Origin of the sequence: Leptothoe sp. EHU-05/26/07-4 (genome assembly GCF_043421015.1) — a bacterium.
Taxonomy (GTDB): domain Bacteria; phylum Cyanobacteriota; class Cyanobacteriia; order Phormidesmidales; family Phormidesmidaceae; genus Leptothoe; species Leptothoe turfae.
In genome coordinates, this window is the sequence record NZ_JAXSQV010000001.1 from 1 (window position 1) to 461373 (window position 461373).

The window sequence follows — 461373 nt, forward strand, 5'->3', positions numbered from 1 at the left end:
GCGCGTTTAGCTTAAAATGCTTTCGCTGGTCGATCCAATCCGTAGTGTGATTATTGATTCATCAACGTTAATAGGTGATGCCCTAAATGCTTTGAGAGTCGTGACGGGGCAGATGACCTAGTTTGTTGGGTACTATGTAAATTGATCTAGCGGGACTGAGCAATAGTTTTTGATGATTCGAAATGGGCGCTAATTTATTTGTAGTAGGTTATAGCGAGAGCGGGGCGCTCTATTGACAGAGGTTGACGCTCTTTTTTGGCATAGTAGCCATAGGTAGACGTGAAAATTCTTTGCCGTTGGATATTACTTGGGGTGATTGAGCTCCTGGTGTGTCTTTTCTTGATAGCGACGATCGCACCTCAATTTCTAAACTCCAACTATCCTTTCTTGGGAGTATTGATCTGGTTAGTTGTGTTGGGTTTACTAAGTTTATCGGTGGGCGCTGTAATTATGCGCTGGATAGATGCCCGTATAGCTCGTCGGTTGTTTGTTCACCACTTTCCGGAGTATTACCAGTTAACTTGGATAGATTTTATCGGCACGACATCGCTTAACGTTCGTCGAGACATTGAGACATTTTCAATACTGAGTGTTGAACCTGATGCCTACCGTTTTCAGCTCTCCGCTTCGGATTTACTTAGGCAATATCAAAAATGAGATTCAAAACGTTTCTGAAATTAGTTGCTTCCTTAGGGGTGTTGGGAGCAGTAACATCAAGCTGTGGAGTTGTTCCAGGCACTAGTATAAGTACGGTAGAACCCGGCTATGCAGGTCTAAAGATTCGCCTCTATGGTGGTGACAAAGGTATTGAAAATGCCCGTTTAGTCAATGGCCGTGTTTGGTATAACGGCTATACGGAAAATGTGGTGGTATTTCCCACATTTATCAATACTTATCCATTTACACGGGATGCTACAGAGGGGTCTCCCAATGATGAATCGGTGATTTTTTCTGTAGGGGGTAGTCCTGTCTCAGCGGATGTAGGCGTGTCCTTTGGGTTTACAACTGAACAAGTTACTGAAGGGGCTCCTAAAACAAAGCTTCATGAGTTTTATGAAACCTATCGTAAGACTCCCAATGAGTTTCGTGCTAGTGAGTTACGTAATGGGTTGCGTAACTGTTTTGGCAAGTCTGCTGAAGACTTGCAGTTGACGCCCTCAATGCTGCCAACGAACCAGCAAAAGCTTGTAGATGCCGTACGTACCTGTACTCAAGAGCGTTTCCCATTCATTGTTGTACAGGATGTTTCTTTGTTGGGACCATTACGTTTACCTGAGGAGATTCAGGCCAGTATTGATGAACAGTTTGCAGCTCAGCAAGCGGCTCAAACGGCTGAGTTTAATCGTCGTAAGGTAGAGGCTGAAGCGGAGGCCAATGTGGCTCGTGCAAAGGGTGAATCCCAGGTACTTATTGAGGAGGCAAAAGCGGAGGCGGAAGCGAATCGTTTACGGGCTGGTTCAGTCACCCCCCAGCTATTGGAATTAGAGCGCCTACGTAACGAGCGGGCCCGTGTGCAGAAGTGGAATGGCCAGCAGGCCCCTGTGGTTCAGACGCCCAATGTGCAGCTAGGGGCTGCGCCCGCAGCTGACGGTCAATAACCTGTGTGAACAGAGATATTTTCAACCGAGATTGCCTACCGACGACACTGATAAATGGAGCATCAACTTTAGCCAGGAAATTTTAGCGAGGTGGAGAATCGGGCGTCAGGATCTGGCACCACACTGGCTCCCGATTCCTGATGCCTGACCACTTTTGCTAGGGAGATCAGTTGAGTTTTACGCCAATGGGCATCTGCTTTGCGATTGGTGCGAACTTCTAGGACCTGTAAGGGTGGATAGTTGTTAATGGCAAGATTTTTGATGTATTGAATCAGCTGTTCCCAAGTATTGATAAGCGTGTGCTGAACGCCATAGGCACAACACAGGTTTGCGATATCAACTGTTTGGGGGGCGGCGAAGTACTGCTCAAAGGGAGGTTCAAAATCGGCAATGGGGAGCATTTCAAAGATGCCTCCGCCTTGATTATTAATCAGGATAACGGTGAGCGATCCGTTTATGTGGCGAGCGTTTAACAGGCCGTTAGTGTCGTGGAGAAAGGCGAGATCGCCAGTGAGTAAGAGACTATTTTGGTTGTTATGGGCAATACCCATGGCAGTGGATAGGGTACCGTCGATGCCATTTGCCCCGCGGCTAAAGTAGGGTTGAATATGGCGATCGTTGGGTTGCCAAAAGGATTCCATATCGCGGATAGGCATGCTATTGGCGATGATCAGGGGTGTCCCTTCTGGCAGATACTGGGATAGTATCCAGGAGATTTTTCCTTCAAAGGGCGTTTGAATTGTTTGGAGTGTTTGAGAGATGTGTTGTTCGAGGGTGCGATCGCAATTAATCCATGTTTGGCAATATTGGTTAGTTTGGCTGTCACACTTTTCAGCGTACTTCGCCGTAGCAATTAATTCTCCTAAACACTCTACGGAAATTTCCAGCCGTTGGGTTCTACCGTGAAGAGGATCCACATTTAGGGCATAAGGCGATACCTGATAAGTGTAAGGCTGTTGTTGCCGTAGCCATTGACGTAACACTTTACTGGTTGGCAAGGGGCCTAGCTGGATAACTTTTTCAGGGATTAGCTTCTCCCCATGATGGCGCAACAAAGTATCATAGGTACTAACCAGGTAAGGATTTAGGGATTGGTAGTTACGCAGGGGAGAAAGACTCTCTGCAAGCACTGGCCAACCGAGTGTCTGAGATAACTGAGCAACGGCACGGCAGTAGGCTTCAGGATTTTGTGGCAGTGCTGGTCCAGCAACAATGATGCCCCGATTGTTGTTAACCCAACTGTCTAACAATGTTTTGGGAAGAACATTGGTCGTAACCTGTCCCAGGATAGGAGGTGAAACAGCTTCAAAAAAGCTGTTTTCCTCAATATTGAGGTCTAGGGTTTCACTTAAGGGAGCAAGGGGATTTTGAAAGGGACAGTTGAGCTGGATTGGACCTGGAATAGGGTATAACACCTTCACCCACGTTTGAACTATGGTTTGCCGAGCATAGTTCAGGAGACCGATGTTGGGGATAGCCATTTCGGTATAGCTATTAACAAAATCACCAAATAATTTTTGCTGATCAATAGTTTGCCCTGATGCACAGGCACGCATTTCTGGAGGGCGATCGGCAGTCAACAGGATTAAAGGAACATGACTTTCTTTGGCTTCAATTACGGCAGGATAAAAGTTCGCGCCGGCTGTTCCTGATGTACATACGAGGGCCACAGGTTGGTGCGATCGCTTAGCACGGCCCAGGGCAAAGAAGGATGCCGAACGCTCGTCTAGAATTGGCAGAGTTTCGATTTTAGGATGGCGAACCAATGCGACGGTCAGTGGTGTAGAGCGAGAGCCTGGACAAATAATCGCGGTGGTTAACCCAAGTCGACTAAGGGTTTCTACAATGACCGATGCCCACAGGGTGTTTGTATTACGATAGTCTAATGTATTCACACCAAAGCCCCTAGCAGTGCTTGTAATTTAAGCTTAACTTCGGCTAGTTCACTACGCGGACTTGACTGTGAAACAATTCCAGCTCCTGCAAATAATCTTGCCTGGCGACCTTGAATTAAAGCAGAACGAATACCCACAACAAATTCACTGTTGCCTTTTGCATCAATCCAGCCAATGGGAGATGCATAAAGCCCTCGATCAAAGGATTCTGTTGTCTTGAGTAGTTGACTGGCACTAGGTCTAGGTAACCCGGCTACAGCAGGAGTAGGATGTAGTGTTTTAACTAAAGTTAGGGGTTTAATATCATGGGGGAGAGATGCCTGGATGGGAGTGTGTAAATGTTGAATGTTGGCTAAGCGGAGTATTTCTGGAGAGACTGCAAACTGAGGATTCAGGCCTAATTTGATTAGTTGCTCTATAATAAATTCGACAACAACCTGATGTTCATAACGCTCCTTCGGGTTGTTGAGCAATTGTTCAGCGATGAGCTGATCACTGTTAAGAGTGTCTCCTCGAGGTGCAGAACCTGCTAGGGCATCAGTTGTCAGCTGTTTACCGTTCACTGATGTCGTGATACTCAATAATCTTTCTGGGCTGGCACCTATAAAAACGGGCCCTTCGCCGTTGCTGAATGAAAAGATGCAGCAATCACTATAGGCTATACCTAAGGTTTTCAGAGAGGCTGGGATATTAAAAGGACTGGCTGATAATACATCTAAAGCATCAGCAAGGACTACTTTGTGGAGCGTAGATCGTTTCAGGGCAGGGAGTACACTGCCCACCATCTGTTCGAAGTTGCCTACATCTCTGATCACCTTTGGGGTTTGTAAGGTCCTAGAGGACGTTGTGAAGGTTGTATGGGAAGTCTTTTCTGCTGCTGTTTCAATTGCCTGGATCTGTTGTCTAATGTCATCAACTACACGAGTGATATTGACAGCATCGTCGATGAGATAGTTTAAGCTGGCGGTTGTTTGTCCATTACGCTGAAGAATTTGTATCTGTGGGACGAATACCTGAGCTGGATCAAAGAGACCATGGGCTTGCTCAAAAAAGGTAAATCCACAAAGGAAATAGGGTTGAATAATCGGCCCACTCTGGTTTGATGAAAGAATGCGACGTTTCCAGACGTCTACAAACTGTTGCATACGCTCAAACCGATCAGGCCCAGCAGCTTGCTGAGCAACAGTTATGCCTAATCCTAGAAGGGTATATTGAGGGGTGGAGTAGTAAAAATGTATTGGGTATGTTTTTTCTAGCTGTTGTAGAACTAGCCACGGTTCAATGGAGCTAATGGGAACTGTAAAGTTAGCTAGCTTCGCATGCTGACTATAGGTTGCTTGTCGCTGGCAATCTGACAAGAAGCCATAAATTTCTTTACACCTTTTGAATAGATCAGACTGATACGGCGCAACGGTCATAAATTAATATTGAACAGTGTAATTTTAAGGGAATGAAATATTTCTACAGGTAACATATTTTTAGGCGCATGGGCTAGCTTGCCAATTGACATGTAAAGAGTCATGAATCCTTGTGAGGAATACTAGCCAAGCATTGAATTTAGTGCTTCTACCCTAAGGGAAAACCTTTGTAGGCTTAGGTCTCTGGAAAACTTTGCGTTTCAATAGATTGCTTGTTGCTATGCATATCTCCAAAGGAGAGGCTGCACCAATAGCAGTTTGCTGCGCACATAGTTATAAGCAATAGCAAAACGTGCTACGTACATGAAGATAGGGATGCAGCTCAATAATCAATGACTCTCGTTTCTAGGCAATGGGAATTTCATCTTTTGGTCGGCCAAGAGATGCTGGAAGAGAGTTGAGATGTTAAAGCATACTCCTTTTCTTAGAAAAGTGCTTAGCAGGTAAGAAAATCAGAGCTTTGGTAAGAGTCTCGACTGATCCTTAAGACTCTCGGTGTTAGCTTCTAATGCAAGATTAGTAATGGTTGCCGGATTTGCGATGGTGAACAGCCGTCTTAGCATTGTTGTCGAGGACCTGGCCGCTATCAATTGTGGCATAGACAACCCAGTGGTCTCCACAGTCCATACGATGTTTGACGGTACATTCTAGATACGCGATCGCATCTTTGAGAATGTAAGCGCCATTATCGGCAACTTCAATATCAATACCCTCAAAGCGGTTTTCACCGGGGGTGAAGGACTTGAGAAATTGTTTCATGGGACCTAGATGCTTGCCTTCACCCAAGATATTGAGCACAAAAGGATTGCCTGGATAGATCAATGTTTCGATGGCGCGCTCCTTGGCGACAGCAACGGTGAAACCAGGCGGTGTAAATGTCGCTTGGGCAACCCATGAAGCCAGCATGGCGCTGGCAACTTCACTTTGTTTAGCCGTCATGACACATAGGGAGCCGACTAACCTACCAACGGCCTTTTCAACGTTGCTTGCGGGGGTACGGGGTGCTTTTGCACGTTTTGCTTTTTTCAAAGCTTGGGCAAAGTCGGTACCCGCTTCTTCGCAATACTTGAGGGTGACTTCGTCCGGTTTAAATTTGACACGGATGGGATCAAAGCCAAAACTATAGCCGCCATCCCGTAATTTACTTTCAAGGAGGTCGATGGCTTCGCCACTCCAGCCGTAGGAGCCAAATACACCGGCTAGTTTATTTTTAGAGGCCGTGGAGAGCAGCAAACCCAGTGCTGTTTGAATTTGGGTCGGTGCATGACCACCGAGGGTGGGAGAACCAATGATAAACCCGGCACAGGTTTCGGCTGCGGTTTTGATGTCACTTTGGGGAGCCTGTTCAGCATTGATAGATTCAACTGCGACACCCGCCTTAGTGATGCCTCGGGCAATGGCTTGACCAATGGTGGCAGTGTTACCGTAGGCCGACGCATAAATTAAAGCAACACTAAGGGTTTGTTGCTTTTGCTGGGCACACCATTGTTGATACTGGTGGGTGAGTTCATGGATGCCATACTTCACCATGGGGCCATGACCAGCTCCATAAAGGTGGGCTGGAAACTCACTAAGCTTTTCCAGAGCGGTGGCAACCTGTTTAGCGTTAGGGGCCATCACTGTATCAAAGTAGTAACGACGATCGTTTAACAAATCTTCCCAGCGGAGATCGTAGGCGTCATCATTACAAATATGGGCGCTAAAAAATTTATCGGTATAAAGGGTGCAACTGGCAGGATCGTAGGTAGTCAGTCCGTCAGGCCAACGGGGGGTGGGCACTGGCATAAATTGCAGCTTATGGTCCTGACCGAGATCGAGAACCTCGTCGGCATTCTTGATAACAAATAAAGGGTTTTGTAGGGACAGCTCCGCTGCTTTGATGGCGATCGCACCTGGATTAGAACAAACAATTGTTACCTGGGGGGCTTCATTAACCAGGTGTTGTAAGGTTTCCAATCGGTTGGGATTAATGTGACCCAGGATAATGTAATCAAGTTGGTCGAGGGCAACGTGCGATCGCAACGCGTCTAAAAAGATAGTGGTAAATGAGCCCCCCGGAGGATCGATTAATGCGATTTGATCAGCATTAATCAAATAAGAGTTAGCCGTTGTTCCCTTTTCGAGCGCATACTCAATTTCAAAACGCAGTCGATTCCAACTGCGGGAGCGCAGGGCCAGTGTATTCGTTGCGATGGGCAATACCTGAACATCTCTCTGCTTGGTCTCGGTCATAGTACGCCTCGCTATCCCCAGTGATGAGTCTGAGGGACTAATCAACTCATCAGTAAATGATTCTTAATCTATCTTAAAGGTATCTACCACTCACCACTATTGATTCCTTTAATAGCAATCTGCCTTAAGTTACATGATAGTTATCATCTGCCCCTATAGAGCGACTCCATGAAGCGATCTCAAGCCATTAATCATCCTGAGTTGGGGCAGCAGCGTTTCTGGTACTGGCGAGGATGGCGTATTCGCTACACCTACATTCGCCCCCATGAACTGGAGGCCCAACAGCGGACGCCGATGCTATTGGTTCACGGCTTTGGGGCCAATTTGGAACAGTGGCGCTCCAATTTACAGCTATGGGGCCAACAGCGACCGATATACGCTCTGGACCTTCTAGGATTTGGTCATTCCCAGAAGGCGGCAGCGGTTCTAGGGGCGGAGGTGTGGCAGGAGCAAGTCTACGATTTTTGGCAAATGCTCATGGGGCAACCCGTAATTTTGATGGGACATTCCCTGGGAGCTTTGGTGGCTCTGACGGCAGCTGCTCGGCATCCAGACATGGTAGAGAGGCTGATTTTGCTCACACTGCCACTGGCCCGTCAGGAACTCGTATCTGGGTGGGCAGACCGTCTATCACGGGGCGTGGAGGGGCTATTTTCAACGCCATTACTATTGCGTCCTTTATTTGCACTAGTGCGTCAGCCTTATTTTATTCGCCGGGTGCTCACTAACATTTATCAGCAGCCTGAGCGAGTAGATGATGAACTTGTGGAGATATTTACGCGACCTACCTTGGAACGCGGTGCAGCCCGTACACTTTGTTACTTAGTGAAATCTCGCACTAAAGCAGAGTTTAGTGATGTTACCGCTGATTTAATTCAGCAGGTAGCTGCCCCAATTCTCCTGCTATGGGGTTCGAAGGATAATATCTTACCGACGGCGTGGGCGAAGCAAATCCTGGCGGCAAATCCAGACATCAGCTATCGAGCCATTGATGATGTTGGCCACTGCTTGTATGACGAGGTGCCTGAAGTCCTTGATAGGACCATCCAGGCCTGGTTCAATCATTTGGCGGATGTGGAGGCTAATTAAAGCGGGAACGCAGGCCCCGTGCTCGGTCGGTTTTTCATATGCTGACGTTGGCGTAGTCGACGAATAGCGGCTGCTCGGCGTTGAATTGGCGATTTATTTTGATCCAACTCGATGACGTTTTCTTTGTTGGATACTTCTTGTGTCTTGGGTACGCGATTGAGGCAGAGTTCTAAATTGCTGTAGTGGGCATCTAATTGGAGGGCACGCTGCACTTCATCAATGCGTTTGAATCGCTCTGATAAGTCAGTGGTCAGCATTTTAGCCAGTAATCGTTCAAAGGATGTACTGATGTTGACAGAGCGCTGCCAGCTGATTTCTTGGGTATTGGGATCGATGTCAAATTCTAAAGGTGATTTACCTGTCAGTAGATATAAACAAGTAACACCTAGGGCATAAATATCGCTGCTATAGGTGGGACGTAGTGCCAATTGCTCAGGTGGAGCAAACCCCATGGTGCCCACAAAATGTGTCGTAGGACTCGCGGCATGGTCCCCAGGGTCATCATCATAATGAAGACATTCACGTACGGCCCCAAAGTCTAGCAGTACCAAACGATTGTCATCTCTACTGCGAATGATATTAGGGGGTTTGATATCCCGATGGATCACTCGATTTCGATGGATGTAGCGGATTGCTGGCAGCACTTCGATGAGGAACTGCTTAACGGCAGGTTCCTTTTGAGCACCGTTTTTGCGAACTTCGCGACTCAGGGTATCTCCATGCACATACTCTTGTACTAGAAAAAACTCCCCCTTAAAGGTGAAGTAATCCAGCAGCATTGGTAATTGAGAATGGCTGCCTAACCGTCCGAGAATTCTAGCCTCACGGCGAAATCGTTGCTTAGCTCGCTCTAGGGCAATGGGATGGCTGACTTTTGGAAATAGCTGTTTGATCACACAGAGTGGTGAACCTGGCAGCATGCGATCGCGCGCTAGATGGGTGACCCCAAAACCACCGCGCCCCAAAATGCGCACAACCTCATAACGCTCCCGAAAAAGCTGACCTGAATCACACAGCTTTTTACTAAGGCGAGGATCTTGACGACCTGGGGAATTGGATTCAGACATGAGCGAAATGAAGCGGACGATTACTAGCCGCGGTTAAGAAGGGCTCAATTGGATAAACCATGATGCTAGCAATAGTCTCTCATCAATTGAGTGTCCGCAGTCACGGTCATTGATAATAATTATTATGGCCTATTGGTTGAAGGATTGTAATCGGTGGGTTGGCTATCTACGTCAAAACTTAGCGGGTTTGCGTAGCTTTGGGTAACCAAAATTCAAATGTGCTGCCCCGATTGACTTCACTACTGACATAAATTTCGCCACCCTGTAGTTCGACTAGACGTTTGCAGATGGCGAGGCCAATACCGGTACCACCAGAACCACGACTGCGGGAGCGGTCGGCGCGCCAAAAACGTTCAAAAACATGGGGTAAGTCAGCAGCAGCGATGCCTATGCCAGTATCCTGGACCGCGAGCCAAACCTGACTTTCATTTTGCCAGGTTTTGACAGTAATTTGCCCAATTTCGGTATATTTCAGAGCATTGCTCAGTAAATTAACGAGAACCTGTTCGGTACGGGCGGGGTCAGCTTCAACGGCGGGTAAATCAGGAGTCGTATCTACGACAATTTGCGGTTTGTCTGATGCTAGCTGCTGATCGAGGAAACGCTGGGTGACCTGCTCCGTCAGGGCTGTCAGATCGGTGGATTGCCGTTGAATGGGTAGATACCCTGCCTCTAGTTTCGAGAGTTCTTGTAAATCTTCGACGAGACGTTGCAGACGTTGGGTTTCACCCATGAGCTTTGCATAGGTTTTAGGGGTGGCAGGCAGTTTTTGATCGCTCAGGGCTTCCAGGTAGCCCCGGAGGATGGTGAGCGGTGTCCGCAATTCATGGGATAAATCGCTGACTAAGTCCCGTCGCTGTTGCTCTACTTGTTCCAGTTCGCTAGCCATGCGGTTAAAGCTATGGCCAAGCTGATGGAGTTCTGGGATATCGGATGGAGGAACGCGGGCTGCCCAGTCTCCAGCGGCAAATCGTTGGGTAATTCCCTCCATCCGCGTCAGTGGACGAATAATACGTCGCGATAGCAAATAACTAATACCACCAGCGGCTCCTCCTCCTAAGAGAACTGACCAGACCATCCCCCGAGCCCAAGCATCGGTGAAACTTTCTAAAATTTGGCCGCGCACCTGCTGAATACGAATCCCCCGGCCTTCTAAACGCTCAAGCGTCACCACAAAGTATCGGGGAGTGGACAGACGGCTGACACCGGCCAAAGCGATGATTGCAACTGCCATGACAATCAGGTGGGACAGCAGCAATCTGGTGCGTAAGCTAATGTTTGTTGGGACTTTGGCCATGGACTAAAGGCTATGGGGAATTTTGGGTTTTGAATTTTGAATTGAGCCTTGAACTCAAAACTTAAAATTCAAAATTAAGAACGTTCATGGTTATCTTCAAACCGGTAACCGACACCGACAACGGTTTTGATGAATGTAGGCTGAGCCGGGTTCGGTTCAATTTTTTTACGGAGACGGGCAATGTGGGTATCGACTACCCGCTCATCGCCAAAAAAATTGTCTCCCCAGAGCTTTTCGATGAGTTGTGATCGGTTCCAAACGCGACCAGGGTAGCTCAAAAATGTGGCGAGCAAGTCAAACTCTAGCGGTGTGAGGTCAAGGGCAATGGAGTCTGAAGTTTGCTCTGAATCTTGGTACAGTGCAGAGCGCTGATCAAAGTCAATGGCAAAGTGGGCGGTTCGATAGGTGTGGCTGGCAGGTGCCCCACGCAGACTACGGCGTAATAAGGCTCTTACCCGCGCAACTAACTCGCGGGGACTAAAGGGTTTGACCATGTAGTCATCGGCTCCAGTGGATAGGCCGATGATGCGATCCAACTCTTCCCCTTTGGCTGTCAACATTAAGATGTAGGGATCTTTGGTGCCAGGTGTTTGACGGATGCGGGCGCATACTTCTAGGCCGTCTAATCCGGGAATCATTAAATCCAAGATGATTAGGTCTGGTTGAAAAATAGGGAAACGTTCAAGGGCCGCTGTGCCGCTGCTACAGATTTCGGTGGTGAAGCTCTCATTGGTTAAGTACAGCTGAATCAGGTCAGCAATGTCAGTTTCGTCTTCAACGATTAGAACGTTCATGGGGTAATCGATGGAGCCATCAATGATATTAGGATTCTACAAATGGATGCTGAACAAAGAAGAAAAGGGCTTGCGAAAACGTAAACAATAGGCCACTATTCAATAGCTTTAATACCCCCTTGCCCCTCTGAGCCCAAGGAAATTATGGGGGTAAGCTAAGGCCTAATGATTGCATCATAGATGCGTTGTGAATAGTTGTTTATTAGGGCACTTGTCCTGTTGGTTAACTTTGTGGAGGCGTAGAGCATGAGTCTAGCGTCGGCGTTTACTCTAAGTCGCCTATCGGCTGATTTGACTTACGATTTAAGTCGCTCACCGGAGGTCCCTGAAGCAGTTGCGATACAGTGTGCTGTTAGCCGAGGCAAGCTTATGGTGCTGGTGGAAAGCCCTAATGTGGACACAGTGCCTGTCAACTATGTCTTTGCGGAGGTAGAAACCTCGATCCGCCATCGGTTGGAGATTGATGGGTTGCCTGTTGAAGCAGAGCATCTGGGTGCAACGGGAGACCCCATTCCAATTAAAGTCTATTTAAAGCAGCCATTTATGGCGAAACCCATTGCGGTGCATCGGTTTAATTGGCTCTTGCAAGATAGTTCAGGTCCCATATTGTTGGATGATGTGGTGCTTGACGATCAGGTGTTTGAACCTTTGTTGAACAATCAGCCGGAAATAGCTTCTGAGAGCCTGTTTGAGGAGGATGACGGAGAGGATGAGGCAACGGGTGATCTATCAGAGGAAGAGTTTTTATCTGGAGAAGAATTATTATTTGGTGAAGAACTGCCCCCCATGGAGGGGGACCTGCCGGTCGATGAGCCATCAGTCGATGAACTCTTAAATTTGGATGGGTTTTACGAGAAGTCTCCAGAAGATATCTCAGAGGATGTGGGAGAAGCGGCGTCAGTCGCTGTGAATGAAACACCTGAGACTGTTGCGGATGCGCCTGCGGTGAGTCGTGGTTTGATGGCGGCGGGTATTGGCATGGCAGCTGTATTTGGCGCTTTGGGGTACGGGTTAAGTCGACCCTGTGTGATGGCTGGATGCGATCGCATCCAGCAAGCCCAAGCCTTAGGAGATGCTGCCTTAATCGCTTTGCAGGATCAGCCGACTCCGCAAACTGTACTGGATATGGGGGACCAGCTGAATACCGCTGTGAATACCCTCAAGCCAATTCCCCCATGGTCAAGGCATCATGCCAGTGCGCAAGCGTTATTGGATGACTATCAGGGTGAGGCTGACCTGCTTAATGCAGTGGCTGCCGCCCAGGAAAATGCCCTGACCGCTGCCAAGGAAAGTCAAAATCCACCCCACCCCATTGCCCATTGGGAAAGCATTGCAGAACGCTGGCGTGCAACCATTGCCCAGCTAGAGGAGATTCCTGCCGGAAGCCCTATCTATGAGGTGTTTGTTTCACCAAAGTTGCAGGAATACCGCAATAACTTAACTACGATTGAAGGACGGGTGACGTCGGAGCAGCAGGCAGAAGAAAACTTGAATCAGGCACAGCTGACGGCCTCTTTAGCTAAGGACCAAGCGGAAATTGCCAATACAATGTCTGCTTGGAAAACGGCGTTAGACTCTTGGAATAAATCTGTTAAACAACTAAAACAGATTCCCAGAGGCACCATGGCCCATGGGGAGGCGAATGAGCTGTTAACTAATTATGAGACTGATTTAGCCAAGGTGCGTACCCGCTATCAACAGGAGCAGGCTGCCGACCAGTTTTACAACGAAGCTGTGCGCTATGCAGCTACGGCCCGTCAATATGAATCAGAGGAACAGTGGACCCTCGCTATGCTGGGCTGGCGCGATGCGATTACCCAGGTTAAGGGGGTGCCGGTGGGCACGTCACGCTATGCCGATGGTCAGACCCTTTTAAAAAACTATGAACCGGCGCTGTCTCAGGCTCAGGAAAATCTGCGTTTAGCCCTTCGATTCGATAAGGCTAAAGAGGATTTCTCTAGTATTTGTAAGCCCACGTTTTGTCAGTTTGGGATGAAGCGGGGGGCAGTACAGCTCAAATTAGCCAAAGATTATGATGCATTGGCAGATTTCTCCATTGCCGATCCGAATAATCGTGTGAGTGTACCGGCCTCTGATCAGATGATTGTTGAAGTCAACCAGCTGTTGCAAGAGGTGATCAATATTGGCAAGCGCACCCAGCTACCGATTGAACTGTATGGTGCCGACGGCGGTTTTATCGCTCGGTTTAGCCCTGAGTTAGAAGGCTATGTCAAAACGTTAGTGGTGAAATAAGACTTACACTGCTTCATCTAACCAGGGTGTTTCCAGGGGTAACACCTGAGCCTGTTCTGAAGGCATCGCTTGACGGAAGGACTGATAATAATCCTTGCAAGACTCTTCAAAGGCAGTGCGCAGGGTAACCAGGGGCTGCTCGTCATGGTCGACCCGCAGATCAAGATGAGGGTAGCGGTCTCGATCTATAACGTACATTGCCGCAAATTGTCGTCACCTGAGTATACCCGTTGCCGAGCAAGTACAGATTGATGCCATGATCAATCATCTCCTTAGCGTTCAGATCCTTCATGAACAATTTATTGCTGCAGATGTGCCTAAAATTGCCCAGGAGCGAGCCCGCACTCTGGGTTGGCAAGTAGCAACAGTCACAGCTTAGGATGCATAGATAAATAATGACCTATCGGTTTCAGTTTCAAGTCATTTGGGATAATTGGGATTTGTTATTGGCAGGAGTGGGCCTCACCCTGCAGCTGTCAGCTTTGGCCATTGTTTTAGGGTTAATGGTAGGGATAGTTGGTGCCCTTTGCCGTACCTCTGACAATCGTTATTTTGGTATGTTAGCAGCTGCCTATGTGGAGACCATTCGCAATACGCCCTTCCTGGTGCAACTGCTGTTTATTTTCTTTGGTATTTCTAGCTTGGGGCCACGGTTGGGCAGCAGTCAGGCCGCTTTGCTGGCGCTTACCATTAATTTTGGAGCCTACTCCACCGAGATCATTCGATCCGGCATTCAGTCCATTGAGCAAAGCCAGATTGAGGCAGGTATGTCCCTTGGGTTAAACAGATGGCAGATTTTTCGTCTGGTGATCCTTAAGCCCGCCATTGCCAATATTTACCCGGCACTCACCAGCCAAATGGTGTTGCTATTGCTACTAACTAGTGTAGTGTCGCAAATTTCAGCTAAAGAGCTCACGTTTATGGGAAATTTTTTGCGATCGCGCACCTTCCGAGACTTTGAAGTATACTTTGCCCTGGCTCTGATTTATGTAGTGCTGGCCCTCAGCTTTAAACTCGTCGCTCAGCTCTGTCACCGTCGCCTTTTCACCTTCACCCGCTACATTTGAGGGATTACATGAGAGATTTTAGTCACCTAGATATTGTCTTTGCTCTATTATGGGCCGCCCGCTGGACGTTGCTGTTATCCACCATTGCGTTTATTTGTGGAGGAGTAGCTGGTTTCCTCCTTATGCTGATGAGAATCTCTCCATTTCGCCCTCTTAAGGGCATCAGCTGGGTCTATCTAGAAATTGTTCAGGGCACACCCCTGCTCATTCAATTTTTACTGGCGTTCTTTGGCATCAGCATCTTGGGCATTGACATTAGTCCTTGGATGTCTGCAACGCTTGCCCTAACTACCTTTACCAGTGCCTTCCTGGGAGACATCTGGCGCGGCTCGGTGGAGTCGATTCCCTCTGGCCAGTGGGAGGCATCCAAGGCATTAAGTATGAATTACTGTCAACAGTTAGGGTTAGTGATTTTGCCCCAGGCTGTCCGTCGCTCCATTGCTCCCACTGTAGGTTTTCTAGCACAGGTGATCAAAGGAACCTCTCTCGCTTCTGCCATTGGCTTTGTTGAACTGGCCCGTTCAGCTACCAATATTACAAATGTGACCTTCGAACCCTTTTTTGTATATTTGGTTACTGCCATTGTTTACTTCGGCATTTGTTTTCCAATTTCTGTTGCCAGCCGAAAACTAGAGAAATCCTTAGCATACTGAGATAAAAAAGTAACCCAGGATACAGTGATTGCTATTCAGCCTGCTACGGTGGGCCTATCGTACATTCCTTAGCCCCATAAGGATTTGAGTGAGGATTCTTTAATCATGGGTTTTTCTATCCCAAGACGGTGGCTGCAAACCATCTCCATTGCAGTGATCGCCTGTGTGTTTTCGTTGGTTGCTGTAGCCTGTGCTGGTGGTGGTAACTCCCCCAGTGTGACAGCTCAGGACGATGCTGCTGTTGTTTCCAGTCTGGACCGCATCATTGAAGCAGGGACAATTAAAATTGCGGTACCCCAAGATTTTGCCCCCTTTGGTTCTGTGGATGCTAGCGGTAATCTGGAAGGCTATGACATCGATGTGGCCAACTTGATTGCTGAAGATTTGGGCGTTGAGCTAGAGCTGGTGCCAGTGACCAGTGATAACCGGATTCCCTTTTTACAAACAAATAAGGTGGATTTAGTCATCTCCAGTATGGGAGCTAATCCTGAGCGGGCTAAGTCTATTTTCTTCTCCATTCCCTATGCTCCATTTTTCTCTGGAATTTACGGCTCATCGGAGATTTCTGGTGTGGGTGAATTTGACGATTTAGGTGGTTATAAGGTCGGGGTGACCCAGGGGACTTTAGAGGATCTGGAACTGACCGATGCGGTGGGCGATGATGTACAGATAGAGCGCTTTGCTGACAACAGCCTGACAGCATCGTCCTTGATTTCTGGTCAGGTGGATATGATTGCCACAGGTAATGTGGTTGCATCTGAGCTATCAAAGAACAACCCCGACAAGACTATTGAGGGCAAATTTATCATCAAAGAATCCCCCGCTCACATCGGCCTACGTCGTGGTGAGGTTGACTTACTCCAATGGGTGAACACATTTGTCTATCACAAGCGTTTAGGTGGTCAATTAGATGACTTTTCCCAGAAATGGTTAGGAGAGCCGTTGCCTGCTTTACCTGCGTTCTAGGGAATTCATCGCTTTTGTAACAAGTCAGTCATAAAAACACCGGTTGCTGAGTACAGTATTCTTCAGCAACCGGTATTTTCTTGATGTTGTTGTATGGAAAAATCCGAAATATAATTCTGAAGGTCTGTAGATAACAATGGCTCTTCAGGTGATCGTAACTATGCTTAGTAGACCTAACATGCCTGTGCATTGGATGCGGCGAGGGGTGATAGTGACAGTGGTTGCGATCGCAACCATTCTATTCTCTCATCTTAGTGTGTTACCATCCTGGGCTCAAACGGGGTATCCCACAGCCAGCGATCCATACCTCAACGACTATGCTCAATTGATGCGCCCAGAGGATGCGATCAGCATTCGGCAATCGTTGGCAAACCTGGAGGCTAACCATGGCATTGAAGCTACGGTTGTTACCCTTAATTCAATTCAGGACTATGGGACTGGGGACAGTACGATTGAGTCGTTTGCTACCAACTTATTTAATACCTGGGGCATTGGTGATGCCGAAAAGAATAATGGCATTCTGACGTTGGTGGCTGTGAATGATCGAAAAGTAAGGATAGAAGTGGGTTCTGGCTACGGCACGTCTCTGGACTCTGCAATGAAGTCAGTGATTGATGAGTACATGGTGCCGCGCTTTAAGCAAGACGACTACAGTGGTGGAATTTTGCAGGGGACTGAAGCAATTATCCGGCGTGTAACTCAGCCTGAGGAGACAACAACAACATCATCACCAGCGGCAGCATCTCGGTCAAGTAGCCCTGTCGTCAGCCGTGACACTGCGCCTTCTTACGATGGCCATGGCAATCATAAGAACTGGTTAGTGGGGGGTGGTCTGACTGGTTTGGGTGGTGTTGGTTTGATAATGAGGCAATTTTTACGCTACCGTCGTCGTCGTTGTCCGGACTGTGGTGCTGATATGGTGCGTCTGGATGAGAACAGTGACAATCAGTATTTGGATCAAGGGCAAAATGTGGAGGAACAACTAGGTTCTGTTGATTATGATGTTTGGCAATGCCCTAGCTGTCAAAGCCATAATATTAATCGCTATGGTAGTTTGTTGTCTCAGTATAAAACCTGTAGAGGGTGTCATTACAAAACTCTTTTATCTAGGCGAGATATAATTCGCCCAGCCACTTATTCCTCTTCAGGAACTGCTCGGGTAACTGAGACATGTCAGCATTGTTCTTATGAGAATACCTACACAGTGACGATTCCCAGAAAGCAAAAGTCAAGTAGCAGTAGCTCGTTTGGAGGAGGTTCTTCTTCAGGAGGAGGGGGAGGTCGTTCTTCAGGGGGTGGAGCCAGTGGGAGCTGGTAATCACCAGTAGGAGCTGGTAATAAAACGTCGCAAGTTGCCTAAAACAGGTTTGTATGGTCCAAGTTGGCTTTATTAAAGCTTTATCAATATTGGAGCATTTATGAAATCAGTCTTGTGGACTGGCATCATGTAAGCCTCAAGCTTCAAAATGGTAGTGAAAATACTGAATTGATGTAAACTTTTTCGATTTTTATATCCGTAATATATGGGCAAAATGAATTGCGTAAAGCTTTACTCCAGTAAGATTTTTAACAATACATAGCGCTCAGTTCATACACCCTGCCTCATTAGTTTCCTGCTGATCTTTGTATAGAGTTGATAACAATCAAATTTTGACTCAAGGAATAGGTTTATGAGACCAATACGCCAGGGAGATGTCATTCTATTGCCAACCTCACATGTTCTTGGTGATGAACTGCCCCATCTTACCTTGCTAGAAGGCATGTCTACGGGGCATTCACATCGCATCAGTAAAGGCATTGCTACTTTATTTTCCCACCAGGGGGAACTTTATCTCAAGGTCCGCTCTAAGGTGGCGATTTTGTCCCATGATGAACATCGGCCCTTAAAAGTTCACTACGGTAATTGGAAGATATATGTTCAAAGGGAGTATGTCCCACGCAAAAATGGTGCCTTTTCATCCCAACTCAACCAAGAGTTTATTACTGAAGAAAATGCCGATCAAGAATTTCTAAAGAAAATTGTTGATAGTGTGAGAGCTAGCTCTAAGCAGCAATTGATGGCTGATGTGCTGGGATATAGAGACAAGCAATATAGCACTAGAGATGTTAATACATCTTCAGCAGTTACACCCTCTTCCCAAACGACATCCAAACGTCAACGTAAAACTACCTCAAAGAAAGCTGGAAAGCGAAAATCTTTAAGTAATTGGAAGTATGTGGTCGATTAATCCCTGTTCTGAGTGTAGATAAAACGCACATTTTAGAGGGTAGCAGATGTTTTGGAAACAACCGACTCACCTAATATCAGAACAACTTAAGAAGGCATCACAGATAGAGAAAAAATGGGAATCCCATATCTTTCCCGAAAAAGCGATTGATCCAAAACATGCAACTGAGGCGATTACGACAGCCTATGCAGCTGTAGGCCTACCGTTACCTCAAGTTGTTTTTTGTGAGAGTCCTTATGCTGCCCTGGGACATATCCTTGAAAACCTGGTTGGAGACTTGGAGCAACAGCTGATTGAAAGAGTTGAAATATATCTCAATCAATGTGGCCCCGATCTAAATAGCCAACTTGCCCAGTTTTTGGTGCATAACTTAGGCATTTCATTAAGAAAACAGAGCAGTGAGACCTTAGGAAAACCACAAAGCGATCTCCTGAAAAAACTGCGGCAACCACTGATTGATCGGCCAGAACGCCGTTTGTCTGTGGACAAATTATCTTTAATCAAACAGAGGCTTTCTAATCCGCCCTTAAAACATTCTTTGACTGACTTAGTAGAAAAACAAATTGGGCGGCTTCATATGCAAATGGTGGCTTGCTTGGTGCGTAAACTACGCCATCGTATCAATGATAAGTCGGTATTTTCTCAGCTGAAACGGTTAGAGATCTTGTTACAACATCAACAATTTAGCCGCTTTGTGCATCGTTTGGGTAAGCAACTCAGCCAATATATTGCTTACGATCAGTGTATTTATCCAGAGCTATGGGCGGTTCAGGCAGTTTGGTGGGACTTTTGTATCAATATACTAAATTGTAAATACGACTCTGAGAAATGGTCTGCTTTTCACGGTTTAACCACCCGTTGTGGTTGGGTTTTACCTTATGAAAAAGTTTGCTTTGTTTGTAGTCGTCCTATTAAGCTCTCCTTTGATGTAAATGAGCGTCTTCATGGAGAAGGAGAGTTTTCTGTTTTATATGAAGATGGGTATGGTCTTTACTTTCACCATGGGGTCGCTCTGCCTAAAAAATATGGACAGGTTAAACCTGAAAACTGGGTTGCAGAATGGGTATTGAAGGAAAACAATGCTGAACTACGGCGAATTTTAATTCAGGGTATTGGGTACGAGCGTATTTGTAAGGAACTAAATGCTTCGGAGGTGGATTCCTGGCAAGAGTATACCCTACTTAAATTAAACGAGTTGGTTGATGATATTGATGGTCAATCTATTTCTTTATTGAAGATGATTTGCCCCAGTACTAACTTTATTCATACTATTCGTGTGCCTCCTAACTTACAGTCGGCAAGGGAAGCGATTCGGTGGGTGAATTGGGGAATTTATCCTGAACAGTTTGAACAACAGTCTTAATAATCCGGTAAAGTACTGGCATGTGGATGATTCAGGCTACTGATGTTATGCGAGTCATCGGGATTATTTGGGAGAACTAGGGGTGTTACCAATTGCTCCCTCTAGGTCCCAGGCCCTGCCTGGACCGATTTCCAGAGGCTCTGCCTCTAGTATTCGTGGCGGAGCCACCAGTAGAGCTGCCCAGGCAGAGCCTGGAGGCGAGTAATTATGTCCTGGCGGAAAAAAAAACAGACTACCCGAAAACCGAAGCTGTTGAGACGGTTCCCAAGATTGGCCCTGCGGCGCTTAGTAGAGCGACAGTAACCTGGATTATAGTTCCAGGAACCACCCCGCAGTATGCGTAGAGATGAATCATCACCAGTAACCCAAGCGTTACCATTCGTCGGTGCTCCAGTATAGCTATCATGCCAGTGGTCCAGGCACCACTCCCACACGTTGCCGTGCATATCATAGAGACCAAATGCGTTTGCGATCGCAAAGCTGCCTACATCGCTTGTCTCCTGACGATACTTTTCTCGTGAAGCACTACCATAGCTATAACTCCAATAATAAGTGCTCCCATCATAGTTGGCTAACTCTGTAGTGATTGCTAGCCCAAAATGGAACGGTGTTGTGGTTTCAGCCCGACATGCATACTCCCATTGAGCTTCGCTGGGCAGCATATATTCTTTCTCTGTCTTTTTTGACAACCGCTTACAAAACTCCTCAGCATCCTGCCAAGACACGCATTCGACCGGTCGCTTTACTCCTTTGAAGTGTGCCGGGTCGCTCTCTAAATCTCGCTCAACTTTTTTGAGTCTTGCCACCGCCTGCCATTGCTCCTGAGTGATCGCAAATTTCCCCATCCAAAACTCAGGCACTGTCACCTTATGTTGCGGGTACTCATATCCACTCGCACCTGGTTCTCCTTCGGCAGCTCCCATCATAAACGTGCCACTTGGGATGTGCACCATTTCTAACGTAATATCATTACCCAAGTCTTCGGCAAAGCATTCCGCCTTACTTTGTTTAGTTTCAATGACATTTCCTTTGTTATTTACTTTTACTATCTTGAAAGAAAATTTAGGATGCTTTAGCTTCTGTTGTTGTTGTTGTTGTTGATATTTTTGAGCCAATAAGTCTGATACAGGCTTCTTATTAGGTAGCGTAGACGATTCAACTGGTAGCTGTTTGTGAGGCTGTTGCTTCAACCAGTGGCCTAGAATCTTATTCTCCACCAACTGCACATCGTCATCTCGTAAATTGAGCAGTTGCTTAGATTCCTCTAATTCCTTGATAGCATCGTTATCAAGGGGATAGCCATAGTCCTTTTCTGCTTTTAAGCAATCAGCGTATTTAGCTAAACTCTTAGTTTTTTCCCTGTAGGGCTTAAGAAATTCTTCTTGTATCGCTTCGGTAACTTCATTTGTCAAACCTAATTGTTCTTTCAACAAAGTCAAATTATGAAAAGCTGTAGGACGAATAACGTCTGCCAGTGTCCAATAATTACCGTTAAGGGCAAATTCATTCAATGTAATATTGCGTATATTTTTTATTTTGGTTTGTACCTGCTTGCGATAGCGCTGTGAGTTATCCAACTGCACTCTGGCAATAACAATCTCTTCTCCTTGCTTTGCGTTAAAAATTGTAGGCTCCATTGCCGGAGCTGCGGCTTTTACCTGGATTTGCACATAGCTATGCAAATCTCTGATACAGATTAGTTCTTGTCCGTCGGGAGCAGCACCACCAGTCTTTAAACCCTCCACTAAGTAGCGGGTATACACTGATAGGTCTTCACCTTCTTGCTCTAGAGCATATTTAGTCGATGTAGATGCTGTCAAGACGCACCAACCTTTTCCACCTAGCTGAGTTTCTACATCAATACTGCTATCATCCATGCCCAAAAAGCCCTTGGCAAAGGCTGCCCCAAAGCAACAGTCGAGGATGACTACCTTTCGTTGAGCCAAGGAATTACCAATAACACCTTTCACAAAGTCTGCTGAAACAGCAGTGCCCGGGTTGAGGGTGCCGCTTTCAAACAGCTGAGTCTGAGCCGTAGATAGGTAAAATTTACCGGTCATATCCTTGATGCCATGACCGGTAAAGTAAAAAAGCACTAGATCATTTTTGGATAGCTGGCCAAATACCTCACCAATGCGGGCCTGTATCGTCCCCACATCCGGATTAATCAGCGGTACTACTTCGTCAAAGCCGCCAATATCAGGATTTCTCAGTAGCACTTGCATCGTCTTCACACCATTGGCTGGACATCGCAGTGGCTTCAGCCCATTGCCATACTCCCCAACACCAATCAGCAATGCAATTTTCTTAGCCATTCACCCAGCAATTAGCAGCACCTTATAGTTCTTTCAGCCCTAAGTCAGTCAATCCCCCACTGTTTGATTAACTGTCCTTAAGTTTCTGCGCTGCTGCAACCAGTTTTTCGAGCGTCTCCTCGAAATTATCTGGACGGATGTTTTTAGCCTCAATATTCGTTTTCTTGCCGTCAACCTCCAGGGTGAACTCAATGGGCTTTCCTGGTAGTCGTTCATAGGCATCCTGACAAACCTGTTTAATCCCCTCAATGGTGATTTCTGCTGTAAGGACACTCCATAACCATTTAGCTCCCATGCCCCCATCGGGAACATCTGGGTCAGCTATCCGCTTAACGTCCTCCACCTCGTCTAGTGCCCGTAGCTCCTGAAATAATGTTTGGGTCAATACCTCTTGCTGTTCCTCGGGCATATCGCTATCAGCATCACGCCAGTCAATCACCAGCAAAATCGTATCAGTCATGGGGGGAGATATCATTGCCACCGCTGTATTCTAGCCAAACTAAAGGTATCTACTCAGATTTGTAGCATTGCCTTAATAGAGCAGCTATCCCCTCGCTATACTAGACCCAAACCAAGTTGCAATTTCTATGGTTACCAACCCCATACGCTGGACAGTTCGAGACCTCGACGTCATGCCCGACGACGGTGGTTGGAAACGTTATGAAATCATCAATGGAGAACTACTTGTGACCCGCGCTCCCCATATTCGTCATCAAAGCGCAGCGGGTAAAATACAGGTCCGATTAGAAGTCTGGTCAGAAGAAACTGGTTTGGGTAGCGCTTTCCAAACACCAGGTGTAATCTTTTCCCCTAACGATGCAGTCATTCCAGATGTGGTGTGGATCAGCAAAGAACGTTTAGTCAATGGTATTGACGAAGCTGGTCATCTAGTGATCACTCCAGAGCTGATGGTAGAAATTTTGTCCCCTGGCGAGCGCAATGAACAACGTGACAAAGAGTTTAAACTGAAGCTTTACTCACTGTATGGAGTGCAAGAATACTGGATTGTAAACTGGCAACTCCAGACGATGGAAGTTTATCGCCGCAGTGATGCCCAGCTGGAGTTAGTTGGGACTTTATTGTCGAAAGATAGTTTGCAATCGCCGATTTTGCCTGGTTTTTTGATGCCCATGGAAAGAGTTTTTGTGTGATGTCGGAGATGTAGTGCCGCTGACTTCGGCTTTGCTCAGCCAGCTAGGTTCATTACGACTGAGTAAAACCGAATTGAAAGAACTAAAAGTTGCTCAAGAGAAGTGAGCGAAGTCGAACCCCAACTCTAATCCTCGCCAAAATCAATCGCCTCAATCATCTCTGGCGGCGGCTGCCAGCGATACTTGCTAAGGTTGATCTTGTTGCCCTCAAACTCAATCCCTTCTTCCTCCAGTAATATCCGCTGTAGGTCGTCTGAGCCATCGCGAAAGGCAGATGTGGAAATCTCTCCCTTTGCATTGATGACCCGCTGCCATGGGATTTCATCTTCAGGCGCTACCTTATAAAGTGCATAGCCGACTACCCGAGGTTTGCCCATAAGCCCTGCTAGCTCGGCTACCTGACCGTAGGTGGCGACTTTGCCTGCGGGAATTTGGCGCACCACTGCATAGATGAGATCGTAACTATTAGCCATAACGTTACCCTCGCTTTGGTAACGTGCATGTAGCCCCATCAGCACCGGAAGTTGTATCAAAACAGTGGGGACAGGCTAGTAAAACCAGCGATCGGGCAGCAACCGGGACGTTCTGGGTATGATCATATGTGGGGCCATCATCTACAAATCCGGTGGGATTTTTGGTGTCTAGGATAACCCGCCATTCTTTGCGATCGACTGATGGTGGTAGGGAGAACTCTTGAAACTCAGGATAGGCATTGAAAAAGACAAGAAAACTATCATCAATAATGCGCTGACCTTGCTTATCGGTGGTGAGAATTTCTTCTCCATTGAGAAAGATGCTGATGGCTTTGGAGCTACCATCGTGCCAGTCTTCCTCACTGATAATGCTGCCGTCAGGATTGAACCAGCCGATATCAATGACGCCGGAGCCATGGATCTCGCGACCCAGGAACCATTGACGACGACAGAAGATAGGGTGCTGTTTTCGAAATGCAATCAGGCGTTGGGTAAAGTTTAGTAGCTCTTTGTTTTGGTGACGTAGATTCCAGTCAAACCAGGCGATCTCATTATCCTGGCAGTAGGTGTTGTTGTTGCCACGCTGGGTACGGCCCATCTCGTCACCCCCCAATATCATGGGTACTCCCTGGGAGAGAAAGAGCGTTGTGAGAAGATTCCGCTGCTGTTGCGATCGCAACGCCAAAATTTCCTCATTTTGAGTTTCACCTTCAACACCACAGTTCCAGGACCGGTTATAGCTCTCACCATCCCGATTACCTTCACCGTTAGACTCATTATGTTTTTCGTTGTAGCTCACCAGGTCTCGCAGGGTGAAGCCATCGTGGGCGGTAATAAAGTTGACGCTAGCATGGGGGAGTTTCCCATTCGCTTGATAGAGATCAGAACTGCCCGTAAACCGAAACGCAAACTCTCCCAGGCGACAATGATGGTCTCGCCAGAAGTCTCGCATGGTATCACGATATTTGCCGTTCCACTCAGACCAGAGTAATGGGAAATTACCGACCTGGTAACCGCCCTCACCCAGGTCCCAGGGTTCTGCAATCAGCTTTGTGGTGGACAACACCGGATCCTGGTGGATGATGTCAAAAAAGGCCGCGAGGCTATCGACTTCATACAGTTCGCGCGCCAGGGCTGACGCTAAGTCAAACCGAAAGCCATCTACGTGCATTTCCTGCACCCAGTAGCGCAAACTGTCCATGATCAGTTTGAGTACCTGGGGATGGCGGACATTGAGAGAGTTGCCGCAGCCGGTAAAGTCCATATAGTGGCGAGGACTGCGCTCAACTAATCGATAGTAAGCTTCATTGTCGATACCCCGCAGAGACAGCGTTGGGCCAAAGTGATTGCCCTCGCCCGTGTGGTTATAGACCACATCTAAAATCACTTCAATGCCTGCCTGATGGAGGGCTTTGACCATTGCCTTAAACTCATTGACCTGGTCACCCGCATCCCCACCGGCACTATAGCTTGCAAAGGGAGCAAAGTAGTTAATGGAATCATAGCCCCAGTAGTTGTGGAGCCCCACAGTGACAAGGTGACTAGGGTGGGCATTGTAGTGATGGATTGGTAGGAGCTCTACCGCAGTAACCCCTAATGTTTTCAGGTGCTCAATGGCGGCAGGGTGACCTAACCCTGCATAGGTACCCTGTAGGTCTGGTGGAATGTTTGGATGCTGACGCGTAAACCCTTTGACATGCACTTCGTAGATAACTGTTTCATGCCAGGGTGTCTCAGGATGGCGATCATCCCCCCAATCAAAACTTTGATCCACCACAATACCCTTGGGCACGCATTGCACATCATCCAGCGTGGATTTCTCTAAGTCGCGATCGCTATTGGCAAAGTGCTCCATCGGATAACCAAAAATAGCGGGGCTAAATTCCATATCGCCGCTAATGGCCAGAGCATAGGGATCAAGCAGTAATTTATCAGCATTAAACCGTTTACCCTGTTTAGGTTTATAGGGACCATATACCCGATACCCGTAGCGCTGACCGGGGCCGACGTCTGGTAAATATCCATGCCATACGTGGTTTGTTACCTCTGGTAACCTTAGCCGACGCTCGTTTCCATTAGCATCAAAGAGGCACAGCTCGATTGCTGAGGCATTTTCTGAGAAAACTGCAAAATTTGTTCCCTGACCGTCCCAGGTAGCTCCCAGGGGATGAGAACGACCGGGCCATAGTATTGCCGACATGGTGGATCACGCCAAAACTGTCTTATATAGTAAGCCCCCTGCGTTTTTCACCGCTACCTTAAACGCATAAGTCTTGACTTGAGAACATGATTCTGGCCCGATTATGTGGGGATGGCGGAGTAATTTTGCACGTAAGGAATGAAGGCGTAAGTTCCTATAGACCGCTTTGATGAGCTTTCCAGGAGAGACTCATTCATCAATTCCTAAAAATCTTCTCTTAAATGAATGCCCATGCCTTATTAAACTTTGAGCAATAAATTTTCTGGGTAAGCTATCTACAGGATGTGGCTAAATGATCAGGGGTGCCTGCGATTGAGTTGACGCCCAAATTGGTTAAGTCACTGGCTTATCTGGTTCTGATTGATTTGATTATGTCATTGAAATTGCTAAGCTTAGACTCATTTCAGGTGTAGACCGACACCTGGCACTACTCTGTAAATCCTGGATACAATGGGGAAACCACCAGGATTTTTTGTTCTTTTGTGACAAAAATCACATGGTACTTAAGGATTGATCACTCAATTTTTTTGGGAAATCGGGCCACAATATGTGAATTGATCTATACAAGAGTCGTGAAAATCGCTAAGTCAATGCCCAAAACTTGCACTAAACCGCTGAAACAACAGCCGTTTCAAACCTATCGTGATCCAAAAACTGGGCGTTGGTATGTGGTGCGGAAGCCGGTTTCTGTGAAATAAACGGAATCGGGGGCAATTTGGGTGCGACAATGACGGGGCAAATCGTTGCTAAGCCCCTCTATGCGTCAACCCTATCCTCCTATCGAGCCTCATCGCACCGGTCAGTTATCTGTCTCTTCAGTCCATACCCTTTATTTTGAAGAAGTCGGAAATCCACAGGGGAAACCGGTCGTGTTTTTGCACGGTGGACCAGGCGGCGGCACGGTTCCTATCTATCGACAGTTTTTTGACCCTGAACGTTGGCGCATAGTTCTGTTTGATCAGCGGGGCTGTGGTCAGAGTACACCCCACGCTGAGCTTACGGAGAATACCACCTGGGATTTAGTGGATGATATTGAAAGATTGCGATCGCATCTCGCCATCGATCAATGGACGGTCTTTGGTGGCAGTTGGGGCAGCACCCTGGCGTTGGCCTATGCTCAGCGCTATCCGCAGCAATGTGCAGGGCTAATTTTGCGGGGTATTTTTATGCTGCGCCCCCAGGAAATCCGATGGTTTTACCAGGAGGGAGCAAGTTATATTTTCCCTGATGCCTGGGAGCACTACCTTGCTCCCATTCCTGGAGAGGAGCGCCATGATCTGGTGGCAGCCTACTACAAACGTTTAACCAGCCCTAATCCTGACATTCGACAGCAGGCTGCCCGTGCCTGGGCTATTTGGGAAGCAAGTACCAGTTATTTAATTCAGAACCCCCAAGTTATTGAACGGTTTGGCAATGATGAATTTGCCGATGCCTTTGCCCGCATTGAGTGCCACTACTTTATCAATGGGGGCTTTTTCAACCCACCTGATCAGCTGCTGCAAAACGTCGCTAAAATTCGCCATATTCCAGCGGTGCTCGTACAAGGCCGTTATGACGTCGTTTGTCCCATGACGTCTGCTTGGGAGTTGCATCGTGCTTGGCCCGAAGCTGAATTAATCATTGTCCCGAATGCAGGCCATTCGGCTACAGAACCAGGCATTTTGAGTGCTTTGGTGGAGGCAACTGATAAATTTGTGCGGATGTAGAGATGTCTACACAACTGCTCATCCAAACAAGACTACAGCTACAGAAACCATTGTTATTACTAGGGCCAGACTAACAATGCGCTTGAATGCCATAGCCCGTCGATAGTGATTCAGGGTTGGTAATGGGTCATCTAAATAGCCGAAACGTTGATGAGTAGCCTCGCAGTGGTGAATCGTTTGATTGGCCCAAGGATCGACACTGTATAAGCAGGGTTTAAGCAAAGAGTCGAGTTCTCGATCTACCCACCCAGCTGCTTCTAGAAGCTGCCGGGCTCGGAAAAGGGTAGTTGGCGTAACAGTTGTAGCTTTAATTACATCGCTATTAACTATTGGATGATTTTTACTGCCTAACTGGTAAAAAGCAGCGCTAGGCAGAGGAAAAACTAAAATTCCGTTGATTTCCTCAGGAAACCATCCTTTACTTAATAAAAACTCTGCGACATCCAATTCTGTTTTCAGCGAGAGAACGGTCATTGACCATGGTGTGTAAGTGTTCTCACTGACGCTAACATAGGCTTATTTTGGGCTTCCATGCCTGTTCATTCGAATTACATAGGTTTCATCGAAGTGTCTGTAAAAACTGACGAGGCTTCATCGCCATTTCATAGCAATGGATTTCTGGAACTTCCCTCTACGCCAATTGTCGTAGGACTTTAGGTGCAATGGCATAGGTGAATTTTTCCCAGAAAATAATTTCGACATTGGAAAGTTTTTTAGGAAACAAGCAAAATTGGTGTGAAGGATTGGGTAATCGCCATGAATCGAACTGCTTAATTTTGTAACGGTAAGTACTGAATCAATTCTTTATTGACTATTCAAGCTTCCGTTATCACTCTGACTTTATTTCCTCTGAAGGATGGTTAGGCTACGGATAGCTTGGGATTAATAACGGCAGGGATAAGTTTAATTAATTATGGATAAGCAAAGTTGGTACGCACGGCAGCGAGCACGTTTAGCCTATCGACGTGGGTGTACGCTAGCACGACAGGACAATCATCAGAGTGCGATCGCAACCCTATCCAAAGCATTAAGTCATCATCCTGATGTGGCTGCGGTTTATATTACACGTGGCTTAAGTTATCGCGCGTTAGACCAGTTGGATAACGCCCAACAGGACTTTATTGCTGCAATTGAGTGTGCTGAGAATCCCGCAGTTGCTTATTTTGAATATGGTCAGCTTGCCTATGCTCAAGGCAATATGGCAAATGCTCTGAGCAATTGGCAACAGGCAATTGCGGTGAATCCTAACTATGCCCGAGCCCACTATCAGGTGGGCGTCATTCAAAGTCAGGTAGAGGACTTTGATGCGGCGCTTGTCAGTTTTAACCGAGCTTTAGAACTTAACCCTAATGCAGCAGAGGCATATCTAAGGCGTGGCAACGTACGCCAACAGCTGGGCGATATGGAGGGTGCGATCGCTGATTGGCAATTGGCGGTCCTGAATGATCCATCCTTAACTGAATTGGTTCCACCCCCTGCAAAACCAGATGGTTTAGCCCCGGTTAGAGATTTACTGCAGGATGCCTTACAGCCTGTCGAGGTTGATGTAAAACAACGGGGTAAAAACCTAGAAATCTTCCTCAAGCGACAGGTGGGTGAAGGTATTAGCTATTTTTCGCTACCCAATCAGATGCGTGACCTGTTGTTGCCCCTGGAACTCTCAGAAATCACTGAGTTTACCCTAATTGGCTATGTCGGTAAGGTCCGTGGACCTGAGTGGGAAAAAACATATGATCTCTATAAGGATCAGCCCTGCCCCCCCAGTCACTGGTCAACAGCTTTAGCTGCCCTCATTACGTTTCCACCCCTTGGAGTAACGGCGTTACTCTATGCCTGGCAAGTTAGACAATTCTACCGTCAGGGACAATATCCCGATGCTCGTCGAGCTTCCAAAGCCGTGAGACAGCTATCGTTGGTTGGGACTGGTGCGATGTGTTTGCTGGCGTCACTGCCCCTAGGATATACAGCGATCAAGGCCATTCAAAACGAACCTGCTCCACCTGTGAGAACAGCCCGAGCAATTGACTATGACGTTATTCAATAATAGATAACCCTCAATACTGTTCAATATCAGGGCCTGACTAAACGGCCTACAGCTGATGAAGCTCAAATGATTAGCGAGGCATGGCGACCCTGGCGGGCTGTAGCTGCGAGGCTGCTATGGCATTTTTACTTGGGTGAACGCAAGCAATCGTATCCTGAATATTATCCAAAACTAATTTTGAGATACATCCGGAATCCACAATTGTTAAGGTGTTGCTGACTATAGCTCTCCCAGAGAATGTAGCTCTAACAAGCATTTATGGTTTTAATGGTGGCTTTTTTCGTTAAAACCATAAAGTTACTCAAAGAGGGTAGACATTCTTGTATTACATATGTAGTATAAGAAGTAAGACAGAAAGGCAGTCAGGTCGAATTGCTTTGGGCAAGTGCACTAGAGGCACTTTTTAATTGTCACACCAGAGGTTTAGATACCATGAAAAACTCTATGGAAACCATAGTCGTGAAAAGATATTTACAATTATTTGGTCATGTATCCATGGCGCTGGTTGTGCGGTATCTAGAATCTAGTAACGTTCCCACGATTATGGGTGGCACTGTGGCCAAAGCGATTTCTGGCGCTGGTTTAGGGCGTTTTGTATTTAGCGAAATAGACCATAGCTTGATTGGCGATGATCTCAATCGACCAGAACTAACAAGATATAGACGAAGCGGGGGATGCAGGCGCTTAGCCATGTTACCTACCTAACTCCAAAACCAGTCAGGTTTTTGGCCCCCGCTTCCCGAACCCGGAAGCGGGGGTCATTGTTTGTGGACTTTTTTACGAATTTCAGAGCTGTAAGGGCTTAACCATGACATTACGACCATATAAGTACGTATTGCCTACGTATCGACCCATCGTACTTTTTTCCAGAAACTACTTACCCATGGTGCGAATTAACCTAAAGCGAGCAACAGTTCTTTTAGTAACAGGCCGGGCAGAACCTGTAGACCTACTGGGGAAAACCTGGCAGATGCGATCGCCCAGCCTGACCCTTGAGATTCCTGAGCACCTTCGTCTGCGGGCTGGGGATAGCGAGCACATTTGGAAAACACCACCGGTTAACCGTCGCGAAGTTCTGCGGCGTGATGGCCATAGTTGCCAATATTGCGGTAGTAAGCGACAGCTCACGCTGGACCATGTGGTACCGCGATCGCAAGGTGGTGCTCACACGTGGGATAACGTGGTTACCGCGTGCGCCCCCTGCAATTCTCGCAAGGGTGCCCGTACCCCTGATCTTGCCAATATGCCGCTCAAACAACGGCCTAAAGCGCCTATGCATCCAGTAGTTGCTTTTGCAGAGCAATTCTGGAAAGAACAAAAAAATTAACCCTGTGCCGCCGTCGGCATGTGACTGACCCAACCATCCATGGAGATTGTCAGCCGTGTTGAAGCTGAACTATACCGATTACGGCTTATTTCTTGAACAAGTAACTGCATCGTTGGATGCGGTTGCTACCCAACGAGTTATGTTAGCAGTTCATGTTGGTGAACCCTTACATCTAGAACCCAGTCGAGCTTCCTTTTTACTGCCTGTTAAATTGCCTGGTATTAATCAGCTTGAGTATCTACTACGGCAAAATGTAACAGATGTCATTGATCTAGCAAGTGTTGATGACGAGTTTGTTGAAGTAAGCCTTAAGGGAACCTGGATTGCAAATAGTGCTAACGCTGAATCTGGCACTTTTATAACTGCCCTTACACCTGAAAGTGAAATGCTTATCTACGAACTGTGGCGAGTAACCCACCGACAGACGGCATATTTCATGTAGTTGTTGCATGGAGACTTAAAAATAGTCTTTTGCTGTGAAAATCAGTAAAAGTTTGCCACGTTGAGTAACACTTTGAGTCTCCCCCTTTGGTAAAAGTCCTTTTGTAAGGCCCCTTGCCAAAGGGGCTAGTAGGGCTTGTTAATCACTAATGTAAGGTGAGATCCCTCCTACATCTCCTTCATAGAAGGGAGGCTTTGAGCTGGGCTAAATTTGCTCTGTGTTGGGCATATGGGCTGTGAAACAACGGCTTACAGCGCCAGAAAATAATCGAGAAATATCGCTATACCTTGGAATTTCAAAATTCTACATTTTCCAATTCCACAGATTTCATACATCTAGTTTGTCGATCGCATAACTGTAAAAATCTGCTTTCCCACCAGGAGCATTACCATGTATTTTGTCTCACCATTTTTTCTCGCTTGGAGCCGTAAGTCATTTAAATATTGGCGATTTCCTCGGCGACAACAACCATCCAATTTCAGTGCATCTAATGAGAGAGACTTGACGGTGTCTACTGATAAACATCATGTTGACGCCGTAAGTGAAGTGCAAAAAGTAAAACGGCTTTATTTCCTTGAGCGTGGCCCCTTTGTGTAAAATTCGAGAAGATTCCAATAAGATTTTTTGTTATCTTGTTGATTTTTACTGAAAATCCTTAAAGGCGCTCAAACCCTTTCTGTACATGGCTTCAAGAATCTTTCTAAAAATCTCTCGAAAACCCTTGACGTTGTGTAGTGTATTTTGTAGTATATAAATAACGCAGGAATGCTACGAATTTAAGTCTCAAAGATAAGTGCTTAACACGTCATCAAGACTCAAACCAGAACCTTGAAAACTAAATATTTCCCTTTCTGGGGGTGTAACTCAGTGGTCTAGAGTGCCTGTCTGTCGAACAGGACGTCGCGAGTTCAAATCTCGTCACCCCCGTCCTGGACTCCACTGCAGCGTAACCTAAGCGGTTAAGGTGCTCGCCTCATAAGCGAGAATATGTGGGTTCGACTCCCACCGCTGCAACCAGAAGCAGAGATGGTGTAACGGCTAGCACCTCGGTCTCCAAACCTGATGATCTGGGTATCCTTCGGGAAGCCTGTCGTCTACGAATTCTAGTCTCTGCGGTTTAGGGTGGCGTAGGCAAATTGGTAAAGCCCCACGACTTTCACTCGTGTGTTTGCGGGTTCGACTCCCGTCGCCACTGCCAAGGGTCGGCTCCTATGGGCGCAGGTAAAGGTCTGTAAAACCGGAGTTCTTTAACACTGTGGGTTCGACTCCCACCCGACCCTCTTTGGAGAGATCGTCATTGGTAAAGCAAACTGCCTGCTAAGCAGTCGTGGGATAGCAAATCTCACTATGGGTTCGACTCCCATTCTCTCCTCCAGAGAACGTGGTGCAATGGATAACACGTCGGTTTGCGGAACCGAAGATTGCAGATACCCTTCGGGAAGCCTTACGTCTACAAGTCCTGCCGTTCTCGTTGTTTTTCAAACTCATTGAAAAACATATATTGAATCCCCTGGTAGCTCAGTCAGGTAAGAGCGCTTGTCTGAAAAACAAGAGGTCATCCGTTCAAATCGGATCTGGGGGGCTTGCACTCAATCATGGGTGCTCAATGGGGTGTAGTTCAATTGGCAGAGCGCCTGGTTGTTACCCAGGAAGTTGGAGGTTCGACTCCTCTCGCCCCAGCCATTGATTGTCGGGTGTGGCTGATCCCCGATTAAGTCAAGTTAAATATATTCCGCTAGTGACGAGGTTAATGACAGAATATGCTTCAAATCAGCAGTAACTATTGCCGAGTGGACGAATTAGCAAGTCGCCTGACTCTGAATCAGGAGGTTGTAGGTGCAAATCCTACCTCGGCATCCAGTCCCCTGTGGTGTAACTGGCAACATCTCGCACTTTGACTGCGAAGATTCTAGGTTCAAACCCTAGCGGGGGAATTGGAGAGATTTGATCATGCTTGGGTCGATTTAATTTCTCCATTTCTTGCTCCTGTAGCCCAACTGGAAGAGGCGGCTGATTCAAAACCAGCTTACGTGTGGGTTCGACTCCCATCAGGAGTACCAAATCCTACCATCCCGACAATTTGCCCTTGTGATGCAACTGGTAGACATGCCGTGCTTAGAATGCGGTTGTTGTGGGTTCGACTCCCACCAAGGGTACCAAATCGGGATGTAATTCAGTGGTCAGAAGCCTTGTTTTGGGGACAAGGAGCCGCAGGTACTCTTCGAGAAGCCTGGCGTCTACAAATCCTGCCATCCCGACCATTTGCCCTTGTGACGGAACCGGTATACGTGCTGGCTTCAGAGACCAGATTTTGTGGGTTTGACTCCCACCAAGGGTACTGGGCGTTTGCCCAAATATGCTCTCGTGGCGGAACGGCATACGCACTAGACCGAGGATCTAGTTTTTGTGGGTTCGACTCCCACCGAGAGTACCAGGGTCGTTAGCCCAATGGTAGAGTGGCTGCCTTTTAAGCAGACAGATCAGAGTAACTCCTAGCGGAGACGCTTTGCGAACGAATCTCTGGCGGCCCACCAAATTTTGGATGGTGGACATTGCCCACCCTACATATGTTTTCTGGGTTGTTAGCTAAGTGGTACAGCAGCCGTCTCTTAAACGGAAGAGCGTAGGTTCGAATCCTACACAGCCCATGGACTTTTAAGTCCCTTGCCCCTGTGATGCAACTGGTAGATATGATCCGCTTAAAACGGATTTTTTGCAGGTTCGACTCCTGTCAGGGGTATGGCAGTAATGCCAATAGCAACAAACTTACAAAAGGAGGTGAATCCGATGAAGCTTGCAGAAGCCTTAATGCAACGGGCAGATTGTCAGAAGAGAATTGCTCAGCTGCGTCAGCGTTTGACCCGCAGTGCCAAGGTCCAGGAAGGTGAACAGCCTCCCGAGAACCCCCAAGAGCTGTTGTCAGAGGTGGATACTGTAATTACTGAACTTACCCGTTTGGTGCAGCGGATCAATCAGACTAATGCTAATACAGCATTTGCTGAGGGTTCTCTGTCAGATGCCCTGGCTCAGCGGGATACTCTATTCACTAAGCGAAGTGTTTTGGAAAACCTAATCCAAGCCGCCTCCATTACCCATGATCGGTACAGCCGTTCAGAGGTGAGATTTGTGAGTACAGTAGATATTGGTAGTCTACAGCGTCAGTTAGACGATATCTCACGGGATTATCGTTTACTAGATGCCCAGATTCAATCGCTGAACTGGCAGATTGACCTGTTAGGTGGTTAAAACAAATAGTCGGTAGCTAAATTCAACAGAAGCGAACACAACCCGCCAACTGGGTAAGTTGGAAACGTCGTATACCAAACGACCCTTGGATGCGCTGGGGCAGTGCAAATGGGTTCGATTCCCGTTTATAAATTACGCCCAGCATTGTGACAAGTGCACATCCTATTGTGACTGCTTACTACCTTGTGTTGATCGGTTGAATTTAGTGAGGGTGGGTTCGGGGACTATTGCTGGTGTAGTTCAATTGGCAGAGCAGCTGTTTTACCCACAGAAGGTTACGGGTTCGATTCCTATCGGGACTACCACTTGCTTCCATAGCCCAGCGGATTCAGAGCAGCGCCCTTCGAAGGCGATGGTCCTAGGTACTTTTCGAGAAGGTAAAGCCTACAAATCCTAGTAGAGGTGCTTGTTATTAACCAGTAAGGAGGTTGTTTTTATTGAAGTTTATGTTATTTAGAAATTACCCTGAAGAGACATTCTATGGAACGTCTCTTCAGGAGGCCAGAATCATAATGCGTGCCCTCACGGTTAGAGTCTACATACTTTAAGTACGAGAGTAACGGCAATACCAAAACAGTGTGCGTTTGCAAACAGGGATCGCGAAGAATCTGAAAGGTCGGCTTTAAAGTAGCCATCCTCTAAGGAGTGTGTAAAAACTCATCACAAGATTCTGCAACAGGGCAGGCACAAGGCACTGCCTCTACAAGGATTTCCTGAATGAAGGTGGAGGTTTTTATGACGATTTATTTTTATAGCAATCGCGAAGAACCTTACGGGTGTTTCTCAAATTTTTCGAGACATGGTGTGTTGTTAGATGGTCGATGGTGGCCGACAACAGAACATTACTTCCAGGCTCAGAAATTCATAGAAACCGATCCAAGCTGGGCCGACAAAATTGGCAATGCGAAAGCACCCAAGGATGCGGCTGTGATGGGTCGAAACCGAAGCCATCCCCTTCGTCCTGATTGGGAACAGGTCAAAGATGACATTATGCATCGAGCCGTGCTCACTAAATTTCGCACACATGCTGATATCCAAGCTATTTTGCTAGGGACTGACAATGAGACATTGGTTGAAAATGCTCCTGGAGATTACTATTTGGGATGTGGAAAAGATGGCAACGGTCTGAACAAATTAGGTCAAATTTTAGAAGTTGTGAGGTCAACAATTCGAGCAACAGCTTAGCAAGGGAGTGTCGCCTAGAGGATGGGCATCGATCTTCTAAATCGATCTGTGTAGGTTCAAATCCTACCACTCCTGCCACTGCAAACAATGGGCCTGTAGCTTAACTGGAAAAGCATCTGCCTTGCAAGCAGAAAGATGTCGGTACTCTAGCGAGAAGGCTTACGCCTACAATTCCGACCAGTGTCCACCAAATAATCTCTTCGAATTTATTATGTTGGCCGAATCCGAAGTGGACGAGGAGCTGGTCTGTGAAACCAGTGTTAGCGGGTTCAAGCCCCGTCGGTCAACCCAAGGGGAGGTAGCCTAAATTGGACAAGGCAGCCGTAAAAACGTTGGAAGACGGTTCCCATCAGGACGACCAGGTTTACCAAAGTAGGGTTCATAGTTGCATCGCGACGTTTCCCGAAAACCGTAAACGGATAACAGGTTGCAGAAGCACTAAAAGGAATTCATTGTCCGAGATGGGGGAAGTTCCCATCTGCCTGCGGGTAGTAAGGAAGCGCGTTCCCTGAAAGTTATCGTTGGTCGATGCGGGTTCGAGTCCCGTCCTCTCCATTAGTTGTTATCGTTGGAGGCCGAAATGGCCCATATTCGGTTGAAAGTCTTACCTGGCATGGGTGTAATAAAAAATGCCCGGAAAGCATAGCCTTACATAAGATTGTTATTGAGTTTGCATTATGAGCGAACATCGACTGAGTGAAATTGTGATTGAGCGTCCCCGAGGTGGGATGCGTATTAGTTCTAAAAAACTCAAAGGATATCGCAAAGAGCTGGAGCAGATTACGCGGGTAGCAACCGAAGATGGGTTGCTGAGCCCATATCTGATTAAGCCACGACGGAAATCGAAGTGGTTATCGGATCATCTAGGACCGTTGCGTAAGTTGTTGCAATCGCAAGTGGGTCAACCCTGGGACCAGGTGTATAGTCGTCTCTGTCGTGATCTTAATCCTCGTACCATGGCTGGTCAGCATGTGATTGATCACCTTTGGGATTTTGTAGAACAGCATGTGGAAATTATTGATGGTCTACCGTATGCCAACAATAATCGTTGGTCCTGGCGTGGCGAACGGCCTTCTTTAGCAGACAGCTATGGAAAAAATTCTATGTGCACCCTGAAACTAGATTGCTGTGTGTGGCTCCCCTGACGTGCCGTAGGTGGGAACCTACCCCCCCTAAACGTGAGATTGAAATCAGTGCTTATGAGCAGTATCGTCAAATAGAGAATATCTGGTATCAGTGAGTATTTGCCTTTCGTAGACCCTAGCAAGGGTAATTAGCTTAGTTACACTCGTGACTCAACACTAGCCGACCATCATTCAGTTCATAGACGCCAGTGGGTTCTAGTACGGTGTTGCTCCGTTGCTCAACCACGTCCTGGACTTGCTCTGAGATCGCCCCATCACTGCCTCGCACCTCACCCGTCGGGAACCCCGCGACATCATCAGTCCCCGGTTGCTGCGGCAGCCCATCCGCCCCCGTGACGATAAAGGAGCCGTCGGTGCTGTCAGTGTGGACAATGCAACTGCCAGCAATCAGGGTGGTGGTGGTGACTAAATCGCCAGAAAGCTCGGTGAGGCTATTTTCAATGAAGCTGACATCGGGGAGAGAGATGGTGCCAGAGGCAATTCTTCCAGTGGCGTTGATATCGGAGCGATCGTTGCCGTCGAGGGCTTGCAGTTCTGCGAGACTGACCAGTTGCGGAGTGGGTTGGAAATTTTCGCCAAAGAAGGCCGGGGTATCCAGGAAAATATTGCCTCCGATACCGTCGGCAGAGAAGGCAAGAATATCGCTTTCATTGAGGGCGATGATGAACTCAGCCGTCAGGGTAATATTGCCGCCAGTCCCTGCGCCAGTATTGACGAAGGTGGTAATGTCGCTGTCGCCTTCTAGGAAAATGTTATCTGCAGCGGCTTCAATGCGTCCTCCCGATCCGGAACTTGCCACCGTAGAAATTGTTCCATTATTGGCTCGTAATTGATTTTGAAGGTTGAGAATGATACTCCCGGCATTACCTCTCCCTAAATTTTCAGTAGACAGTACTGCTCCATTTGATAGATCTAAGCTAACAGCAGTAATCTGCACATCTCCACCAGTACCAACGCCACTTTCTGTGATACGGCTAAAGGCTCCACTGGCATTGCCATTGACAGAACCCCCATCAAAGCGGACAACATCAGCAATCTCTAACGTCAACCTCCCTGCATTACCAATTCCTGAGTTGGAGACATTAAGCCGAGCACCATTAGTTACAGATAGAGAAGCAGCTCGGATATTAATTTTGCCGCCTCTTCCTGTTGACTCCTGCCCTGTTTCGGCAGCGATTTCAGTGACAATTTCCTCTATTCCGATACCATTTACTAGAATTGGCCCAGTTGCTGTGATTATAATATCTCCTGCATCACCGCTGCCCCCTGTCCCAACTGCAAGTTGAGCACCACTATTCATAGTAAGTGTGTCAATTTGGAACTCAATACTGCCGCTATCACCATCTGCTTCAGGTTGAGAGGTTGCAAAGATACCACTAACTGATGCTTTACTGCTTCCCTCTAAAAAATTTCCACCTTCAATTAGTACTTGCTCAGCATCAATAAAGATATCTCCACCCTGACCTGTTGAAAGAGTGTCTGCCAAAATTTGTGCGCCATCAGTTATCGACAAAAGTCTCGAATCAAAAATGATGCTACCACTATTACCTTCAGCAGCCGTAGCTACCAGTGCACTAGATGGTATGGTACCTACACCTGAAAAGGAGATGATATCCTCAGCAAGAATGATGATGTTACCTCCACTCCCTTTTCCTCTAAGATTGCCAGCAGACAGACTTGCACCATTCTCAGCCAAAAAAGAACCTGTATTGATTGCGATATTGCCAGCAGCCCCATCTCCAGAGGTATCAGCTAGAATCTCAACATCCGCACCACTTAAGATAATATCGTCTTCTACAGTAATAGAAATATTGCCAGAGGGTAATACAGGCGTGACACCCACACTATTAGTTGATAATCGAGTATTACCCTCTATCGATAAGTTTTGGGCAAAAATGACTAAATCACCATTAGTAGCATCCTCAGGCAGAGAGGCACTATCCAAGGTAGAGACAGATGTCACCAACATCTGATCAAAGCCTTGGATAGTGATATCTTCGATTGCTTGAATCTTGATGTCGCCGGCACTACCTAATCCTTGGTTGACAGCTGTAATTTCAGCACCATCAAAAAGCTCCAGGTTATTTCCAGCGATGAAAATGTTTCCTGTATCACCAGTACTGCCGGGGTTGACAGTGCTTTGAATCTTGCCAGTCGCTGAAAGAATAAAATCTCCATCAGTAGCAATGCTAATATTGCCAGCATTTCCATCAGCAAGGAAGTTTATTGAGTTGCTAATCGTACTGTTATTCGAGATATCTATTCTTTCTCTGCCTTTAATTAAAATATTGCCAGAGTTTCCAATAGAAAGAAAACCTACTGAGTTGAGAATTTCACTTCCATTGGTTATATCTACGTTTCTATCAGCATCAATCAGAATATCCCCCGCTTGATCAAAAGCCAATTCTAAAAAACCTATTCCAGAGGAAATTATACTCTGATTGCCTAAAAGAAAATTATCTGCAAAGATTTCAATTTCGCCTCCGCCAGTGCCTACTGTACTCAATTGAGAGTTATTGATCAGGGTGATATCACCTCTAGAAATATCCTTAGGAAAAGTCATACGGAGAGAACCACCTTCAAAAATCACTGGCACTGCCCCAACGGATTGAATACTACCGATTCCTATATAGCCGCTAGGTGCATTTAGTTGTCCTCCATTAATCAGAATCTCGCCACCTACTAGCATTAGCGATTCTCTGGGGGGAACTTGCAAGTTTGCTCCGGCAACTTCGATTCCTTCTGACTGTACTAGTTCACTAAACCAAAAAACTGAGGGGTCAACCATCAGCAAATTGTCTGATGTAGGATCGATTGCACTAAAGCGCCCCTCCACACCCAATTGGATATAATCTGCGGTAGTGATTGCTAATGAACCTTGGATATCTAAGGTGGCATTTGGACCAAACACAAAGCCATTAGGATTCATGAGAAAGAGGTCTGCGGGACCATCTACTCCCAAGGTGCCAAAAATCAGCGATGGATCGCTGCCGGTAATACGGCTCAAGATGGATTCAATGCCTGCGGGAGTGGCGAAGTAGACACGCTGGGCTTCATTAACGTTGAACTCCAGGAAGCTGTGAAAGAGATTGCTACCTCGCAGCGCTCCCCCTTCAATCAGATCGGCAACGTCGCCTTGGACAATCGCTCCCGGCGTAACCGTTGAATTCTCAGATCCCAGCGTAGTATCTGGGGCGATCTGCGCCTGAGCGGCCACGGGTAGAGTGGCCGTTGCAACCAGTGCCAATACTATACCAACACTCAAAGATGGATGCCTGGAAAGTAGCGTCCAGCTTAAGCCAGCATAAGTAGCCATAGTAACGAAGGGGCTATGGGATTACTGCAAAATTACCACAGGTTCTGAACTTTGTACAAATATGTAGAGAGTGATGTACTAAGAAGCGGCAATAGGCGATAAAGAGCAAACGAAAACACACTCTGCCTATTGCCATGACTACTGCAGATTTTATCAACCCCCTTGTCCAATTTCGGGAGCAGCTTTAGCTTGTGCTCTGTCTTCAGCCTCGGTGACCGTGATCTCAAGCACCTCAATCTCTTCGTTCTCTCCAAAGTAACCCCGCCGGGGCAGCAGCTCACCACTAGGGATAAGGTTATTGATCTCCAGGTATTCCATCAATAAAAACCGGGTGAGAAAACTGAGTGGATAACCTATCTGCTCAGTGTGCCCCCGATAGATTGTGTCTAAGGGTGAAGGTAACCGGTTAGCGATCTCAGGCCCTAGCGGTTCAGCTGGATTAGGCACAGTCGCAGTCATAGCAAAACAAGACGTGTTAACAACAACATACCCAAAACCATTGTAAATCGCGTTAACGGACTGCTGAGACTTATTTGCAGAATTTACATGGATTCTGAACAAGGTGAACAAGGTCTCAGACTTTGTTGACAGAATTTGACTGCTCACCTCAGTCGCTGTTTTGTTGTCAAGAATCCGATCCAGATCGCCGCATTACCTTTGAGGTATTATCATCTTCCTTTGTCTGGGATATGTTACTCAAAGAGACAATTGATGCCAAAAAAGCTTTGCGAACATATGGTCGAAGGATCTACGCTGCAAAGAAACGTCAGTGTAGTAAGCGAGACCTGAAAAAAGTTCGTGACTTGCTCTCTTAGATAGAGAACCTGAGGGCTTAGTTATGAGTTTTGGATTGAGCATTGTGGGTCTTAAATTTAGCTTTATGCCATGCACCTTAACCGCACACCTAATACCCAATAACTAATAACTTCTAGCCCATGCTTTTATTGGCGACCACGTTATTTTGGGGCAGTGAAGAATCTATAGAAACTGTAGACAAGCAGCCATGGATAATGGAATGCTCAAACAGAGAGCTATCTGGATGTAATTCTATGGACCGTGAATCCCTACTAAAATTTCCTCGTTATGCGTTCTATGCAGTTTTAGTATGTGGTTTATTGTATATCCTGATTCCAATGGATCCCCCTGCACTGCAGGGTTCTATTCTTAAGATTGTTATCCAGCAGCTGACAATCCTGATAGTTATAGCTCTTTTTTTAGAGCGTGCCCTAGAGGTATACAAGCTTTCATATTTATCACCGGAGAAAGAGCGATTAGCTGTTCAGGTAGAGCAGATGCAGCTAGAGCTTCAGGGGCTATTGGCTCAGGCTGAGGCGAGTTTGAAGAGTGTAGTTATTGAAGCAACTCAGCTGCGCTTATTTAATGCAGAGGAAAAGCTTCGGGTTTATAGAACCTACATGCGCCAGAATCTTTTGCAAGTGGCTATTGTTTTTGGGGCGCTGATTAGTTTAGTGGGTGTGCGATCGCTAGAAAATGCATTCAACTTTCCAGTACCAGAGTCTGTGTTGGAGATCTTTCGCTTCTATTTGTTTCGAGTGTTGGATGTCATATTAACAGCCGGTTTAATTGCTGGAGGCAGTGAGGGCATCCATAACGTTATTAAAAAACTCGGTAGCCTTTTTCCGGACGTTCCGCAGAAAATTGTGGAATTTGTCCAGGCAATTAAGCAAGATCCCGTATAGCTTGGGATATCCGTTAGGAATTCACACCGGGGTCACTGTTAAAGATATTCAGGAGGTGACCCCATGGTAAGTATCCATCAGCTACTGAATCACTTAATCGAGACTGAACAGACTGTTAGTCAATCAGACTTTTTAGCCCCCTGTGTACGCCAGGGCTATTTGCGTACCCGTGTGAACGGATTGGTGTATACATTTACATTAAAGGGATGGCCTTTTGAAGGTTGGGGACTGTTTCGCCCGACGACCTATGAGACTGTTACCTTGGTTAAGGAAGCAGGAGTACCTGAGATAGCGCAATATTTACGGCGATTGCAGCCGTTTCGATTTTATTTAGTGCATCGGTTATATCATCGTAGCTGGTTAGCTTATCCAATTAATGAAGCTGATGTGCACCGGCAGCTAGGGGAAGTGAGGCCTGTGGTGGTGCATTTGGTGACTGATGCGTTTGCCTTTGATCAGGTGATTGCTCGCTGGGATGGCAATGCTTTCTGGTTTGAGCAGGGAGAGCGGTCAGCAGAGCATGCAATCTCACCCTACCTTTGTCAATCGCTTGCTGAGGGTACTGCGCCCGATGAGCTGCATATGGCAGGCTTAACCCCAGAGGCTCTTACGGCCTATAGCTTAGCGATTAAAACTGGCGATGGTAATTTGCAACATTGTCAGGAGCAAGGAGACTTTTGGTCAGCTCATTGGACTACGGCGGATGGTGAGTCTCATACGAGTACCCTTGCTCAGGATGAGCTAGCGGTGATTAGTGCGGGAATTTGCCTGAGGGATTGCGATCGCGACTATGACTTGCAATCCTTGGTGGGGATTTCTGCGCAGACCTAGGGGTGTGGCGTAAGCAGGGCATGATGCTTTTGGGACAATGGTCAGGTCTAACCGCTCCCACGATCTGCCATGGGCTGAGGCTGTAAATTCATAGATCAGGTTTAGTTTTGCAACACTGGAAATTCTAATGGCTGAGGCGTTTCCATCGATGTTTTCGGTTTGTCAACCGGGCCAATGCCTGCCCGGTCCAAAATTTCTGGAATCAGATCTTCGCGACGAATGGCCATAATATGCACACCCTGGCACAGACTTTGAGCCAGTTTGATTTGCTCAGCCGCGATCGCAATTCCTTCTTGCAAGGGTTCTTTCGCTGTGGCCAGACGGTTGATAATGTCATCTGGAATGTGAACGCCAGGCACATTGCGATTTAGAAAAGCTGCATTCTTAGCCGACTTGAGCAGGAAGATGCCAGCCAAAATGGGCTTTTGGGCCTGGGCTGCAATCTGGGTCATAAACTTTTCTAGACGCTCAAAGTCAGAGATTAGCTGGCTTTGGAAAAATTGGGCACCAGCTTCGACCTTACGCTCAAAGCGCTTTTGTAAGCCAGACCAGCTGGGGCTCTGGGGATCAATGGCGGCTCCGGCAAAAATGTTCAGGGGACCGTCGGGTAATTTTTTCTCGTTGAGGTCAATCCCCCGGTTGAGCTGGCCAATGGTTCGCAACAGCCGCACAGATTCGAGATCAAAAACGCTTCGCGCTTTAGGGTGGTCGCCCGCTTTAACGGGGTCACCGGTTAAGGCTAAAACATTGTGAATGCCCAGGGCATGGGCTCCCATCAGATCAGCCTGGAGGGCAATGCGGTTGCGATCTCGACAGGCCATCTGACAAATGGGTTCAACATCCGCTTGCTTAAGCAATACTGCCGAGGCTAGCGAGGACATCCGCAACACGGCCCGGCTGCCATCGGTGATATTGACACCGTGCACCCGTCCTTTTAGCAGCTGCGCCATTTTGATCATGTGGCTGGGGTTTCCGCCCTTGGGGGGCATCACCTCGGCGGTAATGATAAATTTATGGTTTGCGATCGCAGACCGCAACAGCGAAGGTGCTGAATGGAAGCCGTTAGATGTGCTCATCGAAAAAAATTATTTAAGCAAGATTGTAGAGAGATAGAACATCGCTCCCCTGGGAAATGCTTCACCTGGGGAATAGTCAACAGATGTCCAGTGGATATCCTCCATGGTACGGGACAGTGGGACAGTAATCTTTATAGCGGTTTTGAATAGCCTAACGCGTCCTTAACCTTAGCTAAGGTGCTATTGGCAATAACTGTAGCCTTCTCATTACCCTTTTTGAGCACCGATTCAAGATAGCTACGATCATCCATCAGGGCCTGGTACTTTTCTTGAATTGGCTGTAGGGCTGCGATCGCAGTTTCCGTTAACAACGGCTTAAACTGACCCCAACCCATATCGGCGCATTCCTCTGCTACGGCTGCTTTTTCTTGACCCGATAGCAGCATATACAGCGTCAGTAAATTATTGCATTCGGGACGCTCTGGGTTACCAAACTCCAACCCACGCATGGGGTCAGTCTTACATTTTTTGATCTTCTTCTTAATCAAATCAGGGGTATCGCCAATTTCAATGCGGCTAAGTTCAGATGGGTCTGACTTGGACATTTTCTTAGTGCCATCGGTTAAACTCATGACCCGTGCTCCATCAGTACGAATCAAGGCATCGGGCACTTTGAGTACCGGTTCTTTTTTCTTGCCAAACTGATGGTTTAGTCTGACCGCGATATCGCGGGTGAGCTCAATATGCTGCTTTTGGTCTTCACCAACGGGCACCAGGTCGGGTTCATACAACAAAATGTCTGCAGACTGTAGTACCGGATAATCCAACAATCCGACACTAACGTTTTCTCCCTGCTTGACAGCCTTTTCCTTAAACTGAATCATCCGTTCCAACCAGTTTAGGGGGGTGATGCAGTTGAACAGCCAAGCCAGTTCACTATGGGCACTGATGTGGGATTGCACAAAGACCGTTGAGCGATCTGGATCAATGCCGCAGGCCAAGTAAGCCGCCGCGACTTTATAGGTATTTTCTGCCAGCAGTTTTGGATCGTGGGGAACGGTGATGGCATGCAGGTCGGCCAAAAATAAGAAGCAATCATACTCATTCTGCATCTCTACCCAGTTACGAATCGCGCCGAGATAGTTCCCCAAGTGCAAGTTGCCAGTGGTTTGAATGCCTGAAAGGATACGCTTTTTAGTCATGGATGAGGGGATGGAGAAAATTGCGGTTCTGATCCGTGGGTAGTCTTTGGCAGGACAAGACTTAAATGTCTACGACCAAGATAAAGGGGGTACCCAACATTAGAATGTCGTCAGCTTGACCTAGCATCAAGCACTTCTGAAAGATTCTATAAGACCACCGAGGCTTTCAGTCATAGAAATTCAGCTTTGGGTCTGAGGGAAGCTTTGGTTGCTCAAATGTTGGTGTCTAGCTCGACGCTAAGATCTTGATGTGGAATGTAGGCAAACGTTCAGCCACATCGCTTAGTCAACACTCCGTTACCTAGTCAAACAAATGTAAAAATTTTATGTAGTTTATCGTTTGCCCTTGGCAGTTGACGGATTTTTTACTTTTTCTGGTGAGTACGGCTGAGCATTGGCTCATGCTGAATGTATAGTTGCTGCAAGCTCTATGTATCAATTGTTTTCGCTGTAACTGTTCAATTTATAAGACGCTAATTACCCCATATCACCCATGCACTTACCAACACAAGAGTACGTATTTGCGAATACCTGGTAAAAATTCCTGATAAGTATCTAGTTAAATTTGCTGATGCTTTTTAGTTACTTTGCAAAGATTATGTGAACAATGTTGCCTAAAAAATACGCACGCATGTGGATAATCACCACGATTCTAGACGGTGGCGATATAGAAGAAGCCATTATTAAAGCAATGGCTATGAATGCCAAGCGCCCAAGCCATCTCCCTCCCCAAGGGTTTTTGCTGGCGATGTTGGCCAGGATCAGTAAGGCGAGGCCAGAAGTTCAGGAGTCGATTGAGGTTCCCGTGGTTGAAGGGGGGCAAGCGCCTTAACCTTAGGTTCTACAAGACTTCCAGGTAACTGACGACGTATCCTTTAGGTGCCTTTTTGTGACTGGGTTTGGTAAAAAACTTACTTTGTGGAGCTAGATCTCGTAGCCGCTCAGCCATGGATTCTAAGGTGTCTTTTACTTGCTGGCTATAACCTTCTTTGGCTCTCAGTTTTGTCTCTATACCCATCCATTCGGCGACCGCCATCATTTGTTCTGGCGTCAGTGAGTTGAGCAGTACCTGCTCGCTGGAATGAAGAGGGGTTTCTGTACGCATAGTTCAAGGGGAAATTAACGGGGGATTAAGATTAAGTCTAGTTTTTTGAGTCGTTATGTTTGGAAAAATAGGAAGAATGTACGTAAAAAGTACAGTAAAACTACGCAAATTATGTACTTAGGATGTTGCTAATCTTTGCATTTGCCAACAATAAATCCCCGATAGCTGACCGCATATAGCTATTGGGGATTTTGTTTGTTAGATGACAATATCCAAAGCTTGTGACTCATCCAGGCTAGTGACCAGACCATATCAGGATGCCTATAGCCTTCTTCAAACCGATGCTCTAGTTCGGATAATAGCCAGGTTGCTACCAGGGCTAACTGTTGCGAATCTAACGATTGGATTAACTGCTGTTCTGCCAGGTTTTTAGGTTCTTGATTTGCCATGCTCGTGAATACTTTAGATTTCTTGGATTTTCAGCGTCTGATATTTTCCTTACAACTCAGGTTGTAGTGATTTCTGAATTATCATGGGAAACTGCCTATCAGTTTTCCAGCACCCATGGCCAAGTGGACTCTCAAAACAGAATTTACCTTTGATGCTGCGCACTTCATCAAAGACTATGACGGCCCCTGCGGACGTATGCATGGCCACACCTATCGAGTTCGTATGGAAGCGGCTGCCGCTAAGCTCCACAGCTCTGAATATTGTCCCCATGAGGTGATGGTGACAGATTTTCGGACCCTGCGTTGGGCTAAACGCGATGTGGAAAAAGGGGGGCTGGATCATTGCCTACTCAATGAGGTGCTGCCGGAGGGGTATGAAACGACCGCTGAGATGATTGCCAAATACATCTACGACAAGACCTGTAAGTCGCTACCTGTCGGGGTCACTTTAAAGGTGGCGGTGTCCGAAACTCCCGATTCTTGGGTTGAATACGATGAGGGTGCATGATGCTGAGCGAACTAACCTTGTCTCCTACGGCAGATATTGCCGAAACTACTTACCCGATAGTTGAAACCTTTCACTCTGTGCAAGGCGAAGGAACCTGGTGCGGGGCCAGCGCATTTTTTATTCGTTTGGCTGGGTGTGATGTGGGCTGCCCCTGGTGTGATACCAAAATTTCCTGGAGCACCAAGCCCCATCCGCAGCAGACCATGGGTGAGTTGGTCAAACAGGCGCACACAGCCCAGCCCTTCATGGTGGTCATTACTGGGGGCGAACCCCTGATGCACGATCTGGCCCCCCTCACCCAGGCACTGCGACAGGCAGGGTTACGCATTCATCTAGAAACCTCAGGGGCCCATCCCTTTAGCGGTGAGTTTGACTGGGTCTCATTGTCTCCGAAACGCTTTAAGCCACCCCAGTCCAGTATCTATGCCCAGGCAGATGAACTGAAAGTGGTGATTAGCACCGAAGACGATCTGATTTGGGCTCAAGAGCAAGCGGCCCAGGTGCCGGTGACCACCATTAAGCTACTGCAGCCGGAATGGACCAGTGACCATAGTCAGCGGCTGGTATTTGACTATGTCAAACGGCATTCTGGCTGGCGTATGAGCTTGCAAACCCACAAATTCTTGGGAGTTAGGTAGGAATAGGGGGAGATGAGATGAAAAAGGCCGTTGTTTTACTCTCCGGTGGGTTAGATTCTGCCACTGTCGCTGCCCAAGCGATCGCAGATGGCTATGGCGTCATTGCCCTATCGTTTCGCTATGGTCAGCGCCACAGTCGCGAGTTAGTGGCGGCTAAGGTAATTGCCAGTCATCTAGGGATTAACCAGCATTTCATTGTGGATGTGAATCTATCCCAGTGGGGGGGCTCTTCCCTTACGGATACTCAGCAAACGTTGCCTCAAGATGGGGTGGCACCGGATGTGATTCCATCTACCTATGTGCCAGGGCGCAATACGGTGTTTATTTCCCTGGCCCTATCGCTGGCTGAAGCTCAAGGGGCTGAAGCGATTTATCTAGGGATCAACGCGGTGGACTATTCAGGATATCCAGACTGTCGACCTGAGTATCTAGAAGCATTTCAAACCCTGGCAAATTTGTCGTCAAAGGTGGGTGTAGAGGGAACCCCGATTACGCTGAAGGCACCTTTAGTGATGGATTCTAAAGTTGATATTGTGAAGCGGGCGGTGGCGCTAAAGGTGCCAATTCCCCAAACCTGGTCTTGTTATGCCGGTGGAGATACCCCCTGCGGAAAATGTGATTCCTGCCGCATTCGCGATCAGGCCCTGATTGAAGCAGGCTATCCCCAGTGGACCAGCCCCTCGTAGGTTGGGTTGAGCTCCCCCACAATTCCCCTCGCCTCTGCCCGAACCTATCATGGGAAACCCAACAAGCGATATCCCTCGCCTCTGACCAAGCCCAATCAACGCAAAACCCAACAAGGCCAACGAAATATCACAATGTCGATTTGTTGGGTTTCGCGGGCTCAACCCAACCTACAATGATGAATTCTGCACTACTTGCGCTATGACGGATCACCCTACAAAACCTATCCACGTTATTGGCGGTGGCCTTGCCGGTACTGAGGCCACCTGGCAAATTGCCCAGGCAGGAATTCCCGTGGTGCTCCACGAAATGCGTCCGGTCAAGCTCAGTCCGGCCCACCACTCAGAGCATGTGGCAGAGCTGGTGTGCAGTAACTCCTTTGGGGCCAAGGCCACCGATCGCGCGTCAGGATTGCTGCATGAGGAGCTACGACAGCTCGGCTCAGTGGTGATTGCCCGGGCTGATGAACATGCGGTCCCTGCCGGCGGTGCCCTGGCGGTGGATCGGGGCGTCTTTAGTCGCGACTTGACAGAAACATTAGAGCAGCATCCATTAATTGAGTTGCGTCGTCATGAGGTCACAGCTATTCCGACCGATGGCCCGGTGGTGCTGACCACAGGGCCACTGACCAGCGACGCCCTGGCGGCGGACCTGCGCCAGTTTACAGGCCAGGACTACATGAGCTTTTTTGATGCGGCCAGCCCAATTGTGGTAGGCGAGTCCATCAATCGGGATGTTGCGTTTATGGCTTCCCGCTATGACCGTGGCGAGGCGGCCTATCTCAACTGCCCCATGAATAAGGAGGAGTACCTGGCGTTTTGGACAGCCTTATGTGCGGCAGAACAGGCAGAACTAAAGGACTTTGAGCAGGAAACGGCAAAGTTTTTCGAGGGCTGTTTGCCCATTGAGGAAATGGGACGTCGCGGTGAAGACACCATGCGCTATGGGCCTCTAAAGCCTGTCGGTTTGTTTGATACTCAGCGTTATGGTGCGTTTGATGCACCGGAAAATAAAACCAAAAAACCCTATGCGGTGGTGCAGCTGCGCCAGGAAGATAAAGGTGGTCAGCTGTGGAATATGGTTGGGTTTCAGACAAATCTGCGCTGGGGCGAACAAAAGCGAGTATTTCGCATGATTCCAGGTTTGGAGAATGCTGAATTTGTCCGCATGGGGGTGATGCATCGCAACACCTTTATCAATTCACCGGAACTGTTGAGCAGTGCGCTGCAGTTTCATCAGCGGGCCAACTTGTTTGCAGCCGGTCAGCTGGTGGGAACTGAAGGGTACACAGCCGCCTGTGCAGGGGGCTGGTTAGCGGGCACCAATGCCGCTCGGTCTGTGTTGGGGCTGCCCCTGGTGTCGCTGCCGGTGACGACAATGATGGGGGCGCTGTTTGACTTTATTAGCTCTGCAGAACCTAAGCATTTTCAGCCGATGCCGCCAAACTTTGGTATTTTTCCAGCATTACTCCAGCGGATTCGTAATAAGCGAGAACGGTATGGGAAATATCGCGATCGCAGCTTCTCCGATCTCCACACCTGGGCCGAGGCTAATCAAATTCACTTAAAGAAACCGATACTGGCAACAGCATAGGAGGGGGATAGGCTCACCCAACACCAGACAATGGGCAAACCCCAATTCATTCTGTTGTTTTTAGATGGTCTAGGTTTAGGCACCCCTGGACCCCATAACCCTGTGAGTAATCCTGCCGCGATGCCCCACTGGCAATCCCTGTGCAGCCAACCCTTGCTGGCTGGGGCCTATGCCCAACACCCTAACCTATTGCTCAAACCCATAGACGCCACCCTGGGGGTGCCAGGACTTCCCCAGAGTGCCACCGGACAAACCACCATTTACACAGGCCACAATGCCGCTAAGTTTCGCGGGAAGCACCAGACCGGTTTTGCCAATGGCTCCCTGCGTCAGCTGATTGAACCCTATGGGTTGTTCAAACAGGTACTCGCCCTGGGAGAAACAGCCACCCTAGCGAATCTCTATTCTCCAGCTTACTTTGAAGCCATTGCTCAGCGGCGATGGCGCTATTCCGTCTGTACGCTGTTGAATATGACCGCAGGGCTGCCGTTTCGTATGCAGTACGAATATGAAGCAGGAGAAGCAATTTTTTGGGATATTACGGGAGAAATCGCCAGCTCTCGGGGTGTGGCTACACCACCCATTACCCCTGAGGTGGCGGGTAACTATCTAGCAGCACTGGGCAACAGCCATAGCGTCACCTTGTTTGAGTGCTATCTCAGCGACTATGCAGGCCATGCCCAACACTATGACCGAGCCGTAACCGTATTGCAGCGGATTGATCGGTTCCTGGCTGCCGTCATTGCAGCCTTAGCCGCAGATGCAACACTCATTGTGGTCAGTGACCATGGCAATGTAGAAGACTTATCTACAAAATGCCATACCCTCAATGCCGTACCGTTATGGGTGGTTGGCCCTGCGGCTAACAAATTTAGTCATGTGGATGATCTCACAGATATTACACCCACTATTTTGGATTGTCTGAGTCATGCGATTGCAGTGAGAGAGAATTAAATTAATGCAGGAATGGTTGGGTCGCTTTCCTGTAGGTACTTGTTAACGACCGTTAATAGTATTTCAGGATTGATGGGTTTAGATAAATAATCCGCAGCATCTGGAGAAACACCATGATTCTGCGCTGCTGTTGAAGTCTGTAAAATGATAGGCGTCTTCCTGGGGTTAGAATTTTGTCTGATGGCCTCAATCATTCGCCAACCATTCATATCCAATATCATTGGATCCAGGATGATCAGGTCAGGTAAGAGCTGATCGGCCATTTTTGCCCCCTTGCGACTATTGTGGGTTAAAACAACAAAAAAACCTTGACTAACTAGAGTTTTCCAAATCAACTCACAGGTTGTTGTATCCTCATCGATAACCAATACACATCCCGAACAGGGTGCTTTTATTAAAGAGAAATTGAAAATGTCAGCGGTCGATTCTGGGCTATGTCCATTGGTATGTGGGGGCGGACTGGTGGATTCTATGGTTGGCTCAGTTATAATTTTGTCCGATAAGGGGCGGGTTATTTCCTGAATAGTTTTCGGGATTTGTATCGTGAATGTTGTGCCTTTGCCAACTTCACTTTGGACATTGACGTTACCTCCCATCATCTGGACAAATCGTTTAGTGATCGTGAGCCCGAGTCCGGTGCCACCATATTTTCGGGTGGTTGAAGAATCTGCTTGAGAAAAAGCATTAAAGACTTTTTGCAACTGCTCTGGCATCATGCCAATACCCGTATCTTGAATGCAAAAGTCTATGTAGCTGTTATTGTCAGTCTGGGTTGAAGTCACATTGACGGTAATGGTGCCATTTTGAGTGAATTTACTGGCATTACTCAACAGGTTAAAGAGACTTTGTCGGACCTTAACTGGGTCTGCATGCATCTTGTCAATATCATCTGAATATTGAATCTTTAAAGTATTGTTATTCTTTGCGATCATCGGCTGCATTGTTGCGGCTACATCCTGCACCAAAGGTTTGATGTTAAATGTTTCTAAATACATCTCCATGCGACCAGCTTCCACTTTAGAGAGATCTAGAACATCGTTGATCAGGCCCAAGAGATGTTTGCCAGCACCATGAATCTTTTGTAGTTCAGGGATAAAGCCATCTTGACCCAAATCCTCTGCATCTTCCTCAAGCATTTCGCTATAACCGATAATAGCGTTGAGCGGTGTGCGTAGCTCATGGCTCATATTGGCAAGAAATTCACTTTTGGCCTGGCTGGCTTCTTCCGCTTTTAGCCGCTCTACTTCTGCTTTTAGACGCTCTGCTTCTGCTTTTTTCTGGGCTTCGTGAGCTTTTCTTAGGGCTTCATCATTGGCTTCAAGGCTCAGGGCCAGTTGAAACTCGGCCTTCTTATGGGTGCTGATATCTTTCCAAAATATCGAAAGCCCATCCATGCTGGGGCTAAGGCGGAACTCAAGCCAGCGAGACTTCGAGGTGAGGCGAGCTTCAAATGTCACCGTAGACTGTTGATTACACGCTTCTTTGTAGTAATGTTCCTGGTCTTTGCCAAGCTCTGGTGGTAATGCACTCCAGAGTGTTTGGCCGATGAGTTCGTCTGGTGACTTGTCTAAATCTTTTGCGGCATGGGCATTAGCATAGGTTATGACCCACTGATTATCGACATCGATAAAGGCATCATCCAGGCTCTCGGATAGAAAATTGGTGATTTTTTCAGCTTTATGGGATTGTTGCTTTTTCAGCTTGAAATAGATGGGAACCCCCACCATGCCGATGCTCCATAGCAGAGCGGCTAGTTGAAACAGTTTAGCCCTGGTATGTGCTTTAGAGTAAGCGTCTTCATAGGTATTAGATAGATTCTGTAACTGTTGTGTGGTGGGTAATGCTAATAGCGATTGGCTAAGCTGATCGATCTGAGGTTTCTGTTCTAAGATAATGCGGGAGTAATTGAGCACCCTCTCGGCGGTGGCGCGATCGCGAACATTGCCAGCATCAATCAACGCCTGCAACTGGTCAATTTGGCCCTGAAGTTCAGTGAGTGATACCTCGCTTGGCGCAAAAGTATAGATCACGATCTGTTCGAGCAGGTCTGTGACAGCGGGATAAGCCTGTTTTCCCACCTTTTCAGAACCTGCTGTCTTAATGTCTTTATTTAAGGTGAGTAGGGCCGATAGCGTATCTTTTATAACTAAGTTCTGTGCTTGAAACTGTTCTGCAAGTTCAGCTTTTGCAGTGACACTGTCGCCATAGTCATCCAAAATTCCTTGAAGTTGCTGACTGCTCCGATTGCCCAGAAAGTTAGGAATATTTTGAAGCTCACCGTGCAGTTTATCTATCTGCTTTAATTCTTGGACGAGTTCCTTAGAAGACGGTTGTAGCGATTGTCGGTTTTTAAGAACAGTTTCGTTGACACTTAAATCCTGTTGAAGTTGCTCCGATAGATGCCCTTGATAGAGCACATGGGGGGCACTATTAACTGAACGCCCTTTTACTAGCAACCCTATCCAAACTAGCAGTGCGCCAATTGCAGCTGACAGTATGATTGGTTTGTATTTCATACTCCATTCCCTAGGAGACTAATGAGCAGCGAGCATGGGGGTACAGAGTCCTAATCAATTCCTTTTGTTTCAGAATATGGACAAATGGACACTGGAACATGATTTTGGCTGCTTAAGCATGAACTGGCAAGCGCCTACTGTGAGGATCGGACTTGATGGGAATTACTTTAATTAGTGGTGATTGTGGTAAATACAAATATAAATACATACGACCCTGATAAATATCTGGAAAGAATCAAGAATACATAGATAAAACCCTATATTTACCCTTTTACTTGAGCAAACGTGCTGTTCTGAATCGATATCTGCTAAGAAATACTGTAACTATTGACTATGGTTCATAACATTAAGCCTAGTTGCTTAAGATTGTGAAGAGTCTAAGATTTTTTGTAGATCTGGGGAACAAATATAAATATTAAGTAACCGTCCCAGAAAATATGTTGGCTGAATGTTGGCTGAGCAAAGTCGAAGCCACCCCCCACGAAAAAGTCCCCTTCGACTCCGCTCAGGGGACGCTTATCCGCTCAGGGGACACTTACAAGATGAGAGGCATTGGCTGATCAGAAACTCATCGGCCAATGCCATTGCACCTATCTGATGTTGTTATGCGATGGTGATGTCATTATCTAGATAGACATCTTGAATTAAGTGAAACAGTTTGATTCCTTCTTTGAAATCTCTCTGAAATGTCTTACGTCCAGAAATGAGTCCGCAACCACCGGCTCGTTTATTAATGACTGCAGTCCGCACGGCCTCAGCAAAGTCATTTTCCCCTGATGCACCGCCTGAGTTAATTAACCCAGCACGACCGGCATAGCAGTTGAGTACTTGGTAGCGAGTTAAGTCGATGGGGTGCTCCGTAGTCAGTTCTGAATAGACTAAATCGTGGGTTTTGCCATATTTTTCGCCGGTTGCCTGGGTAACTGCTTTATAGCCACCGTTGTTGAGCGGTAGCTTCTGCTTGATAATATCGGCTTCAATGGTGACGCCCAGGTGGTTTGCCTGCCCAGTCAGGTCAGCGGAGAGGTGATAGTCCTGATTCTTGTTTAAAAACGCTGCTACGCAGGTAGCACCATAAGATTGTTGCTAAACCTAGCTCATGGGCGCGGGCAAAGGCCTTGCTAACGTCTTGAATCTGTTTTGCCGCCCCAGGTGAGCCAAAATAGATGGTTGCGCCAACGGCAACGGCTCCCAGATTCCAGGCTTGTTCCACAGAGGCAAACATCAGCTGGTCAAACTGGTTAGGGTAGGTGAGTAGTTCGTTGTGGTTAAGCTTGACGATAAAGGGAATCTTGTGGGCATATTTGCGGGATGTCATGCCCAGGACACCCAGGGTAGTGGCGACGGCGTTGCAGCTGCCTGCGATCGCAAGCTCAATAATATTTTGTGGGTCAAAATAAATGGGATTGGGCGCAAACGAGGCCGCTCCTGAATGCTCGATGCCTTGATCTACAGGCAAAATTGACAGGTAGCCTGTATTTGCAAGGCGTCCAGTACTATATAGCTGCTGTAAGCTCCGCAATACCTGTGGATTGCGGTCGGTCTGGGTAAAAATGCGATCTACCCAGTCAGCTCCAGGCAGATGTAGTTGACTTTTAGGAACTTTAGCTGTGTAGCCCAGCAGATCATCAGCTTCTGGACCCAGCCACTCAGCAATGGACGGGGATGACGAGGTTACAACCATGGTTATTTCACCGCGTACGATACCAAATCAGTTATGTCCCACGTTAACGTGACCCTCTAGATTTGAGATATAGCCCAGATTAGAATTGTCTTAAAGGTTGTTTACTATTGTGCTGAGCTGGCTGTTGATTAAAAAGTTACATTTGAAAATAAGTAGATAGCCAAAAGTAAACGTCCCTAACACCGCTGGTTTCGACTCCGCTCAACCAGCTAATTAGGTGACAATTTATCAGGCTGCATCGGTACCCAATTAAGAGTGCTCTAATGAGGTAGATAAATGTATCGTCAATTACTAGCTGGCCTGGGGTGTCTGGGGCTAGCGGCCTGTAGCCATGTCTCAGCCCAAGAAATCGCTTCCAGCACTCCGATGTTAGCGATAACGAGTTTATCTCTGGATACTTCCCTGGCAGCAGCAGGTTTTCCAGCAAATATTGATGGTGCGATCGCTGCATCATCCTTGCCCAGTCTCAATGCTGAAGCGCTGCCCTATGAGCTACTGCAAGTACGCAAATACCATGGTGATGAAGTCGTCGCAACATCTGGGGAGCAGTGGTGGAGCCTATTTGTCACCGATGATGGGTTTGAGTTGTTGCCGACAACCATTACTGTCAATACGATCCGAGATGGCATTCTGGATATGGAAGGAGATGAGTTTACAGGTAAGGAGATTGTCACCGATAATGATGTGATGTCAATGTTTCTGGTCAAAGGCCCAGACTTTTTAACCTCTGGCATGGTTAAAACAGTTTTTGCCGGATCCGTCACGGTTCCTAGACATTTACCACAGCAAGATCGTCTGTCTTCGTTAAGCGTTGTTCTAAATGCCGATGAAGAATCGAAAATACCCATTCACTATCGATTTCAATTGACTGAGGTTGACTCAGCAGACACGCTACAGACTATTTTGACGTTTTCTGAGGATGGGGAGGGCAAGAAGCAGGAATATAGGTTGGACAACTGTTGTGATTGGACCGGACCTAGTTTGCTTTGGGCTGGAGATTTAGATCGCGATGGCAGGCTTGATTTTTTGTTAGATACTTCTCGCCACTATAACGTTTCTGAACCTACACTCTTTCTCTCATCATTAGCACGGGCAGGAGAAATTGCTCGTCCAGTTGCAAGAAAGTATTCGGTCGGAGGTTAGCTGTCGAACGTCTGTACTTCATAGGTTATTTCATGTCGTGATTAGTGTAAAACGGCTTCGTAGTGTGGCTCAAAGTACTGCTCACCATGGTGTTAGCGGTCTATGCTATTTGCATCCTCATTTAGGAGAAGACTGTAAAAGACAAGGGGTTCAAGTTGCAAAGATTGATCTAATTAGTCACCCTGAACAGCAGGATTCACAGGCGACGGATCCAATTACTCTTGCCAGTGATGCGTTGAGGCAGAAGTTTGGGAAGATTTTAAGCTCTGAAGGGGGGAACGTCGATGAGCTGGAGGTTGCGATCGCACTCTTTACATTTGAGTTAGACCCATGGCCAACTGCCTGCATGGTCAGTCTCAAAACTATTGACGGTAAAAAAGTTGATTCAGCTGTATGCATTAATGGCAAATGTTTGCCGTATAAGAGCCTGAGCATACCAAATGGAAGGCTTTTCTCACCAGCGATGGATAAGGCGCTTACTTACCGACCTTTGAATGTGACAGATACACGTGAAGTCAGTGAATTGGTGGCTCGTGGTTTCAATGAGTTTGTTGCCCCGGAATGTTCATCTGAAGGGGTTCAAGAGTTTCACCGCTATATTCAGTCGAATGCCTTTCGAACACGTGCTCAAACCAATCATTTCAGCCTCATCACTTTGGATCAAGACAAGATTGTGGGGGTGATTGAAATGCGAGACCATAATCATATTTCCTTGCTTTTCGTCACGCCAGAGTTTCAGCGTCGGGGAATTGCCAAAGAACTTCTGCGCCAGGCTTTGCAGATTTGCCGAGCCAATCGGTCAAGGCTTTCAGAAATCAGCGTCAATTCCTCGTCGTATGCAGTGCCGATTTACGAGAAGTTGGGCTTTCGTGCAGCCGGGGAGAGACAAGTCAAAAACGGTATTGGCTTCATCCCTATGGTGCTGAAACTAAAAAATCAGCCTGACGACTCACATCGTCTTTGATGAAAACGCCTACCACGAAGTGTGCTGTTATACGCTTGCACATGGTGAGCCATCGTTTACCCATCAACAGATGGTGGATGCTTTTGGTGCACAAAATGCCTCAGAGCCTGATCACAGCCTAACGACTACCTTTAGGATCTAGCGCATCTCGCAGCCCATCGCCCAGTAGGTTAAAGGCCAAAACAGTCAGGGTAATAAACAACCCTGGAAAAACAATGGTCCAGGGAGCTGAGAGGGAATAGCCACCCTTAAACGCATCAGATAACATTGTGCCCAGTTCTGGTGTAGGGGGCTGAGCGCCTAACCCTAAAAAACCTAAACCGGCAGCTTCTAAAGTGGAGGTGCCAATGGCCAATGTTGCCTGTACTACGAGGGGGGCTAAGCTGGCAGGCAATATGTGCAAGAAAACAATTCGGGGTGACTTAGCGCCAAATGCCCGAACAGTTTGGATAAATTCTTGTTCCCGTAGCGAAAGCACCATGCTACGGGTCAGGCGTATAAACTTGGGTACCTGAACAACGCCAACGGCAAACATGACGCTGAGGACACTAGGGCCAGTGACGGTGACGACTGCGATCGCAAGCAAAATTGACGGAAACGCTAGCAGTACATCCGTGATCCAGCCAATCACCGTTTCGACCCACCCCCGAAAGTAACCGGCTGATAACCCTAGCGTCACCCCGATCAATAAACCAATCAGAACCGACACCAGGCCAATCACCAGCGATGTCCTGAGACCGTACCAGACTAGGGTGAGAATGTCCCGCCCCAGACCATCCGCTCCAAACCAGTGCTCTAAGCTAGGCCCCTGTAACCGAATGGCATAGTTGCGATCGGAGGCCGGATCGTAGGGATTGAGCACCGGAGCTAATAGGGCAGCCAGCACAATAAAAATTGTGATGCCTAGACCAATGAGTCCAGAGGTTGATTCCAAGAATCGCTGCACGGCACGATTTTTGAGGAATTTGGGAATGCGTCTAGTGGCGGTAACGGGCGTCATGATGGTGGGATAAAACAGGGGGTTGGTACAAAAAAACTGATGGAAATGTCTCTACTTGTATTGAATTCTGGGGTCTAGGAAGGCGTAGGAAATATCCACAATTAAGTTCACCAAGACAAAAACAAAGGCCACAAATATAACACCACCCTGGACTACTGGGTAGTCGCGCTGCAAAATGCCCTCATAAATCCATTTGCCAATACCGGGCCAAGAGAAAATTGTTTCTGTTAAAATTGCTCCCCCTAAAAGGGTGCCAAACTCCAAACCCACAATTGTAACCACAGGCAGCATGGCATTTTTTAGGGCGTGTTTACCAATGACAAACAGTTCTACCAACCCCTTAGCCCTAGCTGTACGGATATAGTCCTGAGAGAGAACTTCTAACATAGCGCTGCGGGTAATCCGTGCCAAAATAGCAAGGGGGATGGTGCTGAGGGTAATAGCAGGCAGCACTAGATGAGACAAAATGTTTTTTAATGCGGCAAAGTCACCCTGAACCAGGGCATCAAAGATAAAAAAGCCGGTGATCGGTTCAAAGGCTAAACCTGTCTCAATGCCAATACGACCGCTGGGTGGCAGCCATTGCAAATTGACGGCAAAGAGATAGACCAGCAATAATCCCAGCCAGTACACTGGCATCGAGACTCCTAGCAGCGAGCCACTCATGGTGAGATTGTCGATCCAGCTGTTTTTGCGAACAGCGGCGATTACTCCAGCAGGAATACCCAATACAAGAGCAATGAGCATGGCTGAGACGGACAGCTCAAATGTGGCAGGCCATCGTAGCTTAATCTCATCCCAAATGGGGATGCCGGTAAAAATACTCTCGCCTAGATCAAACTTTAACAAGCTGCCCAGGAAGGACAGATATTGTAGCGGTAGCGGTTCATTGAGGCCCATGCGCTCTCGCAGAGCGGCTACCTGGTCAGGGTTAGCACGGTCACCCAATAAAACTAAGGCCGGATCGCCGGGAATCAGATGTAAAAAAGCAAAGACTAGGAGTGAAATGCCCAGCAGTACTGGGACTAGATGGAGTAAGCGTTTGAGAATATATCTACCCATGGAGATTCTGTTGAGGGTACGTGGGGTGAGTAAAGTGGATGGGGCTGGTCTTACTTTTGAAGCAGGTAATGTTTTGAAAGGTATGTCTACCTTCTTGGATAAGCCCTTAGGGATGCGCGGGAAAATAATGTACCCGTTGGGAGGCTTGGTGACAATTGGTTCCCCTTACGAAGGGGAACCGTCAGGGAGGGGTTTTCGATACTAGCGCTGTTGGTCGAAACCCCTCCGCCTACGGCACCTCCCCTTCGTAAGGGGAGGAAATCCTACAACACAATTTCAAACGGGTATTCTATTTATTGGCAGATCCCTTATCCCCCTGCCCCTTCTCCCCCAGGGAGAAGGGGAGATGACTTAATTTTTGCTATCTGAGGGAAAAGCTTTTTCAGATCACTCTCAAAGTCCTTCTCCCCCAGGGAGAAGGACTTAGGATGTAAACGCCAAAGCGGCTTCTCGTAGAGTGGGCTAATTTAAGATCAAGACCACCTTTCGGGTCATTGTCTTTAAAGACTGCCCTAAGGCTTCTCCACCGCAGGAAAAGGTTCATTCCCCAGTGGACTGGGACTCCAGCCTTCTAGACCCACGCGCTGAGCCAGTAGCGGCTGAGAGTGCACGATGGGAATCCGCAATGCCTTATCAAACAACATCGTATCCACATCTTGGTACAGTTTTTCGCGCTCTGTTGGTTCCGTTTCAGCCCGGGCCTTGTTAAGCAACTCAAACATTTCAGGACTCTCGTAGTTACCTAAATCTTGCGTTGCGCCAGGGCCAAAGTGAGAGTACAGAAAGTTGTCAGGGTCACCGTAGTCACCGGTCCAACCTAGCATAAAGGATTGATACCCAGGTGGTGTGTTGCGATCTTCTAAATAGGCTGCCCAGTCCTTGGTTTGCAAATTCACTGTGATACCGATTTGGCTGAGTTCTGCGGCAAAGGCTTCGGCGATCGGTTTCGGATTAGGGAAATAGGGCCGACTGACTGGCATATACCACAGTTCCAGGTCAAAGCCATTGGGATAGCCTGCTGCTGCGAGTGCAGCCTTAGCTGCCTCCGGATCGTACTCATAATCTCCCACGCTATCGCTGGTAAAGGCTTCCATGGAAGGGGGGATAAAATGGGCGTCAGTCACACCCAACTCTCCCCAAAATGCTTCAACAATGGCAGGCTTGTTGATGGCCTGGGCAATGGCTTGTCTCACCTCTGGTGTTGATAGCGGTTCGTAGCTGGGATTCAGCGCTAGAAAACCTACGTTAAAGGAGGGACGGAACACCGCTTCCACATTGGCATCTGCTTCGATTTCTGCCAGCTGGTCGGGGGTGAGGTCAACGGTAAAGTCAAGGGCTCCGGCTCGCAGCTGTGCCAGTCGAGCCGCAGGATCTTCAATAAAGCTAATGACGAGCTGATCAACTTTGGGCAGTCCTTCTTGCCAATAGTCGTCAAATTTAGTCAGGGTAATGCGATCGCCGCTCAACCATTCTTCAAATACAAACGGTCCGGTACCCACGGCTAAACCAGAGGGGGTGCCGTAGTCTGCTCCAGATTCTTGAATTGCGGCGGGGCTGGCAATGCCAAAATAGGCGGATGCGATCGCAGCTGGAAACGCAGCGAAGGGTTCAACTAGCTTGAACTCAACGGTCATGTCATCCACGGCGCTGACGTCGGCTAGAACGGATGCTTCGTCGCCCTTAAACCCGCCAAAGAGGTAGCTCCAAATTTCGTATAGCTTACCTTCGTCGCGGAAACCGTACTCAAAATCAGGGTCCCACCAGCGGTTGACGTTAAAAACTACGGCTTCAGCGTTAAAATCAGTGCCATCATGGAATTTAATGCCTTCCTGTAGCTTAAAGGTCCAGGTCAAGGCATCTTCAGACGCGGTCCATTCGGTGGCTAGCTCAGGAACAAGTTCGGTTGAGCCTGGCTCGTTACCCATCAGGTGGTTGTAAATCTGTAGCTGCACATATAAGGAGTCCCCATCCGTAACATCGCCGGAAGAGAGGTTATCGGGCTGCCCTCCTGAACCAAACACTAGGGTGCCTGTATCTGTTGTTGTAGCGGTTACTTCGTCACCCCCAGGCGTATCACCGGCACTATCGGGAGTGCCACCGCAGTTGACTAACACAGCCGTGAGTGTGAGGGCAAAGATAATTGCCAGCATTCTGCGGAAGCGTCGCCTGAAAAAAAATCGTTGACGAATCATAAATGACTCCTAGTAGCAGAGAAGAGTTTTAGGGAGACGTGTGTAAAAACCCTAAACTTTTAACGTGGTTCCTGAGAACAAACGCTACATTAACTATCTCAGAAAGAATGAGTAAATTTATACACGTAACAACATGTCAAATTTTTCGTATTTCTATGACAAAAGTAAAAAAAGAGCCTGTAATCGGGACAACAAATACATAAATAACGCCCTAAACATTGTGTAATGGTAATGAAAAAGTCGCCCTGGTCTCTGCCCATTACTTATCAGACTCGATATGCCTCTTCCCATTCTTGATGTTAGAAATCTCTCTGTGACATTCCCAGCCAAGGCCGGTGACGTGTCAGCGGTTAAGTCTATTTCGTTTTCCCTAACCGCAGGTGAGACATTGAGTCTTGTCGGTGAGTCGGGGTCGGGTAAGTCGGTGACATCCCTAGCTTTAATTGGGCTGCTGGCATCAGGCACAAGACAATCGGGAGAAATCTGGTTTCGAGATCCCTCGTTGTCGGATGCGCAACCGGTGGATCTGCTTAAGCTTTCCCGTGAAGAGCGCAGACAGTATCGGGGCAAATTGGTTTCCATGATTTTTCAGGAGCCGCTGACATCCCTCAATCCGGTATATACCTGTGGGGACCAGCTGATTGAGGCCTTACGATTACATCAGGACCTCGATCGTCAAGGGGCTAAGGTTAGGGCACTGGAGCTATGTGCCGAGGTCAAACTGCCTGAGCCTGAACAGATACTAGGGCGCTATCCCCATCAGCTTTCGGGTGGGCAACAGCAGCGGGTGATGATTGCGATCGCACTTGCAGGCGATCCGGCTGTCCTCATTGCCGATGAACCCACCACAGCTCTGGATGTTACCATTCAGGCCACCATTCTTGATCTCCTCAGGGATTTACAAGCTTCGCGGGGAACGGCAATTGTGTTTATCACCCACGATATGGGGGTGGTGGCGGAGATTGCCGATCGGGTCGCTGTCATGTATAAAGGTGACCTGGTGGAAATTGCCCCAGTCTATGATCTGTTTGCCAACCCGCAGCATCCCTACACCCAAGGGTTATTAAACTGTCGACCCAGACCGCAGCAACAGCTGCGTCGATTGCCAACCGTAAGCGACTTTATGGAAGTGGGGTCAGGGACAGAGGCTGGGAAAATTGTTGCCAAAGTGAGGACAGAAGCTGAGAAAGCTGAGTTACTCGCTGAGGTCAGCCCCCACGAAATTGAACAGCATCGTCAAACATTGGTGCAGCAAACGCCTCTTTTACGGGTCCAGAACTTAACCAAGGCGTTTCCCATGCGGGCAGGGTTGTTTGGGAAAAGAGAAGAGTTTCGTGCTGTGGATGCTGTCAGCTTTGAGGTTTACCCTGGCGAAACACTAGGTTTAGTGGGGGAGTCCGGCTGTGGTAAATCCACCCTGAGCCGTTGTTTGTTGCGTCTTATTGACCCCACATCCGGCCTGATTGAATTTGATAAACAGTCTGTTCTAGATCTTGATGCTGAGGCTATGCGTCGTCTCCGTCGAGAAATGCAAATTGTGTTTCAAAACCCCTACGGGTCTTTAGACGCCCGCCAGACGATCGGTGCCGCCATCATAGAACCCATGCAAATTCACGGTTTGGGGGGCACTAAGGCGGAGCGCCAAGCACGGGCTATCCATCTGTTAGAGCGGGTGGGGTTGGATGCCAGTGCCCTGCGTCGTATGCCCCATGAGTTTTCCGGTGGTCAGCGTCAGCGCATCTGCATTGCCCGTACCCTGGCCTGTGAACCTAAATTTATCATCTGTGATGAGTCGGTTTCCGCCTTGGATGTTTCAGTACAGGCCCAGGTCCTTAACCTCCTCAAAGATCTACAAAAGGACTTTAAGCTTACCTACATCTTTATTTCCCACGATCTGAGTGTGGTGAAATTTATTAGCGATCGCATCATGGTCATGAATCAGGGGCGAGTAGAAGAAATTGGTCCTGCTGAGGAGATTTACAACACCCCGCAAAAGCCCTATACCCAGAAACTGATTGCCGCGATTCCCGATGCCCAACTTGATGACATTCGCCAGCGTCAACGAGCCACAGCTGACATGCATTCATAACCAGGATTGTAGGGGTGCACAGCTGTGCGCCCCTACAAAAAATCTTTTACGCTAGGAAATCAATCAATGTTTTGCTAAAATCCTCTGGCTCAACCAAAAATGCCCAATGGTTTCCAGGAATTGTCTCAACCCTCAAATTCTTTAAATATTTCCGATAAGGCTTTAGCTGCCAGTCAAACCGATTTACACCAGCTTGCGGCTGCATAAACAAACTGGGCACCTGAATCTCCTGGGTCAGTCCCGGTACTCGCAACACCGCATCAAAAATCTCATCCCGTGCGGCCTTAGTGAACTTACTACCCATAGTCCCATCTGGGTTCTCTGCCAAACTCTCCCGAAAAACAGCTTCCTGTAAACTATTCCAATCTCGGTACTGCTTCATTTGTTTGCCCTGTTGGATAGCAGCATCCCAATCTGCAAACGGTCCCATGCCCTTTAAAAACGGCAGGATCCCATAAAATAGTGGAAATGTCAGTCGAAAAATGCCCGGCATCCCATATACAAAAATTGGGTCTACCAACACCATCGTCAAAAAGTGCTCCGGTTGCCGGGTGGCCCAGTAGGTGGCCACCTTCCCTGACCAGGAATGTCCGACAATGTGAGCTGCTGACCAGCCCAGATGCTCCATCAGCTGTACCAGATCGCCCATCACCGTATCAAAGTCATAACCGTCATTGGGTTTACTGCTTTGCCCATGTCCTCGCATATCCACAGCAACCGGATGATAGTGCTGGGCTATGTGCTCTCCCACTGCTGACCAACCCAAGGCATGATCCGCTAACCCATGGAGCAGCAAAACGGGTTCACCATCAGTTTGCCAGTCTAGATATGACAGTTCAATCTGGTTGAAGGAGACGGTTTTTCGAATAACCATACTAATGAGGCTGCATAGTCAAGTCATCCTCATCATCGCATCGTTTTAACAGACTGAGGCCGTATTTTACTGAGGTGCCGCCCACTAGATCTTCCCACTGACCTCTCGTTACCGGAATGTCTAGGCTTACGAACTATGGAACTATCAACGCTTTGATCCGGTCTGTCCAAAGGTGCCACTGCCAGGTTATGGGATGCTTGAATCTACAATGAGTGAGTTTGCTAACACTTTTTTGGCTAACACTTTATAGTGTAAATTCTCTGAATATCTACATCCCTAAGGAAAAAGGTATTAACAGGCTCGGATGAAATGCAATCCATCCCCAGATTTAGCAACGCAAAACAACCCATCAGTTACCAAACGGTTGCCGCTGGGGACTCCCAGAAAGAAAAGGATTTGGCAGATAACCTTTGTGATTCTGGTCACCCATTAGATCTTGACACTATCTTTAAAGATACGACAACAGAAGTTAGACAGCTTCTGAATATAGATCGCGTTTCTATTTTTCGGTTTTATCCAGATAAAAGCTGGCACGGTGAGTTCATTGTTGAAGCTGTGGTTGAAGGGTGTGGGTCCTTGCTCACAGAAGAATGCTATGAATATTTTGGAGATGGACAAGTTCAGTATCATCTGGGGCATGTAGAGGCTGTAGCAGATATTTACACCGCTGATTTAAGCCCTCAGCATGTAGATATTCTAGAACAACTACAGGTGCGAGCTAGTTTGGCGGTGCCCATTCTCAAACATCGGTCCTTATGGGGAATATTGTGTCTGCATCACTGCCAGTCTCCCCGATTGTGGTCTGCTGAAGAAATTGGTTTGGTTCAGCAAATTGTTGAACGGCTCAAGGACTCAGTACAACAGACAGAGAATATTTCTCAATCGTATTCTCAAACGAAGGTGTTTTCCAATAATATTAATCGCGAAAAAGCTATTGCTAAAACCATTAGCAAGATTCGCCAGTCCCTTGATATAGGCGTCTTATTTCAATCTGTTACCACTGAAATTAAACAGCTTTTAGAAGCCGATCGAGTTGCTATATTCCAATTCACGCCTGATCAAGATTGGGAGGGAGAGTTTGTCTCTGAAGATGTATCAGAGGATTGGCGCTCTGTTTTAACTCAGCGAGTATATGAGCATAGCTTTGAGACACAATTTGCCGATCAGTATGATGAAAGACAAGTTCAGATCATAACCGATATTTACACGACTCAGCTGAGTGGCGACTATATCAATGTTTTAGAACGATTTGAGGTCAGGGCAAGCCTTGCTGTTCCTATTTCGCAAGGTGAGCAGCTTTGGGGATTACTGTGCGTTCATCAGTGTGAGCATGTTCGCCATTGGAGTTTAGATGATATTAAATTTGTTCAGAAAATTGTTGAGTATTTAAGCTTTGCCTTGCAACAGCTTAAGCTGCTAGAGCAGCTACGCTATCAAACTGAACAACAAAAATCTCTGACAGGTGTGATTACCCGTATTCGTGAATCCCTGGATTTAGAAACCATTTTCCAAACCACTGCTCAAGAAGTTAGGCATCTGCTGAAAGCAGATCAGGTGGGTATTTTCTTCTTCCAAAACGAACAATATTGGGAAGGGCAGTTTGTTGCTGAAGACTGTGGTGAAGGCATTTCATCGATCTTAGAAGAGAAAGTCTATGATCGACATTTTGGTGAGAGATATGCTCCACTTTATCAGGAAGGACGCATGTACATCTCCCATAACATCTTTGAGGGTGATATCCAGAATGACGATGTTCAAAAATTAGAGCGTTTGGGTATTAAGGCCAATGTGGTCTCACCCATTATGAATGGTGATGAATTATGGGGACTACTCTGTATTCATCATTGTCAAGGTCCTCGACAGTGGCAGTTGTCTGAGATTGAATTTATCGATCAGATTGCTAAGCATTTGGGTGTGGCCCTTGAGCAATGGAGTCAGGTGGAGCAGTTACGGTTGCAAGCAGCTCAGTTGGCTCATGTTTCTTCGCGTGAGCTAGCGCTTGAACAACAGCAGCTATTGTCCCAGACGATTAACGCAATTCGTGATTCTCTGCAAATTGAAGAGATCTTTGATACGACTACCAAAAGTATCCAATCATTATTTAAAACTGACCGAGTTGTTATTTATCAATTTAACGCTGACTGGAGTGGTCAGTTTGTGGCGGAATCTGTAGCCGATGGCTGGCCTGTGTTAGTCGGGTCGCAAGGGATTAATCAAGATCCCTATTTAATGGAGACCCAGGGAGGTCGTTATGCGCGCCAAGAAACATTAGCTGTTGATGATATCTATCAGACTGACTATAAAGCCCACCACATGAGACTATTGGCTGATTCCGATGCTCGTGCCTATATGATTGTGCCGATCATGGAAGGTAATCGGCTGTGGGGGTTATTGGCCGCTTGTCAAAATTCTCGCCCGCGCCATTGGGAAACCGATGAAATTGACTTCTTAGCTCAAGTAAGTACTCAGTTAGGGGTGGCCCTGAATCAAGCAGAGGCCGTTGCCCGGGTGCGTGATCAAGCCGCAGCTTTACAAAAAGCCACAGACCGTCAGCGCGCGCTGACCATGACCATTGATAAAATTCGTCAATCGTTAGACATTGACATAATTTTCACGACAACGACCCAAGAGGTGCGTCAACTGCTTGAAGTAGATCGAGTCGCTATCTATCGGTTTAATGCTGACTGGAGCGGGGCCTTTGTCGCCGACTCCATTGTGGATGGCTGGCAACCTGCTGTGCCAAATCAGGCCATCATTCAAGATGTATTTTCTAGACCTGATCAAGACGGTCAGCTACCACGTAATGAGGTTTTTGTGCCCATTTCCCAAGGTGAAAAACTTTGGGGTTTGCTGGTGGCCTATCAAACGTCTAAGCCTCGCTATTGGGATGATGATGAGGTGGGCTTACTGGCCCAAGTTGGCACTCAACTGGGTATAGCCTTACAGCAGGCAGAGCTGTTGAGGAAGACACAGCAGCAGACTGCAAAATTAAACCAAACCTTGGAAACGTTAAAAAGCACTCAAGCTCGGTTGGTGCAGGGTGAGAAGATGGCTGGCTTGGGTCAGTTAGCAGCGGGTATTGCCCATGAAATTAATAACCCAGTGGGCTTTATCTCTAGCAATCTAGAGCCAATGCAAAACTATATTACGGGACTTCTGGAGTTACTAACGCTGTATCAACAGCATTACCCTGAACCGGAACAGCTGATTCAAAACAAAATCGATGATATTGAAGTGGATTTTATCCTAGAGGACTTACCTAAGATCATGGCGTCCATGAAAATGGGCACCAACCGCATTGTCGATATCGTTCAGAGTATGCAGAACTTCTCCCGTGTGGATGAAGCTGCCATCAAAGATGTGGATATCCATCAAGGAATTGACAGTGCTTTACTCATCTTGAAGCACCGTTTAAAGGCTTGTAAACAACGACCTACCATCAATGTTGTTAAATACTATGGCGAATTACCAACTATTCATTGCTATGCTAGCCATCTCAATCAGGTATTTATGAATATTCTAGTGAATGCTGTTGATGCTTTTGATGATCTGGAGCATTACCATGGTCAGATGCCAGAAATTGAGATCTCTACCCGTTGGCAGGAGAGTCAGAATACTTTAGTTGTAGAAATCTCAGATAATGGTCGTGGTATTCCTGAGGATGTCTTGGCAAGTATTTTTAATCCATTTTTCACGACAAAACCTGTAGGTAAAGGGACTGGGTTAGGATTGTCCATTAGCTACCAAATTGTAACGGAAATGCATGGTGGCAAACTATATTGCCAATCTACGGTAGGCCAGGGCACAAACTTCTGTATCGAAATTCCCTTAACTATTGCAGAGAAGATAGGGAGTTAGTCTAAAAAATATTTGGGCCAAGGGTGAATATAAAAAATCTCATAATTTTTTTACCTGATAATCCCTAAGTTAAATTGCCCGAAACCACTGTTTTATAGGCTTATGTAGTTTATAGATATCAGTAATAATCTTCAGCTGAGGGTAAGGTCGAGTTGAAGAATACGACAGATGTCATAATGGTTGCCATAGCTTTTTCATTGTAATACTCCCATACTCGAAGTATTACAGATAGGTCAATATAAGCAGCATCGGAATGTTCATTGATGTCCTGCCAGAAGCCTGAAGATATCTATGGATATGTGTTTTTCGGCTTTTTAGAGCAATAGGCTTGTAAATTTGAGATGAGAGAACTTTCATCTCAAATTCATGAAAGTCCGATTCAGTCATCCTATTATCAACGAAAGAACTTGATTCATTAGTTCTTTAATACTTCTGCTAACCATACAACTTGTATGGAGTAGATTTTAATAATTACTAGTTCTATGGAGAAAATTGTCTGGGTGCATCTTTGCTGTTCTAGGTAACCTGGCTTTAGGCCTCTTCTTAGCTTTTTAGCTAGAAGTGAACTCTTTTTGGGAAGGTTCTAAATTTTGATTGTTGGCTGTCAAAAGTCTTCTTCTGGTCAAGCAGTCCATTTAAGGCCATAAAAGTGGATATATTAGTAAGGAGAAAATTTCTAACTCTGAATTAGAGTTAACGCTATTCACTCTGATGAGAATGGCGTTTGTGTCTGATTTCAAGATTTCACATCTTTGAATCGCAAAAAAAAGGTGTTTTGGCCCTTTGCTTGCTCTTGAGCTAAGGAGAAGGCTCTGGTTCGGAAGAGTCTTCTCCTTGATGGAGTGTCATTTCAGCTTGCTCATTTGTAGAAAATAATAAGCTTGTTTGCTAAATGATGGATTTGTTTTTTTGATATTTGACGCTTCAAGGTGAGCATGTCTTCAATCAACATCTCAGTTGTAATTCCTGTCTATAATGGTGGAGAAGGATTTTATGAGTGTTTGGCTAGCATAAAACAAAGCCTCCGAGTTCCAGATGAGATTGTTGTTGTCTCTGATGGAGATACGGATGGCTCTTGGCAAGTGGCTAAAAACTTTGGCGCGATGGTGTTGCGATTGCCGCAGTCAGGAGGCCCAGCTCGAGCCAGAAATATTGGTGCACAGACTGCTCACGGCGATATCATCTTTTTCATGGATGCGGATGTAACCCTGCATCCAGACACATTGAGCTTAGTGGAGCAGCGGTTTCAAGAGCGGTCTGATTTAGCAGCCTTGATTGGCTCCTATGATGATTCGCCAGGTGCAGAGAACTTTTTATCTCAATATAAGAATCTCTTTCATCATTATACCCATCAAGTTTCTTCTGGAATTGCTTCAACATTTTGGGGGGCCTGTGGTGCTATTCGCCGTTCAGTGTTTCTAGCCGTTGGCGGCTTTGATGAGGACTATGTCAAGCCTTGTATTGAAGATATCGAGCTAGGCTATCGCCTTAAGCAAATGGGCTATGATATTCGCCTCTTTAAGGATATTCAAGTCAAGCACCTAAAGCGATGGGAGCCCATATCCCTACTCAAAGCAGATTTTTTTTACAGAGCGCTTCCTTGGGCAGCTCTGCTTTTGAGTGAAAACCGTTTTGATGCTGATTTAAATCTCAGCTATGCCAATCGTTTGAGTGTGATCGGTGTATTTGGCCTAATAGGCACGTCGCTAGCTGGTTTGTTCTTTCCCTGGCTTTGGTGGTTGACAGCAGCAACAGCATTGGGATTACTGCTGATTAACGTTGATGTCTATCGATTTTTCTATGCTAAGCGGGGTTTGCTATTTGCCTTACGCGTTATCCCGTGGCATTGGTTTTACTTCTTCTATGGAGGAGGTGCATTTGCCTTTGTCCTATTGCAACATTGTTTAGGGCGTTTCCTACGACTGCCAGAGCCTTTAGTGTTGTCGGGAGTTCGTCGTTCAAGGTAGCACAAGTGCGAGATTTGCGAAAACCGGGGCTCGGTTGAACACAGATTTAAGAACACACATATATTTGGCTAATTTGGAGTTTATAACCGATGGAGCCCAGAGCTGTAGAAGATAGTACCGTTCCTGTAATCGTTATTGGTGGTGGACCGGCAGGGTTGACGTCTAGTTACGAGTTGATGAAGCATAATGTTAAGTCTATTGTGCTTGAAAAGGCTGATAAAGTAGGCGGTATCTCCCGTACTGAAAGCTATAAAGGATATAGGTTTGATATTGGTGGGCATCGTTTCTTCACTAAAGTGGGTGAAGTGAAGGCTATCTGGCAAGAGATTTTAGGGGATGACTTTATTCAAACGCCGAGGCTATCCCGAATTTACTACGATGGTAAGTTCTATGATTATCCTATTTCCATTTTCAAGACCCTGAGAAATTTAGGATTCATTCGTAGTTTTTTAATTGTAATGAGCTATTTGAAAGCAAAGCTCAAAAGATATTTAGGGTTGAGTGGAGAACCCCAGACTTTTGAAGACTGGGTGACGGACTGTTTCGGAGCAAGGCTGTATCGAATCTTTTTTAAGACCTATACAGAGAAGGTGTGGGGGATTCCCTGTAACCAAATTCGAGCAGACTGGGCGGCGCAGCGGATTAAGAATCTGTCTTTGAAGGAAGCTGTCATTAACGCACTGTTTGGTAGTAAGAATTCGAAAAGTCTTATTAAAACATTTGACTATCCCCGTTTGGGGCCTGGCATGATGTGGGAGCGGTGCCAAGAAATTTTAGAAGATAATGAGATTCCGGTGCATCTTAATACAGAAGTAGTGCGCGTTGAACGAGAAGGCAATCGTTTGACTAGGGTGCTAGCGAAACAAGGCGATCGCAACTTTGAGCTAGTGGGCGATCACTTTGTGAGTTCAATGCCGATTACGGCACTGGTCCATCGAATGGATCCCCCGCCCCCTAATTACGTTTTAGAGGCAGCGCGTGGCCTAAAATACCGTGACTTTCTGATTGTTTCCTTGGTCATCGATCGGGTTCGGCTTTTTCCAGACAACTGGCTTTATATTCACAGCCCTGAATTTAAGGTAGGTCGTATTCAAAACTTCAAAAACTGGAGTGTGGCGATGGTGCCTGACCCCAGCAAAACCTGTTTAGGTATGGAATATTTTTGCAGCCAGGGGGATGAGATTTGGGAGATGACCGACTCCCAGATGATTGAGTTTGCTTCTCGGGAAATCGCAAAGCTTAATTTGGGAGTGAAAGCACGTGATGTGGAGGATGGGTGTGTAATTCGTCAATATAAGGCATATCCGGTGTATGACGGCGAGTATCGCCGTCACTTAAAGGTGCTAGAAGACTATATTCGCGGTTTTGAGAATTTGCAAACCGTAGGACGCAACGGTATGCACCGCTATAACAATCAGGATCATTCCATGCTCTCAGCTTTGCTGGCGGCGAGGAATATTCTCGGTGAGGAGCATGATATCTGGAATATCAACGTAGAGCGCTCTTACCATGAGAACTTTACCGATCAGGAGTGGTCACAGCTCAAGAAAAAATCGACCCAGCCTGTGGCCGAACTTAAACCGCTATCCCGTGCAGCTTAAGGAGGGTAAGCGATAGATGCTTTATCGGAGTACTGAAAAATTGGAAGATATTGAATCTATGAATCAACCCAATGTCACAATTGTGGTCTCGCCACGAGAACGGTTTAGCTATGCTCAAACCTCTTTAGAAAGTATTTATGAGCACACTCAGCTGCCGTTTGAACTGGTGTATGTAGATGGTGGTTCCCCAAAGCCCGTCCAAGAGTACCTGGAGATTCAAGCTAAGGAAAAATCCTTTGAGTTGATTCGTGTAGATCATATGCTCACGCCTAATCAGTCGAGGAATATTGGTTTAGCCCAGGTCAAGACGCCCTATGTAGCCTTTGTTGACAATGATGTTGTGGTCTCTCCAGGGTGGCTAGAGGCTTTGGTGCAGTGCGCTGAAGAAACCAATGCTGCCATTGTCGGCCCCCTCACCTGCCAGGATGAGCCTGTGCATGAAACCATTCACTTTGCCAATGGTGTGGCTCGCATTATTATCGATGTGAAAGGGCGACGGCGACTGCGCGAGAAGATGACTCGCCAGGGGCAGCGGGTAGTTGACACTCTGTCTAAACTGCAGCGAAGCACGGCGGAACTGGTGGAGTTTCACTGCATGTTAGTTAGCATGGATGTCTTTGAAAAAATGGGGCCTCTGGATGAGAGGTTTCTCAACACCAAGGAACATGTGGACCTGTGTATGGCAGTGGCAGAGGCAGGCAGATCCATTTATTTTGAGCCCAGTTCTGTGATTACCTATGTACCAGGGATTAGCTGGAACTGGGCGGACTTGCACTTCTATATGCTGCGCTGGAGTGATACTTGGGAAACAATCAGCCTAGAGCATCTGAAGCAGAAGTGGAATCTATCTGAAGATGCGTACTTTACGCAGAAGCATAAAGCCCTGGGTTGGCGGCGACGGCGGATGATTCTCTCACCGTTATTAGACCGTCTGACGCTGGGGATGTTTAAGCATCGATTTTTTGAGAAGGCAACGTTTGGGCTGGTGAAGGATCGGTTTTTAGAAAAGATCTTTATGTATGGCCTATTCACACCTATTGATCGTGTCCTCAACAAGTATTTAACTGATCGCCATGCTCGCAAATGGTTAAATCTTTCCATGGGGGATCAGGGCCTGCATGTTGCGACAACGCCATCATTAGGAATTCTCCAAAATAAAATTGATGAAAATTCTTCTGCTGCATGACTATGGCACCGCAACGGGTGGCGCGGAATTGCAGATGCTGTCCCTGCGTCAAGGGTTAACTGAGCGCGGACATCAGGTGCGTTTGTTTGCCAGTAATGCCATGCCAGTTGAGGGCTATCCTCAATTGGCGGATGATGTTTGTTTTGGCACGAATTCTACACTTCAAGTGTTGACCCAGACGGCTAATCCATCTGCTTACTGGCAGTTGCGGCAGGTGCTGCAATCGTTTCAGCCCGATGTGGTGCATATTCGCATGTTTCTCTGGCAGCTATCGCCATTGATTTTGCCCTTGCTTAAGGGGATTCCCTGTATCTATCAGACTGCTGTTTACAAGGCCATTTGCCCGGCGGGGACTAACTTGTTACCAGATGGAAACCCCTGTCAGGTTTCTCCAGGTCGAGTGTGTTTGTCATCAGGGTGTTTAACGCCGAAAACATGGTTGGTGTTGATGGTGCAGTGGCGACTGTGGCAGCGATGGCGATCTGCCATTGACCGGATTGTGGCCCTGAGCTATGCGATGAAAGCAGAGCTTATGCAGGCTGGGTTACCAGCAGAGGTGATTCACAACGGTGTCCCAGTGAGAGAGCGGCGACCGCCCCTGAGTGCTCCACCCACTGTGGCTTATGCAGGCCGACTAGTCCCTGAAAAAGGGATTCAGGTTTTGATTCGGGCATTTGCGATCGCAACCACCCAAGTTTCCCATGCCCGTCTGCTGATCGCTGGCCAGGGCAAGTCAGAACCTGAGCTGCGAGACCTGGCTACGGAACTCGGCGTGGTCGACAACATTACCTGGCTAGGTCACCTGTCGCGTTCAGACATGGAGCGTCAGTTTGATCGGGCCTGGGTACAGGTGGTGCCGTCCCTGTGGTCAGAGCCCTTTGGCAATGTGACCACAGAAGCCATGATGCGGGGGACCGCCGTTATCGTTAGTGCGGTGGGGGCACAGCCAGAAATCATTGAGCACTCTGTCACCGGCTTCGCTGTCCCGCCTGGGGATGTGGAGGCGATGGCTGTCTATCTCACCCAGATATTGCAGAACCAAGACTTGGCAGAACGTATGGGGGATTTGGGCAGAACCCGAGCCCTGGCTCACTTTAGTGAGAATGCGCGCACCGAAAGGTTTATTGCTCTCTACCAGCAGGTACAGGCCACATATGCCGATGATGCCATGGTTTATCCGGAGGTATTGTCGTCATGAGCGCCCCATTACTCAGCATCATTATTCCTACTTACAACCGCCCTGAGCTGTTATCTAGGGCTGTTAATAGTGCCTTAAACCAAACCCTCACGGATATGGAAGTCATTGTTGTGGATGATGGCTCTAAACCAGCGGTGGTGCTGCCACCACAGGATTGTCTCAGGGTAGTGCGTCAGCCCAATCAAGGGGGAGCCGCTGCCCGCAACCACGGTGCTAAGGAAGCAAGGGGGCGCTGGATTACCTACTTAGATGACGATGATGTCTTGCTGCCGGATATGGCTGAAAAAGCGATGGCGGCGACACAGCACATACCCCAAGATTTGCCTGAGCCGGTTGCGTTGTTATTTGGGTTGACCATTGTCAACACCCAGGGCAATGGCATCGAAACTCACCTACCGCCAACGCTGCCCCGAGGGTCCCACTTTTGTTTAGAAGAGATTCAACCGGGAGAGTCATTTTTCTCAAAGCAAACCCTGGTGGTAGAACGGGAGGTGCTGTTGGGGATGGGCGGTTTTGATCCGAGTTTTAGCTCACGGGTGCATACTGAATTGTTTTTACGACTCAATCCTGTCTGTTCCCTATGGGGTATTCCAGAGGTGACGTATCATCTATCGGCCCATGCTGGGGTGCGGGTGTCGTCTAATTCACGCCGTCGACAGCATAATTTTGAGCGGCTTCTCTCAAAACACCATGACCTGTTTACCAGCCATTCTCGCAAAACAGTCGCTGATTTTGTGTTTAACCATGCCGATATGCTGCAAAGAAGCGGTCAGTCTTGGCTGGCAGCAAAGGCGCTGGGGCGCGCTTTGATGATTCACCCCATACACATCCTCCTGCGGTTGGGGTCTCCCTACAAAAGGCAGTTTTTGAAGCGTCTCTCTCTTCTAAAAACTCGCTTTAGGCTGTGTATGCCCGGAGCGTAGCCCTATGACCAAATCCAATCGTCACTTTGAAACGACGGACCTGAAAGCCAACTTAAATCAGCGCTCACTGCGATCTGGTTTGGTGACCGTGGCGGCTCAACCCCTAAAGTTGGGCATCGGCATTGGTGGCACCATGGTGCTGGCCCGTCTCTTGGTCCCAGCTGATTTTGGCCTGTTGGCGATGGTGCAGCCACTGCTGAGTATTGTGGATAGTCTCAGCAACATGGGCTTAGAAACCGCTACGGTTCAGCGACAGGAGTTTAATCCTGAGCAGGCCAGTGCCATCTTTTGGCTTTCTTTGAAAATCAATGCCCTAATCATTGGTGGCATGGTGTTGACGGCCCCCCTTGTTGCCCAGTTTTATGGTCAGCCAGAAATAACTCACATCCTGTTGTGTCTGGCCATTGGGGTGGCCAGTCTGTGTTTGTCGTTTCAGCATCTATCGCTGTTAAAACGACAAATGCAGTTTGAACTGCTGACCATCATTGAGTTGGTGGCGTTAGGGGTGAGTACAGTGGTTGCGATCGCAACCGCCTGGCTAGGACTGGGTTACTGGGCCTTAGTGCTGCAGTTGACCACCCTGCAGATGACAAAAGGCATTGCCTACTGGCTTTACTGTGACTGGCGTCCCCAGCGCACGGTCAATACTGCCCACTTTCAAAAAGATCTGCGTTCTACCCTGTCCTATGGGCTGCATCTGACCGGGTTTCGCTGCATCAGTCGCGTGGGCATGAAGATGGATCGGGTACTGTTAGGCTATGTGGGCGGGGCCAGCTCCCTAGGGTTTTATTCCATGGCCTATAAGTGGGCCTATTTCCCGTTTTGGCAGATTTACTACCCACTGTTTGATGTAGCAGTGTCCAGTTTGAGCCGCAGTTTATCCGAGCCGGAGCGTTATCGCCTCTACTGTCGGCGGGGATTGTTGCTAATCTTTGCTGTCTGTATGCCGGCACTGGTTTACATGTTTATGACCGCTGGCGATGTCACGCTGTTGATGCTGGGGGAACAGTGGCTGGAGATTGTGCCCATGTTTCGCGTTCTAATTGTGGCGGTGTTTGTGGGCTGCATCTATCGTGTGACTAAGTGGATTTATGTGTCGGCTGCCAAAACCCAACGACAGTTTCGCTGGAGTCTGATCCACACGCCGGTAATGATTGTTGCGATCGCAATCGGTGTCCAATGGGGAGCCTATGGCGTTGCCGTTGGGTATACCGTCGGTATGTGCCTGTTGAGCTACCCTGCAGTGGTTTACTGTGTGCACCAATCCCCCATTACCCTGGGCGACTTTATGGGGGCTGTGTGGCGACCTGCCATCGCCTCTCTTCTCTCAGCAGCTCTGCTTTATCTGGTGCAGTTGCCCATGCCGACCATCGCTCTGTTAATTGTGAGGCTGCTGGTCACCGGTCTGATTTATTCCTTAATCTACATCTGTATTTGGCTGGCATTGCCCGGAGGGTATACCCAAGGCAAATTTTTCATTTCAGCATTGTTCAACAAGCTGCAGTAAGCGTTCCTTATCCAAATTGTTTCACACGGAGATTATATGATTACCGATATTCTCGAACTAGGTGAACAAACGCACGGGCAAGTTGTTGTCGTCGGCTCTGGGATAGCCGGTTCCGAAGTGGCTACCCACCTGGCCCGCCACGGCCAAGAAGTGATTCTGTTAGAAAGCGGACGGGAAAAATTTGATCCCTCAATCCAGGCCCTCAACAACGTTATTTTCCTGGGCAAACGCCATCGCGAATTAAACCCCAATACCTACTACCACCAATATCTGCCGCCTGAGCTTCGCGGCGTCAGTCGGGTACGTCAGTTTGGTGGCACCAGTAATGTGTGGACAGGTAAATGGAAATATCTACAGCCCTGGGACTTTGAAGGCAGATCCTGGATTGCTAACAGCGGTTGGCCCATTCGTTATGACGATCTCTTAGAACACTACCGTTCTGCTGCCCAGGACTATGGCTTTGGTGATTTAGAGGCAGAGGCCATCCGGCCTGAGATTATGGCCTTTCGTTCCAAACTATCGGCGGGTGGTTTGAAAATGAGCAGTTTTTATTGGGAGGAAACCCCCACCCGCACAGCCATCCGGTTTGGTGATGAGATGCGGCAATCCCAAAATTTAAAAGTTGTCCTGGGGGCAACGGCCACGGAGCTAAAACTCGATGACGCTTGCCAGCGGGTGTCAGCCGTAGTTTGTCGGTCCCTCGAAGGCCGAGAACGGGTGGTAAAGGGAGATTCCATTGTCTTGGCCACCGGGGCATTTGAAACAGCGCGCCTGTTATTGGCATCTGACCGGCAAATCCCCGGTGGCATTGGTAATACCCATGACCTTGTTGGGCGCTTCTACACCGATCACCCCAAGCACCATACTGGTAAATTACGACCGGGTCCCTTAGCCCAACACTATGCCCACGAGTTGCAATATGCCCCGAAACCAAGATTTTGTGTATGCTTTGCCCTTGATGATGAGACCCAGCGTAAGCAAGAACTGCTGGAACATGTGTTGTATCTACAGCCGATTTATGAAGGGGTGAGAGAGCGTCTAGGACGCATCTTGCGGGGGCGTCCGATCTGTCGAGATGGTAATGGCATTGTCGCCAATTATCGCGTCAAGTTCGTGACTGAGCAGGCTCCACAGCAGGGCAGTCGCGTGAAATTGGCCACGGACTGTGATGTGCTCGGTCAGCGTAAGCTACAGGTGGACTGGTGCTTCACCGATCACGATCGTCGTTCTATGGCAGAGACCCTACAGCTCTTAACCAAACGCTTTGCTGACGTAGGTTTAGGGACGTTTGACTTTGGTGATGATCCGCCCAGCTTAGAAACTATGACAGATGCCGCCCACCAGATGGGGACTACGCGCATGGCCAGTCGCCCTGAGGCAGGTGTGGTTGATCCTAACTGTCGAGTCTTCGGGATGGAGAATCTCTATGTTGCTAGCTCGGCGGTATTTCCCACTGGCCCCTCCTATTCACCTACATTTACCATCTTGGCCCTGGCTCGCCGTTTGGGGCAGCATTTGCTACAAACTACGGCTGTCGGTGTTGGCAGCACTCATTAAGCTAGGGGCAAGTTTGAGTTTTGAGTGTTTAGTTTTGAGTGATAGCTCTCTAGAACAGTAATCGTCGTTGTCGTCATCGTTGTTGTTATGAGTTCCCCTGAATTCTCTATTATTATCCCGACCTATAATCGCCCTGACTGTTTAGAGCAATGTCTGCATAGCCTTGTTCGCTTGGACTATCCAAGGGATTGTTTTGAGATTGTTGTGGTTGACGATGGCAGTCGCATGCCCTTAACTTCAGTGACTGAGAAGTTCTCGTCATTGCTGTCACTGCGCTTGATTCAGCAGCAAAATGCAGGTCCTGCCGCTGCCCGTAATACTGGGGCTGCTGCTGCCCAGGGACATTATCTGGTGTTCACTGATGATGATTGTCAGCCCGCCCCTGACTGGCTTACGGCTCTTGCAGTTGCTTGTAAACAGGTGCCCAATGCTCTGATTGGTGGACGTACCCTGAATGCTCTACCCGATAACCTGTGCGCGACGGCGAGTCAGTTGCTGATTGACTACATTTACGATTATTACAACCCGGGAAAAGGGGAAGCTACATTTTTTGCATCTAATAACTTTGCGATGCCCCGGGATATCTATCAACAGCTCAAGGGCTTTGACACCAGCTTTCCGTTAGCGGCTGGAGAAGATCGAGAATTTTGCGATCGCTGGCGGCACCACGGCTTTTTTATGCACTATGCCCCTAAAATGCAGCTAAAGCATGCCCACAATCTCACCTTAGCGTCCTTTTGGCGGCAACATTTTAACTATGGTCGCGGGGCGTTCCATTTTAACAGAGTTCGCAGTCAGCGTCAGGCCAAACCGATGCAGGTGGAGCCACTGACATTTTATTTTCAACTGCTAACCTATCCGTTCACCAGGGATCAAGGATTGCGCTCTTTTAGTCTCTCAGGACTATTCTTCATATCTCAAGTAGCCAATGTGGTTGGCTTTGCCTGGGAGAAATATAAACAGCGGTCTACCACCTCTACAGTGACAGCAACGTCTTCTTCCTAGAAGAACCCTTACTCTGCCGGTATAAATCCCCCTCGCAGACCACGAGCTGGATTGCGTAAGCGAATATTAAGCTCATTGTAAGTGCAAGGGATGGGCGCATCCCAACATTTAATGCTGTTGTCATTCGCTGGTTTTACATATTGAACGTCATAGGATTGCCTTGCCTGTAAACCGGTACTCGGCATCTTTGGTGGCAGTAGCAAACGAGCTTGGATCGCTGGCTTAAATAGAATTAGAGCTGCAGTCAATCCTAAGCCTACAAACAAGGCTTGGGGCAAATATTTGCGGATGTTAAACCCTGAGAAATCTAGCTGCCACTTAGATTTGGCAATATAGGCGGTGCTCAGCACAGCCGTGCCAATGGCTGGAATCGTTACAAAATAACCCAAACCAAAGCGCACCATTGGGGCACGCACCATGACGAATACCATGCCGATGACGCTGCAGCACAACAGCCATGGGGTACCATAAATCTTCTGTTTGCGCGCTAACACGAAAGTGGGTAATGCCAGAACCGCTGACAGTACCATGAGTATCAGCATGACAATATTAAAGTGGGAGAATTGTAGCCACTCCCATAGCTGCCATAGAAAACGGCTGGGGCCAGGGGGAATATCTCCAAAGTTATGCTCCCAAAAGGTAATCACCTCTACCGCTTTGTCGATGACTTCTGTGGGTACCCGCCAGGGTACATTTACACACAGCATAGAAGACGGGTAAAGAGGACATCCTGAAGTCACAATGCTGACTACTATGAGCGGCGTTAAAAGTAGCAACGAGAGCACACATCCAATCAATAAACGCCGAAAATTTGGGAATTGCCGCTGCCAATAAAACAGCAGTGCAACGGGCAAGAGCGGCAGTGCCGATAGTTTAATGGCTATTGCACCCAAGGCAAGGAATAACGGAATGAGAGAGGCATTCCAAGGATTGGCATCTGTTATTTTCCCAGAGGGCTGAGGTCGGTTCACCACTGCTAGAATGCTCCAGGCCATAATGCCAGAGAGAAATATGACCGGAATGTCGGGTGAAGAGGAGATGAGAATGGTTTCTAAAAATGGACTCAGGATCATGGCTGGTAGGACTAGCCCCAGAAAAATCACCATAAACTTGTCGGTGATTCTTGCCTTGCCCATGAACCAACGCCCCAAAGAAAGAAACCCATGGCAGGTAATGATCAAAAACACCCAGCCATTAGCCACAGCGGTGACGCGAGATGCCACAGACTCCAGGGTTAAGGGGGCAGCTAGGGCAAACCATGAGGACGTGAAACCAAGATTGTTTAACACTAGGGCCAGGCCAGGGACGGTGCCAAACTTGGATAACCAGCGAACCGCTCCAAAATGATAGAGCCCTGTATCAAACCAGGTCACCTTTGTTGTCATGTAGATGGCTATCAGAACGGTCCAGCCCATGACAGCTGAAACCATAGCTGGCGATCTGGCTTGCCAGAGGTGATAAATTTCGGCCCTGATGGCGGGCCAACAGAGTAGCGGTAGACCCACTCCCATTGCAACGGCTAAACCTGCGATGGGAGAAAGTGGTAGCGCTAGTGAGATTAAAAGTAGGCCATTGGCTAATAAAACAACCCCTAACCAAAAGGCTGCCATAATGCGATCACCGATGCGATCAAAACAATCTGCTCGTAATCCGATAATGATCGCGATGCCAATAAGCCAACTGATAACGGATAAAATGCCCCATGCCGCAATAAAGTAGATCACAGTTCTACTTGGCCTCTCTATTAATCTTTTGCCTACAGAAAACCTTGTGCGTTGTCTAAATTATGCTAAACAGACGGCATGATTTTCAAAATACTCGTTCTCTTTATGGAAACGCCACTCACGTTAGCGCGTAAATATGTTTAATCTTAACATGTACGAAAGTGCATAATTAAGAACTCAGAACGAATATAAGAAGAGATGGCTATGATTGTGATTCTAAAAAAAATCTCATAATGTCTTCTAAGAAATGACAATGGGACTGAAGACCTATAGGGAAAATTCTATCGAAATAATGCCTTTTTAAATTCTACGGCCCAGAAAATGACTGTGCCTAGGAGAAGTGCGATCGCAAATTCCTGTCCATTCAAAGCTACGGTTGAGAAAAAGACCTGGCATACGGGCACATAAATTACCACCAGCTGTAGGCAGAAGGTGACAATCACTGCCCCTAAAAGTTTTGTATTGGATAGTAGACCAATTCGAAACAGAGACTCTGATGAAGAACGCACTCCCTCTGACAGGGCAATGCGAGAAAATGCCAGGGTTGTAAATACCATGGTTTGCCAGGCAGGGTTGCCGCTACTTTGGTAGTCATAGGCAACGAGAATTAAAATCAGACCCAAGAATAAACCAATCCATAGGATATCCGTTCCCATGCCTCGGCTAAAAATACTTTCATTGGGATGGTAGGGCGGTCTTTCCATGACGCGTTGTTCCGCTGGTTCAAAACTCAGCGCCAGGGCTAATAAACCATCGGCAATTAAGTTGATCCATAAAATCTGGATGGGCACCAACGGAATCGGCATCCCCAAGAATGGTGCTAAAAACAACAACCATAACTGGCCCACATTCCCTGCCAGCGTGTACTTGATAAACTTGCGAATATTGTCATAGATCACCCGCCCTTCCCTGACCGCAGCAACAATGGAGGCAAAGTTGTCGTCTTGTAGCACAATGTCTGCGGCTTCTTTAGCGACGTCGGTGCCGGTGATACCCATGGCAACACCAATGTCGGCCTGTTTTAGGGCCGGAGCGTCGTTGACACCATCGCCCGTCATGGCAACAATGTGACCGCGTCGCTGTAGAGCTTGAACAATTTTCAGCTTGTCTTCTGGTGTGACCCGTGCATAGACCCCGATCTTGGTGACGACGGTCTCCAATTCATCGACGGGCATTTTGCTGAGGTCCTGGCCTGTGAGTAGGGGATTGCTGCCAATGCCTAAGTCCTGGGCAATGTGTTTGGCCGTTAAGGGGTGATCGCCGGTAATCATCACCACCTGGATACCAGCGGTTTGGCAGAGGCCAATGGCATCCTTAACCTCTGGACGGGCGGGGTCCATCAGACCCATCATGCCGAGAAATACCAGCTGATGCTCCAGTTCTTCTGGAGCACTGGCCAAGGGACGGAAGGCCAGACCCAGCACCCGCAACCCCTGATTGGCTAGATGATCATGGGCACTGCAAATTTGCTGGCGCAGATCGTCTGTGAGGGGTTGTACCTGCTCATCAACCCACACCCGATCTAGGGTGGGTATCAGGCTGTGGAGAGCCCCTTTACTAAAAACAACGGTATTGGTATTACTGGGGGCTACCTGCTGCCATGTCTGTTGTAGGAAGGTTGGCAACGGTTGTTCACAGCGGTGGTAGGTGGTCATGCGCTTGCGGTCTGAGTCAAAGGGGACCTCGTCGATGCGGGGCCACAGCTGATCGAGCTTGCGTTTGGGTAATCCCAATTGAGCGGCAGCTGTGATTAGGGCAGCTTCAGTGGGGTCGCCAATGGCTTGGTCATTATCTAAAGAGGCGTCATTACATAGGGCACCGCTCAGCAATAACAGACTCAGGGACGGATTATTCAGGGCATCCTCCAGCGCCACTTGTTCGTCAGCCATGTCCAATACGGTGACCGTCATGCGGTTTGCCGTGAGGGTACCGGTTTTGTCAGAACAAATTGTTGTTACCGAACCCAACGTTTCGACCGCTGGTAAATGGCGAATCAGTGCTTGGCGCTTGAGCATACGCTCTGCCCCTAGGGCCAGGGCAATGGTGACGACCGCTGGCAGTCCTTCGGGCACGGCGGCTACGGCAATGCTAACGGCGGTGATCAGCATTTGCCGTAGCGGTTCTCCCTGGATAAAGCCCATGGTGGCAATCACCAGGGAAATGGCAATGGCTCCTGCGCCGAGAACCTTGCCAAGCTGGGCCAAACGTTTTTGTAGAGGTGTGGCCTCCACATCAACTGACTGCAGCATCCGGGCAATGTGGCCAATCTCAGTCTCCATACCGGTTTCGGTCACCACAAAAGTACCGCGACCACGGGTGATGGTGGTACTGTGGTAAACCATGTTGCAGCGGTCACCGAGGGGTTGTTCCTCCGTCAACACAGCGGATGCCTGTTTGTCTACGGGAGCACTCTCGCCCGTGAGGGTCGCTTCTTGCACCTGGAGGTTCACTGTTTCCACTAAACGTCCATCGGCAGGAACAACGTTGCCAGTTTCTAGCAGCACTAAGTCGCCGCGTACCACAGAGGCCATGGAGCATTCCTGAATCTGGCCATCCCGTTTTACACGCACTGTTGGTACGGCTAGCTTTTTAAGGGCAGCCAGGGCTCGTTCGGCCTTGCGTTCTTGGCGAAATCCTAAGGTTGCATTAAAAATGACGATGGCGAGAATTGCGATCGCATCGCGTAAATCCCCCACTATTCCAGAAATAACCGCCGCCACAATCAACATCACCACCAGGGGTTCACTGATCTGACCCCACAGTACCTGCCAGGGAGATTTACCCTTGGCCGCCATGAGCTCATTCGGACCATCTCGCAACAACCGCTGTTGAGCTGTTGCAGTGGTTAATCCGTCCTCTAGATCGCTGTTAATCTGCCGTGCCACGACATCGGCTTCCAGTTGATACCAGTGACTCACAGTTACCTATGTGGTGAGTGGTGAATGGTGAGTGGTGAGGGATAAACAACAATCTCTCACCATATAAAAATCGATTTAACGATTTTTGCCCGCCAGACTTCCAGTGTAGCTCTCTGACAGATAAAGGTTTTATACTCTTAACAGAGAATACTAAAGGTGAAAATCATTAACGGCCTGGTTGATTTTTGGGGTGACTTTATCGGTTGAACCCAGACCGTTAGCCAGACCGTTAGGGTATCTTGTAGCTAGATTTATTGTCTAAATCAATAATGGCAAAAAACTGCGGCAAAAGAAGATTTTTGCCGCAGTTATAGTCTGTATCTAAATATGCTAGAGCACTAATTATGCTTGCGAAAGATAACATTCTGCTAAGTTGCAAGCTTCATTAACCCTGCCTAGTCTTGATACAACAGGATCGATTGATCGGGCTCAATGACAACGACGCTAGGTGCTGTGACGTTGCCCACAACAACCCCCGCTGCGGCACCCCCTAAAATCTCTAGGAAGTCAATATCCCCAAGGATTTCACCCACAATCAATCCCCCTGCTGCACCGATGGCTGCATCTTCGATAATGTCGCCAACGTCAGTTTGGCGTGGGTCTTTGCGATCGGCGAGAGTTTCAGATGTGGCATCAATGTCAAAGATGCGGTCTCCTACCTCGGCAGACGTTGCCACATAGCGGAGTCCGCCATCCACTGGCTCAAACTGCCCTCGAATAATGCTGCCTTCTGGCAAGAAGCGATCGCCAATGGACGTGCGGTCTTCTAATACGAGGTTGTATTCATGGACTTCATCTTTATTTAGGTAAAGTGTTTCGTCGCTACTAACGGTAGTGGTCAGGGTTTGCTCGGTCTGGGCGACAATAACAGGTTCAGTCTGCTCAACAGTAGTCTCTTGAGCCAGAGCCGGACTAATGATGGCACCGAGAGAAATGAGCGCACTCGCAATTGCAACAGCCTTCATGGTGGATACCCCCATTGGTTAACTTGGCCTTTTCTAACACAGTATTTACTACAAAAATGAGCAAGTTATGGAACCCATCTACTTAATCCCTGGGTTGATAAGGGGTAAGGGGGACACATTAACTGTTATGTAACCCATGGCTAATAGCGCCTACTCAAAAAAATGATTTTTAGGCGTCAAATAAGTCATGTAGTCAATACTGGGAACAGATTGATTAAACCAATCTAAACCACAACTAAACAGACGGCTATGACAGTTGAAGTGCTGTCATAGCCGTTTTTTGACAGGTTTATAGAAAGTTGCAAAAGAGCTTATAAAAAGCTTTTATAAGCTTGCTAGAAATCTATTAAGTTGCTCTAGAAAAATAGGATTATAGGCCGCAAGTACGCCTCCTAAAAAACCAAACATATGAGCCTCCCACGACAATGTGGTCTCTTCTGAATCTGGTAGCATGGTCCAAAACTGATCACCATAGAGCAGCATGACGACAAATGCTAATCCAATAGTCATAAGGGTGACTTCTAGATATCCTCGCGCGATTAAATAGCCCAGATATCCGAAAATTAAACCGCTGGCTCCCAGGTGAATGGCAGAACGGCCAAAAATCCAGGTGCCTAAGCCACTTACCAACAAAATCGCCAGGCTGATGGCATAAAAATTGTCGATACCTTGCAGTAGGACGAGCCAACCTAAAATGGCAAAGGGCAGTGTGTTGGCAATCAAATGCCCAGCATTGCGATGGAGGAGAGGGGAAAATACAATACCCAATAGCCCTAACGGTGCACGGGGACGAATGCCCAGTAACCGATTTAAGCCACCTCCTAGGTAGGCAAAATTAACAACACCCACCACCCAAGCCATGATAATGCAGTCCCGCAGGACTTTAGCTTGGGTTTGCCAGTCGATGGGAACAAACATCGAGAGTATAACTGTGCCCAAAATCATGTAGATAAGGACAAGCTGTTGCTTAACCCCGGTCATGACACAAACCTGCTGTTATAAATATTAGATTTTGTGAATCTGAACGAGTAGAAGCACCCTATGGTCGTATCTCAACGGGATGAGATACACCTACGTAGATAGACGGTTGTACTTTACTTTACTTAGATTTTTGTAAAAAATGCACAAAAACTTTGAACGTAAACAAAATTCAACACCCATCGGAGTCTAGGCTTGGCTAGCACATTGGCAATGCACGGAATGCTGCTTTTTGTAGGTGTTTTCAGATACTGGGTATGGCTGAGATTTCCTATGGCGGCCATGCATATCGGCTGCCAATGGATGGGAAAATACTATGGGTCTGGTGCCATTGTTATAGGGTTGCTGGTTGAGAAGTCCGTCAGCTCTTAGGATGGAGTAGGTGACATCGATGTCTGGAACCAGTCTGAATTCACACTTGGAAAAAGGATGAACTTAAAATCGTTGGCGACGGGCTTTGGTGCGGTCTTTGGGGCACTATCAATTATTTTTTTGGGGCTATTGAGTTTTGCGTCTCCTGGCTGGGCGTACATTCAAGATGATGTGGACATGCTGTTAGAGCTGAGGGACTGTCCTGTCTGCATCCTCAATGAGGCTGATCTGTCAGGGGAAGATTTTGCTCGGGTCAACCTCAAAATTGCAGAGCTTTCCGATGCAAATTTAAGCAAGACCAATTTGCAAGAAGCTAATTTGATGCTGACGGCACTACAGGGCGCTGATCTGCGTGAGGCGAATCTTGCGGGTGCCTCTATGAACGGTGCCCGTTTACAGGGCGCTGATCTGCGCGGGGCCGATCTGACGGGGACTGTGCTGACCCAGGCCAATATTGAAGGGGCGAATTTTCAGGGGGCGAATCTTCAGAAGGCGGACCTGACGGCTGCCGTCATTGGTGATGCTGATTGGCGTGGAGCCAATCTCAAGGGCGCAAATCTGCGTGGGGCTACCTGGGCAGAGGCGATTATCTGTGACACGGTGCTACCCGATGGCACCTTGGGCGATCGCAACTGCTAATTCTGGTCTAAATCCTGTCCTCATCCTCACCCAGCATTGCCGCTATGGTAAACCGGCAGGTCGAGGTCTGAGGACGCCCTGGTTGCACCCCCGCATTGTCCCAGTTGTATCGGTCAAACTATGAGTGAAATCACCCTAAATCTCATCGCCGTCTCGGTTTTTTCGGTGACGATGTTAATTTTGCTAGGTCCATTACTGGCGATTTCGCCGGAGGGGCTAGCCACAGTTACGGCGACTCTATTGGGTTTGATCACCATTGATCAGTTGGGTTGGCAAGGGCGCGGTGGTCGTCTGCTGGTGGATTGGCTGTCACAGCGGTCCCCAGAATATTGCGATCGCATTGTCCGCCACGAAGCAGGCCACTTTTTAACCGCCTATCTGTTGGGCATTCCCATTGATGCCTACACCCTGACAGCCTGGGAAACCCTGCGTTCCGGAGTTGATGGCAGTGGCGGCGTGATTTTCAAAACCGACGGCATCGACCGAGCGGTGGAGAACGGCAAAATCAGCCAGCAAGAAATCGATCGCTACTGCACCGTTTGGATGGCCGGCATTGCCGCCGAAGAAATCGCCTATGGTACCGCCCAAGGTGGCCGGGACGATCGGCTGAAACTAAATGTATTGTGGCGGCAAATAAATCGCCCCTTAGCGGAAGTGCCCCTAAAGCAGCGCTGGTCTATGCTCCAGGCCAAAAACCTCATTGAAAAAGAATCTGATGCCTACGGGGCCTTGATCGATGCCATGGCCGAGCGTCGTCCCGTAAACGAGTGTTGCGAGCTGATTGAGCAGCATCTGCAATCGGCAGAGGTCTAGCCCCTCGTTCTACGGAACACATCCATTCGTTAATGAATACCTACAAAACCATTGCCGTTTCATCAAACTTGATGCAACATCGGTCAGAATAGTAAAGCCTGGTATCAACTTGAGCCGAAAAGCCTGATTAGGTGAGAAATCAGAATCTAGGAGTTAGAAGTCAGGGTGAACTGGCTCCTAACGTCTTTCCTTAGGATATCTTTCACCTTTAAGTTGTTAACCCCTTATCCACGCAAACCTAAGTCCGCCAAGCGCGCCTGTTAAAAAAATGTCTACGTCAAAGCCTGGGTTAAAAAAATCAGTTACCACTGGCGCTGGGATTCGCCAGGCCTTTCTCAAGTTTTACGAAGCGAAAGGTCATAAGATCCTGCCCAGTGCGTCACTGGTGCCCGAAGATCCCACGGTTTTGTTGACTATTGCCGGTATGCTGCCCTTTAAGCCTATTTTTCTGGGCCAGCGCCAGGCACCCGTAGACCGAGCTACCACGTCTCAGAAATGTATTCGCACCAACGACATTGAGAACGTAGGCCGCACCGCCCGCCACCACACCTTCTTTGAAATGCTGGGCAACTTTAGCTTTGGCGATTATTTTAAAGAGCAGGCCGTGGCTTGGGCTTGGGAACTTTCCACTGAAGTCTTTAAACTCGCCCCTCAGAACTTGGTGGTCAGTGTCTTTCGCGAAGATGACGAGGCCTATGCCATCTGGCGCGACCAGGTCGGTGTGCCTGAAAAACGTATCATCCGCATGGGTGAAGAGGATAATTTCTGGAAGTCGGGGCCTACAGGTCCCTGTGGCCCCTGTTCTGAAATTTACTATGACTTCCACCCTGAAAAAGGGGATGACGACATTGATCTCGAAGACGATACCCGGTTTATCGAGTTCTACAACCTGGTATTTATGCAGTATAACCGGGATGCCGAAGGCAACCTGACGCCGCTACAGGCCCAGAACATCGACACCGGCATGGGGCTAGAGCGCATGGCCCAAATCCTTCAGAAGAAGCCCAATAATTACGAAACGGATCTAATTTTTCCGATTATTCAGACGGCTGCAGACATCGCTAAGGTGGACTACTTCAAGCAGGATGAGTCTGCCAAGGTCTCGCTGAAGGTGATTGGTGACCATGTGCGGTCCGTGGTGCACATGATTTCCGACGGTATTACCGCATCCAACGTGGGTCGGGGCTATATTCTGCGCCGCTTGATTCGTCGTGTGGTGCGCCATGGTCGCCTGCTGGGTATCGAAGGTGCCTTTATCAATGAAGTGGCGGAGAGTGCGATCGCACTTTGTGAGTCCGCCTATCCTGACCTACGGGAGCGAGAAGACATCATCAAAGCTGAGCTGCAGCGTGAAGAAGACCAGTTCCTCAAAACCCTGGAGCGGGGTGAAAAGCTGCTGGCTGAAATCCTTGAGCGTAAGCCCAAGCAGATTTCTGGTGCAGAGGCCTTTAAGCTGTTTGACACCTTTGGCTTCCCCCTGGAATTGACCCAAGAAATTGCCGAAGAGAATGGCCTAACCGTCGATGTAAAAGGGTTCGAAATAGAAATGGCAGCCCAGCGGGAGCGCTCTAAGAGTGCCCATGAAACCATTGACCTGCTGGCCCAGGGCAACCTCAGCGAGTTGGGCATCGATTCTACTGACTTTCTGGGTTATACCGATGCCACTAGCCAAAGTACGGTTAGGGCCATTTTAGTCAATGGTGAAACGGTGGAAACCGCAGAAGCGGGGACTGAAGTGCAGTTGATTCTAGACCAGACTCCCTTCTACGCCGAGTCCGGTGGTCAAATTGGCGATCGCGGTTTTCTGGCTGGCGATACCCTGGTGGTACGCATTGAGGATGTGCAAAAGGACAATACCCTGTATATCCATCTAGGTCGGGTGGAGCGTGGCACCCTGAAGGTGGGCGATAGCGTTAGTGCCCAGATTGATCGCGCCTGCCGTCGTCGTGCCCAGGCCAACCATACCGCCACTCACCTACTGCAGGCTGCCCTGAAAAAGCTAGTGGACGATAGCATTTCCCAGGCGGGTTCGCTGGTGAGCTTTGACCGCTTGCGGTTTGACTTTAACTGCCCCCGTGCTTTGACGGCTGCTGAGGTGCAGCAGGTAGAGGCCCAGGTGAACACCTGGATTGCTGAGGCCCATGGTGCCCAGGTGGACGTCATGCCCATTGACGATGCCAAGGCTAAGGGGGCGACCGCTATGTTTGGCGAAAAATATGGCGATGAGGTGCGCGTTGTCGATTTTCCTGGTGTATCCATGGAGCTGTGCGGCGGCACCCATGTGGGCAATACAGCCGAGATCGGTGTGTTTAAGATTATTGCCGAATCAGGGATTGCCGCTGGCGTGCGACGCATTGAGGCAGTGGCTGGTCCGGCGGTGCTGGAATACTTAAACGTGCGCGATCAGATTGTGAAGGATCTGAGCGATCGGTTTAAGGCCAAGCCTGAGGACCTGGTGGACCGAATTACTAACCTACAGAGTGAGCTTAAGGCCACACAGAAAACCGTTGATGGCCTTAAGTCTGAGTTAGCGTTACTGAAGTCTGAGCAGCTGTTAGACCAGGCAGAAACCCTGGGTGACTTCCAGGTGCTGGTGGCCAACATGGGCGAAGTGGATGCAGATTCTCTGAAGACTGCGGCTGAGCGTTTGTTACAGAAGCTAGGCGATGGCGCTGTGGTGTTGGGGTCTATCCCCGCTGAGGGCAAGGTGAGCCTGGTGGCAACCTTTAGTAAGCCTGTCATGGATAAAGGTTTGAAGGCTGGTAAATTTATCGGCGGTATTGCCAAGATTACTGGCGGTGGCGGTGGCGGTCGGCCAAACTTTGCCCAGGCAGGCGGTCGTGATGCGTCGAAATTGCCCGAGGCATTGGATGCCGCGAAGAATCAGTTGGCAGAGGCTTTGGGGTAGGGGGCAAAATGTAGGGGCATACCCTTGTGGTTGCCCTGCTGCTGCATTTAATGCCACCTATTCTCCGGTGGGCCGTGCCCATCCTACGATTTATGCATCTTCCCCCTGATGAAGAATCTCGTCTGACTATCAACATCGTGCCGATGATCGATGTGGTCTTTGCGATTCTGGCGTTTTTTATTCTCTCTACGCTGTACCTGACACGGGCGGAGGGTTTGCCGGTGACGCTACCCACAGCAACCACTTCGGTCAGTCAAGATGAGGCTGCGCTGACCCTAACGATTACGGCAGAGGGGGCATTGTTTTTGGGGGATGAGCCAGTGACGCTAGAGGCCTTGCCGGCTGATGTGCAGGCGCTAATTGCACCGGGGCAGCCTGCCATGGTGACCATTCGGGCCGATGCGGCGACGCCCCATGGTCAGGTGGTGGCGGCGATGGATCGGATTCGGAATTTGGCAGGTGTACGGTTGGGGATTGCGACGCAGCAACCGTGATATTGATTTTGAAGGATTCATTTTGACTTGGACGGTGGGCCATGCCCACCATCTGGATATTATTATTCCTCTGCTGTTAACAATGCCTTGAAGAGATTGATAAACGGTTGTCCTGAGGTTTCCTCTTGGTTTTCAATGGTGACGATGGTTAGCTGTTGTTCTGGCAGAAAGTACATAAAGCTGCCAGCGCCTGGAAAACCACCATTGTGACCCAGCAGGGGACCGCCAGGGGTATCGCGTAGTTCCAGACCGAGCCCATAGCGATCGCGATCGCCTTCCTCAACCACGAGACTCTCCTGCTGCATTAGATTAAAGGCGTTAGGGGTTAACAGCTCTCCATTGTGCAGGGCTTCAGAAAAGCGAGCCAGGTCTGCCACCGATGAAATGACACCCCCTTCGCCAAAGCCCTGGGCAGTGGGATGAAAGAAGACGGGAACAAGTTGTGATTCTGCCGATGGGTCGATTTCTTGGATGTCAACATACCCGCGCAGCACGTTATCGGTCATTTCATTGTCATAGACCACCGAGGATGCATCCATGCCCAGGGGCTCAAAGAGACGCGATCGCAATTGTCCCCCTAAGCTATCACCGGTAGCTGCCTCAATAATGAGCCCCAACAGCGTATAGTTTGTGTTGCTATAGCTGTAGCGTTCTCCTGGTGTAAAGTTGCCAGGTTCTCCATAGGCCAACTGCAAAAAATCTTCCGGTTGCCAAATGCGGTGGGGATCTGACAATATTGCCGCTGCAAAATCATCATCTAAAAAATCTGGAATACCGCTGCTGTGGTTAAGCAACTGGCGCAGGGTAATCGTTTCACTGTGTTCAATTTTGCCGATGGTGTTGGGCAGCCACTGGCCGAGGGTATCATCCAGGTTTAGTTTGCCTTCCTGCATCAGTTGCAAGGTGATAACGGCCACCATCGGTTTGGTAATGCTGCCGATGTCCATGGCGGCATCCGCAGGCATCGGGGTGCCATTTTCCAGGTTGGCAAGACCAGCTGCGCCATTCCAAACCGAGCCGTCCCCTGTGATGATGTGCAGGTTTGCACCGGGGGCTTCGCTGGATTCCAGGGCCGCTTGCAGGGTGGCAATCAGACTGGCATCGCCAAATTCAAAGTTGTTGGCCCTGAGCTGATGGGGGTGAATATTGTGGAGTTTTACCAGTTGCTGGTCCTGGTGGGAAATAATTGTATGGTGGCCCTGGCGGTCAAAGCTAAGATTGTTGTAGGTAAGCCCTAATTGGGTGAATTTAATGCGATCGCGACCCCTTTGAAAGTCTCGGATGCGGGTGATGCCGTTGGTCCCGGAGCCGATCCAAAATTCATCAGCCCCGGCCCCGCCCACGAGTACATCACCGCCATCGCGATCAATTAAGCGATCTCGACCGGCTCCGCCAAACAGGCGGTCTTGCCCGGTGCCGCCGTCAAGCTGATCGTGACCCAGACCACCGCGTATGCGATCTCGACCCGCTTGCCCAAATAGGCGATCATTTCCCTGGCCCCCCAGCAAGACATCGTCGCCACTGCCGCCGATAAGCTGGTCATGGCCCGCTTCTCCCAGCAGTCGATCATTGTCTGCTCCACCGTGGAGATAATCATCCCCCTGGCCCCCCAGCAGTCGATCGTGACCGGCGTTGCCCAACAGGTGATCCTCACAGGCTTTACCCTGAATGATGTCATTATTCGCGGTGCCTACCAGGTTGTCGTTTTTAACGGTGCCCTTAATGCGATGGATCTGTTTAGGGTTGGCCGTCAAACTAGGGGCAGCTTCATGGTTAATTTCATGGGCAACCATGGGGCTATAGAGGGCAAGCGGTATGGAGGGGTGGGGGGTGGGGGTAATGCTGTTATGGGCTGTTGAGGGGAGTAGGTCAGCACCGACTACAACCGGAGGTGTAACAGTCTGAGATGTTTCAGGGATAAACATAATGAACTTGCGGCATGTGTGATTGTTAGTTTGGCAATGACAAGACCGCTTTCACATCATGCGATTGGGTCACCCAATCAGGTGATCCGTAGTTGTAGGCGCGTTATTTTTTGGAGACCTGGGGTCAGATTGTTGTGGGGATAGGGTGTTTGGAAATGGGGTATGACCCTGTAGGGTTGGGTATTGTAGCGTAGCTGTGGGATCGGTGAATTATTCGGAACTGCTGGACAACAGATTTTTTAGAATGGTTTGGGTGAGGGGGTGATGGTCAAGTTGTTCTGTTTGGTTCGTTTCAATCACCTTTTGCAAGATGGCAATAAAGTTGTTGCCAACGGTTTGGGTGTTGGGATGGTCCTGCCCGAGTTTGGCAAGAAAAATGTCTAGGGCTTTGACACCACAGTTAGCTGACTCTGCATAACGTTCTAACCCATAGAGAAACGTTGCTAAATTATTCAGACTCCGAGCGGTATCGGGATGATCAGGGCCGAGCTGGGCTTCTCTGATGGCTAAGGATCGCTGGAAGAGGGGTTCGGCGTCTTCGTAGCGCCCCATGGTTTTGTACAGCGCTCCTAAATTATTCAGACTCAGAGCGGTATCGGGATGATCAGGGCCGAGCTGGGCTTCTCTGATGGCTAAGGATCGCTGGTAGAGGGGTTCAGCGTCTTCGTAGCGCCCCATGGTGTCGTACAGCGCTCCTAAATTATTCAGACTCCGAGCGGTATCGGGATGATCAGGGCCGAGCTGGGCTTCACTGATGGCTAAGGATCGCTGGTAGAGGGGTTCGGCGTCTTCGTAGCGCCCCATGGTGTCGTACAGCAATCCTAAATTATTCAGACTCAGAGCGGTATCGGGATGATCAGGGCCGAGCTGGGCTTCATAGATGGCTAAGGATCGCTGGAAGAGGGGTTCAGCGTCTTCGTAGCGCCCCATGGTTTTGTACAGCGCTCCTAAATTATTCAGACTCCGAGCGGTATCGGGATGATCAGGGCCGAGCTGGGCTTCACTGATGGCTAAGGATCGCTGGTAGAGGGGTTCAGCGTCTTCGTAGCGCCCCATGGTTTTGTACAGCGCTCCTAAATTATTCAGACTCAGAGCGGTATCGGGATGATCAGGGCCGAGCTGGGCTTCACTGATGGCTAAGGATCGCTGGTAGAGGGGTTCAGCGTCTTCGTAGCGCCCCATGGTGTCGTACAGCGCTCCTAAATTGTTCAGACTCCGAGCGGTATCGGGATGATCAGGGCCGAGCTGGGCTTCACTGATGGCTAAGGATCGCTGGTAGAGGGGTTCAGCGTCTTCGTAGCGCCCCATGGTTTTGTACAGCGCTCCTAAATTATTCAGACTCCGAGCGGTATCGGGATGATCAGGGCCGAGCTGGGCTTCTCTGATGGCTAAGGATCGCTGGAAGAGGGGTTCAGCGTCTTCGTAGCGCCCCATGGTGTCGTACAGCAATCCTAAATTATTCAGACTCCGAGCGGTATCGGGATGATCAGGGCCGAGCTGGGCTTCTCTGATGGCTAAGGATCGCTGGAAGAGGGGTTCGGCGTCTTCGTAGCGCCCCATGGTTTTGTACAGCGCTCCTAAATTATTCAGACTCCGAGCGGTAGAGGGATGATCAGGGCCAAACCGTTCTTCCGTCATTGTCAGGCAAGCTTGCCACCAATGCTCAGCGTCTGGCCATAGGCTTTGACTTTGGTAAAACCGACCCAGACTCACAAACGGCCAAAGACTATCTGTACTGCCTTCAATAACATGACTCAGGTTCTGAGCTACCAGTTCCATATGGGGAACCGCTTCACTCAATGCCTGCCGTGAGCTGACAGTGACAATCTGCTGTGTTAGCTGAGCAAAATTAACTAGCGAGTCGGCCACGCCTTTTTGTAATGCAGACGTTTGATCACTGAGTTCAGTTTCTAACTTGCCCACCGTAAATTCACGGATCAACTGATGTAATTGATAACTTCCATCTGCATCGCTCTGTAACGAATTACGCTGCACCAATACCCCATCCAGTACCTCTTCCAAATCTTCCTCATCCCACTCTGGCAGTGCCCCCGCAATCAACCCCTGGGGTATGGGCGCTGCTGCAAAAATACTCAACACCCCCATCAGTGTTTTTGCCTCAGCTTTCAAATCTTGCCAGCTCAGCTCAAACGCTGCTTTAATGGGTTCTTCATACTCTTCTATTTGGTCATAGGCCACTTCTGCCGATGCCTGTTTCAGGGCCTTAGTCTCTAAACGTTTCCGGTGCAGTCTCTCTTGCAATTTGGCAAATGTAATCGTTGGGTGCAATGCCAGATATCGAGCCACAAGCTCCACCCCCAATGGCAACCGTCCCACCCACTCACACAGTTCTTCTGCCTCGGTTTGTTGTGCCCTAACCCGGTTTTCATCACCCATTAGCTGCACCATCAAGGCTATCGCCTCATCCAGCGGCAATAGCCCCAAGTCCACCCGCTCCACCGGTCTCCCAAACCGCCGTCGCGACGTCATCAACACCCGAAAGCTAGCATCTTCTGCGGGCAAAAAGTCTCTTATATCTCTGTACTGCGGCACATCATCCAACAACAACAGTCTTGGCCCTGGATATTGGCGACACCAACGCTCATAACACCATTGCGCCCGCGCCCGATCATCCGTCAAACCATCCGGCAACTGCCAACCAAAAATTGTTGCCGCATTCACCAACTGCGTCACCAAACCCTGGTCTCGCACCTTAAAGTACCAGCGCCCACCCGGATACTCAGCCTTCGCCTCCCGCACATATTGTTGCGCCAGTGCGGTTTTACCAATGCCACCCATCCCTGCCAGGGCGGCAATCGCCACCTGGTCAGAGCCTTTCAGCTTTTGCGAAAGTTGTTGCAGCTCAGCACGTCGCCCGACAAACTCGCGGGCAACTAAGTTCTCAAGACCAAAATCTGGGGTAGTTTTCCTTGGCGGTTCCCGTCCCGGCGGCTGTAGCTAATCAGGTATCTCATTAAATGTAATGTTTGCTCCATCACCGAACTGATAGTTTTTTACAGTAGCCCCATCACTAGCATTATTTACAGTTGTGTTGGGCGCATTGACATTAACCTGATTGTTGTTGCCACCAAAATTTTGCTGTACCGAATCAGCATTCATGTCATTCATATTGAAAACGACCTGATGCAAATCGCCAGCGATTTGTTCAACTTCCCTTGAGAAGTCATCACTAGCTTCTATTTCTTGATCAATGTAGTCTTTGAGAACTTTAATATCTGCTTCGGATCCCTTGGCGGCAGCTTCTAACCGTTGATCAATCCCTTTACCTTTGAAGCAGCGCTGCCAGATCAAATCACCTAGCTGCATAATTTTCTCATTAGCCTTTTCAACCACGGTACCGCCCAACTTCGTAGCGGTTTCTTCAAGCTTTTGTCCAGCACCGTTAAAGAACTTATCGAGGACGATTTTGGCTAAGGCAGTGGCAGCGGTTAGGGAAAGCGCTTCGAGCATAGGGCATTTACAGATAGTGATGGCACCTACGTTTTAGCAATTCTGATTGATATTTGTCAGGTACCTGCAAGGGGGATTGTTGGGGTGATTGACTGTCCTCCCCTTACCAAGGGGAGGTGCCGCAGGCGGAGGGGTCTCGATCGCTAGCGCTAGTTGTCGATCACCCCTCCCTGACGGTTCCCCTTGGTAAGGGGAACCCTGGGATTGTCGGCTTTAAGCAATTATTTGATGACTGTCCTCCCCTTACCAAGGGGAGGTGCCGCAGGCGGAGGGGTCTCGATCATTAGCGCTAGTTATCGATCACCCCTCCCTGACGGTTCCCCTTGGTAAGGGGAACCCTGGGATTGTCGGCTTTAAGCAATTATTTGATGACTGTCCTCCCCTTACCAAGGGGAGGTGCCGCAGGCGGAGGGGTCTCGATCGCTAGCGCTAGTTGTCGATCACCCCTCCCTGACGGTTCCCCTTACCAAGGGGAACCCTGGGATTGTCGGCTTTAAGCAATTATTTAATGACCAAGATCTACAACAAAAACTCTCAAAAGCTGAATCGCCAGAATTTACGTCGTCAAATGCCGAAGGCAGAGGTCGTTTTATGGAATAGACTTCGCCGCAGACAGATAGCAGGTGTCAAATTTCGTAGGCAATACAGTGTTGCTCGCTTTGTTCTAGATTTTTACTGTCCTGAACTGAAACTAGCCATTGAAATTGATGGTCCTACTCATTACAGTGCTGAAGCAAAGGACTATGATCGGTTTCGACAGAGAAGTATCGAAGGATTAGATATTCAGTTTCTACGCTTCACGAACCGAGATATTTACCAAAATATTGACGGCGTAATACGTACTATTTTGCAAAAGGTTCTTGCTCTCCAAACTTAACTGGCGCGAATGCTAAACATCAATGGTGACCATCCTCCCCTTCCCAAGGGGAGGTGCCGCAGGCGGAGGGGTCTCGATCATTAGCGTTATCGATCACCCCTCCCTGACGGTTCCCCTTATCAAAGCTACCGTGTACACACATCTCGAAAGGGAGTTCACAATCCTGCATTACCCCCCTTACCAAGGGGGGAAACTCCGGTTCTCCCCCTTGGTAAGAGGGAGTTAGAGGGGGGTAGACAACCGTAAACGCTATTTTCCAATACTTGTGTGTACACGGTAGCCTTACCAAGGGGAACCAGTTTATTCTTCACCCCCACCCCTTTGCTACAAATATTTTCACTCTGAGCAACGAATTTTATCCGTCGCCTAAGCTGATACCCAATCACACTGACAGGGTCGCATGTATCAGCTACTAGAACTGGTTCACTTCATTTTGCTGCACATTATGCAATGGCTGCAGCCATACCTGGGACCCATTTGCTTTGTCCTTGCCTGGTCCGTCGTTATCCTGGGTCTCTGGCAAATGATTGCCGCCACCCGTGATAGCGTGCAGCGCGCCCAGACAATGCACCGTATTCCCTGCCCTGACTGTGCATTCTTTACCAATCAAGCCGTCCTCAAGTGCTCGCTCCATCCCACCACCGCACTGTCAGAAGACGCCATCGACTGCTCCGATTATGAAGCCTCTAATCCTACAGTTGCAGCCTATCAACGCCTCAAAACATCCGACTGACCTGCACCAATACCCAATACCCAATAACTCCCACCCCCAATCTGCTAGTGCAAACCTCCACACCTTGATGCCTAGTACGAGTACATTAAATTTGGCTGAATTTACGGATGCCTTTATGGGTTCGTCAACCTAAACCAAATATTCTGTAGTAAGTCTGTCTTTTTGACTTGCCCATAGCCAATTCAGGGCAATCTGAGCAGAAGAGCTGGCAGTAATGCTGGTTGAGTGTTTCTTGATAAGTTGATCGCTGAGTGATTTCTAGGATATCGCGATGATTTCGATTTTTATTTTGACTCACAATGAAGAACGAGACATTGCCGCATGCATAGAGTCAGCTCTGGTCTCGGATGATGTCATTGTGGTCGACTCGATTAGTTGCGATCGCACCCTAGAAATCGCTCAGCGTTATCCTGTTCGTACAGTGCAGCACGCCTTCGAAAGCCATGGCAAACAACGCACCTGGATGCTGCGCAATGTCCCCACCAAGCACCCATGGGTCTACATTCTAGAAGCCGATGAACGCATGACGCCAGAGCTGTTCAACGAATGTATCGCCGCTGCCCAGTCTGGCCAGCATGTGGGCTATTATGCCGCCGAGCGCGTCATGTTCATGGACCACTGGATTCGCCACAGCACCCAGTATCCTCGCTACCAGCTACGGCTGCTCGACAAGCAGCACGTATGGTTCGACGACTACGGCCACACCGAACGCGAAGTGTGTGAGGGGTCCACCGATTTTCTTCAGGCCACCTACCCCCATTACACCTGTAGCAAAGGCTTTGACCGCTGGATTGAAAAGCATAACCGCTATTCCAGTGACGAAGCTGCCGAAACCATTAAGCAACTATCGGACCATGGCGTAGACTGGCGTGCCCTATTCCTGGGCCGTTCCGAAGTAGAACGCCGTCGCGCCCTGAAGGACCTGTCCCTGCGTTTGCCCCTACGCCCGTTGGTGCGGTTTATCTACATGTACTTTGTCCTGGGCGGCATTCTAGACGGTCGGGCTGGATTTACCTGGTGTATGCTCCAGGCATTTTATGAGTATTTGATCACCCTTAAGGTTTGGGAACTGCAAAATGGCTGCACGTCAGATGTGAGTGTGCTGGCTGACTCGTCTGCTGTTGATCAACCCACTAAAGAACTGGCCCGCTCCACGTAGGGGTGCATTATGGGGGCACATGTAATTTTTAGTCCAGTGATCAGGTCATAGTCTGGGGAGCATAATAGCTGTGTTTTCCTAACTCTGGGAAAACTAGGCCTGAGGTGCATGATGGGGAAAATCGCTCCCTATTCAAACTCATTAGCTTGACGCCGTACTAGAGGCGAGCCCGAAGCCTCCAAGTATATTAAATATGCTGACCCAGGCCCAATCCTTACCCCAGTATTTACTCACCCTTGCTCAGCAACATCGCACGGGTGAGCTGGTGATCGGTGCAAAAACTACTGAACCCTGGAAGCTTTACTTTTATTCTGGACGGTTGATTTATGCCACGGGAGGGCCGCATCCCGTGCGACGCTGGTATCGCTCTCTGCGTCGCCATAGTGAACAGTTTTCCAGTAGCTGGTTCGCGGCGATGCGCACCCCTGATGATTACTGGGAGGTGGATTTTATTAATCAAGCCGTCCGGTGTGAACACATTTCCCTCAATCAGGCTAAGGCCGCCATCCAAAGCATTGTGGATGAGGTGATCCTGACATTGCTTACCTCTCCAGCCGATGATGTGCAATGGCACCCAAATCGTATGGTGGCTCAGCAGATGGTGTTTTTGTCGGTGCAGCGGGCGTTGGTGCGATCGCAAAAAAACCATGATCAGTGGCCCAAAAAATTAAACGATCCCCTCACCACCGTTGCCCCTCACGACCTGCCTTACCTATCCCCTGTTGTGATCAATCCACGGGGACTACAGGTGCATCTGACAGCGGCTAGATATAAGCGTTTGAGTCGTTGGATGCAGGGCAACATTACCCTTTGGGATATGGCTGCCCAAACCCAGCATTCACTGCCGGATGTGATTAAGCTGCTGTTGCCACTGATCTATCAAGGTTGGGTCGATCTACAGCCCGTGCAAGATATTCCTGCCCCCTATGTCCCCCCCCGATCCTTAGCCACCCAGGGGCTGACCAAAGGGCTGATTGCTTGTATTGACGATAGCCCCTTAGTCAGCAAAGTCATGGCAGAGCTGGTGCAACCCCTAGGCTACGAAGTGCTGCCCGTAACCAAGCCCGTTGAGCAAATTTCCATCCTGACTCAGCACCGGCCTGACCTGATTTTTTTGGATATCACCATGCCCAATATCAGCGGCTATGAACTGTGCAAGTTTCTCCGTCGGACTGAAGCATTTTATAAAACACCCATTATCATTTTGACGGGACGGGACGGCATGATTGATCGGATGCGGGCCAAAATGGTAGGTGCAGATGACTTTTTAGCCAAACCGCCAGCGCCTGAGAAAGTAGCTCAGCTGCTGGATAAGTATATTTCTGATGCCCGGTAATGGGGGATTGCCCATTCCCCATCCCCCCCATACAATTAACAACTGCACAATTACTTCTGACCCTTAACGCATGGCTAGCTCCCAGCCCAACGATCAAAGTCCTCGCGAAATTCGCGCTGCTCGCTTACAGAAAATAAGTGAATTAAAAAAACTGGGACTCAATCCATATGCCTACAAATGGGATGTGACCCATCAGGCTGCCATCCTTCAGAAGAAATTTGCTGATCTGCCCACAGGAGAAGAGACCGAGGTTGAGGTCAGTATTGCCGGTCGCATCATGGGCCGACGGGTATTCGGTAAGCTTGCGTTCTTCACGCTTCAGGATGAAACTGGCTCAATTCAGCTATTTCTAGATAAAAAGACCATCCAAGCGGGGATGGCCGACATTGATGAGCAAGCATTTACCCATCTCAAACAGCTGACGGATGTGGGCGATTTCTTTGGGGTGAAGGGCATCGTTAAGCGCACGGATAAAGGGGAGCTGTCGGTGAAGGTGAGCACCTATGCCATTCTCACCAAGGCGCTGCTGCCGCTGCCAGATAAGTGGCATGGCCTCACCGATGTGGCCAAGCGCTACCGCCAGCGTTCCGTTGACCTGATTGTGAACCCTGAGGTTCGGGATACCTTTCGGAAGCGGGCGCGAATTACCGCCTCAATTCGTCGCTATCTGGACCAGCAAGATTTTATTGAAATTGAGACGCCGGTTTTACAGGCGGAGCCCGGTGGTGCCGATGCCCGTCCGTTTGTGACCTATCACAACACGCTAGACATGCAGCTCTATCTGCGGATTGCTACGGAACTGCACCTGAAGCGCCTGATTGTGGGTGGTTTTGAACGTGTGTTTGAAATGGGTCGCATTTTCCGAAATGAAGGCATTTCCACCCGTCATAATCCAGAATTTACGTCGATTGAGCTGTACCAGGCCTACGCTGATTACCACGACATGATGGATATCACCGAGGCGCTGATCATTAATGCTGCGGAAGAGGTGCTGGGCACTACGCAAATTACCTATCAAGGTGATGCCATTGACCTCAGCACTCCCTGGAAGCGCATCACGATGCATGATGCCGTCCAGGAAAAAACTGGGGTTAACTTTGCTGAGTTCACTGATCTAGATGAGGCGAAAGCGGCGGCAAAAGCGGCGGGCTTGCATGGTATCGATGACTGCCCCAGCATTGGCCATGTCTTAAATGAAGCGTTTGAGCAGACAGTGGAACCGACGCTGATTCAGCCCACCTTTATTACCGACTATCCGGTGGAAATTTCTCCATTGGCTAAACCCCATCGACATAAGCCTGGTCTGGTGGAACGATTTGAACTGTTTATCGTCGGTCGAGAAACCGCTAATAGTTTTTCAGAGCTTACGGATCCTGTGGATCAACGTCAGCGTCTAGAGGCCCAGGCGGCTAAAAAAGCAGCGGGTGACTTGGAGGCCCATAGCCTAGATGAAGATTTTGTTACTGCCCTAGAATATGGTATGCCACCCACAGGGGGGATGGGCATGGGGATCGACCGGCTGGTGATGCTCCTGACGGATTCGCCCAGCATTCGGGATGTGATTGCATTTCCCTTGCTGAAGCCTGAGCAAGGAAGTCGTGATTAGTTAATCTTGCCAAACTGATTAAACTATAGGGGAAGGTGTTGAGGGCAAACTATTGTAATTGCAGTCTTCTGTCAGTATTTAGAGAATGCACCCGTGCATTTTCCGAGTTTCTGCACCATAAAGGCTCAATAACTCCCGTTAATTTATAATTTTGGCTAACCCGTATAAATAACTATGGCTCAGTCATCTGCAGATAGCACGTTGGCCCGCTTGTCGCAGGGCACCATGCCCGGTCGTCTTAAGGCTCAGGTTCGGCATTTATCTAAGCCTAGATTTATTGAGCTTTTAGAGTTGATCATTCAAGAATTTGAGTATTTTCTCAAAGCGATCAACTTGATTAATAATCAATCGCTGGAAACGCTTCTGGAAGAGCTGTTGGAGGCGTTTACCTTAAAAATTGGTCAGATTCTACAGGCCGATCGCACTACTATCTTCATCGTCGATGAAGAGAATCAAGAACTTTGGTCAAAAATTGCTCAGGGTGCGGGGGAGAAGGCGGTCGAGATCAGAATACCAATGGGTAAAGGGATTGCTGGCTATGTTGCTGAGACTAGAAAAACCCTTAACATTCCCAGTGCCTATGATGATCCTAGATTTAACCGGGCAACGGACGAAGAAACGGGATATCACACTAAAAATATTCTGTGTATGCCCATCTTTAGCGACGGTGTCAACGTCGTTGCGGTGGTGCAGTTGCTCAATAAAATTGGCGGTAACCGGTTTACGCTCCAGGATGAAAAGGAGTTTGAATCCTTTGCTCGCTCCATTGGTGTACTCCTAGAAAGCTGTAACTCGTTTTATACGGCTGCCCGCACCCAGAAAGGCCTCAATGCGCTACTCAATGCCATTTCATCGTTAGAGCAGAGTTTGGAGCTAGAAGTGACTCTGCAGTCGGTCATGGCTGAAGCGCGAAAACTCATGCAGGCGGATCGCAGCACCCTGTGGCTGATGGATGGTAATCAGCTATGGTCTAAAGTGCAAAGTGCCGATGGTACAGAGCTGATGGAGTTACGCCAGGCCAATGATAAGGACAGTATTGTGGGCTATGTGGCGTCCACTGGCGAAACTCTGAACATTCCTGATGCCTACAAGGATAGTCGGTTTAATCGCTCGGCGGATGAGCGCACTGGCTATCGCACCCACAGTATTTTGTGCATGCCGGTGTTTAACTCATCGGGCAAAATTATGGGGGTGACCCAGCTGATTAATAAGATGCAGGGGGCATTCACTCGCTCGGATGAGTCGTTTATGCGGGCGTTTAATACCCAGGCGGGGATTGCTTTAGAAAATGCCCAGCTATTTGAAAATGTGTTGGTGGAGAAGCAATATCAGAAGGATATTCTTCAGAGTCTTTCGGATGCCGTTATTTCCACAGATATGGGGGGCCGGATCGTCACCATCAATGAAACAGCCCTGAGCTTGCTGGGGTGTCCCATGGACGAGTCAGTGATTGTTGAGGGTGAATCTCTGGAGGCGTTACAGAAAACCTGGGAAGAAAAGCTGATCGGGCGATTGCTTTGGGAAGTGGTGCCGATTGAGAATTTGCGATCGCGCCTGGCTGATAGTTTAGAGTTTGGTACACATCAGTATGTACCTGAGCAAACCCTACAGGTGGCACTAACTACGGTTAAAGGCCAGTTGGTTATGTTAGTGCCTGCCGAAATCCGGCGCAAATCCTCCACGTTTATTCCCCGAGAACATGACGATACTAACCAGACTTACTATCTCTGGGGACAACGGTCTGACGCGATCAATGCCTATGAGAACGTACACCACCTTGAACATAGCATTAACCTCACGGTCAATCCCCTGACCGATCCCGGTGGCGGTGTCAGGGGTGGTCTTGTGGTTCTGGAAGACATCAGCCAGGAAAAGCGGATGAAAACGACGTTGTATCGCTACATGACCCCCAGTGTGGCGGATCAGGTCATGGCCCTTGGGGAAGATTCCCTGATGGTGGGTAAACGTCGGGATGTCACCGTACTATTTTCCGATATTCGTGGCTACACCACCCTGACCGAGAGACTGGAGGCATCTCAGGTGGTCTCCATGCTGAATGAGTACTTTGAGACCATGGTGGAAGCCGTCTTTAATCACCAAGGCACCTTAGATAAATTTATCGGTGATGCCCTGATGGCTGTGTTTGGTGCGCCGTTGCCCCTGGAAAACCATGGTTGGTCAGCCGTGGAAGCGGCCCTCGATATGCGGGAGCGGCTGGTGCACTTTAACCGGTCACGCCAGGCGAATAGCCAACCCAAAATCAACATCGGTATTGGTCTGAGCTCTGGCGAGGTGGTGTCTGGCAATATCGGTTCCCGTCGCAAGATGGAATATACGGTGATCGGTGATGGTGTGAATCTCAGCTCCCGGTTGGAAGGGGTGACCAAACAGTATGGCTGTGACATTGTCATGAGCGAACATACCTATGCTCGATGTCGTGACTTAGTCTGGGTGCGAGAGCTGGATCTAACGCGTGTGAAGGGTAAGACAAAGCCTGTGAAAATTTATGAGCTGATTGGCAGCCGACAAAATCACCAGTTAGATCAGGCAACCCAGGACTTTCTAGACCTTTACAAGCAAGCCCGTAAGGCCTACACCTCGCAAAAGTTTACGCGGGCATTAGACCTATTCACGCGGGCAAAGGTGATGCGACCTCAGGATAAAGCTGTATCGGTGCACATTGCCCGTATTCATTCCTATTTAGAGAATCCACCGCCAGCGGATTGGGATGGGGTATATGTCATGACCACTAAATAAAAATAGGTTTGCCATTTTTCCTTAATTTGTAGAGGCGTTCCATGGAACGCCTCTACAAATTTTTAGGACGCCCCTGTAACACCCATCCACGCTAAAATGAGCGATGCAAATTTTCCTTGGGAGGCCCCATGGCTGAGCGAAAGAAGCTCTATGAAGGCAAGGCAAAAATTCTTTATGCCACTGAGGATCCGGCGGTATTGGTGACGTACTTCAAGGATGATGCCACGGCGTTTAATGCTCAGAAGCGAGGGACCATTGCCAATAAAGGGTGCATTAACAATGCCGTGTCCACCCACTTGTTTAAGCTGCTAGAAGCCCAGGACGTGACCACCCATTGGATTGCTTCTCCCAATGAGCGGGAGATGTGGGTGAAGCCGGTAACCATTGTGCCCCTGGAAGTGGTGGTGCGTAATCTGGCGGCTGGCAGTCTTTGTCGGCAAACGGGGTTGGCCCTGGGCACACCGCTGACGCCGCCGCTGGTGGAGTTTTACTACAAGAATGATGACCTGGGGGATCCGCTGCTGACTTGCGATCGCATCCGTGCCATGGATATCGCCAGCGATGATACTGTGACTGAGCTAGATCGCATGGCCCGCAGTATTAACCAAATTCTCAAAGACTTTTTCAATAGCTGTAGTATTACCCTGGTTGACTTCAAACTTGAATTTGGCACCCTTGCTGACGGCACCCTGGTTTTGGCCGATGAGATTAGCCCCGACACCTGCCGCCTATGGAATCAAGAGGAAACGGATGAATCCCGTCGAGTGATGGACAAAGACCGATTTCGTCAGGATTTAGGGGATGTGGAGTCAGGATATCAGCAGGTGTTGGATCGAATTCTGGCACATACAAATTGAGCACTGAGGGATGCGGTGCGGTAGAATCTTTCAGAAAAATATTAAATTCTGTTCACATTTTTCTAGCGCAATCAGACGTGTGTTTGAAAAAGTGAAGGGTTACTAGAACCTTAGTTATAGACCCCTAAGCCGGATTTAGTGTATGTCATTAACAGGGGCTTTTTAAGAGCGTCTGTTCCTATTTGGTGTAAGGAGTACGTTTTCTGCCTATGCGCTTTTCGCCGACTCTATTGGCTTGTTGCACCGTTGCGACATTGTTTGGGTTGCCCGTACTCGCAGCCGATGCGGCTGACGTAGTGGACGCTTCCACAGTTGATGCTATGGCAGATGATGCCGCAGAATCAGCGGTTGCTGGTCAGTCAGAGCTAACCCCAACAGAGGGATTGCCTCAGCAGCAAACAGAAATTGCCTCTGAAACCTCTGAGGATGTGGCTGTTGAGCTACCCGTTGCCGCAGCCGAATCGACTGATAGCGCTACCTTATTGGTTCAAGAATCTGAAGAAACCCCTGAAGAAACGTTAGATCGCCTTTTAGACGGCATTAACAATCAACCCTCTGAACCAGCCGAGCCAGCCGAGCCCGTTGAGGCAGCGCCAGAACCTGAGGATACGCCACAGACTGAGAGTCCTGAGAGTCCAACACCCGATGAAGAGGTTGTAGAAGAGGAGCCCGCAGACGAAGAAGTTCAGGTGCTTGTGGCTGAGCTAGATGTCATTACCCTGGACGGTAGTCCCCTCGATCCAGAACTTGAAGACATTGTCTATCAGGCAATCAACCTGCGTCCTGGTCGTACAGCCACCCGTAGCCAGCTGCAAGAAGACATTAACAACGTGTTTGCCACGGGCTTTTTTGCCAATGTTCGGGCCAGACCCGAGGATACTGATTTGGGGGTGCGGGTTACCTTTGGGGTACAACCCAACCCAGTACTAACCGGTGTAGATGTGCGCACTGACGCTGAAACAGCAAGTGTGTTGCCGGATGAGAAAATTGATGAAATCTTTGGCGATCAGTATGGCAAAATCCTCAATCTGATTGATTTCCAAGACGGTATTTTAGAACTTAACGAGTGGTACCGTGAGCAGGGATATGTACTGGCTCAGGTGACGGCGGCTCCCCAGGTTTCAGACGATGGTGTGGCTACCCTAGTCGTTGCTGAGGGTGTGATTGAATCCATCGAAGTTCGCTACATCGATGCGGATGGTAATAGCGTTGATGCAGAGGGGGAACCCATCGACGGTAGAACCCGCCCGTTTATCGTTACCCGAGAATTCGAAACCCAGCCCGGTGACGTTTTCCGGCAGGACAGAATCCAGTCGGATCTGCAGCGAGTGTTTGGTCTAGGGATTTTTGATGACGTCCGTCTCTCGCTGGACCCTGGTGATGAAGATCCTCGAAAAGTCAAGGTGGTCGTCAATGTTGATGAAGGCAATACAGGATCTGTCGGTGCTGCCGTTGGCTTTAACCTCAGTGGTGATGTCTTTGGTAGTGTCAGCTATCAGCAGGATAACCTGGGCGGTAATAATCAGACGCTGCGCACCGAAGTGCAGCTAAGTGAACGCGAGCTGTTGTTTGATGTCAGCTTTACGGATCCTTGGATTGCTGGAGACCCCCATCGCACGTCCTACACGGTGAATGGCTTTAACCGCCGCTCAATTTCTCTAATCTTTGACGGAGGGGACACCGATGTTGATCTACCTAATGGAGATACTCCTCGGGTTAACCGTTTGGGTGGAGGTGTGACCTTTGGACGTCCTTTAGATAACGGTTGGAGTGGTTCAGTTGGTCTGGAATATCAGCGTGTTTCCATTCGAGATAGCGATGGCGATTTATCTCCTGAAGACCAGTTTGGTAACGATCTAAGCTTTAGTGGCGATGGTCGTGATGATCTCTTGAGTATTCCCATCGGCTTTGTTTGGGACCAGCGTAATAACCCCTTAGCTCCCACTAGTGGCAGTTTGCTGCGGCTTGGTTCGGAGCAGACTATTCCGGTTGGTCAAGGCACAATTTTCTTTAATCGATTACGGGCTAGCTATAGTCGCTATGTGCCGGTTAATTTCATCAAATTGGGTGATGGTCCCCAAACCATTGCTCTTAATGTGCAGGGGGGAACCGTGCTGGGCGACTTGCCTCCCTATGAAGCATTCTCTCTCGGGGGAACCAACTCAGTGCGCGGGTTTGATGAGGGTGATTTAGGGAGTGGTCGTTCTTTTGTGCAGGCAACTGCTGAATATCGCTTCCCATTGTTCACGTCTTTTCTCGGCGGCGCTTTGTTTGTTGACTATGGTACTGACCTGGGTTCAGGGGATAATGTCCCTGGCGATCCGGCGATTATTCGTGATAAGCCTGGAGATGGCTTTGGCTACGGTGCCGGTATTCGAGTACAAACACCGTTAGGTGCGCTCAGGCTTGACTATGGCTTAGGTGACGGCGGTGATGGTCGCATTCACTTTGGGATTGGAGAACGCTTCTAATGACAGAGGGAGCAGGCATGCAACATACTTTGGCTGCTCCGGTTACCGCTACGGGAGTGGGGCTACATTTAGGGCAGATAACCCATGTAACGGTGTTGCCTGCCGCTACTAATGTGGGTCGTCATTTTGTTCGCACAGATGCAGGTGCTGAATTGATTCCAGCTGATGTCTCAGCTGTGAGTCAAACTCGTCTTTCAACACAGTTGGGCAGCCCTGAAGGGCCATACGTGCGAACGGTGGAGCATTTGTTGGCAGCATTGTGGGCTGCCGGGGTGGACAATGCCCGTATTGAAATTGACGGGTCAGAAGTGCCTCTCATGGACGGGTCCTCACTTGATTGGAGTCGTCTTGTGCAATCGGTGGGAACGGTGGAACAAGAGTCCCCACGCGGCGGTGGAATACTCTCTGAGCCTGTTATTGTGCGGGATGGGGATGCCTATGTGATGGCGTTGCCCGCTTCAGAGCTTCGTTTTAGCTATGGCATTGACTTTCCGATGTCTGCCATTGGTAATCAGTGGCATAGCTGGTCTCCCATGGCTGGAGACTTTGTTGAGCTGGTGGCTCCGGCCCGTACATTTGCCATGGCCCATCAAATTGACGGTTTGCGATCGCAAGGTCTGATTAAAGGTGGCAGTCTTGAAAACGCCCTAGTTTGTGATGAAGAGGGCTGGCTTAATCCCCCGCTGCGATTTGCAAATGAACCGGCACGTCATAAACTTTTAGACTTAGTAGGGGATCTCAGTTTATTAGGTGTTCTCCCTACGATGCATGTGACAGCTTATCGAGCTAGTCATAGTTTGCACGTGCAGTTAGCTCGTCATTTGGCCGCTATCTGTTTGTCAGAAACATCGGCTCCCGCTTAGCCGAGAGCACCTACGCCGTTGCTGTTCAAAAACGTCTATGGCCACCACCGTTGTTAAAGATAAAGCTCATCCTACCAATCAGGAATCTCAACCGACTGCCGACGAGAATCCTACCCCTATTACCCTTAATCTAGAGCAGATTCACGCGTTGTTACCCCATCGCTATCCGTTTGCTCTAGTTGATCGCATCATCGACTATGTTCCTGGCAAACAGGCAGTTGGTTTAAAAAATGTCACGTTCAATGAACCCCATTTCCAAGGACACTTTCCGGGGCGTCCTATTATGCCCGGGGTCCTGATTGTTGAAGCCATGGCTCAGGTGGGCGGTATTGTACTGACCCAAATGCCTGGTGTGAATGGCTTATGTATGTTTGCTGGTATCGATAAAGTTCGGTTTCGGCGACCAGTTGTGCCAGGTGACCAGCTGGTTATCACAACAGAGTTGCTTAGCGTTCGCGGGCTAAAATTCGGCAAAATGCAGGCTAAGGCTGAAGTTGATGGTCAACTGGTGTGCGAAGGTACCCTGATGTTTTCTGTGGTGGAATAACAAATAACCAATGTTCCCAACTGCTCTGATTCATCCCACGGCGGTCATTCATCCGAGGGCCCAGGTCCACTCTAGTGTGAAAGTGGGCCCCTACGCTGTTATCGGGGAAAAAGTCAGTGTTGGTAAAGACACCGAAATTGGTCCCCATGTGGTATTGGATGGGCACACCGAAATTGGCCAGCGCAATCGCATTTTTACTGGAGCTGCCATTGGTTTAGAGCCTCAGGACCTCAAGTATGACGGTTCTGAGAGCTTGGTTTCCATCGGCGACGATAACAACATTCGTGAATATGTCACCATCAACCGACCCACTCGATTTGGTGAAATTACCCGTTTAGGCAATGGCAATCTTTTGATGGCCTATGTGCACATAGCCCATAACTGCCTGATTCAAGACAGCGTTATCATTGCAAATTCGGTGGCACTGGCCGGTCACGTTCACATTGAATCTAATGTCCGCATCAGCGGTCTTGTTGGCATTCACCAATTTGTTCACATTGGTCGCCATGCCATGGTTGGTGGCATGAGTCGGATTGAGCGCGATGTGCCTCCCTACATGATGGTGGAAGGCAATCCATCAAGGGTAAGGGGACTCAATCAGGTCGGTCTGAAGCGATCAGGCATTGGCGATCTAGAATCTGGGCGTGTATACGATGGTCTCAAACAGGCCTATCGTTTGCTTTATCGCTCGGGGCTCACATTTAGCGAGGCTCTCAATAAATTGGACTCTGTTGCTAACAATGAGTATGTGCAACATCTCCATAGATTCTTAGTGGCTTCCCAAGGCGACAGCCGACGAGGTGTTATTCCAGGACGGCATATCTCACGCAAATAAGGTTCTGGCCCTAAATCTTCGGTGCTACAACCGGTCTTAGCATGCAGCATAACGACAATACTGACACCAACATTCCCGTTGCCGTGAGACGTGCCCCTGCGTCTCCTGTTCGGGTGTTTATTCACACTGGGGAAGTCTCTGGTGATTTACAGGGAGCGTTGCTGGTGGAGGGGCTTAAACGCCAAGCTGCTCAGCAGGGCATTGAGGTGGAAATCAGTGCCATGGGGGGAGACCGCATGGCTGCTGCTGGGGCGAAACTGATTGGTAATACGGTGCCCGTGAGCTCTATCGGCATTTTTGAAGCCTTACCCCATGCTTGGGCAGCGATTAAAATGCAGCGCCAGGCTAAGCAGCATTTACTGGAATCGCCCCCCGATGTAGTCGTGTTGATTGACTACATGGGGCCTAATGTCGCCATTGGGCAGTTCATTCGTCGACAGTTTCCTGCGGTACCGATTACCTATTTCATTGCACCACAGCTGTGGGTCTGGGCCATGATGCCGGGCGATACCGAGAAGATCTTGTCTATTTCTGATCGGGTTTTGGCCATTTTTCCAGGCGAAGCTCGCTACTATCGTGAAAAAGGTGGCCAGGTCTCCTGGGTGGGTCATCCCCTTTTGGATAAATTTGCCGACTATCATCCAGCATCTGAAAAACAACAGGCTCGTCAACAGTTGGGGGTAGGTGGCTCTGATTGTGTTGTTACCCTGTTGCCCGCCTCACGCCCCCAGGAGTTAACCTATGTGCTGCCGATCATGTTGACGGCGGCTCAGCAGATTCAGACCCAAATCCCTCAGATCAAGTTTTTAATCCCGCTGGCTCGGGAAGCCTTTCGTTCAAGGCTAGAAGCGGCACTGAAAGAGTATGGTTTGAAAGGGCAGGTTGTGGCTCAGCAAGAACAGGCCCTGGCCATTGCCGCTGCCGATTTAGCCATTGCTAAGTCAGGCACCGCTAATCTGGAGATCGCCTTGATGGAAGTCCCTCAGGTGGTGATGTATCGGCTGAATCGTTTAACTGCCTGGGTGGCGGAGTTTGTGCTTAAATTTTCGGTGACCTACGTTTCACCTGTAAATCTGGTTAATATGGAGCCGATTGTGCCAGAGTTTGTGCAGTGGGATGCCAAACCTGACACCATTAGCCAAATGGCGCTAAATCTATTGAACAATCCGGATCAGCGTCAAAAAATGGTGGAGGGCTACAGGACAATGCGAAAGCATTTGGGCTCCGTGGGAGTTTGCGATCGCGCCGCCAACGAAATTCTAGCCTTGGCCACCGGCAAGGCAGCTTGTGCTAAAAGATAGTGGCCGATCTGGGACCCGAGCAGGTAACATGCGTCTGAGAAAGCGTAGGGGAGAAAACGAGTGAACATTACTGACTTATTTGCCAGAGGTGGGATAGCCATGTGGCCCCTGCTAGTCCTATCAGTAATTGCCCTCGGCACAATTATTGAGCGTATTTGGTTTTGGTCGCGCATCATTACCCGCGAGCGGGAGATCGCCGGTCGTGTGCTCGAAGCCGCCCGGCGAGAATGGACTGCCGCCACTGAAATTGCTCAACGGGCCCACCGTTTGCCCATGGGGCGTTTTCTCTATGCTGCTTTGAAGCTCAAAGATCAAGATCCTGAAGTGTTTCGTCTGGCCCTAGAAACAGCTGCCAATGAAGAATTAGCCGCTATGCGTCGAGGCGATAAGGTGCTAGAACTCGTGATCGCTGTTTCTCCAATGTTGGGATTGTTAGGTACCGTTTTAGGTTTGATGAATTCCCTTGGGTCACTCAATCTCAATGATTTGGCCATTGGTAGTGCAACCAGTGGTGCTGCTGAAGGTATTGGTCAGTCCTTGATCACCACGGCTACTGGATTGATTATTGCCATTGTTAGCCTGATGTTTTATCGCCTCTTTCAAGGTTTGGTGTTTGGTCAAGCCAAAGTCTTTCGTCAGTCCGGTAGCGAGCTAGAGTTACTTTACCGTCAGGCCTGGTCCCTAAGCGGGGGTAAGCCCAGCGAACTGGGTGCTTCAGTTAATTAAGGTGGAATAGGTTTTGAATTCTGAATTTTAAGTTCAAAACCTGCGGCTTGGGTCGTTCTGATAAAACAGCAATCACCTCAAAATTATTCTTCCCCCCTCCAATCCAATCTCCCCCAACCCCCTGAGCATCGCCATGAAACTAGACCTAGACGATCAACAAAACGGCATTGTCATCGAACTACTTCCCCTGGTCGATGTTGTCTTTTGTATTCTGACCTTCTTTATTTTGGCGGCAGTGGGTAGCCGCCAACAGGCGATTAGTTTAGATCTGCCCAATGCGAATACCGGGTCGGCATTACCGCCTGCGGCCTTAACCACTGGTCGCGATCGCTTATATGTGAGTGTTGACCCCATTGGCCGCATATATCTTGACCAAGACCCCATTTTGGAACAGAACCTCTTGGGGCTTGTGGGTGATTTTTATACAGGTAACCCGGAGGGGATTGTGGTGCTGTATGCAGCCAAAGACTCTCGTTATGACGATGTTGTGCGAGTGCTAGACATCCTGCGGACGGTGGGGGGGAACCGTGTGGCTCTGGCAACGTTACCGCCGGGTACGCAGTCGTCACAAGATACATTGCCTGGTGAACTACCGGCTGATATTCAAGACTTAATCAACGGTTCAGACTCCAGTCTGCCAGGGCGTGAATTACCCAGCGATCCCCTGAATCCATCCACCACTACGCCCATCCCAACAACACCGGGCAGTGCATTACCGGACAGTTCATTACCAGACAGCTCACTCACGCCCAGCAGCCCATCTCCTTTGCCAACCGACGACGAATAACCCTCAAAACGTTTACTCTCACCATTTCTTAAGGAGAACCCACAACGGTTACCCCGTTGTGGGTTCGAAACTATAGCAATCTGCTGAATGCATATCTCCAAAGGAGAGGCTGCGCCAAACTATAAATTTCCCGAAGAGAAATTAGCCCTGACCGGGTCCCATGCCAACGGCACCAGCATAGACGGCTTGTTCTGCTAGCTCGTCTTCAATGCGTAGCAGACGATTGTATTTTGCAACCCGCTCACTACGGCATAGGGAACCTGTTTTAATCTGGCCTGCACGGGTAGCCACTGCCAAATCAGCAATAGTGGTATCTTCAGTCTCACCAGAACGGTGGCTAATCACTGATGTCAGCTTGTTGCGAGTCGCCAAGTCGATGGCTTCCAAGGTTTCAGTCAACGAGCCAATCTGGTTTAACTTGATCAATATGGAGTTAGCGGCCCCCTGATCAATGCCCTTTTGCAAGCGGGTGGGGTTAGTCACAAACAAATCATCGCCCACTAGCTGTACCCGATTGCCCATCTTGGTGGTTAGCGCTTTCCAGCTATCCCAGTCCTCCTCATGGAGACCATCCTCAATGGACACAATGGGGTATTGACTGGCTAGCTTATCGAGATACTCGATGGTCTCCGCCGGAGAGTGAGCCTGACCATCAAAGGTGTACTTACCATCCTTATAGAATTCGCTGGCAGCTACATCCAAAGCCAAGGAAATTTGTTCACCCGGCTTGTACCCTGCTGACTCAATGGCAGCGATCAAAATTTCTAGCGCTTCTTGATTTGAACCCAGATTAGGGGCAAAACCGCCTTCATCCCCCACACCGCCAAGCAAACCTTTTTGATCTAAAACTTTGCTCAAACTAGCAAAAACTTCTGCACCCCAACGCAGAGCTTCTTTAAAGCTGCTAGCACCGCTGGGCACAATCATGAATTCTTGAATGTCTACATTATTATTGGCGTGGGCTCCACCATTGATCACATTCATCAGGGGAACGGGGAGTACGTTGGCTAATGGTCCACCCAGATACCGGTAGAGCGGTAGTCCCAATGCTTGAGCCGCCGCTTTCGCATTGGCCAAAGATACCGCCAGAATAGCGTTGGCACCTAAATTTGCCTTATTGTCTGAGCCATCCAGGGCAATCATGGTGCGATCAATGACCACCTGATCTAAAGCATCTAGACCCATCAGCTCACGAGCAATGGCTTCATGCACATTGTTGACCGCTTTGAGCACCCCCTTACCTCCGTAGCGAGTATCACCATCTCTGAGTTCGTGGGCTTCAAAGGTGCCTGTGGATGCTCCACTGGGGACTTGGGCGAGGCCCACTGCACCCACCGATAAATAAACTTCAGCCTCAATCGTGGGGCGACCCCGAGAGTCCAAGATTTCGCGGGCGCGAATCTCTTCAATAGTGGTTTCGAGTAGGTCAATCATCAAATCTACGCTTCCTTGTGGATTAACTACGGTTAAACGATGGGGGTGTAGGACTCACTGGTCATTATGTCCAATCTTTCAATGCCGATGACGGCTGAACGATTGCACGATAAACAAGCATACGGTGCTATCCTGCATCAACGATAGGGTTGCAGAGCAAAAATGTAAGGAAAAGCACATCAATCTGCCTAGATATACCGGTCTAGGCCATCATAGAAACTAACCAACGCTAGGATTAGAACCAACTGAGCTTAAGGAAAGAAAGGCCATGCGTTTATTGCATACAATGTTGCGGGTTGGCAATTTAGAAAAATCCCTGCAATTCTATTGCGATGTTTTAGGTATGACCCTACTGCGCCAGAAGGACTACCCAGGTGGGAAGTTTACCCTTGCGTTTGTGGGCTATGGCGATGAAAGCGATCATACCGTCATCGAGCTAACCCATAACTGGGGCGTAGAGTCCTACGATCTCGGTGAAGGGTATGGCCATATCGCCCTTGGGGTAGACGATATTTATCAGACCTGCGAAGCGATCAAAGCACGGGGCGGGCAAGTCGTTCGTGAGCCTGGGCCGATGAAGCATGGTTCAACTGTGATTGCGTTTGTGACTGACCCTGATGGCTATAAGGTTGAGTTGATTCAGCTAAAGCAAGGGGCTGAGACTGAGGTGCCAACGGCAGCGGCAACGGTTTGATATAGAGCGGAGAGCGGGAAATAGGCCGTGGGGAATGGGGGGAACCCACTATCAGGTTGAACAACGGCTCCATTTGTTTGAGACTTGCGGGCTTTCTCGTGTCCCCTACTGCCTAGCTCAGCGTCCCCTACTCCCCCAGCGCAGCGAACGCCCCCCACCCCCAATTGATATACTGATTACTCGTTTCCCTGCCGAACCATTTAGACCCCATGCAGCCATCTAATCCTGATAAATTTACCGCTAAGGCATGGGATGCCATTGTTGAAGCTCAAGATGTGGCACGACGTTTTCGTCAGCAATATCTTGAGGTTGAACATGTCATGGTGGCGCTAATTGAGCAGCAGGGGTTGGCGGATACCATTTTGTCCAAAGCGGGTTTGGATCCTGAGCTAGTGCTGCAAGAGTTGGAAGCGTTTGCCCAGCGTCAGGCGCGTGCCAGGGTGTCAGCAGATAGTAGCTTGTATTTGGGGCAAAGTCTGGACCGGATGCTCGATCAGGCAGAGGCAGCTCGTCAACTGCTACAGGACGACATCATTTCTGTTGAGCATGTGCTGCTGGGGTTTGCTGAGGACGAGCGCATTGGTCGACGGCTACTGCGTGGTTTTGAGTTAGATGTATCTGGCATTCGTGCGGCCATTAATCAAGTGCGTGGTAAGCAAAAAGCCACCGGTCAGAACCCGGAGGAGTCTTACGAAGCGTTAGAGAAATATGGTCGCGATTTAACGGAAGAGGCTAAACACGGTAAGCTTGACCCGGTTATTGGCCGTGATGAAGAAATTCGGCGGGTGATTCAGGTTGTTTCACGGCGTACTAAGAACAACCCTGTTTTAATTGGTGAACCCGGTGTGGGTAAAACCGCCATTGCGGAAGGGTTAGCCCAACGTATTGTCAATGGCGATGTGCCCGAATCCCTTAAGGATCGCCAGCTGATTTCCCTGGATATAGGTAGCCTAATTGCTGGAGCTAAATACCGTGGTGAATTTGAAGAACGGCTGCGCTCAGTGCTAAAGGAAGTGGCTGAGTCTGATGGTCAGGTCGTGCTCTTCATTGACGAACTGCATACCGTCGTTGGCGCGGGTGGTGGTAATAGTAATGTGGATGCCGGCAACCTGCTCAAGCCGATTTTGGCACGGGGAGAGCTGCGCTGTATTGGTGCCACGACTCTCGACGAGTATCGTAAGCACATTGAGAAAGATGCGGCCCTAGAGCGACGGTTTCAGCAGGTCTACATTGGTCAGCCTAGTGTGGAAGATGCCATTTCGATTCTGCGTGGTTTAAAAGAACGCTACGAGGCCCATCATGGTGTGAAGATCGTGGATTCGGCGTTGGTGGCTGCAGCGACGCTATCGGATCGTTACATTAGCGATCGCTTTTTACCCGATAAAGCGATCGATCTGATCGATGAGGCGGCTGCCAAGCTCAAAATGGAGATTACGTCCAAACCGGTGGAGTTGGAGACCATTGATCGGCGATTACGGCAGCTAGAAATGGAAAAACTCTCCTTACAAGGGGAAGAGTCCACATCCCGCACATCGAAACAACGGTTATCTCGCATTAATAAAGAGATCGAAAAACTCTCTGTTAAACAACAGAAATTTACGGCACAGTGGCAGTCTGAAAAGCAAGCCCTCGATGCCATTAAGGCATTGAAACAAGAAGAAGATCAGCTGCGGGTACAAGTGGAGCAAGCTGAGCGGGCCTATGATTTGAATCGGGCTGCCCAAATTAAGTATGGACGTTTGGAAGCTGTACAACAGGAGCTGGAGATTTTAGACGGGCAGCTGCAAGAGATGCAGGATAAGGGATCTACTCTGTTGCGTGAACAGGTAAGTGAGGCGGATATTGCCGAGATTGTTGCCAATTGGACGGGGATTCCCGTCAATCGCTTGATGGAAACTGAGCGGCAAAAGCTGTTGCAGTTAGAGGGATATTTGCATCAGCGTGTGGTTGGGCAAAGTGAAGCGGTGACTGCTGTAGCGGCCGCTATTCGCCGGGCCCGCGCAGGCATGAAAGACCCGGGCAGACCCATCGGCTCATTCTTATTTATGGGACCGACAGGGGTGGGTAAGACTGAGTTGGCCCGTGCGTTAGCTGACTGTTTGTTTGATACCGAGGAGGCCCTGGTGCGGGTGGATATGTCGGAGTATATGGAAAAGCATTCCGTCGCTCGACTGATCGGTGCACCGCCTGGATATGTTGGCTATGAAGAAGGTGGGCAGCTATCTGAGGCTGTCAGACGTCATCCCTATTCTGTGGTGCTGCTGGATGAGGTGGAAAAGGCCCACCCCGATGTATTTAATATTTTGCTACAGGTACTCGATGATGGTCGGATTACCGATTCTCAAGGACGAACGGTGGACTTTCGCAACACAGTCATTGTCATGACTAGCAACATTGGTAGCGATCACATTCTTGATGTAGCGGGAGATGAATCGCAGTTTGTAGAAATGCAGGAGCGAGTGCTGGGTGCCCTGCGTGGTCATTTTCGTCCAGAGTTTCTCAATCGTGTGGATGATTTGATTATCTTCCATCCATTGAGTAAAGATGAACTCCGTTCTATTGTGTCGATTCAGCTGAAGCGTCTGTATAAACTCCTGGCAGATCAAAAGATTGCCTTACATGTTTCAGAGTCAGCCATTGATTACGTGGCGGATAAGGGCTACGACCCTGTTTATGGAGCCAGACCGCTGAAGCGGGCGATTCAGCGGGAGTTGGAGAATCCCATCGCTACCAAAATTTTAGAAAATACGTTTGTTGAAGGCTGCAAAGTCGTTATCGATTACATCGAAGACCGTCTCAAGTTTCAGGTTAAAAAAGCTGATGCCTTAGACGACAAGGCTGCTTAGGCGGGTTGATCATAATTTGATAGGTATTAAAAACCCCGATGTCGATAAGGACATCGGGGTTTAAATACTATTAAATGTCAAAATCATGGATCCAATGGCAATAGTAGATGCTGCTTTGCGGTAAATCCTCTGATCTGACTCACTACGTTTGAGTGCCAGGTTAGGAGTTACGACCACCTTCAATTACACACACATCGATGGCATTGGATAACCCTGAATTCACTTGGCTAAGGCTTTCTAACATTGTTAGAACGAACCCTTGGGGGGGGAAGTAGCTTGGGCGCTTAGCATTCATAACCACGGTTTTCACAATGGCGTCTTCTATACTGCCGCCCTCTAGTAACGTGCTGAGTATCCACATAGAAATGTAGTCTGGGGAACATATTCACATAATCTTTGTAAAAGGAGTAAAAAGCATCAGCCAATTGAACTAGATGTATATCCGGTACTTTGACATAAATGTTCATGAATACGAGCGTCGCTGAAGGCCCTTAAATCAAGGGTTTCAGAGGATGACACCAGAGTAAAGGCTTGATGTGTAAGGATTTTTACGGGGATACTTTGCAGAATTGTCCAGGAAAAACTGGGACCCAGATCGGCCTTTTGATCTAAAGATTGAACGGAGAGCTACATAAAAAGATCATATTTGGTGGCTAGATGTTGGAGATTATAGGGGCCTAAAACCATCTTTTTTGCCAGGAAAGTAATGTGCCACTTATTTAAGTTGGTCGCGAGGGCGTCAATAATTGCGATCGCAATGCTATGCAAATGGCTGTCCCTTAAAACTACGGCCTGTCTGAATACTCAAGAGGATTTTGGTTGATGTACGTGTGAACGTATAGTGGGTGAATGTAAAGTTGATGCGAAGGAAACGAGTGTGCCACTTAAACCAACACCCCAAAGGTGGCACATTGGCCGTTGGCAAGGTTGATACGTTAGGAGGGCGTTAGCAACCTGCGATCAATGGCTGAGGTATCAGTCTATTTACCATTAGATTTAAGCTCGTTGTGACGCCCACACATCAGGGGAAATAACCAACGGAGACTTAAGTTCTATATATAGGGAATTTCAAGCAAATGATGACGACAGTAGCCTCACCCCTGACCCAAGATCAAATGCTTGTTGTAGTCGACGAGCCAACGCGGCAGCCAAGTTCCTGGCGTAAGTGGGTGGTAAAAATAGTTTTACAGCCGTTTCTATGGGCTGCCTGGGTACGCTCCAAAGTAATTCTTCGCGAAGATTGGTAAGCTGCTGAGCTACATAAGCTGCTGAGCTACATTTTGGTCACTAAGATTTAGAAAGCTTTGTTGGTAGCAGCTCTAGAATCGTTAACTCACTAAATGCTGCTGATGAAAATGGTCTAGGGGTCTCAGATAGGAGCCCTTAGACCATTTTTTGATGATACTAAGATACTAAAATGGGGGTTGCCGTTTAAATCCCTACTGAATGAGAGCGCACCCTCACCCACGGCGTTGGGCCTCTGTACTGCTAGAGGAGCGACGCAGTTTGCCTCAGACATCAGGTGTTTATGCGGTCATTAAACAGAAGAAAATTTACTACATTGGCTTTTCCAGTAATCTAAATCGAAGATGGCGGGGTAAAGGACATCATCGGTTTGCTCAAGCCGATAAACTCGGGCGTCCTAGCCTGCACTATTTGCCATTGCCCAAGCAAGCTGCACGCACCCTAGAAAAGCGACTCATTTCTGAATACAGTCCGCCATGGAACTATTCAAAGATACCGGCACTGTCTAAGGTCCATTGGCTACAACGGGTGTTGATGGCAGCCACCTGCTTATGGGTGCTATTTATTTCAAGTCATAGCTTGATGTTGGGGGTGATGGCAGCAGCAGTTGCGATCGCTCTATTTCATTGATTCTGTTCATCAAATTCATTGATTCTGTCTATCAAACTAGGGCAAGACTACATTTTTGTTAAAGCTTCTCCAAAGCCAAAGACTATTACGGGGGAGACGGGCGAAATAGTTGTAAAACTAGACCTATTCAGTAGTTTCTAATGCCCGATCGCATTAGGAAAATTACTTCTTATAAGAGTTTAATCATTACCATTAAAGATTAATGAAATCCAGTTGTCTCTCCAGTATTCTTATCGTTGAAGATAATCAAGGCCGAAGAGAGATTGTTCTTGATGATTCTCTCTACTCTCTCGGGCGTGATACTAAATGCGATGTTCGCTTAACGTCACAGTTTGTTAGTCGACACCATGCCACCTTAGTTCAGCTTCCTAAGGAAGATGGGAGTTTGTTTTATCGAATTTTAGATGGCAACCTCCAGGGTAGAGCCAGTGCTAACGGCATGCTAGTCAATGGCCGTAAGCTCGAGTCCCATGATCTGCAAAACGAGGATGAAATTATCTTTGGCCCTCAGGCTCGGGCCGTCTACTATCAGCGCCAGCAAGATACCACCTCAAGCGTTTCATCTGACTCTGTTGCATCAGATGGCTCAACAAAGTCCAATTGGCTCCGTAATCCATACCCACTACTGCCTGAATTGGAGGCAGATGCTGGGTTAGGGGATGTAATTAGGTGTATTCCATAGATCGTTGCAATGGATACTATCTAAATCCGTAAAAACCCGTATGAATAGAGACTAACTAGAAACACCTTCACGCTCTACTGGTGAGGTAACTTAATGTCTCTATCTACAGAACCGAATGTACTCGAAACCTCGGTGGCCGAGGACTATCCGCTCAGTGCGGTACCTAAAACAGCACGTAAACCTTTTTGGTCGCTGTGCTTATTGCTGATGGGATTTGCCCTGACATCGACCACTCTGTTTGCAGGGGGTGCCCTCGGACCGGCATTTAGTGTCCCGCAGCTGATGACCATCATTATCATTGGCAACCTGATTCTCGGCTGCTATTGTGCAGCACTGGGCTACATTGCTTCCCAAAGCGGTCTGACCACGGTACTTATGGCCCGGTTTAGCTTTGGTAACGTGGGCTCTCGCTGGGTAGATTTCATTATGGGCTTTACCCAGATTGGCTGGTATGCCTTTACCACGGCCATTGTGGTGCAGGTGTTATTAGAGCTGTTGGGGGTACCGAACCAGGGCTTTCTGTATATGGTGCTGGTATTGTTTTTTAACTATGCCTTTTGTGCCACTGCCTATGTAGGCTATCGAGCTATTGACTGGCTGAGTCGATTAGCTGTGCCTGCCATGTTGATCTTGGTAGCCCTTAGCTTGTTTCTAGCATTTAGAGACTTTAATGGCACTCTCCCTGAGCCTACGGGTGAGATTAATATGGGAGCTGCCTTGGCCATAGTCATTGGCACCTTTATCTCAGGGGGAACCCAATCCACTAACTGGAGCCGCTTTGCTGATTCTGGTAAAAGTGCCATCATTTCCACATTGAGCGCCTTTATGGTGGTCAATGGCATTTTGGTGTTTGCAGGCGCATTTTGCACCCTGGTCTATGGGTCAGAAGATTTGATCAAGGCGATGGCGACCCAGGGCATTTTGGCAGGCGGTGTGATTCTTTTAATCCTTAACGTTTGGACCACTCAAGACAACACCATCTATGCCTTTTCAGTGGCAGGGGCCAATATGTTCCGCACTCGCAAACGTCATGGGTTTGTACTGGGTGGGGCAACATTAGCACTGGCTTTTACTCTTTCTGGTATTTACGAGCTATTACCCCAATATCTGATTTTTCTGGGTACTGTGATTCCCCCCGTAGGCGGCATCATTATGGTGGACTTCTGGCTGCGCCATGGGGGCCGTTTTCCTAAGCTGTCATCCCGTTTACCTGCCTTTAACTGGACCGGTGTGATCGCCTATGTAATCGGGTCTATTGTGGCCTACGTGACGGGTAATGCTGGTATAGGCATTGGTCCAGTCAATGGAATTGTGACTGCAGCTGTGCTTTACGGTATTTTGTGCCGGGTACTGCGGTAGTCGCAAGACAGTGCCCCAAAAAGACAATGCCCCGAAAAGAGAAGAGTCACCTTTTCCTGAGTACTCCTCAAAGTCCTTCTCCCCCAGGGAGAAGGATTTAGGATGAGGGCTAAAATCCTACGGGAGACCTTACCAGTAGGGACTATCTTTATGCAGCCAAACGACCTAGAGATAGACAAAATCGATCATTGCTTACTTCGAGAAGAAGCTATCCTTCTTGCGCACAAACAAGTCTGTAAAGAACGAGATCACCGTGCGCTTCTCGGTCTTAATATTGACATTGAGCGACATACCAGACCGTAGCGTATAGGTCTCACCTCTGGATTCCAATACCTGGGACTTAAGCTGAATCTCAGCTGGGAATCGGTAGAACGGATATATTTCATCAGGAGGTAAAGCATCTGAGCCGATACTGACCAAGTGGCCGTCAATGTCGCCATATTCGCTGTAGGTAAAGGCATCGATTCTGACATCCACTGGCTTGCATTCAGCTTCGATCCCGGCTTGGTCTTCTGCCCGGACGGCGGTACGGCAATCATCCGTCAACTGTACAAAGCCAATGTCCTTATTGGGGATAAAGACGCGGGCAGTCAGGTTATCTTGAGGAACAATTTCTAGAATCGGCTCGGTTGAATTGGCCGCATACCCTGGTTGGTTGGCTTTTAAATTAAATACCTCACCACTGACAGGAGCCGTCAGTTCGCGGAACTGTAGTTGCTCTTCCAGTTGGGCAATGCGGCTGCCTAGCTCCTGACGCTGGGTCTCGTTTTGCAAGACGGTTTGCCCTAAATCACTGTCAATCGATGAAATCCGCTCGCGGTTATTGCGGATCTGATCGCGGCGGCTGCGCTCAAATTCGAACTCGGCCCGCTCAATTTCGGCTTCAGCTTGATTAATTTGGGCATCAAGACGGCTAATTTCATCTTTGAGAGTACTGACTCGAGTAATCCGAGTGCTGACTTCCTGCTCTTGTTGCAATCGGCTTAGTTCGGCTACGGCTCCTTCTTTTTCTAGCCACTGTAATCGGCTGAGAATTTCTTCGTTCGTGTCCAAGTCATTTTCAGCGTTGACCAGTTCGGAACGAGCCTGGCTGAGACGAGCTTTGAGGTCTTTAATTTGCTCTTGGTTTTGGGTTTGCCGTGCTTGGGATTCCCCGATGGCACTGCTAACGTCTGCCGCAGCCTCGGCGGATAAACCACTGGTATCGCCATCAATTTGAGCTTGATAGATACGATTGCTAGCTTCTAGCTGATTTCTTTCTTCTAGTCGCTGCTGTAGATCGTTCGCTGTCATGCCACTGACTGCTTCTCCATTACCATTGCCATTCTGGGACCGATAAATTTCAGTTTGGTCGGCGAGGTAGCCACGAATGCGTAATAAAGAATCTAGTTCAGCTTTGGCCGCTGATTGGTTGAAGGTAATGAGCACATCACCTTTTTCTACCAGGTCACCTTCTTTTACGTGAATTGTTTCGATGACCCCACCGCTGGGGGTTTGTACGGGCTGCACCACACCCACGGGTTCTAACTTGCCTTGGGCGGGAATGGTTTCTTCTACCTTGGCTAAAAAGGCCCAGAGTACACTGATGCTGGTGACACCAAGGATGGCCCACACAATTGCCCGTGACCACAGGGGCGATTGACGTAAGATAACGGGCTGATCAAAAGGCTGGGCCTGACTGCTGGGAGCATTCGGGACACCGCTGTTGGGTATTTGTTGAGATGTCATTTAACTAACCGTTCCCTTGTTGCTGGTGTAGACAGTAGTAGCGCCCTTTGAGAGCAAGAAGCTCGTTGTGGGTACCTTCTTCAACGATAGAGCCCTGGTCCATGACTAGGATGTTATCGGCTGTCCGTAATGCCCCTAGTCGGTGGGTGATAAAGAAGACTGTACGGCCTTTAGACCATTTCATCAGGTTAGTGGAGACCTGGGCCTCGGTGTCATAGTCCAGGGCACTGGTGGCCTCGTCCAAAATTAATAGACGGGGATTTTGCAGAATTGTGCGTGCGATCGCAATCCGCTGCCGCTGTCCCCCCGATAAGGAAGACCCCCGCTCACCCACCCGAGTGTTGTATCCCACCGGTAGACCCATAATGAAATCATGGCAGCAGGCAATCTTGGCAACTTGAATCACCTCTTCGGTCGTGGCTTCCGGATTTGTCAGGGCAATATTTTCCTGAATGGTGCCCTCAAACAGCAGACTATCCTGGGGCACAATACCCACCTGCCGACGCAACGAGTACAGCTCAACCTTGTTGATGTCGTAGTTATCAATCAAGATCCGGCCTGAGTTGGGTTCATAAAGTCTGGGCAATAGCTTCATCATGGTACTTTTACCCGAACCACTCTGACCCACTAAGCCGACAAACTGCCCCACCGGAAACTCCACATTAATATTAGATAGCTGGAGCGGACCCGATGCGCCGAATCGGAAGGAGAGATTCTCATAGCGAACATGGCCTTTGATATCCGGCATGGGAATCTGGCTACGCTGCTCTTCCTCTTGCTCCTGGGGATGATCGATAATGTCGCTCAAACGCTCTAAGGACAAGGCAGTTTCTTGGAAGTTCTGCCATAGCTGAGTCAGACGGAGCAGGGGCTGGGTTACGTAGCCTGCAATGATTCGGAAGGCGATTAATTCACCTAGGGTCAAATCACCTTCGAGCACCAAAAATGCACCAAACCAGAGGACGAGCAAACCCGAAATTTTATTGAGGAAGTTACTAGCTGAGCTGGCAGTGGTGGATGTGAGTACCGTCTTAAAGCCATCGCTGACATAGCGGCTGTAGCGATCCTGCCATTTCCAACGGGTGTTGAGCTCAATGTTTTGGGCCTTAACCGTTTGAATACCCGATAGCGCCTCCACCAAGAACGATTGGGTCTTAGCATTTTGCTCTGCCTTAGCCCGTAGCTGACGGCGCACAATGGGTGAAACAAAAAACGTGAGACCTAAAAATAGAGGAATGGTTGCCAGGGACACCACCGTCAGCTTGATGCTGTAGATCAGCATCACGATGATGTACACCACCGAGAAAACTGCATCCAACACTACGGTTAGAGCGGTACCGGTGAGAAACTGCCGGATATTTTCCAACTCGTTAACACGGCTGGACAGTTCACCCACAGGCCGCCGGTCAAAGTATTTGAGTGGCAACCTCAGTAAGTGATCAATGGTTTGAGATGCCAGGGTCATGTCGATCCGGTTAGTGGTATCGACAAACAGATAGGTGCGCAGACTGCCTAGAATCGCCTCGAACACGGCCACAATCACCAGGAAAATTCCCAGCACATGGAGCGTATCGACACTTTGCTGCACAATTACCCGGTCAATAATCACCTGAATCATCAGGGGATTAGCCAGTCCAAAGATTTGATAGAAGAATGAGGCGGCTAGGACCTCGATCAAAATCCACTTGTACTTCTGTAGGGAGGGGGCAAACCAGGACAGACCAAAACGCTGCTGGGGTGTTTGGGCCGTGGTTTCTAGCAGCAGTACTTCCCCCTCTTGCCCCCAAATTTCCTCAAAGGCCTGGGGAGAATGGTGGACGATTTCCCGATCTTCAGGGCAGCCGATGACGTATTTCTTCGCTGAGGTTTCATATAGCAGGGCGTAGCTATCGCGCCACTTGATCAGCGCTAACTTTGGCAGTCGTCCAATGGCACTGGCGGGTACCTTAGCCAACTGGGGTTTTAGGCCCAACATGTCAGCCACGGCTCCGCAGGATGCTAGTGACACCTGACCCAAACGAGCCTTTTGGTTAACCAGGACTCGGCGTACCACATCTTTTTTAAAGGGCATGCCAAAATGTTTGGACAACATTTCAAAGCATGCAATTAAGGCGTCGATTTCGCCACGAGCGCGAATGTGGGGATAGGTCTGATTGCGGCGGCTGGGCTCTGTTTCTGGACCCAGGTCTTGGGGGAGCGCATCGGCGTAGGGAATCGCTGTAGCCGTTGTTTCAGCCTCCCAGGGATCATCTTCGACGATTTCTGCTGCCTTGGTTTCAACCTGGGCCGCAATCATGGCATGGGGAATCCCCAGCAGGCGAGCACCATTGGCACTTTGCACTTCGGTGGAGGCCATGGTGGGGCTCAGCTGGCCACCCTGCTCATGGAAGGCAACGTTGCCCCGACTAATGAACCAAAGATTTTGGCTGTCAAGGTCGCTGTGCTTTAAGGGACCGGCGGGGACTTCTTTAACGGAAACACCTGACGCTTGAATGTTTGCCGTGAGTTCAGCTATATCACCGGCATTATGGGCCTGCTTCTCAAAGTATTTGCTGAGGATTTCAAACAGCTCTGCCAAATAGCAATGATTTTGAATGGCGTTGCCAAAGTTGGGATGGTCATGAACCAGCTGTTTAATAGCAGCCACAGGGATCGCCACGGCCACAATTTCGGTGGATGCGATCGCACTCTCACAGGCGACCCCACGAGCTGGGCCTGCCAGACCCAAAATATCTCCTGGACCCAAGAGTTTTAGCGTAATTGGATTTTTAGTATAGGGGTCGTATCCCAGCAGGCGCACCTGTCCTTCTTTAATGAGGACAACCTGATGCGGCATGGTTTCCCGTCTGAGGATGGGCTGACCCATGCGATAGCGCAACAGTTGGCTGTTGTCAGCCAAATCCTGTAGCACCTTTGCAGGCAACTGGTCAAAAGGCCTAGTGTCGCTTAGCTGTTGATGGATAGGACTAGCGGTATAAGTCATAATTTAATACGAACTCTGCGTGCGTAAGCAGCTGATGCCTCAATCTAAAAGGGGTTCGACGGCTGTAGACTGCGTAGTTTCTTGGAGCCATTTTTTAAAAAGCTCATCCAAGAGGCGCTGCCGCATGGACTCATCAAACTGTGCGGGTACAAACTTCTCTAGCCGAGTAATCACGTACCATTCGCCGATGGGGGTGGGGGACCACAACTGTCCAGGATGGCTCACAGAAAGCATCCGGCCAATCATTGGATGGGGCACGCTCAGCTCAACAGGTCCAATTAACCCTCCTGTTTGAGCTTCTTGACCTTCAGAATAATGTCGAGCTAAATCCGCAAAGGAACCCCCATCGTCATTGAGGCGGAAGTAGAGCTCTTGGGCAAGGCTGGGATCCTTAGTGCGAATCAATGAATAGAGCACCCGATCTAAATTAATCTTGCGCTCTAAAAAGTAAGACTCGGTCTGATTCCCCCAGGTATCTTCCTTAAATTTGGCAATTTTGGCCTCTCGTAAAGCCAGCATATAAGCCTGTTCTTGAGTCAGGTTATTTTGATCTTGCCATGTTTGTTGCTGCTCCTCAGTGAGCAAGTTCCGTTGACTACAAAATTTTTTATAGGCTGCTTCGGGCTCACATTCAATGTCCTCTATCGCCTGGTCTACGACTACTTCCTGCACTAGTCTGGGCAAAAGCTGATGTTGATGTAACTGCTCTAGCAGCGTACGAATATCAAGTTCTGATTTACCAATTTTCAAAACTGCTGCCATGATTAAAACCCTGATGGACTAAGCGCTGTATCATTGTGTCTGACTGGTAAGTGTACGAAATTAAGTCAATAGGCGGTGGTTTCAATAATGAATCTGTATGGACTAGCAGCTTAAAACTAGCATCAGAGAAAATTCCCATTGCTGAGACCATTCCAAACTATCACCCGCAAAAATTATCGCGGTCGTTATTTTATAGATTTGAGATAATTTTATAGATTAGTAAAACAGGAATTTGATTAAGCTGTTTCATTAAAATCACGTAATAATCATCTACTCAATAGAATGTATTGATTAGGTATGGAGAGAGAGCCAGTCCTGGCAGGGATATAGAGCTACGGAAGTCAGACATATACAATAAGTTCATATTAAATTTAGCTTCACTCCAGCAGACCATGGGCTGATGGGTGCATTTAACTAGTTCTTCACAAAGAGGTTTTTTATTCCGGTTGTTTTTCCGTACATTTATGCCACTGATCCCTGAATCGATAGTCTATTTGAGCCCAGTGAATATTTTAATTCGTATTGAATTCTTAACGATCATCATAATTTCTCGATAATTATTGATTAATTGGGCACAGTTGAGCTTTTATGATTATCTGCAGCTCTTATACGGAATTTTTTATCGCCATTGAGGCACAGGTTTATTTTCGCTATGCAACAGCAACAAGATAGAACGCTGATAGTCATTACCCTGGCTGGCCTTGGGCTGATAGCTGGGATATTTGGGTTGGCCGCATGGATGGTGGGCGGTCGGAGTGGTTCTAGCCCGGTGGTCCGGTCCAACGATGGCAGCAGTGATGTCAGTGCTGTGTCTGCTGCCGATTCAGGTCAGTTAGGCGGTGCCGAGAATGTACCTCAGGGGTTATATAGCTATGGTGGCAGTACCACCTGGATTCCAGTGCACGCATCCGTCAATGCAGCCATTACTAATGCTTTTCCAGATTTTCAGTTGAGATATACATTGCCGTCTACCGATGCACCTGGCTCAGGCACTGGCATCAAGATGCTTTTAGATGGCCAATTATCCTTTTCAGAATCGTCTCGGCCATTAAAAGAAGAGGAGTACCAAGCAGCTCAACAGCGCGGTTTTAGTCTGGAGCAAATTCCAGCTGCCATCGATGGAATTGCCCTGGCGGTTCACCCAGACCTTAACTTAGAGAAGGGACTGACAATTGAACAAATTCAATCAATCTACACGGGTGCCGTGGCCAATTGGTCGGAAGTGGGCGGTCCTGATCTACCCATTAAGGCCTATAGTCGCTCGCCAGAGGCGGCAGGGACAGCCAAGTATTTCTTAGAGTCAGTCATCAATGCAGATGCCTATGGTGAGAACGTTGTCTTTGTGGGGGATACCACTGCAGGTTTGCGCCAGGTGCTGGGTGATAGAGGGGGCATTTACTATGCTTCAGCTCCTGAAATCGTTAACCAGTGTTCAATTTATGCCATTCCGGTTGCATCCCAAGAGCAGCCTGATAATTTTATTCCGCCATTTGCCGCACCCTGGCGAACTGGTAAGGCTTGTCTAAATAGTGCCAATACAGTTAATCAAGAAGGATTCCGTAATGGCAACTACCCGTTGACCCGGCGTCTATTTGTGATTGTTAAGGCTGATGGTGGCACCGATGAAACCGCTGGGCGTGCCTACGTGAATATGCTGCTATCGTCTGAGGGGCAAACATTGATTGAGCAGGCGGGCTTTGTTCCTGTACGTTAAGACCTATCCAGCTTACAAATTTTGTCAGTCAGAAGAGCTGGAATCAGCCACAGTTGTCGAATGCAGCGCATTACCATTAGTTCAGCCCAACGGGTGGATAATACTAATATTTTTCAACTGACCGATGAGCAAATTCATTATCTACAGCGGGTGCTGCGATTAAAGTCTGGCGATCTGTTTATTGCCCAGGATGGAGAGGGGCAACAATGGCAGAGTCAGTTAACGGACATCTCAGGGGAGGCCCAAATTCTCTCCACACTGGTGACAGCGACTCGACCCGCAACACTAGAGTTGGCGGCAGCTCTTCCCAAATCAGGGTTTGATGATGTGGTGCGTCAAGCCACGGAGTTAGGTGTAACAGATATTCAACCCCTACTGAGCGATCGCACCCTGCTTAACCCCAGTCCTAAAAAGCTGGTGCGTTGGCAGAGGATCGCTCAGGAAGCTTCTGAACAATGCGAACGTGGCTATGTACCTAGGCTTGAGCCACCTATCAAGTTTGCTGAATGGATCAAAGCCGGACCCGTGTCCGTAGGGAACTATTTCTGTGCTGCTAGGGTCAATGCACCTGGGCTATTGCCTTGTGTGCGGACACTTTTGACCGATTCTCCTCAGCAATCGATTCGAGTGGTGGTTGGTCCGGAGGGGGGCTGGACGTCTGAGGAGATCGCGGTTGCGATCGCGCATGGCTACCAAGAAGTTTCTCTTGGATCCGGGATATTACGCGCAACAACAGCTTCGCTTACCGCCTTAGCGATTATCTCATCTGTTAGAGAGCAGTTGATATAAACAAATCTCGCGTATTTGTCCGGATGGCCTGCTGTCGTAACCTTGGCTAATTTGGAAAAAAATTCAAACGATTTAGGTGAGTATTATCAACTTTACCTGCGTTTGGATATGGGGTTTAGTGTTTATTCAATCGATCACCATGCATAGTTCAGCTAATCAGGAACACGTATTTTCAGGATTTCATGCGCTATCAGAACCAATTCGCATTCAAGTATTAGAGCTTCTACGCGAAGGAGAGTTTTGTGTTGGCGATATGTGTGAACGTCTCAGTATCGCTCAGTCGAAACTGTCTTTCCACCTCAAAACGCTTAAACAGGCGGGACTTGTGACCGCTCGTCAGCAGGGGCGCTGGATGTACTATAGTCTCAATCCTGAGCAGTTCAATATTTTGGAGACCTATCTCTCTAATTATTAGCCTGCTAAATTAGTTCCCTGTCAAAAAAAGACTCATATTCAAGATAAACAATCCTAATTACTGATTTCCGTGGGGAACAAAACCGTACTGTCAACCTTGACAGTACGGTTTTGTTGCCTCAGTTAGGCCTACACTGGATGGCGGTGTGTCTGACTCGGTTCCCATGGAGAGTACTGCATTTACCTTTCCTGCCGCCATCATTTTTGATATGGATGGCCTCATGTTGAACAGCGAGATCATCTTCCATAAAGCTTGGCAGGATGAGTTAATGCACCTGGGTTATGGCGCTATTGATGAGGCCGCTTATCTACAGCTGGTTGGCTGTAGTAACGATTTAGCTGAGCAAATGTTGCTACAGCTATTGGGCACTGAGTTTCCTGTTGATCAATTTCGTACTGGCTGGATGACTCGATGGGAAATCCTTGCGGCCCAAGGTATCCCGATTAAGCCGGGGTTAGACCCCCTCTTAAACTGGCTAGATGAGATTGGCTTACCAAAAGCCGTCGGTACGTCTAGTAGTGACCGTGAAGCCCAATTGAGTTTGCAAAGTACAGGGCTTTGGTCAAGATTTAATGCCATCGTCACCGTAGATAACGCTGGAGTAGGCAAACCAGAACCAGATATCTTTTTGGCTGCAGCCAGGTCGCTAAATATACCTCCATCCCGCTGCCTGGTTTTGGAAGATTCTAACGCTGGGGTGCAGGCTGCCATTACCGCTGGTATGGAGGTCATTATGGTGCCAGATTTGCAAACGCCTACGGACTATTCAAAAAAGCACGCCTTAGCCACTGTTTCCTCACTGCATGAGGTTTTATCTTATCTACAAAATATAGCTTAGCGCCCGTAGTTCACAGTGCCAGGTATTGCTGAAAGCTATACATAGAAAAAGCTATGGGCGCAGCAGCCTGCTGTTGGCGTAGCCTCTCCTTGGGCGATATGCATTCAGCAGGTTGCTATAGTTGGCAAGCTTTCAACAATTAACCGTTCTCTTGATCCTGCCAGCTCAGCTGGCAAGTGACCGAATTTCCCTGGTTGCTAACGTCTAGTTTGCCACTTGTTAAAGTATGAAAGATTTCTTTAAGGTGTGTAATCTTTTTGACATCTAAGGATTTTGCATTTTGAGGCTGGCCACCCCTGTGGGTCAATGTGAGGGTGCGAGAATTTTGCTGATGGTCTAGCGCTATGTCTAGTCGTTGTTCGTCGCTGTCGTCGCCATTGGGTAACAGCTCTAGAATTCTGATGGTGATTGAGAGAATTATTTGATTGTTATTAAGGGATGAATCCGTCCAGCTAGGGGAGTTTTTTAGCTGGACTATGAGCCCAGGATGGGTTTGTTGCCAGTGAGTCACGATAAACTGGAGCGCCAGTGGCAGGCTATCTGTTATAAATGGCGGCGATAGTTGATTACTGAGCTGTTCTAAGCTTTGATAAAGTGCTTGCAATCGCCCTAGCCACTGTTCAGCCTGCGCTACATCGGTCTGATTACTGTTCTTTCCTATGAGGGTATTTTCCAAATAACGTCGAAAGGCGAATGTTTGTTGCAATACATCGTCTCGAATAGATTCTGCTTGGTTATGCAGTTGAGATGCTTGCGCCCCATGCCACCACAGCCATGCCTGTTGCTGGTTTGCCTGTCGCTGCTTAGCAAAATAGAGGGTGGTTGTCCACCCGAGCATTGTTATTATTGCTACCCCTAACCATAAGGTATTCACAGGAAATCAGCCCATTGGATACGCTCAATGTGCTGCCTGATTCGTCCTCAACCATCTGGTGTAGAACGCTGGCAATTTTCACATTGGGGCCAAGTTTAGCCTTTCTTGAAGGTGGCCGTGTTGCAGTTTTCTGCCATCTAAATCACACCTTTGATCATAGTTTTGTGGAATCTGGCAAAACGTTATCCCGCAATCGGGCTACCGTGGTGGTGCACCAGATACCATTGGCCACCCATACGCTCAAAGGTGTTTGTTGCCATCGATTTAGCTTCTAACCGTCGACTACCAGCAACTTGCATCACGTTTTCTACTAAAACCACATAGGCCAGATCGCCTGAGGTTTCTACGGAAATTACATCCAGATCAATTTCCAGGTAGCGAGTCGCCTTAAATATTTGCATCCAGGATTGTCGAATGGTTTCCCAGCCTTTAATAGCCTTACGACCTGGATGAATACAAAGGCTGCCAATGCCTTTAGAACAAACTGCCTCCATAGCCTCAATATCCTTTTTCTCAAAGGCGCGATAAAACGCGTGATTGGCTTCCAGAACCGCAGTTTGATCGTTTGACATTGGACACATAAATCACAATTTCTGGATTCTAATGCAATTCTGGCCAAGATTTATGTACATACAATGCTCTGTCAATGCTCTGTCAATGCTCTGTAGGTAAGTGATCGCTACAAATTCTTAGACTTCGCAGCAGAATTCAGAACACTGGCCCTACGTTACCTGTTATCTTGTGTCCCACCCCATGGCAAGATCAGACTGACCTACTTGTTTGTCTACCCCGTGAAATTTGCGTTTATCATTGACCCCATTGCTAAGCTAGACCCCGGCCACGATAGCAGTGTCGCCATTATGGAAGCTGCTCAAGAGCTAGGTCACCAGGTTTACATTACTGAGGCCCAGCACATGGGTGTGGTTGCGGGTCAGGCTATGGCCTATTTGACGCCTGTGACCCTGGTTCCTGTTACTCTCGGCGACAATCGTTGGGATGCTGTGGCGGATTGGTATACCCTCGGCGATAGCCAGTGGCAACCTCTAGACACCATGGATGCTGTCTTTATGCGCCTTGACCCGCCGGTCACTGTGCCCTATCTCTACGTTACCTACATCCTCGATTACATCGACCCAGCGAAAACCAAGGTAATTAACTCGCCTCGGGGGATTCGGGCTGCCAATGAGAAAATGTATGCTCTGCAATTTATTGGGGCGATTCCAGAGACCATCGTCAGCCAGGATAAAACGGTTATCCGTGAGACGGTTGAAAAATGGGGCGGGGAAGCTGTGCTTAAGCCTTTAGGTGGTAAGGCTGGTGAAGGAATTTTGTTTCTGAGTAGTCGCGATCGCAACTTTAACTCCATGATTGAAATCAGCACCAAACAGGGGCAAGAGCCCGTCATGGTGCAAACCTACTTGCCCGCTGCCAAAGACGGCGATAAGCGCATTATTTTGCTCAATGGCGAACCGCAAGGAGCCGTAAACCGTATTCCTACCGGCAAAGAATTCCGTGGCAACATGGCGGTTGGTGGACGCACTGCCAAGGTGGATATTACCGAGCGAGAATTGGAAATCTGCAAACAGCTGGCACCCACGCTACAGCGTGATGGCTTATATTTTGTCGGCATTGACATCATTGGCGGCTACCTGACCGAAGTAAATGTCACCAGCCCCACCGGAATTCGCGAAATTGATCGCCTGAATACGGTAAAACTGGGACACCAAGTCATAGAATGGCTGACCAAGTAGCTGGATGGAGTGCTCTCTGGGGGTACAACGTCCTAAACAATACGGAGGTATCTGTAATGGCTAGATTCAATCGCCGTCGCTTTATCCAGTACGGTTCATTAGCGGCTGGAACTGGGCTGCTTGCTGCCTGTGGTAACACAGCTGAAACGACTACTGACAACCCAGCTGAACCATCAGCAGCGGGGGAATTGCAAAAGGTTACCTTTGGTACCAACTGGTACGCCCAGGCTGAACATGGTGGTTTCTATCAGGCCATCGCAGCAGACATCTATAGGGAGTATGGTCTGGATGTCACCATTCAGATGGGGGGTCCCCAGGTCAACGGTACCCAGTTGCTGATGGGGGGCGCTGTGGACTTTTTTATGGGTTATGCTGCGGATGCGATTAAAGCCGTTGAAGAAGGCATACCTAAAGTTACCGTGGCGGCTATTTTCCAAAAAGACCCTCAAATTCTGATCGCTCACCCTGACCAAGGAATTAAAGACCTGGTTGATCTCAAAGGTAAACCTATCTTCATTTCAAAGGCAGCCAACGTTACCTATTGGCCCTTTTTAGCAGCTAAATATGGCTTTACCGACGATATGAAGCGTAACTACAACTTCAACCCCGGTCCGTTTCTGGCTGATAAAAACTCGGTACAGCAGGGATATTTAAGTTCTGAGCCATTAGCCATTGCTAAAGAAGGCGGTTTTGAACCCATGGTGTTCCTGCTAGCTGACTATGGCTACACGGCCTACGCAACTACGATTGAAACCCGTCAGGAGATTGTTGATGGCGATCCTGATTTGGTTCAGCGTTTTGTCGATGCGTCCATCAAGGGCTGGTATAGCTACTTTGAAGATCCTTCCCTGGGCAATGAGCTGATCAAGCAAGACAACCCTGAAATGACGGATGAACAGCTGGCCTATAGCCTTGAGAAAATGCAGGAATATGGCATTGCCATATCTGGAGATTCGGAGGCCAAAGGCATTGGGGCTATGACCGATGAGCGCTGGAAAACGTTCTTTGAAGACATGTCTACAGCAGGTATCTTTAGTGCCGACACTGACTATACCCAGGCATATACTCTGGAGTTTGTTAACAAAGGTGCAGACTTCTATCAAAACTGATCACCAATCCTGTACGAATCTTGACGGGTAGCATCCGGTATCACGGGACTGGCACAAGGCACAGCCCCTACAGGAGCCTTTTGTTTGAATTGGGGTAAAAAGTCAGATTTGGCATCAGAAACTCTCTCTTGTATCTGGATAACAATGACTTACACGGTTGTTGTTTAGATGGTTTTTTATGAGAGATGCAAAGATGCATGGGGCAAGTCTTCCATGTCAATGGCTAGAAAACGATCCAAGGCCAAGTACATCCAATAAATGGCAGCCTGGTTATCTAACCCTGTTTTTTGAAAACCAAGGGCAGTGGCCAGGGGTTCATAATGGCGATGAATAATCAGAGTGTGGAGATCACACAGATTTGGAAAGTCTTGCTGCATAGCCTTTAATATGACTTGACTATCTTGCAGCAGTATCAGTGCCTGGTCTTCATACTCAGGGGCAATATTCCAGCTACGGATAAATATGGAACGACAGGATTCATCCCCTGGTTTGGCTAGGGTAAACGGGTCTTCATCAGAAATGCCGCTGAGATGTAAGCCCTTGTTAGGGGAACCAAAAAAGTGAATTTCGGAATCACGAGTGGTGGGATACAGCAGACAGAACCCTACCGGATTGAGGTTATCGCTGCGACGTAATACGCGCATACCACGGTTATAGCCTGCGGCCCACTGTCGTAATAGTTCAGTAATGCGATAAGGCACAGCGGTGTTGCTATTGTTCATCCAGTTATAGCGGCTGGCCAGCAGGTTGGCGATGGGAATAGCGTCGCAGCGTGGGTCAAACTGGTCGGCGATGACATGGGCTGGTTTAGGCTGTGTTTGGATAAGTTCTGGCGGTTTGGGAATTGCGATCGCAATGGTATTACCATCAAACTGCTTTTGAATTAACCCCAACGCCATCAGCTTATCCAGCATCATCCCAGCCGAACGTTCACTGCCCCGCTCAGACTCGGCATAAAACAGTGCGGCTGCCTCACGGCAGGTGCAATCCACCCAATTGTCGATAGGCTTTAATTGCTGCAAAGGTTCAGAAATGTCCGCTTGTTTTAATTGTAAGTAAGCCCACAGCCGCACAAAGCAATCTGCCCGCCGTCTGGTGAGGCCGACACGACCCAACAAATGGTGCACATACTCCTGCTGCTGTGATTTTGAAAAAAACTGATCCAGGGACTCCGGCGTCATCTTAATTACGACAGCTACGCTGTCAGGATTTTAAGCTGTTTAACTAGGGCGAGATCGTATATGTGTGACAGTTGTTGTGACAATTGTCTTAGGTCATAGGCCCAGGCTAGCTGGTAAAGTATCGTTCGTACTGCTTGACCTCTATATGACTGTGATTGCTGCTCGTAAAACTAAAGACGTCATTACCTTTGCGTCTGACTCCATTTTGGTAGCTGGGTATCTCAAAGCCACCGATAAGGAAGTGATTTACAACAAGCTATTCCAGCAAAATGACATGGTTATTGGTAGTACAGGTACCGGTTATGAAGGCACCATGATGGAGTTGTTTAGTCGTAATCATCGGCCAGTGGATGGTAGTCGTTTAGCAGTCATTGACTTTTTTGTTGAATTCCGTGAATGGATCAACAAGCGCGATTCTAGTCATTCCCCAGAAAATGATTATTTGATTGCCTACGATCAGAAATTATTCCGTACCTACGGTGGGCTAGACATCTACGAAGTGCCCGAATTTGAAGCCGTTGGCGCTGGTGAAGACTTTGCCAAAGCAGCACTACATCTTGGCCATAGTCCCCGCGAAGCCGTCGAAGTGGCCTGCAAGCTTTCCATCTATTGCAGCGAACCCATTTCCGAAATTACGATAGAGATTTAATTTAATTGATCATGGAAAATAATCAATAGATACCCTTCGTCGGGGCATCCCCTTGTCTGTTAAGGGTTTGTGCAAAAATATGTCATTGCGAGAACACAATCCACCGATGCCATGTTTAGATTGTCGTTGCGATGCCGCGTGAACAACAACAGTCGTGGGTGGCGCAACGGCATCAACCCTAACTAAAATCAAAACATGAGAATGATTATCGTTCTAGTATTATAATGCAAACCTAGTTGTAAACCGTCAAGCTAGCCTTGCAGAATTGCCCTAGGCTGGCAGCATTTCACCGTGATGCATTGGATTCTGACGCGTATCGTGACGTTATCTCAGTACGCGGTCAGATTTTGAACCAAACCCCTGAGCTTAAAGACTGTTAGTGCCCTATGCAATCCCTCGAACTGACGTTGGTGGCTGGTCCTCCTGGGGTGGGTAAAACCACCTGGATTAGTCAGTTTCTCAAAGACGTTTCACGTCCTCTGTTTTATTTGTATCCGGGGTCACAGGCGGAATCTGTCGATTTGGCTCGGATTGGCTATTGCTTTCCCTGGGTGTCGATCATTGCGGACGATCGGGCTGCGACCGTGCTGACTGACTTGCCCGACCAGGCCCAGGTTTTTATGGAATTAGGTTTTCATCTGGATCTAGAATCACCGTTGTTAGCAGCGTTGCCTGGGCGGCGGATCGCCATTGTGCCCCCCGGACTGGAGACGTCTGAATGGCACGACTGGGCAGACGAGGTGATACCCAGTAACCATAGCCAATTATCGAGTGCTGGCAAGCTACCGGCCCTATGGCGATCGCCGTTGACGGGGCAAGTGTTTGATCCCCCTAGCCTGGATGAAGTGTTAATTGAGCTGACGGGGGGAGCTTACGGTCAGGTAATGCGCTTAAAGGGTATTTTTGAACTGCCAGATGGTCAGGCATTTTATATTGATTTTGTCGAAGGGTTACCGGGCATTGAATACACTGACCTCAAGTTGCCCCGGTGGCTAGAGGGCCATCCCGATCGCTTTAGTGGTGTGGAAATCGTGGGTCGTAATTTAGAGCAAAAGACCATTGCTCAAACATTGCTGGCATGTTGTTTAGCCGATGATGTGTTGTTCCAATATCAGCGACAGTACCAACAATTGCAGTTAGAAGAAGAGACCGTAGCAGAAGAGACTGAGCAAGAGGTGATGGCATGAAACTCGCGGTGATTTCTTGCATTCACGGCAACTACGAGGCACTGAATGCCGTGTTGTCAGACATTGACGCCCAGAAAGCTGATCAGATTTACTGTCTCGGAGATCTGGTGGGCTATGGCCCTTATCCTAATGAGGTAGTGGATCGGATTCGCTCGTTGGAGATTCCCACCTGCCAGGGATGTTGGGATGAGGACATTGTGGAAGGGTTAAATGCCTGTGAATGCAGCTACCCCTCACAGCTTGCCGAGCAGCGGGGCAAACTGGCCCATGAATGGACTAATACTGAGATTCGCCCCGACGTGCGGGAGTATTTGGCCACATTACCCCTGTCGTTAAAACGGGACAATCTGTGTTTTGTCCATGGCAGTCCCAACAGTCAGCATGAGTATCTGTTGCCCAGCATGGATGGCTTTGCCGCGTTGGAGCGAGTTCTCTCTACCGATGCCGATGTGTTGTTCTGTGGTCATACCCATGTTCCCTATGTGCGAGAGTTAGCGGATACCAAACTGTCGGTCACGGTGAAAAGTCCGGCTCAAACTGAGGGTTCTCAACAGTTTCAGGCAGAACTGAAACGCATTATTAATGCAGGTTCTGTGGGGGAACCCCGCCACGGTCGACCCAATGCCACCTATGTTCTCTACGACACGGAGACAACCCAGGTAACCCTACGGGAAGTTGCCTATGACTATACCAGGACCTGTCTGGCCATCCTCGAAAAGGGATTGCCTGCTATTTTTGCATGGCGATTAGCACGGGGCATGGAGTTTGCGGAACGGGCGGACGATCCGAGCCATGTGTGTGAGCGTTAGACACTAAAATAACGGGGAGATAACTAAGTGAAGTGGGCGATCTTAAGTGGTATTGAAGGGAATCTAACGGCCTATGAAGCGGTGTTGCAGGATATACGGCGGCAGTCGGTGAGCGATCTCTATATCCTGGGGGATGTAGTGGGCCTGCAGGGAGATAATGAGGCGGTGATTCAACGGTTGCAGTCTCCTCGAACTGGTGAGTTGGTGCCCCAGGTATGTGTGGGCTGGTGGGAAGAGCAGTGTTTTAGTTTGCACGGGGTGAGCGGCTTGCAGGATGCGCCGGAGCTGATGGAGAAATTTGGAGGTGATGGGGTAAAAACTATGTGGGAATCTGTGTCACGGAAATCGGTGCGGTGGTTGCGATCGCAACACTTTGGGTTCCATGAACACAACTGTTTACTGATCCACGGCAGCACCGTCAGCTATGCCGATGAACTTACCCCTGATACCCCTGCAATTCAACTGTGCGATCGCTTAATTCGGGCCGATGCCAGTCATCTCTTTTGTGGCCGCTCTGGCCTTACCTTTGAATGCTGGGTTACCCCGGTGGGGCTACGCTCGACAGTGACCACCCTGGACGGTGAGCAAGAGCCTCAGGACTATGGAAAAACACCCCGCCAGGTTGTGGGTGTTGGCTCGGTGGGTCGCACGCCTGGAAAGGCGACGTATACACTATTCAGTCCTGAAAAAGGGCAGCTTTCTTTTAGAACCGTGAATTATGGGAAGGCGAAGGGGTTTGGTGCAACAAAAAGATAATATCAGGGGCTGTAAAAACCTATTTCATGATTTGCGATAACCTGACCCCTGACCTTGCCATAACCCAACTACGCCCGAATCACTAATGATGAACGACAAAATTCTAAAAAGAGACGTTATCTAGTTCATGTTAGGCCAAACAGTTATAGTCAAAGAATGAGCTTAATTTTTACATAATCCCCTTACGTCTGTTGCAGCTCTCTCCAGGACTGAGAAAGCACGGTTCCAGCCGATTTCGCAAAGACAACGGTTAACAACAATCCAACCGCCAGATCGGGCAAAATTGAGCGAGTAAGTAAAACTAAGACTGCCGCAGCCAGAACAGACGTGTTGGCAATGATGTCATTGCGAGAACACAGCCATACCGATGACATGTTTAGATTGTCGTTGCGATGCCGTGTCAACAACAATAAACACAACAGGTTGGCCAGTAGCGCCAATACGCCCACTGCCCCCATGATGGAGCCTTCGGGACTGGCCCCTGCAAATAGCTGATAGGTGGCTCTGGCAAATACGGCAATGGCAAACAAAAACATGATCAGACCCTTAAGCAGAGCCGCTCCCGCCTGAGCTTTTGTGCTTTTGTGAATCACATACAAACTGCTGGCATACACCAGGGCATCTCCCAGCATATCCAGCGAATCCCCAGTTAACGACAGAGAAGCTGCTCGAATACCCGCACCAAATTCGACAACAAACATCACAGCATTGATCCACAACACCGACCAAAGTACCTTTGCCTGCCGCTCTTTTAGCTTGGAAACTTCGCAAGCTTTGGCCTGACAACAATCATCAGCCATGGTAACCTCCAACATTCAATCATTCAAACATTCAAGCAAGTATTAGAACGTTATCACGAAAAAAGACGTCATTCAAACCATCATTAGAATGACAGCGGAATGCCCCCGATGGCTGCAGAATGAGGATTCAATTAAGTTCTATCTTTTACCGTCCAGGCGTTCCATGGGACGCCTCTGCAGACAGCATTTTTGGATCTGATAAAATCCTGATCCCTTACTCGACCAGCTGCCTTAGTGCATAGCAAAGAATGTCAGCAACCCGTGGATCTTTTAGGGAGTAGTAGGCCAATTTACCGTCGTTGCGATACTTCAAAATACTGAGGTCACGCAGCTTCCGTAGGTGGTGAGATGCCGTTGCCACCTTGATGTTCAATAGGGAAGCCACATCACAGACGCATAGCTCCTCATCATTGCGCAGGGCGTACAAAATTTTTAGCCGAGACCGATCGGCCAGGGCACCAAACAAAACTTGGGCAGATTCCAACAGGTCGTCGCCGGGGAGCACCTGGCCGATCTGATGAACTAACTCTTCGTTGAAGCAGCGGACTTGGCAGACATCACTGGGTTTGGTCACAGATTTTGCAGGGTTCATCAGGTGCTATAGGTTCATTCTACTGATCTATGACTGGCCACACTCAAATCTCCATCGCTCCTAAACGCTCCTAAAAGTTAATAAAGGGTAACGACTCAACGTTTTAGTAGCAAGAATGATTATCATTCTTATGTAATTATAACCAGGTGAGCACCCTGGCAGCGTCCCCAGATAAAAGGCGAAGCGCGATGACAGTCAGTCCCTATCAAGAATTAACCCGCCCTACCCTAGGCGGACAGGTGCAGCACTATGACTGGACCTATCAGGGGCAAACGGTAACCCTCGCCTACGAAACGTCGGGGGCAGGGCCAATGGTGCTGCTGCTACCCGCGTTTAGTACCGTTTCAACTCGGGCAGAGCTGGCCCAAATTGCTCAGGTGCTGGCGTCTCAATTTCAGGTTATAGCCCTGGACTGGTTAGGGTTTGGTGATTCTGAGCGACCTTCTTTCACCTACAAGCGATCGCTGTATCAGGCATTGCTCAAGGACTTTGTACAAAACTGCTGTCCAGGGCCAGCGGGGATTTTGGCAGCAGGCCATGGGGCGGGGTATGCGCTCCATCTGGCTCAGAACCACCTGACCCAGAACCAGATAAGCACCCGACTGCTGCTGGTGGCACCCACCTGGAAAGGTCCCCTGCGGGCCATGGGTGCACCCGGCTGGTTAGCGGCCAGCCTGCGCAGCCTGGTGGGGTTGCCGATCGTTGGTTCTGCTCTCTATGGCGCAAATACCCATCCAGCCTTTCTTAAATGGATGTATCAGCGCCATGTGTTTGTGGATCAGACGCGGCTCACTCCCACATTTATTCAGCAACGTCACCGCATTACCCAGCAACCGGGAGCCCGATTTGCTCCTGCTGCCTTTGTGACAGCGGCCCTAGATCCAATGGGCGATCGCACCGAGTGGCTCCAGATCGCAACGGCGGTCACAGCGGACCCCAATAATTCTGTGCGAGTGATCCTGGCGGACCAGGCACCACCCCAGTCTAAAGCTGAAATGCAGGCGCTGTCAGAACTCCCTGGCATCCAGACCGACCATCTACCTGGTTCGCTGGGGCTATACGAAGAATATGGCGCTGAGGTGGGTGCGATCGCGCTTGCCCACTTTCAAGCCTAGGCAAACACCACTCAAGGAGACTATTCATGGTAATCAACGACATTTACAACACCGTACCCGTAACCGTTTTAACTGGCTATTTAGGCGCGGGCAAAACCACTCTGCTAAATCGCATTCTCACCCATGAACATGGCAAAAAGGTTGCAGTAATCGTCAACGAATTTGGCGAAGTGGGCATCGATAATCAACTGGTGGTGGATGCCGATGAAGAAGTGTTTGAAATGAACAACGGTTGTATCTGTTGCACCGTGCGGGGCGACCTGATTCGCATCATTGGCAACCTGATGAAGCGTCGCGACAAGTTTGACCATCTAGTCATTGAAACCACAGGGCTGGCAGACCCGGCCCCAGTGATCCAAACCTTCTTTGTGGATGACGAAGTGCAGCTACAAACCCGTCTGGATGCGGTGGTGACGGTAGTGGATGCGCGCCATATCTGGCAACATTGGGAAGCAGAGGAAGCCGTAGAGCAAATTGCCTTTGCCGATGTAATCTTGCTCAATAAAATTGACCTGGTTACAGAAGACCAATTAACCCAACTAGAACAGCGCATTCGAGGAATGAATGCCCTGGCCAAAATCCATCGCACCCGTGATGCCCAAATAGAAATGGATGCCCTCCTCGGCGTCAGCGCCTTTGACCTCAATAACGCCCTAAAAATCGACCCCGATTTCCTTGATGAAACCGCCCATGAGCACGACGAAACCGTCGGCTCCATTGCCCTGGTGGAGTCAGGAGAACTCGATGGCGACAAACTTGACGCCTGGATAGGAGAACTATTGCGCGACCACGGACCCGACATTTTTCGCATGAAGGGCATTCTCAACATGGCTGGAGAAGACAATCGCTTTGTTTTTCAGGGGGTGCACATGTTGTTCGATGGTCGCCAGGACCGCCCCTGGAAACCAGACGAATCCCGTAAAAATGAACTGGTGTTTATCGGTCGTAACCTGGAGCAGCTAAATCTAAGCGAGCGCTTTCGCGATTGTTTGGTAACGAGTCGTTAGGCAACAACTTCATCATTTGAATTTCATGCACTAAATTTGCCGCAGGAATCGATCCAGAACATTTATAATCGACCCCGCCGTAACCCTCAAACTTAATGCCATTAAGAACAACCTAGTACGTTGGGTCCTAGGGCAGCTTCCTAGCCCTAGCCAGGGGGTTTGGGGAACTCGGAGGGACCCCAAGCAACATCTTGAAACTCTCCACCAACATTTTACGCTAAGTGTCCTAAACAGCCTCTCTAGCCACTAATACCCAGAAACATGCTGAAAGTAAAAAAGCATAAACAAACTGTACTGAAACCGCTGTGGGACACCCGTCTTTCCGACTATGTAACCGCCATTGCCTGGTCACCCGACGGCACTCAACTCACTGTCAGCTCTGGCGCAGGAGAAATAGCACTCTACACCCCTGCAACGGGTGAATCCACCTGCTTACAAAGCTCCCAGGGCGAATCTGTGGATGCTTTGGCCATCTCCGCCGATGGTCAATTTCTAGCCGCTGGCGGACAGGCCGGCACAGTCTGGATCTGGCAAATTGACCGTGATTCACCCACGCTGTTAACAACTTTGGAACATGCCCGTACCTGGATTGATCGGCTGCAATGGCACCCGAGTTCTCCAGAACTGGCCTTTAGTTTTGGCCGTTATGTGCAGGTGTGGCATGCGGTTGAGCAAACGGTTGTCACCACCTTGAATTTTGAAGAGTCTTCAGTATTAGACCTCGCCTGGAACCCCCAGGGAACCAGGCTATCGCTGGGGGGTAACCAGAGTATTAAAACCTGGCAGTATCAGGATTGGGATGAGGACCCAGCGGTGAGAGAAGTAGGCGGGGCTAGTGTGGCAGTTGCCTGGTCGCCGGATGGTAATTACCTGGCTTCGGGCAACAATGATCGGTCGGTTTTGGTGTGGGCAAAAGATCATCCCGCTCCCTGGCGGATGCAGGGATTTCCTGGCAAGGTGCGACAGTTGGCTTGGTCGAAACCGGCGGTACGGGATGCGCCGTTGCTGGCATCAATAAGTGTTGAAGGAATCGTTGTGTGGACAAAAGCAGCTGATCCATCGGAGGGTTGGAATCCTCAGGTGTTGGATGCCCATGAGGGAATGGTGCGGGCCATTTCGTTTCAGCCCGATACCCTATTATTGGCCACTGCCGCTGAGGATGGTTGTTTGTATTTGTGGCAGAAGGCCCGTCGGATTGCTCAAAAGTTGGAGGGTGCTTCCAGCGGATTTTCGTGTCTGGCCTGGTCTGGGCAGGGCACAATGTTAGCAGCTGGTGGTAGTGGAGGCGAGCTGTTTGTATGGACTGAAACGACTAAAGGAAAAGGGTTTAAGTAGAACAACAGGTCAATCGTTTTCCAGTAGCATTCCACTTCTTCCCCTTTATACAGACACATCTATATTATGAGCGTTATGGCTCCCACTCTTGATTTTCAGAAGCTTCCCGTGACGGTCATCACTGGCTTTTTAGGTAGTGGGAAAACAACGTTACTGAATCATATTCTCCAAAACTTTGAGGATTTTAAGGTAGCAGTTCTCGTGAATGAGTTTGGGGACATTAACATCGACAGTCAGTTCTTGATTGCGGTGGAAGAGGACATGATAGAACTCACCAATGGCTGTATTTGTTGCACCATTAACGACAATCTAACGGATGCGGTCTATCGTGTATTAGAACGGAGGGATCGCATTGATTACCTGGTGCTAGAAACCACGGGCGTCGCCGATCCGTTACCTATCATGCTCACGTTTCTTGGCACAGAACTGAGAGACTTGACCCAGTTGGATGCCGTAATCACCTTAATCGATGTAGAAACCTTTGACCCAGATGATCACTATGAAAGCAACGCGGCGATGAGTCAAATTCTCTATGGTGATATTATTCTTTTGAATAAAATCGATCGAGTGCCTGAACCTCGAGTTCAGAAGTTAAAACATCACGTTCTTTCCATTAAGGATAGAGCCAGGGTATTAGAAGCAACCCATGGTCAGGTTCCACTATCGTTGATTCTAAATGTTCAACTAACAGATGCCGCTGTGGTGCAAGAGAATGTTTCTGCCGTCGATTCTTCGGTCAAACATCTCCAAAATGATGGGTTTATGTCTGTTTCATTTAAAGGCGATCGCCCCTTTGCCCTCAAAAAGTTTCAGCAATTTCTCGACTATCAGCTTCCTAATAATGTATTCCGGGCTAAAGGAATTGTCTGGTTTGCAGAGAGTGAAAAGCGCCATCTATTTCAACTCAGCGGGAGCCGATTCACAATAGATGACAGCGACTGGAAAACACCTCCGAAAACGGAAATGGTGTGGATTGGCCGTCAGTTAGATGTACTTTCGTTGATGCAAAAGTTGAATAACTGTATGACTCGATAACTGTCATCAGGGTCAATGTCGGGTTCGACAAGTTTCCGCACCCAGAGAGTAAGGGGTGAGAATGTTTCGAACGTTCATGATAGACTGAGAACGATAATCATTATCATAAAACTGGAAGTCTATCCTGAGTCATCCCTGCGACTCCATCACTGTTTTTAGTTAACATCATTTTCCATGAACCTCACCCTTCATAACACCCTGACAGGCCGGAAAGAGCCTTTTATCTCTATTCATCCCGGACGAGTGGTGATGTATTGCTGTGGTGTGACGGTATATGACCATTGCCACTTGGGGCATGCTCGTTCGTACATGGTTTGGGATGTGCTGCGACGCTATTTGCAGTGGTGTGGATACACCGTGCGCTATGTGCAGAACTTTACAGATATTGACGACAAGATTCTCAATCGTGCCAGTGTGGAAGGGATAACGATGCAGGAGGTGAGCGATCGCAACATTGCCGCCTATTTTCAAGATATTCGCCGACTCAACATTCTCGATGCCGATGACTATCCCCGTGTGACAGAGCATATCCCTGCCATTCATCAATTGATCCAGGCGCTAGAACAGAAAGGATACGCCTATGCAGTCGATGGCGATGTGTACTACAGCGTGCGGCAGTTTGCGGAGTATGGCAAGCTCTCTGGACGGAATCTGGATCAACTGCAGGCGGGGGCAGGGGGACGAGTTGCCGCTGATGCTCCAGACCAGAAGAAACGTGATCCGTTTGATTTTGCCCTATGGAAATCGGCAAAACCGGGTGAACCCGCCTGGGAGTCACCCTGGGGCCTGGGACGACCAGGATGGCATATTGAATGTTCGGCCATGATCCGGGCGCGATTGGGTGAAACCATTGATATTCACGGTGGTGGTGGCGATCTGGTGTTTCCCCACCATGAAAACGAGATTGCTCAATCGGAAGCGCTGACGGGACAACCGCTGGCTCGCTACTGGCTGCACAATGGCATGGTGACGGTGAATGGTGAAAAAATGTCGAAATCCCTGGGCAATTTCACTACGATCCGTGACCTGCTGGATGGGTTGTGGGCAGAATACCCACAACCGGTAGACCCAATGGCGGTGCGACTGTTTGTGCTGCAGGGGCACTATCGGAAACCGTTGGATTTTACGAAAGATGCGATCGCAGCTGCAGTCAACGGTTGGCAAACGCTAAAAGCCGGACTTCTCTTTGGCAACCACCATGGAGCCGCATTGTCATGGCCAGTTGCCAGCCTCCAGGCTTCTCCTCAGGAACCCAACTCACAGGAACCCAACTCAGAAGACCCATGGGTCGAACGGTTTCAAACCGCCATGGACGATGATCTGAATACATCGGGTGCTCTGGCAGTGCTATTTGAGCTGGCCAAAGGGCTACAGCGAGAGGGGAACCGTCTGATGCACGAAGGGCAGACCCAATCCAGTCCAGAGATTCTCTGGCGGCAGTGGCAAACGTTGTTGCACCTGGCCCAGGTGTTGGGGTTAGAGGCCAAAGCCGACAGTGATACTGATGCGACAACGGGTAAATTGGATGAGGTTGCAATCTCTGACCTGATCCAGCAGCGTCAAACGGCCCGACAACAGAGAGACTTTATAACGGCAGATGATATTCGTGATCAGCTAGCGGCAGTGGGAGTTACGGTGGTTGATCAACCCGATGGAGCCGTCCGTTGGCATCAGCAGTAAATCAACGATAGCGCCAACAGCCTCATTATTAGATTATCAATTCGGGTTTCCACGACGACAGTTCAACTGCAAAGTCCTGGGCCAATCTCTGTAGCTGTTCAAGATCGTCTTGCAATTGATGTTCCCAGGAACGGGACACCTCCCAGAACAATCGCCGTTAACACCAGCCATCATTTAGATTTCACATTTAGAATTTCCATAATTTTGACTCACTTGAGAATAATAATCATTCTCAAGTGAGCTATCATCACCTGTATTGCGTCAAGTTGTTTTTGGGGGGTAGAACCAATGAGTTATCCGAAGTCGAGTGTGTTATCCCTGCTGGTGGGGATGATTGTGCTGACGGGTTGCAACTCCCCGTCAACGGATTCTGTCAGTGAAGGGAATGAAGCCCAGACTGCAACGACTCCAGTCAGCAGTGAATCTCTGGAGCTGTTGGACATTACGGTTAGTATTTTGCCCCAGGAATACTTTGTTGAAAAAATCGGAGGCGATCGGGTTGAGGTGAACGTAATGGTGCAACCGGGGGAATCACCGGCAACCTACGAACCCAAGCCCCAACAGTTGAAGGACTTGAGTGAAGCGGAAGCTTACGTCAGGATTGGCGTTCCTTTTGAAAACGCCTGGATGAACAAGATTCAGTCTGCTAATGCCCAGATGCTGGTGATTGATTCTGCCCAGGGAATTGAACGATTGGAAATGGCTGCCCATCATCATCACGACGAGGATCATGCCGAGGAAGCAGCGGACCATGACCATGAAGAAGAGCATGAGCACGAGGAAAAACATGAGCACGCTGAGGGAACTCTAGATCCCCATATCTGGTTGTCGCCGCAACGAGTCAAGATTCAAGCCCAAAATATCTATCAGGGATTAGTAACGATCGATCCCGAAAATGAGGCAACCTATCAAGCCAATCTGACCCAGTTCTTAGGCGAAATTGATCAGTTAGATCAACAAATTAAACAAAACTTAGTCGGGGTTGAGAATCGTGAGTTTATCGTTTTTCATCCGGCCTGGGGATACTTTGCCCAGGATTATGACCTGGAACAGGTGCCTATTGAAATAGGTGGTCAGGAACCTAGTGCAGCGGAACTGGGGGAACTTATACAACAGGCAAAAACAGAAAACATTCAAGTGATTTTTGCCCAGCCAGAATTCAGTACCAAAAGTGCAGAAACGATCGCTAACGAAATTGCTGGAGAAGTCCTGTTCATTACTCCCCTGGCCTCCAACTGGTCAGATAACCTGTTGCAAGTTTCCCAAACCTTTGCCGACGTGCTGAACCAGAACGGGGGCGGAAATTAAATGACCGAGGTCATTACCCTGCATCAAGTCTGGGCGGGCTATGGGACAACTCCGGTATTAGAAGACATTAACCTGGTGGTGAAGGAACGAGATTTTATCGGTTTAATTGGCCCCAATGGCGGGGGAAAAACAACGTTGTTGAAGGTTTTGTTAGGGCTGATTTCACCCAATAGCGGAGACGTCAAAATCATGGGTCGCCCGGTGTCTCAGGGTCGAAAATACCTGGGCTATGTGCCCCAATTCCTGGAATTTGATCGGGAGTTTCCCATTCGGGTGAAGGATGTAGTTCGCATGGGACGCTCAGGTAAACGCCCTTTGCTGAGACGGTATAACCGCAAAGATGAGAGTATGGTCACTCGCAGCTTGGAGCAGGTGGGAATGCTGGCATTACGCGATCGCCCCATCGGTCAGCTATCCGGTGGAGAGCGGCAGCGGGTTTACATTGCGCGGGCTCTGGCTTCTGAACCCCATATTTTACTTTTGGATGAACCCACAGCTAACGTGGATAGTAAAATCCAGAAAAGTATTTATGACTTACTGGCGGATCTCAATCAATTTCTGACCATTTTGATGATTTCCCACAACTTAAGTGCTGTGTCCACCTACGTTAAGACGGTGGGGTGCCTTAACCATCGCCTTTTTTACCACAATGACAAGTTAATTACGTCGGAAATGCTTGAGCAAACCTATCAATGCCCCGTGGATCTGATTGCCCACGGTGTTCCTCACCGTGTTTTTTCTCACCACCATAATGATTGAAACCATTGGACAAGCTTTGCAATTTGACTTTATGCGTCATGCTCTCCTGGCTGGGGTACTGGTGAGCATTGCCTGCGGCATTATTGGTACTTTTGTAGTGGTCAATCGCATTGTTTTTATCAGTGGGGGCATTGCCCACGCTGCTTATGGGGGTATTGGATTAGCCTATTTCTTTGGCGTTAATCCAGTGTTAGGAGCGATTGCCTTTGCCCTGGCTGCGGCCCTGGGCATGGGCTGGGTGGAGCGCAAGACCCAACAACGGGCCGATACAATTATTGGGGTAATGTGGGCCATCGGTATGGCAGTGGGCATTATTGCCATTGATTTAACCCAGGGCTACAAAGCGGATTTAATGAGCTATCTCTTTGGCAGTATCCTCACAGTTCCCCGCCAGGAGTTAATCATTATGCTCATCCTTAACCTGATGATTGGCGCGATGGTTTTTCTCTTTTATAAAGAATTGTTGGCCATTTCCTTTGATCCTGTTTTTGCCATCACCCGCAACATTCCGGTGGATGCCCTTTACCTCACGCTGGTGGCAGCGATCGCCCTGACAGTCGTGATGGTGATGCAGGTGGTGGGGTTAATTATGGTGATTGCCCTGTTAACCATTCCCGCAGCGATCGCTGGCCAATTTGTCCAGGACATCAAGCAGATGATGTTTCTGGCCAGTTTACTGGGGATGGCGTTTACGACGACAGGGCTGTGGCTCTCCTATTTTTTCAACCTCACCTCCGGCGCAACGATTATTCTTGTTGCTGGAGCCGCCTATTTGCTCAGTTTGCTCCTGAAACAGGGCATTAGAGGCCAAAGCCGACAGTGACGTGGCAACGGGTGGATTGGATGATGGTGCGATCGCAGACTTTATCCAGCAGTGCCAAACGGCCCAACAACAGCGAGACTTTATAACAGCAGATGATATTCGCGATCAGCTAGTGGCAGCGGGGGTTACGGTGGTTGATCAGCCCGATGGAGCCGTCCGTTGGCATCGGCAGTAAATCAGCGCGATAGGAGTGATGGTTTAAGTGAATCTGGTCTCTGACTTGGTTTGGTAGCTTTCGTGGTTGTGATTCTGTAGGTATTGGACACAAAAAGAATGTGTTTATTTTGACCTGTAATTAAAAAAAATACTGATAAAACTCGGCAGCTATACTGAAACTTGTAATATATTCACCTAACTTGAGCGTACTATGTGGACAACTTGCAGCCTATCCATCTGATTTGGCGAGATATACTACGAAGAATCAGTCTAAATAAGAGTTAGAAGCCTATCTTAGTAAGGGTGTATGTTTTGGATATTAATCTAAGAAATATTACCAAAGACAATTGGGTCGATATGATCGACTTAGAAATTACAGAAAAGCAGGAGGGTTTTGTTGCGCTCCCATCGGAGGCTATTGCAGCGTCAAAGTTCTATGAATACTATGTGAATCGAGGTATCTACTTGGGAGATGAGCCTGTCGGTTTTCTTCAATATTATCCGAACTATAGAGATGGGAAATCAAACGAAATATTTATAGATCAACTATTGATCGATGTAAGTCAACAAAGAAAAGGTTATGGGACAAAAGCAATTGACTTAGCGATTCAGGAGATAAAATCATTGAACGGCATTACTTCTATTTCGATATGTTACGTTGAAGGTCATGACGTAATGAAACACTTTTTTGAGCGATTTGGTTTCGAAGTGGTTAATCAAGAAGAGTTCGAAGAGACAATTATGGAGTTGAATTTTTCCTGACAAAAAGCTGCACACGGACACATGCAGCTCCGCCCGTTTTTGTTTGGGTCGCTGCGCTCGATTATCACACAAAAACTTCTCCACAGCATGTGCCGGTGAGCTTGGCGTTAGGCTGCCAAGACTTAAGGGCATGGACAGGATGACTAACAAACAATCGCCAAGTTTTGTGGTTGCTATAAGTGGACCCTCTGGATCAGGAAAAACTTCTCTGGTTCAAAAAGTAACCAGTTTGCTAGAGGATGCTGTATCTTTCTATTTCGACGACTACGCTTCCGTATCGCAATACCCCTCGAACTTCTCTGAGTGGATTAGAGAGGGAGCCGATCCTAATCAATGGGAAACCCCACAACTCCTTAAAGACTTGCAGATGTTACGGCATGGGGAATCCATTTCTCTCCCCGATAACAAAGGAATGATCAAGGCGGCCAGCTTCATTGTTATTGAGGAGCCATTTGGTAGAGAACGAGCCGAGATGAATGGACTTATTGATTTTGTAGCATGTATCGACCTTCCGCTAGAAGTTGCCTTAGCACGTCGGCTGCTTCGAGATGTTGAATGGTGTCTCATTAAAAGAAATCCAGAATATCTGGCAGCCTATCTTAAAGAATATCTAACGGGGTATCTTAATGGTGCTACCCGAGAAATGTATCTTCAAGTAAACGCAAGGGTCTTGAAGAATTGCGATTTGGTTCTAAATGGAGTCAGCTCTGTGGATGAACTGGCAGATGAGATAGTCACTGCGATAAAAACAAAGTTGGGGGCAGTCTAACTGCAATCGGAGGTAGCCTAACAACCCCGTTGCACACCGATCGTATTGAGTCTTTTCGCTGAGTGCGAAAAGTTTTTGCGACGAGTGAACGGGAACATTAATTCTCTCCAAAAGTTGCTGAGGCTGTCACCAATCAGCTTCTAGGAAGTAAGCTACCTGTCAGAAAAAGTTGTTCCTTCCACACATAATTCGAGACCTTGCAGCACATCTCTAGATCGTGCTCAATCTGATCGGCTTGCGGTAGTAGCTTGTACTCATACGTCAGGTTGAGCATCTAATCTGCCCTAACAGATTGAACAGGCTCGGAAATTTCTTTTCAAGCTAAAATAGAACCGATTATATATTGATCCCTCCGGAACATCAGTATGGTACAAACGACAGAGCACTGCCATATTGTCAGAAATGACCAAATACTGAGCAATGAGCCCATTATTAAAGGTACTCGTACACCTGTTAGAGCAATTGTAGAAATGTGGCGTATTGGAGTTTCACCTGAGGAAATCCCCCAAAGACTGCCACACCTTGGTTTATCCCAGGTTTTTGATGCACTCAGCTACTACCTGGATCATCAAGCAGAAATCAACGAATACATTGAGCGAAATCGTATTCCTGATCAGCTGATTGATTCACGAGTACGGAATCTATGAGTGATATTTTTATTCACATTTATTTGGACGAAGACTTTGAATAGGTAACTCTAAAAATGTCATTTAGTGATTTCAAAACTGTTGCAGATGTGCAGAAGAAGTATGACATCAAATATGATGAACATGACTTTCTTACGGTGACGGAGATATCACCCTCTGAAGCTTTTCTAAGCGATTTTCGATTTAGCAAAGAGAATATTGATATTTTCACATCGGAGGCATCGCGTAGCGAGCTGATTATATCCCCGTTACTGCGCGAGCTGTATAAAAAACACAGTCAAGACTATTCTTTCTGGATTCAAAAGAGTATCTCCTATGATTCCACACTTTCAGGGACGCCAGATTACATCTTTTCAAAGCGCTCAAACCTCGGAAAAACAGTCCTAGAAACGCCGATTGTAGTCGTCGTAGAAGCCAAGAAAAACGACTTTGAGCATGGATGGGGACAATGTTTAGCCGAGTTAGTAGCCTCCCAGAAAATAAACGAGGATGCCACATTTACGGTCTATGGCATCGTCACCGATGGTAACCTTTGGCAGTTTGGTCGATTGGTGCTAGACACATTCACCAGAAGCACCGGTAACTACACTATTGATAATTTAGCCAGGCTATTTGGTGCCTTGGAAGCAGTAGCACAGCTGATTGAGGAAGCTAAACGGTAATAGGTCTGCATCATCGAGCATACCAACAAGTCAATTAGCCCAGAAAGCTCCACATTCAATATGCCAGCCTTTACAATTAAACATAAATCTTTCCCTCGCCAGCGACAATGTCATATCCATCTACACCCTCAGCAGAGGCTTCTGCTGAGCCCTGCGTAACCACCTTCGACGAGTTTGTGCAATTAGCAGACTATTCCCTGATGGATACCTTAAATGCCGATCCTGATGCCACGGTCGATGGGGATGATCACCGTGCCCGCCAGGTTTTTTCAGGTCATTTTGTACCTGTGGCACCCATGCCGCTTGCAGAACCCGAATATGTAGCCCACAGCAGCACCTTTTTTAAAGAACTTGGGTTGAGCGATCAGCTGGCGCTGGATGAAAAATTTCGGCAATTATTTTCTGGTGATCTCTCTGTCGCCCATGGGCCGATGCGTCATGTGGGTTGGGCGACAGGGTATGCACTGTCGATTTATGGCACCGAATATATCCAAAATTGTCCATTCGGTACGGGTAATGGTTATGGTGATGGTCGAGCAATATCTATATTTGAAGGAATCATCAATGGCCAGCGTTGGGAAATGCAATTGAAAGGGGGTGGCCCAACACCTTATTGCCGTGGTGCCGACGGGCGCGCAGTACTACGGTCAAGTGTGCGTGAGTTTCTAGCGCAAGAATACATGCACGCGTTAGGTGTGCCCACATCGCGCTCCTTGGCCCTGTATGTTTCTAAATCTGAGACCGTTACCCGGCCTTGGTATTCCCAAGACTCTTGCTCGCTTGAGCCTGATGTTTTGGTGGACAATCCGGTAGCCATTTCAACTCGCGTTGCACCATCTTTTTTGCGCGTTGGTCAGCTGGAGTTATTTGCTCGTCGCGATCGCAGCAATGCCCATCCAAAAGCATCAGAAGAGTTGCGCATGGTAGTGTCCCATTTAATTGAGCGAGAATACAAAAGCGATATTAATCAAACTCTTGGTTTTGCAGATCAATTAGTTGAGTTAGCTAAGCTATTTCGCCAGCGTCTGACGTCACTGGTGACCCATTGGCTACGTGTTGGTTATTGCCAGGGTAATTTTAATAGTGATAACTGCGCCGCTGGTGGCTTTACCCTCGACTATGGCCCCTTTGGGTTTTGCGAAATTTTTGACCCTTGGTTTCAACCTTGGACTGGTGGCGGCGAACACTTTGCATTCATCAATCAGCCGAACGCAGCAGAAGCGAATTATTACATGTTTTGGAAAACTGTGAGACCGTTACTGGCGGGCGATGCTGACGCGTTAGAACAGTTCGACCAAGTAGGCCGTGGCTTTGCAGAAGCCATGCAACAACAACTCCAAACAATGTGGGCGGCCAAACTTGGCTTAACTGAATTTAACCCAGAGCTGTTTCAGACATTAATGCAGCTAATGACCCACTCAGATGTGGATTACACCATTTTCTTCCGCGAGTTATCCCACATACCAGACGATATCTCAGCCTTGAAAAAGAGCTTCTATGGCAAAACGTCACAACAATTTGAGGAACAATGGCAAGCTTGGCTAAAAAGCTGGCGCGGTCTCATTAACGAGGGCAATTTGGCTGAGATATCCACAAAGATGAAACAGACTAACCCAAAATATACATGGCGAGAGTGGTTGGTTGTCCCTGCCTATCAACAAGCCATGCAGGGTGACTACACGTTAGTTAAAGAGTTGCAAGCAGTATTTAGTTATCCCTATGATGAGCAATCACAAGAGGTAGAAGATAAATACTATCGTCTAAGACCTAGCGCGTTTTCTGACGTTGGTGGCGTGTCGCACTATAGTTGTTCATCTTGATGACGCGCGGGCTGTCGATCAGCGCATGAGCGTCATATCGTACTTGCAGAGTCGCGGATGCTCCAGCGTCTTAGGGATCTGCCAATAAATAGAATACCCGTTTGAAATTGTGTTGTAGGATTTCCTCCCCTTACGAAGGGGAGGTGCCGTAGGCGGAGGGGGTTCGACCAACAGCGCTAGTATCGAAAACCCCTCCCTGACGGTTCCCCTTACGAAGGGGAACCAATTGTCACCAAGCCTCTCAACAGGTAGATTATTTTCCCGCGCATCCCTTATCTATTTATCAACAATCGCAATCCACTTAATGTGACGAGCACTGTGGAGCCTTCATGGCCTAGCACACCAAACGGCAGCGTGATATTGCCTGCAAAATTCAGGATTAACAAAATCACGACAAAACTCAGGGCAAAGACAATATTTTGCTTCACGATGCTCTGGGCGCGACGACCTAAATGAATCGCATGTTCTAACCGCTCTAGGCGATCGCCCATCAACACAATATCAGCGGTTTCCAGCGCCACATCGCTACCCGCCGCCCCCATGGCAATACCAACGGTGGCCTGGGCCAGGGCTGGGGCATCATTGATGCCATCTCCAACCATGGCAACGCTCTGATACTGCTGCTGAAGTTTACGAATCACCTCGACTTTATCTTCGGGTAACAGTTCTGCGTAAACCTGATCCACACCAACCTGCTTTGCGATGCTGCTGGCGGTGCGGGGATTGTCCCCCGTCAGCATGACCACATGCTCTATACCCAACTGTTTGAGGCGGGCCACAGCCTGGGCAGCGGCAGGTCGAACGATATCAGCTACGGCAATCAGTCCCAACAGTTCTCCTGCCTGGGCAACCCAGACCACTGTTTTACCCTCTGATTCCCACTGCTGGCTTTGTTCCAGCCAATGGGGAGAAATGGTCTTTACCTGTGTGCGAACAAAGGCCGCTTTACCGACTACGGCTCTTTGACCCTCCAGATTGGCGGTGAGGCCCTGTCCAGCCTGGGCCTGAGCGTTGGTGGCTGTTGCCCAGATGAGGTTTTGCTGGCGGGCTGCCTGAACAATGGCGTCCCCAATGGGATGTTCCGACAGACTCTCCAGCGCGGCTGCTACCTGTAGGAGTTGGGTTGAGGTGGGCTGAGCCGCTACCATGTTCACAACCTGCAGATGGCCTGTGGTTAGAGTGCCGGTTTTATCAAATGCGATCGCACGCACACGTCCAATCTGCTCTAACTGTGCCCCGTTCTTGAACAGAATGCCTCGACGGGCTCCGTTGGCAATGCCCGATAGCAATGTGGGCATAATCGAGGCCATCAGGGCACAGGGGGAGGCTACCACCAGAAAAATCAGCGCTCGATAAATCGTTTCTTCCCAGGTCCATCCCAGCAGGAAAGGGGGTAGTATGCCTAGTAGTATTCCGGTAATAACAATCACTTTGGCGTAGCCCCGCTCAAACCGCTCGATAAATTGCTGAGAGGGAGGTGCTTCTGTCTGGGCCTGCTGCACCAGCCGGATTACCCGCTGAATTAAGCTGCTTTCCGGCGGTTGATGCAGCTTGATCCGCAGTACCCCATGGCCATTCAGCGTACCCGCAAAGACTTCATCCCCAATGGTTTTCTCTACGGGCACAGATTCTCCCGTAATCGAAGCCTGGTTGAGGATACTCGCGCCGTCTACCACTACACCATCGGTGGGCACCAGCTCTCCCGGCTTGACCAAAATGAGATCGCCCACCTTAAGACGGGCAATGGGGACAGTGCGCTCCTGCCCGTGGTTCAGAAGTCGGGCGGTATCTGTTGTTAAGCTCATCAGCCCCTGGATACTGCGCTCGGTGTGCTGCATGGCGTAGCCTTCTAGAGCCCCACTAATGGCAAAGATCAAGATCAGGACGCCTCCATCGACGATCAGGTAGTATTCCTGCTGCCATAGCCCCAAACTGGCAGCGCCCAGCGCCGCCACGATCATCAGCAAATCAACATCCAGCTCTTTCTCTTGTAACAGAGTTGTAATACCGTCACGGGCGCTGTCCAAACCGCCAATAACGTAAGCTGCCGTCAGGATCAAAAGGCCTCCTCCCACCCAGCCAAAATTGAGGGACTGCCAGCCCAGCAATACCAGGATGGCGCAGGCGATCGCAGCGACGGCCTCGGGATGGTGCTTGAATACATCCTTAAATAAAGCCGAGAGACGGGGTGATGCAAGGGCTCTGGCAGCCATAATCTGATCTGTCCAATAAAAACTATCCGCCAGCATAAACCTTGACATTAGTGTCAATGTCAAGGTTGCTGTAAACTCAATGAATGAAGACAGACCATCTGACGATTAAAGAACTGACGGATGCCGTGGGGGGTGGCGTCACCCCGCGCATGGTGCGGCACTACCATACCCTTGGCTTACTGCCTCAGCCCCAGCGGTCTGAAGGTAACTACCGGCTGTATACCCAGCAGGATGTGCAACGATTGCGGCGGGTAATGGCACTGAAGCAGCAGGGGTTTCAGTTGTCTCACATTCGCCAGCTTTTAGACAGCCACCCTGAAGCCACCCTGGATACTACATTGATCATCCAGCTACAGCAGCAATACCATACGGTCATACAACAGATGACCCAGCTCCGCCAAACAGCAGCTGCACTAGAAGGTCTGTTGGGGCGCGATCGCAACTGTCAGATCGCCCAGGCAGAAGCGCTATCGCAGCTGAAGCAATTAGATGTCGATGTCCAAGCCGGATTGGGGCAACTGGATCAGATCTGGAGTCATTTCGATACCGAAGTCACCACACATCCGGAGCAATTTCAGGAGTCGTTGAAGCTGTTACTGCCCGATTTATCTCACTACTCTGAAATTACGGTTCACCTGTTGCATCAATTGGTGTTGGCCTGCGGCGATGTCAGCCTTATCAGTTTTGTGCGCTTCGGTCACGAGGCTGTCGCCGCTGCCCGTACTGCCCTCAAAGCAGGCTGTTCTGTTGTCGTGGATGTCCCCGCTGTTGCTACCACCCTGGATCAGACACGGCTAGCCCATCTAGGAAATCCCGTGACAACGCTGATTGATGACCCCCACATCGCCGGAGCCGCTGATGCCGAGCAAGCATTTTGGCGAGATAATCTCTGGCAGCAACGGCTGCAGGAAGCCCCGGCAGGCTGTGTGCTGATGGTGGGGTATGCCCCTTCGGTCTTGCTGGCTGCCTGCCAGTGGATTGACCAGGGAAAACTTCAACCTGCTCTTGTGATTGGTATGCCCATTGGCTTTAGTCATGCTCCTGCAGCCAAGCGCCAGTTGATGTCGCTGCCAGTGCCCTACATCACCATTCAAGGCAGTTTGGGAGGTGGTCTTTTGGCGGCAGTTACCCTGAATGCACTAGTGGAAACCCTCATAGAAAAACCTGATTGCCACTGCTACCTCACCCGTCCTTAGATATGCAGATTGCAGTAATCCATTCAGTTGTTAGACTTTGTAAGCGCTATACCCGTGGAAAAAGATGTGGATGTGATTGCTATTCGTCTTAAGCCTGGAGAGGATCTCAAACAATCTTTGTTGAGATACTGTATCGACCAAAAAATAGATGCCGCTTATATGCTGAGTTGTGTGGGTAGTTTACGCAAAGCAGCGCTCCGATTTGCCAATCAACCAGAAGGAACAGTTTTTGAACAACCGCTAGAGATAGTGTCGCTAGAAGGTACACTCTCCCAGCATGGTGTTCACTTGCATATTGTCGTATCAGATAGTGAAGGCCAGGTCATCGGTGGTCATTTGATGGATGGCTCGAACATTTATACGACAGCAGAGATAATCTTGGGGATTGTGCCTAACGCTATCTTTAAGCGGGAGATTGATCCACTCACCGGATACAGAGAGCTAACAATTACTAGCTAGAAATCGGAAAGGAGTAAGTGCGATCCTCATCATATCTACCGCCGGTCCGTTGGCAACGTGATTTTGAAGCGGCGGATGATATTCGCGACTGGCTGACTGCAATGGGGATTACGTTGGTTGATCAACCAGATGGAAAAGTTCGCTGGCATCGGTAGTAAATCAGCACGATAGGAGTAATGCTTTAAGTGAATCTGGTCTCTGACTTGGTCCAGTAGCTTTCTCGGTTGAGTGCCCATAGGTGGTAGGCACAGAACAAATGTGTTTATCTTGACCTGCAATCAGAAAACCTTACTGAGAAAACTCGACAGCTATACTGAAAATTACAATATGTTCATCCAATATGAGCGTACTATATGGACAAACTTCAGTGTATCCAACCAATTTGGCGAGATATACTGGGAATAATCAACATATCCACCCTGTTTCGGGCAGATGGATTGAAACTATCAGTTTAATAAGAGTTATACTGCCTCATACTCTGGTTGAGGCAGTTGATCAACCCAGTCTGTATGATTCGGGGCTCTAAAAGCGTTGAATTGCAGTAATCACATTACAAGAATTACGGTTTGCCAAATAAGTTAAGATTGAGTTTCTGTTTCCCTCGGTAGCGATGGCATTTGATTATGCAGTTTTAGGTAAAAAGCTAAAGGATGCGAGAGAAAGCCTTTTAATTACTCCGCAAGAGTCTGCATCGCGTCTTCAGATAGATTTGCAGGAGTATTTAGATATTGAAACAGGAAGAAACAGAATTACTGGTGATCAGCTAGTATTATTAGCCGTTATGTACCGTCGTGATTTTAGATATTTTGTCACAGGTGATTATCCATCAGCAGAGTCGGAAGTTCAAGAAATGTTTCGGCAAAATGCTGCACTCTCCAAAAGCGACCGCATAGCTATTCAGGAATTTATTCGACTTTGTGAGTATGAAGATTTACTAGAGCGAGAAATATTTCAGCATCAGCCTAAGAAAATTCCCGATTATGGACAGCACCCATTTAGTCATAGGTATTTTAAGAGGCAAGGTGAAGAAGCTAGTACTTTTGAAAGAGAACGCTTGCAACTATTAAAAGGACCCATAGAAAATATATTTGAGTTAATTCGAAATCAAGGTATTCATATTTTCAAGCGTCAACTAGAAGATAAAAATATCTCTGGCTTGTACATTAATCATCCGATTGCTGGCCACTGTATTCTTATCAATTACCTCGATGATTTGTATCGACAGAATTTTTCTGCTGCTCATGAATACTGCCATGCTCTATTTGACTCATCCCAGGGACAGGAAGTTACATATCTAAAGTCTTCAAATAACAGATCTGAGCTTGAGTGGAGAGCTAATAGTTTTGCTGGTAACTTTTTGGTTCCGAAACAAAAAATCGAATCAGATTATTCACCTGTAGATACTTATGATGCTTGGATCGGTCTTATTCGTCAGATTGCTGACCGCTTTCGAGTTAGTTCTCAGGTAATAATTATACGTTTATCCGAACTTAAATGGATTGATGGAAATTTACAGAAGCGATTGTTCAAAGAGAGGCGTTTGGTTATTAAACATAACGAAAAATTCGATCCAGAGACTCCACCAACGTTATCTTCAGGCATGCGAGAAAAATCAACACAGATTATACGTCAGGGTTTATCTTGGCATTTCATTGATCTTTGTACAGAAGCATATAGGAGAGGGGAAATTACTTATCATAAGCTTTTAGATATGATGTTGCTGCCCTTAGAAGATGGTTATCAACTTCTGCATGAACTTCTAACTTTTTTGGAGGTGAATAGTTAGTGAAGGAGGTAGTAGCCATTGATACTTGTGCGATTATTCATTTTATGTATATTGATCGCTTTCACCTTCTTAGGTTGCTTGGGTATTCCGTGATTACTACGGTGTACGTACAATTAGAATTTGAGCAAGGGCATGCGAACAGCCAAGCTTATTACAAAAAATTAATCAGTTCTAGTGAGATTGAAAGATTTCCCCTAGAGATAGAAGATTTAGTTGAGATGTCAAAAGTCCCTCAGTCAAAACGTGCAAGCGATGCAGAACTGTCCTGTTTTGTTGTTGCTAAACGCATTGGCGGCAAAGTAATGACAGATGACAAAAAAGCCATCAACTATATTCAGCGACATATTCAAATGCCTACAGGTAGTATTACTCAGTTAGTAGAGATTATTATAGAAGCCTATTTGGAGAACCACTTAGGAGATCATGAGCTTAGACCAATTCAGAAAACCCTAGCAAATAATAATTTCATTATTAAGACTGACCTGGCTAACGAGGCGGCAAGAAGGAGATGGATGATGGGATATATCGCATAAGCCGCTTTAGTCGCTACGACAGTATAACAATTGGAGTTCAGCGGATTGAAGGCATTTGCTATTGCTAAGTTTGATTTTCTTGCAATCGCTGACTGCAACCGTTATACAAGAGAAGGCGATACCATATAAATTATTATCTCAAGCTGCCCTGGTTGTAGATGGAAAGGCCTGACCTACGAAATCCTAAGCGTGCTGCGACTCCCAGTATTCGAGGATACTGCTTTCAGTTTTTATGCACTTTTGAAAGATGGCTTTCTCTTAAAGAGGGTGAACTTATCTGGTGTGAAGGCAATGAGGATATTGATCTGATGATTGCCCATAACGCTCTTGTTGAGGAGCAGGTTAAGGACTTAGCAAAGAGAATTACAGATGCATCAAATGCACTCACTTCCACCGTACTTAACTTTGCCCAAGGATTTCAACATAATCATCATCATGGATATGACAGTTATTTTATATTTCGGACTACAGCTGAGCTTGGAAACTTAAAGAATCAGAAATTAGAGAACTGGCTGAGTGGGGAAGCTTTAACACCGGAAGACGTTAGTGAGCTAATAACCTTAATTCAATCATTTGCCTCTTCACAAGAGAATATATCAGCAAGTGAAGCATTAGCTTATATCTGTACTAATAATCTTGAGAAGGAGTTTCTTGAATCATGCTCTTGGGCCTTTTCTGAGATGAGCTATGAAGAAATGAAGCTAGAGCTCATCAAATATGTAAAAGATGATAGTCGATGTCTTAACCTTGATCCAGAACTCGTAGTAGGAGTTGCGACCCTAAAGATCGCTGAAGTTTCATCACAAAATAATCTTATAGATCGCTGTTTATCGCGCTATGATTTCGACTGCTTAGTCAATGATCTTTATCTGAGCAAAGTTGCTACTGAGTACAATCAGCGAGGAACTGTTGGAGAGAGAGTTGCTGCAGTTATAAGTAGAGATGAATTAACTGCAGCAGTAGTAATGAGATTCAATTGTATTGATGAGGTCCGACACCTTATTCAAGAAAAGATTGAACAAGTATTGAATCACCCACGATATTCTGATGATCGTAATCTAAATAACGTCTTTCGTTCAGAGTTTTTTCTAGATTCTCTGAGTAAGCTTGATTTTGATGTGTATATTGCCTATGGATCTGTTCCTTCAGCACGTAGGCAGCAAGTAAAAGAAAGATGGTTGGCAAGACGCACGCTTAAAATGTCAAGTTTTAGAGACCATAACTGCACTCGAATAGTTGTATACGAATCATTGAAAAAAATCTTATATCCTGTAACAGTTCCAGAAGATATTATATCTCCTTCAAATGACGATGACTTACTGATGCTTGCACATATAATCTCTGAATGGGTTTTGGAGTTAGTGGGCGAGTTTAATTCTTCACATGAGTTGTTCAGTATTCACCAAAAAATTAGATGTGTTTGTAAGTGGGATATGCACCAGTTTGCTACACAAGAAGATTCTATTGAGAAGTGGTTTGAATTTTCTTCATAACTATCAACAATGATTCCTTAGCAACTATGTCAGCAAGTTTCGAGCGCCATTGATTGTAGAGTTCTGGATCTACACGACCATAAGAGGTAATCTTACCCAAAAGGTGTTTATTGGCATACCAATCTAGATCTTCTGGAGTAGGATCTCGTTTGTAGATATTAATATAATGTTGCTCCAATGAGTATCGGTCTCCGACATGCAATGCCCTGTCAATTAAGCGTCGCTCTCGACGAGGCACTTTAGGTCGTTGCCCATCTACATTAAGTCCTGTGACATATTGACCATTTCCAGAGGTGGTGAGTTTGAAGCTGCCTTCCTTCAAAGTAAAATTGTGCAACTTTAGAGAAGCCTGTATTTCAGTTTTGGACGGACACTTGTCACCAGAAAAAGCAAGATCATCTACGTATCTTGAATATTTTACATTTGGGAAAGTACTCAAAAGCGTATTATCTAAAGAATACGCAACAAGGTTTGCTATCGCCGGACTGGCTCTTCCCCCTTGGACCAGGCTATCGTTGAGTGTACAGAGCCTTGCCAACATAAGTGCGACATGGAATGATGTTCCCAGGCTTTCGAAGAGGGCCTGAACTTTTCTTGTTGTAATTGAACCAAAAAAATCACGAATATCAGCAGTGACAAGTTCTGCTTGCCCACAGTGCATAGATGCATTTGTTACGATATTGTATTGCTCTCTGAAACCTTGTACGGTAGGAGGTAGGTTCTGTATATGTGGGGCTAGGCCAAGTGAAATAGATCGATGAAGCCTTCTCAGGTCATTGTGAACCTTATAAACGATTCTTGGTTTGCCTGAACCTCTTCGGCGTTTTATACGAATAGGCTCATAGTACTTTTCTGGGCTATGCAACACATCTTGTACTAATTCAGGCGAACACTGTAGGTAGAGAAGTGCCTGATCAACCTTCTTTAGTTTATCAAATTGCAGCCACGTTAATTTAGGTGAATTCGATACCATTTCATTATATGGCTCAATAGAGACCCGCTTGGAACGAAACACATAGCTTCATGTATGAGCGACAAGGCCGCCCGACGCAGCAAGCTGCGCATCAAGCCCATTCCAAGCAGGTAATACAATTTATCACTTTTCCTTGGTAGCGACCACTACTTGGATCAGCATTTTCCTTGTCTAGAGATAAGTTGTGTGCAAAGGATTCTACAATCTAGGTGACCATATTCAAGACGAGGACAGCAATTTGTTCTGTAATTAATTCTGTCTACCTAGATATGCATAACAAGCGCCTGTACGCGGAACGGATCTGAATTGTATTGGTTGTGATGCGAGTATCTAACCCGTCCGGTGAGGCGCAAACCGTTAACGACAGATGACTGTAGAAAATGTTAACAGAATTCAAAAATTCTACGAAGCACACTGTGGCACAGAATTCTCTTTTTAAGACTCACTCCGGCTTCTGAATTATGCGTTCTAGCTGACGCTGTTTTGCCCTAGGGTCAATGCTCAACAATCAAACATAGTCGTCAGGATAAGTTGATGCAAAAGTTAAATAACTGTATGACTCGATGACTGTCATCAATCAAGCTTTTTTTGCTGCTTGTAAGACAACAAAAGACTACTCAACCCCCTCAAAGCGCCAGGGAACCGGATCCACTGCCACTCCATTCACGTAAAGACCCCAGTGCAGGTGCGGGCCAGTTGATGCGCCCGTTAACCCCACACCGCCAATCACCTGTCCAGCGGTGACAAAGTCTCCTTCGGCAACATCTATGCGGCTCAGGTGAATCATAATACTCAACACACCCTGACCGTGGTCAATACCGATGGTGTTGCCGTGGAGTTCGAAGCCATCACCCCCCGTCCGGCCAGCTGAATGTGACCCTCCGCTGGAGAAACAACCGGCGACCCGGTGGCGGCAGCATAGTCCACACCTCGGTGGTAATAATTTTCGGCAAACTCGCCATTGTAATATCGCCGAACGCCAAATACGGTACTGACGTAGCCCATTCACTCAGTTGATGTGTCTAACCTGACGTTTCATAGGTTTTAATCCAGATTAAGAAATCACTAGAGAATAGTATGCTAAGGCACTCAGAATAGTTACTTGGTTATAATGCAGATGAACTATCACTGTAGTTGATAGCTATTTGTAGCAATGATTTATAGCCTAATACTCAAACAACCTAAAGCTAATCTATTAAGAAAGTCATGAAAACCAGCGTTGAAATAGACGAAGCCTTAATCGCCGATGCATTACAAACTACTGGTCTAACCGCTACCGATCAAGTCATCGAATTAGCCCTAAAAATGCTAATACAACTCAAACGACAAGAAAAAATCAAAGCTTTTCGAGACAAGCTACCTTGGGAAGGTGACCTCAATCAGATGAGAACAGGATAAAGACTATGCAACAGCTAAAGACATCCTCTTATCATTGACCGTATTTCAACTCACGAATACCCACTTAGCAATAAGAAGTGCCGATAATTTTCGCACCCTAAGAAAACAAGGCATTACCATTCGAAAAACAATCGACGTGATTATTGCCACGTTCTGTATTGAAGAGAAACATTCTTTATTATTCTCAGATCGAGACTTTCTCCCCTTTGTGAAGCATCTTGGTCTCGATACTATTCTTACGCCAGAGTAAAGCTCATAAAGACTACTCAACACCTTCAAAACGCCAGGGAACTGGATCCACTGCCACCCCATTCACGTAAAGACCCCAGTGCAGGTGCGGGCCAGTTGATGCGCCCGTTGACCCCACACCGCCAATCACCTGTCCGGCGTTAACAAAGTCTCCTTCAGCAACGTCGATGCGACTCAGGTGAATCATAATGCTCAACACGCCTTGACCATGGTCAATACCGATGGTGTTGCCATGTAGCTCGAAGCCATCAACCACCCGCCCCACCAGCCGGATATAACCCGCCGCTGGAGAAACAACCGGCGACCCGGTAGCAGCAGCATAGTCCACACCTCGGTGGTAATAGTTCTCGGCGAACTCGCCGTTGTAATATCGCCGGACTCCAAATACAGTACTGACGTAGCCCTGGCTAGGACGGGTCAGCGCCCCTTGCCAGTGACGTTCTGGTGTGACGATGCGCTTAAATTCAGCAACGCGGTCAAATTCATGATCGGTCCCCAGGTCGGTGCTACCCGCCGGAAGCCAAATGCGCTGGGTGGCAAAGGAGCGACCCGCCAGGTTTACCGTTAGGCGGCGCGATGAGCCTGCCGCAGAAACATCCAACGTCAGACGTCCGGGAGTATCGAGCGGACTGGTGGGAATAAAGGCTCGGTAGCGATTGCCGGATACCAGAAAGCTGGGATAATCAGTGCCATTGACCGAAACAACCGGGGCAGTACTAGCCGCTGAAGCGCCGGAGATCACTACCGAGATAGTATCGCCCAGCCTTGGGTTCGTTGGCGAGAGGGTGACATCGTAAGCATGGGCCGCAGGACTCCAAAGGCTACCGCTGGCGACTGTGCCGATCATAACCCCTGTCATCGCGAGAAAAGCGCGACGCCCCAGGCGGGAGGTAATGACAGGACTAATTTTGGGCGGCTTCATAGCTGTTGTGATTGGGATGGATAACAAATTTACCAGTTTCTTGATCCGAGTATGAGAAAATCTGTAAGGCTTATTACTTCGTTCATACTTAATCGAGATATGATCGGAGGGACCCAAAACCGGTTGCTTGGGGTCCCTCCGAGTTCCCCAAACCCCCATGGCTAGGGCCGGGAGGCCGCCCTAGGACCCAACCTACTGGGTTGTCCTCAATTGCATTAAAGTAGGGGTTACGGCGGGGTCGATTAATCAGGTTATCGCATTGTTGTTTGGCACGACATTGTTGGAATATCCGTATCCATCGGGATTTCAAAATTCGCATCCCTTACTGGCCAATGATTTAACCTTTGATGCTTACTCTGGCTTTTGAATTACTTTCTCTAGCTGACGCTGTTTTGCCCTAGGGTCAATGCTCAACAATCTTACATAGTCACCAGGATGACTGGCCAAAAACTGTTCCACCTGGGTTCGCACCTGAGCCTCATGGGCACTGGTAATTGTCGGGCCACTCTGCCAAGAACCCACGTTGAATCGTCTTGCATCGGCAAATTCCAGGCCAATGCGGTGGCCTTGGTGGAGTTGTTGCCGGATGATGTCTATGATGTCTGTCTGTAACGGAGCCGCCTTGCCATTTTGCGGCATCGATCGAGAGCCATTACCGGAGACCGCATTCTGAAAAGGGGTGACGCAGGCGATATCGTTTGCACAGCGATATCCGGCCCGTAAGGCTTGATTGATTTCGACCACGTGGTGAGAGAAGCTGCGATCGCTATCGTTAGCATCCGGCAACCGGTCAGCAGCTTGCTGTGTGGTAATCACCGCTCCTGAAGGCACATACTTACCCGCAGGAATCTCCACATCCTGGATCAGGGCGTGCATCATCACAATGCAGCCGTGGCCCACCTGGGCATTAAACACCGTCGAGCGAAAGCCAATAAAACACTCATTGCCAACGTAAGCGGGACCATGGATCAACGCCATGTGGGTAATGCAGGTATCATGGCCAATCCATACCGAGTAGGCTTGCTGGTCATCCCCTAAAATGCGTCCCTGCTCTAACCCATGGATAACCACCCCATCCTGAATATTGGTATTCGCACCAATGTAAAAGGGAGCCCCTTCATCCGCACGAATAGAGGTATTGGGGGCGACCATTACATTTTCACCCAGTTGCACATCTCCAATCAGACTGCACTGAGGATGGACATAGGCAGATGCAGCAATATCAGGTTGATCCAGATCGCTATCCCAGGGAGTGGGTGGAGCGGGTTGGTGACGCAGCGGCATGGTACTGTCCTCAGTTTACTGTCCTCAGTTTAAAGTTGAGTGGGATTAGGCGCATCCCCATAGACGGCGACGGGGTTAAACGTTTTGGAGGTTTCTGTAAAGGTGAGAGTAACGGGACCCGCCAGATCGCCCTCACCAAGAGAAATTTCGCGGTAAAAGCAAGAGCGATAGCCCACATGGCAACTGGCCCCTGAACCGGCCACTTTGACCTTCATCCATAGGCAATCTTGATCATCGTCAATCAACAATTGCTGCACATTTTGCACCAAACCACTGGTGGCTCCCTTGTGCCAGAGCCGCTGACGGCTGCGGCTGTAGTAATGGGCTTCACCTGTTTCCAGGGTTTTTAACAATGCGGCTTCGTTCATGTAGGCGTGCATCAAAACCTCCCCGGTGTCAGCATCTGTGGTGACAACGGGGATAAGCCCATGGGCGTCAAACTTAGGAGCCAGGAGCCCCCCCTCTTCGACAGCTTCAACCGAGGTACGGGCAACAAATGGAGATGACATAGGACAGAGAGTAACAATGACAAATCGGGTCTAGAGCAAATAGGTTGCCTCAGTTGAGCCTGAGAGCGTTGATTGGCCGTTGATTTAGGAACTGCGGAAACCGCTTTCTCGGTTTGCTTTAAATTTGCAGACACCAACTTTACAAAGAGTTCACATCCACCTCTGTATATTCGCATATTGTGAGAATGATAATCATTCTAATTAGAGATTGAGGTTTTCTCGATGTCCAGTTTTGGCAAGTCAATCGTTTCCCTTACCGGCAAGCTAGGTGGTGCGATTGCAATCGGCACGGCCCTTAGTCTAGGTACCCTGGCTCCAGCCCAGGCGGTCACCTTTCGCCTTTCATGGACGGGGCAAATTCTGGGTTATAGCGCTGAGGGGCAATTTAGCTACGACGATGCCCAAACCTATGAAGACGGAATTGTGCGAGGTGACGATTTAGAGGCATTTGACATCGCCTTCTATGATCCCCAAGGCAATCTGATTCAAGCGTTTGAGGATAACCACCTCACCTATTCGGGGTTCAACTTTAATTTCGATACCCAAACGGGTGAAATTCTGCAAGATGGCTTTTTCAATGAGCCAAATGGCATTGATATTGGAGAATACACCGTCCTATTTGATGAAGCAGGGGAGGCCATCGGGGCAACGGGGCTAAATTTCTGGTCGGCGGCTCCGGCTCCGGATGGAGAACCCGTCCCCCATGTTCACCTGACTGATTTTGGCGATGAATTTCCTGATCTGCCGATAGGCTTTGGCACTCACCTCGATGTGGCTTTCTTTACCCGTACGCGGGCACAGCTTCTGGATGATCCGGGAGCAGGCGATCAGCTTGGCCAACGGATGATTGCGACCAAGGTGCCTGAACCAGGCGCATTACTTGGACTGGGTGCGATCGCACTGCTGGCTCGCCGTTTGCAGCGCTCTAAAGGGTAAGCCAAGTCTGTATGGAGACCGCTGAATTATTAACGATTGACGGCGCTGAGAGGGTTAAAACGTAGAGCTAATGGCTAGCTGGCATTAGCTCTTATCTGGCTAGCCAGCCGCCTATCCAAGCTAGCAGCATTGAAAACGCGATCGCGGAATCACGACTGATGATAGCGAGCAGGCATTTTATTGAGATGATCGGCAGACAGATAGTGTTCTCAGTTTTACTCCATTAACCAGTTAAACAGCTCTTTTACTGTGAGGTTAAAGTTTTTAGCAAATTCCGGTACTGGCAACTGCATTTCTGGTTCGTCATAAACCACAGTCGGCTGATCCGGTCGATGAACCAAAACGGATTGTTCATCTGAATCAATCAACCACCCCATCTGAGTGCCATGGTTCAGGCAGTGCAAAATATTTTTAGTGACTTTAGTTTGGCTCTGATTCGGTGAAAGAATTTCGATTGTCCAATCTGGAGCAATTGCAAAAACGTTGGCCACCCCGCCATTTTCCTTGCGTGGAATTCTAGCCCATAGGAATACAGTAATATCGGGTACAGTGGAGCGTCCACCAAAAGTACAGCGTAATTCTGTGAAAGCGCGGGCAATTTGCTGGGGTTTGACGGCCAAATTAATGGCGGGCGCTAATTCAGTTTGAATGACGCTATGCTCTCCTTGTGGCATTGGTTTTTGGATAATCAGTCCATCAATGTACTCGCTAGCCGGTTCTGTTTCTGGTAACTGTAGAAATTCTTCGAGCGTCAGCGTTTTAGAAGGAGTTTGTACCATTTTCAGATTCCCATAAGAGGAGTACGAGGACTACGCTACCGTTCCTCTACTTGCCATTTTACTAATACATTAAGCTGTTGTCGCAGTCTAAACACTGCATTGGTTTTGGTCACCCCCAGCGGCCTACCCAGGCCAGCAGCATTGAAAACGAGATCGCGGCGATCGCCTGCCGAGCCATCAGCCTTACCGCAAACTGTACTGACTGTTCGCGGGCGATGGTGAGTGCGGTGACCAGGCAGGGCAGCAACACTCCGGCCAGGTACACGCCCGTCAAAATTTGCAGGGGGGTGAGTAGGGCCAGGGTATCCGGTTCGGCAAAAAGCAGCAGTCCGTCTTTGCGAATGGAGGCCAAAATAATGGGTACAGCCGCCTCTGGGGGCAGATTAAACAACCCCATTAGGGGATTAATCCAGTCAGCCAGAAGGGTGATCAAACCCAGACTGTCCAGCACCGAAGCGATCACCGTAATCACCAAAAAGATGGGAATCGCATTGGTGAAAAACTGTTTGAGGGTGCCCTGGGTTTCACGCCAGATGGCAGACCAACGGGGCATTTCTAAAAAGGTGCGCTGTTCGATCATCAATGTATTGTGGACCGAGCGGGCGGCTTTGGGCGCAATCAGACGGGTATAGATCAGGGTGGTCAGGGTTAAATAGCCCAGATAGGGCACCACTAAACCGGGCAAATTGGCTGCGCTGAACACACCCAGGGTGGCTCCAAACTGGTAGGAACAGGCAGCACCAAATGCGATCGCACTCACACAGGTCTGCCGAGAACAGCTGGAACAGGCACGAGTACTGATCACGGCGGGCACATTGCAGCCAAATCCCATAATCACCCGTACCAAATCTCGCCCGGATAGGCCAAACGGTCGCAGGAGTGGGTGCAGCGCTACGGTAATGCGTTCCACTAACCCACTTGCTTTATACGCGCCTAAAAACAGAGCGTACAGAATCACCGTAGGCACCGCCCAGACAAATAACAACGGCCCCATGGTGACCAGGCCATAGCGGCCAATCAAAATCTCTTGTAGCAGTGATGGTGTTTGAGACAGAACCGTAATCAGAGGATCTAATCCAGCTTGTACAAGGGAGTCCAGTACCCCTGCCACCCCATTAGCCACACCAACGGCAAGGACGGCAGGCAACAACAATAAAAGTACTGCCAACAACCAGCCCCAGCGCCGATGTTCTAGCCAGGTAGGATGGGGTTCAATGTACCAACCCGCTGGGATCGGGTGCCACTGTTGGGGAAAAACGGTCGGTGTCTGGAGTGCCCCTAGAATCTGTTGACGCTGATCCGAACTTAAATGGCGAGCATCCACAGGAATAAATCTCACCTGGGCAGCTTGTTCCCAACGTTTCACCACCTGCTGGGTAAACTCAGAGGCCATGACCTTATCCCAGAAGGTGACCACTACCAACCCTTGCTTCCCGGCAACTAACGGTAGCAGGTCCGCCAGGTCATCATCGATATGTGTGGCTTTGACCAACAACACAATGGTGTCATGGGCCTGGAGTTGGGCCAGGGCCGCTCGGGTGGTGGCGGTGTCGGCACGAAAGAGAATGCCGGGGGTGTCGATCAAGAGAGTATCGCCTGCCTGATAGCGATCGCAGGCAATGGTTGAACCCTGAATATTGGAACTGGTGGGGCATTGGCCGGTGAGTGCTGCCGCTAGGGCAGATTTGCCAGTACTTTCTTTGCCGATGAGGACAATCGTTTGCTGGGCAGGCAAGGTATTGGGCATGGGGATGGGGAGTGGGAAAGGGGGAGGAGATGAGTAGACGGGTGGATGGGGTACTTCCTGACACCTGACTTGGGCATGGAGAGAAGGGGAGAAGGGGGAGGAGAAAGGTGCAAGTTCTTAGTTCTTAGTTCTTAGTTTTGAGTTGGTAGCTGAGGAGAAGAATTCAAAATTCAAAACTTGCTAACAAATGCAGTCGTTGTCGCAGCAGGAGAGATCGTCGAGAAAGAGTCCGGCCTGGCGGTAGGCATCAAGGGGGGTGGGGTCAATGCTGAGACGCTGGGCGATCGCATTGGCGATGACGGCAAACCGCTGACGAAATTTATAAATAAAACAAAAAATCAGGTCGCCATGGCGGACGGAGGGACCACTCACAAAGAGACCTGGGGTAAGGGTAGATTCGTCATTTTCCGTGAGGGCTGCATAGCCTTTGGACCAGTCGAACAGTGGGGAAATCTGTTTCAAACTGGTGTCGAAACCGGTGCAAAGAATCGGGGGATGGGCCGTCACCCACTTCTGGTATTCGCTGTAGACCGCATAACCACCGGAAATGGGTTTGACCTCTTCAATGGGGGCGTTACCCACTAGGTCCAGGCGACCGGTGTTATAGACAAATTCCAGACGCTGCAGGGTGTAAGGCGATAGGGATACGCTGGGGTCGGTGTCGGGATTTGCCCAGGCTCCGGTGCGATCAAGCACGCCGACTTTCTTTCCTATGGCCACTAAATTGGCCGCGGCATCCATACCGCTTTCATAGCCGCCGATGATGATGAATTCATCCCCTTCTAAATCGGTCCACGACTGAATTTGACTATTGTGGACACAGTGCTCTGCCCCTGGGAAGGTATTGAGACGGGGATATTGATATTCTCCGGCGGCCCAAATCACAAACTGTGTGGATATTTCGCCGCTGCTGGTGTGCAGGGTAAAACCTCCCTGGGGCAAATGTGTGACACTCTGCACATCTATCTCAGTCTGAATCGGTAGCTCAAAGTGATCGGCAACGGTCTGCAAGTACAGTGCATACTGTTTGCCGCTAATGTGTTCGCGGCGAAATGCGATCGCAGGCGAAGTCTTCAATGTGACTGCATTCAGGTCGAGCAGCCCAAAGCCATGGCTGGGAAATGACGGGGTGATGAAGTTCATCTCCTCAGGCCAGCGGCTAAAGGAAGCGCCCACCTGGTGTCGGTCTAAAATTGTGAAGTGCGCTAGACCCAGCTCTTTGAGCACAACGCCACAACCAATACCGGCGGCTCCCGCGCCGACAATCACAACGTCATAGGACTGATCCGTTTGGGGATGGCTCACACTGGGTTACCCGAATTACTGAAGATACGAGAATGATAATCATTATCAATTTCTTTGTCTAGGGGCTATTAGGTTACGGTTACACGGGCAGACCAATAACGTCTTAATGTGTGGATAAGACAATAGGCTAAACAAGACTAAAGACACTGAACTCTTGAGGTGATGGTGAATGGACGTTCTCAAACATTTCATCGAAAATTTTGAAGCGACTATCGGATTATTTGCCTATTCGCTGAAGGTTTGTTTTGAAGCTATTTCCATTGGCACCATCCTATTTGGGTTAATCACGAGTGGGCGACTTGCATTTTTCCTCTTACGACGTCCCAACACCTATCACTACACCCGAGTCCGTTCCCGCTTTGGGCGAGCCCTGGCTCTGGCTTTAGAATTTCAATTAGCCGCCGATATTTTAGCGACAGCGGTATTCCCATCCTTTGAGTCCTTGGGCCAATTAGCAATCCTTGCGGTGATCCGAACGGGCCTCAACTTCTTCCTCACCCGAGAACTGGAAGAATTACACCGGTTGGAAGAATCTGTGCTGGTGAGATCTTCAGCTGATAACTTAAGTACAAGCCCTGAGAAGTTAAGTACAAGTTAAGTCAGGGCAGGGCATCAAGATAAAACAACTTCTAGCCAGGGCATTTACGCGAGTCTATACTCTGGGGATTATGCAGCTACTGATAGTAGTGAATGAGAACTGTGGGTATGGATCGAAACGACCAAAGGGAAAGGCTTCGAGGAGGTCAGACTGATGTTGCTTGCGACAGAGCCATCTGCTGAACCAGAGCCTTGGCAGTCTGAGCGGCTTGTCGATCAACTGAACTCAGCGATGTTCCTACGATTTGGTAACAGTTTGTAGTCGTCCCATACGCGTCGATCAGTGCCCCCGTGGTCGAGTTGACCGCTAGCTTACCACTGTCGTCGACTACCGCTGCACCCTGGGCAACAGCCAGACTATAAATCGGTGCGATCTGGCTATCGAAGCCGGTAGCTAAAATCACAGAGTTTGGCTGCCACTGCTTGCTGTCAGGCCATACAATCGTTGGCGTTTCGCAATGGTTCAAGAATGTGCCAGCTTGCAAAGACAAACGCCCAGCCTGCATCGCCGCTAACATCAGCTCAGCACAAGCCCACGACTGGGTTGCAAACAGATGTTTCACACTGCTTAGCAGTTGCCGCAATTTTACCCGCTCGTCGCTTGACAGCAGGTCCTTCGTCTGACCATAGAAAGACATTACTGGACGAGCTAAACGGGCTAGGGGGTGGACTGGGGTTGCCTGTTGCAGGTAGTCAGCGAGAAAACAGCCATAATTCTCGATGTGCAGCATTGCCTCCCATCCTGGATAAGCGATATCACTCACTCGGTAGGCCGTGAGAAGTGACTGTCTCAGCAAGTATTGCGCCCACTGAGCTGTAGGATTGCGCTGCATCTGCTGCCGCGTCAGCCAGGGGCAGGTGTACGATACAGCAGGTTCTATCTGAGGCAGTCGGGCATAGCCTCGGCGGCTCACCAGACTGACTCGCTCTACTCCCAGGTTGTGCAGTGCATGCAAGGCCACCTCTATACCCGATGGTCCTGCACCTACTATCGTCAGATGGGCAGGTAATTCCGCCCCGTAGCGATCGCACGGATACGCCGCAAATACCTGTCCCTGCCACTCAGGGCGAATGGGTGCAAACCGATGGCCGATGGTACACACGAGCTGATTGACCTGATAAGACGCGGTTGCCGTCTGCACGTGAACCCTCTGTTCGGAGGGGACAAAGCTTTGTACCGCTTGAGGAATCGTCTGCACCATGATGTGGCTAGGCAGGTGGGCCAGCAGCCTCCGAAACTGCTCGTCTAGATAGAGGCCATAGGCTCCTCGGGGACTGGTTCCGTGAAGATCGTCCAGGTTATGGTCAGGATGACGCTGTTGTCCCTGCTCTGGAGCAAAATCAGGGTATAGCACCGCTAGCAGGTCACGATTGGCCTGCATCCAGTTGAAGTAGTTCGCTGTGTCGAAGCGCTGTTGGGCAAAGTCAAACCCGCGGACAGCACTGCCGCCGTTAAAGGTGAACAAGGCGGGCTGCATCGGGTCGTAAACCTGTCCGCCACCGATGAATGTTTGCTTATTTAGTGCCTTGAAATGAGCCAGCCGAGTTTTCTGAGCCTTGGTCAGATTAGCCTCTTGGTAGGTACGCTCTGGCTGAAAGAGAGATATCTGTATAGGCCTCTCTGTTTGGTCACGTAGTTGAGTGACTAAGTGACCGAGAATGGCAAACCCACTGATACCAGCACCTGCAATCGCAATTCGCCAAGGCTCAACCCAGCCAGTAATGCAATTGTCTTTATTGGTGGAAATTGTTAAAAACAACAGCCCCCCTACGGCTACTGCCTATACACATCTACGAGACTATTGAATTAAACCGAGAGTTATGGTCCTAAATAGCTTGATACCTCCTAAAGCTTTCTCAATAGAATTCATGATTGAGACTCAATTAGTAGCTTTAGTAAATATTTAAAACCCTTTAGAATCAATGATTCTAGCGATATTCTCTGACTTATGTATACACGGTAGCCCAAACAGGTCGGGGGGGTAGAAACTAAGTTTTCGTAAACCTTTGCCGTAGCCACCTTGACGGCAAAGGTGTTTACAAGGCCAAACTTTTAGCGTGAACCCCTAACGGAAACAGCAAATATTCATTCCAACAGCGCCAGAGATAAGCCGTTATTGCCTTGCGACGCCCCAGCTCGCTTTCAAAAGCAAACGTAACTTCTGCTGAGCCTGGAATTAGCTGAGCCAGCGAATGGTCGCAGCCACAGCCGTGTTGAATCAACAGCCCCTGACGACTAGCACACGATTGCACTAGCATTTGCACTGCCGTTACATTCAGACTATGCAGGCAGGCGTCATAGGCCCGCTTCACTCCTTGCATATGAGGGTCGAAAAACATTGGACGAGCCTCGTGGATTGACGCTCGCTCAATTGGACACAGCAGCATCCAGTAGAAACAAGCTGGTAAAGCATAGCCTAACCGAGAGAAAACGTCCCGCACAAAAGCTACGACTCTTTCGGCCCCGTCAGTTGCTCTGGCTGTTTGCATTACCTGATTGAAGTCAGGGTAAGCCGTAGTCCTGAAGTCCTGACCGAAAAACTCTAAGGTTGACATAGCCCCTTGCCGGTAGAAGGCTTGGAAGTCAAACCCCTCCCGAAAGACCTCGGGACTGCGGTCCGTTGCCTTGGTTAGAAACAACCGCGCTAGCACTACTAGAAAATCCGGCTCAGGGTGACCCACCGCTACCTCGCGGTTGGCGATGCGCTGCCAGATTGGCGGTAGTTCTTCCAGGGAAACAACATCAGTGTCCGTTAAGAGAGCGCTGATTGAAAGCGGCTCTGAAACAGTGCCTGCTGAAGAAACGGTGGAATTTAGGATTGAAACCATGTCAATGACTGACTCCTCTATAGGTGCAAGGAAAAAATCCTAGACCTAAACAACTTTTCAGAGTTTACACGGCAATGATAATGATAATCATTTTTCCTGGGCGCTATATTTAGATGACCTGATGGCACTACAATCGCAACACCTAAACAATTCTTTGCAATTGCGGCTCTGTCACAACGATTACAGCAAGGTATCAAAACTTGCTTCTCGATCTGAGACTAATGACCGAACAGGTACGCCGTTCAATCACATCGAAGTGTTCACCGATTGGGTGAATCTGTTCAGCATGGAATTTCCAAGTTGTTCAACAATCCGTTGGAACAAAATCATCGCAAGCTAACGCATTGGAACTAATCGCACCTGAATTGTTTCCTGTAGCAGTAGCAGTAGCGGCATCAGTAGCAGCGGCGGCGGATACGCCTTGAGCAACGGATTAGTGCTACTCGTTGTAACCATTCCGACTGCTTGATTTTAGAGGAGATGCAGCATGGATCGATTCACCGGCGGTTGCTTGTGCGGCAATGTCCGAATTGTGGCGACGGGACTCCCATACCGGGTTGGCCTTTGTCACTGCCTCGACTGCCGCAAGCATCATGGTGCTCTTTTTCACGCTTCTGCGGTGTTCCCGCAGAATGCGGTGACGATCACGGGCGAAACCCGCGACTAAGTCGGGCGGTTCTTCTGCCCCCGATGCGGATCGTCTGTTTACTCACGCACCGCAGACGAAATCGAAGTGAACTTAGGATCCCTGGACGCACCTGATCAACTTAGGCCCACTTACGAACTTTGGACAATCCGACGCGAATCTTGGTTACCCCCTTTTGCATTCACCAGACAATACGAGCGTGACCGTGAGTCCACGGGGCGCTCAGAGAAGTAGATGAGTGCTCCCGTGGCACACTCTGACCGTAGCTACGGTCAGAAACTACGGACGGGCTACTCAGTTTGAAATAGACGAATTAAATCATCTAGCTCAATATCATCTAACGCTTTGTGGATTTTGTACTGCTGGGCAGGCTGGCTCAAAATAGTAATGACGGTTTCAATTGGCGGGCAATCGGGTTCTTTGCACTGAAGTTGGCTAACCGAGATGCCAATATCCGGGTCAAGCTTCAGAAGGTCGTAAACCCAGGTTTTGATCTGTTGCAACGCGGCTAGATTAGGCTTGGGTCGAGACTGAGAAAACAGATTCATGATTCCACCTCAATAACAACGTTGCTGATGTGGGTAATCAAGGTGCGGCCATCAGCGGGCATGATTTTGACAAATCCGCTGGCAATGCAATATTCCACCGTCGATGATGCTAGCGCTTGGCTTGGAGAAATCAGCATCACCTTGACGTTTTCTAGACAATTGGTTGCGTAGTGCTGAACGATAGCCATGGACGTTTACCTCATTACTTGAACAACTTTGTGAAACCTCATCGGTTCACTTTGACGTTTGAGAAACCGAAAAGAATGACTAACAGATAGTCTTTTGCGCGATCGCATCTTGTAATTTCTCGATCACGTCTGGCACTGTCAGGGCTCCCAAATCACCACTCTGACGGGTGCGAACGCCCAATGTCTGAGAATCCACTTCTCGCTGGCCGATTACAGAAATAACCGGAATCTTCTCCAATTCTGCGGTGCGAATTTGTTTACCCAGACGCTCGCCGCTGCTATCTACCTCCACTCGGAAACCTTGTTGTTGCAATGTCTGGGCCACCTGATTGGCGTAGTCTCGCTGAGCATCACTCACCGGCAACAGTCGTACTTGCACCGGAGCCAGCCACAGGGGGAAAATCCCCGCATAGTTTTCCACCAAAATGCCGAAGAATCGTTCCAGGGAGCCAAAAATAGCTCGGTGAATCATAATCGGACGCTGTCGAGAGCCATCCGCCGCGACGTACTGTAAGTCAAATCGCTCCGGCAGGTTAAAGTCTACTTGGATTGTGGAGCACTGCCATAGCCGACCAATAGCATCCTTGATCTTAATATCGATTTTGGGACCGTAGAAGGCACCTCCTCCCTCATCAATCACGTAGGCCCACTCTTTGATATCCAGTGCTTTTTTCAATGCTGAAGTGGCCAGTTCCCAAATGTCGTCGCTGCCCACAGACTTGGCCGGACGGGTGGAAAGATTCACCTCGTAGTCGGTAAAGCCAAAGTCCGACAGAATCTGTTCTGTCAGGTTTAGTACCCCCAGAATCTCTTCTGTCACCTGATCGGGTAAACAAAAAATGTGGGCATCATCCTGGGTAAAGCCGCGCACGCGCATTAGTCCATGGAGTACCCCAGAACGCTCGTAGCGGTATACCGTACCCAGTTCGGCCCAGCGAATCGGCAACTCTCGATAAGAATGGAGCTGATGCTGATAGGTGAGCACGTGGAAGGGACAGTTCATGGGTTTGAGCTGATACTGTTGCGCTTCCACAGCCATCTGCTCAAACATATTCTCCTGGTAAAAGTCCAGGTGCCCGGAGGTTTGCCAGAGGTCGCGATTGGCAATGTGGGGGGTATAGAGCAATTCATATCCACCCTGCAGGTGGGCCTGACGCCAGTAGTCTTCAATCAGCAGGCGCATGCGGGCTCCTTTGGGATGCCAAAATACCAGTCCGCCTCCCGCCGCCTCTTGAATACTAAACAGATTTAATGTCTGTCCCAGTTTGCGATGGTCGCGGCGTTTGGCTTCCTCTTTCTGCGTCAGGTAGGCCTTTAATTGTTCTGGCGTTTCCCAGGCGGTGCCGTAAATGCGTTGGAGCTGCGGTTGAGTTTCGTCGCCCCGCCAGTAGGCTCCGGCTACACTTTCTAGGGCAAAGGCTTTAGGGTGTAGTTCGCCAGTGCGGCTCAGGTGAGGGCCTGCGCACAAATCCCACCAACAAGTCGCAGTATTAGCATCAGAGGTTTTCGTCGATGGTGAATCGAACAAGGACGGTTCTGCATTGGCTGGCAGCGGGTCAGGACAACCGATGTAGTATCGGGTGATCGGTTCATCGGCGGGAATGCCATCCAGAATCTCTAGCTTATAGGGTTCGTTTAGTTGCTCAATCTCAGTGCGGATGTCATCCCGTTCTACCGTTTCACGAATGATCGGTAGATTTTGCCCAATGATGCGCCGCATTTTTTTTGTGATCTGCTTTAAATCCTCAGGCGTAAATGGGTCAGCCCGGTCAAAGTCGTAGTAAAACCCCGTATCTGTGCAGGGGCCAATGGTGACTTTTGTCTCTGGAAACAGGGTTTGCACCGCCATGGCTAATACATGGGCACAGGTGTGGCGCAGCCGCGCTAGCTGCTCTACATCACCGGGGCTGGTTGCGGACTGTGGACGGGAGACTTGACTGACCATGGAAAGTCAAAATTGGAATGATTATCATTCTCAATTTATCACAGCGATCAAGAATTGAGTGCTTTGGCAATGGGTGGGGTTTCTTACTTCTTATCCTTGGTTAGGAGCAGGAATTTAATAATGTGAATGTGTCGATTTCTCCCCTCCCAGGAGGCAGGGTCTTTCGTGTTTACCAGAGAAAATCTGTAAGACTTATAACTTCATTCATACTGAATCGAGATATGATCGGAGGGAACCAAAATCGGTTGCTTGGGGTCCCTCCGAGTTCCCCTTCCCGGAAGTAATACAGCTATCCTAGTTAGGCAAACTGGGGTTTCCATGGCTAGGGCCGGGAGGCCGCCCTAGAACCCAGCCTACTGGGTTGTCCTCAATGGCATAAATAGGGGTTACGGTGGGGACTATTAATCAAATTATCGCATTGTTGTTTGGCACGATTTTGTTGGAAACTCTTTTTCATCGTAATTCCAAACGTTGGATACGGATATTCCGAAGGGTGGGCATGGCCCGCCTCCAAGTAGAGCATAGAGCATGTCTCTGATGAGATTGTTGCTGTACCATCGTTTGCTAGTGAGTTACAGCTGACGATTAAAGAGTCGTTGGGTTGGTTACTGGTATAAGACATGTGTAGTTGCCAGTAAGCTACATAACTTTTGGACCGAGCGATCGCACCCTCCTCAGACAGTGCGATCGCATTGCCTTAGCTAATCTTCACCTTTTTGGTCAAAATTGCCATTACTTCATTGGGTCGTCCGGTGGGTAGCGGACGGCTCCAGTCGTTGGGCTCGGTGTAGTTGAGCTTATGCAGCAGCTTGATAGTGGTTTGCACAAAGGTCAAACTGCCCATCAGCAAATGCCGTCCACTCTCGTAAGAGGATTCTGACAGGAGAGCTGCCCTAGCTAATCCAAATTATTTGGGTACATCAGGAAATAGGTAACTGCGGTCTGGATCTCTAGCAAGTAGGCCGACAACAGCAGTTAAGCAAATTTCTCAACTGCTGTTGTCGTCGTATCCAATCGCTCGTCAATAAGAGCAACGACAGACAGTTAGAGGCTAAAACTATGCAAATGACCTATCTAAGACGTTGGATTCTGAGCAATGTTCTAGGGTTTGTGCTGTCGTTGCTGTCAATCTTTACAATGAAGCTATTAGGCCCCACAGGAAACGGACTGTCCGCAGCTGGATGGGGATTGGGGTTATTTTTAGGGGGGATACAAGCATCTGTCCTTAGGCAGCGTTTACCCCAGTTAAAAATCTGGCACTGGATAGTCGCCACAGGTTTAGGGACCTATGTCGGCTCGGCCCTTGCGGCCTTTAGTAATCTCTTGCAGGCCATGACTGGTCAGGGAATTCTCTTTATTGCATTGAAGTTTTTTCCCTCCTCTGTAGATTCAATGCCATCTTCACTGATGTGGGGGATCTTGCTTATCGGCCATGGAATTTCTGTAGGTATATCCGTTGGGATTGCTCAAGTTTTAGTTTTACGTCAGCATACCCCGAACTGGCGGCTGTGGTGGACTATGGGGGTACTTGGTTACACTCTAGGTGGAGCAATTGCCTTTTATGGTGTCTGGTCTATCGCAGGATCGTTTTTGGATATTTCTTGGGCTTCAATGGTCTTAGTTATTAGGGGACTCTGTCTTGGCGCAGTGGGTGGCGTGCTTTATGGCAGCATCACAGCCATGGCCCTTAAGAGCATCAGACCTCGACAACACAATCTTTAACGAGTCATCTCAGTTTGAAGCGGCGGCATTTTCTCCTAATAGTTGTTGGATAGCTTAGGTGCAAAGGGTAAGTTTTTTCTAAGCAATGCAGTCTGAGGAGATCACAAAGATTATCCGCCACATCGGCTATATCAATCTGTTATCAAGGCACTGAGAGGATACTTCTGACCTGAAAATGCTCATTTCACTAGATAAATTCTGCAAGCTCAAGTGCTATTTGGTTTAATTTTTTCCGTGATAGCCCCATTCTTGCACGGACAGCCAAGGCGAACAACAAACTGCTAATGTGCCTGGCGATATTCTTGGGGTGTTGATCGAGAGCTGCTGCATCTTTGCTATATTCTGCGTTAATGATTTTTTCTATGGATGTCTCCATGCGTTTGGTGAAATCTCTCAACGTATCGCGAATCTCATCATATTGAGAACTTGCAGGTAGGGCAGTGCCAACAAGAAGGCAACCTACAGACGGACCGTCTGGAGTTGAATAAAACTTAGCCGCGGCAAGCAACATTTTCTGACAGGCTGCTTGAAGGGTTCCCGCACCTGAAAATTCCTTGACGATGTACTCATGAGCCTGAAGGGAATACTCCGCAACAACGCGAGTGAACAAGGCTTGTTTATCTCCGAACGCATTGTACAGACTCGGCTTTGACAGTCCCATAGCTTCTGAGATCGATTCATAGCTTGACGCCTCAAATCCTTCATTCAGAAACACTTTGGCGGCACGCTGTAGCACCTCCTCCTCGTTAAATTTTCTGGGTCGACCGGGTGACTTTTTCATGATTTTATTCTGTATCGTACAAAATTTTGACAACCTCGATTTAATTATGTACGATACCGTATATATTAGCTCTTAGCAAAAACATTGGAGCAAAAGATTATGGTTGAGAAAAAGAAGGTCGGGATTTATATCTTCCCGCACGTGACGATGATGGATGCTTATGGACCCTTGCAGTTTTTCGCAATGGTTGATGAGTTTGAGACGTTTACGTTTTCCAAGACATCCGAACCCGTGATGTCGGATGCCGGTGCACTCTTGACCCCTCACTATGGGTTTGAGGATTGTCCCAAAATAGATGTTCTGGTTGTTGCCGGTGGTGGTAATGTATTGCCTCAGTTGAAAGACCAAGCGGTAATCGATTTCCTTCGGGAAGTAGGAGAACAGGCAGAATATGTCACCTCTGTCTGTACCGGAGGGTTAATCTTGGCAGAAGCTGGGCTCCTTGATGGACACCGAGCAGTAACCCATTGGACCTATGCAGAGCTGCTTGACAGCTACCCTAACGTCACACGAGTGGATGAACGGGTATGCATCTCCGGTAACCGGATTACTGGAGGCGGCATTACAGCGGGAATCGATTTCGCTATTTCAGTGATTGCCAATGTCGTTGGCGAGCCTGCTGCCCATGTCATTCAGTTACTGTTCGAGTACCGTCCAGCTCCACCTTTCAATTCTGGTGGACCAGAGACGGCACCTCAATTCGCCGTAGATACCGTTCGCGGCAAAGTGGCAGAAATTGCTTCTGATCTTTGGGAGCACGTCAATAGCAAGGAAAGGGTGGCATGATGAGTGGTTGCGTTAAAACCGTTATCGAGCAGCGCAATGCTGAAATGATGGAAGCGTTTGCTCGGCAAGATATCTCAGTATTAAAGGCGATGTATGCATCGGACGCCGTGTTGGTCTTTTCGAATGTTCCTAAGTTAACTGGACAGGCTGCGATCGGTAAGACATTCAACAGGATGTTTGAGGATGGTCTGAAAAAGTTGACTCTATCGACAGAATCTTTCCATGACTTTGGAGATTATGCGTTGGAATTTGGAGCATATTCTCTCGAAATTGATAACAGTGTCGTAACGGATACCGGTAATTATCAAGTCCTTTGGGGCTTTGGTGCGTGAATATTTTGGTAGACAGATCGGTCCTCTAGGATATCGATCTTAGGCTTCAATAGGATAGCTATCGGGCATTCCTAAGTGGGTGAACTGATTGAGAATAGAACATTCCAACAGTAATTCTGTCGTTTGATTTTCAATCCCTCGTGCAGACACCTCACCTGTGAACATAGTTTTGAGTCGATACATCATGGTTTCACTCAAAGACCGTCGATGATAGTTTATCTCTTCTTTCCAGGTAGACCGTCCCTGTTTGCGAATCGCTCGTAAGTTTTCATCTCGTGGATGCGGGGCCTGTTTGCGATTGCCATGAAACCAAATTTTGGCATCTTTGCGAGGGGGAATCGCTGCCGTTGCATCACGCTCATCAATGGCGTCATAGCAGTAGGTGCGGTCATACGCCCCATCGGCACTCACTTGGTCAATCTCATCGGGAATTTGGTCGAGGATGTCCGGGAGTATCTCGCCATCAGTGATGGCGTTCGAAGTCACTACGGCAGCCAGAATCTCTCCGGTTTGCTCATCGACACCCAAATGGAGTTTGAGCCAAGTGCGACGTTTGCTCACCCCATGCTGCCGGGTTTTCCATTCCCCGTCTCCGTACACTTTAATGCCCGTACTATCAACCACCACATGACGACTGCCAGAGGTCGGCTGAATCGGTAAATCAATCGGTAATGTCTGTTGACGACGTGACAATGTTGTATGCACCGGTAAGTCTACCGATACATCCATCAGTTCAAAGATAGACCCTGCAAAGCCAATGGTTTGACGTAAGGCCAGTCCATAGAGCACTTTGAAGGTCAAGAGTGTTTGGATGGCTAAATCGCTATAGTCTTTCGATGCCCCTGGTTTACCAGTCTTTTGAGTGTTTTTCCACTCGGCAATCACCTCATCACTGAGCCATAACGTCAGACTTCCTCGCTTTACCAGAGCAGCGTTATACTCAGACCAGTTGCGGAGTTTGTAGGTGCGTTTCATCGGTACCGTGTTTGTGTGGTAACTACACTTTACCGGCACCTACGGCTCCGCAACTTCTTTATTCACGCACCAAAGCCGTCCTTTGGCAAAAGGTCACAGGGACATGGTTGATGGTCCAGGATATGGTGAGCAGTTCTCAACCAAGCTTATAGTTACAGGCTGATTTCCGACAACAACCTGTTCGATGCTATATCCCATCACCTTCAAAGAGTGTCGATTGCTGTGCTATGGATAGCATCGTCAAATTAGTTGTCCGTCAAACAAAGTTAGCACCAAATGCTCTCTAACTACTCGACCACCTGGTTTAAGCGGTGATGAACATCTCGCCGCTTAAACCAGTCTAATGCTGCGAGCTAGCAATCCTTTGATCTTGATCTGCGTTTCTAGGAGTTCAAAAGCCTGCTAATCAAGGCTTTAATCCTGTCATATTCGAATACCCAGTAAAAAGTCATCAAATTTTTCTCATTAGCTTATGAATCTGTTGAAAGATCTCATTCAGTTTTGGAAAGCGATGGGCACGTTGCCTTGGACAATCCGAATATGGGCAATCCTCTATCCATTGCCACAAGTTCTCGGCGGCTTGTATTTCATTCGCGAAACACCTGGACTGGTGATTCTGCTCGGTCGGGTGTTGTCCTTTATTATTGGGAGTCAAGTTCATCGTCGCCGACCGTTCTCAAAACTCATCGGTCCCATCGGGCATGCGCATTGGCTGCTAATACTCCCTTACTTATTTCATCTACTCACGACACAAATGTTGGATAGAGGTTTGTACTGGTTTATCATGTATGTGTGTGTACTCACTATGGTGAGTGCGGCCATTGATATCCCTATTGCTGTGAGGTATTTTCAACGCGGTGACTCGTTCTACAAACGAGACTAGAAAAATAGCCGTTCCAGACTGCACCTAACAAGCCTGTTGGAGCGGATTATTGAAAGATTACTGCGTTGTCAAATACTGACAACCGCTCAACAGAAACGTTAGCTATCCTTTGCATATGCTTACAGTTCTAGACGAAGCAGAAATGTGGCAACTCCACGCCGTGGTTTACCAGGATGACCTTCGTCTGATTCTCACAGAGATGTTCGTTGGCGAACCTGATGATGAACAAACCGATCCCAATCCGACAGTTCAGAAGCTTCTCCAAGGTAGTCGCCCGGTAGAAGTCAAAGATGAGAGCAGGATGATGTTGGTGAGATTTCCGCAGTCAATAGCATGGCAAGTTGTTGATGAATCCTATACCTCCTGGGACGACTACGAAGAGCGTGATGATACAGGAGTGATTCAGGCTCTTTCTCGATCCAAGTATTTAGACTACGTCAATGCTAATCATGGTTGGTACAAAGACATTATCGGTTCTGCAAAGCATTATCGAGTTTGGACGGGAGATGAAGTGATCGATGTGGTATCTTGCGAAAAGCCTGTTGTGGAACTGTGGGAGCCGTAATCCTAAGAAACGGACGCAAATAATCGGTGTCGCCAGCAAGTAAAATGGTACAATAGGTTCGTAATTATGTAGGGGTCTGCTTTCTAACTACCCTGTGGAGAGGGACGCTCGACTCACGCTCACGGGTTGAGCTTTAAACAAATCTCTCACACCCCTGACCGTTCACCGTTAGCCGCACAGTTCCTGCACCTAGATCTACATCTCAACTGCGTTTCTAAGCTTTTGGCTGCTCCGCTTTTCAGTCTTGCGTTTCTATCGTTGAATTATTCGGTATAGCCACGATAAATCTTTAGGTTTCTATTGTTATGTGATTAGTGCTTGCTTTTAGTCAGTCTGCTATACTTCATAAGTGTCGGTTTAGTTCTGTGTTTTTACCACATATTGCACCTGACGCGTTGCATCCCCGACGGCGATGATCTTTTTTGCCTCTGCCGCGCAGATGAATGCAATAGTTATCAATATTCTCTAATCTTCTTTCCATAAAGCCTTGGCCGTTACTACAAGTTCAGGGACAACAGTAGACCTAATTTTGTTATCCCCGCGAAACTGTTGTGGCATACCAAATTCACCTGTCTCAGGGTCCATCGTGTAAACAGACACTGTAGATTGCTTCGGATGACCGATATACCGCATCCCCCCTAACGCGGCATAGTCAACGATCCAATACTCCTCAACACCAATAGATTCATACTCAGCCAGCTTAGTCAAATAGTCATCTCGCCAGTTTGTTGACACCACCTCAATCACTAATGGTGGAGCAATATAAGCCATCGCTGAGCTGGACAGCCCCTTCATCCGTTCCCATTCAGCCTTGGCAAAAACAACAATATCACCACGTCTGGCAGTGTCTCGTCCATTCCGAGAACCAATAGAGATTAACTTAGAACGCTTCGGTACAAAGGGTAAATTTTTCTCTAAACAATGCAGCCTGAGCAGATCACAAAGATTATCCGCCACATCCTCATGATTAGCAGTGGGATCGCTCATCGGCATCGGCTCACCCTCAATCAATTCATATAGACGATCATCACCGCTATCCCACACAAGAAAATCTTGCAATGACAATGGTGATGGCGGCGAGGATATTAAATCAATTGCTTGGGTCATACTGCATCACCAAATGCTGTCCAAATTCAAGACAAAGACTCTCAAGTCTACCGTTCTTATCGGCTTTCCACTTAGAGCCTTTAGGGTGTGCACCTATCTTAGACTATTAACATGATTGTGATGCTTATCCCCTTTTTCTAGCTCGCTAAATCCAAAACCTCACCCACCTTGCACTGCACAGGGTTCACAAAGGCCAAAGAATTCCAGGGTGTGATAGTAGATTGTGAATGAGCTGGAATGCTGAAGAGAAAACTCCAGACCCTTCAAAGGGCAGGTATTCAGAGGAAACGACTGTCCACAGCCCAAACAGGTCATATAGTGACGGTCCTGCTCCACCGCGTTGTAGAGTGTTTCCCCTGTCAGCGTTACCCGATGCTGCACCCTGCCCATGCGCTTTAGCGCATCCAGGGCTCGATATACCGTTGCCAAACCAATCCGCTGATGTTGCTTGATCAGCGTATATAGCGCCTGAGCCGAGATCGGTTCAGACTGTTGCCGCAGTAACTGGAGTACCGCTGTTTGAGCCCGAGTACAGTGAACCTGAGTCATGGAATTTTTAAGGATTATGATCGCGTCAATTTCGAAAAACTGATGTAATATACCTAGGAATGATAATCATTATCATAACGGGTTTCCATCTTATGTCATCCACATCTATGTCACCCACGTCAGCGCCCCTCCCCACCGCCACAGATGCTGTTAAAGCGATAGAGGAAGCTGCACCCGCTGATAATAATAGTGGCAGTACTGGCCAAGTGCATCGTCCCCGGCGTCTGCGTCGTACCGGAGCGCTGCGCCGTATGGTACGAGAAACGGTGCTAACCGCCGCTGATCTAATTTATCCTCTGTTTGTCATGGAAGGTGAGGGGCAGCAGGAGGCGGTACCGTCGATGCCCAACTGTTTTCGCTACTCCCTAGATCTATTGCTAGAGGAAGCAAAAACTGTTTGGGGGTTAGGCATTGGAGCCATTGCCCTGTTCCCGCTCATTCCCCATCATCAAAAAGATAACGCGGGTACCGAAAGCTATAACCCGGATGGTTTGATCCCTCGCGCCGTACGTGCCCTTAAGCAAGCGCTGCCGGAGCTGCTGGTGATTACCGATGTAGCCCTTGACCCCTACAGTAGCGAGGGCCATGACGGCATTGTGCAAAATGGTCAAATTCTTAACGATGAAACCGTGGCAGTTCTCGTCAAACAGGCCCTGGTACAGGCTGAGGCGGGGGCTGATTTTGTGGCCCCATCCGACATGATGGACGGTCGTGTGCGCGAAATTCGTCAGGCACTGGATGCTGCCGGTTGGATTAATGTTGGCATTCTTGCCTATTCCGCTAAATATGCATCGGCCTATTACGGTCCATTTCGCGATGCCCTGGATTCTGCCCCTAAGTTTGGCGACAAAAAGACCTATCAGATGGATGCCGCCAATGCGCGGGAAGCTCTGAAAGAGGTAGAGCTTGATATTAAGGAAGGGGCGGACATCGTCATGGTGAAACCGGCTCTGGCCTATTTGGATGTGATTTGCCGCATTAAACAAAACACAAATTTACCCATTGCTGCCTACAACGTCAGTGGTGAATACGCCATGGTCAAAGCGGCGGCGCAGCAAGGCTGGATTGATGAAAAAGCCGTCATGCTAGAAACCTTAACCAGTATGAAACGGGCGGGAGCCGACTTGATTTTGACCTATTTCGCCAAAGATGCTGCCCTAGCTTTACGTCCATAGCAAGATAAAGCTTAAAGAATTAATGTTGTTTTTGAAGAGAGAATAGTAATGTCTAGACTGAGTTTTCAACGGCAGGTACAACAGTTATCGATTATGGCGCTGGGGGCAATCGTTACCCTAGGTGGCTGCACGACTGCTCCTACGGACTCTACCAGCGAAGCAGACTCTTCGGCAGCGGCACCCGAAGATTCATTGCAGGTGGTTACAACATTTTTGCCCATAACCCAATTCACTAAAGCGGTAGCGGGCGATCGCGCCGAGGTGGTACAGTTGCTACCCACCAATGTGGGTCCCCATGATTTTCAGGCCAAACCCAGTGATATTCAGGCGGTTGCCAGTGCGGACGTGTTGGTGAAAAACGGTCTGGAAATGGAGTTCTTTTTAGATGACATGATCGAGAATGCGGAAAATTCCGATCTGGTCACCATCGACTCTAGCGAAGAGATTGCTGCGTTTGCTAGTGGCGAAGAAGGCCATGACGACCATGGCCATGAAGGCCACGACGATCACGATCATGGTGAGGAAAAGGCCCATGATGATCACGACCATGGTGAAGAAGGGCACGACGACCACGATCACGGTGAAGAGAAGGCTCATGATGATCATGCCGAAGCGAGCCATGACGACCATGGCCATGCTCACGCCCACGGTGAATTTGACCCCCACGTCTGGCTGGATCCCAAGCGAGCCATTGAACAGGTCGAAAATATTCGCGATGGTTTGATTGCCGCCGATCCAGAAGGGGAGGCTGAATACACGGCTAACGCGGCGGCATTTATTACTGAGCTGCAGGCATTGGATGCTGACATTACGGAAATGTTGTCCCCCTTTGCTGGACAAACATTTGTGGTATTTCATGATTTCGCCGCCTACTTTGCTAGCAGCTATGGACTGGAAGCTGAAGTTCTGGTAGGTCTTCCCGAAGAAAATCCATCTCCAGACGATGTCAAGCGTGTGGTGGATACAGTGCAGGCGGAAGGGTTAAAAACCATTATGACCGAGCCCCAGGCTGGAGAATCTTCCTTTAAGGCGATCGCACAGGATCTCTCCATTGGTGTAAGTGAGTTTGACCCTCTGGAAGTAGGTCCGACCGAGGCGATACAGCCAGACTACTATCTGACCATCATGCGTCAGAATGCTGAGAACCTGGCAGATAGCTTTGGGGCATCCACACAATCCTGGTATCCTTTCTGGACGCCTCAACCGGTAGCCGCAATCGGTTGGTGGCTTTAGTATGGAGAATGATTTTATGGGGCCAGGAGAGAACAGTTGAGCGATCCAGTCTTAGTCGTCAACGAGTTGACGGTTTACCGAGAGACCTATGCAGCGGTTCAGAATGTATCGTTTACAGTGCCAGCTGGCATGGATACCGCAATTGTGGGTCCCAACGGAGCCGGAAAGAGCACCCTAATTCAGGCCATACTGGGAATCTTGCCACGTCGGTCTGGAGAGGTGTTTGTCCTGGGGCAGCCGCTCTCTCCTAAAGGCAAATTGCCAGCTGAGGTGAGACAACAGGTTGCCTATCTGCCTCAAAACTTTCTGTTTGATCGCCGCATTCCCATTACAGTCAAAGAACTGATCGGTCTCGGGTGGGATCGTCTGGGCTTACAGCTGCCTTGGGCTGGTGGACGGGCGCGCCGTCATGCAGTGCAGCAGGCATTGACCCAGGTGGACGCCTGGCATTTGCGTTACAAGCTTGTGAGTGCGTTGTCGGGGGGAGAGCTAAAGCGGGTACTGCTGGCCTACTGTTTAGTGCGTCCCCGCCGTCTGCTGATTCTCGATGAGGCTCCCGCTGGTTTAGATGTGCGTAACGAATCGGAATTTTATCGGTTGCTGCACCAGCTTAAACAAGACCAGGGCTGGGCCATTTTGCAGATCTCCCATGATCTCGATATGGTACGTCGCAGTTGCGATCGCGTCCTCTGTCTAAATCGCACCCTGCTCTGCCAGGGAAAACCCGATCATTCTCTTACCCCAGAGAATCTCTCCCTGGCCTATGGCTCTGAGTTTGTTCGCTATCACCATTCTTGTTAATCTTGCTAGTTTTTCTGCCATGTCGATCCAGGCTGAATTTACCCGTGTGATAGAACTGTTTCAACTGCCCTTTATGCAACGGGCACTGATGGGCAGTGTTCTCACTGGTTTTATGGGCGGCTTAATGGGTAGCTTTACCGTTCTCCGACAGCTTTCTTTTTTTAGTGATACCCTGGGGCACTCAGCCCTGTTGGGTATTAGCATTGGGTTTTTGCTGGGTCTGGATCCTGGTTGGGTGTTGTTACCCTTTGCTGTTCTTTTTGCGTTGGGTGTGACCTATTTCCTGGAACGCACGCGTCTCTGGACCGATGCGCTGCTAAATATTGTTTACTCATCATCCTTGGCCATTGGCATTATCTTGCTGAGTTTTCGTGAGGACTACAAAGGCGGTATCACCCACCTGTTGTTTGGTGATATCCTGGCAATGCAAACCACTGACCTAATCTTTAGCGGCGTGCTGTTGGTGGTATGTGTCATATTTATGGGGCTAACGTTGCGATCGCAAATTCTCCTAACACTCCATGAATCCATGGCCATTGCTCGGGGCGTATCTGTGTCTGCCCAACGTACAGCGTTCATTGTGTTGTTATCTCTGGTGGTGGGTATTTCCATTAAGGCCATTGGTGTTTTGTTGATTAGTGCATTTGTCGTGATACCCGCTTGTGCGGCCCGTCTCCTTAGCCGCAACTTTGTTCAGTACATCCTGACCTCAGCAGGCTTAGGTGCGTTAGGGGCCGCTATTGGTATGATGGTTTCTGCCTTTTTCGATTTACCCTCGGGCCCCAGTATTGTCACCGTTCAACTCGCTATTTTTCTGTTGGCGATGCTCGCCCCCAACACCCGCAAGTTGGCCTTGTGAACATAATTAGCCCAGAGATATCGTTGGCTAACTCCAAAGGAGTTAGGGAATCCATCTTGTTGCTTCCGGAGTTTATTCCATGACAGCCTCCACACTCCCCTCAACCACTAAAAGAGGAATGCCCGTCACCATCATTACCGGATTTCTTGGCAGTGGTAAAACAACGCTTTTGAACCATATTCTAAGCAATAATAAAGACTTAAAAGTTGCCGTCCTCGTTAATGAATTTGGCGATATCAACATCGATAGTCAGCTGTTAGTGACAATGGATGAAGATATGGTTGAACTTAGCAATGGCTGCATTTGTTGCACCATTAACGATGACCTGGTAGACGCTGTCTATCGAGTCATGGAGCGGGATGACCGTGTTGACTATATGGTGATTGAGACCACAGGTGTGGCTGATCCGCTGCCTATTATTCTTACATTTCTGGGTACTGAACTACGCGACCTCACCCGTTTGGATTCCATCATCGCCATGGTAGATGCCGAAACCTTCACGCCCGATCATTTTGAGAGTGAAGCCGCCTTGAAACAAATCACCTACGCTGATGTTACAATTATGAACAAAGTTGATCTAGTTTCATCGGATCAGGTGAAGGCGTTAGAAGAGTATCTTCTTAGCATTAAAGAGGGGGCCAGGATTTTGCGTAGTCAGCAGGGTCAGGTACCCCTGCAGCTAATTTTAGATGTTGGCTATAACAATCCCGAAGACTATGCTGAGCTGGTGCAAGAAGAAATCGAGCAGACGGCACATGATCAGCATCACGGACACGGACATCATGGGCATGGGCACCATGGGCACGAGCATCATGGACACGAGCATCATCATCATGGGCACGAGCACCATGAACATCATCACCACCATTCTGCCCATCTTGAGAATGATGGATTTGTATCCATTGCGTTTGAGAGCGATCGTCCCTTCCATGTCAAAAAATTTGAACATTTTCTGCAAAACAAACTTTCACAAGATGTGTTTCGAGCCAAAGGAATTCTCTGGTTTGAGGAGAGTGACCTGCGCAACATTTTTCAGCTAAGCGGTCCTCGTTTTTCCATTAACGGGGAAGAATGGGACACGCCGCCTCGAAACCAGCTTATTTTTATCGGGCGACACCTCAATGGTGATGATATCCAGCAACAGCTGACGGCATGTCTTGCCTGATTTCTAAAACTCATCAGGTTAGCACCGGTGCTCGTCTGACGGGCAGTTGCCCCCCATTCGGCAATTGCTATATCCAGTCTTTCAGTCCTTGATTGAAGGGGGTTGATCGTTTTGCGATCGCTCGACATTTTGATAAATCCATCCAACAATTCACCCACTCGTTATTTATGACCTTATCCATTTCACCCGACGATATTCGTAGCCAGTTAATCAACACCGAAGCTAAAGCTCCTGTTTCAGACGAAGACATGCGACAAGCCGTAAGAACATTGCTTCTAGGCTTAGGAGAAGACCCCGACCGTGAAGGATTGCGAGACACACCAAAACGTGTGGTCAAAGCCCTCAAATTTTTAACCTCGGGTTATCATCAGTCCCTGGATGAACTGCTCAATGGAGCCGTTTTCCATGAAGACACCAATGAAATGGTACTGATACGCGATATTGATTTGTTCAGTTCTTGTGAGCATCATATCTTGCCGATTTTAGGCCGTGCCCATGTTGCCTATATTCCCAATGGCAAGGTAATTGGCCTGTCGAAAATTGCCCGCATTTGTGAAATGTATGCACGACGGTTGCAGGTGCAAGAACGACTGACTCAGCAAATTGCCAATGCCCTCCAGGGTCTTTTACAACCCCAGGGTGTGGCAGTTGTTGTCGAGGCGTCTCACATGTGTATGGTAATGCGCGGGGTGCAAAAGCCAGGTTCCTGGACTGTTACCAGTTCGATGCAAGGGGTGTTTGCGGATGATGCTCGCACACGTCAGGAGTTTATGGACCTGATTCGTCACAACCCATCGTTCCATTAGGAAATTTTCACCCAAAAGTTTACTCACTCACCGGGAGATAAGCATCACGCTTATCTCCTTTTCTGTCATTTATCTATCTAATACAAGTTTAGAAAACACAGGTGTTATTCAGCCATTACCCGAGAGCCTAACCGATGGCCCTGCATTAAACCCTAATGCCTATTTTTGCGATCGCTTCCGCCTGAATCTATCCCCCGATATCTGCAACGACTGATACGATCTTTTAACCAATATTACTGAAAGCTTCTAGAATAGTACAAATAAACTATTCACCAAGAGAGCTGACTAATGATCCAACCAATTCTGACCAGGACAGCCTTAGAGGCCTCACAACAGTTTATTGAACAAAAAGGACGGCCATTAGAAATTGCCAGATTCCACCATGCCTTTAACGGAGCATCAGCCGACTCAGTAGTTGCCGCACTGAAGGAATTCCAGAATCCAGATGGCGGTTTTGGTCATGGACTAGAACCTGACTTGCGCACAAATGATAGCTCGGCACTTTGCACATCCATTGCCTTTCAAGTACTTCGCTCAATTAACGGTACCTCAGATCATGAGGTCGTCTCAGTTGCGATCGCCTATCTACTAAAGACCTTAGACCAAAAAGAATGGCACTGGCCGATTATCCCTAAATCCGCTCAGCAGAGTCCCCATGCTCCTTGGTGGGAACAGTCAGACGATGAAGAAACATCGGAGTTATTCTCTCTTAACCCGACCGCTGAGATACTGGGATATCTGTATGACTATCAACATCTTGTCCCAGAGACTATTATCTCTCAGGTGTCGGAGCGGGTCATGGGTGCATTATCAAATACAGAGCAGATGGGCATGCATGACCTGTTGTGTTGTCTACGTTTGATGAAGACAAAAACACTACCCGATGAATTCCGGGAACAGATTCGTCAAGTTGTGGCCCAGCAGATTGATGGGACCATTGAAAAGAATTCAGCGGCTTGGGAAGGCTATTGTCTACGGCCATTGCAAGTGATAGATGCGCCTGATTCTCCTTTTATGGCTGGAATGGAAGAAGCCGTAACGGCAAATTTAGCCTACGAGATTTCTACTCAAGGTGAAGAGGGTGCTTGGTTACCCACCTGGTCTTGGGGAGATATGTTCCCTGATGCATGGCAACAGGCGCGTCAGGATTGGAGCGGTGTGATTACGGTTGAAACACTGCTGGTCTTGAAACGATTTGGATGTCTTGAAGGTGTTTCATGACCAGACTAACGATATAGCAATCGAAGAGAATGTCAGGACAATTTTCTGATGGTGATCTTTACACCATGTTTTGCCTATCCCCTCAATTGCAATATTTGTCTAAGTTTGTCCTGAGTCTACTATTGGCAGTCATGGAAGTGGGGGATAAGCATTTTCGACCAACATTTCAAACTGTTCCGCGAACCACCACCCGGCATGGGGGGCCCCAGCCATGGCATTAGTCGAGTATTGTGGTTTGTCTCTATTGGTCGCGTTCGGATCGCACATCCCATCAAATCCTTTGGCCGGATCATTGGGATCAATAATGCCAGCTTCGCTAACACCATCAGATTCTCCCGGAGGTTTCACCCATACAAAGGCATCAAAATGTTCATAAGGTTCTACGACCGGGCGTTCACCGATACCCATGCCGATCTGGTTACACCAGCCACCGCGATGAGGTCGTCTATCAATGCGAGACTCATCTACAAAGGTATTCACATCTGTAGCGGTGCTGGCAACAGTCGGACGATTTGGGCCGCCCCATCCGTTACGGCTGGTATCCACTAACATACCAATCGTCGTCGGTAGACCTTCAGCCACAAAAGCATCGTACATCGCGCCCATATAGCTGATTTCGTCAATATAGGGGTTCCAGTCATAGAAATCAGAGGAGCGGCTCGGCTGGCCACCAGTATATTCTTTAATAAACGGCTCAATTATCGGGGTGCTGCCGGAGGTATTTGAAATAAAACCATCCACTGCGTTTACGCCAGCTTGTGTGCCCTTAATCGTATCAGCGATCAACGTCACCGTCGGACTAAACGCACTATCCCAGCCTAACCAACCAGAATGACCAAGATCAACATAGGTATAGACGTTAGGGATTGGATACAGCTTATTTAAAGCATATTTCACACCTTCGACATATTCGCCACTCGATTTTGCCTTTGCACAGGCAGGCGTTGAAAGGTTGGTGACAAGGTTAGGTAATGAATCCGGTTCGATCGTGGCGACAATCCGGATATGGGCATATTTCGGATCGCTAACAATCTTTGCGATCGGATCGATGTAGTCAGTTTTATAGCGTTCAATGCCCCCATGGGGAATTTCGCCATTTGAAGCCAACGCATGACAATCCCGGTTCGGTAGATTGTAGACCACCATCAAAAAGGTGATCGGTTTACCGGGGAGCTTTTGCGCTAGCGCGGTATCCAAATGCTCACGTAAGCTCATGGCAATTTTGGTGCCATCGGTCGCTGTTCCTGTAATTGCGCCAATGCGATCCATCCAGACTGCGGTCGGGTAGGTGGCGACCTGGGCCATTTTTTCGCCTAATCTGCCAGCGGTTTGGGTGGCCTGTTTTTTCACGTTTTCCCCATAGTCCAGGTTCAGGTAGGCAGTTGCCCCAACAAACGGATTGTCAACATGGAGTTTTGCATATGCAGTTTCATGCACAGTTGTCGTTAGTGTGGTTACAGCCAGCATTCCAACAGTCAGTAACCATACAAAAGATTTTAGTTTTGTAGACTTCATAAAGTCCTTCATTTTTTTAAATAAAAATAACTTAAGGGCGGGGGGACACCATTTAACCTGTATTGGTTCAGTGTGCAATGAAATTTTCACACCTAAAAATAAGCTATATCATGCCTGGCATGGGTGATGTATGGGGATGCTCCTTATTACGAAAAAACTATATAAAAAGAGTATTGAGGGAAGATACTTATAATAAATACTTCGTCGAATAGATAGCTCCAGGAGATACTGATGGAAAATAGCTTCGAGCTATCAGATGAATTGAACAGGTAAGAGGTTCCGCTACTATCAGGAAAATTTAATAATGGTGTCGTCACTGGACAACAATTTGGTTTGACACAGCTAAAATAGTGATTAGAGTTTTGCTGAAAATTTTGCCCCATAAGCAATCCCACAATTACTATTAACCTATCAGACGACTTGATCACACTAATCAGTAGTCGATGCCATTACTACTACAAGCGTTGAGTCTGGTCGGCAAAAGTAAGTGCAAAACAACGTACCCCACCATTCTTTTCCTGCGTCAAAGTAATTGGAACAATCGTCGCTCCAGCTATAGATCTGCCCTGCATCAGTGAATGATGCAAAGAAGTGTTCTGCGATCTCTAAAAATAGCGTGTTGAGTTCTAAGGACGATCCAGTAATACCGTATGGAGGAGATAGAAACGCATCAGCAAGCCCAAAACTGTCAGGTTCATAAAAACCGCACTCTCCAACGATATTCTCTGGAATTTCCGCGTCGCCAACCCAAAATAAGTCATTGACGTGTCGCTTGCTTTGACCCCTGACTAACAGTTTCCGAGACGACACGTTAAAGGACGAACCTAGGAATTGCTCCAAGCTGATGATATTCCCAACAAATTTGCTGACATCATATGTCAACTGAAAAAAATCATCTCGATTGTGATGCTGATTTTCAGGGCTTTCGAGAATAGTGTGAAAGTCCTCATCAATATCTTGGGCTATTGCGTCTAAGGCTAATATTGCGGCTTGCCAATGAGTATCATAATCATCGTAGGGTTGCTCCTCCAACTCCATCGCTACCCAATCGATGACTCCGCCTCGTTCTTTATACTGCTGCAATAACTGTTTTTGCTGCTGACTTAATTCCGCTAATTTCATGGAGCCTTTGCTCTCTCATTATTTGATAAATATAGGCACATCTTCAGACTAGTATTGGGATAAAATTGAGCTAATGATGCCTGTCGTCCGCCGCTAGTAACCTTTCAAGCTTAACCAGAAACCTCTAAACGTTCGTGGCCATGGACGTTGTTACCCTGCTTACTGAGTCAACATAAATAAGGGTGGGTTTTTGTCTAATCTTGGCAGATAATCCCATTGTCAGGGCATAACAACATTCAACTTAAAAAGTAATCTAGTTAACAGTAAATCTGTAAAAATGTGAATAGTGCTTCTCCCCACGATTGTCTTGACACCTGTTCAATGTTAGTGACGGTGGAAGATGGAAAGGCTACTAAAGTAGCGGATAATCCCGATTACCCATTCACCCAGGGAACCCCATGCAGCAACGTTAGCGACTATATTCGTTTTGTGCCAGTTGTCTCGGGCACGGTGACTGTCGAGGGTCGCCTGAGGCTATGTCTATTACGGGAAGGAGAATGGGATGCTTTAATGCTGGGGCGGGCGGGGCTTGCGATCGCAAAAGGTCAGAAATTGTTTGCTAGACCTAACCTACATACAAACAATCAAGCCATGTACTTGATCGATGGACTTTAAACAAATTTAAACAAACCTGAATTTTTTAAGAGTCTTGCGATCAAAGATTTTTATGTCACTAAGATTATCTGTGACGGCAAAGATACTCATCTATGAATTTTGCATCTCAAATCAACACTAATCCATGGCTTCATTTTTCAATGATCAGTTTGCTATGGCTTTTTAATGGTCTTTGCCTTCTATATTGCATGGCCACTCTAGCTGTCTTTATGAAAATTCTGTTGACTTAGATGGTTTAGTTTAGACTCAAGCGAAGTGATTAAGATCAAGCAGACTATACATTGATTCTGATAAATGTCTTGTGTCAGATTATGGTGTGCTCACTGAAATAATCTTCCGAAACGCAAACTTTTACAGCCTCATACCCAAAACAACAAAATAGCTGTTCTTTTCCTGGCCACAAGACTGAAGTCTTAAAGTTGAGGCCATAAGGTCGAGAAATCAGCCACAATGTGAGAACGATCTTCGGCCTCATATTGTGGCTGGCCCTATTTTTAGGTAAACCACACAACAATCTCTCAATTCATCAGATAGACCACATCAAACCTTTTGTATTTTTCAAGCTATGCTACATCTCAATATCAAATAACATACGCTTATTTTGAGTGCCGTTCAGCATCCTTGATCCTGAGCTTTTGGCGCAGCGGCACTCAGTATTGGGACCCAGGATGATGTAGCCAGGTTTCAGCATGCAGTTTCAACTGGGCTATCAAATACAGCCTTACTCTCGACGTAGTCAGGAATCGCATCGCCAATTAAGTTGGACGTTCGGTTGTAAAATTGTGACCTACGAGGCTGCCATGACATGACAACATTCAGGGCATAAGGGGCACATAAAGATCATCTATGAAAGACAGACACCCTTAGAAATAAAGGTTTCAAGGATTTATGAGAGAACTTTAATTAAACAAAGAATAGGAGTTAAGGTAGGTACCGTCCATGGATGTCTGACCATTGGAATCCGTAGAAATACGGAATTAGCTATGTATTTCTGTATTTTTTTCCTGTCCATAGATCCTTTGGCAGAATGCTGAACTATGTCAAGGTCAATAGGCCATAGGAGTTCCAAGTTGTACCCCGTTAAAAAATGGTTCAATCCGATGTTTTTAATTAACAACCCCATTCCCTGCGATGGGGTTTGGTCATCCCAACCCCATCGTCAGCCAAAGCTATGGGAACGACTGATTCAGTTAATATATAACGCTTTAAATATAATCTTTGGAGTAAGTTGGGGGCAGCAGTTTGCCATGGTTGGGCAATCCCCTACACACGATTACATGCCCCTAGAAGTGCTGCCTGATTACTATCTCAACAGTGATAGTGCTAAACGGCTGTGGCAAGATTGGCGGGTATTACGACGATTATTCATTCGTCGCGATCACAGTCGTGATTTGCTTTTGCAAGGTCAGTCTGGTTGGTTACCTATCCACGGTATGACCATTCACCAACAGCTAGTGACTATCACCACCGATGAAGGTGAGACAGTATTGGATTTAGATGAGCCTGTTGTCTGGCTCAGTCGTGCTAACCCAGCTAATACAAAAATCTCACAAGAACCTATTTGGACCGTTGGGTTACAGAATAATAGTTTGTGGTGCCCTGCCTAATGAGGACGATCAGTTCTCAGTGTTGAGTGCTGATTCATAAATTTCTGATACAGGAAATCTAACAAAAGAAACAGTGACAGGCGTTGCGCTACCGGCAAATCTCTAGGAATTGTGAGAGCGATATGGGGTACAAGCGTTAGCATGGTAGGCGTTTATTTCGCCTCTGTTGACTCTTGTACCTTTATGTCATATTTGAGAAGAGTCGGCAGGCTGGTTCATCTATAAAGAGAGTGTTTTTTCCTTTGCCATCAAGTCTTAGAATAGAAGCAGGACAAGCTTCAGATGGAGAGACTGTTAGTACCGTTTTAAGAACATCAGCTTTATAATCTCCAAAGACACAGCAGAGATTATATCGAGCACTGCGGATGGCACTCAGGCTGAGGGTAATCGCATAGGCAGGAACAGCTGAAAGCTGTGGGAAATATCCAGAGGTCAATTGTTGTTGGCGGTTGATGTTGTCCAAGCGTACAAGTTTTACCCATCGAGAATCATGGAAATCTGCTACGGCTGGATCATTAAAGGCTAGGTGGCCGTTATCGCCAATACCCAGTAAACAGATATCAATTGGTTTTTGGGTGAGCAACTGGGTGTAGCGATCGCACTCTTCAATCGGCTCTAATGCATCACCATTGAGATAATTAAATACTTGAAACGGTAACCATCGGACAATGTGATGGTGCAAGTAAGCGCCAAAGCTAGCCGGATGCTCGCGACTCAAACCTAAAAACTCATCCAGGTGAAAGCCGATCACCCGTGACCAATCTACAGTGGTATCACGGCGAAGGTACCCTAATAGACCCAGTTGCGATCGCCCGGTAGCAAACACGATGGTGGCCTGTGGCTGATGCTGAAGTGTCTGCTGTAGCTGGACAATAACTTGCTGTGCCGCCGCCTGAGCTAACGAGTCTGGATCTGGATAGACTCGCACATTAAGCGCATCGACCTTAAACCTGCGGTTAGACATCGCCACTTAGCCTAAATTCTCAGATTTACATAACACTAGAGCAACGCCATAAAAGTTAAAACTTGCTCGGTGATCATGGCCTACTATGCACTAGTTTCTTTTGACTACTTAAAAAAAACTCTGGGATTCATAAGCTTGCGCTAAGCTTTGTAGGTTCGAGGAACAAATGGTGTAAACCATCTTTAATCCCCGATACTTGGGCGTTATCTGACAGGTTAGAGCATGAGTGCAAAGTGGTTGTGGCTAATTCTCGGAGGGTTGCTTGCGCTTACCTTCTCTGGATCCTTCGTGCACTTGATCACAGAAGTGTGGTGGTTCGACTCGGTTGGGTTTGCAGATATTCTATGGACTCGATTGCGCTGGCAGGGTGCGATCGCAATCCTAGCCTTTGCCAGCTGGTGGTTAATTTTATTCATAAACTATGCAATTGCTCAACGCATTACTCGCGAACGTCCCCTACGGGTTGTGCAAAATCCCCAGTGGGATCCCTATTTACCAAGCTTAATCCGCTACGTTAGCTTCGGTCTGATTACGTTGCTAGCTTTAACCGCTGCCATCAATGGTATTGAAGCCTGGCAGGACGTCCTCAAGTTTCTTCACCCGGTAGACTTTGGTGCCCAAGACCCTCTGTATGGGCGCGAAATGAGCTTTTATATTTTCCAACTCCCCCTCTTCGAGAGTTTACATAGGGCTATCATCGAAATATTGGTATGGAGTCTAGCACTTGCAGCCAGCATTTATGGGGTTAAAGGAGAAATTCGCCCAGAACGCGGTTGGAAATACTTTCTCACCGGAGAAGTCAAAACCCACTTCTGTGTATTGTTAGCTGGATTAGCTGCTGTCGTTGCCTTAGGATTTTGGCTCGCTCGCTACGAACTCCTTTATTCTTCAACAGGCGTTGTCTTTGGTGCCGGCTATACCGATGTCAATGCTCGTATGCAAGCCTACGGCATCATGGGATTCATCACCATTGCCGTCGGTATTTTATTCTTACTTTCCCTGTGGCGTAGCGGTTTTCTGCTACCGCTTACAGCCATTAGTCTCTATGTAGCCGTTTTTGTTCTGGTGACTGGGGTATACCCCTGGGGGCAACAAAAGTTTGTTGTAGAACCTAACGAACTGCAAAAAGAAGCTCCCTACATCGCCGATAACATTGAACTTACCCGCCTAGCCTACGGTCTAGATGATGTTCAGCAAGAATCTTTTGACGTTAAAAATCAGCTAGATGCCACTACTCTAGCAAGTAATAGCGGCACTATCGACAACATTCGCCTATGGGACTATCGCCCTCTGCAAAGTACCTACGGTAGTTTGCAAACCCTACGTCCCTATTACAAATTTCAAGACGTTGACATTGATCGCTACACCTTAGATAACGACTATCGTCAGGTAATGTTATCGCCTCGGGAGCTAGTGGATGATGCCCTACCCGACCAAGCTCAAACATGGGTCAACCAACACATAATTTATACCCATGGCTATGGTCTGGCCATGAGCCCAGTGAATAAGGTTACCGAAGATGGTCTACCGGAATTATTTATCAAGGACTTACCCCCAACAAGCACTGTCGATCTCACCATCGAGCAACCTCGAATTTATTATGGGGAAGCAACAGATCGCTACATCTTAACCGGTACTGACCAGGCCGAATTTGACTATCCCCTAGGCAATGATAACGCCCAATATAACTACACAGGTCCTGGGGGTGTTCCCATTGGTTCCATGCTACGAAGACTAGCCTATGCTTACAACCTAGGCGACTGGCAACTGCTACTGTCCAACTCTCTCGGAGAGAATTCTCGGATTCACTACCATCGATTAATTCAGCAGCGCATTCAACAGTTAGCTCCCTTTCTTTCCCTCGATAGCGATCCCTATTTAGCCATCATTGACGGGCGACTCCAATGGATTGTTGATGCCTATACCCTCAGCGATCGCTATCCCTATTCTGAACCTCTATGGCGCAGTGAGGGCATTGAAGACGTATTACAGGGGCGCGCTATGCAGCGTATTGTCAGCAGTGGCACTAACTACATCCGTAATCCTGTTAAAGCTGTGGTCGACGCCTATGACGGCACCATCAAGCTTTACATTGTTGACACAGAGGACCCGATTCTGGCTTCTTTTCAACAGAGCTTTCCCACATTATTTGACAATTTAGAAAGCGCACCACCTACACTCCAACAGCATTTTCGCTATCCTCAAACGCTGTTTAAGATTCAGGCTCAAGTCTATCGGGCCTATCATATGGAGCGTCCAGATGTGTTTTACAACCAGGAAGACCTCTGGGATTTCCCAACTCAGATCACACGGGAAGAAAGCTCAGAAACCCTGGAACCGTACTACGTCATCATGAAACTGCCCGAGGGTGAAGCAGAAGAATTTATGTTGATCGTGCCTTTTACCCCGGTACAGAAAAATAATATGGTGGCGTGGATGACAGCACGCTGTGATGGGAATAACTATGGCAAACTGTTAACCTATGAATTCTCTAGACAGGCCTTAATCTATGGCCCTCGCCAAATTGATTCCCGTATCGATCAAGATACTGAAATTTCTCAACAATTAACGCTTTGGAATCAAGAAGGCTCAGAAGTCTTTCGTGGGGATTTACTGGTTATCCCTATTGAGGAGTCACTGCTGTATGTAGAACCTGTCTATCTACAAGCGCGGGGACAAAATAACAATAGCAACGCTATTCCAGAACTCAAACGGGTGATTGTGGCCTACAAAGACACAATTGTGATGGAACAAACATTGGAAGACAGTTTAACTAGACTGTTTGGGCAGCTTCGTCCTACACCTTCAGTGGCAGAAACCACCCCAGAAACATCGACGCCACCACCGACACCGGCATCTCCCACAGCCGATCAACAGGCTCTGATTCAATCTGCTCTAGAAGCTTACACCCAAGGTCAGCAAGCACTACAACGGGGAGACTGGCCAGCCTATGGGGCTGCTCAAACACGCTTAGGAAAACTACTTGAGCAATTAACTAAAGCAGAAGAGTAAAGCCATGGTGCCCATGACCTATCGGTATCAGTCATCACATAGCTGTGTTTAGAAACACCTAATTTTTTAGACTGTTTCTGAGTATGGGCTCCTGACGACCCCTGATCGCGTCTGGAAGTGTAGAAGGGAACAACTGACAGTCATAGCGATCCGGAATTGCTTTGCTCGTCTGGATACTATGGGTTCCCAGCCTACGACATCCATCCAGCCTGTAAGGGAAGCTCAGCGTGAAAATCAAATCTAAAAGCCTACTGCTTCGGCTCATTACTCCCCTGTCGTTATTGTCTGTCGCTACCATATTGACAATTTCAGTGAGCACATATTTCTCGGCACGGGAAACCCTGAAAAGATCGCTATACGACCGCTTGAGCGTAGCAGCCACCCTCAAGGAAGAAGAACTCACTCAGTGGTTTCAAACCCATCGTAACGATATTCTGCTGCTGGCCCGTTTGCCAGAAATTCAGACCCAGACTGAGCGCCTGGTATCTGACATGGCTCCACCTCCGGAAGATATCCCCCAAGCTGAACCGCCATCTGCTCTAGAACTCAAAAAAAATGCCCGCACAAAACTCGCATCTTATCTGCGAAACATCATCACGCTGAAGCCCGACTTCGCAGAGGTGTCAATTGTGGCAGACGATGGCATGGTTGTGTTTTCAACCAATAAAAAACTAGAAAATACGTCTCAATCCCTAGACGCCAATACAACCTACTTTGCTGATGGCTCAGGCGATATTACCCCCATTCCCTACAGTTCTCCCACCACCGGTACAACAGCTATTACCTTAGCAACACCGATCCTAGATGCAGCTAAAAATCGGATTGGAGTGCTGAGGGTTACTCTAGATTTAAGAGAAGTGGATGCCTTAATTCAGGAACGAACCGGACTAGGTAAAACGGGAACCACATACCTGGTTGGCCAGATCGAGGAACAAAATACATTTATTGTCTCTGATAAAGATGAAGAATCAGCAGGTAATATCAGCAGCTTTGCCATTGATGCCGCCACCTCAGGCGAAAGTGGGGCTGGTCTTTATCAAAACTATGCAGGCAAACCGGTCATTGGTGTCTACCGTTGGTTAGATAGCCAAAATCTAGCTCTCCTAGCGGAAATGAACCAACGGGAAGCGTTTGCTCCAGCCCGTGCCCTCGCCAGGAATATCTTATTAATCGGTTTTGTGGCAACGGGGTTATTGTTATCAGGTATTTATTTATTATCTCGTCGTATTACTCGACCCATTACAGAAATTACTAAAGCTGCGATTCAGCTCCAAAGCGGTCAACTCGAGCAGTCACTGTCAGTCAATAGTAAAGATGAAATCGGTGTCCTGGCTCAGGCATTCAATCATATGAGTCAGCAGCTCAAACAGTCTTTTGATACCCTAGAAAGTACTAACCAAGAACTGGAAATACGGGTTAAGGAGCGAACAGTTGAGTTAGAAGCAGCAAAAGAAGTGGCAGAAGCTGCCACTCGTACCAAGAGTGCTTTTTTGGCTAATATGAGCCACGAACTTCGAACACCGCTCAATAGCATCATTGGCTATAGCGAAATGATCGAAGAAGATGTGGAAATTATTGGTGAGGCCAGTCTCATTCCTGACTTACGTAAAATTCAGGGCTCTAGTAAACATTTACTCAATTTAATTAACAGTGTACTTGAGCTGTCCAAAATTGAGGCGGGTCGCATGGAGCTACAGCTACAATCCGTAAATGTCATGGCTCTTGTAGAAGATGTCCTGGAAACTATCCGACCAAACGCAGAAAAGAAACTCAATCACATCACTCTCAATACGGCTAATACCATGGGTTCGATTGAAACCGACTTTGGTAAACTACGCCAGTGCCTTTTACATTTACTCAGTAATGCCAATAAGTTTACTGAGCGCGGTCAGATTATTCTCACTGTGCAAACATCACAGCATCAAGATGAAAGCTACCTTGAATTTACAGTTGAAGATACGGGTATTGGCATAGCTCCAGACCAGCTAGAACATGTTTTTGAAGCATTTACTCAAGCTGATGATTCATCAACTCGCCCATTTGATGGTACTGGCTTAGGGTTAACCATCACTCGCGAATTTGTGTATATGCTTGGAGGTGTTGTCACAGCCCAAAACAGACCGAATAAGGGGGCTATGTTCAAAATTCGGATTCCTCAGATAATTCCTCGCGTTAAGCACCAGTTAGCCACTGCTGAGGTTTAAAGTACCCGTGCTAAAGAGCAAACCATAACTAACTTCCAACAGTGAGTGTTGAAGAGACGTTCCATGGAACGTCTGTACATCCAAAATTTGGCGTTAATGGATTTTATTTCCTAAGACTGTGTAGCTGACGTTCGAAAAATTGGTATAGAAAGGCCTTTTATATAAACCGTAGTCTTAATAGAGACAGATTACCCATCGAGTAAATGCTCATTCGATGGGTAGTTTCTATTAAAAATACAAGGTAATTCTTCGTCTTATTTTTAAGATAAAGCTTGTATCTAACACGATTTCTTTACCTTACTTTCCTGAGCACATCTAATGGACTTGAACATTTAGATAAACCCGGTGAATTTACACAAACTCATGTATTGATTATCACTCCATTGATGGTAACAAAAGTAGCTGTGTTGTGTTTAGAATAAATTATTTAAAAAATCATTGTTTTCATTAGAAAGACCTCATGAAAAACATTAAGATATGGGCAGTAAGTATCATTTTTCCTATTTTATTGATTAGACTTGCAGTAATATCCCATAGACTATATATGTGATACAGAGTGATATTCTTATTTAAAGCTTCAGTAATAAAACGATGAGAATTGTTTCAGGCTTGATGTGATGTTAACGAGTCTAGGCAGAGGCAAAAAGCAATCTGTTTAGCAAGTTAATACCTTTTATTAAAAGTATCTGGGTGCATATCGAAAAATCAGGATGAAGGGTGTTTGTATATCGATAGCAATCGTTCAAGCAATTTTTTTGGCCAATTATTAGATGCTCCCGTAGGTCGCTCTATCGTCAGAATACGTGGAATTTTTAAGGCTGATCTCTCCATTTCTGAATACAGATTTTTCATGATTGTTTGAATAGTTTTACCTCTGAGGTAGTAGCTATTTTTATTGGAGATATTGTATTTATGCAACGGCGCAAATTTGCACAGTTATCACTGTTTGGGTTAGGTGGTTTGATTGCGAGCTGTACCCGCGGACAACAAGTCTCCACCCCTAATGACATACCATCTGAGAACAAACTTAAGATATGGTGGCAAGAGGGGTTTTATCCAGAGGAAATTGATGCACTGAAACAGATTATTGAAGTTTGGAAAACCCAAAGCCAGATAGAGGTTGAACTCAACGTTATTCCCCAGAAAGACATTCTGGCAGCACTTGATCGGGCATTGAGCACCGGTACCGAAGATATTCCTGATATTTTCTATTCTGGCTCAGCTGACTTAACTAGTATTCCTCGTTTAGCGTGGAATGGAGAACTTGCCGATGTCTCTGATGTAATTCAACCGATTAAACAGTACTACACAGATAATGTGCTGGACGGCGTTAACTATCAGAATAAGACTGGAGGCAGCCGTAGCTACTATGCTGTGCCACTGATGCAGTCAGCCATTCATATTCACTATTGGGAAGATTTATTAATCAATGCCGTCGGGGAACGTCGGGTAACTATTCCTAAAGACTGGCAAAGTTTCTGGGATTTTTGGCAGAATATTCATTCCACACTTCAGGCGAATCAAGGCAGTGACATTTACAGTGTGGGTATGCCAATGTCCCTTAGCCTCGATACCTACAATAACTTTGAACAATTTTTAGAAGCCCATAATGTTCAAGTTCTAAATGAATCGGGTAGTTTTGCCATAACACCAGAAAATCGAGAAGCCTTTGTGACTGCGATCGCAGACTATGCCCGATTTTTCGAGAATAATACGGTTCCCCCAGATGCCGTTGATTGGGATAACACAGGCAATAATGTCTCGCTTCTAAGTCGAAAAAGCCTGATGACCGTCAATCATACCCTTTCGGCTCCAGGTTCCCAGCGCAGTGATGATGAGACTTACTATAAAAATCTAGCGACGGTCGAATGGCCCAGCAAGCCAGATGGTAGTCCCATGCGCTATGTCATTGAAATTAAACAGGCCGTTATCTTAGCTAACTCCAAGCAACAGACAGCGGCCAAAGACTTTCTGGCCTTTCTAGCCCAGCCTAATAATCTATCGGCCTATACCAAAGGTGCCCAGGGTCGGTATTTACCCGTTATGCCCGAACTCTTTAAAGACCCATTCTGGCAAGAGCAGCGAGATACTCACATTTCTGTCGCTGTTCAACAGCTACAAAATACACGGCCTGCATACCAAGTATTAAACCCCGCTTATGGTGAGGTCGCTGAGCAAAATATTTGGGGGCAGATTATGAATAAAATTGCCCTCGGTGAACTCGATAATGAATCAGCTGCAGATGAGGCCATTCAACTGATTCAACAAATATTTGACGATTGGCAATAGCTATTGCCAGGGTGCTCTCTCTCTGCGATCAAACTCTACCAAACATAAAGGGCAAACGTGAACAATAAAAAGAAACGCCTGCTGTTAAAGTTAATTACACCATTATCATTATTGTCAGCAGCCACTGTACTGACAATTTCAGTTAGCACATACTTTTCAGCACGAGAGACTATTAAACAGTCATTGTTTGATCGGCTCAGCGTCGCCGTTACCCTTAAAGAAGAAGAAATCGCGCAGTGGTTTAAAGTTCAGCGTAGCGATATCTTACTCTTAGCCCGTTTGCCAGAGGTCAAGACACAGACCAAAGCGCTTGCTAATGATGATTCTAAGCAGGACGCTTATGACAAACTTTCCTTATATTTAAAGGATATTATTTCAGCCAAGACCAATCTAGCTGAAGTTTCCATTCTCACCGAGGGTGGAATTGTTTTATTTTCAACTAATAAAGCATTAGAGAAAACATATCAGCCCTTGGGGGCCACCACCACCTACTTTTCCAATGCTGCAGACAAGATTGTTCCAACGTTGTACATATCCCCCGTTACCGGGGCAACGGCTATTACCTTTGCCACACCTATTTTAGACAGTAGTAAAAATCGCGTTGGTGTGCTTTCGGTCACCTTAGATTTGCAGGATGTTGATTCACTGATTCGAGATCGCACAGGACTAGGGGAAAGCGGAACCACTTATCTTGTCGGACAATTAGAACGCAGAAACACATTCATCGCATCAGGCAAAGACAATGGGGCACCGGACAATTTAACCAGCTTTGCGATCGATGCAGCCACTGCTGGTCAGCGTGGGTCGGGTCTTTATCAAAACTACGCGGGTCAACCCGTCATCGGCGTCTATCGTTGGCTAGATGGTCAAAGTTTGGCGCTGATTGCTGAAATCAATCAGACAGAGGCCTTTGCCCCTGCCCGTGGCCTGGCCAGAAATATTCTGCTGATCGGGTCTGTGGCAACGGGCTTACTGTTGTCGGGTATTTATTTACTATCGCGGCGTATTACTAAGCCGATTGCGGCCATTACAGCAGCGGCCACTCAGCTGGAAAAGGGAGAGCTAGAGCAGTCGATTCCCATTGTTAGCGATGATGAAATCGGCTTTCTTGCCCACACATTTAATCGGATGGCGTCGCAACTGCAGGAGTCGATAGCGGCCCTAGAAACTAATAATCAAGCACTAGAATCTCGGGTCAAAGAGCGTACAGCTGAATTAGTCGAAGCCAAGGAAGCGGCTGAATCAGCAACCAGGACAAAAAGTACGTTTTTAGCCAATATGAGCCATGAGCTGCGCACACCGCTCAATAGCATCATTGGTTACAGTGAGATTCTGCAAGAAGAAGCTGAGATCAATGGTGATGAGAGTATGGTCCCTGACCTTCGCAAAATTCAGGGTTCTAGTAAGCATCTATTAAATCTGATCAACAGCATTTTGGATTTATCCAAAATTGAAGCTGGCCGCATGGAACTTCATTTAGAACCTGTCCATATTGCTGAGCTGATACGGGATGTCATGGACACAATTCATCCAGTCGCTGATGCTAAACGCAACAAGGTCGTGATCGAGAATCTAAGTGAAGTCGAGTCCGTGGAAAGCGATGCTGACAAGCTACGTCAGTGTTTGCTCAACCTCCTTAGCAACGCTAACAAGTTTACTGAAAACGGTCAGCTGACTCTAACGGTTAAGACCATCCATTATCAAACAGAAGACTATCTTGAATTGACCGTTGCCGATACGGGGATTGGCATGGAAAAAGATCAGCTGGACAAAATCTTTGAGGCGTTTACCCAAGCAGATCTGTCCTCTACTCGACGGTATGGTGGCACTGGCTTAGGCCTCACCATCACCCGCGAATTTGTGCGCATGTTAAACGGTACAATTTCAGCTCAAAGTGAAGTGGACAAAGGCTCCACCTTTATTATTCTGTTACCCCAGGTTGTCTCCAGTGTTCAGACTGAGTTGGCAGCTGTGACTACGGCTTAAGGGTAATCTTCTTGGGCCGCAGTGTCGAGGACATGGATGTAGTAGCCGTCATTTTATCAACGACGCTATCGAGTAAGGTCTCATACCCCTCAAGGGATTGTTCAAAGGAGTAGTTTGCGATCGCATACCCCCGTCCTCGTTTACCCAACTGTTCGATCCGCTCAGGGTCATGGTATAGATCTTGAATCGCCTTAGCTAAGGCTTTTGGCTTCTCAGGCTCTACGACCAAACCACCACCGCTATCTCTCACAGCTTGGGCAGCGGCCCCGCCATCAGGCACAGACGCCACAATGGGTCGACCACTGGCCAACAGCACCATCGTTTTGGATGGCATATTAAACCCGACCACGCTGGCTTTCTGCATAATTAGCGACACATCTGCCGCTGCCAACATTGTTGGTAGTTCAGCCCGAGGCGCGAAGGGTAGCAACGTCACATTGTTAACCCCCAGCTCTTTACGCAGGTTTCTCAAATCACCAAGCTGACGCTCTTCGCCCACAATGACAAATTCAATATTTTGAAAATGCTGTAGTGCTTCTGCTGCATGAATAATCGTTCTAACCCCCTGGGTACGAGCAATATTACCGGAGTAGAGAACAATAAACTTATCTTGTAATCCATACTTTTGCCGAAACTGATTATCATATTTCGGTAAAGGACGAATAAAGTTAGTATCAACCCAGTTGCAGATGCGCTTAATCTTACTGACAGGTACACCTTTACTGACCAAATTTTTCGAGAAACTATCAGTAATTACAGCAACGCGAGTCGCACTGGCGTAGGCAAACTTCTCTAATACTTCAAAAATCCGGATAGCCAGTTGATTACTAATCAGCCCTGTCCTAACAGCCGCCTCTGGCAAAATATCCTGGAGGCTAAGCACTGTCGGACACCCATAGATAAGTTTTAATACCGCTACGGGGATACAGGCTGGCAACGACGGACTAGTCGACAAAATAACGTCTGGCCGCCACCCTTTGAGGGCCTGTAAAAAACTTAATAGCGAAAAACTGCCGTCTAGCAGTACACGAGTGACAACACCGGGGTTGGGATGAATAGCAACATAGCAACGCTGAATCTTAACACCGTTGCGCTCCTCTTCACAGAAAAGTTGACCACGATACTGGGGATAAATCTTACGCTGGGGGTAGTTAGGCATAGCCGTAACCACCCGCACCTCATGCCCTTTGGTAACTAATCCTTCTGCCAACTCGGTCATTAAGGGGGCAATACCGATGGGCTCGGGGTGATAATTGTAAGAATATATGAGTATACGCATGGAAATCGCTCTGACTACTGATGTCGTGGTCAACAGATAAGCAACAAGCGCAAGCAGGGCTAGAAAGCTAAGAAGACCAACTTTTGAGGCTATAGAAATACGTCTAGGCTTCAATAATACGGTCCTACATTATGCCCAGTATGTCTTTCGCAAATGTGCCAAGTTACATGGCACTTTTCTGAAGATATGAACAAGTAACCAAAGGGTTCCCTTAACAGCTTTCAGAAAGGATAAACACACTACCTGGGGCAACACCTGTCATTGAGGACATTAAGTTTTGGCCGCGATCTGTTTAAAGAAAAACATCCTTAAACAAAGGCTAACTTGGTCTTAAAACAAATGTAGTAACCAGGCTGCAATGCACTAGAGTTTTTGAAGTTTATGTAAAAAGAGCAGCTTTAAAGTTCGCAATTGAAGGATCAATCACCTAAAAGAAACTGACTACTTTACTACTACATTCATCAAACTCACTCAAAACAACTTATACAGATCAAAAACACTGACCAAAAAGTGAAACTGTTAATTTGGACAAGCGACTCAACTACCCCGTAGCGGTCAGTATGGTGTCCTAACCGTTACCTCTTTATTCTTCAGGAAACTCTTCTGGCTAGATAGCTCATCCTCAGACTTTCTCATGTGGCACAGCTACGCCAGAGCAACGACCACCATTATGGTAGGACCTTCAAGGTCTTAGATAAAAGGTTTGACGTAATCTTTATAGTATCCAAGTGAAAGTCCATAGCCAAAGTGGCAATTCTTTACATGATTATACGGATACTACAGGATCAATCAACCCAGCTGAATGATATAACAACTTTCCTTGATTGAAACATGTAAGCAAGGAGATTACGTCTGTAAAAATACAGACAACTTTTCAATTTTTTCTAAAATTTTAATGAACTAGTAGGCTCGAGAAGCATCACGATCAGCTCGAATTCGATCCTTAGCTCGATTAGCACTGCGCTTTAATGCTTCTAACCGCTTCACATAGCGATCGCGCTGCTTTTTCTTGGGTGTCTGCTCAATTAGAGTTTTCAAAGCACTGCCCAAACTCTTGTAGGCATTGGGTAGGGAGTAGCCAAAACGAGTGGCTAAAGCAATGGCTTTTTCGTCCGCGTCCATGGCTTCTTTAAGGGTCTTTTCTGCGTTATTGCGCTTGTATAAACGCCAGCCAGAAATACCACACAGCCCTAAAGCCAACATCAGCAAGAGGCCATCTTGAACCCACAGCTCCCCGACAGCACCCCCAAGACCAATAGCTAAAGCAGCCATCTCCCAACCGTCACGGGGAATTGTATCGTTCTGAACGCGGGCAACTTCGTGCCAAAACAGTAAATTACGCTGGTCAATGGCCAGCTGTTCCCACTTAGGCAAGTCAATTTGAACTTCGACCTGATCTTTGCCTAGCTCTTCAGAGGTAATCAGCGGTGGGCCTACATCCATAGCGGGCTCAACCGTAACCCAGCTTTGCAGTTCTGGGGGTAGCAGACTACGTAAACGGCGAAGTTCGCCCATATCTGCTCTGGAACTGTAGGTGGCGTAAGACATGCTGATACTGGCCCGAAAACGCTTCTAAAAATGCTTATACTATAGCGGGCTTTAGGAGGCTATGGCGGTAAAGTTCTGGGGAGATTACCGTAATCGCCTCGTCTAATAAGCCACACCCTTCTTCCACAGACTCGATGCGGCATAGTTGATCCCGCAGTTCAGCGGCCCCATCAAAGCCCTTAGCGTACCAGGCCATATGTTTACGAGCCTGGCGAATACCGCTTTTACCCTTGTAATCCGCCAGCATCCTCAAGTGTTCCTGGGCACAACGTAGACGCTCGATGACTGTGGGCGGCAGGCGACGCTCGCCAGTCTTGAGGAAGTGATCAATTTCCCCGACTAAAAAGGGATAACCTAGGGTGCCACGGGAGCACATAACGCCATCGGCCTGGGTTTGCTCTAAACAATCAATTGCCGCATCCACTGAAAAAATATCCCCATTGGCAATCACGGGGATCGCCAAAGCCTGTTTAACTTTGGCAATCCAACTCCAGTCGGCAGTGCCGTTATAGCCTTGTGAGCGGGTACGACCGTGAAGTGTCAACATTTGCGCCCCAGCTACTTCAAGGCGACGGGCAAAATCCACAGCATTGATGTCGTCTTCAGACCAGCCAATGCGCGTCTTAGCCGTCACCGGTATCGATACGGCAGCGCTAACGGTTTCAATGATGCGGGCGGCTGTATCAGGGTCCCGCAACAGTGATGAACCACCGCCATTCTTCGTGATTTTGTTAACGGGGCAGCCCATGTTGATATCAATGGTGTCCGCGCCCTGATCAGCGGCTTTCTTAGCTGCTTCTGCTAGAAAATCGGGTCTACGGTCAAATAGCTGAATGCTGATGGGCCGTTCACCAGGATCCACCTCCATCACCTTGGGTAGCTTGCGCATGTGGTGCAGTTCGGCAGCGCTCACCATTTCGGTATACATCATCGACTGTGGAGCGTAGCGGCGCACGAGTCGGCGGAAGACAAGATCGGTTACCCCAGACAGCGGCGACTGTAAAACCCGACTGTGAACTTCAACAGTGCCAATGTTTAGGGGAGTGGCGAGGCGGGATTTAAGAGCGGGGGACAGGGAATGGGGAATGGGGTGTGGGGTGTGGGGTGTTTGATGGAGGTTGAGAGCAACTGACATGGGAGGTTGGCTAAACGCCGCAAGGGGTTGAGACTTTCTTACACAGCTTACGCTTCTCTAGGATGCCATTAACTAACCGACCACCCACAATTTAGAACTCCTGTACGATGCCTTTAACTCATAATTCACAACTCACAATTGAGAACTAACTAAGGATGTTTCAAGGGGAAATTGCGGCGCTGAGTGCGGCGGGGCTGTGGGCATTTGCGACGCTGATGTTCGGCCGATTGGGGAAGCAGCTATCGCCCCTGGTGTTGAACCTGATTAAGGGATCAATGGCGATTGGGTTTATCGTGCTCACCCTGGCGGTACGGCAGCAGTTGCTGGCATCGTTGCCGATGGGGTCAGTGGTACTGCTGTTAATTAGTGGTGTGGTGGGCATTGGACTGGGGGATACGGCTTACTTTGCCACGGTGAATACCTTGGGAGCGCGGCAGGCTTTATTACTGGAAATGCTGGCTCCGCCTATGGCTGCTTTGATGTCACTGGTGTTTTTGCAGGAGCAGCTGTCGGCTTTGGCCTGCCTGGGCATGGGGCTGACGTTGGCAGGCATCATCTGGGTGGTGAGTGAGCGGAGTCCTCAGGTTCAAAGCACCCGCTCAAAAGCGGCCATTACTCGGGGGATCTTGTTGGGGATCATGGCTGCGCTTGGGCAGTCGATTGGTAGTGTGCTGTCACGGGCGGCGTTGGCCGACACGGCTGTCGATCCGCTATGGAGTAGCTTACTCAGGCTGTCGGCAGGGTTGGTGTGTATTGGTGGATTATTGCTGTGGCGTCGGCAAGAGCAGGTATTTATGCGTCCATCTGGCCGGTTGTTGGGGGGTGTGGCGATCGCAGCCTTTTTTGGCACCTATTTAGCCATCTGGCTACAGCAAGTGGCCTTGAAATATTCCCCGGCTGGCATCGCCCAGTCACTGCTGGCAACGAGTCCGATCATGGTGATCCCCATGGCTCTGGTCATTGGCGAGCGGGTTACGGTGCGAGCTGTCTGCGGGGCGATCGTGGCGTTGGTTGGTGTGTGGCTATTGTTTAGTCGTTGAGGGGAGCGTTACCTAGAGGGACTCTGTTACCGGCAGAAGCGTTGCCCCAAGAGCTCCCCTTGTGGGAGCCCCTACCGCCCATAACTCTTTGTTAACCTATATGAATCATATTTCATATGAATCTCAGTTCATTCTAAGCTGCCCCTGTCAATCTCAAGGTTATGGATCAGGTCACGTGCGTCGACAAGCTCAAGATTTTGGCGGATACCACGCGGTTAGGCGTATTACAGAAATTGCAGTTTGGGCCTCAATCAGTGGGCGCTCTAATGACTGCTTTGGATGTAGAGCAAACGCTTTTATCCCATCATTTACGTGTATTACGACAGGCTAAGTTTGTAATCGCAGAAAGGAATGGTAAGCAGGTACTCTATCGGCTGTCTCCCGACGTATTGATTGAGCGAAATAGCCTAAACCTGGACTGTTGCGTCCTATCGTTTCGGTAAGGTCTTTGGGGATTATCCTCTAGCAATCATGTTCGACCACAGTGCCCTGAACGTTGTCTCTTTAAAGGACGTCGGTCTATGGTGCAAACGCTTGACTTGAAAAGATTAGGGTTAATTGCCTTAACCTTGGCTGGTTTATCAGCCTGTTCACCACCAACGGAATCAGCGGATGGTGAACTACAGGGAAAAGTTATTTTGACGGGCTCTAGTACAGTGGCACCCCTCGCCTCAGAGCTAGGCAAACGCTTTGAGCAAGAATATCCCGAAGTACGGGTGGATGTGCAGACAGGGGGTTCCTCACGGGGATTAGCTGATGCCCGCAGCGGTCAGGCGGATATTGGCATGATGTCGCGGGATTTAGCCGCAGATGAAACGGATGTCACGGCCTATGCGGTGGCCCGCGATGGTGTGGCGATGATTATCCACGCTGATAATCCGGTGACGGAGTTGAGCCCTGAGCAAGTTATAGATATCTACACCGGTGGCATTACTCAGTGGTCAGCGGTGGACGGGGATGATACACCTGTCAGTGTAGTGAATAAGGCGGAAGGGCGTTCCACGTTAGAGGTGTTTCTCAAACACTTTAAGTTAGAAAATAGTGATATCGCCGCCCAGGTCATCATTGGTGACAATGAGCAGGGAATTAAGACGGTCACTGGCAATCCAGATGCCATTGGCTATGTGTCCATTGGCGCAGCGGAAAACAGTATTGCTCGGGGCGCGCCGCTAAAGCTGTTGCCGTTGGAGGGTATCAACCCGAGTACAGCGTCGGTGCAGGATGGTTCATTTCCCCTGTCGCGTACCCTGAACTTTGTGACCAAGGGTGAGCCAGAAACACTCACGAAAGCATTTATTGATTTTGCCCAGTCCCCTGAAGTCCACGACATTGTGGAGCAACAGAACTTTGTACCCATTGATTTCTCCCAGTAAAGGTAATTTATCGCATCAGGTGGACTCATCTGCGTCTCTTAGACGGGCTAAGCGCCATGATTGGCTGTTGCTAAATGGCCTCCGGTTATTGGCAGGGATCACCGCAGCCATCGGCGTATTGATTACGGTGTTTGTCCTCAAGGAATCGCTACCTGCTTTGCAGTCTATCGGCATACTGCGATTCTTCGGGGATGAGGCTTGGTATCCGTTGGAGGGACAGTTTAACCTGGTGCCAATTTTATTGGGAACGGTGTTAATAGCGTTGGGCGGGATTGCGATCGCAACTCCCCTCGGTTTGCTCTCAGCTCTGTTCTGTCAGTTTTATGCTCCCAAACTTCTGGCCTCTATCTATCAGCGACTTTTGGAATTGTTGACCGGGATTCCCTCCGTGGTCTATGGCTTCTGGGGATTAGTCGTTCTAGTACCCAAGATTAATCAGATTCATCCACCAGGGCAAAGTTTGTTGGCCGGGATTTTGATCTTGAGTCTGATGATATTGCCGACGGTGGCACTCCTTTCAAAAAACAGTCTAGGAGATGTGCCTGGCGATTATTTAAAGGGTGCTGAGGCGCTTAGTTTGTCACGGTGGACGATACTCAGCCGGATTGTTTTACCGACTGCGCGTTCCGGTCTAATCACAGCAATTGTTCTAGCAACAGGCCGTGCTTTAGGAGAAACGATGGCGGTGCTTATGGTCTGCGGTAATGTGGTGCAGATTCCAAATTCTGTCTTTGCGCCGGTGCGTTCTTTGGCTGCCAACATTGCATTGGAAATGGCCTATGCGACGATGGATCATCGCTCAGTGCTATTTGTCAGTGGGTTGGTGTTACTGGGTCTGGTGGGGTTGCTGGTGATGATTGCATCTGCTTTAGGTGCAGAGGAGCAAGGCAGACGTCATGGTGTCTAGAATAGTCTCTCAAGTTAACGCTACAAAATGGCTCGATTACTTGTTGACATTGGCGACTTGGGCCACAGCAGCCAGTATTACTGCCGTTTTTCTATGGATTGTGTTATCGATTGTTGGGCAGGGATTAGGGCAATTATCCCTAGATTTTCTCTTGTCTGAGCCGATGAATGCGGGGCGGGAAGGGGGAATTGCCCCTATCCTGGTGTCTACTCTGTTGATATTAGGCGTGTGCTTAGCGATTGCGCTGCCTTTAGGCTTAGCCACGGCACTGTTGCTTGCAGAGTTTACGGTGAGTGATAAGCGGTTGGGGATGTGGGTACGGCGTAGTCTGGATTTTTTGGCTGGGGTGCCGTCGATTGTATTTGGGTTATTTGGCAGTGTGTTTTTCTCTAAGGTGTTGGGGTTGGGGTTTTCGATTCTCTCTGGAGGGTTGACTCTGGCTTGTATGGTGTTACCGTTGCTGATTCGGGCGACGGAGGAGGGGTTGCGATCGCAACCTGCCAGTTACCGACAAGGGGCTGCTGCTCTGGGTCTTTCTAAAACCACTACATTATTCAAGATTCTCTTGCCTGCTGCGCTACCGGGGCTCATGGTGGGTCTGGTGTTATCGATGGGGCGGGCTTTGGCGGAAACAGCTGCTTTAATTTTCACAAGTGGTTATGTGGATCGGTTTCCAGAATCGCTGTTGGATTCGGGACGGGCGTTGTCAATTCATATTTTTGATTTGTCGATGAATGTGCCGGGTGGGGATGGGAATGCGGCGGCATCGGCGTTGGTGTTGTTGGGGATGTTGTTGGGTTTGAATGGATTGACGGCGTTGATTACGTGGCGTTGGTCGGTGAGGTAAGGTTATGGACTGCACAAAAATAAAGGCCCAGGTTGGGGCTGTAGATGGGCTCATAGAATGAGATGGACTCATAGAATGAGATGGGCTCATAGAATGAGATGGGCTCATAGGATGATTATTTAAGCACAAGCGCCTTATGGGAAAGGTTATCTAAATTCTCCAGGTTCTTTTTTATCTTCTTAATTCTTTAAGTCTCCTTTCAATTTGATTCCCACCTTAGTTATTTTCTCGACTATGCTTTCTTATCACTCACAGGCTGCTTCTAATGTTGCTGAGTCTGCGCCTTTAATAGAAGTTCAAGAGCTGAGTCTGCGCTATGGTCGTCACATCGCTTTTGAGGGGGTTTCTCTGCCGATTTATGTGGGGCAAATTACGGCGATTGTGGGTCCCTCGGGTTGTGGGAAGAGTAGTTTCTTGAGCTGCTTAAATCGGATGAGTGATTTGGTGCCTGATTGTCATGTGGAGGGGCGAATTCGGCTGGCTGGGATGGAGATTCTGAATCCGAATACGGATACCCTGTCGCTGCGTCGCCGGGTGGGGATGATTTTTCAGCGGCCTAATCCGTTTCCGTTGAGTATTTGGGAGAATCTTGCTCTGCCTTTGCGAGAACATGGGATGACCGAGCGCCATCGACTGGCAGAGACGATTGAAGTCGTGCTTAGGGATGTGGGGTTATGGTCAGAGGTAAAAGACCGTCTGCGTAAGTCGGCGCTAGCTCTATCGGGTGGGCAACAGCAGCGGTTGTGCATTGCCCGAGCCTTGGTGCTACAGCCAGAGGTTTTATTATTGGATGAACCCTGTAGTGCTCTGGACCCGATTGCCAGCGGCATTGTTGAGGACTTGATTACGCGATTACGGCCTCGTTATACCCAGGTGGTGATTACTCATAATTTGGCTCAGGCTAGTCGCATTGCTGATCAGGTGGGCATGTTTTGGGTGCAACACGGCGTAGGGCGGTTGATTGAATTTGGTATCGCCCAGCAGATTTTTGAAGCACCCAATCATGAGCTGACTGCAGCCTATGTCAGCGGAGGTAAAGGTTAACTCTATTCTGTGACAACTCCTGCCCCTGAGCCTTTGACTAAAATGGGTTGATTAAACGAATTAGGCTGATCACCAACGGTGGCACCGCCATTGATCATGCCCTGGAGGCTAGGCTCAAAGAAGGTGTAGGGGAAACGAGAATCGGGACGGCTCACCTGATCTAATCGCTGCTGTAGCTCAGCGGGAATCTCGAAGTCTAAAGCACCTAGGTTATCTTGCAATTGGTGTAGCTTAGTGGCTCCGATAATTACTGAGGCAACGGCGGGACGGTTGACAACCCAGTTAAGGGCGACCTGTGCCATAGAACGGTCCAACTCTTTGGCCACTTGCTCCAATTCTGCAACGATGGCCCAGTTTTTCTCAGTAAATTTGTCAAAAGCTGGATTACCGCTGTTGGCGAGCATTGCCAGCCGACCTGAACCTTCGCCACCTTGCTCAGAAGGTTTATATTTTCCAGAAAGCAGACCACTGGCCAGGGGAGACCACACCATCAAACTGGTGCCCAAGTTTTTAGCCAGTGCTGAGTACTCAAACTCGATGTTGCGCTCGGCTAGGGAGTATTCCAGCTGTACGGTGCTGATGGGTTCCCAGTGGCGTTCTTGGGCCAGGGTTTGGGCTTGAGCGACATACCAGGCGGGGGCATCCGATAGGGCGACATGTCGGACTTTGCCTGAGCGAACTAAATCATCCAGGGTACGCATCACCTCGGCAGCCGGAGTGACCTGATCCCAGGTATGCAGCATATAGACGTCGATGTAGTCGGTGCCAAGGCGCTCCAGGGAACCTTCGACGGCACGCAGGATATTTTTGCGCCCGTTGCCGCCTGCATTGGGGTTGCCGGGCTCAGAGTTATAGCTAAATTTGGTGGTGATGATAATGCGATCGCGAGTCTTACTATCCTTAATAAACCGGCCCAACATCTGCTCACTATTGCCGTTGGTATACAGGTCTGCCGTGTCAACAAAGTTGCCCCCTGCTTCCACATAGGCATCAAACAACTGGCGGGCATTGGCTTCATCAGCCCCCCAACCCCAGTCATCACCAAAGGTCATCGTGCCCAGGGCCAAACGGCTAACCTTCAATCCAGTATTTCCTAGCGTGTAGTAATCCATATGGCTGTCCTCAGCGACCTAATTTTGCAGTTCAACCTACAGTCCCTACCATGGGCCAATCTTTAAAACGCTGCTTGAATATAATTGCTTTGTTTTGGTAGAAAATTGCGCTATCTCCCAAACCAGCCCCTATGCATGACGTGATAAGTTGCCTGAGCATTGATTACCAGTCATGACTATTCAGGGGACACACAAATGGAATTTACCATTGAAATGGTGACGCTGCTATTCGTAGTGGCAATGGCAGCAGGCTGTGTAGACACCATCGCCGGTGGTGGCGGGCTCATTGTCTTACCCACAATGCTGATGGTGGGCATACCGCCCGCCGCTGCCTTAGCCACAAATAAACTCCAAGGCAGCGGCGGCACATTGGTCGCATCTCTTTATTTCCTGCGTAAACAAATTGTGCGCCTAAAGGACATTCAGCTCACCGTATTTATGACTTTTGTTGGAGCTGTGATTGGCGTCTGGCTGGTGCTACAGATCGAAAGCACTGTTCTCAAAGCGATTATCCCTTTCTTACTGATCGGCATGGGTGCCTATTTTGCTCTATCACCCCGGCTCGGAGCCACTGACCAGAAACAACGCTTAGCACATAACCCGTTTTCTGTATTGATTGCTCCGTTCCTAGGGTTTTACGATGGCTTTTTTGGACCAGGGACGGGTATGTTCATGGCCTTATCACTCGTCAGTCTGCGAGGCTATAACCTGACTAAAGCAACCGCCTATACAAAGATTTTGAATTACACCAGCAACGTGTCATCACTGCTTTACTTTCTTGCTTTTGGGGAGGTGTATTGGGGAGTCGGTTTAGTCATGCTGGCAGGTCAGGTGATTGGCTCCTCCATAGGAGCCAGGATCGTTTTAGCCAAAGGTGCAGCCTTAATTCGCCCAGTTGTTGCCACGGTTTGTTTTCTGATGGCATCCAAACTGTTGTTAGATATCTTTGGCTAGTGTCCTTAGGCTCCTAAATACTCGGTCAATACCTCACAGGCTCCATCTTCAACACCATCATAAATCGAAGGGCTGGGGGAGAACGGCGGTGTCGGTTTGTCAGTCATTTCTAACTGTTCATGCAAAATTGTCAAAATTGCTTCAGTCACAGAGGTAATATCACGTTCTTGCTGATAAGGGCGTAGCTTCTCTAATATTTCAGCCGTAAGTAGGACAGTAACTGGGGTTCTTTCAGTAGCCATTTTTGTATGGGCAATCACTGCCCGTAGCATATATGAAAGGACGGTGTCGTTCATGGCCAAAGTTCAGGTGTGGAAAGAGATACGGTGAGGTCAAGGTAAACGTTACTGCATCGAAATTATGAACTTGTTTCTTAACAACTCCTTAGTGTTACAAATTTTAACCACAATAAATTAGGTTAAGTGTTCGTACACTAAGTCATTAAAGCAATTTGCCCAGTGCTTTAGAGACTACTAAGCCTGACTTTTAGAGGGTTATTGGCTCTATAGAGAACCTTTATGGGGGCAATTTTATCTGAAACAGATGCCCTACTGTTTTGAGAAACGTGACTTACAGCCATGGCTAACGTAAAGATGATTTGTTTCCGACACAGCATCCCTGCGAAAATCAAATAGCTTACATTTAGGTGTCCCCACCCATCACTTGCCTACCTCTACCTCTACACGGCAAATTCTATGGCTCTACCGCACCGCAGGTCAGCTCCCACCTCCCGGCGTTTGGTCTTTCTAGGTCTTGTTTTAGTTCTGGCTCTGACTGTATTTCCTTATCCAGCGATGGCTGTCACTCTAGTTGATGGCATGAATTCGATAGTTGCTGCAACATCGAATAGCCCCCCCGCTGTTGTTAATAAGGTGGTTCAAACTGAGGCGGTGTTAGAGGGGGGTGAGCAAGAACAAGCGTTGAGAATTGACGGGACTAGCTTGATGCAGCCCATCAATCAGGCCTTAAAACAACGCTTTGAGCAAGAGTATCCAGGAACGGACGTGACGCTGCGGGCGAATGGTACCGACCCAGCACTAGAGTCATTGCTAAAGGATGATATTGATCTTGCCGCTATTGGTCGTTCTCTATCGGCTAAGGAGAAAGCTCAAGGACTGATACAAATTCCCGTTAGTCAGGATGCAATTTCTATCATCATTGGCCGTAACAATCGATTTAATGGCACATTGACACTGGATCAATTTGCTCAAATCTTTCGCGGTAAAATTACTAACTGGGCTGAAATCGGTGGCACACCTGGCCCCATTCGCTTTATCGATCGTCCCCTCACCAGCGATACCCGTCTTGTTCTCAGTAAATACGGCATTTTGACAGACTCTGAGCAAGCCCAAGGTGCCCAGGTGGTGCGTCTGGAAACCGATGATACTGCTGCGGTGATTCGGCGGCTGGGAAATGATGGTATTAGCTATGCGATCGCAAGTCAAATCCAGGGCCAACGACAAGTAAAGACCGTAAAAATAGCCGTACTGCTAGACACCCTGCCCAGCGACAAATACTATCCCTATTCTCAAGTGCGCGGCTATGTCTATAGAAAGGACAATGCTAACACCGTTCTACCCTTTATCAATTGGGTGACAGGAGAATCTGGCAAGGCTGCTGTAGGAGCTGCAAAAACAGCCGAAGCCACCGCTGTAGCGACCGCCCTCAATCCTCCTGCGCTGACTAGAACAGCGACCAATAAAGATGGTGTTGGTATCCCCGTCTGGCTGTGGGGGCTCCTACCGCTGCCCTTATTATTTTTATTTGGCTTTAGCCGACGCAGACAAACAAAGGAGATGGCAGAAGAAGAGACTGCTACCCAGGAAGTCTCTGTCCCAGAGTCTCAAGTACCTGCACAGCCTCCCAGCCCTGTACAGCCACCTCCTGTTATTCCAACACCGCCAGCATCAACACAACTAAAGGAACCAGAAGCACCTGGTGCTACTGAAACTGTCACTGAAACCGCCACTGAAACTGCTCAGGAGATTACACCTGTATCTGTCGAAACATACCATGAAACACCAACTGTTACTCCCGAAATAACGCCTACGGAAACAACTCCGGCAGAATCTATATCCGCTTCACCGCCCCAGGCTCCGGTGATACTCGCTGTTCCCATCCAATTAGTTGTTAAACCCGTACCACCTACTCCTCCAGTCGTTCTTCCCATTGAAGAAACCGTTGACTGGAAAAACGCCGATGCTGTTTACCAAAAAGGGGTGAGTTGTCTAAAGTCAGGTCAACTGGATAAGGCTAAAGCTTACTTTCAACGGCTACTAGAACTTTCTGCTAGAAACATCTTGGGGCTACTGGGCCTCGGTCAAGTATTTTTGAAACTGGGCCAGGGGAGCAATGCTCTGGAGCAGTTTACCCAAGCGACTGCCGTAGACCCAAATGAAGGCGAAGCATGGCTCGGCAAAGGAAATGCTTTACTAAAACTGCAGCAACCGGAAGCTGCTCTAGAAGAGTTTGATAGAGCGCTACAGTTAAATAGTTCATTGGTAAACGCTCTCAAAGCTAAAGGAGATGCATTCCTAGCACTAGGGCGACAGGGAGAAGCCAACCGCTGCTACGATCAGGCCAATGCGCTGCAAGGTACGCCCATCCCAGTCTGGAAACCGACAACACCAGACGCTGAAGAGACTATCGAGGAACAACCCGCCGTTCCAGTTCAAGCGATCGCACCAGAAGAACCAACAGCACCTGCTATCCCGGCTGTTATTCCCATTGAATATACGGTTAATTGGCAAAGCCCCATCGCAGTCTACTACAAAGGCCTCACCTGTCTAGACTCAGGACAGCTAAATGATGCGGAGCCCTACTTCCGAAGAGTCTTGGAACTCTCTCCTAATAATGCGTTGGCATTGATTGGTTTAGGCCAAATTTACGTAAAGCAAGGCCAATTAGAAACGGCTTTAGCCTACTTTAATCAAGCCCTTGAAAATGAGCCAACACGACCACAGGCATGGATTGGCAAAGGGGATGCACTGATGTTGCTAGGTCGGTCTGAAGAAGGAAAACAGCATTATGCCTATGGTCAGGCGCTATCTGACATACCTCTAACGTTTCCCCCCACAGATACACCAGCTAGACCCTCACCTCGCCCTGTCAAGCCAGATGTGCTATCTGAAGAGATTCAGGCTCCTATTACACCACCACAGCTGCTAGACATGGTGATTCTGGTAAACACTCAGGGACCCCTGAAAGCAGAGGTAATGGCCATGGGACAGGTAATGGACGAGGCAATAGAAACAACAACCAATGCCCGTCCTGCTGATGTACGCCTTACGTGGCTGGGAACCCATGAACCATGGGAGGAAACCCCTGTTCAGCAAAGTGCCTCTGACTATTTGAATCACTTAGGGATATCTTTAGAAAATCAAGGCATTACAGACAGTCAGCCATCTCCAGCCCATATTATTTCGACCCTCACCCGGTATCTTGACTGGCGACCGGGAGCTGCCCAATCCCTTTTCTACATGGGCCATGAAAGCCTGAGTCCAGATAATCAGGCTGATGGGTTACCAACGGTTCAGCCTGTTATTCAAACCGCTAAGGATACAGGCACGACCATTAACACCTACTTGTCCACCCAAAAGTCTCCAGGCAATACCGCAGCTGCCATAGCCGAATATCACCAAGTCGCAACAGCAACCGGAGGATTAGCATTCACTGATCACCAATCTAATCGATCTTTCTATGATGTTCTGACTCAAACCATTGACCAAAGCTGTCGAGAATGCATCTATCGCCGCCTAACCATTGATAGTCAGAGCGATTGCTATGTCCTCGATCATGCCCAAATGAGTCGGCTCCAATCATTGGGCAATACCACACCCTTGGCTCCAGGCAGCTACATTGTTCGAATTAAGTCAGGCAATTTCAGCTATTGGACCAATGCCCCAGATTTTGACCCTGAACCCTGGGTGATACTCTGGATTTATGGTGGTCGAGTTATCAATCGGAAAACCAATGTTGAGGTAGGAGCAACCTGGGTCACATTGAATGGTTATGACGATGCTCTAAAGTTAGAGGTACTAGAAGGAACAAACCTCTGTGCATTATTCTTGGACACCTACAAAGATGACAATTCTGGACAAGTTATCTTATCGATATTAGAGGCCAATTAGCTATAGCGAGCCAGTCATTACACTCTTCTTTATTACACAAGGGATGCTTTAAAAATGCGCGTAGTTGTTGATAGTCAAGAACATTGTTATGTACTCGATCAAGAGCGTTTAAATGCGCTTCAATCTACGGCTAACTCGACTCAGTTAGAGCCTGGCACCTATGTCATCCGGATTGAGCGGGGGGCTTTTAGCTATTGGGCTGAGCAGAAGCAGTTTGCCCCTGAACCTTGGGTGATGTTATGGGTTTATGGGGGCACCGTGATCAACAAAAAGACTGGGAAGAAAGTGGGTGCCACCTGGAGCAGTCTCAATGGCTACGATGATACGCTCACTTTAGATGTGTTAGAGACAGCAACCCTATGTGGGCTTTTCTTTGACACTTATAAACAAGATAATTCTGGTGAGATCACACTCTCCATTTTGAAAGATAGATAGAGCTAAAACTGCTACGAAATTTAAAGTCTCAAATAATAAAATCCGCATCATATTCTCCTATTAGGCCCATGGTTGCTCCCCAAAAATCCCGGCATATACCGTATCGCCATAGCGATGATGCCCATAGGGCTGTGAACTTCAGACGCCCTGTTCTAATGACGCTGACTGTTGCCTCAATGTCAGCGCTGTCAATGGGGTTGCCAATGGAGATGGGCAGGCCTGCATGGGCATCGGACTGGGGAGCTTATATTCCCGATAAGCCATCGAAAACAGCTAGGGCCTCAGATGTTCCTGAGCTTCCTTTAGTTCACATCAGTAGTGCCAGAAACATCGATCCGTTAAATACGGCTTTGGGAACAGAATTTTTGGCACAGGTACCTGGCTCTAATGTCGAGATTTCCTCCCGTGAGACTCAGGACGCGTTAGAGGCCGTGCAATCTGGTGATATTGACTTGGCCATTGTTGATCGGCCTCTAACGGAAGAAGAAATCGAAAAAGGATTGGTGTCCGTTCCTATTGGGGACGGTGATCTAGCCTATGTATACGATGGCCCTACACCCTCTGATGCAGCGAGACCCTTCCTGGATTTTGTTGAAGACCCGGCTAATCAAGACACTGTTGAAGAGGCAGTTACGTTAGTTGAGCCCAGCTCACCTCCAGAGGAGAGTGCACCTCCAGAGGAGAGTGCACCAGAGAATCGCGCACCAGAAAATCGTGTACTAGAGGATAGTGTTACCGAAACATCTACCCCAGAGTCAGGAGAGCCTACGGAAACGATCAAGCCAGAAGATCTAGAACCAGCGGAGTCAGAAGAGCCCACAGTACAAGGGCCTGCGACCAATAGCTCATCCGACGACATTGCTTTGATTCCTTCCCCAGATAGTGACGTCACGCCTGAGAGAGCCATCAGGCCTTTCCCTTGGGGGTGGTTGGCTCTGCCTCTTTTAGGATTACCTCTTCTATTTTGGCTCCGCCGAGATCAGCAACAACCTGAAGTATCTGACCACGCCCTGCGAGACTGGGACAATGCTGAACCCTCGCTGCCAGATCCATTATCTTCAGAAACACCGCTCCCATCCCCTGACGTAACAGATGAAGCACCAGTTTTTCAAGAGCCACTGCCCTCATCATCCGATCCTGCCTTCGCTAAATCACCAACACCAGAGCCAGCCACAGAGCCGGGCAATGAACCTGTTGAGTCAGACATTAACCTGGCTGGCCTAGCAGGTGCAGGCTTGGGAGCAGCGGCTCTTGATCATCCAATTGAAGATCGAGCAACAGATCCTGACTCAGAAATAGACGATACCGATATCGTAGTTCCTGATGATTCAGAATCGAATATCTATAATGAAGCCATTGAGGCTCCTGACGTAACTCCTGAACTGACCCATTTGGCAGATCTGCCAGATCAAGGGTCGGAAATACCCGGCAGCATCAACGCAGTGCCTGATGCTGAAGTCCCAACCATAGCATCGGATTCTGTTGTAAATGCTGAAGGTGTCGGGGAATCTGTTGCTCCTGATGTACTTAATCAAACCGATGAAGCATCATCTGCAATGCCTGATGCGTCGGAAACAACAAAGGCAATGGATGATGGCGCAGACCTCAGTTCTCTGACGACGGCAGGTCTGGGGGCAGCAGCTTTGGCTGGCATTGGAGCTGCTGCCTTAGCGCAAGATAGCGATGCTGAACAAGAAGAGTCAGCGCCTGAAGTGCCTGTTATCGCTCCAATTGAGTGGTTGTCCATTGAGCCAGAGTCCTCCGAAGCGGTCTCGGTTCGTTGGCCCATGGCAGAAGAGCAACAGAGGGCCTTATTGACTAATGAGGCCTATGCTCCTCAAGTGAAAATCTACGACGCTACGGGTATTGACCTAGATCATCAAGCCCCCCACAGTGTTGATAGTCATCCGGTCACTGAGGGTGTTTTTGACGGTGATGGAGCCTCGATGCTGCTGCCGGTGGAGAAGTGCGATCGCGACTACCTGGCAGAACTCGGCTACGAAGACGCTAACAATCAATGGATTTCCCTGGGTCGCTCACTCCATACCCGCGTTCCCTGTCCCCCCCAGCCCGACCCAGTCCCTGAGCCAGTCCCGGAGCCAGTCCCGGAGGTGATTGCACCAGCACCAGAAGAACCAACGTTAACACCTGAGCACGATGATATCAGTGCCGATGCCAGCCCCTTACCCTTATTACCCTTAGCAGGTCTCGGGGCTGGAGCTGCCGCTGCTGGCTTAGTCGCCGGGGCAATAATGCAAGATGCCTCAGATCAGGACATTGAACCGGATGCCAGTGAACCGGATGCCAGTGAACCCGATGCCAGTGAACCGGATGTCAGTGAACCGGATGTCAGTGAACCCGATGTCAGTGAACCCGATGTCGATATCCATGTCGCTCGCTCACCAGTGGCCACACCCCAGCCAGAAGCGTTAGCGGAACCCCCGATCTCCCAAGCTATTCCCCCCGTTGCCCCCGTCTTTTCGTCTAGCCCAAATCAGATAGACGGAGGCCATAATGCTGAAGTCCCCATTGCTCCTTTTAGTAAGGCTAAAACCTGTCACCAACGCTTAACCGTTGATAGCCAGGAGCATACCTATACGTTTGACGAAAACCAAATATCAGCGCTTCAATCTACAGCCAATCGTATTCCCCTAACACCGGGTTGTTACATTCTCACCCTTGATCCGCAAAACATAAATAGCCCTAGGGTTGGAGAACCTAGCGTTATTCTCTGGATCTATGGCGGACGTTTTATCAATCAAAAAACTAACGTGGAAGCGGCATCAACCTGGAGTACCCTCAATGGCTACAACGATAGCTTGACCTTAAATGTGCTTGAACCATCTACTGTATGCGCATTTTTCCTGGATACTACTCCAAAAATAGACAGCCATCAGCTAACTTTGCTGATTTTGAAAGACAACTAGCCATGGATTTTGCCGGGACATTGTAATGTAATGCTGACAAAGCCTAAATGGGATCTGCGAGATCTGTATAACCTGGGGCGCACCAGAATAATACATAGATGTGACTCTCGATAGGACATCTACCCCATGTATTTAGACGGTCGCTACCATCAAACCCTGGGTTATTTGCATATTCAGTTCGGGAATTTGGATCAGGCCTGCCTCGATTACCTCAATGCAATCGAAGCCTTTCAACGGGATCATGACGAGATGGCAGTGACCCAGGTAACTGAGCGCCTCAACCAACTTAACTGTGAACTAGATGCCGAACTAGACGCCTCTCCAACAGCAACATCCAATCCGTCATTGCCTGTGCGCTTAAAGATCGAAATTCTACGACTCTGCCGTTTAGGCCTGCGCCACAGCCATCAATATAAGCACCAAATAGCGCTTCACGTGCTTGATCGGGGTTTACAACTCAGTGACATTCTTGCGGATATTGACCATCAGCAGGGGCAGTATTGCGCTGCAATTGTTCTGGGGATGATGGGTAAAATCTATCACGCTCAACGGTATTATCTCTTTGCCCTGGCATCCTTTAGGGCATCATTAGAAGCCTATGGGTCCTTGGAAGCACCGGATAGCGCTACTCAGGGTCGCATGGCAACGATTCTCTATGAAATCGCTAATATTGCCGAAATGACCCATCATCCAGATATCGCCATCGAATACTACCTGGATGCACTGTGGTATTTAAATGCGACGGGCCAACAACCTCAGGCAAAACAAGTCATAGAGCAACTCAACAAACTATACGATGTGCCACACATAGCTGGCATGAAAGCCAGTTGACAATAACAAAACTCAAAACGGTATCAGCCATGCAGGGCGGCATTTTCTATAACAGGTCATAGGTCGTCCGTCGAAAAGTTTTTGGAAAGCCCAATAGTCCTTCAACCACCATACTTACCATGTTACCAATCTTCGTGTTTAGTACTGTGCTAGTGATGTGGAGCCGGATGATGTTGTCTCCACCCCAACAACAATCTGAAGAGAATGAAGAATCTCCACGTAAGCTGACCATTAAAGTCATTACTTCGGATAGTGAATAATACCAAATCCAAATTCATTAAGCCCAATTAAAAATGGACAATCCCGTAGGGGCACTCCCTTGTGGATGCCCTTCAATAACGGGCACTATCCATCAGGAACTCGTGTAATATCCCCTCATCTTTGGGTGTTTATGCTGGCGCACTGGTCCATATCATTGACTAATATCATCAGTTACCTCAATAATTGTTGAAAAAGCAGCAATTGTCCCATTGTCTACCGCTGTTGTTTCTTCATCTAAACTCTCTGCAAACAGTCTGGCGTCACCGCCACGAGACATGCTGTTAATATCCCTGAGCAGTTCGGTGATCACCCCTAAACTCTCATCCGCATCCATCGATACATAGCCACGGCTTGTACCCCGCCCCCGAGCGATGGATTGTAACCCCCTTAAGGCATTGCGCAGCGAGCGCGTGCTGACCAATGTCAACAATTCCACATAGCCTGCCCCACTCACTTGAAACCGAATTCGATCCTCAGGGCGGGGAATCTCTAACGCACTGTTGGGATCAATGCGGGCTGCATCATCTGGTGCATTCCAGTCGACCGGATACACAACTGTCATTTCACCTGCGCTGCTAATGGCAATACAGCTAAGAAACAACGCCTGGCTATAATGTCGGTTCTCCATCCGAATTTTTAGTTCTTCGTTAGCCCTAAACGGCTGAATACGGGTCAAGGCATTACGCGAACCGCTTCGCGCAACAATCGGTAGAGAGGGACCATTGCCACTGACTGTAAAAATCTCTCCGCTGACGTCTAGCCCTGAGGATGTGGACGCCAGGGACTTCAGAATAATGTTAGCCAGCAATCGCTTGAGCATGGGTTTTAATCGGCTCACCGCTGCTGTTGCCGTCTCGTTCACCCGACCATAGGAGGCTGGCACCGGTTCTAAATTAGATGGGCGCAATAGAGCGATCGCACCCACAGGCGGAATCTCAACTCCACTGCCCAACTCCTGCCGCAGTTGTTGAGCATCAGCATCTGTCATGCGGCCAATTAAAAAATCAAAGGCCGTTGCGTCATTTACCGCCTGTGCCTTGATGCGGCTGATATTGGTTTGGGAGAGTAGCGCCTGGTTTAAAGCAGAGACAGTGGCACTGACTTCATTCCCTAAAGACCGATCTACACCAATTTTAAGCACCGGGTTAGAGGGTAAGCCCACTAATTTTTCACGCAGCAACATCCCCGGTTGCAAGGCCATATCCCCCATGGGTTTGCCGTTAGCCAGCAGCCCCGTGCGTGATGCCTGAACAATCTCTCCAACGGGTACACCATTGTCAAGCACCGTAAATATGGCGTTATCTCCCGGTGTCTCTAAGTATTGCGGTGAGACCCCCCCCAGCCAGAACTCCACCTGATTGCCTGCAGACGTGCGGGTAATGTTAGTGATAACGGCTTCTGCGGTTGGAGATACGGGACCTACAAAGTATAGAGGTTTGTGTTCATTACCACTGCCAGGGGCGGCTTCAAATTGAGGCACCTGACCATGGTCTTGCTGACGGGCAGCAGCGGCAGTACTGCGAATCAGATTGGCCTGTACCACCGACGCCGGAGTGCTGCTGGGCAATTGCCACAGATATCGGGTCAGCAAATAGGTAAATGCCCCAGCATAAAACCCATTAAAAGCCATGTCCAACGCCGTTTCATTACGACTGGCTGAACCGAGGGCAATGCCTTTGGCAATGCCTTGATGACGCCGTTGTTGAAACCCATCAAATGACAGCTCCAATTCTGCCATTAACGCTTGCTGATGAGCATATTCCGCGTCATTAGCTATCAGGTCTTTCCCATCTAAATTGGCACTTATGGGAGCCGCACGCACCAAGGTATTTCCCCGAAAGCCACCACCGGAATAACAACTATCTAAAACCATTGTTAAATTGTCGGTGCGGATGGCCTCCATTAACAAAAATAACGTGCGACTGGTGATGTGATTCACCATCTGGCCATCTTGGCTGGCATCCATCGGTACCAGGGTGCCAATTAAGGGGTTATCAGGATCAAGCGGATTGCGATCGCTAACCCGTGAACCATGGCCAGAATAATGGAAAACCACCACATCGCCCGGTTGAGCCTGATCGATTAAATGTTCTTTAAAGACCCGTAAAATAGTCTCACGGGTGGGCAATAATGCCCCCCCAGACGTTACCCGCACAATATCCCTGGGATTAAAGCCAAAGCGATTGACCAGTAGCTCATACTGCAGCTCAACATCGGTCAAACAGCCCCGTAAATTACCCGATGCAAACGGATAGTCATTGATGCCCACCAACATTGCCAGCTTGCGGGGGGTGCTCTGCCCCAGCGCTTGACCATACCCCTCTGCCTGGGTCAGAAAGTCCAGCTGACTTAACCCCATGGTGGCTAAGGTAGCCCCAGCAAACTGAAGAAAATGACGACGCTTAAGGGAAGGAGCGGAGCCCATGATGCCAGTCTCTATACAGGACGTAAGAACAGGACGTAAGCAGGTGAATAGAGCTTATACATGAGCCTACAACCAGTTGCCGATGAGCACAAAGGGGGCCCAAAAATATGGATGCTGATAGTCTTCGTTATTTAACAATTTAAGCTGTGCTCTCTGAAGAATTTCAGCTTTGGAAAGATTGGTGGAGGTTAATTCACCATACAGACTACCCATTAACTCCGACGTCCCACGGTCATCTACGAGCCATAGGGTGGCCAGGGTACTTCTTGCCCCTGAGCGAATCGCTACCCCCGCCAACCCCAGGGCGGCACGATCGTCCCCTGTGGCGGTTTCACAAGCGCTCAGGATCAACAGCTCAATGGTTTCGTCTCGGCTAATTTCCCCCGATTGCAACAGCGCACTTAACTGATTGGCATTTAAGGGGCCATCCCAGGCTAAAACAAAGGTGTCTTCTAGTTCAGAACTAAACTCACCGTGGGTGGCCAAATGCACCACCGAACCTCTACCCGTGGTCAATTTGCTGGCAAAATTTGGCTCAACAAAGGATTGATTCAGCAATACTTCACTGGGCACTTGAGCCTGAATGGCTTCAATCTCAGCATCCACGTTGGGCAAGGGGGGAAACTCTCCGACAGAATCCGACAGTCCTGCCACTAACGCTCGAATATTTCGATTGGCCAGGGGTTCAGGGTCAATTAATTGCAGCCCCGGTGTGAGGGCAATGGGATAGCGTTCGATCAGGTATTGATTGCCATCGTGCAGCACCGACATGGGCACATTGCGCAGAGCACTATCTAGCACAAAGACCAGTACGTCTATATCGGCGGTAGCTAAATCGGCTTCAATGGGGCGAATCAACCAGTCATACAGCTGCTGGGCCGGTGTTATAAATGTGAGTGGCTGATCTGCCACTACTTCAAAACGGGCATTGCGCGATCGCGATCGCAAATCCACCCCCGGATAGGAAATCGAGCGTTGTAACCGAGACAAGGTATTAAGGACCCGCTCTTTTGCAACCATGGCAGAGCGATGGTTTAAGGACTGCCCTGGCAATCGAAAAACCACTTCGACCCGATCGCCTAGCACAATGGGATAGATGACAGCCGCCTTGCTGCTCACCTGCTCAATATCTACGGTCTGGGTCACAACACAATCAGCCCGAAAAAAGTTCACCAGTTCTGCCACCTGCAAAGATTCAAGTACATTACGAGCCTGCTGGAGCTTATTCTCTTTATCTTGGGTACTGGCGGTATCTGCTTTAAGCAACAGATCGACCAGCTGTCGATAAACAGGTTCAATCTCCTCTCGAAATGAAAAGCGCACATCTGGGCTGGCGGCAATCAAATCCACCCTGAGTTTTTGTAAACTTTCCAACGCTTGGGTGTAAGCCGCGATCGCACCGTCAATATTCCCCTGGGCTTCGAGAATCCGTCCCAGCTGCCACTGCCACTGATATAGGGCAATGTCGGCCCCACTGCCCTGGGCTAAGGCCAGCGCCTGTTGGGTTACCTGAGCGGCATTTTTCCACTGTTGTTGAGATTCATACAACTGCCCTAAATAGCCCAAACTATAGGATTGGCCTTGCTGGTCGTTGAGATGGTGTGCCTGTTGCAGCGTCTCGGCCAATAGCTGAGCGGTCTTCCGGTTTTCCCAAACCGCGCCATTGGCCTTAATCAAACTGTTGGCCAGATTGAGTCGAATGGTAATGGCGTTACGCCCTTGGGGTAGCTCTTTTAAATCTGAGGCAACTACTGGCAACAGGTCTCGCGCTGCCTGAAAATTACCGGCCTTAATCCAAAGACCTATTAAGTTCACTTGAGCCTGTAGACGCAGGGACGTTGTTGGTGCAACCGCAGCAGCCTGCTGATAATAGTTGGCTGACTTAGCCTGATCAGCATTGCCCAAACTTAACAATGCCCCCGTTGTCTCGGTGGCCGAGTCAATGGCTTTAGAGACTTCCAGACTCTGCTGAAAACGGGCAACGGCCCCTTGGGTGTCACCGTTAAGCAGCAAGGCATTGCCCAGCTGTCTTAGCCCTGCTGCTTTTAGCGATGAATCGGGGAGGGCCTCAACATCGGTGGCAATCGATTCTAGCTGAATTAGGGTTTGGTGATAGTAGCCCTGCACTCTGAGAATTTGGGCTTGGTTGAGTTGAGATCGCAACACCCCAGCTTTATCCCCAACGGCTTCATAGGCAGTCGTTGCCTGTCTCTGCACCACCAACGCATCATTGAGTTGCCCCTGGGCCATATATAGCTTGCCTTGGGCACTCAACACCTGAGCTAAGATACGCTCCTGTTGGTTAAATTGGGGCTGTAACTCCAGATAATCTAGCGCCTCAGCAATTACTGCCGCTGCTCCGTCATAGTCCCCCAACTGCAGGTAGGCCAGCCCCAAATTACTCAAACCGCTAGCCTGCTCTAGCGCTGTTCCTTGCTGAGTTACCTGTTGCCAAAGGTCTACTGCAGACTGATATTGCCCCAGGCCATAGGCAGTTTGGCCCCGCTTGATCAGCTCTGCCGTCGTCAAATTTGCCCTGGCAGGGATGACGGTAACACAGAGCAGCACCGTGAGACAAAGCGTTATGCAAAAACGAAGGGAACGGGAAAACATGGAGACAGTTGGAGAAAAGAGCAAGGAAGTCAGACAAAGCAGAAAACTCGTAGGGATACCCCTTGTGGTCACCCCATATCCCTAAGACGTCGATGCTTGACAGCTAGCACTCAACAGAGATTGAGCATTCTCGGCGCTACCGTATAGGAGGAGCTGACCATCTTCAGTCATGGTCCAACCTTGGGGCTCAGCAATAATCTCCGGCACGGACGGTATGGCCGACACATCATCGCCTTCAGATCCATCGGGTATTTCATCTAGGGGGCTGCCCAAAGGACCAAAGTCTTCTAGCAGGTCACTGCCCTCAAGCTGTTCATCGGGGGTAAAGGGCAGGCCACCCCTGCCTGTCACCGTAAACTCACTGGTATTACTTTGTTGTCTGGCCAGCAGATCACATCGACGATCAACCAGGTCAGTCGGATCAACAATGTCTGGAATAGTCACTTCAGGCAGATCTTGCTGTTCGCCGGTCACCACAGTACCGTCATCGACCGTTAGTTCAGAACTCGCATCTAAATCACTTTGCAAAGATCGGCCACTGCGCAAGGTGAATATTTCCCTCAGGGGTCTTGAGCCGATAAATATGCCCAGGGAGTTGTTGGCTAACAAATCAACTGAACCACCAGGCCCCTGGGCATTAGCAACAATATCGCTGTTTTCAAAAAGATTACCCGCTACTGAATTGGTAAGAATCCTAATATTGCCTCCTGTAGCCCCGATACCAAAGGCTTCAGTAGAAATTAGGTTACAGGTGAGACAGCTACCCGACGGATTACTAGAAGTTTGGGTACCGTCTAACACCAAAGCTCCTTCAATGGTTAAGTTAATATTACCGCTGTCTTCAATAGATGCCGTTGTCGCCTGAATCTTTCCACCTTGAAATAAACCAACATTATCGGCAAAGATATCGATGTTGCCTGGATTTCCAGGGCTATTAGTTGCTGAACCAAGAGGAGTACCATCGACTGATACAAGTCCACTGTTTTCTAATCGAAGTGTACCAACATTTAGTTCTATACCTCCCGCGTCGCTGCCATTACTAGTAGCTGCATTAATAATCCCAAAGTTGGTGACCCTCAGATTTTCAGTTGGGTTTTCCGTAGATCCGATTCGAATCGTACCAGCAGAACCGACAGCACCACGTTCTGTACTTACAAACAATCCACTACGATTTTCACCAAAGCCATCAATAGTGACATCTGTAGCATTGATATTAATGCTTCCCCCCTCACCTCGCCCACCAGGGGTCAACACCCCATTAATTTCTTGCTCCCTAAAAACACCCGATTGAATTTGACCACCATTAGTTAAACTAAGGCGGCGACTATTCACATTAATATCACCACCATCTCCAATCCCACCGGTTTCTACACTACCTCGAATGGTGCTGCCACCATCTAGTTCGACACTGTCCGTGGTCGCGATCTGAATTGTGCCGACATCCCCTCGACCAAAGGTACCTGCTGCAATCACACTGCCAGATTGAAGAGATATATTACGAGCGTTATTAATAACAATTTGATTTTGCTCAGTAAGCGGTACAGGACGTTGAGCTTCATCTCCGTTTATCAGTAAAAATGCCTCTGTTCCTCCCCTAGACTGCACTTGACTAGAAATTCGACTTAATTCAGAAAGCTCTACATCACCAGAAATATTTAGCAAAATATCACCAGCAGCTCCGAGGCCAAAGGTATCTGAAGCAATCTGCCCAGAATCTCTTAAGCGTAAAGACCCATCCGTTGTTAATCGAATATCACCACTCTCCCTACTGTTGATACCTGCCTGAGCAATTAGGGCACTATTGGCCCTAATGGGATCTGCATTAAATGCAGACGCAATCGGTGCCCTTTCCTGAGCAATCAGGGCAGCATTACCAGTCTGCCCCGTGATCAAAAGAGTGTTATTAAATAAAGCCTCAAGATAGGCCTGGTAGCCGGTTTCAAATGCTGTTTTACGAGAAAGAAAGTCTTCATCCTCACCGACAATTTCAATGTCAGATGTCGCATCAATGATCAGATCCCCAGCAGCACCTCGACGATAATCTAAAGCACCAACAATGATCTGCCCTCCGTCTCTTAGACTTACGGTTTCAGCACCACGGATGATAATATCCCCACCATCAGCCCGACTACGGGAACGAGCCGTTAAAACGCCTCCATTGAGAATTTCAACGGTATCAATGTCTTCAATTAAAATGCTGCCACCGTCACCTGTTGTCGAGTTAATGCCATCAATCTCAGATGACAGATTGTTTCGTATTTGCACAAACGGATTTTCTAGGTAGAAGATATCCTGATCTTCTGTTGATGCCACTAGCCCACTGGAAGAACCACCAAAGGGTCGTACAAAAGTCGCACCATTCACCGTAAAATTTTCAGTTTGAACCGGTGCTACGCCATCCACTATGATGCGAGACGGTTGATTCACATTTAGTGGCCTCACTCGGATATTGCCGCCAATGCCACGACCAAAGGTCTGGGCGGCCACACGCCCACCGTCTATCAGTTGCAATACTTGAGTTGTTAAGTTGACATCACCGCTACGGGCTGAGCGGGCAGTACTGGTTGAAATCTGTCCACTATCAGCCAGGGTAATATTCGGAGCTGTGATATTCACATCCCCTGGTAAACCAGGACCCAGGGTGGTAGGTTCAAGAACAATGGCATTACCCATTGCCTGAACACCAAAATTTAGGCGGTTGTTAGCATATATGCCACTGGATGCGGCCACTGGGTCAATGGTAAAGTCCGTAGCATCCTGGGCCTCGCGATAGGCTTCTTCAGCCCCTAAGCCAGCAGCGGCAGCTCGGATAAATTGAGCCCTAAACATGTCCGCCTGCCGTTGATTAAAGGTCCTGTCAAAACCAGAAATATTGACCCTATTGTTAGCATCAACATCAATATCCCCCGCAGCACCATTACCAAAGGTCACGGCAAGGACTTGACCACCACGCAACAGGTTCAAGTTGTTGACATCAATCAATACATTACTGCCAGGTGCACCATTGTCACTGCGGGTACGGGCATTAATCACGCCACCATTTTGAATGGTTAAAACATCAGTGGTTATTCTAACTTCCCCCCGTTCAGTTGCCCTGGAGGTTTCTTCTGCTGTTGAAAACAATCCACTCGAAAATCCTCCATTCACAAAGGCTCCCGTAGTGGGGTCTGTTTCAATGTCAACAGTACCATCAATAAACACAAACGATGGTTGGTTCGGATTAATGGGGCGGACTACAACATCACCCGCAGCACCACCATTGAAAGAACGGGTCAGAATTTCTGCGCCATTAATTAGTCTGAGGGCCTGAGTCTCCAACAAGATATTACCTGCCTGTGATGTGCCCAGAGCACCCACATCAGTAGGTTCATTGGTATCTTCAGAAGTATCAGAAAAAATAAAGCCTCTATTCAAAATAATGGCGTTTCCTCGAATACTGACATCCCCACCATCAGCACCATCAGCACCGCGAGCAATAACTCGATTGTTATTACCCAGCCGTACATCTCCACCACTGATAACTACAACATCTCCTGAGCCACCAACATTTTGAAACTCGTTTGTAAAAGTCAGTGTGTCGTTGGTAAAGGTTTCGATAGAGCCTAGGTTAATATCTCCTCTATCGGCCCGTAGCGTAATTCTATTGGCAAATCCTGCATCTGCCGAACTGCGCAAAAACCCTTGAGTTGTATCAATTGAACCAGTTTCACTAACTACATTGATGGTACCGGCAATACCTTCCCCATTATCAGCAATGTAGGCCCCTACATCTGCAATGGTGATGTCACCAAATGCTTGAATATCCACATTGCCAGCGGCACCAAAAATTGCAGATGAGTTGATACCATTGATATCGTTGGGATCAGTGGAAAATGTTGCCGGTAGAGCCGTAATGTCACCGGTTTCGCTCAGTAGAGTAATATCTCCAGCGAAGACTAAATCTGTTGAGAGATTGGTGCCTGCCGCATTGGTATTGATTTGAGCAGCAACAACATCGCTGTAGGCATCAATTACGACATCCCCCGCAACGCCGCTATTGACCGAAGTATTGATGTCTCCAATACTGACCTGACCTGTTGGGACTGCGCTATTACGAACAAAGCGATTGGTTAAAAAGACCAATCCATCTGTGTTCAGGCCCCGATTTTCAATATTAATATTGACATCCCCAACGTTGATAGCGCTATCGGTAGCAGTTGCATTAAACGTAGCTGCCACTGAGCCATTAGGAAAAACAATATCACCCAGAAATCCACCAAATGTGTCCCAGTCAATTCCAGATCGCACATCGAGTGTAGGCCGGGTAACACCGTCAATGGTAAGAGTCTCGCCACTGGCCAGTTCAACCTCTGCTAAGCTGGCCAAAAATGGAACGGTACTGGATGGACTAATAACACTACCTGGGGCACCTGTACCGGTGATGCTGATATTACCCAGGTTGACTCGTCCTCCTGCTAGAACATGTAGTGATGCTCCTGTGTAGTCAGCAATGGTGACATCGCCACTCGATAGAATTACGGGATCATTAGGACTGAGTAGGCTACCGGGTGAGCCATCTAATGTGTCTACCCTAAAGTTACCACCCGCCAAAAAGTGAGCATCGCCAATGACAGGATTGTCAGACCTCAACACCATATCAGAGCCTGAGAATAGGCCGCTGTCAGGATGATTGAGGGCAAAAATATCAATTAAGTTATCGCCTTGTGCCAGGAGACTATCCCCTGCAGATGCCTTAAATAGCTGGGCCTGACTATCCCGTATCTCCAGCGTGTCGGTTGCTAATAAACTCAGATTTTCTCCAGCCAATAGTGCACCGGTCAGGGTCAAATCTCCTGTAGCTAACGTTAAGTCTTGACCCACTGAAAGACTGCCGTGATTTTCAATGGCCCGCTGTGCGGCACTGATTTGTAGCCCTGGCGTCAGCGTTACGGCCAACAAAGGTGGCGCAGTGGGATTAGTGGCGCTGTACACTAGCCCTTCACCCCATTCAAAACCGTCGGCAGTGGTGGCAAAAAATGATCCGCTAATGTCTAACTGCGCATCTTCGCCAAAAACAATGCCGTTGGGATTGAGGAAAAATAGATCGGCATCACCATCCACACCCAGGGTGCCTAAAATCTCCGAAATACTGTTGCCAGTGACCCGACTAAAAATAGAGTCAATCCCCTCTGGATTAGCAAAGTACACCCGCTGGAGATCATTGACATTAAAGTCTTCAAAGCTGTGGAAGAGATCGTCACCTCGGGCGGCTCCCCCTTCAATCAAGTCTCCGTTTTCTCCCCGAATAAGCGTATCGGGAGTGACAACACTGGCTTCGTTGCCGAGGGTATTGTCGGGCACAATTTGGGCGTTAGCTGTCGTCGGTGTGAGTAAACCACCCAATAAAGCTACAGCAGCTAGTTTAGTAGCAAAATACCATTGCGATCGCATATTTTCCACGCAAAACCTCCCAGCCATGACAGACCTACGGAAACCGACAAAACTCAACTTAGATAAACCAGATGCGCCTGAGATGCGCGCGTATTTTGTGTCCAGATAATTTAGGCAGAATGGTAGCATTTCTCGATTTGGTGGGGAAATAAAGTTTCAGTAAATTTACGAGACTGCCCCTTAAAAAAGGCGACCTGTGATGCTAAACAAAAAACCACTCTCTTGAAAGGAGTTTCCTTCTTCTCCTGGATCAATCAGAGGCATGCCAAAATCTAGACGAGCACTGATGCGATCGCCCGTTTTCCATAGCAACCCCGTGCCCATACTCAGCAGGTTATTGGGATCGGGATCCACCTGTTCGCCGTTGTTCCAACCGACGCCATAGTCAATAAACGGGGCGATCTGCATGGCGCTATCAATACTAGGCACCTCAAACAGTGGGAAACGCATTTCCACTGAGGCAAACACCCCATTGTCAGTGGTGGCCTGGTCCTGACGATAACCCCGCACACTGCCCTGCCCCCCTAAACGAAACTGTTCTAGCGACAGCAACGGCCCGTCAGATAGCTGCCCCGTCAGCCTGGCGAGAAAGAGCTGATCGTTATCAAACGCTTTCACCCACTGGGCCTGCCCTTGCCAGCTCAAAAATTGACCATCGGGGCGATCGCCAGAGTTACGGGTGGCATCGAACCAGTCAGTACCCAGACTAAATTGCGATCGCAGTGCCAACACTTCCCGTGCACTGCGCTGCGTCCATTCCTGATTAAACCGAATCGCCGATATACGGGTAACTCCATCGTCACTGCCACTCGTTTGCAATGGCAACCGAATATCCCCAAACTGGAACGTACTCTCGGAGCGTCTGTAGTCAAACGCCAATTCCAGAGCCAGTTCTTCGGTAGGGGTTTCAATCACTGGTTGGCGCAGGCTCAATGCTAAATTCGTCGAGTCCGACTCAATATCTAGCACCTCAAATGCATCTTGTATGATGCGACTGTCGGTCGTGCTGTAGTCAATGGCCAGCGATGTGTTGTGAGGCCCCAGGGGGATGGTGTATCCCAAATCCCAGGTATCACTGCCATTGGTGTAGCCATAGCTCGCTACAAAACTATCCCCTTTACCCAACAGGTTGATATTGGAGAGAGTCGCCCGCCGCTGAAAACTCCCCACACTTGTTGAGCGAAAATTATCTAAAGAGATCGTACCGCCCCATCTCGGCGCTTCCTTCACTTGCAGGTTAAGAATACTACTGCCAGTTTGGGTGCCAGCGGCTAGCTCCGCCGACAAATTCTCAATCAGTGGATTAATCTGTAACAACTGTAACGATTCCACTAAACGATTGACATTTAGTGGAGCGTCATTTCTCACCTCAATGCGAGAACTAATATAGCCAGGGTCCAAATGCTTGAGGCCAGTAATCTGAATATCTTCTAAACCACCTTCCACTACCTGAATCGTGACCACACCATCCCCAATCAATTGGTCGGATGGAATAAATGCCCCTGAAGAGATATACCCGGCATCGACATAGAGTTGCGTAATCGCTGCGCGCGCCTCAAATAGCTCAGAAAACGTAATGGGTCGATCGACATAGTCAGCCGTTACCGCCCCTAGCTCCGACTCACTAAAGACAGTACTACCCACCACTCGAAAAGCACTGACCACAAAGGTACCTGGCACAGCTATCCCCTGTTCAGGCAAATCTGATGGCACCGATGGTTGAGGCAACAAATCCTCTGGGGCAGGCAATGGCTCCGGTTCAGGCAGTGGAGTCACAGGCTCAGGGGGCAACGGTTCTACCCCCTGGGCTATCACCACAGGGGATACTACAGTCGACACTAACCACACCACACTAGCCAGAAAACACTTGAGATAGACGGAGACATGCATCATCTCTACAACCAAAAAAGGAGTTTTGAGCAGGACAGGGGCTAGGTATTAAGAAGTAATAAATATTCCAATAGATAAAAATGTTCATAAACATGAACATTCACCTACATCAGTGGTTTTCACGCTTATTTCTCAATCCATAGAGCTATGTATACTTATTATTATCTAAACAGTGAAAATACAGATAAGTCTATTTATTGACTGTGTCAAATCATCATATTTCTGGTTACTTAGAACTTATTCACGACTTGAATAACTTTCAAACAATTGGCAATACTGCGATTTAGTCAATCCGGAACGTAATGGCCCAAACCTATCGCCTAGCCGTTAATCAAATAAGCCAGACCTGCTTCTTTGAGCTGACTTGGGGACAGGGGCAACAGCTCATGGCACAACTGCCTTATCCAGAACAGCTGACGGTACTCTACCAGCGTTGGCAACGGGCTTATTTAGGCTATTACCAGTCAGCCTTTGGTAATAATGAGCAACCTATGCGAGGGCGAGCCGGGGTTACTGGCCAAATCTCTTCTAAGCGCACTGATTGGCATAGCCAGTTGGTGCAGGCAGAAGCCAAATTTCTTTCGGAATTTCATCGTTGGCTCCGCAGTGAACCGCTGTTTCCCATTCGTCGTCAGTTGGGTAAAGCGGCCACAATCGATCCAACCAGCCCTGAAACCATTACTCTATTTATCACCTGTAATCCCATACATCTTTCTCGGCTGCCTTGGGAGAGTTGGGAGGTCAGTGCTGAGTTTAGTCAGCATCAGTCTATTTGTATTGCCCGCTTACCGGCCAACATTCGCACAGCAGCAACACCCCCCAAAAAACATCGACGTAAAGCCCGAGTCTTGGTGATCATTGGTGACGAAACTGGTCTCGATCTCTCTGGAGATTTACAAGCTATCGAGACGTTGAGTACGTTGGCCGAAATCCATCAGGTGGGCTGGCGACCGGGGATGAATGTAGCAGATCTGGGCCAGGCGATTTGTCGTGAAATCAGCGATTCTAACGGCTGGGACATGTTGTTCTTTTTTGGCCACAGTAATGAAGCCGATAGCGTTGGGGGTGAAATTGCCATTGCCCCCAATGCCAATATCTCGATGCGCGAGCTGGGTCCCTACTTAAAACAGGCCCAACAAAATGGCTTACAGTTTGCCCTGTTTAACTCTTGCAAAGGTCTTGATATTGCCGACACCCTGGTGGATTTAGGTTTAAACCAGGTTGTGGTAATGCGAGAACCGATACATAATCAGGTAGCTCAGGCCTTTTTAAACCAGTTTCTACGACGGTTAGTTCAATTTGACGATGTCCACAGAGCCTTACAGAAAGCTAGCCAATCGCTTCGCTCAGAAAGTACGTTAACCTATCCATCGGCACACCTAATTCCCTCTTTATTTAGTCATCGTGGGGCAGCATTCTTTCAACTACAACCGCTTGGTTGGAAAGCACGGTTAGACCCTTGGCTACCCAGTGTGCGACAGGGTGTGGTGTTGGGTGCGATCGCACTTCTTTCCATCACACCCTCCATACGAGATTGGCTCCTATCCCAGCGTCTCTACAGTCAGTCAGTTTATCGCCAGGTCACCCAACAGATTCCCACATCATCTACTCCTCCCATACTACTGGTGCAAATCGACGACAAAGCTGTCTCGGAAATTGATGGTTTTACCCCATATCAGATGAATTGGCGCTATATTGCTCAACTGATTGATATTCTTTCATCCGGTCAAAGTTCGGTCATTGGCATTGATTATCTGTTTGATCGACGCCAGGACGAAAACGAGCCTATCTTAAGACAATCCTTGCAAAATGCTGCCGAACAAGGCATCTGGCTGGTGCTAGGCTCGGTTCTGAGCCGAGGGGAAGAAATTGGTCCCCGGTCAGGCGTCACCGATCTGGCCTGGAGCATGCAGGGATATGCCAACGCCCCGTGGCACTACCTGAGGCCCCCCCTCACCGACTGCCAAACCCGCTGCCCATTTGCTTATTTAGCCGCCCTGGCACAGGCAGGCGGCAGTTCATTGTCGCCCTCGATCTCAAGTACAACAGATCTGAGGACACAACTTCTTAACGTCAGTTCTCGCCCAACCAACAATCCACTATTACAGAATCTCTCTCAGCAACATCTCTCTGCTCTATCACGACTACTTAAACAGCGTTGGTTACAGCCAATTTTAGATTTCTCTATCCCAGCCGACCAGGTTTACCAAACCATTTCATCGTCTGAGCTATTGGAGCCATCTGCATCACTGACCTGGAAAAATCAGATTGTTTTAATTGGGGCCGGTGGTTATGGTGGTGCTGGATTAGGAGATACCAAAGATTACACAGAACCACCCCCTGCGGTCGTTTACTGGCATCACCAACGTTATTCTGCACAATCGACCTATCCACCCGGACGATTTACAGGCACTGAAGCCCATGCCTATGCCATACATCATTTCTTAGAACGTCATCAGGTTGTTCCCATTCCCACCCTGTGGATGGTGGGTGTGGCGTCTTTTCTGGGTGCGGGCTCAGCCATTGTCGCGAGGCGACATGACCTATCGCAGCGACAGCGCTGGCTCACCATTATTCTCTTTAGCGCCGCCTCTGGTTTAGTTGGTTTGCAAATGCATATTACAGCATCTGTTCTGATGCCATGGTTATTACCAACGGCAACAGTCTGGCTTTACCATTTGCCAGGTTTTCAACGCATTCGTCCTAAACAGCAATAGTTCAATGCTAGAGAAACTCTAAAACACAATTTTCCTGACAAAAACTTGCACAATTCAAGAGGAAATAACAATGATTAGAGCATCTGTATATACCAAATTACTATGTTCATCCTTAGGGGTTCTATTGGCATCAATCGTGCCTACCACGGTGCCCACTGCTGAGGCACAGGCAGCCTCACAGTTAAACAGTATCGTCAGACGTCTGTTGGATAATGACGATGAAGATCCACCGCTAATTTCCCGTGGCGACCTGTGCATTATCGCACCGGCTACGGCGGGTGAAGGGACGCCGGCAATTTGGCACGAGCAGCCTGTGATTGTTTTCAAACCCGGCAGCATTAAAAAGCTAGCTCTACGGGATGAGGCCACGAATGAAGTCTTCTGGGAGTATATTCCTGCATCGACCACCAGTCATGTGATGTACGGTGGTGAACCACTACAATCTGATACCATTTATCGGTTAGAGGTTTATTTAGATGCTGGTGCCGAGAATCCAGCCAAGTTTCCCGATTTTCGCCTGTTACCTGAAGATTTCCGTCAACAGATTAGTAACGAGCTGGCATTAAATACCATTCCCAAAGATCCTGATTTACTCACTGAAGATTGGAGCCCCACTGAAGATTGGGTGGCCATCCAGCACGCTGACTATTTTGTTGACCAGGGACTGCGTTTAGATGCTATTCAAGCGTTATTTAACGTCAACACGCCCTCGGCAGAACTGGCTGCCATGCAACAACAGATAATTGAGGCCGTTTGTAGCCGCTGAGAGCCGTAATTTTTTTCGGTGGCGATTACGCCGCCAATGCTAACGGTTGCTCACATCGAGATAACGCTTCTAACGATTGCTTTAGGTCTGCTGTCAGGAGGGTTGCCTGTCGCTTAGCTGACCCTGTGTGCAGGTAGTTGCTAACAGTTAATGGCTGACCAATGCGGATCTCGGTACTGCTACCAAAGCTGGGATGAAGGCTGTCGTAGGCTAGAGAAATGGGTAAAACCTTAACCCCCAGATTGGATGTAGACTGCTCAGCCTGTAGGGCTAATCTGGCTAGGCCAGGCTTAAGACGCTGGACCTGCTCTTCCCGAAAAATATTACCCTCCGGAAAAATAACCAGGGTTTCTTGGTTTTTCAGGAGCTGCATGCCATGGCGTAGAGTTGCGATCGCAGGTCTCCTCACATTCACCGGAAACCCACCCAGTTGCTTAATAGCCCAGCCCTGTAGACCCAAGCATTCATCTGCCGTCACCATAAACCGCAAGTAACGCCCCGTTGACTGATGGCCCACCAACCCTATCAACAAAGGATCCCACCGGGAACGATGGGTCGGCGCATACACAACCGGACCGCTGGTGGGGATATTTTCCTGACCAGTGATGCGAATAGTCTTAAAAAAGTTCGGCAGAAGAACCTTCTCACCAATTTTGTAGGCTAACGGAGTAAGCCAGGGGGATAGCTTCGATTGACAGAGGATAGTCCGTGATTGGGGTGCTGGCTGTCTAGGAAGCAAAAATTGTGGACTAAAGGCCATTAGCGATACTCAGGACAATGAAGAAAACACCCAAAGGGGATATAGGTATTGTGAGCCATGTGCCCGACGATACTCAACTCCACATTTGTATACATACCATATACCTATCTTTAGGTTAGCTCTGTCAGTGGACAGGACAGTTTTACCGCCGTCTCTGCCGAAACCAGTTTTTTAACTGCTGCTGGCAGGAAGATGCGAGAATTCCCCCCTGTACGGCTAATCGATGATTAGACGCTGGTCCATCTGGCACATTGATAACAGAGCGTACGGCCCCGGTTTTGGGGTCGTCTGCGCCATACACTAGTAAACCCAACCGCGCATTCACAATTGCACCAGCACACATCGGACAGGGTTCTAACGTGACGTATAAACGACAGTCATTGAGATGCCAATTCTGTAACGATTGTCCCGCCTGACGCAGCACTAAAATTTCGGCATGGGCGGTGGGGTCATGATCCCGCTCTCGACGGTTAACGGCTTCAGCAATGACGTCATCATTAGGACCCACCAGCACAGCACCCACCGGCACTTCGCCTGCCTCCCCAGCCACTTCTGCCAGTGCCAAGGCCCGCAGCATCCAACGCCGATGGTTTAGGTAAACAGGATTATCCAACGGCGGCGGCGGCACATCATAGGGCATTATGTGATCCCAAAATAAGTCAGCACCAGGGGCTCTGCCCCCGTATTCGTCACCTCATGAACATCGCCGGGCTCCACCAGAATGCACACCCCTGGCAACAGGGCTTGGTCCATGCCATTCACAGCCATTGTGCCACTACCCGCTGACACAAAAAACACCTCATACATATCCGAGTGGGCATGGGCGCTAGCCACCTGCCCCGGAGCAAATGTCGCCTGGGAAAAGTTAGTCAGGTGAGGAATATCTCCTGGCCGTAACATGACTTTTTTACGAATGGCGGTATTGTGGGAAACTCCCTGGTCTTTTAACTCATTGAGGTTGACTCGTTTCATACTGGGGCTGGGGCTGGGGGTGGGTTAGAAAGGCTCTACCTGGTCTAGAGCTGAGTTGGTAGAAACGACTAGTCTTGATTGGGTGTGGATGTTTCTTGAGCGTCATCCAGGGGTTTAGCGGACACTTTGGCGGACACTTCGTTAGTGAGCACTAAATCGCTGAGGTCAGTTTTGCCCACCATCGGCATCAAAGGGACCGGATCGTAGCCCCCTTCATGCCAAGGATTGCAGCGGACAATGCGTTTAATAGCCATCCAACTACCACGCAACGGGCCAAAGCGCTCGATAGCAACCAGGGCATAGCTTGAACAACTGGGTGTGTAGCGGCAGGTCGCGGGCAACAGGGGGGAAATTAAAATCTGATAGCTGCGAATGAGTGCTTTGAGCACTAGTTTCATAACCGTGGGGGCTGGATGACATTCCGATTATGGCAGGTAGGGATAGGTCATAATTAGATTCATGCATAAATTGCATGAATCACAGAGGCAACGCTCTTATCTGGCTGTGAGCCCAAGCACAATCCAAGGAAAATTGACGATTATATTAAGGGTCAGTGGGGTTCACCGCTCACATGTGTCGCATGGTTCATGCTGTCATAGGGTGGATTCATAGATGAAACGATTTATTGCATAACGCTCTATCTCTGACCATATGTCTATACAAACATATGGCCTTATCGCCTAAACTTTATATCTAAACCGAAGTCCTCTGTGAGCCTTAGCGTCCATAGAGGGCTTCTTATTTGAGACCGAACACAACGTTAATACAACACATCAAACAGTCTCTGACAATCTTGTCAAGGGCTGTTTTTTCTTTATTCGGATTGGGTATCAGATCCTCAAAACAAATTTGTCTCTGAGGGAAATTCAAAGAAAAATAACATCTGGTGTGGGATCTTGAAGTTTTCTCAACAGACTGTACAAGCTCACACTAGATTAACGATTCCTATGGCGTAATTAAGGGGAAGCGTTAGGTATATGTGCTCATGAAATTCACCTCTGATAAAAGTCTAGTGTCGAACATTAGCCAGTTAGTACCTAAATTACTCAAAGCACATTCTTATGGTCTTTATGAACTAGCCCAGGAATGTTCTCAGCAGCTACATTCCCCCATTTGTGAAATTATGCCTTCATTAGGTAGCAGTTTACACAACATGATCACCTGTGGCGAATTGCACTATGACCGACAGCATAATCGGATGTTTATTGGGTGATTCATAGCTCTAATCACGGGTATCAACTCAAAACGGGACTTTTTTCCCAAGGGTAGACTACTCTACTCTTCGAGAACGCTAAGGGCGAACGATGAAGAGCAAAGCGCTATAGATGCCACGAGTCAGATGCCACAAGTCAGACGCCAGAATGCAGAACCTTACTGGTTTCTGGCGTCTGACTTTGAGTAATTATTGGAACCCATATTACACTTGCTGTGTCAGTGATCGTCAATAGTGTAAAGTGATTCACATTTTTGCTTGTCAATAATCAGTTTATTCCCTCTACGGCCAACAACTCGAACAATATCTCCTGGATTAAAGTCTAGATGCCTGTTTGCCTTGGCAAACCAATACACACCATATACCTGAACACGCCACTCTTCACTTTTACGAACAATCTCAACCACTATTCCTTCTGTAGGTAGTTGACGATACTCTTTTTTAAAGCTCATTGAGATCATCTCCAAACTATATTCTAAAAGCCTTTACTTAAAGGACAGGCCGAGCTCATAGTCATCAGAGCCCGGCCTGTTGCATTCTCTGCAATCAACAACCATATTTATTGTTACTGTCTAAGCTAACTTACTCACCTCCAACAGAAATCAGGAACCCTTACAAGATCAGCTCGCCAGGCGCTTTCGGATATCTTCAGCTTGATGAAAGGGAACCTTAGTTTGGATAACACTTCCTGCGCCCAGTTGCATCACAATTTCATGTTTCTGCTTTTTACTGGTGATAGTCACATCGCTAAAACCATTAGCAGTCAAACATTTAAGCCAGTGAATAAAGATGATAGCGACGCCTTCTGGCATCACTAATCGTGATCCATTTAGTAATTCAACAACAACTTCACTAACCGCCATACATTCCAGCTGTTTTCGATCCATCGGCCCAATAACCAAAGACTATTCAAAAGCAACATCTACAGAAACTCTCCACCATTCTCAAACGATGCTTCAAAAGCATCACAGCCAAGCGAAAAACTGGCATGCGATCGCTAAAACAGACATTCAAGAAAACCACCTTTCTATATCCTGAAACTTGCCTTTCACCAAACACAAATACTTAACTGGCAGGCAAGCATAATTAGGCTACGTAAGTTACGCAATTAAATTTATCATGGTTTCATATAAGTAATACTACTCTTTATAGGTTTTTCTACTCATTTGTGCATTAGAAGTGTGAGCAATCCTTACAAATAAGGTCACTTCCAAATTACCTACGTGTAAATATAATTCAGCTTTAAATAGTCTCTAAACATCAAATAATTGAGAATGAAGTCCTATGGAGCCATTCACTGATAGCAATATACCTATTTAATTACGTAACTTTAAAGCAGTCGGCTTTGGTTAGCCGTGATAAATAGTCATGAATGATTAATACAAGGGCCAGTCTGACCACATTATTTGTATAGATTAATGTTATACCTGTTTATTACGTAACCTAATTCAATAGGTGCTTAGCTGCAGATTCAAGGTAAAAGCACATGCCCTTGTCAGCAAAACCTGATGCTGAATCCTTTAACTCACCCGAGAGCGTATCACCTGTCCCTATCTCCAAACCCAAGCGTGGTCGTCCACCAACCTTGACCGATGAAAGTCAGCGACGCAAACGCCGTAATATTTCTCTCTCTGACAATGCTTGGGAACGTTTAGAAAAGTTAGCTACAAAACTTGGGTATTCCTCAAGAAGCGATCTTTTAGAGCGAATTGGCAAAGAAGAACTGGAGATCATAAAACCCTCTACTCAAAGTATTTCTTCTACCCTGTCTGACATATTGATATATCGAAGATTACAGGGATTATTTTCTCCCCGTAGTGATGTTTTACATTCATTATTCGCCTTCAATTACGCTATTTATCAAAAAATCGATAGCTTACGGACTCAGCCACTGCAGGCGTTGATGGTTAAGGATCTAATAGCGTCTATGTCGGTGGTTTTTCAACACTGTTATATTCGTCCTGATCGCTATGTTAATAGCCTCAGCGCCTTGAGCCGTTTGATCAATTATTGTCTTTTGCTAAACCAGGCTAATTTAGAAAATGAATGGCAGTTACACACAGACGGACCCTCTCTTGCAAAAGATTCATTACCAGATAGCCGTGCCCGTGACTGCTTAGCAAAAATCGGTAGAGCGATGAATCATCTCTCTACCGCCAGCTTTTCGCCACAGTTCACAGCGCTAAGACTCAAATACATTAGCGGTTTTACTGAAGCTCAAATTCAACAAATCTATGAGCTTCAGGGCATGGATTTCTCAATTGAAGAGATTCGCCGTCTTGTGCATAAGGGCTGGACTCAATTTCGTAACCACCGCAATAAGCCCTCTAAGATAGAAACCCCTATAGAATCTGTTGAGATTCCATCAGATGCCACTAAGTATTGCCAATTGTTATGGACATCGCCACTAACCCAGGCTAAAGATCGATATACATTACTGCGGATTCTTGTAAAAGCCACCTATCATGCCCCCCTAAATTTTTGGCTCTGTGAAATTGAGCACGAGTGGAGCATGCATGTCTTAGGTCATCCAACTAAACAGACCCAGGAATGGGCTCAGCTGCAAGCATCCATCCAAAGCCAACTCAATGAGAAGCTACAGACTAGCAAGGATACGCTTGACAAGGAAATGCACTATTGTTTTAGCAGAGCAGAGGCTGTGAAGAATTTAGCCGTTATTTTTGAAAAGGAAACAGGTATTAGTCCTAAAACCGAACTGGGAAAATTCATGGTTCACCTACTGCAAGGGGAAGCTGAAGAGCAGTTTGCGTTAGCGGCACTCAAAAATTTAAGACATTCTAAAAGATCCTAAGCGTTGCAAACGCGATCGCAATCCCATAAAGAGACAACCATAGAACAAACTCTGCCATACAACTGCTATGGCCATTAGGAGCAACTGATACCAAATCCGAATTCATTCAATCCAATTAAAAATGGACAACCCTGTCGGGGCATTCCCTTGTGGATGCCTTTCGATACCGAACGCTATCAGTCAGGATTGCGTATGATATCTCATCAGCATGCCCATAGCGTTAATTCTGGTTGAGTATCTTAGTTGTGTGTTGAAATCCCCCCATAACTGCTATAAAAGCCATGTTGAACCGGTATTTTTCATGGCTGCCCCAAATTTTTCAAGTGAATCTGTCCTCGAAGCCCTTAACTGGCGTTATGCCACCAAGATGTTTGATGCAAGTAAAAAAATTCCAGCAGAGACCTGGTCAGCCCTGGAGCAAAGTTTAGTTTTAGCCCCTTCCTCATTTGGTCTAGAACCCTGGAAGTTCTTTGTGGTGGATGACGTAGCCATTCGACAAAAGCTACTGGAATTTACCTGGAAGCAGTCTCAGGTCCTGGATGCGTCTCATCTGGTGGTGCTCGCCATCAAAACTGGGCTAGACGAAACAGATGTAGATCGCTCGATGGCTCGTATATCAGAAGTCCGGGGTGTGGACCTGGAGTCCCTTCAAGGCTTCAGTAATGTGGTCAAGGGCTTTATGAAGGGGATACCCGATGTTGATAGCTGGTCCACCCGTCAGGTGTATATTGCCCTGGGGCAGCTGATGGTCAGTGCAGCCCTACTGGGTATCGACACCTGCCCCATTGAAGGATTTATGCCGGATCAGTACGACGAAATTCTGGGGTTGCCAGAGATGGGTTATCGCTCGGTGGTGGTGTGCGCTGCCGGATACCGTTTGGACGAGGATAAATATGCCCATTTACCCAAGGTACGTTTTCCTGTAGAGGATAAGGTTCAACATATTTAGAACCTTGTTATCAAAATCAGACCATAACGTAGGGTGTTGTTAACTTAAAAAAAGTAAGCTAAAGATTTTTGCTAGAAAGTGACAAGTTCTTAGTAGCAGAGACTCTGGATTACTAAGAACTTGTCACTTCTGACATTAGAGTAAACAGCATTGCCAAGGGTTACGATTGTTAATCAACTGAAATTATTGACCTAGCCATAGGTAAATAGAGCTGTAGTCGAGTCTGCTGAACACATATGCGATTTGTAGCATTGTGTCGCATCGGAGCGACCAAAAGCGTTAGACTCTCTCTACCTAATACTCGAACCTTAGTTCCAGGCAATATTGGATTGGAACAACTAGGTTGCTTGAGTCTTGCTGGCCAATATGTACCTTGAAAATAAACTTTACCAGATTCGCACCCATTGATTTCTTTCTCAACTCGGGCAAGCAAACTAAAGGCAGGCTCTGCTGACGTCCTTAAAAATGAAGTGATATTCATGATGCATTTCCTCCAGTAACGTTCTCCTAAGGAGAATGCACATAACATATGTCATAGGCCTACAAGATTTCATGCATTCTTAATGTATAGTCAGATGTAATCAATAACATTGACTAGTACCTATAAACGCTTCATTTTATGCACTTTTGTGCAATAGAAATAAGCTGAATATAGCCATTACTAGCCTTATTTAGATGGTTGCATTGCTATTCCTTTGAATAACTCAAGTAAATTTACTCTTGAAGTACCCTTTTGAGGTAGGCGTAGTTTTGAACAGAAGATGCCATTTCAAGAGCGCTTGAGTTATTATCCTGTGTAGCATCTACATACTTGCATCACACTAGTTTTATTAGGATGATTTGAGTACAACGTAATGGCGATAATTAGTAGAAAACGTCGATTTTTTTTACACTAATTGTCGAATCAATATCATCATTAGCCACCAGGGACTTTTAGTAACGAACTTGAAAGCTTATGCAATAGGCTTTCAAAGTTATGTTGCGACTAACCACAGCAACAACTCATAAATTCCTCCAAGGCAATGATTGGGCAAAATCTACCGCAACCTTCAGATGTAACCTTTCTGATTATTGACGACCATGAACTAATCCTCAACGCTACTGCAAACGCACTACAAAATACTTTTCCAAAAGCTAAACTTATAACAGCCTCTACAGCAAAAAGTGCTTATGAAAAAGTACACGAATTTATTCCTAACCTCCTTTTGCTTGATCTTTCAATTCCCTTCTCGGAAAATGCCCCTTCTAAAACTGAAGTAGGATTAACACTGCTTGAGAAGCTCATGGGGCAGAATAAGAGCTTAAACTTTACTGTTCTCAGCAGTCACCTCCAAAGGCTCATCACAATCATAGGCAAAATTGAAAATCACATTGGTGGATTTACTGTAGTTGACAAAAATCAATCTACCTCTGTAATGGTTACTAGAGTTGAGTGGGCTCTCCAGGGCATTACTTACACTAAAGACATTAGAAATATTCGAGCTGGAATTAAGTTAAGACCTGAATGGTTTCAAGTCTTAAAGTTAGCTTTTGAACAAGGATTACAAGATAAAGCTATTGCAGAAGAAATGTCTATTTCCACCCGTACAGTTAGAGTCTATTTTAATAAACTACAGGATGCTTTAGGCATTTATCCAGACAACTATAATGGGCATATCAACCTCCGAATTCAAACAGGCATTGAAGCCCGAAAGATGGGCTTAATTGAAGATGTTGTTGGTGATAACTAGTGAGTTAATCAACCAATGCTGAAAAATCAATTAACACATTTAGCTGTCAAAGCATCCACTGGTTTTTTTATCATAACAGTGATTTTACTATTTCGTCTTTTGGGTATGTTAGAGCCCTTAGAGATAATTTATTTTGATTTTCTTTTAAAGATACGTAAACCAGAACCACAAGATAGCCGAATCATCTTAGTAGAGATTAATTCTGATAACCTTTTTCAAGAAAAAGATTCTTCCAGGCTATTAGTAGCAGATTTAATTTCCTTAATTACTAATATTCAAGAATATCAGCCTACAGTTATAGGTCTTAATATATTGAGTGATCTCGTTGAAGAGTCTAGTACCTCAAAAAAGGAGCTAAGTAATTTTTTAGCGAGTTATGAAAACGTCATAGTTGCAGAAAAAATAATACCTCCCTTCTTTTATCCATTAGCTGATACAGATCCAACAAAGGTAGGTTTTGTTGATGTTGTAATAGATGAAAATGACCTAATTGCTAGACGAATGCTGCTTGCGTCACCAGGTTTTCAACAGCAAGATGAATTCAAGTTTTCATTTTCCCTGCTTGTTTCTAAATTATATCTTCAAGAACAAGGATACACACTCAGCAATGGAGAAAATGATCCCGTTGCCATGAAATTTGGAGACATTGAAATACCAGTATTATTGCCAAACACAGGTGGCTATAGTCGTATTGATGCAGGTGGAATACAAGCTTTAGTTAATTATAGAAATAGCCAAAAGGATACTTCTCCCTTTCGAACAATTAATCTTAATAGTTTTGAACAGCTAAATTTTAGTTCTTTAGATATCAAAGATAAAATTGTCATTATTGGCATAACTAATCCCAGGAAAAGATCTAGATTAGATTCTCCTATCCGATCTCAGATGCATGGCCTACATATCAGAGCTCAGTTTGTTAGTAATATTGTTAGTGCGGTGTTAGATAACAGACCATTAATTAGGACTTGGAAGGAAATATACGAGTATCTTTTTATAATAATTTGCAGTACACCAATATTCATTAGACAGGATTCACTGTTTAAGTTGATTAGAACATCAATACTATTGATATTTATCCTTTTTGTACTGAGTTACGGTGCTCTAGCTTTCTATGGTTACTGGATCACCGCTATTCCATTAGGATTTATTTTTGCATTGAATCCATTTTTTCACTGCTTACTTAAATATCAAGATAATATGCGAAGAAAAGTGATCGAAAGAACTTTTGAAATCATCCATAATGGACCATTGCAAGATCTATCTATCATTTTAAAGAGCACAAGAAAAAAGGAGATAAATCTGCTTGATCTTGAAAGAAAACTAGAAAAACTTAGCCAAGATATTCGAGGCATTGGTGAGGAATTAAGAGGGGAATCACTTGCTTATAAACAAAGTCTATATTTAGACAATTCAGTCCGAGAAGTTCTAGATCTTAAGAATGATCTTCATGAGCTTTTTTATCAAGTTTATGAAATCACTTTAGAACGAGATTTTCCAGGATTCAAAACACTTAAAATAAGTCTAAGATCTTTTGAAGAAATCCCAATAAAAACAGATGATTTTTCTAAAAAGAGAGCACTCTGTAGATTCCTAGAAGAAGCAATTAACAATGTAGGAAAGCATGCTATTAGCCCCACAATATTGGCAGTAAAAGGAGAGTCTCAAGACAATACTTATGTCTTGACCATACAGGATAATGGAGTTATTAGATCCTTAGACAATACTAATCAGTCAGGCCAAGGAACTAAAAGGGCATTAAAACTTGCTAAAACACTAAATGGGACATTTGATCGTAGATTTTCACTTCAAGAAGGTACCATCTGTGAGTTAAAATGGAAGCTGTAAAAAACGACCCTTAATAGGATCATATTTTAAGCACAAACGTTTTAGTTTATTATGAAGTCAGTAAACTTTTTACATCGGGTTCACCCACAGCAATAGTTGGAATTCTAGGTGGCTTTTCTGATGGACGCCCTGTTCCACTTGTTGGTGTATATTCCGTTAAACTGTATTTCAATCTATTTTGTAAATTAGGCAGTAATGTCAAACAATTTAATAGCAGGACTAGCAAGCTTAATCGCAAAAACTTTCGAGGAAACGCATTAGAAGAGGGTTGCATTTTAGATTTCTTACGCTCATTGAAACAAATGAAATCTCATCTATCACACTTGATAGATAGCGAGGTAGACAAACCCTTCTAATTCAATTCTTGTCTGTAGCTAACATTACTAGACTAAGTTCTTGTAATCCGGAGTTTTAGTGATTCGGATATTAGAACCTTTTTACCCAACTTTGAATCATGCTGGACACCTGATTGACTGACAAAAGTTTAGTCAGGATTGAACAGAGTAGTAAAGACCTGAAATTCAAACTGAAAGGACCGTTTTTCATGCTGCCAGCGAGAGGCCATCGCCGGGTCAGGGTCGGTGTTAGATGAGAATAAAACACGATTCACTAGCTGCCAGCCATCGAGTAAGGCCGCCTGAATCCAATCGAGACCAATGCGAAAATAACTGTTGCCGCGAAACCAATGAGTATCAACCCATCGCCGCTTGCCTGACTCAACGACAGCAACGCCCTGCGCGGTCACGTAAAGTGTCGCGAGCGCTAAAATGAAACATAAGCGTGAGAGGTCACAAACCGAACGAATCTCGGACTTTTGCAAATTCCAACCGCTGGACTGCTCATCCTTGAAAAGTTCCTCGATATCGAAGCGTAAGCCATACTCCTGCAATGTTTTGAGCGTAGTGGGTTCATCGCTGACAACGACCCAGAGGTCGCCATTGAGAGGATTGCGACCAACGATGACATGGACTGGCCCATACCACTGTCGTTTGTGTAGTTTAACCGTGTGGAAACAGCGTACGTCACCAGCAGCCAGATGAACTGAGGTCGGTTGTATCCAGCCTCCGGTAGAGCGCCATAACCACGTGTTGCTCTTGAGTCGAATGCGATAGTGCCACCCCAATTGGCCCAGTGCTTGCATTGCATCAGTGTGAATAAATCCTCGGTCCGCCAGCAGAACACCCTTCACGGCCTTCGGCAGGTATCGAGCCGCATGAATTAACATCTCGTGATACTCGCTGAAGCCAACGGTTGCACTCGAATGCCTGAGCACACGCCAAGACAACGGGAGGGCGCGTCCTCGGTGAACCACGGCTAACCGAATCAAACAATACTCATCCCAACACTGGGTAGTGTCCAAGCTCACATACAGACACTCGTCGTCCCAATTCGCCAACGCAGCTTGAATGATGGGCTTGTACAGCCGATGTACATTGATGCGGGGATTCCCGAGCCAGCGACGAATACGACGTTGACGACTCTGCGCGTACTGCCCTCGGCAGGGGATATACTTGGCCCACTTCGTTAGGTTCACTTCACCGGTATGAATCAGCGCGACAACCATCCATAGGCAGGTCGTTAAATGAGTCAGATGTACCCAGTTTGCGCCTTGACCTAGCCAGGCTTTCAAGGCATCGTAGAGACGGGAGTTTTTTTCACAGCGTTTCTATAATTTGAGTGGTATCTAATTCTAGAGTGCTGGGCTCCCGCTTCCTTGTTTATTTTCTACAATCCATAACTGACAGTCACTTTAACACTAGAGACAGTATCTTTTGTCAGTCAATCAGGCTGGACACTTGCTGAGATTAATTAAAATAAGTTCATTTGTTGGTCTTGATTTTTCCTGAAGGTGCCAACCGAGGGCATGGGGCCTCGATTTGACGCTAACCGATCGGCCAACCGTGTGGTTTCTGGCAAACGATACTTAGGCGTACATTGCAGCACATAGTCAACGGCAGTTTCTAAGCTAATGCGGTGTCCTGCGGAAACAAACAGCGGCTTAGTCCCGGTGCGGCTTCTCAGCACAGCTCCAATCCGCTCACCACGATCCATTAGCGGCACCCAGGCTCCTTTGTCAGCAGGTAACTCTCCATGGGTCCCTAGCAAACGAGATTTGGCGACACCAATGGTGGGTTTATCCATCAGCACCCCCAGATGGCTGGCAATGCCTAATCGGCGGGGATGCGCAATGCCTGCACCATCACAGAGGATTAAATCGGGCTCCAGGATTAGCTGCCTCAGGGCATCTAATACCGTCGGCATTTCGCGAAACGATAGCAGGCTAGGCACATAGGGAAATGTCGTGGGGCGATAGGCGATTGCCTGTTCTAGCAGTGTTAGTTCCGGCAGCTGTAAAACCACAACCGCAGCACGAGTGATGGTGCCATCCTGCTCAAAGCCTGCATCAATGCCTGCCACAGTGGTGATTGCTGCAAATTGGTCGGTGGTGATTACCTGGCTGCGCAAACGGTTTTGAATTGCGATCGCACCCCCAGTATCCTGCGGCCAGGTATCAGATACATCAATTTTCATTATCCTTTACAACAAACGAGTTCAGGCTTCGGTAGCATCGAAGCAATTTGGTTCATTAGTAGACTATGGTGCGTTTTTCAGTGAGTATTCTTTCAGTCAGAACAGCAGCACTTATGGGTAGTGTACTGTTGATGGGAGCCGCTCCAGCAACTCCAGAACCTAAGGCAGAAAGCAACATTGCCATCAATCAGGTTGAAGACAGCATTTCGCCACTGCTTGACCATGAAGCTCAGACACCGCAAACCCCAAATGGCGATAGCCTTGAAACCATTGAAGCCACTCAACGGCAATGGTTTTTACGGATTCAGGGGGCATTTGCCGCCGCAGTAGGCCTTAGTGCCATCGCCTTGGCCTATGGTGTGCGTAGTTATAGTAAGTACCACCAATGGCAACGCATTGATTTTCTACGGCGAGCCACACGGGAGTTTGAAAATGATCCTGGTATTTCCAGCGCGTTAAGTATTTTGGCCTTTGAAGAATATCGAGACTATCCGCTCAACATACCTGAGACAGCAGCAGCAAAAAGCAAGACATTTAGGGTAACAAATCAGCTCTTGAACGAAGCTTTGGGCAGTTCTAAAGAGCGAAAAAATCGTAAGGAAAAACTTGATCAATCGACATCTGACCATGAAAAGCAGATATCTGACATAGAAGAGTATTACGCAGAAACATCGATGCGGGACTGGTTTAACCAAATGCTCAACGGTCTAGAGCATTTTGGCTACATGGTTGAATCTAAGGCATTTAGTGTAAAGGAAGTAAAACCCTGGCTCAACTATTGGATCAGGCTAATTGCAGACGAGACCTATCGTCATAACTGTGATTCGAGAGTTTACGATCAGCTTTATAACTACATTTATGACCACGGTTTTGACGGTGTCAGACAGCTGTTTGAAAAGTTTGGTTATCGCATTTTGCGATCTCCCTATAAAGAAGGTGATTTTGAGAAACTAGGAGATGTTAGCCATTACAGCACTAAGCTTGCCCTCAGTTTGGCAAAAGCATCTCGGCTAGTATACGAAGATGTGAGATATGTGGCTAAAATCGCAGAGCTCTGGAAAATCGACATTCGTAATAACTTTCGATATTTCAACGCTAGGAAACGTGATACCCAGGCTTTTATCTTTCGAACTAACGAATGCATGGTGTTAGTATTTCGCGGTACTCAAGAGATCCGTGATTGGACCACAAATTTAGATATGAAACTGCGTAACTTTACAATTCGGCGGGCTGGCAAAACCACCGTATCGTCCTACAAGGGTAAAGTTCACACAGGATTCTTTCTTGGTTGGGCAGATATTGAACGAGACGTTCTCAAACAAATTGAACGTTGGCAAAAGGTCAGTGGTACTGCCGCAAAACTACCACCATTAATCATTACTGGGCATAGTTTGGGAGGTGCATTAGCCACCATGGCTGCAGCATCACTGCAAGAAAATGGTTTTAACGTTGCAGGCTTATACACCTTTGGACAACCTCGTGTAGGCGATCTTACCTTTAGCCGACAACTCAATAAAAACTTGTCAGGTCGGGCTTTTCGCTTTGTTAACAACAATGATGTTGTTCCCCATGTGCCACCGCCGTTTTCATTGCGCAACCCAATGCATCTCTATGGTCACTTGGGAACCGAAAAGTACTTTAACTCAAAGGGATTTTTAGTCGATAACTACAAGGCTATTTACCGAGCCTTTGATGGGTTTATGGGTTTAGTTAAAAGCGCATTCGAGTCAGGCCTTGACTTGATTGCTGATCACAGCATGTCTTACTACATCAGCAACCTGGACCAAGCCATGGAGGATGAGATTAAGGATATTAAAGTGACCAAGCTGGAACAGGATGTGAGCAGGGTGGGCGGTGCAGAAGGACTAAAGCGAGTAAAGAAGAGTGTCTAGACTCTAAATGTCTCACCAAAACTGACGGAAGTCTTCGTCGGTGGTGCTAAGTTGGGTCCAGGTAACGCCCTGTTGCTGAAATTTCTCCACAAGTTTGGCACAGGCGGGGCGCTCGGTGGCATAGTGGCCTGCATCGATCAGGATCAGGTTGCGATCGCGTCCTTCCTGAAACTGGTGAAACTTGCAATCGGACGTCAGATAGGCCTGGGCTCCCGTTGTTGCAACCGCCGACATAAAGCTGGCACCGGAACCACCCAACACAGCAACCCGGTCAATCACTTGCTGTAAATCCGCCGTCAGTGAATGAATTAAATTTGGCGGGTTGAGCTTAGCCTGAATCAACGCCAGCAGCTCATCCAAAGACTGAGCACTTGGCAAATCACCCACTCGACCATAGCCTAAACCATCTTGGGTGGGCACCACCGGTACCGAATTTTGTAGCTGTATCAACTGGGCCAAAACATCAGCCGTACCATCAGCGACCTGATCAAAATTAGTATGGGCACTGTACACCCCAATGCCATGGGTAATGCTGAGACGAACCATATCCCCAACCGCATCCCCCGCTGCCACAGATTTGAGTGGACTAAAAATTAAGGGATGGTGCGCAAAGATAAGGTTAACTGGGGCACCCTCCTCTTTAAGCCGAATCGCCTCGGCCATGACCGCCAGCGTTGGCGTCAGACAGACTAAGACCCCCGCCGGTTGAGACAGAATACCAGGCTGAATTTGCCAGCCACAATTATCCCAAGCCTCCTGCCACGCAGGTGGAGCCCAGGCTTCAACCCAGTTAATTAGCGCATCAACGTTCATGGCAACTTCTTCTTCTCAAAGTGACTCCAATGCTCTTGCTGAAACCGACAAAACAACAGCAGCAGCAACTGATCTATCGTCAACGGCTAATGCAGCCGCTGAAACACTATCCTCAGTAGAAAATAGCCCATTAGAGTCTCAGACACCTAGTTTAGGTCAATCCTGGCTCTACGCAGGCGGTATCCTAACAGCCATTTATGGCCTTTTTGCCTCTATTGATCTACTAAATCTTGGGTTTCAATCGATTTTTGGTCCCCAGATAGAAAGCTGGTTGAACTTAGCCGCCACCCCCTGGTTAGGCCTGTTACTGGGCATTCTAGCCACTGCTTTAGTGCAGTCATCCAGCATTATTACCACCCTATTGGTGGGCCTGGTTGCTGGTGGTCTCCCCTTAGCCACGGCCATTCCCATGGTGATGGGGGCAAATGTTGGCACCACCATTACAAATACCCTAGTCAGCCTGGGCTACCTTGGCAGCGATGACGAATTTGAACGGGGGTTCGCCGCTGCCACCATTCACGACTGCTTTAATCTACTTGCCCTGGTTATTTTCTTTCCCATAGAACTATGGCTGCACCCCCTAGAGCGACTAAGCCAAATACTCTTAGAGCAAAGCAATCAGCTCGCTATTTTTCCCACCAGCGTTGTATCTCCCATAGACTGGCTATTGCAACCCGTCCATTGGGTAGCAGCCTATGGCATTAATACATTGTCCGGACCATGGGATGCTTTGCTGCTATTTGGGACTAGCGTTGGCGGCCTAATGATCTGTGTTACCGCCTTAGGCTGGCTAATGAAACATTGGTTAAGCACCTTTGCCAAGGAGACCATGTATTGGGCACTGGGCCATGGCTCAAAATTGGGTGCTTTACTCACAGGTACAGGGTTGACAGCAGTGCTACAGTCATCCTCCATGACCACCAGTCTAGTGGTGCCCCTAGCAGCCGCTGAAATTACCACATTGGAAAGTATTTACCCATTTGTTTTAGGGGCAAACATCGGCACATGTATAACAGCCCTCATCGCCACTTTGGCCGTTGCCAGCCCAGTGGCATTGCAGCTAGCGATAGTGCACTTAAGCTTTAATTTGGCAGCTGTAATTTTGATTTATGGCATCCCAGCTTTACGCAGTGTGCCTTTAGCCTTAGCACAGCAGCTAGCCACTGCTACACGCAACTATCGTATCGTTGCCATTGGCTATGTCATGGGACTATTCTTCCTGTTGCCATTTCTGGCGCTATGGCTATCCTCAATGCTGTTTGCCTGAGAGCAGATCAACAGAATGACAGACGCCATGGGCAGCCTTACTGCTCTTCTTCCCAACTCTCCACAGCTAGTAAATCGCTAATGGGATCTTGCATAGAAAACTCAAACTCTTCAAGCTCATGCTTCCAGTGCTCCCAGTTATTTCTAAACAAGAACGCTATTTTCCAGAGCTTATCGGTGGACTTGATGACGTCAGATTCTACAAGGGACTTCACTTGACGCTGAAACTTAGCCATTGGATGCAATACCAATGGGGCAGCTGTTGTGGTTTTAGCCATAAACGAAAGGATTTAGTTTTCTGAAAAAACTGTGTCGTACATTAAAAATTCAGGCCCTCAATCGGGGGGCAACGCTAACTAATACACGCGCTGAATTTCACAAGCATCAACGATACCACACCGATTTCCGTTTGGCACAACTCTTTAGAAAGATTGCAACTCAGAGATCGATGTTATTGAACTCTGATACCCTGATAAACCTACATCACCCCACACGATGTTTACTGAATTTGCATGCATATTGCCAAAGCCATAGCGCCTGTCTAAGCTAGGATGCGGCACGTGTCCCAATCAACGGATACATTCGTTGATTGCGAATCAGATTAGCGTTTTAATTTATAAGCTTATAGGGATACCCAGTGTCTTAGCTAATCTGACAGATGTTATCGAACCCGAACAGTTCCTATGGCTGAGTCTGAAAACATATACCTTCCCAAAACGGACGAGTCCGAAGACCTTAAGCGCATTCGCCATACGTTTTCCCACGTGATGGCAATGGCTGTACAGCGTTTATTCCCTAAAGCTCAGGTCACCATTGGTCCTTGGACCGAATACGGGTTTTACTACGATTTTGATAATCCCGATCCCTTCTCTGATAAAGATCTAAAAACGATCAAGAAGGAGATGATCAAGATTATCAAAAAGGATTATCCGGTTGAACGGGAAGAAGTATCGAGAGAAGAAGCGAAAAAACGCATTGAAGCTTTAGGAGAACCCTACAAGCTCGAAATTTTAGATAGTATCGAAGAGCCCATAACCCTTTACCATCTGGGCGATCAGTGGTGGGACCTGTGCGCTGGTCCCCATGTAGAAAGCACGCGCAAATTACATCCCAAAGCCTTTGATCTAGAAAGCGTTGCTGGAGCCTACTGGCGTGGTGACGAAACTAAAGCACAGCTCCAACGCATCTACGGAACTGCCTGGGAAACCCCTGAGCAACTGCAAGAATACAAACGCCGTCGTGAAGAAGCCAAAAAGCGGGATCACCGCAAGTTAGGCAAAGAGCTGGGATTATTTTTATTCTCTGAGGATGTTGGCCCTGGCCTACCGCTTTGGACACCCAAAGGTACCCTGCTGCGCTCTACCCTAGAAGACTTCCTTAAGCAGGAGCAGGTTAAGCGCGGTTATCTCTCCGTTGTCACCCCCCATATTGCCAAGGTAGACCTGTTCAAAACATCAGGCCACTGGCAAAAGTACAGCGAAGACATGTTTCCGATGATGGCGGAAACAGAAGAGGACAAAGCCAATGAAATGGGCTTCGTCATGAAACCCATGAACTGTCCCTTCCACATTCAGATTTACAAAGATGAACTGCGCTCTTACAAAGAGCTGCCTATGCGCCTGGCCGAATTTGGCACAGTTTATCGCTATGAGCAGTCCGGTGAGCTGGGTGGTCTTACACGGGTACGCGGCTTTACCGTTGATGACGCCCATTTATTTGTCACCCCAGACCAGTTAGACGACGAATTCCTCAAGGTGGTCGATCTGATTCTGGCGGTCTTCAAGAGCCTGCAGCTAGACAACTTTAAAGCTCGCCTAAGCTTCCGAGATCCCGACTCTGACAAATACATTGGTTCCGATGACGTGTGGGAAAAATCCCAAAACGCCATCCGCCGTGCCGTTGAAACCTTAGGCATGGAGCACTTTGAAGGCATTGGCGAAGCCGCCTTCTATGGACCGAAGCTCGACTTTATCTTTACCGACGTCCTGGGTCGTGAGTGGCAGTTGGGCACCACCCAGGTAGATTACAACCTGCCAGAACGGTTTGATTTGGAATATGTCGCTGCGGATGGCACCCGTCAGCGTCCGGTGATGATCCACCGAGCTCCCTTTGGGTCGTTAGAGCGTCTGATCGGTATTTTGATCGAAGAATATGCTGGCCTCTTCCCCCTATGGCTCGCCCCCGAGCAAGCACGGCTAATGCCTGTAACTGCTGAGCAGCTGCCCTTTGCTGAGCAAGTAGCTGAGCAAATGCAACAGCTAGGTATGCGCGTTGTGGTTGACCGCAGTGGCGAGCGCCTAGGCAAGATGGTGCGTAATGCTGAAAAGGCGAAAATCCCGGTGATGGCGGTGATTGGTGCTAAAGAGGTTGAGAACAATAGCCTCAGCATTCGTACACGGCAGGAAGGGGATTTGGGGGCGATTTCGGTGCCGGATGTGATTGCCCGATTAAAAGCGGCGTTGGATAGCCACGGGTACTTCTAATCTGGAATACTGATTGCTTGGAACCTTGATTTTAGGACACCCACAAGGGGAGCCCCTACGGGGTGCCTGAATTGCTTGGCCCTCGCCTTTAGGGCACCCACAAGGGGAGCCCCTACGGGGTGCCTGAATTGCTTGGCCCTCGCCTTTAGGGCACCCACAAGGGGAGCCCCTACGGGGGAACGTTTTTGGGGTTACTTGGGGTAATTCTATGGGGTTTGACCTGGTGGGTTTCCATGGGCTCAACCCACCCTACGGGGTATCGGCTGTGTTTGTCTCAGTTAACCCACACCGCCCGTTGGGCCCCTTCCCAAACGGGGAGGCCCCTTGCGGCTTCCTTTCAAACAAGACACTTTTAACCAAATCACAATGCCTCAAACCGCCCAAGTAACAGTCCCCGCAACCACCGCCAACATTGGTCCCGGCTTCGACTGCCTTGGTGCAGCCCTCACCCTCCACAACCACTTCACATTTACCCCTGCCGACACTCTCACCATTACCATCACCGGTAAAGAAGCTGATCGCCTCAGCACCGGCCCCGACAATCTCGTCTACAAATCCTACGAAGCCTTTTATAACCACTTACAAAAAAGCGCCCCACCTGTCCACATTGCGATTGACCTCCACGTTCCCCTATCCCGTGGACTAGGCAGCTCATCTACCGCCATTGTTGGCGGCATCGTCGGCGCAAACCTATTAGCAGGCAGCCCCCTAACTCACAGTCAGCTCGCTAGCCTCGCCACCGAATTAGAAGGTCACCCCGACAACGTTGTCCCCGCCCTGCTTGGCGGCTGCCAACTCGCTGTCCATAGTGAAAATATACCTCTCGCCATCTGCCAACTGCCCTGGCATGAATCCATCATTCCCATCGTCGCCATTCCAGACTTTGAGCTATCGACATCTGCAGCCCGTAGAGTTCTACCCGAAAGCTATAGCCGCGCTGATGCCATCTTTAATACGGCTCACCTGGGTCTACTAACTCAAGCCCTAGCCACTGGCAATGGCGACTGGTTGAGAACAGCACTGTGCGATCGCATCCACCAGCCCTACCGCAAAACCCTCATTCCAAATTACGACGACATCCATCAAGACGCCCTTAATGCCGGAGCTTGGGGCCTTGTCATCAGCGGCGCTGGCCCCACACTATTGACCCTAGCCAGTCCAGAAACCGCACCCACTATCCAGCAAACCCTGGGTAAATCCTGGCAATCAGTCAATATCCCCTATACCGTTCATCAACTCGCCATTGATCACCAGGGCACCCAAGCTAACCTCATTAGCTAAGCCGCATCACAAGTGCCCCCACAGACAGGGTTAGTCACATTACATATTTTTATTTATTCACATTTTTATAAATACAAATTTACATAAATGTGATTGATTACCTCTATATCTTTTTTTTATGTGTGATGCTCTAACATCTTGCCAAGAGCTTTATATATCTGGCCGATTAAGAAAACAAATGATTTTTAAGACTTTAGACCTTATCAAAAGTTAACCAAATTACATATACTGTGACTGGGCGTATTTCAATAGGTATTTTTCCTCATTGCCGTCCGGTTAGTTAGCCTAGTTTTTCTTTAGTACATCGTGCTCCTGAATTCCTCCGACCTCTTCGACCAAGGCCGCCGCGAAGACAGTAGCTCCCCTGACAGGGGGTACGTTGTAAACAACAAGCCTTTTCGCTTCAAGCTAGACCAACTGCCTCTCGGCAAAATGCGCCTCTACGAGTTGTACGCATGAGTTGGCATGATTGTTGAACACTTTCCGTGGTTAACAGCGCTAGTTATTTTCCCCCTCCTAGCGGCTATCCCTATTCCTTTGCTACCAGATAGCGAGGGTAAAACTATCCGCTGGTATACCCTTGGCGCTTGCTTGGCCGAACTGAGCCTCATTTTTTATACATTTGCTAACTACTACGATCTCAATCAGACCGGCTTACAGCTAGTTGATAACTTTGCTTGGGTTCCTCAAATCGGTCTTAACTGGTCACTGGCGGCTGACGGTCTGTCCATGCCTTTAGTGATTTTGAGCGGACTAGTCACAACGCTGGCAGTGGTTGCTTCCTGGAATATCACCATGAAGCCCAGGCTTTATTTTTCACTGCTGCTGCTGATGTACAGCGCCCAGGTCGGCGTTTTCTTGACCCAAGACATGTTGATGTTCTTCATCATGTGGGAGCTAGAACTCGTACCGGTCTATCTGCTGATCTCTATCTGGGGCGGTCAGAAGCGTCTCTATGCGGCGACTAAATTTATTCTCTACACGGCTATCGGCTCCATCTTTATTTTGTTGGCAGCTCTGGCAATGGCCTTCTACGGTGACAATCTCACCTTTAACTTCAGCGAGCTGGCTGCTAAGGAATATTCGTTACCGATGCAGCTGCTGACCTACACGGGCTTTTTGATTGCCTTTGGCGTCAAGCTACCGGTCTTTCCATTTCATACCTGGCTACCGGATGCCCATAGCGAAGCCCCTGCGCCTGTGTCCATGATTTTGGCAGGTGTGCTGCTGAAAATGGCAGGCTATGGCCTTATTCGTATGAACATCGAGATGTTGCCGGATGCCCATGTTTACTTCGCACCCATCCTGGCAATCCTTGGCGTAATTAACATTGTCTACGCTTCTTTAGCAGCCTTTGGTCAGGACAATCTCAAGCGCCGCATGGCTTATTCATCTGTGGCCCATATGGGATTTGTCCTCATCGGTTTGGCAGCATTTACTACCTTGGGTATAAGCGGTGCTCTGCTACAGATGATTTCCCATGGTCTGATTGCGGCAGTTCTGTTCTTCCTCTCTGGGGTGGCTTACGAGCGTACTCACACCCTGGCGATGGACAAAATGGGTGGCATGGGCAAAGCCATGCCCGTGGCCTTCGGGATGTTTACTGCCGGTGCCATGGCGTCTTTGGCGCTGCCCGGTATGAGTGGTTTTGTGGCTGAGCTAGCTGTCTTCCTTGGGTTCTCCACCAGTGATGCCTATAGCACCTTATTTAAGGCAATCATCGTAATTTTGGCTGCTATCGGTGTGATTTTGTCTCCGATTTATCTGCTGTCCATGCTGCGTCGCATCTTCTTTGGTACTCCTGGTGAGCTGGAAATTCCCAACAACACCTCCTGGGATATCAAGCCTCGCGAAGCATTTGTGGCTGTCTCTTTGCTAGTGCCCATCATTGGCATCGGTTTGTACCCTAAGTTGGCGACTCAAACCTACGATGTGAAAAGCACTGAAATTGCTAGCCGTGTGCAGAATATTCGGCTTGCTCAAGATGCAGACCACGGTCCTTTTTATGCCCAGGTTCTAACTGCACCTGAACTGTTGGCAAGTCGGTTGTCGAACACAAGCATTCGATAGGTAAGAAATGTTGCCTGGCTCGACCCTCTACTGTTAACTTCTTTATCCCTTGCTCAGGGTTAATTGAGTCTTCCAATTTTCTTTAAAGTCGCTGGTGTTCTCCATTGGGCACCAGCGACTTTACGATTTTGGGACTTTAGTTAGCCCATGTCCCCCCCTGGGGCATTGAACCCATAAAAGAGAAGACGCTTAACTAATTGGGGAAATTCCTTATGTGCATCTATGGTGGGTTCAGCTAAACAATACTCAAGGGAATCTTCCTTTAGTTTGAATGGGCGATGGCTATTGTGGTTATGGTGGCTCAATGGTTTGGGGTTGGCATTGTTATGGGGGCAACCGGGCTGGAGCCACGGTGCGATCGCAACCGTTACCCAAACCTTTTCCGTCGAAGCCAGCTATTCTTCTGGAGAACCCATGGCTTCAGCCCAGGTGGTGGTTTACAGGCCTGACAACCCCGATGAGCCTTGGTTAACGGGACAAACCGATGAACAAGGGAATTTTGAATTTAGTCCTGACACAGAAGGCGATTGGGAAGTTGTTATTCGGCAAGCGGGCCATGGTACCACCGTCAACGTTCCCGTCACTAATCAGGCGGTGGCACAGGTAGAAAATCCTCAAGCTGTCGCCAGGAGCACAACGGCTCTGGTATCGTCATCGGAACCATTGACTAATCCCCTACAACGCTGGGCCAGTGCTGGAGCCGCACTGTGGGGCCTGATCGGGACAGTTTTATTTTTTTCGCGAGGTAAACAGTCTTAGTGCATATTCCAGATGGTTTTGTCCCCCCCCAACTGTGCATCATCGGGTATGGTGTCAGCGGGTTTGTTACCTGGCAATGTCTGCGAAAAATTAACCGGCAACCCAACCCGACGGCCCAAATGCCCAAAGCGGCTATGCTGACAGCGGCCTTTTTTGTTGCCTCATCCATTCAGATCCCCCTCCCGCCCATGACCCTGCATCTGGTGCTCAGTGGACTACTAGGAGCAATTTTGGGCTATTACGCTTTTTTAGCGATCTTGATTGGTTTATTTTTTCAGGCCTTATTTTTAGGCCACGGCGGGTTGTCCACCCTCGGATTAAACGCCATCATCATTGGTGTACCGGCCTTAGTGGGCCATGGCATTTTTCAATTGCGGCATTGGTTGCCCCGCTCTATAAAACCATCAATGCGCTATGGTCTGAGCGGATTTTTAGCGGGAGCTGTTGGCATGGCACTGGCGGTGATCATTTTTATCAGTCTGCTGACTTTCACGGTGCCTGCTGGCTTTGATGTCGCCACTGAACGGGCAGCCCTGTTCACCCTGGCGATCGCCCATGGACCCTTGGTGATTGTTGAGGGCATTTTTACTGCACTGCTGGTGACATTTTTACAGCGGACAAAACCAGAATTGTTGACCGGCTTAGATATCAGACCCGTTGAGCCCATGCCCTCATCGGGAGAACAACTATGCGACTAACCCTCGACTCTTATACAGCATTGCAATCTCCCCTGCATCGCTGGTGGCCCCGTAGCAAATTAGTCGGCTTAGGGCTGTTAATGCTGGGCTTTACCAGTGTGCAACAGGTGCAGCTGGTGCCAATTTGCTTATTGGTGACCGCTGTGCTGTATATGCTCTCCGGGTTACCCTGGTCATTTTTGCGATCGCGCCTCCGCTATCCTGGGCTCTTTGTCCTGGGCATGGTAATCGCGTTACCCCTGTTATCAGGCAGCACCATTCTCTGGCAGTGGGGGCCCCTCGCCATCCGACAAGAAGGCCTGATGGCCATGGGTTTAATTGCAGGGCGATTTCTCTCTATCGTCACCATTGGCATGCTGTTATTGGGCACTACCCCACTGTTAAAACTGATTGATACATTAGTCTCCCTGGGGTTGCCAACATTAATGGCAGAAATGGCACTGCTGGCCTATCGATATTTATTTGACATTGCCGACCAGCTCGCCATTTTACGTCAGGCCATGCGGCTGCGAGGCTTTCAACCAGGGGGTAATCGTCAAAGTTGGCAACAATTGGCAGCCGTAACTGGCACGTTATTGGTGCGCAGCTATGAACAATCTGAGCGGGTGTACAAAGCCATGCGACTGCGAGGTTATAGTAATGGTCGTAGCAACATGTCCTCTCAGATTCAAGGCTGGGGGCGTGCCCCTGACATTGCAGCCATTGGATTATGCGCTACCATTGCTCTGATTTTAATGAGTCTGCAAATTTGGCCAGTAGTTCCTGGGGGATAGGTTAGTTTTGAGTTCTGAATGGCCCACTCAATTTTGATCACATCCAAGATCTCCGTTGAAGTCTATTCTTCCTCATTTTTATAAATCTTAATTCTCTAAACAGATTCTCCAACTTAAAATTCAACATTAAAAACTTGACATTCATTTCAATCTCTCTTCAAAGCACAAACGCCCACTCTCTGAGTAGTATCTATGACGTCTCTGCTACCCAAGAAGCCAGTAGCACCTGCTGTTTTTCCGGCTATAACAGCAGCGATTGCCATTGAGCATCTTTGTTTTTCCTATCCTGATCGGCCCCAGATACTTGATAATATCTGCATACAGGTTACTCCTGGCGAACGGGTGGGGATTATCGGCCACAATGGCTGTGGGAAAACCACCTTGTTTATGCTTCTCTGCGGAGCGCTTACCCCCATGTCTGGCACTGTGCGACTGATGGATAAACCTGTTGTGACTGGTGGGTTTAATCCTCAAATTGGATTGTTGTTTCAAAACCCCGACAACCAATTATTTTCTGCATCGGTACGAGACGATATTCGTTTTGGCCCAGCAAATATGGATCTACAGCCCCAACAGGTAGATGAGCGAGTAGATGCAGCAATTGCTTTGACGGGGTTACAGCCTTTAGCTGAGCGCCCTCCCCATCACCTATCGGGTGGAGAGAAACAAATGGTGGCCATTGCTGGTCTCTTGGCCATGAATCCCCAGATTGTTTTATACGATGAGCCTACCGCCAGCCTTGATATCCGCAGTCGACGACGTTTGATCACCTTTATGCAAGGCTTGCAACAAACTATGGTAATTGCTTCCCACGACTTAGAGTTTTTGTTGGAGGTTTGCGATCGCACCCTGATCATGTACCAAGGTAGAATTGTTGCCGATGGTCCTCCCAGAGAGATTATGGGAGACAATGACTTAATGCACACCTATGATTTAGAAAAACCTCACTCGCTGATTCCCCACGTCATCGATCACCACACATAAGAGATTTTTCGTAGGGGCGTACGGCGGTTGTTGCTAGAGGGCGCAAGGCGGTGCGCCCCTACAGGTTTTCTATTCGGAATGGCTCACCTGTCCGTCATGTTTGGTGGCAGCCGCAAACGTCTCTTCAAAAAATGTTGCTGTTTTTTCTAAATCAGTGCCACCTTTAAGGCGATAAAATGCCAGCGCACGGATTACGGCTTGGTCGCGCTGGATCACCCGCACTGCCCGTGAAGCCCCCTTTTCCGCTTTATAGGGATTATCAATCCATAGGGCATCGCTCAAATTCAAGGCTGCCACTAAAGGTGTAGCAGTTTCTGTCTTTAGGCGCTCAGCGATCGCAGCTGGCAAATCCGCCAGTGCTTCTGCTTCGGTTAACTGCTGAGCACGGCTGAGTAAGGTTTGGAGTCTTTCTGTATCTATGCTCATCAAGCTAAGAATCCATGCGGTTGTAAGTCAATATTTTACTTGGCATTGCTAATCCAAACTATGATTTTCTTCTCAAAAACTTCACACACTACCCGAAACCCTGACCCCCATCCGTAACGTCACGTAGGCTAAGAATAGAATCACTCTCGCATCTAGGCGTCCATTCATGGCATTTCCGAGAATTTACTCAGAGCAACACTATTCGTCAGCCGTGACCACTGCTGTTGCCGATCTTCTACAGAGCTACCGAGGTTATCAAATTGATGTTCTGCGACAGCTCCCCTGTCATGAGCGCGATACTCGGGCCTACGAGCTATGGATTACAGCCTGGGATAGAAACGAAGACCGCTATGAGTTTATTTATGAGCTACGCATTGGCGTGGTCCAGGGCGAGCTGATTGTCTTGTCGTGGATGCCAGTGTAGACAAAGAGCTATCGGCTATTGGCGGGGCTATTAACCATAAATAAAACCCCTAGGGCTGACGGACCTCAGGGGCTAATGGAAATTACTAAACTAGCGCGGTAAGAATACAGCAGGGTATGCCTAAAGTATTCAAGTAGAGCGACAGTAGGTCTACGCTTTACGGGAGTAGTACTCAACTACGAGTAGTTCGTTGACGTTGAGGGCTATCCATTCACGTTCGATGATGCTGTTCACCTTAGCTTCGAGCTTGGCTTTATCAAACTCAAGGTGAGTGGGGATATTCGCCAAACCAGGAAATTCAAGGTTTGCTTCCACTAGCTTCTTCGAAACATCTTTAGGGCGAACACCGATGACATCACCAGGACGGCACTGGTAGCTAGGGATGCTAACAACGCGACCGTTGACGGTGATGTGACCGTGGTTAACGACTTGGCGAGCAGCGGGGATCGTAGGTCCCATACCCAATCGAAAAATAGTGTTATCCAAGCGCATTTCTAGCTGCTGCAGAATTACCTGCCCAGTAGAACCACTGGCACGACGTGCTTTTTTCACATAGCGCAGTAGCTGACGCTCAGTCACACCATAGTTATAACGAAGCTTTTGCTTCTCTTCTAGACGAATACAATATTCGGACTTTTTCTTCCGCGCCTGACCATGTTGACCAGGGGGATAGGCCTTACGGGCAACTTTCCGGGTTAAACCGGGTAGTTCACCCAAGCGGCGAGTAATGCGAAGGCGAGGACCTCTATATCGCGCCATGTAGCGTTTAGCTCCTTTGTAGGAATATTCCAGTCCCCAATTATAGGAGATGAGGTGACTCAACGCCATAGGAATTTGAGACGACTATATCTGGAGCGCAACTAACATAGCCCCAAGCCTTGAGCTGCCGCTGTCTACAGGAACACGAAATGGTTGATTGCAATCCTAACCTACCTCTTCCTAATCGGCGAACAATGCGTTCCGGAGTATGTCCAGCGGCATCTGTCCACCACCAATTGCCTAAAAAGATTTAACCTCAATATTAAGCTTATCCATCCAATCATCAGGATTCTCAGTCATCAGATTCATCAACTGCATTGGCTGCTCCGGCTTAGCCGAAATACTAAACCCCTTCGGATTTTCAATAAACGCAACCACCTCATTCACCGCATCAGCTGCCACCTCATTATCAGGCGACACCAAAAACTGACTGGCACCCATAAGCTGACTGGTTAACTGAGCCTTAAACTCATCCACACTTTTACCATCCTCAGCCGCCATCGATGCTAACAGCTTCTCCGCAAACGAATTATCCCGATAGGTAATTTCAAAACTGTGGAAAATCGTATCCATGTTAGTAGGGGCCACATCTTTTGACTCAACGTCTTCCATGTCGACATTGCCCAGCTTCATATTGACAACCAAATCTCCCACCTGATCGGCACTAACCTTAAACGTTTCGACACTCATCTCACGCTTGGCCTGGTTGTACCGATACTTTGTATCAATATCGAAACTTAGCGCAGTGTCATAACCAGCCCTCTGCAAAAAGTCAGCCATTTCTAACTGTTCCGGCTGGTTTAAGTCCACCACTATCCCCTGAATTGATGCATCAAACACCGTGGGCACATCTGATTTTTCATCAATATCACGGATGATAACTTTCTTGATAGTGACCTCAGAGGGATCATCCTTAGACGTGATCGTAATATCTTTGACATGGACATCCTGGGCCAGGGGTTTGAAGCTAATATCCTTGTACTCAACAGCCAGGTTCTCCTCTTCCATGCTGTCAATTAATTTGTTTACCTTGGCCTCGGCGACTTTAGTGCCGTAGAGATTTGCACCGAAGTATAGGCCAACAGCAAGAACACCTGCACCAATTCCGGCAATTGCTAGCTTTTTCATAAAGAAGGATCACTGTTTTAATCACTGTTACCTACATCAGTTACCTACATCAGTGAACCCAACTTTTCCTAAAAGGCTCTAATGACTGTAGCTATGGAGCTAGAGCTCAATATACACCATTGCTTCTTCCTGGAGGGGAAGAAGTATTGACTATTGTCAGATGACGGTCGGGGCTTTGGGGTGAACCAGTCAGGATGATTTCTATGAAGTGACCTCAGTCAAATAAGTGACCTCAGTCAAATTTTGTTCAATCAAGTCTTGCAACGAAGACCTATTGCCCTTGCCATTAGCAACCATCTCGTTTGATCGTTTCTTCTTTTTTGTGCACGATGCTTGATAAAGCACGGCGGCTTCTAGAGCACCTAAACCTTAGTGAGTACCTTCAATTCCTTCAGCAGTTCCTGCTCGTTATACGGTTTTGAAAAATAAGCCGTCGCCCCTAAATTCATGGCCAGCTTACGATGCTTCTCACTGCTTCGAGACGTCAGCATCAGAATCGGCAACTCTTCATATTCCGGCTTTTCCCTAAGCTCTTCTAGAACGCCGTAGCCATCTAGTCGAGGCATTTCAATATCACAAATTACCGCCTCCACAGTTAGACCGGCGATCAATTTATCTACGGCCTCTCGACCATCCTTAGCCTGCTCCACCAGATATCCTGATCGCTCTAGCGTCGTTGCCATATAACGACGCGCATGAATCGAATCGTCAACCACCAAAATTTTGGCCGATTGAGAGGGTAAGGACAATACGGGATCCACTGGCTGAGCAGCCTCTCGTTTAGCGCCTGCCACAATCCATGTCATCAGCTGGATCGGTTCAATCAGAGGAATGACGCGACCATCACCCAGCACCGTAACACCGCTAAATCCAGGAGGTAGCGGTATGGGACTCGCCACTGGACGGATAGCGACTTCTTGTTCTTGCCAGAAGCGGTCGATATTCAGACCATAGTAACCATCGTCTTCGCCCACTACCACGATCATCGGGCAGTTGATCAAGGGTTGACCACTCATGTCTAGCGGTCTGGCCAGCATTGTCCAATGATCTTCTACACGCACGAGGGGAATAGAGGTGTCTCTCCAGGTCATGGATGGTTCAGTAATCTCTGCGGCTGGAGTTCTGATTACTTCTTGCACCGCATCAACGGGTAAGGCAAAGACAGAGCCATTGCGTTCCAATAGCATGACCCGCAAAATCGACAACGATAGCGGAATACTCATGGTAAATGTGGTGCCTTGACCGGGCTCCGTATCCACCTGAATATCACCTTGTAATTCTCTCAGGTTGGTGCGAACTACATCCATCCCATAGCCCCGCCCCGATAGTTCAGTAACCTGACTACTGGTGCTAAAGCCCGGTTCAAAGATAAAGGACAATAGCTCTTGACGCTCCATGGCATCCACCTGCTCAGCTGGGAGGTTGTATTTACGGATGCGATCGCGAACGCCCTCCAAGTTAATCCCACCACCGTCATCGCTCAGGGTAATCACCACTCGGTTACCACGATTCACCGCCCGCAGGGCAATGGTGCCTACGGCAGGCTTTTGCTGTATTCGACGGCTTTCAGGGCTTTCAATACCGTGGTCAAACGAGTTGCGCAAAAGGTGCATCAGCGGATCGCTCAGCTGATCTAAGGCAAACTGTTCGATCAGGGTACTGGCTCCCTCAATCTTAAGTTCTACAGGTTTGCCATACTGTACTGACCAGTCCCGTAGCGCCCGAGGGAAACGTCCGACAATCTCTTCAAACGGACGCATCTGGGTCTGGGTGATGCGGTTTTTAAGCAGACGACTGGTGTAGTTAAGCCCGCCGATGGCCTGATCCATCTCATTCAGGCCTAACTCAATGTCACGGCTTACCTCTTCAAGTTTAACAATGGTCTCCATATGTTCCTGGGCCAACAAATGGAGCTGAGAGTAACGGTCAAATTCTAGAGCATCTAGTTCTTCGGGGGCAGCAACTTCAACAGCTCGGCCACGTCCATTCTGACTCGATCCGTTGATGCTATTGGCAACACCGGCCACGGCAACATTTTCAGCCACAGCCCCCATGGGTCCTTCCGTTGATGCCCGGTCATACCACTGACGTAGCTCGGTATTAAATAATGTCAGGGCGGCCATACGCTCCTGCATCAACTCACTAAATGTCTGTAGCTGTTCTAGTTTAAGGTTGACTGCATTTCGGTTAAGAATCAGAGCCTCGAAATTACTGTTAATTTGCTTGAGCTGATCAACCGATACCCGCACCGTTGTTGTTTTTTGTGTACTGGGGACAGCGACCGGCGGCGGCATATTCAAAGGGATCAGCGGAATAGCCTCTAGGCTAGACGTTGATTTAATCGCTTCGCCAGAGAGTTCTTCACTAGCTATCTCTTGACTAGCTATCTCTTCACCAGTCGGTTTCTCTGCCTGATGAAGACTCGGCTGGACTAACTCGGGAGCTATGGTAGTCGCATCAGCCGGTTCTAGCTCTGGTTCTAGCGGTAGCTTCGCAAACTGTGCCTGCAAAGCCTCTAGATCAACCGTCTGATCGTTGGTTGGCTCCCCTTCTATCAGCTCAGCAGTGGGGAAGGCATCAATGGCCTCTAAGGAGGTTAGCGGGTCTTGCAGAAAATCAATATCATCGGCACTATTAGGTCGCTCATCTAAAAGCTCTGGTAAAGACAGATCGCTCAGGTCGTGATGCTGTGTACCCGAGATGTCGGTAAGTGGTTTTAACTGAGAGGGCAACCCTTCTGTACGTCCTAAAAGAACCAGTGAATGACTTCGCTGCCAGGTTTTCAGCGCCTGATGTGCGATCGCATCAATAGATTCAGGCTGAGCAGACAGGCACTGTTGTTGCACAGAATCGCATAGGGATACAAATGCCTCCAACTGAGCCATCATGCCAAACTCAGACATCCGTTGAGCCATAGCAACCACAGCTTGTCTGAGATCATCGCCCCGCAGTTGAGATAGGTCTTGATGAAACTCTTCTAGACAATCTTCAACACTTGTTGTGAAAATCATGACATCAAGATTTTCATCATTGTCTTCTGACAACAGACGAGCCTCATCTTCAGGGGTGAGATCACCCAGATGTTGATTTAGCTTTTTAAATATAGGCTCAATATCAGTGGCTAACCACTGGGAGTCTATGGGTAGCTGCTGCTGATAGTGCTGACGAACTGTTCGCAAACAATCCACCCCCTGCAGTAGCAGAGTTTCCAGGGAGGTATCTACCGATAGCCGTCGGGCACGCAGAATTTTAAATGCATCTTCTAGCTGGTGAGCAACCTGACTAAGCTCGACAAAGCCCATCATGCCAGCTGTACCTTTAACAGAGTGAGCAGCACGCATGGCAATATTAATCTCACCCAGGCGATCATCTGCCGTTTTCAGACCTAACAGGACAGTTTCAATTTCCTCGAAATAGGTTTCCGCCTCTGCCAAAAAGGTCAATCGAGCTTGTTGCTCTTTGTCTAGTTCCATGGTTAGTCTTCAACTTTAAATTGCTTGACAGACGCCTGTAGAGATTGGGCTACTTTTGCAGTATCTTGAATCGCTTGGGCCATCTGAGCTGATGCATGGGATCGCTCTTCGGAAGACTGAGCAGATTTTTGGATGAGCTCAGTAACAGCCGCAGATGCTTGAGTTTGATTAACTGTAGAATCTGAAATGTTTTGCATCAGTTGGTTGATTTGATCAGATTTAGTCAGTACCTCGTTCAACTGTTGTTGGGTCATTTTCACCAGGCTGCTACTATCAACCACCTGGGCTGTACCCGTTTCGATGGCTGCGACTACTTCCTGAGTCTCCGTTTGAATGTCAGCCACAATTTGAGCAATGGTCTTAGTGGCATTGGCCGATTGTTCCGCCAGGGAGCCAACCTGTTCCGCTACGGCAGTAAAGCCCTGTCCTAATTCTCCAGCACGGGATGCCTCAACACTAGCATTTACAGCCAACAGGTTTGTTTTCAGAGCAATTTCGTCAATCAAACTCACCGACTGAGCAATCTTCTGGGCAGATTCTCCCAATCGTTTAATCTTTTTAGAGGTTTCACCCACCGTTGAGCGCAGTTCTAGAATACTGTCTGCCGTTTTTTCCATTGACTGAGACCCTGCTTGTACCGTCGCATAGGTGTCATTGGTCAAATTAGAGGCTTCACTAGCGTTTTGAGCAACCGTCTGAATAGATTGACTCATCTCTCTAACAGCCACCATGGTATTCTGCATCGAGCGCGCTTCTTCAACGGCCTGCTCAACCACGCTAAGAATTTGCTGCTCGTTAGTCAGCAATGAACCACTCACTTGGCCAGTTGATTGTTTCACATTGACGGCAATGTCTCGCAGGTTTTCAATGATGGCGTTAAAAAGGTCAGCGACAATACCCACGTCTCCAGCTGAAAGCTTTGCCCGCACCGAGAGATCGCCATTTGCTGCATCCCCCACTTCTTCCATTAGCTGGGTGATATCATTTTCTAGTTTTTCTCTTTCTTGTCGCTGTTCTTCTGCAAAATCTTTTTGCTGTTTAAGCGATGACTGTAGCTGGTCTAAAAGATTATTAAAACCACGTCCTAGAATTTGAGTTTCAAAGGTTCCCTCGATAATGGCACGGGCATCTAGTTCACCTCCAGCCGCTTTCTGAGCCACCTCGGTTAATGTCTGCAATGGTTGAGAAAGCCTGCGTGCCAGCGACAGTAGCAAACCACCTGAGGCGGTACCCAAAATTATGGCAGTCACAATAAAGACAACCAACAAAGTCATTCCCGCTTGGTCAAGTGCAACTGCATCCTCAGACGAGATTGCAACCCAGGGAAGATTGGTTACAGTCGCCAGACTATAGTTCCGACCTTCATAGGAAACTACAGCCTGTAATACTTCTTTGCCAAGTAATGTTGCCCGGCTAACTTCAATAATTTTAGCGCCCGTTTCCTGCTGTAATTCCTGTTTAAATATTTGGGGACCATCGGCCTCGCGGCCTAATTTTGATGATAGTGCCTGGGCAAACTGCGCAATTACCTCTCCACCAACCACGGTTGCATTATCAGTGTCAGTATTTTCTGTTAGGGGTACAGTCGCCAGTGCCAAGCCATTACGGACATCGACCACCTGCACTGCCTGAGTTTCACCAATTGAATTACTCAGATAGGTAGCAATTTGAGTACTCAAGACCTGCTGGGGCAGAACTGACTTAACAACTCCAATAACGTCCTCGGACCCAGTAGGAGTAATTGCACTGGAGATCGATACACTGACGACATTGGCAGAGTTATCAAATTTTACCGGTTCCACATATTGACCAAATTGCTTAGCTTGCAGCCACCAATCCTCATCACTTTGAACAAAGTCATCAATAGGGTTGCTGATGCCAACAGTGAAACCAGCTTGTTCAGTAAAAAATATTTCACCGAGTCCTTCAGCAGCCACAATATCTGCTAAATATTGGTTAATGGCCGCATTGGGTGCTAATAACTTAGTCTGGGCAAACTGTTGCTCTAGTGCCTCAACAGACTGTTCGCTGAGTTTATCTTCCTCAACCTTGGCATTCGCCTGATTTAGTGCCTGCTGAATGGAGGGGCTAATCACCAAGTTTTCTACAACTTGAAAGCTATCCGCTACAAAGAAACTAGCCACTTCACTGGCCAGGAACGCTTCCTGTTTCAGGGCGAATACCACATCTTCATTTTCAGCGCGCTTGGTGATAACAATCCCCAAACCACTCGCAACTGCCAGAGGTAACAAGGTAACGGGCAACAGTGTTTGTAGTAACTGTCTACCAAGGGGACGTCCACCCTTTTTGTCTACCTTAGAAATCCGGGGTATTCCTCTCCTAAGAAAGCTGAGTCGCTGAAGCTTATCGTTTTTTAATGTATAGTCCTGCGCAGTCATGGTGGTGTCCTAGTTCGCTATGTTAATCAAAGAAAATGTATAACCCTAAAACTCAGCTGATGTTAATGATCGAGCCGCTCCAATCGCTTCAGCACTTAAAACGAGAATCACCTCGTCATCAATCACAACCTGACCGCTTAAGTAGGGATGTAAGCTAGCATCCACTTCATCGACAGGAGAGACAATATCGTCTGGTGATAAGCGAACAGAACTTCGGATTTTGGGTACAACCAGCCCTAAATAGAGTTCTTCATCTGCGTTAATATTCTCTTTAGTAGAAGACTGATCAACGTTGGATGGCAAAGCACGAATGACCACTACTTCATAGTATTGAGAAGGCTCTAGAACCATAGGTAACTCTAATAGTTGGGCCAGGTTAATCGCCCAAAAAACCTGATCTTTTGAACTCATTAGTCCCATCATTGATGGAGACATATTGGGCATGGGTGTAACTAACTGAGTTGGCAGCAACAGACTTTCTTCAACCCAACTTAGCGCTAAGGCAATCGTTAAGTCTGGAGTTAGTTGTACCCTCAAAAATTGTTCGCCTGCAACAGTTTTTGGATTAAATACATCAGGCAGAAGCTGCTGAAGGCGATCTGCCGTTTTAAGTGTCTGAGTCGAAGGGGTAGGCGAGATTTGCATAGGAGATAATGCGCTGTCTTACATAAACTACAAAACTGCAAAGCGTACAGCGTCAGTCAATTGCTGAGCGGTGCAGGGCTTGACTACATACCCAGCAACTCCCTGCTTTTTAGCCCAGCTTTGATCCATTTTGCGGCCTTTTGTTGTACAGGCGATGATCGGAATACTAGCTGTAGCCGGATCTTTTTTAAGCTTTCGGCAGAGTTCTAAACCGGTAACCTCCGGCATTACCAAATCCGTAACAATTGCATCGGGCCGATCAAATGCTATCTTTTCCATCGCTTCTGAACCATTTTCAGCTGTTATCACTTTGTAACCAGCCTCTTCCAAATAATGGCTGATCAAATCCAGCTCAGATTTAACATCATCAATGACCAATATCTTTTTTGCCATGTCTCCACTACCTTATTGTTACAACTACAATTTTTATATAGGATATTGAGCTATATCCCTTTATTGAGAAAGAGATTCATCGTGATTTTATCGACACTTGTTAGTTTTGAGATAATTATGTTTTTTGTTCTGATGTCCATATCACTCAATCGGGTTAAGATTCAAGTAGGTGTCTAATAGCTGCATTAGCTGTTCCTTTGAAAATGGTTTTTCTAGATATCCAGCTGCCCCTGAGACCTCGGCTTTTGCCTTATTTAGGGCACCCGAGTTGCTGCTGATCATAATGATGGGGACATCTTTGAACATATAGCTCCGCTTTAAAATTGAACATAGAGAGTTGCCACTTATGCTTGGCATTGAGATATCCATCAGTATCAAACTAGGTTTTCTAACACATATTTTAGAGATGGCCTTGACTGGATCCATAATCGTTTTAAGTTCAAAATAATCTGGATCAAGATAGCTTTCTATCTTTTCTAGCATGGCCTTACTATCATCAATGCATATGATTAAATGCTTGGATCTTAAGTTCCCTGAACCCTTGCTTTGGAGATTGTTATTACCTGATGCACTAGATTCTGACTCGTTCTCATTTGACCTCCACGTGTCAGTAGTAGATTGCTTCTCAGATACAGTGTTATTGTCAGAACTGGTCTTATTCTCAGGGTAAGTGGTGTTGCCAGTGGTAAGGGTCTCAGACGGCTTATTGATGACTGTGATATCTGCGGGTTTGCTAACTGCATCTGTGACCGATTCAGGTTGTTGTTGTTGCTTGATTGGTAACCAGGGCAAGCGGTTAAGCGGTGGTAATGGGGGCCATAGCTTGATCGCACGCTGTTTTATGTAGGGATATAGTAGCTGGGCCAGCTTGGTTTCGTCCTGTTTAACAGTTTGGGCTAGCTGACGGATACTGGCTCCCTGCATCAGGCGTACTAAGGACTCTAGCATTCGCTGTGGGAGTCCACCCTGGCGTGCCAGTTTATAAAGATCGTCCGGACTTTCGCAGTAGGGACGCTGGTAGGGGGAGCAAATGAGATCTCCAAGGGGCTGCCATGCTTTCAATCTTCCAGAAAGATGGTTAACTAAGGCAGTAATTTCTGTTCCGTAGATTGTTGTATACCATAGCTCCTTGGGAAAGGGATACCAAACAACAGTTGCTTTTTCCAATCCTAAGAGGGCTTCAACGGCATCTTCAGCTAATTGAGCCAGAATTTCCCCAGCCTGTTTTGTCTCAAGCAAATTATATTGGACAAGCGCACCAACAATCTTGCTCGTCCAATTAAGGGCTTCCAAACCAGTCTGGCCAATTTGGCGCTTATACACCTCCAACTGGGTCAATCGCCAATAAATAGGCAGTAAGGCTTCATAGCCTAACCTCGGCAATGTTGTCTCTAACGTATTGAGATACTGTAGCGAGTGCGCTGCAAATATCACCCTGCCGTCAGTAATATCTAGGCACCATTCAACATTGTCACCCGTGATATACACTCGTCCGGTTTGACCAGATTCAAGTGTCTTCGTCAAGAAAGGTATTACCTCAAAATGATCGTGCATAGCGCTCAAAAATTACTTTTGTAAACCTAACCACAAATCATAAATTCTCAATGTCACATAGAAAACAGGTCTAAGTAAATCAAACAAAATTTCTTTCTGGTTTTAAGAGAATATTTTATTTATTTGATGTCCTGACGAAATAGATATCAGAAAATACTGGGATTTAGCATTTTCTAGTTTTAATATTTTATCAATAATTATTTTTGTCTATTGATGGATGTTATAGCCAATCACATTGAAGTTCTGTCAAGAAAGAGTCAGCTAACTTCTCAAGGCAAACAACTTTGATGTCAAATTCAACACCTTACTATAGAGAACCAAGCACCCATGTATAGAGAAGCTAAAAGATTTATCCTCGACTCTAAATCAATAGATTCAACCGTTTTAAGTCAGGAAAGTCGTATGCCAATAACATATCTTTGTATCTCCGCTCTTATTGTAAGCATCCGTGACGCTACCCCACATATTTTTGAAATTAAGCGTACGGGTATTAAGATTAACTTTGTATAAACACTAGGCATTTTCGATACTTGTAATGTCTAAAGATTAAGCATAAAACAAAAAATAAAGTTCTTGTAATTGGTCCTGATACTCACAGAAGAATTGGAATAACATTCATAGTAAAAGGTGCTAACCCCCCACCAACAAAAAAACGCTATGATATCACTGTCTAGTCAGTCTCACTATTTAAATAGTCTCTCTTCTCCACAGGGAATGCGCAACAGTTTTTCGTCACCCTGTACTGTTTGTGGCCGTTTTCATTCCACTCAAGATCACTGGAATTTAATGGCAGACATAGAAATGCCACAGAATCCAGCTGACTTGATCGATGACTTGGTAAAGATGCGGGTTTATCAGCCATCTGCCATTGAGGCAGCTGATTCCATCACCCAGGCAGAGCTGCGGACAGCTTTGTTTATTAGCATGGTGGGCCAAGGTAAACCAAAACGAGAGCGGGTGGTGAGAGATTTGATCAAATTAGCTGGCGGTCTCGACCAGGCATTTAGTGCCGCGTTTGGCCCCAAAGCTGGTGAGTTTTTTACTGATGCTAAACGCATGAGTCAGGTGACTCGACGCAAATTTCTACAGAACATTGCCGTGGGGGCTGCCCTTGTCAGCTTAGCTAACTGTGGCTCAGCCACGGAAGTGGCTGAAGAACCTGCAGATGCTCCAGCTGTGGGAGATCTAGAAAAGACTGATCTGAAGGTAGCCTTTCTACCGATCACCTGCTCCACACCCATCATTATGTCGAAGCCATTGGGCTTCTATAAGAAGCACGGTCTCAATGTAGATTTAATTAAGTATTACAGTTGGTCAGTGGTGAGAGACGCGGCTATCACAGGTGACCTGGATGCTTACCATATGCTAGCTCCTATGCCCATTGCCATGTCTCTTGGTCTAGGGTCAGCGCCCTTCCCGGTGAGGCTAGCTAGTATCGAGAACAATAATGGTCAAGGCATTGCCGTTGCCAAAAAACATCTAGGTAAAATTAACGGCCCGGAAGACTTTAGGGGCATGAGTATTGGGGTGCCCTATGATTATTCCAATCACAATCTGCTGATACGTTACTATCTTGCATCTGGAGGGTTGGATCCTGACAAAGATGCCAATGTGTTGGTCCTACCACCGCCGGATGCGATCGCAAAAATGGCTTCCGGCCAAATCGACGCCTTTATTATGCCCGACAACTTTACCCAGCGGGTTGTTCAAGACGACATCGGCTTTATTCACCTGCTTAGCAAAGATTTGTGGGAAGGCCATCCCTGCTGTGCCTTTGTTGCTACCCAAAACTGGATTAATGATCATCCCAAAACGTTTCGGGCCTTGAACAAGGCCATTATTGACGGGGCCAACTATGCCAATGACCCTGTCAATCGTAAAGAAATTGCAGCGACCATTGCTCCACAAGAATATCTCAATCAACCATTACCGGTACTAGAAGCCGTCATGACTGGGCAGTTTGAAGATGGGCAAGGAAACTCCTTTGATATTCCAGATCGCATTTATTTTGATCCCTATCCTTGGAAGAGTTTTGCAAGTTGGATTACGACCCAACTCGTACGTTGGAATTATGTACCGACTGATAAACCCACCAGAGGTGTAGAAGATTTCTTCTTAACTGATTTAGCAAGAGAACTTGCACAAGAGTTAGGAGTGGATGCACCAGAGGAATTATCTCGAATTGAAAAGATGAAATTCGGCGATTTTGACCCAGGCCAAGCAGAGACCTATCTGAAACAACAAATTGATACGTTTGGTGTATAGAGAACGTGATCACACTTAAGATTGTCGTATTCACACGAGCCTAAAGACAAGACAAATAATCATTATCAATAGGCTGCCTTGAGCGTTCTTTCAGTTTCCCAATTGAGAGAGCGCTCAGAGTTTTATTACATAATCGATACTGATGTGGCCTTAGCTCCAATCCTCCTTTTTTGTCCGCTGCGCTTTATACAGCATTTCAGTCTGATGAATCTCACGGGTTTTGGCCATTAGGTCATCTTCCGTTAGCGACCAGTTTGCCAACACGGTATCTAAATCCTGCTGAATATCCCGTGCCCCTGGAAATCCGTCATAGCGAATGCGCAATCGGGCTAGCTCAATTAAGTTAAAGTCTGTCGCTTCACCATTGAGCAGATTAGTCACAATCTCGCGATCTGCCTTGTACTGGGGATGGGTAAGTTCTTTTTTTTCGGCCATGGGGAGCTACAGGTACTGATTCAGCCAGGCTAATGGTAACCCAGGTGATTGCTTAAAAATAGCGCATCAGCCTTGATGTTCTAATATTGGAACATCAAGGCTTCAATGGTAATCATAAAAAAGTATGTAATGTAATCTGCACTTGTTGTGGAAAATCAGTCCATTATCGCTTATTAAATCTTAGTGATTTCGTTAGGCTAGGCATAGTGCCCCCTATGGACGAGCCTAACTTCAGATTACAGACTATGACGATTACCCAAAAACTCTATCAGCTCCAGTCGATATTTTATGCAATGGATCGAGCCCTGATTGCTTACTCCGGCGGTATTGACAGCACACTGGTAGCCAGGATCGCCCACGATGTTCTCGGATCCCAAGCCCTCGCCGTCACGGCTGATTCTCCGTCACTCATGTTCGAAGACCTGGAAGCGGCAAAAAGTCAGGCAGTCTTTATGGGGCTTAATCATCGCATTGTCCAAACCCATGAAATGGACAACCCCAACTACACCAGTAACCCCACCAATCGCTGCTACTTCTGCAAAAGCGAGCTGCACGACACTCTGAAACCATTGGCGATGGCTGAAGACTATCCTTATGTTGTGGATGGTCTCAACGCCGATGACCTGCAAGACTATCGCCCTGGTATCCAGGCTGCTAAAGAACGGGGCGTACGCTCTCCCTTGGCAGAGGTCGGGATCAGTAAATTAGACGTTCGAGAAATGTCAAAGTATCTGGGCCTGCCTTGGTGGGATAAACCATCGCAGCCCTGCTTAAGCTCACGATTTCCCTATGGTGAGCTGATCACCACTGAAAAACTATACCGCGTCGGTCAGTGCGAACGCTATCTGCGCCAACTGGGTATACGTAATCTGCGGGTTCGGTCTGATGGGGAGACAGCACGCATTGAATTGCCGCCTGACGGCATCAAAGACTTTGTTGCCACAGTGGATCTAAACACCCTGGTGACTGCTTTTCAAGAGTATGGCTTCACCTATGTCACCCTAGATTTAGAAGGGTATAAAAGCGGGAAATTAAATCGCGTTTTGGCGAAAACCGTGGTTTAACATGCCAAAACTGTCTGGTGGATGTCTAGCCATACTAATACTCTGTGGCGTAAGCTTATCCACTATCAAATGTGTACGAGTCGATGGGGCGATGGGTGGATACAATCGCTGCTAAATTTCTGCCATCGGTTACTAGACAATAAAAAAACTCGGCTAGCAACTAGCCGAGGTTGACTCATTCATTGTTCAACAAGAGGGCTTTGAGTCTCTAAACCTAAGCCGCTACACCCTGACGCTCTTTAGCTTCCTTGATCACCTCTTCAGCAACGTTCTTAGGACAAGGCGCATACTTTTCGAAGGACATGGAGAACTGGCCACGACCAGACGTCATCGTACGCAGGTCGCCGATGTAGCCAAACATCTCACTTAGGGGCACATCGGCCTTGATGCGCACACCAGTGGCACCGACGTCTTGGCCGAGGATCATGCCGCGACGACGGTTGAGGTCACCGATTACATCACCGACATAATCCTCAGGGGCAAATACGTCCACCTTCATGATCGGCTCTAGAATCTGAGGACCGGCTTTAATGAAGGACTGACGATAGCCTGCCTTAGCAGCAATTTCGAATGCGATCGCACTGGAGTCAACCGGATGGAAACCACCATCCGTCAGGGTCACCTTCAGATCCACCACAGGGAACCCGGCTAACATCCCCTTATCCATACTGGCCGCAAAGCCTTTCTCCACAGCAGGCCAGAATTCACGAGGCACATTACCACCGGTTACCTTAGACTCAAACTCAAAGCCAGCACCAGCCTCATTGGGTTCAATGATGTAGTCAATCTTGCCGTATTGACCTGAACCACCGGACTGCTTCTTGTGGGTATAGCTGTCTTGTAGCACCTTAGTGATGGACTCGCGGTAGGCTACCTGAGGCTTACCAACTTCCACTTCGATACCGTGGGTACGCTTCAGAATATCCACCTTAATGTCCAGGTGCAGCTCACCCATACCCTTCAGAATGATTTCGCCGCTTTCTTGATCAGTCTCCACCTGGAAAGAGGGATCTTCTTGAACCATTTTGCTCAGGGCAATACCCATCTTCTCAGATTCACCCTTCTTCTTAGCTTCAACTGCGATAGAAATCACAGGGTCGGGGAAGACCATAGGTTCTAGCGTAGCTGGATTCTTGGGGTCGCACAGGGTATGACCAGTTTGTACGGTCTTCATACCCAGTAGCGCCACAATGTCACCCGCTTGAGCTGCAGCCATCTCCTGTCGGTCATCAGCATGCATTTCAACAATGCGGCTAACGCGCTCGTTCTTGCCAGTAGCTGTATTCAAGATAGTGTCACCCTTCTTGACGGTACCGGAGTAAATCCGGGCAAATGTCAGAGCGCCAAAGCGGTCGTCCATAATCTTAAACGCCAGCGCGCGCAAAGGCTTTTCAGGATCAACGTAAGCCAGCTCGCCAGTCTCATTACCTTCGAGATCAACCTCAGGCTGAGGCTTCACTTCAGTTGGGGCCGGCAGGTAATCAACAACCGCATCCAGCACCAGCTGTACACCCTTGTTCTTAAAGGAAGAACCACAGTAAGTGGGGAAGAAAGCTAACTCACGAGTGCCCTTGCGAATACAGGCTTTAATCTCATCAATGGAGATATCTTCACCTTCGAGATACTTCTCCATGATGTCGTCGTCTTGCTCAACAGCCGCCTCGACTAGCTTCTCGCGCCACTCGGCGACGTCATCGACCATATCAGCAGGGACATCCTTGACCTCATAGTTCATCGGCTCACCAGAATCATCCCAAATCCAGGCTTTCTCAGTGAGCAAATCAACCACACCAACGAAGTCATTCTCAATGCCGATGGGCAGCACCATCACCAAAGGATTAGCCGCCAGCACGTTCTTAACCTGGTCTACTACGCGGTAAAAATCAGCACCGGTCCGGTCTAGCTTGTTGACGTAGATAATACGGGCTACCTCAGAGTCGTTAGCATAGCGCCAGTTCGTTTCAGATTGAGGTTCTACACCACCTGAGCCGCAAAATACACCGATACCGCCATCTAGTACCTTCAGGGAACGATATACCTCAATAGTGAAGTCAACGTGACCAGGGGTGTCAATAATATTGAGCTGATGTTCGTTCCAGAAACAGGAGGTGGCAGCAGACTGAATCGTAATGCCTCGCTCTTTTTCCTGGTCCATAAAGTCGGTGGTCGCTGCACCGTCATGTACCTCACCGATCTTGTGTACCTTACCGGTCAAATTCAAGATCCGCTCAGTGGTGGTGGTCTTACCCGCGTCTACGTGGGCAAAAATGCCAATATTTCGATAAGTGCTGAGATCTTTCATGGGTATTATCTAGGGTTTAACTACGTCTCCAAACAGTTTTTGACCACCTTTAGGACCGTTTCAGGACCATTCAGAGCTAAAGCAGACTTGCCAAGCAGGGGGCACAGACGCCCCAAGCAATAGATATATTACTTCAAAATTATTCACATTCCCTGAATTCTTAGGACAGAGAAGTCTAAGAATCCAGAGAATGTGAATAACGTATAGCTGCTGATAGATAGATAGGACCATGTTATCAACTTAACCAGTGCAATGGTATGCATGCGCATAGGGATAACCGATCTGTCACCCGGCATTAGTTCACTTCGTTTTATCAGGGGGCATCCATGCCTGACATGGGCAAAAAAAAGGCCACTATAAAGTGACCTTTAAGAGATTCGATAAATAAAATGGGTCCCGCGACTTGCTGGGCGTAAACCCCTCAATCTGCTGCAATCTAGGTTCCTTGATGAATCTAGATTGCCCACAATTGAATAAGAACTCCCTAATCCGCCAACCTCCCATGACAGTTCCCCATCATTCGCCTAATTCATCTGATGTACTTCTATGGCTATGTCATGTCCGAAAGTTTTGCTTCACTCCGGAACGCGGCCATCATTGGGCATCATTTTTTGCCACCATCCCAGCGAGTTCTAAACAAATGATTCGGGAAAATCTGAGTCACGAACAGGAGGTACAGATTTGGGATATCTACAACTACAATCGCGTCAACCGCTGTGCCCTGGCAGAGCATTATTGCTATGATCGGGCGGCGGATCCATTTAACTGCCACCAATTGGAGCTGTAGTAAGTTTGTAATTGCGTACATCGTAGGCCATCGGCACAACGATATAGCCTGAGGCTAAACTGCCCAGCACCTGGTTACGAGCATGGCCCCAATACCACCAGTGGGCGGCTCCATAGGCACAGACAATACTGTCAAGCTGATCTTCCACCGCTTTCAAGGCCAACCCTCCCTTAGGTATGGCAGGGAGCGTATCCACCATTAAGCGCGGTGTATGGTGAGGCAAATGCTGCAAAATTAAGGACCGGAGTCGGTAAAGTTGTTGACGTCGCTGAGCAACACGACCTTTTTTATATTTAAGAATATGCGACAGCCCAAAAAGATGCACCATGGCTGGGTGAGGAAAAAACTCGATCTGATAACGACCAGATTGTCTGGGTTTTAGAGTTGGTGCATGGAGGAAGCCTTGCTCAGTTAACGCCTCACCAAAGGCCACGAGTTGAGTGGCAAATGCAGACGCCTGATTCGCTGGGTAACAACCGGCATGATATTTACCAAAGTGTTTGTGAGCTAGACGATCCGGTTCACGCATTCCCGTTGGGTTCGGAATAATTGTCGGCGCATCCACAGCCACCATCGCGGGGACCGGTGTTGGCGCATGTTGATGCAGCCAGGCCAAGACATCGCCATGGGTAGTCATTCGATCAAGAATACTTAAAGAGAGGCAATCATTTTCCCAGTGCAGGCAGCAAACACCACTCGGTCCCGTTTGCCAACCCAAATCAACGCCCAAAAAAATCATAAATTGCTGAAGATGTCCATGCTTGGCTAAGGGCTGACAACATCAACTAACCACGTTGTTGCCTGATGATACCGGATCTGATTCTGAGAGCTAGGAACATCTAGATGTAGAGTCCGCAAAGTTACGGAGATATTTCTATATCTTATCTCCAATCAGAACCATAATGGTCGTGGAGATTACAGTTCACATTGGCCCTTCATTTGAGATGGTTGCTGAAAGCTCCTGTGGTGTCTTTACCTTGCCAGTCATTCAATCCATCGTCCGTCCGACATGAAACTCGAGTCATCCATAGCCAACACCTGTACTCACAGCTCAAAGGACGCCGAGCTCATTGAACTACGTATACATAATGAAAAGCTCAGGGCAGACAATAGCGATCTGCAATCAATGATAGATATTGTCACAGAGCATTCGACCATTTTAGAGAACGCGTTAGAAACGCAGAACCAAGAAATGGCGGATTACATTGAGCAGGTCAAACAGATTACGGCAGCGGCCATTACGGTCCAAAATAATACCTTCACTCCCCACAGTCTTACAGCAACGGCCCTGCGCGGTGATGAACTCGGTAACCTGGCTCGGGTATTTTCAGAAACGGTACAGTCTGTGAAACGCCAAGAACAAAAACTTATTGAAACGAATGCCCATCTCTCAGATCTTTTGGAGTCTTATAGTCGCTTTATCCCTCCAGAATATTTAACGTTTCTTCAGCGAGATAGTATTCTCGACATCAAGCTGGGAGATCATGTGAGTAAAGAGATGGCGATTATGTTCTCTGACATTCGTGCCTTTACCACCCTCTCTGAGCAAATGACGCCCCAAGAGAATTTTGATTTTGTTAATGCCTATTTGCGCCGCATTAGTCCAGAAATTCGCAAGCACAATGGCTTCATTGTTAAATATCTAGGTGACGGCATGATGGCCGTTTTTCCCGATGGCGTTGATGATGCATTGCAGGCAGGCATTGCCAAAGTCAATCAGATCAGAACCTATAATCAGCATCGCCTTACTGAAGGCTATCCACCACTGACGGTGGGTATTGGTTTACATGCTGGCCACATGATGGTCGGTATGGTGGGGGAGACAAATCGCATGCAGGCCGATGCCGTGTCTGACAATGTTAATCTAACAGCTCGTTTAGAAGGTTTGACCAAATACTACGGAGTATCGCTGTTAATTTCAGAAGATGTGATGCTCAAGCTAGAGCAACCCAATAAGTATTCGGTGCGACTGATAGACCGCATCGTTGTCAAAGGTCGCCAAGAGCCCATCACCATCTATGAGGTGCTCAATGCAGACATAAATTCGGTCCGTAAATTGAAGCTAGAAACCCTGCCAATGTATCAACAGGGACGACACTTCTATCAAGAAGGTGACTGGGCAAAAGCCATGGCCTGCTTTGAAGCTGTTCTAAAGATCAATCCCATTGATAAAACAGTTCAGTTTTATCTAGAACGTATTCAGCAGATGGCTCAGCAACCAATGCCCAAGCACTGGAATGGTGTCTGGGCATTTACCGAGAAATAAGATCACTCCAAAACAATTTCTAAACTAGGCAACAGTCGCTTTAAGTTCTTGAGAGACTTTCCCTGCCAGGGAGTGTCTTCACTGCCCACAACCATCATATTCACTGTTTTAGCTGAGCGAACACGAATAACAAATTTGGAAATCATACTGATACCAGAGCTATTGAGGAATTTTAAGTCCCTGAGTTCGAGGGTAATTAGCTCAGGTTCTCGTTGGAGCAATTCTCCCATCAGTTCATCAATGGGGGCATAGGCATCTGGGCCACTCAGTCTTAGAGAACCGTGAAATTTAATAGTCGCCGTTTGGTTGTCGCACTGGACTTTGTAGCTTTCCCCTTCAATCGTGTGAATCCCCATAGTATTTATTCCTTGTTGTCCGTCATAGGTAATCATTGATATCAGATACTTTTTATAGTTAGAGAGCGCTATCAAACTGTGAGCTGCGCCATCGTCGTCACTGTAAAATTTGCTGATTGGTATTCAGATGGCCTAAATTTCCAACCTAAATGGGCCTGGTAGTCATTTTGAATTGTGATAAACCCCATGCCAGAACCAGGGATGGAGGTGTCAGTGGCACTGCGCTCAAGCTGACGCAGATAAAAGTCATCAGGATCTGAACCAAGAAAATCTTGAATAAAGCGTTGTAGTCTGGTTGCGCCATCAAATGAAAGACCATTGCTAACGGATAGAACAATGGTTGAAGGTATCCCTTGCAATAAGTGCAAGCTAAATTTAATCGGCTCTTCTGAGGGTTCATAGTTGAATTTCATCGCATTTTCCAGAAGCTCATTGGCAATGTAGTTGATGGCTGCTTTGATTTCTGTTTGTCGCCGTTTATGTTGACTATTAGCGTCATAGATAGGCAAAAATGTAGTCAAATAATCAGCAACAAAATCAGCGGAAATACCATTGTTACGCCACCGTTGTTGCACAGTCAGCGATGTCGGAGAAAAGCCTAATTCTAAATACTCATGGTGAGTTTTCGGTATATTGTCCTTAAACTCACCAAAGATTTTGGTCATCATAGTTAAGCTCTAGTTTCATTAAATGTCGTCTTTTAGATAGAGGGCATATTCCACTCATTGTATTCAGCAGAACTAGCCATTTTTGCGATTACCGGTTATAGGCCACCACAGTTCCTGTCAGCCATAGTAATAAGGACAACACGTGGACGGGTAAAAATAGCCAGAGGTTCAGCTCATGCCATTTACCCTCGTGTACATCTTCGAGCCAATCTGTTCGGCGCACGGCCACTTGCAAAACGTCACCTGTAGCTGCAGCTACCTGGGTTTTTAATTCGCCATGATCTTGTAAAAAGATACCGGTGGCAATAATAAAGATCATGGGAATAGAAATTGCGATCGCAATCCACCGATGAGATAAACGATGCCACCGGGCAACCCGCTTATTGAATGACGCTGAAGGCATAGGATATTCTTTAAATTAAAGGAAGAGATTCATTCGTTCACACCGTGGATCGCTGACGTAGAGTGACTATTTCTACAACTCAGCCAAAACTTAAACATTAGGCCAGATTCACCGTCGCCATGGTTGGCCGTTTCAACACCAGCAGGGTGATATCGTCAAAAACTTTGTGGGTGCCAATGTGGGTTTGCACATCCTGAATCACCCGTCTGCGAATCTCCTCCGCAGGTAAGTGCCAATGGAGTTGGACCAACTCACATAGCCGTGGCAATCCATAATGAGTTCCGTCACTATTCTCAGCTTCGGTAATCCCATCGGTGTAAAGAACAATACCGTCACCAGGGTCAAGGTTGATGTGAGTTTGATCAATAAACTCAGAAATGTCGGACTCTAACCCCAATGGAAACCCTAAATCAATGGTGTCAATACGCTCTAAACCACCATCTTTACGAACAATGATCACCTCTTCATGCTGCCCCGTTAGACTGACCTTACCGCCACTGTAATCCAACAGTGACAACGTCATATTGCGTTCGGAGTTCATCCGTTGCACATTGGCATAGATCGTTTGATTCAGGGTCTTTAGCACTTTTGCAGAATCTGACTCACCGTGGAGTAACAGTGTGCGCACTGCTGTTTGAGCCATGAGCATCAGCATGCCACTTTCAAGACCATGGCCGGTAACATCGCCAATACCAATTTGTGTCCGACCATTAAATTGCAACACATCGAAGTAGTCACCGCCAAATTCTTCCGCAGGCTCCATAAATGTGGCAATATCCAGCTGATGAATTTGTTTAAGTTCTTTCTCCTTAGGCAGGATCAGCGCTTGCAGCTGTCGGCTAACCTCCAGCTCCGCTGACATTCTTACATTTTCAGCGGCTAGCTTCTGATTCAAATGCATAATCTGAGTATTTGCAGACGCTAGCTGCGCCGTCCGTTCTTGAACTCTCTTCTCCAGCGTGCGGCTATAGTCCCCAATCAGGCTAGACAGTTTTTCATAGGTATCCACCATGTAACCAATCTCATCGTATCGCTTGCCCTCAAGCGGTTGATAGATCGTTGTGGTGGTACCAAACTCGGTATGCTCTCGGGTATCGGTACTCAAACGGGCTTGACGACTTTCATCGAGAAACGTGGTGAACCGACTAATGCGACGCATAGGATCGGTGACAGCAAATGCTAAGACTCCAGAGCACACCAGAATAAATACGATCAGTCCCCCGGTGCTAATCAACAATACCGCTCTGATGTGGCTTTGATTATTTGCTGTGAGTGTTTGTCGGTCGAGGTCAATCTGCTTCAATACATGGGTGAGTTCTTCGCCCACCTCTCCCCCTTCGCCCCGCACGTACTGATCACCTGCCCGCGGGTCTTGCGTTTGCTTAAAGATTTGGACACCTTCTGTATAGGTATCCATGAGCAATGCATGGTTTTTCAATAACTGCTCTAAATCTTTACGGTAGGGCTCTGCCAATGGATACTGCAACACGTTATTCGTCTGCTGCTCAATCTTGACCGTCATGTCGTTGACACGGTCTAAATACTTGGCCAAGTCTTCTGAATTATGGCCACGCAGAAATAAATTTTTTCGATCTTTCGCCTGGCGATTGAAATAATCATTGATGATCTCAACTTCACGGTTCAGTTCATCAAACTCCAGGGTGGAACGATGAATGCTTTCAACGCTATTGGCAACGTAGTAAACGGCTGATGATAAGGCCGCAATCAAAAAGAATGCATACCCCCCCAAAAGCCACAGGGTTTTATGGAGGACACTGTTTCTTTGAAGGCGATTAAATGGGGCCATTTGAAATGTTCGCTAGCTAGAAAAATGCGCCTAGGGTGTGAGTTTTGATCGCTGTCTCAAATGATTTCCGTAGCGCCTGTAGACATTATTCACGTCCCAAGCTCTCCTTAGAGCCACTATCTTATTCTTGGTTAGCTTCTTGGTTAGCTGTCAGCTGATTATGGGCCAGGTAGGACTTTAGTCCCGAATTGTTGAAACCATTAACAATTCAGATACAGAATTCATTCAGTTGTCCGTAGACAATGCACGCAAACTGTTGTGAATGCTTCTATGATGTCAGTCGTCTTCGCCCGCAGAAATCCTCAAGAATTCAGATTTATTCAGCAAAAAAATCAAGTTTATTCAATTCTTGTAATTTTTTGTTGTTCCTAATCCTGAAAAGGTTGACAACTGAATTACTGATTCAGAGGGTGAATTGATCACTAGAATTACTCTATATCCAGTTCAGATTCAATCTTCCTGAAGATCAGCAACGCCAACATTCTCCATAGGGTGAAGATTGTGAGTTTTTCTAAAAATTAGAGTTACAAAATTAAGACGATTGGCAGATGGGCACCAGAGAGTTATTCAGGCCAAGTGTCTTGATTTCCGCATCTTCATCAAATTTTCTCAAGCATGAGCTTGCCCATATCCGATATTTATCAAGGCCTAATCAATTACACTTCAATACAGTAAATCTGGGAGATTCGACCAGATATTAAGGATGCATAATGGCAGTAAACAGCGGATTTATCTTAGATTTAACAGTAACCTTAGGAGCCTCTGCCTCTGGGGGGTACATTGCTAGTCGCATGCGCCAGCCAGTACTGTTGGGCTATTTACTCTCAGGTCTAGTGATTGGTCCCTTGGGGCTGCAACTGATCAGCGATGCAGATGCTATTCAGAGTCTGGCTGAACTGGGGGTTGCTTTTTTATTATTTTCCTTGGGTGTACAGTTCTCTCTAGCGGAACTTAATCGTGTTCGCAATGTCGCGCTCCAGGGCAGTTTGTTACAAATTGGTCTGACAACAGCTGCGGTAGCCACCATTAGCAGCTTACTGGGTTGGGCAAATTCTTGGGTGCAGGGCATTTTTCTGGGCACAGTCCTCTCTCTATCCTCCACAGCCGTTGTTCTTAAAACCCTCACGGAGCGAGGAGAAACCAACACTCGCCACGGTCAAATTATGCTGGCAATTTTGATTGCTCAGGATTTGGCGCTTGGGGTCATGCTAGCCATTGTGCCCTCCCTTAATTCTCAGGGATCAATACTGCCGGTACTCGGTCTAGCTTTGCTCAAGGTGGGTATTTTTATTGGAGTTGCGATCGCAGCTGGCTATGGGCTTGTGCCCCGTATGATCCGTGCCGTTGCCCGTACCGAAAGTGCAGAATTGTTCCTGCTCACCCTGCTGGCCCTGTGCCTGAGCGTGGCACTAGTCACCGCGCGTCTGGGCCTCTCCATTGAAATTGGCGCATTTGCTGCCGGATTGATGATCGCGGAAATCGACTACGCCGACCACGCCCTCAGCCGATTTTTGCCCCTGCGAGATACCTTTGCCTGCCTGTTTTTTACCTCCATCGGCATGCTGATCGATCCGCAGATTTTGATCCAAAATGCCGGGGTGATATTAGGACTAGTGGCCCTGGTGATGATAGGCAAAGCCTTCATTGTGCTCCCTGTGGTGCTATCCTTCGGCTATTCATTTAAAACAGCGCTACGTAGCAGCCTGGGTATCAATCAAATTGGAGAATTCTCATTTGTATTAGTCCTTGTGGGTCTAGAGAACAATCTGATTTCAGAACAAACCTATCTGCTATTGTTAGGAACAACTGCTATCACCCTGGTATTTACACCTATTTTATTTAAGTCTGCAACACCCATTGCTGAAACTCTACTTAAATCCCCACGCATCAGACCGTTTCTAAGCATTTGGGAATCTCCCCAGGAGATGTGGGTTGAGGAAGATCTTACCAACCATATTGTGGTAGCTGGTTATGGTCGGGTCGGACAGGTCGTCGTCAACATTTTGCAGCAGCAGGGGCACTACCCGGTTTTAATCATTGAGAACAACGAAGCGGCCATCCAAACCCTGCGGCACCACAAGATGCACTATATCCTCGGCGATGCTGACTCAGAACAGATCTTAGAAAAAGCGCATTTGGATAAAGCCATTGCCCTGGCGATTACCCTGCCAGACCCGGCGAGCACCCGGCTATTGTTGAAGCGTTCCTTAGCCATTAATCCCACTCTTGACGTGATCGCCCGCGCCCACGTCACCGCTGAAATCGATAGCTTGACCCAGGCAGGAGCCCGAGAAGTCGTACAACCTGAGTTTGAAGCGGCCCTTGAACTAGGCTCTCACCTACTTAAAATTTTAGGCAATGCCCCTATGGATATTCAGAGCACCATGGAGGCCATTCGACACAATCGCTATTTAAGTATTCGTGGCGGCAGATAAGGTAAGGGAGGTGAAAACCAATACCCCTGCCCATGGGTACAACCCAGGTTGACAAGCTGTTGAGCTTGCCATTCTGTCTCGATGCCTTCAGCGACAACATCCAGCTTCAACACTTGAGCCAGTTGCACAATGGCCTCGACAATCTTGAGATTATCAGAATCAGACTCCATATCCTTAATAAATGCCCGGTCAATCTTCAAGGTGTCAACCGGTAACTGCTTAAGATAGCTCAGGGATGAATACCCCGTCCCAAAATCATCAATACTAATTTGAATTCCCCAATGTCTAAGCCGAGCCAGGGTTGCTAGCACTGGCTGTGGATCACCGATGAGGAGGTTTTCTGTAATTTCAAATTTAAACCAAGCAGGTTGAGCCTGCGTCTGTTGCAGAACATCATAAATCTGTTGGGCGAACTGCTCACCCTGTAAATGACGCACTGAAAAGTTCACACTGACAAAAGGAACAGGTTTGGAGGGATTCTCCTGATGCCATTGGCTCAGCTGCTCACATACTTTGTAAAACGTCCAGTTGCCCAGCTGAGAAATTAGATCGCTTTCCTCCGCCAGTGGAATAAAATCGGCAGGTGACATAAAGTCAGACGTGCCCTCAGGCTGCCAGCGGACTAAGGCCTCATACCCTTCCACAGGAGCCGCTGCCGAGGCTGAGGTCAACGCCACAATGGGCTGATAGTAAATCTGTAGCTGCTGTTGCCTCAACGCCTGGCGAAGCTTACCTTCTAGAGTCAAACGATGGAGCGCCTGCGTATGCATTTCAGGTTGAAAAACACGCCAGCCTTGGGGCTTTTGCTTGGCCTGCAGCAAGGCTAGGGAGCCATCCCGTAACATGTGTTCACCATTGCCATAACTGGAATCCACCAGCACAATACCCACATTGGCATTCACCGTGACTTCATAATTACCCAGCTCAATGGGGGTCGCTAACCGCCTTTGTAGACGCTGGACCAATGGAATAATCTCGTTTTTATCCGCTAACGTTGGCAACAGAATCGCAAATTGATCATCCGCTAGACGTACGGTAAAACTGCTGTCAGAAACAATTTCTGTGATCCGATTAGCGATTTCAATCAACAGCCGATCGCCCTGTAAGTGGCCCAGGGTGTCGTTAATGGCTTTAAAGCGATCGCAAGCCAACATCAGCAGTATCGACAACTCATAAGGCTGTCTGGCCTGCACCGTCTCTTCCAAACGTTTCAGTAGCAGCGTGCGATTTGGCAATCCCGTTAACGAGTCATACAATGCCAGGTGCATTAATTTTTCCTGAGCTTGCCGCCGCTGTTGGATTTCTGCCTGCAAGGCTTGATTGGTAGTGTGTAACTCTTGGGTACGCTCTAAAACCCGCTGTTCCAACTCCTGATTATTTTTATGAATCTGCATTTCAGCAATTTCATATTGCTGAAGAATAATGCGTAGCTTTTGATTTTGAGTTTTAAGCGTTTGTCTAAGATGCCGTAGTTCTAACTGATGCTCAATGCGTACAAGCACTTCAGCGATTTGAAACGGCTTTGTAATGTAGTCTACGCCGCCTACGGAAAATGCCTTTAACTTTTCCAGCACATTATCCATAGCACTCATAAAAATGATGGGAATATCAGCTGTTATGGCATCACTGTGGAGATGGCGGCAAACGGCAAACCCATCCAGGTCAGGCATCCGGATATCAAGCAAAATAAGATCGGGTAGCTCAGTGGCAATATCCATAATTGCCATAGCCCCGCTTACAGCATTACGAACACTGTATCCAGCCTCAGACAGCGCTGAAGACAGCAGTCGTAGATTGCTGGGAAGATCATCAACAATCAAAATCTTGGATGCACGGTGCTCTTTTTGAGGCACAGCCATCTTAGGAATATCAGAGTTTTGAATAGGGGGCAAAAGACTTACACCGTTGTTGTCGTATAGTTGTTCTTTGTAAAAACCCAGCCTGCCCTTCTATAGCTATGAAGATAATCTCAGGTTACAACAGTAACTCTGCATAACCCATAGCTAACGCTCATAACTCTATACTAGCCTTAAGTGTTGTTCCAAACCTAGATACTTGCCGGTAGCTTTACAGTAATTATAGGAGCTTCTGCTGCTGCCGGTAAAATCAGTTCCCCATGGAGAGCTTTGACCATTTCTTGGGCAATGGCCAGGGTTAGCCCTGTGGAAAGATAAACCGATGAGAGATTACTCAAATCAACTTCACGACCGTAGAGAGAGGTATCTAGCCTGACACATAACTCATTGGCTGGGCGCTCGGCCTCTAACCTGATCAAGATAGACTCCCCTTCAGCCACTGCATCCAGGGTGATATGGCCGAGTTTTGTGGATGTAATAGCATCATCCAGCAAGCTAATGAGCATCATCTGTAGCCACTTTAAATCACTCAATACGGAAAGATCGGTAGGTTTGAAGGCAAGACGAAGATTACTATTCGCTGCTTGCAGATGGGTTAACTCTTCTAATGTTTTAAATAGGGTTTTTAGGGGTAAGGGTTCCAGGGTTGGAACTTCACGCCCAATATCGAGTTTGGATGCTGCGATGATCGTATCAAACAGCTGTAAAACCTTATAGGCAGCTTCTTTGGCCTCAGCCGTAAATTGTTTTTCCTCTTCAGGAGTTTCACACAGCCCTTCTAGAATCAACTGGTGCAAACCAATGACACTATTAATGGGCGATCGCAACTCATGGGCAGTCCGTGCCAAAAAGCCACTTTTAAACCGTTCTAACTGGCTGAGACGCTCATAGGCGAGGGCTTGGGGATCATCGGTAGGCGTTCCTTGAATAGCCGAAGGCTGCGGAGAGGGGGGATCGTCTGGGGGGGTAGGCTCTACGGGAGCTAACTCATTAGTAGGGTTAGTGGGGGCCTCAACAGCAGGCGGCTCCTGAGGAGCAAGATCGGTCGCAGCTGGAGAACCCGTAGAGGACCGAGAAGCAGTAAAGGCGGTAGGGGCAGGGGCAATACTGTCAGACTGACGCGTTCGGCGCAGGCTGGTGGTAATGGTTCCACCGAAAAAGCCAATGCCAATGAGTACTGCTGTTTGCCAATCCATAGGAATCTTTATGTAGAAATACTTTGGTAATTAGAAATAAGGTCAGAGCGCATCCCCATTACTTATACTCTACAAATATACGGTTCCCTGACGTATAGTCTGCCAATGGTCAGATTGCCAGAAAGCAACGGTGGAGGGTAATCCAGACGGAGCGGGAATGACGATGTCAGGTCCCAAAGGTTCCACCAAGGTCTGTAACGCTTGGTCGTTTAGACCATAAACGTGAGGGAACTGGGCCAGCACTTCATCCAAGCTCGCCAGGGTCGTTTGCCCAGATAGATTTGCACTGGTAGTTGCCAAAGGCCCTGTCAAGGCCAGTATTTGGCGAGCGATGGGATGGTCGGGCACGCGGACACCAATGGTATCTGGCGTTTTGGGATGCATCACCAACGGGACCTTCGATGTGGAAGGGACCACCAGGGTGAGTTGTCCTGGCCAATAGCGCTCAGTCATAGTCTGCCACTGAGCCACCTCCATAGTGACATAGGGCCACAAATCAGCTGCGCTGGCCCCCATAAGTATTAGAGACTTCTCTAGACTGCGCTGCTTGAGCTCATAGAGTTTGTCACTATGGTCAGGTGTTACGGCTAAACCCCACACGGTATCGGTAGGTAAGGCTACAATACTGCCGGATCGAGCTGCTGCAACATAATCTTGTAAGGGGGTATAGGGCATAGGTGACACCGGTTCTTAGTTCTTAGTTCTTAGTTCTGAATGGTAGTTCTCTAGCACAGAGGAGGATGGCAGTCTTTGAACTTTAGATAGATTTTCAGGAATTGGTATAACAAGTTGAGAGGGTGGGTAGAGAAGACAACGGGGAAAATACGGATCTTCTAGGTCACTCATTAAACTCTTCTCTCCAAAATAGGAACTGAGGGGACTGCACAACAATAAAGTCCAGTTTGGAGTTATAGATGGTTGGATGAGTGACGGGGGAATGGGGTGATTATTTAAGCACAAGCGCCTTAATCGATTTAAACGGAAGAATTTTATAAGGTGTCTGGTGTCTTGGTAGGGGCGGACGGCAGTACGCCCTGAGGAATATAAATTAATTTCATTGTTACTCTGGACGTGCCATAAGTGCCTGTCGTAGATTGCCATTATTTTGATCTAACGCCGCTTGAGCCGCGTCTTTATCCAAATCAGCCCAGTGCATCAACAAAGCAAGTTTTACCTTTTGATCACTTTTGCCCAAAAGGGTATCGGCTTCGTCACGGGATAGATCTGTCAGAGCAGAAATAATGCGCAGAGCCCGGTCATGGAGCTTGGTATTCGTAACCGATACATCGACCATGCGATTGCCGTAGACTTTGCCCAGTTTCACCATCACCCCGGTCGACAAAATATTTAGGGCCATTTTGGTGACGGTGCCCGACTTTAGGCGGGTGGAGCCTGCCAATACTTCAGGCCCTACCGGTAACCGCAAATCGATATCCACATCAATATCCACCTGCTCCGCTGGTACACAGGCCATAAAAATTGTGGTAGCTCCCCTGAGCTTGGCTTCTTCAAGCGCACCATGTACATAGGGTGTGGTTCCACCAGCCGTAATCCCTACCACTACATCAAGGGCAGAAATTTGGTGGGTCGCCATCGCTGCTGCCCCATCAGCAGGCAAGTCTTCTAGGGCTTCTGAGCTGCGCAGCAAAGCTGGTGGCCCCCCGGCCAAAATTCCCTGCACCATCTTGGGCGGTGTGCAAAATGTTGGTGGACATTCAGCCGCATCCAACACGCCCAAACGCCCGCTGGTGCCAGCACCTATATAGAACAGACGACCGCCGTCCCGTAGCGACTTTGCCGTGCGGTCAATGGCCATCGCCAGCATGGGCGCTGCTTCTGCGATCGCATCCACTGTCCGCTGATCTTCCTGATTAAACACCTGCACCATTTCCAGCGTTGACAGCTGGTCCAGGTTCTGACTATTGGGGTTAATCTGCTCGGTGAGAAGGTAGCTGCGATCGTTAATGGTGTCAGGCATGGGGCAGAGGGGAATGGGGAATGGGCAGTGGGGCCAGGCAGTTTAACTGCCTGGCCCCGGACTAAAGCTCAGAACTTAACTTCGATAGATTATAAGGATTTCGCCCAAGTGATAACACCCACCTTCCACCAATCAACCCCTAGCTCAAGCACGTCCCCCATTCCCTACTCCCTCCTCAAAGCAACTTCTCCAACTGCTGTCGAATCCGATCCAACTCCTTCTGTGACATATCCTGAGCTGATGTGCCTGAATCAGCTGGCTGCACTCGCTCTTCGGGGCGGGTGTCTGGGTCCCAGTCCTTTGTTTCCAGGTTTTGCTCTGGGGGCATGACCAGCGTGCCAGTTTCCACATGCTTCGCTTCGTAGTTTGCACCGCGACAAAACTCTTCGATTTCTTCCGACTCAAACCCTTCCACACTGCAGGGCGGAAAGTCTTGTGCCTCTAGCAAACCACCAAAGCGTACAGCATCGTCTTCGGCTTCAAACATCAGCACGATGTTGCGATCGCCCACCTTCAGAGAGTGAATTCCCTCATTTTCAGTACGAGCATTAAACAGAACCACATAAACACGCATGGCTATTCTCAGGGCTTGAAGGTTTGTTAGTTATCTTATCAGCACCATAAAACCCTATCTTCAAGCTTTTCCCCCTAACTGACTGAGCGTAGTCGAGGTCAGCTATAGCACCTGCGCGTCTGAGAAGCAACCAATGAGTTTTCAATTCTTTTCCAAATAAAAAATAAATGTTACATCCATCGTATCCGTAACCACCTAGACAGACGATAGAAACCTTAGGCACTTCACTGGAAATAGCTACGCACTTAACCGCTATGTCTAATCAATCGGGCAATATTCAACAATCGTCTGGCCTGGCAGGGGCCATCGCTAACTTTTTTAACTTCGATGCCCTGGGCACCGATCTACCTACGGAAATTTTGGCTGGGGCAACGACGTTTGTCACCATGGCCTACATTCTCATCGTCAACCCGGCAATTTTGTCGGAGGCTGTTTTTCTCAATGGGTCAGGAGACTTATTTGGGGAGCTGGTCATGGCAACGGGGATATCAGCTGCGATCGCAACCCTGATCATGGGTCTTTACGCCAAACTTCCCTTTGCTCTGGCTCCTGGCATGGGCATCAATGCTTTCTTTGCCTTCAGTGTTGTGCTAGGCATGGGTGTGGACTGGCGTGTGGCCCTGGCTGCTGTCTTTATTGAGGGGATTATCTTTATTATTCTCACCCTCACCAATGTGCGCAACAAGATTGTTGCCGCTATTCCCGATGCGGTGAAGCATGCAACAACAGCCGGTATTGGTTTGTTTATTGCCTACATTGCCCTTAAGGGGGCAGGCATTGTTGCCCCCTCTGAAGCCACATTGACCACCCTTGGAAACCTCAGATCACCCCAAGCAGCCATGACACTGCTGGGGTTGGGCATCACCGCATTTCTGTTCTCTCGCCGAGTGACGGGTGCCTTATTATGGGGAATCATTGGCACTGCTTTATTGGCCTGGTTGTTTGGCGTTGCCCCCTGGCCCGAAGGCGTTGTTGCCATTCCTGCTGCCCCTACCCATCTCTTTGGTCAAGCCTTTGTGGGTATCGGTGAGCTGTTTAGGCTCAACTTTTTAGAAATGGTCAGCATTGTCTTTGTCTTTTTGTTTGTTGACCTATTTGACACCATTGGTACCCTAACCGGCTTGGGCTCAAAAGCAGGTTACATCAACAATGAAGGTGCATTTCCCGGCGTTGAAAAAGCCTTTATGGCTGATGCTGTGGGCACCACCGCTGGTTCTATTTTGGGTACCTCTACTGTGACGACCTACATTGAGTCTGCATCAGGCATTTCTGAAGGGGGACGCAGTGGCTTTACTGCTGTTGTTGTGGCAGCTTTCTTCTTAGTGGCCCTATTGTTTATACCTCTCTTCTCCGGCATCCCCGCCTTTGCCACAGCGCCTGCATTGATTATGGTGGGTGTGATGATGATGTCTGGGGCAAGGGCAATTGATTGGGAGGATCCAGCGGCTGCGATCGCGGCATTCCTAACCATCATTATGATGCCCCTGGCTTACTCCATTGCCGAAGGTCTGGCCATGGGCCTAATCGCCTATCCCTTAGTCAAAGCATTCCAGGGCAAAGCAAGAGAAACCACCATCGGCATGTGGATCCTAGCCGCAATCTTTATTCTCCGCTACATCTTTGTAGCCGGCGGTTAAGGGAAAGATCCATTTAAGGTCAGTCCCCCCTTCTCCCCCAGGGAGTAAGGGGTTGGGGGATGAGGGCTAATCTTACGGTCAGATAGCCTGATCGTTGCTGATCGCCGACAGGGCCTATACGATCAATAAATCCCACAAATCAGCAACGACAAATCTAAAGGACTTCTCCTTATGCGCGGTTGGCAGATGGTCATTTCCGGAATACTTGCCCTCACCTGTGGCTTCAGCACCGTCAGCTGCACCACCACAGCCATTGAAGCAACTGAGTCCCGCATTACCTTCGAAGGCGATACACCAGCCTGGGCCGATTCCGCCAGCTCTGTGATGACAGAACTAGAACAGTGGCGTGGCCTCAGCTTTAAGGAAAATTTAGTCGTTACCTTTCAGCCCCAGAACGATCCGGGGCTCAATGGCTGGTATAACTCCGAAACCAAACAGCTCGTTGTCACCACATCAGGCTCTGATGAGCTGGGGCGTGGCGTCATGCTCCACGAGATGTTTCATGCCCTGCAGGATCAGCACTTTGACCTCTACAATCTACATCTCCAAAGCCAGGACAACTCTGACTACGATCAGGCTGTCACTGCCGTCATTGAAGGCGAAGCGATGCTGGCCGTCAGCGAGCTGCTGAACTATGACTTCCTTGCCCACGCTAAACTGCCCCCCGAAGGTCCCATTAATGACCGGCTCTTTGAGAATATTTTTCTTTATGGCGCTGGTCTCAAATTTATTAAGGCTGTGCGCGATCAAGGGGGCTGGGAAGCAGTAGATGCAGTCTTTGCTGATCCCCCCCAGGCGACTACGCTGATTTTGAATCCACAACGCTATTTGGCCGGAGAGCGGACGGTTGAACCAACGGAAGTTCCTCTGGAAACAGGTGAAACTCTAGATAGCAAGACTATCCGTGGTGAATATGCCATACGCCTCATGCTGGCCCAACGGCCTGAAACACGTCATCTGGTAGACAGTATGGACAACAGCTATGTGACAGACACGCTGGGAGTGCTTACGAACAGTGAGGGTGATAGGGTCCATCGCTGGGTGATTGAACTCAATGGTCAGGAGACTTCTGAGGCATTAGCCCAAGGCGTCAAGACTGCGTTAGCCGGAGAGCTAGGAGAAGAGCCTTTGATGGAGTTGTTGCCGAATGGTAATCTGAGGTATCTCTTAGAGACGAAGATTGCACAAGCCTTGCCAGTTCCTCGTTAGGGCCGCCTCAATATGCAGCACCCTTTAACTCTAATAGGGTGCGCCCTTCAAGATATCGGCAAATTATCAGTACCTGTAGGGATAGCAGTGCATCCCTACAGGGTCATGTCTAATACGGTCCAAACATAAAATTAGCGGGTTCCGTCGGCTCCCTGCTGTAGTAAAAGTCTTTTAGGGCCAAGATTTATTGCTGGTAAAGCACCAGGACGAGATTTATAACACCCGATATGCCCCAGTTCCCGCATCAAACGTCAAGCCACGTTCTGCTTTTTGACCCGTAAATGCCCGCGCAAAAATCTCTTTAATTCTCTCATTCTGTAGCGCGCTATCATCCGTAAAATAATTATGGTGCGCAACAATATTCGCCGCATCGGTAAAATCTAAATACGTTGCATTGCGTGCTGTCAAATTTCGGGGCCAATGACCCAAACGTGCTTTTTGTTCATCCCCAGCCAACGCCTTAGACGCCAACAGAGCCGCATCATCTTCATTAATGGTGATAAACAATCTATTGCGAAAACGCACCCGATTAACCCAGTCGGCATGGCCTTCATTGTTCACATCAGCAGCCAGCATCACAATGTTGTCAAATAACAGAGTCTCTCCCTGATAAATCGATGATGACAACAACCGCTTAAACAGATAATTACCCATGCTGTGCAGCGCCAGGCTAAACTTGCGTTTACAAGCCTGCTCTGCATATTTCTTGAAGTAATCTGCCAGCTTCTCAAAGCATCGGTCCAATGCTCCAATGGACAAGGCCGCATCGCGCTTATCATCCTGATAGCTAGATAGCCCCTCAAGGGTTCCCCCCCCGTTAGACGGCCAGGTAAACATGATGACCTCAAGGTTATACCGTTGCTCAATGGCATAGGCACTCTCTAATGCATCACCAAAGTCTGTATTGAATCCATGGACAAAAAAGAGTGCACTGGTATGATTTTGGCGCATCCGCTGCTGTGCCTTTAAAAAGGCAGCTTCGCTAGCCCACATGTCTTCACCGTTATACGTAGTACGGTCATCCAAAATATTGACCTGCCAACTACCACCAACCTTTTGCGCCTCCGCCAGCCGTAGTTCATTAGGCCCCTTCTGGTTAAATCTAGGCCCAAATCGTTCTTCTGGGTTGGCATCTGGCTGTAGATTTCGATTGGTCACTACATACATTAGGCAATCTCCTGAATGCTCACGCTGATTCTACGCGGATCTCCACAGGCATCACCCCATTCTCCGGATGAAGCATCAGAGCGTAATGATCTGTATAGGGTGGAAAGTTGGGATAATTGCGATCGCAGTTGCCGATACGCTATAGCCAGAGTACTCGTAATACTCCAGTGTCAGCATTCATTTAGCCTTATGGGCAGATCTGCTTGACCCACCTATTATTATTCCTGCCACGCTATAGCCAAGCTGATCGCTTAAACTCGCTGCAAATATTGATAATCTTCATTTTTTAAGCAGTCTAATAGCTCAATCAGCTTCTTCAGGCGATAAACCAACTCTGATTGCAAACTTCCTTCCTCTAACTGCAGCAGAACCTGCTTACTATGAAGGACAACAGACTCTGTGAAAAACTCTACAAAGGTTTTTCGTGTTGATGGAGCTAGCTGCACAAGTGGCAACGTAAGTTGTTCACCATTGATAGATAGATCCGTAGCAGTTTCCTCACCAATACGAGCAAAATCAGTGCGTGCAAGCCATAGTAAAAACGTATCGGCCACCTCTACCCGACACATCGGCTGCTTATCGTCACTAAAAAATTCGATATCTAACATGGCCTATAACGCTATCTGCCTTGAGTATGCCGCAACTAGACAAGCAACGTATGATGGCAAGAAAACACTTTTTATAGTCAGTGTTCTAACAATAGAACATTTTTGTCATTGATGCCGCTACTTCTTACTAAAGTTAGGACCCTCCTCAGGACTCACCATGGGACTTTATTCAGGTTGAGACGTTATCCAGGTATTAGACACCACCAATATTAAATAAAAGCGATCGCAGCCTGGAAATACCGGGTCGATAGACAGCAGGATACTCTCTGGACAATCATGCCTTGCGCTACTCCTAATATAGCGAGGACCATCAGACAGGGGGGCCCTATAGTTTTGAAATTCCCTTTAAAAGCATAAAGCGCTCCTCAATTGAGGAGCGCTTTACAGGCTAAATCAAATTAGCAAATTGCAACTAGATCACGACGACTACGCGTTGATGGAAGGAGCAACCATAGCAACAGGAGCCGCTTCACCAGCCGCCAAGTCTAGAGGGAAGTTGTGAGCATTACGCTCGTGCATTACTTCCATACCTAGGTTGGCACGGTTGATCACATCAGCCCAAGTGCTGACGACACGACCCTGAGAGTCGATGATGGACTGGTTGAAGTTGAATCCGTTCAGGTTGAACGCCATCGTGGAGATACCTAGGGCAGTGAACCAGATACCGATGACGGGCCAAGCACCCAAGAAGAAGTGCAAGGAACGGCTGTTGTTGAAGGATGCGTACTGGAAGATCAAACGACCGAAATAGCCGTGGGCTGCAACGATGTTGTACGTCTCTTCTTCCTGACCAAACTTGTATCCATAGTTCTGGGACTCAGTCTCAGTGGTCTCACGAACCAAGGAGGACGTTACCAGAGAACCATGCATTGCGGAGAACAAAGACCCGCCGAAGACACCCGCCACACCGAGCATGTGGAAGGGATGCATCAGGATGTTGTGCTCAGCTTGGAAAACAAGCATGAAGTTGAAGGTACCGGAAATACCCAGAGGCATACCATCCGAGAAAGAACCCTGACCGATGGGGTAGATCAAGAACACTGCAGATGCGGCTGCTACAGGAGCAGAGTAAGCAACACAGATCCAAGGACGCATTCCCAAGCGGTAGGACAGTTCCCACTCACGACCCATGTAGCAGAAGACGCCAATGAGGAAGTGGAAAATGACCAGCTGGTAAGGGCCACCGTTATACAACCACTCATCTAGAGAAGCAGCTTCCCAGATGGGGTAGAAGTGTAGACCGATAGCGTTGGAAGAAGGAATAACCGCACCGGAAACGATGTTGTTACCCAGAATCAAAGACCCAGCAACGGGCTCACGGATACCGTCGATGTCAACGGGAGGAGCCGCGATGAAGGCGATGACGAAACAAGTCGTGGCAGCGAGTAGTGTGGGGATCATCAGCACACCAAACCAACCTACATAGAGGCGGTTCTCAGTGCTAGTAACCCACTCACAAAACTGATCCCACAGATTAGCGCTAGAGCGCTGCTGTAGAGTAGTTGTCATGATAAATTATTGCGTTTTGAAGGTACGGATATGTATGGCTCACAAGGGATAAATAAGATTCCTTGCTTGCTCGTATACAAATGTAACGCATGTTTTTAATTTTCGCAATACACCTTAACAGTTGCTTTCGTTTTCACGTTGCCCTTGTCTGAGGTCACGAATATCAGGCAGGGCTAGAGGTTTGACCGAAGGCCAATGCTGGCTATCAAGACAGTCAAACACTTCAATCATGAGAAGTGTTATGGAGGCTCTCATGATTACGGCTCAGCTATGTCCAGTTCCAAAGCTATAACGTCAACGCTTAGAACTCAAAATAGATATAAGGAACGACCTGATCAGGGGCTAGCAACCAAGCCAAGTAAAACCCTGCTGGAATTAACATGAGTTTAAGGGGCCAGCTGATCTGTAGTTTAAGCCGATATTTAAAGCCGTGAAGCAAGGCCATGATACCGGCCACACCAAGCAGAATTAGAATCACCCCACCCCGGCTGAAACCTAGGGATTCTAAGTAGACTTTTTGGGCAAACTGGACATCGCCAGCTTGACTCAGAAAGCGATTGGCCACCAGTCCGACATCCGCCAGATTTGGCAGACGGAAGGGTACCCAGCTCAAAAATACGAACAATTGAGTCATGGCCCAAGCTGCCATCACACCCAGCCAGCTACCCCAAAATGCTTTCAGCCTCGGACGCGTATCCGCCAATGTTTGATTAAGTCGATGAATCACCAGGGCCATGCCGTGAAGCCCCCCCCAAACCAAAAAGCCCCACTGATCACCGTGCCAAATACCAGCCACCAGCATCACAAACAACAGATTCAGGCAGGTTCTCATTAACCCTTTCCGGGAGCCCCCCAGGGGGAAGTAAAGATAGTTACGTAGCCAGTCGCCCAGGGTAATGTGCCAACGCCGCCAAAATTCAGCAATGCTGGTGGTGAAGTAAGGGAAGTCAAAGTTTTGCGGTAGCTGAATGCCAAATAACAGTGCGCTGCCTCGGGCAATATCAACATAACCACTAAAGTCGAGATAAAGCTGTAGACCATAGGCAAAAATCGCTAGCCAGATATCTCCACTACCGGCTCGTTCTAGATTGTCAAAACTTAGGTTGACTAAAAGGCCAATGCGGTCAGCCAGCAGCATTTTTTTTGCCGCACCTGAAGCAATCAGCCAACCTGCTTCTACCCCTTGCTCCAGGTTAGGTAAACGGGGCTGTTTTAGTTGGCTAATGTAGCCCTGAAATCGAGTAATTGGGCCAGCAATCAGCTTTGGGAAAAACAGTTTGTAGGAAGCAAACTCAATGAAGTGACTGGCTGCAGGAGCACCACGGTAGATATCTACCAGATAAGCAATGGACTCAAAACAAAAGAAACTCAAACCCAGGGGCATCAACAGCTGCAAACTGGGGTTGCTGGTTGCCACCATCGGGAAAAAATATTTAAACCCCAGCAAAAGCAATACATTCAGACTAATGCCAACCCACAGCAATATCAATCGTTTGCGGTCCCAGTCCTGTTGAGCAAAGTGCCACTCTTCATTGGGAATGCGCCAATCGAGGGGGGCACTGAGACGCCGACCAATCAGATAGTTGGTCAATACCAGCCCTAGCAGCAGCGGCACATATTGGACTTGCAGTGAGGAATAAAATATCAAGCTAGCCAGCAGCAGCAGCCATAGCTTGAGGCCACGACCAGGCAACAACCAGTAAATCAAACTAGTGCCAAGGATCAGTAAACCGTAGGTAATAGATGGCAGGGTCATCGTGGCAAGGAGGGATTGATTAGTAGAGCGTTACTCAGCTTCAGCAGGCAACTTCAGCTTCAGCCAGGGAATCATGGGATCTTGGGCTATGCGGTTGGAGAGCTGATAGGCACCAAAGCGGTTTAAATGGCTAGGGTCAGAAAAATAGTCATAGCGCTGAGGCCATAGCTGGCCTAGATCGCGATATAGCAATCCTGATTCTTGGGCGGCAATCTGCAGCATGTAGCGTTGAAAGCGGCCTTCCACTTCTAAACGAGCAGGATCAAGATACTCGTCCGTCAAGGGTGTGTTGACAAAGACAATATCCACCCCCTTGGACCGGGTGTATGCAACGAGCTGTCGCAGGGCATTCACCTGGGGACCTTCCATTTGAAAAGCCTTGTAGTCACCATCGTAGGTACCTGCCACCCGTGGATGAGCTAAATAATAGGTGGCCGGATTAAACTGAATGGCTAAAGGCAAAAAGCCGTCCACATCAATTAAGTCGGTCTCAGTGGGGTTAACGGCAGCCGGTTGTCCTAGGTTCTTAGGGTTGATTTGATTAACGCCAGCAATCTTTTGCAACTGAGTACGTTCTCCGTAGGCCGAAGATATGCGGCCCAGGGCATCGCTTAATTGCTCATCGGTGCGGGCATAAAAGCGGTTTAGACGCTGTGCGGGATTTAGGCTTGGACCAGCGGCTTCACCATTATTTTCAGGAAACAACTCACCAGCGATCAGCTGCTGATATCCTTCTGAAGTTGCGATCGCATTAAATGTCACATCCACCCGTGAGCTATTAAACGCTCGTGCTCCATCGGCCCAAATAATTAGCTTTGGTAGGGGATAGTTGGACAGCAACTGCCGGATCACTAAATCAGCAATCTGAGCCGTGGCCCCATTCACTCCAAAGTTAAATATGCTGACATCGTCATGGCCCAGGGTCCCTAAGGCTCGCTTCAACGCTGACGGATCCACCCCTCGCAGGGCACGGGAGCTGCCAAAAATCAGTACATCCGGCGGCCCTTCTTTAGCCACACGCCAGTCATATAGGGCTAACTTTTCATTTAGCTGTTGGCTCGTAAATGAAGGAAAGGGAGACGATTCCAGGACTTCAGTCATGGAAACCGTCGTTTGGAGAGGGCTACCTAACAAGTCGCTATCATTGATGGCCGAACTGGCAAATCCTGGCAGCTCATCGTCCAAACTGATCGAGGCATCGCCATCCTTTTGACCCCAATTCAGCTGAGCCAGTTCTTCTTCAAAAGTGGAGAGCGGCTTCCGTTCAGGCGTTTTTGCCGTCGTCGTTTGCTGGGCTTGGAGGGCTAGCGACCGCGCCTTAAATAACTGACCGGCGATCCAATCTGCTTGAAATGCCAGCAATAATCCCAAGGTGGCCCAGGCCAGGGCAATGCCTCGTCTGCTGGGTAAGTGCGCGCCGACCAACGGTTCTTCAGGATTATTGGCAGCGGAGGCAAACAATTGAGTTTTAATCAGTAGCGATCGCAGGTGCTCAAGGGTGCGATTGGGCCAATTTTGCTCCGCAGCATCCCCATCCGCCGTCTCATCCTGCTGAATTAGATCTCCTAAATATGCATCAGAAGCGGCAAATTCGGGAACCGCTTCTGGCACCAAACGCTTCTTGGGCTGACGATCAAATCCATAGTTCCAATCTGGGCGCTTTTGCCCCGCGCGGCGACCATAGATGCGGATACCCACCAGTCCTTTAATTGGATGCTGACGGAGATACTGCTTGAGTTGGGGCACCACCTGACGCTGCAACGGACATGTGGGCGCATCGATCATAATATGTAGCCGTCGTTCCCGTCGCAGCAACTGCACTCGGATGCCGCCCGTCGATAGCTGTTCGTCTAAATCGGGATTGAGCTGTTTGGTCAGACAGTAGGCAATGGCTGGTAAGTCACCTTGTCGCGCTAGCTCCTGAGTGGAAACAGCCAGATCTGCATGTTCGCTGGCTGGCAAGTCCAGGCACTTAAGCCATACTGGATTCACACTGTCCAGACTTGGTCCATAAACGATGGCCCGACCGACTCCCTGGGGAGCAAGCTGCTCCAACAGAGGTGCGATCGCATCCATAATCTCCGTTTCAGAGCCCTCTTCAGAGGAGGAAGCCTCTCCACTGCTGGCAACGGTTTGCCCCACTGCCAACGGTTGACACACCAGATGCAGCGTAGAATCCTTAACCTCGGGCAGCACACTCACATCCAGGGGAGCCAGCGCCTGATTTAGCAGGCGAGTAATGGATTCCGTATCACCCCAGCGACTCCATTCCTTTAGAATTTCCTCATCCGGCGTCAGATCCACCCGCAGTCGCCAGTCGGGGGTATCTTCCCCCAACACCTGCACCGAAATCACAGCATCCTGAAACTGGGTCAGTTTTAGATCCCGTAACCGCTGGGCCGTAGGTTCAGCAATCATGGCCGGGTCAGGACTGTAGGCGGCTCGACACAAAATCCACAGCCGGTTGATTAAATCTCGGCGGGGGTCAGCGGCCACCGCATGGGCCGTAATCACACCCTGGGCCCGTTTCGCCTTACCGGGTAAAGCATTAACCACCACATCTACCCCTACATCCAGGGCGCTCAGGGTTTGACTAAGGTAGCGTGCGATCGCATCCGGATCACCCTTACGGGCCAGGCTAGCATTGGAAAGTACAATGGCGGAGGTGGCGTCATCCAAGTACCCAATACCCGAAGTTAGATGGGCGGTTGAGCGCTTCATTTCCTCAAGATCAGCACTGGTTTCCACCAGCTGCTCTAAATGGCGCTCTAGACGATTTAGATAAATGGGTGTTGACCAATCGGGTTTTTGTTCTTCAGAACGGCCACTATAAAAATAGAGTTGGTAAATTTGAGGGAAATCTTTGAGTAGCTCGGCTTTACGGTCTGGATCGAGTAGCGATCTCACCAGTCGCAATAGAACATACTCTCGATCTAGGCCTTTAGCAGATTGGGCATAAACATGCAGGATATTGCCCCTCAGCTTCATCTTCAAGCTACAGTCAGAATTATTGACCACATCTTCAAGCCAGGGCAGTAACACCGTGGGGTCCAATGTTGGTGGTTGATCAGATTTTACGTGACTGAACATAGCCCCTTAGATCCCCTAACAGCTCGACGACCAAAACGCTTCGACCGCAAAAATGTAATTTCCCAAGCAGGTTTAGTCAAGTAGCAACTCCAAGTTGCACCTTAGGGATAGCACAGATACGGGAAAAACTAACCTCATGAATCCAGTCTTTCGTAACTCCCATCGGGTCAACCCTCGTTCTCCGTCAAAGTCGTCCATAGACACATACGCTACGAACAGTAACTTTGAACTATGGGTCTTGATACAGTTCGCAATATTACAAGCAGAACAGCATCTAGAATTAGCAGCACCTGCTAGGTTGTAGATAGGCCTTTCCCTAAGGAAAGATTTAGATAAACCGCTAACACCCATGTGCCAGCATCGGCCATCTTATTCCCTAAAGTTGCTATACGTTTACTACGAGCCTCTTACTTATGCAACCTTTTCGTGAAAAATACACGCCAAAAACAGTCACCCCCCTGCCGTTGCCGTTGGTTAGTAATCCTCAAATTGCCCTAGCTCTGGCGACTTTACCCTTTTTAGCCTTCCTGATCATGGGCCGCACGTTAACCTACTGGCTCATGCAGTTTGGGATGGCCAGTGAAGAGATATTTCGCGGCATTCAGCTACCGGTACTAGATGCCGACCCCCACAGACCTTTATAAACATTTTGTCGATCATCCGAGCAGAAGATGCTTTGGAACGTCCGAAAGCCTCTACAATTTTCTCGGAGATGTGACCATGGGTTATCTCTGTCTCTCAGCCGTTACTGCAGACGTTGAATGAGTCCAACTGTTTCCTACCAAGATGATATGGCCCTTCAGAAATCCGAGAGCCTTTCTGTTCTAGAAGAGGCATCCGAAGCGTTTCTAAGGCACCGACTAACCACGGTTGAAAGCATCTGGGAATCAGTATTAGAGGCTGAATGCGGTGCAGACCTGGTCAGTTTACTCAAACATATTCGCCGCATGTGTACTCCAGATGGTCAGGCTGATCCGGCCCTGGATAATGCCAATGCTCTACAGCTGATCGAACAGCTAAGCCTGGAAGACGCTATTCGTATGGCTCGGGCCTTTGCTCTTTACTTCCAGCTGATCAACATTGTTGAGCAACACTATGAACAGCAGGATCAGCGGAAGCATTACCGGACCTTTGTAGATGGCATCGGTAATGGTTCCAGCCGTAATTCCCAAAATCCTACTGAAAACAACGATACGTTCTTACAAAACTTAGTCAGTACCGACATCGGCAAAGGTGCCCCAAAGCAGCAAGGCACAGGCACGTTCCACTGGCTGTTTCCTCTTCTTAACCAGCTAAATGTTCCCCCTAGACATATTCAACAACTGATCAATCAGCTGGATGTGCGTTTGGTATTTACGGCTCACCCCACTGAAATTGTTCGTCATACCATTCGTGATAAACAGCGGCGTATTTCAAATATATTCCGCCGTTTGGATTTGGCTGAAGAACAGGCTGGCATCCGTGAACAAACATCATCCTGGGAAATAACTCAGCTACAGGAAGAACTGACAGAAGAGATTCGACTGTGGTGGCGAACAGATGAATTGCACCAGTTTAAGCCATCGGTTTTAGACGAAGTGGACTTCACCCTGCACTACTTTGATGTTGTGCTGTTTGATGCCATCCCTGAACTATACCAGCGGTTTAATCGAGCCCTAACCAAGACATTTCCAGGCCTGAAACCGCCACGCCATCGGTTCTGTCGCTTTGGCTCCTGGGTAGGTAGCGATCGCGATGGTAACCCCTCAGTCACCCCCCAAGTTACCTGGAAAACAGCCTGTTACCAACGCAACTTAGTGTTGGATAAATACATGGCGTCCATCCAAAAACTTACAGGTTTACTAAGCCCATCACTCCATTGGAGCGAAGTATTGCCCGACCTGCTGGAGTCCTTAGAGCAGGATCGCTTGCAAATGCCAGATGTCTATGAGGAATTTGCAATTCGCTATCGCCAGGAGCCCTATCGACTCAAGCTGGCCTACGTTGAAAAACGCTTAGCAAACACCCATGTACGTAGCAAAAAGCTCTACAACGGCGATTATCTACAGGAAGAAGACGTAGTTGTCTCTCCAGGCACCTTATATGAATCTGGAGAAGCATTTTTAGCAGAGCTGAAACTCATCCATAAGAGCTTGAAAGATACGGGTCTCGTATGTCGAGAATTGGATATGTTACTGAGTCAGGTGGAAATCTACGGCTTCAGTTTGGCTCAACTGGATATGCGCCAAGAAAGCACCCGCCACTCGGACACAATTCACGAAATTACCGAGTACTTGCAACTGCCCAAGCTCTACAATGACCTTTCTGAAACTGAAAAAGTTGAGTGGTTGACCGCAGAACTCAGTACGCGACGTCCACTAATCCCCACCGAGCTGCCAATTTCAGAAAAGGCAAGAGAAACCATTGCCACCTTCCATATGGTGCGCAAACTACACCAGGAGTTTGGCCAGGACATCTGTCGCAGCTACGTGATTAGCATGAGCGACCATGCCAGCGATATTTTGGAAGTCTTGCTACTCGGTAAAGAAGCAGGACTATACGACCCAGCCACCGGTGTCGGCAATCTGCACATTGTTCCATTATTTGAGACCGTAGCCGACCTGCGCCGTTCCACAGCGGTTATGGAAGAGCTGTTTGAACTTCCCCTGTACCTATCGATGTTGCAAGGAGGCTACACAGCAGACAACTCCTCAGAAGTGGCTTTGCAAGAAGTCATGCTGGGCTATTCTGACAGCAATAAAGACTCTGGTTTCCTCAGTAGCAATTGGGAAATCCATAAAGCGCAACAGTCTTTGCAGAAAGTTACTGAGAAGTACGGGGTTTCCCTCAGAATTTTCCACGGTCGCGGTGGCTCAGTGGGCCGTGGTGGCGGCCCGGCCTATGAAGCAATTTTGGCTCAGCCTGGTCGTAGTATTAATGGCCGTATCAAAATTACAGAGCAAGGAGAGGTTTTAGCGTCGAAATATAACCTTAAGGATTTAGCCCTGTATAACCTGGAAACAGTCACTACTGCTGTGGTGCAGGCCAGTCTGTTGAGCAATAGCTTCGATGAAATTGCCCCTTGGCAAGAAATTATGGAAAAGCTGGCCGTACGCTCCAGACAGCACTATCGCGCCCTGATCTACGAAGATGCTGAGCTGGTGGAATTTTTCCACCATGTCACCCCGATTCAAGAAATTAGCCAGTTGCAAATTAGTTCTCGTCCATCTCGTCGTGGCGGCAAGAAGGATTTACCCAGTCTACGGGCGATTCCTTGGGTATTTAGTTGGACCCAGGCTCGCTTTCTATTGCCCTCCTGGTATGGCGTTGGCACAGCTCTAGAGGAGTTCATTGGCGAGGCTCCCGAAGAGAATATCAAACTGTTGCGCTCGTTTTACACCAAATGGCCTTTCTTCAAAATGGCTATTTCCAAGGTGGAAATGACCTTGGCCAAGGTGGACCTACAAATTGCCCAGCATTATGTCAATGAACTGGGTGCAGGGGAACGGCAAGATAGCTTCCAAGCAGTATTTGATCAGATTGCTCAAGAATTTTATCTGACCACCCAAATGGTCTTACAGGTCACTGATAATCAGGCTTTGTTAGACGGCGATCCTAACCTACAGCGTTCAGTCCAGCTGCGCAACGGTACCATTGTCCCACTCGGTTTCTTACAGGTTTCACTTCTGAAGCGTTTGCGACAGCATCGTGACGCTGCGGCTCTGGCAACCGGTGTCATTCAGTCACGCTACAGCCGAGGTGAACTGCTACGTGGAGCAATGTTAACCATTAATGGCATCGCTGCTGGCATGCGGAATACGGGCTAAGTCAAAAAAACCTTTGACATTTTCCCAACAACGGGTTAACTTTGTGGCGCTCTCATATTTTGTCTGTAGGCATAATCCTGCTAATTACAGGTTAGACCCTGTTTTGGGCTAACCAGGCGCAGTCTTCAAAAAGCAGTCTTCAGAAATTGTTAGGGACATTGTTTAAGGAGTGAGTAACGATGATCAGCCTGCTTAAAACTATGCTGGGGCGTTTGGGTTTAGCTACTGTGGTCACAGCAGCACTGTTGGCTGCGTTGGATGTAAAACCGGTTCAGGCCCAAGCAGCCTACGGTAGCTACGTGGGTGCTGGTGGTACCCTAGGCTTAAACGATGATGACGACGGCGATGGTGATGGCTTGGGGCTGGTTATTTCGGGGCGCTATAAGCTGTTAGCAGTTCCGATTTCTCTTCGAGCTCAAGCGTTTTTGCTAAATGGCGATCTGGCACTGGTGCCAACGGTGTCCTACGACTTTCCAGTGAGTTTTCAAACCGATGTATATTTGGGCGCAGGGGTATCCATACCCACTGGCGATGATGCATCACCGGTAGGAGATGAAACAGCCTTTGTGTTGCAGCCGGGTATAGACTTTGCAGTGCCTGGCAGTAATCTTGTTGTCTTTGGTAACGCGATTTTTGCCTTTGATGCCTTTGATGATGGCGGTGGCACAGCGACAGCCGTTCAAGCTGGTGTGGGTTGGAATTTTGGCAACTAGCAGCTATCGAAATATAGCTAAGCGCCTGGTACTTCGTTAGATATCTGAAGGCAGGGAGGAATACCCAAATAGCGAGCAGCGTGCTGTGTAGGCAAAGCTGCTCGTTGTTGTTTAGAGACATTTTTTCGTAGAACGCATGTATTAAAATACGATTCTCAAGCTAGGATGGGCAGTGGCCACCCACGTCAATCCTGGCATGAACAACGAAACGCCTTTAGGTTCAGTTATTCAAGGCTCCCTGAGTCAGGGGCTGGAAGTGCGTCTCCATGCTGATGTGAGTGTGGAGGATATGCGGGTGGGCAAGTTTTTAGTGGTGCAGGGGGTGCGATCGCGATTTTTCTGCATGCTCACTGACGTCTCCCTGGGCACCGCCAGTCAACGCATCCTGGCCAACCCCCCCCACCCTACCGAACTGTTCCTACAAGAAGTCCTCGCAGGTGGCGGCACCTACGGCACCATTGACCTGGCCCCCATGTTGATGTTCACTCCAGAAGACGATGGAGATACGGTGGACAACACCCAACTGTTGCCCGTTAAAACCATTCCAGGGCACTTTAGCCAGGCTTACGATGCCAGCGAACGAGACTTTCGCTCTGTCTTTGGCTGGGAAGATGATCCCCATCGACGCAATTTTGCCATTGGTCAGCCCATCGATATGGATGTCCCCATCTGTATCGATCTAAATCGCTTTGTAGAGCGCAGTAACGGCATTTTTGGTAAATCAGGTACTGGCAAGTCTTTTCTCACCCGACTATTGCTCTCAGGCATTATCAAACAGCGCGCTGCTGTCAATCTCATTTTTGATATGCACTCGGAATATGGCTGGGAAGCTGTTAGTGAGGGGGCTAACTTCAGCACCGTCAAGGGGCTGCGCCAGTTGTTTCCAGGTCATGTGCAAATCTTTACTCTAGACCCAGAAGCGACAAAACGACGAGGTGTGCGCGACGCTCAGGAACTCTACATCAGCTTTGACCAGATTGATGTGGAAGATTTAGCTCTAATTGGCCGTGAGCTGAATCTATCGGAAGCTAGTTTAGAAAATGCCATCATTCTGCGCAATGAATTTGGCAAGTCTTGGATTAACCGCTTACTCACCATGAGTAACGAAGAGATTCAAGAATTTTGCGAAGTCAAAATGGGCAGCAAATCATCAATCATGGCGCTACAGCGAAAGCTGACACGGCTGACCGAGCTGAAATATATCCGCAACACCTGCCCCCACAACTATGTAAAACAGATTCTGGATACCCTGGATGCTGGCAAACACGTGGTTGTAGAGTTCGGCTCCCAGTCCAACATGCTCTCCTACATGTTGGCCACTAATGTGATTGCTCGCCGCATTCACGCTAGCTATGTGCGCAAAGCCGAGCGCTTTTTACAAACTAAAAATCCCAGCGATCGCCCCACTCAGCTTGTCATCACCATCGAAGAAGCCCATCGATTCCTTGACCCAGCCACTGCTAAACAAACTATCTTTGGCACCATTGCCCGAGAGATGAGGAAGTACTTTGTCACTTTGTTAGTGGTCGATCAGCGTCCGTCTGGCATCGACAACGAGGTGATGTCACAAATTGGTACTCGCATCACCGCACTGCTCAACGATGAGAAAGACATTGACGCCATTTTTACCGGTGTTTCCGGTGGTCAGAATCTCCGATCAGTGCTGGCCAAACTCGACTCTAAACAGCAAGCTCTCCTATTAGGTCATGCCGTTCCCATGCCCGTGGTAGTCAGGACACGCCCCTATGATGCCAGTTTCTATGCTGAGATCGGTGCCACGGCCTGGGATGAACTGCCTGATGAGCAAGTCTTTAAAGCTGCTGAAATGGCCAGGGTCGATTTGGGATTTTAGCGTGCAGCGATCGCAACCATAGAAAAATCAACTTTTTATCCATAGACTTTTACCGATCTGTCCAAGTGTTCGGCCAAAAGCATTGGTTTAATTGACTTTAAAAATACCCGACTATTTTAGTCGGGATTGTTTGACGCTGTTTTCAGCACCGTGATACTTTCAAATTAATCTGTCATACATCAATAAGTCCCATGACCCAGGCCATCGACCGTCCACTCACTCAGACACTCCAATCCGCCACATTTACCAATCTCAAGTGCAAAGAGTGCGGTACCACCTATGAGCCCGCAGCTAAGCACGTATGTGAAGAGTGCTTTGGCCCCTTGGAAGTCACCTACGACTACGATGCAATTCGTCGTCAGGTCAGTCGCGAAAGTATTGCAGCAGGTCCTAACTCCATTTGGCGCTACAAAGCATTTTTGCCCGTTGCCAGCGATAATCCCATTGATGTGGGTACTGGTATGACGCCTCTGCTCAAGGCCAATCGTCTGGCTCGTCGCCTGGGTCTAAAAGAGCTTTACATCAAGAACGATGCGGTCAACATGCCCACCCTGAGCTTTAAGGATCGGGTCGTTTCTGTGGCCCTGACCCGCGCCCGTGAGCTTGGCTTCACCACGGTCTCCTGTGCAAGTACGGGTAACCTGGCCAACTCTACTGCGGCCATTGCTGCCCATGCGGGCTTAGACTGCTGCGTATTTATCCCTTCTGATCTTGAGGCTGGCAAGGTACTAGGCACACTGATTTATGACCCCACAGTCATGGCCGTTCATGGCAACTACGACCAGGTCAACCGCCTCTGTTCGGAAGTGGCCAACACCCACGGTTGGGGCTTTGTAAATATCAATCTACGTCCTTACTATTCTGAAGGCTCTAAAACCCTAGGCTTTGAAGTAGCTGAGCAATTGGGTTGGGAACTGCCCGATCATATTGTTGCGCCCTTAGCTTCTGGTTCTCTTTATGGCAAGATTTATAAGGGGTTTAATGAGCTAGTAAAAACTGGTTTAGTTGAAGAGAAGCACGTTCGCTTTAGCGGTGCTCAGGCTGAGGGTTGCTCTCCTATTTCCCAAGCCTTCAAAGAAGGTCGTGACTTTATCACCCCTGTTAAGCCCAACACTATCGCTAAGTCCATTGCCATTGGTAATCCTGCTGACGGTATCTACGCCCTAGAGATTGCTAAGAAGACCAACGGCAATATTGAAGATGTTACCGATGCTGAAATCGTTGAAGGGATGAAGCTCCTTGCTGAAACTGAGGGTATCTTCACTGAAACTGCTGGTGGTACAACAATTGCCGTCCTCAAAAAGTTAGCGGAAGCCGGCAAGATTAATTCTGATGAGCGCACCGTTGCTTACATTACTGGTAATGGTCTCAAGACTCAGGAAGCCGTTAGCGGTTCTGCCGGTGAGCCCTTGTTTATCGATCCTAAGCTAGACAGCTTTGAGCGTGCTTGGGAGCGGGCAAATACGCTAAACCGTTTAGATTGGCAGCAAACCCAAGTTTAGACAAGATGCATGTAGGGGCGTTGCATGTAACGCCCCTACATGCAACAAACCATTACACTCCCCTGTTAAACTGATTTCTGTTTTATTTTTTGAGTTGTTGTTTTCATGGCTGTTAAAGTTCTCATTCCCACTCCACTGCAAAAATTCACTAATAACGAAGCCACTGTTGATATCGGTGGCGACAACATTGTTGCCTTATTGGACTCTTTAGAAAGTAAGTTTCCTGGCATTAAAGGTCGTCTGTGTGACGATAGTGGTGAACTGCGTCGCTTCGTTAATTTCTACGTTAACAGCGAAGATATTCGTTTCTTAGATGGCAAAGAAACAGCCCTTAAAGACGGTGACGAAGTAAGTATTGTACCTGCTGTTGCAGGGGGCTAAAAAGCTTCAATCTTAATAATATTGGTAGTGCTACTAGTCTAGAGACGCTAACAATATTTTCGATTTTTACTAGGTGTTGCTTAGGGCGTCGATGACAGAGTGCCCGCAGCACCTTTTTTTATAGAATTTCACCATGAAGCGTTGGCAAAAGATTATCCTGAGCTTGGTTAGTATAGGGGGGGGATTCCTTGCCTATCTCTGTCTAAGGCAACCCCAATGGATATTTCAGATGGTGTCCCAAATCAGACCAGGGGCACTATTTTTTGTCAGTACGGAAGAACCGGTAATTGCCCTGACGATTGATGATGGTCCCCAGGCTGAGACCACTGCAGCAATCTTACAAGTACTAGAGCGCCATGAAGTACAGGCAACATTTTTTATGTTGAGTAATGAACTACCCAGTAATGAAGCACTTCTCCAGGAAATTATTGCAAAGGGGCATGAACTAGGTAATCACATGACGATTGATGAATCCAGCATTCGACTCTCACCAACAGACTTTGAGACAAAGTTTTTGAGGGCTGACCAGACATTATCCCCCTATGGCAACATCAGTTGGTTTCGTCCTGGTATGGGTTGGTATAATAACCGCATGCTCGATTTCATTGAAAAACAAGGCTATCAATTAGTTTTAGGATCTCTTTTTCCCTACGACACCCACTTACCTTCAATACAGTTTGCTCAATGGTTTGTGTTGAATAATCTTGACCCAGGCGACATATTGGTACTCCATGACGGTCCTAAAAATCGGGGAGAGCGCACAACTCAGATATTAGATAAACTGTTACCCAAAATTCAGCAGCGAGGCTACCGGGTTGTCACTCTAACAGAACTTAAAACCTATGATTAATTAGAAAAGCATTACAGACACAAAGATATTTAAATGACCTTTGGATAAACATAAACTACCTGGGCTAACAAGTTCATGATCTAGAAAATAAGCTAATCTCAGACTTCAATTCGTTCCAGTTAAAGCCCATTAAGCTTGCTTGTAAGTGTTTAAAGATGTTTATCTTCCCCTTTCCTCATAAGTCCTATTTTTTTGAAATGGGACTACTGCTGTAGGGTTGGAAGCAGACACAATGCAGTTTCGACCATTATTTTTAGCCGTATATAATGCTTGATCAGCCCAATCAATTAAAATTTGAGGTGAGTTAGCATGGGTTGGCACAATAGATACTGCACCAATACTAACAGTAACTATAGATTCTGCTATAGATGAAGTATGAGGAATAGATAGTTCATGAAGCCTTTGCTGTACTGATTTACAAACATACATAACACCTTCAAGGTTCGTATTAGGTAAAATTAAAGCAAATTCTTCTCCTCCATAACGGGCTGCTATGTCGGCAGGACGACGGGCACAGGTATGAATTATATTAGCAACTTGACGTAAGCACTTATCCCCATTTAGATGCCCATACGTGTCGTTATAGGCTTTAAAGCAGTCAACATCAATTAAAATAAGCCCTAGTGGTGCTTGCTCTCGACATAGTCTCTTCCACTCGTTCTCAAGTCTTTCATTAAATACACGACGATTAGCAATATTTGTCAGACCATCAAGAGAGGCAAGACGATGAAGTTGCTGATTAGCAAGCTTAAGCTCTTGCAAAAGTAATCTTTCTTTTGCCAATGACTGTTTGAGCTTTTGGTGAGCTAGATGTGCACTAATTGCCTGACGGACACGACCGCGAAGCACAGCCCAGTGAAACGGTTTTGTTACATAATCTACTGCTCCTACCTTATAAGCCTGTTCCACTGACTCAGTATCATTTAAACCCGTAATCATAAGTGTAGGAGGACAATTGTCACCATACACTATATGTAGTGACCGACAACAGTCAAAGCCATTCATGACAGGCATAATGGCATCCATTAAAATAATATCTGGCAATTCTTGTTGACATGCAGATAAAGCAGCTTGACCATCTTCAACAACTACAGTCCGATAACCGTCTTTGTGCAAAATCTCAGAAAGCATAAAATTTGAAACGACATCGTCGTCCACAATTAAAATTAATGGAACATGCTCCGATGAAGGAGCTATATCGAAGACTGTGTCCATATTTTTGGGTGTTACTGTGGTTGCAACCACAGTAATTTTTTTAGATCAAATTAGATAACTTACAATTAAAATTCCCCATCTTAATAAAAACACTGAAAAATATTCTAGAAAACTAGTATTTTCTAATCAATGGAAAGAACATGTCTGATATTGATTTAATTGATATCACAGCACAAAATCAATTCATCCACATCTTTTGTTAAGATAGTTTCTATTTTATGATACTCGTCATGTAAGTCTTCCAACAAATTTGTTGCATTATCTATTTTCTTTTCACGTCCCATTTTCTCTAGTCGCGCACACAAGTTAGACAATTCAATTGCACCTAGAGCGTGACTACTTGATTTCAAAGTATGAGCGCTATGTTCTAGGGCAGCAGCATCCTTCTGTATAGACGCTTGATCCATCTGTTGAATAAGCTCAGGAGACTCACTGATATAGGTGTCAACTAATTGCTTAAAGACGTTTATTTCTCCTCCCATCATAGATATTAAATGACACAGTTGATGCCGATCTACAGGTGATTTTGCTGTTTGTATATCCTCGTTTACAAAAGGTGCTTCTATTCCATGAGCAGGCATCTGAATATCTTTTTGCTCTTGATCTTTGGCCGTAATCTGTATTGATGCTGGTTGTTCTTTACGGCTCTCTTGAGCTTTGCGAGAGGGCACTCGCTGTAATGCTGCCACTAGCTCTTCAATCTGAATAGGCTTACTAATATAATCGTCCATCCCAGCTTTAAGACAAGCCTCACGATCACCTTGCATAGCATTTGCAGTAACTGCAATAATCCAAGGCCTATTGACAGCAGACCACTGCTCACAAATCTTTTGTGTTGCTGTTAAGCCATCCATGTCAGGCATTTGTAAATCCATTAAGATCACATCATAGGATTGGCGCTCCAAAGCATTAATTGCCTCCAATCCATTACCTACAACATCTGCTCGGTAGCCCATTTTTTTGAGCAATTGTGTCGCCAGTTGTTGATTGACACCATTATCTTCAGCCAGTAAAATTTGCAGCGGATGCTTTTCAGCAAGATGGTGATCAATTGTTGTTACTAATTTTTTAGGCTGTTCAAATTTGACGAACTTACCTACACAAAGTCTAACTAAATTCTCCAACAGTTGAGATTGCTTTATTGGCTTATTTAAGAATGCTACAAAATGCTTCTCAATATCTACTTGAGAGATTTGATACTTCCCTACCGAGGTGAGCATCATCAAAGGCAATGATTTTTGGTCTGGAAGATCATGGATTTCTTGAGCAAGGGTCATCCCATCCATTTCAGGCATTTGCATGTCCAAAATAGCTAAATCAAATACCTCGCCTCTTTCAAAACACTTTAAAGCTTCTGCTCCTGAGCAAGTTGTCCGGGTTAGCATGCCCCAAGACTGGGTTTGCTTTTCTAAAATCTGTCGATTAGTAGCATTATCATCAACAATTAGCAATCGTTTACCAACCAATTGAGATGAAGGCGATATTCTCGTTCGGCTACTTTTTTCTACTGTGGTCTGTAATGTAATCGTGAAAAAGAATGTACTACCTTGGTCTACTTGACTCTCAACCCAAATCTTACCTCCCATCATTTCGGTTAACTGCTTGCAAATAGCTAAGCCCAGACCTGTACCACCATACTTACGTGTAGTAGACGAATCCACCTGACTAAAGGCCTTAAATAACCGTGCTATTCTTTGGGGAGGAATACCAATCCCTGTATCTTTAACTGCAAAGCAGAGACTCTGATGAGTTTCAGCTAGCGATTGTGATCCTGGCTCAGCTGGTGATGAGGATTTCCAATTAGTCACGGAAATGGAAATCTCTCCTTGGTGTGTGAACTTAACCGCATTTCCTAAAAGATTGACCAAAACCTGACGGAGGCGGGTAACATCTCCCACAAACGTATTAGAAATTGCTGAATCAATATTGAAGGCTAACTCTAATTGTTTTTCAGACGCTTTTGCAGCAATTAGATCAAACGCTTCTTCGATACATGCTCGTAAATCAAATGGATGAGCTTCAAGTTCCAGGTGACCAGATTCAATTTTAGAGAAGTCCAGTATGTCGTTGATCAGCGTTAATAATGCATTACCACTATTACGAACGGTAGTTACAAAATTACGCTGCTCATCTGTTAATGCTGTATCTAGTAAAAGGCTGGTCATACCGATAACGGCATTCATAGGCGTACGAATTTCATGACTCATCGTCGCCAGAAATTCACTTTTAGTCTTAGTAGCTGCCAGCGCATCATCCCTTGCCTTAGCGAGAATAATTGCAGCTTGCTGACGTTCTATTTCTCGTCCAACCCATTGGGCCATAAGTAACAGAAGTTCTTTATCAAGAGCACTAAAGGCTCCGTCCCGCTTTACCTGGCTCGAAAAATTAAGAGTGCCATAAACCTGGCCATCAACCAAGACAGGGGTGCCAAAGTAAGTTTCTAAATTTAAGCTTTGGTAACAGGCACTATTTGCCCAAGATGTGTTGCCTGCCGCAAGAATACAGAGGGTTTTATTACTGGCAATCACATCCTGGCAATAGGTATTCTCAAGATTTAAAAGTACTCCTTGAACAGATTTTCGGTTCGGTAGTCGGGCTAGGTAGACTTCATACTGCTCGTCCTGGATCCTAGATAAAACGCCGATTGGCAAATTAAATTGTTCACAGCCAAAATTGAGTAACTCCTCAATTGTTTGACTAAAATCTACTTTAGGGGATGCCGTTACTTCATAAAGAGCACGAATTGCGGCTTCGCTTTTAACTAAAAGTTGTTCAACTCGCTGGCGCTCTAGCAATTCCGCTTGTAGATGTTCGTTAACGTTACTTAACTCAACCGTTCGCTGCTCAACTAATGATTCCAGCTGTTCTCGATATTTTTCAAGCTCTGTTTCTGCTTGTTTCTTTTCAGTAACGTCACGAATTGCCAGTACGGCACTCATGGAATGCGAATCTTCAAACTGAATGGAGGCCCAAGAAATCTCAAGAATTCGTAACGTGCTATTGTGATCGAAATCGTAAAAATTAGTCCCCTGACATTGTTGTGACAGGGCTAAACTTCCTGGATGCTCAAAAACTGTTAATACCTGATTACCCTGGGATAAGGGTAGTACGTCAATTAGATTTTTACTCAGCAGCATTAGCTGCTTCTTTTGAACTAGTTTTTCAAATAAAGCATTGCACCACTGTATACGTCCCCGCTCATCTGTCCAGACGATAGCATCAGTTACTGCATCTAAAGCCACCTCCATCTTACCCAAGGTTTTACGCAGTGTATGCAACTGGCTTGCTAATGCCTTGGGATCAGCCTCTACAGACATTTAGGGGACCTCTATTTATTCTAAAGTGGGGAAACTCTCTCTATCCTTACTAATTGAGGGGAGTCAGCATGGCTCCAAACAACCAATCATCCTCGATTTTCTCTGCAATGATGTAGTGCTCAGTCATAATTTCCTGTTGACTTTTGGTAATAGTCATTAACTCCAGGGGATGATTCAAAACATTAGCCTTTTCAGATGCTTGAAATCGTGAAAAGGCCAGGTTATGAGAGTCTCTAAAGCTACTAGGAAGAATCATAGTAATCAGTTCTCCTATGACATCATCCTGGGACCATTCTAAAACCCTTTCAAAACAGTCATTAATATAAGTGATTAAACCTTGACTATTGGCAATTACAATCGGTACTTCATTAATTGCTTTAAGTTCTTCAATAGTATGGGGTCTAACGACGGTAGTCATTGTCATTTTCCTTATGTTGACGGTGTTTTGACTTTGCTGTATTTTTGGGTCGAGAGTGCATTAAATAAAATTATCGTTACAAAAATGCTTCATTCAACTCTGATTTTCGGAATCGAGCATGGGTAAGATTGCTCTTCAAAAAATTGGCGTTTTTAAGGTTGGCTCCTGTTAAATCTGCACTGCGTAAATCTGCATGACTCAAGTTCGCCCCCGTTAAATCTGCACCCCGTAGATCTGCTTTATAGAGATTTGCTTGACTGAGATCAGCACCGCAAAGAGTGGCAGCTGTAATATCTGAGCGACTCAAATTGGCTTGATGCAATCTAGCATTCTCTAAACAAATCCCTTCAATAATAGAAATAGATAGGTTAGCGCCGCTTAAATCTATATTACTCAAATCAGACCAGCTGAGAATCACATCGCTCAGGTCAACGTATTGAAAGTCTCTTTTCCCTACCCTATAACCCTCCAATAACTCATGAATAGTTAGTCTTATTTTCATGAAAAGTCAATAAATTATTTGCTATCTTTGATTACTTACATGTGATTTTTGCACCATTACTTCCTGAGTATTGAAGTAGCAAGGGATTTATGACTTTATTCCCCCTCTCCTAACATTGAAGTAAAGCCTATTTGATCAGTTAAATGCATGATCTTATGACAGGGAAAGATTGTAACAAATTTAGGAGTAACTTCTCGGAATACACTGTAGTAAATATTTTCTTTTCCAGGTATTCGACAATTTAACGTCGCCTGCCTACAGATAGCTTTGGGCAAAGGTTTTACGCTTCGAATTTCAAAAGAAATGGGGATGCCTATTGCTAAACGATTCAATTTTGGGAAAACAGAAGACTTTTCGAAAAGACTTTGAATTCTAAGATCTGACAGGGAAAAGCTTAGCTGTCCACCCCAAATTATCCCTCCCTTAGAATGGTAAACCCGTTTGGGTAGAGGGACCCAAGTGGAGAAGATTTTTCGAGGAACTATCTGAGTCTTTGAAGGAATGGCTATTTGAAAACCGCTGCACTTAGCGATCGCAACCTCATTAAAAACCTCTCCTGAGCGAAGAGCATCATACTGCATACATAATTCCTTGGAAAGTAAGTCGATCATTAAAAAGGCAAGTATGCTCTTTGAATATGCGGATTCACTTCAGTTATGAAAATAATTGAATGTACATTATCTACCGAATTTTCATGGAAAGCATACTTCTAGGACTGAAAAATCATCTTCTAGATTGGCTCCACCATTGACATAACAAACTTTATCTAGCAAAGGTTGAAGGTTAGAAGAGTTAGTTCCCTTATACTCTCTTAGCACATCTGCCCAAGCATCTAACCCCCAAATTTCATGGTTGTCTCCCACAGGAATCTCATAGACTCCGTCACTAAAAAGATAAAGGCTACTGCCAACAGGGATTTCAAATTTCCTTACATCAAAAGGAAAGTCAGGTAATAATCCAATAGCAATGCCATCACTATCTAAATAACAGGTCTTATAATCACCACTCTCAGGCATAGCCAATACAGCAGGAGGATGGCCAGCAGAAGCAAATGATAATTCCCGCGTGGAAACGTTATAAACCCCATACCAAAAGGTGAAATAATCTTCACCATTGTCACTAACTTGAAAAACATCATTCAAAGCGAACAAAACCGTTTCAGGCTTGAAAAAATCAGCGCCTTGTAATGTTTGTTTTCGTAAAATATTCAGAATAGAGACTGATAATAGTGCAGATTTTACTCCATGCCCCGCCACATCTAATAGATGGAACATTAGATGTTCATCATCTAACCAGGTATAGTCAAACGCATCACCCCCCAGAGTATTCGACGGTTTATACTGAACATTGACCTGAATATTGGCCTGAATATTCTCCCTTATTTTTTGTGAATCGTCGGTCTTAGGGAGCAAGGCTTCTACATATTCAGCTGCTCGACTCAACTCGAGTCGAAATCGTTCATTGCTTTCCCGAACTTCTTTCTCAGCCTGCCAGGCCTTAAGTAAATAACGCACCCGTCCTGATAAAATAGGCATTTGAACAGGTTTAGTCACATAGTCAGTGGCACCAGCTGCAAATGCCTCCTCCACTGATTTTTGGTCCTCTAGCCCAGTCACCATCAGAATTGGAATATATTCTCCCTCAGGGAGTTGACGGATTTTTCGACAACAATCAAATCCGTCCATGCCAGGCATCTTGGCATCTAAGAGGATTAATGCAGGAGAAATTTTCTGATAGAGTTCCAGGCCCTTCTCACCACTATCAGCCTCTATAACTTGGCAACCTACCTTTTGCAACATTGCCTGTAGTAATTTACGCGAAAATAAATCGTCATCTATTAATAGAATTGTAGAAGCACTATTTTCCATCTATATTTGCTGGCCTCACACAAAGCTTGGAATACTCTTATTTGCAGGTTTTGTAGACGCTACTTTAGATATGCCCATGAAATTTAAGAACAAAACAAGACGCGCTATTCTATCTTAGAAATAGTTATAATCACCGATCATATATAGCAAATTCAAAAGCTAACTTAGAAACTGCCCCACTCTGTCTGCTGTGATCAAGTGTAAGTTTATTGCCAGTCTATTGCTCGAGAATTGTAACGAGTTAGCTTATATGATTAATAAAGATGATTTTATAGGCCCCCCAACTATTTGGGTTGTGGTGACAGTGGTTGGAGGCATTGCAACGGCGTTAGGGTTAATCATTACTCTGGAGTATGTCAGTAGACGTTTATCTCCCGAAACTAGTTCGATTACTAAAACATCTTTGACCATATCTGTAGAAAAATGTTTAGGGAGAGAGTTTATCCATTCTTGATTTCTTATTTAGGAATCAAAATGAATTAGCTAATATTTTATAGTGCATAGACGTTGTATTAACTATCTCTCTGGCTTTAGTTTTTAAACTAACATTTTTGTTCCTGAAGTGCATAACGCTATTCTGACCTCGCATAAACATAGTTGTTCTCTTTGTTAGAGCATTAATCAACTCATACATTAAGCTAGTTTTAATCTGTATCCTACGTCCATGTAAGTTGCTCCCATAGAAGTGTTAATACTATTATTATCTCGTCATCGATTCTGGATCAGATTTATTGCCTATTGGCTCGTAGGAGTATTTATTTCTCTGTGGATCTCTATTTTCCACGTCTCTCCTGTTGTGGCTCAAAATGGTCCAGAACAATGTGCAGCTATTACACAGCCCCTGACCCCAGAGGAAATGGGTTATGCCCAATCGGCTTGGAATTATTTTGTGGACAATGTTCAAGAATCTAGTGGACTGTCTAATTCTGCTGGTGGGTATCCATCAGGAACATTGTGGGATTTAGGCAATTATTTGGCGGCCATGAATGCGGCCAGATGGATGGGGTTAATTGAACAAGCAGAGTTTGATAGCCGATTAAATAAATTTCTTACCAGCTTAGGAGAGTTGCGTCTATTTGAAGATACGCTACCAAACAAGGTCTATAACAGTGCTACAGGAGAGATGGTAGATTATGGTAACAATCCTTTAGAACGAGGTATTGGTTGGTCAGCCTTAGATATTGGCCGCCTCTTAGCAGCATTTCACATCCTACGTACGTGTCATCCCCAATATTCTGAGTGGATGGCTGGCATTCTTTCCAGCTGGAATATTGCTGCTTCTGTTAGAGATGGCATGCTTTATGGAGCTGCAGTCCTTCCGGACGACAGCACACTGCTTGTACAGGAAGGGCGCTTAGGATATGAGGAGTATGCAGCCAGAGGTTATGCACTGTGGGGATTTGATGCTCCTCAAGCCATAGCCTATGACCCGTTTGACTTTGTCGATATTTATGGTTTACAAATCCCGCACGATACCAGGGATTTCCAAACAACGAATGCCAACAATTATGTTGTAAGTGAATCCTATATCCTGGATGCGATTGAATTTGGTCTGGAAGGGGATCAAGCGGACTATGCCCGTAGAGTTTTCGAAGCTCAGAAGCGTCGCTTTGAAGATACGGGGCTGTTAACGGCTGTTTCTGAAGACAATATCAATCAGGCACCCTACTTTCTCTATAGTACGGTTTACTCCAATGGTGTGCCCTGGGCCGTTATTACCGAGAATAACGAACTACATCCCGAACTACGTACCTTAAGTGCCAAGTCTGCGTTTGGATGGCGTTACGTCTACCCTGATGACCCCTATGCCCACAAAATTTTCGACCATGTGAAGGATACAACTAACTCCGGTCGGGGTTACTATGCGGGTATTTATGAATCGGGACTATACGATGCTCAGCCCCCTATTAACGATATTTTGACAGGGAATAGTAATGGACTAATTTTGGAGATCCTTTACTACAAAGCTCGAGGTCATGTACCGATGTTGGCGAGCGGCAGTGCACCTGTTTCTGTGCCAACCGTTCCAGCGGGAGAAAATACGGGAGATTTACCACCACCACCTGAAACAGCCAGTAATTCCGAGCCTCCTCCTTCTGAATCAGCACCAGCCGCACCTCCTCCTGCATCAGCACCAGCTGCACCAACTGAAGTAGTCAGTAATCCTGCCCCACCGTCACCGACTGAGTCAGCTGCACCACCACCACCAACTTCCCCTGCAGGAATCACGGTTGCGGCTATTGCCCCCGTAGAAAAACCTCGCTCATCAGCGTGTTCATCCGTGGTGTCTCCTTTAAATATTACGGATATGCGCTATGCCAAAACAGCCTGGCAGTATTTTGAAGCTAATCACGCCCCTTCAGGGTTAGTGCCGGATCGCAGTGACCTGGATGGTGTAACGCTTTGGGGTGTAGGGGACTACCTAGCTTCACTCCATGCGGCTCGAGCTATGGATGTGATTAATGCAAAGAAGTTTGATGAGCGAGTCCGGCATTTGCTAGGAGCTCTGCAAGAAATTGAGCTGTTTGCGGGAGAACTGCCCCATCGTTCCTATAGCACCCTGACTCTGGAACCCATTGACTATGGTGGTAATTCTCTGCCTCAAGGGAATGGTTGGTCTGGTTTAGACATTGGCCGACTGTTGGCTTCGCTGCATACCCTTAAAACTTGCCATCCTGAATATACTGATGTTGTAGATCAGTTAGCTCTGGACTGGTCTTATCTGCGGGTAGTTAGAAATGGTCGCATTGCTAATGCCCGTTTAGCTCAGGATCATCGAGGACGCGATCGCATCCGAGTTAAACCAGCTGAAATTCTCGGTTATGAAGAATATGCCGCCCGTGCTTTTCAATTGTGGGGATTTGATGCCTCTCGCTCAGCGGTGGGCGGCAATTATGTCACCACTAAACTAGAGGAACAAGCAGTTCCCACCAATCGGTCTCAACCAGAACAACGTCGCCGAGATGAACGATTAAATACCACCAGTACACCATTTATCTTATACGGTCTAGAATTTGGGTTTGACCCCCAAATCAGTTCTCTAGTAGAAGCCATTTATCAGGCTGAAGCTAGCCGCTATAAACGGACAAGGACCTTTAGTGCTTCAGGAACCACATTAGTCAATCAGGCTCCTTATGTGGTGCACAGTACGCTTGTGTCCGATGGTCGTGATTGGGTTGCTGTAGATGATCAAGGTGAAGTCATTCCACACTCTCGTGTGGTTAGCACAGCTGTAGCCTTTGCCTATCATACACTCTTTCCTAATAGTGACTATGGTCGAGAGCTATGGCTAGCAACGCTAGACTTATACAATCAGCAATTAGGCTACTATGAAGGCTTTTACGAGAGCGGTGGTCGTAGAGCCATTGGGTTTACCGGCTCTACTAATAGTCTAATCCTCCAAGCATTACTCCATAAAAATACTCAACAACAACCTCTCATCTATCCCCATGACGATATGGACTCTCCGTGGTGGGACGCAATTCGTAATGGAGATGAGTTGGGGTTAGGTCTTCCCGAAAGCTCTCGACCAGCGATTGAAATGGTGATTAATGAGCAAGGAGCATACTGGATTGCTAAAGATACAGAGGTAGATGTAGCCCTGTTGCCTGGAGACCTGACAAGAGAAGTTCCTCTTGCTCTGCCGCTTGAGGAAAAAAAAAAGCGCCCTCACTTTCTGAGTCATCTGAGTTAGGTAGCTCAATTTTTCCTTTGGACAGCGTGGAACACATGCCAGATTCCCTAGATCGAGCAGCCGCTCAACGAGCATGGACGTATTTCGAAAATAATTGGAATCCCGATACCGGTATGGTCAATGCTGTTGATGGACTACCCTGGGCTACCTGGTGGGACCAGGGTAGTGCGCTCTTGGGAAGCCATGCTGCTCGACAACTGGGGCTAATTTCTGAAACAGAATTTAATGAGAAACTTTTGGTACTTTTAAGCACTCTAGAGCAGTTACCTTTACCCACAATAAAGCTACCTAACAAAGCCTATAGCACTGACACTGCTGCAATGCGGACATTGGGTAACCGTCCTGATCCAGACGGGACAAGTGGCTGGTCTGCATTAGATTTGGGCCGATATCTGGTGGCTCTATACACACTTAAAACTCATTATCCAGAGTTTAGCGATCGCATCAACACCATCGTAGCCCGCTATGACTTAAACAAGTCTATAAAAGACGGTTGGCTATGGGGCAGTGGAGCCGGTCGTAATGGTCTGCAGTACTGGCAAGAGGGACGCTTAGGCTATGAACAATATGCAGCCTATGGTTTCAAACTATGGGGAATTGAAGCTGAGAACGCACTATATAATCCGCCCACACAGAGAATTACCGTGGATGGCGTAGAGCTGATGGTAGATCAGCGTGATCTCAATTCTTCAGGGGCGAGCAATCATCTCACTAATGATCCTTACCTACTATGGAGGATAGAGATGGGGCTACCTGAGACGATGCAACCCCAAGTCGAAAATCTTTTGCAGGTTCAAGCAAATCGATATGCTGACACGGGCATACTAACCGCAGTAAACGAAGATGCACTGGATCGCAAACCCTATTTTCTCTACTACAGCGTTTATGCTGATGGTCAACTCTGGCCAGCAATAGATGTAAAAGGAAAAACTCACCCTGACTTACGTTTTCTGAGTACAAAAGCAGCCTTCGCTTGGAGTAGTCTTTGGCCTGATAATGATTACTGCCAAACTCTCAGACAAGCAGTGCAAAACCTTGCCGATGAGCAGAAGGGATATCTTGCAGGACGCTACGAGGCCCCAGACATGGGGCCTAACAAGGCAATTAATATCAACACGAACGCCATTATCCTGGAAAGTTTGTTGTACAAAACCCAAACCGGACAACCACTTGCACACACTTTTTAGAAAATATGAATTCCTATCAATCTCGGATTTTAAAGGGTCTATTCGCTAGTCTTTTAACAATGGGTAGTCTGACTGCTTGTACCAGTGGCACCATTGAAATCGAGGGATCTAAGTCTGATTCTCAAGCGGCCACAACAGATGCAACTTTCAACAACCTCTGTGGTCAGTTAACTACCCCTCTAACCGAGCAAGAGAAAGAATATGCGGCTACAGCCTGGCAATACTTTGTCAATAATCGGCAACCAGAAACCGGATTTATCAACTCTGCCAACCAATTTCCCTCCGGTACCCTTTGGGATCAGGGCAATTACTTAATGGCCTTGAATGCAGTTCGATGGATGAGATTAATTGACCAAGGTGAGTTTGATCTACAACTCAATCAATTTTTAACCTCCCTTGGAGAGCTACCGTTGGTAGAGGGAGCTCTCCCAAATAAGGTATATAACAGTGCCACTGGAGAAATGGTGGACTATGGAAACAATCCCACCAAAAAGGGATTGGGCTGGTCGGCTCTAGACATTGGTCGTTTTCTCACAGCCCTACATATCATTCGCACATGCCATCCCCAGTATGAGAATTGGATCTCCGGTTTGATGTCAGGTTGGCAACTGCCTCGCTCCATTGAAAATGGGCAACTCTATGGTGCGGTCTTTAAATCTAACGGCAAACTTTTACCCGTACAGGAAGGTCGCCTCGGTTACGAAGAATATGCTGCCCGTGGCTATGAGCTATGGGGATTTGAGGCTCCAAAGGCGTTAGAAACAGAACCAATGAAGCTGGTAGAAGTGAGCGGGGTAAAAATCCCTGTAGACCAGCGTAATTTCGACGAAACTAATGCTAATAACTACGTAGTTAGTGAGTCCTACATTCTAGAAGCCATTGAGTTTGGCTGGGATGAAACCTTGACTGAGTATGCAGACACTATACTCACTGCTCAGGAAAATAGATATAAAGAAACAGGATACCTAACCGCAGTATCTGAAGACAACATCGATCAAGCTCCTTATTTTCTCTATAGCACCCTTTATGCTAATGGAACTCCATGGGCTGTGATTACAGAAGAAAATGAGCCCTATCCAGAACTACGCACACTTAGTACAAAAGCAGCCTTTGGATGGTATTACTTATTTCCCAAGAAACCCTATACGTTGAAGCTAATTAAAGCTGTAAAGGAACTACAAGATCCCGATGGTGGTGGGTTCTACGCTGGTCTCTATGAAGAGAGTGACGAAATCAACACCATCTTAACCGGTAATACTAACGGCCTTATCTTAGAAATTCTCTACTATAAAGCTCTTGGCAATAAAGCCATCTTAGATGTAATCAAGGATTAATACGTATCGCTCCTATACCTATTTGCAAGAGGCTGGAGTACAGACAGTTATGTATTTCAATAAGGAAGCTGTATTTTCTCTAAAAGCCACATAGCAACTCCATAGTCTTACCATGACAAAGACCTCAGTTGCTTATGCAACTGAGGTCTTTGTTGTTTCAAAAATGGAATAATTATTGATCTAGACAGTTACCATTTTCTCTTGGAGAAAACTTTGAATTTGCGATAGCGCCTGTTCTGCTACTTCTGCTGCAAAGTTTAAGTGAATCATCAAATTTGGATTACTGCTATAGATATGAAGAGAACCATATCCGGGCCGCCATCCAGAGAAGCCAGCGATCTCTGTGTAAGGAATAAACTGAAAAGCGCCATTATTTAAATTGTGATAATGCACTCCTGAATTGGTCAGCGTTAGTGCAATTTCATTGGAGATATCCTTAGGGTGAAAGCCCTTAAATTCAAGCATGTTGGTTTCCTCAAAATGAGCATTAAGGCAATATTGTGTATCAAACTAGGGTCAGTAGTCTGGTTAACAACTTATATGTGGGACGTTTCATAAAAGAGCATTTAGAAGTCAGGAGCCAGAATCCATGTTCTTAATGAATTCTGACTCCAAGAGTCTATAATCCTATCTAACGGAACGTTCCCAACTTAAGTGGATCTCCATAGATCAAAGTTGTTCACTACACATACAGAATTGATGTATTGGATAGATCCATACTTAAAGTACCCTCCAATGTGGCAATCAACTCATCCGAACTGCTTAAGCTACCGGTACCATCACTATCTAGATAGATGTTAGTACTTGACCCTGAGGAACCCAGCACATAATCATTGGCTGAACCACTCAACTGGAGAATATCCTCTGAACCATTGAAATCCGTGATTAAGGCATAATCAGACGTGCCAGCTGTCAGCAGGTCACCATCATCATAGAAGACCTGACCTGACTCACCGAGAATAAAGTAATCGCTACCGCCACCTCCGGTGAGAATATCTACCTCACCGAAACCATCTGTAGCACCCCTGAGGACATCGGCCCCACCATCGCCTAACAGGATATCATTACCGTCACCACCAACCAGGTTATCGCTACCGTCACCACCATCTAGTAAGTCGTTACCAGCATCTCCATAGAGTTGGTCATCACCAGTGCCACCAAGGAGTTGATCGCTGTCTGCACCACCATAGAGTTGGTCACTACCGTCACCGCCAAGGAGTTCATTTTCACCAGCTACGCCATAGAGTTCATCGTTACCAGCACCTCCCTCAAGGCGGTTGTTACCGGTACTTCCAAAAAGTTGGTCATTGCCAGTCCCCCCATCAAGAAGATCATTACCGACTTCAGCATTAAGGGTGTCATTACCAGCTCCCCCGTAAAGGGTGTCATCCCCCAACCCACCAGAAAGGGTGTCATTACCCTCACCACCATAGAGAATATCGGTATCATTCCCCCCTACCAGCACATCATCGCCGGAACCACCATCGAGAATGTCATTGCCAGCACCGCCATCTAGAGTATCTACACCGTCTCCAGCGGTCAGAGTATCGTTACCGCTACCACCTTTTAGGGTGTTGTTGCCACCAGTGGTGAGCAGGGTGTCGTTACCGCTGCCGCCGTCAAGGACATCATTACCGCTGCCGGAAGTAAGCTGGTCATTGTTGTTACCACCTTTCAGGGTGTTGTTACCACCAGTAGTGGTAAGAATGTCGTCACCATTGCCACCATCTAGTCGGTCATTACCGCCTTCCGATGTAAGGACGTCGTCTCCATCCTTACCATACAGCTTGACCTGACTATTACCGGTGGCTGAAAGCTGATCGTTACCACTGTTGGCATAGAGCCTTTCGAGGCCTGCATCAGTGACATTGATGGTAAGGTCCGTATTGCTTTGGAAATAGGCAGTATCAGTACCAGCCCCACCATCAATAACAGTATCGTCAGCATCAAAATAGAGATTGTCGTTACCGCTTCCAGCGATTAACTGGTCGGCACCGCTGCCACCATCCAGAGTATCGTTACCAGCACCCGCATCTAGACTGTCGTTTCCTGTACCTCCTTTCAGATTATCGTTACCACTGCCTGCGATGAGACTGTCATTTCCTGCACCGCCGTCTAACGTGTCGCTACCAGTACCAGTCGTGAGGACATCGTTACCGTCGCCACCGAGCAAGGTGTTTTTGCCACCACTGCTAGTCAGAGTGTCATCTCCGGTTCCTCCCTCTAGGGTGTCATTACCACTGCCACTGATGAGGGTATCATTACCAGCTCCACCGAGCAGCGTGTTGCTACCACTACCGGCGTCGATAATGTCATCCCCACCGCCACCTTCAAGGGTATCGTCACCGCTTCCAGTGGTAATGGTGTCATTACCACCCTCACCGTAAACGGTGAAGTTCTGACTGCTATTAGCGGTAATAGTATCGTCACCCACATTACTGTGGAGTGTTTCAATACCTGTCGCATCTAAATCGATGGTGAGTGCATCACTACTCTCATAATGTGCTGTATCTTCATTGCCAGCACCTGCATCTACCAACGTATCAGCTGCATCAAAATATAGGGTGTCATTACCCGCGCCACCACTAAGGCTGTCGGCACCAGCGCCGCCCTTTAAGATGTCATGACCGTCGCCAGCGTCTAGAACATCATCTCCGGCATCGGCCACTAGGGTGTCGTTACCGCCACCTGTGGTGATGGTATCGCTACCTGCACCACCCTCAATGTAGTTGTGGCCCCCGGTGGATGTAATGGTGTCGTCACCTTCTCCACCAAAGAGCTGATCGCTGCCGTTGCCGGTTTCTAGGGTGTCGCTACCAGCTCCACCGAACATCTTCACGAGATTACCAGCGGTTGAGGTAAAGGTGTCATCACCGACATTACCGTGAACTTCTTCCAGACTTACATCATCAATGTTGAGGTTAATGCCTGTAGCACCCTGGTAAACCCCAACATCACTGCCGCTACCGCCGTCCAGGGTGTCATCGGCATCAAAATTCAGGGTGTCATTGCCTTCGCCTCCGGAGAGAGTGTCAGCGCCTTCTCCACCTGTGATGGTGTCATTGCCACCCTCTCCCTGGAGAACATCGTCCCCGGCACCACCTAAAATGACGTCATTGCCAGTATTGGCTGCGATCGCATCATCCCCAGCGCCACCATCTAGAATCTCATGACCAGTTCCGCCAATGATGGTGTCATTGCCACCTTCTCCATGAATTTCGACGCTGTTATTACTGGAGTTTGTAAAGACATCTGCTGCGTCAGTACCGTAGGCTAACTCAATCTGGCTAGCACCCAAATCCAGAGTGACACCAACATCTCCCTGGGCTCTGGCGACATCGTAACCATCACCGCCGTCTACCGTATCTGCCGCATCAAACTTCAGGGTGTCGTGACCTGCTCCACCAAGCAGCGTATCCGCTCCATCACCGCCATCTAGCGTGTCATGACCGTCACCGCCATCCAAGGTATCGTTGCCAGCATTACCCTCTAGAAGATCGTTACCAGTGTCTCCACTAAGGACATCAGCGCCATCACCACCCAGAGCGTAGTCATCACCAGCGCCACCACTGGCAACGTCATCCCCTGCACCAGCATCTAGATAATCATTAGCTGCCCCGCCAGTCAGAGAATCATGTCCGGCGTTACCAAACATGGCAACACTTTCACCACTGGCAGCACCCGCTCCATTCGTATTGGTAAAGGCGTCATTACCGGCATTACCATGGGCTTCGTTAAAGCTGTTAGCACCCAGGTCTAAGCTTGCCCCCTCAGCGGTTTCCACAATGGCAACATCGTAGCCGGCATCTCCCTTGACTACGGTGTCAGCAGCATCAAAGAAGACAGTGTCATTACCAGCACCCCCTTGCAGTTGATCGGCACCATCACCACCGCTCAATACATCATGGCCAGCACCGCCATCAACGATATCATCACCCGCTTGACCAGATAGCCAGCCATCATCACCAGCCCCACCATAGAGTGCATCAGATCCATCGCCGCCTTCTAGGACGTCAACGCCGTCACTGCCTTCCAGGACATCATTATCAGCACCACCACTCAGGTAGTCATCCCCGAAACCACCCTGAAGGGTGTCATCACCCGCATCCCCAAATAAGGCGTCATTACCAGTTTGGCCCTGGAGTAAATCGTTACCCGATCCACCTTCTAAAACGTCGTGACCATCACCGCCATCTAGACTGTCGTCTCCGGCATCACCCTTGAGAATATCCTCTTGTTTACCGCCACTGAGGGTGTCACTGCCGTCGCCCCCTTCCAGAATGTCATAGCCGTTACCACCGTCGAGGATATCGTTGTCAGCTCCACCCTGAATGGTATCATTGTCGGCTCCGCCAATAAGAGTATCGTCACCTGCACCTCCAGCCAGGTAGTCATGACCAGCGCCGCCATCAATGGTGTCGGCCCCAGCATCACCCAGCAGGCTATCGTCACCGAGACCACCGGTAATGTTATCGTCACCTATGCCACCCTCAGCGTAGTCAACACCGTCACCGCCTCGCATTAAGTCAGCACCGTCGCCCCCTTTAAGGGTGTCATTGCCAGTGCCCCCTTCGAGAAGGTCAGCACCGTCACCGCCATCAAGAATGTCATCTCCTGCATCACCAAAGAGCTGATCGAGACCGGCATCCCCCAGCAGGGTGTCATTACCACTACCACCGATAACAACATCGTCACCAACTCCCCCCGTGGCGACATCGTGGCCAGCACCAGCGTCGACGGTGTCATTGCCTTCGCCACCATCAAGCCAGTAATCATCACCTTCGCCACCCATGATCACGTCATTGCCCGCATCTCCCATGATCACGTCATTACCGGTGTCGCCCTGGAGCTGGTCATTATCGGCCCCACCAGACAGGACATCGTCACCGGCATCACCAAAAATCTCATCCTGGCCCACTCCACCGGATAACCAACCGTCGTTACCACCACCACCACGAATTACATCGTTGCCAGCACCGCCTTCGATGGTATCTATACCGGTGCCACCATCCAGGGTGTCATTACCCTCGCCACCGTCAATATAGTCATGGCCCTCGCCGCCATCAATCAGGTCATTTCCGGCATCACCGTATAGGATGTCTTGACCGGTACCACCTGTGATCGCATCATCGTCATCTCCTCCATGGATGTCATCATCCCCAGAGTTACCCTCGATCACATCAGCCCCGGCACCCCCATCGATACGGTCAATGCCTTCCCCACCGTAGATATAGTCCGTACCCTCACCACCCAGCATGACGTCATCTTCACGGCCACCATACATGATATCGTTACCGGCACCGCCATCCATAAAGTCATGACCAGCCTCACCGTAAAGGGCATCATTCCCACTACCGCCAAGCATGGAATAGTCATCACCAGCACCACCAATAAGGATGTCATCGCCATCCCCACCATCTAAAGTGTCATGACCGTCTCCACCTAAAATTTTGTCGTCGCCAAGACCACCAGTGAGCTGGTCATGTCCGGCCCCACCGTCAACCAGGTCAGCTCCCTCGCCACCGTCAGCAATATCTGCACCATCGCCTGCATAAAGAGCATCCTGACCAGCCCCACCCGTCAAAATATCATTATCGTTACCACCATTTAAAAGGTCATTACCGGCTCCACCCTCTAAAATATCGTCACCATCATCACCATTAATGGTGTCATTGCCCTCTCCACCGGCAAGCCAATAATCATTCCCTACACCACCATTGATGATGTCATTACCAGCATCGCCAGAGATAGCGTCATGCCCCCAGCTGCCGAGCATGATGTCATTACCATCACCTCCAAGGATAAAATCGTTGTAGACGGATGAATCGCCTCCAGGGGGGAATAGGTTACCCTGACCACTAACCGACTCTGTGATTCCCTCAGGGGCATTATATACGTAGTTCCCACCATCACTTAGTTCCCAGCCGCTACCCTCAGAGAAGTCGCCGTGGAGGAGATCATTGCCCTCACCTCCTGATAAGTTGTCGTTTCCAGAACCACCAACAACGATATCCTGACCGGCTTTACCACTGAGCCAAATGTCATTTCCTTCATGCCCATGAATTTCATCATTGAGGATGTCACCTATTAGCACATCCTCCAGAGTGCTTCCTTTAATAAGATTATCGACAACAGAAGAATTAGAATTGGAACTCATAATTAGTGACTACTGGCTTGAACAACTTGAAATAGCTAAAGATCATCCTGACAGTTAATTCAAAACAAATAACAGCAAGCATTTTGGTATGACAATAATTTTGTTGTGTAAAAGTTCAACCTAAGGCAGGAGCTGTTTTATTTTGAGTAAGTAGAAGCGAGAAAATAACACAAAACAAATTACTGTGTCTTTGAATACCATACTGGCTTAGTAAATTCTCAGAGAGAATGAGAGTTTTACTGAATACCCTAAAAGTTAGGTGTTTCAACTGACATAAAACCTTGTAAATCAAGCGTTTGGCAACCGAAATATATTCATCGATTACACGCAAAGTGAGTTATTGGTACTTGATATTTCAAAGCCGTTCATCGTAATCGAACGGACGCTGGCAAACCGCTCAAGACATTCAGCGGTTTGCTGTGCAGCCGCTATATCCTAAAGCTTTCAGCGAACATACACAGTTTGAACTATGTGCACCCAGCTATATAAGTGGGTTAGTTCAATCTTTTATAAGATAGGGACAAACGGTTTGATTTCTTGAAATCCACCCAAAACTCCAAATTCTGAGGGCTTTGAGTACAGTCTTCCTCAGAATTCGGGGATGGGAGGAGGCCTTCGATATCTGACAGTTAGGGGACTATCTACTGAGGTCGAACTCTGAACATACCCTCTATCAAAGTTTGCAGCTTTACATCGGCTCATCAACAAACATGAAATTCTGTGCGAGCCTCCAAATTAAAATTTGGCACGCACTTGCCCAGTAACTGCACGGTTATTAAAAGCGCTGCCGCCTGTCTGGCCAATTACATTACTAAAGGCATAGCCCAGATCCATTTCTAAATGGTCTGTTATTTCAAACGTGCATTTTGCATTGTAGCTATAGGCTGATGACCAACTCCCCCCTAATCGTTGTTGCCCCCAAGAAGCTGCTGTTCCACAGGCTAGCCATTCAAAAACTTCTCCTTTCCAACCAATTTCAGCATTCGCAACCAAAAAGTCAGAAGGTGAAAAGTAGCCACTAGCCAATTCAGCATCTTCTCGATATCTCCAAGTAAACAGGTTACCTGCTATATGAAAATCTCCAAACTTCTTTTCTAGTCGGCTAAACGATTGCTGCTCATGATTACCATCGTTATAACGACCCCACCGCACTAGGGAGAAAAGGTACATATCAGGAGTAATCTGCCAGTATAAATTTGGGCCATATCGCAGGGCCTTGATCTGATTATTTAGGGTAGTGGCATTAAACTTGTACGGCCCATAGTCTGCAAAAAACGAAAGTGTAGCTTTCTTACCGATGGGGACCGACGTACTTGCATTCAGATTAATAGCAACAGGCAGACGGTTAAAAAGGTCAATACCTCCTCCGGTCGTCGTTGTAAAATCACCTACTTCCCGTGTCCATGCTGCTTTGAGAGGAATATTGAAAACGGTATTGACATCTGGTTGGGCATATCTATTAAAACCCGTTGTAATCGAAAGAGGATCGCCATTGGGCAAAGTACCTGTCACAGTTGGTTCGATAATTCGGTTACCCTGATCAAAATTACTAAAAGCATCCGATAGATTAATTGTCAAACCCTCAACCTCCCAAAACGGGACAAAGGGAGTCGTGTCAGTGGTAGCTGTTTCAGCGGTTGGAGTAACCGGTTCAGAGTCACCTTCAGTTGTTTCAGTGCTTGGAGTAACCGGTTCAGAGTCAATCGAGTCTGGAGTCAGTGGGGTTGGTGATGATTCAACTGGCAATGGGACATACAGCCCAGGATTTAAATTTTCTGGAGCAGCCAGATATAGAACATTAGGGTGAACATTTTCGAAACTCGTATCTAGAAAGTTACTTTGAAAATGTTCTGAAATTTCTAAAATAGATAAGGTATTTACAGAGGAACTTGTAACTTCAAGAGTTGGTTCTAGCTCTAAAAACGAGGATTTCGCAGAATTAGAAAAAAAAACCGTACGAGTTTGTAGGCTACGGAGATCTATATCAGAGTGATGAGAGGTATTAGCCCACACAGATTTAGGTAATATCCCACCAACACAAAGCATACAGAGCATGAAATACCGTCCCCAAGCAAAGCTATAAAATCTCAATACTTTGAGGGAAGAACGGCTAAATAACATCCTAAATACTTTTAGTTGCACCTAAATAATATAAGTTAATCTAAGAGTTTAAGGGAATGAAGCATTAAATGAAATTTAAACAATATTATTAGATTTTTCTAGCTTAGAACAAGAGTTGGAAACGCTTAGATCTTTGCTGTAATTAACTTTCCCCAAAAGCCAAGCTAAGCTTAAGCATAGAATTGGAATAGTAGAAAGCTTAAAAGATTCGTAGTAACCCCTAAAGAAAAGATCTTTGAAAGACAAAGCCAAAAACATTTACAAAAGAAATCACTGTAGAAAAGAACTAATTCTGTGTTGAGAAAATAAATAAGTACTTGAAAAATCTGTGAATTTTCGGATTCAAGTCTTCTGACTAATACATTAGAATGACGACAATTGCTACAAATTGCCTAGCATCTACGCTACTTGTGATAGCGGTAGCTAGACAATTTATTATCAGGGTTTAGCAGTAACTAAGGTGTTACTATAGTCATCTCACTACATACAATAGCCTGACCGAGCTCATCGGTTTACATGGGTGCATTATATTCACAGGCAGAATAAAACCAGACTGGCTCTTTATGATGTCATGTGGATAGCTAGAGAATTTACCAACATTATCCAATCTCTAACTTTCAGAAAATATGAGAAAGATTAAGTCTTTTTGATCAATGTCACTAAAGCTCTTAATATCGATTGCGAGTCCCCAAAGAGTCTCATTTTTAAGGGTGCCTGGATCAAGCCATCTAAGAATTCCAAAACCAAAATTATAAGAGAGTTCTTGAGAAAGAAGCATGTTGCAACAGCATCAACTATATACGTTATGAGAAAGATTCCTGAAAAGGAATCTTTCTCATAATTTTATTTAAGAGAAAGATCATCGCTTAGGCTGAGAGTTTTGGTTAGCCAAAACGTTGGTAGCAATCTTCTACTGTTAGCCGTAGCCTAAATTATTTCTCTATTATGCTTGTTCGACTTCATCATTCAGCAAACAGTTGTCATGTAGAGCTTGATAAACTAGCTGAGTTTCTACAATGCATGATGCCAGGTTGATACATTATTTTCTGTCGTTAGATTTGAATATGCGATTATCTCTCAATAGTTTGAGAGATAATCGTAACCAGTTCACTAGAATCGTTCTCCTTTCTAATCAGTTAATCTAGGCTAACAGCCATTCAAGGCGAACGCCCAGAAGCTTTTTAGGGAATATAAGCAAGCACTCATACCTTTTAAAATTATGTTGGAAACAACAACTAACACAAACCGTCGACAATTTGCGCGGCAGCCGTTAGCCATGTTTTGTCAACTTCCAGGCTATAGTAGCAGACTGATGCCTACGATTGATATTAGTCAAGGTGGTGTCAGGATATATGCGGATAAAAAATTACCTATTGATAGTTGTTTTCATTTGCAGTTTTTTGTCTCTGACTGTATTACATTTACTCCTGTTGTAAAAGTTGTATGGGTAAGCGATGCAGAAAACCATTCCTATGCAGTTTATGAAATGGGTCTAGAATTTGTCAAAATTTCGTCAGTTGAGCTTGATGTTCTTATGGAAATGCGAAATTTTCAACGCTCAACTTCTAATTTCAGTCGTATGAACCATCAGTTAGTTGCTTAGACTAATACACGGGCATTCTTAATATATGAGTATCTCCAACAGGAAAACTCTGTAGACTTAGGGGTAGAGGGGGTAACGCACTGTGTGGGTGTCTCTATCAAGAATGCTTAAAAACCTAGGCCGTCATTTTATGGGAGCCCTTGTTTGATAGTAAGGTTTTTGACTTCTTTACATAAGCAAATCAGGGCATCATGACGTACAAAATTTTATTAATTGAAAAAAGTCATATTAATCAATGTATCCTGAGAGCTATCTTAGAGAAACAGGGGTATGAAACATTTATTGCCTCTAGCAGCCAGGAAGCACTCACATTAGCAGAAGAGCATTATCCCGAGCTTATTATCTGTGAATCAACAGGTCTAGACCAAGCAGGAACAGAAATTTGTCGATATATTAAGGCGCATAAAAAACTCTCAGATGCTCATTTTATTATGCTTGTCCGTGCTCGAATAGAAGAACGTATAAAAGCTCTGGAAGCCGGAGCTGACGATGTTTTGATTAAGCCTCTTGAACCCACTGAGCTTCAGGCAAAGATGAAAACAGGATTACGATTTTATCAGGCTAAACAAGATCTAAAGGCGCACTCTGAAAAACTAAGGAAGCAACAGGATTTTATTGATCAAGAATTAGCACAGGCTGCTTCGTATGTACAATCTTTATTGCCTAAAAAATGTATAGGAAAGCTTGAAATTGATTCATGCTTATTGCCTTGCAGCCGTTTGGGTGGAGATTTTTATGACTATTATTGGCTGGATAATGAGAACTTTATGTTCTATCTGTTAGATGTATCTGGCCATGGTATTGGTGCCGCTTTACCCTCTGTTTCAATCCATAATGTTTTGAGATCTAAAGCGTTACCAAATGCAGATTTCTACCAACCTGAGAGTGTATTAACGGCCTTAAATCAGCTTTTCCAGATGGAATTGGACAATCCACGTTTTTTCACTATGTGGTATGGCGTTTATAATTCTAAAACCTCAATCTTGACTTACGCTAATGCCGGACACCCATCTCCCATTTTAATTGCTCACAATGGTAAAGAAAGTGCTAGTGCAGAACTTATCGGTCAAAAGGGCACCTTTCCAGTAGGAATAATAGATGATGCCTCGTATTATAGTGAGAAAGAGTTGATTGAGCCTATGAGTGAATTATATCTATTCAGTGATGGCGCTTATGAGCTACAGTTAGATGATAGAAGTATTTGGAAAGTAGAAGACTTTCAAAATTGGTTACTGACTAACAATAAAAAGATAGCTTACAATGTTGCTGAACTATTAGATAACCTAAAGCAACATCATCACATCGATAACTTTTCCGATGATTGCTCAATAGTGAAAATCTCTTTTTAAAAGTCTACTCCTCCTTAGAAAGAGATTTTCGTTGAATTTTATTTTTAGATGTCTAGACTTTTCATAAGGCGTCTCTGCGGATTATATCAACAGCTTGTTCGTTATCGGTGACATCATAGTTATTCAACCAATCTCAAAATAAATCCATGTCATATATCAAAAGCAGCATGGTATAGCTTGTAAATTAGCATAAGCTATGCCATGCTGACTGCTGTGTAGTAACTAATTACACCTGGGTTATAAACTTCAGTAAACTAACTGGTAACCTTTTCAAAATCTCAAGTTATCACCCGGAAGGGGAAATCTCTAAGATGCTAGAGAGTCTGGAAAAAGGCATGAGTATCTTCAAAAATCTCGAAAACACGATCCATACCTGTCGAGTTAAAAAGTAATTCAACTTGATCTTGAATGCTACATAGACAGAGACGTATTCCCTTTTGTTTGGACAACTTTAAAAGCATTACGAGCGTGCTTAAACCAGCACTATTCATGAAGGTTATGTCTTTACAATCAATTAAAATTGTACTGACTCCCGTATTAACAATGTCGGTAATTTGATTCTTTATCGTACTGCTATTAGCTGTATCAACGATGCCTTTAAGTTGAGTGACTTCAACACCAGACATTTTTTGTGGTAAAGATTCTGTCATCTTAAGCTATGTGACAACCGATAATTGAACTAAAAACAATAAAATGATGTCTCCACATAAATGTGAGAATCATCAAATCTTATTTATCCACAAAGTAATCGAAAAAACAATCTATTAACTTGCTTTTTAATCTTGCAAACAAAAATAGGTGAGTTTTAAATCACTGATTCTCAGACGACAGCCTAAATCTAACACTCACAGTAATTAAAATCTAAAAATAGCCTCGCGACAAGTTCAAAAATAAGAGTCTTTATTCTATATTAAGATGATTCCCATTTTTCAAAATGATTCAACTTTTGTTAGCACTTCTAGCGTGCCCAATTTTTGATATTAGTTCAACCTGATGGAATAATTTGGCTAAATTGCTTAGAGAAAGCTTAAAAGCTTATCCCATGTCAAAAAAATCTAAAAATAGAGTATTTTCCCTGATCGTCCTAGCCTTAAAATTCCTTTCTAGAAGTATTCAAAGCAAGGGAGTGATCCTCGACTAATCGATGAAATTAGCCCTAAATCGTTGAATCCTAGCCCCAACCCATAGGAATCTATTTTAGGTCTTATATTTCACTTTCACCATCTTCAGGCTGATGTATTTTGCCTGAAACGCTGAAAATCACGTCTAGAATACTGTGTAGTTAGCCGCTGCATTATTTTAAGAAAGCAAGGCATGAATGAACTGAAAAATTACAAGCGAATAGACAATACCACCTAGAATCTCTTGCAGATAGTTTAGTATAAACTTGCAGGTTTATACTCTTAAAACAATCGATAACCTCCTATATAGAAGATCTCTCTCACGACATTTGGCTCAGGACCTTTTTTAATGAGTGTTGTAGAGGAAAGTATAATTTTTTACATTATTAGTATGTGAATAATACTTGTTCCTAAAATGTTCATTAGTAAAGAAGACTTACTATGTCTATATCTGCCAGAATTAAAAAAATAATCTCTTATCTTACTGATAATGATGATGTTTGGGGCGGATGGGAAGATAATGTTGACTATGAAGTCCGCGGTAAAGGTGGAAATGACAGACTTTATGGTTATAACGGCAATGACACATTGTTTGGGGACGATGGTGATGATGAGATTTATGGTGGTTTAGGCAACGATAGGCTGTTTGGTGGTCGTGGCAAAGATAAACTCTTTGGGGGCGAGGGTGATGATGAAATAGACGGTGATAATGGCGATGATGAAATCTTTGGTGGCAATGGTCGTGATCGAATCCGGGGTGGCAAGGGTAACGATAAACTCTTTGGTGGTAATGGCGACGATGAGATCGATGGCGATGATGGTGATGACGAAATCTTTGGTGAAGGCGGTCGCAATAAGTTAAGGGGTGGTCGTGGTCGCGATCGCATCTTTGGTGGTAACGACAATGATGAAATCTCCGGTGGTGAAGATGAAGACACCCTCTACGGCAATGGTGGTGACGATTTTATCCAGGGAGATGAACATAATGACGCTATCTTTGGGGGGGATGGTGATGATACCTTAGAAGGCAATAGCGGTGACGACACTGTCTTTGGTGAAGCTGGTAACGACACCATTTCCGGTAATGAGGGAGATGATTATCTAAATGGTGGTACCGGCAACGACACCATTAATGGTGATACCGGTAATGACTATATCTATGGATACGATGGTGATGACAATCTACGGGGAAGTGGCGAGAACGATACCCTTGATGGTGGTAATGGAAATGACAGTCTTGTCGGTGGACTAGGAAATGATATTCTATACGGCGAAGATGGTGATGATACTTTAGTAGGTGTTGAGACCGATGCAACAAGTGCCATGGGCGCTAACAGCATCGATACCTATGTGGGAGGAGCCGGTAATGATGTGTTTGTTCTGGGTGACGCAAACGGTGTGTTCTACGATGACGGCGACTCAACCACCGATGGTGCCAGTGACTATGCCCTAATTAAAGACTTTAACCGCTTCGAAGATACGATTCAGCTAAATGGCACGGACAGTGACTATGTGATGGCAGATTTACCATCTGGTCTGGAAGCTGCCTTTTCTGGTATGAATGTAGCCGGTATTTATCAAGATACTGACGGCAATGGAACTTGGGATGACACAGATGAACTAATTGCAGTTGTAGAGCATCTGTCTCCTGAAAGCTTGGTGTTAGATGCTGCCTATTTCCAGTACACCGATGAGCCTAATCAATCCCCCTGGCATCCTGCTAACAATAGTGATTGGGAACTCGTGTTTAGTGATGAATTTGATTTATCTACCCTAGATAGTAGTAAGTGGAGCACCAAATATAGTCACAATGTCTATGGTGGTCGCACTAATCCCTGGAACGGTGAACATCAGGCTTATGTAGGAGACAATGAGGTTATTAACGGCGTAGAGTATGATGCCTTTGATTTTAACAACGGTGTCTTGAGTATCGTTAGTCAAAAGGTTGATCAGTCCCTGACCCTTGATGTTGAAGACACGGCTGCTGGCTTTGATCCAGTTAAAACCTTTGACTATACTTCCGGCATCCTAAACAGTGACGACAACTATGCCTTTACCTATGGCTATATGGAGATGCGGGCGCAAGTTGTTGCGGGGCAAGGTTTATGGCCTGCTTTTTGGATGCTACCTACCCATGGCGGTTGGCCCCCTGAGATCGACATTATGGAAACTCTGGGACACCGTACTGACACTGTGTTCAACAGTCTCCATTACACGGACGATAATGGAAGTATTGCCTCTGAGAAAGGAGAACAAACCTTTAGCGGTATGGACTTCTCTGCTGGCTTCCATACATTTGGTGTGGAATGGTCAGACACTGAACTGACCTGGTTCGTAGATGATCAAGCTTTGTACAGCGTTGACCATGACATTCCTGATGTCTCCATGTATCTATTAGCCAATATGGCTGTAGGTGGTTACTGGCCTGGCAGTCCCGATGAGACCACTCCTGAAACCAGCGCCTTTGAGATTGACTACATTCGCGTTTATCAGGATAAAGAAGGAACTCTTCATGGCGGGTCTAAGAATGACACTCTCTCAAAGGCCTTGGGTCACATTGCTGGTGAAGCCGGTAATGACGTCTTGCAAGGTGGTTATGGAGATAATACGCTTTTGGGCGGTAGCGGCGATGATAGGCTCACAGGCACCGATATAGTAAATGCAGGTCTAGGAGAAATTGACATCCTCACTGGTGGTAGTGGTGCAGATCTCTTTGTCCTGGGTGAAGCGGGTCAGGTCTTTTATGATGATGGTGAGCTGCTGCTGGATGGTGTGTCTGACTATGCGTTGATTACAGACTTTAACTTGTCACAGAATGATCAAATTCAGTTGGTTGGTAATGCCTTAAATTATCAGCTAGGAGTTTCGTCTGATGGCTTCTCTACTGAGCTATGGTATCAAACGGCGACAGCCCAAGATGAGTTAATTGCTGTTCTAGATCAGCAAGTGGTTAATGACTTTAACACCGGTTTCTCATTCATAGCATAGGGTAATTGCTCCCAGAGTGAAGGAACAATAGAGGAGCGATAAGTTGCTACCCTAAAGAATGTCTATTTTCACCCAACAATCGTGACATCTCAAGGAAGGTTGAAAGGTGATATCAGATTTGCCCCAACATTTCTAATCTTGTAATCACCGCTCTCCTTGACTCTTTATCAGCATCCTTGCCCGATTAGGGCTGGTTAAATAATGTGCAGTTAACGTATAGGTGCACATGGTTCAAAACGTCGGTGATCGCTGAAAGCTAGAAATAGCAACAGCTATGTGCACAATCGATCATACAGATACATTTTCTAAGTACAAGGCATTCAGGAAGAACGATCGTGGTCAATCATCCATCTATCCTAACCAACTGGGATTTAGTTTTTGAAGATAACTTTGACGGCTCAGAACTCAACCAGGATAACTGGAATACAACCTACTACTATGGTAGCCGCACCAACACTTTTAATGACGAAGCACAGTATTATGTCGATGAAGCACTGACTGTAGCAAATGGAACGCTCAGTATAAGTGCTAACAAATTAGATCAACCCCTTGAGGCCTTTGAAGGGGTTGATCAATATCTCCTGGCACAGCAGGGCAAAGATTTGTTCTTTGACTATACATCAGGGATGATTTCCGGGCATGACAAGATTGCCTTTACCTATGGCTATATGGAAATTAAGGCATCTCTACCGGTTGGACAGGGCCTTTGGCCCGCCTTTTGGATGTTGCCAAGCACAGGTGAATGGCCTCCTGAAATTGACATTATGGAATTTTTAGGGCACCAGACAGATACTGTCTATGGGACACTGCATTACCAAGACCCTGACGCTCCCAACGGTAATGCCATGGAAGGTAACTCTGTCTCAGGAATAGATTTTTCGGAAGGAGAGCATACCTTTGCAGTGAAATGGACTCCCGAAAGAATCACTTGGTTTGTAGATGGCCAAAAAGCCTTCACAATTACTGGGAACATTCCTCAACAGGCCATGTACTTATTAGCAAATTTAGCCGTTTGTGGTTCCTGGCCAGGAGATCCGGATCATACAACCCTTTTCCCTAGCAGCTATGACATTGATTACATCCGAGTATATCAAAATAAAAGAGGTATCTTACATGGTGGACTAGGTGACGATACCTTAAGTCGTACTAGAGGCGATATTTATGGCGGAGCGGGTGACGATGTCTTAAGTCTCTCAAAAATAGGCAATTTATATGGTGAAGACGGTAATGACATCCTGAATGGTGGTGAGAGAAAGAATATCTTAGATGGTGGTACTGGTGATGACCAGCTTTTTGGCTATAAAGGGCATGATGAACTTGATGGGGGTACAGGTAATGACCATCTTGATGGTGGGTGGGGGCATGATCAGCTGAATGGTGAAGACGGTGAGGACTATCTCTTTGGTGATCGAGGTCGTGACATCCTCAATGGTGGCGCTGGCGATGATGAGCTTGATGGTGGACTGGGACAAGACCACCTGAATGGTGAAGACGGTGAGGACTATCTCTTTGGTGATCGAGGTCGTGACATCCTCAATGGTGGCGCTGGTGATGATGAGCTTGATGGTGGACTGGGACAAGACCACCTTGATGGTGGGGCAGGTAATGATCTCTTAGAGGGAAATTTTGGCCATGATTATCTCCAGGGCGGTCTAGGAAACGATCAGCTATTTGGTGATAAAGGGAGAGATAGCCTGATAGGCGTTGATATCAATGCATCAACTAGAACAGCCTTGGTCGGTATCAATGAAATTGATATCCTGACTGGTGGTGAAGGCGCTGATATCTTTTATTTAGGCGATACAACTAGCGCATTCTACGATGATGGGGATAATCTTTCATTAGGTGAATATGATTATGCCCTTATCAGTGATTTCAACTATAAACAGAATGATTTAATCCAACTACACGGGTCTTTAGATGACTATTTGTTAGAAGCTACTGCAGAGGACTTAGAGCAAGGTATTGGAATTTATCTGAAGACAGCAAGACAGAATGAACTGATTGGTATTGTGGAAAATGTAACTGACTTGAGTCTATCTAATCAGTTTTTCAAGATTGCTGATTCGGTAGCTGTATAGTTTTTGATTAATTTTCTATAGAAAATCTATAGTGCAGACTTTTTATATGATAAATCCTGCGCTATAGATTGATAAATATAGCTTGATATAGCATAGCTCAAGGTATAGATAATCTCCAGAAGGCTTAGAGGTAAATGACTATATGCGTAGCAAATTTCTGAATGCATTCAGTATTACTATTGTCGTCTATTTGTTCTACGGTTGGCCCGTTAAACCACTGAACACTCCAAACAATATGTTACTTATAAGTCTGCCGTTATTTGGGAATAACCACCCAGCTTTAGCATACATGAACAAGTTATATTTTTATAACTGATAAGATTCTTTCACTTTTATACATAGAAATAGATAGAAATGACTTTTCTGAAGGTTCTAAAGACGAAAAGGTGATTGTCTATAAAAAGTCTTAAGTTGCTGCTTTTATCGAATAATGTAAATCTTACGTGACTAATGGTCTTATTCACAGGCTTATCTTTGGGGACGACTAATCGAAACTGTGCTTAGGACTTGTTAAAAATTAAAATCATGGCTTTGATCCTTTAAATCACGGTTTAACAAGCCTTTCCGGTTTAAACCATGAAGTAGTTTCTTAACAGATCCTTAGGTGGATGCGAATATATAGTGGCTCTACGAGATAGTCACGGCAACCTCCTGGGAGATAACTCATTATTATTTAAGATCGTCTCGCCTACAGCTAGTAATATTTTCAGTCGTGAAATCGAAAATATTACTAGCCCTAGAAGAAATTACTTTAAGTGATGCATAACTCTTTAACCTCACAACAATGCAATAGGTAAGATCGCTCTGAATTACAAATCTATCAGAACCTATAAAAAAACTTATTTGTCAACCAATGGCCAAAAATCAAACGCTAAATAGACAGTTCACACTTTTTTTCACGATTGTTTTTATTGGTGGAACTGTTATCAGCGGCATTGCACTCTCTAATGCAATGCAACAACTGGCCAAAGCCGAGATCAAAGCACGAGCACACATGATGATTCAGACCATGAATGCCGTGCGCAACTATACAAGCGAAAGCATCAAACCTCAACTAGCTGATCAGTTAGCTCAATCTAGCTCATTTATTAGAGAAACTGTACCTGCATATGGTGCTAGAGAAGTATTTGAACATTTTCGAGAATCTCCTGAGTACAGTAACTTCCTATATAAAGAGGCTACATTAAATCCATCAAATCCTAGGGACCAGGCTGATGAGTTTGAAACCGATATAGTCAACATTTTCCGTCAGGATAGTGCCCCTGACGAACTCAGTGGGTATCGAGAACAGGACGGTAAAAAGCTTTTTTATATTGCTCGTCCTTTAGCGATTAAAAAAAGTAGCTGTTTAGAATGTCATGGCCGTGTCGAAGATGCTCCCCAAAGCATGATAGCGACCTATGGTAATCAACAAGGATATAACTGGCAAATAAACGAGGTGGTTGCTGCTCAAACTATCTATGTACCTGCTAATACCTTACTAGAACAAGGCTACCATTACCTGAAGCTGGTCATGGCCGTCATTATTGGCATGATGGCCACCATCATATTCCTTATGAATCGCCTACTAAAACAAAAGGTGGTGCACCCCCTCAAGAAACTAACTCATTTAGCAAAGCAAATTCGTGGAAATGAATTTCCCACTTTAGACGACTGGCAACAGAAATTTACTAGTCTAAACCCCATTGCTAAACGACCAGATGAACCTGGTGAACTTGCCCGTGCTTTTCAGCATATGGCTTACGAAGTAGTTACCCGTGAGCAGTCTCTCAAACAAGCAAAGGAAACGGCTGAAGAAGCTGCACAGGCAAAAAGTGATTTTCTGGCTACCATGAGCCATGAAATTCGCACGCCTATGAATGGGGTGATTGGTATGACGGGACTATTACTAGATACCGATCTGAATGATCAGCAAATTGGTTTTGTTTCTACTATTCGTCATAGCGGTGATAGTCTGCTTCGTATTATCAACGATATTCTTGATTTTTCTAAAATTGAATCTGGCAAGCTAGATTTAGAAGAATGCCCTTTTAATCTAAGATCTTGTATTGAAGAGTGTCTGGACCTAGTCGCACCAAAGGCGTCAACAAAGCGATTAGAATTGACCTACCAAATTGACATGGATGTGCCTGTTAGCCTAGTTGGGGACGTAACCCGGTTGCGCCAAATCCTAGTGAATTTATTAGGCAATGCTGTCAAATTTACCCATGAAGGCGAAATTGTTATTCGGGTTATTGCGGAGCCTATATTAGATGTGAACTCATCTGATAAACTCTTATATCTTATTCGCTGTTGCGTAAGTGACACCGGTATTGGAATTCCTGCAGATCGAGTCGAGTCTCTTTTTGATGCATTTCAGCAAGTTGATTCATCCACTACACGTAAATATGGAGGCACTGGTCTAGGACTGGCAATTAGCAAATGTCTTTGCCATGCCATGGGAGGAGAAATCTGGGTTGAAAGTGAGCTAAATAAGGGATCAAAATTCTTCTTTACTATCAAAGCCCAGTCCATTTCAGAGAATAATCTAGAACTACCCAAGGTTGAACTTAAAGGTAAACGGTTATTGCTTGTGGATGATAATGACACTAATCGCAAGATCCTTACCCATCAAGCAGAGCAATGGAAAATGGAGGTATTTCCTGCCCGATCAGGCTACGAAGCCTTAGGCGTAATTGGGCAAATAGAACAGCCTTTTGATGTGGCCATTCTAGACATGCAAATGCCAGGTATAGATGGTTTAATGTTGGCTCCAAAGCTGAAGCTTCAGTGTCCTAACTTACCGATGGTAATGCTCACATCTGTTCGTACTCATGACCTCAAGGAAAAGGCTTTACGGGCGGGAATTGTTGCTTTTTTAAATAAGCCATGCCGACAGAATGATCTATATAATGCCCTGACCCATGGCATTACGGGTAAAGTAACTTACCACTCCGGTTTAACTAAGGATAACAAGATAGACAATACAATGGCACAAAGGTTGCCATGCAGAATTTTAGTAGCCGAAGACAATATGGTAAACCAACAACTAGCCAAACAATGGCTGGCCAAGTTGGGATACCGTCCAGATTTGGTTAGTAATGGATTGGAAGTTCTCGATTGCCTAAAGCGCCAAACATATGACGTCATCTTGATGGATATTCAGATGCCAGAAATGGATGGCCTAGCTGCAACAAAGATGATTCGACAATCATGGTCCGAAAATGAGCAGCCTTACATTATTGCAGTGACAGCCAATGCTATGACAGGGGACCGAGAGAAGTTTCTGGCGGCAGGGATGGATGACTATATCAGTAAACCTATTCATATTGACAACCTGATAAAAGCTTTAGAAGAGTATCCCATTGACAGACGTACGGCTGCACATATCAAAGATCCACTAGCTCATAACTCTCCGAAAACGTCTGCAGAACTAACGACTGCTGAAAAAACGACCGATCTAGATAGAGTCCGCTTAGAGCAAACACTAGCTCCATTAGGTGGTTTGGCATCTGAAAAATTAAAATTATTTGTCGATATATATCTGAAAGAAAGTTCGCAGTTAATCAAAGCCTTTAAAGAGGCTATTGATGAACAAAATGCTCAGCAGATTCAACATGCAGCCCACACCCTAAAGTCAAGTAGTGCAGCATTAGGATTAGTAACAGTTCAGCGGTTGTGTCAATATATCGAAAATGAAAGTCGTGCTGGCAATATTGCCCTGGCCAGCTCTGTAATCAAACTTGAAATAGCTCTTAATGAGGGGATAACGCTTCTTCAAGCTATCATCGATCAAAACGACAATATTGCATCTCAATCTTCTCAGGTCTAAAAATACTCCTATTAATGATAACGATAAAAAAGTAATTGTTTTGGGGAATCTAATAGCAGTGCAGCTACAACATTTAGTCAATGGATTCCATAAGAACTTAGTTATAGCTTTGTGCTCATTTCCACCATATGAGTTATCGGCTAAAGCTTTGGATAGCGATGGCTGTGGACAATGAAATCAGATGAATATCTTCATCCGATTGATATAGGTTTCTTAAATAAAGATTATCTCGGTAACGTAGTTTACTACAAAAGCTATGAAGCGAACTTTTAGACTTCTACTATCATTAGCTATTGCTGTCTTTCTAGCTACTTGTATCCCGCAATTTAAGGGACACACTCAGGCTCCAGACTCTTCCGTGAAAGTATTACTTAACCAAGTGGGATACTATCCACAATGGCTTAAAGTCGCCTTTATATCGAGTCCTCTTAAAGGAACTCCTATACAGCTTATAAACTTAGATAATCAACAAGTTGTTGAGTTAGATCCCTCTGAGCCAGTACAGTCGGAGCGCCTCAGTGGAGATGTTTTACAACCTGTTGATTTTAGTCATATTCAACAACCTGGAAAATACATAGTTCGAGCGGGCTCAGCAGAATCAGCCCCCTTTAGTATCTCTGACAACGCATACCAAACGACGCTAATATCGCTGCTAAGATCATATTACCTACAGCGTTGTGGTGTAATTTTAGATGACCCTATTACGGGTTTATACCATGCGCCTTGTCACCTGCATGATCATAACTTAGCTCATGCAGATACGCTGCACCAAGTCAATGACAAGATCAATGCTACGGGAGGATGGCATGATGCAGGAGATTATGGCAAATATGTTGCTACAACAGCCACAACAGTCGCTCGTATTCTTAGCCTTTACGAACAGCACCCTAGTCTCTTTTGGGATGGTCAACTAACCATTCCAGAAAGCGGTAACGGCATTCCTGATGTTTTAGATGAGATGAAATTTGGCCTAGATTGGATGCTACGAATGCAGCGTTCTGATGGGGCTGTCTATCGCAAACTTTCTGGCTCGGAATGGCCCATTGGGATGGCACCTGACGAAGATGCTCAAACCCGCTATATCTACGGCATTTCTACCCCTGAAACAGGTAAGCTTGCTGGTGCCATGGCCATGGCGGCCCGAGTCTTTGAATCATTTGATGTCAACTTGGCCGATCAATATCAGGCTTCCGCAGACCTAGCCTGGCAGTATTTAGAAGGGCAACCAACCATGCAAGTGGATTGGTATGAAGGTGATGATAGTGGTTCTGGGAAATACTTAGCTTCAGATATTGATCGAGAAGAGAGTCTTAAAACTGACCTTGATGATCGCTTCTGGGCAGCAGTGGAGTTATATATTTCCACTGGCAACAAAAAGTATCAGCAATATTTAGAGACCCATTTATTAGAAATCACCTACACCCTATTTGAATGGAAAGATCTATCACCGTTAGCTTTAGTAGACTACAGACTGCAGAAACGCCAGCCTAGCTCATCCGAACTGAATGCAATCATTGACCAAAAGCTACTAACAAAAGCAGATGAGATTCTAACGAGGGTAGAGAATAATGGTTACCGTTTAGCCAACCATCGCTTTATTTGGGGCTCAAATAAACTGGCCGCAGAAGAAGGTATTACTTTAGCCTATGCGTATCAAATCAGCCAGGAGCAACGCTATCAATATGCTGCTTTGGATCAACTTCATTTTCTCTTAGGGCGAAACCCCTTTAATCAGACGTTTGTGACGGGAGTTGGGGCAAACCCTGTACGTCATGTAAATCATCTTTTTGCTCGGGCTAAAGGATTGCTGATTCCTGGTTTAGTTGTTGGAGGTCCCAATTCTGATGCCCAAGATAATATTGCACCAAAAGGTCTAGGTATATTGAGTTATTTGGATGATGAGAAGTCCTATGCAACCAATGAATATGCCATTGACTATAATGCTTCGCTGATTGGGTTGATTGGTTTATTAATTAGTGGAAATGCTTAAATATGAGACGTGCGGAGGTTTGATACTTACCAATTCATATCTAACATCCATTAAGTTTACCTAATAATATGGTTCTGCTCCTAAAACAGTTTTAAGTACCAACAAAGTAATGTTGTTTATCTAGTCTCGTTAATGGGAAAACTCAATAGGACAAATATCTCTGCTAGTTGAGCGAGCATACTCTATCACCATTGACAAGAAGATTAGGATTAGTCTTATTCTTACTCAATAAATTGAGATTCAGTGAAAATACTAAGGTAATTGGATTAGAGAAACAAGAGTCACTTACAACTATTTTAATTGACGGATGAGTAGCTTAATTGGTCAGCTGGACCAGAAACCATTGATGAACAATATCCAAGTGCGCTTGCGCGATTGCACCTTGCTATTTCGTTACCTGGTTTTAGTGAATCTAATCGTTGGGACATGGTATTTGCAATGGCGCTTAACCCAATCCCTTAATACAGAGGCCCTTTGGTTTTCAGTCCCCCTTGTATTAGCTGAAATATATATGTTTATGGGAGGCATACTGTTTTTAGTTGGGTTATGGCGACCGATTGAGCGACGGGTCAAAAACCTGGATCAACTCACACCAACGTTATCAAAAACAGACTATCCAACTGTTGATATATTTATTACGTGCTACAGCGAACCTGTTGATATTGTTCAAGAAACAGCACAGGCAGCACTAAAAATAGATTATCCTGTCAATAAGCTCCGAGTTTACATACTGGATGACGGTAATTCTCCAGACATGCGAGCTATGGCAGAACAACTTTGTATACAGGATCTGCAATCACCAAAGTTACAACTCGCCGCTGAACAAATAGAAGCTGAACGTTATTATTTAAGTAGTCGCCTAGAACAAATACAGTATTTACAACAAGATTTAGAATCGATTGAAGAAACCCTGAGTTGTCAGAGAATTCAAATAAAAACCGATTTTAATGAATTGGAATCACTCATGGATTGGTTTAGTACCATGAAACAGCCCATGATTCCCAACAAGGATTGGTTTGCAGCACAAACCTTATTAGGTGAGGGGTTTGATAACGTAGTCAGCCATGCCCATAAACATTTACCCCCAGACACCCCCATTGACTTAGAGCTTGTTATTCTAAATGGCGACATTATCATACGTATTTGGGATCAAGGTGCCCCCTTTGATTTTGAGAAGCATTTACAAAAACTACCTGATGAGATTGATCAAAATGCAGAACGGGGAAGAGGCATTAGCATTTTAAAGCAGCTTGCAGATCACCTGACTTATGTACGTGAACCCAGTGGTCGTAACTGCCTGATCATGATCAAGCAATTTGTACCGCAAAGTTCTATACAAGATCATCAATATTGGCAAAGCCAAGGGTACCTACAAAGCACACGACAACTTCTATTGCTGACTCAGCCAGAATACACTAGTACCACATCAACGTTTGAGGCTGAAGTTCATAAGCTAGAAGGACAAATTGACAAACAAACCACTGCATTAAGTGATCTAGCACGCTGCCGCTACATCGCACGACACAAACCTAAAGATCGCCCACACCATGCTAAAGCAGGCAATATTAACCATGCCATTTTCTGTGGTGAAACCCAGGGTGACTTTATTGTCACTCTAGACGCTGACCATATTCCTAAACCACAACTTTTGCAGCGGGTATTACCTAATTTTTTCCGATTCAACTTAGAGCAAGGGCGCTATGAGCTGAATAAAGTCGCTTTTGTACAGACACCTCAAGCATTTTACAACCTACCTAAAGGCGATCCCTTTGGCCATGAAGCTCACTTTTTCTATGGTCCTATTCAACAAGGGAAGGACGGGATGAATGCTGCATTTTATACCGGAACCAATGCGATCTTACGACGGGAAGCATTGGTAAGTATGGGTTTACAGCATTTTGCCAATGATTTTATAGCCGATGAAAGTCGCTTAGACGAATTTGATTTGATTGGTGGAGTCTCTAGCATTAGCATCACAGAAGACATGAACACAGCTATGCGCCTCCACTCGGCGGGTTGGCAGTCCGTTTATCACCATGAAATTTTGGCAGAGGGACTTGCACCTGATGATCTTAGCTCAACTTTAACCCAAAAGTTACGTTGGGCTCAAGGAACAATACAGGTATTAGTACGAGATAATCCTCTATTCAAGTCAGGCCTGACATTCTGGCAACGGATGCAATATTTTCAGACGATGTACAGCTATTTTGCAGGTTTCTTTGTAATTGTCTTTCTAGCCTGTCCAATAATTTCATTTTTCACGGGTCTAAGTCCTGTTAGCAGCTACGGCCCAGCGTTTATATTACACTTTGTGCCAACCTATGTAATTAACCGCCTCAATTTGTTGGCAGCAGCATGGAAAGTCCCTAAAAAAGAAGTATGGCGTAATGAACAATATGCCATTGCCCTTTTTCCGCTACAAATCCAGGCCGTCTGGAGTGTTTTAACGGGCAAAAACGTCTCATTTAAGGTCACCCCTAAACAACGACAATCTGGCGTATTCTGGGAGCTTGTACGCATACAATTAATTGTTTTTGGCCTTACTATTGCAGGTATGGCCTGGGGACTACTCCAATTGGTCTTGGGTCATTGGCCAGATCCCCTAATATACCTGGTCAATGTGGGGTGGAGTTGTTACCACCTGGCGTTATTATGGGTCGTCATTCGGGCAGCCTATTGGCAACCTAAGACAAGTTCCTAATCTATTTCTAGGCTCTAGTTCTTGCAATGGTTTTACAAAATACACCATTGGCTATTGTGTAAAAGCAGAATAAGTCAAGTAGCAACATCCGACCTTCGACAAATTTGATTAGAACTATATCATCATCTCTAGGAGATTCTCATGACTACAAATCTTAAAACACTTGAGCCCGCAGGCATCCTAGATGGTGCTACAACTAACGAGCTTAAGCTTCAAGTCACCGACTTATTACACGAAGGTATCGACATTGTTTTGTTAGATATGAATCAGGTGACATTTATGAATAGCACTGGTATTGGAGCAATGGTTGCTATGTTAAAAATCGTACGTGCTAGGGGCAAACAAATTTATCTTTGTGGGCTAACAGAGCAGGTCAAAATGTTATTTGAACTCACAAAAATGGATCGAGTATTTAAAACTTTTATAGATCAACAGGACTTTGAAGCAAAGATTTTAGCTGCTTAAGGTGAGTTGAGACTCCACACTCTTTAAGGAATATGGGAGATAGAAAACGCTCATTTTTTAGATAGGTAATTTAAACGGTGCTGACCTTGAGAAAATAACTCTAGCTACAGGCTTAGCCATGCTATCTCTGCCTCAAAGACTACTTAGTCCTTTCAAAGCACGTCTTTCCCGACACATTGCTTTGTGGGTATTTAGTAGTATTGTCTTAATTGAAGCCTTGATTGTCATTCCATCTTGGCAAAAAAAAGAGAAAGAGCTACTACAACAGCTTGAGGACACAGGATTTGTTGCTATACATTCCTGGGCAAGGTTCAATGCAGCTAATAGTGAGAGTCAACCTTTAGCAATACCTCAAGGGAATCTTGCTTTGCCCCCTTTGGTCAAAGGAATTAGTCTTTATGATCTTGATGGCCAAGTTCTAAAGCACGTGGGAGAGGCACCTGCTTTAGAACTTGGCCAAATAGACTCAAATCTTCCTCTACAGCAACGTAGCAATAATGATCAAAGATATGATGTAGTGTGGCCTGCCGATAGGCTAGGGGGTGAGTATATTGTCATCGCCAGATTGGATGCATCCAATATCCAGCCAGAAGTCATAGATTACTTTTGGCGTATGGTCTTTTTTGTTCTGATAATTTGTTTGTTTGTAACAATTGCTACCATGTTGGCTTTGGGGCCAGCTGTGATTCAACCGATTTTACGTCTTCGGGATGATCTACTGTTGGCAGCTGAGCAAGGCATAGGGCTAGAGCAAAAAACCGCTAGTTTTTATTCTCTCTCTGTACAGCGTCGCGATGAGTTGGGAGAGGTAATGACGGCTTTTAACGCTATGTTAAAGCGAACTTCAGAACATGTGATTCAGCTGAAAGATCTGGAAATAAAAATGTTGGAAAGGCGAGAGCGAGAAATTGCGATCGCACGAGATGAAGCCCTTGCTGCTGTAGAATCTAAAAGCAATTTTTTGGCCAATATGAGTCATGAGATCCGGACGCCCATGAATGGGATTCTCGGCATGTCCGGGTTACTTCTCGATACTGAACTCACACAGCAACAGCGGAATTTTTCAGAAACAATTTGGAATTGTTGCAATTCGTTGATTACTATCATTAACGATATTCTTGACTTTTCCAAGATCGAGTCCGGCAAGCTTGATCTAGAGGAATGCCCTTTTGAATTACGTACCTGTATTGAGGAGTCCCTTGATCTACTGGCCGCTAGAGCAGCTGAAAAGGGTTTGGAACTTGCCTATATTGCTGACCCCTCCACGCCTACTAGATTCCTAGGGGATGTCACTCGTCTACGCCAGATTTTAGTAAACCTGATTGGTAATGCAGTGAAATTTACCCATGAGGGTGAAGTATTAGTTAAAGTTCGCACAACGCCACTCCAACAATCTTCCATAGAAGATATCGAACTAAAAGACATCAGTCATGCACAGGGTAAAGAATCCCTGGTTACCCTTCATTTTGATATTCAAGATACAGGAATCGGCATTCCTACCGATAAAATGGATCGTCTTTTCAAATCATTTAGTCAGGTTGATGCATCTACTACTCGTCAGTATGGTGGTACAGGCTTGGGGCTAAGCATTAGCAAACAACTCTGTGAACTAATGGGTGGCAAAATGATGGTAACTAGTGTTGTTGGAGAGGGATCGTGTTTCTCGTTTTCGATAGTAGTAGACGCTCTACCCACGCTAGAAAATGAGCAAGTCTCTGATATCGCCCATCAACTTAAAGACAAACGGGTATTGATTGTAGATGATAATGCTACTAATCGTGAGATTTTGACCCTCCAAACTCAGTCCTGGGAAATGCAACCCATCACTGCCCAGTCAGCCTATGAAGCTTTAGGCATCTTAAGTTGTCAGCCTTCCTTTGATGTGGCTATTCTTGATATGCAAATGCCAGAGGTCGATGGTTTGACCCTAGCCCATAAAATTCGTGATCAGGCCTATGGTAAGAAATTACCTCTGGTCATGCTCACATCCTTAGGTAGACCTGAGGTTGATCCTAAAGCCCTAGATCAAGCTAAATTTAGTGCTTTTCTAAACAAACCCATTAAACAATCTCATCTTTATGATGCTCTTGCCCAAGTATTTAGTGATCAGCCTATCAAAATACAAAAGTCTATATCTGATCAACAATCTGGACTAGATAGTACTTTGGCTCAAAGCCACCCCCTCAGAATATTGGTCGCAGAAGATAATCTGGTCAATCAACAACTTATTCGTCAATGGCTTGATAAATTAGGCTACCGTTCGGATATTGTCGGCAATGGTTACGAAACCATCGATGCCTTAAAACGGCAGCCCTACGATGTCATTCTCATGGATGTTCATATGCCTGAAATGGATGGACTGACTGCTACAGAGAAAATTTGTGAGCAGTGGTCTACAGCTGACCGGCCTCATATTGTTGCCTTAACTGCCAGTGCCATGAAAGGTGATCGCGATCTATGTATGGCTGCTGGCATGAATGACTACATCAGTAAGCCAATTCATGTTCCAGACTTGATCGCTGTACTAAAAAAAGTAACACCTTTAGAAGTATCTAGTTGTGCTCCTACTTTAGACAGAAACCTACTGGAACCCACCTTAATAGCGTTAGGGGGGGTAGAGTCTGATACATTTTCAAACTTTAAAGAACTATTTATAAGTGAAGCCTCAACCTTAGTCTCAAAAATTGTAGAGGCTATTCAAACCAATAATCATGAACAACTAGAATATACTGCTCACGCCTTAAAATCCAGTAGTGCAGCACTTGGTGGAGTAAGTCTTCAAACGTTGTGCCAAACTCTAGAAAAAACTGGTCGCTACAAAGACCCAATAGATACTAGTTACACTGAGCAAATAACTTCAACGTTTATGACGTTTAAAACAGCGTTAGCAGCATTACAGTAATTTACTGTTTACAGCATCTAATTTCAAACTTCAACAGAAAGGTTTTTTTACCGCTCCATAAAGTAAAACTTATTTCTAGAGTAAGCGACGCTAATTTTTTATTATAAGGACTGCTAGATTATGAAAAGAGTAGCAAAGAAACTTTTGCGACGGTTTCGGCAAAGTTTAGCACTACGCTACTTAACCATAGCTGGGTCTTGTGCACTCACTACGCAACTAGTTTTTGGGCTAATCCAAGTCCAGCGAACTCAAGCACGACAAATCACTAGCTTACGCAATCAGGTAGAAAGCAAAGCTGATTTTCTTAGCGATGTTGTTCCAGAAGCAATCTTGAGCCTCGATCTTTTGTACTTGGAGACATTAATGCAAAAGACTACGGAAGATGTCGATATTGTTTATAGTGTAATTATCAATCAAGAAGGCAAGATCATCACACAATCTCTCGATCATAAGAATGCTTTAGTCAAATCAACAATAGATAAGTCAGGTACTCAAGCTAGTGATACATTAAGTGTCTTACAATCTCTCAATACTCTACCCCAAATACGCCAGGTAGAAATTCCCATTGAATCACTTGAACAGCCCTTAGGGGAAGTTCGCTTGGGCTATTCACATCAAAGACTACGTCAAGAAAGCATTTTGGCAGTCCTATTCCATGTCAAAATAGCGGCATTGGTAAGTCTGCTATTGGGTCTACTTACGATAGTCCTATTTCATCGGCAAGTACATACCCCTCTTCGAGCATTAAACAAATTTGCCCGATCCTTTGAAGAAGGGAATTTGGAACAACGCATTCAAATTAAATATCCGGATGAAATTGGTCAGGTCAGCCGAGCCCTTAATCAAATGGCTGATCAATTACAGGAAAATTTAGTTGGACTTGCGATCGCACGTGATGAGGCATTGGCTGCTGCCCAATCAAAAAGTGATTTCTTAGCTAACATGAGTCATGAAATCCGTACACCCATGAATGGCATCCTTGGAATGTCTGGTCTATTACTCGACACCGATCTCACCCAGGAACAACGAAATTTTTCAGAAACAATTTGGAACTGTTGTAATTCCTTAATCACTATTATTAATGACATCCTCGATTTTTCTAAAATTGAGTCAGGGAAGCTCGATATGGAAGAGTGCCCATTTGAGCTTCGAACTTGTATTGAGGAATCGCTAGATTTACTTGCCACTAAAGCAGCTGAAAAAAACTTAGAACTTGCTTATCTAGCAGAGCCAGGTATACCTGACCGACTAGTGGGTGATGTCACTCGATTACGCCAAATTTTAGTCAACTTAGTGGGTAACGCAATCAAGTTTACCCACGAAGGAGAAATATTAGTCAAAGTTCATGCCAAGCCTTTTACTACTGCTTCACAAACACATATAGACCAAGATATCGAAAAGGATTATGTAACCATCCATTTTGATGTGCAAGATACAGGTATTGGCATCCCTACCGACAAAATGAACCGTCTCTTCAAATCCTTCAGTCAAGTGGATTCTTCCACTGCACGAAAATACGGTGGTACAGGATTAGGACTTGCTATTAGCAAACAACTTTGTGAACTAATGGGTGGCAATATGAATGTCACGAGTGTTGTGGGAGAAGGTTCTTGCTTTTCTTTTTCGATTGTTGTTGAAGTACTGCCCTCCTTAGAACTTGACATAGAATCTGAAACACATCAACTCAGAGGAAAACGCGTACTAATTGTGGATGATAATGCCACCAATCGTAAAATGTTGGCTCTTCAAACTCAATCCTGGGATATGCAATCAACAGTAGCCCAGTCTGCCTATGAAGCCCTGGGTATTCTAAGTTGTCATCAAGATTCCTTTGATGTAGCTATTCTTGATATGCAAATGCCGGAAGTGGATGGGCTGACACTTGCTAATGAGATTCGCACTAAACCTTATGGGAAAACTCTCCCTCTGGTAATGTTAACATCTGTGGGAAAACCAGAACTTGCAGAAAATGCTTTGAAGAAAGCTAACTTTCAGGCATTCCTCAATAAACCCATTAAACAATCTCATTTGTATAACGTTCTCAACCAGGTGTTTGTCGATCAGCCTGTCAAGATACAGACACCTGAGGTGACAAATGAGGCGGATTTATATGATAGTACGCTAGCCCAAAAACACCCTCTCCGAATTTTAGTTGCAGAGGACAATCTAGTAAATCAGCAACTGATCCGCCAATGGCTTGGCAAAATGGGTTACCGACCTGATTTAGTCGGTAATGGTTATGAAGCCATCGATGCCCTGAAACGGCAAACCTATGATGTAGTTCTGATGGATGTCCATATGCCTGAAATGGATGGACTGACAGCGACTGCTGAAATCTGTAAACAATGGTCTGTCGACAAACGGCCTTATATTATTGCCTTAACGGCCAATGCAATGAAAGGTGACCGTGAACGGTGTCTAAATGCTGGAATGAATAACTACATTAGTAAACCCATTCATGTTCCAGATTTGGTAAAGGCATTGAAACAAGTGCAACCCTTAGAAACCTCTCACCAAGCTCTTGCCTTAGATATGACAAGACTTGAGTCAACATTAGGCGCATTAGGTGGAGTAGAGTCAGAGGCATTTTCTTCCGTTAGACAACTTTTTATCACCGAAGCATCAACATTAGTCGATAAGATCATTCAAGCCATTAAAACAGGCAATTCTGAACAACTAGAACAAAATGCCCATGCATTAAAATCGAGTAGTGCAGCTTTGGGTGGTGTAATTCTTCAAAACCTATGTCAAGCGTTAGAAAAGTCAGGTAGACAAAGGGAAGTTGTGGATCTAAAGCTATCTGATGAGTTAAATTTAGCATTTTCCAACTTTAAAGCGGCTCTAGCAAGTCTATAAAGGCAATTAAGCGCCCCTGGCTAATAGAGTTAGATGCTGCTGTTGGTGTTGGTAGCTAAAATATGATCTTTTACACACTGACGAGCACATGCGTAAGCATTAAATTTAAGCTGGGGCATCTAACACAATCAGACATCCTTCTACAGTTAGATAAGCTGTCCGACCTTTACCGATAGCAACCTCATGCCCTCCAGTAAATGCACCAAAAGAGGGTAGTGTTAGCCGTTGGAACTGATGCTCATGGTAAAAGCAGGGCAGCCGCAGACTCTCAGTAGTAGATTTTAATTACACAACCGGAGGCTAACGGGCTCATGGCTGAGCAATAGCTTGCCTAGAGGAACTGGATGATATAGTTCATATTAAAAACAGACTTTAACGCTATTCGGTCATGATTACCAACAATTAGGGTAACTTTAGCATCCACCTCTTCCAGGAATGTAGACCAGGCAATTTCTATTTCAGTCACCATGCCCTGACGAGAGTGAAATAGATCTCCGAGTGGCTTTGGTGCGTGAATATTTTGGTAGACAGATCGGTCCTCTAGGATATCGATCTTAGGCTTCAATAGGATAGCTATCGGGCATTCCTAAGTGGGTGAACTGATTGAGAATAGAACATTCCAACAGTAATTCTGTCGTTTGATTTTCAATCCCTCGTGCAGACACCTCACCTGTGAACATAGTTTTGAGTCGATACATCATGGTTTCACTCAAAGACCGTCGATGATAGTTTATCTCTTCTTTCCAGGTAGACCGTCCCTGTTTGCGAATCGCTCGTAAGTTTTCATCTCGTGGATGCGGGGCCTGTTTGCGATTGCCATGAAACCAAATTTTGGCATCTTTGCGAGGGGGAATCGCTGCCGTTGCATCACGCTCATCAATGGCGTCATAGCAGTAGGTGCGGTCATACGCCCCATCGGCACTCACTTGGTCAATCTCATCGGGAATTTGGTCGAGGATGTCCGGGAGTATCTCGCCATCAGTGATGGCGTTCGAAGTCACTACGGCAGCCAGAATCTCTCCGGTTTGCTCATCGACACCCAAATGGAGTTTGAGCCAAGTGCGACGTTTGCTCACCCCATGCTGCCGGGTTTTCCATTCCCCGTCTCCGTACACTTTAATGCCCGTACTATCAACCACCACATGACGACTGCCAGAGGTCGGCTGAATCGGTAAATCAATCGGTAATGTCTGTTGACGACGTGACAATGTTGTATGCACCGGTAAGTCTACCGATACATCCATCAGTTCAAAGATAGACCCTGCAAAGCCAATGGTTTGACGTAAGGCCAGTCCATAGAGCACTTTGAAGGTCAAGAGTGTTTGGATGGCTAAATCGCTATAGTCTTTCGATGCCCCTGGTTTACCAGTCTTTTGAGTGTTTTTCCACTCGGCAATCACCTCATCACTGAGCCATAACGTCAGACTTCCTCGCTTTACCAGAGCAGCGTTATACTCAGACCAGTTGCGGAGTTTGTAGGTGCGTTTCATCGGTACCGTGTTTGTGTGGTAACTACACTTTACCGGCACCTACGGCTCCGCAACTTCTTTATTCACGCACCAAAGCCTCTCCGAGTACAAAAATTTGTTCGGGGTGGACTTTGTTACAGTACGATCTCAATTGCTTCAATGTTTCGCCATTCACCTGCTGCGCTACTGGAATCCTGGCCATTTGAAACGTTTCTGCCTTACCCAAATGCACATCTGAATGGTAGCAAAGTATGATATTTAGGCACATACAAAGCCCGTTCCAACAATACCAGTGTCTCTCTCTGTAATAGATCTACCTGGTGCCCGATTTTCATGTCATTTGACATATGTAGTCAACCTACTGAAGGCACCGCATAGTATTCTGATGCCGGTAATAGTATTAATCCTAAACTACTACAGGTAGATAGGATTAACAAAAATATTGATCCGTGACATCTCTACTAATATGGTGGTTTTGCTAACCTAAGGAGCATTCAATAAACCAAGCTCAAAAAAACTGTTTTATTTGCATTTTAGGCAGTATAAATACAGATTTATCATCATTTCTGGATTTTTTTAAGCCTAAATCATGCCTAAAAGAACTGATAAATGACTAGACCTTACAAAGAAATCAAATATTGCAGTAAACCGTATATTTTCGGATTTCTCTGTTCATGCTCTGTCACTAAAATAACACTATCTAAAACAAATTGCGTAGATAAATTGCATAGGCAACAGACAAACAGCGTAATCGTTTGAATTCACTTTAAGGCATTGCCATTTCGAACTCGGGCATTCTAAGCCTTTAGACTGTATCGGAATTAAAAGAGAGACGAAACTAATCCACAGCTTTATTAAACAAGCATTTCAAACCTTTTTGAGAACCCCCTAAAATCGTTTCATATCAAAATTCACACTGTTTCAAAAAGTCACTTAGCCAACTTATCTCAAGTATCAAGGGCACAGACATGCTTTATCAATAGTCCCAAGACTTTTTCATATTTTTTGTTGCTTACTGTTATCTAATCAAACGTCTATCTTTTTACGAGTCCCAGTTCATTATGAAATCTTCTGTCAGTAATTATTTAAGCTGAGGTTCTACTCTTATTATTATTCCTGACATGAATGAGCAAAGAAGTCTTGAAAGATTATTTCCTTATATCGATGGTGCGTTTCAAACCATACTGGATCAAGCCTTGGTCAATCAGCATATATCCACTAGAGGTTTCTCTGTATTTATTAGGGAGATCACTTAGTGATTCAACAAAAGTTAAGCGAAATTATGTAAGCAATTTGTTGCAGATCTGGTTGTTTTTTCCCATCTCAATGTTCGGCAAAACAGATATCTTATTTAGTGAACCAATGAATAAAACCAGGTTAGTGCATCTACGTTTTTTCTAGTTTATGCTTAATCACAGCTATAGAGCTTTCTATATATCAGGTTGCTATCTATCAATGAATGTTTTCTACCATCAAATTTCATTTGCTAATCATCATATACACTTAAATGACAATGCAAAAGCATGCTCTGATGCAGCGAATTATAGAGCAGTTGTTACCAGAAGAACAATGCTTATTTAGCGAATATCAGATTGAAGCCCTCCATCGATCTGCTCTATCTTTACCTAAAAGAAATCATGCCATCAATGTACGTTTGTCAATTCCTTTCCCAGGAAAAGGAATTTATCTCGTCCTTTTTGCAGGGAAAGAACTCCGTTCAAAAAAACGTTTGCTTGCTGACAGAGACTTTCAGGTACTCCCTAGAGTTCTTCTTCTTCTTATTTCACTTCTCGGTTGTGCAACTATCTTTGGTCTAGCTTACAGTCAACGCATATTAGCTATCAATAATCAACGTAATGCATCTAGTCTGAATGAATCATCAGACGTAATCCATCCTACCGTCGTGCCTTTCAAATATGATCAAGAGCAATGTGAGACAAGCTTTCGTGAGTGGAGGGATGGTGAATGTATTGATTACGAGCACGACCATACTTTCTAGGTTCAAGTCTAACGCTTATCCACTAAACTACATACTCTCAAAAATAGTTATTTATTAGCAAGTTGATCTTTCAAACGTTCTATACACTCAAGCAAACTCTCATTAGATAGGCGTGCGCTAAGATGCTCTACTAACAAAGGAAATGCTAAGGGTGAAGGTCGTTGTGTAGTTTTCCACACCACCTTAAACGTCTGTAGCCGTGCCAAAGCTATGCTCAGACGTTCTAGCTCTAGTTGTTGTTCTAGGACTTCCCTCTCTGCCTGGAGTAGCAGTAAGTTATCTGCCTCGTATTTAGAAAAAACCTCGTAAATTAAGGAAGCACTGACTTGGAGTTGGCTACCGGTTTTACGGGATGATGGATATCCTTGAAAGATCAGATTAGACACCTGAGCAATACTGCGAAAGCGTCGCTGGGTCAACTCTGAAATGTTGAGACTGGCTCGAATGTCTTTAATAATATTATTCAAGTTAAAGAAATGAGCCTGGTGGTTTTGAAAGATAGACTCAAAAGAATATCCTTTGGGAGCTAATATTTCAAAACCGTAATCATTGGCAAAGACGGTGAATGTCGCTTTTTTATATTGGGCAAAACGATGGGTCCATAGAAATCCTAAGCCCTCATGAGCAAATCTTCCCTCAAAGGGGAATGCATAGAGATGTTGTCCTTAGTTCATGCCACTCATCCAAAACACGGTCCGTAAGTTACCAAATCGCTGACGCGCCCCTTTGTAGGACAGCGGCACCGATAGAGACTCAGGTGTAGTAATCAAAATCTCATGCAGTTCTTCTTTTGCCGCTCCTTCTGGGATGCTTTAGTATCCCCAGTGCGAGACTCTACCTGGAGTGGCCAGCCCATTGCTGTAATCGGCTTTTGGATGGCTTGTTCAATGTCGCGAGATAGAGCTCGTAGGGGTGTGATGTAGAGTAGCTGTAGGCCGTAACCAGGATTAACCAGCATGTCGGCAATGGGTCCCATGACGGCTGCATAGGTTTTACCGGAGCCAGTAGGTACTTGAATCAGACCACTTTTGCCTGTCAGGTAAGCTTCCCAGGTTTCTTTTTGAAAGGGTAAGGGTTTCCATTTCTGGAGTTTGAACCAGGCCAAAATTGGCGATAGGGTAATTGCCATGGATACTTAACCTGGATGTTAAATGCCTTGCCTACAAACAATTGCCCAGGTCATCCACAAGGAGATGGAAACTCGGATTCTGTGAATTTGGATCGAAATCCTTGTTCTCTCCTCCATTGTCTATCTTCTGTAGTCCCTCTTATCTTCATCCTCCGTCCACTTATGAGACCTTTGCTTTGCCCAGGGTATAGCCATGGCAAAACACTCGAAACCAATGAAATTTCTTACCCCAAACTTACCCCATAAATCGATCTAAATTAGACTTAATAATCACCTAACGCATGTTCTGGTATATGTACATTAAGGGCATAAAAAGCGGATGATGGGACTCGAACCCACGACATTCAGCTTGGGAAGCTGACGTTCTACCACTGAACTACATCCGCAAAGGCTAAATGCAATAGTAGCAGGTAATTTAGCGCCTCAACACCCTGAATTTACGTTACTTAAATGTCTATTGATGTCGATGTATATTTAAGGAAATTGTTAGACTAAGCCGCTGAGTCGCCTCAACGGCTCGTCTTGTCGGGTAAGGGAGAGTAAGTCGCCTCATCTCCCTCCCCTTAGAACCGGACGTGGCACTTACATGCCATCCGGCTCAAGCCTTCTGCAACTCAGAAGGTTGTCTCCATGTGTAGGTGCTGATGACACACTTTGTGAAGGTGGAGTAGGTTTTCAACCCGGTCTGTCCCTCCGTCTGCCACCTTAATTACATGGTGGGTATGCAGTTGCTCTCCGTTAAACAGGTGCTCTTCACAGGCTGGACATTGCCAATTTTGGTTCTCAGCTACTTGGTAGTACTTCGAGCCTTTGGCCCAGTAAATTTTACCTTGCCGGGTTTGACGCTGTTGCCAGTATGTTCTGAGCGTTGGGTCATCTGGTGATGCCTTGCCAGTAACCTTGACATGGCGTTCGATGGGAATGGTTGCCAAGTGAGTCAGGGAGTAGTGAATGGCTCGACCGTCTCGGCTTGTGGCCGAGGCCGTAAAGTACCATTTCTTTTCCCGAAACACTTTGAAATATTGATCCACAACCCATCGCTTCCCTTTTCTGGGATGCCGCCTCTTGCACCATTGGAAGAGGGCTTTCCAGATGTAATGGTCGAGGGAAGAGAAGACCTTTGCACTGTTAACATGTCTGTAGTAATTGGCCCATCCTCTGAGAATTGGGTTGAGATGTCCGATGACAACTTCCGGCTTGTGCGAGGGATTGGCTCTGAGCCAGTCTCTGATGCGCTGGAGGAAATCTTTCACCTTTTGTTTGGCTGGGGTGATCAGGCATTTGCCTTTGAATTGTCTGACAGTAAATCCGAGGAAGTCGATACCCTGTTCGATATGAACAATTTTCGTCTTTTCTCGATTGAATGTCAGGCCCCTTTGTTTTAGCCAATCCTCTAAGATGGGTTTGACCGCTTCAATGTCCTCCTTAGAAGGCGCAGTCACAATAATGTCATCCGCATAGCGAATAAATCCATACTTATTGCTCCATACGCGTTTGGTTTGATATCTCCCTGTTTTCTGGTTGAAACTTCGATATTCTTTTACCTTTTTGAATTGAGATAAAAGTTCTTCTATTCCATCCAGTGCAATATTTGCGAGTACAGGTGAAATGATTCCACCTTGCGCGGTTCCGCTTTCTGTCGGGTAAAACACCTCTGCTTCAATATAGCCTGCTTTCAGCCATTGTTTAATGAGTCCTCTGCCAGGAATTAGCCCGATGGCATTGAGGATATAATCGTGACTGATATTGTTAAATGCACCTTTTATATCGGCGTCTAAAGCCCAAGTATCCACGCCTTTCCTCAATCGAGAATGACATTGTTTAATGGCATCTTGACAACTGCGGCCAGGGCGAAAACCGTAACTATGTGCCTCAAATCGAGCTTCCCAGCTCGGTTCTAGTGCATTTTTAACAATTGCTTGTGCGACTCGATTTTTGAGTGTGGGGATGCTTAATGGACGACGGTTTTTCCCATTATCCTTGGGAATATAAACCCTTCGAGCAGGGTGAACTTTCCATAAGCAGTAAGCCTGCATCTCATTAACCAAATTGACCCTGGCTTGAGGAGTCAGGGCAACTTGGCCATCAATGCCAGCCGTCTTCTTTCCTCGGTTTTGCTGGGTCACCCGTCGCACTGCTAGCAGCAGGTTAGAGTAACTGCGGAGCATCAACTTCATCAGGCTTCTCACCCGATTCCATTGATGTTCCTGAGTCGCACGATAAATTCGCTGCCTTAGATTTCGTACCTTCTTCTTGACGCGTTTCCAGTTGATGGAAGCCCATACTTGAAGACGGCCCACCGTTCCGATGTCTATTTTGACTCTATCTTTCACGTTGGTTAGATTTCTTCACGTTGATTTATCGTTGAAGACCTGTTGGAAGTCAGCTACCTTTTCGGTATCGGGCAAATTTTTGAACCCGTATCTCCCGCATTACCAGGAGCGTTCGCTTTTTCCAATTTCCCTTACCCTCTAGGTAGTTGTGTCGTCCTTGCGGTTGACCTACTCTGGTTATCGACCTTTGCCAGAGAACCTATAGGGCTTACCGTGTTCCGTGCGTTTGATCTGCGACTGAATTAGGTTCCATCTATACCCCGGTGGGATTATTGTCCTTTCGCTTTGAGCGTTCTGAGACTCATTGCCTACCCACTTACCAGTTTGGTTAAGGTGTATCAGCCTGATTTCACCTTTCACGCCTCACGAGACTTATGATGATTCACTTGCGTTAACCCGTTTCAGTCTTCCCTTTGCTCTCCATATCAACTTGGGCTGCCAATATCGTGAGCTTTCGTGCTTTGCTTTCCGCTAGTTTCATTACTTACTCCTGGCGTAAGCGGAGTCAGTGACTCTTTTACGTAGGGACAGGGAGGAAGGCTCCCCTGGGGAAGACGGCTTCCTAATCAAAATGCGCCAGTGGCGCTGAACGCACGACTTTCACGTCGCACCAAAACCGGACGTGAAAGTTTCCCTTCATCCGGCTCCTCAACAATGCAATGCCCTGACAAGGCAGACCTCTTCAAATCGATAGCCGTTTTGCTGTCATGACAATGTCGATGCAGAAGTTGTAGATTGTCGTAACATCCATTCCCCCCTTGTGACTTAGGAAGAATATGATCTACTTCCATCCGGTCTTCAGCTTTAAAGTACAATCCACAGAAGCAACATTTACCTGATTGTCGTTTGAGTAGTGTAGCTACTCGTATCGGCAATGCAGGATGTGTACCAAGTCGTTGACTCCAGTACACCCAGTCTCCGTCAAACGGGCTTCTATCCGCTTTCACCTTGATGTGCCGTTTTATCGGAATATCGTGGTGATTGATCAGATGAAAGCTCTGATTGTTTCGGGTCGAGAATTTAGACTGGTGCCAATATTTGTGCATTATCCAACGTTTACCCTTATTGGGGTGTCGTCGAATAGCCCATCGCCATAGCTTCAAAAACGTCTGCCGTTGAGCGGTTTGAAAGGTCTTTTTACTGACGCCAGTAGCGTAGTAGTTTGTCCATCCTCGAATTATCGGATTGAGTGTCCGAATGAGCACCTCTTGTGGAGATGCTTGATGAGTATGAATGATAGACCTGACTTGCTTCAGGTGGCGTTTGAGATTTTGCCGACTGGGAGTAATCAGCGTTTTGAATCCTTGATGAGACTTTGATTGGTTCTTCCCAACTCGATATTGTCGAACCGTGAATCCCAGAAAGTCAAAGCCCACATTGCCCTGATGCTCATATAAGGTATGGGTACACCGGGTTTTACTAGGATGTAAGGCTAATCCCCGTTCGGCTAGCCATTGAGCAATGGCCTGCTGACAGGCTTGAATGACCTCAAGCTGTTCATGCAAAATGACCAAGTCATCAGCATAACGAATCAGACGAGCCTGAGGGTTCACCTGCTGGATTTGGGTTTCCATTCCGTGGAGTGCGATATTTGCCAGCAAGGGAGAGATAACGCCCCCTTGTGGTGTCCCCGCATCCGTTGGAAACCATTGACCTGATTCCATCACACCCCCTTTGAGCCATGCGTTTACCAGACGGTAAATGGTCGGCGGGGCATTGAGGGTTGTCAGCAGTGCAGAATGACTGATGCGGTCAAAGCATTTCGAGATATCGGCATCTAACGCAAACTTGGGTTTAACGCGGATGCAGTTAAAAATGGCTTCGATGGCATCATGGGCCGAGCGTCCTGGCCGGAAACCATAACTGTTAGGCTCGAACCTGGCTTCCCATTCGGGTTCCAGGGAGAGCTTTAGCAGTGCCTGTCGGGCTCTATCAGCCATAACAGGAATGCCGAGCGGGCGTTTCTCGTTCTTGCCAGGTTTGGGTATCCATACCCGACGAGTTGGTTGCGCCTTATCCGTGAGGTTCATCGTCTTGACCAAGAACATGCGTTGCAGTGGGTTTAATGACGCTATGCCATCAACACCGGCTGTTCGCTTGCCTTGGTTATCTTGAGTGACCCGACGGACCGCTAGACATCGGGCGGCCCAGGATCTCAGTAGGAGTCTTTGTAATCTGTGGACTGCCTTGACATCACCACGGCGAGAGGCTCGATAGATTCGGGTTTGCAGCTTAAAAACCTGCCGTTCTAGCTTTCGCCAAGGCAGTGTTTTCCATTCATACCTCGTCTGAAACGACGGGTTCATGACATGTTCACCACGACTAACAGCTCTATCTTTTACATCATCGTGTCTACGTCAGCGTATCCCTGCGATTAAGCGGGGCCTTTGCTTCTTAGACAATCCTGCCTGCGATGGACATGTAGGTGGCCCCTACTCAGGCTATCGACCATCACCTGAGAGTCTCATAGCAGGTTACTTCGTTCCAGATAACCGTTGGTTTGAACGTTTAGGAGGATGCTATCCACCGGGTTTATCGGGAGTGCTTACTGATCCATGGCCTGCAGGTCAGCCCCATATCCTTTGCCTTTTTGGCCCCAGCCGGTTGGCCTCAGCGGCTGGTTCTAATTAACGATGACTCAGACACACCTTCGCTTTCGCTCTCCATATGTTCATGCTCAACGGGATTCCAGGTGAGGCTCCCTGGTTACCGCCTTTTATTCCCGCTTCACCCGTTGATAGCCAGTCGCTAGGTGGGGAATACGCTGTCACCCATGCACTTTGGGGGTAGGACTTGAGCATTCTAGGATACTAACTCTCACCTACACGGTTATCTAGTTGTCAAGGTACGCTCGTAGCGTTCACTCTTGCTGCTCATCCCCAAGTTTTTCAACTTGTTTCGAGCAAACGAATCACACAGGCCAGATTTAGTCCAGCTCATGCCGAAGCTTGAATACACGTTGGCAGCGGTTAATGCCAGGTTAAAGGCGAATAATACCAAGGTGGTCCTGGAGCAGCGGGGCAGTTCGCTGAGTATGCGAGCGACGTTGCCACCAAAACCGGGAAGTAATCGCATCGTTCCCTATCAGCAACGGATCGCTCTTAACTTACCGGCCAATCCAGATGGTTTGAAGCGGGCTGAAAAGGATGCGCGACTTCTGGGGGCACGACTGGCAACCAAGGAGTTTGACTGGGCTGATTATGAAGTTCACTTGGTGAAGGTAAAACACACTACCAAGGATGTCATTAAAGAATTTGAGAAGGATTACCGCAGTCGCAATGAGCTGAAGCAGTCTACCTGGAATGAGAACTGGGCCAAAATTTTTAAGCGTTTGCCTCCAAATAAAAAGCTATCGTCAGACATCTTAATTGGGCAAGTGTTGAAACAACCCCACAACACTCGAATGCGGCAGCAGACCTGTCAACGATTACAGAAGCTGGCGGACTTTGCGCAAATTGAAGTAGATTTAATGCAATATCAAGGTAACTATGGACCAAGTAAAGTGCAGGATCGTGAGTTACCCAGTGATGAACTGATCGTGGAGTGGTTTGAGCGCATTCCCAATAAGAGGTGGCAATGGGTCTATGGCATTATGGCAGCGGCAGGGTTAAGGCCCCATGAAGCGTTTTTCTGTGAGTGGGTACCGGAAGGACTCCAGGTTTTGAAGGGAAAGACGGGGCCACGTCTGGTATTTCAGTTGTTTTACCCTGAATGGGTTGAGGCATGGGGGTTGAAAAATATTTGTCGTCCCCGTATAGATGCTGAGCATGCCTACACCAAAGGTAATTTAGGCAAAAAGATTAACAATCAGTTTCACCGATATGGATTACCGTTTCAGCCCTATGACTTACGCCATGCGTTTGCGATTCGGACATCGGTGAATTTTAATTTACCAGAAACAGTCAGTGCCAACTTAATGGGGCATACACCTAGCATTCATTTGGCGAGATACCACAAGCATATTTCGCTTGCCCATAGTCAACAGGCTGTGAAGAGAGCCTTGAATTCAGCTGATCGACCAACGCCACCTAAACGACGCGACGACGACTCTGTTCTTTAGTTTTTCTCGTTTTGTAAGCTTGAACATCAACAACAAAACGGCGACCTCGTTTTTGGATTTCTGTACCCGATAGGAATTCACCTTTACGAATGGCATGGCGAAGGGATTCGGGATTGTCGAACCCAAGCATGTAGTAGGCTTCAGATGTAGGGTATAGCTGACGGGGAGATTCTTGGGCTTTGTTCTGTAATGCGTTAAACAAAGCAGCCTGTTCTGTTTGAATCTGCTCCATACGAGCAAATACCATCTCTAATGTTCGATTGGTTTGCCTGAGTTCTTCTAACACTTTGGAGTACATATCCATGACTCCGTTCTCCATGATGTGAGTGTTCAAGCGGTAGATGAGTTTATTGCACTGCGTGTAAGCATTATTAGCCTAGAGGCAATGCTTATGTTTCCTGATAGAGCCATCATATAGCAGAGACATTTAGCTATGCTGACAAAATGCTGTCATAGAAACATTGCTTAATTTAGTTAGTGGGTGAATATTCTATATAGGCTGGTCATCAGCTTTTTGGATTTTTGCACTAAATCTCAAATACCTCAAACCTTTGCTTTTGGAGGTAAGTTATCGAAGTTGTCAGCATTAGGTGGTTCAATAAGGAAGCGAACCACCTAATGCTTGGTTGATTGATCAGCATAAGTCTCAAAACTGCTGATTTAACTGAACTTCAGCTCCTGCTAGACGACTATTGCTTGAACATAGAGGGTGATATTACTTCCCTCCTATTAACTAAAGCTCATTTACTGAATCATGGCTATGGTTATTAAGGTTTCCTTTGCTCCGCATGATTTTTGTGCCTGAATTCTCTGTAGAAAGCGAAGGTAATAACACCTTGGTGTTCGCAGTAAAAAGTATTTTTAGTCTATTTAGCTAGGAACTATAGAAGTTGCTTGATCGTAATATATGTGTTCCTTAAGGCTAAGAAAAAGCTGAAGATCGCTAATAATGCAGCAATTTTCAGTATATGTTCTAGCAAGGTGATATCAATTCTGCTTGATGTAAGCCTATGTTCCTTGAAGTATTCCGGTGTACGTTCGGCGATTATTCCTAAGCCGACTAAATTCACTTGATCACTCCAGCTATATTTATCAATGCCTAAGCCTTTTTCTGACAGCAGTATTCGCATCGAAAAAAGTGCTATTGGTAGTGCTATCGTATCTGGCGATGGCAATACTATCTATGTTATTCATCAAGCGCCTGAACAACAGGATGAGAAACCTTTAGTTAGTCCATCCAATAGTCATATTGGTCCGAATCCCTATAAAGGACTGGCTGCATTTGTAGAAAGTGATGCTGACTACTATTTTGGTCGAGATGAGCAAATACAGCGTCTCTGGAAACGGTTTCAGAACCTATACGAACAATCCAATACGCCTCGTTTTTTACCGATCCTTGGACCATCTGGTTGTGGTAAGTCATCATTGGCACGGGCGGGACTTATCCCTGAACTCGCAAGAAAGCCTTTACTGGGCAAAACCCAAATGCGGGTTATAGTTATGCTGCCAGGCGAGTCACCATTAAAGGCTCTTGCAGGAGTACTAGCAAAACTAACACAAGATGATCAAACACCGGAAGTCATCAAAAAGCGTCGCTATGCAGAAGAATTAAGAGACTCTGCCAAATCAGGTCAGTTTGATTTCCTTCAAGATGTAGCCGAAACACTTTCAGATATTAAGGCTGCCCCATTAGTGGTCATGGTTGATCAATTTGAGGAAGTTTACTCCCTATGCAAAGACGCTGATGAACGCGAAATCTTTATCAATACACTGCTTCAGGCTGCCAGTAGTACGACAGGCTATGTCTCAGTGGTAATTACTCTGCGCAGCGACTTTCTAGGAGAAACTCAGTACCATCAGCAATTCAATCAAGTGATTGGCTCAGATCAGAGCACCATCGTTCCTGCAATGACTGAAGAGGAACTGAGACAAGCCATTACTGAACCGGCTGCAAAAAATCGGCATCCACTGGATGCAGCAACTGTCAATTTATTAATTGAGGAAACTAAAAACTACGAAGGGGCGCTGCCTCTATTGCAATTTACCCTACAACAAATTTGGGAGGGATTATTGATAGGTACCCCACCAACAGTAACCCTTAAAAACCTTGGAGGAGTAGGTGGCTCACTGGCTGGAAGAGCCCAAGAAATTTACTCTCAGCTATCATCCCAAGAACAAGAAATAGCTAAGTATGTTTTTGTGGGATTGGCCCAACTTGGAGAGGGGATAAAAGATACTCGTCGTCGTTGTCTGGTGAAAAATTTGATCCTGCAGAAAACCAAACCAGAAGATTTTTACAAAGTTTTACAACGCTTTTCTGCTCCTGATGTTCGGATGATTACGTTATCAGTAGATTATACAGATGAGTTTTCTGAAACACAGTTATCAAACAGAATACTAAGTGCTGACAATACTGCAGAGATTACACATGAGGCACTACTAGAACATTGGAATAAACTGAAAAATTGGCTAAATGAAAATCGTAAAGATATTCGCTTACTAAGACGTGTAGAAACAGCTGCAACATTATGGGAGCAGGGATCTCGTCATCAAGGACGATTGTGGCGCTCTATCGACTTAGCTACATTGAGAAGCTATACAGAGAGGTCAAAACTGGGACTTACGACATTGCAGACTGAATTTCTCTATGCGTCAATATGGGCTGAGAGACGTCAAAAAGGAGGCTTATTGCTGGGGTTAGTTTCAATATTTGCTTTACTAGCAGGCTCTCTTTGGCAACAAGCACAATCACGAAAGACTATCGAAGCTATATTTTTAGGGGCTGATACAACTGAAATTTTGGCTGCACTACCTTCCCTTAAGCAATCTGCCGATCGCTATAGCCAGAAAATAGATCGGCTGTCCGAATTACCTGATGATCAGCAAGCTATCAGTTTCTATCAAGAGAATAAGCTGGAGCTTCATCAAGCGATGGCTTACTATCGCAATATATTGGAGGTAGTTAGCCAACTAGAACAAGACCGCAATTTAGAAGAACTAATATCAAGAGAAGAGCTTCAAAACGATTTTTTTGAGCCTGCTGAGAAATCTTTAGCGCACTTAATAATTAAATATCGCATTCCGCAATTAAGAATGCAGCTAAGCCAAGATCCTCCAGCATTTGGTAAATTCCTTGAAAAGGATCGATTAGAATTTGAAGATCAATATACTGAAGGTGCTTTAAGAACGACCTATGAAATATTAATGCGGAATTCAGGTGCAGGAGCTGATCTAAACAATGATGGCTTTATTCTGAGTACTCAGGAAGCTAGCCAGATGCCCTGCTTGGTATTACAAAAAATTGAAGAACTTTGGCGTGAGGCCACTAATCTTCAATGTGGTTGGTATAGTAGTGACGAATATCCTCGTGATAGCCATGGCTGTAAAGAAGTAGATTCCCAGAATAGAAGTCTTTATGCAGCTATTTTCGGATATGACCAAGAGTTTGATTTAGAACGTATTCAAGGATGTAGTATATCTCCTTCTTAAGAAGAATATACAACTATACCTTTTTAATATATGCCCTTGTAAAATTACAGGCTAGATTTCCCTGTGCCAAATTGCTTTATTCGCATAATTCCATGGATTTTCCAACTTTCTACAGGCGCATCAGGCTAAGAAAGCCAATCAGCAAACTCGTGCTTTCGGCAGGTATTGCCGCATTAAGCTTCTTCATATTTGCTTTTCTGCCTTACATAACCATAGGGCTCCAAGCGTCTAATCCGATTGCGGCAAGCTTTGATCCTTCCTGGCGTAGTGGTGGAAGTATCCAAATATCCAGCAATGCTTATCGAGGCGACGTGCGTGTCTATCCGTCAGGTGGCTCACAGGCTAACTCACCTAGCCAAAAACCTGTTTTATATGGTACTGAGACTGATCCAAATGGGGATCAGCTTTGGGTCGGCGGTCGTAGTGCTTGGGCACATATGCGTCTCTGGAGAGGTCAACCTTATAACAGTCAATCTGGCCCAATTTTACAAGCTGGATTAGCTGAAGGCCCAAGTAGATATAAGATGGCCTGTGCTCGTTGGTCTGGCAACGTTATTGTTGGTTGGGGGCTTCGTAGGGTCAGAAATGGTGCATGTGAAACTTTGAGGGTTCACGCTTCTGGCTCGTATTCTCGTAATGGAGACAGTTTATATGCTGAGCATTTGAGCAAAGCTGACGGTGCCGAGATAGAAAAGGATAAGCTTTATGCTCAGAGTGATCCACCTGAAGAGTTTAGCGATGATGATTTATTCGTTAAGCGTTTAGATGAGCTGTCGCTTATTTATGTACATGATCAAGACCAAGGAGTAGCAGTAGATGTACTTGTTGGCCAAGTAGAAGTTCAACCAGGCCGTGATCAACAAGAAAGAAATCTTGAAGCTGGTCAACAATATATTTATTTTGGTGGTATTAGACCAGCTATCACACAAAGCATTGAAGTGCCTACAGTTGCTCAATCATCACCGATGGAAACCTTTCTGTCATCAGAAAATTGGGCTTCAGATTTAGCTCCATTATTGGAGCAATATAAAGCTGCTATTTTTGGCCCAATATCACTAACACCGGAGCAACAGGCTATTTTAGATATGCATAATCAGTGCCGATCAGATGTTGGAGTCGGCAATCTAAATTGGTCTAATGAAATAGCAGCTTCTGCTCAAGCATGGGCGGAGCAGTTGGGTGCTACTGGGGGATTTGAGCATGATTCATCAAGTCCCTATGGGGAAAATCTAGCAGGTGGCAATACAGTTTCAAGGGCTGTTGATCAATGGTGTGCAGAGAAAGAGAAATATAATCCAGAAACAGGTCAATGCCGTGGCGATCCATTTAGCTGCTATCACTATACTCAGGTAGTCTGGCGTAACACACGCGAATTAGGCTGTGGGATTGCTGACCACAGAAGATGGGGCAAAGTTATAGTTTGTAGCTACAATCCTCCTGGAAACTTTCGTGGGCAACGTCCTTACTAGGCTGTAAGTTTGGTAAGGCAAGTATTCTTATGGTATTTGCCTTACTGGACTTGAGGTCAGAATATTGATCGGCGTATGTTTAATAGCAGTACCTATCTATTTTTCTAGGGCATTAGATTCAAGTTTTGTCTCAACTAAGACGTTTACCAACAAAAGCAGGCGTCAAGCTACTTTTAACCATTGTTAGTCAACTCCAAAAAGGATAACTGAATCTATGCGGATATAGAAACATTGCTTAATTTAGTTTGTGATTGAATATTACACATAGGCGGATAGCTAATTTTTCTTAACTAATAACGCAGATCTCAAGTAACCTAAGCCCTTAGGTTTTGAAGGAAATTGTCGAAGGTATCAGCATAAAGTGACTACACAGAGGCGCTCATTAGTCTTACTTGATTAATTGATCAGCATAGCTCTCAAAGCTCCTGATTTAATTGAACTTCAGCTCATATAAAAATCTAAACTTGCTTACCTGATTGCCCCTTGACTCAGTCAGATGTTGTAGTTAATCTAAGCCTTAGGCTGTTCACGGCCTTACTACAGAGCCCATAATTTAGCGCCATCGGCAGGTGCTCCAACACCATGCCGATGACATACGCCCTCCAAGCTGAGCAAGCAGCCTGGGAACGCAGGTTTAATGTACCTGATGCCACCCCGGATTGCACCTATGCAGGGGGTGGCTATCTTATGGCTCTGGTTTCCTTCTCGTTTTTTATTTGGAGATCAGAGTCCATGTTTATCGATAATAGTCAGGGCACAGGTGTGCCCATAGATCCGCCTGTCAGTGGCGCATTGCCGGAATATCAGTATGAAGACGTGAGGCTAATGCTGCTGGGTAGCCTTACATCGGTGCAAAATACCATCGCCCTGCTTTTTAAGCTTAACTATGCGGAGCCTAATGATTGGAGTCGGCCATTGGCGACTGGGCGACCTAATGAGGTGATGGCAATTCTGACGAAGCGGGTCAGGGTGGATTAGGGCAAACAATAAGGCCATGTTGGTACCATGGCCTGGAGCTTGATTAAAGCTAGTTTTCTACTAAAATATAGAGTGTGTGCTCGCTTGCAAAATGATGCCCACTTCGGCACCTAAATGATGTCTGCTCGCTAGCACTGTAGACACCAGAGCTTCAATAGAGTTCAAAATTGACTTTGATAGACGGCTTTTGCTCTGTCATTCGTAGGTTCGAATCCTACTCCCCCAGTCACTTTCAGAGATTCCCTAAGAGGATTTGCCACAAGTTTGCCGCAAATCCTCTTTTGTTTAAGGGTGAACATATATCGATTTCCAGAATTCATAAACGTCCCATCAACGCATGTTCATGATTGCATGCCTCTCAAGTAAACTTGACGATGTGTAGCCTTCTTGGAAATCCATAACATGTCAGCAGAACTGGAAGTCATTGTGCAGCGAGTCTTGGGGAACAAGCTTTCTCAAGATGAGCAGCAAGCACTGGTACTGGCAATCAACTCAGGACAAGCAACACTAGCTACTGGAGACCGGGCGCTCGCCCTGGGTGGTAATGCTGATAATGCGGTTCTCGTAACAGGTGATCAAAATATTGTTGGAGATCGCAACATCGTTGGCGACCACAATATTATTTTCCAAGGCGCTGATGCTGAAGCTATTCGGCAGTATATCAAGCCATCTTTGGTTGACATACCAGAAAATTTACCTCGCAGTGGCGTTATTCAATTTGTTGGCCGAGAAGCTGAGCTTAGTCAGATATATCAGCAACTGCAGGAGAGTAATCAGGCACAGGTCTTTGCCATTAGCGGAATGGGCGGAGTTGGCAAAACGGAACTCGCTCTTCAGTACGCCCATGCTTACAAGCACTTATATGAGGGTGGGGTATGTTGGCTTCAGGGTAAGGGAACTGCTATTGGCACTCAGATCGTTCAATTTGCTAGGTCTCGTCTTCAACTGAATCCATCTGAAGATTTGGACATTTTAGAGCAAGTTGGATTTTGCTGGACTTATTGGCCTGAAGGTGATGTTCTAATCATCATTGATGACATAACTGATTACGAAGTTATTAAGGGCTATCTACCTGCTGGCAAACCTCGATTTAAGGTCCTGCTAACAACACGCTTTCGATTAGGTGCATCAATTCAGAAAATTACTATTGATAGTTTGTCAGAGCAAGAGGCCTTAGCCATCTTAGAAACTCTGATTGGGAAAGAGCGGGTTCATGCTGAAATTGGAGATGCCAAGGCTATTTATCAGTGGTTAGGCGGATTGCCACTTGGCCTAGAGTTAGTCGGTCGATATCTCAATATTAAAGAAGATCTATCTTTAGTAAAAATGCTTAAACGCTTGAAATCAAAGCGTTTTAAGTCTCGAGCTATTAGTAATCCTGAGGCAGAAATGACTGCGACACGAGGTGTTGAGGATGCTTTTGACTTGAGTTGGGAGATGCTGGAAACAGAGGCTCAAGCGTTAGCTTATTTACTCAGCCGATTTGCCCAGGCACCTATTCCCTGGAATTTAGTGGAGTTATGCTTACCCGAAGAAGATGAAGAAGATCTAGAAGATTTACGCGATGATCAATTACTCAAGCTAAATATGATTCAGCGTAAAGGAAGTGGCATTTATCAACTTCATCAACTTGTTCGGGAGTTTTTACATGATAAGTCTAAGTCTGTTGAACAGGCCGAAGATATGACTCAAAGCTTGTGTCACTATTTGGCGCAGGTTGGGGAAAAGATTCCTGAATCACCAACACGGCAATATCTGCTGCAAGTAGCACCTACTATCCCTCATCTTGAAGAGGTTGCAAATTCCTTAGCGAGTTTACTAGAAGATGAGGATCTGATCAGTCCGTTTGAGGGATTAGGGCGTTATTACGAAAACCAAGGATTTTACATACAAGCACAGGCTTGGTGCGAACAAGGCTGTGCCCAAGCTAAAGAGCGTTTTGGGAATAACCATCTTGAAGTTGCCCGCAGTTTGAGCAATTTAGCTAGTATCTACCAAGCACAAGGCAAGTATGAGGAAGCAGAAGAGATATTTCTGCAAGCTCTCAATCTTCGCAAACAGCTTTCAGGAAAAGACGATGCTGTATGTGCGGACAGTTTAAATAGCTTAGCAGTATTATTTTGTAGACAAGGTCGTTACCAAGAGGCAGAAAAGTTTCTTAAGCAGGCATTGGAAATATGGAAGCAGGCTTACGGTGATGAGCATCCTCATATAGCCGATGCATTGAATAATCTTGGCATGCTTTACAACGACTTAGGGAAGTATGACGATGCAGAACCTGTATTATTGCAGGTCTTAGATATGAGAAAGAAGTTGTTAGGCTCTAAACATCCTCGTATCACTACAAGCTTAAATAATCTTGCTTGTTGTTATAACGCTAAGGAGAAATATGATAAGGCAGAACCTCTATTTAAAGAGGCTCTAGAAATTGCCAAAAATATTATGGGAGAAGAACATCCTAGGGTAGCTGAGTACCATAATAATCTAGGCAACTTATACCTTGCTCAGGAAAGATTTGATGAAGCACAGCCTGTTCTAGAGCAAGCTTTACAGCTACAACAAAAGATCCTGGGTGAGGAACATCCAAATGTTGCAATGGGAATACATAATCTTGGTTATCTTTACTATCTAAAAGGCCAATATTCAGACGCCGAAGGCCTTTATAATGAATCACTCGAAATGCGAAAAAGACTTTTGGGCGAAAGTCATCCACTTGTTGCTATTAGCTTCAACAATCTGGCAACTCTTTATCGTGAACTAAAAGACTTTGAAAAATCTCGAACACTTTATATCCAAGCAGTTAAAATCTTGGATGCTCAACTTGGCATTGAGCATCCGCTAACTATACAAATCACAACTAATTTAAATAAGCTGGCAGATTTAGAAGCCTCTAATCAAGATGATTAAGGCTCCTAGTAATCTCTAAATAATCAATCTGCTGAACCAACAAGGGTGAATGCTGCCCATTCTCCAGGTGATGTGTCTCGATTTTCCCCTAGCATATCTAACATAGCTAATCTCAATGCAATAGCTTTATCCCGTTGTGGATTTTTCGTTGGGTTATCAAATAGGTGATTGTAAAATGCAATCATTAGTTCTGATGTCGAGTCATCTGGGACTTCCCAAAGAGACAAGATAATACTAGGAACACCAGCGATACTGAATGAAAATGGAAGACCTACGACACCTCCGGGTGTAAGCGGACCACGTCCAGTATTGCAAGCACTTAAAACAACTAGCTCTGTACCACTTAGATCTAGATCGATTATGTCAACTGGAGTTAAATTACTAAATCTGCTAATTGAAGCACTGTCAGAAGAACTGTCAAGTGAGGAAAATGAAATACCGCCACCGGCAACTGGGGAACGATACAAATCAAATAGTATTCCTAAAGGAGTAATCTCATCGTCTTGAGTTCTAAGGCCATATTGAGCAAAAATGTCAGCTTGAATTTCATCAAAACTTGGAGATAAGTCTAATAAAATCTCGTTCACATCAGGCAAGTCCGGACCATCTATATCCAAAGTACCGTGGGAAGCAAGATGAATAATTCTTGCATCTTCCATACGGTCAATCACACTCCACTTATCAGCATCAGAACCGGTGAATAATTTATCATTAAAGCCTTGCTCATCTAATATCCGTGCAACTTCTTCTGCTTCAGTAGCTGCAAAAGTTAGATCTAATGTTGGATTGCCAACTACTAAAGCATCTTCTCTATTATCAGAAAGCTCCTCTCGCTTCTGTTGACTTAAACGCAAATGCCTTAAGTTTGGAGCAGTGATAATAGTATGTTTTTCGACCAAATATTGACCAGATGGTTCTGCAGAATCCTTGAGAGCAGCAAAAGGTACAAAGCTGAGAGGCCCCTGAGGGACAAAGACGACTCGTGAATTTGGGTTAGTAGGAAGCAAGCTTTCTACAGGCTGTATTAGGAGTTTATAAAGTTCATTTAACTGTTTACTCCTTACTGAGGCAGATTGTTGAAACTCAACACCTGAAGTCTCAGCACCTGAAAAACCACGGGCTAATGCCACTCCACCTAATAGACCACTATATTCTGAAGGGCGACAATTATCAGAAGAACTACATTCAATCTCCAATGATTCTAAGTCGAGCACCGAAAGAGGCTGCTTGACAAAGGATACTGTTCTATTTGGCTTAATTACCCAAATATAAAGATCAGATGGCCAAGTGATGAGTCCTAAAAAATTATTTATACCTCGATTGTAATCCCGCACGTACTGAATATAGTAAGGATCGTCCCGGTGTGAAATGATAGAGTAGCTGACGATTGTTGCATTTTGTTTAGCTGCCATATTCTTCATGTCAGCCACTGTTAACCGGGGAGCAAAGTCTTCAGAAAGTTCACACGGATCAGGCCCACCATCTCTTTCTCCAAAGGCTAGACCTGGTATGCCTGAGAACCCACCACCTATTGCATTTAGAAAAACACTCTTATCAACTGTAATTGTTCGACCTAGTTCAGCAGCTAAAAGAGCAGCCTCTTCGTTTCCTTGCTCAATAAGAACTCGTTGCAATAACTTAGAAGCGCTGTTTTCTAAAGCTGCACTTTCTTGCCCCATTTCCCAGGAAAGACTGCAGGATTTCCTAGTTTGACCTGAAGACCATCTCACACCAAAACTAAAGCTAGAGTCACTTATTGAAGAATAAGTATCAGTACGGGCAGGAATATTCTGCCGAACAAATGAGAAAATACCTGTGTTGTGTAAAATTGTGCTCAAAGCGTTCTCTGCACCACTAAGAGCAACTGATTTTTCATACGTAAACCCAAGCTCTCCAGCCCATGTTGCTAATGCTGTGTATTCCAGGCCAATATCGTATAAGTCACGAAAGTCTTCTTCTCTAATTGCGGAGCGTCTCTCAGTATCTAATTGTGTCAACTTATTTCGTAAATCAGCTGGAGATACGTCACTTTGCGATTGAGCTAATGCCGACGTTATTTTAGAACCTTTTAGTTGTTCAAGTGGACTGACTGTAATTGCTAAGGCTACAAATACACAAGAAACAATTCTTTTGAGAGGCATAATATGAATGTTATTCATTTTTGGACTTTCGGAAAAGTTTATTTGCATATAGTGTTTAGTATTTTGCAAAAAGCTAAAAGCAGTAGATCAATCTAGACCAAAAGCTTGAGTGCATACTTCAAAAAAATGACTCAGGGTAGGAATTTGGGGTCATTGAATATTAATCTGCTGAGCCAACAAGGGTGAATGCGGCCCACTGAGAGGGTGAAGAGTTTTCATCATCCTTTAGCATTTCGAGCATAGCTAATCTTAATCCGATGGCTTTATCCTGATTTGGATTCTCTGTTGGGTTATCAAACAGGTTTTTATAAAATGCAATCATTAAATCCGATGTGGATTCATCTGGGACTTCCCATAAAGAAACCACAATGCTTGGAACGCCTGCAATACTTAATGAAAATGGTAATCCTACAATCCCTCCAGGAGTCAGTGGTCCACGCCCAGTGTTGCAGGCGCTTAGCACAACTAGTTCTGTCTCACTGAGATCAAGATTCAATATGTCATTTGCAGTTAATGCATTGCTTCGATCATTAGATGAATTTGCAAATAAGAGGCTGCCTCCTGATAACGGAGAAAGATAGAGACCATATAGCCTTCCCATAGGAGAATCATCTGATATTACCCCTAGTCCGTGCTCAGCTAATATGTCATCATAATAGGCATCATCGTAATAGTCTGCTAGTACATCGAATGCCTCCTCCAAGCTAACTCCGGACTCTCGTATGGACTCCATATCTAAAGGTTGAGGTACATCTAAAAGTTCAGATACAGTTGGTAATTCTGAGCTACCTGAGTCTTCTAGAGTCCCATGAGATGCAAGGTGAATAATTCTTGCATCTTTCATACGCTTAACAACACGCCGTACATCTGCATCGGAGCCGACCAGTAAATCATCAATATCAAAGCCCTGATCTTCTAGAACCTGAGCTACATTTTCAGCTTCAATAGCTGCAAATGGTAGATCTAAGGTTGGATTTCCAACTACTAGGGCATCTCCTTGTCTATCATCGTCTAATTCATCTCGCTTTCGTCGACTAAGCCATAAATGTCTTAGGTTGGGAGCAGTAATAATTGTATGTTTTTCAACTAAATACTGGCCTGAAGAGTCCTGGGCATCTCTAAGAGCAGCAAAAGGTACAAAATTCAAAGCTCCCTGGGGAACAAAAATGACCCGTTCGTTCGGCCTAAGAGGCTGCAAAAAGCTTTCAACAGGTTGTATTAGCAGCTTATGCAGTTCATATAGCTGTTTATTTTGCTCAGCATCTGAATTTTGTATTGTTGATGTTGACCTCTCATTAGTTGCAAAACCACGAACTCTGGCAACTCCGGTTAATAGGCCACTATATTCGTTTGGACGACAATCTATGGACGGAGGACATTCTATTCCTAACGACTCCAAATTCAGAGATGAAAGTGGTTGTTGGACAAAAGAGACATTGCCCGTTGGCGAAACAACCCATATGTAGAGCTCAGAAGGTCGAGTATAATGCCCAACCGTGCCTAAACCGTTAGAGTCACTTCTCTCAATTTCGCGTAAGTTTCGAATAAAGTGAGGATCGTCTTGATAAGAAATAACCGAATATGTAATTAACGTAGCATTCTCACGAGCTGCAATCTGCCTAATATCATTGATTGTTAGTCGAGGAGCAAAGTCTTCAGCCAGATCACATAGATTAGGCCCTCTACGCCCACCTAAACTAATGGTGTTATAAAAAACGCTTTTGTCAACCGTAATTGATCGACCAAATTCAGCAGCTAAGAGAGCCGCTTCTTCTTTGCCTTGCTCAATCAAGACTCTCTGTAATAGCTTAGATGTGCTACTCTCTAAAGCAGCACTATCTTGACCAGGGCTCCAAGAGTAACCACAAGTTCTAGATTGACCTGACGAAAAGCTCCAACCAAAGCCAAAGCTTGAGTCACTGCTAGAGGACCAAGTCTCTGTCCGCGCAGGCCTACTTTGTTTAATGAATGAAAAAATCCCTGTATTATGTGCAATAGTACTTAATGCTTTTTCTGCACCACTAAGTGCTTGACTTCTTTCAGTAGAAAAACCAAGCTCCATAGCTAGATCGGCCAGTGCTTTGTAGGCTAGTCCTACATCATATAACTTGTTAAAGTTCTCATCATTAGTGGCGTTTCTAGCTTCAATAGCTAGTTGTTCCAAGCTTGCTTGTAAATCAGTCTGAGAGACATTACTTTGTGACTGTGCTGACGCTGATGTTATTTTGGAATCTTTCAGATATTCAACTGGAGTCACTGTAATAGCTAAAGCTGCAAATATACAGGAAACAACTTTTTTGAGCGGCATCATAAGGATATTGTTCGTTTAGAGAAAAGTACTAAAAATTTAAGTTTTGGAGTATATGTTGGCCATTAATCTGCTGAACCAACAAGGGTGAATGCTGCCCATTGAGAGGGTGAAGAGTTTTCATTATCCTCTAGCATTTCGAGCATAGCTAATCTTAATCCGATGGCTTTATCCTGATTTGGATTCTCTGTTGGGTTATCAAACAGGTTTTTATAAAATGCAATCATTAAATCCGATGTGGATTCATCTGGGACTTCCCATAAAGAAACCACAATGCTTGGAACGCCTGCAATACTTAATGAAAATGGTAATCCTACAATCCCTCCAGGAGTCAGTGGTCCACGCCCAGTGTTGCAGGCGCTTAGCACAACTAGTTCTGTCTCACTGAGATCAAGATTCAATATGTCATTTGCAGTTAATGCATTGCCTCGATCATTAGATGAATTTGAAAATAAGAGGCTGCCTCCTGCTAAGGGAGAAAGATAGAGACCATATAGCCTTCCCATAGGAGAATCATCTGATATTACCCCTAGTCCGTGCTCAGCTAATATGTCATCATAATGACCATTGTTGATTAAATCCTGCAAATCAGCATGACTCGTAGGACGTCTAAGTGGAGCTATATCTAAAAGTTCAGATACAGTTGGTAATTCTGAGCTTGCTCTGTCTTCAAGAGTCCCATGAGATGCAAGATGAATAATTCTTGCATCTTTCATACGCTTAGTGACACTTCGTACGTCTGCATCGGAGCCTACTAATAAATCGTCAATGTCAAATCCTTGGCCTTCTAGAACTTGGGCTACTTTTTCAGCCTCAATAGCTGCAAAAGGAAGATCTAAGGTTGGATCACCAACCACTAAAGCATCCCCTCTGCTATCATCAAGTGCCTCTCGTTTCTGCTGACTTAAGCGCAAGTGTCTTAAATTTGGAGCAGTGATGATCGTATGCTTTTCAATCAAATATTGACCTGATGGGTCTAATGAATCCCTGAGTGCTACAAAAGGCACAAAGCTAAGAGCTCCTTGGGGAACAAAAATAACCCGTTCATTTGGATTGTTAGGCAGCAATGTTTCTACAGGTTCTATTAGAAACTTATAGAGTTCATGTAACTGTTTATTTCTTTCCAGTTCAGAATTTTGCAACTGACTACTTTCTGGTACAGAATCTTGTGATCGGGAGTTTGAGTTCTCAATATCCTCAATATTCACAAAACCATTAGCTATCGCAACTCCACCCAATAAACCACTGTACTCATTGGGACGACAATCTCCCGAAGATGCACATTTAAGGCCTAAAGAGTCCAAATCTAGTGATGAAAGCGGCTGTTTAATGAAAGAGATTTCTCCGTTTGGTTGAATTACCCATATATAGAGATCAGAAGGTCGCGTATAATTTCCAATAATCGTGCCTAGCCCATTAGAGTTAGTTCTTCTAATCTCTCGTAAGTTACGAATAAAATGTGGATCATCTTGATAAGAAATAACTGAATATGTGATTAACGTAGCCTTCTCACGAGCTGCAATCTGTTTAATATCATTGACTGTTAGTCGAGGGGCGAAATCTTCAGCTAGCTCACATGGACTAGGCCCTTTACTTCTACCTTGCCTAATAGTATTGTAAAAAACGCTTTTATCAACCGTAATTGATCGACCAAATTCAGCTGCTAAGAGAGCCGCTTCCTCTTTACCCTGCTCAATCAAGACCCTCTGTAATAACTTAGATGTACTGCTTTCTAGAGCTGCACTATCTTGACCAGGACTCCAGGAATATCTACAAGATGTTCTGGTTTGAGGCGACGACCAGCTCCAACCAAAGCCAAAGCCTGAGTCACTGCTAGAGGACCAAGTCTCTGTACGAGCAGGCCTGCTTTGTTTAATAAATGAAAAGATCCCTGTATTATGTGCAATAGTGCTCAATGCTTGTTCTGCGCCACTAAGTGCTTGACTCCTTTCAGTAGAAAAACCAAGCTCTGCAGCTAGATCAGCTAATGCTTTATAAGCTAGCCCTATATCATATAATTTATTAAAGCTCTCGCCATTAGTGGCGTCTCTAGCCTCAATAGCTAATTTTTCCAAACTTGTTCGTAGATCAGCCTGAGAGACATCATTTTGTGACTGCGCTGATGCCGATACTTCTGCAAAGTTTTGAAGCAACTCATATGATGCGAAATTAACAGCACAAGCAATGAGCGTACAGGATATAACTCTTTTCAAGTTTATCAACATATGATTGGCCCCTATAAAAGGCTAAGACAACGATAACGACTTATATTTAGTCAATTACCAAGTACTAAAACGAACATAGCTCACCCTTTTTCTAAGTTTCTCATATTAGAGCCAATACTACTTGGCTCTAATATTTCATTCTCTTTAAATAGATGGAGTAATTAATCGATAAAAATTTAAAGAAACCAAATAGGATTTCAATTATGTAGCATTCATAACACATGAATTACTTGAACTAAGTTTTTTTTAGCCATTGAAAAAATAAATTAGCGTAGAGCCCCCAGATAAATGGGGCAGAGCATGTATCTTGAAGGTGAAGCTGAGTATTGTCCATTCATTAAAGGCTATGTCACAGATATTTACTCATGGTTATGCACTCTTAGTAGGTATAGGTCAGTGTGCTGAACCACAGCTGTCTTTACCCGTTACTGTGAAAGATGCACAAGCATTGCAGAGAATATTGACTAATTCAAGCCTCTGTGCATACCCTGACAACGATCAGCATATAAGGCTACTTAACGATGCAAGGGCTACTAAACAATCAATCTTAGATGGTATGGCTTGGCTAAGAGCTCAATTAGAAGCTGATCCAGAGGGTACTGCGATTGTTTATTACTCTGGACATGGCTGGCTAGAAACAACTAGTAGCGACTACTATCTCATCCCTCATGATTTTGATTCCTATGACTGGCGCAACTCAGCTCTGTCAACCAAAGCATTCAATCAAGCCCTACATCAAATTCCTGCCAAGCGACTGCTCGTTATCCTAGATTGCTGTCATGCCGCTGGTATGGCAACGCCCAAAGAAAATACGTCAGAACCTCGACTACCTAAAGGCGTGGTATCAACTGCCGATCCAAAAGATCTGATTGACTCCCTTAAACAAGGTGAGGGTAGAGTAGTATTTACGTCTTGCCGAGGAGAGCAAAAATCCTGGATTCGACCAGACAATACGTTAAGCATCTATACCCATCATCTAATTGAAGCATTGCAGGGTGCTGCTAGCCCACCAGGGGCAACTGAAGTAACCGTGTTTGACCTGGCCAATCATTTAGGGAAGGTAGTTCCAAAGAGCGCAGCTGCCATAGGAGAGCAGCAAACTCCACGCTTTGAAATGGCAGAGACAGAACGATTTGCGATTTCCCTTCTCCAAGGGGGTAAAGGCTTACCCACAGGTGGATGGGCTGCTATCAAGCCGCAGCCTACCATTGTTAACCAAGTACAGATTAGTGCATCAGGCGAAAGAAGTGTTGCAATTGGAGGTAATGCGGTTGGCAGCACCATTATTACTGGCAACAATAATGTGACTGGCAGCGGTAACATCATTCAACGCGGTCAGAATAATTTCAGTTTCGATACGGCTAGCAATTTTTCCATTGGGGATACCATCCACACAGATCGAACATCTCGTGAATCACAACCTCCAACTCCTCAACAATCCAACCAGCAGCCTTCTGGCAATTCTGGCCACAGGCAAACAGAGAAACCAATAGACAACTTGAAAAATGAGGTTGCAACTGACCAAAAAGAGGTATTCATCTCTTATGCCTGGGGTGGTAAGAGTGAAGAGATCGCTAATCAAATTGATGAAATCTGCAAGACAAAAAGTATCTCACTCATTCGAGATAAAAATCATTTGGGTTTTAAGGGACGCATCAAAGCCTTTATGGAACAGATTGGTCGCGGCAAATGTGTAGTGATCGTTATTAGCGAAAAATATCTCAAGTCAGAAAATTGCATGTTTGAACTATTGCAAATCGCCAAAAATGAGCAGTTCTACGAACGAATCTTTCCTGTCGTTCTAGACGATGCAAAAATCTACAAACCCAAGGATCGTATTCAATATGTTCAACATTGGGAGCAAGAAATTCAAGAGTTAGACCAACAAATTCGCAGTGTCTCATCTGCCAACTTAGAAGGGTTTCGAGAAGATATTGACCTCTATAACGAAATACGTCAGTATCTGCCTCGGCTGACTAATATCCTCAAGGATATGAATACCCTGACTGCTCAAATTCATAGTGAATCCGGGTTTGAAGAATTAATAAAGGCTATTCAACATAAGTTAAACGAGTAGTTCCCAATTGAAATGGCAATTACGCTAGTCCAGGTCTGATTAGAATCAGAGAGTGCTTGCTCTGAGGATGAATCAATGTCTTCACCGTTGCCTGGAATGGATCCCTACCTCGAACATCCGTGCTCATAGCCCAATTTTCATCATCGGTTGATTAGTGAGATCGTCATCAGGCTAGACCCACAACTACGACCCAAATATTGCGTCGTAGTCAAGGAAGCTATTGATCAGACTGAGGGACAGGATTTTTTTAGTGGGAGCACCTGATGTCACTATCCAAAAAGCAAAATGTGCTCAAGCTGTTGATGACATAATCTCGACAGCAGCTCAACCGGCTCAACCTTCCCTTAAATAATGCCAGAAGAGATGATATCTAACAAATCGATATCCCATAGTTCATCATCATTCATGACGACACCTTGTTCTAAATTTGGTGGCGACGACAGTGAACTATCCACCGATAATCCACTGTCCCGAATGGCATCAGCAATGGTCTGAAAGCCGGATTCTAGGATGCTCTCTAGCCGATCACCCGAAATAGCCGCTGAACCTGGACGATCTGTGATGGGATTGGGAAGTTGGTAGAGATCGCACAAAGTATCAATCTGCTTCACCAACTGTTCCACACAGACACTGGTCACCGCCTGCACCTGCTCCTCACTCATTTCCCCTCGCTCCTCCTCGGCCAGCGGACGATAAAATGCCGAAATGGCATCCATCGCCCGCTGCCGACCCTGGCGACTGGTGAAAACATCATTGTTAATCAGATAATCCAACACCACCGCTGTGGATGACGGAAACTGAGCATTGTAGACAAACTTCACCCGATCAGACTTGCTTTCCTCAGCCATTAAGCCACTCCTTTGAGATTCAAAATACTGTCGCAATCCTTGTTCATCAGATAAGACGCACCACTGGTTAACACTACATCGCCCCTACCGTTAGCCAAACTAAGAATCAAATAGTCATTAAAGCGAGGTCTATCGGTGCCAAATTCGTAATCAAAATCGCTCGTCAGTCAATTTCTAAATCAGCCTTCCGAGATTTTATCGGTTGCGTTCCCAGAGACTTTGCCTTCTCTACTTGTTGCCACAGTTTCATCACGGTCGATCTCACATATTGACTCATCGGTGCAAGCGGCACCTTGTTCCGATGTACCTGATGTTGCATGTAAGGACTTTGATGCAAAATTCTTGCCACTAATTTAGGTGAATGCCCAGTCATTAACCCCTTCAGTGCCACTGCCTCATCCAACTTAACCGCCGCCCAATCATTCTGGGCAAATCGTTCATAGAGGGTGCCATAGTCTATCTGAGGTTCTCCAATCACAACCCGCGCCAACTCCAAATACTGTTGCCGCGCTACTACGCCACGCTCATTTGCCGGTTCTTTGGGGGTTAAATCCATTTATGCCACCGTATCTGACTCATCCAATAACTCTCCCAGGGCGGTCGACTCATCAAAATCCACGCCCTCGTTCTGGGGAATGGCTTCGCTCACCTCGCTCGGCTCCTCTGCTGAAACTTGTTGGTCCCCACCTTGGGATGCCAATACCCCGGTCACAATAAACTGCTGTAACACTTCACCCATGGTCTGTTGAATCGCCTGTTTCAATTCAGGACTCACCTGAGCCGATTGGGGCGACTCGATGCCAAAGGTTTGGCAAATCAAATCAATCTGACGACTTAATGCCGCCACCGATTCTCTGGCCATTCCCTGCAGTTCGTCCTCACTGAGATCCTGCATCGCCTGATAGGCAAAGGGCTGCCAAAAGGCCGACATCGCTTCCAGTCCCTTATGCTTACCCAAGCGGGCGGGTATCTGCTCATTCTGAATCAGATACTCAAACACCACCCCAATGGGCTTATCAAGGTCCGCATTGTAGGAAAACAAAATCCGCTGGCGTTCCGTGTTCGCTTGTCGTTTCCGGGGCATTGATGTCTCCTAGGCCGTTACCTTGCATAGCTTACCGATGAGGCCCTGAAATAGGCCGTAACTGTCCACCATTCGTAACGGTAGCGTTGGAATAATGGCCGATTCGGTGAGCTGACTGGCAATAGCTGTGAGCTGAGACTGGCTGCCATCGGCAAAGGTGACACGATCCGTCAGATTCAAGCTGTCAAAGTAATCTTCCAGCCTGGGTCGCAACACATGGGAGGCTCCACCACTGACAGTGATATCCACGGCTGCATTACCCAATTGTTTAAAGACATGGTCTTGCAAATGCACCTGTACCGCCTGCCAGTAGGTCTGTCGCAACGCTTCGGCCAGCTCACCAAAATCATAGAGACTGCCCCGTGACTGAGAAATCTGCTGGTTACGTCCCGTCATTAATGCATTCATCAAGGCCCCATAGTCAGCGGTTGTGACACCCAATGAGTCAGCGGTCTTTTCAAATATTGGCCAGAATCCTGGACCATTGGAGCTGGAGGATGCCACTCGCAACGAGCCACCCTCAAAATATAGAGCCGACAAATTCCGATGCCCCATCATCAGCACCATCATGCAGCGCTGGGCAATAGACTGACCTAAGGATTCCAACTGTTGCTTATGTCGCAGATACAGTCCAAAGCCTTCAGGGAAGAACTTTAGCGATAGCTTTATCCGCTGAGGGGTATCTCGAAACTTAAAGCCGGACTGACAGAGTGCCTGTAGTTGTTCGGCCACTTCATTACGGGTGCGAATTTCGGTTAAGGGCAGGGCTAACCAGACGGTGGCATCGTAGTGGGTGGGAAGTTCTTCAGCGGTTGCGATCGCACCCAATGCCGCCGCAATCTTATAGGCTGCCATTTGCGACTTCTTCGCCATCAGACTATTGGTTTCCAGAAATGCCTTAGCCGCATCCCCCACTAGCACAATTTCATCATCCAGTTGTAACCAGGCACTATCTTGAGGCCGACCGGATGCATTCAGACTAGGCACCGAAACTGCCGATAGCCCATCGGCTACTTCTGCCCCCATCCATAAGGGAACCGTTTGCCCTGGATGCACCCGATAGAAAAACTTTGAGGCTGACGAACCCAGGTCCGCCGCTAGATAAATGTGTGGATTTGCAACTGTAGTCAGAGTCATACATATCTCCAAATTCCTACAACGCCCATGCTAAGAGCATTAAACCAAATTGGATATAAATGGATAAATAATGAAATATAGTTGACCAAAGAATAGACTTATTGGTTAGTATTGGAATCAGATTTCAGGTTTTGTCTACCAAGTTACGCCCCGATCCGGGGCTTCACGGGGAGGCCACACAGGACGCCAAATTTTTGGCAATTTTCCTCTATCCCCCATCTCCCAAAGGTTTCAAGGTTTTTCACCTCATCTACTCGTTTTGCTCGATTGTTGTGTCGTTTTAGACCGGGCTTTCCGTGCTTTCCACGAGTAATCTTTCCGCCCATCAAGCGGCCCATTACTACTCAAAAGAAGACTATTACAGCCAGGAGGAAGGGGTATCCCCATCTCGCTGGTTAGGTGAAGGTGCGAAGAAATTGAATCTCTCTGGCGATGTCAATACGGAGACCTTCCAACAGCTGTTGCGAGGACAGACACCGGATGGTCAGAATTTGTTCAGTCGTAAAGTCAATATTGATAAACGTCGAGCAGCCACGGACTTTACCTTTAGTGCGCCGAAGAGTGTCAGCATTGCGGCCCTGGTGCAACAGGATGAGCGGGTGGTCAAAGCTCATCATCAAGCAGTAGCGAAAGCACTTTCTGTCTTAGAAGAACGCTATGCTCAGACGAGAATTTCAACCGAGACGGGACGGCAACGAATCAAGACCGGGAATCTTATCACCGCAGTATTTACCCATGGCACCAGTCGAGAGGTTGAGCCGCAACTTCATAGTCATTGTGTGGTGCTAAATGCTACCCAGTTGTCCGATGGTCGCTGGTTTAGCTTTAGTAATGAGCAGGCGATTGCCAATAAAAAACTGCTGGGTCAGCTTTATCAGAATGAATTGGCCCACTTGCTCAAGCAGCAGGGGTACGACATTGAGCCTAAAGCCCACGGACAGTTTGAGTTAAAGGGGTATGCTCCAGAATTGCTGAAAGCGTTTTCTACCAGGCGAAAGCAGATTCTATCTTTACTGGAAGAGTGGGAGTCTGAAGGGAAGAAACCGACCGCAGCCAATGGCAAGGAAATCCAGTCGGAGATGCTGCTGCGAGAAGCGGCAAATCTGAAGACACGTAAGAATAAACCAAAAGTAACCAGTGTTGAGCGATTGCTAAAGGGCTGGAATGCGTTTGTGCAGTTGAAGGGGTTTGTGTTGCCGGAATTGACGGGGGAGGAGGTTGCGATCGCGTCAGCACCAACTCGTCAGCACGCAACCGCCCAGAATATTCGTGCTGCATCAAACTTAAAACCTGCTATTCAGCACTGTGGTGAGCGGGATGCGGTTTTTCGGCAGACGCATCTGGAGCGGTTTGTATTTGAGCATCATCTGGGGGAGCAAAGTTGGGAGGAATTGGAGGGTGCGATCGCGACCAATCCCGAACTTATCAAAGTCGAAGAGCAGAAGTTTACGACCCAAGCAGCTTTAAACCTGGAACTCAATACCATCCGACTTATGCAGCAAGGTAGGGGTAAGGTAGAACCGCTGGCATTTTCGGAATCTTGGGTTAGCGATTCCACCCTTACCCAAGAGCAAAAGCAAGCTATTCAGCTCACCTGCACCACCCTCGATCAGTTCATTGCATGGCAAGGATCTGCCGGTTCTGGTAAAACCTATGCTCTGAATACTCTCAAGAAAATTGTCCAGGCCCAGGGCTATCAGGTGCGAGGTTTTGCCCCCAGTGCAGAAGCGGCCCATGGTTTGGGCCAGACATTAGATATTCAGACAGAAACGGTGGCAGCATTGCTGGCGTCTCAAAATCGGGAAACTACTAACGCTATCTGGATTGTGGATGAAGCGGGACTGCTCAGCATGAAAGATGCCCGTGCTTTACTGACCCGTGCCACTGCCGAACAGTCCCGAGTAATTTTGGTAGGTGATACGAAGCAGCTTTCTGCCGTTGAAGCAGGCAATCCGTTCAAAAGTTTGCAGGCAGGCGGTATTACTACCGCTTACCTGGATGAAACCTTACGACAGCAACGGCAGGAACTGAAAACAGCCGTGCAGCTGATCGCCCAGGGCAAGATGGTTCAGGGCATCGATACCCTCGATGCGGCTGGGTGTATTCGTGAGGTTGAAAATGCTGACCTCAGACGCAAACAACTGGCCCAGGATTATTTGGCACTATCGTCCGAAGAACGGGTACAAATGCTAATTCTGGCAGGCACCAATCAGGAGCGGTTGGCACTGACTCAAACCTTGCGGGCTGAGCTTCAGACTGAGGGGAGTTTAGGGCAGGATGCATTCACGGTTATGGGGTTGCGTCAGAAGAATATCACCAAAGTCGAGGCTGCTTATGTGACGGTGTATCAGCCAGGGGATGTGCTGGTGCTAACGCAGAATTATAAGAAGCAGGGTTTACTGAAAGGGCAACAATATACGGTGGTTTCGGTGAATCGGGAAAACCAGCGGCTACTGGTAGAGACACCGGGTGGTCAGGTGATGGGAGTTGATCCTGGGCGGTGTCCGTTGAAGTCGGTTTACGTGGGCCAGGATGTTCAGGTAGCTCCTGGCGATCAACTGCGTTGGACTAAAAATGATCGGGCTAATAAACGGCGCAATGGCCAGCGATTTACGGTTCAGTCTATTGCTTCCAATGGCACCGCTCAGGTGATTGACAGTGAAGGGCATACGCAGCAGATTAATCTTAGCGGTCGGCAGTATGTGGACTATGCCTGGGTGAGTACGACCTATGGCAGTCAGGGAAAGACGGCGGATCGGGTAATGGCCTTGATGGATAGCACCACAACAAATCGTGAGTCTTTTTATGTGACGGTGTCCCGTGCAAAACACCATTTGGCACTGTATACGGCTGATAAGGTTGAGCTATTAAAGTGGGCTGAGGTATCGAAGGCGAAAGAAAATACAAGTGATTATGTTCCGTTGGCTCAAGCGGTGGAAAGTAATGTAGTTAGTGCGCTCGGGGGAGATAGCAACACATCTCCAACTTTTACTCAACCTGTAGCTACAACAATTAGCAATCCACCAGTGCCAAAGTCATTTGCTGTTCCTGATGAGGTTACTCACAAAGAGACTGAGTCGTTTAAGGCTCAAGTATCTCCACCTGAGTCAAACACTCAGCCATCGATAAAACAGAAGTCTTTGGCCCTTTGGCAACAATATAATCAGGGGCTTACGCTCAGGGATCCTGTAAACCTAGATCTTCAGGTTGCAAGGAAAGCTTTGAAAGATGGACAGAGCCAGAAGGATATTGCGTTAATGCTTTCGGCTGGCAGTCCTATGGTGCGACGAATCATTCAAGATCAAGGCAAGCAGCAGGCCATGGTCTATGTGAATCAAACGGTGCGGAAAGTAATTAACTGTCAGGTAATGGAAAATAAGCAATTATTTCCATCAAAGATTGGCCATCAAATAGAATTGGAATAGAATATTAAGAGTAGTGCATTAAGTGTAAGGATACAGAGACGAAAGACAACAGAGCTTTAGAGATAAGATTTTAGTAGATCAAACCTCATCTGACAGAAGGGGGGAGCTGGTAAGGACTAACTATTAAAGCTCTGAAAATTCACACTTCTTCTACGTAATCCTGAACAGGATAAGGAGATTTTTCTTGCAATGATTCATCTTTCTCTAAAGTCTTAACTAGTGAATCAGCCAATGATGAGTCTAATAGAGTATTGGAAGTATCGTCCGAAAGCTGACTAAGCAGCTTTTTGATAGTTGGCATCATCAATAGACCTAAAATTCCGATACCACCATTTAGAGAGTTTGGGTCAACATCTGAACCAATTTGTACGATTGTTCTATCTCCAGATGTGTCAACTGGAATATGCGATGTAATGTCAGGAAGCGTTTCTACAAGCTTCTCCAATACCCTTATAGCTGCAATAGCTTTCTCTCTCTGAAGACTTTCTGAAGCCTTTAAACGTGCTTCTATGATTTGAGCTTCTGCTATCCCTTGAATTTTCTGAAGATCAGTCTCTAGTTTAGCAAGTTCTAACTGAGATTTTGCAAGTTCTAGTTCTTGCTCTAATGTTTTCAGCTTTTCTTGACGCACCTCATTTTCATATGCTATTTGTTCTTTTTCAAATTCATGCTCTTTCTGTTCTTTAATCTGTTGAAGCTTTTGTTGATTCAGGATTTCTTGAATTGCTTGTTTTTGCTGATATTCTTCATCTTGCTTCTGCCTGTTTCGAAAATACTCCTCTAACTCACGCCGTATTTCTGCCAAAGCCCGCTCTTTAGCATTTTTTTCATTCTCAATATCTTTTTCGATTTGGGATAACTGCTGCACATTCTCTAACTCAGCTTCTTTATGCTTGATTTCAATCTGCTTTAAGGCTTTTTCTGTTTCAAGAGCTCGTAATGCAGCAGCATTTTTTCGTTTTTCCTTTTGCTCTTCTATAGCGCTCTCTTTTTGTGCTTCAAGAGATGCATGCACCTTCTCTAGCTCTATCCACTTTTCTGTAATTCTCTGTTCTGTCCCAAGAATTCCAGGATCTAAAGGACGGACACGGATCTCACTTGAGATAATTGAAAAACCACATTCTGTCAAAAATGCTATAGATTTTTCTTTAAATATCTTGTTAAGTTGATTATGATGCTCTGGTTCTTCGAGCAGTTTCAGATAGTCAGCTTGCGATAAAGTTTGTGCAACCGCTGCACAAAATCTGGAATTTAGTCGATCTCGAAAGATTTTATCTGTAATAACGGATTGAGTGTCTTTAATGGTTGCACATCGTAGCTTTTCCACCAGCTTAGGCAACGATTTCTCTAAGTTGCTCTCATCAATTTGAGTTTGTATTCTAGCAACAACATCGCATCTTAAATCATTACCTAGATTAAAGGCTGAATCACCTTCCTGACGAACTTCTAAAGTTACTAAGCTCGTGCTAAGTTGTACCCACTCTTCTCCCCATCGGCGACGTGTTTTTTGTGGGCCAGATATAACCTTAGGAAAATTTTTGGATTGTTTTCTAAATGGGAAAAAGATGATACATCCATCTTTTGCCTTTATTATTCGAATTCCCATACTTTATCTCCTTAATTGTTCTTGCCACCATATTTCCAACTGTTCCATTTCATTTAACAGAACAGAATGTTCTGACATTACTTTATTCAATGGAGAAAACACCAAAATAGATTCTGGTATTTTTTGCAATTGCTGCCGAGCCAGACCAAGGTAAGTGCTAGGACTATCATTTTGGATTTTGCCACCAAAGCAACTTATTGCTGCGCAATAGTAAAGCATGGTTAGCAAAATGGGCTCGGTTTTTCTAATAGCTTGATTTCTAAACTGGATAAATGCTTCTTTAAAGAGCTGTTTTGGAGTTAAATCTTTCCAAAGCACTGATTTCCCATCCAATTCCATAGCTTGGGCAAGTGAGAAATTTACGACTGGCGACTTCGGATTTTTATCTCTTGCCTCCCAAAAGCATTCGATAGCCAACTTATTATTCTCAATTTGACTCCACGATGAGCTTCTAAATGTTTGTGAAAATATTTTCTTAAGAAAGATGTTCCCTTGTCTAAGTTTCAATGCTGCATAGCACCACTCCCAAGTTGGAGACATTTGTTTTCTCTTATTAGAAGTAACATTGTTTAATTCAATTTCAACAGATTTAAAGGCGTCTACTACTTTTTGCGGATCAGTATTTCCATGAAAAAAAAGCAACTCAGGGATATAGATTCGTGAGCGAAAATCTAAAGGATATCTCTCATGCGCATCAGCAAATTCATTTTCCGCTTTGTCATAAGCACCTGTGTTGTAGTACATGATGCCAAGATGATAATAGGTTTCATCTATTAGAATGCGCAGATTCCTTTTGATTTCGTCAGCATCCCAATTTCCATATTGGGATAAAGGAGCAATTAGTTGAGCCTTTGCCGAATTTCGCGCTTTTAACAAGTCTTCTATTGCTTGCTGATAATTCATTTCATTAAATCTGCTCAATCCCCTTACAAAGGAAGAAACAGGGCTAAGTAAATTGGCTAGGTTTCCAGTCAACTCCAAAGTATTGAGTCTTGTCGAAAATGTATGAATTTGTATACGATTTTCTTCTTCTTTAAATAATTCACGATTACGTTTATGAAAGTTGCATGATATGAAAGCTTTGGAAAAATCCGTATTGATAGTATCGACTTGAGAGCGATACATCATCTCCTCCTGGGAGCGATAGTTATCGAAACTTCCAATTTGTTGATCGATTTCTTGAAGCTTCTTGGTGATATCAGCTTGAATATTAAACGTCTCTTTCAAAGAGGCAATCAATGAGTTGATCATTCCGATGTTATCCCTGAAAGACCCCATCATTGAGCGAATTTCACCCATATACTGATCTTCAAGCCTATATCTTCGCCGATCATCAAAAAAACTTCTCAAACCACTAAATACTAAAAAAATAGCAAAAAATGCTGAGACAGCCGAAAATATCAAGTAGACGCGACCAAGGTCACGCTCTGCTGCTTCAACAAGCAATTCTTGTCGTTCTTCAAGAATACTTAAACGCTCTTCTAGAGTAATTTGTTGAGAATTCTCAACAGCAGATTGATCCTGTGCAAATATGATTCTAGGTGTTACTAACAGAAAAAATATTAAGTAAAATATCTGTACAAGCCAGCGTCGGGATTTAATTCCACGCATATTCTTCAATATACTTCTGTGGATTTCCACAAAACGTATACTCCTGACTATGAGGTTTTCAGCTTTTGTTATAAAGCCAATAGGGATAAAGCTACCTACCCAACAAACAACTTATAAGGCTATCCCTTTAAAGAGCATTAAGTAGAAACACTTAAGATATTCCCAAGTCATGTATAACCTTGCCTCAAATCAAGATGGTTATATTTTAGCATTTCTTCAAAATTCTCTAAGTGGTAGCATACCCCCTAAATAGGGCATTACCAAAGATAGGTTTGCCATTTAAGTTTAATGATAATTAAGATATTTCTACAATCTTTAAGTAACAATTTGAAAATCTCTGCCTCACTGAGACTAAAGAGCTAGGCAGCTGACGTGGGTAATCCTAAATACGTGGTGATAAGGTGATGTGTATTAACTATGTGTATGTTCGCATTACTTCTGAACCAATGTCTCAACTATTATGTGTTACATGTTCGATTAATGTTTGATATTACATCTTGACTGTTGCAATCTATTTTTTCGCTTTTAGAATAGCCACCTTATGAATTTTCTAATGCGCCCAGTGCCTTCAGTGTATCTTTCTCCGCAGCAGTTAATCCTTGAACACCTGTAATATTCATTCCTTCGTAAAGTCTATCTGTTAAGGTGCGCAAGCATTCCCCTGTTTGGGGATTCCATAACTTGATAGTGCGATCGCTACTGCCACTAGCCAGTAATGTATTCTCATGATTAAGTGAAACAGAAAAAACAGGACTGGAATGACCTTCTAGAGTCTTTAAACATCTGCCATCTAAAGCATCCCATATTTTCAAGGTTTGATCGGCACTGGCGCTCACTAATAGATTGGAATCAGTTCCAAACGTAATCGACTGAATCCAATCCGAATGGCCTTCAATAGTTTTAATCAGCTCATACGTTTTCATGTTAAACAATCTCACTTTGCTATCAGAATAACTGGCAGCAAACATAGATAGATGTTGACTATATGCAACAGACCAAATGAGTGATTCATTTTCTTGGCTTACTGCGATGCATGTTTCATCATCGAGGTTCCAAATCTTGAGATCACCAGCTCTATCACCACTAATTAAAATGTCATCGTTCGCACCGAAAACAACTGAGGTGATAGCACTTGGATTGCCATCCAAGCATTTCAGGCATTCTCCAGTGCTTACATCCCATATCAAAATAGTTGTATCACCACTTCCACTGGCAAGATATTTCCCTGTGGGGCTAAACACAACAGATTGGACCCATTTTGTATGGTCATCTAAGTTCATTAGGCACTTATTTTGCTCCAGATCCCAGATTTTCACTGAATCCTCAGCACCAGTAGCTAAAAAACGTCCATCTTGACTAAAAGCCACAGAACAAACTGCTTCTGTGTGTTCATGAAATGTTTGCAAACAAGTTCCATGAACAACGTCCCAAATCCTTACAATTCCATCATCGTAACCACTAGCTAACAAATTACCACTTGGATCAAAGCTAACAGTCCACACCCAATCACTTAACCCTTTGATCGTCTTCAAACAAGATTTTTGCTTTAAACTCCAGACTTTGATAGTTTGATCAGCGCTACCCGTAACTAATATGTTTTCTTCTGGCTTAAAGACAATTGAGGAAACCAGATCAGCATGTCCTGGAAAGGTTATTTCAATTTTAGAAGACTGAATATCCCAAATTTCTATGTTTTCATTTTTATTGCTCCTTGCAAACTTTCCATCGGACCAATTTACAGAAAGAGGCGAGGACCAATTACTCTCAACGTCTATAGATTTAAGAGCATGTCCAGCATTAATATCCCAAAATTGAATACTTTCACTACTGCTACTGATTAGAGTCTGGCAATCGCGACTCAGCGCTAAGGCACATACTCGACTTTGGTGCCCCTTTAGGGTTTTAATACATTCTCCAGTATCTAAGTCCCATAGCTTTATGGTTGAATCACCACTTCCACTAACAAAGAAATCGTTTGAGGGGGAAATTTCAAGTGCCCATATGGATCCGGTATGACCTTGAAAAGTTCTTATACACTCTCCTGTTTGAATATCCCAAAGCTTAATTGTTTGATCAAAGCTTCCACTGAATAGCCAGTTCTTATTAGAACCAAACGCTATAGAACGTATTATGCCTGTATGCCCTTTCAATACTGCCAGGCATTTGTTGTGACTGATGCCCCATAATCGTATTGTTTTATCTGCGCCTGCACTAGCAAGAATCTTTCCATCTGAGCTAAAAGCAACTTTATATACTCTATTAGTATGACCTCTGAAAGCTGCTATTTCCTTATAACTCTTGCCATCCCACAAATGAACAATTCCATTACTACTACTGGTAGCTAAAAGATTTCCATCAGGGCTAAAGGCAACTGACCAAACATAACCTAACACCTTGGTGAAGCTAGAGTCCAGGATTCTTGCATTTATAAAGCTTGTATTTTGCAGCTTGGCATTAGTAAAGTCAGCACCAATAATTTTGGTGTTGTCTAGGGCTACATCCTGCAGGGCAGATAAGTTCATCTTCAGGAGTAGATTAATGGAGTTTCCAATTACGTAATCATTTTTATTGGTTTTGCTTCTATGAGATTTTATAAGGTCTATGAGTTTTCCTTCAGCATTAGTTGCTGAGGCAATTATGGGCAGTAATAAATCAGTTAATGCCTTCGACAAAAGAACCTTCCCAAAGGTACTACTTAAATCAGTTGGAAATGCAAATACTTTCTTATCTATCAGTTCAGCAAAATCATCAGCTATAACAGCTAACTCGAATGCAAATTTATAAGCAACAAAAAATTCTAGTAGAGAACGATGAGCTGGTGAGTAATCCCCTTTTGCGTTGCGGATTAGCATAGTCTGACCCATCATATCGTAATGCCAATGATCGAGATTTTTCTCTTCCTCAACTGCAGGGCCAAATAGCTTACGAATACGATCCGGGAATTCTCGATAGTTAATACTCATCCGGTCAGTACTGAGCATCTCCCAGGACAGCTCACACATAAAATAGAGCTTATCTGCCATTGATGTAAACGTACGCTCAGCTTTAATATCACGCTCCATTTTGTGACGTACAGCGTAGAGATAAACCCGAGACATATCTACTGGCTTACCAGCTTCAATATCAGGCAATGCCTCTAGAATCAGCTCAGTCAATACAGGACGACGGGCTAAATCCAGCAATTCAGGATTACCCATAATTTGTTCTACTGTTGCTGGTTGTGCTTGGCGTTCTAAAACCTGGTGAATTTGTTCATCATTGAATTTCTCCAGTTCAAGAACTTCAAACTGAGGTGTCTCTCCAGTTAAATCTCGGGTGGAAGCTTGTAATTCTGCATTTAACAGAGCCCTCCCCTCCCTTGCATCTGGAAAATGTTCAGTGCGACAGGTAAGGATGACTTTGGCACTAGGCACTACTACCTTAGCCAATTCCCAAAAGTTGTTGATCATCTCCTGGCGATCAACACGGGCAGCCATTTCATCAAAGCCATCGAAAATCAGCAACAGTTTGCCCATACGGTTGAGCTGCTCAAAAGCAGAATAACCAGGAATGGGGATCTCATGCTTGCGGAAAAAGAACTCTGAAAATAAAGATTCGACGCTGACAGCTTTTGCGTAGTCCCGCAGGGGAATCACCAGCGGTAAACGAGGCCGCTCTAGACCCCGTTTCTGAGCTTCTCGATAATGCTGCAGGGCTTTCCAGGCATAGTGAAGAGCAAACCAGGTTTTGCCTGTACCAAACTCACCTAAGACAGATATATGTTCCTTAGCGGGGTCATCTAGCCAAAGGTCTATATAGCCATCGATCCAGCCATCGCGATCATCGTAACGGCTGACACCGATACGTTGTTTAGTATCAGGATCAACTTCTTCCTTGAGACAGGCCAACGGCACGTACTTCCGCGCGATACCACGTTTCTGAATCTCGGATTCTAGCCAGTTCAGGTAACCACTAAAGTCAGCATCCTGATCAAGTAGTTCATCCAGGGTGTAGCAACCCAGTCCATCGTTTTCTTCCTTATTGGCTTCATCTCGGGCAGCCCGGCTAATGCGTCGGGCAGTGACTAGCCAACCTTCATCAGTGCGATGGGTTTCAACCGCCTGCTTTAGCTCCTCTACATCTCGCAGTCCAGCTTCCCCATCAATACCGCGTACCAGGATGCGATCGTACCGTCCCCGCCGTATAGGGATATTGATAATCCACTCAAAATAGTCATCCTGCCAAACTTCGTGGGATTCAAAGCGAAAGCCTAGAGTTTCGAACCAGCCACGCATTTGCTGAGCCAGGGCAAATGCCTTACATTGCTCTGCGCTAAAGGCTTCACCTGCTGGCAAAGCAAGATTATCTTGAGCTGCTAAGCGTGCCATTTCGGTACGCATTCCCTCAAGAGTGGGTAAACGGCTCAGGCGCTCTTGTAAGGTGCCAATTTGCCGATGTAGGGAGTCCAGTTTTTGCTCAGCCAAAATTTCAGCTGGAGTGCGGGTACGTTTGGCGACTTCGATAAATATAGCTGCGAACTCGTAGAATTCCCGTCGTACATCGACGTTATTGGCCTGGAGATCAGTCTGTAGAGGGTGGTTATCTAGAAAGGCTTCTCCATTCTTAAGCAGGATCGAGGGGCTATTACGTTCCAGGGCTTCACGGAAAAGCGCCTGAATCTTATCCTGTCTGAAAATTTCCAGCACAGGGCGAGGTTTGCCCATTCCGTATTCCACCAGGGCATATCTGTAGACACCAGGAAAATCCTCTGGTGGGTGCTCGGGATCAAGCTTTAGGTGTTTGAGTAGTTTGATAATCCGTTCATTGCGGCTAACGCTCTCCATTGCAGTATCGAAGAGCATATCTATCAGATTATCGAGTCCAAACACCCTGCTTTCCTCAACTCTGGTTTTTCTAATGAAAGCTAATTTTTTGCTATCTGGGCAAGGTTACAAATAACTCTAACAGTTCAATTAGATAAACACATAAGTAAGAAAGTATAAAAAAATACTTAGAAAATATTTTGACTACAATATAATAAAATCGTGTTTTTACATATCTGGTGGCTCATTAAGAATAGCTTCTGGAATATGCGACCTCTAGAAGCTCTACAGTTCAAGAGTTTCAGAAAAAGTCGAGTCCAGTTCTTAGGCTTGATGCTGAACTAGTATGTATGCATTAGCTATTCGGAGAGTGCTTTTATGTCTAGCATTCAGTCACTATCTAACCTCAAAGAGGTACTGCAACCAATAGCTGATATCAATATCCTTATCAAACTTGCTTCTTCCGAAGTTGAATATACTGATGGAGAACTTGCAGAAGTTATACAAGCTCAAAATTATTGGAAAACTCAGACAAAAGTAAACAAGTTCAAGGAACGTTGCACCAAGAATTTAACATTAGTTAAACAACGTGTTGATGAAAGAGAGACCGAATATTCTGCAGCTCGGAGAGAAGCTGATGCAAATGCACCTGGCCTTCGTCCTACAGGGCTATTTGTTGATAAGAAGGATCCACAATCAGTTAATCGTTACAATCAAAAAATAAACGAATACAATAATCAAGTTGATTTTCATAGGAGGCTAGTCGATCAATGTAATCGTGCAAAAGAGCGTTATGAAGATTCACTGGATAACTACAGAGAGAAGAAAGCAGATTTTGAAGAGCAAATTTTAAAACAAGAAGAAGAGCTCAAGCCAGCTTTGGAGTCTGATATTGTTATCTTTCTCGATAAGTTTCGAATACTTATTTTTGATTGCTTTCAGAAAAAACGCTTGATCTATGAAAGTTTCTTATTGTTATTTCTAGCAAAAATCTCTTACAGCTTTTTACACCCTAGGCTGGAGAATTACAGTGAACAGGCTAAGGCGAGTGATATTCTACTCCAATTCTCAAATACTACAGATGAATTGCTTAGTGAAAACAAAGCAGACTTAATCAAAGGTTTTTCTGAACTAATATCGCATCTCGATGAAGTTTTTCTAGACAATCAGGAGATTATACAAGAAATTCAACTCTTGCTAGAAGATTTACCATACGATACTTGCCACGAGAATGAAATTCGTGCTTCAGATTTGACTTCTCTTAAAACGGATAGTGACTTTAGATATCAACATTTGATTGATCCAGCAAAGCTTAGTAGTATCGCAAAAGAAATTGAAAACCGAAAATCAAGCTTTATTAGCTGGATTTCTGATATCAAAGCATTTACCCATGGTATCAAAGATATTTTCTCTGAAATTTCCGCAGTCTTAGCGGAATGCCAAGGAAAGCTTAAGCAAATGCATATAAACAAAGATGAACTAGGAGAGACTTTTGGTCAAATAGTATTTGTATTAGGTGTTTTTGAGGAAAATATTCAAAGTCGATACTTTGACTCACAGAAGCCTATCCTTGACAGGATTCAACTGGAGTTAGAGTCATCTTATGAAGATTCGATTTTCCAAAGAGTGCAAGAGATTCATGAAACTCAATTGCTAACTATTTCAGCGGAGAGAAAAATACGAAACAATAAATGTTTTATCTTCTTAGAATATCAATCAAAGCTCCAGGAAAAATGGAGAGAACTCGAAGACGGTATACATAAATTAGATAATGTTCTATCAGAAATAGATGAACAGCCTAACAAGTATGCACAGCAGTTTAAACGTAAAATTGAAAACCTTCTAGGCAGTTCTATTCTACCTATAGCAAACCTACTGATAGTATTCTTTTTAAGTCGAGAGTTTCAGAAATTTTCTCCGGCTCTAAAAAGTGCACATCCATCTTATGTTAGGCTTCGTAGCAATTTGATATCTCGTCTACAAATTGTTGTCATAGCACATGTAGTCTTAGCTTTCTTGATTGCTAGTGCAGTGTATGTGACCAATGGTCGTCAAAAAATTCTAATTGGCATTGGAGCAATTACATATGCTATTTCTGCTGGTTTTCTGTACGTAAAGCGTCGACAATTATATGATCACTCACGTCCTAAAAATGATTCAAGAAAAGATGTAGATTTCTGATGCTGTATTGAAGTGACTTACAATGGCTGTACTTAAGGGCACTTCTATTAATTGTCTAATGTCACCCTTTGAGAAACTAAAACCCTAGAAAACTCGTTCTTATTTTCAACCAAATCTGAATAAATAGAGGTGCCCTTAATTGAGGTTTGTTTAAACTTCCATAGAGATTGAGCTCAAGAGATACATTTGTATTGTCTGTTTGTCGATCAATACAAATGTATCTCTTGAGTTTATATTTTGATGATTTTATTTCTATTTCATTCATAGACTTGAATTCATAATTGACATTGACTGTTAACCACTCTTATCATTTTTCTCTGTAAAATAAAAATACGTACTTATAGAAGTGTCAGCATACTAACCTGGCATCCTTCTACTATCTAAAAAGTAGTATGATCTGGGTGGTGCTTGTCCTCAACTTTATTCAAAACCGCTATGAAGAATACTGATGAGAATACAGGTGATTCAAAAGAGGATTTAAAAAAGGACTTACTAGCTTCATCTCAACGATGGAGATACTTGAACAATTTCCTTGTGAGTAGCTTGCTTGTAGGCTTTGTGTGCTATTTAGGTTTTGGTTTACTTAGTAACCCTCGAACTAAAGCTAGCAGAGTTGATCTACCTTCAAAAAATGACAATCAGTTGACATCAGACAATACTGATAATCTGGTTCGGGATTCGTCATCTGAGATATCTGAATCGACTCAAAGCGGTACCTCTTCCAATTTAGAAAGTAATTCTTCTAGAGTGAAATTGGTTCAACCCCCAATTGCTCAATCAACCATCACGCCTAAGGCTAAGGAATCGTGTGGAGATTCGGTTTTATCAAAAGAGGATTATCCTGCCGTCGCTTATGCTGTTGCAGCAGATTATACAGAAGCACGCTTAGAAAAAATTCAAGACTACTACTGTATGGATGCTAAATCTAAAGATGGCGAATACATACAAATAGCGTCCTTTTACAGTAGAGAACGTGCACAAGCCTTTAGCCAAAAAATTAAAAGCAAGGTTGGTAGTGGCTATATACGAAAGCCAGTTTGGATAGCTGAACCAGGTAAATTAGTACAATTTCCAATAGATACCTGCAGTGATATCGAGCTTAAAGTAACTGAGCGAAAAGTTTACTTTTCTAGTGTTCTAGTACCTTTCAAAGACAGGACAAAACAAAAAATCCAGGAAAATCTGTGCAAGGAAATTGGTGTAGTTGAGTCCGGACAAAAAATAGAAATTGCTAAAATCCGAGATGCAGAAGAAGCGAAGCAATTTGCAAGCTTTCTTAAGGAGCATCTTGAGTCTAACGAGGTTGAGGTTATACAAAGTGAATTGGATAAAAATGAGAATGACCTTACAGTAGCATCCTTAAAAATGTGTGAGGATGCTAAATCTGAAGACTACAATGCTTTTGGTCAATATGAGTACTCTATTGAATTTGGTGATTATAGAGGCGAATTTTCATTTGTAGAACAGCGAAGTACAGTCTTGACCGTAACCTGGCAAAATGATGCAAACATTCAGGAGTCAATTAGGCAGAATTTAAAGCTTCTTCATTGTCCATTTGGTTATGCTTTGGTCGGTAGCGATCCATGGGATCCCGTATCAGAATCGCCGTCTAAAAATTATATTTCCGATATTTTCTTTGGGCGTAGGAACAATGGAAAATTCAATTGGTATGCTTGTGATATTCATTATTATTATGTCTGTAAGGAAGGAAGTAAGCTTGTGAGAAGCTAAAGACAAATAGATGTATTCAATCTTTTCATACTGGCTTTGAAAAGTTATTAGGGTATATATTGGAGTGCCATTTGATGAAGACTACTAATCCTTTGAAATGGTTGTGGGTTCTAGTTCCTGTTTGGCAGAGTTTTATTACTTTGCCATTAAGTAATTGGATTAGAGTTAATTATTTTTTTGAGAGTTGGTTTGAACTCTTGGCACTTTTACTTATTGCCTTTTCAGCTCTTTTGGCATGTTTAGCTGGATTAGTGATTATCTACACTAATCAAATCCGAAAATTGGCACATGAATATGAATTCTCAAGCTCAATCATTGCTTCGGCTTTTCTACTTTCATATTTAATTATAGTTTTCTCATCTATAGCTAACGACGGCAGTCTAAATTTTGTTTTTGCGTTCTTGGTGCTGGGCTTAGCTATTTGGCAAACTGTAATAGCAATTTATTGTTTAAATTCTTTCAAGATAGAAGCTCTTCAAAGGAAAATTTTCAATTATCTTGAACCTTTACGAGAGAGAATAGATAACTCTCAATCCTTGATAAAAAAACTGAAAGATTTTGAATGGGAAACCGAGAAAAAATTAGTCCTACTTTTGGAAAATCAAGAGTTGATTAAAGATTCAGTTAGGAGTTATGAGAGAGAGGAGAAAAAAAATAAGAGAGTTTTCTCTAGGGTTCAGTCAAAAGTTCATGAGATACATTGCCGAGAGCGCAATTTCGTTCATCAAGAATCTACGTGCTTGCCAAATATTTTGATCAAGAGATATAGAGAGCATTCAGTTTATAGTTCTAAATCCAGGGCAAAACGCTTTAATAGGAACGTCGCCCAAATTAAAGTAGAATTTCTTCATCAAATTGGCGACCTTAAGCAAGCTGAAAGAGTAACTCGAAATACTTTCTCGGAAGCTTCTTTTAAGAACTCTCAACAAGCAGCCAGCTTATTTCATGAGATTAGTTATTTAACTCAAGATGCTGATATTTTACGTAACGACGTTACTCAATTGATCGAGTCAACAAAAGAATACGTCAGCAAATATGAAAATATATTTCATGAGGCTCCTCAACTAGTGAACTGTTCAGATGAACAACACGCTATTAGAAATTTGGAAAAAAGTGATTTCCTCATTAAGAGCATTGAAACATTAGACAGTGAGCTTCAGAATGCATTTCACACACCAGCCAGAGCAATTGATTCAGCCTACAATGAGTTGAGTCAAAAAAGCTCTGAACTCACTTGGGAGCCAGAACTTTCCTTTCAAGAAAATATCCAAGAACTACAGAAGATTATTCAAACTCATGAGTCTTCACTTGAGTATCGCTTAGAAGGCTATCAAGGTTCTACTACCAAACTTTACCAAGATACTGTAAGTTTACCGTCTCTAGAAGCCGCTGGTTTTATCATGGCACGTAATTTGGAGTGGTTCGAATTGCCAATCAGAATGCTTGCTCTCGGCTCTTCTGGTGCAGGGAAATCCATGTTTCTTGAGATGGCTCTTTATCCCATTTATCTGGAAATTGCTAGACAAGGTGCTACCTTAGATAAAGGTGAGGCTCTCCAGGGACCTCCTATACGTGTTCTTGTTTTTGATGTGGACGGAGAAGTTTTACCTTTAGTTGATCACGTTGGTATTTCTCCAAAACAACGATTTTTCCTAAATCCCTATGATGATCGAGGTGATGAGCATGGTTTTGTCGGTTGGGATGCTGCCAAAGATTTATCATCTCGTCGGGCTATTAGACGTTTTACCGAGATTATTCTAGCTGATGAAAAGAATTCGAATAGCAATCATTTTAATCGCCTTGCTCGGCAAGCATTACAGCTAGTTATGATTGCATTGCGTGAGGAAAAAGGAGATGAATGGAGCTTCTATGAGTCATTGTTTATTGCTACGGACATAAATGCATTAAAAGAGTTATTGAAAAAAAATAGTATTCATGGTTATAGAAGCTTGAATGAGGCTGTTTTTGGACGAGCTGAACACGGTAGCGACTTGTTTAGTACGATGATTAGTCGCTTGAATGACTTGATGGAGATTGCGGCTATTTGGCATCAAAGGAAAGTTAAAATCTCTATTCGTGATTGGTTGACCACATCTAGTGTTTTAGCTCTTAGCCGACTTGGAGATAGCTCAGATGCGATGAATCGGATTAATCAAGCTTTAATTCAGATTTTTGCAGATATTACAGAAAAAGAATCACCTAACGTTGATCATCTCACAACTACTGTGGTGATAGATGAAGCTACTATGTTGGCCCCACTGCCGGATGTAGATAAATTATGTACCTATGGTCGTAAAAAAGGAGTATCTGTTTATTTAGCCTTTCAATCAATACCTGAGGCACTTGAAAAATTTGGAGAAGGTTCACTTAAAGCCATTTTGGGTCAATGCGATGTAATGGCGTTACTACGTACAAATTGTCCTGATACAGCTAAGTGGATGTCAGAGCGATGTGGTGAATACCACAAAGAAGATTATCTCATTGATATTACTCTTGGAGAATCAGTACAAGATTCCAAAACTTTTACTACTGGTCAGAATGAATCAGTAACTCAAGGCACCTCTAAAAATAAAACTCACGGTACCACGAGTACCGAAACTTGGAATACAACGGATACCAATACGGTTAGTCAAGCATATACAAGCGGGACCACCGATACTTCTGGTCATACATACAACCAGGGTAAATCTACTTCTATTGCCAAAGGTGAAAATATAGGCAGTTCTGAAACCATAGGTGAATCCGATTCAACAAATCGTAATCGCACTAAGGGGTATGGAAAGAATTGGGGAAACGCATTTTCAGAGGGATGGCGTGATGGGGAAGGCTTTCTAGGATTTGGCTTTGGTAATGATACTCGAACATACTCTGATAATCACGGTGGTTCGAGAAACTGGAGTAAATCAGATGGCCGCAGCCATACTAACAATCGCAGCTATTCTAGAAATCAAAGCGAGTCTACTAATATGACTCAGTCTACAAATGAGGGAATATCCAAAAGTCAAAGCCATTCTGATAATAGTAGTCAGACTAATACGACAGGTTACTCACTGTCTAAGTCGGTAGGCGGTAGCCGTGGGGTAACTAATAGCGAAACCATTGGAAGTTCTGAAAGTCGTACATCCGGTTCCTCTACTAGTGATAGTATTGGTCAGCAGCAAGGCCGATCACGTAGTGTCACTGTTAGACAACAACGTCAACTTCATCCACGTGTTGAATACACTGAATTTTTAGATCAGCACTTTTCAACTAAGCACGCTGGTATAGGTGGTATTATCATTGCCCGTGACTTTCAGACTGAGCGAAATTCAGTGCGTCGAGTAGACTTACCACCTAATGTGGTGAGTATGGTTAAACCTGAGAAAACAGAATCTCTTCAGGGATTTATCTTACGTGATGAACAAGAAACTGAATCAATTGTTGAATCTGCTGACACAGAACTTGTACAAAGATATCTCGAAGACTATTCTGATATAAAAGAAGGCAAGGTCAGTAATAGTACCCAAAACAGAAAAAAAGATATTAGCTGGGTTGGGTTGTAAAACCAAACTACAGGCTTTGAGAGTGGTTGTAGCGGTGCTCTAAGCTTTGCTGCTGCTCAATAGAGTCGTTTTGATTTAAGTCAGACTCGATTTTTTGCTCATTATATTTCTCTAAATAGCTTTCATAATGACCGGCACCCGAAAGTTCTTTGACTAAAAGGTCTGCAGCTACTTGATTATCCTGTGAAGGCTCCTGACTCCACCCATCTTCTGGAGCTGATAATGTTGCTTCTTTTATTTCACCGGATGGTAATTGAGCCGTTATGAGAGCGGGCAGATCAGGCCCTTCTACATCAACTCTCAAGCTTGGATATTCAGCGACTTTCTGCTTAACATAATCAGAAAATTGTTCAAGAGTCAAAGGTTCTTCAGCATATGGCTCTAACAAGCTTATTGATGCGTCTTCTTGATCTTTCTGTGCTGCTTCAAGTGTCTCTTGTGCTTGTCCCATCCTTTCTACAAGAGGACTGTCTTGCATTTGAAGCTCAGCTTCTTGGGCCTTTTCTAAGGTTTCTGGAAGTTGAGAAAGATTTTGTTCGTTCTCTAAGGCATCTTGACTGTTCGATGGATTAATATAGTTCTCAACGATATCGGGAACAGCCTCAATTGCTTCCCTACCTATTTCACCTACAGCTTCAACAGCTTCAGATGTGATTTCAGCTGCACCTTCAACAGCTTCACCAATAGCTTCTATCCCTAATTTACCAAGGTCCTGAGCTCCATCAACAATATTACTAATGCCATCAGAGATATTGCCAAAACTTTCACCAATATTACCCTGCAGTATATTATCTCTAGCAGATTCAAGATTCTCAAACCCCTCAACGATATCTTGAGAAACCTCACCAAAGTTTTCAATTACCGCACCTGAAATCTCTGTAGCAGCCTCGCCAATCTCTTGGGATACCTCCATAACCCCTTCAACGGCTTCGCCAGCTATCCCCCCCACTGCTTCTACATAATCATTGACTTGTCCTAAGTGTCCCTCAACTGCTTCTCCGATACCTTCTGGATCTACAGCTGTTTTTGCATAATCACGTATAGTCTCACCAGCATCTTCTACTAAACCACCTGCATCTTTCAGAGTATCAAGCCCTTTTGTGCTTGCAGTTGTAAGATTATTAGCATCCTCTTGCTCAAGTGTCTCTTGTGCTTGTCCCATCCTTTCTACAAGAGGACTGTCTTGCATTTGAAGCTCAGCTTCTTGGGCCTTTTCTAAGGTTTCTGGAAGTTGAGAAAGATTTTGTTCGTTCTCTAAGGCATCTTGACTGTTCGATGGATTAATATAGTTCTCAACGATATCAGGAACAGCCTCAATTGCTTCCCTACCTATTTCACCTACAGCTTCAACAGCTTCAGATGTGATTTCAGCTGCACCTTCAACAGCTTCACCAATAGCTTCTATCCCTAATTTACCAAGGTCCTGAGCTCCATCAACAATATTACTAATGCCATCAGAGATATTGCCAAAACTTTCACCAATATTACCCTGCAGTATATTATCTCTAGCAGATTCAAGATTCTCAAACCCCTCAACGATATCTTGAGAAACCTCACCAAAGTTTTCAATTACCGCACCTGAAATCTCTGTAGCAGCCTCGCCAATCTCTTGGGATACCTCCATAACCCCTTCAACGGCTTCGCCAGCTATCCCCCCCACTGCTTCTACATAATCATTGACTTGTCCTAAGTGTCCCTCAACTGCTTCTCCGATACCTTCTGGATCTACAGCTGTTTTTGCATAATCACGTATAGTCTCACCAGCATCTTCTACTAAACCACCTGCATCTTTCAGAGTATCAAGCCCTTTTGTGCTTTCATCTAATGTCTGCTTACTTTCACTCATGTTAAATCTAAATTGAAAAGTCAGTTGATTCTAAGAATTGCCCTTCAAAGTTCTACTTGATTACTAATGTCTAATTTTTTAGATAATCCTATATCTATAGTGATTAATTGTAATGCTCCACTTTATTAAAAACATGAGAATCAGTATTAAAAAAATTAAACATATAGATATTTCAAGACCAGGCTATCCAACTGAGTAAGTCTATTCATCTGGGGAGAACGAGTTTTGAGGCTGTATCAGTTTATTGCCCTTGCGAGGTAGTGCGAATGCTCATGATTGTATGTCTTGCTCTTAAAAAGAAGAAGTACAAAATAACTAGTTAGCGCTTGTGAGATCTCACCCACCAACCACTCACAGCATGTGCGCTGTCTTATTACCTGTCTGCCGTTTAGTCTGCTTCTGCCCCATGGCTAAATCCTTCTGCATAGCCATCTGAGCCTTCTCAGACAAAGCCTTTCCCTTTACTACATCTGTAGCGACCTCAGCAATCCGCGTCAGATACTTCTCAGATCGCCCCAACTTCCAGGCCGTCTGATGCCATTGCCACAATTGCTGTAGCTGCCCTTCATCAAGTTCAGACTGCTGCGCCTGCTCCGGCTGCCCATGATTCACCAACCGCTCATTCCAATCCTTCCCGTAAGCAGGCCGTAACCGTTTAACCCCTGGCACTTGCGCCGCCACCCGCCAGGCCATCATCTCCCCAGCCTTATCCGCATCAAACGCTGCTATGACCTGTCCATTGCGCTGCAAAACCGCCTTCAGTGCCGCCACTGGCACCCCGCCCGTCCCATCCGTAGACAGATACACCGTCACCCCACCCTGCTGCCGCCGTTCCTTATCCAGCACCGCCAACGACATCGTATCAATGGGTGATTCCGTCAGCAGCACCCGCTGTACAGGCCCTTGCCCCGTCCCAATCCGAAACCAGCCCAACTCCCGCACCGACCCTGGCACCAGCCGATGATAGCTATTGTGCTCCCCCCAGGTGCCCCGCAGACTGGCTCCCGTCACCTCACCTCGCTGCCAGCCACCACCCTGCAAACCATGGCGCACAAACACCGCATTTTGATGGTCATCTGCATACACCAGCCCCTTCTCATGCACCCGGTCAACCAACGCCTCTGGTAGCTTACGCCGATTCACCAGATACTCCTTCACCCCCGCCCAGCGCTTTTCACTGGGGTCAGGCATCTCTAAACGCTTCGGCTCTGCCTCAGCTTCCGTCTGTCGCACAGGCGCAATTACCGGCACTGCCGTCAGGTCCTGGCCAGACAGCCACTCCACCGCTGAACGAAACTCCACCCTCTGTACATGCATCACCAGGTCAATGGCCCCACCGCCCCCTTTATCCGCCAGCCAATCCATAAACAGCGTCTGGCTAATGCTGATAATGTGGTCCCCATCGCGCCACTTGTGTTTGTCATAGCGGTCCTGCTCCAACCCCAAATTGGCCGCTATCACCTCCAAATCCAGATTCCTCACCTCATCCGCCACCTCGTGCAACGACGGCTTTGATATGGGGTGATTGATCACCTGCTTTATAGGCGTTAGAGGCTTTTCAACAGATGGCTTCTCCTCAGGCGTCTTGGCTGACACATCCCATGCAGGATCTGGTCCTGTTGCTTCACTATGGGGTTGACCTACTATCGTCGAGAATTGCTCCACATCAAAGAGATTGGCCTCACCCGTTGTTTCATTTTGTTGTTCGCCTACCTCAACAACAGTTGCCACCTCAGAAACCTGATCACTTCTCTCCTTAGCCTGCCACTGTGATTTTGCCGCCTCCGCAAATCCCTGAGCCAGAATATTCTTTGAGAATACCTGAGCAAAATTGCGGTCGGGTGCCCGCAGCTCTCCTCCCTGTAATGGATTCTGTACTGCTGTCTCTCTAAATTCCAGACTCTCCTCCTGAAACAAGAACACCATTTCTGTATCGATAAACGTGTCCCCGTTCTGGCTCAAATAATGCGTCAGATACAGCTCCTCTCCATGACGTTCCACCACCAGCGGAATATAGGGCTCATTCTCAATCTTGAAATGAAAGTCGTCACTCTCCAATACCGCCTGGTAAATCCCTGCCTCTTTGAGAAACCGAATCACCCGCTTTTCCAGATACCCCATGGACATCGTCTTCTCAGCTGCCTCAGGCTTTTGAGCCACCGGCACCGGCTCTGGATTAACCGCCTTCTTTTTCAAAATGGGCTGAATCGGCTTTGGCTGCATCACTCTTGGCGGAACACTTACAGGTGGCACCGGTTCTGTCTCCACCGTTTTCAGCTCCGGTAACGTAATCCCCAAATACTCCCGCGCAATCTCCTGGTGCTCAAAGGCTGCCAGTGCATAGCCTCGCTCCTCCATTAACACCGTCAGCGTTGACTCAAACCGTTCCGACCGCACCACCACTTCCATCCGATTACTCACCGAATAAAAATCCGACCCTGCCGCCTCAATCAAGCCCTCATCCAGGTAATACTTCCCACCGGATTCCTTCGACTTAGGAGCCTGCGCCACAAAGCCACTCCCATTCCGCTGAGCCTTTACCAACAACAACTCATCTAGAGTCTTCACCACCCCCTCTCGCTGAGTTAAATTTGTCAGAAACGCCTTTACCTGATGGGGCTGCTTAAACACTACTGGCTCTTTTTTCAGGGCCTCGGTAATGTCAAACCCCTTAGCCATCATCAGTCCCTGACGCACATCACCCTGGTAGTCGGTATAGTTAACCAGCTTGCCACCAGGGTATTTCTCAAAGGCTCGAATCAGATTGCCTGTAAAGATTTGCCGATTCACCCGCCCAGCCGTCTGCCGAGTGTCAAACAGTTCATAGATATCCGTACCAAAAAAGTCTTTTTCCTCGCGGTTTATTCTCAAGGCACCTTCCCGATGACTATTCACCTTAGAGAGCGGCACCGTCAGTTGCCGCATGGCATCCGCTACAAATATCCGCAGCTTCCAATTGTTGGGTGCCGCAGGACTACCTGAGCGGTGTTTCTGTTCTATGCCTGCCACTACTCCGCAGAATGTTAACCGCTGTCCAGCGGTGAGTATCTGCACCGTAGCCCCCGGCGTAAAGTCTTGCAGCGCCCCAGCCACCTGCAGTACCTGATTATCCAGCCGGTCATTAAACTTTGTGATCGCCTCCGGCTCTCGCTTTTTCTGCACCATCACGGCCCGGTAGGTTTCTGTCTCCTCTGTCAGTGCATTGATAGTGTCAGTCACCTGTTGTTGTGCCTTTGCATCCAGCCCATCCGGGTCATGATCTTCAACCTGTTCAACCGTGTCTAACCCCAAAGACTCTCGCACCGCATTAATCACCTGGAGCTGAGTCAGTGGTTTGGTTTCACTCTTCGCATCCACCACCTCCAGATACACAGGTCCTGTAAATTCACTCTGGGTCTCATTCTCATCGGCAATCACCTCCATCCGCGCCAGGGGCCTTGCATCCAGGTCCAGCTGATCTGCCTCTAAAATGTTCTCCCCCATGGACCGCGCCTGGTCAACCAAATCCTGATATTCCGACTCAATCAGGCTATACACGGCTTCCTGTTCTGCCACGGGCAACAATGGAATCCGTCCCGTCACCTTCTTTACCAGGGCAATTTCAGACGCATCCCCACTGACCTGGGCGATGGGAAAATCCAGTTTGGCATTGAGTTCAGGATCATCATTGAGCAGATCGCTCACCACCTGCTCACCATAGAGATTCATAAAATCCACCACATTGCTCAAGGAGATATCCGTCTCTCTGGCAGCCGTGGTATTCGCATTCAAGCTGGCCATCTTGCGACATAGAATTGCCCCTGGTCGTTTCTCTGCTGGAATATCCCCCATTAACAGGGTGTATCGCGGCAGCTCCACCTGGCCTGTACGATGGACTCGACCCAGCATTTGCATAAACACATTAATGTCCCGCTCCGCCTGAGCCACAATCATATGTCGAGGCCGCTGGTCCGCAAACTTCTCCGACGCATGGAGAGAAATCCCCGTAGACCCAGAACAGTTCAACAGAATCACATCCGCATCGCCCGCATTAAAGCGAGCCACCGCATCAATCTTGGCCTTTGCCGTCGATTCCTGGTCCGGTCTCACTTTATAGGCGGTCGTCCCATCGGCGTCATAGTGAATCCCGGCTTTACGCCCAGTCACCTCTGCTACCTGGTATCCTGCCCGCTCCAGCTGTTGCTCAATATAGTCAATGGGGCTAATGGGAATCGAACTAAAGTCTCCGTCTCGAATTGTTTCTAAAGCATCTTCATAGGCTATCACCCCATTCATACCCAACTGGTCATCACTCAACCGATGCCGCGTCATTTCACCGCGATAGTCACGGGTAATCACATCCCGAGACCGTTCCAGATACCGCTCCAATAAATCAGCAAAGGAGAGATCAATCGGGTCACGGTCGTTAAGATCATGGGCGTCCGCATAGGCTTGAATAAAACTGCCCATGGTATTGGCCACTGCAATTACAGGCTTCTCTCCTCGTTCCAGGGCGTCCATTGCCGCCTGCACCGTCGCCTCCGCTTTCTGAGCCAATAATCCCTGTTCAATGCAGTTGTGCATCAGTGAGGTAAAGTTGGTGCTTTTGGCCCCCACATCGCCAATGGCTCCATCTTCACTCAGGGCCTTAGCTGCTGCTTTGAGTTCCTTACTCAGCTCTTTAATCGCCTTCTGCTTGGCTCGGTCAAAATCCTTAATCGCCCGCATCGCTGCTGAGAACTGGTCGGCTACCTCCCGGTCCACCGGTACCGTCTGCGCCTGAAACGTAATGCCTTCATAGGAGCGCTCTCGCCGCAGCATCTGCCCAGAAGCGACAAACTTACTGGCCACAATCTGCTGTAGCGGCACCCCACCCCTTGTCAAAATATTTTCCAGCGCCGTAATGCTGCTTACCCCCAGCCGCAGATCGGTGCGTCTGGCATAGAGATCCATCACATCAGGGCGTTTGGCATAGGTGGCCGATGAGTAAAACACCCCAGCCGAGTTATCGATCAGTTCTCGCACAAATGTGGCCCGATCCGGTGGTCCATTGGCCTGCCATCGTTGCTGACTCCCCCCGGCCTGGTGCGCCTCATCCAAAATCAAAATGGCATTGGGCATCATCGTCCGCAAAAACTGTCGCCGCAGCGGTTCTTTTTTTCCCACCGTTTGCAGCTGACTGTAGGTAGTAAACACCGCGCTGTAGGGCTGCACCGTCCCCCGACGCATCATGTCACCCATCTGTTGTTTTTGCTGAGCGGCACCGCTGGTCTTGAGACTGCCACCATTGGCCAGGGGAATCTCCGTACTGCTATCGGTAATAAAAGGCCGAAAGCCCCGCATCCCAATATCCGTCACATCCCGCATCATGTCGGCATAAAGGGGCTTATCCTTAGTGACAAAGACCGCAATTTTGCCCTGCTGCTGGGCATAGCGAATAATGCTGGCGCAAATTCTCCCTTTACCAATGCCCGTCTGGTCTCCGGTGATAAAACCCGCTCCCTGTTCAATGTGGCTAATGGCCAGAGCCGCTGCATCAATCTGTTCTGCACTTAGATACTGATACAGCTCTGAGCGAGACCCATAGCCCAACCGTGCTGCCAGATAATCATCAATATTGCCGTAGCGTTGTTCAAAGCGCTCCAGGGCTACCTGGGCCGCACTGGCCATATTGAAGGGAATCAGAGTTTGGGTTGGGGTGCCCTGGCTTTTGGGGAGATAGGGCACCTGTCTCGGTTGGGCATCCATGGCGGGTCCTGGAGTTAGGGTGTCAGGGTGACCAGCCAGTCCTCCAGAGGAGTATCGTCGTGCAGGGCTTGCCAGTCGAGAAATTCGGGATGATTGGGTAGAATCAGGTCCGTCACGGGGAAGGCCACGCCGTAATGTCTCAGCTGTTCCTGGAATCGCCAGGTATTGAGAATCAACGTCTCGCTCCACTGCTGTCGCCAGGTGTCCAGATCGTTGTCTTCCAGCAGTGGTACTGTCTGGGCTGAATCCAGTTGTTCCAGACTGTTGGCCAGCAGTGCCTGAGTCTCTTTGAGCGATGTCGCCTGAGCCGATTGTTGAATCATCCGGTCCAGTCGCGTTTGCATCAGTGCCAGATAGGTTTTCTCGTCCAGTGTGTTCATCTCCTGGGGGAGCCGCACGATAAACAGGGACGGCAGCCACTGGGGTTTCCACAGCGTTTGAAAGCTGGGATAGCGCTGGGTCATAAACGGGTAGGTCCAGGGAGAAATCATGGTGAATTGGGTCATTGGGTAAACACTCCTTAAGATCATCAAATGACGAGTAGATGCGGGGTACGTCAGCCGCCGGTAATGGCCGTTCGGCAGTGCCCGTGCCGTTAATCACAATCACATCGATGGGAAAGCCTGCGCCTTGTTTGCGGTAGAGATCATCGTGGAGCGATAGGTGTTGGGTAACGCGATAGTGCTGATAGAGCAGATGATAAAAGGCCCGACTCTCACGACTGTTATAGCGCTCAGAGCGCTGGTCTGTGTCACGGCCTAGCTTACCGCCCAGAATCAAAACCGCTCGGCCATCAGGTTTCATGGCTTGCAGGGCATTGAATGAGATCACCTGATCAATCTGGCTGGTCCAGGTGTCATATATCCGAAATCGTCGGGTGCGACGGTTGTCATCGACAACGGTGCCAAAGGGAGGGTTACAGATGACGACATCCACCTGCTCCGTTGGACGATAGATCAGTGCATCTTCCTGGGTGAGCTGCCGGTAACCACGAGTCGCCAGTTCACCATAGCGATCTGGATTAATCTCGTTGGCGATCACCTGGCTAGATGTCGCTCCTAACAACAAGGCTCCATGGCCTGCAGTGGGTTCATACACCGTGGTCTCTGGCGTAATCCCAGCAAGCACACTGGCAAAATAAGCAATAGGCACCGGAGTGCTGTATGCCTGTTGAAGAACTGAGGTGGATGACTTTACCCCTAGCTTGGGTTGCCGTTGAAGCAGGTCGACCAGAAGATCATACGCTTGATGGGTGGTTTCAGCCTGGGCAATCAATTGCCGTGCGGATCGCACCACCCCCACTTCAATGGCTTCATCCACCTGTTTCGCCAGTGCTGTTCCTGGCCGTACCGGTTCACCTAAAATCTCTGCAGCAAACTGTCGCGCTGCCACAATGGTGGCAAAGCCCTGACCCAGTTGAAAATGGTTGGTAAATGCTGCCGCTAGAGATGCCTGCATCAGCCCATCTCCAGTTGTTGTGAGGCCACCGGTTTAATGGCAGATACTGAAGGTCGCATTTGCACCGACCGCATCCGCTGGGCCAGCCGATCAAAGTGGGCAAAGTCCTTGGGTCCTAGCTTGGAGAATACTTCCCCTGCCTGCCGTTGGAAAACCACGCCTCGGCCCTGACGCTTATCCGTAATCCGCAACAGATTGCCAGCTCCCATTTCCAGCTTGAACTGACCACCGTCTTTATCCCAGCAATGGGCACGGGCAATATTGCGCAAGAAGACACGAACTGTTCGTTCTACCCGATCTGTTTTTGCCGTGTAATTGGCTTCTACATCCAGAGCCCCTTGGGGCATCACCCGCTGATCTCGTTTGAGTGAGATCAGGTCCTGTCGTTGAAAGTCACTGAGGCGGTCACTTACCTCCAGTAGTTTGATGCGATGACCCAATCCCAGTTGACGAAATGCCTGAAACTGCATCAATACTCCCTGCTGATCTCGTAAGGTATAGAGATTCGTGCCCTTAAACGAAAGCCGATAGTTACCCAGTCTGTAGTGATGTTCTCCCGTGCGCTCATAGCTACGGTGGAACAGGCCTAAAACGGCATAGGCCAGCCGCTGATCTCGTAATACCTGAGGCTGTCGTGAAAGCCACTGAGCCCCCTGTTTCATCTGGGTCTTAACTTGCTGTTTCCAGTCTTTCGTAGTTGTTTGTAGGGTTTGACGAGTTTGTTCATGGGGGATTTTAGCAATCTCTCGATCTAAAACTGCTAGCGCAGGTGGACTATCCTCAGCTGGTGTTTGCTCAGCTGTAACAGGTTCAGGCATCTCTCCCAACTGCGCTATCCGCATCCGTTCCGTGATGGCGTGAAACGTTTGCCAATCAGCCTGAGTAACCTGCTCATTCAGAATGGTGCCTTGTCGTGATGACAGAATGACATCATCCTCTTGGGACACTGATAGCAGATCACCTTGCTGTTGAATGGTGTATTGACCAACTGCAACCGCCTGATACGTGGGTGTTTCCTGCCCCAGAGGATTGAGCAACAGCTGAGCCGCTACAGCCACATCATTTGCCAGGTCTGACGTGATTGGTGTGGATGCCGGTAATGGTTCCTCTTCTACAACTGATTCAGCTATCGGCTCAGGTTCAGGCGATGCCTGCTCAAGTGTGAGCTGAATCTGATTAATCGTGATCGTGCCATCCCGTTCTTCTCGAAATAGAACCTGTCCCTGATCTCGAATTTCGATATTGGGAACCTTGCCCTCATAGTCGTTTGGATCGCTATCCGGTGTGACCGATCGCTGGAGAGCATCCACAATCACCTTCAGCGTATTCGGTGTTAGTTCCCGCCGTTGGGTGCCATCGGCCAGGGTGCCATACACCACCCGACGTCCCATCTGGATGCGGAGGCTATCTTCAACAGGCACAGAGGGCTGTTGAGTCTGACGGTGGAGTGTGGCATAGAGTCGCTGGGTGACCTGACCAATGGCCATCAGCAGTTGAGCTTCATCCTCCTGCATTGCCAGGGCGTCTTCTGTACGAATCGTAAATGGCATGGTAATTCTCTCCTTACGATGCAATCCGGTTGACTAAGATGTCTTGACCCACTTGAAATAGGGCCATCTCATCGTCAAAGCGATATTCCACAAACCGGGGTTGATAGTCGGCTAAACAATCTCGGGCCATCAGCAACACCCCATCTACAGACTTGAGATAGAGCACATCCTCAAACAACACCTCGATCACGCTAGGGACATAGTCCAGCGGCAACGGTGGTCGTTGTTGAGCCTCCGCTACAGCCTCTAAAATCTCAGGCATCTCTGCCAGCAGATCCTGGGCTTGAGGTAAAACAGTTTCAGGTAATGGTTTGGTTGTCATTACAACACCTCGCTAAATTCATCTTCAGTTAGGTCACCCTCGTAGGGGATATCCACGTTTGTTGGCAACGGAAAAAACGTCTCAGCAATGGTTTGTCTGACTTCATTGGCTTCACTCAAATTGGCCATGTCATCCTGCTGAGCCGCCCGTGCGATCAGCCGGTCTCGTACACGTTGTTGCCACAGCAGTTCACTCCGATGCTGGCGTTTAATATGTTTCGGACTCAATTTCACCTTCAGCCGTAACGGAATCGAGGCTTCTTTGCCACTGCGATAAGCCGGATTGATAAAGACACATTCCCCCTGGTCTAGTTTCAAAATCTGGTCGGGTGTGAGCAGCGGCACTCGCTGTAACTGCTCTGAACGGCTACGGCTCGTATGCTGGCCATAGCTGCGGGACCGGGTGGTGTATTTCACTTCCTTATCCCCCAGATAGCCTGAAAACTCTTGGGCTGTTTCCCGGTCTTTGGGATTAAAAAAGATTTTAGTCCCACAGGCCGCAAAGATGGCACGGGATAGCTCACGGCCATAAATGTGCTGCAGCTGAGCAAAGTTTTGATAGCCCAGTAATGCTACAAACCCATTGGAGCGAAACTCATTAATCCACTTGGGTAAATCGGGTAGGTAGAGTGTGGGTAGCTCATCCAGGGCGATCACCAGCGGTTGTTTACGAGGCGTGGCAAAATTGCGGGTGACGATCAGGTGCAGAACAGCGGCTATCAGGGGATTGACCGCATCCCGCTTTTGGATATCTGCTTGAAGAAAGAGAATCTGCTTGCCTGTGAGGTCTAACGGAATAGTTGTCTTGCCACAGAAGCTAGACACCAGCTGTTTTCCGGTAAATGTTTTAAAGGTACGCTGAGCGGTTGCGACAATTCCGGATATTTGTTTTTCTGCTCCATCGGACGCTAATAGCTGGCTAAAGCTATCCAGCGTCCAGGACGGTACCCAGGACTTTTCACCCGCCGCTCGAATTCGTTTGGGCAGGTCTGCAAGATTCAAAATCTTGCTCGCCATCAGCAGATCTTGATAGGGCGTCAGCTTGGCCAGCAGCATTACGGCCTCCACCAGGTTGGTACCCGCTGAATTGAAAAAGTCATTTTCTCGGTAGCCGCTATCCCGCTGGGTATTGCGCTGAATCACATTGGCCAGCTGCGCTGCCATGAGTGAATCGGTCGCATCGGCTAGAAAATCCAGCGGGTTACAGATACCGGTATAGGGCTGTCCTGGCGCAAAGGTAGACACCTTATACCCCTGACTCGCTGCCCAGGCCGCATGGGTCGCTACCTGAGAGCCCTTAAAGTCATACACCAGAATAGGAAAGCCCTGCTCAATAGCCGAACAAATCGCCGGATCAATGATGCTAAAGGTTTTACCCGAATCCGGTGCACCGGCTACCACAATACTTTGCTGAGCCTGGGGAATCTCCAAATCTCCGGTTTTAAGAGATACTTTGGCGGTTTTACCTTGTTTTCGCTGTTGCCGAGCAGTCGCCTTAGCCTTCTGCCGTTCTTGCCGTCCTCCAAAGCGCCCGGTTGAAAGCTGTCCCTTTGAAGCCGTTCCTCCCAGCAGACTCATGCCTGCCCACAAGATCCCTAGACCCAGCAGCAAAAATCCCATACCCGATTCCAAGAGCGGTTTCAGTAACGCTCGTAGATCTAGAGATTGAGTCTGTAGGAGAACATTACTCATGGGGTAAAGACAGATTATCTACCGTAACAACGGCATAGTGGGTGCCATCAAAGGCAACGGTAAAGCGCTGTAGCTGTTGACCTTCGAGCTGATGTAGTGTGAGTGTGGGCAAACCTGATTGCAAGGTATCAGTCACAGATAACAGTTCGATATCCGGTGGCAGATGGGGATCCAGATAGATATTGAACACAGTCTGGTAGTCTTGCTGATCTGGAATGTAGCCAAGAAAAGCACAGCCTGCTTGCCCACAGAGGGGTTGCTGATCGCTATCCGCCAAACGGGTATCCACCAGATATAGGGGTGCCAATTGCTTGGACTGATGAACTTTCAAGACCCGCATCTGGCTAAGATTGACTGGTTCAGCCGAAGAAAGATGCTCTTCACCGATTTGTTTCAGTAACTCAGGTGGCGCAATCTCCCCCGCTAGTTGCCAGGTCGTCTGAGCCGTTGATGATGTTTTGGCATACACCCCCACAGCAACAGCTGCTGAAAGTCCACCGAGCATTAACCATCTCTGATACCCCATGACTAATCTCCTGCAGCATCCTGGGCCATCAGCTGCTCAGCAATATCAGTCGGTACACCAAAGCTAACTAATGTGGCCGCATCTACAGCACCGCCCCCTGATACAAGCACCTGCCAGGTTTCGTCAGTCAGTTCCAACACGGTTTGGCCACCCGTCTCTCCCCATTGCCAGGTAGTCAGGGCATAGGTTTCAACGATAGTTGTACGGGTAACTGAGGGTTGTTGGGCTGGCTCAGTGACCTCAGCCAGAAGATAATCTAGGGTGGCTTGGCTGACCTGTTCGGAAGCATCTTCAACAGCCTGAGCAATCTGAATCGGCTGGTTTGGAGGGGCGATCCCGTTCACGGTTGGACTGCTGATCACAACCAGCAGAACAGTGAAAACGAGAATAGTCCATAGACGATAGTGTTTTAAGCTCATAATGAAACTCTCCTAATTTTTCAAACGATAGATACGACTTTGGCCAGCCCCATAAACACCGGCAAAGTTAATGTCTGAATCCCAGGTAAACCGGGCACGACTGGATGAATTAGATCTCACCTGAGTGCAGCCCTGGTTCATACAAATGCCGATATGACCGGCTGTTGAGGCAATTACGATATCTCCAGGAGCTGCCTGAGACTGACTAATTTGGGTACCTCGACCTGCTCGTAAATCAGCTTCAACAGAGGGTACATAGTTGGTATTGGCCCCCACAGGTTGAATACCCGCATTAGCCAGCACCCGATTTACTGCCCATGCACAGGCTAAATTGCCACCATCGGGACCCGAAGAGCTATCAAACCGCCCTATCTCTCCCATGGACTGGAATATCCGCTGGTTCAAATCACCCCCCGTCTGCTTAGCACAGCGTTTGCCGCCCCCTGATACCAGCGCAGTCTCATAGCTCTGGAGTAGCTTCTCACCATAGCTTTTAAGCGTCAGCCGTCCATGGACATCGGAGGAGCCCCCATCAATCTTGGCACCGGGTCCACCAAAGTGAATCTGACCCACCCGCTCAATTAGCCGACCACCGGAGAATCCTTCTTGCTGCGCCTGGGCAATATTGCGATTCTGGTCCTGTTTGAAAATGCCATCCTGGCTGGTGGACGGAAAGAACCGATCAATCTCAGCGCTGCTGATCGCGCTACCTGAATCGACTTTAGCAAGAAATGCTGCTCCACCGGACTGTTGTCGGATGGTGGATCGCACATCGCTACGATAGCTCATGTACTGATAGCGGCCCAGTCCTCGGCCACAGTTGCCATCGCCATCACAGACATAGGCCCCAACAGAATCGTAATGGCCTTCAATACTGGATAATGCCGCTGCCAGGGCCGAATAATCCACCCCGCCAGGGCCATCGCCACAAAGACCAAACCCATCGCTGATAAATCCCGGTAATGCCTCTGTGGGAATGCCCAGTTGTCGGGCCTGATCCAAGACTTCAGTGGGTAAAGACGCAGATGAACTGCTGCCCCCCTGACCATCCAACAGACCCACCAACATCATCGTGGTTTCGCTATAGCTCAGAAACGGAACCGGTCCAATAAAGTAAGGCGTGCAGCCCAGGTCTGGGATACCTCGCTTACAGATACGGAAAAACAAGGCTGTGCTGACGGTCCCGGTTGATTCATCCACATCCCAAACAACAACCTTGGCCACCTTGCCAAAGGGATGTCTGCCAGTCGGTTCTTTGCCACCATTGACCTGGCCCAGGATGCCTTCACCCCCGCGCACTTCCTGATACTTACCTGAGATCCATTGCTTACCATGGAGTGCAGGACTGGCGGTGAGTTCCACATGGGCACAGTTAGTCTCACAGGCCACGCTAAAGCCTGCCTGGTAGCTACCTGAAATCGTATTCTGTCGTGATTGTTCTGCAGGGCCATACGCCACATCTACCTGGCCCAACAGTCCCACTGAATTGATGGGATTGGGCATCTGGTCAAAGGGAACATCGGCTAAACCAGGAACACCACCCAGGGTGCTATTGCCCCAGTCAGTGAAGTTCTGTAGGGGGACAGTGTCGAGACCGGGAATGTCGGTGATCGCAAAACTGTTTAGCTGATCGCCCAGATCACCCAGGTTTAACTGCCCCAATTCTGGATACTCACCCAGTAATTGTGCAATGGTGTCATTGGCCTGAGGATTAAATCCCGGTGTTCCTGGCCAACGACTTGAGATCAGCTCCTGAATCGGTGGAACCGCACCAAGCTCAAAATTGCCCAGTCCTGGAATTGCCGTTACCAGATCATCCAGGCTTTGCCATGCAACCATCTCCAGGGCTCCCAGGGCTACTTGCTCAAGATCTAACTGGGTTAGTTGGGCAACCGAATAGAGATTAAACAGCTGGAGATAGAGACTGGTTTGAAAATCTCCCAGCTTCAGATAATTATCAGCCGTCTGCCCTGCCTGCCAGACCCGAGAAAGGTCATAGTTGAGGGCATCATTCATCTCTGAAGGAGCATCAAACACACCATCGGAGAGAATCGGTGGCAGGGTACGAAATGTCAGCTGTGACCAGTCAGGTATTTGACCATACTGGTTCTCCCAGGTGACACCCACTGTAGGAATGCCATAATCTTGGGCCGTGCTGATCGCACCCGGCAATAGCCATACGGCTAGAGCGACGACAAGTATGATCAGGAGATTGCGTACTGATCGCAAGATTGGAGTTAGCATGGTCTACCTCCTTGCCCCAAATTCCATCAGCCGAGCAAGTAAGTCTGGTGAGATACCTGCTCGTTGAGCCGCATCAGCCGTGGTGGCACCATCTCGCATCAGCTGCAAACAGGTTTGAATCCGTGACCATAGGGGATCACTGGGTGAGATCAGGCGACGGATTTGAGCCACCTGCAATCCCTGTTCAATTTGTGTGACTGCGGTAAGTGTTGGATTATCCGATAGTTCAGGAGGCTTTTCTCGTTGCAGCGCCAGGACTGAATACTCAGGCACTTCACCATCCGGAAAACTCAGCTGAAACGTATAGATATCAGCATCGGTAAGGACTGTGAGAGTTGTTGTGGCTGTGGCCGGTAAATCGGGAAACTCAATAGGATGAATCCGCCGCAGATGAATGACAGTTGCGGCACAGCCTTCTGAAGTTCCAACAACACCACATCTAGGATCGTCAAAGTCTACGGTGACTTTGGAGAGATCATCCAACCAGGCTCGTTGAATGGTGGCATCCAGGGGACGGAAGTTGAGGGTTACACCATGGCCCCGATGTAATTCCACATCTATAGCTCTCGATTCAGGCATCTCAACCGAACGAGTCTGGGCCATGGCAGGTCGGGCCAATCCCCATAGCAATAGAGCTATCGATAGCTTTATCAAACGCTGCATCATTCACCTCCGGCTACATAGGCAACTGCATTGAGGCATTTACAAACACCTGCACTGGCGTGTTCTCCTCCAGGTACAACACCTGAGGTCGTTGGGCTATGGCGTCCCTGGCCTGCTGATTCCGTTCAGACAGAATGTCTAGCAACACATCCGTCCCGCCTTCCAGAGCACCGGCTAGGATATTGGGGTCTGGATTCTCTTCGGTAACAACCGTGCTGTTGTCATTAGTTTGAACACGGGTATTAGGTCGAGTGTAGAGTTCTGACGCTCGACGGACAGCACCCAAGGCCACTTCACTGGCATCAAGGGCTGCAATCTCACCCCCTGGATCTCCATAGCCTTGGGCGATCAGCGGATGACCATCAGCACCCCGAATCTGAACAACGGCATCGGGAAGAAGAATTTCTTGTTGATTGTTACCCTCTTGCCAGGTAGCCGATACCGCTGAGATTTCCACCAGTCGATCATCCCCGACGGGTTCCACTTCAACGGTGAGATCGCTTTCACTAGGAATGGCAGGTCGTCCCCGGTTATCCATCAGGGGCTCATTTAGACGCACCACATAACGACTGGATTGTTCGGATTCATTGAGAACAACAGGTGTGGTGAGTTCTCCAGACGCATAGGTGCCTGACATCAGCGATGGTGGCTGGAGCGGTTCTGCAAGGATGCGGGCTTCGGCATCGCTCAAAACCTCAGGAGAAGCCTGGGCCTGGAGGATGTTTTCGAGTGGTAACGGTTCAGAAATTTCAGGAATAGATGATTGTGTGTTTGCCACCAGAATGGGTTCGGATAGTTCTAATGGTGCCGATTCTTCTGGAATGACTTCTGGCTCTGGTTCTTCAGGAGCAGGGGGGGATTGTATTGGCACGGTAGCCATTACCGAGTGAGGAGAAATCTGGGCCACAGGAATGGTTTCGATTGCATTACCCCCATCGACAGTTTCTGTTTGCTCCGTGGGTTCAATCGGTGGAACTGTGCCGTAGCTACCCAGGCGGGCCAGTGTCTGCCAACGCTCGGTAGGATCGGTGTCTGAGAAACGGGGTGAGGCGGCAGCTGTCACTGCAGGTGCAGGTCTCGGTGGTGTCGCTATCGTTTGTACAGGTCTGGGAGTGGGCCGATAATCAATAGCGGGTGCAGGCCGAGGACTGGCACTGACAACAGGTGCAGGTCTTGCAGAGGGCTTAGTTGTCGTCTTGGGTGGTGCTGGTGCTGGCGTCGGTGACGACTTTGGTCTAACAACTTCCTGCGACTGTTGTTGAACATACGCCTGATCACTCAGTGCCATATTGGATTTCAACCGAGCAACCTCGTTACGGGATTCTTCGAGGGCAACCTCAGTGATGCTGGGTATCTCATTAGCCGCCTCCGTATCTGTGGAAGCCTCAGACGCCGCTACATCCGCTTTATCGGTCTGTCGGCTGGCCAACATGAAATAACCAGCGGCACCAAAGACAGGCACCAGCGCTATGCCGACGGCCATCAGTTTTGGCCCCGGCATCTTCCAGGCGGGTCGTTCTGATTTCATTTCCACCGCATCAAAAGCGGTTTCACTCACCAGGGGTTCGTCCAAATTTGGAGCCCCGGTCATCTTCCGTAAACTCTTCAGGGTAGGTTCATCACTCATTGGCTGATCTCCTCTCCATGAATGGGCCAAATTTCATCAATCTGTAATCCGCTTTCCAGCAGCCGATACACCACCTGTTGATAGTCCGATGCATTTTTGATCAGTGGCTTTCTGGGAGGCTCAATTGCCCGTACATAGAACCGTCGATTAAAGGGAATCGTGGTACCAGATGGGTTGGTGTCATCAAAGACAATGCGTGTGGCAATCAGGTCCACCTGCCACAGTCCCTCATTGACGACCTGAGGCGGTGAGACTTCTTGAGGGATAATCACCGCTGAAACCTGACCATCAAAGACCGCATCGGGAATAATCTCGGTAGCCAACTGAGTCAGAAAAACATCACGAAAGTCACTGGATAATAGAAACCCCGCTTCCCAGGCAGATTCAGTGACCCTATCTGTACCTTTGACCTTGATGCCTTCATCAATGGTCTCTGTTTCTTTGCCAGGGATGGAACCCCAGGTAAAGGTCATCACCGCCCAGTCAGACACCACCCGCCGAATAACTTCGGGTTCGCGATAGTGAACATCGGCAGGGCGTACGGTAAAGGCACGACCATCCACCTGCTGTACCAGGGTGGGAGACGGTTTATTGGCTAGCTTGGAAAAGGACACCGCCAGCCAGAGTAGTGCGATTGTCAGAATGACCACACCTGCGGATAGCCCGGCAAAGGCCAACGGCAGAATATCGGTAGAATCCAGTCTAGGGAGTCGCCCACGACGGGTGAGATCGCTAAATTGCATGGTGCGCTTTAGGGTAACGGCAGAGTTGATGAACCAATGGAAATAATGCGGGTAACACCACCGGAGATGCCGCGAAAGACAGCCATTCCAGCTCCCCCGGCAATGGATAGGGCCAGCACCGGAGCCAGCACACTGATGAGTAGAAGAAAACCAAAATCACTCTGGGTCTGAACTTCAGCGGTGACAACGACGGTGGCTGCTAGACCCACAATGACGCTGTAGGAGAATTTGGCCATGCCCAGGCTGAAGAAACCGGTTAACCAGGCCCATAATGGTCTTCCTTGAAGAGGAACAGCTGAACCTGCCACCGCAATCGGTCCCATCAGCCCGGTCAACAACATGGCTAGTTCTAGAATGTTGGCAAAGGCCCACTGCCAGCCCTTAAGAATGTGTTCGGCCAGGGCATGACTGCCGGTCTGCACCAGACTATGCACCAGAAAATCACCCAACGGATCTCCTCCGGCAGGGGGTGAGCCATCCTGATAGTCCTGTTGAATGTGCTCACCGATTTGTCGTAGTCGCTGGGACAGTCGCTGGAGTCCAGCACTCCAAAACCCTCGACGGCGATACTCCTGTTCCAGGATTTGCTGTGCTCGTTCACCCGCGTCTAAAAAGCAGTCAATCTGGGCCTGTCCTTCTTTGGCATCACATTCGGCATATTCTCGCTGAATCAATGCCTTGGCCTGTTGAGAGACAATCACATCGTTAAGGGCCTCCACCATGGAGACTTCGCCGATTTGCACCGCCAACACCACCTGGGTTTGGGCGTTGATCACATCCCGTAATCCCAGAGTGACTGACCCGAGAAGAGAACCATTATCAAACAACAGCACTGCGATCAGCAGCATCCAGAGCACATGGGGGAGTGCCGGAAAAATGCCTCGCTCCATGGCATCCTTAACCCAGCCCACGGCAAAGAAGATAAAGGTGCCCACCAGAATGATGGCCGCAAACTGGTTGATGCCGAGATAAAGACCGTTGGACTGGGTAAAAATCTCCTGCCAGCGGTCATCCCAGGCTTGCTGAACAGCTTCAAGCTGCTGGATGCTATCTTCAATGATGCTGAGGCCCCCAGTTAGCTGGGCCAGGACATGGGCGGTCATCGGCATTACTCCTCTGAAGTCTGGGTGCCTAATACACCCGGCAGGTAGATAGGTGATTGGGCTGAACCAGAGATGGATACCTGACGTTCCAGCCGCTCTCGTCGATTGGATTCGTCAATGCCCTCGCTGGTATCGGCAGCAAGTTGAGCCACAATGCCTTGCAGCTGTTGAAGCTGTAACAACGTGGTGTGATTATCGGCAGTCAGCTGAGTTTGTTGGGTCAGCAGCTTGGCAATCTCGGCATCAATCTGAGCACTTTGTTTCATCACATCCTGAGTGACGCCCATGCCCTGAGCACTGTCTGCCAGTGAGACCACCTCTTCCGTTTGTTGTACGCTCTGGTTGACCAGATCCGTTGTGCGCTGGGCGGATTCTTCTAACCAGGTATTGCCTTCTTCCCCGATAACAGGAGCCGCCAGCGATCTGGCCATTTCCTGGTCCACCAGATTACCTAGGTCCCGCTGTTGAACCACAGGACTGGTAGTGAGTACTCCGGCCCCCGTCACATCCTCAGCGGTGCGTACTTTGTACGGATCTAAAATCTCAGTTTGGGTGCTGCCCTTGAGATCATCCCACAGCACACCCAATGCAGTTTCCATAATGGTTTCTCGAATGGGATCTGCTCGCTGCCACTGGCCGACAAGCTGTTCTAGGGGATTGAGATAATCATCCAAGACACCCTGATGCCAGCCATCGGGTAAACCACCGGGCAATAAGGATGCAGCAGCAGTACCAAGGGTGAGGACCGGCACCAAAGTGCCAGTGCCGATTAGTAACCATCGCCAGCGTCGTTTTTTGGGTGTCATGGGAACCTCCTGTAGATTAGGAATTGGGAGAAATTTGATCCATGGATTGGCCTGCTCGCAAAGTTTGAACGTAAGCTTGAGCAAAGGCGGCATAGCCTGCGAACTTGTTGTCATGCTGGGCCAGTACTCGCTGCCGGGCCTTTTGTTCTTTTTGGTTGTTAGCTACAGCGGCCAGTAGTTCAGGGGATGGGTAGTGGGAGCAAGGGGTAAGTCGAGCGTCAGCATCAACCAGCCAGTGGGAACAGATCTGTACTGGATCAATGCGGAATGCTTCATCGGTATTGGGCATCAACACCTGGGGTGAGTAGCCAAACAGGGTTTCATAGGATGGCAGAGCATTGGGCTGAATGGCACCGATAAAGCGGGTATTGAGGTTCTGGAGGATTTGAGACCCAGCAACTGAATTGGCAATGGTGTCTGGATCCTGGCCGATAATCAGAGGACGAATGCCGGACTTGGCCCCATTGGCGCAGACCTGACCAATAATCTGAGCAATGCCGTTGTACTTGAACAGAATCGGACTTTCATCAATGGCCAGGAGTGAATCAGACACTTCTAATGCCCGGCGAAAGGCCATGGACTGAGCAGATAGGGCTAGGACAGCCGCTTCAATGTTGTCGCCCACATTGCGCAGGGCAAAGACGGTAAGTTGGGCATCGGTGCGAATGGTAGACGGTTGAGAAATAGCTCGACCGACTCGACTGGACAACCAGCCTCGTAATTCCAACAAAATGGTGGCCAGAGCCTCTTGAATTAAGGGAGAATCCACCTCCAGTTCCAAACCGACTATACTTTCAACAAAGTCGGCCAGGGTGGGCATTTGTTGCCAGGCCGTGCTGCCAAAGCCGTCGTCAAAGGCGGCATCATACCGGCTGAGAATAGCGTTATCGGTAAAGAACTCTGCTAGACCCTGCCACAGCAGCGTATGGACCCGCTTGCCGAGCTGGTTCTCGGTTTCGGTGCCCATCACCATGGTATCCAGGGCTTTGACGAGAAATTCTTTATAGTCGTCTAATCGTTCCTGGCGTTGCTTTTCATCCAGGTGGCGCAGGTCTGGAATCTGAAACAGGTTGTTGGATTCTGAACCAATATCAAAGTAGGCTCCCTGATCGCCAAAGAACTTCACCAAGTCGGTGTAGGTGGTGGTGCCATCGGGCTTGGGATAGTCCAGAGAAATCACATTCATGCCGCAGGCGATGGCCCAGACAAAGATTTCAGCGGCCAGAACAGATTTACCGCTGCGGGTTTCACCAAAGATCAGGATGCCGCGATGCTTTTGGGCAAAGTCGATTTGAATGGGCATCCGGCCCTGATGGGTGATCAGTTCAATGCCTCGACTATCTACTGGACGGGGAAAAGCAACCGGCATTAACCCCGGTGCTTCATGGGTGAGATAGAGCTGTCTGCGACCATCTTCCAGCAGCCAGCTGGAAACAATCGGTAACGACCTGAGCCATAACTGCCAGGCCACTTCGGTTTCACGGATAAAGTCTCCCTGGTGAAAGGCATTGGTGAGCTGCTGACTAGCTTCACTGAGTTCAGTGGGATTGTTGCGATGGAGAAAGACGACAACACTGACCCAGATGGGTAAGGCTCCTTCGTAGATTTTTTCTTGGGCAGCCACACCTTGCTTTAGCCGCATTTGGGAGGCCACATCCACATCCTTGAGCAGATTGGCTCGGAACGTGGCGGTCATATTCTGTCGGGTAAGCCGTTGTAGACTCATGCGAGTCATGGTCCGGTCGGCGGCTGCCAGCTCACAGACGCAGTCGTAATCAGCAAACTGAGACAGGGCTTGCCACAGGTAATAGAGCTGATGTTCTGGAGAGATAAAGCCTGCCGGCTTGGATTCGAGAACAACCGCACCGATACATTTACCTTTGACGCGCACCCACTGGCGGTCTGCTTTTGGGTGAGTGGGATGGCCATGTTCTCCCCGAATTAAAACAGAACTGGCATGGAGAGGAACAGTGACGGTTTCTTGAAGGGATAATTGCCCCGTCTGATCGCTGAGAGTCAAGCACTGTGGAACAGGTGGTGGTGCTGACTGGTTGAACTGATACCAGAGATAGCTCCAGAGGTGATCAGCATCCATGGGTGAAGCCTGTAAACCCATGCGACTATTGAGCTGTTGTTCCCAATGGAGATACCCATCGGTAAAAGCTTGATTTAATAGCTGTTGATAGTGCTGAGATTCTTTTTCTTGCTTGAGTCCTTTGAAGGTGTCATACCGGCTGATAATCCAGGCAAGGGCCTGCTCCAGTCGATCTGATCGGGCTTCTTTCCCCGGTTCTAAAACATAGGTGGCAAACAGGTAGAGATGTTTGGGCTGGCGTTGTCCTGCTGCTGTTCGGTCACGGGTTGCCCGCTGTTGAGCCAGTAATAGGAACTGAGATTCCAGGGTTGATGTGGACTCTATGCGATCCGAAAGTTCTTGTTGTCGTTGGTGATCGGTACCGATGGATCGCAGATGAATTCGCAGTCGGTCACCGGGTCGAAAGCCTTGAAGGCCCGATTCCAGACGAGCCAAAACAGTTTCTGCTTGGCCGTTTGCCAATAGGGTGTGAATGCCTACAGCCTGAAAGCCAAAGACAAAACTGAGCTGCTTGCGATAGTTCAGCAAATAGGCTCCCACATCTCTGTCTCTCACCTGAAGGCGACAGATGCATTCCAGGTGAGATTCATCTTCAAAGGGTTTGAATCGGTAGCGTTGTGCCCCGAGGCGTTGTTTGGTTGTGCTCATGGTGTAAGTGCGGTTGATAGACCACATGGCCCCGATTCCAGTCGGGAACCGGCACGAACTTATGGGTAAATTTCCATGTTTTCTCGCCCACCACCACCCACCAGGTACTCATGCCCCAGGCACTGGTCAAAAGGAATAGGCCAAAGCCAAGCTGCAGAACCACCTGAATCAGCACATAGGAGCTGACAATAATGGCACCACTGGGGGCAAGAAGATTGGAGGGAATGGGGCCGAGGCTGGGTGTCTGTCCAATACTTTGGTTAATGGGACAGAACAGATTGGAGTCCTCGGCCATGGGCTATACGCCAAAGAACAATTGACTTAAGCCTTCGACCACCACCACGGCAGCGATAATAATGAAGGCATTTTGGAGGAGGGGTTGCCATTGTTCTCCCCGCTGGGCTTGGTAAATGGCAAAGAAGACAAAGCCAACTGCCGAAATCCAGACGACAATGCGTAACATGCCGAATAGGAAGTCAATGATGCCCTGATCGATATATTGACCAAAGATGGTTTGAGCCTGCTCTTCTGCTGTACCGAAGAGCTGAGCAAAGGCGGGATTAGCCTGGAAGATAATAAACGCGAACAATAAAATGCCGCCGAGGATGCCCACTATGCGCCAGCGACTCAGGCGGCTAAAGCGAGCATTTAGATGGGCGAGTGGTTGGGCAAATGGAAGATGCCCCAAGACTGGGACGTTGAATCGTAATGAACGTTGAATCATGGTCCGACTCCTGTCGATGGAATTGCCTGGAAGTCGGTAGATAGAACCTTGACTGGGTGTGGTGGTGTGTCCGTGAGATGACAATTGATCACCCTGGGACATGAGCGAGTAGCACTAAATAATAAAAAGTACTACTTAGTAATACTGATCGAAGTCTACAGAATAGACCCTATCCTTTAGCTTTACTTAAGGATTGTTTATCAAAGGTTACGTAGCGAAGTAGGCTGAGTAAATACATGCCTCTACAGCTATTTAGGAGCGGTGAATGCAGAGATATAGACAAGGGAAGTACTACGTTTAGAATCTTAAGGAAGTCTATATCGGCTTTATGGTTACTTTGAGAAACCTTAGTACTTCTATGAAGCTAATTATGGTAATGACGTGCTCAAAGTCCTAAGGGGTAGGATAAAGGTGAATCTTTGGAAACACTTATCTGATGGTAGAGTCTGCCTCGTCTGGAAAACGTGCAAAAGCGAGCGATGATGACGCTCAAGAGGCAGGGTGCCGACCGACGTTCTACATGAGTACTGAGCTGCTGGCTGAGATCAATGCTCAGTGTGAAGCCGAGGGGAATAAGAAGCGGTCTCCGTTTTTGGTGGAATTGCTGGAACTAGTGCTGACATCGCCGATGGGGCAGCAGCTTCGGGAGAACGCAGAGCAGAACCGGCGTGGACTAGTCCATGAGCTGGAGGCGAATTTACTGCTATTTAATGAGCACCTCCCAACAGAGCGGATTGAGGAATTAGCGGCAGCCAGTCAGCGGAACCCGGACCAGATGTTAGTGCGGTTAGTTTTGCTAGGGCTCAGGGTTTATGAGCGCTCCATTGCACGGATGGAAGCGGAAATTGATGCCAGTAGTGGTTTGACCTAAGGCTGATCGCGGTACAGACATTAGCTGCAAAGAAATAAATACAAATATCCTTGATTTTCTTTACCGGAGCCACATCCTAATGATGTTATTAGCCTCCGAATAAGGAGAAATCCGGATAGTGGGCTTTTGGCAGGCAGGAAGAGATAGTCGTAACAGTGTGCATATCAGCTGAAATTGATATGCAGCAATCGTTTTAGCGAGGTCGGGGGACCAGGTTACGGACATTTTTATGCACTGATTGTCTTGAATAGTCACTTGAAATGGTGAGTGGTTGTCTGAATTATGGGTCTCGATTTCGTTCAGCGATAGACGTTTACCCATGTGAGTGGAGCACCCCGGTTGCTGGATAGGGTCTGGGAGTGCTTATGGAACGGTATAGAACGCGGCAGTATGTCGCGATTACTTGGGCGGATGCGCTACGGCTGGCAGAGTTGGATGGGACACCTGTCGAGGACATAATCCGTGTATCAGACGTGGAGTTAATCCACCGTACTGAATGGTGGGCATGGTGGTCTGACCTGAAAATAACGATAGCCATTGGGTTGCCTCAGGATTTGCAACCACAGGGGTTAGCACCGGATGCGGCGCAGCTCATTTCTGAGGTATGGGAAAGTGACGTGATTGAACCGGCATGTGGCTGGCCATTGCTGGCTGAAGTCAGACAGATTTTGCACCGTGCAGTGATCTGGCGGAGTGAGCAGCGGGGGCAATACCGACCTGAAACCTGGGAGCGATTAAATGTCGAGTGTCAGGATAATAGGCAACGCATCATCTATCGAGTGATTCAGGGATATGAAACTGGTTACTATTGTGACATCACTTTCGATTTACCTTCAGGCATAAGCGATCTTAGGTAGCTCGTCACCTGTTTCCTTATGAGCTAAGTGCGATTAAACAAGGTATATGGTGTGAGCACTTTATGTTATCGATGGGGGCATAGCATGAAGTCCCTTGCTGTGCCTTGAACTTCCATTTTTTAGCATCCTCCTAAAATAAATGTGATATTAGAAATAACTTCAGTCACCTCTGAGATTTCAATATGTTGGAATGGCTTGTAGCGTCAACAGGTATAGAGTTAGGCAAACTAGTGCTTGAACAAGTACTTGATTTAGGTAAGCCTGTTCTAGAGGGGTATGTTCAAGATTTTTTCAAAGCATGCCTGAATAGTAGTGTTGCTCAGCTAAATGCCACAAAATTGAAAACACCGATGGCAGAAGCAATTGGTTATTTTATTCAGCGATTTATCAAAGAGCTTCAGATTAACGAAGTACCTGAAACCAGTATTAGGCATTTCTACAAGGCTGCTATCAAAAGATTTGTGCAGGATAAAGCTGTATGCCCGATTTTAGGGAAAGCATTTGAGAAAAATATCAAACAGATTGACCATGCACAATTAGAAAGCATTTGGCAAAAACAGTATCAAAATACTGACTGGCAATTTCCATCAGAGGAATTTGATTGGCGAGGAATCAGTAAAGAATATGTTTATCAGGTGAGGAGAATTGTTAAAGCAAATGCAGAGTTGCGCGCTCTCCTGGAAACAGATTTTTTAGAAGAAATTTCTCAAAACACAAAACAAATCTCACCAGGTTTCGATATTGAGAAATATCGAGAGAGCTTACAATTCAGCTATGGCTACCTGAAACTATATACCCTCGATAGAACTGATCGTGCGGAATCAATCAAACTCTGGACAATATTTATTGAGCAAACCGTAAGAGAAGCTTTGCCTCCAACACGCTATGAGCTGCCTTCAGACTTGAAGCGTAAACTCAAAGAAGAAGGGCTATTAGAGAATGACTTATCATCCAAGGCCTTGGATGATTTTCGTCGTGAGTATTTTCAACAACCTATACAAAAAGTATTAGAAGTTTTAAGAAAATCTCAAAAATCAGTTATTCTGGGCGATCCGGGATCTGGGAAGTCTAGCTTATTGCAATATCTAGCACTGGAATGGGTGGAGGGCAAAACCGAAGTTTTACCGTTATTGATTGAATTGCGAGAGTTTGCTATTGCTCCATCTGCGAACTTCCTCGAATATCTTCATTGTGGTCAAGGTGTGAATTGGCAGTTTGATCAGAAACAACTTCATCAGCACTTGTTAGAGTTTTCAACTTTAGTAATGTTTGATGGGCTGGATGAGATATTTGATCACCACATTCAACATACAGTCATTAGCGATATCGTCCGTTTCTGCCAAAAATATTCCAAAGCACAAGTTCTAGTAACTTCTCGGATCATTGGATATAATCCTGAAAAGCTTCAACAAAGTGGCTTTCGACACTTTACAATTCAATCTCTGAACATCAACGAAATCCATAGCTTCATCGATTGTTGGTATGACCTATCAATAGATAATGAACCAGATAAGGTAATGCTTAAGGAGCGTTTGAAGCTGGCAATTGCCAGTTCGCGAGCCATTGCTAACCTGGCAGATAATCCTCTGCTTTTGACAATGATGACAATTTTGAATCGACGACAGGAACTACCACGCGATCGTATTGACCTTTATGAACAAGCTTCACACGTGTTGCTACATCATTGGGATGTCGATCACAAACGATTACAATTGCCAATGGGTGTAATTGGAAGACGAGAAAAACAGGAGATCCTACGCTTAATTGCTTATGAGATGCAGTCAAGGGAAGAAGGGTTGAAAGGAAACTTGATTGAAATTGATCGACTGACGCGAATTCTAACAGCCTATTTGCGTGATCAAGGCTTTAGCACTCCCCGCGAAAAGGCTAATCAGTTGATTCAGCATTTACGAGAGCGTAATTTTATCCTCTGCTATCGCGGTGCTGATACCTATGGATTTGTTCATCGAACATTTTTAGAATACTTCTGTGCTGTAGAGATCTTTAATCGATTTGAGAAACAACAGCTGATTGACTTTGAACAATTGAGGGAGGAGATATTTGGACAACATTGGCGGGATGAAACTTGGCATGAAGTATTACGGCTGCTCTGCGGAATGCTCACACCAGAGCTTGTAGACCAATTGATTAAATTCCTCCTGGAAATAGAAATTGATAAGACTAATTTTCTAGATGATGACTATGAGGATGAAGTAACAACGGAAGGGTTAACTAATTTGTTACTAGCATCTGATTGTATGATAGAAGCGTATAGTATTAAGACAATTCCTCAAAGTCACAATCTACTATTAGAACTACTAAAGCAAGAAATCGAAAACCCTAAAATTCCACTAAATTGGGGAGCTATTTACACCATCCTTAAGCGCATTGCCTCGTATTTCCCGGAGGAGTTGAATTGGTTGTATTCATTAGTAAATGAAAGTTCTACTTTGCAGAGTAAGAATGTAAAATGGCTAGTACGACGAGCAGCAGTGTTTACAGTTTCTCAGCATTTTTGTGACAGGCCAGAAACTTTACCATGGTTACAGGAAATCGCTCAATCTGAGACAGATGGATATGTTCGGGGAGCAGCTGTAGAGTCAATTACTGCTCAATTTTATAATGAACCTGAAACATTCCAGTTTGTACTGGAAAAAATACAACAAGAGAAACATGGTTATGCACGGTCAGGAATGTTAATGGCATTTGCCAAGTATTTTCGCGATGCTCCAGAAACTTTGCCGTTGCTCAAAATAAAACTTCAGCATGATGAACATGCATATGTTCGAGAAACTGTCCTTGAGAGTCTTATAGAGTGTTTTCGTGATGATTCTGAAATATTTGAATTATTGTGTAAGGTAGCCATAGAAGATCCTTTTGTAGATCGGGAGTATGAATTTCAAATAAATCCTCGTCAAGTTGCTTTAGTTGCTTTATCGAAATACTATTCAAATCATCCAAAAACCTTAGAGATCCTACATGATCGGGCAATCAATGATCCAGATTCACAACTTCGAGAATGGGCGCAACAGCAACTCAGTCTGAAGTGAGTTTAAGAAATATAAAAAGCGATGGCACTGGTCCCATGTAATGAGAAAAATGACTGAAATACTGGCAGATCAGGGATTTTATCGACCTTCCTTCAAAAAGGCTATATCCTTTCCATTATGAGCGCTTCCATCTAATCAATCCCATCAGGCAAAATCGGTACCGACGATTCAACTTAGGCTAATACTCTACAGCACCAAGTACTTTTAATCCTGCTTTCTCTGTATCAGTTAAACCTTCAGTTTCTGAAATATTCATGCCCTCATAAGGACGCGTACTTCTTAAATTTAAGAGGCATGAACCACTCGCTATTTCCCAAAGACTAATTTCTCCATCTTCACCACAACTGGCAAAAGTATTACCAAAAGGACTAGGAGCAAGCGATGATACTGTTCTCGCATGTGCAGGTAAGACTTTAATACATTCATTCTTACTAAGATCCCAAATACGTATTGTGAGATCATCGCTACCACTGATAAGTAATTTGCCATCTATGCTGAAGGTAATTGCTTTTACTTGTCCTGTATGTCCTTGCAGGGTAGCTACGCATTGACCAGTTTTAAAATCCCAAAGCCTTACACTATAATCATCACTGCCACTAGCAAAGAAACATTTGTCGGGGCTAAATACAACTGCTGCCCGTAGCCAATTAGTGTTGCATTGATGAGAAGTAATACACTGACCCGAAAGTATATTCCAAATCATAACAGTATCATCATGACCACAACTCAAAAGAGAGTTTGAATCCGCACCAAATGCCACAGATCGCACTCGATTTGTATGTCCTTTTAAGACTTGAATGCATTCTCCTGTGGATACTTTCCAAATCTTGATCGTATTATCATCACTGCCACTCGCCAGCAATTCCCCATCAGTACTAAAAGTGCATGTACGAACCCATCGGGTATGTCCTTTCAAAACCCTTATACACCGACCTGTGAAAATCTCCCAGAGTCTGACTTCATAGTCATCACCACTGCTAGCAAGAATGGAACCTTCCGGACTGAAGGCCAACGATTGGACCCAACTTAAATGCCCTTTTAATTCAGCTAAGCATCTTTCATTGCTGATATCCCAAAGCCTTACATTATAGTCTTGACCACCACTAGCCAATATGTTCCCATCGGGACTAAAAGCTAAACACTTTAGCCAATTCGAATATCCTTGGATAGTATCTAGACATTCCCCAGTATGGACATCCCAAAGTTTTACAGCATGATCTTGAGCACCACTGATTAGCATCTGATCATCAGGAGTAAACGCAATCGCTTGCACCCAGTTATCATGGCCATGTAGCGTTTGAAAACTTTTGCCTAGGCCAAGATCCCATAATTTGATTGTTTGGTCTGAACTACCGCTAGCTAAAAGTTTTCCAGTACTGTCGAAAGCGACTGAATTTATTTGCGAGTTGTGCTCCCTAAGAGTTTGCAGACATTCGCCTGTATTAACATCCCATATTTTTATTGCATAATCTTGGCCAGCAGTAGCAATTGTTTGTTTATCAGAGTTGAACTTAATAGACTTCACCCAATTAGTATGTCCTTTAAGAATCCTGACTTGCTGCCATGTAGAGGCATCCAAAAATTTTACGCTGTAATTATCTCCGCTGTAAGCTAAAAGTTGTCCATCAGGACTAAATTCTACTGTTCGCACATATCCATTTGGTTCTGCAATGGTTTTAAGACATTTACCAGTCTGTACTTCCCATACTTTGACTGTATGGTCTTCACCACCACTAACAAGTAACTTTCCACTCGTATCAAAGATAACTGATCGAACAGCACTATTATGGCCTTTTAAGCTCTGAAAGCATTGACCTGTATTTATTCTCCAGAGTCTGATTGTGTAATCGATACTGGCACTTGCTAAGATGTGTCCGTCAGAACTAAAAGTCAATGCTCTAACAACATGAGTATGACCCTTTTGATTCCAAACTAAGGATCTATCTTCAGTTTTCCATAAGCGAACTTCACCAGCTGCATCTCCTGTTGCAAATAAGTGACCTGCGGGATGAATAGCAATTGAAAAAATCTGACTGAAAGCTCTGATAAATTTAGAATCTAGTAAATTCGCTTGGGCTAAATTAAGGCCTCTGAGACTAGCATTTGAAAAATCAGCACCTTTAATTACAGCTCTTCTTAGATCCAAGTCTTCTAAGAAAAATGGATTAGATTTTGCAAGGATCGTTGCAATATTTCCACCAACATAATTTACTTCTGATTCGGTTTTACCACATGTTGATTTCAGTATCTCGAAAATTCCAGAGCTATCATCAATAATTGGTAACAACAAATCAATAACTGCTTTACTTAATTTAGATTGACCAAATGTTGATTTTAAATTCTCGAAACTTTCACTTGTAAATTTCTTCAATGAGGTAACTTCATGATTCCTATGTGAAAAATACTCCGACCATTTATATTCACGAGCTTCTAGGGCTGAATCTATCTCTGGGTTCACTTGAGCTAATCCTAAAAAATCAGATGCTAAAGCTCCAAGTTCGGCAACAAATTTGTAGGCGACAAAAAACTCTAATAAAGAACGATGTGCTGGAGTATAATCTCCCTGAGCATTACGAATCAGCATTGTCTGTCCCATCATGTCATAATGCCAATGGTCAAGATCTGTTTCTTTTTCAACCAATGAGCCAAAAAACTGACGAATACGATCAGGAAATTCTCGGTAATTAATGCTCATACGATCTGTCGATAGCATTTCCCAAGATAGCTCACACATAAAATAGAGCTTATCTGCCATTGATGTAAATGTCCTTTCAGCTCTGATATCACGCTCCATCTTATGTTTTGCCGCGTAGAGATAAACTCGTGACATATCTACTGGTTTACCTGCCTCGATCTCTGGTAGTGCCTCTAAGATTAATTCTGTCAGCACTGGGCGACAAGCTAGATCTAGTAGCTGAGGATTGCTCATAATCTTATTAAGAATGGTTGGCTGAGCTTGATAGGACAATACTTGCCGAATTTGTGCATTGTTAAACTTCTCTAGTTCTAAGACTTCAAATTGAGGTGTTTCCCCTGTTAAATCTTTGGTGGAAGCCTGTAATTCTGCATTCAGTAGCGCACGGCCTTCCTTTGCTTCCGGGAAATGTTCCGTGCGACAAGTAAGAATAACTTTTGCTCCAGGAACCACCACTTTTGCCAGTTCCCAAAAGTTATTGATCATCTGTTGACGATCCACACGAGCTGCCATTTCATCAAAACCATCGAAAATGAGTAACAGCTTGCCCATACGGTTCAGTTGCTCAAATGCTGTATATCCTGGAATCGGGATCTCATGCTTACGAAAAAAGAACTCAGAGAATAGCGACTCTACGCTGACCGCTTTGGCATAGTCTCGCAGAGGAATCACTAATGGCAATCGAGGTCGATCAATGCCCCGTTGTTGCGCATCACGATATCGTTGCAATGTCTTCCAGGCATAGTGAAAGGCAAACCAGGTTTTACCAGTACCAAACTCGCCCAAGATGGAAATATGCTCTTTAGCTGGATCGTCTAACCAAACATCTAAATAGCCATCAATCCAACCATCACGCTCATCATAGCGACTAACTCCAATGCGTTGGTGAGTAGCTGGATCAACTTCTTCCTTGACGCAGGCGAGCGGTACATATTTTTCATCAATCCCTCGCTGCTGAATTTCTTGCTCCAGCCAGGTGAGATAACCGCTAAAGTCAGCATCTTGATCTAGAAATTCATCAAAGGTATAGCAGCCCAGGTGCTCATTTTGTTCTTTTGCTATTTCATCACGAGCAGCCCGAGAAATTCGACGAGTGGTCACTAACCACCCTTCATCTGCTTTTTGGGCATCTACCGACTGCTGTAGAGAATTGACATCTGCAAGGCCAATTTCACCAGCAATACCTCGTACTAGCGCCCGACTGTAGCGCCGTCGTCCAATCCGGTAATTGATAATCCATTCAAAGTGATCTTCTTTCCACACTTCATGACTTTCAAAGTCATAGCCTAGAGTCTCCAGCCAGCCACGCATTTGCTGAGCCAGGGCAAATGCTCGACATTTTTCAGCACTAAAGGACTCTGTACCTGGTAAGGCTGGATTCTCCTGAGCCGCCAACCGAGCCATTTCAGTTCGCATTCCTTCTATCGTAGGCAGACGATGTAAACGATCTTGTAAGCTGCCAATTTGCCGGTGCAGGGAGTCTAGTTTTTGGTTGGTGAGAATATCAGCCGGAGTACGGGTCCGTTTAGCGACTTCAATAAAAACCACTGCGAATTCATAGAATTCACGGCGTACATCAATTTGATTGCTTTGGATATCTTGATCTAAGGGGTGTTCTTTAAGAAACGCTTCTCCTCGTTGTAGCAACACAGCAGGGTTATTCTGTGACAAGGCTTCACGGAACAGCTGCTGAATCTCGGTTTGGCGAAAGATTTCTAATACAGGCTTGGGTTTATCAACCCCGTACTCCACGAGAGCATATTGATAAACACCTGTGAAGTCATCTGGGGGCTGGTCTGGATCAAGATTGAATTTCTTGAGCAATTTGATAACTCGCTCATTTCGGGAGAACTGCTCAACAGCTGAGTTAAAAATCGCGTCAATCAGATTATCCAGACCAAACATAGTGCATCCCTCGACGAAATTTCAGGTTGGGCTTCAGATAGGTTTGCAGCTTTCGCTGATGGTTTATACGGTTTAACGATAGGTAGTAGGCATTCTAGAGTCAGCACCTTTAACCTTGATTTTAGGGTTGGTAGCTATGGGGGGGTAGGGAGTTGCGATCGCACCCTCACCTACCCAACACAACCACCCCAGGTCGCCCAGCATCCCAAGCAGTACTACCTCTACTCAACCATAAGCCCTCAGAATTCTAACTTCAGTACTTCTTGACCTTGAATTCAATGCTTACAGCCACGCTTATGGCCAATAAACCACCCTGCCAGTAAGCAACTCTGCGATAGTTACAGGCAGTAACATAAATCGAATAGATATATTACCTTTAGCTACCTTTAATCCGAAGTTTGGGCAGGTTACCCTGAAGTAGGATTAGACCCCCAATAGTGCAGGAATCAAGTGCTTAAAATTGGACAATTACTAAGGAATCGTTTTTGCGATCGCAACCACACAGGAGACGTTAACTAGGAAATGAGCCAGGGCGATTCAATGGATGCTCGTGCCTCGCAAGGAGCGATTAACCAGCCTCAGGAATCAGTCGAACAGCAATTTGGCGATCGCGAAACGACTGAAACTGGGGGCGGAGATGCTGCGGGTCGGGATATCTATAAAACCACCATGATTAACTACTTCGCGTCTGGCGATGTGGATAAGAGCATGGCAGACCCAAAGTTCAAAGCATTGCTGGCGCTGTTAGATCAAATTGATAACCAGGATAGCGTGCCGCAAGCTCGTCAAGCATCCCTACCTGACGATGCGAATCTATTTCTTAATGAAGCCACCGATAACGCCACTATCCTGACCCAGCTACATGAAGAATATGGGAAGATACCTGCATTCATAATCCACCTTATCCAGGATGAAGCTGTGCCACAGAAAGTGCGCGATCAGCTCAAGGCAGAGCTTGAAGCTTGTATTACATCATCTGAGGTAGATCAGCCGTCCCATCAGCTTCCAGACGACTCAAGCACTGACCAAAAGCTAACTCCCTACATGATGGTTGTGCTCCGTCCTACCTCTAACGATGGTCAGTTTTTAGTCAATGCCTGGTTGATCCCTGACGATTCCGATTCGACATCCTTGGATCGTTTTAAGCCTTTGGACTTGGATGATGAGCAAAAAGGCAAAGATTGCACGCTGGCTGAGATACCCGGTGTGATCGATCAGTTTTTGAGCAAAAGTCGCCAATATCTACGTGGTAAAAAGTGTCACCCAATTACGCTTGAAGTCTTTTTGCCGCTGGAATATCTATGTAGTGAAGCGGAGCACTGGGAAATATCGGTGCGGAATAAAACCTTACCCATTGGTGTTAAACATCCGTTGATTGTGCGGTCCTATGAAAGGTTGAGTTTCGATTATCTCGATGATTGTTGGACCGATTGGTGCGATAACTGGGAACAGTTCAAAACTCACTTAAACAACACCCCTTCTCATGAGCTTTTTGAAAAACTAGAAAAAATAGACGAGGGCAACTGGGATGAAATTCTCTACAACTTTAAGGATCAACCTGAGAAGGTAGGATTTATTATCCCCTGCTTACCCTGCGAAGATATGCAGGAAGATCTGTTTAACACCATTATCGATGCGTCTGCTCCCTTTGCCCTTTGGGTCAGGCGCACTATTCCCGATTTTGATCACATTACTGAATTTACGGAGCTACTAAACCATGGTCCTTTAGGAAACCTTCCAGAGCGTATCCGTAAGCTTCGGGAACGGGCTCGTGCTCAACGAAAAGTGATAGATGAACACTATGCATACCATTTATCGATTTTGTGGGAAGATCCAAATCGATTACCTCCGAATGTCGAGGATCAATTAAAGTTCTCCAGAGTAGTGAGGAATATGGGGTAATTATGAGCGATTGGAAGATTTTCTTAGGCAACCAAACGGACACTCACAATAGAATTGACGACCTTCCAGAGCCCCCTGACTGGCGTAAGTTTGGTCGCGTTAAACCTGAGTCTCAGTTTAACTTTGTTGAGCTACCCAAGGGTGATAGTGAAAAAACAGAGGAACGTGGAAAGTCTTTTCGCATTCCGGCATCTCAACCTGAGATTGTAGATGTTGTCAATGCAGCTCTGTATCTACGACGACCATTGATGATTACGGGGAAACCCGGTACCGGTAAAACATCATTGGCCTATGCAGTTGCCCATGAACTTCAGCTTGGTCCGGTACTGCTATGGCCGATCACGGCACGCTCTACGTTGCAAGAAGGTCTTTATCGCTACGATGCGATTTCTCGCCTGCAAGATGCTCAAGTGATCGTCAATGCCGATGGCAAACCTGTTCAGGTGCAAAATACCGAAAGTGTAGGGCAATATGTTCAGCTAGGTCCCCTAGGAACGGCGCTACTACCTTCCAAGCGTCCCCGCGTACTACTGATAGACGAAATTGATAAGAGTGATATTAACCTTCCCAATGATCTGCTTAATCTCTTTGAGGAAGGAGAATATGAAATCCCAGAACTAGCCAGGCTTAAGCGAGATGAGGATGAACCAGATCAAATGGCTAACGTGCGTACCTATGATTCAGGAGGACGCGCTAAGATTACCAATGGATTTGTTCGCTGCTATGAATTTCCTTTTATTATTCTCACTAGCAATGGGGAACGTGACTTTCCCCCTGCATTTCTGCGCCGTTGTCTGCGGTTAAAAATCAAGGACCCGGATGAAACTGCCCTGACTGAAATTGTTAAAGCTCACTTCAAGAATCGTCCAGATGTTTTAGAAAAAGCTCTGCCAATTATTCAGGACTTTGTAAAGCGTCGTCAGAAAGGAAATATTGCTCCAGACCAACTTTTGAATGCTGTTTATCTGGTGACTGGGAAGCAAAGCCCGACCGAAGAAGAACAGACAAAGCTCATTGACCTACTTTTGAAATATCTCTCAAGTACGGAGGATCAATGATCAAAGGATTGGTTGCAGCCTTAGGTCTTGAATTAGAGCTAACCGGTGAGGAAATCGCCGATGTGCTCTGGCTGACTGCCCATATCCAACCTGCTGAGCAAGATGATGCCTCAATGACGGCTGATACTGAGGAAACAGCTCAGTCTACATCGACTCAATTCCAACCACCTGAACAACCTCTACCTCCTGAACCTGATAGAAACCCAGAAGAAGATATCTCCAACACTGGCGAGTCCCATGCGGATGTTTACACTGAGGACGATGCGAAGGGTTCTACAGATTTATCGTTTCAGGTCCCCGATGCCCGTTCTCTACGGGAGCCTTTAGAACTGGCCAGGGCGTTAAAACCTCTGCTGCGTCGTGTAGCGTCAGGAGCCGCCAAGGTATTGGATGAAGAAGCCACCGTGCAGCGCATTACTGATGAACGGGTTTGGGCACCTGTCTTGAAACCAACGCTGGAGCCATGGCTTGACCTGGTTTTAATCGTGGATGAAAGTCCTTCGATGCTGATCTGGCAGCGCACGGTTCTAGAATTTAAGCGAATTTTAGAACGCTATGGTGTTTTTCGGAATGTCAGTACCTGGAGCCTGAGCGCTGAGGAGAATGGTAGTATTCGACTTCGCCCTGGTATCGGGGTTATTGGACACAACCAACGTCCCCATAGTCCAAGTGAGTTACTTGACCCCAGCGGTCGTCGGCTAATTTTAGTGGCCAGTGATTGTGTGTCAGACTTTTGGCAAGATGGCACTCTTTTGCCGATGCTAAAGCTCTGGGCTGAGTCTGGGCCAATGGCGATTGCTCAGATGCTACCCCAATGGTTATGGGAGCGCACGGCGTTGCGGTTTGCGGCGAACACTGAGTTTTTGGGACTACGGCCAGGCATGACGAATCAAACCTTGGTGGCCAAACCACTCTCTCGTCGCAGTAAGGTTGATTTTAATACAGGTATCAAGATTCCCGTTGTTACGCTACAGCCTGAGGAATTTAAGACATGGGCCAGTATGTTGTCGGGGAAAGGGGGGACCTGGGCAAAGGGGGCTGTCTTTTCGACCGTTACTGATAGATCTACTCGGCGTAGCGCTCTAGGGGCGATTTCAGAAAATCTCACTGCGGAAGAAAGAGTACAACGCTTTCGTATAACGGCATCACCCATGGGGCGAAAGCTTGCGGGTTTGCTGGCTTCTTCGCCTGTTATTAATTTGCCTGTTGTGAGAATCATTCAGGATCGCTTGCTGCAACAGTCTAAGCAGGTTCATGTTGCTGAAGTTTTTCTGGGTGGGTTGTTAGAACAAGTTACTGAGATTACTCCAGGTGTAAAGCCCACAGGAATCCAATTTAGTTTTTTTGAGGGAGTTCGGGATGTCCTCTTAGAATCTGTTCCGAAAAGTGAAATTATTAATGGGTTCAATGAGGTGTCAGCTTTTATTGCTGAGAATATTGGTTTATCTCTTGAAGAATTTGCGGCTGTATTACGAGACCCTGTTGAGGCTGGTGATGAAGCATTAGCTAGACAGGCGCGTCCTTTTGCAAGGGTGACAACCCAAATTTTAAGGCGACTTGGGGGAGGTTATAGCTTATTTGCTGAACAGATAGAATCCGCACTAATTCCTGATTCTCAGTATGATCAATCCTTGGGAACAAATAAGACTTCTACTTATGTTAGCGGTGGTATTGTTCAAGCTAATGATGGTATATATCTTACACGACAGGCTGACACGGAGCTTTTAAAGCTTTGCAAAAATAGTGAATTTGCTTATGTGCTTGCCCCTCGACAGACAGGCAAATCTAGCTTAATGATACATATATCTGAGCAATTAGCTAATCAGGGTATTCGTACGATTAACATTGATCTTTCAACATATGGCACTCAGATATCCGAAGAGAGTTGGTACTTTGGAATAATTCTATCGATAGAGAGTCAACTAGAGTTAAATGTTCAAGTGCGGGAGTGGTGGGATATTCGTTCTCATCTGAGCGTATCTCAAAGATTATATCGATTCTTTAAAGATATTGTACTGAGGGAAATAGATGTTCCTATCGTGATATTCGTAGATGAAATCGATATCACATTGTCTCTCGATTTTACTGATGTTTTTTTTGCATTCATCAGAACCTGCTACAGTCAGCGAACTGAAGATTCTATCTTTAATCGACTCTCATTTACCTTATTAGGCGTTGCTTCACCGGAAATCTTGATAAGTAATCCAGAACTGACGCCCTTTAACTTTTGTCAATATGTTGAACTGACTGACTTTTCATATGAAGAATCTCTACCACTAGCTAGAGGGCTAACCTCAAGTATCAATGATTCAAGAGATATTTTAAAATGGATTCTAGACTGGACTGATGGTCATCCTTATCTCACCCTGAAGTTCTGCTCTGCCATCCGTCAAGAGTCGCAACAGAGTTGGTCAAAATCAGATGTAGATAACGTTGTAAGACGTATCTTTCTTGATACCTCTACCCAAGATTACAACTTAAACTTTGTCCCAGATATGCTGTTAAAAAGGGCTTCTGATATTTCAGCAACCCTAACTCTTTACAGGGAGATTTTTCAGAGTCAACGACAAATTTTAGACGACCAAGTCGATGCATCGATCAAAACTCATTTGAAATTATCAGGAATAGTTAAAGCGGAAGTTTCTGGCGGTTCTTCGGTTTTAAGAGTACGAAATCGTATTTACAGAACTTTGTTCGACGAGGATTGGATAAATCAGCACCTTTCTGTTTCGAATACTGAGCCTCCTTCAAGTGAAGAAACTGAAAATTTGTCTGTTCGGACTATTTTAATCCTAGCTGCAAATCCTTCAGATACATCACCATTAAGGCTAGATCAAGAAGTTCGAGAAATATATGAAAGACTAAGACTAGCGAACCGTAAAGATCGTTTCATAATAATCTCAAATTGGATATCACGTCCCTCTGATCTCTGGCGAGCAATTTTAGAAACAGAGCCATATATTATCCATTTCATAGGTTCGGATATAGCTTCAGATGGAATTAGCTGTGAGGATAAACTTGGAAATCTCAAGTTGTTGAGTAGCAACTTCCTCTCGAAACTCTTTCAATTATTCTCTAGTCGGGTTCAGTGTGTTTTACTCAGTGCTTGCTATAACCAGAATCAAGCAGAAGCTATTGCTGAGCATATTACTGTTATTGGAATACGTCAACCAGTTAGTGAGCGTACTGCTGTTATATTTTTGAACACTTTTTATGATGCCCTAGGTGATGGTCATGGTCTCACGATTGCTTACCACTTTGGGTGTAACGCTATTCCCCTGGAAGGTTTTGATGAAACCTTTACTCCTGTATTTTTACAAGTGGCTCAGTCTTCTCCTCCTATTTCTCCTAGTTTGCAGTTGTACAGAAATAACCAAAATCCATTTTCCCGAACTATTCTCATTCTAGCTGTAAGTCCGTCAGCTAGAATGAGTCTGAGGTCGGCGGAAGAAGAACGAGAAATAAAGGAAAGTCTAAATCGTTCTGGACAACGAGATCGTTTCACTTTGGAAATTCGTTTTACAGAGCGAATCCAAGACATGTTATGGGCGATTTTAGAGACAAGGCCACATATTATCCATTTTTCGGGTAGTGGGATAAATGCAGATGGTATTAGCTTGGAAGATAACTCTGGGAGACTCAAGCTGTTGACTGGTCAATCTCTAGCAAAATTCTTTCAATTGCTTTCTAACCATGTTGAATGCGTTTTACTCAACGCTTGTTATGATCAAAATCAAGCAGAAGCTATTGCTGAATATATTGATACTGTTATTGGAGTAAGCCACACTGTTATTGGAATAAGTCACGCTGTTAGTGATCGAGCTGTCATTCAATTTTCAAAAGCTTTTTATGACGCTCTAGGGAATGGTTTTAATTTTGCATTTGCTTATCATTTAGGCTGTACTGCTATCGAACTGGAAGATGTCAATGCAACCCTTACTCCTGTTTTTTTACAAGCAGCTCAGTCTTCTCCACCTCTTGTTCCCAGCTTGAAATCAAATAGAAATAGTCAAAAATCATCTCCTCGAACCATTCTCATTCTATCTACGAATCCGTCAGATACATCGCGATTAAGTCTGGCTCAGGAAGTACGAGAAATAAGCAGAAGGATAGAGATTTCTCGGCAGCGAGATCGGTTTACCATAGAAAGTCGTTGTGCAGTAAGCCCATCAGATTTACAGCAAGCCATTCTAGAGGTAGATCCACATATCATTCATTTTTTAGGTTTAGGTACAGATGTTAATGGTATTCTCCTGGAGAATCAATCTGGAACATTAGAACTCTTAGGCAATAGGGTATTAGCAAGACTATTCCAATTAGTCTCTAGGCGAGTAGAGTGTGTTTTGCTAGGTGCTTGTTATAACCAAGGACAAGCAGCAGCCATTACCAAGCATATCGATATTGTTATTGGTATGAGTTCATCAATGGGTGATCAAGCTGTTCTGCAATTTACACTTAGCTTCTATAATGCATTGGGGGCAGGGCAAGATCTGGAATTTGCTTATCACTGGGGTTGTGCGGCCATTGAGATGGAAGGACTTGACACATCTCTCATGCCAGTATTCTTGAAACAGACAAAGGACCAGTCTCAATCATCCTCAACAGACTTGGCAGAACAATCTCAGGAATCAACATCAGTTGCATCAGCTCGTATTTTCATCTCTTATAAACGTAATATTGCTCCTGACGAGGCTTTGGCCCTTGAACTCTATCGAGTATTAGGTGCGACCTATGAAGTTGCAATTGACCAGAATATGTTAGTGGGTACTGAATGGGTGCAATGGATTAATGAACAGTTAAAGCAGTCAGATTTTTTAATAGTTTTACTTTCTGAAACATCAGTACAGAGTGAAATGGTGATGCAAGAAATTGAACTTTTCCATAGTTTAAATTTCCAGCAGGGAAAGTCTCAGATTTTGCCTGTTCGGCTAGCTTACCGAGATCCTTTCCAATATCCATTGAGTGAGTACCTAAAGCATATTAACTGTGCCTTCTGGGAAGATGAAACAGATACGCTGGATCTGATTGCCCAATTACAACAGAATATTCAGGAAGGAGCACCATTAGATACATCAATGATGCAGGAACAGCTGTTTCCCACCGCACATGTATCTGAGTCTTCAGATCTAGAGCTCATAGAATTTCCTGTAGGAGCAATGGATCTAGAATCTAGTTTTTATATTGAGCGCTCCTCTGATATTGGAGCACTAGAAACTATTCAAAACCAAGGCGTAACAATTACCATCAAGGGACCACCTCAGACAGGCAAGAGTTCGTTATTGAGCCGAATTATGAATACGGCCTATGAGTTGGAAAAAAGAGTAGTCTTTTTAGACTTCCAATTTTTTGATGAGGAAACTCTATCAGATTCTGAGCTGTTCTATCGACAATTTTGTCAACAATTGACTCGCAAGTTACGGATGACAGACGAAACAGAGCAATGGTGGCAGA

340 protein-coding genes, 21 tRNA genes and 5 pseudogenes (1 of these 366 only partly in view) are annotated in these 461373 nt (G+C 46.9%); 214 read left to right on the top strand and 152 right to left on the bottom strand.

Annotation, left to right across the window (positions count from 1 at the left end):
• Positions 1–279: 279 nt before the first annotated feature.
• Both U2F10_RS00005 and U2F10_RS00010 read left to right on the top strand, forming a co-directional pair.
• Positions 280–657: a hypothetical protein gene (locus U2F10_RS00005; protein WP_163659098.1), complete on the top strand. Its 378-nt coding sequence runs from the start codon at positions 280–282 to the stop codon at positions 655–657.
• On the top strand, positions 654–1598 hold the full coding sequence (locus U2F10_RS00010) for an SPFH domain-containing protein (RefSeq protein ID WP_163659097.1): 945 nt from the start codon (positions 654–656) through the stop codon (positions 1596–1598). The genes U2F10_RS00005 and U2F10_RS00010 overlap by 4 nt, the downstream gene beginning before the upstream one ends.
• A gap of 68 nt (positions 1599–1666) precedes the next feature.
• Here U2F10_RS00010 and menD read toward each other — a convergent pair whose 3' ends face one another.
• From menD to U2F10_RS00025, 3 genes are all read right to left on the bottom strand, one after another.
• Positions 1667–3493: a 2-succinyl-5-enolpyruvyl-6-hydroxy-3-cyclohexene-1-carboxylic-acid synthase gene (gene menD, locus U2F10_RS00015; protein ID WP_163659096.1), complete on the bottom strand. Its 1827-nt coding sequence runs from the start codon at positions 3491–3493 to the stop codon at positions 1667–1669.
• The gene (locus tag U2F10_RS00020) at positions 3490–4911 is read right to left on the bottom strand and encodes an isochorismate synthase (RefSeq protein ID WP_163659095.1); all 1422 of its coding nucleotides are present in this window, start codon (positions 4909–4911) and stop codon (positions 3490–3492) included. Before U2F10_RS00020 ends, menD begins: the two co-directional genes overlap by 4 nt.
• Positions 4912–5427: 516 nt before the next feature.
• Positions 5428–7143, bottom strand: coding sequence for a diflavin flavoprotein (locus U2F10_RS00025; RefSeq protein ID WP_163659094.1), 1716 nt, complete (start codon positions 7141–7143; stop codon positions 5428–5430).
• Between the two features lie 168 nt (positions 7144–7311).
• Between U2F10_RS00025 and U2F10_RS00030 the strand changes: the two genes are divergently transcribed.
• Positions 7312–8232 carry an alpha/beta fold hydrolase gene (locus U2F10_RS00030; protein ID WP_163659093.1) on the top strand — a complete coding sequence of 307 codons (921 nt, stop codon included), beginning with the start codon at positions 7312–7314 and terminating at the stop codon, positions 8230–8232.
• Here the strand turns inward: U2F10_RS00030 and U2F10_RS00035 are convergent.
• From U2F10_RS00035 to U2F10_RS00045, 3 genes are all read right to left on the bottom strand, one after another.
• On the bottom strand, positions 8229–9299 hold the full coding sequence (locus U2F10_RS00035; RefSeq protein ID WP_163659092.1) for a serine/threonine-protein kinase: 1071 nt from the start codon (positions 9297–9299) through the stop codon (positions 8229–8231). The two genes, U2F10_RS00030 and U2F10_RS00035, sit on opposite strands and share 4 nt — an antisense overlap.
• A gap of 178 nt (positions 9300–9477) precedes the next feature.
• On the bottom strand, positions 9478–10596 hold the full coding sequence (locus U2F10_RS00040; RefSeq protein ID WP_163659091.1) for a sensor histidine kinase: 1119 nt from the start codon (positions 10594–10596) through the stop codon (positions 9478–9480).
• A gap of 74 nt (positions 10597–10670) precedes the next feature.
• Positions 10671–11390, bottom strand: coding sequence for a winged helix-turn-helix domain-containing protein (locus tag U2F10_RS00045; protein WP_499870096.1), 720 nt, complete (start codon positions 11388–11390; stop codon positions 10671–10673).
• A gap of 246 nt (positions 11391–11636) precedes the next feature.
• On the opposite strand from U2F10_RS00045, the gene U2F10_RS00050 reads away from it, so the two are divergent.
• A complete protein-coding gene (locus U2F10_RS00050; protein WP_163659089.1) occupies positions 11637–13643 on the top strand; it encodes a hypothetical protein in 2007 nt (668 codons plus the stop codon).
• Between the two features lie 3 nt (positions 13644–13646).
• Here U2F10_RS00050 and U2F10_RS00055 read toward each other — a convergent pair whose 3' ends face one another.
• Positions 13647–13841 (bottom strand): hypothetical protein, encoded by a 195-nt coding sequence (locus U2F10_RS00055; RefSeq protein WP_163659088.1) that lies wholly within the window; start codon positions 13839–13841, stop codon positions 13647–13649.
• Between the two features lie 58 nt (positions 13842–13899).
• Between U2F10_RS00055 and U2F10_RS00060 the strand changes: the two genes are divergently transcribed.
• The 7 genes from U2F10_RS00060 (at position 13900) to U2F10_RS00090 (ending at position 19920) form a co-directional block, all read left to right on the top strand.
• Positions 13900–14022 carry a hypothetical protein gene (locus U2F10_RS00060; RefSeq protein ID WP_284681684.1) on the top strand — a complete coding sequence of 41 codons (123 nt, stop codon included), beginning with the start codon at positions 13900–13902 and terminating at the stop codon, positions 14020–14022.
• Positions 14023–14038: 16 nt separating this feature from the next.
• Entirely contained in the window at positions 14039–14710 is a 672-nt protein-coding gene (locus tag U2F10_RS00065) for an amino acid ABC transporter permease (protein ID WP_163659087.1), read from the top strand.
• Between the two features lie 8 nt (positions 14711–14718).
• Entirely contained in the window at positions 14719–15363 is a 645-nt protein-coding gene (locus tag U2F10_RS00070; protein WP_163699919.1) for an amino acid ABC transporter permease, read from the top strand.
• A gap of 105 nt (positions 15364–15468) precedes the next feature.
• Complete coding sequence (locus U2F10_RS00075) at positions 15469–16329, top strand: transporter substrate-binding domain-containing protein (protein WP_250564624.1); 861 nt, start codon at positions 15469–15471, stop codon at positions 16327–16329.
• A 178-nt stretch (positions 16330–16507) separates the two neighbouring features.
• Complete coding sequence (locus U2F10_RS00080) at positions 16508–17647, top strand: TPM domain-containing protein (RefSeq protein WP_499870097.1); 1140 nt, start codon at positions 16508–16510, stop codon at positions 17645–17647.
• A gap of 352 nt (positions 17648–17999) precedes the next feature.
• The gene (locus U2F10_RS00085; RefSeq protein ID WP_499061338.1) at positions 18000–18557 is read left to right on the top strand and encodes a DUF8820 family protein; all 558 of its coding nucleotides are present in this window, start codon (positions 18000–18002) and stop codon (positions 18555–18557) included.
• A 46-nt stretch (positions 18558–18603) separates the two neighbouring features.
• Entirely contained in the window at positions 18604–19920 is a 1317-nt protein-coding gene (locus U2F10_RS00090; RefSeq protein ID WP_499870099.1) for a DUF6745 domain-containing protein, read from the top strand.
• A 146-nt stretch (positions 19921–20066) separates the two neighbouring features.
• Here the strand turns inward: U2F10_RS00090 and U2F10_RS00095 are convergent, their stop codons facing one another.
• Positions 20067–22235: a caspase, EACC1-associated type gene (locus tag U2F10_RS00095; protein ID WP_499870101.1), complete on the bottom strand. Its 2169-nt coding sequence runs from the start codon at positions 22233–22235 to the stop codon at positions 20067–20069.
• A gap of 67 nt (positions 22236–22302) precedes the next feature.
• Positions 22303–22695 carry a hypothetical protein gene (locus U2F10_RS00100; protein WP_163699913.1) on the bottom strand — a complete coding sequence of 131 codons (393 nt, stop codon included), beginning with the start codon at positions 22693–22695 and terminating at the stop codon, positions 22303–22305.
• A 127-nt stretch (positions 22696–22822) separates the two neighbouring features.
• Between U2F10_RS00100 and U2F10_RS00105 the strand changes: the two genes are divergently transcribed.
• Positions 22823–23386 carry a Uma2 family endonuclease gene (locus U2F10_RS00105; RefSeq protein WP_163671181.1) on the top strand — a complete coding sequence of 188 codons (564 nt, stop codon included), beginning with the start codon at positions 22823–22825 and terminating at the stop codon, positions 23384–23386.
• Positions 23387–23511: 125 nt separating this feature from the next.
• Here U2F10_RS00105 and U2F10_RS00110 read toward each other — a convergent pair whose 3' ends face one another.
• Together U2F10_RS00110 and glgX are read right to left on the bottom strand one after the other, a co-directional pair.
• Positions 23512–23859: an MGMT family protein gene (locus U2F10_RS00110; RefSeq protein ID WP_163671180.1), complete on the bottom strand. Its 348-nt coding sequence runs from the start codon at positions 23857–23859 to the stop codon at positions 23512–23514.
• Between the two features lie 4 nt (positions 23860–23863).
• Positions 23864–26059 (bottom strand): glycogen debranching protein GlgX, encoded by a 2196-nt coding sequence (glgX, locus tag U2F10_RS00115; RefSeq protein ID WP_499870103.1) that lies wholly within the window; start codon positions 26057–26059, stop codon positions 23864–23866.
• A 758-nt stretch (positions 26060–26817) separates the two neighbouring features.
• Between glgX and pip the strand changes: the two genes are divergently transcribed.
• The gene (gene pip, locus U2F10_RS00120; protein WP_499870104.1) at positions 26818–27765 is read left to right on the top strand and encodes a prolyl aminopeptidase; all 948 of its coding nucleotides are present in this window, start codon (positions 26818–26820) and stop codon (positions 27763–27765) included.
• An 18-nt stretch (positions 27766–27783) separates the two neighbouring features.
• On the opposite strand, the gene U2F10_RS00125 is transcribed toward pip, so the two are convergent.
• Entirely contained in the window at positions 27784–28239 is a 456-nt protein-coding gene (locus U2F10_RS00125; RefSeq protein ID WP_163671177.1) for a hypothetical protein, read from the bottom strand.
• Positions 28240–28678: 439 nt separating this feature from the next.
• Here U2F10_RS00125 and U2F10_RS00130 point away from each other — a divergent pair, with 439 nt between their 5' ends.
• The 28 genes from U2F10_RS00130 (at position 28679) to U2F10_RS00265 (ending at position 37154) form a co-directional block, all read left to right on the top strand.
• The gene (locus tag U2F10_RS00130) at positions 28679–29809 is read left to right on the top strand and encodes a tetratricopeptide repeat protein (protein ID WP_499870105.1); all 1131 of its coding nucleotides are present in this window, start codon (positions 28679–28681) and stop codon (positions 29807–29809) included.
• A 432-nt stretch (positions 29810–30241) separates the two neighbouring features.
• Positions 30242–30514: a hypothetical protein gene (locus U2F10_RS00135; protein ID WP_499870107.1), complete on the top strand. Its 273-nt coding sequence runs from the start codon at positions 30242–30244 to the stop codon at positions 30512–30514.
• Positions 30515–30617: 103 nt separating this feature from the next.
• Entirely contained in the window at positions 30618–31136 is a 519-nt protein-coding gene (locus tag U2F10_RS00140) for an HNH endonuclease (RefSeq protein ID WP_499870109.1), read from the top strand.
• Positions 31137–31191: 55 nt separating this feature from the next.
• Positions 31192–31578, top strand: a complete 387-nt coding sequence (locus U2F10_RS00145; protein ID WP_163671173.1) for an alr0857 family protein — start codon at positions 31192–31194, stop codon at positions 31576–31578.
• A 390-nt stretch (positions 31579–31968) separates the two neighbouring features.
• The gene (locus tag U2F10_RS00150; RefSeq protein ID WP_499870111.1) at positions 31969–32175 is read left to right on the top strand and encodes a hypothetical protein; all 207 of its coding nucleotides are present in this window, start codon (positions 31969–31971) and stop codon (positions 32173–32175) included.
• A gap of 256 nt (positions 32176–32431) precedes the next feature.
• Positions 32432–32505: transfer RNA gene (locus U2F10_RS00155), tRNA-Asp, on the top strand.
• Between the two features lie 13 nt (positions 32506–32518).
• Positions 32519–32595: transfer RNA gene (locus U2F10_RS00160), tRNA-Ile, on the top strand.
• 104 nt (positions 32596–32699) lie between these two features.
• A tRNA-Glu gene (locus U2F10_RS00165) sits at positions 32700–32776 on the top strand.
• A gap of 86 nt (positions 32777–32862) precedes the next feature.
• Positions 32863–32953 (top strand) — tRNA-Ser (locus U2F10_RS00170).
• A gap of 132 nt (positions 32954–33085) precedes the next feature.
• Positions 33086–33160, top strand: a tRNA-Phe gene (locus U2F10_RS00175).
• Between the two features lie 25 nt (positions 33161–33185).
• Positions 33186–33261 (top strand) — tRNA-Asn (locus U2F10_RS00180).
• Between the two features lie 101 nt (positions 33262–33362).
• Positions 33363–33438 (top strand) — tRNA-Gln (locus tag U2F10_RS00185).
• Between the two features lies 1 nt (position 33439).
• Positions 33440–33512, top strand: a tRNA-Gln gene (locus U2F10_RS00190).
• 48 nt (positions 33513–33560) lie between these two features.
• Positions 33561–33638, top strand: a tRNA-Leu gene (locus U2F10_RS00195).
• A gap of 22 nt (positions 33639–33660) precedes the next feature.
• Positions 33661–33737, top strand: a tRNA-Leu gene (locus tag U2F10_RS00200).
• Between the two features lie 3 nt (positions 33738–33740).
• Positions 33741–33839, top strand: a tRNA-Pro gene (locus tag U2F10_RS00205).
• Between the two features lie 3 nt (positions 33840–33842).
• A tRNA-Leu gene (locus tag U2F10_RS00210) sits at positions 33843–33916 on the top strand.
• 20 nt (positions 33917–33936) lie between these two features.
• Positions 33937–34012 (top strand) — tRNA-Leu (locus U2F10_RS00215).
• Positions 34013–34112 (top strand) — tRNA-Lys (locus U2F10_RS00220).
• 42 nt (positions 34113–34154) lie between these two features.
• A tRNA-Lys gene (locus U2F10_RS00225) sits at positions 34155–34226 on the top strand.
• 18 nt (positions 34227–34244) lie between these two features.
• A tRNA-Leu gene (locus tag U2F10_RS00230) sits at positions 34245–34318 on the top strand.
• A 47-nt stretch (positions 34319–34365) separates the two neighbouring features.
• Positions 34366–34824, top strand: coding sequence for a DIP1984 family protein (locus tag U2F10_RS00235; protein WP_490794896.1), 459 nt, complete (start codon positions 34366–34368; stop codon positions 34822–34824).
• 308 nt (positions 34825–35132) lie between these two features.
• A tRNA-Arg gene (locus U2F10_RS00240) sits at positions 35133–35229 on the top strand.
• 330 nt (positions 35230–35559) lie between these two features.
• A complete protein-coding gene (ybiA, locus tag U2F10_RS00245; protein ID WP_499870112.1) occupies positions 35560–36009 on the top strand; it encodes a riboflavin biosynthesis intermediates N-glycosidase in 450 nt (149 codons plus the stop codon).
• A 3-nt stretch (positions 36010–36012) separates the two neighbouring features.
• A tRNA-Arg gene (locus U2F10_RS00250) sits at positions 36013–36087 on the top strand.
• An 11-nt stretch (positions 36088–36098) separates the two neighbouring features.
• Positions 36099–36199: transfer RNA gene (locus tag U2F10_RS00255), tRNA-Ala, on the top strand.
• A 24-nt stretch (positions 36200–36223) separates the two neighbouring features.
• Positions 36224–36300, top strand: a tRNA-His gene (locus U2F10_RS00260).
• Between the two features lie 386 nt (positions 36301–36686).
• Positions 36687–37154 (top strand): hypothetical protein, encoded by a 468-nt coding sequence (locus tag U2F10_RS00265; RefSeq protein ID WP_499870114.1) that lies wholly within the window; start codon positions 36687–36689, stop codon positions 37152–37154.
• Positions 37155–37287: 133 nt separating this feature from the next.
• Here U2F10_RS00265 and U2F10_RS00270 read toward each other — a convergent pair whose 3' ends face one another.
• Positions 37288–40470: a two-partner secretion domain-containing protein gene (locus U2F10_RS00270; protein WP_499870115.1), complete on the bottom strand. Its 3183-nt coding sequence runs from the start codon at positions 40468–40470 to the stop codon at positions 37288–37290.
• A gap of 153 nt (positions 40471–40623) precedes the next feature.
• Positions 40624–40929, bottom strand: a complete 306-nt coding sequence (locus U2F10_RS00275) for a hypothetical protein (RefSeq protein ID WP_499870117.1) — start codon at positions 40927–40929, stop codon at positions 40624–40626.
• A 590-nt stretch (positions 40930–41519) separates the two neighbouring features.
• Here U2F10_RS00275 and U2F10_RS00280 point away from each other — a divergent pair.
• On the top strand, positions 41520–42170 hold the full coding sequence (locus tag U2F10_RS00280) for a hypothetical protein (RefSeq protein ID WP_163671168.1): 651 nt from the start codon (positions 41520–41522) through the stop codon (positions 42168–42170).
• 63 nt (positions 42171–42233) lie between these two features.
• Positions 42234–43001: a hypothetical protein gene (locus U2F10_RS00285; RefSeq protein WP_499870119.1), complete on the top strand. Its 768-nt coding sequence runs from the start codon at positions 42234–42236 to the stop codon at positions 42999–43001.
• A gap of 101 nt (positions 43002–43102) precedes the next feature.
• Here U2F10_RS00285 and U2F10_RS00290 read toward each other — a convergent pair whose 3' ends face one another.
• Together U2F10_RS00290 and trpS are read right to left on the bottom strand one after the other, a co-directional pair.
• Positions 43103–44077 carry a methylenetetrahydrofolate reductase gene (locus U2F10_RS00290; protein ID WP_163699899.1) on the bottom strand — a complete coding sequence of 325 codons (975 nt, stop codon included), beginning with the start codon at positions 44075–44077 and terminating at the stop codon, positions 43103–43105.
• Positions 44078–44208: 131 nt separating this feature from the next.
• Positions 44209–45219 carry a tryptophan--tRNA ligase gene (gene trpS / locus U2F10_RS00295; RefSeq protein ID WP_499870121.1) on the bottom strand — a complete coding sequence of 337 codons (1011 nt, stop codon included), beginning with the start codon at positions 45217–45219 and terminating at the stop codon, positions 44209–44211.
• 631 nt (positions 45220–45850) lie between these two features.
• Between trpS and U2F10_RS00300 the strand changes: the two genes are divergently transcribed.
• Positions 45851–46051: a hypothetical protein gene (locus U2F10_RS00300; protein WP_156828459.1), complete on the top strand. Its 201-nt coding sequence runs from the start codon at positions 45851–45853 to the stop codon at positions 46049–46051.
• Between the two features lie 9 nt (positions 46052–46060).
• On the opposite strand, the gene U2F10_RS00305 is transcribed toward U2F10_RS00300, so the two are convergent.
• Both U2F10_RS00305 and U2F10_RS00310 read right to left on the bottom strand, forming a co-directional pair.
• On the bottom strand, positions 46061–46324 hold the full coding sequence (locus tag U2F10_RS00305; protein WP_499870123.1) for a hypothetical protein: 264 nt from the start codon (positions 46322–46324) through the stop codon (positions 46061–46063).
• Positions 46325–46503: 179 nt separating this feature from the next.
• Positions 46504–46713 carry a hypothetical protein gene (locus U2F10_RS00310; RefSeq protein ID WP_499870125.1) on the bottom strand — a complete coding sequence of 70 codons (210 nt, stop codon included), beginning with the start codon at positions 46711–46713 and terminating at the stop codon, positions 46504–46506.
• 115 nt (positions 46714–46828) lie between these two features.
• Between U2F10_RS00310 and U2F10_RS00315 the strand changes: the two genes are divergently transcribed.
• The 5 genes from U2F10_RS00315 to U2F10_RS00335 all read left to right on the top strand — a co-directional run bounded on the left by U2F10_RS00315 (position 46829) and on the right by U2F10_RS00335 (position 51090).
• Positions 46829–47221, top strand: coding sequence for a 6-pyruvoyl trahydropterin synthase family protein (locus tag U2F10_RS00315; protein ID WP_163699893.1), 393 nt, complete (start codon positions 46829–46831; stop codon positions 47219–47221).
• Positions 47221–47859, top strand: a complete 639-nt coding sequence (locus U2F10_RS00320) for a 7-carboxy-7-deazaguanine synthase QueE (protein ID WP_163703546.1) — start codon at positions 47221–47223, stop codon at positions 47857–47859. Before U2F10_RS00315 ends, U2F10_RS00320 begins: the two co-directional genes overlap by 1 nt.
• Before the next feature lie 17 nt (positions 47860–47876).
• Entirely contained in the window at positions 47877–48545 is a 669-nt protein-coding gene (gene queC / locus U2F10_RS00325) for a 7-cyano-7-deazaguanine synthase QueC (RefSeq protein WP_163699891.1), read from the top strand.
• Positions 48546–48744: 199 nt separating this feature from the next.
• Positions 48745–50136, top strand: coding sequence for an FADH(2)-oxidizing methylenetetrahydrofolate--tRNA-(uracil(54)-C(5))-methyltransferase TrmFO (gene trmFO / locus U2F10_RS00330; protein ID WP_499870127.1), 1392 nt, complete (start codon positions 48745–48747; stop codon positions 50134–50136).
• 30 nt (positions 50137–50166) lie between these two features.
• Positions 50167–51090: an alkaline phosphatase family protein gene (locus U2F10_RS00335; protein WP_499870129.1), complete on the top strand. Its 924-nt coding sequence runs from the start codon at positions 50167–50169 to the stop codon at positions 51088–51090.
• Here the strand turns inward: U2F10_RS00335 and U2F10_RS00340 are convergent.
• Positions 51087–53606 carry a DAHL domain-containing protein gene (locus U2F10_RS00340; protein WP_499870131.1) on the bottom strand — a complete coding sequence of 840 codons (2520 nt, stop codon included), beginning with the start codon at positions 53604–53606 and terminating at the stop codon, positions 51087–51089. The genes U2F10_RS00335 and U2F10_RS00340 overlap by 4 nt on opposite strands.
• Before the next feature lie 603 nt (positions 53607–54209).
• Positions 54210–55290, bottom strand: a pseudogene (locus tag U2F10_RS00345) (class I fructose-bisphosphate aldolase).
• 276 nt (positions 55291–55566) lie between these two features.
• Here U2F10_RS00345 and U2F10_RS00350 point away from each other — a divergent pair.
• Together U2F10_RS00350 and U2F10_RS00355 are read left to right on the top strand one after the other, a co-directional pair.
• A complete protein-coding gene (locus U2F10_RS00350; protein ID WP_499870132.1) occupies positions 55567–56433 on the top strand; it encodes a hypothetical protein in 867 nt (288 codons plus the stop codon).
• Positions 56434–56497: 64 nt separating this feature from the next.
• Positions 56498–57397, top strand: a complete 900-nt coding sequence (locus U2F10_RS00355; protein ID WP_499870134.1) for a GNAT family N-acetyltransferase — start codon at positions 56498–56500, stop codon at positions 57395–57397.
• A gap of 118 nt (positions 57398–57515) precedes the next feature.
• On the opposite strand, the gene U2F10_RS00360 is transcribed toward U2F10_RS00355, so the two are convergent.
• The 3 genes from U2F10_RS00360 to U2F10_RS00370 form a co-directional block, all read right to left on the bottom strand.
• Positions 57516–58397, bottom strand: coding sequence for an ABC transporter permease (locus U2F10_RS00360; protein WP_163665948.1), 882 nt, complete (start codon positions 58395–58397; stop codon positions 57516–57518).
• Positions 58398–58448: 51 nt separating this feature from the next.
• Positions 58449–59459 carry an ABC transporter permease gene (locus U2F10_RS00365; protein ID WP_163665946.1) on the bottom strand — a complete coding sequence of 337 codons (1011 nt, stop codon included), beginning with the start codon at positions 59457–59459 and terminating at the stop codon, positions 58449–58451.
• A 512-nt stretch (positions 59460–59971) separates the two neighbouring features.
• On the bottom strand, positions 59972–61651 hold the full coding sequence (locus tag U2F10_RS00370; protein ID WP_163665944.1) for an ABC transporter substrate-binding protein: 1680 nt from the start codon (positions 61649–61651) through the stop codon (positions 59972–59974).
• A gap of 277 nt (positions 61652–61928) precedes the next feature.
• On the opposite strand from U2F10_RS00370, the gene U2F10_RS00375 reads away from it, so the two are divergent.
• A complete protein-coding gene (locus U2F10_RS00375) occupies positions 61929–63740 on the top strand; it encodes an ABC transporter ATP-binding protein (protein WP_163665942.1) in 1812 nt (603 codons plus the stop codon).
• A 46-nt stretch (positions 63741–63786) separates the two neighbouring features.
• Here U2F10_RS00375 and U2F10_RS00380 read toward each other — a convergent pair whose 3' ends face one another.
• The gene (locus tag U2F10_RS00380; RefSeq protein ID WP_499870136.1) at positions 63787–64614 is read right to left on the bottom strand and encodes an alpha/beta fold hydrolase; all 828 of its coding nucleotides are present in this window, start codon (positions 64612–64614) and stop codon (positions 63787–63789) included.
• 309 nt (positions 64615–64923) lie between these two features.
• Here U2F10_RS00380 and U2F10_RS00385 point away from each other — a divergent pair, with 309 nt between their 5' ends.
• The 9 genes from U2F10_RS00385 to U2F10_RS00425 all read left to right on the top strand — a co-directional run bounded on the left by U2F10_RS00385 (position 64924) and on the right by U2F10_RS00425 (position 79416).
• Entirely contained in the window at positions 64924–68472 is a 3549-nt protein-coding gene (locus U2F10_RS00385) for a GAF domain-containing sensor histidine kinase (protein ID WP_499061460.1), read from the top strand.
• Between the two features lie 935 nt (positions 68473–69407).
• Entirely contained in the window at positions 69408–70439 is a 1032-nt protein-coding gene (locus tag U2F10_RS00390; protein ID WP_499870137.1) for a glycosyltransferase family 2 protein, read from the top strand.
• Between the two features lie 89 nt (positions 70440–70528).
• On the top strand, positions 70529–72040 hold the full coding sequence (locus U2F10_RS00395) for an NAD(P)/FAD-dependent oxidoreductase (RefSeq protein ID WP_163665934.1): 1512 nt from the start codon (positions 70529–70531) through the stop codon (positions 72038–72040).
• Positions 72041–72056: 16 nt separating this feature from the next.
• Positions 72057–73226: a glycosyltransferase family 2 protein gene (locus U2F10_RS00400; RefSeq protein WP_499870139.1), complete on the top strand. Its 1170-nt coding sequence runs from the start codon at positions 72057–72059 to the stop codon at positions 73224–73226.
• Positions 73204–74424, top strand: a complete 1221-nt coding sequence (locus U2F10_RS00405; protein ID WP_499870141.1) for a glycosyltransferase family 4 protein — start codon at positions 73204–73206, stop codon at positions 74422–74424. The genes U2F10_RS00400 and U2F10_RS00405 overlap by 23 nt, the downstream gene beginning before the upstream one ends.
• A complete protein-coding gene (locus U2F10_RS00410) occupies positions 74421–75347 on the top strand; it encodes a glycosyltransferase family 2 protein (RefSeq protein WP_163700105.1) in 927 nt (308 codons plus the stop codon). Before U2F10_RS00405 ends, U2F10_RS00410 begins: the two co-directional genes overlap by 4 nt.
• A 4-nt stretch (positions 75348–75351) precedes the next feature.
• Positions 75352–76854, top strand: a complete 1503-nt coding sequence (locus U2F10_RS00415; protein WP_499870142.1) for a lipopolysaccharide biosynthesis protein — start codon at positions 75352–75354, stop codon at positions 76852–76854.
• A gap of 36 nt (positions 76855–76890) precedes the next feature.
• The gene (locus U2F10_RS00420; RefSeq protein ID WP_163665925.1) at positions 76891–78411 is read left to right on the top strand and encodes an FAD-dependent oxidoreductase; all 1521 of its coding nucleotides are present in this window, start codon (positions 76891–76893) and stop codon (positions 78409–78411) included.
• Between the two features lie 87 nt (positions 78412–78498).
• Positions 78499–79416: a glycosyltransferase family 2 protein gene (locus U2F10_RS00425; RefSeq protein WP_499061463.1), complete on the top strand. Its 918-nt coding sequence runs from the start codon at positions 78499–78501 to the stop codon at positions 79414–79416.
• A gap of 8 nt (positions 79417–79424) precedes the next feature.
• On the opposite strand, the gene U2F10_RS00430 is transcribed toward U2F10_RS00425, so the two are convergent.
• From U2F10_RS00430 to U2F10_RS00445, 4 genes are all read right to left on the bottom strand, one after another.
• Positions 79425–81140, bottom strand: a complete 1716-nt coding sequence (locus tag U2F10_RS00430) for an LIC_10190 family membrane protein (RefSeq protein WP_499870144.1) — start codon at positions 81138–81140, stop codon at positions 79425–79427.
• A 281-nt stretch (positions 81141–81421) separates the two neighbouring features.
• Positions 81422–84058, bottom strand: a complete 2637-nt coding sequence (locus tag U2F10_RS00435) for a calcium-translocating P-type ATPase, PMCA-type (protein WP_499870146.1) — start codon at positions 84056–84058, stop codon at positions 81422–81424.
• Positions 84059–84453: 395 nt separating this feature from the next.
• Positions 84454–85023, bottom strand: a complete 570-nt coding sequence (locus U2F10_RS00440; RefSeq protein WP_499870147.1) for a hypothetical protein — start codon at positions 85021–85023, stop codon at positions 84454–84456.
• Between the two features lie 324 nt (positions 85024–85347).
• Positions 85348–86004 (bottom strand): rhomboid family intramembrane serine protease, encoded by a 657-nt coding sequence (locus tag U2F10_RS00445; RefSeq protein ID WP_163700117.1) that lies wholly within the window; start codon positions 86002–86004, stop codon positions 85348–85350.
• 426 nt (positions 86005–86430) lie between these two features.
• Between U2F10_RS00445 and U2F10_RS00450 the strand changes: the two genes are divergently transcribed.
• The 4 genes from U2F10_RS00450 to U2F10_RS00465 all read left to right on the top strand — a co-directional run bounded on the left by U2F10_RS00450 (position 86431) and on the right by U2F10_RS00465 (position 91227).
• Positions 86431–87012, top strand: a complete 582-nt coding sequence (locus U2F10_RS00450) for a pentapeptide repeat-containing protein (protein WP_163665913.1) — start codon at positions 86431–86433, stop codon at positions 87010–87012.
• Positions 87013–87132: 120 nt separating this feature from the next.
• Entirely contained in the window at positions 87133–87825 is a 693-nt protein-coding gene (locus U2F10_RS00455; RefSeq protein WP_163665911.1) for an ATP-dependent Zn protease, read from the top strand.
• Positions 87826–88093: 268 nt separating this feature from the next.
• Positions 88094–90733, top strand: a complete 2640-nt coding sequence (gene alaS / locus U2F10_RS00460; protein ID WP_499870148.1) for an alanine--tRNA ligase — start codon at positions 88094–88096, stop codon at positions 90731–90733.
• A 26-nt stretch (positions 90734–90759) separates the two neighbouring features.
• Positions 90760–91227: an ExbD/TolR family protein gene (locus U2F10_RS00465; RefSeq protein WP_499870149.1), complete on the top strand. Its 468-nt coding sequence runs from the start codon at positions 90760–90762 to the stop codon at positions 91225–91227.
• A 62-nt stretch (positions 91228–91289) separates the two neighbouring features.
• Here the strand turns inward: U2F10_RS00465 and U2F10_RS00470 are convergent, their stop codons facing one another.
• From U2F10_RS00470 to U2F10_RS00480, 3 genes are all read right to left on the bottom strand, one after another.
• Positions 91290–93152, bottom strand: a complete 1863-nt coding sequence (locus U2F10_RS00470; protein ID WP_499870150.1) for a serine hydrolase — start codon at positions 93150–93152, stop codon at positions 91290–91292.
• A gap of 210 nt (positions 93153–93362) precedes the next feature.
• Positions 93363–96014 (bottom strand): tetratricopeptide repeat protein, encoded by a 2652-nt coding sequence (locus tag U2F10_RS00475; protein ID WP_499870401.1) that lies wholly within the window; start codon positions 96012–96014, stop codon positions 93363–93365.
• A gap of 96 nt (positions 96015–96110) precedes the next feature.
• Entirely contained in the window at positions 96111–96623 is a 513-nt protein-coding gene (locus U2F10_RS00480) for a hypothetical protein (protein ID WP_163665904.1), read from the bottom strand.
• 508 nt (positions 96624–97131) lie between these two features.
• Here U2F10_RS00480 and U2F10_RS00485 point away from each other — a divergent pair.
• The 14 genes from U2F10_RS00485 (at position 97132) to U2F10_RS00550 (ending at position 113478) form a co-directional block, all read left to right on the top strand.
• A complete protein-coding gene (locus U2F10_RS00485) occupies positions 97132–97500 on the top strand; it encodes an endonuclease domain-containing protein (RefSeq protein WP_499870152.1) in 369 nt (122 codons plus the stop codon).
• A 400-nt stretch (positions 97501–97900) separates the two neighbouring features.
• Positions 97901–98233, top strand: coding sequence for a hypothetical protein (locus tag U2F10_RS00490; RefSeq protein WP_163659609.1), 333 nt, complete (start codon positions 97901–97903; stop codon positions 98231–98233).
• 271 nt (positions 98234–98504) lie between these two features.
• Complete coding sequence (locus U2F10_RS00495; protein ID WP_163659611.1) at positions 98505–99392, top strand: glycosyltransferase family 2 protein; 888 nt, start codon at positions 98505–98507, stop codon at positions 99390–99392.
• 193 nt (positions 99393–99585) lie between these two features.
• Entirely contained in the window at positions 99586–100728 is a 1143-nt protein-coding gene (locus tag U2F10_RS00500; protein ID WP_163659612.1) for a response regulator, read from the top strand.
• Between the two features lie 70 nt (positions 100729–100798).
• A complete protein-coding gene (gene lysS, locus U2F10_RS00505; protein ID WP_163701141.1) occupies positions 100799–102334 on the top strand; it encodes a lysine--tRNA ligase in 1536 nt (511 codons plus the stop codon).
• Positions 102335–102508: 174 nt separating this feature from the next.
• Positions 102509–105091 carry a GAF domain-containing protein gene (locus tag U2F10_RS00510; RefSeq protein ID WP_499870154.1) on the top strand — a complete coding sequence of 861 codons (2583 nt, stop codon included), beginning with the start codon at positions 102509–102511 and terminating at the stop codon, positions 105089–105091.
• 128 nt (positions 105092–105219) lie between these two features.
• On the top strand, positions 105220–105948 hold the full coding sequence (purC, locus tag U2F10_RS00515; protein WP_499870156.1) for a phosphoribosylaminoimidazolesuccinocarboxamide synthase: 729 nt from the start codon (positions 105220–105222) through the stop codon (positions 105946–105948).
• A gap of 209 nt (positions 105949–106157) precedes the next feature.
• The gene (locus tag U2F10_RS00520; protein ID WP_499061473.1) at positions 106158–108419 is read left to right on the top strand and encodes a BamA/TamA family outer membrane protein; all 2262 of its coding nucleotides are present in this window, start codon (positions 106158–106160) and stop codon (positions 108417–108419) included.
• 17 nt (positions 108420–108436) lie between these two features.
• Entirely contained in the window at positions 108437–109282 is an 846-nt protein-coding gene (gene lpxC, locus U2F10_RS00525; RefSeq protein ID WP_163661641.1) for a UDP-3-O-acyl-N-acetylglucosamine deacetylase, read from the top strand.
• 37 nt (positions 109283–109319) lie between these two features.
• Positions 109320–109829, top strand: coding sequence for a 3-hydroxyacyl-ACP dehydratase FabZ (gene fabZ / locus U2F10_RS00530; protein ID WP_163659621.1), 510 nt, complete (start codon positions 109320–109322; stop codon positions 109827–109829).
• A 10-nt stretch (positions 109830–109839) separates the two neighbouring features.
• Positions 109840–110664 (top strand): acyl-ACP--UDP-N-acetylglucosamine O-acyltransferase, encoded by an 825-nt coding sequence (gene lpxA / locus U2F10_RS00535; RefSeq protein ID WP_006518869.1) that lies wholly within the window; start codon positions 109840–109842, stop codon positions 110662–110664.
• 41 nt (positions 110665–110705) lie between these two features.
• The gene (gene lpxB, locus U2F10_RS00540; protein WP_163659623.1) at positions 110706–111965 is read left to right on the top strand and encodes a lipid-A-disaccharide synthase; all 1260 of its coding nucleotides are present in this window, start codon (positions 110706–110708) and stop codon (positions 111963–111965) included.
• A 60-nt stretch (positions 111966–112025) separates the two neighbouring features.
• Positions 112026–112691 carry a MotA/TolQ/ExbB proton channel family protein gene (locus tag U2F10_RS00545; RefSeq protein ID WP_163701158.1) on the top strand — a complete coding sequence of 222 codons (666 nt, stop codon included), beginning with the start codon at positions 112026–112028 and terminating at the stop codon, positions 112689–112691.
• Positions 112692–112824: 133 nt separating this feature from the next.
• Complete coding sequence (locus U2F10_RS00550; RefSeq protein WP_163659627.1) at positions 112825–113478, top strand: ExbD/TolR family protein; 654 nt, start codon at positions 112825–112827, stop codon at positions 113476–113478.
• Positions 113479–113619: 141 nt separating this feature from the next.
• Here the strand turns inward: U2F10_RS00550 and eno are convergent, their stop codons facing one another.
• A complete protein-coding gene (gene eno, locus U2F10_RS00555; protein WP_163659629.1) occupies positions 113620–114912 on the bottom strand; it encodes a phosphopyruvate hydratase in 1293 nt (430 codons plus the stop codon).
• Positions 114913–115180: 268 nt separating this feature from the next.
• Between eno and gloA the strand changes: the two genes are divergently transcribed.
• Positions 115181–115606 carry a lactoylglutathione lyase gene (gene gloA / locus U2F10_RS00560; protein ID WP_163659630.1) on the top strand — a complete coding sequence of 142 codons (426 nt, stop codon included), beginning with the start codon at positions 115181–115183 and terminating at the stop codon, positions 115604–115606.
• A gap of 209 nt (positions 115607–115815) precedes the next feature.
• Positions 115816–118452, top strand: a complete 2637-nt coding sequence (gene clpB / locus U2F10_RS00565) for an ATP-dependent chaperone ClpB (protein WP_163659632.1) — start codon at positions 115816–115818, stop codon at positions 118450–118452.
• Between the two features lie 160 nt (positions 118453–118612).
• Here clpB and U2F10_RS00570 read toward each other — a convergent pair whose 3' ends face one another.
• Positions 118613–118813 (bottom strand): hypothetical protein, encoded by a 201-nt coding sequence (locus U2F10_RS00570; protein ID WP_163699299.1) that lies wholly within the window; start codon positions 118811–118813, stop codon positions 118613–118615.
• A gap of 715 nt (positions 118814–119528) precedes the next feature.
• Between U2F10_RS00570 and U2F10_RS00575 the strand changes: the two genes are divergently transcribed.
• The 4 genes from U2F10_RS00575 to codB all read left to right on the top strand — a co-directional run bounded on the left by U2F10_RS00575 (position 119529) and on the right by codB (position 122368).
• On the top strand, positions 119529–119699 hold the full coding sequence (locus U2F10_RS00575) for a hypothetical protein (RefSeq protein WP_156828462.1): 171 nt from the start codon (positions 119529–119531) through the stop codon (positions 119697–119699).
• Positions 119700–119898: 199 nt separating this feature from the next.
• On the top strand, positions 119899–120327 hold the full coding sequence (locus U2F10_RS00580) for a GIY-YIG nuclease family protein (protein ID WP_163698928.1): 429 nt from the start codon (positions 119899–119901) through the stop codon (positions 120325–120327).
• A 202-nt stretch (positions 120328–120529) separates the two neighbouring features.
• Positions 120530–121009 carry an FHA domain-containing protein gene (locus tag U2F10_RS00585; protein WP_499870158.1) on the top strand — a complete coding sequence of 160 codons (480 nt, stop codon included), beginning with the start codon at positions 120530–120532 and terminating at the stop codon, positions 121007–121009.
• 93 nt (positions 121010–121102) lie between these two features.
• Positions 121103–122368 (top strand): cytosine permease, encoded by a 1266-nt coding sequence (gene codB, locus U2F10_RS00590; RefSeq protein WP_499870159.1) that lies wholly within the window; start codon positions 121103–121105, stop codon positions 122366–122368.
• Between the two features lie 192 nt (positions 122369–122560).
• Here codB and U2F10_RS00595 read toward each other — a convergent pair whose 3' ends face one another.
• Genes U2F10_RS00595 through U2F10_RS00605 form a run of 3 tightly spaced genes read right to left on the bottom strand, consistent with a single transcriptional unit; the run spans position 122561 to position 127841 of the window.
• The gene (locus U2F10_RS00595; protein ID WP_163659641.1) at positions 122561–124096 is read right to left on the bottom strand and encodes a beta-barrel domain-containing protein; all 1536 of its coding nucleotides are present in this window, start codon (positions 124094–124096) and stop codon (positions 122561–122563) included.
• Positions 124097–124100: 4 nt separating this feature from the next.
• The gene (locus tag U2F10_RS00600) at positions 124101–127079 is read right to left on the bottom strand and encodes a peptidase domain-containing ABC transporter (RefSeq protein WP_499870160.1); all 2979 of its coding nucleotides are present in this window, start codon (positions 127077–127079) and stop codon (positions 124101–124103) included.
• 39 nt (positions 127080–127118) lie between these two features.
• Positions 127119–127841: a peptidylprolyl isomerase gene (locus U2F10_RS00605; RefSeq protein ID WP_499061476.1), complete on the bottom strand. Its 723-nt coding sequence runs from the start codon at positions 127839–127841 to the stop codon at positions 127119–127121.
• Positions 127842–128493: 652 nt separating this feature from the next.
• Here U2F10_RS00605 and U2F10_RS00610 point away from each other — a divergent pair.
• From U2F10_RS00610 to U2F10_RS00625, 4 genes are all read left to right on the top strand, one after another.
• A complete protein-coding gene (locus tag U2F10_RS00610; RefSeq protein WP_499870162.1) occupies positions 128494–129555 on the top strand; it encodes a PstS family phosphate ABC transporter substrate-binding protein in 1062 nt (353 codons plus the stop codon).
• Positions 129556–129615: 60 nt separating this feature from the next.
• Positions 129616–130344, top strand: coding sequence for a 16S rRNA (uracil(1498)-N(3))-methyltransferase (locus tag U2F10_RS00615; protein WP_163659649.1), 729 nt, complete (start codon positions 129616–129618; stop codon positions 130342–130344).
• 139 nt (positions 130345–130483) lie between these two features.
• Positions 130484–130759: an ArsR/SmtB family transcription factor gene (locus U2F10_RS00620; protein ID WP_006518885.1), complete on the top strand. Its 276-nt coding sequence runs from the start codon at positions 130484–130486 to the stop codon at positions 130757–130759.
• A gap of 163 nt (positions 130760–130922) precedes the next feature.
• Positions 130923–131597, top strand: coding sequence for an HAD family hydrolase (locus tag U2F10_RS00625; protein WP_499870163.1), 675 nt, complete (start codon positions 130923–130925; stop codon positions 131595–131597).
• Positions 131598–131736: 139 nt separating this feature from the next.
• Here U2F10_RS00625 and U2F10_RS00630 read toward each other — a convergent pair whose 3' ends face one another.
• Positions 131737–132435: a hypothetical protein gene (locus U2F10_RS00630; RefSeq protein WP_163659652.1), complete on the bottom strand. Its 699-nt coding sequence runs from the start codon at positions 132433–132435 to the stop codon at positions 131737–131739.
• Between the two features lie 218 nt (positions 132436–132653).
• The gene (locus U2F10_RS00635; RefSeq protein ID WP_163659654.1) at positions 132654–133043 is read right to left on the bottom strand and encodes a nuclear transport factor 2 family protein; all 390 of its coding nucleotides are present in this window, start codon (positions 133041–133043) and stop codon (positions 132654–132656) included.
• Between the two features lie 219 nt (positions 133044–133262).
• Between U2F10_RS00635 and gshB the strand changes: the two genes are divergently transcribed.
• Positions 133263–134222, top strand: a complete 960-nt coding sequence (gene gshB, locus U2F10_RS00640; RefSeq protein ID WP_499870165.1) for a glutathione synthase — start codon at positions 133263–133265, stop codon at positions 134220–134222.
• A 56-nt stretch (positions 134223–134278) separates the two neighbouring features.
• Positions 134279–135331, top strand: coding sequence for an ABC transporter substrate-binding protein (locus U2F10_RS00645; protein WP_499870166.1), 1053 nt, complete (start codon positions 134279–134281; stop codon positions 135329–135331).
• Positions 135332–135507: 176 nt separating this feature from the next.
• Here U2F10_RS00645 and U2F10_RS00650 read toward each other — a convergent pair whose 3' ends face one another.
• A complete protein-coding gene (locus tag U2F10_RS00650) occupies positions 135508–136512 on the bottom strand; it encodes a hypothetical protein (protein WP_163659660.1) in 1005 nt (334 codons plus the stop codon).
• 145 nt (positions 136513–136657) lie between these two features.
• Between U2F10_RS00650 and U2F10_RS00655 the strand changes: the two genes are divergently transcribed.
• The 5 genes and pseudogenes from U2F10_RS00655 to U2F10_RS00675 all read left to right on the top strand — a co-directional run bounded on the left by U2F10_RS00655 (position 136658) and on the right by U2F10_RS00675 (position 139913).
• Positions 136658–137161, top strand: coding sequence for a hypothetical protein (locus U2F10_RS00655; RefSeq protein WP_163659662.1), 504 nt, complete (start codon positions 136658–136660; stop codon positions 137159–137161).
• 245 nt (positions 137162–137406) lie between these two features.
• Positions 137407–137541 (top strand): annotated as a pseudogene (locus tag U2F10_RS00660) (SCO5389 family protein); the annotation flags it as partial.
• 6 nt (positions 137542–137547) lie between these two features.
• Positions 137548–138348: a GTP-binding protein gene (locus tag U2F10_RS00665; protein ID WP_499061482.1), complete on the top strand. Its 801-nt coding sequence runs from the start codon at positions 137548–137550 to the stop codon at positions 138346–138348.
• On the top strand, positions 138345–139157 hold the full coding sequence (locus tag U2F10_RS00670; protein ID WP_499870168.1) for a metallophosphoesterase family protein: 813 nt from the start codon (positions 138345–138347) through the stop codon (positions 139155–139157). Before U2F10_RS00665 ends, U2F10_RS00670 begins: the two co-directional genes overlap by 4 nt.
• Positions 139158–139184: 27 nt before the next feature.
• Positions 139185–139913 carry a metallophosphoesterase family protein gene (locus U2F10_RS00675; RefSeq protein ID WP_499870170.1) on the top strand — a complete coding sequence of 243 codons (729 nt, stop codon included), beginning with the start codon at positions 139185–139187 and terminating at the stop codon, positions 139911–139913.
• A gap of 182 nt (positions 139914–140095) precedes the next feature.
• Here U2F10_RS00675 and U2F10_RS00680 read toward each other — a convergent pair whose 3' ends face one another.
• Both U2F10_RS00680 and U2F10_RS00685 read right to left on the bottom strand, forming a co-directional pair.
• Positions 140096–140713, bottom strand: a complete 618-nt coding sequence (locus U2F10_RS00680; protein ID WP_163659670.1) for a cation efflux transmembrane domain-containing protein — start codon at positions 140711–140713, stop codon at positions 140096–140098.
• Between the two features lie 214 nt (positions 140714–140927).
• A complete protein-coding gene (locus U2F10_RS00685) occupies positions 140928–141305 on the bottom strand; it encodes an ArsR/SmtB family transcription factor (RefSeq protein WP_163659672.1) in 378 nt (125 codons plus the stop codon).
• A gap of 188 nt (positions 141306–141493) precedes the next feature.
• On the opposite strand from U2F10_RS00685, the gene U2F10_RS00690 reads away from it, so the two are divergent.
• The 14 genes from U2F10_RS00690 to U2F10_RS00755 all read left to right on the top strand — a co-directional run bounded on the left by U2F10_RS00690 (position 141494) and on the right by U2F10_RS00755 (position 155183).
• Positions 141494–142420, top strand: coding sequence for an alpha/beta fold hydrolase (locus U2F10_RS00690; RefSeq protein WP_499870172.1), 927 nt, complete (start codon positions 141494–141496; stop codon positions 142418–142420).
• A gap of 26 nt (positions 142421–142446) precedes the next feature.
• Positions 142447–143427, top strand: coding sequence for a CobW family GTP-binding protein (locus tag U2F10_RS00695; protein ID WP_163659674.1), 981 nt, complete (start codon positions 142447–142449; stop codon positions 143425–143427).
• Between the two features lie 261 nt (positions 143428–143688).
• Positions 143689–144762, top strand: a complete 1074-nt coding sequence (locus U2F10_RS00700) for a WD40 repeat domain-containing protein (RefSeq protein ID WP_163659676.1) — start codon at positions 143689–143691, stop codon at positions 144760–144762.
• A gap of 75 nt (positions 144763–144837) precedes the next feature.
• Positions 144838–145797 (top strand): CobW family GTP-binding protein, encoded by a 960-nt coding sequence (locus tag U2F10_RS00705; RefSeq protein ID WP_499870174.1) that lies wholly within the window; start codon positions 144838–144840, stop codon positions 145795–145797.
• Between the two features lie 174 nt (positions 145798–145971).
• The gene (gene cysS / locus U2F10_RS00710; RefSeq protein ID WP_499870176.1) at positions 145972–147477 is read left to right on the top strand and encodes a cysteine--tRNA ligase; all 1506 of its coding nucleotides are present in this window, start codon (positions 145972–145974) and stop codon (positions 147475–147477) included.
• Positions 147478–147765: 288 nt separating this feature from the next.
• Positions 147766–148785, top strand: a complete 1020-nt coding sequence (locus U2F10_RS00715; protein WP_163664528.1) for a metal ABC transporter solute-binding protein, Zn/Mn family — start codon at positions 147766–147768, stop codon at positions 148783–148785.
• Positions 148786–149544, top strand: coding sequence for a metal ABC transporter ATP-binding protein (locus U2F10_RS00720; protein WP_163664526.1), 759 nt, complete (start codon positions 148786–148788; stop codon positions 149542–149544). It begins immediately after the preceding gene.
• On the top strand, positions 149537–150367 hold the full coding sequence (locus tag U2F10_RS00725) for a metal ABC transporter permease (protein ID WP_163698152.1): 831 nt from the start codon (positions 149537–149539) through the stop codon (positions 150365–150367). The genes U2F10_RS00720 and U2F10_RS00725 overlap by 8 nt, the downstream gene beginning before the upstream one ends.
• 1 nt (position 150368) lies before the next feature.
• Entirely contained in the window at positions 150369–150542 is a 174-nt protein-coding gene (locus tag U2F10_RS00730; RefSeq protein ID WP_499870179.1) for a hypothetical protein, read from the top strand.
• 293 nt (positions 150543–150835) lie between these two features.
• Complete coding sequence (locus U2F10_RS00735) at positions 150836–151285, top strand: GNAT family N-acetyltransferase (RefSeq protein WP_163665216.1); 450 nt, start codon at positions 150836–150838, stop codon at positions 151283–151285.
• 139 nt (positions 151286–151424) lie between these two features.
• Positions 151425–152054 carry a P-loop NTPase fold protein gene (locus tag U2F10_RS00740; RefSeq protein ID WP_163665218.1) on the top strand — a complete coding sequence of 210 codons (630 nt, stop codon included), beginning with the start codon at positions 151425–151427 and terminating at the stop codon, positions 152052–152054.
• Between the two features lie 365 nt (positions 152055–152419).
• Positions 152420–152701, top strand: coding sequence for a DUF433 domain-containing protein (locus U2F10_RS00745; protein ID WP_163665220.1), 282 nt, complete (start codon positions 152420–152422; stop codon positions 152699–152701).
• A 56-nt stretch (positions 152702–152757) separates the two neighbouring features.
• The gene (locus U2F10_RS00750; RefSeq protein ID WP_163665222.1) at positions 152758–153363 is read left to right on the top strand and encodes a hypothetical protein; all 606 of its coding nucleotides are present in this window, start codon (positions 152758–152760) and stop codon (positions 153361–153363) included.
• Positions 153364–153470: 107 nt separating this feature from the next.
• On the top strand, positions 153471–155183 hold the full coding sequence (locus U2F10_RS00755; RefSeq protein ID WP_499870181.1) for a protein adenylyltransferase SelO: 1713 nt from the start codon (positions 153471–153473) through the stop codon (positions 155181–155183).
• A 272-nt stretch (positions 155184–155455) separates the two neighbouring features.
• Here the strand turns inward: U2F10_RS00755 and U2F10_RS00760 are convergent, their stop codons facing one another.
• Positions 155456–157396, bottom strand: a complete 1941-nt coding sequence (locus U2F10_RS00760) for a heavy metal translocating P-type ATPase (RefSeq protein WP_499870402.1) — start codon at positions 157394–157396, stop codon at positions 155456–155458.
• 83 nt (positions 157397–157479) lie between these two features.
• On the opposite strand from U2F10_RS00760, the gene U2F10_RS00765 reads away from it, so the two are divergent.
• The 6 genes from U2F10_RS00765 to U2F10_RS00790 all read left to right on the top strand — a co-directional run bounded on the left by U2F10_RS00765 (position 157480) and on the right by U2F10_RS00790 (position 162863).
• On the top strand, positions 157480–158592 hold the full coding sequence (locus tag U2F10_RS00765) for a precorrin-8X methylmutase (RefSeq protein WP_499870182.1): 1113 nt from the start codon (positions 157480–157482) through the stop codon (positions 158590–158592).
• Between the two features lie 54 nt (positions 158593–158646).
• Positions 158647–159051 carry a PPC domain-containing DNA-binding protein gene (locus U2F10_RS00770; protein ID WP_499870184.1) on the top strand — a complete coding sequence of 135 codons (405 nt, stop codon included), beginning with the start codon at positions 158647–158649 and terminating at the stop codon, positions 159049–159051.
• Positions 159052–159068: 17 nt separating this feature from the next.
• Positions 159069–159206, top strand: coding sequence for a hypothetical protein (locus U2F10_RS00775; RefSeq protein WP_499870186.1), 138 nt, complete (start codon positions 159069–159071; stop codon positions 159204–159206).
• A 455-nt stretch (positions 159207–159661) separates the two neighbouring features.
• Positions 159662–160837 carry a helix-turn-helix domain-containing protein gene (locus tag U2F10_RS00780; RefSeq protein WP_499870187.1) on the top strand — a complete coding sequence of 392 codons (1176 nt, stop codon included), beginning with the start codon at positions 159662–159664 and terminating at the stop codon, positions 160835–160837.
• Positions 160837–161370, top strand: coding sequence for a PIN domain-containing protein (locus U2F10_RS00785; RefSeq protein ID WP_499870189.1), 534 nt, complete (start codon positions 160837–160839; stop codon positions 161368–161370). The genes U2F10_RS00780 and U2F10_RS00785 overlap by 1 nt, the downstream gene beginning before the upstream one ends.
• A gap of 158 nt (positions 161371–161528) precedes the next feature.
• Positions 161529–162863 carry a hypothetical protein gene (locus U2F10_RS00790; protein ID WP_499870191.1) on the top strand — a complete coding sequence of 445 codons (1335 nt, stop codon included), beginning with the start codon at positions 161529–161531 and terminating at the stop codon, positions 162861–162863.
• Here U2F10_RS00790 and U2F10_RS00795 read toward each other — a convergent pair.
• Positions 162832–163878 (bottom strand): reverse transcriptase family protein, encoded by a 1047-nt coding sequence (locus U2F10_RS00795; protein WP_499870193.1) that lies wholly within the window; start codon positions 163876–163878, stop codon positions 162832–162834. The genes U2F10_RS00790 and U2F10_RS00795 overlap by 32 nt on opposite strands.
• Positions 163879–164449: 571 nt before the next feature.
• A pseudogene (locus tag U2F10_RS00800) lies at positions 164450–164838 on the bottom strand (M23 family metallopeptidase); the annotation flags it as partial.
• Positions 164839–165042: 204 nt separating this feature from the next.
• On the opposite strand from U2F10_RS00800, the gene U2F10_RS00805 reads away from it, so the two are divergent.
• Together U2F10_RS00805 and U2F10_RS00810 are read left to right on the top strand one after the other, a co-directional pair.
• Entirely contained in the window at positions 165043–165234 is a 192-nt protein-coding gene (locus U2F10_RS00805; RefSeq protein WP_499870195.1) for a type II toxin-antitoxin system VapB family antitoxin, read from the top strand.
• A gap of 34 nt (positions 165235–165268) precedes the next feature.
• On the top strand, positions 165269–165484 hold the full coding sequence (locus tag U2F10_RS00810) for a PIN domain-containing protein (protein ID WP_163665234.1): 216 nt from the start codon (positions 165269–165271) through the stop codon (positions 165482–165484).
• A gap of 12 nt (positions 165485–165496) precedes the next feature.
• On the opposite strand, the gene U2F10_RS00815 is transcribed toward U2F10_RS00810, so the two are convergent.
• From U2F10_RS00815 to hisI, 3 genes are all read right to left on the bottom strand, one after another.
• Positions 165497–166405, bottom strand: coding sequence for a M23 family metallopeptidase (locus U2F10_RS00815; RefSeq protein WP_499870197.1), 909 nt, complete (start codon positions 166403–166405; stop codon positions 165497–165499).
• A gap of 351 nt (positions 166406–166756) precedes the next feature.
• Positions 166757–167689 (bottom strand): RuBisCO small subunit-like domain-containing protein, encoded by a 933-nt coding sequence (locus tag U2F10_RS00820; RefSeq protein ID WP_163699087.1) that lies wholly within the window; start codon positions 167687–167689, stop codon positions 166757–166759.
• A gap of 29 nt (positions 167690–167718) precedes the next feature.
• A complete protein-coding gene (gene hisI / locus U2F10_RS00825; protein ID WP_499870199.1) occupies positions 167719–168198 on the bottom strand; it encodes a phosphoribosyl-AMP cyclohydrolase in 480 nt (159 codons plus the stop codon).
• Positions 168199–168420: 222 nt separating this feature from the next.
• On the opposite strand from hisI, the gene U2F10_RS00830 reads away from it, so the two are divergent.
• On the top strand, positions 168421–169134 hold the full coding sequence (locus tag U2F10_RS00830) for a PEP-CTERM sorting domain-containing protein (protein ID WP_499870200.1): 714 nt from the start codon (positions 168421–168423) through the stop codon (positions 169132–169134).
• A gap of 215 nt (positions 169135–169349) precedes the next feature.
• On the opposite strand, the gene U2F10_RS00835 is transcribed toward U2F10_RS00830, so the two are convergent.
• The 3 genes from U2F10_RS00835 to U2F10_RS00845 all read right to left on the bottom strand — a co-directional run bounded on the left by U2F10_RS00835 (position 169350) and on the right by U2F10_RS00845 (position 172965).
• Entirely contained in the window at positions 169350–169913 is a 564-nt protein-coding gene (locus U2F10_RS00835) for a Uma2 family endonuclease (protein ID WP_499870202.1), read from the bottom strand.
• A gap of 109 nt (positions 169914–170022) precedes the next feature.
• Positions 170023–171660, bottom strand: a complete 1638-nt coding sequence (locus tag U2F10_RS00840; RefSeq protein ID WP_499870203.1) for a nucleoside recognition domain-containing protein — start codon at positions 171658–171660, stop codon at positions 170023–170025.
• A 180-nt stretch (positions 171661–171840) separates the two neighbouring features.
• Positions 171841–172965 carry an NAD(P)/FAD-dependent oxidoreductase gene (locus U2F10_RS00845; protein ID WP_499870205.1) on the bottom strand — a complete coding sequence of 375 codons (1125 nt, stop codon included), beginning with the start codon at positions 172963–172965 and terminating at the stop codon, positions 171841–171843.
• Between the two features lie 169 nt (positions 172966–173134).
• Between U2F10_RS00845 and U2F10_RS00850 the strand changes: the two genes are divergently transcribed.
• Positions 173135–173563: a DUF1622 domain-containing protein gene (locus U2F10_RS00850; RefSeq protein ID WP_490793820.1), complete on the top strand. Its 429-nt coding sequence runs from the start codon at positions 173135–173137 to the stop codon at positions 173561–173563.
• A 145-nt stretch (positions 173564–173708) separates the two neighbouring features.
• Here the strand turns inward: U2F10_RS00850 and U2F10_RS00855 are convergent, their stop codons facing one another.
• Together U2F10_RS00855 and U2F10_RS00860 are read right to left on the bottom strand one after the other, a co-directional pair.
• Positions 173709–175322 (bottom strand): FAD/NAD(P)-binding protein, encoded by a 1614-nt coding sequence (locus tag U2F10_RS00855; RefSeq protein ID WP_499870207.1) that lies wholly within the window; start codon positions 175320–175322, stop codon positions 173709–173711.
• Between the two features lie 277 nt (positions 175323–175599).
• Positions 175600–176391, bottom strand: coding sequence for a hypothetical protein (locus U2F10_RS00860; protein ID WP_499061506.1), 792 nt, complete (start codon positions 176389–176391; stop codon positions 175600–175602).
• A gap of 487 nt (positions 176392–176878) precedes the next feature.
• Here U2F10_RS00860 and U2F10_RS00865 point away from each other — a divergent pair.
• A pseudogene (locus tag U2F10_RS00865) lies at positions 176879–177271 on the top strand (GFA family protein).
• A 56-nt stretch (positions 177272–177327) separates the two neighbouring features.
• Here the strand turns inward: U2F10_RS00865 and U2F10_RS00870 are convergent.
• The 4 genes from U2F10_RS00870 to U2F10_RS00885 form a co-directional block, all read right to left on the bottom strand.
• Positions 177328–177585, bottom strand: coding sequence for a hypothetical protein (locus tag U2F10_RS00870; RefSeq protein WP_163659541.1), 258 nt, complete (start codon positions 177583–177585; stop codon positions 177328–177330).
• The gene (locus tag U2F10_RS00875) at positions 177582–177773 is read right to left on the bottom strand and encodes a hypothetical protein (RefSeq protein ID WP_499870209.1); all 192 of its coding nucleotides are present in this window, start codon (positions 177771–177773) and stop codon (positions 177582–177584) included. Before U2F10_RS00875 ends, U2F10_RS00870 begins: the two co-directional genes overlap by 4 nt.
• A 79-nt stretch (positions 177774–177852) precedes the next feature.
• Positions 177853–179718, bottom strand: coding sequence for a threonine--tRNA ligase (gene thrS / locus U2F10_RS00880; RefSeq protein ID WP_499870210.1), 1866 nt, complete (start codon positions 179716–179718; stop codon positions 177853–177855).
• 697 nt (positions 179719–180415) lie between these two features.
• Entirely contained in the window at positions 180416–180562 is a 147-nt protein-coding gene (locus U2F10_RS00885; RefSeq protein ID WP_499870212.1) for a hypothetical protein, read from the bottom strand.
• Positions 180563–180777: 215 nt separating this feature from the next.
• Between U2F10_RS00885 and U2F10_RS00890 the strand changes: the two genes are divergently transcribed.
• Positions 180778–181440, top strand: coding sequence for a hypothetical protein (locus U2F10_RS00890; RefSeq protein WP_499865033.1), 663 nt, complete (start codon positions 180778–180780; stop codon positions 181438–181440).
• Positions 181441–181627: 187 nt separating this feature from the next.
• On the opposite strand, the gene U2F10_RS00895 is transcribed toward U2F10_RS00890, so the two are convergent.
• Entirely contained in the window at positions 181628–182221 is a 594-nt protein-coding gene (locus U2F10_RS00895; RefSeq protein WP_163699109.1) for a TetR/AcrR family transcriptional regulator, read from the bottom strand.
• Between the two features lie 99 nt (positions 182222–182320).
• Here U2F10_RS00895 and U2F10_RS00900 point away from each other — a divergent pair, with 99 nt between their 5' ends.
• Complete coding sequence (locus tag U2F10_RS00900) at positions 182321–183007, top strand: DJ-1/PfpI family protein (protein WP_163659531.1); 687 nt, start codon at positions 182321–182323, stop codon at positions 183005–183007.
• Positions 183004–183339: a YybH family protein gene (locus U2F10_RS00905; RefSeq protein ID WP_499870214.1), complete on the top strand. Its 336-nt coding sequence runs from the start codon at positions 183004–183006 to the stop codon at positions 183337–183339. Before U2F10_RS00900 ends, U2F10_RS00905 begins: the two co-directional genes overlap by 4 nt.
• Before the next feature lie 39 nt (positions 183340–183378).
• On the opposite strand, the gene U2F10_RS00910 is transcribed toward U2F10_RS00905, so the two are convergent.
• On the bottom strand, positions 183379–184314 hold the full coding sequence (locus tag U2F10_RS00910; protein ID WP_499870216.1) for an IS5 family transposase: 936 nt from the start codon (positions 184312–184314) through the stop codon (positions 183379–183381).
• 520 nt (positions 184315–184834) lie between these two features.
• Here U2F10_RS00910 and U2F10_RS00915 point away from each other — a divergent pair.
• Positions 184835–185197 carry a hypothetical protein gene (locus tag U2F10_RS00915; protein WP_499870217.1) on the top strand — a complete coding sequence of 121 codons (363 nt, stop codon included), beginning with the start codon at positions 184835–184837 and terminating at the stop codon, positions 185195–185197.
• A 115-nt stretch (positions 185198–185312) separates the two neighbouring features.
• Entirely contained in the window at positions 185313–185762 is a 450-nt protein-coding gene (locus U2F10_RS00920) for a hypothetical protein (protein ID WP_499061513.1), read from the top strand.
• A gap of 465 nt (positions 185763–186227) precedes the next feature.
• Here U2F10_RS00920 and U2F10_RS00925 read toward each other — a convergent pair whose 3' ends face one another.
• Positions 186228–186869 (bottom strand): Uma2 family endonuclease, encoded by a 642-nt coding sequence (locus U2F10_RS00925; protein WP_499870218.1) that lies wholly within the window; start codon positions 186867–186869, stop codon positions 186228–186230.
• Between the two features lie 159 nt (positions 186870–187028).
• Entirely contained in the window at positions 187029–187418 is a 390-nt protein-coding gene (locus U2F10_RS00930) for a Fur family transcriptional regulator (RefSeq protein WP_490795112.1), read from the bottom strand.
• Between the two features lie 92 nt (positions 187419–187510).
• On the opposite strand from U2F10_RS00930, the gene hemB reads away from it, so the two are divergent.
• From hemB to U2F10_RS00965, 7 genes are all read left to right on the top strand, one after another.
• The gene (gene hemB, locus U2F10_RS00935) at positions 187511–188593 is read left to right on the top strand and encodes a porphobilinogen synthase (protein ID WP_499061515.1); all 1083 of its coding nucleotides are present in this window, start codon (positions 187511–187513) and stop codon (positions 188591–188593) included.
• A 48-nt stretch (positions 188594–188641) separates the two neighbouring features.
• On the top strand, positions 188642–189826 hold the full coding sequence (locus U2F10_RS00940; protein WP_163659523.1) for a metal ABC transporter solute-binding protein, Zn/Mn family: 1185 nt from the start codon (positions 188642–188644) through the stop codon (positions 189824–189826).
• 36 nt (positions 189827–189862) lie between these two features.
• A complete protein-coding gene (locus U2F10_RS00945) occupies positions 189863–190627 on the top strand; it encodes a metal ABC transporter ATP-binding protein (protein WP_163659521.1) in 765 nt (254 codons plus the stop codon).
• 19 nt (positions 190628–190646) lie between these two features.
• On the top strand, positions 190647–191486 hold the full coding sequence (locus tag U2F10_RS00950; protein ID WP_163661633.1) for a metal ABC transporter permease: 840 nt from the start codon (positions 190647–190649) through the stop codon (positions 191484–191486).
• Positions 191487–191565: 79 nt separating this feature from the next.
• Positions 191566–192651, top strand: a complete 1086-nt coding sequence (locus U2F10_RS00955; RefSeq protein ID WP_163659519.1) for a CobW family GTP-binding protein — start codon at positions 191566–191568, stop codon at positions 192649–192651.
• A gap of 167 nt (positions 192652–192818) precedes the next feature.
• Entirely contained in the window at positions 192819–193457 is a 639-nt protein-coding gene (folE, locus tag U2F10_RS00960; protein WP_163659517.1) for a GTP cyclohydrolase I FolE, read from the top strand.
• A gap of 288 nt (positions 193458–193745) precedes the next feature.
• Positions 193746–194678 carry a hypothetical protein gene (locus U2F10_RS00965; RefSeq protein ID WP_163659515.1) on the top strand — a complete coding sequence of 311 codons (933 nt, stop codon included), beginning with the start codon at positions 193746–193748 and terminating at the stop codon, positions 194676–194678.
• Between the two features lie 129 nt (positions 194679–194807).
• On the opposite strand, the gene U2F10_RS00970 is transcribed toward U2F10_RS00965, so the two are convergent.
• Both U2F10_RS00970 and U2F10_RS00975 read right to left on the bottom strand, forming a co-directional pair.
• A complete protein-coding gene (locus U2F10_RS00970; protein ID WP_163659513.1) occupies positions 194808–196193 on the bottom strand; it encodes a glycoside hydrolase family 6 protein in 1386 nt (461 codons plus the stop codon).
• 429 nt (positions 196194–196622) lie between these two features.
• Positions 196623–197315: a hypothetical protein gene (locus U2F10_RS00975; protein WP_163659511.1), complete on the bottom strand. Its 693-nt coding sequence runs from the start codon at positions 197313–197315 to the stop codon at positions 196623–196625.
• Positions 197316–197594: 279 nt separating this feature from the next.
• Between U2F10_RS00975 and U2F10_RS00980 the strand changes: the two genes are divergently transcribed.
• The gene (locus U2F10_RS00980) at positions 197595–197930 is read left to right on the top strand and encodes a hypothetical protein (RefSeq protein WP_499870222.1); all 336 of its coding nucleotides are present in this window, start codon (positions 197595–197597) and stop codon (positions 197928–197930) included.
• Between the two features lie 1100 nt (positions 197931–199030).
• Positions 199031–199537 carry a hypothetical protein gene (locus tag U2F10_RS00985; RefSeq protein ID WP_163659509.1) on the top strand — a complete coding sequence of 169 codons (507 nt, stop codon included), beginning with the start codon at positions 199031–199033 and terminating at the stop codon, positions 199535–199537.
• A 181-nt stretch (positions 199538–199718) separates the two neighbouring features.
• Here U2F10_RS00985 and U2F10_RS00990 read toward each other — a convergent pair whose 3' ends face one another.
• Positions 199719–200501 (bottom strand): 6-phosphogluconolactonase, encoded by a 783-nt coding sequence (locus U2F10_RS00990; RefSeq protein ID WP_499061518.1) that lies wholly within the window; start codon positions 200499–200501, stop codon positions 199719–199721.
• Between the two features lie 222 nt (positions 200502–200723).
• Here U2F10_RS00990 and U2F10_RS00995 point away from each other — a divergent pair, with 222 nt between their 5' ends.
• The 4 genes from U2F10_RS00995 (at position 200724) to U2F10_RS01010 (ending at position 209992) form a co-directional block, all read left to right on the top strand.
• Positions 200724–203513: a UPF0182 family membrane protein gene (locus tag U2F10_RS00995; protein ID WP_499870224.1), complete on the top strand. Its 2790-nt coding sequence runs from the start codon at positions 200724–200726 to the stop codon at positions 203511–203513.
• A gap of 227 nt (positions 203514–203740) precedes the next feature.
• Positions 203741–205717: a sensor histidine kinase gene (locus tag U2F10_RS01000; protein ID WP_499870226.1), complete on the top strand. Its 1977-nt coding sequence runs from the start codon at positions 203741–203743 to the stop codon at positions 205715–205717.
• 912 nt (positions 205718–206629) lie between these two features.
• Complete coding sequence (locus U2F10_RS01005; RefSeq protein WP_499870228.1) at positions 206630–208006, top strand: ABC transporter substrate-binding protein; 1377 nt, start codon at positions 206630–206632, stop codon at positions 208004–208006.
• A 57-nt stretch (positions 208007–208063) separates the two neighbouring features.
• A complete protein-coding gene (locus tag U2F10_RS01010) occupies positions 208064–209992 on the top strand; it encodes a sensor histidine kinase (RefSeq protein WP_499865051.1) in 1929 nt (642 codons plus the stop codon).
• Here U2F10_RS01010 and U2F10_RS01015 read toward each other — a convergent pair.
• The 3 genes from U2F10_RS01015 to dusB form a co-directional block, all read right to left on the bottom strand.
• Complete coding sequence (locus U2F10_RS01015; protein WP_163659501.1) at positions 209982–211271, bottom strand: glycosyltransferase family 4 protein; 1290 nt, start codon at positions 211269–211271, stop codon at positions 209982–209984. The two genes, U2F10_RS01010 and U2F10_RS01015, sit on opposite strands and share 11 nt — an antisense overlap.
• 900 nt (positions 211272–212171) lie before the next feature.
• A complete protein-coding gene (locus U2F10_RS01020; RefSeq protein ID WP_006518962.1) occupies positions 212172–212819 on the bottom strand; it encodes a DUF3318 domain-containing protein in 648 nt (215 codons plus the stop codon).
• Positions 212820–212853: 34 nt separating this feature from the next.
• Positions 212854–213954, bottom strand: coding sequence for a tRNA dihydrouridine synthase DusB (gene dusB, locus U2F10_RS01025; protein ID WP_499870230.1), 1101 nt, complete (start codon positions 213952–213954; stop codon positions 212854–212856).
• A 155-nt stretch (positions 213955–214109) separates the two neighbouring features.
• Here dusB and U2F10_RS01030 point away from each other — a divergent pair, with 155 nt between their 5' ends.
• From U2F10_RS01030 to U2F10_RS01055, 6 genes are all read left to right on the top strand, one after another.
• On the top strand, positions 214110–214994 hold the full coding sequence (locus U2F10_RS01030) for a DMT family transporter (RefSeq protein WP_163659499.1): 885 nt from the start codon (positions 214110–214112) through the stop codon (positions 214992–214994).
• Between the two features lie 161 nt (positions 214995–215155).
• Complete coding sequence (locus tag U2F10_RS01035; protein ID WP_163659498.1) at positions 215156–215437, top strand: ArsR/SmtB family transcription factor; 282 nt, start codon at positions 215156–215158, stop codon at positions 215435–215437.
• 78 nt (positions 215438–215515) lie between these two features.
• Positions 215516–216367 carry a phosphate ABC transporter substrate-binding protein gene (locus U2F10_RS01040; protein WP_499870232.1) on the top strand — a complete coding sequence of 284 codons (852 nt, stop codon included), beginning with the start codon at positions 215516–215518 and terminating at the stop codon, positions 216365–216367.
• On the top strand, positions 216342–217274 hold the full coding sequence (gene pstC, locus U2F10_RS01045; protein WP_499870233.1) for a phosphate ABC transporter permease subunit PstC: 933 nt from the start codon (positions 216342–216344) through the stop codon (positions 217272–217274). The genes U2F10_RS01040 and pstC overlap by 26 nt, the downstream gene beginning before the upstream one ends.
• Entirely contained in the window at positions 217264–218121 is an 858-nt protein-coding gene (pstA, locus tag U2F10_RS01050) for a phosphate ABC transporter permease PstA (RefSeq protein WP_163699144.1), read from the top strand. The genes pstC and pstA overlap by 11 nt, the downstream gene beginning before the upstream one ends.
• Positions 218122–218355: 234 nt before the next feature.
• A complete protein-coding gene (locus tag U2F10_RS01055) occupies positions 218356–219165 on the top strand; it encodes a phosphate ABC transporter ATP-binding protein (protein ID WP_499870235.1) in 810 nt (269 codons plus the stop codon).
• 2 nt (positions 219166–219167) lie between these two features.
• Here U2F10_RS01055 and U2F10_RS01060 read toward each other — a convergent pair whose 3' ends face one another.
• Complete coding sequence (locus tag U2F10_RS01060) at positions 219168–220277, bottom strand: aldo/keto reductase (protein WP_499061526.1); 1110 nt, start codon at positions 220275–220277, stop codon at positions 219168–219170.
• A 195-nt stretch (positions 220278–220472) separates the two neighbouring features.
• Between U2F10_RS01060 and U2F10_RS01065 the strand changes: the two genes are divergently transcribed.
• Positions 220473–221231 (top strand): TSUP family transporter, encoded by a 759-nt coding sequence (locus tag U2F10_RS01065; protein WP_499870236.1) that lies wholly within the window; start codon positions 220473–220475, stop codon positions 221229–221231.
• Between the two features lie 5 nt (positions 221232–221236).
• Here the strand turns inward: U2F10_RS01065 and U2F10_RS01070 are convergent, their stop codons facing one another.
• Complete coding sequence (locus U2F10_RS01070) at positions 221237–221527, bottom strand: hypothetical protein (RefSeq protein ID WP_499870238.1); 291 nt, start codon at positions 221525–221527, stop codon at positions 221237–221239.
• 399 nt (positions 221528–221926) lie between these two features.
• Between U2F10_RS01070 and U2F10_RS01075 the strand changes: the two genes are divergently transcribed.
• From U2F10_RS01075 to U2F10_RS01095, 5 genes are all read left to right on the top strand, one after another.
• Entirely contained in the window at positions 221927–225361 is a 3435-nt protein-coding gene (locus U2F10_RS01075; RefSeq protein ID WP_499870240.1) for a substrate-binding domain-containing protein, read from the top strand.
• A 54-nt stretch (positions 225362–225415) separates the two neighbouring features.
• Positions 225416–225796, top strand: coding sequence for a hypothetical protein (locus U2F10_RS01080; protein WP_163659483.1), 381 nt, complete (start codon positions 225416–225418; stop codon positions 225794–225796).
• Between the two features lie 68 nt (positions 225797–225864).
• Complete coding sequence (locus U2F10_RS01085) at positions 225865–228723, top strand: DUF4912 domain-containing protein (protein WP_499870242.1); 2859 nt, start codon at positions 225865–225867, stop codon at positions 228721–228723.
• 126 nt (positions 228724–228849) lie between these two features.
• Positions 228850–229554 (top strand): hypothetical protein, encoded by a 705-nt coding sequence (locus U2F10_RS01090; protein WP_499870244.1) that lies wholly within the window; start codon positions 228850–228852, stop codon positions 229552–229554.
• A gap of 119 nt (positions 229555–229673) precedes the next feature.
• Complete coding sequence (locus U2F10_RS01095) at positions 229674–229814, top strand: hypothetical protein (protein ID WP_163659476.1); 141 nt, start codon at positions 229674–229676, stop codon at positions 229812–229814.
• 152 nt (positions 229815–229966) lie between these two features.
• Here the strand turns inward: U2F10_RS01095 and U2F10_RS01100 are convergent, their stop codons facing one another.
• The 4 genes from U2F10_RS01100 to U2F10_RS01115 all read right to left on the bottom strand — a co-directional run bounded on the left by U2F10_RS01100 (position 229967) and on the right by U2F10_RS01115 (position 242176).
• A complete protein-coding gene (locus U2F10_RS01100; protein ID WP_499870245.1) occupies positions 229967–232240 on the bottom strand; it encodes a caspase family protein in 2274 nt (757 codons plus the stop codon).
• A gap of 66 nt (positions 232241–232306) precedes the next feature.
• Positions 232307–234853: a CHAT domain-containing protein gene (locus tag U2F10_RS01105; protein ID WP_499870247.1), complete on the bottom strand. Its 2547-nt coding sequence runs from the start codon at positions 234851–234853 to the stop codon at positions 232307–232309.
• A gap of 81 nt (positions 234854–234934) precedes the next feature.
• Entirely contained in the window at positions 234935–240283 is a 5349-nt protein-coding gene (locus U2F10_RS01110; RefSeq protein WP_499870249.1) for a two-partner secretion domain-containing protein, read from the bottom strand.
• A 180-nt stretch (positions 240284–240463) separates the two neighbouring features.
• Entirely contained in the window at positions 240464–242176 is a 1713-nt protein-coding gene (locus U2F10_RS01115; protein ID WP_499870250.1) for a ShlB/FhaC/HecB family hemolysin secretion/activation protein, read from the bottom strand.
• Positions 242177–242475: 299 nt separating this feature from the next.
• Between U2F10_RS01115 and U2F10_RS01120 the strand changes: the two genes are divergently transcribed.
• Both U2F10_RS01120 and U2F10_RS01125 read left to right on the top strand, forming a co-directional pair.
• The gene (locus tag U2F10_RS01120; protein ID WP_499870251.1) at positions 242476–244890 is read left to right on the top strand and encodes a CHASE2 domain-containing protein; all 2415 of its coding nucleotides are present in this window, start codon (positions 242476–242478) and stop codon (positions 244888–244890) included.
• Positions 244891–244960: 70 nt separating this feature from the next.
• The gene (locus tag U2F10_RS01125; RefSeq protein ID WP_163702442.1) at positions 244961–245656 is read left to right on the top strand and encodes a hypothetical protein; all 696 of its coding nucleotides are present in this window, start codon (positions 244961–244963) and stop codon (positions 245654–245656) included.
• A gap of 25 nt (positions 245657–245681) precedes the next feature.
• Here the strand turns inward: U2F10_RS01125 and U2F10_RS01130 are convergent, their stop codons facing one another.
• The 4 genes from U2F10_RS01130 to yidD all read right to left on the bottom strand — a co-directional run bounded on the left by U2F10_RS01130 (position 245682) and on the right by yidD (position 247786).
• Positions 245682–246416 carry a lysophospholipid acyltransferase family protein gene (locus tag U2F10_RS01130; protein ID WP_499870253.1) on the bottom strand — a complete coding sequence of 245 codons (735 nt, stop codon included), beginning with the start codon at positions 246414–246416 and terminating at the stop codon, positions 245682–245684.
• A 142-nt stretch (positions 246417–246558) separates the two neighbouring features.
• Positions 246559–247056, bottom strand: a complete 498-nt coding sequence (gene tadA, locus U2F10_RS01135) for a tRNA adenosine(34) deaminase TadA (RefSeq protein ID WP_163659462.1) — start codon at positions 247054–247056, stop codon at positions 246559–246561.
• Positions 247056–247388, bottom strand: a complete 333-nt coding sequence (locus U2F10_RS01140) for a cupin domain-containing protein (RefSeq protein ID WP_499061537.1) — start codon at positions 247386–247388, stop codon at positions 247056–247058. The genes tadA and U2F10_RS01140 overlap by 1 nt, the downstream gene beginning before the upstream one ends.
• Before the next feature lie 68 nt (positions 247389–247456).
• Positions 247457–247786, bottom strand: a complete 330-nt coding sequence (gene yidD, locus U2F10_RS01145) for a membrane protein insertion efficiency factor YidD (RefSeq protein ID WP_499061538.1) — start codon at positions 247784–247786, stop codon at positions 247457–247459.
• A 587-nt stretch (positions 247787–248373) separates the two neighbouring features.
• On the opposite strand from yidD, the gene U2F10_RS01150 reads away from it, so the two are divergent.
• On the top strand, positions 248374–248601 hold the full coding sequence (locus U2F10_RS01150; protein ID WP_163659458.1) for a hypothetical protein: 228 nt from the start codon (positions 248374–248376) through the stop codon (positions 248599–248601).
• Between the two features lie 218 nt (positions 248602–248819).
• Here U2F10_RS01150 and U2F10_RS01155 read toward each other — a convergent pair whose 3' ends face one another.
• Together U2F10_RS01155 and U2F10_RS01160 are read right to left on the bottom strand one after the other, a co-directional pair.
• Positions 248820–249053: an NfeD family protein gene (locus U2F10_RS01155; RefSeq protein ID WP_163659456.1), complete on the bottom strand. Its 234-nt coding sequence runs from the start codon at positions 249051–249053 to the stop codon at positions 248820–248822.
• A 168-nt stretch (positions 249054–249221) separates the two neighbouring features.
• Positions 249222–249488: a hypothetical protein gene (locus U2F10_RS01160; protein WP_163659455.1), complete on the bottom strand. Its 267-nt coding sequence runs from the start codon at positions 249486–249488 to the stop codon at positions 249222–249224.
• Between the two features lie 599 nt (positions 249489–250087).
• On the opposite strand from U2F10_RS01160, the gene U2F10_RS01165 reads away from it, so the two are divergent.
• Positions 250088–251413 (top strand): CopG family transcriptional regulator, encoded by a 1326-nt coding sequence (locus U2F10_RS01165; RefSeq protein ID WP_499061539.1) that lies wholly within the window; start codon positions 250088–250090, stop codon positions 251411–251413.
• A 301-nt stretch (positions 251414–251714) separates the two neighbouring features.
• Positions 251715–252362, top strand: coding sequence for an NAD(P)H-dependent oxidoreductase (locus U2F10_RS01170; RefSeq protein ID WP_499865080.1), 648 nt, complete (start codon positions 251715–251717; stop codon positions 252360–252362).
• Between the two features lie 169 nt (positions 252363–252531).
• Here U2F10_RS01170 and U2F10_RS01175 read toward each other — a convergent pair whose 3' ends face one another.
• The gene (locus tag U2F10_RS01175; protein ID WP_499870255.1) at positions 252532–252843 is read right to left on the bottom strand and encodes an NfeD family protein; all 312 of its coding nucleotides are present in this window, start codon (positions 252841–252843) and stop codon (positions 252532–252534) included.
• A gap of 541 nt (positions 252844–253384) precedes the next feature.
• Between U2F10_RS01175 and U2F10_RS01180 the strand changes: the two genes are divergently transcribed.
• A complete protein-coding gene (locus U2F10_RS01180) occupies positions 253385–254092 on the top strand; it encodes a LuxR C-terminal-related transcriptional regulator (protein WP_499870257.1) in 708 nt (235 codons plus the stop codon).
• Between the two features lie 15 nt (positions 254093–254107).
• Positions 254108–255937, top strand: coding sequence for a CHASE2 domain-containing protein (locus U2F10_RS01185; protein ID WP_499870259.1), 1830 nt, complete (start codon positions 254108–254110; stop codon positions 255935–255937).
• Positions 255938–256421: 484 nt separating this feature from the next.
• Here the strand turns inward: U2F10_RS01185 and U2F10_RS01190 are convergent, their stop codons facing one another.
• Together U2F10_RS01190 and nfi are read right to left on the bottom strand one after the other, a co-directional pair.
• Positions 256422–257567, bottom strand: a complete 1146-nt coding sequence (locus tag U2F10_RS01190; RefSeq protein ID WP_499870261.1) for a transposase — start codon at positions 257565–257567, stop codon at positions 256422–256424.
• Between the two features lie 179 nt (positions 257568–257746).
• Positions 257747–258469, bottom strand: coding sequence for a deoxyribonuclease V (gene nfi, locus U2F10_RS01195; protein WP_499870263.1), 723 nt, complete (start codon positions 258467–258469; stop codon positions 257747–257749).
• A 65-nt stretch (positions 258470–258534) separates the two neighbouring features.
• On the opposite strand from nfi, the gene U2F10_RS01200 reads away from it, so the two are divergent.
• Positions 258535–260361 (top strand): lipase family protein, encoded by a 1827-nt coding sequence (locus U2F10_RS01200; protein ID WP_499870265.1) that lies wholly within the window; start codon positions 258535–258537, stop codon positions 260359–260361.
• A 12-nt stretch (positions 260362–260373) separates the two neighbouring features.
• Here U2F10_RS01200 and U2F10_RS01205 read toward each other — a convergent pair whose 3' ends face one another.
• Entirely contained in the window at positions 260374–261174 is an 801-nt protein-coding gene (locus U2F10_RS01205) for a Nif3-like dinuclear metal center hexameric protein (RefSeq protein WP_499870266.1), read from the bottom strand.
• Here U2F10_RS01205 and U2F10_RS01210 point away from each other — a divergent pair.
• The gene (locus U2F10_RS01210) at positions 261173–262441 is read left to right on the top strand and encodes a Na/Pi symporter (RefSeq protein ID WP_499870268.1); all 1269 of its coding nucleotides are present in this window, start codon (positions 261173–261175) and stop codon (positions 262439–262441) included. The two genes, U2F10_RS01205 and U2F10_RS01210, sit on opposite strands and share 2 nt — an antisense overlap.
• 37 nt (positions 262442–262478) lie before the next feature.
• Here the strand turns inward: U2F10_RS01210 and U2F10_RS01215 are convergent, their stop codons facing one another.
• Positions 262479–262718: a DUF4327 family protein gene (locus tag U2F10_RS01215; protein ID WP_163659443.1), complete on the bottom strand. Its 240-nt coding sequence runs from the start codon at positions 262716–262718 to the stop codon at positions 262479–262481.
• A gap of 405 nt (positions 262719–263123) precedes the next feature.
• Here U2F10_RS01215 and thrS (U2F10_RS01220) point away from each other — a divergent pair, with 405 nt between their 5' ends.
• The 7 genes from thrS (U2F10_RS01220) (at position 263124) to U2F10_RS01250 (ending at position 271488) form a co-directional block, all read left to right on the top strand.
• A complete protein-coding gene (thrS, locus tag U2F10_RS01220; RefSeq protein WP_163701320.1) occupies positions 263124–264923 on the top strand; it encodes a threonine--tRNA ligase in 1800 nt (599 codons plus the stop codon).
• A gap of 366 nt (positions 264924–265289) precedes the next feature.
• The gene (gene thrB / locus U2F10_RS01225) at positions 265290–266204 is read left to right on the top strand and encodes a homoserine kinase (RefSeq protein WP_163659442.1); all 915 of its coding nucleotides are present in this window, start codon (positions 265290–265292) and stop codon (positions 266202–266204) included.
• A 465-nt stretch (positions 266205–266669) separates the two neighbouring features.
• Positions 266670–268274, top strand: coding sequence for an NAD(P)H-quinone oxidoreductase subunit 4 (locus U2F10_RS01230; RefSeq protein WP_163659441.1), 1605 nt, complete (start codon positions 266670–266672; stop codon positions 268272–268274).
• A gap of 222 nt (positions 268275–268496) precedes the next feature.
• The gene (locus U2F10_RS01235) at positions 268497–269033 is read left to right on the top strand and encodes a carboxypeptidase-like regulatory domain-containing protein (RefSeq protein ID WP_499870269.1); all 537 of its coding nucleotides are present in this window, start codon (positions 268497–268499) and stop codon (positions 269031–269033) included.
• Positions 269033–269731, top strand: coding sequence for a cobalt transporter CbiM (gene cbiM / locus U2F10_RS01240; RefSeq protein ID WP_163701314.1), 699 nt, complete (start codon positions 269033–269035; stop codon positions 269729–269731). The genes U2F10_RS01235 and cbiM overlap by 1 nt, the downstream gene beginning before the upstream one ends.
• Positions 269722–270504 (top strand): cobalt ECF transporter T component CbiQ, encoded by a 783-nt coding sequence (gene cbiQ / locus U2F10_RS01245; protein WP_499061546.1) that lies wholly within the window; start codon positions 269722–269724, stop codon positions 270502–270504. The genes cbiM and cbiQ overlap by 10 nt, the downstream gene beginning before the upstream one ends.
• A 192-nt stretch (positions 270505–270696) precedes the next feature.
• Positions 270697–271488: an energy-coupling factor ABC transporter ATP-binding protein gene (locus U2F10_RS01250; protein ID WP_499865083.1), complete on the top strand. Its 792-nt coding sequence runs from the start codon at positions 270697–270699 to the stop codon at positions 271486–271488.
• Between the two features lie 69 nt (positions 271489–271557).
• Here the strand turns inward: U2F10_RS01250 and U2F10_RS01255 are convergent, their stop codons facing one another.
• Complete coding sequence (locus tag U2F10_RS01255) at positions 271558–271914, bottom strand: hypothetical protein (protein WP_163659436.1); 357 nt, start codon at positions 271912–271914, stop codon at positions 271558–271560.
• A gap of 166 nt (positions 271915–272080) precedes the next feature.
• Here U2F10_RS01255 and U2F10_RS01260 point away from each other — a divergent pair, with 166 nt between their 5' ends.
• Positions 272081–272338 carry a hypothetical protein gene (locus U2F10_RS01260; RefSeq protein ID WP_163659435.1) on the top strand — a complete coding sequence of 86 codons (258 nt, stop codon included), beginning with the start codon at positions 272081–272083 and terminating at the stop codon, positions 272336–272338.
• A 150-nt stretch (positions 272339–272488) separates the two neighbouring features.
• Here U2F10_RS01260 and rpsD read toward each other — a convergent pair whose 3' ends face one another.
• The 7 genes from rpsD to U2F10_RS01295 all read right to left on the bottom strand — a co-directional run bounded on the left by rpsD (position 272489) and on the right by U2F10_RS01295 (position 282659).
• Entirely contained in the window at positions 272489–273097 is a 609-nt protein-coding gene (rpsD, locus tag U2F10_RS01265) for a 30S ribosomal protein S4 (protein WP_163659434.1), read from the bottom strand.
• Positions 273098–273337: 240 nt separating this feature from the next.
• Positions 273338–274225, bottom strand: coding sequence for an aq_1923 C-terminal domain (locus U2F10_RS01270; protein WP_499870271.1), 888 nt, complete (start codon positions 274223–274225; stop codon positions 273338–273340).
• Positions 274226–274587: 362 nt separating this feature from the next.
• Positions 274588–277698, bottom strand: a complete 3111-nt coding sequence (locus U2F10_RS01275; protein WP_499870272.1) for a hybrid sensor histidine kinase/response regulator — start codon at positions 277696–277698, stop codon at positions 274588–274590.
• 2 nt (positions 277699–277700) lie between these two features.
• The gene (locus U2F10_RS01280) at positions 277701–280097 is read right to left on the bottom strand and encodes a methyl-accepting chemotaxis protein (protein WP_499870274.1); all 2397 of its coding nucleotides are present in this window, start codon (positions 280095–280097) and stop codon (positions 277701–277703) included.
• 45 nt (positions 280098–280142) lie between these two features.
• On the bottom strand, positions 280143–280742 hold the full coding sequence (locus U2F10_RS01285) for a chemotaxis protein CheW (RefSeq protein ID WP_163659430.1): 600 nt from the start codon (positions 280740–280742) through the stop codon (positions 280143–280145).
• Between the two features lie 27 nt (positions 280743–280769).
• Positions 280770–281135, bottom strand: coding sequence for a response regulator (locus U2F10_RS01290; protein WP_163659429.1), 366 nt, complete (start codon positions 281133–281135; stop codon positions 280770–280772).
• A 141-nt stretch (positions 281136–281276) separates the two neighbouring features.
• Entirely contained in the window at positions 281277–282659 is a 1383-nt protein-coding gene (locus tag U2F10_RS01295; RefSeq protein WP_499870275.1) for a response regulator, read from the bottom strand.
• A 687-nt stretch (positions 282660–283346) separates the two neighbouring features.
• Here U2F10_RS01295 and U2F10_RS01300 point away from each other — a divergent pair.
• The gene (locus tag U2F10_RS01300) at positions 283347–284954 is read left to right on the top strand and encodes an ABC transporter substrate-binding protein (RefSeq protein ID WP_499870277.1); all 1608 of its coding nucleotides are present in this window, start codon (positions 283347–283349) and stop codon (positions 284952–284954) included.
• Between the two features lie 150 nt (positions 284955–285104).
• Here the strand turns inward: U2F10_RS01300 and U2F10_RS01305 are convergent, their stop codons facing one another.
• The gene (locus U2F10_RS01305) at positions 285105–285389 is read right to left on the bottom strand and encodes a DUF3288 family protein (RefSeq protein WP_163659426.1); all 285 of its coding nucleotides are present in this window, start codon (positions 285387–285389) and stop codon (positions 285105–285107) included.
• Positions 285390–285634: 245 nt separating this feature from the next.
• Between U2F10_RS01305 and larE the strand changes: the two genes are divergently transcribed.
• Positions 285635–286453: an ATP-dependent sacrificial sulfur transferase LarE gene (gene larE, locus U2F10_RS01310; protein ID WP_499870279.1), complete on the top strand. Its 819-nt coding sequence runs from the start codon at positions 285635–285637 to the stop codon at positions 286451–286453.
• A 214-nt stretch (positions 286454–286667) separates the two neighbouring features.
• On the opposite strand, the gene fusA is transcribed toward larE, so the two are convergent.
• A complete protein-coding gene (gene fusA / locus U2F10_RS01315; protein WP_163659424.1) occupies positions 286668–288755 on the bottom strand; it encodes an elongation factor G in 2088 nt (695 codons plus the stop codon).
• A gap of 502 nt (positions 288756–289257) precedes the next feature.
• On the opposite strand from fusA, the gene U2F10_RS01320 reads away from it, so the two are divergent.
• Positions 289258–289542 carry a hypothetical protein gene (locus U2F10_RS01320; protein ID WP_006519020.1) on the top strand — a complete coding sequence of 95 codons (285 nt, stop codon included), beginning with the start codon at positions 289258–289260 and terminating at the stop codon, positions 289540–289542.
• On the opposite strand, the gene U2F10_RS01325 is transcribed toward U2F10_RS01320, so the two are convergent.
• Complete coding sequence (locus tag U2F10_RS01325) at positions 289517–290281, bottom strand: DUF429 domain-containing protein (RefSeq protein ID WP_163700606.1); 765 nt, start codon at positions 290279–290281, stop codon at positions 289517–289519. The genes U2F10_RS01320 and U2F10_RS01325 overlap by 26 nt on opposite strands.
• 270 nt (positions 290282–290551) lie before the next feature.
• On the opposite strand from U2F10_RS01325, the gene U2F10_RS01330 reads away from it, so the two are divergent.
• Positions 290552–291808, top strand: a complete 1257-nt coding sequence (locus tag U2F10_RS01330) for an adenylate/guanylate cyclase domain-containing protein (protein WP_163659421.1) — start codon at positions 290552–290554, stop codon at positions 291806–291808.
• A gap of 2 nt (positions 291809–291810) precedes the next feature.
• On the opposite strand, the gene U2F10_RS01335 is transcribed toward U2F10_RS01330, so the two are convergent.
• The 4 genes from U2F10_RS01335 to U2F10_RS01350 all read right to left on the bottom strand — a co-directional run bounded on the left by U2F10_RS01335 (position 291811) and on the right by U2F10_RS01350 (position 295042).
• Positions 291811–292164, bottom strand: coding sequence for a slr1659 superfamily regulator (locus U2F10_RS01335; protein WP_163659420.1), 354 nt, complete (start codon positions 292162–292164; stop codon positions 291811–291813).
• Between the two features lie 71 nt (positions 292165–292235).
• Positions 292236–292832 (bottom strand): slr1658 family protein, encoded by a 597-nt coding sequence (locus tag U2F10_RS01340; protein ID WP_250564656.1) that lies wholly within the window; start codon positions 292830–292832, stop codon positions 292236–292238.
• 88 nt (positions 292833–292920) lie between these two features.
• Complete coding sequence (locus U2F10_RS01345; RefSeq protein WP_499870280.1) at positions 292921–293235, bottom strand: hypothetical protein; 315 nt, start codon at positions 293233–293235, stop codon at positions 292921–292923.
• A gap of 97 nt (positions 293236–293332) precedes the next feature.
• Positions 293333–295042 carry a PP2C family protein-serine/threonine phosphatase gene (locus tag U2F10_RS01350; protein WP_499870282.1) on the bottom strand — a complete coding sequence of 570 codons (1710 nt, stop codon included), beginning with the start codon at positions 295040–295042 and terminating at the stop codon, positions 293333–293335.
• Positions 295043–295752: 710 nt separating this feature from the next.
• Here U2F10_RS01350 and U2F10_RS01355 point away from each other — a divergent pair.
• On the top strand, positions 295753–297477 hold the full coding sequence (locus tag U2F10_RS01355) for a cation:proton antiporter (protein ID WP_499870284.1): 1725 nt from the start codon (positions 295753–295755) through the stop codon (positions 297475–297477).
• On the opposite strand, the gene U2F10_RS01360 is transcribed toward U2F10_RS01355, so the two are convergent.
• From U2F10_RS01360 to U2F10_RS01380, 5 genes are all read right to left on the bottom strand, one after another.
• A complete protein-coding gene (locus U2F10_RS01360) occupies positions 297450–299369 on the bottom strand; it encodes a putative bifunctional diguanylate cyclase/phosphodiesterase (RefSeq protein WP_499870286.1) in 1920 nt (639 codons plus the stop codon). The two genes, U2F10_RS01355 and U2F10_RS01360, sit on opposite strands and share 28 nt — an antisense overlap.
• 155 nt (positions 299370–299524) lie before the next feature.
• Entirely contained in the window at positions 299525–300529 is a 1005-nt protein-coding gene (locus U2F10_RS01365; protein WP_499865095.1) for a sensor histidine kinase, read from the bottom strand.
• Between the two features lie 69 nt (positions 300530–300598).
• Positions 300599–301204 carry an L-threonylcarbamoyladenylate synthase gene (locus tag U2F10_RS01370; RefSeq protein ID WP_163659415.1) on the bottom strand — a complete coding sequence of 202 codons (606 nt, stop codon included), beginning with the start codon at positions 301202–301204 and terminating at the stop codon, positions 300599–300601.
• A 385-nt stretch (positions 301205–301589) separates the two neighbouring features.
• The gene (murQ, locus tag U2F10_RS01375; protein ID WP_499865096.1) at positions 301590–302507 is read right to left on the bottom strand and encodes an N-acetylmuramic acid 6-phosphate etherase; all 918 of its coding nucleotides are present in this window, start codon (positions 302505–302507) and stop codon (positions 301590–301592) included.
• A 175-nt stretch (positions 302508–302682) separates the two neighbouring features.
• Positions 302683–303081: a DUF3110 domain-containing protein gene (locus U2F10_RS01380; RefSeq protein WP_163659413.1), complete on the bottom strand. Its 399-nt coding sequence runs from the start codon at positions 303079–303081 to the stop codon at positions 302683–302685.
• 254 nt (positions 303082–303335) lie between these two features.
• Between U2F10_RS01380 and U2F10_RS01385 the strand changes: the two genes are divergently transcribed.
• A complete protein-coding gene (locus U2F10_RS01385; protein ID WP_163700586.1) occupies positions 303336–304718 on the top strand; it encodes an NCS2 family permease in 1383 nt (460 codons plus the stop codon).
• Positions 304719–304889: 171 nt separating this feature from the next.
• Positions 304890–305927 carry a hypothetical protein gene (locus U2F10_RS01390; protein WP_499870288.1) on the top strand — a complete coding sequence of 346 codons (1038 nt, stop codon included), beginning with the start codon at positions 304890–304892 and terminating at the stop codon, positions 305925–305927.
• Between the two features lie 213 nt (positions 305928–306140).
• On the opposite strand, the gene U2F10_RS01395 is transcribed toward U2F10_RS01390, so the two are convergent.
• The 5 genes from U2F10_RS01395 to U2F10_RS01415 all read right to left on the bottom strand — a co-directional run bounded on the left by U2F10_RS01395 (position 306141) and on the right by U2F10_RS01415 (position 314057).
• The gene (locus U2F10_RS01395; protein ID WP_163659410.1) at positions 306141–307094 is read right to left on the bottom strand and encodes an alpha/beta hydrolase; all 954 of its coding nucleotides are present in this window, start codon (positions 307092–307094) and stop codon (positions 306141–306143) included.
• Positions 307095–307345: 251 nt separating this feature from the next.
• Positions 307346–307702 (bottom strand): hypothetical protein, encoded by a 357-nt coding sequence (locus U2F10_RS01400; RefSeq protein WP_163659409.1) that lies wholly within the window; start codon positions 307700–307702, stop codon positions 307346–307348.
• A gap of 426 nt (positions 307703–308128) precedes the next feature.
• Positions 308129–309211 carry a photosystem II q(b) protein gene (psbA, locus tag U2F10_RS01405; RefSeq protein ID WP_499061559.1) on the bottom strand — a complete coding sequence of 361 codons (1083 nt, stop codon included), beginning with the start codon at positions 309209–309211 and terminating at the stop codon, positions 308129–308131.
• 301 nt (positions 309212–309512) lie between these two features.
• A complete protein-coding gene (locus tag U2F10_RS01410) occupies positions 309513–310967 on the bottom strand; it encodes an MBOAT family O-acyltransferase (protein ID WP_163665211.1) in 1455 nt (484 codons plus the stop codon).
• A gap of 30 nt (positions 310968–310997) precedes the next feature.
• Positions 310998–314057, bottom strand: coding sequence for an SGNH/GDSL hydrolase family protein (locus U2F10_RS01415; RefSeq protein ID WP_499870289.1), 3060 nt, complete (start codon positions 314055–314057; stop codon positions 310998–311000).
• A 413-nt stretch (positions 314058–314470) separates the two neighbouring features.
• On the opposite strand from U2F10_RS01415, the gene U2F10_RS01420 reads away from it, so the two are divergent.
• The 7 genes from U2F10_RS01420 (at position 314471) to U2F10_RS01450 (ending at position 323161) form a co-directional block, all read left to right on the top strand.
• A complete protein-coding gene (locus U2F10_RS01420; protein WP_250565939.1) occupies positions 314471–314701 on the top strand; it encodes a hypothetical protein in 231 nt (76 codons plus the stop codon).
• Between the two features lie 117 nt (positions 314702–314818).
• Complete coding sequence (ppc, locus tag U2F10_RS01425) at positions 314819–317863, top strand: phosphoenolpyruvate carboxylase (RefSeq protein WP_163665207.1); 3045 nt, start codon at positions 314819–314821, stop codon at positions 317861–317863.
• 179 nt (positions 317864–318042) lie between these two features.
• Positions 318043–318576, top strand: a complete 534-nt coding sequence (locus U2F10_RS01430; protein ID WP_163665205.1) for a hypothetical protein — start codon at positions 318043–318045, stop codon at positions 318574–318576.
• Positions 318577–318772: 196 nt separating this feature from the next.
• Entirely contained in the window at positions 318773–320428 is a 1656-nt protein-coding gene (locus tag U2F10_RS01435) for a helicase HerA domain-containing protein (RefSeq protein ID WP_499870404.1), read from the top strand.
• A gap of 191 nt (positions 320429–320619) precedes the next feature.
• Entirely contained in the window at positions 320620–321930 is a 1311-nt protein-coding gene (gene thrC, locus U2F10_RS01440; RefSeq protein WP_163665201.1) for a threonine synthase, read from the top strand.
• A gap of 105 nt (positions 321931–322035) precedes the next feature.
• On the top strand, positions 322036–322311 hold the full coding sequence (locus U2F10_RS01445; protein WP_006519047.1) for a MoaD/ThiS family protein: 276 nt from the start codon (positions 322036–322038) through the stop codon (positions 322309–322311).
• A gap of 229 nt (positions 322312–322540) precedes the next feature.
• Positions 322541–323161 carry a chitin deacetylase family protein gene (locus U2F10_RS01450; RefSeq protein WP_499870291.1) on the top strand — a complete coding sequence of 207 codons (621 nt, stop codon included), beginning with the start codon at positions 322541–322543 and terminating at the stop codon, positions 323159–323161.
• Positions 323162–323320: 159 nt separating this feature from the next.
• Here U2F10_RS01450 and U2F10_RS01455 read toward each other — a convergent pair whose 3' ends face one another.
• From U2F10_RS01455 to U2F10_RS01480, 6 genes are all read right to left on the bottom strand, one after another.
• On the bottom strand, positions 323321–324406 hold the full coding sequence (locus U2F10_RS01455) for a GGDEF domain-containing response regulator (RefSeq protein ID WP_499870293.1): 1086 nt from the start codon (positions 324404–324406) through the stop codon (positions 323321–323323).
• 125 nt (positions 324407–324531) lie between these two features.
• Complete coding sequence (locus U2F10_RS01460) at positions 324532–327693, bottom strand: response regulator (protein ID WP_499870295.1); 3162 nt, start codon at positions 327691–327693, stop codon at positions 324532–324534.
• Positions 327694–327742: 49 nt separating this feature from the next.
• Positions 327743–328111: a PAS domain-containing protein gene (locus U2F10_RS01465; RefSeq protein ID WP_163665193.1), complete on the bottom strand. Its 369-nt coding sequence runs from the start codon at positions 328109–328111 to the stop codon at positions 327743–327745.
• Between the two features lie 76 nt (positions 328112–328187).
• Positions 328188–328613: a pentapeptide repeat-containing protein gene (locus U2F10_RS01470; protein WP_163665191.1), complete on the bottom strand. Its 426-nt coding sequence runs from the start codon at positions 328611–328613 to the stop codon at positions 328188–328190.
• A 95-nt stretch (positions 328614–328708) separates the two neighbouring features.
• Positions 328709–329224, bottom strand: a complete 516-nt coding sequence (locus U2F10_RS01475; RefSeq protein WP_250564973.1) for a hypothetical protein — start codon at positions 329222–329224, stop codon at positions 328709–328711.
• A gap of 81 nt (positions 329225–329305) precedes the next feature.
• On the bottom strand, positions 329306–330481 hold the full coding sequence (locus U2F10_RS01480) for a PP2C family protein-serine/threonine phosphatase (protein WP_163665187.1): 1176 nt from the start codon (positions 330479–330481) through the stop codon (positions 329306–329308).
• A gap of 685 nt (positions 330482–331166) precedes the next feature.
• Here U2F10_RS01480 and U2F10_RS01485 point away from each other — a divergent pair.
• The 3 genes from U2F10_RS01485 to U2F10_RS01495 are packed head-to-tail and all read left to right on the top strand — an operon-like array spanning position 331167 to position 336696.
• Positions 331167–334175: a DUF3131 domain-containing protein gene (locus U2F10_RS01485; protein ID WP_499870297.1), complete on the top strand. Its 3009-nt coding sequence runs from the start codon at positions 331167–331169 to the stop codon at positions 334173–334175.
• A gap of 35 nt (positions 334176–334210) precedes the next feature.
• A complete protein-coding gene (locus U2F10_RS01490; protein WP_499870298.1) occupies positions 334211–335362 on the top strand; it encodes a DUF3131 domain-containing protein in 1152 nt (383 codons plus the stop codon).
• 59 nt (positions 335363–335421) lie between these two features.
• Positions 335422–336696 carry a DUF3131 domain-containing protein gene (locus U2F10_RS01495; protein ID WP_163702024.1) on the top strand — a complete coding sequence of 425 codons (1275 nt, stop codon included), beginning with the start codon at positions 335422–335424 and terminating at the stop codon, positions 336694–336696.
• Between the two features lie 180 nt (positions 336697–336876).
• Here the strand turns inward: U2F10_RS01495 and U2F10_RS01500 are convergent, their stop codons facing one another.
• The 3 genes from U2F10_RS01500 to U2F10_RS01510 all read right to left on the bottom strand — a co-directional run bounded on the left by U2F10_RS01500 (position 336877) and on the right by U2F10_RS01510 (position 344866).
• Positions 336877–337161 (bottom strand): hypothetical protein, encoded by a 285-nt coding sequence (locus U2F10_RS01500; RefSeq protein WP_163665178.1) that lies wholly within the window; start codon positions 337159–337161, stop codon positions 336877–336879.
• A 217-nt stretch (positions 337162–337378) separates the two neighbouring features.
• Positions 337379–342853, bottom strand: a complete 5475-nt coding sequence (locus U2F10_RS01505) for a beta strand repeat-containing protein (protein WP_499870300.1) — start codon at positions 342851–342853, stop codon at positions 337379–337381.
• Between the two features lie 735 nt (positions 342854–343588).
• Entirely contained in the window at positions 343589–344866 is a 1278-nt protein-coding gene (locus U2F10_RS01510) for a hypothetical protein (RefSeq protein ID WP_499870301.1), read from the bottom strand.
• Positions 344867–346193: 1327 nt separating this feature from the next.
• Here U2F10_RS01510 and U2F10_RS01515 point away from each other — a divergent pair.
• On the top strand, positions 346194–346577 hold the full coding sequence (locus tag U2F10_RS01515) for a PilZ domain-containing protein (protein WP_163665168.1): 384 nt from the start codon (positions 346194–346196) through the stop codon (positions 346575–346577).
• 191 nt (positions 346578–346768) lie between these two features.
• Positions 346769–347926: a SpoIIE family protein phosphatase gene (locus tag U2F10_RS01520; protein ID WP_163665166.1), complete on the top strand. Its 1158-nt coding sequence runs from the start codon at positions 346769–346771 to the stop codon at positions 347924–347926.
• 314 nt (positions 347927–348240) lie between these two features.
• On the opposite strand, the gene U2F10_RS01525 is transcribed toward U2F10_RS01520, so the two are convergent.
• Entirely contained in the window at positions 348241–348576 is a 336-nt protein-coding gene (locus tag U2F10_RS01525; RefSeq protein ID WP_499060944.1) for an STAS domain-containing protein, read from the bottom strand.
• A 912-nt stretch (positions 348577–349488) separates the two neighbouring features.
• Here U2F10_RS01525 and U2F10_RS01530 point away from each other — a divergent pair.
• The 8 genes from U2F10_RS01530 to U2F10_RS01565 all read left to right on the top strand — a co-directional run bounded on the left by U2F10_RS01530 (position 349489) and on the right by U2F10_RS01565 (position 368841).
• The gene (locus U2F10_RS01530; RefSeq protein ID WP_499870302.1) at positions 349489–352035 is read left to right on the top strand and encodes a family 16 glycosylhydrolase; all 2547 of its coding nucleotides are present in this window, start codon (positions 349489–349491) and stop codon (positions 352033–352035) included.
• A gap of 335 nt (positions 352036–352370) precedes the next feature.
• The gene (locus U2F10_RS01535; protein ID WP_163665162.1) at positions 352371–354116 is read left to right on the top strand and encodes a family 16 glycosylhydrolase; all 1746 of its coding nucleotides are present in this window, start codon (positions 352371–352373) and stop codon (positions 354114–354116) included.
• 853 nt (positions 354117–354969) lie between these two features.
• Positions 354970–357927 carry a response regulator gene (locus tag U2F10_RS01540; RefSeq protein WP_499870303.1) on the top strand — a complete coding sequence of 986 codons (2958 nt, stop codon included), beginning with the start codon at positions 354970–354972 and terminating at the stop codon, positions 357925–357927.
• Between the two features lie 358 nt (positions 357928–358285).
• Positions 358286–359917 (top strand): glycoside hydrolase family 9 protein, encoded by a 1632-nt coding sequence (locus tag U2F10_RS01545; RefSeq protein WP_499060940.1) that lies wholly within the window; start codon positions 358286–358288, stop codon positions 359915–359917.
• Between the two features lie 307 nt (positions 359918–360224).
• Positions 360225–362618 carry a glycosyltransferase family 2 protein gene (locus tag U2F10_RS01550; RefSeq protein ID WP_499870305.1) on the top strand — a complete coding sequence of 798 codons (2394 nt, stop codon included), beginning with the start codon at positions 360225–360227 and terminating at the stop codon, positions 362616–362618.
• Between the two features lie 141 nt (positions 362619–362759).
• A complete protein-coding gene (locus U2F10_RS01555; RefSeq protein ID WP_163665154.1) occupies positions 362760–363083 on the top strand; it encodes an STAS domain-containing protein in 324 nt (107 codons plus the stop codon).
• 118 nt (positions 363084–363201) lie between these two features.
• Positions 363202–365985 (top strand): response regulator, encoded by a 2784-nt coding sequence (locus U2F10_RS01560; protein WP_499870307.1) that lies wholly within the window; start codon positions 363202–363204, stop codon positions 365983–365985.
• Between the two features lie 363 nt (positions 365986–366348).
• The gene (locus tag U2F10_RS01565) at positions 366349–368841 is read left to right on the top strand and encodes a response regulator (protein WP_499870405.1); all 2493 of its coding nucleotides are present in this window, start codon (positions 366349–366351) and stop codon (positions 368839–368841) included.
• Positions 368842–369395: 554 nt separating this feature from the next.
• Here the strand turns inward: U2F10_RS01565 and U2F10_RS01570 are convergent.
• Complete coding sequence (locus U2F10_RS01570) at positions 369396–370331, bottom strand: IS5 family transposase (RefSeq protein WP_499870216.1); 936 nt, start codon at positions 370329–370331, stop codon at positions 369396–369398.
• Between the two features lie 1486 nt (positions 370332–371817).
• Here U2F10_RS01570 and U2F10_RS01575 point away from each other — a divergent pair.
• Positions 371818–372309: a hypothetical protein gene (locus U2F10_RS01575; RefSeq protein WP_499870309.1), complete on the top strand. Its 492-nt coding sequence runs from the start codon at positions 371818–371820 to the stop codon at positions 372307–372309.
• A 47-nt stretch (positions 372310–372356) separates the two neighbouring features.
• Here the strand turns inward: U2F10_RS01575 and U2F10_RS01580 are convergent.
• The 5 genes and pseudogenes from U2F10_RS01580 to ltrA (U2F10_RS01600) form a co-directional block, all read right to left on the bottom strand.
• Positions 372357–372911 (bottom strand): annotated as a pseudogene (locus tag U2F10_RS01580) (DNA ligase-associated DEXH box helicase); the annotation flags it as partial.
• A gap of 164 nt (positions 372912–373075) precedes the next feature.
• Positions 373076–373438, bottom strand: a complete 363-nt coding sequence (locus U2F10_RS01585; RefSeq protein WP_499865123.1) for a DEAD/DEAH box helicase — start codon at positions 373436–373438, stop codon at positions 373076–373078.
• A 314-nt stretch (positions 373439–373752) separates the two neighbouring features.
• Positions 373753–373824 (bottom strand) — tRNA-Gly (locus tag U2F10_RS01590).
• A gap of 228 nt (positions 373825–374052) precedes the next feature.
• A complete protein-coding gene (gene ltrA / locus U2F10_RS01595; protein ID WP_499870311.1) occupies positions 374053–375771 on the bottom strand; it encodes a group II intron reverse transcriptase/maturase in 1719 nt (572 codons plus the stop codon).
• Between the two features lie 566 nt (positions 375772–376337).
• Positions 376338–378077, bottom strand: coding sequence for a group II intron reverse transcriptase/maturase (gene ltrA / locus U2F10_RS01600; RefSeq protein ID WP_499870313.1), 1740 nt, complete (start codon positions 378075–378077; stop codon positions 376338–376340).
• Here ltrA (U2F10_RS01600) and U2F10_RS01605 point away from each other — a divergent pair.
• The 3 genes from U2F10_RS01605 to U2F10_RS01615 all read left to right on the top strand — a co-directional run bounded on the left by U2F10_RS01605 (position 378076) and on the right by U2F10_RS01615 (position 379831).
• Entirely contained in the window at positions 378076–378402 is a 327-nt protein-coding gene (locus U2F10_RS01605; protein ID WP_499870315.1) for a hypothetical protein, read from the top strand. The genes ltrA (U2F10_RS01600) and U2F10_RS01605 overlap by 2 nt on opposite strands.
• 36 nt (positions 378403–378438) lie before the next feature.
• Positions 378439–378561, top strand: a complete 123-nt coding sequence (locus U2F10_RS01610) for a hypothetical protein (RefSeq protein WP_499870316.1) — start codon at positions 378439–378441, stop codon at positions 378559–378561.
• Positions 378562–378709: 148 nt separating this feature from the next.
• A complete protein-coding gene (locus U2F10_RS01615; RefSeq protein ID WP_499870318.1) occupies positions 378710–379831 on the top strand; it encodes a site-specific integrase in 1122 nt (373 codons plus the stop codon).
• Here the strand turns inward: U2F10_RS01615 and U2F10_RS01620 are convergent.
• Positions 379800–380135 carry a hypothetical protein gene (locus tag U2F10_RS01620; RefSeq protein ID WP_499870319.1) on the bottom strand — a complete coding sequence of 112 codons (336 nt, stop codon included), beginning with the start codon at positions 380133–380135 and terminating at the stop codon, positions 379800–379802. The two genes, U2F10_RS01615 and U2F10_RS01620, sit on opposite strands and share 32 nt — an antisense overlap.
• A gap of 791 nt (positions 380136–380926) precedes the next feature.
• Here U2F10_RS01620 and U2F10_RS01625 point away from each other — a divergent pair.
• The 4 genes from U2F10_RS01625 to U2F10_RS01640 all read left to right on the top strand — a co-directional run bounded on the left by U2F10_RS01625 (position 380927) and on the right by U2F10_RS01640 (position 388674).
• A complete protein-coding gene (locus U2F10_RS01625; protein WP_499870320.1) occupies positions 380927–383320 on the top strand; it encodes an ATP-binding protein in 2394 nt (797 codons plus the stop codon).
• 92 nt (positions 383321–383412) lie between these two features.
• Positions 383413–384789 carry a CAP domain-containing protein gene (locus tag U2F10_RS01630; protein WP_499870321.1) on the top strand — a complete coding sequence of 459 codons (1377 nt, stop codon included), beginning with the start codon at positions 383413–383415 and terminating at the stop codon, positions 384787–384789.
• Between the two features lie 582 nt (positions 384790–385371).
• Positions 385372–385767, top strand: coding sequence for a hypothetical protein (locus U2F10_RS01635; RefSeq protein ID WP_499870323.1), 396 nt, complete (start codon positions 385372–385374; stop codon positions 385765–385767).
• Between the two features lie 402 nt (positions 385768–386169).
• Entirely contained in the window at positions 386170–388674 is a 2505-nt protein-coding gene (locus U2F10_RS01640; protein ID WP_499870324.1) for a tetratricopeptide repeat protein, read from the top strand.
• Positions 388675–388697: 23 nt separating this feature from the next.
• Here U2F10_RS01640 and U2F10_RS01645 read toward each other — a convergent pair whose 3' ends face one another.
• The 3 genes from U2F10_RS01645 to U2F10_RS01655 form a co-directional block, all read right to left on the bottom strand.
• Positions 388698–390884, bottom strand: coding sequence for a CHAT domain-containing protein (locus U2F10_RS01645; RefSeq protein ID WP_499870325.1), 2187 nt, complete (start codon positions 390882–390884; stop codon positions 388698–388700).
• Positions 390885–390975: 91 nt separating this feature from the next.
• Positions 390976–393126: a CHAT domain-containing protein gene (locus U2F10_RS01650; protein WP_499870326.1), complete on the bottom strand. Its 2151-nt coding sequence runs from the start codon at positions 393124–393126 to the stop codon at positions 390976–390978.
• Positions 393127–393188: 62 nt separating this feature from the next.
• Positions 393189–395348 (bottom strand): CHAT domain-containing protein, encoded by a 2160-nt coding sequence (locus U2F10_RS01655; protein WP_499870328.1) that lies wholly within the window; start codon positions 395346–395348, stop codon positions 393189–393191.
• A 346-nt stretch (positions 395349–395694) separates the two neighbouring features.
• Here U2F10_RS01655 and U2F10_RS01660 point away from each other — a divergent pair, with 346 nt between their 5' ends.
• Positions 395695–397425: a caspase family protein gene (locus tag U2F10_RS01660; RefSeq protein ID WP_499870330.1), complete on the top strand. Its 1731-nt coding sequence runs from the start codon at positions 395695–395697 to the stop codon at positions 397423–397425.
• 344 nt (positions 397426–397769) lie between these two features.
• Here the strand turns inward: U2F10_RS01660 and U2F10_RS01665 are convergent, their stop codons facing one another.
• The 4 genes from U2F10_RS01665 to U2F10_RS01680 form a co-directional block, all read right to left on the bottom strand.
• Positions 397770–398273, bottom strand: coding sequence for a hypothetical protein (locus tag U2F10_RS01665; RefSeq protein WP_499870332.1), 504 nt, complete (start codon positions 398271–398273; stop codon positions 397770–397772).
• A 163-nt stretch (positions 398274–398436) separates the two neighbouring features.
• Positions 398437–398829 (bottom strand): hypothetical protein, encoded by a 393-nt coding sequence (locus U2F10_RS01670; RefSeq protein ID WP_499870334.1) that lies wholly within the window; start codon positions 398827–398829, stop codon positions 398437–398439.
• Entirely contained in the window at positions 398830–399357 is a 528-nt protein-coding gene (locus U2F10_RS01675) for a hypothetical protein (protein WP_499870335.1), read from the bottom strand.
• A 9-nt stretch (positions 399358–399366) separates the two neighbouring features.
• Positions 399367–400494: a hypothetical protein gene (locus U2F10_RS01680; RefSeq protein WP_499870337.1), complete on the bottom strand. Its 1128-nt coding sequence runs from the start codon at positions 400492–400494 to the stop codon at positions 399367–399369.
• Positions 400495–400790: 296 nt separating this feature from the next.
• Here U2F10_RS01680 and mobF point away from each other — a divergent pair, with 296 nt between their 5' ends.
• The gene (gene mobF, locus U2F10_RS01685; protein ID WP_499870338.1) at positions 400791–403919 is read left to right on the top strand and encodes a MobF family relaxase; all 3129 of its coding nucleotides are present in this window, start codon (positions 400791–400793) and stop codon (positions 403917–403919) included.
• 139 nt (positions 403920–404058) lie between these two features.
• On the opposite strand, the gene U2F10_RS01690 is transcribed toward mobF, so the two are convergent.
• From U2F10_RS01690 to U2F10_RS01700, 3 genes are all read right to left on the bottom strand, one after another.
• Complete coding sequence (locus tag U2F10_RS01690) at positions 404059–405525, bottom strand: hypothetical protein (protein WP_499870340.1); 1467 nt, start codon at positions 405523–405525, stop codon at positions 404059–404061.
• A 3-nt stretch (positions 405526–405528) separates the two neighbouring features.
• The gene (locus U2F10_RS01695) at positions 405529–407166 is read right to left on the bottom strand and encodes a tetratricopeptide repeat protein (protein WP_499870341.1); all 1638 of its coding nucleotides are present in this window, start codon (positions 407164–407166) and stop codon (positions 405529–405531) included.
• A 509-nt stretch (positions 407167–407675) separates the two neighbouring features.
• Positions 407676–412004, bottom strand: coding sequence for a WD40 domain-containing protein (locus tag U2F10_RS01700; RefSeq protein WP_499870343.1), 4329 nt, complete (start codon positions 412002–412004; stop codon positions 407676–407678).
• Positions 412005–412316: 312 nt separating this feature from the next.
• Between U2F10_RS01700 and U2F10_RS01705 the strand changes: the two genes are divergently transcribed.
• From U2F10_RS01705 to U2F10_RS01715, 3 genes are all read left to right on the top strand, one after another.
• Positions 412317–414119, top strand: coding sequence for an AI-2E family transporter (locus U2F10_RS01705; RefSeq protein WP_499870345.1), 1803 nt, complete (start codon positions 412317–412319; stop codon positions 414117–414119).
• A gap of 435 nt (positions 414120–414554) precedes the next feature.
• The gene (locus U2F10_RS01710; protein ID WP_499870346.1) at positions 414555–415850 is read left to right on the top strand and encodes a hypothetical protein; all 1296 of its coding nucleotides are present in this window, start codon (positions 414555–414557) and stop codon (positions 415848–415850) included.
• Between the two features lie 74 nt (positions 415851–415924).
• Positions 415925–419392 (top strand): type IV secretory system conjugative DNA transfer family protein, encoded by a 3468-nt coding sequence (locus tag U2F10_RS01715; protein WP_499870347.1) that lies wholly within the window; start codon positions 415925–415927, stop codon positions 419390–419392.
• Between the two features lie 7 nt (positions 419393–419399).
• On the opposite strand, the gene U2F10_RS01720 is transcribed toward U2F10_RS01715, so the two are convergent.
• The 16 genes from U2F10_RS01720 to U2F10_RS01795 form a co-directional block, all read right to left on the bottom strand.
• The gene (locus tag U2F10_RS01720) at positions 419400–421238 is read right to left on the bottom strand and encodes a phage tail family protein (RefSeq protein ID WP_499870349.1); all 1839 of its coding nucleotides are present in this window, start codon (positions 421236–421238) and stop codon (positions 419400–419402) included.
• Positions 421239–421589: 351 nt separating this feature from the next.
• A complete protein-coding gene (locus U2F10_RS01725) occupies positions 421590–428423 on the bottom strand; it encodes a strawberry notch C-terminal domain-containing protein (protein WP_499870351.1) in 6834 nt (2277 codons plus the stop codon).
• The gene (locus U2F10_RS01730) at positions 428423–429973 is read right to left on the bottom strand and encodes a hypothetical protein (protein ID WP_499870352.1); all 1551 of its coding nucleotides are present in this window, start codon (positions 429971–429973) and stop codon (positions 428423–428425) included. Before U2F10_RS01730 ends, U2F10_RS01725 begins: the two co-directional genes overlap by 1 nt.
• A gap of 13 nt (positions 429974–429986) precedes the next feature.
• Complete coding sequence (locus U2F10_RS01735; RefSeq protein WP_499870353.1) at positions 429987–430295, bottom strand: hypothetical protein; 309 nt, start codon at positions 430293–430295, stop codon at positions 429987–429989.
• Positions 430295–431986 (bottom strand): type IV secretory system conjugative DNA transfer family protein, encoded by a 1692-nt coding sequence (locus U2F10_RS01740; protein ID WP_499870354.1) that lies wholly within the window; start codon positions 431984–431986, stop codon positions 430295–430297. Before U2F10_RS01740 ends, U2F10_RS01735 begins: the two co-directional genes overlap by 1 nt.
• The gene (locus U2F10_RS01745; protein WP_499870356.1) at positions 431979–432512 is read right to left on the bottom strand and encodes a hypothetical protein; all 534 of its coding nucleotides are present in this window, start codon (positions 432510–432512) and stop codon (positions 431979–431981) included. The genes U2F10_RS01740 and U2F10_RS01745 overlap by 8 nt, the downstream gene beginning before the upstream one ends.
• A 2-nt stretch (positions 432513–432514) precedes the next feature.
• A complete protein-coding gene (locus U2F10_RS01750) occupies positions 432515–432931 on the bottom strand; it encodes a hypothetical protein (protein WP_499870358.1) in 417 nt (138 codons plus the stop codon).
• A 12-nt stretch (positions 432932–432943) separates the two neighbouring features.
• Complete coding sequence (locus U2F10_RS01755; protein WP_499870360.1) at positions 432944–435175, bottom strand: hypothetical protein; 2232 nt, start codon at positions 435173–435175, stop codon at positions 432944–432946.
• 3 nt (positions 435176–435178) lie between these two features.
• On the bottom strand, positions 435179–435841 hold the full coding sequence (locus U2F10_RS01760) for a hypothetical protein (RefSeq protein WP_499870361.1): 663 nt from the start codon (positions 435839–435841) through the stop codon (positions 435179–435181).
• 10 nt (positions 435842–435851) lie between these two features.
• On the bottom strand, positions 435852–437465 hold the full coding sequence (locus U2F10_RS01765) for a hypothetical protein (RefSeq protein ID WP_499870363.1): 1614 nt from the start codon (positions 437463–437465) through the stop codon (positions 435852–435854).
• Positions 437462–438208, bottom strand: a complete 747-nt coding sequence (locus U2F10_RS01770; protein ID WP_499870364.1) for a hypothetical protein — start codon at positions 438206–438208, stop codon at positions 437462–437464. Before U2F10_RS01770 ends, U2F10_RS01765 begins: the two co-directional genes overlap by 4 nt.
• Positions 438209–438216: 8 nt before the next feature.
• Positions 438217–439311 carry a hypothetical protein gene (locus U2F10_RS01775; RefSeq protein ID WP_499870366.1) on the bottom strand — a complete coding sequence of 365 codons (1095 nt, stop codon included), beginning with the start codon at positions 439309–439311 and terminating at the stop codon, positions 438217–438219.
• A 5-nt stretch (positions 439312–439316) separates the two neighbouring features.
• Positions 439317–440117 (bottom strand): hypothetical protein, encoded by an 801-nt coding sequence (locus U2F10_RS01780; RefSeq protein WP_499870368.1) that lies wholly within the window; start codon positions 440115–440117, stop codon positions 439317–439319.
• Positions 440118–440133: 16 nt separating this feature from the next.
• The gene (locus U2F10_RS01785) at positions 440134–442860 is read right to left on the bottom strand and encodes a putative type IV secretion/conjugal transfer ATPase (RefSeq protein ID WP_499870370.1); all 2727 of its coding nucleotides are present in this window, start codon (positions 442858–442860) and stop codon (positions 440134–440136) included.
• Positions 442805–443155, bottom strand: coding sequence for a hypothetical protein (locus U2F10_RS01790; protein WP_499870371.1), 351 nt, complete (start codon positions 443153–443155; stop codon positions 442805–442807). The genes U2F10_RS01785 and U2F10_RS01790 overlap by 56 nt, the downstream gene beginning before the upstream one ends.
• A gap of 3 nt (positions 443156–443158) precedes the next feature.
• Positions 443159–443584 (bottom strand): hypothetical protein, encoded by a 426-nt coding sequence (locus U2F10_RS01795; protein WP_499870373.1) that lies wholly within the window; start codon positions 443582–443584, stop codon positions 443159–443161.
• Between the two features lie 436 nt (positions 443585–444020).
• On the opposite strand from U2F10_RS01795, the gene U2F10_RS01800 reads away from it, so the two are divergent.
• The 3 genes from U2F10_RS01800 (at position 444021) to U2F10_RS01810 (ending at position 448362) form a co-directional block, all read left to right on the top strand.
• On the top strand, positions 444021–444455 hold the full coding sequence (locus tag U2F10_RS01800; RefSeq protein WP_499870375.1) for a hypothetical protein: 435 nt from the start codon (positions 444021–444023) through the stop codon (positions 444453–444455).
• Between the two features lie 365 nt (positions 444456–444820).
• Entirely contained in the window at positions 444821–445312 is a 492-nt protein-coding gene (locus U2F10_RS01805) for a hypothetical protein (protein WP_499870376.1), read from the top strand.
• Positions 445313–445494: 182 nt separating this feature from the next.
• Positions 445495–448362: an NACHT domain-containing protein gene (locus U2F10_RS01810; protein WP_499870378.1), complete on the top strand. Its 2868-nt coding sequence runs from the start codon at positions 445495–445497 to the stop codon at positions 448360–448362.
• A 178-nt stretch (positions 448363–448540) separates the two neighbouring features.
• Here U2F10_RS01810 and U2F10_RS01815 read toward each other — a convergent pair whose 3' ends face one another.
• The gene (locus U2F10_RS01815) at positions 448541–452962 is read right to left on the bottom strand and encodes a WD40 domain-containing protein (RefSeq protein WP_499870379.1); all 4422 of its coding nucleotides are present in this window, start codon (positions 452960–452962) and stop codon (positions 448541–448543) included.
• Positions 452963–453502: 540 nt separating this feature from the next.
• On the opposite strand from U2F10_RS01815, the gene U2F10_RS01820 reads away from it, so the two are divergent.
• The 3 genes in view from U2F10_RS01820 to U2F10_RS01830 are tightly spaced (at most 2 nt apart) and all read left to right on the top strand, a layout consistent with a single transcriptional unit that may run on beyond the window.
• Complete coding sequence (locus tag U2F10_RS01820) at positions 453503–454864, top strand: VMAP-C domain-containing protein (protein ID WP_499870381.1); 1362 nt, start codon at positions 453503–453505, stop codon at positions 454862–454864.
• A 2-nt stretch (positions 454865–454866) separates the two neighbouring features.
• Positions 454867–455922 carry an AAA family ATPase gene (locus tag U2F10_RS01825; RefSeq protein WP_499870382.1) on the top strand — a complete coding sequence of 352 codons (1056 nt, stop codon included), beginning with the start codon at positions 454867–454869 and terminating at the stop codon, positions 455920–455922.
• Positions 455919–461373, top strand: the 5' portion of a protein-coding gene (locus U2F10_RS01830; RefSeq protein ID WP_499870384.1) for an SAV_2336 N-terminal domain-related protein. 695 nt of this gene lie beyond the right edge of the window; the window shows 5455 of its 6150 coding nt (coding positions 1–5455); the start codon lies at positions 455919–455921; its stop codon lies off the right edge, out of view. The genes U2F10_RS01825 and U2F10_RS01830 overlap by 4 nt, the downstream gene beginning before the upstream one ends.

What these genes read in the sequence shown, in the direction of transcription:
- U2F10_RS00010 (WP_163659097.1), top strand. Translation starts at nt 654, where the DNA reads ATGAGATTCAAAACGTTTCTGAAATTAGTTGCTTCCTTAGGGGTGTTG.
- U2F10_RS00020 (WP_163659095.1), bottom strand. Translation starts at nt 4,911, where the DNA reads ATGACCGTTGCGCCGTATCAGTCTGATCTATTCAAAAGGTGTAAAGAA.
- U2F10_RS00025 (WP_163659094.1), bottom strand. Translation starts at nt 7,143, where the DNA reads ATGACCGAGACCAAGCAGAGAGATGTTCAGGTATTGCCCATCGCAACG.
- U2F10_RS00030 (WP_163659093.1), top strand. Translation starts at nt 7,312, where the DNA reads ATGAAGCGATCTCAAGCCATTAATCATCCTGAGTTGGGGCAGCAGCGT.
- U2F10_RS00035 (WP_163659092.1), bottom strand. Translation starts at nt 9,299, where the DNA reads ATGTCTGAATCCAATTCCCCAGGTCGTCAAGATCCTCGCCTTAGTAAA.
- U2F10_RS00040 (WP_163659091.1), bottom strand. Translation starts at nt 10,596, where the DNA reads ATGGCCAAAGTCCCAACAAACATTAGCTTACGCACCAGATTGCTGCTG.
- U2F10_RS00045 (WP_499870096.1), bottom strand. Translation starts at nt 11,390, where the DNA reads ATGAACGTTCTAATCGTTGAAGACGAAACTGACATTGCTGACCTGATT.
- U2F10_RS00050 (WP_163659089.1), top strand. Translation starts at nt 11,637, where the DNA reads ATGAGTCTAGCGTCGGCGTTTACTCTAAGTCGCCTATCGGCTGATTTG.
- U2F10_RS00055 (WP_163659088.1), bottom strand. Translation starts at nt 13,841, where the DNA reads ATGTACGTTATAGATCGAGACCGCTACCCTCATCTTGATCTGCGGGTC.
- U2F10_RS00060 (WP_284681684.1), top strand. Translation starts at nt 13,900, where the DNA reads ATGATCAATCATCTCCTTAGCGTTCAGATCCTTCATGAACAATTTATT.
- U2F10_RS00065 (WP_163659087.1), top strand. Translation starts at nt 14,039, where the DNA reads ATGACCTATCGGTTTCAGTTTCAAGTCATTTGGGATAATTGGGATTTG.
- U2F10_RS00070 (WP_163699919.1), top strand. Translation starts at nt 14,719, where the DNA reads ATGAGAGATTTTAGTCACCTAGATATTGTCTTTGCTCTATTATGGGCC.
- U2F10_RS00075 (WP_250564624.1), top strand. Translation starts at nt 15,469, where the DNA reads ATGGGTTTTTCTATCCCAAGACGGTGGCTGCAAACCATCTCCATTGCA.
- U2F10_RS00080 (WP_499870097.1), top strand. Translation starts at nt 16,508, where the DNA reads ATGCCTGTGCATTGGATGCGGCGAGGGGTGATAGTGACAGTGGTTGCG.
- U2F10_RS00085 (WP_499061338.1), top strand. Translation starts at nt 18,000, where the DNA reads ATGAGACCAATACGCCAGGGAGATGTCATTCTATTGCCAACCTCACAT.
- U2F10_RS00090 (WP_499870099.1), top strand. Translation starts at nt 18,604, where the DNA reads ATGTTTTGGAAACAACCGACTCACCTAATATCAGAACAACTTAAGAAG.
- U2F10_RS00095 (WP_499870101.1), bottom strand. Translation starts at nt 22,235, where the DNA reads ATGGCTAAGAAAATTGCATTGCTGATTGGTGTTGGGGAGTATGGCAAT.
- U2F10_RS00100 (WP_163699913.1), bottom strand. Translation starts at nt 22,695, where the DNA reads ATGACTGATACGATTTTGCTGGTGATTGACTGGCGTGATGCTGATAGC.
- U2F10_RS00105 (WP_163671181.1), top strand. Translation starts at nt 22,823, where the DNA reads ATGGTTACCAACCCCATACGCTGGACAGTTCGAGACCTCGACGTCATG.
- U2F10_RS00110 (WP_163671180.1), bottom strand. Translation starts at nt 23,859, where the DNA reads ATGGCTAATAGTTACGATCTCATCTATGCAGTGGTGCGCCAAATTCCC.
- glgX (WP_499870103.1), bottom strand. Translation starts at nt 26,059, where the DNA reads ATGTCGGCAATACTATGGCCCGGTCGTTCTCATCCCCTGGGAGCTACC.
- pip (WP_499870104.1), top strand. Translation starts at nt 26,818, where the DNA reads ATGCGTCAACCCTATCCTCCTATCGAGCCTCATCGCACCGGTCAGTTA.
- U2F10_RS00125 (WP_163671177.1), bottom strand. Translation starts at nt 28,239, where the DNA reads ATGACCGTTCTCTCGCTGAAAACAGAATTGGATGTCGCAGAGTTTTTA.
- U2F10_RS00130 (WP_499870105.1), top strand. Translation starts at nt 28,679, where the DNA reads ATGGATAAGCAAAGTTGGTACGCACGGCAGCGAGCACGTTTAGCCTAT.
- U2F10_RS00135 (WP_499870107.1), top strand. Translation starts at nt 30,242, where the DNA reads ATGAAAAACTCTATGGAAACCATAGTCGTGAAAAGATATTTACAATTA.
- U2F10_RS00140 (WP_499870109.1), top strand. Translation starts at nt 30,618, where the DNA reads ATGACATTACGACCATATAAGTACGTATTGCCTACGTATCGACCCATC.
- U2F10_RS00150 (WP_499870111.1), top strand. Translation starts at nt 31,969, where the DNA reads ATGTATTTTGTCTCACCATTTTTTCTCGCTTGGAGCCGTAAGTCATTT.
- U2F10_RS00235 (WP_490794896.1), top strand. Translation starts at nt 34,366, where the DNA reads ATGAAGCTTGCAGAAGCCTTAATGCAACGGGCAGATTGTCAGAAGAGA.
- ybiA (WP_499870112.1), top strand. Translation starts at nt 35,560, where the DNA reads ATGACGATTTATTTTTATAGCAATCGCGAAGAACCTTACGGGTGTTTC.
- U2F10_RS00265 (WP_499870114.1), top strand. Translation starts at nt 36,687, where the DNA reads ATGAGCGAACATCGACTGAGTGAAATTGTGATTGAGCGTCCCCGAGGT.
- U2F10_RS00270 (WP_499870115.1), bottom strand. Translation starts at nt 40,470, where the DNA reads ATGGCTACTTATGCTGGCTTAAGCTGGACGCTACTTTCCAGGCATCCA.
- U2F10_RS00275 (WP_499870117.1), bottom strand. Translation starts at nt 40,929, where the DNA reads ATGACTGCGACTGTGCCTAATCCAGCTGAACCGCTAGGGCCTGAGATC.
- U2F10_RS00280 (WP_163671168.1), top strand. Translation starts at nt 41,520, where the DNA reads ATGGACCGTGAATCCCTACTAAAATTTCCTCGTTATGCGTTCTATGCA.
- U2F10_RS00285 (WP_499870119.1), top strand. Translation starts at nt 42,234, where the DNA reads ATGGTAAGTATCCATCAGCTACTGAATCACTTAATCGAGACTGAACAG.
- U2F10_RS00290 (WP_163699899.1), bottom strand. Translation starts at nt 44,077, where the DNA reads ATGAGCACATCTAACGGCTTCCATTCAGCACCTTCGCTGTTGCGGTCT.
- trpS (WP_499870121.1), bottom strand. Translation starts at nt 45,219, where the DNA reads ATGACTAAAAAGCGTATCCTTTCAGGCATTCAAACCACTGGCAACTTG.
- U2F10_RS00300 (WP_156828459.1), top strand. Translation starts at nt 45,851, where the DNA reads ATGTGGATAATCACCACGATTCTAGACGGTGGCGATATAGAAGAAGCC.
- U2F10_RS00305 (WP_499870123.1), bottom strand. Translation starts at nt 46,324, where the DNA reads ATGCGTACAGAAACCCCTCTTCATTCCAGCGAGCAGGTACTGCTCAAC.
- U2F10_RS00310 (WP_499870125.1), bottom strand. Translation starts at nt 46,713, where the DNA reads ATGGCAAATCAAGAACCTAAAAACCTGGCAGAACAGCAGTTAATCCAA.
- U2F10_RS00315 (WP_163699893.1), top strand. Translation starts at nt 46,829, where the DNA reads ATGGCCAAGTGGACTCTCAAAACAGAATTTACCTTTGATGCTGCGCAC.
- U2F10_RS00320 (WP_163703546.1), top strand. Translation starts at nt 47,221, where the DNA reads ATGCTGAGCGAACTAACCTTGTCTCCTACGGCAGATATTGCCGAAACT.
- queC (WP_163699891.1), top strand. Translation starts at nt 47,877, where the DNA reads ATGAAAAAGGCCGTTGTTTTACTCTCCGGTGGGTTAGATTCTGCCACT.
- trmFO (WP_499870127.1), top strand. Translation starts at nt 48,745, where the DNA reads ATGACGGATCACCCTACAAAACCTATCCACGTTATTGGCGGTGGCCTT.
- U2F10_RS00335 (WP_499870129.1), top strand. Translation starts at nt 50,167, where the DNA reads ATGGGCAAACCCCAATTCATTCTGTTGTTTTTAGATGGTCTAGGTTTA.
- U2F10_RS00340 (WP_499870131.1), bottom strand. Translation starts at nt 53,606, where the DNA reads ATGAAATACAAACCAATCATACTGTCAGCTGCAATTGGCGCACTGCTA.
- U2F10_RS00350 (WP_499870132.1), top strand. Translation starts at nt 55,567, where the DNA reads ATGTATCGTCAATTACTAGCTGGCCTGGGGTGTCTGGGGCTAGCGGCC.
- U2F10_RS00360 (WP_163665948.1), bottom strand. Translation starts at nt 58,397, where the DNA reads ATGACGCCCGTTACCGCCACTAGACGCATTCCCAAATTCCTCAAAAAT.
- U2F10_RS00365 (WP_163665946.1), bottom strand. Translation starts at nt 59,459, where the DNA reads ATGGGTAGATATATTCTCAAACGCTTACTCCATCTAGTCCCAGTACTG.
- U2F10_RS00370 (WP_163665944.1), bottom strand. Translation starts at nt 61,651, where the DNA reads ATGATTCGTCAACGATTTTTTTTCAGGCGACGCTTCCGCAGAATGCTG.
- U2F10_RS00375 (WP_163665942.1), top strand. Translation starts at nt 61,929, where the DNA reads ATGCCTCTTCCCATTCTTGATGTTAGAAATCTCTCTGTGACATTCCCA.
- U2F10_RS00380 (WP_499870136.1), bottom strand. Translation starts at nt 64,614, where the DNA reads ATGGTTATTCGAAAAACCGTCTCCTTCAACCAGATTGAACTGTCATAT.
- U2F10_RS00385 (WP_499061460.1), top strand. Translation starts at nt 64,924, where the DNA reads ATGCAATCCATCCCCAGATTTAGCAACGCAAAACAACCCATCAGTTAC.
- U2F10_RS00390 (WP_499870137.1), top strand. Translation starts at nt 69,408, where the DNA reads ATGTCTTCAATCAACATCTCAGTTGTAATTCCTGTCTATAATGGTGGA.
- U2F10_RS00395 (WP_163665934.1), top strand. Translation starts at nt 70,529, where the DNA reads ATGGAGCCCAGAGCTGTAGAAGATAGTACCGTTCCTGTAATCGTTATT.
- U2F10_RS00400 (WP_499870139.1), top strand. Translation starts at nt 72,057, where the DNA reads ATGCTTTATCGGAGTACTGAAAAATTGGAAGATATTGAATCTATGAAT.
- U2F10_RS00405 (WP_499870141.1), top strand. Translation starts at nt 73,204, where the DNA reads ATGAAAATTCTTCTGCTGCATGACTATGGCACCGCAACGGGTGGCGCG.
- U2F10_RS00410 (WP_163700105.1), top strand. Translation starts at nt 74,421, where the DNA reads ATGAGCGCCCCATTACTCAGCATCATTATTCCTACTTACAACCGCCCT.
- U2F10_RS00415 (WP_499870142.1), top strand. Translation starts at nt 75,352, where the DNA reads ATGACCAAATCCAATCGTCACTTTGAAACGACGGACCTGAAAGCCAAC.
- U2F10_RS00420 (WP_163665925.1), top strand. Translation starts at nt 76,891, where the DNA reads ATGATTACCGATATTCTCGAACTAGGTGAACAAACGCACGGGCAAGTT.
- U2F10_RS00425 (WP_499061463.1), top strand. Translation starts at nt 78,499, where the DNA reads ATGAGTTCCCCTGAATTCTCTATTATTATCCCGACCTATAATCGCCCT.
- U2F10_RS00440 (WP_499870147.1), bottom strand. Translation starts at nt 85,023, where the DNA reads ATGAAGGCTGTTGCAATTGCGAGTGCGCTCATTTCTCTCGGTGCCATC.
- U2F10_RS00445 (WP_163700117.1), bottom strand. Translation starts at nt 86,004, where the DNA reads ATGACCGGGGTTAAGCAACAGCTTGTCCTTATCTACATGATTTTGGGC.
- U2F10_RS00450 (WP_163665913.1), top strand. Translation starts at nt 86,431, where the DNA reads ATGAACTTAAAATCGTTGGCGACGGGCTTTGGTGCGGTCTTTGGGGCA.
- U2F10_RS00455 (WP_163665911.1), top strand. Translation starts at nt 87,133, where the DNA reads ATGAGTGAAATCACCCTAAATCTCATCGCCGTCTCGGTTTTTTCGGTG.
- alaS (WP_499870148.1), top strand. Translation starts at nt 88,094, where the DNA reads ATGTCTACGTCAAAGCCTGGGTTAAAAAAATCAGTTACCACTGGCGCT.
- U2F10_RS00470 (WP_499870150.1), bottom strand. Translation starts at nt 93,152, where the DNA reads ATGTTTATCCCTGAAACATCTCAGACTGTTACACCTCCGGTTGTAGTC.
- U2F10_RS00480 (WP_163665904.1), bottom strand. Translation starts at nt 96,623, where the DNA reads ATGCTCGAAGCGCTTTCCCTAACCGCTGCCACTGCCTTAGCCAAAATC.
- U2F10_RS00485 (WP_499870152.1), top strand. Translation starts at nt 97,132, where the DNA reads ATGACCAAGATCTACAACAAAAACTCTCAAAAGCTGAATCGCCAGAAT.
- U2F10_RS00490 (WP_163659609.1), top strand. Translation starts at nt 97,901, where the DNA reads ATGTATCAGCTACTAGAACTGGTTCACTTCATTTTGCTGCACATTATG.
- U2F10_RS00495 (WP_163659611.1), top strand. Translation starts at nt 98,505, where the DNA reads ATGATTTCGATTTTTATTTTGACTCACAATGAAGAACGAGACATTGCC.
- U2F10_RS00500 (WP_163659612.1), top strand. Translation starts at nt 99,586, where the DNA reads ATGCTGACCCAGGCCCAATCCTTACCCCAGTATTTACTCACCCTTGCT.
- lysS (WP_163701141.1), top strand. Translation starts at nt 100,799, where the DNA reads ATGGCTAGCTCCCAGCCCAACGATCAAAGTCCTCGCGAAATTCGCGCT.
- U2F10_RS00510 (WP_499870154.1), top strand. Translation starts at nt 102,509, where the DNA reads ATGGCTCAGTCATCTGCAGATAGCACGTTGGCCCGCTTGTCGCAGGGC.
- purC (WP_499870156.1), top strand. Translation starts at nt 105,220, where the DNA reads ATGGCTGAGCGAAAGAAGCTCTATGAAGGCAAGGCAAAAATTCTTTAT.
- U2F10_RS00520 (WP_499061473.1), top strand. Translation starts at nt 106,158, where the DNA reads ATGCGCTTTTCGCCGACTCTATTGGCTTGTTGCACCGTTGCGACATTG.
- lpxC (WP_163661641.1), top strand. Translation starts at nt 108,437, where the DNA reads ATGCAACATACTTTGGCTGCTCCGGTTACCGCTACGGGAGTGGGGCTA.
- fabZ (WP_163659621.1), top strand. Translation starts at nt 109,320, where the DNA reads ATGGCCACCACCGTTGTTAAAGATAAAGCTCATCCTACCAATCAGGAA.
- lpxA (WP_006518869.1), top strand. Translation starts at nt 109,840, where the DNA reads ATGTTCCCAACTGCTCTGATTCATCCCACGGCGGTCATTCATCCGAGG.
- lpxB (WP_163659623.1), top strand. Translation starts at nt 110,706, where the DNA reads ATGCAGCATAACGACAATACTGACACCAACATTCCCGTTGCCGTGAGA.
- U2F10_RS00550 (WP_163659627.1), top strand. Translation starts at nt 112,825, where the DNA reads ATGAAACTAGACCTAGACGATCAACAAAACGGCATTGTCATCGAACTA.
- eno (WP_163659629.1), bottom strand. Translation starts at nt 114,912, where the DNA reads ATGATTGACCTACTCGAAACCACTATTGAAGAGATTCGCGCCCGCGAA.
- gloA (WP_163659630.1), top strand. Translation starts at nt 115,181, where the DNA reads ATGCGTTTATTGCATACAATGTTGCGGGTTGGCAATTTAGAAAAATCC.
- clpB (WP_163659632.1), top strand. Translation starts at nt 115,816, where the DNA reads ATGCAGCCATCTAATCCTGATAAATTTACCGCTAAGGCATGGGATGCC.
- U2F10_RS00570 (WP_163699299.1), bottom strand. Translation starts at nt 118,813, where the DNA reads ATGTGGATACTCAGCACGTTACTAGAGGGCGGCAGTATAGAAGACGCC.
- U2F10_RS00575 (WP_156828462.1), top strand. Translation starts at nt 119,529, where the DNA reads ATGATGACGACAGTAGCCTCACCCCTGACCCAAGATCAAATGCTTGTT.
- U2F10_RS00580 (WP_163698928.1), top strand. Translation starts at nt 119,899, where the DNA reads ATGAGAGCGCACCCTCACCCACGGCGTTGGGCCTCTGTACTGCTAGAG.
- U2F10_RS00585 (WP_499870158.1), top strand. Translation starts at nt 120,530, where the DNA reads ATGAAATCCAGTTGTCTCTCCAGTATTCTTATCGTTGAAGATAATCAA.
- codB (WP_499870159.1), top strand. Translation starts at nt 121,103, where the DNA reads ATGTCTCTATCTACAGAACCGAATGTACTCGAAACCTCGGTGGCCGAG.
- U2F10_RS00595 (WP_163659641.1), bottom strand. Translation starts at nt 124,096, where the DNA reads ATGACATCTCAACAAATACCCAACAGCGGTGTCCCGAATGCTCCCAGC.
- U2F10_RS00600 (WP_499870160.1), bottom strand. Translation starts at nt 127,079, where the DNA reads ATGACTTATACCGCTAGTCCTATCCATCAACAGCTAAGCGACACTAGG.
- U2F10_RS00605 (WP_499061476.1), bottom strand. Translation starts at nt 127,841, where the DNA reads ATGGCAGCAGTTTTGAAAATTGGTAAATCAGAACTTGATATTCGTACG.
- U2F10_RS00610 (WP_499870162.1), top strand. Translation starts at nt 128,494, where the DNA reads ATGCAACAGCAACAAGATAGAACGCTGATAGTCATTACCCTGGCTGGC.
- U2F10_RS00615 (WP_163659649.1), top strand. Translation starts at nt 129,616, where the DNA reads ATGCAGCGCATTACCATTAGTTCAGCCCAACGGGTGGATAATACTAAT.
- U2F10_RS00620 (WP_006518885.1), top strand. Translation starts at nt 130,484, where the DNA reads ATGCATAGTTCAGCTAATCAGGAACACGTATTTTCAGGATTTCATGCG.
- U2F10_RS00625 (WP_499870163.1), top strand. Translation starts at nt 130,923, where the DNA reads ATGGAGAGTACTGCATTTACCTTTCCTGCCGCCATCATTTTTGATATG.
- U2F10_RS00630 (WP_163659652.1), bottom strand. Translation starts at nt 132,435, where the DNA reads ATGCTCGGGTGGACAACCACCCTCTATTTTGCTAAGCAGCGACAGGCA.
- U2F10_RS00635 (WP_163659654.1), bottom strand. Translation starts at nt 133,043, where the DNA reads ATGTCAAACGATCAAACTGCGGTTCTGGAAGCCAATCACGCGTTTTAT.
- U2F10_RS00645 (WP_499870166.1), top strand. Translation starts at nt 134,279, where the DNA reads ATGGCTAGATTCAATCGCCGTCGCTTTATCCAGTACGGTTCATTAGCG.
- U2F10_RS00650 (WP_163659660.1), bottom strand. Translation starts at nt 136,512, where the DNA reads ATGACGCCGGAGTCCCTGGATCAGTTTTTTTCAAAATCACAGCAGCAG.
- U2F10_RS00655 (WP_163659662.1), top strand. Translation starts at nt 136,658, where the DNA reads ATGACTGTGATTGCTGCTCGTAAAACTAAAGACGTCATTACCTTTGCG.
- U2F10_RS00665 (WP_499061482.1), top strand. Translation starts at nt 137,548, where the DNA reads ATGCAATCCCTCGAACTGACGTTGGTGGCTGGTCCTCCTGGGGTGGGT.
- U2F10_RS00670 (WP_499870168.1), top strand. Translation starts at nt 138,345, where the DNA reads ATGAAACTCGCGGTGATTTCTTGCATTCACGGCAACTACGAGGCACTG.
- U2F10_RS00680 (WP_163659670.1), bottom strand. Translation starts at nt 140,713, where the DNA reads ATGGCTGATGATTGTTGTCAGGCCAAAGCTTGCGAAGTTTCCAAGCTA.
- U2F10_RS00685 (WP_163659672.1), bottom strand. Translation starts at nt 141,305, where the DNA reads ATGAACCCTGCAAAATCTGTGACCAAACCCAGTGATGTCTGCCAAGTC.
- U2F10_RS00690 (WP_499870172.1), top strand. Translation starts at nt 141,494, where the DNA reads ATGACAGTCAGTCCCTATCAAGAATTAACCCGCCCTACCCTAGGCGGA.
- U2F10_RS00695 (WP_163659674.1), top strand. Translation starts at nt 142,447, where the DNA reads ATGGTAATCAACGACATTTACAACACCGTACCCGTAACCGTTTTAACT.
- U2F10_RS00700 (WP_163659676.1), top strand. Translation starts at nt 143,689, where the DNA reads ATGCTGAAAGTAAAAAAGCATAAACAAACTGTACTGAAACCGCTGTGG.
- U2F10_RS00705 (WP_499870174.1), top strand. Translation starts at nt 144,838, where the DNA reads ATGGCTCCCACTCTTGATTTTCAGAAGCTTCCCGTGACGGTCATCACT.
- cysS (WP_499870176.1), top strand. Translation starts at nt 145,972, where the DNA reads ATGAACCTCACCCTTCATAACACCCTGACAGGCCGGAAAGAGCCTTTT.
- U2F10_RS00715 (WP_163664528.1), top strand. Translation starts at nt 147,766, where the DNA reads ATGAGTTATCCGAAGTCGAGTGTGTTATCCCTGCTGGTGGGGATGATT.
- U2F10_RS00720 (WP_163664526.1), top strand. Translation starts at nt 148,786, where the DNA reads ATGACCGAGGTCATTACCCTGCATCAAGTCTGGGCGGGCTATGGGACA.
- U2F10_RS00725 (WP_163698152.1), top strand. Translation starts at nt 149,537, where the DNA reads ATGATTGAAACCATTGGACAAGCTTTGCAATTTGACTTTATGCGTCAT.
- U2F10_RS00740 (WP_163665218.1), top strand. Translation starts at nt 151,425, where the DNA reads ATGACTAACAAACAATCGCCAAGTTTTGTGGTTGCTATAAGTGGACCC.
- U2F10_RS00745 (WP_163665220.1), top strand. Translation starts at nt 152,420, where the DNA reads ATGGTACAAACGACAGAGCACTGCCATATTGTCAGAAATGACCAAATA.
- U2F10_RS00750 (WP_163665222.1), top strand. Translation starts at nt 152,758, where the DNA reads ATGTCATTTAGTGATTTCAAAACTGTTGCAGATGTGCAGAAGAAGTAT.
- U2F10_RS00755 (WP_499870181.1), top strand. Translation starts at nt 153,471, where the DNA reads ATGTCATATCCATCTACACCCTCAGCAGAGGCTTCTGCTGAGCCCTGC.
- U2F10_RS00760 (WP_499870402.1), bottom strand. Translation starts at nt 157,396, where the DNA reads ATGGCTGCCAGAGCCCTTGCATCACCCCGTCTCTCGGCTTTATTTAAG.
- U2F10_RS00765 (WP_499870182.1), top strand. Translation starts at nt 157,480, where the DNA reads ATGAAGACAGACCATCTGACGATTAAAGAACTGACGGATGCCGTGGGG.
- U2F10_RS00780 (WP_499870187.1), top strand. Translation starts at nt 159,662, where the DNA reads ATGGCATTTGATTATGCAGTTTTAGGTAAAAAGCTAAAGGATGCGAGA.
- U2F10_RS00790 (WP_499870191.1), top strand. Translation starts at nt 161,529, where the DNA reads ATGGAAAGGCCTGACCTACGAAATCCTAAGCGTGCTGCGACTCCCAGT.
- U2F10_RS00805 (WP_499870195.1), top strand. Translation starts at nt 165,043, where the DNA reads ATGAAAACCAGCGTTGAAATAGACGAAGCCTTAATCGCCGATGCATTA.
- U2F10_RS00815 (WP_499870197.1), bottom strand. Translation starts at nt 166,405, where the DNA reads ATGAAGCCGCCCAAAATTAGTCCTGTCATTACCTCCCGCCTGGGGCGT.
- U2F10_RS00820 (WP_163699087.1), bottom strand. Translation starts at nt 167,689, where the DNA reads ATGCCGCTGCGTCACCAACCCGCTCCACCCACTCCCTGGGATAGCGAT.
- hisI (WP_499870199.1), bottom strand. Translation starts at nt 168,198, where the DNA reads ATGTCATCTCCATTTGTTGCCCGTACCTCGGTTGAAGCTGTCGAAGAG.
- U2F10_RS00830 (WP_499870200.1), top strand. Translation starts at nt 168,421, where the DNA reads ATGTCCAGTTTTGGCAAGTCAATCGTTTCCCTTACCGGCAAGCTAGGT.
- U2F10_RS00835 (WP_499870202.1), bottom strand. Translation starts at nt 169,913, where the DNA reads ATGGTACAAACTCCTTCTAAAACGCTGACGCTCGAAGAATTTCTACAG.
- U2F10_RS00840 (WP_499870203.1), bottom strand. Translation starts at nt 171,660, where the DNA reads ATGCCCAATACCTTGCCTGCCCAGCAAACGATTGTCCTCATCGGCAAA.
- U2F10_RS00850 (WP_490793820.1), top strand. Translation starts at nt 173,135, where the DNA reads ATGGACGTTCTCAAACATTTCATCGAAAATTTTGAAGCGACTATCGGA.
- U2F10_RS00860 (WP_499061506.1), bottom strand. Translation starts at nt 176,391, where the DNA reads ATGGTTTCAATCCTAAATTCCACCGTTTCTTCAGCAGGCACTGTTTCA.
- U2F10_RS00870 (WP_163659541.1), bottom strand. Translation starts at nt 177,585, where the DNA reads ATGAATCTGTTTTCTCAGTCTCGACCCAAGCCTAATCTAGCCGCGTTG.
- U2F10_RS00875 (WP_499870209.1), bottom strand. Translation starts at nt 177,773, where the DNA reads ATGGCTATCGTTCAGCACTACGCAACCAATTGTCTAGAAAACGTCAAG.
- thrS (WP_499870210.1), bottom strand. Translation starts at nt 179,718, where the DNA reads ATGGTCAGTCAAGTCTCCCGTCCACAGTCCGCAACCAGCCCCGGTGAT.
- U2F10_RS00885 (WP_499870212.1), bottom strand. Translation starts at nt 180,562, where the DNA reads ATGGGCAGTTTGACCTTTGTGCAAACCACTATCAAGCTGCTGCATAAG.
- U2F10_RS00890 (WP_499865033.1), top strand. Translation starts at nt 180,778, where the DNA reads ATGCAAATGACCTATCTAAGACGTTGGATTCTGAGCAATGTTCTAGGG.
- U2F10_RS00895 (WP_163699109.1), bottom strand. Translation starts at nt 182,221, where the DNA reads ATGAAAAAGTCACCCGGTCGACCCAGAAAATTTAACGAGGAGGAGGTG.
- U2F10_RS00900 (WP_163659531.1), top strand. Translation starts at nt 182,321, where the DNA reads ATGGTTGAGAAAAAGAAGGTCGGGATTTATATCTTCCCGCACGTGACG.
- U2F10_RS00905 (WP_499870214.1), top strand. Translation starts at nt 183,004, where the DNA reads ATGATGAGTGGTTGCGTTAAAACCGTTATCGAGCAGCGCAATGCTGAA.
- U2F10_RS00910 (WP_499870216.1), bottom strand. Translation starts at nt 184,314, where the DNA reads ATGAAACGCACCTACAAACTCCGCAACTGGTCTGAGTATAACGCTGCT.
- U2F10_RS00920 (WP_499061513.1), top strand. Translation starts at nt 185,313, where the DNA reads ATGCTTACAGTTCTAGACGAAGCAGAAATGTGGCAACTCCACGCCGTG.
- U2F10_RS00925 (WP_499870218.1), bottom strand. Translation starts at nt 186,869, where the DNA reads ATGACCCAAGCAATTGATTTAATATCCTCGCCGCCATCACCATTGTCA.
- U2F10_RS00930 (WP_490795112.1), bottom strand. Translation starts at nt 187,418, where the DNA reads ATGACTCAGGTTCACTGTACTCGGGCTCAAACAGCGGTACTCCAGTTA.
- hemB (WP_499061515.1), top strand. Translation starts at nt 187,511, where the DNA reads ATGTCATCCACATCTATGTCACCCACGTCAGCGCCCCTCCCCACCGCC.
- U2F10_RS00940 (WP_163659523.1), top strand. Translation starts at nt 188,642, where the DNA reads ATGTCTAGACTGAGTTTTCAACGGCAGGTACAACAGTTATCGATTATG.
- U2F10_RS00950 (WP_163661633.1), top strand. Translation starts at nt 190,647, where the DNA reads ATGTCGATCCAGGCTGAATTTACCCGTGTGATAGAACTGTTTCAACTG.
- U2F10_RS00955 (WP_163659519.1), top strand. Translation starts at nt 191,566, where the DNA reads ATGACAGCCTCCACACTCCCCTCAACCACTAAAAGAGGAATGCCCGTC.
- folE (WP_163659517.1), top strand. Translation starts at nt 192,819, where the DNA reads ATGACCTTATCCATTTCACCCGACGATATTCGTAGCCAGTTAATCAAC.
- U2F10_RS00965 (WP_163659515.1), top strand. Translation starts at nt 193,746, where the DNA reads ATGATCCAACCAATTCTGACCAGGACAGCCTTAGAGGCCTCACAACAG.
- U2F10_RS00970 (WP_163659513.1), bottom strand. Translation starts at nt 196,193, where the DNA reads ATGAAGTCTACAAAACTAAAATCTTTTGTATGGTTACTGACTGTTGGA.
- U2F10_RS00975 (WP_163659511.1), bottom strand. Translation starts at nt 197,315, where the DNA reads ATGAAATTAGCGGAATTAAGTCAGCAGCAAAAACAGTTATTGCAGCAG.
- U2F10_RS00985 (WP_163659509.1), top strand. Translation starts at nt 199,031, where the DNA reads ATGTTTTTAATTAACAACCCCATTCCCTGCGATGGGGTTTGGTCATCC.
- U2F10_RS00990 (WP_499061518.1), bottom strand. Translation starts at nt 200,501, where the DNA reads ATGTCTAACCGCAGGTTTAAGGTCGATGCGCTTAATGTGCGAGTCTAT.
- U2F10_RS00995 (WP_499870224.1), top strand. Translation starts at nt 200,724, where the DNA reads ATGAGTGCAAAGTGGTTGTGGCTAATTCTCGGAGGGTTGCTTGCGCTT.
- U2F10_RS01005 (WP_499870228.1), top strand. Translation starts at nt 206,630, where the DNA reads ATGCAACGGCGCAAATTTGCACAGTTATCACTGTTTGGGTTAGGTGGT.
- U2F10_RS01015 (WP_163659501.1), bottom strand. Translation starts at nt 211,271, where the DNA reads ATGCGTATACTCATATATTCTTACAATTATCACCCCGAGCCCATCGGT.
- U2F10_RS01020 (WP_006518962.1), bottom strand. Translation starts at nt 212,819, where the DNA reads ATGTCTTACGCCACCTACAGTTCCAGAGCAGATATGGGCGAACTTCGC.
- dusB (WP_499870230.1), bottom strand. Translation starts at nt 213,954, where the DNA reads ATGTCAGTTGCTCTCAACCTCCATCAAACACCCCACACCCCACACCCC.
- U2F10_RS01030 (WP_163659499.1), top strand. Translation starts at nt 214,110, where the DNA reads ATGTTTCAAGGGGAAATTGCGGCGCTGAGTGCGGCGGGGCTGTGGGCA.
- U2F10_RS01035 (WP_163659498.1), top strand. Translation starts at nt 215,156, where the DNA reads ATGGATCAGGTCACGTGCGTCGACAAGCTCAAGATTTTGGCGGATACC.
- U2F10_RS01040 (WP_499870232.1), top strand. Translation starts at nt 215,516, where the DNA reads ATGGTGCAAACGCTTGACTTGAAAAGATTAGGGTTAATTGCCTTAACC.
- pstA (WP_163699144.1), top strand. Translation starts at nt 217,264, where the DNA reads ATGGTGTCTAGAATAGTCTCTCAAGTTAACGCTACAAAATGGCTCGAT.
- U2F10_RS01055 (WP_499870235.1), top strand. Translation starts at nt 218,356, where the DNA reads ATGCTTTCTTATCACTCACAGGCTGCTTCTAATGTTGCTGAGTCTGCG.
- U2F10_RS01060 (WP_499061526.1), bottom strand. Translation starts at nt 220,277, where the DNA reads ATGGATTACTACACGCTAGGAAATACTGGATTGAAGGTTAGCCGTTTG.
- U2F10_RS01065 (WP_499870236.1), top strand. Translation starts at nt 220,473, where the DNA reads ATGGAATTTACCATTGAAATGGTGACGCTGCTATTCGTAGTGGCAATG.
- U2F10_RS01070 (WP_499870238.1), bottom strand. Translation starts at nt 221,527, where the DNA reads ATGAACGACACCGTCCTTTCATATATGCTACGGGCAGTGATTGCCCAT.
- U2F10_RS01075 (WP_499870240.1), top strand. Translation starts at nt 221,927, where the DNA reads ATGGCTCTACCGCACCGCAGGTCAGCTCCCACCTCCCGGCGTTTGGTC.
- U2F10_RS01080 (WP_163659483.1), top strand. Translation starts at nt 225,416, where the DNA reads ATGCGCGTAGTTGTTGATAGTCAAGAACATTGTTATGTACTCGATCAA.
- U2F10_RS01085 (WP_499870242.1), top strand. Translation starts at nt 225,865, where the DNA reads ATGGTTGCTCCCCAAAAATCCCGGCATATACCGTATCGCCATAGCGAT.
- U2F10_RS01090 (WP_499870244.1), top strand. Translation starts at nt 228,850, where the DNA reads ATGTATTTAGACGGTCGCTACCATCAAACCCTGGGTTATTTGCATATT.
- U2F10_RS01095 (WP_163659476.1), top strand. Translation starts at nt 229,674, where the DNA reads ATGTTACCAATCTTCGTGTTTAGTACTGTGCTAGTGATGTGGAGCCGG.
- U2F10_RS01100 (WP_499870245.1), bottom strand. Translation starts at nt 232,240, where the DNA reads ATGGGCTCCGCTCCTTCCCTTAAGCGTCGTCATTTTCTTCAGTTTGCT.
- U2F10_RS01105 (WP_499870247.1), bottom strand. Translation starts at nt 234,853, where the DNA reads ATGTTTTCCCGTTCCCTTCGTTTTTGCATAACGCTTTGTCTCACGGTG.
- U2F10_RS01110 (WP_499870249.1), bottom strand. Translation starts at nt 240,283, where the DNA reads ATGCGATCGCAATGGTATTTTGCTACTAAACTAGCTGCTGTAGCTTTA.
- U2F10_RS01115 (WP_499870250.1), bottom strand. Translation starts at nt 242,176, where the DNA reads ATGATGCATGTCTCCGTCTATCTCAAGTGTTTTCTGGCTAGTGTGGTG.
- U2F10_RS01120 (WP_499870251.1), top strand. Translation starts at nt 242,476, where the DNA reads ATGGCCCAAACCTATCGCCTAGCCGTTAATCAAATAAGCCAGACCTGC.
- U2F10_RS01125 (WP_163702442.1), top strand. Translation starts at nt 244,961, where the DNA reads ATGATTAGAGCATCTGTATATACCAAATTACTATGTTCATCCTTAGGG.
- U2F10_RS01130 (WP_499870253.1), bottom strand. Translation starts at nt 246,416, where the DNA reads ATGGCCTTTAGTCCACAATTTTTGCTTCCTAGACAGCCAGCACCCCAA.
- tadA (WP_163659462.1), bottom strand. Translation starts at nt 247,056, where the DNA reads ATGCCCTATGATGTGCCGCCGCCGCCGTTGGATAATCCTGTTTACCTA.
- U2F10_RS01140 (WP_499061537.1), bottom strand. Translation starts at nt 247,388, where the DNA reads ATGAAACGAGTCAACCTCAATGAGTTAAAAGACCAGGGAGTTTCCCAC.
- yidD (WP_499061538.1), bottom strand. Translation starts at nt 247,786, where the DNA reads ATGAAACTAGTGCTCAAAGCACTCATTCGCAGCTATCAGATTTTAATT.
- U2F10_RS01150 (WP_163659458.1), top strand. Translation starts at nt 248,374, where the DNA reads ATGAAATTCACCTCTGATAAAAGTCTAGTGTCGAACATTAGCCAGTTA.
- U2F10_RS01155 (WP_163659456.1), bottom strand. Translation starts at nt 249,053, where the DNA reads ATGAGCTTTAAAAAAGAGTATCGTCAACTACCTACAGAAGGAATAGTG.
- U2F10_RS01160 (WP_163659455.1), bottom strand. Translation starts at nt 249,488, where the DNA reads ATGGATCGAAAACAGCTGGAATGTATGGCGGTTAGTGAAGTTGTTGTT.
- U2F10_RS01165 (WP_499061539.1), top strand. Translation starts at nt 250,088, where the DNA reads ATGCCCTTGTCAGCAAAACCTGATGCTGAATCCTTTAACTCACCCGAG.
- U2F10_RS01170 (WP_499865080.1), top strand. Translation starts at nt 251,715, where the DNA reads ATGGCTGCCCCAAATTTTTCAAGTGAATCTGTCCTCGAAGCCCTTAAC.
- U2F10_RS01175 (WP_499870255.1), bottom strand. Translation starts at nt 252,843, where the DNA reads ATGAATATCACTTCATTTTTAAGGACGTCAGCAGAGCCTGCCTTTAGT.
- U2F10_RS01180 (WP_499870257.1), top strand. Translation starts at nt 253,385, where the DNA reads ATGATTGGGCAAAATCTACCGCAACCTTCAGATGTAACCTTTCTGATT.
- U2F10_RS01185 (WP_499870259.1), top strand. Translation starts at nt 254,108, where the DNA reads ATGCTGAAAAATCAATTAACACATTTAGCTGTCAAAGCATCCACTGGT.
- nfi (WP_499870263.1), bottom strand. Translation starts at nt 258,469, where the DNA reads ATGAAAATTGATGTATCTGATACCTGGCCGCAGGATACTGGGGGTGCG.
- U2F10_RS01200 (WP_499870265.1), top strand. Translation starts at nt 258,535, where the DNA reads ATGGTGCGTTTTTCAGTGAGTATTCTTTCAGTCAGAACAGCAGCACTT.
- U2F10_RS01210 (WP_499870268.1), top strand. Translation starts at nt 261,173, where the DNA reads ATGGCAACTTCTTCTTCTCAAAGTGACTCCAATGCTCTTGCTGAAACC.
- U2F10_RS01205 (WP_499870266.1), bottom strand. Translation starts at nt 261,174, where the DNA reads ATGAACGTTGATGCGCTAATTAACTGGGTTGAAGCCTGGGCTCCACCT.
- U2F10_RS01215 (WP_163659443.1), bottom strand. Translation starts at nt 262,718, where the DNA reads ATGGCTAAAACCACAACAGCTGCCCCATTGGTATTGCATCCAATGGCT.
- thrS (WP_163701320.1), top strand. Translation starts at nt 263,124, where the DNA reads ATGGCTGAGTCTGAAAACATATACCTTCCCAAAACGGACGAGTCCGAA.
- thrB (WP_163659442.1), top strand. Translation starts at nt 265,290, where the DNA reads ATGCCTCAAACCGCCCAAGTAACAGTCCCCGCAACCACCGCCAACATT.
- U2F10_RS01230 (WP_163659441.1), top strand. Translation starts at nt 266,670, where the DNA reads ATGATTGTTGAACACTTTCCGTGGTTAACAGCGCTAGTTATTTTCCCC.
- U2F10_RS01235 (WP_499870269.1), top strand. Translation starts at nt 268,497, where the DNA reads ATGGTGGGTTCAGCTAAACAATACTCAAGGGAATCTTCCTTTAGTTTG.
- cbiQ (WP_499061546.1), top strand. Translation starts at nt 269,722, where the DNA reads ATGCGACTAACCCTCGACTCTTATACAGCATTGCAATCTCCCCTGCAT.
- U2F10_RS01250 (WP_499865083.1), top strand. Translation starts at nt 270,697, where the DNA reads ATGACGTCTCTGCTACCCAAGAAGCCAGTAGCACCTGCTGTTTTTCCG.
- U2F10_RS01255 (WP_163659436.1), bottom strand. Translation starts at nt 271,914, where the DNA reads ATGAGCATAGATACAGAAAGACTCCAAACCTTACTCAGCCGTGCTCAG.
- U2F10_RS01260 (WP_163659435.1), top strand. Translation starts at nt 272,081, where the DNA reads ATGGCATTTCCGAGAATTTACTCAGAGCAACACTATTCGTCAGCCGTG.
- rpsD (WP_163659434.1), bottom strand. Translation starts at nt 273,097, where the DNA reads ATGGCGCGATATAGAGGTCCTCGCCTTCGCATTACTCGCCGCTTGGGT.
- U2F10_RS01270 (WP_499870271.1), bottom strand. Translation starts at nt 274,225, where the DNA reads ATGAAAAAGCTAGCAATTGCCGGAATTGGTGCAGGTGTTCTTGCTGTT.
- U2F10_RS01275 (WP_499870272.1), bottom strand. Translation starts at nt 277,698, where the DNA reads ATGGAACTAGACAAAGAGCAACAAGCTCGATTGACCTTTTTGGCAGAG.
- U2F10_RS01280 (WP_499870274.1), bottom strand. Translation starts at nt 280,097, where the DNA reads ATGACTGCGCAGGACTATACATTAAAAAACGATAAGCTTCAGCGACTC.
- U2F10_RS01285 (WP_163659430.1), bottom strand. Translation starts at nt 280,742, where the DNA reads ATGCAAATCTCGCCTACCCCTTCGACTCAGACACTTAAAACGGCAGAT.
- U2F10_RS01290 (WP_163659429.1), bottom strand. Translation starts at nt 281,135, where the DNA reads ATGGCAAAAAAGATATTGGTCATTGATGATGTTAAATCTGAGCTGGAT.
- U2F10_RS01300 (WP_499870277.1), top strand. Translation starts at nt 283,347, where the DNA reads ATGATATCACTGTCTAGTCAGTCTCACTATTTAAATAGTCTCTCTTCT.
- U2F10_RS01305 (WP_163659426.1), bottom strand. Translation starts at nt 285,389, where the DNA reads ATGGCCGAAAAAAAAGAACTTACCCATCCCCAGTACAAGGCAGATCGC.
- larE (WP_499870279.1), top strand. Translation starts at nt 285,635, where the DNA reads ATGACGATTACCCAAAAACTCTATCAGCTCCAGTCGATATTTTATGCA.
- fusA (WP_163659424.1), bottom strand. Translation starts at nt 288,755, where the DNA reads ATGAAAGATCTCAGCACTTATCGAAATATTGGCATTTTTGCCCACGTA.
- U2F10_RS01320 (WP_006519020.1), top strand. Translation starts at nt 289,258, where the DNA reads ATGACAGTTCCCCATCATTCGCCTAATTCATCTGATGTACTTCTATGG.
- U2F10_RS01325 (WP_163700606.1), bottom strand. Translation starts at nt 290,281, where the DNA reads ATGATTTTTTTGGGCGTTGATTTGGGTTGGCAAACGGGACCGAGTGGT.
- U2F10_RS01330 (WP_163659421.1), top strand. Translation starts at nt 290,552, where the DNA reads ATGAAACTCGAGTCATCCATAGCCAACACCTGTACTCACAGCTCAAAG.
- U2F10_RS01335 (WP_163659420.1), bottom strand. Translation starts at nt 292,164, where the DNA reads ATGGGGATTCACACGATTGAAGGGGAAAGCTACAAAGTCCAGTGCGAC.
- U2F10_RS01340 (WP_250564656.1), bottom strand. Translation starts at nt 292,832, where the DNA reads ATGATGACCAAAATCTTTGGTGAGTTTAAGGACAATATACCGAAAACT.
- U2F10_RS01345 (WP_499870280.1), bottom strand. Translation starts at nt 293,235, where the DNA reads ATGCCTTCAGCGTCATTCAATAAGCGGGTTGCCCGGTGGCATCGTTTA.
- U2F10_RS01350 (WP_499870282.1), bottom strand. Translation starts at nt 295,042, where the DNA reads ATGGCCCCATTTAATCGCCTTCAAAGAAACAGTGTCCTCCATAAAACC.
- U2F10_RS01355 (WP_499870284.1), top strand. Translation starts at nt 295,753, where the DNA reads ATGGCAGTAAACAGCGGATTTATCTTAGATTTAACAGTAACCTTAGGA.
- U2F10_RS01365 (WP_499865095.1), bottom strand. Translation starts at nt 300,529, where the DNA reads ATGGATTGGCAAACAGCAGTACTCATTGGCATTGGCTTTTTCGGTGGA.
- U2F10_RS01370 (WP_163659415.1), bottom strand. Translation starts at nt 301,204, where the DNA reads ATGCCCTATACCCCCTTACAAGATTATGTTGCAGCAGCTCGATCCGGC.
- murQ (WP_499865096.1), bottom strand. Translation starts at nt 302,507, where the DNA reads ATGCCTGACACCATTAACGATCGCAGCTACCTTCTCACCGAGCAGATT.
- U2F10_RS01380 (WP_163659413.1), bottom strand. Translation starts at nt 303,081, where the DNA reads ATGCGTGTTTATGTGGTTCTGTTTAATGCTCGTACTGAAAATGAGGGA.
- U2F10_RS01385 (WP_163700586.1), top strand. Translation starts at nt 303,336, where the DNA reads ATGTCTAATCAATCGGGCAATATTCAACAATCGTCTGGCCTGGCAGGG.
- U2F10_RS01390 (WP_499870288.1), top strand. Translation starts at nt 304,890, where the DNA reads ATGCGCGGTTGGCAGATGGTCATTTCCGGAATACTTGCCCTCACCTGT.
- U2F10_RS01395 (WP_163659410.1), bottom strand. Translation starts at nt 307,094, where the DNA reads ATGTATGTAGTGACCAATCGAAATCTACAGCCAGATGCCAACCCAGAA.
- U2F10_RS01400 (WP_163659409.1), bottom strand. Translation starts at nt 307,702, where the DNA reads ATGTTAGATATCGAATTTTTTAGTGACGATAAGCAGCCGATGTGTCGG.
- psbA (WP_499061559.1), bottom strand. Translation starts at nt 309,211, where the DNA reads ATGACAACTACTCTACAGCAGCGCTCTAGCGCTAATCTGTGGGATCAG.
- U2F10_RS01410 (WP_163665211.1), bottom strand. Translation starts at nt 310,967, where the DNA reads ATGACCCTGCCATCTATTACCTACGGTTTACTGATCCTTGGCACTAGT.
- U2F10_RS01415 (WP_499870289.1), bottom strand. Translation starts at nt 314,057, where the DNA reads ATGTTCAGTCACGTAAAATCTGATCAACCACCAACATTGGACCCCACG.
- U2F10_RS01420 (WP_250565939.1), top strand. Translation starts at nt 314,471, where the DNA reads ATGCAACCTTTTCGTGAAAAATACACGCCAAAAACAGTCACCCCCCTG.
- ppc (WP_163665207.1), top strand. Translation starts at nt 314,819, where the DNA reads ATGAGTCCAACTGTTTCCTACCAAGATGATATGGCCCTTCAGAAATCC.
- U2F10_RS01430 (WP_163665205.1), top strand. Translation starts at nt 318,043, where the DNA reads ATGATCAGCCTGCTTAAAACTATGCTGGGGCGTTTGGGTTTAGCTACT.
- U2F10_RS01435 (WP_499870404.1), top strand. Translation starts at nt 318,773, where the DNA reads ATGAACAACGAAACGCCTTTAGGTTCAGTTATTCAAGGCTCCCTGAGT.
- thrC (WP_163665201.1), top strand. Translation starts at nt 320,620, where the DNA reads ATGACCCAGGCCATCGACCGTCCACTCACTCAGACACTCCAATCCGCC.
- U2F10_RS01445 (WP_006519047.1), top strand. Translation starts at nt 322,036, where the DNA reads ATGGCTGTTAAAGTTCTCATTCCCACTCCACTGCAAAAATTCACTAAT.
- U2F10_RS01450 (WP_499870291.1), top strand. Translation starts at nt 322,541, where the DNA reads ATGGTGTCCCAAATCAGACCAGGGGCACTATTTTTTGTCAGTACGGAA.
- U2F10_RS01460 (WP_499870295.1), bottom strand. Translation starts at nt 327,693, where the DNA reads ATGTCTGTAGAGGCTGATCCCAAGGCATTAGCAAGCCAGTTGCATACA.
- U2F10_RS01465 (WP_163665193.1), bottom strand. Translation starts at nt 328,111, where the DNA reads ATGACTACCGTCGTTAGACCCCATACTATTGAAGAACTTAAAGCAATT.
- U2F10_RS01470 (WP_163665191.1), bottom strand. Translation starts at nt 328,613, where the DNA reads ATGAAAATAAGACTAACTATTCATGAGTTATTGGAGGGTTATAGGGTA.
- U2F10_RS01475 (WP_250564973.1), bottom strand. Translation starts at nt 329,224, where the DNA reads ATGATCGACTTACTTTCCAAGGAATTATGTATGCAGTATGATGCTCTT.
- U2F10_RS01480 (WP_163665187.1), bottom strand. Translation starts at nt 330,481, where the DNA reads ATGGAAAATAGTGCTTCTACAATTCTATTAATAGATGACGATTTATTT.
- U2F10_RS01490 (WP_499870298.1), top strand. Translation starts at nt 334,211, where the DNA reads ATGCCAGATTCCCTAGATCGAGCAGCCGCTCAACGAGCATGGACGTAT.
- U2F10_RS01495 (WP_163702024.1), top strand. Translation starts at nt 335,422, where the DNA reads ATGGGTAGTCTGACTGCTTGTACCAGTGGCACCATTGAAATCGAGGGA.
- U2F10_RS01500 (WP_163665178.1), bottom strand. Translation starts at nt 337,161, where the DNA reads ATGCTTGAATTTAAGGGCTTTCACCCTAAGGATATCTCCAATGAAATT.
- U2F10_RS01505 (WP_499870300.1), bottom strand. Translation starts at nt 342,853, where the DNA reads ATGAGTTCCAATTCTAATTCTTCTGTTGTCGATAATCTTATTAAAGGA.
- U2F10_RS01515 (WP_163665168.1), top strand. Translation starts at nt 346,194, where the DNA reads ATGTTGGAAACAACAACTAACACAAACCGTCGACAATTTGCGCGGCAG.
- U2F10_RS01520 (WP_163665166.1), top strand. Translation starts at nt 346,769, where the DNA reads ATGACGTACAAAATTTTATTAATTGAAAAAAGTCATATTAATCAATGT.
- U2F10_RS01525 (WP_499060944.1), bottom strand. Translation starts at nt 348,576, where the DNA reads ATGACAGAATCTTTACCACAAAAAATGTCTGGTGTTGAAGTCACTCAA.
- U2F10_RS01530 (WP_499870302.1), top strand. Translation starts at nt 349,489, where the DNA reads ATGTCTATATCTGCCAGAATTAAAAAAATAATCTCTTATCTTACTGAT.
- U2F10_RS01540 (WP_499870303.1), top strand. Translation starts at nt 354,970, where the DNA reads ATGGCCAAAAATCAAACGCTAAATAGACAGTTCACACTTTTTTTCACG.
- U2F10_RS01550 (WP_499870305.1), top strand. Translation starts at nt 360,225, where the DNA reads ATGAGTAGCTTAATTGGTCAGCTGGACCAGAAACCATTGATGAACAAT.
- U2F10_RS01555 (WP_163665154.1), top strand. Translation starts at nt 362,760, where the DNA reads ATGACTACAAATCTTAAAACACTTGAGCCCGCAGGCATCCTAGATGGT.
- U2F10_RS01560 (WP_499870307.1), top strand. Translation starts at nt 363,202, where the DNA reads ATGCTATCTCTGCCTCAAAGACTACTTAGTCCTTTCAAAGCACGTCTT.
- U2F10_RS01565 (WP_499870405.1), top strand. Translation starts at nt 366,349, where the DNA reads ATGCAAAAGACTACGGAAGATGTCGATATTGTTTATAGTGTAATTATC.
- U2F10_RS01570 (WP_499870216.1), bottom strand. Translation starts at nt 370,331, where the DNA reads ATGAAACGCACCTACAAACTCCGCAACTGGTCTGAGTATAACGCTGCT.
- U2F10_RS01575 (WP_499870309.1), top strand. Translation starts at nt 371,818, where the DNA reads ATGACAATGCAAAAGCATGCTCTGATGCAGCGAATTATAGAGCAGTTG.
- U2F10_RS01585 (WP_499865123.1), bottom strand. Translation starts at nt 373,438, where the DNA reads ATGGCAATTACCCTATCGCCAATTTTGGCCTGGTTCAAACTCCAGAAA.
- U2F10_RS01605 (WP_499870315.1), top strand. Translation starts at nt 378,076, where the DNA reads ATGACATGTTCACCACGACTAACAGCTCTATCTTTTACATCATCGTGT.
- ltrA (WP_499870313.1), bottom strand. Translation starts at nt 378,077, where the DNA reads ATGAACCCGTCGTTTCAGACGAGGTATGAATGGAAAACACTGCCTTGG.
- U2F10_RS01610 (WP_499870316.1), top strand. Translation starts at nt 378,439, where the DNA reads ATGTTCATGCTCAACGGGATTCCAGGTGAGGCTCCCTGGTTACCGCCT.
- U2F10_RS01615 (WP_499870318.1), top strand. Translation starts at nt 378,710, where the DNA reads ATGCCGAAGCTTGAATACACGTTGGCAGCGGTTAATGCCAGGTTAAAG.
- U2F10_RS01620 (WP_499870319.1), bottom strand. Translation starts at nt 380,135, where the DNA reads ATGGATATGTACTCCAAAGTGTTAGAAGAACTCAGGCAAACCAATCGA.
- U2F10_RS01625 (WP_499870320.1), top strand. Translation starts at nt 380,927, where the DNA reads ATGCCTAAGCCTTTTTCTGACAGCAGTATTCGCATCGAAAAAAGTGCT.
- U2F10_RS01630 (WP_499870321.1), top strand. Translation starts at nt 383,413, where the DNA reads ATGGATTTTCCAACTTTCTACAGGCGCATCAGGCTAAGAAAGCCAATC.
- U2F10_RS01635 (WP_499870323.1), top strand. Translation starts at nt 385,372, where the DNA reads ATGCCGATGACATACGCCCTCCAAGCTGAGCAAGCAGCCTGGGAACGC.
- U2F10_RS01640 (WP_499870324.1), top strand. Translation starts at nt 386,170, where the DNA reads ATGTCAGCAGAACTGGAAGTCATTGTGCAGCGAGTCTTGGGGAACAAG.
- U2F10_RS01650 (WP_499870326.1), bottom strand. Translation starts at nt 393,126, where the DNA reads ATGATGCCGCTCAAAAAAGTTGTTTCCTGTATATTTGCAGCTTTAGCT.
- U2F10_RS01655 (WP_499870328.1), bottom strand. Translation starts at nt 395,348, where the DNA reads ATGTTGATAAACTTGAAAAGAGTTATATCCTGTACGCTCATTGCTTGT.
- U2F10_RS01660 (WP_499870330.1), top strand. Translation starts at nt 395,695, where the DNA reads ATGTCACAGATATTTACTCATGGTTATGCACTCTTAGTAGGTATAGGT.
- U2F10_RS01665 (WP_499870332.1), bottom strand. Translation starts at nt 398,273, where the DNA reads ATGGCTGAGGAAAGCAAGTCTGATCGGGTGAAGTTTGTCTACAATGCT.
- U2F10_RS01670 (WP_499870334.1), bottom strand. Translation starts at nt 398,829, where the DNA reads ATGGATTTAACCCCCAAAGAACCGGCAAATGAGCGTGGCGTAGTAGCG.
- U2F10_RS01675 (WP_499870335.1), bottom strand. Translation starts at nt 399,357, where the DNA reads ATGCCCCGGAAACGACAAGCGAACACGGAACGCCAGCGGATTTTGTTT.
- U2F10_RS01680 (WP_499870337.1), bottom strand. Translation starts at nt 400,494, where the DNA reads ATGACTCTGACTACAGTTGCAAATCCACACATTTATCTAGCGGCGGAC.
- U2F10_RS01690 (WP_499870340.1), bottom strand. Translation starts at nt 405,525, where the DNA reads ATGGGAATTCGAATAATAAAGGCAAAAGATGGATGTATCATCTTTTTC.
- U2F10_RS01705 (WP_499870345.1), top strand. Translation starts at nt 412,317, where the DNA reads ATGTCTAGCATTCAGTCACTATCTAACCTCAAAGAGGTACTGCAACCA.
- U2F10_RS01710 (WP_499870346.1), top strand. Translation starts at nt 414,555, where the DNA reads ATGAAGAATACTGATGAGAATACAGGTGATTCAAAAGAGGATTTAAAA.
- U2F10_RS01715 (WP_499870347.1), top strand. Translation starts at nt 415,925, where the DNA reads ATGAAGACTACTAATCCTTTGAAATGGTTGTGGGTTCTAGTTCCTGTT.
- U2F10_RS01720 (WP_499870349.1), bottom strand. Translation starts at nt 421,238, where the DNA reads ATGAGTGAAAGTAAGCAGACATTAGATGAAAGCACAAAAGGGCTTGAT.
- U2F10_RS01725 (WP_499870351.1), bottom strand. Translation starts at nt 428,423, where the DNA reads ATGCAGGCATCTCTAGCGGCAGCATTTACCAACCATTTTCAACTGGGT.
- U2F10_RS01730 (WP_499870352.1), bottom strand. Translation starts at nt 429,973, where the DNA reads ATGCCATTTACGATTCGTACAGAAGACGCCCTGGCAATGCAGGAGGAT.
- U2F10_RS01735 (WP_499870353.1), bottom strand. Translation starts at nt 430,295, where the DNA reads ATGACAACCAAACCATTACCTGAAACTGTTTTACCTCAAGCCCAGGAT.
- U2F10_RS01740 (WP_499870354.1), bottom strand. Translation starts at nt 431,986, where the DNA reads ATGAGTAATGTTCTCCTACAGACTCAATCTCTAGATCTACGAGCGTTA.
- U2F10_RS01745 (WP_499870356.1), bottom strand. Translation starts at nt 432,512, where the DNA reads ATGGGGTATCAGAGATGGTTAATGCTCGGTGGACTTTCAGCAGCTGTT.
- U2F10_RS01750 (WP_499870358.1), bottom strand. Translation starts at nt 432,931, where the DNA reads ATGAGCTTAAAACACTATCGTCTATGGACTATTCTCGTTTTCACTGTT.
- U2F10_RS01755 (WP_499870360.1), bottom strand. Translation starts at nt 435,175, where the DNA reads ATGCTAACTCCAATCTTGCGATCAGTACGCAATCTCCTGATCATACTT.
- U2F10_RS01760 (WP_499870361.1), bottom strand. Translation starts at nt 435,841, where the DNA reads ATGATGCAGCGTTTGATAAAGCTATCGATAGCTCTATTGCTATGGGGA.
- U2F10_RS01765 (WP_499870363.1), bottom strand. Translation starts at nt 437,465, where the DNA reads ATGAGTGATGAACCTACCCTGAAGAGTTTACGGAAGATGACCGGGGCT.
- U2F10_RS01770 (WP_499870364.1), bottom strand. Translation starts at nt 438,208, where the DNA reads ATGCAATTTAGCGATCTCACCCGTCGTGGGCGACTCCCTAGACTGGAT.
- U2F10_RS01775 (WP_499870366.1), bottom strand. Translation starts at nt 439,311, where the DNA reads ATGACCGCCCATGTCCTGGCCCAGCTAACTGGGGGCCTCAGCATCATT.
- U2F10_RS01780 (WP_499870368.1), bottom strand. Translation starts at nt 440,117, where the DNA reads ATGACACCCAAAAAACGACGCTGGCGATGGTTACTAATCGGCACTGGC.
- U2F10_RS01785 (WP_499870370.1), bottom strand. Translation starts at nt 442,860, where the DNA reads ATGAGCACAACCAAACAACGCCTCGGGGCACAACGCTACCGATTCAAA.
- U2F10_RS01790 (WP_499870371.1), bottom strand. Translation starts at nt 443,155, where the DNA reads ATGGCCGAGGACTCCAATCTGTTCTGTCCCATTAACCAAAGTATTGGA.
- U2F10_RS01795 (WP_499870373.1), bottom strand. Translation starts at nt 443,584, where the DNA reads ATGATTCAACGTTCATTACGATTCAACGTCCCAGTCTTGGGGCATCTT.
- U2F10_RS01800 (WP_499870375.1), top strand. Translation starts at nt 444,021, where the DNA reads ATGGTAGAGTCTGCCTCGTCTGGAAAACGTGCAAAAGCGAGCGATGAT.
- U2F10_RS01805 (WP_499870376.1), top strand. Translation starts at nt 444,821, where the DNA reads ATGGAACGGTATAGAACGCGGCAGTATGTCGCGATTACTTGGGCGGAT.
- U2F10_RS01810 (WP_499870378.1), top strand. Translation starts at nt 445,495, where the DNA reads ATGTTGGAATGGCTTGTAGCGTCAACAGGTATAGAGTTAGGCAAACTA.
- U2F10_RS01815 (WP_499870379.1), bottom strand. Translation starts at nt 452,962, where the DNA reads ATGTTTGGTCTGGATAATCTGATTGACGCGATTTTTAACTCAGCTGTT.
- U2F10_RS01820 (WP_499870381.1), top strand. Translation starts at nt 453,503, where the DNA reads ATGGATGCTCGTGCCTCGCAAGGAGCGATTAACCAGCCTCAGGAATCA.
- U2F10_RS01825 (WP_499870382.1), top strand. Translation starts at nt 454,867, where the DNA reads ATGAGCGATTGGAAGATTTTCTTAGGCAACCAAACGGACACTCACAAT.